Here is a 417,040-nt window from a genome sequence, read left to right on the forward strand (position 1 = left end):
TGGCATTACGTCACGTTCTGAATCGACGAGAACTCACACCTTGTCTTCAATCAACAACAATCCAAAGATCGCCATCGAGAAAACAGGTGTAGTCTCTTGTTAAAACGTGACCGCCAAAGTCTCTTTCATAAGGAACCGAAGTTCCCCACGAGCTCCGCCGCCCACGTTTCTCTTTCTCTATATTCAATTGTCAAAAAACCGACGAACGCACCGTCCGTCAAACCGTTCCCACAAAGCCCAGAACTCTCGTCCCGAACCCCTCAATCAGCACCAAGCCAACCAGGAAACTCTAGAGCGAAGGTCGTCGTCGCCAGCAGCGCTGCCGCCCTCGTCAGTGATCGGGCTTATAGACCCCACACATCCGACACGTCAACAGCCACGTTCAAAAAAACTTCAAAAATCGACAACTCACTGAATTTACACAATAATTCCAGCTGTTGATAAACTAGGTCGATTTTGATCCGCGAGACCGCGGTCTTTCGGTCCGCAAATCACTGCCCTTGGTTGCAAGATCATATATCGCCACAATCAGGCAGGATTTAGGAGCGCGACAGGTGCCTAACGTCTGTGGTCGGCAGTGCCATTTCACGGGTGAAATGGCCGCGGTTTTCCCTGACGCTCTGCATCAGGAATTCGCGCACCGCCCTTACCCGCGGGACGGCAACCAGGTCTCTATGGCAAACCAGCCAGTAGGTGCGCTTGAGCTCGATCTCTTCCGGCAGAACGATCTCCAGGTCGTCTTCCTGCTGCGCGATGAAGTGTGGCAAGACGCAAAGGCCCAGCCCCTGCCGCACGGCCTTCGACTGCGTCAGGATGCTCGAACTCTGGAAATGGGCATGCAGGCCCGGCTGCAGCTCCCCCAGGTAATCGAGACCCGGCGCGAAGATCATGTCGTCGATGTATCCGACGAAGCGGTGTGCGGCGAGATCGTTGCGCCCGGTGATCGGCGGGTGCTTCGAGAGATAGCTGCGCGCGCCATAGACATGCAGCGTATAGGGCGTCAGCACCTCGGATTGGTAAGGCCCAGCCTTCGGCGCCGTCAGCGCCACCTGGATATCCGCCTCCTTGCGCGACAGAGACATGATCTGCTGGATCGCCAGCATCTCCAGGGAGACGTTCGGATAGCGCGCCGCAAAGTCCGCCAGCCGGTCGGCCAGAAAGAAGTTGCCGAAGCCTTCGAGTGTGCTGAGACGGACGACGCCGCGTTGCGCCGTCAGACCGTCATTGATGTCGAGCTGCAACTGTTCGGTCTCGCGCTCGATCCGCTCGGCGGTTTCGACGAAGCGCTGGCCCATGCCGGTCAAGATGTAGCCGCGCGGATTGCGCTCGAACAGCTTGACCTTGAGCGCGAATTCCAGCCTGTCGATGCGACGAGACACCGTGGCATGGCTGGTCCTCAAGCGCCGCGCCGCCGTCGACAGTTGCCCGGTGCGGGCCACCGCCAGAAAGAACTGCAGATCGTCCCAGGTGAAATTCGGATTCATGCTTACTCCCCGTCTGTCCGAAAATGAACAGATCCTGTTTTGCAATTTACGGTTCCGGACGCTTGCATCCAAGCGGTTTTTTCCCGATTGTACGCGTCAGAGCGGACATCTGAGGAGCATGTCTGGCCAAATATGAACAGACCGAAACGAACGCCCCGGCGGCCACCATCCGGCGCCGGAGTATTCCTGCGTTCGTTCGCGGCGGCTGACGGTTCAGGAAGAAGACAAGATGACGAAGCTCAAGAATGCGGCGCCGGGGCGCGGCTGAAGGAGCGATGTCGCCCGAACCCGGGATCTGAAGGGTCGCGCCGTACATATCGAGGGAGAACCATGGACATATACGACTTCATCGTCGTTGGGGCAGGTAGCGCCGGCTGCGTGCTTGCCAACCGCCTTTCGGAAAACCCGGGGCATCGCGTGCTGCTGCTCGAAGCCGGCGGCCGCGACAACTACCATTGGATCCACATTCCGGTCGGCTATCTCTATTGCATCAACAATCCGCGCACGGACTGGTGTTTCACGACCGCAGCGGAAGAGGGCCTGAACGGCCGTTCGCTCGGCTATCCCCGCGGCAAGGTGCTCGGCGGCTGCTCGTCGATCAACGGCATGATCTATATGCGCGGCCAGGCTGAGGACTACGACCACTGGCGCCAGCTCGGCTGTACCGGCTGGGGCTGGGACGACGTGCTGCCGCTCTTCAGGAAATCCGAGGACCACTATCGCGGTGCCAACGAGATGCACGGCGCCGGCGGCGAATGGCGGGTGGAAAAGGCGCGCGTGCGCTGGGACGTGCTCGACGCTTTTCAGAAGGCGGCAAGCGAAGCCGGCATTCCCGAGACGCCGGATTTCAACCGCGGCAGCAACGAAGGCTCCGGTTATTTCGATGTCAACCAGCGTTCCGGCATCCGCTGGAACACCGCAAAGGCATTCCTGCGCCCGGCGCAGAAGCGCGGCAACCTCACAGTTCTGACCAAGGCGCATGTGCGCAAGCTGATCATCGAGGGCGATCGCATCGCCGGCGTTGAATTCCAGCATGACGGCACAGTCAAGCGCGCCGGCGCAACCCGCGAAACTGTGCTCTCCGCCGGCGCGATCGGCTCACCCCATATCCTCGAACTCTCCGGCATCGGCCGTGGTGACGTGCTGCAGGCAAACGGCATCGAGCTTCGCCACGAACGCGCCGGCGTCGGCGAAAACCTGCAGGATCATCTGCAGCTGCGCATGGCCTACAAGGTCACCGGCGTGCCGACGCTCAACGAAAAGGCAAACTCGCTGTTCGGCAAGGCGTCGATCGGGCTCGAATATCTGCTGAAGCGTTCCGGGCCGATGGCAATGGCGCCGAGCCAGCTCGGCATCTTCACCCGCTCCGGACCGGAAAAGGAAACGCCGGATCTGCAGTATCACGTGCAGCCGGTGTCGCTCGACAAGTTCGGCGAGCCGGTTCATTCCTTCCCGGCAATCACCGCCAGCGTCTGCAATCTGCGCCCGGAAAGCCGCGGTTCGGTACATCTGAAGGGTCCGGATTTTGCCGCCGCACCGGACATCAGGCCGCGCTACCTGACGGCGGAGGCCGACCGCGATGTCGCGGTCAGCGCCATCCGGTTGACGCGGCAGATCGTCAAGCAACCCTCTTTCGCCCGCTTCAACCCGGTCGAGTTCAAGCCGGGCCCGTCCTACGAGACCGAGGAGGACCTGAAGCGCGCGGCCGGCGATATCGGCACGACGATCTTCCATCCGGTTGGGACCTGCCGCATGGGCGCCGATCCGGAGAGCGTCGTCGATCCGGAACTGCGCCTGCGCGGCCTGAAGGGATTGCGCATCGCCGACGCCTCGGTCATGCCGACGATCACCTCGGGCAACACCAATTCGCCGACGATCATGATCGCCGAAAAGGCGGCAACGATGATCCTGGCAGTCAATCGTTAGGCGTCAGCGGCAAGGGCGGGCTGCACTCGGGCGCCCGTCGAAGATGCTGATTCCATGCCGGATTCGGCCAGCTAGCGGTGTCGGATAACGGTAAACTGGCCGAAAAGCGACGCGAAAAGCTTAAATCTCAGGCGTTGAGCCCCTATATCAGGTCCTGATGGCTCGGTTTGAGCCCAAGCAAGATTTAGGGGTTGTGATGGCAATGCAGCGATTTGGGCGTTTTGGACGAACTCTGGCAATGATGGCGATCGGCATGGTCGTTGCGCTGACCGTTGTGGACGTCGCCGAAGCGCGGCGTTCGGGCGGCGGCTTCGGTAGCCGCGGCACCCGCACCTTCTCGCAGCCACCGGTCACCCGTACCGCGCCGACTAACGCGGCACCGATCGACCGTTCGATGACGCCGCGCCAGGACGCAGGCCCGGCCGCGACCAATCCGGCAGCCGGCCAGACGCGCCCGAACGCCACCCAGCCGAACGCCCGTCCGGGCTTCTTCAGCGGCTTCGGCGGTTCGCTGCTCGGTGGCCTGATGGTCGGCGGCCTCATCGGCATGCTGATGGGCGGCGGTTTCGGCGGTGCTGCCGGCTTCCTCGGCCTGATCGTGCAGATGCTCCTGATCGGTGGCCTGATCATGCTCGCCATGCGCTTCTTTAACCGCAACCGCCAGCAGACAGCCTATGCCGGCCCGTCCGAGCGCTCGTCGGGCCAGCAGCCATCGAACGGCATGCCGTCGTTCAAGATCCCGAGCATCGGCGGCGGCCAGGCAAGCGGTCAGGCGCAGGCTCGACCCCAGGCAGCCCCTCAGGCGGCGCCCGTCACCGACGGCCCGGCCGATGAAATCGGCGTCCAGGGGTCCGACCTCGAGCAGTTCGAAAAGATGCTGAAGGACGTGCAGGCGGCTTACGCCGCGGAAGACTACGGCACGCTGCGTCGCCTGACGACGCCGGAAGCCATGTCGTACCTAGCAGAAGAGCTCAGCGACAACGCCACGAGCGGCGTCAAGAACGATGTGCGCGACGTGCACCTCGTTCAGGGCGACGTCGCCGAAGCCTGGTCGGAAAACGGTACCGAATTTGCGACCGTCGCCATGCGTTACGAGAGCATCGACGTCATGCGCGACCGCACCACCGGCAAGGTGATCAGCGGCGATCCGGACAATCTGACGGAAGCCGTCGAGCTCTGGACTTTCGTGCGCAAGCCGGGTGCCGAATGGCAGGTTTCGGCGATCCAGGGCGTCAGCCACGACTGAAGCGCAGCAAAGCCTATAGAAAAAAGGCCCGGTCGGCATCGCCGCACCGGGCCTTTTCGTTTTCAGGCCGTCCAATCACACGGCCGCGGGGGCCCCAGTCGGCGGCGCGAGGATGCCGGTGATCAGATCCCGCAGCCAGCGATGGGCGGGGTCGCCGTCGCGCCGCCGGTGCCAGATCTGCCGGAAGGCGAAGGGCGGGATCGCGAAGGGTGGCGCGAAGATGGCGAGCGGCCCGATCTCCCCGTCGCGGGGCAGGATCCGGCGCGCAACCGTTAGCACGAGGTCGGTTCCCGGAACGAGACCCGGCGCCGCACTCCAATGAGGCAGGGCCAGCGCAATGCGGCGCTTGTGTCCAATAGCCGAAAGCGCAAGGTCGATCTCGTTGCCGGTATCGCCACGCAGGGAGACGAGAATATGCGGCCGCTGCAGATAGGCCGAAAGATCCATCGTCGTTTCGCCGCCGAGGCTCGCGCGATCGGCCAGGCAGGCGAAGTGCTCCTCGAACAGCAATGATGTCCTCAGATCCTCGGCAAGCGTCGGGAAAACCCCGAGCGCCAGATCGATTTCGCCGTCGACGGCCTGTGCCATCATCACTTCGCGGCTTGCCTGGCTTACGAGGAGATCGACGTTCGGCGCCTGCCGGCGCAGCACGGTCATCAGTTGCGGCAGCAGCACAAGCGCAGCGTAATCGGACATCGCCAGCCGGAAGACGTGGGGCTCGCGCGCCGGATCGAACGGCTGAGACCCCATGAGCAGACGCATATGCGCGAGCGCTTCGGCAAGCTGCGGCGCGATCTCCAGCGCCCGCACCGTCGGCTCGAGCTGGCCGCCATGGCGAACCAGCAAGGGATCGTCGAACAGAGCGCGCAACCGCGCCAGCGCATGGCTGACGGCAGGCTGGCTCTTGTTCAACCGCAGAGCCGCGCGCGAGACGTGGCGCTCCGCCAGGAGCGCGTCGAGCACCACGAGCAGGTTCAGGTCGATTGCGCCAAGATTATTCATCATACGAATATAGCACGTGAAAAATTGGAATTTCCATTCCCAAGATAGATGATGGAGGATCGCCGCAACAAAAAGGAAAAACAATGCCCAATCTCTCCTCCCTCCTGTTGCTTGCCGTGGCGATCTTCGCCGGCGCCGTCGTCCCCCTCCAGGCCGGCGCCAATGCCAACCTTGGCCGCCTCCTCGGCCATCCGCTCTGGGCGACGGTCGTCTCGCTCGGCGTCAGTCTCGCGCTCATCCTGCCGATGCTGATTGCCTTCCGGGCGCCGTTGCCCAGCCTGGCTGTGGCATTCAAGGGTCCGTGGTGGATCTGGATCGGCGGCCTCGCCGGCGTGATCTACATCACCGCGGCTCTCCTCCTTGCGCCGAAGCTCGGCGCGGCAAGCTTCATTGTCGCCGTCATCGCCGGCCAGATGGTCATTTCCATGTTGATCGATCACTACGGCCTGATGGGTTTCCCGCAAAGGCCGGTCAATGCGGCGCGGCTGACCGGCCTGTTCTTCATCGTCGGCGGCATGGTGATCACCCAGATCGCCAATGTCACGCCGGTCTTGGCCAACGCGCCGCGATAGCACAGAGCCGCATCTCGGCAGCGGCAGCCATGACGATCAAGGCTACCGCTTGTCACCTGAGAAGCACCCATGGTAAATGGCTGACCATGTCGAGCGAACCCCATTTGATGGCCTGATTTGCCCCGCAAGGCGGGGCTTGCATCTGTGAGCCCAGAACCGTCCGCCTCTTGCGCGGGCTTATCCTGTTCGCGTTCGATCTCATCAAACCTGCCCAATACAGCAGACCCGAGATCGATTGCGTCTCATCGGGCTCTCCTATGGACAAATCCAATCTTTGGGGCGTTGCCGCCTTCCGGCGCATCAGCCTCGTCCTCACCGTCGATTCCTTCTGCTCCTGGATGCTCGTCGCCGCGCTGCCGCTCGTCGCTGCAAGCCGCTTCGGCGCCGGTGCGGAACTGGTCGGCAGTCTTGCCTTGCGTCTGCTGCCGAGCCTCCTGCTTGCGCCGATCGTCGCCTCGCTGCTACGGCGCAGCGGCCCGCAGCTTCCGGTGCTGTGCTGCCTGTCGGTGACCGCCATCGCCATTCCCGGCCTTGCGTTCGCGCCGGACGCAATGACATTGCACATGATCGTCCTGGTCATCGGCGCTGCGGACGCGGTGGTCACGCCGGGTCTGTTGATGCTGCGCGCCGCCGTCGTTCCAGCCAGCCGCAACATGGAGGCCAACACCGCCTTCCAGGCGATCGACCGCTTCGCCAAGATTTTCGGTCCGCCGGCGGCGGGTCTGGCAGCTGCCTCCGCCTCGATCTTGACAACCCTTCTTGCGCTGTCCCTTGCCCAGATCGGGGCAGCCCTTCTGCTGGCGCTTCAACCACGCGACAAGCCGGTGCAAGAGAACGCGGCACCCTCGCACGCATCGGGCTTCGGACGGGAACCCCTTGCGATGTTTCGCGAGAATCCCTTGCTCTGGGCTTTGCTGCTCCCGGCCTTCGGCTACATGGTCTCGCTCGGGGCACTGCAGCCGTTCCTGTTCTGGCTCAATCGTGACCAGTTTCATCTCGGCCCGGCGATGTGGACCTTGCTTCTGGCGGCACAGGGCGCCGGCGCCCTGATTGGTGCCGTCGTCTCGCACCGATTGGCGGGGACTTTGACCAGTACGCAGGCGCTGCTTCGCGCCTATCTCCTCTCCAGCCTGCTCGAGGGCCTTTCGACCTTCGCGCTGATTTTTGCCCCCAATTCCCTGGTGGCCAGCGGACTGCTGATCGTCGGCGGCATACCGGAGATGATCGCTTTCGCCACCTACTTTACCCTTGTGCAACGCTGCCTGTCCCTGGAGCGCCAGGCAGTGTTTTACGCCGTGAGCTTGCCACTCATGGATGCCTGCTTGATCGCCGGCATCGTCTCGGGAGCCTTCTATACCAGCAATCTCGTGACCCTCGGGCAGTTCTGGCTCTTTGCCAGCGCCTGCGCCGTGCTTCCGGTTCTGCCGTTCCTCGCGTGGCGCGGGTCGGCGACCGACCGTTAGAACAGTGTCTCGCGGCAAAAAGATCAACGCCAGCCGTAACTTACGGCTGGCGTGTTTCACTTTGACTGGCCATACTCACACCGGGCTATAAAGGGGTATTGCATGCAGGACCGGTTGTTCATTGATGGCAAATGGGAAAAACCGCGGCGCGGCGGCACGCTCGACGTGATCGATCCGGCGACGGAGGAGATCATCCATCGTGCGCCTGCGGCAACCTACGAAGACGTGGACAGAGCCGCAAAAGCGGCCCGCATCGCCTTCGACAGCGGCCCCTGGCCAAAACTTTCGGGCAACGAGCGCGCCGCCTATCTGCGTGCAATCGCCGCCAAGATCGAGGAAAAGCGCCACTCGCTGGCCCGGCTCGAAGTCGCCGACAACGGCAAGCCGCTGCCGGAAGCATTGTGGGACATCGACGATGCCGCAGGCTGCTTCCGCTATTATGCCGGCCTCGCCGAGGAACTGGACACCAGCCCTGAGGAGGCGATCGCCGTCGGCGACAGCCGCTTCACGTCACGCGCCGTGCGCGAACCGCTCGGCGTCGTCGGCGCGATCACCCCGTGGAACTATCCGTTGCTGATGGTGTCGTGGAAGGTGGCTCCGGCGCTGGCCGCCGGCTGCACCATCGTGCTCAAACCGTCGGAGCTGACGCCACTGACAGCACTTGAGCTCGGCGTCATCGCCGAGGAAGTCGGGCTGCCGGCCGGCGTGCTCAACATCCTCACCGGCACCGGCCAGGACGCCGGCCAGCCGCTGACCGAGCATCCGCTGGTCGACAAGCTTGCCTTCACCGGCTCCGTCGTCACCGGCCGCAAGGTGATGATGGCCGGTGCCCAGGACATCAAGAATGTCAGCCTCGAACTCGGCGGCAAGTCGCCCTTCGTCGTCTTTGCCGACAGCGACATCGACAAGGCCGTCGAATGGATCATGTTCGGCATCTTCTGGAACCAGGGCCAGGTCTGCTCGGCGACCTCGCGCGTGCTCGTCGAGGAGACGATCTACGAGACTGTCATCAAGCGCCTCTGCGAGGAGGCAGCAAAAATCACCATCGGCAACGGCCTCGACGACGGCACGTTGCTCGGGCCGATCGTCTCGAAGGGTCAGTACGACAAGATCATGGGCGCGATCGACCGCGCCCGCCAGGACGGCGCCACGGTGGCTGCCGGCGGCGGCCGCCCGGCCGGCCTCAACAGCGGCTACTTCATCGAACCGACAGTGCTGACCGATATGCGCGAAGACAGTTACGTCTGGCGCGAGGAGATCTTTGGTCCGGTCGTCTGCGTCAAGCCGTTTGGCGAAGAGGCCGACGCGATCCGCATGGCCAACGACAGCCGCTTCGGTCTTGCAGCCGCCGTCATGTCGGCCGACAGGGACCGCTGCGAGCGCATCGCCCGCGCTTTTCGCGCTGGCATCGTCTGGATCAACTGCTCGCAGCCGACCTTCACCGAAGCACCCTGGGGTGGCTACAAGCAATCGGGCATCGGCCGTGAGCTCGGCCGCTGGGGCCTTTCCAATTATCTGGAGACCAAGCAGATCACCAGTTTCGACGCCGACGAGCCCTGGGGCTGGTACATCAAGGGATAGCGCCGATCGGGGCGTGGAGGTCAGCGTCAAATTCCCTTCATGCGGCTGTGAAATAAGCCGACTAACGATGGCATCACGCAAAGTTGTCGTCGAACACACGCAATCCGGAGGGTCAGATGAACAGGTCGAACGACGAGATCGAAACGCAGGACTGGCTGGAAGCGGAACTGGCCGACACGCTCGACGAGGACTACGAACTCGAGCTTTCCGAACCGGCGCTGTCGGAAGAGATCCGCAAGATCTACCGCAAGAACCACCCGCCTTCGATCCCGCGCATCGATTACTTCCGCTCGCTGCTGAAGTTGCAGTCGGAGTTGATCAAGCTTCAGGACTGGGTGGTCCATCACAAGGAAAAGGTGGTGGTGATCTTCGAAGGCCGCGATTCCGCTGGCAAGGGCGGCGTCATCAAGCGCATCACCCAGAGGCTTAATCCCCGCGTCGTGCGTGTCGTCGCGCTGCCGGCACCGTCCGACCGCGAAAAGACGCAATGGTATTTCCAGCGCTACGTGCCGCACCTGCCGGCCGGCGGCGAGATCGTGCTCTTCGACCGCTCCTGGTACAACCGCTCCGGCGTCGAGCGCGTCATGGGCTTCGCCACCGAGGACCAGGTCGAGCAGTTCTTCGACGACGTGCCGGAATTCGAGCGCATGCTGGTTCGCTCCGGCATCCGGCTGGTGAAGTACTGGTTCTCGATCACCGACGAGGAGCAGCAGATGCGCTTCCTGGTGCGCATTCACGACCCGTTGAAGCAGTGGAAGCTGTCGCCGATGGATCTGCAGTCGCGGGTGCGCTGGGAAGGTTACACCAAGGCCAAGGAGGAGACCTTCGCCCGAACCAACATCCCGGAAGCGCCCTGGCATATCGTCGAAGGCAACGACAAGAAGCGCGCCCGTCTGAACTGTATCGACCACCTGTTGAGGCAGATCCCCTACGAGGACGTGCCGCACGAGGAAATCTCCCTGCCGGAACGCGTCTTCAACCCGGACTACGAGCGCAAGGTTCTGCCGCCGGAACTCTACGTGCCGTCGAAATACTGACGCACGCGGGCAACTGCCCGCGTCTGCAGCCGTTGAAAGCGAGGCGGCATCCGCCCGCCTCGCTTGCAATATCCCCGTGAAAATCAGAGATTGCCGTGAAACGCCAGTTTCATGGACATCGCATGAGCCCGAAAGAACGTTCCTTCCTCACCCGTGTTCGCCAAGTGCTGCCGGAACTGCATCCGGCCGAGCGGCGGCTGGGCGACTTCCTCTGCGATTTTCCAGGCGAGGTCGCCAGCTACTCAGCCCAGGAACTGGCGGCGCTCGCACATGTGTCGAAGGCGACGGTCTCTCGCTTCATCCAGCGGCTCGGCTACGACAATTACGAAGAAGCGCGTCGGCATGCCCGCGCCGACAAGCAGACCGGTTCGCGCCTGTTCCTTGCAACCGCCACCGACAGCGGCGGCGAGCAGTCGCTCACGTCCCATGTGGCGCAGGGCGTGGCCAATATCGAAGCGACCTTTCTCGCCATTTCCGAAACCCAGGTGACGGCGGCGGCAACCGCCATCCTTGGCGCCCGCAAAGTCTGGGTCATCGGCTTTCGCGCCAGCCATTCCTTCGCCACCTATCTGCAATGGCAGATGACACAGGTGGTCGAGCACATCTCGGCCATTCCCGGCGGCGGCCAGACGCTCGGCGAACATCTGGTCAGCATCAACAACGACGACGTCGTCATCCTTTTCGGCCTGCGCCGGCGCGTCACGTTGATGGAACCGATCCTCGCGCAGCTCGAAAAATCGGGCGCAAGGCTGCTCTATATCACCGACGAAGGCGTTCCCTTCCTCAACCAGGCAGAATGGCATTTCCGCTGCCAGACGCTGGCGCCGGGGCCCCTGTTCAACCACGTCTCTGTGATGGCGCTCTGCCATCTGCTCACCACGCGTTGCATCGAAATCGCCGGTCCCGCCGGCCGAAACCGCCTGCGCGGCATCGAGGCGATCAACGACGCGCTCGACGAATTGTGAGCGCCGATTGGGCATTTGCCTGAAACGGCAGAACATTTTTCGAGCACAAGAAATCTGGGTTTCAACCGCCCGTTAGAGTGCAATCTGTCGCCAAGCTTTTGACGGCAAACGAGAAACTGTCGTTTCCCACCGAGTGGCACGAAATCTGCATTCCATAACCTGGGTTGCGAGCGGCCATTTCCTTTCGCAGCGCGTCATAGAATCTCCTATGAAACTCAGATTTCATCATGTAGATTTTATGAAACTGAGTTTTCACATTTTCACGTTGTTAAGCCATAAAGGGGAACGAACCATGGCAGCGGAAAATATGGTACCGTCCGGCAGGTCATCGCCGGTCATCAGACAGTTGGAATCAGCCTTCACCAAGATCGGCGTCACCGGCGCCCACAAGCAAATTCTCGCCCTCGTGCTCATCGGCTGCCTGTTCGACAGCTTCGAACAGAACACCATCGGCGTTGCCGGCCCGATCCTGAAAGAACATTGGGGCCTTACCGGCACCGACATCGGTTTCCTCAACACCATCACCTTCGGCAGCGCGGCGATCGGCCGCCTGCTTTCAGGCATCCTCGGCGACCGCTACGGCCGACGCGTGATGCTGACCATCAACCTCCTGCTCTTCACCATTGGCTCGGCCGCCTGCGCCATGGCGCCGAACTTCGCCACGCTCTGCTTTGCCCGTGCCATCGTCGGCTTCGGCGTCGGAGGCGAAATCTCGACGGCCGTTACCATGCTGTCGGAATTCTGCTCGCCGAAATTCCGCGGCACGGCGGCCGGCCTCGTCAATGTCGGCGCCGGCGGCTTCGGCAACTTCCTGGCGCCCGCCTTCGGCCTGATGATCTTCACCCTCTTCCCGGGTGAAAACAGCTGGCGCTGGCTCTTCGCCGCCCTCGCGCTCCCGGCCCTGCTCGTCGTCTTCTATCGCCGCTTCGTGCCGGAGACCCCGCGCTTCCTGGCTTCACAGGGCAAGATCGACGAAGCCAACAAGGTGCTCTCCATCCTTGCCTCCGGCTCGTTGCGCCCGCGCAATCTCAAGGTCCAGGAGTATCTGACCAAGGATCACCTGAAAGACGAAGAGCCGGCCAAGAGCGACTGGAAGGAACTCTTCCGCGCGCCCTTCATCGGCCGCACGATCCCCGTCGCCATCGCCATCCTGATGAGCTACGGCGCCCAGCTTTCGGTGCTGACGCTGATGCCGATCATCTTCGTCTCCATGGGCTATACGCTGCAGGGCAGCCTGCTCTACAGCATGATCATCCAGAGCGGCAGCGTGCTTGGTGCCATCGCCGCCTCGATGTTCGGCTACTACTTCCCGCGCAAGAAGGTGCTGACGCTCGGCGCCGTGTTCGCCTGCCTCGCGGCGGTCTCGATCGCCTATCTCGGCACCAACATCTATCTGGTGCTGATGTTCGGCGCGATCTTCCAGTTCTTCGTGCTGCTGCTCAACACCTCGATCTGGATCTATGCGCCCGAACTCTTTCCGACCCGCATCCGCGCCTTCGGCGTGGCGCTGATCCTGGCAACCGGTTCGGCCGCGGGTTCCTTCGTCCCCACCATCGCCGGCGCCCTCTTCGACGTCTACGGCATGGTCGGTGTCTTCGGGCTTGCCGCCGGCATGTATGCGGTCTTTGCCTTCTGCATCCAGCTCGGCCCCGAAACCTACGGCATGTCGATGGAAGACCTCACCCAGCCTGCCGATGCCGACCTGGCAAAGGCTGACACTTCTGAAATCAAAGTCGGCGTGGAACTGAGAACGTGAGCGCACATATCCTTCTGATCAACCCGAACAGTTCGCGTGCCACCAGCGACATGATGGTCGCCATCGCACGCCGGGCAGCATCAGGACGCATGGCCGTGGCAGTCGCCACGGCCATGCGGAACCCGCCGATGATCGTCACACCGGAGCAGCTGGACGCATCCGCTGCCGAGGTCGTCGAGATCGGCGAAAAGCATGAGGTCGGATGCCTCGGCATCGTCGTCAGCGCCTTCGGCGATCCCGGCCTTGCCGCGCTCAAGCACCGGCTCGATATCCCCGTCATCGGAATCTGTGAGGCCTCGATGATCGAGGCCTCACAGGGCGGCCGCAAATTCGGCGTCGCCACCACGACGCCGGAACTGATCCAGGCGATCGACGACCGCGCCCGCGATCTCGGCGTCTGGGAACAATATACCGGCATCCGTTGCACTTCGGGTGATCCGCTGGCGCTTTCCGCCCACCCGGATCGGCTGCTTTCGGCTCTCGGCGAGGCGGTCCGCCAATGCATCGAGCTCGACGGCGCCGAGGCCGTCATCATCGGCGGCGGCCCGCTCGGCCAGGCGGCCGACGAGCTCCAGCCGATGTTTTCGACGCCGATTATCGCCCCCATCCCGAGCGCAATCGGCCGCATGCTCGACCTGATGCAGGTCGCCGCCTGACAGGCATTCCTCATCGCAGACACCCAAAAGGAGTATGGATCGGGCGGCGCTAATGCCTGTTTCCGCCGGCCGCCCTGTGGTATTTTCGCCCTTCCTAATTGGCGAGACCGAAGCTGGGGCGGAGGTTACGCGATGAAATCTCTCTTTGCTTCGCTAGTCGCGGTGGCGTTCTTCGCCGCGGCGGCGAACGCGGGTCCTTTGCATGACGCTGCACGGGACGGCGACACGGAACGCGTCAAACAGTTGCTCGATCAGGGAACCGACATAACCGAGCCGGATGCGGCCGGTGAACCGGCGCTGTTGATTGCCGCTCTCAAGGGTCGCGCCGAGGTCGTCGCCCTTCTCATCGACCGCGGCAACGACATCGAGATCCGCAATAAGGGCGGTCTCACCGCGCTTCACGCCGCGGCCTATGGCGGCAATCTCGAAACCGTCAAACTACTCGTCGCCAAGGGCGCGGCGGTCAACGACGTCGCCAACTTCTACAAGATGTCGCCGCTGCATGCGGCGGCCGAAGAAGGCCACGCCGAAGTGGTCGCCTTCCTGCTTGCCAACAAGGCAGACATCGAAGCCAAGGAGCGCAACGGCTATACGCCGCTCACCCAGGCCGGCTGGCGGTCCTATTGGCCGGCCGCCGAACTTCTGTTGAAGGCCGGCGCCACCTGCCAGAAGGCCGAGCTTGTCGGCGAATGGCTCTACGGCGAATGCACGAAGCGTCAATAGATCCGGAAACGGAGGAAACGGCATGTCTCGACACTCCATACGATTTATAATCGCGGCGACAGCGGCGTTCCTTGCGCCGGCCGTCCCGTCACTGGCAGAAGAGCCCGTGAACACCGGCTACTTTGGCGACGTGGCGATCAAGGGTTACGACCCGGTCGCCTATTTCACCGAGAACAAGGCTGTCGAAGGATCACCCGAATTCAGCTATCGCTGGCTCGGCGCCACCTGGCAGTTTGCCAGCGCCGAACACCGTGACCAGTTCATCAAGGAGCCCACCCGCTATGCGCCGCAATATGGCGGCTACTGTGCCGATGGCGTCTCCTTCGGCACGGTCACGACCAACATCGATCCCAAGGCCTGGCGCATCATCAAGGACAAGCTCTATCTCAGCTACGATCCGGGCGCAGCCGACGGACTGGTGAAGAACCCGAACAAGGTGGTCGATTCGCGCAAGCACTGGTCCGAGGTCGAGCAGACGTTGCTCACCGAGAAGGCGAACATCAACTGGACGCAGCCCCGGCCCTGAAGGCCGGCGGCTCGGCGATGACAACCGTCACTTCTCGATCGAGAAGAACTTCAGCGACTGCGGCGTGACATTGATGTAGTCCGCCGTGCGCTCGCCCTTTGCCGTATTGCGGTAGACATAGCCGCAGACCATGCGGTCGAGAAAATAGCCGTCATATTTTTCGCAGAGCTGGTTGCCCTTCACTTCAATCCGACCGGTGATGTTGGTGTTGCTGGTGCGATAGGCGGTGTTGCCGTCCTTGTCGAAGAACTGGGCAAAGCCCGTGCCGTTCTTGTGCACGCCGACCCAGGTCTTGTCGGTGGTCAGTTGTTTCAGCTCGGCCGGGCCGAGCCGGTCGCTGGCGGCGCCGACGAAGCCGAAGGGCCATTCCGGAATACCGGCGACGCGAAGGCCGAAGAGGTGGCGATAGAGATCCTCTTCGCGCCAGTAGTCGTAGAGATAGCCGTAGTAGCTCAGGTTCGTGTCCGGGAAGAGCTTCAACAGCTCGGCCGCTTCGGCGGCCGCACTCTGCTGGTCGCCGCGCTGGGCATAGGCCGACGCCAGATACTCCCGCACAGCCTCCGCCTTTGGCAAGGATGCGCCGGCCGCTTCGATCAGGGGGATCGCCTTCTCAAGGTGACGCGTCGTGTAATAGACGATGCCCGAAAGCAGCTGCAGGCTCGAAGATGGCGACGGATCAAGCCTCAGCGCCCGCTCGATATCGTCGAGCGCCTGCTCGTGTTCACCGGTCTGGGCCAGTATCAGCGCCAGATTGGCGAGCGCCTCGGCATCCCCCGGCTGCGCCGAGACAGCTCGAAGCGCCGATTCCTTTGCCTCAAGGGGACGGCCGTCCACCAGCTGCAGCAGCGCCAGCACGGTATGGGCGCGGGCGTTGTTGGCGTCGAGCTTCAGGGCCTGTCCCGCCGCATCATAGGCGATCTTGCGCGCCACGGCCGCGGACCAGAGATAGTTGTAGTCGTTGCGCCAGACGTCGACGGCGACCCGGGCGATACCGGCATGCGCATCGGCGAACTTCGGATCGAGATCGATCGCCCGCTGATAATAGGAAAGCGTCTGGCGATAGGTGTCGACGTCGCGCCAGATCAAGCCCTGCTGCTCGGCGCGCATGTAGTTGTCGTAGGCCTCGAGATTGTCCGTCGGAATGCGCGCCAGCTGGTCGCGTTCGCCCTCGCTGAGCTTGACCTCGAGCGCTGCGATGATCTTGCCGATCACGTCGTCCTGAACCGCAAAGAGGTCGGCGTATTGCCGATCGTAACGCTCGGCCCAGAGCGAAAGACCGCTCATCGCATCGATCAGCTTGACGTTGATGCGCAACCGCTGGTCCGCCCGCTGCAGCGTGCCCTCCAGCACATAGTGTACGCCAAGTTCGGCGGCCACGTCCTGGATCTTGTCGGTACTGCCCTTCAGCGCGAACACCGAATGGCGCGCGATGACAAAGAGGCCGGACACTTTCGAGAGTTCTGTGATGAGATCGTCCGTCAGCCCCTCGGCCAAATGGTCGTGATCGCTGTCGCCGCTGACATTGATGAAGGGCAGCACGGCAACCGAAGGCTGGTCCGGCAGCGGATAGGCGAAGCGCTGCGCCATCCCCTCCTGCCCGATCCACGTCCACGGCTGCCACCAGGCGACCGCAGTCGACAGCGCAATCGCGACGAGACCAACGACCGATCCCTTCACCCAGGCCGCATTGCGTCGAGGCTTCTCGACAACCGTCCTGCCGGCGGCCCCCGGATCGAGGAGGACCCGGTAAACCCGGATCGGCTCGGCAAGCCCCTTGACCGTCTGTTGACCCAGGGACGCAAATCCGACTTTCAGCTTGGAGCTGACCTGGTCGTAAGCCGTGCCGGAGATCGCAATACCACCCGGCTCGGCAAGTCCCTGGACCCGATCGGCGATGTTGACGCCGTCGCCATGGATGTCGTCACCCTCGACGATGATGTCGCCAAGATTGATGCCGATGCGGAAGTCCAGCCTCTCGCCATTTGGCGCCTTGTCGGCTTCCGCCTCCGCCTTGCGCCGCTGGATCTCGACTGCGCATTGGGTCGCGTCGACAACGCTGCGGAATTCGACGAGCAGGCCATCGCCCATCGTCTTCACCAGACGCCCGTGATGCTCGCGGAAAAGCGGCTCGAGAATATCGCCGAGATCCGACTGGAATCGCAAGCGCGTCCCTTCCTCGTCCAGCCGGCTCAAGCGGCTGTAACCGACGACATCCGCGATCAGGACGGCTGCGAGACGGCGCTCCATCGACGGGCTCTCAACGTGCGATGTACTCCAGCGGCAATGGTACCGCAGCTTGGCGGGCGGCGCCATCGGCACGCATGGATGAGACGCGTCGACCAGGCCGTAACCGTTACGTACTTGCAGGACCTCGCTGAAGTGCCACGATTACAGGCGATCATCCGAAGGAAGCTGCCATGCTCAAACGACGGTCTCTGCTGGTGCTCGGCGCTCTTGCCACGGCACTTCCCGCACTCAAGTTGACGAGCGCGAGGGCTGCCGATGCAGGCCTCTCTGCGGACGAGGCGCGCGCCATTGCCAAGGACGCCTATATCTACGGTTTCCCGCTGGTCGACAGCTACAGGGTGCAGCATTCCTATTTCGTCGATCACGGCAATCCCGAGTTCAAGAGCGGCTGGAATACGCTCAACAATACCGCGCGGGTCTATACGCCTGACGACAAGGCGATCCAGACGCCAAATTCCGATACGCCCTACTCCTTCCTGGGCGCGGACCTGCGCGCCGAGCCGCTGGTCCTGACCGTGCCGGCGGTCGAGAGGGAGCGCTACTACTCGCTCCAGTTCGTCGACATGTACACGTTCAATTTCGCCTATGTCGGAAGTCGCGCCACCGGCAACGAGGCTGGCACCTTCCTGCTGGCGGGACCGGGCTGGAAGGGTGAAACCCCGCCCGGGATCAAGGCGGTGATCCGGTCGGAAACGGAATTCGCTTTCGTGCTTTACCGCACGCAGATGTTTGATCCCGCCGACATCGAGAACGTCAAGAAGATCCAGGCGGGCTACAGGGTCGAGCTGCTGTCGAGCTTCCTTGGTCAGCCGGCTCCGGCACCGGCCGCGGCCGTCGATTTTATCACCCCGTTGAGCGCGGCTGACGAAAAGACCTCGCCTGACTTCTACAGGGTCCTGAATTTTATCCTGCATTACTGCCCGACGCACCCGTCCGAAACGGCGCTGATGCAGCGTTTCGCCGATCTGAACATCGGTGCGGGCAAGACGTTCGACATCACGGCTTTCTCGCCGGAGATCCAGAAGGCGATCACTGACGGCATGGCGGACGCCTGGGCGGCGTTCAAGGAACACAAGGAAACCGAAATCGACACCGGCAAGGCTTCGAGTGCCGACGCGTTCGGCACGCGGGAGTTCCTGAAGAACGACTATATGCAGCGCATGTCCGGCGCGGTTCTCGGTATCTACGGCAACTCGAAGGACGAAGCTCTCTATCCCGCCTATTTCGTCGATGACCAGAAGAAGCCGCTGACCGGGTCGGGCCACTACACCTTGCGCTTCGAACCCGAGCAACTGCCGCCGGTCAACGCCTTCTGGTCGCTGACCCTCTACGAACTGCCGTCGAGCCTGCTCTACGCCAATCCGCTTAACCGCTATCTCATCAACTCGCCGATGCTACCGAACCTGCAAAAGGACGCCGATGGCGGCGTGACGCTCTACGTCCAGCACGAGAGCCCTGGGCCTGACAAGGAAGCAAACTGGCTGCCGGCGCCGAGCGGCCCGTTCTTCACCGCCATGCGGCTCTACTGGCCAAAGCCGGACGCATTGGACGGAAAATGGAAAGCGCCGCCGATGCGGCGCGCCAACTGATCAACGAGGATTTGAATATGAAACACTATCGTTCGTTCCTCATTGCCAGTGCACTGGCGATGGCTGCCGCAACCCAGGCAAGCGCCGCCGACCCCGTAACCGTCGGTGTCGACAACTTCGTTCGTGCCGAGAGCGACATGTACCTCGCCTCCATGGTCAAGGACGGCGCCTTCGGCAAATTCGTGCATCGGCGCGAACCGGCTTCGATCGACAATCAGACCGTCATTCGCCTCAACCGCGATACGCTCTATTCATCGGCCGTGTTCGATCTCGACGCGGGCCCGGTTACGGTCACCATGCCGGACGCGGGAAAACGCTTCATGTCGCTGCAGGTGGTCAATGAGGACCACTATGTGCCGGAGGTCGTCTACGGCGCCGGAGAGGTGACGTTGACCAAGGAAAAGGTCGGCACGCGCTACGCCGTTGTCGGCGTCCGCACCCTGGTCGATCCGACCGACCAGAAGGATATCGCCGAAGTCCACGCCCTGCAGGATGCGATCAAGGTGACCCAGGAGAAGGAAGGCACGTTCGAAATCCCGGCCTGGGACCCGGCCAGCCAGAAGAAGGTGCGCGAAGCCCTGCTTGCGCTCGGCGCCACCATGCCGGACTTCAAGAAGGCCTTCGGCACCAAGGCCGACGTCGACCCGATCCGCCATCTGATCGGCACCGCGACCGGCTGGGGCGGCAACCCCGACAAGGACGCGTCCTATCTCAACGTCACGCCCGCCAAGAACGACGGCAAGACCATCTACAAGCTCGACGTCAAGGACGTACCGGTCGATGCCTTCTGGTCGGTCAGCGTCTACGACGCGCAAGGCTTCTACGAAAAGAACGCCTACAATGCCTACGCGATCAACAATATCACCGCCAAGAAGGGCGACGATGGCAGCGTCTCGATCCAGTTCGGCGGCTGCGACGGCAAGATCGCCAACTGCCTGCCCGTGGTCGACGGCTGGAACTATACGGTGCGGCTCTACCGGCCGCGCAAGGAAATCCTCGACGGAACCTGGCACTTTCCCGAGCCGCAGCCGGTAAACTAGGCGTGCCGCGAATTTGGCAGCGGAGGCCGCATGCATGGAACACAGCGATGACAACCTTGCGGCCTTCGCCGAGCATGGCGCAACGCCCCTGCCCGCAGCAACGGGTGAAGGCCGTGTCGAGCGTGACGGCGCACGAATCTGGTATGCGACCTATGGATCGGGCGAACCGGTTATCCTCTTGCACGGCGGCCTTGGCCACAGCGGCAACTGGGGCTTTCAAGTCCCGGCCCTGCTCGACACTGGCCACCGCGTCATCCTGATCGACAGCCGCGGCCATGGCCGCAGCACCCGCGACCGAAAGCCCTACACCTACGAACTGATGGCGGCGGACGTGCTTGCGGTGATGGACAGGCTGGATATTCAGAAGGCCGCCTTTGCCGGCTGGAGCGATGGCGCCTGCATCGCGCTTATCCTCGCCTCACAGACGCCGGAACGCGTCAGCGGCGTCTTCTTCTTCGCCTGCAACATGGACCCGAGCGGAACGAAGGACATCGAGCCGAGCCCGGTGCTCGACCGTTGCTTCAGCCGTCATGCCGAAGACTACCGCGCGCTGTCGGCGACGCCCGACGATTTCAGCACCTTCGTCGACGCCGTCAGCGAAATGCAGAGAACCGAGCCGAACTACACGGCGGAAGATCTCGGCAAGATCCGCGTGCCGGTCGTGATCGTCCAAAGCGAAAACGACGAGTTCATCAAACACGAGCATGCTGACCATCTCGCCCGCAGCATTCCCGGCGCCGCGTTCATCCTTCTCGATGGCGTCAGCCACTTCGCCCCGCTGCAGCGGCCCGACCGCTTCAATGCCGCGCTCACGGCTTTCCTTGTCGCACTCGAAGACGAGCCCAAAGGCGACGCGCAATGACGGCATTGACGAGCCCTTGTCGGCTCGTCATCTCGCCCTCAGGCGACGCTACTCGGCCGCTTCGGTCTCAGGCATCGGCACGTAGTTGAGGATCGGCGACAGCCAGCGCTCGACCTCGCGCACCGGCATGCGTTTACGTGTCGCATAGTCCTCGACCTGGTCGCGCTCGACCTTGGCGACACCGAAGTAATAGGCTTCGGGATGGCCGATATAGAGGCCGGAAACCGACGAACCCGGCCACATCGCATAGCTCTCGGTGAGGCTGACGCCGATCGTTGCTTCTGCGTCAAGCAGCCGGAAGAGCGTTGCCTTTTCCGTGTGATCGGGCTGGGCCGGATAACCCGGCGCCGGGCGGATGCCGGCATAGGGCTCCCCAATCAGCTCCACGGGCGTAAACGTCTCGTCCGCCGCATAACCCCAGAGTTCGGTGCGCACATATTCATGCATGCGCTCGGCAAAGGCCTCGGCGAAACGATCGGCCAGCGCCTTGACCATAATCGAGGAGTAATCGTCGTTGGCGCGCTCGAAGCGCTCGGCGATCGCCACTTCCTCGATGCCGGCTGTGACAACGAAACCGCCGACATAGTCGTTGGAGCCGCTATCAACAGGCGCGACGAAGTCGGAAAGGGCGACGTTCGCACGGCCATCGCGCTTGCTGAGTTGCTGGCGCAGCGTGAAGAAGGTCGCAAGTTCAGCGGCCCGATCCTCTCCGGTAAAGAGCCGGATATCGTCGCCGACCGTGCCTGCCGGCCAGAAGCCGACAACCGCCTTCGGCGCAAACCACTTCTCCTCGATGATCTTTTTCAGCATCGCCTGCGCGTCGTCGAACAACTGGCGGGCAGCCGCACCTTGCGCCTCGTCGTCGAGGATCTTCGGATAGACGCCCTTCAGCTCCCAGGTCTGGAAGAACGGCGTCCAGTCGATGTAGCGGGCAAGCTCCGCCAGATCCCAGCTTTCGAACACGCGCGTGCCGAGGAACGAGGGCGTCTTGGCCTGATAATTCGACCAGTCAACCCGATGCTGATTGGCACGTGCCTGCGACAGGGGCAGCCGGCGCTTTTCCGCCTCGTTGCGCGCATGCGCGTCGGCGACCTTGCGATACTCCGCCCGAACCGTCTCCATGTAATTGTCGCGCGCTTCGGGCGAGAGCAAGCTCGATACGACGCCGACGGCGCGGCTGGCATCGGTCACGTAGACCGTCTGGCCGCGATCGTAGCGCGGATTGATCTTGACGGCGGTGTGCACGCGGCTGGTGGTCGCGCCGCCGATCAGCAGCGGTACGTCGAAGCCTTCGCGCTCAAGTTCCGAGGCGACATGCACCATTTCATCCAGTGAGGGCGTGATCAGGCCAGAGAGACCGATGATGTCGACCTTCTGCTCGCGCGCCACTTCGAGGATCTTCGCCGAGGGCACCATGACGCCGAGATCGATGATCTCGTAATTGTTGCAGGCCAACACGACGCCGACGATGTTCTTGCCGATGTCGTGCACGTCGCCCTTGACCGTCGCCATCAGGATCTTGCCGGCGCTTTCGCGCGCCTCGCCGCCATTGGCGAGCTTTTCTGCCTCCATGTGCGGCAAGAGCACGGCGACCGCCTGCTTCATAACGCGTGCGGATTTGACCACCTGCGGCAGGAACATCTTGCCGGAACCGAAGAGGTCGCCGACGACGTTCATGCCGGCCATCAGCGGGCCCTCGATGACATGCAGCGGCCGCGCTGCCTCAAGCCGAGCCTCCTCGGTATCAGCCTCGATGTATTCGGTGATGCCGTTGACCAGCGCATGTTCGAGGCGCTTTGCCACCGACCATTCGCGCCAGGAAAGATCCTTCTCGCGGCCCTGCGAGCCGCCCTGTCCGCGATAGCGCTCAGCGATCTCCAGCATGCGCTCGGTCGAATCGGCGCGGCGGTTGAGCACCACGTCCTCGCAGGCCTCGCGCAGATCGGCATCGATGGCGTCATAGACGGCGAGCTGGCCGGCGTTGACGATGCCCATGTCCATGCCCGCCTGGATGGCGTGGTAGAGGAACACCGCGTGCATTGCCTCGCGCACCGGCTCGTTGCCGCGGAACGAGAAGGAGAGGTTGGAGACGCCGCCCGACACATGCACGTGCGGCAGGGTCTTGATGATCTCGCGCGTCGCCTCGATGAAGTCGACACCGTAGTTGTTGTGTTCCTCGATGCCCGTCGCCACGGCGAAGATGTTCGGATCGAAGATTATGTCTTCGGGCGGGAAGCCCGCCTGTTCCGTCAGGAGCTTGTAGGCGCGTGTGCAGATCTCGATCTTGCGCGCCTGGGTGTCGGCCTGGCCGACCTCGTCGAAGGCCATGATGACGACGGCGGCACCGTAGGCGCGGCAAAGCCTGGCATGGTGCAGGAACGCCTCTTCGCCTTCCTTCATCGAGATGGAATTGACCAGCGGCTTGCCCTGAACGCATTTCAGGCCCGCCTCGATCACTTCCCACTTCGACGAATCGATCATCACGGGAACGCGGGCGATATCGGGTTCGGAGGCGACGAGGTTCAAGAACTCGATCATCGCCTGCTTCGAATCGATCAGGCCCTCGTCCATGTTGATGTCGATGATCTGGGCGCCGTTCGCCACCTGGTCGCGCGCGACGTCGAGAGCGGCCGAATAATCGCCGGCAGTGATCAGCTTGCGGAACTTCGCCGAGCCGGTGACGTTGGTGCGCTCGCCGACGTTGACGAAGGGAATGTCGGAGGTGAGCGTGAAGGGCTCCAGCCCGGAGAGCCGCATCAGCGGCTCGACCTTGGGGATCTCGCGCGGCGGATGCTTGGCAACGGCCTTGGCGATCGCGCTGATATGGGCCGGCGTCGAGCCGCAGCAGCCGCCGACAATGTTGAGCAGCCCGTCGCGCGCAAAGGCTTCCACCTGGGCGGCCATCTGCTCCGGCGTTTCGTCGTACTGGCCGAACTCGTTCGGCAGGCCGGCATTGGGATAGGCGCAGACGAAGGTATCGGCAACGCTTGAAAGTTCGTCGATATGGGCGCGCATGGCATTGGCGCCGAGCGCGCAGTTGAGCCCGATGGTGAAAGGCTCGGCATGGCGCACCGAGTGCCAGAAGGCCGTCGGCGTCTGCCCGGACAGGGTGCGGCCCGAGAGGTCGGTGATCGTGCCGGAGATCATGACGGGCAGGTCGATACCCTTCTCCGCAAAGACTTCCTTGGTCGCGAAGATCGCCGCCTTGGCGTTCAGCGTATCGAAGATCGTCTCGATCAGAATGATGTCGGCGCCGCCGTCGATCAGACCGCGGATCTGTTCGGCATAGGCGATTCGCAAATCGTCGAAGGTGACGGCGCGATAACCGGGATTGTTGACGTCGGGCGAAATCGACGCCGTGCGGTTCGTCGGCCCGAGCGCGCCGGCGACGAAACGGCGGCGACCGTCTGCGGCTTCGGCCCGCTTGGCCGCGCGCCGAGCCACTCGGGCACCATCGCGGTTGAGATCATAGACCATGTCTTCCATGCCGTAATCGGCCTGGGCGATGCGGGTCGAGGAGAACGTGTTGGTTTCAAGGATATCCGCGCCGGCGATGGCATAGGCGTAATGGATGTCCTCGATCGCCTTCGGCTGGGTCAGCGTCAGAAGGTCGTTGTTGCCCTGTTGATGACAGGCGCAGCCGCCAAATCGGTCGCCGCGGAAATGCTGCTCGACAAAGCCGAGCTGCTGGATCTCCGTGCCCATCGCGCCATCCATGATCAGGATGCGTTCGCGCGCGACCTGGGCCAGCGCCCGCTTGATCTCGGAGCCATCCGGCTTGCAGGAAACATCGCCGAAAAGGGCGTCGATGGCGGACATGGGAAATCTCCCGTTCTGAAAACGACAAACACTAAGGCAAGTCAATCACATAAAGATATCTTTATGTCAACATATGCGGCAATCACATTTACCCCTCGGAGCAAAGAAAATGGCCCGCCGCAATCGCGACGGGCCATAATGAAAGCGATACTCTGGATCGGCAAATCAGATCCGGGCTAGGCAGTCCTCGGTTTCATAAATGGCGCAGAGGATATGGTAGAAGCTGCTCGCCGGCGCCGGCTCCTCGACGAAGGTGCCGTCGGCCTTCTGCTTGTCGCGCCAAAGGCCCGCAATCGGCGTCGCCAGAAACGTCTGAAGGGCCGCCGCTGCTCGCGCGGCCGAAGCAAGATAACGCTCGCGCTCGGCACCATTGGTGAGTGCGGCAAAGCGGACGGCCGCCTTCAGCCACTCGGTCTGCGGCCAAAGCCTCGCGATCGGATCTGCCACCGACAGATCGTCGAGAAGCGTCATGATCGCGACGTTGCGGTTCGCGCAGATGCCGTGGGCCTCACCGATATCGAACAGCCGCCGTGCCTTGACGATCGCCTCGGCGCTGCCGCGGCGCTCCGCCCAGCGCAAAAGCAGCCACGCCCATTCGAACAGATGTCCAGGCTCGACGATCCGGCCCTTTTCGCCTGCCATCGGCGCCCAGTCGTGATCGAAGAATTCGCGCAGCACACCGCTCTCGGCATCGATGAAATAATCCATCGCCAGATGCGCAATTTCGTCGGCGAGGTTCGCCCAGCCAACCCGATCGAAGCCCTCGACCGTCTCGCTCGCCAGGCACGCCTCAAAGAGATGCATATGCGGATTGGAGCAGAGCGGCAGGCGCGAGGGATTGTCTTCCTCGAAGCCCGCGACCGGATGCTTGACATGCGCCTCGATCCGCGAGCGAAGGTCATTGCTGCGCTCGATCATCTCGGCCTTGCGGGCCGGCACGACCTCGCCCAGATAGGCGAAGGCAAGCAGCGCGAAGGCCTGGTTGTAGAGGTCAAAGGACGGATCGAGCAGATTGCCGTCGGCATCGGCGAGCGCGCCGTAAAAGCCGCTCGGCTGCTTGAAAATGCGATCGAAATAGGCAAGCCCGCCTTCGGCGGCACCGCGCCAATCACCGGACCAGCCGCGCCGCCCGGCCTCGGCGAAACAGTAGACCTGCCGCGGCTGAACGCGTGCACGCCGGTTGGCGCGGGTCGGCTCGCCTGCCATATCGATCGTCTCGACGAAGCCGCCTGAATGATCGACACCCTTGTCGCGCCAGAGCGGCAGGGCCTTGTCTGCCAGCCAATCCGACAGCACGCGTGATTGCGAAATTATATCCAATGCCAATTCTCAGTCCTCGAGCTTCAAGGCGCCATGATCCTTGCCGAGCAGGGCCGAGAGCGCTTCGACCACCATGTTGTGGTCCTCGCGTTGCGGCAGGCCGGATACGGTGACGGCACCGATACAGCCGGTACCTTTGACGACGATCGGGAAGCTGCCACCGTGCGCTGCATAATCCGCATCGGCAAGGCCGAGCTTGGCCTGCAGATTGGTCTGCGCCTTGGCGAGCTCGCGGCCGGTGGCATAGCTGCTCTTGAACAGGCGGAACACGGTGTTGCGCTTGCGGCGCACCCAGTTCGGATTATCCGGCGTCGCCCCGTCGAGCGCGGCATAGAACACCTGCATCGAGAAGAGCGTGATGTCGATGACGACGCCAAGCTTGCGCTCGGCCGCCATCTTGCGCAGCAGTGAGCCAAGCTCCCACGCCGCATCGAGATCGAAGCGCTCGAACTGCAATTCCTGTTCCTGCCGCGCGATGCGGGCGAGGTCCTTGTCGATATTCATGGGGGTCATTCCTTCCAGAGCCAGGCCGCACCGCGCACGCCGGAACTGTCGCCGTGCAGGGCCTTGCGAATGGGCGTTTCGAACGTGTCGCCGAAGAGGTAGTTGACCACCCGTGGCGGCACGTCCTGGTAGATCTCGTCGACATTCGACATGCCGCCGCCAAGCACGTAGACATCCGGGTCGACGATGTTGGTGAGCAGTGCCAGGCTGCGCGCCAGCCGGTCGACGAAGCGCTCATAGACGCCCGTTGCAACCGGATCGCCCGCCCGCTTCGCCTCGATGATATCGCGCCCGCGCTTCTCGACGCCGGTCGTCAGGCGATAGTCGAGCTCGACACCCGTGCCGCAGGCATACATGTCGAGGCAACCGTGCTTGCCGCACCAGCATTTGTGGCCGGGATATTCGTCCTGCGTCATCCAGGGCAGCGGATAATGGCCGATCTCGGCAGCAACGCCCTGGTAGCCGGCGTGCACCTTCTTGTCGATCGCAAGGCCGCCGCCATGGCCAGTGCCGACGATAACGCCGAAGACCACATGCTCATTCTTGCCGGCGCCATCGACCGCCTCCGAGACCGCCAGGCAATTGGCGTCGTTGGCAAGCCGGACCGGGCGGCCAAGCGCCGTTTCGAGGTCACGCCCAAGGGGCTTGCCATTGATCAGCACCGCATTGGAATTGCGCACGATTCCGGTGCGCGGATTGGGACTGCCGGGAATGCCGATGCCGATCGAGCCCTGTTCGCCCGCCGTCTGCTCGGCGGCAGCAACGAGATCGAGAACGGCGCGGATGCAATCGTCATAGCCGCTGGTCGGGGTCGAGACGCGATGACGGGCGCGTGTTTCGCCATCGCGGCCAAGCGCGATGACTTCCATTTTTGTGCCGCCCCAATCTATTCCGATGAACATATGTGGATCAGGTCTCTGATGAAGGACTCAATGGGGAGCGCCAGCTTCCTCGGGCCGGCGCTTGCTTTGCTTAGCATTCGGAGGACATGGAAGACCAGCCCCCCGTTTCACCGTCGTTTTCAAGCCTGCCGGTCCGCGTCGGCACACCACCCGGACGAGACGACCCAAGCTCGCCGCCACCTGCATTTCCGCGGGCACGCACGCAAAAACACTTGGCGAAGAGCCCTTGCTTTTGTATGGGTGCTATTCAAGTGGTCCCGTAGCTCAGCAGGATAGAGCACCAGATTCCTAATCTGGGGGTCCCGCGTTCGAATCGCGGCGGGATCACCATTTTCCAAGACCCCTCTTAATCGAATTGGACGCGGCGCACGCCGTGCTGACGCCGTGGATGACAGCAAAGCAACCCCCTCCGGAGAAAACACGGTTCATCTGCTCGTGACCTATATGGAAATGCTCGAACGTCCGGCGGGCGATGCGTTTCCGGCACCGATCGCGCAAGCGGTGGTCGCGTCCGAACGTCCGGATGCCGCTGCGTTTCTTTCGCTCTTTCGCGCCGTCGGCGAACCGTTACGCTGGGATCAGCGGCTGCGCATGCCGACGGCCGATCTCGACGACTTTCTCAGAAGCGCCTCCACGATCCTCTACATCCTCCGGCTGGATGGCCGCGCAGTCGGGCTCTGTGAATTCGACCGCGCCGATACCGAGGATGTCGAGCTCACCCATTTCGGCCTGATCCCGGATGTTTACGGCCAAAGGCTGGGGCCATTTCTGCTCGATAGCGCGCTGCGCGCCGTCTGGGACCGTGGCGCAACCCGGATCTGGCTACATACGGACGAATGGGATCATCCGCAGGCGCAGGCTACCTATCGCCGCGCCGGCTTCAGCGCCTTTGCGCAGAAGCTCGAGGAGATCGTGCCCTAACGCACGCTCACCGAAGCGGCTGCCACGCCGGGCCGCGCCAGGCTTTGAGTTCCTGCAGAAACACCTGCAGCCGCGATGGCAGGAAGCGCCGCGTCGGATAGACCGCATGCACAAAGACATCCGGCGCGGACCATCCCGGAAGCACGCGCAGAAGCTTGCCGCTCGCAAGTAGGCTGTCGCAGAAGATCGGCGGGAGCCGGCCGATGCCGTGGCCGCGCTCGGTCATGGCACTCGCCGACTGGATATCGTGGACCGACACCGCCCCGGTCACACGCAGGCTGGCCGCTTCGCCACCCTTGACCAGATGCCATTCGGCCTCGTTGCCCCGGGCATTGACCAGGACACAGCGGTGGCCACTCAGGTCTTCGGGTCGCGATGGGGTGCCATGTTTGTCGAGATAGCCGGGTGCGGCCACCAGGAAATGGGTGCTTCGACCCAAACGCTGCGCGACAAGCGACGAATCGCGCAATTCGCCGAACCGCACTGCGACGTCGATGTTTTCGGCAACGAGGTCCATGAACATATTGGTGACGAGCAGATCGACCTCGATCTCGGGATACGTCTTCAGAAATGCGGACAGGAAATCAAAGAAGGGCGGCTGCCCGAGGGTCATGGGAACGGTGACCCGCAGCAACCCCTCCGGTCTTCTCTGCGCCTCGCTCAGCACCCGCTCCGCGTCGCGAAGCTGCTTCAGCGGTTCGCCGCATTCCGCATAATAGGCGCGCCCCTGCGCCGTGAGACTGAGCTTGCGCGTCGTGCGCTGGATGAGCGTGACGCCCAGTTGCTCCTCGAGCGCCGTGACCTTGCGGCTGACGGTGGAGACCGGCATGCCGAGCGAACGTGCCGCCCGGCTGAAACTCTCGAATTGGGCAACGGCCGCAAAGACCGCGATATCGTTCAGATCGACCATGGGAAGATTTTTGCATCGCTGGAAAAGTAATTCCAGATATTTCCGCCTAATCGCACAATCTGGCAGCAGCCATATTGATCTCACCGAAACCGTCCATCCACGGAGAGAGATCAGATGACAAACAAAGTCGCCATCATCACCGGTGCATCCCAGGGCATCGGCGCGGGCCTCACAAACGCTTTTCTGGCAGAGGGCTACAGCGTCGTCGCAACCTCGCGCAATGTCAGCCAATCGCGCGAAATCACCGAATCGGACCGGCTGGCCCGGGTCGACGGCGATATCGCCGATCCGGAGACGGCGAAACGCGTGGTCGAAACCGCGATCGCCCGGTTCGGCTCGATCGACGCGCTCGTCAACAATGCCGGCATCTTCTTCACCAAGGCCTTCGTCGACTACACCGCCGAAGACTACCGGCAGCTGAGCGCCACCAACATCGAGGGATTCCTCCACACGACCCAGCTTGTGATCAAGCAGATGCTTTCGCAGAAAAGAGGCGGCAGCATCGTCAGCATCACGACACCCCTTGCCGACCGACCGATTGCAGGCATGAACGCTTCGGTCGCCATGCTGACCAAGGGCGGCATCAACGCGATCTCGAAGAACATCGCCATGGAATACGCAAGGGACGGAATCCGCGTCAACGTCGTGGCCCCCGGTGTCGTCGACACGCCGCTCCACAAGGACAACCCGCGGGATTTCCTGAACACGCTCTCGCCGATGCACAGCATTTCCAGCGTGGCCGAGATCGCGGATGCCGTCCTGTTCCTGACCAGGGCGCCGCGCATAACCGGGGAGGTGCTGAACGTGGACGGCGGCGCGCATCTGGGCAAATGGTAGAGTGGGAGCGCCCGTTGCTGGCGCAGGGCGGCGCAGGGGAAAAGAAACGCGCTGACGTCATGCGCCTGTCACGAACGACAGCTAAACAACACTCACATCTTCCTGATGACCACGGATGAACTGGCATCGACGGAAGGTGATGAGGAAGGTCGGGTTTGCCCCGGCCTTTTTTGTTGGGCCGGTCCCGTTCCTTCGATCACGGTCGCAAGGTTGCCGCGCTGGGCGGCTGGCTTGACAGGAGATGCAGTCTGCCTGACGGTGCGCGCATGACGGGAGGACACCATGGGTAAGCTTCTGCAAATCATCGGCATCGTCATCATCCTGGCCGCTCTGGCCGCCGCGATCGCGCTGCTCGCTGCCGATCCGGCAACGGCGCAGCTTCGGGCGCTCGTCATACTGCCTTGGGCCTTGAGCGCGATCCTGAGCGGCATACTTCTCGCGGCTTTCGGCTCGATGCTGCGGCAGCTCAGCGCGATCCGCGCCGCGACCGAGCGTCAGGCCGCCCTGTTCCAGGCCATCCTTGACCGCAGAGCGCCGACGGCCGCGCAATAAGCGTTGCTATCCGCGTTCGGTCCACCAAAACCTGATGATTTCAATCATCGGGCCGGCACACGCGCAGCCGATGTCCATCCGGGTCCAGCGCGACGAAGGTGCGGCCGAAGACGGCGGTCTTCAGTTCCTGTTCGATCGTAAGCCCGCGCTCCTGCCAATCAGCGTAAAGCCGCTCGACCTCGGCGTCGTCCTTGACCATGAAGGCGATTTCCGAGCGATGGCCGGTGCCGGACGAGACGAAATCCCGCGCCTCTGTCGACCAGAGACTGAAGGTCAGTCCGTTTTCGAGTTCGAAGGCGACATAGGTCGGGAAGGATGCGACGGGTTCGCGTCCAAGCAGGCCGGTATAGAAGGCAGCGCTTCCGGTTGGGTCTTCGACATAGAGCAGGATAAGGTTCGGTGACAGCATCGTCGGGTCTCCTTTTCGATGCCCGGACACTAGGCACTGCCGCTGTCAGATCCTGTCAGCATCAACCGGACAGCCAAAGGCCGCCGGGCCTTGCGATCCGGCGGCCTTTGGCAGGAAGGCGACACGTCAGAAGACGGCGAGATATTTCAACAGAGAGATGATGCCGATGATGATGACGATGATCTGGACGATCTGCTTGGCGCGCGCGTCGAGCGGCAGACGCTGGACGAGATAGAGCACCAGCACGATGACGAGGAAGGTAATCAGAATTCCGATAAGCAGCCCCATGGAACACTCCCATTTTCACACAACAGCGCCGCGATGGCATCGGGATTGTAACTAGGACGCGAAGGAAAAAGTTCCAATCGAGGCGACAACTTATGCCACTCGTTCACCCAGGCGCAGGCCGAGCCTGGTGTTTCCGCTCAGGCGAGAAGCCGGCTCAGGATGCCGGCTTGCAGGCGGTTCCCCGATCCTCGTCGCCTTTGGTGGCATCATACAGCGTTGCTTCCTCGCCCTTCGTCCACCAGACATATTGCCCGCCGGCATATTTGGCTCCGGACGCAGCTATCACGTTTGAGGCGACGACGAATGTGCCGTCGATGGTGAAGGTCACCAGCGAAACCGGGCCGGCATTGATGTATTCCGCCTCGATCGCCTTGCCGCCGCAGTCGTAGCGGACCGATTGCCGGTCCACCGCATCGGCGCCGGGAACGCGGATCGTCACGTCGGCGCCTCCAGACGCTGCCGTCATAGACGCCAGTTTCAGGGCGATGCCGCCGCCGGCCTTGCCAAGCACGAGCTTCGATCCTTCCACCGACCAAGAAAGCTCGTTGCTGAGCGCCTTGAGGAACTTCTGCTCCTGGTTCATCACCGCAGGCACGCACATCTTGCGTGTCGATGCCGCCGGGCCGAAGGTGATCTTCGAGCCGGAGAGACTGAAAGTACCGGTGAAATGGTTGCAGCCGGCCATGCCGCCATAGGTCCCGTCCTCGCGGATCTCCAGGGTCGACTGGAGATTGTCGATGACCCCACCCCCACCGATATCTTCGGCAAGCCAGGTGGCGACGAGCTGCGGCGGCACGTTTTCTGCCGCAACCGGCTGCATCGATGCCATTTCGATCGCGACACAGGCGCAGGAAACGGCGGTTATGATTTTCAGCATCGCGAACTCCTCCGGACCCCGACTCAAGGCACCCAATTCTTAGCCTGCGGACGAGACGGAATGAAGACCGCACCCTTGTTGCCGGCGGATTTCGCCTGTAGAGCCTAGCAAACAACATAAAAGACTCGGATCGATCTCGTGAAGATCATGCGCCCGCGGCGAAGGCTCAGCCGGGCATTCCGTCCGAAAAGAAGAACATGGGTATTGGCATGGCATCCCACGACAGTGCGAAGCGCCGACTGACGATCCTCGGCTCGACCGGTTCGATCGGCACCAACACGCTCGACGTTATCGAGCGCCTTGGCGGCCGTGAGCGCTTCGACGTCGTCGCCGTCACCGGCAACGGCAACATTCCCCTGCTCGCCGAGCAGGCCGTGAAAGTTCGCGCCGAACTCGCCGTCACCGCCAACGATAGCCAGTACGAAAACCTGAAGGCCGCGCTCGCCGGCACCGGCATTCAGGTTGCCGCCGGCAAGAGCGGCCTGATCGAGGCGGCCGAGCGCAACGCGGACTGGGTGATGGCGGCGATCGTCGGCAATGCCGGCTTGGCGCCGACGCTTGCCGCGGCCCGCCGCGGCGCCGACATCGCGCTTGCCAACAAGGAGTGCCTGGTTTCCGCCGGCAGTCTGTTCATCGACGCGGTGAAGAAAGGCGGCGGTCGGCTGCTTCCGGTCGACAGCGAACACAATGCCATCTTCCAGGTTCTGGAAGAACACCAGCGCCATGCGGTTGAGCGTATCATCCTGACCGCTTCCGGCGGCCCGTTCCGCACCAAGTCGCTGGAAGAAATGCGTCACGTGACGGCGGACGTGGCGCGCGCCCATCCGAACTGGTCGATGGGGCTGAAAATCTCGATCGACAGCGCCTCTATGTTCAACAAGGCGTTGGAGATGATCGAGGCAAAGCACCTCTTCGCGCTCGAACCCGCGCAGGTCGAGGTGATCGTGCACCCGCAGTCGGTGATCCACTCGATGGTCGGCTATACCGACGGATCGGTGCTCGCCCAGCTCGGCTGCCCGGACATGCGCACCGCCATCGGCTATGCGCTCTCCTATCCGAGCCGCTGCAGCCTGCCGATCGAGCGGCTCGATTTCGCCAAGCTGTCGCGCCTCGATTTCGAGGCGCCGGACGAAGTGCGCTTCCCTGCCATCCGCCTGGCGCGGCGCGCCATGGTCGAAGGCGGCGTGCAGGGTGCGGTCCTCAACGGCGCCAAGGAAACCGCGCTCGACGCGTTCATCGCCGGCCGCACCGGCTTTCTCGCCATGGCAGAGATCGTCGAAAAGGTCATGGACAAGCTTGCCGACCTGCCGGGGGCCGCAACGATGGACGACGTCTTTGCCGCCGACGAAAAAGCCCGGCACTTGGCGGCCGGGCTGCTTCACTAATTCAGAGCTTTCTGACCGGCGCGCATGGCGCCGGCAAGATTGGCCTTATGCGACAGCGCGGGCCAGCGCACAGCGCGACCACAGCGAATGCAGCGCGCCGACGAGATGGTCGATGTCGGCATCCGAATGGAGCGGCGTCGGGGTGATGCGCAGGCGCTCGGTCTTCTTCGGCACCGTCGGATAGTTGATCGGCTGCACGTAGACGCCGAAATTGTCGAGCAGGAGATCCGAGAGCCACTTGCACTTGGCAGCGTCGCCAACCATGACCGGCACGATATGGCTCGGGTTCGGCATGTGCGGAATGCCGCGCTGGTCGAGCAGCGAGCGCAGGCGACGGACACGTTCCTGGTGCGCGAAACGTTCGACCTGGCTTTCCTTCAGGTGGCGGATCGAGGCGAGCGCACCGGCGGCAAGCGTCGGCGGCAGCGCCGTCGTGAAGATGAAGCCGGACGCAAACGAGCGGATGAAGTCGCAGAGTGCGGCCGAGCCGGTGATGTAGCCGCCCATCACGCCGAAGGCCTTGCCGAGCGTGCCCTCGATCACCGTCAAGCGGTGCATCAGCCCTTCGCGCTCGGCAATGCCGCCACCGCGCGGACCGTACATGCCGACCGCATGCACTTCGTCGAGATAGGTCATGGCGCCGTACTTGTCGGCGAGGTCGCAGAATTCCTTGATCGGCGCAATGTCGCCATCCATCGAATAGACGGACTCGAAAGCGATGAGCTTCGGCGCACGCGGATCGGCGGCAGCGAGCTTGGCCTCGAGGTCAGCGACCGAATTATGCTTGAAGATGACGCGTTCGCACTTGGAGTGACGGATCCCCTCGATCATCGAAGCGTGATTCCCGGCGTCCGAGAAGACGATAACACCGGGAATCTTGGAACAGAGCGTTCCGAGCGCGGCCCAGTTGGACACGTAGCCCGAAGTAAAGAGCAGTGCCGATTCCTTGCCATGCAGGTCCGCGAGCTCGCGCTCAAGCAGGACGTGGTAATGGTTGGTACCGGAAATGTTGCGGGTGCCGCCGGCGCCGGCGCCGCATTCGTCGATGGCGCGCTTCATCGCCTCGGTGACGACAGAATGCTGGCCCATGCCGAGATAGTCGTTCGAACACCAGACGGTGACTTCCTGAACGCCTTCAGCCGTATGGCGCGCGGCCTTCGGGAATTGGCCGCGATGACGGGCGAGGTCTGCGAAAACCCGGTAGCGGCCTTCCTGATGCAGCCCGTCCAGCTCGTTCTTAAAGAAATTCTCGAAATCCATCATTTTCTCCAGTGCCCGGCCGCTTTCTTCAATCAAAGCGACCTGGGGTCAACCTCGGAATGCCCGGCATCTGCCAACTGCGGCAAAAGGCCCTTGACGCGCTGCCTTCCCAGCGAGTGCATCCGAGATGATCTAGCATTTTTGAGCCTGAGCATCTTCGCTGCTTTCACTGAAACCGTTTCAAGGGGAACAGCCCTAGTTTTGAAACATTCCAAAGAAAGCCTTAGTGCATGTTCATCACGTCAAGCTTGATCGAAGTCAAGCAAGGATGAAAAAAGGACGGCCGAAGCCGTCCTTTTTCGATGTTGGTGTGACGGCGAAGGCTGGTCATGCCGCCGCAACGGCGCGTTTGGCCATGACCTTCACCAGATTGGCGCGATAGGCCGCATCCGCGTGAATGTCGGAGAGAAGCTCTGAGGCATCGACGCTAATATTGCAAAGCGCATCCGGCGTCCAGTTGGCAGCAAGGGCTGCCTCCATCTCCGCCTGACGGAAAACGCCATTTGCGCCCGCACCCGTGACCGCGACCCGGATCTCGCCATTGTCGCGCTTGGCGACGAAGACACCGGTCATCGCGTAGCGCGAGGCCGGGTTGGCGAACTTCTGGTAGGCGGCCTTTGCCGGGGCGTCGAAGCTGACCGCGACGACGATCTCGCTCTCTTCCAGCGCCGTTTCGAACAGACCGGTGAAGAAATCGTCGGCCGCGATCTCCCGCCGGTTGGTCACGATCGTCGCGCCGAGCCCGAGCATCGCTGCCGGATAATCCGCCGCCGGATCGTTGTTGGCGATGGAGCCGCCGATCGTGCCCATGTGTCGCACATGCGGATCGCCGATATGGCTGGCAAGGCTGCAGATCGCCGGACAGACAGCTTTGAGCGCCGCCGACGAGGCGACGTCATAATGGGTCGTGGCCGCGCCGATCCGCACGGATCGGCCGTTGACCGAGATGCCCTGCATCTCGGCGATGTGCCGAAGGTCGATCAGATCGCTCGGCGACGCCAGCCGCTGTTTCATCGTCGGAATGAGGGTCATGCCGCCGGAGACGTACTTGCCTTCGCCGGCCGCATCCATTCGGCTGACGGCGTCCTGAACCGAGGACGCCCGGTGATATTGGGTCTCGTACATGAGGTGTCCTCCCGTTCACTTGGCCGCGTGCGCCGCCGCCCACACCTTCTGCGGTGTCGCCGGCATGGTAAGTGCGTTGTTGCCAATGGCATCTGTGATGGCGTTGATCAGCGCCGGTGGCGAGCCGATGGCGCCGGCCTCGCCGCAGCCCTTGATGCCCAGCGGATTGTTCGGGCAGGGCGTGTTCGAGGTCGAGACCTGGAATGACGGCAGATCGTCGGCGCGCGGCATGGCGTAATCCATGTAGCTCGCCGTCAGCAGCTGGCCGGATGGGTCGTAGTGCACGCCCTCGAGCAGCGCCTGGCCGATGCCCTGGGCAATGCCGCCATGCACCTGTCCCTCGACGATCATCGGGTTGATGATGTTGCCGAAGTCGTCGGCCGCGACAAACTGGATGATCTTGGTTCGGCCCGTTTCCGGATCGACCTCCACCTCGCAGATGTAGCAGCCGGCCGGGAAGGTGAAGTTGGCAGGGTCGTAGAAGGCCCCTTCCTTCAACCCCGGCTCCATGCCGGCCGGCAGATTGTGGGCGGTGTAGGCGGCAAGCGCCATCTGGAACCACGGCACGGCCTTATCGGTGCCGGCGACCTTCAGTTCGCCGTTTTCGATGACGATGTCGCTTTCGTCCGCTTCCATCAGATGTGCGGCGATCTTCTTCGCCTTGGCTTCGACCTTGTCGAGCGCCTTGACGACGGCCGACATGCCGACGGCACCGGAACGAGAACCATAGGTGCCCATGCCCATCTGCACCTTGTCGGTATCGCCATGCACGATGTTGACGCTGTCGAGCGGCACGCCGAAGCGGTCGGCGACGAGCTGGGCAAAGGTCGTCTCGTGGCCCTGGCCATGGCTGTGCGAGCCGGTCAGGACCTCGATCGTACCGACGGCGTTGACCCGCACTTCGGCCGATTCCCAAAGGCCGACGCCAGCACCGAGCGAACCCACCGCTGCCGACGGTGCGATGCCGCAGGCCTCGATGTAACAGCTCATGCCGATGCCGCGCTTCATGCCGCGACCGGCGGCTTCCGCCCTGCGACCGGCAAAGCCGTTCCAGTCGGCCGCCTTCATCGCCGCTTCGAGCGAAGCGTCGTAGTCGCCGGCGTCATAGTTCATGATGACAGGCGTCTGGTGCGGGAAGGAGCGGATGAAATTGACCCGACGCAATTCGGCAGGCGAGACGCCGAGTTCGCGGGCCGCCGTCTCCATCGTGCGTTCCAAGAGATAGGTCGCCTCCGGCCGCCCGGCGCCGCGATAGGCGTCGACGGGCGCGGTGTTGGTATAGACGGTGCGCACATTCGCATGGATCGCCGGGATGTCGTACTGCCCGGAGAGCAGCGTCGCATAGAGATAAGTCGGCACCGCCGAGGAGAACAGCGACATGTAAGCGCCGAGATTGGCGATCGTATCGACCTTGAGCCCGATGATGCGATTGTTGGCGTCAAAGGCCATCTTCACCTTCGACACATGGTCGCGACCATGCGCATCGGTGAGGAACGCTTCGGTGCGGTCCGACGTCCATTTGACCGGCACGCCGGTGCGTTTCGACGCCCAGAGACAGACGATCTCCTCCGGATAGATGTAGATCTTCGAGCCGAAGCCGCCGCCGACATCGGGCGCGATCACCCGCAGCTTGTTTTCCGGCGCGACATTATAGAAGGCGCTCATCACCAGCCGCGCCACATGCGGGTTCTGGCTGGTCGTGTAGCAGGTATAGTGGTCGTCTCCGGCGTCGTAGATGCCGAGCGCCGCACGCGGCTCCATCGGGTTGGGCGAAAGCCGGTTGTTGTGGATGGTGATTTCGGTGACATGCGCCGCAGCGCCGATCGCCTTGTCGGTCGCCGCTTCGTCGCCGATCTGCCAGTCGAAGATCAGGTTACCAGGCGCTTCCGGGTGAAGCTGCGGCTGTCCTGACTCAAGCGCCTTTGAGGCGTCGATCACGACGGGAAGCTCCTGGTATTCGACGACCACGGCTTCGGCAGCATCACGCGCCTCGGCGACGCTGTCGGCAACGACGATCGCCACCGCGTCGCCGACGTATCGCACGGTCTCGTGCGCGAGCGGCCGCCAGGCGCCCATCTTCATCGGCGATCCGTCCTTGGAATGGATCATCCAACCGCAGATCAGGTTGCCGATACCATCGGCGAGCAACTGCTTGCCGTCGAGCACGCCGATCACGCCCGGCATGCCGATCGCCGCCGACCCGTCGACTTTGAGGATCTTCGCATGCGCATGCGGGCTGCGCACGAACACCGCATATTTCATCCCCGGCACGGACATGTCGTCCGTATAGCGGCCCTTGCCGGTCAGGAACCGCTTGTCCTCCTTGCGCGCCACGCGCGCGCCAATGCCTTCAACGCCCATTGCCTATCTCCTCCCGAGATATCCAGCGACAGTCCCGACGGCCATGCATCGGTCCTGAGTGACATGCGTCAGGGGCGAGATCCCGCCCCCGTTCTGCCGCTATTCTGCGGCCACGCGGGCGCCGCTCATCTCGGCGGCGGCGGCAAGGATCGCCTTCACGATATTGTGGTAACCGGTGCAACGACAGATGTTGCCTTCGAGCTCGGCGCGCACCGTCGCCTCGTCCAGCTGACCCTGATGCCTGCGGATCATGTCGACGGCCGTCATCACCATGCCGGGCGTGCAGAAGCCGCATTGCAGGCCGTGATTGGCCTTGAAGGCCGCCTGCACCGGATGCAGTTCGCCATCGGCCGCCAGCCCTTCGATGGTGGTGATCATAGAGCCTGCGGCTTGCGCGGCGAGGATGGAACAGCTCTTGACCGACTTTCCGTCCATATGGATGACGCAGGCGCCGCACTGCGAGGTATCGCAGCCGACATGGGTGCCGGTCAGTCCGAGATTTTCGCGTATGAATTGCACCAGCAATGTGCGGTCGTCGCAATGACCGCTCACCTGACGGCCGTTGACCGTCATTGTTACTTTCGCCATTTCGCTCCTCCGGGGTCGGTCAATGCCAACACGAGCGCGGCCGGAAAGTCGGGTGAGATGGTTCACGCGACTAGGGTACGCGCCAACTGATATCGATGCCCGTCGCCCACGGATCCGCTCCTCCGGATTTTCGCAGGCTTGTTTGTATCATTTGTCTTTTTTTGGAATGCCGCAACCGCCCCTGCCCGCCGAACGACAAAATTTTTCCACGCCGGTTGTGCCGAAGGGAACTGCCTTCATGTCCCGTTCAGGAACGATATCATTATCTTGCCGGCAGGAAGAAACCGCAGCGCTCCCGTAGACTTTCGATGGGGACCGCGTATTTTCCGAACCGCAAGTTCCGGTGGAGCGGGATGTTCCCGGCTTCGCCATCATCCACGGGACGGACTGAGCGATAGGCTTGAGATCCGTAGACATCGGAGAGAACAACATGAAGAAAGCCATCGCACTTGTGCTGGTCGCCCTGGCGGTCGCAAGCTGCACCCAGACGGAAAAGGGCGCCGGCATCGGTGCCGTTTCCGGCGCGATCATCGGCGGCGCTGTTACCGGCGACGTCCGTGGCGCTGCAGTCGGCGCGGCAATCGGCGGTGTTTCCGGCGCAGTCATCGGCAACGTCACCGAGCAGCCCGGCCAGTGCTACTATCGCGACCGCTACGGCCGCCGCTACATCGACTCCTGCCCGCGCTAAGGCGACAGGCAGCCTGCCGTCGGCTGCAGCTTGAGCCGCCCGACGGCCTGGTTTGATGTTTCCCCCTCACGGCTGACCGCCCTGAGGGGGTTTTTCGTTGCGGCAACCGCATCCTCTGCCGCACACAACGCGCAGCGGCCAACGAACGCGCCGAAATCGGGTGGCAACCGCCGAAGCAATCCCGTCTGCTGACCTCGACGTTTCATGATCGAGGTTCTTCCATGCCAAACCCACCACGCGACACCCTGCCACCGGCCTTCAAGCGCATCGGCTGGTCCAACCTGTTCGCACAGTTTTCCGAGCAGATGGCGCTGGCCGCCGCTCCGCTCGCCGCCGTGCTTCTGCTCGCCGCAGGCCCTGCGGAAACCGGATGGCTGCAGATGGCGCAGACGCTGCCATTCCTTCTGCTCTCCATTCCCGCCGGTCTCGTTGCCGACCGCGCATCGCGGCGCAGGCTGATGGTTTCCTCGGAGATGCTGCGCGCGCTGTCGCTGGTTGTCACGCTGTTGCTGATGCTCGCCGGCTTGCTGTCGCTGCCGCTGCTCGCCGTCATGGGCTTCGTCGGCGCCATCGGCACGGTCTGCTACAATGTCGCCGCCCCAGCCCTGGTGCCGGCGATCGTGCCCCGTCACCAACTCGCCGACGCCAATCGCTGGCTGGAGCTCGCCCGCAGTCTCGCCTATTCCGGCGGACCGGCGATCGGCGGCGCGATCGTCGCATGGACCGGCGCATCGCTCGCCTATGTCGCCGCCACATCCCTGTCCCTTCTCTCTGTCGTCCTGCTCGCCGGCCTTGGCGACCAGCAGCAACCGACCGCTCCCAGGCGCAACCTCCTTCAGGATCTCGCCGAAGGCGCCCGGTTCCTGGGCGGCCACCCGCTGCTCAGGCCCATTCTGGTGACCGCCATCGTCTTCAACACGGCCTGGTTCGTGCTGCAGGCGGTCTATGTCGCCTATGCCATTCAGACCCTCGGGCTGACGGCGACCGGCGTCGGCATCACGCTTGGCATCTATGGCGCGGGCATGATGATCGGCGCCTTCGCAGCCCCCGCCATTGCGCGCCGGATCCCCTTCGGCCTGATGATCGCCCTCGGCCCGCTCGGCGGGTTGACGGCTGCGGCCGTGATGCTCTCGACCATCTGGGTTCCCTCAGGTGCCCTTGCCGGTCTGAGCTTCTTCCTGTTCGGCGCCGGCCCGGTGCTCTGGTCGATCGCCACGCTCACCTTGCGGCAGGCCGTCACCCCCAATGCGATGCTCGGGCGCGTATCGGCCTTCATCACCACCGCCACCTTCGGCGCCCGGCCGATCGGTGCAGCGCTCGGCGCCGTCGTCGCCACACGCTTCGGCGTCGAGGCGTGCCTTGCCGTCGCAGCGGTCGGTTTCCTCATCCAGTTCCTCGTCATCATCGCTTCCGGCGTACCGCAATTGCGGGCGCTGCCCGAGGCGGCGTAGCGGCTCGATACAGCGGACAAGGCGGCATTTAAGCCTCCAAAAAGGCGCAGCGCCCTACTGGTTGTCGGCGGTGGTTGTGCTGCGCCGACAACATTTCCGCGCTTTTTCGACGGAATCGGCACCGAAATTCGGCATCAGGGGTGGATGCAGCGGATCGTCATCGTTAACAGATGGAAAACCTTAGGCATGCGATAGTGACCCAGCCGCATAAGCAGGCAGTTTGTATTGGGTCGCCTGAAGACGGGATGCGGAAGCGAATGTCCCCACCACGGTCGAGTATTGCGTACTGGAAGGCAGCGACTTCGCTTGCTGTTGCCTTTTCGTGCGCGCTCGGCCCGCTTTCCGCCGAGAAGGCCTATGCCTTCAAGCTCTTCGGCATGAAGTTTTTCGAGAGCGACGAGGAAGAGGCGCCGGTCATCGACCCGGTCAACTATACCCTCACCTTCGACGCCGGCACCGAAGACAAGGAACTGAAGGAAGCGCTGGAAAACAGCTCGCAGCTCGTGCAGGGCCAGGAAAAGCCTGTCTCCGGCGATCTTGGCCTGGCAATTCGGGCGCGTGACGACCGCGACCGGCTGCTTGCCGCACTCTACGAAAAGGCCCGCTACGGCGGCACCATCGCGATCCGCATCAACGGCCAGGATATCGACAGTCTGCCGCCGGATCCGTCTTTCCCGGATGGCAAGCCGATTCCGGTCACCGTCACCGTGACGCCGGGTCCGGTCTTCAACGTCGGTTCCGTCAAGTTCGAAGGCGATGCGGCCGGTTTCAGTCCCGCTGATTACGGCCTGCCCGCCGGAGCGCGTGCCGATTCCACCCTGATCATCAAGGCCGGCGAAAAGGTCGTGAACGATCTGCGCGAGCAGGGTCGCCCCCTGGCCAAGCTCACCGAACGCAGCGCTGTCGCCAACCACGCCGACTCGACCGTCGACATCGTCATCGGCGCCAGCGGCGGCCCCGTTGCCCCAGTCGGCGAAGTCAGCGTCGACGGAACGAAGACCGTCGACCCGGGTTTCGTGCGCGACTACTCACGCCTCAACGAAGGCCGTCCCTATTCGCCCGCGGACATCCGCAAAGCCTCCGAGCGCCTGCGCCAGCTCGGCGTCTTCTCGAGCGTCACCATCAAGGAGGCCAATGCGCTTTCGCCCGATGGATCTCTCCCGATGAAGATCGAGGTGTCCGAAGGCAAGCACAAGTATTTCGGCTTCGGCGCCCAGGTCTCGACCACCGACGGCCTCGGGCTTTCGGGCTACTGGGGACACCGCAACCTTTTCGGCCGCGCCGAATCGCTGCGCATCGAAGGATCGGTCGACCGCATCGGCGAGACCAAGGAACTGGACAAGCTCGACTATTCGGTTGGCATCCTGTTTGCCAAACCCGGTGCCTTCGGCCCGGCTTCCACCTTTACCGCGAGCGTCAAGGCCAACATCCAGGACCCAGACGCCTACCGCGCCAAGATCCTGACGGCAGCGGCCGGCGCCACCTTCGAGCTCTCGGACACCGACACCGTCTCAGGCGGCGGCGAGCTCAGCTGGGCCAATATCGACGACGCCTTCGGCTCGAACTCCTATCTGACGGCCGCGATCCCGCTCGAATATGTGCGCGATACCCGTAACGACAAGCTGAACGCGACCGAAGGCTACCGGGCGATGATAAATGCCAAGCCGAGCTACGAAATCAAGGGGCAGACCTTCTTCTCGTCCTTCGAAGCCTCGGCATCCGGTTACCATGCGCTCGGCGACGAGAAGCGCTTCGTGCTTGCCGGCAAGATCGGCGCCGGCATGCTCGTCGGCGGCAGCGGGCTCGAAGACATTCCTGCCAACCGCCGCTTCTATCTCGGCGGTGGCGGCTCGGTACGCGGCTATTCCTACCAGGAGATCGGCCCGCGCAATTCCGACAACGAGGAGACCGGCGGACGCTCCTATGTCAATGCCTCGCTCGAAGCCCGCATCGCCATCACCGACACCATCGGCGTCGTGCCTTTCATCGACGCCGGTACGGTGTCTGCGAAGACGACGCCGGACTTCTCCGACATCCGCGCCGGTGCCGGCATCGGCCTGCGTTACGCCACGCCCTTCGGCCCGATCCGCCTCGACTTTGCCGTTCCGCTTAACAAATATCCCGGCGGCACCAAGTACGGCATCTATGCCGGTATCGGCCAATCCTTCTGATCCGGGCCGTTTCTTCCATCAGAACCGGCAAATCGCCGCCATTGCCGGATAGTTTCTGCCGGCGGCGATTCCGCTTGGGAGCAACTTGCGTTATGGGTAGATCATGAATCAGGTCGTCCGCTTCCTTCGCGCGACGCTGCGCTATGGCCTTCGTGTGCTTGGCGTGATTGCGGTCGTTGCCCTTCTTCTCGTCGCCTTCGTGGGCTTCACCACACCCGGCGCAAGGCTCGTCGCCTGGGCAATCGAGAAGTATGCGGCAACCCCTGACCAGATCGTGCGGATCGCCGATCCGAGCGCGCTGTTGACCGGCAAGTTCACGGCCGGAAGCATCACGCTGTTCGATGGCGAGGGCGTCTATGCCGAAGTGCGCGACCTCGATCTCACCTGGTCGCCCGCCGCCCTTATCTCCTTCCGCTTCGAAGCCGCAGCACTCTCGGCCGGCTCGGTGCGCGTCGAGCGCCTGCCGATCCCCTCCACCGAGACCAAGGAAGTCCGCTCGACCTTTGCGCTTCCCGTGGACGTCAAGATCGACGCGATCGATCTCAAGGAGATCATCATCGGCAAGGCGATCACCGGCGAGGACCAGTTCCTGACCGCCAGCGGCAAGGTGAACGCGACCAACGAAAGCATCGCCCTTCAGCTTGCGGCCGCCCAGCGCGACCGGCCGGAAGCGCGCGCGGTTGCCGATATCGTCTTCAATCCGGCGGGCAACGAGCTGAAGCTCGAGGCGACCGTGGACGAGCCGAACAACGGTGTACTGGCAAAGCTGCTTCGCCTGCCCAACGAGCCCGCAGTCAACATCAAGCTGACCGGCGAAGGCCCGCTTTCCGACTGGGCCGGCAGCGCCACGGCCGCACTCGACGGCAGCGAAATTCTCAAGCTCGACGGTCGCCACGTCCAGACGCCCGACGGAATGCACCGGCTGACCGTCAACGGCGGCGGCGGTTTCGGCTCGCTGATGCCGCCGGCGCTGCGCCCGATGTTCGAGGGTGACACCAGTCTCGACATCGCCGCCGCGTTCAACGACCAGGGGCTGGTTCAGGTCGACAAGGCTCATGTGACGACGGGCGCGCTCTCCTTTGCCGCTTTCGGTACTTACGACAGCAAGGGCGAGAACAACCTCAAGGCCAGGCTTGCCGGCACCAACGGCCCTGTCGACTTCCGCTGGCCGCTGCAGAAGGGTGAAGCGCAGGCCAAGATCAATGCCGTCGATTTCTCGCTGATCGGCGACGCGCAAGCCGCGATCCTCGATCTCACCGCAGACGTCACCTCCCTGGCGGTGCCCGACGTGGCGCTCGGCGCAGTCAAGCTTTCGGCACGCAGCGACGGCTTCAATCTCCAGGCGCAATCCGGTCCGGTGAAGGCGGCAATCGAGGTGGGCGAAGCCGGCTTCAACGACCCCAACCTCGCTCGCCTGGTCCAGGTGCCGCTGAAGGTGGACGCAATCCTCTCCGTGACGAAGGAAAACATCGCCTTCAACCCGGTGACGATCGAAAGCCCCGGTATCGGCGGTTCGCTCACCGGCGCCTTTTATCGCGACGAGAACACGGTTTCCGCGGCCTTCAAGCTCTTCGCCGTTCCGGACGCGTTGCCGCCGGCGGCCGCCGCGAAATTCGATGGCACGATCGCACTCTCGGGCGAAGTGAAGACGGCAACCGACGGCGGCGTCACCGTGGAGGGCCTCGAGCTCAAGTCGGGCACGATCGAGGCCGCCGGCACCGTTGCGCTCGCGCAGAGCAACCTGACGGCCGACCTTAGGGGTACCCTGCCTGATCTCGGCAAGCTGCTTGCCGATGCCAAGGGCAAGGCCGACTTTACCGCCGCCGTGACCGGCCCGCTTTCGGAACTCGGCATCAAGGCCGAGTTGACGTCGAGCGGCGCGACACTGGCCGGACGCACGCTCAGCGACCTCAACGTCAAGGCCGACGCCAAGGCCAACCCTTCGAGCCCGCAGGCAAGCCTGACGGCGACCGGTGCACTCGACGGCCAGGCCATCGACGTCAAGGCCGACGTCGTCTCGAAGGATGGCCAGACCGCAATCCCGGTGCTCGAAGCCAGGATCGGCGAGAACAAGCTGACCGGGGCAATCAGCTTCACCCCCGATTTCAAGCCGGACGGCACGGTCAGCTTCGACCTGCCCGATATCGGCCTCTTGGCCGCCATGGCCGGGCAGAAAGCATCCGGCGACCTCAACGGCTCGGCGGCCATCAAGACTCAAAACGGCATCACCTCCGTCGTCGTCAAGGCCGGCGGCAGCGGCATCAAACGTGACGCACTGACGATCTCCAGGCCGACCGCCGACATCACCATCGCCGACCTCGCGGCCCTGGCGATCAAGGGCAGCATCCGCGCCGAAACGGTGGCGCAGGGCGAAAACCGTGTTTCCGGACTTGCCGTCGATTTCGAGCAACAGGCCGGCCGCACCGGTTTTGCCATCGACGGCAAATATGACGGCGGACCGCTGACGGTGAAGGGCGACCTCGCGGGCGCCAAGGGCCGCACCGAAATCCGCCTCGCATCCTTTGGCGCAACGCCGAAGGGCATTGCCCTGAAACTGGCGCAGCCGACGGTGATCGCCATCGAAAACGGCACCGTCCGTCTCAACGCGCTGACGATCCAGGCATCGAAAGGCACGATCGCAGTCAACGGCACGGCTGGCGAAAAGCTCGACATCACTGCGAAGCTCAACGCCCTGCCCGCAGCACTGGTCAACGCCTTCGCACCGGACCTCGGCGCCGAGGGCACGATCGCCGGCACCGTCGATGTCGAGGGCGCAGCGTCTGCCCCGGTCGTCGCCTACGACCTCAAATGGTCGGGCGCCTCGCTCGCGGCAGCCCGCACCGCGGGCGTTGCGGCTTTCGATGTGACGGCGGACGGCAAGTTTGCCAACAACAAAGTGACGCTCGATACGACGCTTTCGGGCGCCGGCGGACTTTCCTTCAAGGGCGGCGGCAATGTCGACATCGGCGGCAACATGCCGATCGCGATGAAGTTCAGTGGCAACGTCCCCTTCGCCCTCATCGCCAACCTGATGGCGGAGAAAGGCTTCACGCTGACGGGCCAGGCAAATGTCGATGTGGCAATCTCCGGTTCCGCGAAGGCGCCGCAGATCGCCGGCACGATCACCACGTCAGGCGGGCGCCTCGTCGACGTGCGTCGCAACCTGGCGCTCAACGACCTGACCGCCAATGTCGCGCTCGATGGCAAGCAGGCGACGATCTCCAGGCTCTCGGCCAATCTCGCGACCGGCGGCTCGGTCGAAGCCAGCGGTACCGTCGGCACAGTACCCGGCTCCGGCTTCCCGGCCAACCTGACGATCAAGCTGAACAACGCGACCTACGTCGATGGCACCCTGTTCAACGCCAACGTTGCCGGCGAGATGACCTTGACCGGTCCCCTGGTCGCGACCCCGACGCTCGGAGGCAAGGTGACGATCCGCAAGGCATCGATCACCATTCCGGAGAAGTTGCCGACGTCGCTTTCGGCCATCGACATCAAGCACAAGAATGCGCCGCCCAAGGTGCGGAAGATGGTCAAGGACCTGCGCAAGGACGAAGTGCCGGCCGCAGGCGCCAATGCAAGCGGCGTGATTGCCTTCGATCTCGGCGTCAACGCCCACCAGATCTTCGTGCGCGGCCGCGGCATCGACGCGGAGCTTGGCGGCGACTTGACGATCCGTGGCACCGCCATGCAGCCAATTGTTTCCGGCGGCTTTGAGATGCGCCGCGGACGGCTCGAAATCCTCGGCAAGCGCCTGACCTTCACCGACGGCAATATCGGCTTTGGCGGTGACCTGATCCCGACGCTCGACCTCAAGGCGACCTCCAGCGTCGGCGCGACCACCATCACCGTCGCGGTCGCGGGCCTCGCCAACAATCCGCAGATCGCCTTCTCTTCCTCCCCGGCGCTGCCGCAGGACGAAATCCTGGCGCAGCTCATCTTCAACCGATCGCTGTCAAACCTCTCGGCCTTCCAGATCGCCCAGCTCGCCTCCGCCGTCAGCCAGCTTGCCGGTGGCGGCTCGACCTCGCTGCTCGACGGCCTGCGCAACAAGCTCGGCGTCGACGATCTCGACGTCACCACCGACGAGAATGGCGGCGCGTCCGTGCGCGCCGGCAAGTATCTCAACGACCGCACCTATATCGAGCTGCAGCAGGGCTCCGATTCCGCCTCCAGCAAGGCGGTCATCAATCTCGATGTCGGCAAGGGCGTGAAGCTCAAGGGCTCGGCCGCCGGCGACGGTTCGGCCTCGGGCGGCGTCTTCTTCGAAAAGGAATATTGAGCGGCGGCGGGCGTAAACACGCCTGTCCCGCCCGCATGACAAGGAAGCCGGTGGGTCGATCGCGATCCACCGGCTCCAGAGCCCCTGTGTTGCCCGCTCGACAGCAAACTCACTATGGTCTTTTGGAGGCACCGGCGGCGTCTGAAGCCGTGATCGGTCGCATGTCATCGGCGCGGAGCGCGCTGCCCTTCTTGCGCCTGTTTCAGGCCCAGCCATTCTCGGGGACGAAGGAGACCTCGCGGCGTGGGCGCGTCAGCTCGTAGCGGTTCCATGCGACGGCGTCAGGCGACAGGCCGGTCATCTCGGTTTTTCGGGCGAGCATGGCGAGTTCGTCGATCGACAGGGCATCGCCGCGCTCGATCTTCTGGAGCGCCGCATCGATCAAGGACAGGCTGTGTTCGACACGGTCGCGCAGGTCCAAGAACGCCGATTGCTGGACGGCTAGCGTTTGTCCGAGGGCCGGCGCAGTACCGGCGAGCATTTCGGTAATCCGGGTGAGGCTAAGGCCAAGCCGCCTCAAAGCCATGATTTCGGTCAGCCGCGCGATTTCGACCGCACCATAGAGCCGCCACTTCTTCTCCGTCCGCCGCGGCGTGATCAGGCCGCGGTCCTCATAGACCTTGAGAGCGCGGATGGTAAGGCCAAGACGGTCGGCGCATTCGGCCGCCGACAGCAGTTCATTGTGGTTCACGCCCATGAGCACCTCTTCGAAACACTTCTAAAAAGGTGACTTTGCGGTCGAGCCGAGCGCGCTTTGCGAAGCTTTGATGGAGATTTGGCGAAGACGCACCGTGAAAGGCGATTTACCGGCACGCGCCGTCAAAACTTGCGGGACCGCTCCGTGGAAATGCCACTTTGCCAAACCTACATCGGCATCCAGGCGCGGCCGCGCGCCCCGTTGTTTCATTCCTTTTTTCAGGTGATTGCCTTGCCCTCTTCTTTTCCGCGTCCCGAACTGCCCGAACCATTCCGCCCTCTTGTCGCTGGCTATCAGTGGAACCGTGATCTGCTCGGGCAATCCGACTCGAGCATCTTTCTTCTGAAGGCGCCCGATCGACCCATGCTGGTGCTGAAGCTCGAGGAAGCCGGCCCGTTCAGCGAGTTCGTCGACGAGGCGGCGCGGCTTGATTGGCTGGCATCAAAGGACTTGCCCTGCCCGCGGGTGATCGCTCGTGCCTTCGGCGCGGAGACGAACTGGCTGCTGCTGCAAGCAGTGCAAGGGACGGACCTCGCCTCCACGACGCTCTCGCCCAAGGACCAGATCGTCATCCTCGCGGACGCGCTGAAGCAACTGCATGCGCTGGATATCGCCAACTGCCCCTTCGATCACCGGATCGAAGAGCGCATCGCCATCGCGAAGGCGCGCACCCAGGCAGGCGTGATCGATGAAAGCGACTTTGACGAGACGCGGCTCGGCCGAACGGCGGCGGATCTCTTTGCCGAACTGCAGGCGCGCGTGCCCCAACCCGGTGAACTCGTCGTCACCCATGGCGACGCCTGCCTGCCGAACATCATCGAGAAGAACGGCCGGTTTTCCGGCTTCATCGATTGCAGCCGGCTGGGCGTCGCCGACCCCTACCAGGACATCGCTCTTGCCTGCCGCAGCATCGTCCACAATCTCGGCGAGGAATGGGTTCAGCCGTTTCTGACCCGCTATGGCCTCGACAAGGACGATTCGGAGAAACGTGACTTCTACTGCCTGCTCGACGAGTTCTTCTGATCGTCAGGCAGCAGGCATGAAATCCACCCAGAGCACATGCCCGGGCAGCGAAAGGGCCCGCAACGCCTCAGGCGGCGTTGCGGGCCTCGATGCTCAGATCGACGACGTCGGCATCTTCCATAGCGTTGAACAACGCCCAGATGTGGCCGAAGGGGTCGATGAAGGCGCCGACGCGATCGCCCGTCGACAAGGTTTCGGCCGCATTGCGAAGGCTTGCGCCTGCGCCGATCGCTCGGCCGATGACGCGATCGACGTCGCGCACATGCAGCTCCAGGATCACCGCCGTGGTGCCGAGCGCATGCGGCGAGCGCGGCCCGCCAAGCTTGGGTTCCGCATCGCGGCGCGGATTGGCCCCGGCAATACGGAACACCGATTCCCCGATCCTCAGATCCGCACTCGTCAGAATGCCGCTCGGCCATTCATGCCTTTGCAGCAGTTCGGCGCCGAGTGCTTCGCGATAGAAGGCGATGGCGCGATCCTCGTCGCCATGCCTGACGAACAGCTTCACACAGATCTGCCGATCGGCAAGCCTGCCGCCATTGGCAACCATGACATCCTCCATCTTGGGTGAGGCGGCCATCATAGCGAAACACGAGAACAAATCAAGAACAATTCGACTCTGAGAGGCAATTTCCTCACCGCTTCGGGCGGCTAGAAATGCTCAGAACGCGCCGGTCATCTTGCTGGTTTTCAACAGGATATTCGTCTCCGTAACGGTGATGCCGTCGATCAGGCGGATGCGCCGCAGCGTTTCGTCGAAAGAGACGAGATCGCGGTCCTGAAGCTCGGCGATGAAGTCCCAGCGGCCATTGGTGCTGTGCAGCGCCCGCACCTGCGGCAGTCCGCGCAATTGCTCGGCGACACGATCGGCCATCTTGCCGTGCACCTCGATCATGACCACGGCGCGCACCCCGGAGGCCGGGATTTCGGCACCGGTGCGGATGGTGAAGGCGGCGATCGTACCATTGGCGACCAGCCTGTCGATACGGGCCGCCACCGTCGCCCGCGACACGCCCGTCATTTCCGATAGCGTCGAAACGGGAATGCGCGCATTCTGGCGCAGAGCGCTTATCAGCGCCTGGTCGAGATCATCCATAGTCTGCCACTTTGTAAAATCGGACTTAGCAATCTGTCGAAACTAGCTCACTAATCGGCAGTTTTCCATCTTTTTGCTGACGCCCATTTTGGCCATAATCCACACATCCCGGACGGGATCACATGGGAATTATCTTGAGAAGGAATCGGGCGGACATGACGACCATCACGCTGATCGGCGCACCCATCGAGGAAGGTTCTGGACGACGCGGCGCGGCCATGGGCCCGACGGCTCTGCGCATCGCCGGCATCGATACGGTGCTGCGCGATCTCGGCCATACGGTTCACGACGAAGGCGACGTCAAGCCGCTGCCGGCGCGCGATCTCGCCAACCATCCCGGCGCCAACAACCTGCAGATCGTCGCAGCCTTCGCCCGCGCCCTGGATGATTCCGTGCACGACACCGTGCGCAAGGGCCATTTCCCGATCATTCTGGGTGGCGACCATGCGCTTTCGATGGGCAGCGTCTCCGGCATGGCGCGCTATGCCGCAGACGTCGGCCGGCCGCTGTTCGTGCTCTGGCTCGACGCCCATGCCGACTTCAACTCGCCGTCGACCTCGCCCTCCGGCAACATGCACGGCATGCCGGTCGCCTTCTTCTGCGGCCAGGCCGAATTCGCCCCGATCCTGCCGTCGGACCGTCCGCTCGTCGATCCGAAGAAGGTCTTCCAGGTCGGTATCCGCTCGGTCGACGACCGCGAGCGCGAAGAGATCACAGAACATGGCGTGCGCGTCTTCGACATGCGCGCCGTCGACGAACTCGGCATGGCTCACATCATGCGCCAGATCCTCGAAGAGGTCCGCGCCGCCAATGGCCTGCTGCATGTCAGCCTCGATGTCGATTTCATGGATCCGGAACTGGCGCCGGGCGTCGGCACCACCGTTCCGGGCGGCGCCACCTTCCGCGAGGCGCACCTGATCATGGAAGTGCTCTGGGAAAGCGGGCTCGTTTCCTCGCTCGACGTCGTCGAGCTCAACCCCTTCCTCGACGATCGCGGCAAGAGCGCGCGCATCCTGGTCGAACTGACGGCGAGCCTCTTCGGCCGCCGTGTTCTCGACCGGCCGACCCGCAGCGCCTAGATCACGGAGATCTTGGGTCGACTGGATCCAAGATCATAAGCGTGAACGGCTCTCATAAGTCTAAGCGGGATGCGGGCGGAAAACCGCGCACACTTTTCCTCTTCCTCAGACAAAGAAACACCGGAGGACGATATATGAACACGACGGCTGCCCTGATCGAAACCGAATACCGGCTCGGCGCCCATAACTACAAGCCGCTCGACGTGGTGCTTTCGCGCGGCGAAGGTGTCTATGTCTGGGATATGGAAGGCAACCGCTACCTCGACTGTCTCTCGGCCTATTCTGCCGTGAACCAGGGCCATTGCCACCCGAAGATCCTGAAGGCGATGATGGAGCAGGCGCAGAAGCTGACGCTGACCTCCCGCGCCTTCCGCAACGATCAGCTGGCGCATTTCTACGAAGAGATCGCTGCGCTGACCGGCTCGCACAAGGTGCTGCCGATGAACTCCGGCGCCGAAGCCGTCGAGACCGCCGTCAAGGCCGTGCGCAAGTGGGGCTACGAGGTCAAGGGCGTGGCCGAGAACAAGGCCGAGATCATCGTCTGCTCCAACAACTTCCACGGCCGCACCATGGGTATCGTCGGTTTCTCGACCGATCCGGACGCCCGCACCGGCTTTGGCCCGTTTGCGCCGGGCTTCAAGGTCGTACCCTTCGGTGACATCGACGCCTTCCGTGCGGCGATCAACGAAAACACCGTCGCCTTCCTGGTCGAGCCGATCCAGGGCGAAGCCGGCGTCATCGTCCCGCCGGTCGGCTACTTCACGACGGTGCGCGAGCTCTGCACCAAGCACGGCATCACGCTGATCCTCGACGAGATCCAGACCGGGCTTGGCCGCACCGGCAAGCTGCTTGCCGAAGAGCATGAGGCGATCGAAGCCGACGTGACGCTGATCGGCAAGGCTCTGTCCGGCGGCTTTTATCCGGTCTCGGCGGTGCTTTCGAATTCCGAAGTGCTCGGCGTCTTGAAGCCCGGCCAGCACGGCTCGACCTTCGGCGGCAACCCGCTTGCCTGCGCCATTGCCCGCGCGGCGCTGAAGGCGCTGACCGAGGAAGGCATGATCGAGAACTCGGCAAAGATGGGCGAGCGCTTCCAGAAGGGCCTCACCGACATCCGTTCCAACATCATCAAGGAAGTGCGCGGTCGCGGCCTGATGCTGGCGGTGGAACTGGTGCCGGAAGCCGGCGGCGCGCGCAAGTATTGCGAAGCGCTGAAGCAGCTCGGCATCCTTGCCAAGGACACCCACGGCGACACGATCCGCATCGCGCCGCCGCTCGTCATCACCGCCGAGCAGGTGGATTGGGCGGTCGAACAGTTTGCCAGGGTTCTCGCCTCCGCTTGATCGCAAATCGCTTCCGCCCCGGGGTCACGCCCGGGGCGAGATCTTCGTAAGCACTTGCAAAAGCAAGTCTTAACGAATCCCGGCCTATAGTCCTTTCCCAAAGCGCAAAGCGGTTCCTCCGCGCATGATGCAGCTGCGCCCTGCCGGATGTGATCGGCGGACTGGAAGGATCTCTCCTTTACGGATCATTGACCGCGCCTGATGCGCCGTCAGCCATGCGGAGAGATCTGGAGTATGGCGGTGTCGCGCCCAGAGGCGTCGACCGGAAAGCTGGAAGGACCTTCGATGACAAGCACACTCAGGACGGCCGGGTTCGACGGCGAGACGCTGGAAATCATTGCGTTCCGCCTCCACGATCAGGAATTCTGCGTCAAGACGACGACGATCCGTGAAATCCGCGGCTGGGCGCCCTCGACGCCTATCCCGCATTCGCCGCCGGAAGTAATCGGCGTCATGAACCTGCGCGGCACGGTGATCCCGATCATCGACCTCGCCCACAAGCTCGGCATGAAATCGACCACCGCCAACGAGCGCAGCGCCATCGTCGTCGCCGAAGTGCACAACATGGTCATCGGCCTCGTCGTCGACCGCGTGTCGGATATCCTCACGGTCCAGGGCAGCCAGGTGCAGCCGGTGCCGGAAGTGACGGCCTCCTTCGACAAGAGCTTCGCCGAAGGCATCATCGCAAACGAAACCGGCATGATCTGCTTCCTGAACCTTGCCCGCATGTTCAAGGAACGCGAGGTCGAGGAACTGGCCGCCTAAAGCAACAGCTCAGCGATATTCAAGGCCGTCCGACGTCTCGTCGGGCGGCTTTTTTGTTGGTTATTTGCTCAGCCAGAGGGCAATACTTTAGAAAAACAGGAGAAACTAATTCAACTAAAATTGGGATCTACGAGTTCTTACAACTGAAATTTGATAGTTGCTATTTTAACACCTGCTTAATAGTCCTATCACTAACCTAGATTGCATAAACACGGCGCCTGGGCATGAAGCCCGCCAGTTCGAACTCCCCTCACGAAGCACTAAATCGCTGACCCGGTGGGCCGGCGCGGGACGACCAGACATGTTTCGGCAGGCCGGCATTTGTCTTAGTCCGGGAGTTTGCACCGCTTCGGCTCCGCAAACCCTGTCAAAGAAGGCGCGAAGCCCCCGGCTTGAGCCAACAAACGAGAAGAGGGTTACAATGTTCGCTCTCGGAAAAATTGCAGACGCGAACCAGATCATCGCCGCGCTATCGAAGTCGCAGGCTATCATCCAGTTCGACCTGACCGGCAAGATCCTGACCGCCAATGAGAATTTCTGCCAGGCACTCGGTTACAACCTCAGCGAAATCGTCGGGCAGCACCACCGCATGTTCTGCCCCGCCGACTACGCCCAGACGCAGGAGTACCGCGACTTCTGGGCCCGGCTCGGCCGCGGCGAATTCGACGCCAATGCCTACAAGCGTGTCGCCAAGGGCGGCCGCGAAATCTGGATCCAGGCGACCTACAACCCGGTGCTTCGGGGCGGCAAGCCCTACAAGGTGGTCAAGTTCGCAAGCGACATCACTGCCGCCAAGGCAAGGGCCACGGAAGATGCCGGCAAGCTCGACGCGATCTCCCGCTCCCAGGCGGTGATCGAGTTCACGCCATCGGGCGAGATCCTGACCGCCAACGAAAACTTCTGCGCCGCGCTCGGCTACAGCCTCCAGGAAATCCAGGGCAAGCACCACAGCATGTTCTGCGAGCCCAACTATGCCCGCACCGCCGAATATGCCGACTTCTGGAAGCGGCTCGCCGCCGGCGAGTTCTTCTCCAACGAGTTCGTGCGCTACGGCAAGGGCGGCAAGGAGATCTGGATCCAGGCGGCCTATAACCCGATCCGCGACTTCAGCGGCAAGGTCTACAAGGTCGTCAAGTTCGCGACCGATGTCAGCGAGCGCATGAGCGCCATCAACAGCCTCGGCGCGGGCCTGCGGGCGCTCGCCGAAGGCGATCTGACGCGCAACCTCGACACGCCCTTCGTACCAAGCATGGAAGCGGTGCGGATCGACTTCAACGATGCCACCGCAAAGCTGCGCGGGGCGATGCGAACCGTCGGCGACAATGCCAGCGCGATCGCCTCCGGCGCCCGCGAGATCCGGGCTGCCGCCGACGACCTGTCGAAGCGCACCGAGCAACAGGCCGCTTCCGTGGAAGAGACCGCCGCAGCGCTCGACGAGATCACCACGACCGTCTCGGACTCCAGCCGCCGCGCCGAGGAGGCCGGAGGCCTGGTCGCCAAGACCAAGGCCGGTGCCGAACGCTCCGGCAATGTGGTCAAGAGCGCGATCGGCGCCATGGACCAGATCGAACAGTCGTCACGCGAAATCTCCAACATCATCGGCGTGATCGACGACATCGCCTTCCAGACGAACCTCTTGGCGCTGAACGCCGGCGTCGAGGCGGCGCGCGCCGGTGAAGCCGGCAAGGGCTTCGCCGTCGTCGCCCAGGAAGTGCGTGAACTGGCCCAACGCTCCGCCAGTGCCGCCAAGGACATCAAGTCGCTGATCGGCACCTCGACCGAACACGTCAAGAACGGCGTGTCGCTGGTCGGCCAGACCGGGGCGGCGCTTGAGGAAATCCTCGTCCAGGTCCAGGAGATCAACGCCAACGTCTCGGCGATCGTGGAAGCGGCACGGGAACAGTCGACCGGCCTCAAGGAGATCAACCAGGCGGTCAACTCGATGGACCAGGCGACCCAGCAGAACGCCGCGATGGTCGAGGAAAGCACGGCCGCAAGCCACGCCATGGCCCGCGAGGCCGAAGCCCTGCACGAACTGCTCCGCCAGTTCCGCTACGGCGAGCAGGCCCAGGTCGTCGACGCGAACCGCCACCTCGAAGATCGCGCGCAGCCATCACGCCTGCATGCCACCGCCCGCGCCATGCGCGGCGGTCAACGAACAAGCCTGGCCGCGACACCGGCCGCGGATGGTTGGCAGAATTTCTGAGCGCACATCCCTGCACCCCGCGCTCGGGAATGGGGAAGGCGGCGACCGGTAGCCGCCTTCCCTTAAATCTTTTCAGGAGAGTGCCCGCTTAGGAAAACGCTCTCGATGAGCGCGCAGAAAGCGCTGGCGGGTAAGGAATGCAAGCTAGGCCGCTTCCGGACGTTTGATCTTTGCGGCCGCCTCCAGCACCAGCGGCGTCAGCCCCTCGCCGCCATTGTCGATATGCTCGAACAATTTGCGCCGCATGCGCGGCTCCCAGTACTTGTTGATATGGGTGGCAACGCCCTGCGCCGCCTCGCTCTCGGGCTGGCTCTTGAAGAACGTGGCGATCTGGTTCGCCATATAGATCAGCTTGGCGTTGGTATTGTCATGCGACATCGACGGCAGCTCCGGACTTGATGCGTTCGGCATGGGTGAAAATCTCGAATTCGTCGCCGCGCACGAGCGCAATCAGCGTCATGCCCGCAGCTTCCGCCGTGCGGATGGCAAGCGCCGTCGGCGCCGAAATGGCAATGATCACAGGGCTGCCGACGACTGCCGTCTTCTGCACCATCTCGACGGACACCCGGCTGGTGACGACCACCGCGCCCTCGCTGCCCTTGAAGCCGGCGCGTGCGGCGGCACCGACCAGCTTGTCGAGCGCATTGTGGCGGCCGACATCCTCACGCACCGCGATCAGCCCGCGGCCCGGCACGTAGAAGGCGGCACCGTGCACGGCCCGCGTTTCGAAATGCAGCGGCTGCTGGCCATTGAGCAGCGCTACGGCCGAAACCACGTCCTCCTGCGACAACGTCAGTCTCGAACGGGCAACGTCCGGCGTCGGCCGTACCGCCTGCTCGATCGATTCGATGCCGCAAAGACCGCAACCGACCGGCCCCGCCATGTGCCGTCGGCGTTGACGCAGCATGTCGTTCTCTTCGTCCTGAAGCACGATCTGCAAGTCGATGCCGAGATTGCCGGCGACCGTCTCGGAGACGAACTCGACCGTTTCGATCTGGCCGGGATCGGTAATGATGCCTTCGGTCAGGCTGAAGCCGACGGCGAAATCCTCGAGATCGCCGGGCGTCGCCATCATCACCGCATGGGTCGAACCACCATAGCTGAAGGCGACCGGCGTCTCCTCCGGCACGGCGCGCGCACCGTCCCGAAGCGCGCCGTTGCGGCGGGCGGCCTCGGGAACGGTCTTGGATGTCCTAAACGTCGCCATGATCGGTCGCAGCGAAAGGCATTACTCCGCCGCCTCCAGCTTGCCGGAAATCCGGCGCGACTGGCGGGCCTGCTCGTCATAGTCGACCTGCCAGTCCGACGGGCCGTTCGACGGCATCACCTGCACCGCCGTCACCTTGTATTCCGGGCAGTTGGTGGCCCAGTCGGAGAAGTCGGTGGTGATGACGTTTGCCTGCGTCGTCGGGTGGTGGAAGGTGGTGTAGACGACGCCGGGCGCGACGCGATCGGTGATCAGCGAACGCAGGGTCGTCTCGCCGGCGCGGCTTGCGAGCCGGATCCAGTCGCCATCACGGATGCCGCGCTGCTCGGCGTCGTGCGGGTGGATCTCCAGCCGGTCTTCCGCATGCCAGACGACGTTGTCGGTGCGTCGCGTCTGGGCGCCGACATTGTACTGGCTAAGGATGCGGCCGGTCGTCAAAAGCAGCGGGAAGCGCGGGCCGGTGCGTTCATCCGTCGCCACATATTCGGTGCGGATGAACTTGCCTTTGCCACGCACGAAACCGTCGATATGCATGATCGGCGAACCCTCGGGATGCGCCTCGTTGCAGGGCCACTGCACCGAGCCCATCTTTTCGAGATAATCGTAGGAAACCAGCGCGAAGCTCGGCGTCGTCGCGGCGATCTCGTCCATGATCTCGGACGGATGGCGGTAGTTCCAGTTGAGGCCCATGGCCTGGGCGAGCTTCTGCGTGACCTCCCAGTCGGCATAACCGTTCTTCGGCGTCATCACCTTGCGCACGCGGTTAATGCGGCGCTCGGCATTGGTGAAGGTGCCGTCTTTTTCGAGGAAGGTCGAACCGGGCAGGAAGACGTGCGCGTAGTTGGCCGTTTCGTTCAGGAACAGGTCGTGCACGACGACGCATTCCATCGCGGCGAGGCCGGCTGCCACATGCTTGGTGTCCGGGTCGGACTGCAGGATGTCCTCGCCCTGGATGTAGAGCGCCTTGAAGGTGCCGTCGACCGCGGCATCGAGCATGTTGGGGATGCGCAGGCCCGGCTCGTTGGAGATCTCGACGCCCCAGAGCTTCTCGAAGGTCTCGCGGGTGGCATCGTCGGAGATGTGACGGTAGCCCGGCAGCTCGTGCGGGAACGAACCCATGTCGCAGGAACCCTGCACGTTGTTCTGGCCGCGCAACGGGTTCACGCCGACGCCCGGCCGGCCGATATTGCCGGTGACCATGGCGAGGTTGGCGATCGCCATGACCGTCGTCGATCCCTGGCTGTGCTCGGTGACGCCGAGACCGTAATAGATCGCGCCGTTGCCGCCGGTGGCATAGAGCCTGGCCGCGCCCCGCACGAGATCGGCCGGCACGCCGGTATAGGCTTCGGTCGCCTCCGGGCTATGGTAGGGCTCGGCGACGAAGGCGGCCCAATCCTCGTACTCCGACCAGTCGCAGCGCTCGCGGATGAACTGTTCGTTGGCGAGGCCTTCGGTGACGATCACATGGGCGATCGAGGTCAAGATCGCGACGTTGGTGCCGGGCTGCAGCGGCAGGTGATAGGCGGCCTCCACGTGCGGCGAGCGCACGATGTCGGTGCGGCGCGGATCGATGACGATCAGCTTGGCGCCTTCGCGCAGCCGCTTCTTCAGTCGCGAGCCGAAGACCGGATGGCCGTCGGTCGGGTTGGCGCCGATAATGACGGCGACGTCGGTGAACTCGACACTGTCGAAGTTCTGCGTACCGGCCGAGGTCCCGAAGGCCTGGCCGAGGCCGTAGCCGGTCGGCGAATGGCAGACGCGGGCGCAGGTATCGACATTGTTGTTGCCGAAGCCGGCGCGCACCAGCTTCTGCACCAGATAGGTCTCTTCATTGGTGCAGCGCGACGAGGTGATGCCGCCGACGGAATCGCGGCCGTACTGATACTGGATCCGCCGGAACTCGGAGGCCACATGCGCGTAAGCCTCCTCCCAGGTGACCTCGCGCCAGGGATCGGAGATCTTCTCGCGGATCATCGGGTTGAGGATGCGGTCCTTGTGGTTGGAATAGCCGTAAGCGAAGCGGCCCTTGACGCAGGAATGGCCGCGGTTGGCCTGGCCATCCTTCCACGGCACCATACGCACCAGTTCCTCGCCGCGCATTTCCGCCTTGAACGAGCAGCCGACGCCGCAATAGGCGCAGGTCGTCACTTCGGAATGTTCGGGCTGGCCGATCTCGATCACCGACTTTTCGATGAGCGTCGCCGTCGGGCAGGCCTGGACGCAGGCGCCGCAGGAGACGCATTCCGACGACATGAAGTCTTCCGCCATCCCGGCCGAAACGCGGCTGTCGAAACCGCGGCCGCCGATCGTCAGCGCGAAGGTGCCCTGCACTTCCTCGCAGGCGCGCACACAGCGCGAGCAGACGATGCATTTGGCCGGATCGTAGGTGAAATAGGGATTGGACTCGTCCTTCGGCATCCACTTGGCGTTGATCTCGCCATTGTTGCGCGCCGTGACGTGGTTCTCGCCCTCATAGCCGTAGCGCACGTCGCGCAGGCCGACTGCGCCGGCCATGTCCTGCAGCTCGCAATCGCCATTGGCAGCACAGGTCAGACAGTCGAGAGGGTGGTCGGAAATGTAGAGCTCCATCACCCCGCGGCGCACGTCCTTCAGCCGCGGCGTCTGGGTGGCGACCTCGATACCGGCTGCAACCGGCGTCGTGCAGGAGGCCGGCATGCCGGCGCGTCCCTTGATCTCGACGAGACAGAGCCGGCAGGAGCCGAAGGCATCCATCATGTCGGAAGCGCAGAGCTTCGGCACTTCTATGCCGGCATCCATCGCCGCGCGCATGATCGAAGTGCCCTCGGGCACGGTGACCTCGCGTCCGTCGATCGTCAGCGTCACCAGTTTTTCGGACTTGGAGGCCGGAGTGCCGTAGTCGATTTCTTGAATGAGAGACATGGTCTTTTCCTCACTCCGCCGCTTGAACGCGCGGTGCCGGCTGAAAATCATCCGGGAAATGGGTCATGGCGCTCATGACCGGATAGGGCGTGAAGCCGCCTAGCGCGCAGAGCGAACCGAACTTCATCGTGTTGCAAAGATCGGCGAGCAGTTCGCGGTTCTTCTCCGGCTCGATGCCAGCGGCGATCCTGTCGGTCACCTCGACACCGCGCGTCGAACCGATGCGGCAGGGCGTGCACTTGCCGCAGCTTTCTACCGCGCAGAATTCCATCGCAAAGCGCGCCTGGTGCAGCATGTCGACGGTGTCGTCGAAGACGACGATGCCGGCATGGCCGATCAGACCGTCACGCGCGGCGAAGGCTTCGTAGTCGAACGGCGTGTCGAACAGCGCCCGCGGGAAGTAGGCGCCGAGCGGACCGCCGACCTGCACGGCCTTGACCGGCCGGCCACTCGCCGTGCCGCCGCCGATGTGATCGATGATCTCGCCGAGCGCCAGGCCGAAGGCGGTTTCGTAGAGACCGGCATGCTTGACGTTGCCGGCGATCTGGATCGGGATCGTGCCGCGCGACCGGCCCATGCCGAAGTCGCGGTAATAGGCGGCGCCCTTGTCCATGATGATGGGGACGGAGGCGAGCGAGATCACGTTGTTGAGCACGGTCGGACAGTCGAAGAGGCCTTTGTGCGCGGGAAGCGGCGGCTTGGCCCGCACGATGCCGCGTTTGCCTTCGAGGCTATTGAGCAGCGCCGTTTCCTCGCCGCAGACATAGGCACCTGCGCCCTCGCGCACTTCCATATCGAAGGCACGACCGGAGCCGAGCACCGAGGTGCCGAGCACGCCGGCCTTGCGGGCGATCTCGATCGCCTCAGCCATCGCCGCGATCGCATGCGGGTATTCGGAGCGGGTGTAAATGAAGCCCTTGGTCGCGCCGGTCGCGATGCCGGCGATCGCCATGCCCTCGATCAGCACGAAGGGATCGCCTTCCATGATCATCCGGTCGGCAAAGGTGCCGCTATCGCCCTCGTCGGCGTTGCAGACGATGTACTTCCGATCGCCCGCCGCGTCGAGAACGGTCTTCCACTTGATGCCGGTCGGAAAGCCTGCGCCGCCACGGCCTCGAAGGCCGCTTTCGGTCACCTGCGCGACAATGTCCTGCGGCGCCATGGCAATGGCATTGCGCAGACCGGCGAGCCCGCCATGGGCCTGGTAATCGTCGAGCGAAAGCGGATCGATGATACCGCAGCGGGCAAAGGTCAGCCGCGTCTGCTGCTTCAGGAAGGGGATCTCCTCGGTCTTCCCGAGACAGAGTGCATGATCGCCGCCGTCGAGCAGGGCGGCATCGAGCAGCGAGGAAACGTCATGTGCCTTGACCGGGCCATAGGCAACACGGCCGTCAGCCGTTTCCACCTCGATCAGCGGCTCCAGCCAATGCATGCCGCGCGAACCGTTGCGCACAATCGTGGCGTCGAGGCCGCGTGCGCCGATCGCCTCGGCCATTGCCTTGGCTACCTTGTCGGCGCCGAGCGCCACGGCCGCGGCGTCCCGCGGAATGTAGATCTTTGCGGTCATCGACGCGCCTCCTGAACGAGCGCTTCGAGATCGGCGGCATCGACCCGGGCATGCACCTCTCCGTCCAGCATGGCGGAGGGTGCGCAGGAACAGAGCCCGAGACAGTAGACCGGCTCCAGCGTCACCGCGCCATCCGGGGTCGTCTGGTGAAAATCGATACCGAGCAGCCGCTTCGCGCGCTCGGCCAGCTGGTCGCCGCCCATCGACTGACAGGCTTCGGCGCGACAGAGCTTCAGCACGTGGCGCCCGGCGGGGTGCTCGCGGAAATCATGATAGAAGCTCATCACCCCATAGACTTCGGCGCGCGAGAGGTTGAGTTCGCGGGCAATCACCGGAAGACATTCCTGCGGCACATAGCCGAACTCTTCCTGCAGTTCGTGCAGGATCGGCAGCATGGGGCCTTCCAGCCTCTTCAGCTCCTCGACGATGGCGAGCGTGGTTTCCGCGATATCGGCGCGCGGCTGATGGATGTTCAACGGGAGCCCTCCCGGCTCATGGGCGAGGCGGCAGCACCCGAAACGGACGACCGGCCCAGCCGACATTTCACTTCTGGCGAAGGCCGTTCCTCGGCGGTCTCCGGCCATGATCAAAAAGCTTCGCGCTTATGGCCGCATGGGTCAATAAGGCTGTTCCGTCGATCGATAGAAAAAATCTATTGAGCCTGATTTCGCTCGCCGAGAATGCGTGCTTCGTGCAGCAAGGCCGACACCAGCGGCGTAAACGGCTCACGATGCGTCGCAACCAGGCCGACCGTGTGACGGGCGTCCGGATCGACGATCGGGATCATCCGGATATCTTCGTGAAAACCGAATGATTTCGCGACGTTGAATGGCATGATGCTGGCCCAGCGGCCGGTGCGCACATGCGAAAAAAGCACGATCATCGAGTTCGATTCGAGCGTCGGCTTGGCGACGGCACCGGCCTCCGAAAAATGCTGGTTGATGATGCGGCGGTTCTGCATATCTGCCGTCAATAGACAAAGCCGAACGTCGCTAACCTCTTTCCACGTCACGCTTTCCCGCTCCGAAAGCGGCGTTCCGGCGGCGGTGACGAGGTGATAGCGCTCGACCTGGAGCGGAACACTGGTCACCCGGCCGAGCGGCTCGTTCTCCAGATAGGTGAGCCCCGCATCGATCTCGAGATTTTCGAGCAGCGCCAGGATCTGCACCGATGTCGTCGAGAGCACGGAAAAGGTGACATCAGGGTGCTTTTCCTGGAACGGCGCGGTGATCATCGGCACCATGGCAAGTGTCGTCGGCACCGCGGCTAGGCGGATATGGCCGGAAAGACCCTTGCGCGCCGCCCGCATCTCCTCGCGCATGGTGCGGGTATCGCCGACGATGCGCCGCGCCCATTCGAGTACGCGCTGGCCCTCGGGCGTCAGGCCCTGAAAGCGCGACCCGCGGCTGACGAGCATGACGCCGAGCTGATCCTCAAGCTGGCGGATGGCCGCCGACAGCGTCGGTTGCGTCACCCCACACTCCTCCGCCGCGCGACCAAAATGCCTTTCGCGGGCGAGAACGAGGAACATTTCCAGCTTGTCGATCATGTCCGGCCTTCAGTTGTTGTGGCTCTGCCCCTCACCCTAACCCTCTCCCGCTTGCGGGACGTGGCGCTTCGCGAGGTCGCCCCTTCATGATGCAGGCCCCGAATGGAGTGGGGATGCGAGCGGGCGCCGCAGCCTTCCTTCTCCCCGCAAGCGAGGAGAAGGTGCCGGTAGGCGGATGAGGGGCAGCCGACTTCATCTACCGCTCAAACGATCAGCTGCCCGCCATTCACCTCCAGCACCTGCCCGGTGATGTAGCCCGACAGCGCATGCGAGGCGAGGAAGAGATAGGCGGGCGCGCAGTCTTCCGCCGTCCCGAGCCGACCAAGCGGAATGGTCTTGCGGGTCGCCTCCAGCTTCTCCGGCGATGAGTAGCGCTCGTGGAATTCGGTGGTGATCGTCCCCGGTGAAACGCAGTTGACACGGATGCCATCGGGCGCGAGTTCCCGCGCCAAGGCCTTGGAATAGGTGGAAACGAACGCCTTCGTCGCCGAATAGATCGACGATCCGGCGCTGCCGCCGGTAACCGCAGAGATCGAGACGGTGTTGACGATCGCCGGATGCGTACCCTTGCGCAACAGCGGCAGCATCGCCCGCGTCATCTCGACGACCGCGGTCTGGTTGAGCTGGACGACGGTCTGGTACTGCTCGTCGGACAGCTCCGCCGCCGGGAAGCGGCCGACCATCGTGCCGGCATTGTTGATGAGGATATCGATGCTCTCGAAGCGGCTGCGCACCACGTCGACCAGCCCCTCGACACCATCCGGCGCGAGAAAATCCGCCGTCGCCACATAGGCCCGGCCTTCCGTCGCCGCAGATTCGAGAAAATCGGGCAGGTCGCCGATCGACCGGCCGGCATGGACGAGTACATGCGCGCCACAATCCAGGAACTGCCGGGCAACCTCGAGCCCGATGCCGCGCCCGGCACCGGTGATCACGACGGTCATGCCCTTGAACAAGGCCGGATGAAACATGTCTTTCCCCTCTTCACTCCTAAGGCAGGGTCGCCTATCGCCGTAGCGAATGCAACGCGCGCCGACACCCTGGACCCGCTGCGAAAGCAATTTCGCCGCAAACGCCGATTCTGAAATTGCGCGGCTTTCGTTTTTGCATATTATGAAACAAAACGAAAATGGGGAGGATGGAATGTATTTGTCCGGTCGGCAGGAGGAGATCCTGGAACTGGCAAAAAGCGAGGGCCGGGTATTGGTCGAGGAGCTGGCGCAGCGCTTTTCCGTCACGCCGCAGACCATCCGAAAGGACCTGAACGACCTCTGCGACGCCAAGATCCTGAACCGCATTCATGGCGGCGCGATCTTCCCGAGCGGCAAGGAAAACGTCAAATACGACGCCCGCCGCCAGATCGCGGCACCGGAGAAACAGGCGATCGGCAAGGCCGCCGCCGAACTCATCCCCGACAACGCGTCGCTGTTCATCAATATCGGCACCACCACCGAAGCTGTTGGCGAGGCCCTGCTCGACCACAAGGAACTGATGGTCATCACCAACAACATCAATGTCGCCAATCGCTTACGCGTTTTCCCTTCGATCGAGGTGGTGATCACCGGCGGCGTCGTGCGCGGCTCGGACGGCGGCATCGTCGGCGAGGCCGCCGTCGATTTCATCAAGCAGTTCAAGGTCGACTTCGCCGTCATCGGCGCCTCGGCGATCGACCATGACGGCGCGCTGCTGGATTTCGATTTTCGCGAAGTGAAAGTCGCCCAGGCGATCATCGCCAATGCGCGCCATGTCATTCTGGTTTCCGACTCGACCAAATTCGAAAGAACCGCGCCTGTTCGCATCGGCCATATATCGCAGGTCCAGACCTTCATCACCGACCGCTGCACGCTCGAAAACGTCAGGAAAATCTGTGTTGAACAGGACGTTCGCCTGATCGAAACCGACGCCTGAAACGGGAGATTTAGCCACCCCTAAAGATTCGGGGAGCATTCGTTTGACATTCGATATGTTTTCGTTTTAACTGATTTCACTTTCGCTGATGCATCAATTTGTGCATCGCGAAATGTGGAGGGGAAACAGCAGTGTCAGAGCAGGCAATCTACGACGTCTTCGTCATCGGCGGCGGCATCAACGGATGCGGCATCGCGCGCGACGCGGTCGGCCGTGGGTACTCGGTCGCCTTGGCCGAAATGAACGATTTCGCTTCCGGCACGTCCTCCGGCTCCACCAAGCTCATTCACGGCGGCCTGCGCTACCTCGAACATTACGAATTCCGCCTCGTGCGCGAAGCGCTGATGGAGCGCGAGGTGCTGTGGGCGATGGCGCCGCACGTCATCTGGCCGATGCGCTTCGTGCTGCCCTATCACAAGGGCGGCCTGCGCCCGGCCTGGCTCATCCGCCTCGGCCTCTTCCTTTACGACCATATCGGCGGCCGCAAGCTGCTGCCGGCAACGGCGACGCTGGACATGAACCGCGATCCCGCCGGCAAACCGCTGAAGCGCCTGTTTAACAAGGCCTTCGAATATTCCGACGGCTGGGTCAACGACGCCCGCCTCGTGGTCTTGAATGCCCGCGACGCTGCCGACCGCGGCGCCGTCATCATGGCCCGTACCCGCGTCGTCGCCGCACGACGCGACGGTGGGCTCTGGACCATCGAAACCGAGAACCAGGCAACCGGCGAACGCAAGACGCTCAAGGCCCGCATGCTCATCAATGCCGCCGGCCCCTGGGTCGACGCGGTTCTCTCGGGCGCGCTCGGCAAGAACGACGTGCACAATGTCCGCCTCGTTCAGGGCAGCCACATCGTCGTGAAGAAGAAGTTCGACGATCCGCGCGCCTATTTCTTCCAGAACCCGGATGGCCGCATCATGTTCGCCATCCCTTACGAAGAAGACTTCACGCTGATCGGTACCACCGACCGCGACTACACCGGTAATCCGGGCGAGGTGCGCATCAGCGACGCGGAGGTCGACTATCTCTGCCGGGCAGCAAGCGAGTATTTCCTCGAGCCGGTGGAAAAGGACGACATCGTCTGGACCTATTCGGCCGTTCGCCCGCTTTACGACGACGGCGCCAGCAAGGCGCAGGAAGCGACGCGCGACTACGTGCTGCGGGTCGAGGGTGACAAGGGTGCGGCACCGCTGCTCAACGTCTTCGGCGGCAAGCTCACGACCTATCGCCGCCTCGGCGAATCCGCACTGGAAAAGATCGGCGAGGCGATCGGCGTCAAGGGTTCGAAATGGACCGCCGGCTCCAGGCTTCCGGGCGGCGATTTTCCCGCCCAGGGTTATGCCGACGAAGTCGCAAGACTGCGGAAGCAATATCCCTTCCTTGCGCCCCAGCATGCGCGTCGCCTCGTGCGCCTCTATGGCACGCGCGCCGCAGCACTTCTGGGTTCGGCGTCGAACGAGGCCGGTCTCGGCCACCATTTCGGCGCCGATCTCTACGAGGCCGAGGTCAAGTGGCTGATGACGCAGGAATGGGCGCGGCACGCCGAGGACGTGCTGTGGCGGCGCACGAAACTGGGATTGAAGCTGACGCCGGGCGAGGCGGCAGCGCTGGAGGAATACATGCGAGGCGCGGCCAACGCAGCCGCCTGACAACGCTCGCATTCAATGCATTTCCAACACGGGCGCGCGCGCCCGGAAATGCAGAAAACCGATGAGATAGAGCGTTTCCGCGCTGGGGTGGAAAACGCTCGGACTGCCGACAGGCTGGGTGGAGAATTCAATGCTTGAAATGAAGAAGATATCCAAGGTCGTAGGCGGGGAGACGCATATCTACCCGACCGACCTGGTGCTGGAGAGGGGGTCGCTGAACGTTCTGCTCGGCCCGACCCTTTCCGGCAAGACGTCGCTGATGCGGCTGATGGCCGGTCTCGACAAGCCCGCCTCCGGTTCGCTCCTTTTCGACGGCGCCGACGTCACCGGCCTGCCGGTGCAGAAGCGTTCGGTCGCCATGGTCTACCAGCAGTTCATCAACTATCCGGCGATGACCGTTTACGAAAACATCGCCTCACCGATGCGCATCAGCGGCGCCGACACCGCCACCATCGACCGCGAGGTGCGCAAGGCGGCCGATCTGCTGAAGCTGACGCCTTATCTCGACCGCACGCCCTTGAACCTCTCGGGTGGCCAGCAGCAGCGCACGGCACTTGCCCGCGCCATCGTCAAGAACGCCGATCTGGTGCTGCTCGACGAACCGCTCGCCAACCTCGACTACAAGCTGCGCGAGGAACTGCGCGAGGAACTGCCGAAGATTTTCGCCGCCTCCGGCGCCATCTTCGTCTATGCGACGACCGAACCTTCGGAAGCGCTACTGCTCGGCGGCAACACCGCAGCCCTCAGCCAGGGCCGCATCACCCAGTTCGACAAGACAATCGACGTCTATCGCCGCCCGGTCGACCTGATCACCGCCCGCACCTTCGCCGATCCGCCGCTGAACTGCATCGAGCTGGTCAAATCAGGCTCGGCCTTCACGCTCGACGGCAAGTCTGTGCTCACCGTCCCGGCACATCTGGCTGGCATCGGCGACGGTCCCTGCACCGTCGCCTTCCAGCCGCATCACCTGTCGTTTGACCTCCCGCAGGGCGGCGGCGATGCGCTGACGGTGAAGACGGCGATCTCCGAAATTGCCGGCTCCGAAAGCTTCATTCACGTCGGTTTTGCCAATGCGCGCTGGGTGATGCTGGCGCCGGGCATTCACGACATCGAACCCGACGCGACCCTCGAGGTCTTCGTCGATACCCGCCATCTCATGGCCTTCGGGCCGGACGGACGCGCCATCGGCGGCACGGCCTAAAGGAGGCGCTGGGAGGAAAACATGGCACGCATCAATCTCAACCATATCCGCCACGCCTATGGCGCCAAGCCGAAGTCGGAAAACGACTACGCGCTGAAGGAAGTGCACCACGAGTGGAACGACGGCGGCGCCTATGCGCTGCTCGGGCCCTCCGGCTGCGGCAAGACCACGCTGCTCAACATTATCTCTGGCCTGATCAACCCGTCCGAAGGCGAGATCCTCTTCGACGGCAAGGACGTGACGCATCTGTCGACCCAGGAACGCAACATCGCCCAGGTGTTCCAGTTCCCGGTCATCTATGACACGATGACGGTTTACGATAATCTGGCCTTCCCCTTGCGCAACCGGCATGTGCCGGAGGCCGAGGTCGACCGCCGCGTCAAGGAAACGATCGAGATGATCGGCCTTGGCGGCTGGGCGAAGAAGACGGCTCGGGGCCTCACCGCCGACCAGAAGCAGAAGATCTCGCTCGGCCGCGGCCTCGTGCGCAACGACGTCAGCGCGATCCTCTTCGACGAACCGCTGACGGTCATCGATCCGGAAATGAAGTGGGTGCTGCGCTCACAGATCAAGCGCCTGCACAAGCAGTTCGGCTTCACCATGGTCTACGTCACCCACGACCAGACCGAGGCGCTGACCTTCGCCGACAAGGTCGTCGTCATGTATGACGGCCAGATCGTGCAGATCGGCACGCCGGCGGAACTCTTCGAGCGCCCGCGCCACACCTTTGTCGGCTACTTCATCGGCTCGCCGGGCATGAACGTGCTGCCGGTCAAGCTCGACGGCGGCACCGCGACGATCGGCGGCGAGCAGTTGGGCCTCACCTTCCAGCCCAAGGTCAAGGCCGGCGCCAAGACCGAGCTCGGCATCCGCCCGGAATTCGTCTCGCTCGGTCGCGAAGGCATGCCGGTCGCGATCACCAAGGTCGAGGATATCGGCCGCCACAAGATCGTGCGCGCCCGTTTTGCCGACCAGCCGATCTCGATCATCGTCGACGAGGACGGCGAGATCCCCGCCGAGCCGCGCGTCACCTTCGACCCGAAAGCCATCAATATCTACGCCGATTCCTGGCGCGTCGGCGAGGAGGCCTGACCATGGAGAAAACCTGGAACAACAAGGCCTGGTTCATGGTGCTGCCGGTCCTCGTGCTGGTCGCCTTCTCGGCCGTCATCCCGCTGATGACCGTCGTCAACTATTCGGTCCAGGACACCTTCGGCAACAACCAGTTCTTCTGGGCCGGCACCGACTGGTACGTGCAGGTGCTGACGTCGGACCGCTTCTGGGACGCGCTCAGCCGCAACCTGATCTTCTCGGCGATCATCCTGGCAATCGAAATCCCGCTCGGCATCATCATCGCGCTCAACATGCCGAAGAAGGGTCTCGGCGTACCGGTCTGCCTGGTCCTGATGGCGCTGCCGCTCTTGATCCCGTGGAACGTCGTCGGCACCATCTGGCAGGTCTTCGGCCGCGTCGACATCGGCCTGCTCGGCCGCACGCTCGAAGCGATCGGCATCAACTACAATTACGTGCAGAACCCCGTTGCCGCCTGGGTCACGCTGATCGTCATGGACGTCTGGCACTGGACGAGCCTCGTCGTCCTGCTCTGCTATGCCGGTCTCGTCTCGATCCCCGACGCCTATTACCAGGCGGCCAAGATCGACGGCGCCTCGCGCTGGTCGGTGTTCCGCTACATCCAGCTGCCGAAGATGAAGCGCGTGCTTTTGATCGCCTTCCTGCTGCGGTTCATGGATAGTTTCATGATCTACACCGAGCCCTTCGTCGTCACCGGCGGCGGTCCCGGCAACTCGACAACCTTCCTGTCCATCGACCTCGTCAAGACGGCCATCGGCCAGTTCGACCTCGGTCCTGCGGCAGCGCTATCGATCATCTACTTCCTCATCATCCTGCTGCTCTCGTGGATCTTCTACACCGTGATGACCACGAGCGACGCGCAGGGCTGACAAAGGTGGGAGGAGAAACAAAATGCAAAAACAACTACTTACCGAACGCCTCTCCTGGCTGGTGCCGACGGTCTACATCGTCTTCCTGCTCCTGCCGATCTATTGGCTCGTCAACATGAGCTTCAAGGAAACGAGCGAGATCCTGAGCACCTTCTCGCTCTGGCCGGTCAATCCGACGCTCCGGAACTACCAGGTGATCTTCACCGATCCCTCCTGGTACAACGGCTACATCAACTCGATCATCTACGTCGTCATGAACACGGTGATCTCGGTGACGGCAGCGCTGCCGGCGGCCTACGCCTTCTCGCGCTACCGCTTCCTCGGCGACAAGCACCTGTTCTTCTGGCTCTTGACCAACCGCATGGCGCCGCCGGCCGTCTTCGCGCTGCCCTTCTTCCAGCTCTATTCGGCCTTCGGCCTGATCGACACGCACATCGCGGTTGCCCTTGCGCACTGCCTGTTCAACGTGCCGCTCGCGGTCTGGATCCTGGAAGGCTTCATGTCGGGCGTGCCGAAGGAGATCGACGAGACCGCCTATATCGACGGTTACTCGTTCCCGCGCTTCTTCGTGAAGATCTTCATGCCGCTGATCGCCTCGGGCATCGGTGTCGCTGCGTTCTTCTGCTTCATGTTCTCCTGGGTCGAACTGCTGCTTGCCCGCACGCTGACGACCACGGACGCCAAGCCGATCGCCGCCACTATGACCCGCACGGTCTCCGCCTCCGGTCTCGACTGGGGCGTGCTGGCGGCCGCCGGCGTGCTCACCATCATTCCGGGCGCACTCGTGATCTATTTCGTTCGCAACTACATCGCCAAGGGCTTTGCCCTGGGGAGGGTATGATGACCGCTCAACCCGTTCGCAACGCTCGCTGGCAACTGCCGTTTGCCGCCGTTCTCGTCGTCTACGCCGCCGTTGCCGGGCTGCTCTTCAGCATGCTGCCCATCAAGGACGGCGCGCGCGACTGGTTCGCGCCGCTTATCCCCGGTGGCTGGATGGCCTGGTCGTTTCCGTCGGCCATGTTCTTCCTGACGATCTTCGCACTGCTGTCGATGATGGCGGTCTGGGAATATGCCTCGCCCGGTGGCAACCCGCGCGTCGGCATCCTGCGCTTCGAGACGACACGGGGCGATCGCCTCTTCGTGTCACTGCTCGGCAGCGCCTTCATTCACCTCGCATGGCTCGGCTTCGTCGGCGGGCAGAACCTGTGGTGGGCGCTCGCGCTCTCCCTGGTCTATGCCGTCGGCGTCTTCCGCTACGTCTGAGGCGAACCGATTTGAGGGGCCGCCAGACGGGCGGCCCCTCGAAAGATAAAGAACCGCATTCGCAAACCTAAGGGAGGGAATTATGCGACGGCATCTTTTGACTACGACGGCAGCTATGCTGCTGGCTTTCACCGGCAGCGCTTTTGCCGGCATGGACGAAGCCAAGAAATTCCTCGACAGCGAGATCGGCGACATGTCCTCGCTCGACCGCGCCGGCCAGGAAGCCGAAATGCAATGGTTCGTCGATGCGGCGAAGCCCTTTGCCGGCATGGAAATCAAGGTCGTTTCCGAAACGATCACCACCCATGAATACGAATCGAAGACCCTGGCCAAGGCCTTCTCCGACATCACCGGCATCAAGATCACCCACGACCTGATCGGCGAAGGCGACGTCGTCGAAAAGCTGCAGACGCAGATGCAGTCGGGCGAAAACGTCTATGACGCCTACATCAACGACTCGGATCTGATCGGTACCCATTGGCGCTACCAGCAGGCCCGCAGCCTGACCGACTTCATGGCCAATGAAGGCAAGGACGTCACCAACCCGAACCTCGACATCGACGACTTCATCGGCAAGTCGTTCACGACAGCACCGGATGGCAAGCTCTACCAGCTTCCCGACCAGCAGTTCGCGAACCTCTACTGGTTCCGCTACGACTGGTTCAACGACGAGAAGAACAAGGCGGACTTCAAGGCGAAGTACGGCTACGACCTCGGCGTTCCGGTCAACTGGTCGGCCTATGAGGATATCGCCGAGTTCTTCACCGGTCGCGAAGTCGACGGCAAGAAAGTCTATGGCCACATGGACTACGGCAAGAAGGACCCGTCGCTCGGCTGGCGCTTCACCGACGCCTGGCTGTCGATGGCCGGCAACGGCGACAAGGGCATCCCGAACGGCAAGCCGGTCGACGAGTGGGGCATCAAGGTCGACGAAAACTCGCGCCCGGTCGGCTCCTGCGTTGCCCGCGGTGGCGACACCAACGGCCCGGCCGCTGTCTACTCCATCCAGAAGTATCTCGACTGGATGAAGGCCTACGCACCGGCAGCTGCGCAGGGCATGACCTTCTCGGAATCCGGCCCGGTTCCGTCGCAGGGCGAAGTCGCCCAGCAGATGTTCACCTACACGGCGTTCACCGCCGACTTCGTCAAGCCGGGCCTGCCCGTCGTCAACGAGGACGGCACGCCGAAGTGGCGTTTTGCTCCGAGCCCGCATGGCGTCTACTGGAAGGACGGCATGAAGCTCGGTTACCAGGACGCCGGTTCCTGGACGCTGCTGAAGTCCACGCCTGACGACCGCGCCAAGGCCGCCTGGCTCTATGCGCAGTTCGTGACCTCGAAGACCGTCGACGTGAAGAAGAGCCATGTCGGCCTCACCTTCATCCGCCAGTCGACGCTGGACCACAAGAGCTTCACGGACCGCGCTCCGAAGCTCGGCGGTCTGATCGAGTTCTACCGTTCGCCGGCCCGCCTGCAGTGGTCGCCGACCGGCACGAACGTTCCTGACTATCCGAAGCTGGCTCAGCTTTGGTGGCAGGCGATCGGCGATGCATCCTCGGGTGCCAAGACCGCTCAGGAAGCCATGGACTCGCTGTGCGCCGAGCAGGAGAAGGTTCTCTCCCGTCTCGAACGCTCGGGCGTTCAGGGCGACATCGGTCCGAAGCTCGCCGAAGAGCACGATCTCGAGTACTGGAACAAGGATGCCGTTTCCAAGGGCAACCTCGCTCCGCAGCTGAAGATCGAGCACGAGAAGGAAAAGCCGCAGACCGTCAACTACGACGATCTGGTCAAGAGCTGGCAGAAGTAAGAAACCAACGGCCGCCTGCAAAACGGGCGGCCCTCATCTCCTCGGGAGATGCGGCACCGGGGTCGGCAACGGCCCCGGTATTTCTTTGCCCATAGGCGTGAAAGGACCTGTCGCGCCTACATGTGGGCAAGCCGCAAGCGTCCGGATTTCTCGGATCGTCGCTTGTCGAAGATGGCCCTGACCGCCTGCGTCGAGCCATCATCCATCCGCACGCTCATATCCATGTGGAGATGCTCATCGACGATCGTGATGCGGATGTCGAACGGCTTGCCGCGATAGCGGCCGGCGCCGTCCTCGTTCCAGCGCCCGATGCCCGCAGCGCTCGAACCGCCGCCGACGCGCCCGAGATGGGTCACCGCGAACCATCCATCCCTCCCCGTCACCTTCAGCACGGGGCCGTTCCGCCGGATCTCGACCGAGCAGCTCTCGCAGTCACCGGCGCCGGACGTGACCTGCTGCCATTGCCCCTGGAAGCTGACGCCGCTCGCCCCGGCGACCGCCGGCCAGAGAACGATCAGCAGCACGAAAAGCGCACGGCAGGGAGACGAAAAGGCCACTCTGCAAGATTTCATCGACATGATCCCAAACGAACCGCGGCGGAGCCTTCGCACCCGGCGCGACGAACCATCGTCGCTTCGCATTGCAGCAACGTTGCATCGTTGCTAGGATCAAGCTGTTCGTTGGCGCGCCTTGAGGCCTTCTTCGGCAATACCTGCCCGGTCGGCGCCGTTCGACGGTCAAATCCGAACCTTTCCCGCCCCGATCACCCCTCGACAACTTCCCCCGAAATCCGGAAAGTGTTTTCGTTCCGGCGATACTTGCGACATTCTGTCTCGACAACCGAAGATAGCGTTTCCCCTGTTGGAGGACGGGGGGCCGGACTGGTCGATGTAATGGGAGGAGGAACCATGAGCGACGTTTCCAGCATTCACCCTGTGGACGAGAGGCTGCCCGTGGGCAGACTTGCGACCCTCGGGTTGCAGCATGTCCTTGTCATGTATGGCGGCGCCGTCGCGGTGCCCCTGATCGTCGGCCGCGCCTTGCAGCTCAGCCCCCAGGACGTCGCTTTCCTGATTTCCGCCGATCTTTTCGTTTGCGGTCTCGTCACCATCATCCAGTCGCTTGGCCTCGGCCGCAGCATCGGCATCCGGCTTCCGGTCATGATGGGCGTTACTTTCGCCTCGGTCGGCCCGATGGTCTCGATGGCGGCGATGACACCCGGACAAGAGGGTGGCCGGATGATCTTCGGCGCGATCATCGGCGCCGGCCTCGTCGCGCTCCTGCTCGCGCCGGTCATGGGCCGGCTTCTCAGGTTCTTCCCCCCCGTCGTCACCGGCACGATCATTCTCGTCATCGGCGTTTCGCTGATGCGCGTCGGCGTGAACTGGATCTTCGGCAATCCCTTCGGTCCGACCGCACCCAAGCTCGTCGATCCGAGCCATGCGGAATGGCTGGCGGAGCTCAAGAAGGCCGCGGCCACCGGAGGCCCGGCGGTACCGGACGGCCTGGTGCTTGGCGCCAGCGTGCCGAACCCGCTCTACGCCGAGCCGAGCCACATCGCGCTGGCCGGCTTCGTGCTTCTCTCCATTCTCGTGATCGCCCGCTTCGGCCGCGGACTGATCAGCAACATCGCGGTGCTGACCGGCGTCGTCGTCGGCTGCGTCGTCGCCGCAGCACTCGGCATGATGCATTTCGACCGGGTGGCCGATGCCGGCTGGTTTGCCGTGGTCACGCCGCTGCGCTTCGGCATGCCGATCTTCGATCCGGTGCTGATCGCCACCATGTCGCTGGTGATGATCGTCGTGATGATCGAATCGACCGGCATGTTCCTGGCACTCGGCGAAATCACCAATCGCGAAGTCTCGCGGCAGCAGTTGACGGCGGGGCTCAGGGTCGATGGCCTCGGCACCATGATCGGCGGCCTGTTCAACACCTTCCCCTACACGAGCTTCTCGCAGAATGTCGGGCTTGTCGGCGTCACCGGCGTCAAGAGCCGCTACGTCTGCGTGATGGGGGGCGTCATCATGATCGCGCTCGGCCTCATCCCGAAGATGGGCGCACTGGTCGAAGCGGTTCCGACCTTCGTGCTCGGCGGCGCCGGCCTTGTGATGTTCGGCATGGTCGCTGCGACCGGCGTGCGCATCCTGTCGACCGTCGATTTCAAGTCGTCGCGCAACAACCTGTTCGTGGTCGCCGTCTCGGTCGGCTTCGGCCTGATCCCGCTGATCGCGCCGAACTTCCTGATCTGGCTGCCGCATGCGATCCACCCGATCATCGAGTCCGGCATCGTGCTTGCCTCGATCTCGGCCGTCGTGCTCAACGCCTTCTTCAATGGCCTCAGCTTCGAAAGCACAGCCAGCGTCAACGCGGCCAAGCTCGCCGACAGCCATTGAGCCACCCGCAATCACGGATACCCCGGCTTTCCCGCGAAAGCCGGGGTTTCGCTTTTCCACATCTCGGAGGATCCCGATACTTCGATCGCCAACGAAGCATCCGCCGTAAGCGTCGCGCTAGAACGATGGCAACAATGACGACACAAGGATGCGATCCCGATGGCCAAGACCAACCTTTCTTTCGAACTCCTGCTGCTTCTTGCGCTCGCAACGCTCTGGGGCGCCTCCTACACCTTCATCAAGATCGGCATCGAGACCATTCCGCCGGTCACGCTGATTGCCGCCCGCACCCTGATTGCCGGCGCGCTTCTTCTTGCCGTTCTGCGCTGGCGTGGTCTCAGCCTGCCGCGTGACGCGGCGACCTGGCGGCGCTTCCTGTTCCAGGCCTGCCTCAACAGCGTTGTGCCCTTCACGCTGATCGCCTGGGCCGAGCAGACGATCGATGCCGGCATCGCCTCGATCCTCAATGCAACGACGCCGATCTTCGCCTTCCTGATGACGGCGCTGATCACCCGCCACGAAGCGGTCACGGCCCGCAAGCTCGTTGGCATCGTCGCCGGCATGACCGGCATCAGCCTGATCATCGGCATGGAGGCCTTCGGCGGCCTCGGGGAACAGTTGCTGCCACAGTTGGCCGTGGTGCTCGCCACCGTCTGCTACGGGGGCGCCGCCATCTTCGGTCGCGGCTTCAAGGGACTCGACCCGATGATGCCCGCCGCCGGCTCGTTGATCGCAGGTGCTGCCCTGCTGATCCCGGTAAGCCTCGTCGTCGACAGGCCCTGGACGCTTGCGCCGTCGACGGAGTCGCTGCTGGCACTGCTCGGCCTCGCCGTCTTCTCGACCGCCCTTGCCTTTGCCATCTACTTCCGGCTGATCCAGACACTGGGCTCGGTCGGCGCCACGGCACAGGCCTATCTGCGCGTGCCGATCGGCGTTGCCATCGGCTCGCTCTTCCTCGGCGAACGGCTGTCGGACACCGCCTGGATCGGCCTTGGCTGCGTCATCGTCGGGGTCGCGGCCATGACCATTCCGGCGCGGCGACGCGTCGCCGCGATCGCCGACCGCGGCTGAGGCCACTTACGGATAAAGAGCAGAGATTGCGCGCGCCGTCTGGCGCGCGCCATTGCCGACGCCTCAGTCCTTGCGCTTGCGGCAGTAGAGTTCCAGCCGGTGACGTACGAGGTCATAGCCGAGTTCGGCGGCGATTTCCGCCTGAAGCTGCTCGATCTTGTCGGAGCGGAACTCGATCACCGCACCGGTGTCGATGTCGATCAGATGATCGTGGTGCGGCGCGTCGGCGGTCTCGAAGCGAGCGGTCGCACTCTCAAAGGCATGGCGCTGCACCACGCCCTGTTGCTCAAGCGCAGACAACGTCCGGTAGACCGTCGATAGCGAGACGGTGGCGTCGATTTCCTTCGCCCGGCGATGCAGTTCGTTTGCATCCGGATGGTCTTCGGCGGTGGCGAGGATCTTCAGAATAGCGGCACGCTGGCGCGTCACGCGCACGCCGCCATCCCTCAACACGCCTTCCAGTTCTTCGACACGATTCTTGTTCTGTTTCATGGTCGTACACTAGCCAAGGGCACGGCCTTTGAAAATAGCTAGTTGCGAATGCTTCTCATTTGCATTGACTTATGCAAATCATTCCCCTACTCCTGTGAGCATCAACATCTGGGAGTAGAGAATGATCGATCAGACGAGGCGCGCGATCCTGGCGGCAATGACGGCCGTCGCAGCCATTGCGCTCGTTCCAGGCGCCGCTTACGCGCAGGAGAAATTCAAGGCAGTGACGACTTTTACGGTCATTGCCGACATGGCAAAGAACGTCGCGGGCGACGCGGCCATCGTCGAATCGATCACCAAGCCGGGCGCCGAGATCCACAACTACCAGCCGACGCCGCGCGATATCCTGAAGGCGCATGACGCCAAGCTGATCCTCTGGAATGGCCTGAACCTGGAGCGCTGGTTCGAGAAATTCTTCCAGAACTTCGACGATGTTCCCGGTGTCGTCGTCTCGACCGGCATCGACCCCATGGGCATTGCCGAGGGCCCCTATACCGGCAAGCCCAATCCGCATGCCTGGATGTCGCCATCGGCCGCGTTGATCTATGTCGACAACATCCGCGACGCCTTCGTGAAGTACGACCCTGATAATGCCGAGACCTACAAGGCCAATGCCGAGGCCTATAAGCAGAAGATCGAGGCGACCATTGCACCGATCCGCGCCGAGATCGCCAAGATCCCCGAGGACAAGCGCTGGCTGGTCTCGAGCGAAGGCGCCTTCAGCTACCTGATCCGCGATTTCGGAATGAAGGAACTCTATCTCTGGCCGATCAACGCCGACCAGCAGGGTACCCCGCAGCAGGTCCGCAAGGTGATCGACGCCGTCCGGGCGAACCATATCCCTGTGGTCTTCTCCGAAAGCACGATTTCGCCGGACCCGGCAGAACAAGTGGCGCGCGAGACCGGTGCAAAATACGGCGGTGTGCTCTACGTTGATTCCTTGAGCGAAGCGGACGGCCCGGTTCCGACCTATGTCGACCTGCTGCGCGTCACATCGGAAACCATCGCCAAGGGTCTTGCACAATGAACCTTCAGGTGAAGACGCGCTCCGGGCCAGCACCTTCTTCCGGTGAGCAAGGAAGCGGCATCCGCGTCGCGGGTGCCACCGTCACCTACCGCAACGGCCTGCGGGCGCTGCGTGACGCCAGTTTCGAGATCCCGACCGGCACGATCACTGCGCTCGTTGGCGTCAACGGCAGCGGCAAGTCGACGCTGTTCAAGGCGATCATGGGCTTTGCCCGCCTGTCGCGCGGCGAGATCGCGATCCTCGGTCTTTCCGTGCCGGACGCGCTGAAGAAAAACCTCGTCGCCTATGTGCCGCAGGCCGAAGAAGTCGACTGGAACTTCCCGGTGCTGGTCGAGGACGTGGTCATGATGGGCCGTTACGGCCACATGAACATGTTGCGCATCCCGAAGAAAGTCGATCACGAAGCGGTCGAGGCAGCCCTTGCCCGCGTCGGCATGAGCGACTACCGCAAGCGCCAGATCGGCGAACTCTCCGGCGGCCAGAAGAAGCGCGTCTTCCTCGCACGCGCCCTTGCCCAGGACGGCAAGGTCATCCTGCTCGACGAACCCTTCACCGGCGTCGACGTCAAAACCGAGGACGCGATCATTCGGCTTTTGATCGGCCTTCGCGACGAGGGCCGGGTCATGCTGGTCTCGACCCACAATCTCGGCAGCGTACCGGAATTCTGCGACCGCACCGTGCTTCTGAAGAACACCGTGCTCGCCTATGGCCCGACCGAGACGACCTTCACCCGCGAGAACCTCGAGCTCGCCTTCGGCGGCGTGCTGCGGCACTTCGTGCTCGGCGGCGATAGCCTGCACGACGACGCCGATCCCCGCCAGCTTGCCGTCATCACCGACGACGAGCGTCCGCTCGTCATGTATGGCGACAAGGACCGCATGGTGGCGCAGCCGGCAAAGCCCGAGACCAACGGGGAACAGAACGGCAAATGATCGCCACGCTCTCCGAACCCTTCACCTACGGCTACATGCTCAACGCCATGTGGGTGAGCGCACTGGTCGGCGGCGTCTGCGCCTTCCTGTCCTCCTATCTGATGCTGAAAGGCTGGTCTCTGATCGGCGACGCGCTCTCGCACTCGATTGTGCCCGGCGTTGCCGGCGCCTACATGCTCGGCCTGCCCTTCTCGCTCGGCGCCTTCTTCTCCGGCGCCCTTGCCGCCGGCGCCATGCTGTTTCTCAACCAGCGCACAAGGCTCAAGGAAGACACGATCATCGGGCTGATCTTCACCTCCTTCTTCGGCCTCGGCCTCTTCATGGTCTCGCTGTCGCCGACCTCGGTGAACATCCAGACGATCGTGCTCGGCAACATCCTGGCGATCACGCCCGCCGACACGCTGCAACTGGCGATCATCGGCATCGTCTCGCTCATCATCCTGACGGCCAAGTGGAAGGACCTGATGGTGACCTTCTTCGACGAGAGCCACGCCCGCTCGATCGGCATCCCGACGACCTTCCTCAAGGTCTTGTTCTTCACGCTGCTTTCGGCCTGCACGGTCGCGGCCCTCCAGACCGTCGGCGCCTTTCTCGTCATCGCCATGGTCGTAACACCGGGCGCCACCGCCTATTTGCTGACGGATCGTTTTCCGCGGCTGATCCTCATCAGCGTCGCCATCGGCACGCTGACGAGCTTCTTCGGCGCCTATTTCAGCTATTTCCTCGATGGCGCCACCGGCGGCATCATCATCGTGCTGCAGACGCTGATCTTCCTGACGGCCTTCGTCTTTGCCCCGAAGCACGGGCTTCTGGCCGCGCGCCGGCGCGGCGCCGAACCGGTGGAGGCCGGCCGATGATCTCGCTCGACATGATGCTTGCCGTGTTCGAATTCGAGTTCATGCGCAACGCGCTTTTGATCTCGGTTTTGGTGGCGATCCCGACCGCGATGCTCTCCTGCTTCCTGGTGCTGAAGGGCTGGTCGCTGATGGGCGATGCGATCTCACATGCCGTCTTTCCCGGCGTGGTGATCTCCTACATCGTCGGCCTGCCGCTCGCCGTCGGTGCCTTTGCCGCCGGCATGTCCTGCGCGCTGCTCACCGGCTATCTCAAGGAAAACAGCCGCATCAAGCAGGATACCGTCATGGGCGTGGTCTTCTCCGGCATGTTCGGTTTCGGCCTGGTGCTCTACACCAAGATCCAGAGCGACGTGCACCTCGATCACATCCTCTTCGGCGACATGCTCGGCATCGGCTGGCCGGACATTGTCGAGACCGGCGCGATCGCGCTCGTCGCCGCCGGCATCCTCGCGGTCAAGTGGCGGGATTTCCTGCTGCATGCCTTCGACCCGGCCCAGGCCAAGGCGGTCGGCCTGCCGGTCAACTGGCTGCACTATGGGCTGCTGGCGATCCTGTCGCTGACGATTGTCGGTGCGCTGAAGGCGGTGGGGCTGATCCTCGCCATCGCCATGCTGATCGCGCCCGGCGCCATCGCCTTCCTGATCACCCGGACAATGGGCATGATGCTCATCGTCGCCGTGCTGATCGCGATGACGGCGTCCTTCACCGGCGTCTATCTGTCCTTCTTCATCGACAGCGCGCCGGCGCCGACCATCGTGCTCCTGATGACCGCAATGTTCCTGATGGCCTTCGCCTGGTCGTCCTGGCGGACCTACCGAAACGAAGCCCGGCGCGTGGCGGCCGAATGAAAAAGAGGCTCCCCTTGGCGGGGAGCCTCTTTGCCTTATTTCAGTGGCTCGGATGCAGCGCGTCGTTGAGATACATGCAGGTCAGCATGGTGAAGATATAGGCCTGGATCAGGGCCATCAGCAGCTCCAGCCCCGTCAGCGCCACCGTCATCAGCAGGGGCATGATCGCCGCCAGAATGCCAAGCGCGCCGAAACCGCTCAAGCCCACGACGAAGCCGGCGAAAACCTTGAGCGTGATATGACCGGCGAGCATGACCGCGAACAGACGGACCGAGTGGCTGACCGGGCGCGACAGGTAGGAGACCACCTCGATCGGGATGATGATCGGTGCCAGGATCAACGGCACGCCTGAGGGCATGAACAGCCTGAGAAAGCCGAGGCCGTGCCGGTAGAGGCCGTAGAGCGTGACCGTCAGGAACACTAGCATCGCCAGCGCGAAGGTGACGGCGATATGGCTCGTTACAGTGAAGGCATAGGGAAACATGCCGATCAGGTTGGCGGTCAGGATGAACATGAACAGCGAGAACACCAGCGGGAAGAAGCGCATCCCCTTTTCGCCGGCGTTGTCGCGCAAAGTCTTTGCCGCAAACTCATAGAGGATTTCGGCAGCCGACTGCGCCCGGTTCGGCACGAGGCCGCCTCTCCTGGTCGACAGGATCAGGAAGAGGCTGGCGATCGCGATCGTCAGCACCATGTAGGCGGCCGAGTTGGTAAAGCTGATCTGGTGGCCGCCGACTTCGGCGATCGGGAAGAGCGACTTGATCTCAAATTGTTCGATGGGTCCGGCCATCATCAACCTCGTGCGTTGGTGATGAAACGGCGGCGGCGCGCGCAGGCGGCCACCTGCGCGCTTCAATATGTTGGGAAAGCGATCGGCGGCCGAGATCGTTCCACGAAACGATGGCTTCCGGCGGGGCAATCGGGCTGCTCGATGAAGGAATTGGTCACGCGGACGTGCCGCGGGCTACGGGGCTGCATGGTACGATCGTCTCCAATATCTCGGTCGAGATAATGGGGCCGTCCCCAGGCGAAACACCGACGCGGGTCGTCCCGCGTGCGCCTGACCTAGAGGCAATTTGCGCCGGGGTCAAGTCGGCGCTTGGCCGCCGCCCAACCGGTCTCAGCCGTAGCGACGGTGATCCGCAAGCACCTCGTCGATCACCACGCGCTGCTTTGCCTTTTCGCTCGCGGGCGCGCCAGTCATGTCGGCAAGGACGATCAGCGCCTTCCACAGGGTCCAGCCGCGGCCGCGCGCCCAAGCGCCGCGATCGAGAGCCATGCCGTCGCGGAAAACCTCGCGGCTCTCGCCGTCGAAAAACGTCCAGGCGATCGCCAGATCGCAGGCCGGATCCCCGACGCCGGAGGTGCCGAAGTCGATGACGCCGCTCAAGCTGTCGTTCTCGACCAGCAGGTTGCCCCAGGCGATATCGCCGTGAAACCAGACAGGCGCTCCTTCGAAAGACGCGGCAAGTGCGGCCTCCCACACCTCTGCTGCCACTGTCGTATCGACATTGTCCGCAAGCAGCGTGAGCGCTTGACGCGTCTGCGCGTCATAGAAGGCGGGCGGCCCGCCGCGATGGAAATTGTGATCGCCGGGCAAGGGTGCCCCGATGGCATCCGCTTGCATCAGCGCGCGCAGGAACCGCGCCAGGTCCTTCGCCACCTGACTGACATCGTCGACCCGCTCGACAGCCAGTGTTTGCCCGGGGAGATAACGATAGACCGACCAGGGCCAGGGAAAACCTTCTCCCGGCACGCCCTTGCCGAGAGGCACCGGAATGGGCAGCGGCAGTTGCGACGCCAGCAGCGGCAGCCAGCGATGTTCCTTTTCCACCTGCAAAACGTAGTGCTCGGCGCTCGGCAACCGGACGGTCATCCGGTCGCCGAGGCGAAACGTCCTGTTATCCCAGCCGCCCGGTTCGATCGGCCGTACGTCGAGTTCCGACCATTGCAGAAACTGCGCCGCGAGCAGCCGGCGCACCAGTGGTACGTCGATCGAGGGAGTTGCGGATGTCGGCTCTGTCATGACGAACGTACGCCCCGTTTGAATGTCTGCGGACGCAAGCTATGCAATCGCTTCCGGATTTCAACTTTTTAGTTCACGCCGACAACCATTCACCGGCGCGTTGTGCCGGGATGCAAAAGTCGCCGCGCGGTTATCGGCGGTTGCATATTGCCGCCGCGACGGATTTCGAGGATGAAGAAAGCTTGGACATCTTGCTAGCCTGAGATCATGGAAACCCGGCAGACCGATCGCCCTTCGCTGGAGGCTCCGCAGCTCATCGCCCATCATCGGGCGGGCGAGGCTGCATGAGCACGGCCAAAGGCAAGACGCCCGCCGGCAAGCCGGCCCGCAGCACCGGTCTGCGCTTCTTCATCGTGGCCCTGCTGCTGATCGTCACCGCCATCGTCGCGACGGCCCTGCTCGCCAACGAGCAGCGCAATCTGAAAAGGGTTCTGCTCGCATTCGGCCTGCCAACGACCTTCCTCGAAAGGGGGAAACCGGACGAGACGACGGGCACGAAGCGCGCGAGGCGCGTGCCACCGCGCATCGCCCTGCCCGCCTGGACCTTCCAGGATCTGCAGACGCCGGAGCAGCAGTTCCTGCGCGTCATCCGCAGCGACCCCAAGGCGCTTTGCGACGAGTTGCGCGACGCCGGGTTTCGGGAACTCGAATGGAAATCGAGCGCCGGCGAACAGGTCCAATGGGAATGCTCCTCGCTCATTTCCTTCCCCCGACCGGGCGAGGACAAACCCTCCTCGATCTTCATCTTCGTCAAGGGCAGCGGCGAGGAAGAGATCTCATCGTTCCGGGTCAAGCTCAACATCGAACGCCAGGAGGACAGCCAGGCGGTGACGACGGCGGCGGCGCGCGCGGCATCCGTGTTCCTCGACCACGTGCGCTGGGCGGATGCGGCCAGCGTCACCTTGCAGATCCAGGCGCTGAGGGAATTCGACCTCAAGCGCTTCGGCAGCCGCATCCAGCTCAAGCGTGAATCCGACGAGGAGACGCAGCGCTACAATTTCCTCGCCAATCAACCCGCCCGCGCCCGCCCGAAGAACATTGCCGAACAATATTTCGACCGCAGCAAGTGGCTCGCCTATGGCGATGGCAGCCTGCGCAGTTTCGTTCGGGGGCCGAGCGCCTGGAACGCTCCAGCCAAGGTGCCCGACGGAACGGGTAGCAACAAAGAGGAATCCGCGCCGTCCGCTAGCCCACCCTGACGGCCGCGTCGCTTGTCGCTTGAGCCGAAGGACGGCCTAGCGGTCGATCCGCGTCGAGAGGATGATCGACGACAGCGTCCGGTCGACACCGTCGATTTCGCCGATCCGATCGATCAGCAGATCGAGTTCGCTGATCGACGTCGCGGCGACCACGGCGATCAGATCGAAGCTGCCGCTGACCGAATGCAGCGTCTGGATTTCCCGGATGGCGCTCAGTTCCGGGGTCACGCGCGAGAGCGCCCGCGGCGCAATGGTGATCAGCACATGCGCCTTGACCAGCCCCTTCTCGTAGCTTTCCGAGAGGCGCACGCCATAGCCGGCGATGATGCCTTCGCGCTCCAACCGCTCGATACGGGCCTGCACCGTCGTGCGCGACAGACCAAGCCTTCGGGCAATCGTCGCCGTCGGCATGCGGGCGTTCTCGCTCAAGATGGCGAGAAGCTCGCGATCCTTGTCGGTGATCTGCATTTCGTCTGTCCTGTTGGGCAATCTGCCGAATTTAGATAGGCGATTTAGTCATATCAGCGCTTCAAATCAACAGCCCCTCCCTCGACAATAGAGACACAAACAGTTCTCATACCCCGGGGGAAAGAATGAAGAATATCGTCGTCATCGGAGCAGGCAAGATCGGCTCCACCATCGCTCGCATGCTGGCCCACACCGGCGACTACAGCGTCTGCGTCGCCGACCGCGCCGCCGAGCAGCTGGAACAGGTCGAAAAGCATGCCGCGATCACAACGGCAACCGTCGACATCGGCGACAAGAAGGCGCTCGTCGCCCTTCTCTCCGGCAAGTTCGCCGTGCTCAGCGCCGCTCCGTTCCACCTGACGGTCGCAATCGCCGAAGCCGCTGCCGAAGCCGGCATCCACTACCTGGATCTTACCGAAGACGTCGAATCCACCCGCCAGGTCAAGGCGATCGCCGCCAAGGCGAACACCGCCTTCATCCCCCAGTGCGGCCTCGCACCGGGCTTCATCTCGATCGTCGCCAACGATCTCGCCAGCCGCTTCCAGACGCTGGAAAGCGTGCGCATGCGCGTCGGCGCCCTGCCGCAGTACCCGTCGAACGCTCTGAACTACAACCTCACCTGGAGCACCGACGGCGTCATCAACGAATACATCGAGCCCTGCGAGGCGATCGTTGAGAGCAACCTGATCGAAGTTCCGGCCATGGAAGAGCGCGAAGAATTCTCGCTCGATGGCGTCACCTACGAAGCCTTCAATACCTCGGGCGGCCTCGGCACGCTCTGCGAAACGCTGAAGGGCAAGGTCCGCACGCTGAACTACAAGACGATCCGCTACCCGGGTCACGCCGCCATCATGAAGGCGCTGCTGAACGACCTCGGCCTGCGTCACCGCCGCGAAGTCCTCAAGGACATCTTCGAAAATTCGCTGCCGACCACCACCCAGGACGTCGTCGTGATCTTCGTCACCGTTTCGGGCTTCCGCGACGGTCGCCTGATCCAGGAAACCTACGCCAACAAGGTCTATAGCGGCGTCGTTGCCGGTCGCATGCAGAGCGGCATCCAGATCACCACGGCCGGCAGCATCTGCGCCGTGCTCGATCTGCTCGCCGAAGGCAAGATCGCCCAGAAGGGTTTCGTTCGTCAGGAAGACATCGGCCTCGACACCTTCCTCGCCAACCGCTTCGGTCACTACTACGCCCAGAAGGGCGAGAGCGCGCGCGTCGCCGGCTGAGCCAATCAGTCCTGATGCGCCGACTTCAATGCCCGGGTTCAGCCCGGGCATTTTTCGTTTCACGGTCCGGCAACCATGCGATGCGCTTAGTTGCGGCCGAATTCGTCCTCGATGCGAACGGTGTCGTCGTCGCCGAGATAGGAGCCGGTCTGCACCTCGATCAGCTCGAGCGGAATCTTGCCCGGGTTGTGCAGCCGGTGCACCGTGCCCTGCGGAATGAACACCGACTCGTTCTCGTGCAGGAGCCGCGTCTCGCCGCACATGGTGACCTCCGCCGTGCCGCGCACGACGATCCAGTGCTCGGCGCGGTGATGGTGCTTCTGCAGGGAGATTTTCTTGCCGGGCGTCACACGCAGCCGCTTCACCGAGAAGCGCTCGCCGTCGGAAAGCGCGGCCACCGCGCCCCAGGGGCGGTAGGAGGTCGGGTGCACCTCCGTCAGCGCCGCGGTTTTGGGAGAACGCGCCAGCGCCTTGACGATATGGCCGACGCTCTGACTGTCGTCTAGCCGCCCGACATAGACGGCGTCCTCGCCGGCGATGACGGCCACGTCTTCCAACCCCTGCACCGCCAGGTGAATGTCGCGTGACAGAACCAGCGAGTTGCGGGTGTTCGACACCGTCGCCCGGTCCGTGACGACATTGCCGTCGTCGTCCTTGCGCCCGGTCTTCCACACCGCATCCCAGCTTCCGAGATCCGACCAGGGGAAGGACGACGGCACAACGGCTGCATGGTCGGTCTTTTCGAACACGGCGTAGTCGACGGAAATATCCGGAGCGGCTGCAAAGCTCTCGCCCTGCAGCCGGGTGAAATCGAGATCCTTGTAGGCACCTTCGACGGCAGCCTTCGCTGCGTCGAAGACTTCGGGCGCAAAGCGCTTCAACTCGTCGAGAAAGAGCGTCACCGGCAGCATGAACAGGCCGGAGTTCCAGAGATAGCGCCCGGTCGCGATCATCGCCTCGGCTTTCGCCCGATCCGGCTTCTCGACGAAACGCACCACCCGGTTCGTACCTTCGGCCAGCTCGTCGCCGCACTCGATATAGCCGTAACCGGTGGCGGGCTCGGTCGGCGTGATGCCGAAGGTCACCAGCTCTCCCCGCCCGGCGGCCTCCTGCGCTCGCAGGATGCAGTCCTCGTAGAGGACGCCGGCATCGATCTCGTGATCGGAGGCAAGCACCTGCATGATCGCCCCTTCGCCGTAGCGGCCAAGGACTGCAAAGGCGGCGGCCGCAAGGGCCGGTGCGGTGTTGCGCGCCACCGGCTCCAAGAGGATGTCGCCGAGCTCAGCCTCGATCGTACGGGCCTGCTCGGCGACGATGAAGCGAAAGTCGCTGTTGGTGACGACGATGGCCGGCTCGTATCGCGTGCGGTCGCCCACGCGTTCGAGCGTCTGCTGGAACAGCGATCGCTCGGAAAGAATCTGCAGGAACTGCTTGGGCGCGGCTGAGCGCGAGAGCGGCCACAGTCGGGTGCCCTTTCCGCCGGCCATGATGACAGGAACAATCTTCGACGTCATGCCAGCGGTCTCTCTTCCTAGGCTGAACGATGCCGGCTCAGTACAGCAGCTCTAATGAACAATGGCTAAAGCGGCCGGTCCGGCTGCTATTGGTTACAAGATCGGGCAAAACAGGCAACAAAAAACCCCGCTCGAGGGCGGGGCTTTCTCATTCGCTTCACCCTTCCGGGTGTCCCTTTCAGGCCGGGATCACGATCTCGCCGAGCTTCGTCAGCTCGGCGACGAACTGCTCCAGACGGGTCTTCTTTTCGTCACCGGCGCCTTCCAGCTCGGCACGAACCGCGTCGATACGGCTTTCGAGAGCCGTGCGGTCGAGTTCATCGACATGAACGGCGGATTCGGCGAGCAGCGTGCAGCCGGTCGGCAGGATGTCGGCAAAGCCGCCAAACACCGCAAAGCGCTCCGTCTTGCCGTCGGCCAGCTTCACCGTGACCACGCCGGGCTTCACCGTCGTCATCGTCGGCGCGTGATTGGCCATCACGGTCATCTCGCCCTCAGTCGCCGGAATGACGACTTCCGTCACCTTTTCGGAGACGAGCAGGCGCTCGGGGGAAACAAGCTCAAAGTTGAAATCGGCCATGACCATTCACTTCTTGTGGGCGCGCCACCTGAGAGGCGGCTGTGCATGTCTTCCCTATCCTTGCGAAAGGACAGGATGAAAGCCTCGGCGCTTGTGCAGCGCCGAGGCTTAACAGTGCTATCAAGCGGCTTCGGCAGCCAGTTTCTTGGCCTTTTCAATCGCTTCTTCGATCGAGCCAACCATGTAGAAGGCAGCTTCCGGCAGGTGGTCGTACTCGCCGTTGACCAGGCCCTTGAAGCCCTTGATCGTGTCTTCGAGAGCGACGAGCTTGCCCGGCGAACCGGTGAAGACTTCGGCGACGAAGAACGGCTGCGACAGGAAGCGTTCGATCTTACGAGCGCGGGCAACGGCCAGCTTGTCTTCTTCAGACAGTTCGTCCATGCCCAGGATGGCGATGATGTCCTGGAGCGCCTTGTAGCGCTGCAGGGTCGTCTGCACCTTACGCGACACTTCATAGTGCTCTTCGCCGACGATCATCGGGTCGAGCATGCGCGAGGTCGAGTCGAGCGGGTCAACGGCCGGGTAGATACCCTTTTCGGCGATCGAGCGCGACAGAACGGTCGTTGCGTCCAGGTGGGCGAACGAGGTTGCCGGTGCCGGGTCGGTCAAGTCGTCGGCCGGAACGTAGATGGCCTGGACCGAGGTGATCGAGCCCTTGGTCGTCGTGGTGATGCGTTCCTGCATCTGACCCATGTCGGTCGCCAGCGTCGGCTGGTAACCCACGGCCGACGGAATACGGCCGAGCAGAGCCGACACTTCGGAACCTGCCTGGGTGAAGCGGAAGATGTTGTCGACGAAGAACAGAACGTCCTGGCCCTTGTCGCGGAAGTCTTCAGCGATCGTCAGACCCGTCAGGGCGACACGAGCGCGGGCGCCCGGCGGTTCGTTCATCTGGCCGTACACGAGGGCAGCCTTGGAGCCTGCCCCACCGCCGTGCTTGTTAACGCCGGACTCGATCATTTCGTGGTAAAGGTCGTTGCCTTCGCGGGTACGTTCACCCACGCCTGCGAACACCGAGTAACCACCGTGCGCCTTGGCGACGTTGTTGATCAGTTCCATGATGAGAACGGTCTTGCCGACGCCTGCGCCGCCGAAGAGGCCGATCTTGCCGCCCTTTGCGTAAGGAGCGAGAAGGTCGACGACCTTGATGCCGGTGACGAGGATCTGCGCTTCCGTCGACTGCTCGACGTAGGACGGCGCTTCCTGGTGGATGGCGCGCTTGCCCGAGGTGACGAGCGGGCCTGCTTCGTCAACCGGCTCGCCGATGACGTTCATGATACGGCCGAGCGTTTCGTCGCCAACCGGAACCGTGATCGGTGCGCCGGTGTCGGTGACCGACTGGCCGCGGACGAGACCTTCGGTCGAGTCCATGGCGATCGTACGGACGGCGTTTTCGCCGAGGTGCTGTGCGACTTCGAGAACGAGGCGGTTACCGTTGTTGTCGGTTTCCAGCGCGTTCAGGATCTGCGGAAGCTGGCCTTCATCGAACGCGACGTCGACGACGGCGCCGATGACCTGCGTTACGCGACCGACAGCGCCGGTTGCGGCTGCTGCTGCGGTCTTGGCGGAAGCTGCCTTCCTCGGTGCAGCGGGCTTCTTCTCCGCTGCGGTTTCTTTCGGGGTAGCTGCCTTAGCCATAATCCTTACCCTCTTCTCGTGACCTTAGAGCGCTTCCGCGCCCGAGATGATTTCAATGAGTTCCTTGGTGATCTGAGCCTGGCGCTGACGGTTGTAGTTCAGCGTCAGCTTGTTGATCATCTCACCAGCATTGCGCGTCGCGTTATCCATCGCGCTCATCTTGGCGCCCATTTCGCCGGCGACGTTCTCGAGCAAGGCCCGGAAGATCTGCACCGAAATGTTGCGCGGAATGAGATCGCTGAGGATCGCGCCCGCGTCCGGCTCATATTCGTAGACAGCCGAAGCATCCGATGCTTCCGCTGCGACCGGGCCGGCCGAAGCGGGGATCAGCTGCTGAGCCGTCGGAATCTGGGCGATAACGGACTTGAACTCAGAATAGAACAGCGTGCAGACATCGAACTCGCCCTTTTCGAAGAGCGCGATGATCTTGTGGCCAATCTGGTCGGCGTTTTCAAAGCCGATCTTCTTGACCTCACGCAGGTCGACACGATCGATGATCAGCGACGCGTATTCGCGGCGCAGAATATCGAAGCCCTTCTTGCCGACGCAGATGATCTTGACCGTCTTGCCGGCTGCAAGCAGCTTGCGAACGTGGTCGCGGGCATGACGGGCGATCTGCGAGTTGAAGCCGCCGCAAAGGCCGCGTTCAGCCGTGCAGACGACCAGAAGGTGCGTATCGTCCTTGCCGGTTCCGGTCATCAGCGCAGGCGCGCTGTCGTCCGCGCCAACCGCCTGGGCGATGTTGGCGAGAACGGCAGCCATACGCTGCGAGTAAGGCCGGGCGGCCTCGGCCGCCTCCTGCGCGCGCCGAAGCTTCGCCGCGGCGACCATTTTCATCGCCTTGGTGATCTTCTGCGTCGCCTTGACGGAGGCGATCCGGTTCTTCAGATCCTTAAGTGAAGGCATCCGTTATCCGTCCTAAATGAAATCCGCTCAGGCGAAAGACTTGGCGAAGCTGTCGATTGCAGCCTTCAGCTTGCCCTTGACGTCGTCGGAGATCGCCTTGTCCTTGCGGATGGTTTCCAGGATGTCCTTGCCTTCCGAACGCATGTACGAAAGCAGGCCCTGCTCGAACTTGCCGACCTGGTTGACCGGCAGCTTGTCGAGGTAACCGTTGACGCCTGCGAAGATGACAGCGACCTGTTCTTCCGTCTTCAGCGGCGAGAACTGCGGCTGCTTCAGGAGTTCGGTCAGGCGGGCACCGCGGTTCAGCAGGCGCTGCGTAGCGGCGTCGAGGTCCGAGCCGAACTGCGCAAAGGCGGCCATTTCGCGATACTGGGCGAGTTCGCCCTTGATCGAGCCGGCAACCTGCTTCATCGCCTTGATCTGCGCGGCCGAGCCGACGCGCGAAACCGACAGACCGACGTTAACGGCCGGACGGATGCCCTGGTAGAACAGGTCGGTTTCGAGGAAGATCTGGCCGTCGGTGATCGAGATCACGTTGGTCGGGATGAACGCCGAAACGTCGTTACCCTGCGTTTCGATGACCGGCAGAGCCGTCAGCGAGCCAGCGCCCATGTCGTCGTTCAGCTTTGCAGCGCGCTCGAGCAGACGGGAGTGCAGGTAGAAAACGTCGCCCGGGTAAGCTTCGCGGCCCGGCGGGCGGCGCAGCAGGAGCGACATCTGGCGGTAGGAAACAGCCTGCTTCGACAGGTCGTCGTAGCCGATCAGGGCATGCTTGCCGTTGTCACGGAAGTATTCGCCCATCGCGCAACCGGCGAACGGTGCGAGGTACTGCATCGGAGCCGGGTCGGAAGCGGTCGCAGCAACGATGATCGAATACTGCAGAGCGCCACGCTCTTCCAGAACCTTCACGAACTGGGCAACGGTCGAACGCTTCTGGCCGATTGCGACGTAGACGCAATACAGCTTGTCACCTTCCGGACCATTGTCGTGAATGGCCTTCTGGTTGAGGATCGTGTCGAGGATGATCGCGGTCTTGCCGGTCTGACGGTCGCCGATGACGAGCTCGCGCTGGCCACGGCCAACCGGGATGAGGGCGTCGATGGCCTTGAGGCCGGTCGACATCGGCTCATGCACCGACTTGCGCGGAATGATGCCCGGAGCCTTGACGTCAACGCGCGAGCGCTGCTTGGCGTTGATCGGGCCCTTGCCGTCGATCGGGTTGCCGAGCGCGTCGACGACGCGGCCGAGCAGTTCCGGACCAACCGGAACGTCCACGATGGCGCCAGTCCGCTTGACGGTGTCGCCTTCCTTGATGTCGCGGTCCGAACCGAAGATAACGACACCGACGTTGTCGGCTTCGAGGTTCAGCGCCATGCCGCGAATTCCACCCGGGAATTCGACCATTTCGCCTGCCTGGACATTGTCGAGGCCGTAGACGCGGGCAATACCGTCACCGACGGAAAGCACCTGACCGACTTCGGAGACTTCTGCTTCCTGGCCGAAATTTTTGATCTGATCTTTGAGAATTGCGGAAATTTCCGCGGCGCGGATATCCATCAGCCGACCTCTTTCAGTGCAAGCTTAAGGGTAGAGAGTTTGGTGCGAAGGGAAGTGTCAATCTGGCGGGACCCGACCTTGACGATCAGACCTCCAAGAATAGACGGGTCGACGGTGACGTTGACCGCCACGTCTTTGCCGGTGACGCTCTTCAGCGTCGCCTTCAATTCAGTTTCCTGCGCCGCGGAGAGCGCATGGGCCGACGTGACGTCGGCGGAAATTTCGCCACGATGGCGCGCGGCGATCAGGCGGAACGCCTTGATCATGCCCGGCAGCGCGAAGAGGCGGCGATTGCGGGCAACGACCTTGAGGAAGTTACCGACGAGCCCGGAGATGCCAGCCTTCGCGGCAACTGCCGAAATGGCCTTGAACTGGTCGTCTGCAGAAAAGACCGGGCTGGCGATCAGCCGCTTCAGATCGTCGCTGCCGTCGATCAGGGCCTGGACGCGGATAAGATCCGCACCGACTGCCTCGACCGAACCGGCGCTGAGCGCGAGTTCAAAAAGCGAGGACGCATATCTTTCTGCAACACCGGAAATAAGCTGGGATGTGTCTGCCACGGGCACAAGCTTCTCTCAATTTCATCCAAGAACTGCGCTGGCGGTGGGCCGTCAACTTAAGATCTTGAATTTGCTGCAATAATTTGCAGGATATCGAGGCCTGGCGACCCACTTCCCCCGCAATTCGCGGTTCGTCTAGCATAGGATGTTTGGACTCGCAACACGCGAAGGGCAGGAATGCGGCATAAGTCGGCCACCTTTGGCCGAATTTTGCCGTAAATTCGGTCCTGCGCTGTGAATCGCGGGAAGCCCGCAATCGCAATCAGATCATGCCGAAGACATAGGCGAGCGGAAGGATGGCGAGTGCCGCCTGAACGATGAGCGCCGCCCAGTTGTAGAGCGTGCTGCCGTTGTCGCTCATCATCGAGAGGATTCGGCCGAAGGCGGCGAGCGCAAAGGCCGCGCCGACAGCGAGATAAACCATCGGCTGGGCGAGCAGAATGGCGGCAAGACCGAGCCCCACATGCATGCCGCCCATGGTAGAGCGCGCCTCGGCAAGGCCGCCGCGCCGCCCCTCGGCAATACCGATGCCGGCTGCGCGAAAAGTCAGCCGCGGAGCAAACAGCATGACGACGCCGATCAACGCTGCGACCGCTGCCGCGCAGAAGGCGAGGAACTCGCCGGTTTCCGTCGGAATATAAAACTCCATGCCCGTTCCCGCAGATGAGCCCGTTGTCATGCTGCCCCGTCGTCGGCCGGAGCAATGCGTCCCTGACCTCTAGCGCATGTCGCCCCGGTTGTGAATCGCCCACGGGCTTCAGAATGCGGCGATCACAGGAAACTTGAACTACAGGAAGCTCTGCGGATCGATGTCGAGCTGGACGCTGATCGAGCCGCGCTCCTTGGGACCGGCGGCGATCATCGCCTTGACGAAGGCCTGCATGTCGCTGTTGCGCCGGCCATGCACCAGCAGCCGGAAGCGATGCCGCCCACGCACCAGCGCCAGCGGCGCCTCGGCCGGACCGAGAATACTGATACCCTCGGTGCGGGGGGCGGCCATCCGCAAGCCGCGCGCGTGGCCCTCGGCATCCTGGCGCGTGTCGGCCGAAACGATCAGCGAGGCAAGCCGGCCGAAAGGCGGCAGCAGCGCTTTCTCGCGCTCGGCAATCTCGCGGTCGTAGAAGGCGTCGGCATCGCCGGAAACGATCGCCTGCATAACCGGATGCTGCGGCTGATAGGTCTGCAGCAAGCCGAGGCTTTTGAGACCCGTTCGGCCCGCACGACCCGTCACCTGCGAGAGCAGCTGGAAGGTCCGCTCCGCCGCACGCGGATCGCCGTTCGCAAGACCCAGATCCGCATCGACAATGCCGACCAGTGTCATCAGGGGGAAGTTATGTCCCTTGGCGACGAGTTGCGTGCCGATGACGATATCGGCTTCGCCACGCGTGATGGCTTCAAGCTCCAGCCTCAACCGTTTGACGCCCATCAGGTCGGAAGAAAGCACGATGGTGCGCGCCTCGGGGAAATGCCGCTCCACCTCTTCGGCGATGCGCTCGACCCCCGGCCCGCAGGCCACCAGATGATCGAGCGTGCCGCATTCCGGGCAGGCTTCCGGCGTGCGCTCGGAATAGCCGCACTGGTGGCACTGGATCTGCCCGCGGAAGCGATGCTCGACAAGCCAGCTCGAACAATCCGGGCACTGGAAGCGATGGCCGCAGACGCGGCAGAGCGTCAGCGGTGCGTAGCCGCGACGATTGAGGAAGAGCAACGCCTGTTCGCCACGCTCGACCGCCTTGCCGACCTGGTTCAAGAGCACCGGCGACAGAAAGCCGCCGCGTGCCGGCGGATGCTGACGCATGTCGACGACGCCGAGCCGCGGCAGCGCCGCATCGCCGAAACGGGTCGGCAGGTGGATCGGCTTGTAACGGCCGACATCGCCATTGACCCGGCTTTCGAGCGACGGCGTCGCCGAGACGAGCACTACGGGAAAGCCGGTGATGCGACCACGAACGACCGCCATGTCGCGCGCATTGTAGAAGACGCGATCTTCCTGCTTGTAGGCAGGGTCGTGCTCTTCGTCGACGATGATGAGGCCCAGTTCCTCGAAGGGCAGGAACAGCGCCGAGCGGGCGCCGGCCACGACGCGGACGGTGCCTGTCGTCACCTGACGCCAGACCTTTTCGCGGGTGCGGGGAGCCAAGTCCGAATGCCACTCGGCGGGCTTGGCGCCAAAACGATCCTGAAAGCGCTCGAGGAAGCTCGACGTCAGCGCGATTTCGGGAAGCAGGATCAGCACCTGCTTGCCGGCGCGAAGGGTCGCAGCGATCGCCTCGAAATAGACCTCGGTCTTGCCGGACCCGGTGATGCCGTCGATCAGCGACACCGAGAAGCCGCCCTCCTCTACCGCTGCCAGCAGATCGGCGGCCGCATCCTTCTGCGGGCCTTCGAGCCGGGGCGCGGTGAAATCGGGATCTGGCAAGGCGACGACAGGCGGCGGCGCCATGAAGACGGTCTCGAAGACGCCTTGCTGGGTTAGCCCTTCGATCACACTCGACGACGTGCCGGCGGCATGCGCCAGCCCCGAGCGAGTCCAGGAAAAACCGTCACTGGCGGCAGCGATTACGCGCTCGCGCGCAGCCGTCATGCGCTCCGGCCGCATCTCGGTGAGACGCAGTGCCTCCACCATCGGTTCGGGATCGAACGCCGCCGGTGCGCGGAGCGCCATACGTGCCACCAGCCCCGGCGGCGTGACGGTATAGGCGGCCACCCAATCGAGAAAGGTCCGCATGTCGCGCGTCAACGGCGGGCAGTCGAAAGCCTTCTCGATCGTCTTGAGTTTCTTGGCATCGACGCTCCCGTCATCATCGCCATCCCAGACCACGCCGACGACGAGACGGGGGCCCAGAGGCACCTGCACGATCGAGCCCGCTTCGACCGCCATGCCGTCGGGAACCGCATAGGAATAGGCTTTCGGCGCCGGCATGGGCACCAGGACCGGCACGACGCGACGGGCCGAAACGGGCCCGAGCAAATCGCCGAATAAATCGGTTGAATCGCGAGTCATTTTGCCGTGACCTTGCCACGTGTTTCGGTTAAAGAAAACTGCGCTGCGAACCGCAGCCTTGCAGGCCGCAGGGTTTGTCACGGTTCCACCAGAGTTTCAACGCGCGCGATCTCTGCCAACGGAATTCCTCCCCGGTAGATATGCGCCGAACGGCAATCGTGCCCCAAGGGAGTGACCCCATGAAATTTTTCGTTGATACCGCCGACGTCAAGGAAATCCGTGAGCTGAACGATCTCGGCCTCCTCGATGGCGTCACCACCAACCCGTCGCTGATCCTGAAGTCGGGCCGTGACATCACGGAAGTCACCAAGGAAATCTGCGGCATCGTCGAAGGCCCGGTTTCGGCTGAAGTGACCGCAACCGAATACGCCGAGATGATGAAGGAAGCCGCCGTTCTCTCGAAGATCGCCGACAACATCTGCATCAAGCTGCCGCTGACGCTCGACGGCCTCAAGGCCTGCAAGGCGCTGACGTCTGACGGTCACCAGACCAACGTGACGCTGTGCTTCTCTGCCAACCAGGCCCTGCTCGCCGCCAAGGCCGGCGCGACCTTCGTCTCGCCTTTCGTCGGCCGCCTCGACGACATCGCGTTTGACGGCATGGACCTGATCCGCGAGATCCGCCACATCTACGACAACTACGGCTACGAGACCGAAATCCTTGCAGCTTCGATCCGCACCGTGAACCACGTCAAGGAAGCCGCCCTCATCGGCGCGGACGTCGTCACCGCACCGCCGGCAACGCTGAAGGCGCTGGTCAAGCACCCGCTGACCGACAAGGGCCTCGAAACCTTCCTGGCCGACTGGGCCAAGACCGGCCAGAAGATCGCCTGATACTTTCAGGAAAGTTCAGAAAGAGCCCGGCCACCGCGCCGGGCTTTTTTGTTGCCTACTCGTCATCGTCCATCAGCCCTGTCAGCCGCATGCCGTCGATCCAGGTGGCGCTGTCCTTGCGGATCACTCGCCGCGGACGAATGCCCGAGCGTTGACGCACTTCCTGCGCCAGCCGCTCCGAATGGGTGACGATCCAGATCTGGCTTTCGCGCGACGCGCTGGCGATCATGTCGGCAAGCGCCGGCAGCATGTCCGGGTGCAGGCTCGTCTCCGGCTCGTTGAGCGCGATGAAGCGCGGCCGGCGATAGGAAAGCAGTGCGGCCGCCAGCGCCAGAAAACGCATCTGCCCGTCGGAAAGCTCGCGCGGCGAAAACGGCCGGCTGGGAAAATCCGGAAAGACCAGCGAAAACTCGGCGAACTGGCCGGGTTCGGGAACATCGAGGTAAGCGCCGCCGAACGCGTCGGCGATGGCCCGGTCGAGGTCGACCGTGTCCTCGCGCGTGTGGCGCAGCGTTGCAAAGACGGCCGCCATATTGACGCCGGTCTCGTCGAGCATCGGCGCGGTCACCGCAAGGCAGGGCAGCCGCAACGGCGAATCGCGGTCGGTGCGGAAGCCGTGAAAGAAGCGCCACTGCTCGACCGCACGGCGGAAGGTGCCGACCTCCGGATAATGGCCGGCATCGCCGAGCAGCGAGATCGCCGTTTCGGACGTCAGCGCCTGCTCCGGATAATCCTCCATCCGCCCGCGTTCGCCGCGCACGAAGATGCCGGGGCCCACGCGTTTCATCATCGTCACCGGGCGGCGGCCGGTTTCGACCGTCAGTTCCTCTTCCTTGACCTGTGGCTCATAGGCGAACCCGGCCGCAGCCTTCGGCGGACGCAGCCCGGCCTCGATGCGGTAGCGGAAGGTGATGGCCCGCTCCTCGTCCAGAAGCTCGGTTTCGAGCCTTATGCGCGCCGGCTTGTCGGCACGCCGGCGGCCGCTCCAGAGCGCCGACGACATTCCGCCCTCTTCGGCAATCTCGCGCGCCAAAGTGCCCCGCGTGGCGGCTTGCACGAGTTGAAGCGCCCGGTAGAGATTGGACTTGCCGACGCCGTTTTCGCCGATGAACAGGTTGACCCCGGTCAGATCCATGCGGATCGACCTCAGCGAACGGTAGTTTTCGGCAAACATGGATTGAAGCTGCATGGCTCAGACCTAGCCGATCCGCCGCGCGGGGTGAAGCCTGCCAGCGTTTCCGTAAGCCACGACAGTCGCTAGAGCGCGGCCGCCGTTTGCAGCCGGGGCTTGAAGGCCGCGTCGGCATCCAGCGCCAGATCGAAGACCGTGTGTCGTTCGAGCGCCTTCGTCACCTCGCCCGTTTCACCTTCCAGCGCCTCCGGCGGGATGAGGTTGCCGATGCGAAAGTCGAAAAGATCGCCCTTCTTGTTCAGCAGTTCGTGGAACACGGTCATGTCGCGCAGCTCGGTCGACCATTTGGCGAACCAGTAGAACAGGCCGGAATTGCGGGCGCTCATATGCACCGGCAGGATCGGCAGGCCGTATTTGCGCGCAAAGCCCACGGCCGATGTCTTCCATGGCCGCTCGTTGAGACATCCTTCGGCCCAGTAGGCGATGCGTCCCGAGGGGAAGAGCACCGTCGCCTTACCCTCGCCGATCGCCCGGTTGGTCACCTGCAGCGTCTCACGCGCCTTCAGCTTGCTCTTGTGTTCCTCGCGCCATTCGACCGGGATGACCATTTCGACGAAACGCGGATTGACGCGGATGGCGTCTCGATTGGCGAAGAACATCATGTCCGGCCGCCGGCTCTTCAAGAGGTCGAAAACGGCGATCCCATCGGCAATGCCGGTCGGGTGGTTGCTGACGAGCAGGAAGCCGCCCTTGGCGGGAATGCGCTCGGCCCGGTCGACCCGCACCTCCAGCGAAAGCAGCGAGCTCAGGTGCTCGAAGGCCTGGAATCCCGGCATGTTGGCGACGGCATCGGCGAACTCGTGCGCCTTGCGATAGTTCAGCAACGTGTAGAGAAAAGGCCGCATCAGCGGCCATAGCGGGCTCTTGACGATCCGCTGGCCACGCTCCGCGATCAGCGTGTCGACGATGTGGCCAGGCTGCCCCTGGGAGACCAGGGTGATTACTTCTGCAAAATGCGCGAATCCGTTCACCGAATCCCGTCCCGCCATAGTCCGATCCGTTTGTTTGCGGCTGACCATCGCAATTCTATATGATCGAAGGATGACAGATTCCAAGGGTGCATTAGCAAAAACCTAAGATGCGTCAGGGCATTGTCGCGGACCGACAAACTCAGGAAAACGACAATGAACGAGTTCCTCGTCATCGGCCATCCCGAGCTACTTGCCGAGCGTCAGCGCTGGCTGGACGGCCTCATGCGGGAGCGCCGCCTCTCCGACAATACCGTCGAGGCCTATGAGCGTGACACCCGGCAATTCCTGACATTTCTCACCGGCCATCTCGCCGGGCCGCCACGGCTTTCCGATATCCGCACGCTGAGGCCGGCTGACCTTCGCGGCTTCCTCGCCCAGCGTCGCAAGGGCGGCGCCGGCGCCCGCACGCTCGGCCGCGGGCTGGCCGGGCTTCGCTCCTTCCTGCGCTATCTCGAACGCAACGGCCTTGCCAACGCGGCCGGTGCGGCTGCGGTGCGTTCGCCCAAACAGCCCAAATCCCTGCCGAAGCCGCTCACCGATCGCGAAGCGCTGAATGTCGTGACGTCCGAGGCGCAACTTGCCGAGGAACCCTGGATCGCGGCGCGCAACGCAGCGGTGCTGACCCTGCTCTACGGCTGCGGCCTGCGCATTTCCGAGGCGCTCGGCCTCACGCCGTCAGCATTTGCCGGCGCGCCCTCGTCGCTGCGCATCGTCGGCAAGGGCAACAAGACCCGCATCGTGCCGCTGATCGAAGCGGCGCGCGAGGCCGTCGCCACCTACTTGAAGCTCTGCCCCTATCCGATCGCGGCCGATGCGCCGCTGTTCCTGGGTGCGCGCGGCGCCAAGCTGCAGCCGGCGATCATCCAGCGCGAAATGCAGAAGCTGCGCGGGGCGCTCGGCCTGCCCGAGACGGCAACGCCGCATGCGCTGCGCCACTCCTTCGCCACCCATCTGCTGGCCGGCGGCGGCGATCTCAGGACCATTCAGGAACTGCTCGGCCATGCCAGCCTGTCGACCACCCAGGTCTATACCGGCGTCGATTCGGCTCGGCTTCTGGAAATCTACGACCGCGCCCACCCGCGCGCCTGATTTTCGGCGAAAGGGCGGATTAACCATGCCCGTTAAGGAAGCCGTGACCGGCCCGGGCCTAGGGTCGACTATCGACCATGCGACTGTCAGGGAAGAACGATGACCGCCTTTGCGAGACCTCAGCAAAACCTGCCGCGGCACCTGCTTGCGCGGCTCGCCGATGGCGCACTTTGGCTGGTCGCCCTGCTGCATGTCATGCTCGCCGCCTGCCTCCTCGTCACTCTCGTCTTCGTCGCTGAGGCTGATGCCACGGAGGTCGAATGTGGCGGCGCGAATGTTCTGACCGCGCTTGCAAAATCCGACCCGACGAAACTGGCCGCACTCGAAGCGGAAGCTGCCGCCATCCCGAACAGCAAGGGCATCTTCTGGAAGATCGAGAAGGACGGTGTCGCGCCGTCCTGGCTGCTTGGCACGATGCATGTCACCGATCCGCGCGTGCTGGCCCTGCCGACTGAGGCGCCCGCCGCCTTTGAGGCAGCCTCGACCGTCATCGTTGAATCGGACGAGATCATCGATGAGAAGAAGTCGGCCGCCGCGATCCTGATGCGGCCCGATCTCACCATGCTTCCGGACAACAAGACGATCGCCGACTTCCTGAAGCCCGACGACCGCGAACAGCTCGAAACAGGCCTTAAGGCACGCGGCATTCCGCTGACCCTGGTTTCCCGCATGAAGCCCTGGATGATCGCGAGCTTCGTTGCGCTGCCCGCCTGCGAAATGAGCCGCAAGGCTGCAGGCGCCTCCTTCCTCGACAAGAAGATCGCCGAGGATGCCGTCAGTCAGGGCAAGAGGCTGAAGGGGCTGGAAACGCTGGTCGAGCAGCTCGCCGCCATGGACTCGCTGCCGACCGAACTGCATCTACGCGCCCTCATCGAGACGCTCGCGCTCGGCAAGACCATCGACGACGTCTTCGCGACGATGACCGATCTCTATCTCGTAGGCGACACCGGCATGATCATGCCGATGATGAAAGCCGTTTCGGACAAGAGCGCCGAGGATTTCGGCTATGCCGATTTCGAGCAGCGCATCATCGTCGACCGCAACAAAACCATGGCGACGCGCGCCGAACCGATCCTCAAGGACGGCGGCGCCTTCATGGCGGTCGGCGCACTGCACCTGCCGGGCAAGGAAGGTCTGGTCGAACTGCTTCGCGCCCAGGGTTTTACGGTCACGCGCGCCAACTGACGGGCCGGCCGTCAGCGAGCGCCCGCCGGCACGACGCTCCCTTCTCAGCCTTGCGCACCAGCACGGGAAACGACCTCGGACGCGCGCGCAGTGGTAGAATCACTCTCGATCCACGACAGACGGCGATAACCCCAGAACGCTGCGGCAAGGATCAAGGCCCCGGCGGCGAGCGCAATGGTGAAGCCGGCCTGAACGCCGAAGCGCGCGACCACGCCGCCTGACACCGCCGCGCCCGCCGCAACACCGATGCCGAGACCGGTGGTCAACCAGGTCAGCCCTTCCGTCAACTTCGACGGCGGCACGGCGGTTTCGCCGATGCTCAAGGCGACGATCATCGTCGGCGCAAAGAACACGCCCGAAATGAACATCATCGTCGCAAGGCTGCCGATCCCGTCGGCAAAGAGCAGCGGCAATGTGCTGGCGGCGGTCATGCCCGCACCGATCAGGAACAGCTTCGCCAAAGGCAGGCCGATCCGGACCGCACCGAACGCCAGACCGGCGATGCAGGAACCGAGGGCATAGAGGGAGAGCACGAGGCTCGCCGCCGCTGGTCGCCCTTCGGCCTCGGCAAAGGCGACGCTGACCACGTCGATCGTGCCGACAATGATGCCCATGCCGGCGAGCGCGACAATCAGCACGCGCAGCGCCGGGTAACGAAGGACCGAACCGGGCGCCATCGTCTCGGCCGGCTTGACCGGTGGCTCGGTGCCTTTCTGCAGCACGAAGGCGGTGACCCCGATGGCCAGGCATGCCGCAGCCGCCAGCGGTCCGGCCTCGGGAAACAGGCTGACGCTTAAGCCCACGGCGATCGGCGGCCCGACGATGAAGCAGATCTCGTCGAAGACCGATTCGAGCGAAAAGGCGGTCTTCAGCTCCGGACGGCCGCGATAGAGCTCGGTCCATCGCGCCCGGGTCATCGCCGACATGCTGGGCGTGCACCCGGCAAGAATGGCAAAGACGAAGAGTGTCCAATCCGGCGCCCGCCAATGGGTGAAGACGAGGAGAGCCGAGCTGCCGAGAAGGCTGAGTGCCGCGGCGACCGGCAGGACGTGGCTCTGGCCGAAGCGATCGACGAGCCGGGAAACCTGCGGCGCCAGCAGCGCCGAGGCCAGCGTGAAGGCGGCGGCCACACCGCCAGCCAAACCGTAGCTGCCGCGGGACTGGGCCAGCATGGTGATGATGCCGATGCCCATCATCGACAACGGCAACCGTGACACCAATCCCGCCAAGGTGAAGCCCACCGTGCCTTTGGCAGCAAAGATCTGTGCATAGGGATTGGCCATGAAAACTCCTGCAATACATGTCTGAGCGTCGCGTCATTAACATACGCCGCGTATGGCAGTGATATTGACATACGCTTCGCATGTCAATTAACATACGAGTCGTATGCAAAAGGAGGAGCTGCAAATGACAAGGCGCGCGCGCAGCGACATGATCGCGGAAACGAAGGCAAAGCTGATCGCCGCCGCCCGGGAAGCGTTCAGGCAACGCGGATATGCGGAGACTTCGATGGACGATTTCACCGCCTTGGCCGGGCTCACGCGTGGGGCGCTCTATCATCATTTCGGCGACAAGAAGGGCCTGCTGCGTGCGGTCGTGGAGACCCTGGACGGCGAGATGGACGCACGGCTCGACGCAGCCTCCGCGACCCCGGTCCCGTGGGACGGTTTCGTGCGCCGCTGCAGGCTGTATCTGGAAATGGCGCTCGAACCCGAAATCCGGCAGATCGTGTTGAAGGATGCGCCGGCCGTACTCGGCGCAAGCGTGCTGGAACCGAGCCGGCGCCAATGCCTCGCGTCGCTTGCCACCAGGCTTTCGGCGATGATCGCCGCGGGCGTCGTACGTCCGGGAAATGCCGAGACATTGGCGCGGCTGATCAATGGCGCACTCTCCGATGCGGCGCTCTGGATTGCCGAGGCGGACGATCCGGCCATGCGCCTCACCAGCGCGCGCGACAATCTCGACCTGCTTTTGTCCGGACTGAAAATTGAACCCCGGACTTAACCGCCGGGACCTGCCACCCGCGCCAGAAGTGTCGGCACGATCGCCTTGTGAAACGGCGTGACGGCCATGAGGTAAACCCGCCCGAGCGTGTTGTGCCTGCGCACAAGCGTGGTGACGCCGACGATCTGATTGACCGCCGACCCCGCCCGGACATCGACGACGATGCGGAAATCGAGATGCTTGTCATCGAAACCGAGCACCACTTCGTCATCACTCTTCGAAACGACAGGAAACGCCCCGATCAGTCCCAGACGGCTGGACGGCGCCGCCGACTTCAGGCCGATGATCGAGACGATGCGGTTGCGCAGGCGCAGCAACATGCGGACCCATCGTGGCGACCGGCCAAGCGAACGTTCGGCGGCTTCCGCCGCGGTCACGCCCTTGCCATCAAGGGCAAGCTCGAAGCGGTCGGCCCAATCGGCATTCGGTAGATGCCGGCTCGGCAACGATATGGCCACGGCTCTCGGTTTCATCTTTCCTCCTGACGCGCGCGTCGTCTGTCCTTGCAGACATGATCGCGCCCTCCCCCGTGCCTGGACAGAAGACCGCTTGTCGCAGCCCTCGGGCCAATCGTCACATCCCCTCTTCCAGATCCTCCCCCTTCCCTTCGCTCCGGCAAGCTGCATAACTCAGGCGGGACGCTGCAAAATCTGGAGATGGACAATGGAAACCAGCTACGACACACGCGAACTCGAGATGGTCGTACTGATGACGCCGGATATGGCGAACTTCAGCGGTAAGGTCCATGGCGGTGCGCTGCTCAATCTCCTCGATCGCGTGGCCTTCTCCTGTGCCTCGCGCTATTCTCAGCAGTATGCCGTGACGCTCTCGGTCGACCAGGTCACCTTCCGTCAGCCGATCCATGTCGGTGAGCTCGTCACCTTCCGTGCAGCCGTCAACAATGCCGGCCGCACCTCGATGGAAATCGGCATCCGGGTCGAGGCCGAGAACATCAGGAGCGGCGAGCGCCGCCACACCAATTCCTGCTATTTTACCATGGTCGCCGTCGATGCCGACGGCAGCCCGACCCCGGTTCCGACCCTTGTCACCGACACGGCCGACCGCAAGCGCCGGCAGCGCGCTGCCGAGGCACGGCGCAGCCTGAGGCGCGAGTTCGAGGAGCGTTTCCACGCCCTCAGGTCTGCTTCAGAAGAATGATACGGTCGCTTGGCGACCGGAAACGCCGATAGCGGCAATGCGGGCGCTGACGCCGATAAGGTAAGCAATGGCCACAAGGGCCAGCCGGCACGCAGAAACGCGGCCGGAAACAGGGGGCCGCGTGATCGCAGCCCCCTGCATGATCCTTACATGTGGATCGGCTTGAAGAAGGTCGAAAGTGCCGCTTCCTTGACCGCTTCCGACATGGTCGGGTGCGCGTGGCAGGTGCGGCCGAGGTCTTCCGACGAACCGCCGAATTCCATCAGAACCGCGATCTCGTGGATCATCTCGCCGGCGCCGAAGCCGACGATATGGCCGCCGAGCACCTTGTCGGTTTCCTTGTCAGCAAGGATCTTCACGAAGCCGTCGGTGGCGAGCATTGCGCGCGCACGGCCGTTGGCGGTGAATGGGAACTTGCCGACCTTGTAGGCGACACCAGCCGCCTTCAGCTCTTCCTCGGTCTTGCCGACGGAGGCGACTTCCGGCTGGGTGTAGACGACACCAGGGATGACGTCATAGTTCACGTGACCGGCCTGGCCAGCGAGGATCTCGGCAACCGCCACACCTTCGTCTTCCGCCTTGTGGGCGAGCATCGGGCCGCGCACGACGTCGCCGATCGCGTAGACGCCGGCGACGCTCGTCTGGAAGTGATTGTCGATCTCGACGCGGCCGCGCTGGTCCATGACGACGCCCGCTTCCGCAAGGCCAAGACCGTCGGTGTAGGGCTTGCGGCCGGTGGCGATCAGCACGACATCGGCATCGAGCGTCTGGGCGTCACCGCCCTTGACCGGCTCGAACGTCACCTTGGCGCCCTTGCCGTCCTTGACGACGCCGGTCACCTTGGCGCCGAGCTTGAAGTCCATGCCCTGCTTGGCGAGCATGCGCTGGAACTGCTTGGCAACCTCGCCATCCATGCCGCCGAGAAGCGTGTCGAGATACTCGACAACGGTGACCTTGGCGCCGAGGCGGGCCCAGACCGAGCCGAGTTCGAGGCCGATGACGCCGCCACCGACGACGATCATGTTGGCCGGAACCTTCTCGAGCGCGATGCCGCCCGTCGACGAGATGATCACCTTCTCGTCGATATCGACCTTGACGCCCGGGATGCCAGCGACGTCGGAGCCGGTGGCGATCACGATGTTCTTGGTTTCGAGGATCTGTTCCTCGCCCTTGTCGTTGGTGACGGAGACCTTGCCCTGGCCGAGCACCTTGCCGGTGCCCTGGATGCCGTCGATCTTGTTCTTTTTGAACAGGAACGAGACGCCGTCGACATTGGCCTTAACGGTCGCGTCCTTGTGGGCCATCATCTTTTCGAGGTTCAGCTTCGGTGCCGCGACTTCGACGCCGAGCGCGTCGACGCCGTGGGCAACCTGATGGAACATCTCGGAAGCATGCAGCAACGCCTTCGACGGGATGCAGCCGATGTTGAGGCAGGTACCGCCGTAGGTGGCGCGCTTTTCGACGACGCCGACCTTCAGGCCGAGCTGGGCCGCCTTGATCGCGCAGACATAGCCGCCGGGGCCGCTGCCGATAACGATGAGATCATAAGCCATTAGAATATCCTTCCTTCAGGACGGTTACCGTCCGCCGCTGACATTGAGAATTGCCCCCGTCACATAAGTCGCCTTATCCGACAGGAGGTAGAGAACCGCGTCAGCGACTTCCTCGGCCGTGCCGGGTCGCTGAACGGGAATGGTGAAGGCGAGATCACGCGCCCGGTCCGGCAAGCCGCCGGAGGCGTGGATCTCGGTATCGATGATGCCGGGCCGTATCGCGTTGACGCGAATGCCTTCGGTCGCGACCTCGCGCGAAAGCCCTGTCGTGAAGGTGTCGATCGCACCTTTCGAGGCGGCGTAATCGACATACTGCGCCGGCGAGCCAAGCGTGGCGGCAACCGAGGAGATGTTGACGATGACACCGCCCTGGTGCCCGTATCGTGTCGACATGCGCCGGACGGCTTCCGCTGCACAGCGCATGGAGCCGGTGACGTTGATGCGGAACATGCGCTCAAGCCGCTCGGGCGACATCTCGTCGACACGTGCCGTCTGTCCGACGATGCCGGCATTGTTGACGAGCCCGTCCAGCCGGCCGAAAACCGAATCGATGGCAGCAAAGATCGCTTGGACATCCGCCTCGGAGCCGACATCGCCCTGAACTGCGATCGCCGTGCCGCCGGCCCGCTCGATCGCGCCGACAACCGCATCGGCCGCATCGCGGTTCGACGCATAGTTGACGGCGACCCGCCAGCCGGCTTTTGCAGCGCCAAGGCAGATTGCAGCACCGATGCCGCGACTGCCGCCGGTCACGAGAAGAACAGGGCTCGCACTCATGCGGCGCATCCCTTGAACGTGAAGGCATCCCAACTGTCGGCCTCGGCCTTGCCCTTGCCCCAGGCGGTCGACGCACGAAGCGACGGACCGAAGTCGGGAAGCAGCAGTTGCTCGGCCGCCGTCTCGGTCTCTTGCGGGATCTCGCTGATCGCGCCGGCCTTGTCGAGCGCGTAGACGACACCCTGCCACACAGTACAGGCGCGCAGTTCCTCACCGGTCGCATCCCCCTCGGGGCAATTGTGCATGATCAGCCCGGTCGCCCGTTCCGGCTCGCCCGCGGGCATGACGACGCCATCGAGCAGCAGGCCGGGCTTGAGAACCGCCACCTTGAAGTGGTTGCTGGTCGCGGCGCTTGCCGAGCCGACCGGTTCGAAACGCAGCTCGTAGGCCCCGTCGCGGTCGCCGTAGATCGCGTGCGACTGCTTGCAGTCGGCGGCGATCGCCGGCGCAGCAAAGGCAAGACCGAGCAGGGCTGAAAGGAGACGACCGGAGCGCATGATCAGGCAGCCTTCTCCGTCGCGAGCTTGAGGCCGAGCGCGATGAAGACCACGCCGCTGGCGCGGTCGATCCACTTGCTGGCGCGGGTAAACGCAGCACGCATGCGCGGCGTCGTCATGAACAGGCTGACGCCGACGAACCACGCGATCAGGCAGGTCGCCATGACAAGGCCGTAGCCGAACTTGATCATCATCGGCGTATGGGCGTGAACGACCGTCGAGAAGATCGACAGGAAGAAGAACACCGGCTTGGGGTTGAGCGCGTTGGCGGCAAAGCCGAGGCCGAAGGCCTTGGCCGCCGACTGGCCCTTGACCGGCCGGTTGCCTTCCGTGTGGTCGACGTTGATCTCCGTCTGGCCGGCGCGAAGCGCCTTGATGCCGATATAGATCAGGTAAGCGACGCCGCACCATTTGACGATGTTGAACAGATAGATCGACTGCGAAATGATCAGTCCGAGGCCGAGGATCGTGTAGGTCACATGGAACATCAGCGACGTGCCGATGCCGAAGGACGTGATGATCGCCGGACGGCGGCCATGCACGATCGACTGGCGCATGACCATCGCGAGGTCTGCGCCGGGCGAGACGATGGCGAAAGCGAAGATCGCCATCAGCGATGCGAGTTCGAAGAAATACTGGCTCATGGGTTTGCGACCGGTGCGTTGAAGGCCCAGACGTGGCCGAAAGGATCCTGGATGCGCGCGTAGCGTGCGTGCCAGAAGGTATCCTGCGGCTCCAGAACTGTCGATGCCCCGGCGGCCACCGCCTTGTCGTAGGCTGCGTCGACATCGGCAGGCTTCGCCAGGTTGATGCTGATCGCAACGCCGGTACCGCCGATCGTGTTCGGCGAAAGCACGCTGCCGCCGAATTCGGGGAATTCGTCGTGCAGCATCACCTCGCCGCCGTAGATCGCCAGATTGGCGTGCATGACGCGTTTGCCGTCCTCGGCCATCGCGTGGAATGTGTTCACCGCACCGAGCGCCTTCTCGTAAAAGGCGATGGCGGCAAGCCCGTCCTTGACGCAGATATGCGCCTGGATCGGCGGAACGTCGGGTCCGAATGCCATGCCAGTCTCCTCTTGCCTTGTCGCCGGGATGCTATGCCATGAGCCGGACGACCATCAGCAACAGCGCAATGATCGACACGAACCAGACGAGGGTGCGCAGCACGGGAACGCCGGCCGCGTAGAGAACGGTGTAAGCCAGCCGCGCCAGAAGCCAGGTCACTGCGCCGATGGCGCCGAGACCGCCGGTCTTTCCGGTCACCGCCAGGGCGAGCGCAAGCCCAACGAAGGCCGGATAGGTTTCCAGCATGTTGCGAAGCGACCGCAGCAAACGTCCTGCCACGATGCTCTTCGAAACGCGCTGTTCGTCACGGGGGCCGAGCAGATATTTGAAACCGAGATCGCCGGCGAGATCGAGCGACAGCGCCTGCACCAGGATGTGCACGATCAGGAACACCACGCTCCAGCCAAGCACCCAGATTTCAGTCGACGCTGCGGCGGCTTCCATCATCCCTCGCAATCGCAGGAGCGGTTCGGATCGACATCATCGGCCCTGAGGGCCAGTCTCTCCGGCCAGGCCGCAGAGACGGTTTTCGCCGCGCGTGATCGCGGACGGCGAACGGCGGGGGCATGAAGGACGCCCCCGCTGTTTCCGGATATCAGAGATCGAGAACCAGGCGTTCCGGATCTTCCAGGCTTTCCTTGACGCGCACGAGGAAGGTCACGGCTTCCTTGCCGTCGACGATGCGGTGATCGTAGGAGAGCGCGAGGTACATCATCGGGCGGATGACGACCTGGCCGCCGATGGCGACCGGACGCTCCTGGATCTTGTGCATGCCGAGGATGCCCGACTGCGGCGCGTTGAGGATCGGCGAAGACATCAGCGAACCGTAGACGCCACCGTTGGAGATGGTGAAGGTGCCGCCCTGCATGTCGGCCATCGACAGCGCGCCGTCACGGGCAGCCTTGCCGAGGCGACCGATGTCCTTTTCGATCTCGGCGATCGACATCTGGTCGGCATCGCGAACGATCGGAACCACAAGACCCTTGTCCGTGCCGACGGCGACGCCGATGTGGCAGTAGTTCTTATAGATGATGTCGGTGCCGTCGATCTCGGCGTTGACAGCCGGGATTTCCTTCAGCGCGTGGGTGACGGCCTTGGTGAAGAAGCCCATGAAGCCGAGCTTCACGCCGTGCTTCTTCTCGAAGATGTCCTTGTACTTGTTGCGCAGCGACATGACGGCGCTCATGTCCACCTCGTTGTAGGTGGTGAGCATGGCGGCAGTGTTCTGCGCATCCTTGAGGCGACGGGCAATCGTCTGGCGCAGGCGGGTCATCTTGACGCGCTCTTCGCGAACGACGTCTTCAGCCGTCGACGGCGCACGGGCCTGGACCTTGGCTGGCTCGGAAGCGGCCGGCGTCGAGATGCCCTTGGCGACGGCTGCAAGGACGTCGCCCTTCAGCACCTGGCCACGCTTGCCGGAGCCGTCGACCTGATCGGCCGAGAGGTTGTTTTCGGCAAGCAGCTTGCCAGCCGACGGTGCCGGCGGCATCGACGAGGCAGCCGGTGCTGCAGCAGCGGCCGGGGCAGCCGGAGCGGCAGCAGCCGGCTCGGCCTTCTTTTCGGCGGCAGCAGCCGGAGCGGCCGCTGCGGCGCCAGCGGCACCTGCAGCGATCTGGCCGAGCAGCGCGCCGAGACCGACGGTCTCGCCGGCCTGGGCGACGATTTCAGAGAGCGTGCCTGCGGCCGGAGCCGGAACTTCGATCGTCACCTTGTCGGTTTCGAGTTCGAGCAGGGGTTCATCGGCCTTGATGGCGTCGCCGACCTTCTTGAACCAGGTGCCGACGGTCGCTTCGCTGACGGATTCGCCAAGGGTGGGAACGCGGATTTCTGTTGCCATGATTTTTGTTCCGTTGATCAGATATCTGTTTCTATTGGCTCAGAGCGTGGGGAGCATCAGCCCCCCAGCGCGTCCTCGAGGAAGGCGGCAAGCTGCGCCAGGTGCTTCGACATCAGGCCGGTCGCCGGCGATGCGGCAGCCGGACGGCCGGTGTAGCGCACGCGCTGATACTTGGCGTCGATATGGGCGAGAACCCATTCGAGGTACGGGTCGATGAACGACCAAGCGCCCATGTTCTTCGGCTCTTCCTGGCACCAGACCATCTCCGCGTTGCGGAAGCGGCTGAGCTCGTTGATGAGCGCCTTGGCCGGGAACGGATACAGCTGTTCGACGCGCAGCAGGTAAATATCGTCGATGCCGCGCTTTTCGCGTTCTTCGAGCAGGTCGTAGTAGACCTTGCCCGAGCAGAGCACGACGCGACGGATCTTCGAGTCCTTCTGCAGCTTGATCGGGCCGTCCTTGATCACCTCGGCATCGTCCCACAGCAGGCGGTGGAACGAGCTCTCGCCGGCCATTTCCGACAGGCTGGAGATCGCACGCTTGTGACGCAGCAGCGACTTCGGCGTCATCAGGATCAGCGGCTTGCGGAAGTCGCGCTTCACCTGGCGGCGCAGGATGTGGAAGTAGTTCGCCGGCGTCGTGACGTTGGCGACCTGCATGTTGTCTTCGGCGCAGAGCTGGAGGAAGCGTTCCAGGCGGGCAGACGAGTGCTCCGGACCCTGCCCCTCATAGCCGTGCGGCAGCAGGCAGACGAGACCCGACATGCGCAGCCACTTGCGTTCGCCCGACGAGATGAACTGGTCGAAGACGACCTGCGCACCGTTGGCGAAGTCGCCGAACTGGGCTTCCCAGAGGGTGAGCGCGTTCGGACGGGCGAGCGAGTAGCCGTACTCGAAGCCGAGAACTGCCTCTTCCGAAAGCATCGAGTTGATGACTTCGTAGCGCGCCTGGGTCGGCGACAGGTTTGCGAGCGGGATGTAGCGCTCTTCCGACTGCTGATCGTAGAGCACCGAGTGGCGCTGCGAGAAGGTGCCGCGTTCGCAGTCCTGACCCGACAGGCGGATCTTGGTGCCTTCCGTGACCAGCGTGCCGAAAGCGAGCGCCTCAGCCATGGCCCAGTCGACACCCTCGCCGGTCTGGATCATGTTGGCGCGGTTTTCCATGAAGCGCTGGATCGTGCGGTGCGCGCTGAACCCAGCCGGGATCTCGGAGATCTTGCGGCCGACTTCCTTCAACTGCTTCATCGGCACCGAGGTCTTGCCGCGGCGCTGTTCGTCCTGGTTGTCGGCCGAACGCAGGCCCGACCAGACACCGTCAAGCCAGTCGGCCTTGTTCGGCTTGTAAGACTGGCCGGCCTCGAACTCCTGTTCGAGATGTGCACGCCAGTCGGCCTTCATCTTCTCGACTTCGCCTTCGGAAATCAGGCCTTCGGCGATCAGGCGGTCGGAGTAGACCTGGACGACGGTCCTGTGGGCGCGGATGACCTTGTACATCTTCGGCTGCGTGAACGCCGGCTCGTCGCCTTCGTTGTGGCCGAAGCGGCGATAGCAGAACATGTCGATGACGACAGGCTTGTGGAACTTCATCCGGAATTCGGTGGCGATCTTGGCCGCGTAGACAACCGCTTCCGGATCGTCGCCGTTAACGTGGAAGATCGGCGCTTCGATCATCTTGGCGACGTCGGACGGATAGGGCGACGAGCGCGAGAAGGCCGGATTGGTGGTGAAGCCGATCTGGTTGTTGATGATGAAGTGGACCGTACCGGCAACGCGGTGACCGCGCAGGCCGGAAAGCCCGAGGATTTCAGCAATCACGCCCTGGCCGGCAAAAGCGGCGTCACCATGCAGCAGCAGCGGCATGACCTTGGAGCGTTCGCGCAGCGGAATGATGTCGCCTTCAAAGACGGTCGCCATCTGGTCCTGCTTGGCGCGTGCCTTGCCCATGACCACAGGGTTGACGATTTCCAGGTGCGACGGGTTTGCCGTCAGCGACAGGTGAACCTTGTTGCCGTCGAATTCGCGGTCGGAAGACGCACCGAGGTGGTACTTCACGTCGCCCGAACCTTCGACGTCGTCAGGCGCGTAGGAGCCGCCCTTGAACTCGTGGAAGATGGCGCGGTGCGGCTTTGCCATGACCTGGGAAAGCACGTTCAGACGGCCGCGATGGGCCATGCCGAGCACGATTTCCTTGAGGCCTTCCTGGCCGCCGCGCTTGATGATCTGCTCGAGCGCCGGAATGAGCGACTCACCGCCGTCGAGACCGAAGCGCTTGGTGCCCTTGTACTTGACGTCGATGAACTGCTCGAAGCCTTCGGCCTCGATCAGCTTCTGCAGGATCGCCTTCTTGCCTTCAGGCGTGAAGTCGACGCCCTTGTCCGGACCTTCGATGCGCTCCTGGATCCAGCCCTTCTCTTCCGGGTTGGACATGTGCATGAACTCGACGCCGATCGTCGAGCAGTAGGTGCGCTCGAGGATTTCGACCATCTCACGGAGGGTCGCGTATTCAAGACCGAGCACGTTGTCGATGAAGATCTTGCGGTCGAGATCCTTGTCCTCGAAACCGTAGTTCGAGGGCGAAAGCTCGTTGTAGTCTTCAACCGGGGCAGCCAGGCCGAGCGGGTCGAGCTTGGCATGCAGGTGGCCGCGGGCGCGATAGGCGCGGATCATCATGATGGCGCGGACGGAATCGCGCGTCGCCTGATGGATGTCAGCAGCGCTGGCGACGGTGCCGGTGGCGGCCGCCGTTTCCTCGGCCTTCGCCTTGACCTTCTTCTCGATGACCTTCTCGACCGTGCCCCAGTCGCCATCGAGCGCCGAGACCAGTTCGCCATTGGCCGGGATCGGCCAGTTGTTCTTTTTCCAGGAGGCGCCCTTGGCTGCCTTCACCACATCTTCCGGCCGGTCGGCGAGCGCCTTGAAGAAGGCCTGCCATTCAGCCGACACGGACGCCGGGTCCGCCTCGTAGCGTGCATGGAGCTGCTCGATATAGGCGGCGTTGGCGCCGTCCAGAAACGAAGTGAGCTGGAATTGCTCGTTGGCCTCTTGCCTTGTCATGGTCTCACGCGGACTGATCTGTCCGCCTCCTGACTGAAGTTGGGTTGCCGGGTATCCCGGTCGTTCATGTTCGTTCGGCGCGTCCGGGCGCCGGGCCTTTTTCCTACGGCGCCGCGCATCGTCAGGACGCGCTGGGTCACCGTGGCAGTCATTGCCGCATGTCCTGATCTTCAATCAGCCAAGGAAACAGGCGGCAGGCACGTTGTCCGGGCCGGATCGGTCGGCCCGGACAAATGGTTTGAGATCAGCCCTTGAGGACTTCGACCAGCGTCTTGCCGAGACGAGCCGGCGAAGGCGATACGCGGATGCCTGCCTGCTCCATCGCAGCGATCTTGGATTCCGCATCGCCCTTGCCGCCGGAAACGACAGCGCCGGCGTGGCCCATGGTACGGCCCTTCGGTGCGGTACGGCCCGCGATGAAACCGGCCATCGGCTTCTTGCGGCCCTTCTTGGCTTCGTCGATGAGGAACTGTGCAGCATCCTCTTCGGCCGAGCCGCCGATTTCGCCGATCATGATGATCGAGGTCGTGGCTTCGTCCGCCAGGAACATCTCGAGCACGTCGATGAACTCGGTGCCCTTGACCGGGTCGCCGCCGATGCCGACGGCCGTCGTCTGGCCGAGGCCCTCGTTGGAGGTCTGGAACACGGCTTCATAGGTCAGCGTGCCGGAGCGCGAGACGATGCCGACCGAACCCTTGCGGAAGATCGAGCCCGGCATGATGCCGATCTTGCATTCTTCCGGCGTCAGGATACCGGGGCAGTTCGGGCCGAGCAGACGCGACTTGGAGCGGTCGAGGCGAGCCTTGACGCGTACCATGTCGGCAACCGGGATGCCTTCGGTGATGCAGGTGATGAACGGGATTTCCGCATCGATCGCCTCGATGATCGCGTCCGCGGCACCTGCCGGCGGAACGTAGATCACGGATGCGTCCGCGCCGGTCTTTTCACGGCCTTCGGCAACCGAGGCGAAGATCGGCAGGGTTTCGCCCTTGGAGCCGGTCCAGGTTTCGCCGCCCTTCTTCGGGTGAATACCGCCGACCATCTGCGTGCCGTAATAGGCAAGCGCCTGTTCGGTATGGAAGGTGCCGGTCTTGCCGGTCAGGCCCTGAACGAGGACCTTGGTGTTCTTGTTAACGAGAATCGACATGAGGTGGTCCTTCAGTTAGCCGTTGATCGCGGCGACGATCTTCTTGGCAGCATCGTCCAGATCGTCGGCGGCGGTGATCGCCAGGCCGGATTCATTCAGGATCTTCTTGCCAAGCTCGACATTCGTGCCTTCGAGACGAACGACCAGCGGAACCTTGAGGCCGACTTCCTGCACGGCGGCAACGACACCTTCAGCGATGACGTCGCACTTCATGATGCCGCCGAAGATGTTGACGAGGATGCCCTCGACCTTCGGGTCGGCCGTAATGATCTTGAAGGCTGCCGCAACCTTCTCCTTGCCGGCGCCGCCGCCGACGTCGCAGAAGTTCGCCGGCTCCTTGCCGTAGAGCTTGATGATGTCCATCGTCGCCATGGCAAGGCCGGCGCCGTTGACCATGCAGCCGATGTTTCCGTCGAGCGCGACATAGGCGAGATCCCACTTCGAGGCCTCGATTTCCTTGGCGTCTTCTTCGGTCTCGTCGCGCAGAGCCTTGATGTCGTCGTGGCGGAAGAGCGCGTTGCCGTCGAACGAGACCTTGGCGTCGAGAACGCGCATGCGGCCGTTCTTCATGACGATCAGCGGGTTGATCTCGAGCAGGCTCATGTCCTTCTCGACAAAGGCCTTGTAGAGGATCGGGAAGAGCTTTTCAGCGTCAGCCTTGGCTTCGCCTTCAAGCTTCAGGGCCGCGGTGAGCTTGGCAAGATCAGCGGCGGTGACGCCGGCTTCCGGGTTGATCGCTACGTTGACGATCTTTTCCGGCGTGTCGTGCGCAACAGCCTCGATGTCCATGCCGCCTTCCGTCGAAACGACGAAGGCAACCTGGCCGACCGAGCGGTCGACGAGCAGCGACAGATAGAGTTCGCGCTCGATGTCGGCGCCGTCCTCGATGTAGAGGCGGTTCACCTGCTTGCCGGCCGGGCCGGTCTGCGCGGTAACGAGCGTGTTGCCGAGCATTTCCTTGGCATGGGCCTTGGCTTCATCGATCGAGAAGGCAAGACGAACGCCGCCCTTGGCGTCGGCGGACAGTTCCTTGAACTTGCCCTTGCCGCGGCCGCCCGCATGGATCTGGCTCTTGACCACGTAGAGCGGGCCCGGGAGTGACTTGGCAGCAGCTTCAGCTTCGTCAGCCGAGAAGATCGCGACACCTTCCGCGACCGGTGCGCCATAGCTCTTCAGGAGAGCCTTGGCCTGATATTCATGAATGTTCATGGTGTTTTTCCTGTCTGAGCATTGTGCGGGCAGGTGGGGCACCTACCCGCACCAATGCGGCAAAAACAATGAGGTCGAGCGGATCAGCGTCCGCCCGACGGGGGGCGATTACTGCTTGAGGCTCGGCGCAATGCCGATGCAGGCTTCGCAAAGACCCGCGACCGAAGCGACGGACTTGTCGAACGCTTCCTTCTCGGCCTTGTTGAGATCGATCTCGATGATGCGCTCGACGCCGCCGGCGCCGATAACGGTCGGAACGCCGACATACATGTCCTTGACGCCGTACTGGCCGGTCAGGTGTGCCGCGCAGGGCAGAACGCGCTTCTTGTCCTTGAGGTAGGCTTCAGCCATTTCGATCGCCGAGGCGGCCGGTGCGTAGTAGGCCGAACCGGTCTTGAGCAGGCCGACGATTTCGGCGCCGCCGTCACGGGTGCGCTGGATGATTTCTTCGAGGCGTTCCTTGGTGACCCAGCCCATCTGCACGAGGTCGGTCAGCGGGATGCCGGCAACGGTCGAGTAGCGGGCGAGCGGCACCATGGTGTCGCCGTGGCCGCCGAGAACGAAGGCGGTGACGTCCTGGACCGAAACGTTGAATTCCTGCGAGAGGAACAGGCGGAAGCGCGAACTATCGAGAACGCCGGCCATGCCGACGACCTTGTTCTTCGGCAGGCCCGAGAACTTCTGCAGCGCCCACACCATGGCGTCGAGCGGGTTGGTGATGCAGATGACGAAGGCGTTCGGGGCATACTTCTTGATGCCGGCGCCGACCTGTTCCATGACCTTGAGGTTGATGCCGAGCAGGTCGTCGCGGCTCATGCCCGGCTTGCGAGCGACGCCGGCGGTGACGATGCAGACATCAGCGCCTTCGATGGCGGAATAGTCGCTCGCACCCGTCAGGTTCACGTCGAAGCCTTCGACCGGGGAGGACTGGCCGATGTCGAGACCCTTGCCCTGCGGAATGCCGTCGGCGATGTCGAAGAGGACGATGTCGCCCAGTTCCTTCAGGCCGGCGAGATGCGCCAGCGTGCCACCAATCATCCCTGAACCGATAAGTGCGATCTTGTTGCGAGCCATGAAAGTGCTTCCTTTGTGATCCCAATATGATCAAGGCCTGAAACGCGGCAAACGCCAAACCTTCGCCGGAAGCCATTAAACGGCAATCGGTAAAATATCAATCGATACTTTTTGGTGGAACAATTTCAATCGGTTAGATCATAAAATTCTTACGTAAACGTAAGAGTTTTCGCCACATCTGCGTCACGAAACAGCAACATTTGCGGGATGCGCAGCGGCATATTCCTCGCTTTGCATCTCGATCAGACGTGAAACCGTGCGGTCGAACTCGAAGCCTTCCGTGCCCTTTTTCTGGGTCAAGAGATCCTGCGGCTCTGCCGCCGCCGAGGCAAAGAGCCGGGCACCGTTGTCGTAGAGCGTATCGACCAGCAGGATGAAACGCTTGGTCTCGTTGCGCATATGCGGACCGAGATGGGGCACGTGATCGACGAAGATCGTCGAATAGCGCTCGAGGATGGCGAGGTAGTCCGCAGCACCCAGCGGCTGCTGGCAAAGATCGGCGAACCCAAAGCGGGCACTCTTTCCCGACGCGGCCGGCACCGGGATCTTGCGCCCCTTGCGCGGAACCTCGGCCGGGGCAACGGCGGCATTGCGGGTTTCGCTTGCCCAGGCGCGCGCCATCGCGGCATCCGCCTCCGGGCCGAGCGGCGACAGCCATACCGGGCTGCCGTCGGTCTTTGTCAGACGGTAGTCCGTGTCCGTGTCCAGCGAGATGACCTCGACATTCGCCTTCAGCAGACCGACAAAGGGCAGGAACAGGCCGCGATTGAGGCCGTCGCGATAGAGATCGTCCGGCGCTACGTTCGACGTCGCGACGAGAACGCATCCCTTGGCGAAAAGCTCGCCGAAGAGGCGCCCGAGGATCATCGCGTCGGCGATGTCGGTGACCGAGAACTCGTCGAAGCAGAGCAGCCGCGCCTCGCCGAAAAGCTCCGAGGCGACGGGCGGGATGGGATCGGCCTGCTTGGTCTCGCCGTTCTTCAGCTTCTGGCGATGCTTGTAGATGCGCTCGTGCACATCGGCCATGAACTCATGAAAATGCGCCCGCCGCTTGCGCTGGATCGGCACGGTGTCGAAGAACAGGTCCATCAGCATGGTCTTGCCACGCCCGACGCCGCCATGGATGTAGAGGCCCTTGACCGGCGGCTGGTCCTTCTTGCGCGAGGCGAACAGCCAGCCGAGCGCATTGGTCTTGCGCGATGGGCGGCTGGCGAGCAGCTCGGCCGAGAGATGATCGAACCGCCGCGCGATCGTAAACTGCGCCGGGTCACGCTTGCGCTCGCCGTTCGCGACGAGCGCTTCGAGCTTGCGGTAGATGCTGTCGTCAGGATTGAGCACGTCTCACCCGAGATGGGACGGAAAACAAAAGCCCGGCACGAGACCGGGCTGGAGAAGCGTCAGCGGCTGAGGCTGACTGGCTGGCCGCCATTGGTCGAGCCGTCGAAACGCGCGTCGGCCGTCTTGTAGAGGCGGGCGATGGCATTGCCGCTGCGGTCCTTGAGGACCACCTGCTTGCCGGCCACTTCCCAGGAGCCCATGGTCGTCAGCTCGCCGGCGCAACCGCGGGTGCCGCCGCGCGAACCGGAGCCAAGATTGGTGAGCGTCAGGAACATGTCGCAGGAGCTGCCGGCGCTGGAGACGCGCCAGTTGCCGACCATCGCTTCCTTGGTGACGTCGAGCCCGCCACCTGCAGCCGCGGCGACCTGCGTGCCGGGCTGCTGGACAGCGCCGCCGGCAACCGCCGTGCCGCTCGCCGGTGCAGCCGGGAATTGCGACGTGTTTCCGGTCGGTGCCGGAAGCTGGTTCGACGAAACCGAAGGAACCGGTGCCGCCTGGATGGGAGCGGGCGAGGCGTCCTGGGAGCTGAAACCGCCCATCGACGTCCGTTGGCATCCGGCCAGCGCAAGCACAACCGCCAGCCCCGCCGCCGCATGAATTACCCGCATATCCCTACTCCTGTTCGTGTCCGCGAACCATGATGCAACGCGATAATATAGGCCGAAATACAGCAAATCCACCTGACAAATCAAGGGACGACGATTCCTGGCGACCTGTTGCAGGATTGAAACGTCCGCAGGGGCGGATCGCGCGCCACGTCCTCGCTGCGTATCATCGCCTCCTGCCGTCGGCCCGCCTCTCCCGCATCGGCACAATCACGAATTGTCCGCCGCCCTGGAGAGGCGCAAAACAGAAAACGGCGAGCCAGGGCCCGCCGTTTCCAAAACTTCATGTCCGGTCCGGCCGATTACACACGGCGCTCGACCAGCATCTTCTTGATCTCGCCGATCGCCTTGGCCGGGTTCAGGCCCTTCGGACAGGCCTGGGCGCAGTTCATGATCGTGTGGCAACGATAGAGGCGGAAGGGATCCTCGAGGTTGTCGAGGCGCTCGCCGGTCGCTTCGTCGCGGCTATCGATCAGCCAGCGGTAGGCCTGCAGCAGAACCGCCGGACCGAGGTAACGGTCGCCGTTCCACCAATAGCTCGGACAGGAGGTCGAGCAGCAGGCGCACAGGATGCACTCGTAGAGGCCGTCGAGCTTGAGGCGGTCCTCGTGGCTCTGCTTCCATTCCTTGGCCGGCGTCGGCGATACCGTCTTCAGCCAGGGCTCGATCGAGCGGTGCTGGGCGTAGAAGTTGGTGAGGTCGGGAACCAGGTCCTTCACGACCGGCATGTGCGGCAGCGGATAGACCTTTACCGCGCCCTTCACCTCGTCCATGCCCTTGGTGCAGGCAAGCGTGTTGGTGCCGTCGATGTTCATGGCGCATGAGCCGCAGATGCCTTCGCGGCAGGAGCGGCGCAGCGTCAGCGTCGGGTCGATCTTGTTCTTGATGTAGAGCAGACCGTCGAGCACCATCGGGCCGCAATCGTCGACATCGATGTAGAAGGTATCGATGCGCGGATTGGCACCGTCATCCGGGTTCCAGCGATAGATGCGGTATTCGCGAACGTTGGTCGCGCCGGCAGGCTTCGGCCAGACCTTGCCTTCCGTCATCTGCGAGTTCTTGGGGAGAGCGAGTTCAACCATGTGGCTTGTTCCTCAAGATCAATAGACGCGGGCCTTCGGCTCGATCTTCTTGGGATCGATGCCGTCGGCGATCAGGTCGGTATGGACGGGGCGGTAGTCGAGCTTGACGTCGCCGGCCTCGTTGACCCAGGCGAGCGTGTGCTTGCGCCAGTTGACGTCGTCGCGGCCGCCGAGCGGACCCTCGGTGTAGTCCTCGCGGGCGTGCGAACCACGGCTCTCCTTGCGCGCTTCGGCACCGTAGATCGTCGTGATGGCGTTGGCCATGAGGTTTTCGAGTTCCAGCGTCTCGACGAGGTCCGAGTTCCAGATCATCGAGCGGTCGGTGACCTTGATGTCGGGCATCTCCTTCCAGATCGCCGAAATGCGCTTGCAGCCCGATTCCAGCGATTCCTGGGTGCGGAACACGGCCGCGTCTTCCTGCATGGCGCGCTGCATCTTTTCGCGCAGCACGGCGGTCGGCGTGGAGCCATTGGCGTTACGCAGGCGGTCGAAGCGGTCCATGATCCGGTCGCAGGCGGCCTTGTTGAGTTCCGGCACGGGCTCGTTGCGGTCGATGACCTGGCCGGCGCGGATGGCGGCGGCACGACCGAAGACCACGAGGTCGATCAGCGAGTTGGAGCCGAGGCGGTTGGCGCCGTGCACCGAGGCGCAGCCGGCTTCGCCGACGGCCATCAGGCCGGGCGCGATGCGCTCCGGGTTCTGGCTGTCGGCATTCAGGACTTCGCCCCAGTAGTTGGTCGGCACGCCGCCCATGTTGTAGTGCACCGTCGGCAGAACCGGGATCGGCTCGCGGGTCACGTCGACACCGGCAAAGATCTTCGCCGATTCCGAGATGCCCGGCAGGCGCTCGTGCAGGACGGCCGGATCGAGGTGATCCAGGTGCAGGAAGATGTGGTCCTTGTTCTTGCCGACGCCGCGGCCCTCGCGGATTTCCATCGTCATGCAGCGCGAGACGACGTCACGCGAGGCAAGGTCCTTGGCGGACGGCGCATAGCGCTCCATGAAGCGCTCGCCTTCGGAGTTGACGAGGTAGCCGCCTTCGCCGCGTGCGCCTTCGGTGATCAGGCAGCCCGCACCGTAGATGCCGGTCGGATGGAACTGGACGAATTCCATGTCCTGCAGCGGCAGGCCGGCGCGTGCAATCATGCCGCCGCCGTCGCCCGTGCAGGTGTGCGCCGAGGTCGCCGAGAAATAGGCGCGGCCGTAACCGCCGGTCGCCAGTACCACCATCTTGGAGGAGAAGCGATGGATCGTGCCGTCGTCGAGGTTCCAGGCGACGACGCCGGTGCAGCGGCCGTCATCCGACATGATCAGGTCGAGCGCGAAATACTCGATGAAGAACTCGGCGTTGTTGCGCAGAGACTGACCATAGAGCGTGTGCAGGATCGCGTGGCCGGTTCGGTCGGCAGCAGCACAGGTGCGCTGGACCGGCGGGCCTTCGCCGTAGTTCTGCATGTGGCCGCCGAACGGTCGCTGATAGATCTTGCCTTCGGCGTTACGCGAGAAAGGCACGCCATAGTGCTCGAGCTCATAGACCGCCTTCGGCGCTTCCATGGCGAGATACTGCATGGCGTCGACGTCGCCGAGCCAGTCGGAACCCTTGACGGTGTCGTAGAGGTGCCACTGCCAGCTGTCCGGCGTCATGTTCTGCAGCGAGGCGGCAATGCCGCCCTGCGCGGCAACCGTGTGCGAGCGGGTCGGGAAGACCTTGGTGATGCAGGCGGTCTTCAGACCCTGCTCGGCCATGCCGAGCGTCGCGCGCAAGCCCGCACCGCCGGCGCCGACGACGACGACGTCGAAGGCGTGATCGACATATTGATAGGCCTTGCCGTTTGCAGCGGGTGAACTGTTCGATGCCATGGCGAAATTACCCTGCAAAAGCGATCTTCAGGATGGCGAAGAGACAGAGCCCGCCAACCGCGATCGTGAAAAATGTATTGAGCATGAGAAGCACGATCTTCATGCCTTCGCCATGCACGTAGTCTTCGATGATCACCTGCATGCCGAGCCGCATGTGAACGAGGCCCGAGAGCACGACGAGCGCCATGACGACGGCGACGAAGGGGTTCGCGAGCGCGGCGACGACATCCGCATAGGGCGCGCCTGCGTAGCGAACGAGAAAGATGACGAAGAAGATCAACAGCGGAACGTTGGCGACGGCCGTCAGGCGCTGGCGCCAGAAATGATCCGTGCCTTCCTTGGCCGAGCCAAGACCGCGAACCTTGCCGAGAGGAGTGCGCATATCCATGAGTATTCTCCCTCAGTCAGCGAACGAGATAGCCGACCACCCAGATCAGCAGCGTCAGCGCCACCGAACCGATGATCGTTGCCTTGGCCATCTTGGTGGCGAAGTGCTTCTCGTAGCCGTAGCCGAGATCCCAGGCAAAGTGGCGCAAGCCGCCGAGCATGTGGTGCACCAGGGCCCAGGTATAGCCGAACAGCACCAGCTTGCCGATCAGCGTACCGAACAGCCAGCTGACCCAGTCGTAATAGGCAGCACCCGACGCAGCGGCGATCAGCCACCAGGCGACGAGGATGGTCCCGAAGTAGAGCGCACCACCGGTGATGCGGTGCACAATGGACATGACCATCGTCGGGATAGGTTTATAGATTTGAAGATGCGGCGAGAGTGGCCGGCTTCTTGTGACATTCGTCATCGGAACCTCACGGAATGCCCGGATTTCCGCCCAAAAAACTGGACGATTTTAGTCCGGTATCGCACCTGATTGTGCGCAATTCAGTCATTCGGACCTTTAATCACCATAAAGCTTAACGACAAGTGTGTTTGCGGTGCAAAATCAATTTAATCGATTAGACGAATTGCGCCATTTTCCTGCCAGCCGGAGACATGGGCCGGCGTTAACGATAGCGACAAAAAGCCAAGCAATTCCGTGACTTTCCCGACGATCTGGCCCAGAGTGCCCTTAACGATTTGTTAAGCGTCACCCGGAGGGCGGGCAGAATGATTCTGTTCAGGGCAATCCATGCGACCAAAGTGCTAGCGCTTGCCGGCCTGGTCATCGCCACCAGCTACATTCCGATGGAAGCTCGAGACCGGGGCGGACTGCCGGAAGCGCAGACGCGAACACGCCATGTCAGAATGAATGCCGATCGTTTCTATCCTCGTCACGATTTCGATCGCATGGGTTATCGCAACAACTGGGACCGCCATCGCGGACCGCGCCGCGACTGGGCGTCCAACGGTGGCCCGCCGGAAGTGAACACGCGCACCCGACACGTTCGCCTGCCGCGCTACCGCCCCTACCCCGGTGCTTATGCCGGACGGTCGGAGCAGCGTGGCGGTTGGGTGCGCGACGGAGCCGGTCGCGACTACTGGACATCCGACGCCCGCAGGCACGACGGTCGCCCAGGCATCTATGACGTGCCGCCGCAGGTCTCGACCCGCACCCGCCATGTCCGCCTGCCGCAATATCGGGCCTATCCCGAGCGGTGGGGCAATGGCGGCGGATGGGCGCGCGATCAGGCCGGGCGAGAGATCTGGACATCGAGCAACCAAGGCCGAGACTATCGCCCGAGCTATTATGGCGGTGATGAATATCCGGACATCATTCCTGGTATCGGCACCTATGTCGGCGGCATTTCGGCCTATGTCGACGTCGGCAATGGCATCTATTTCAGCCAGGAAGGCGACTACGGCTATGCGGATGAGGCAGACATTGCGCCGCCGCCCGAGGCGAAACGCGGCAAGATCATCAACGTCACGCCACAGACCATGAACGGTTCCTGCGCCTACGAACACGGCGTCTGCGTCATCCGCCGGTAATCGCGGCTACAGCGATATCAGCCCGTCAGGCCAACAGCTTCAATGTCGGGCGCATCGTCGGAAGTGCAGGCATCGTCAATTGCAGGAGGTGGTGCCGAAGCGCCAGACGGTGGTGCGCTTGACCTCGCTGTCCTCCAGCGCCCGGGTGACGGGAACCTCGTAGGTGGCAAGCGCCGTCATCAGCTCGCGCGGGCAATAGGAACGTCCGGGATCGCCGACGATCACCGAGGCGCCGTTCGCGGCAAGTCCCGAAAACCACGGTTTCAACCGGTCGGCAAAAGCCTTGTCGTAGAAGACGTCGCCGGCGAGATAGACCTCGGCTTCAAGATCGCGGCCAGTGATGTCCTCGCCGGTATAGGAAAGCGTGACCCCGTTGAGTGCGGCATTGAGCCGGACGGCCGTTTCCGCCCAGGGGTCGATATCGGCGGCCAGCACCGATACTGCACCCGCCTTCATCGCCGCGATCGCCACCAGACCCGAACCGGAGGCAAAGTCGACGACACGGCGGCCGCGCACCGCTTCGGGGTGATCGAGGATGTAGCGGGCGAGCCCCTGCCCGCCGGCCCAGGCGAAGGCCCAGAACGGCGGCGGCAGGCCGATCTCCTGCAACTCTTCCTCGGTCTTCAGCCAGAGCTCATGCGCTTCGGTCGCCAGATGCAGACGGATCTCCGGCACATGCGGCGGCGTGAGCACATCGGTGTTTTCGAGGATGAAGCTTTCCGGATCGGTCTTCACAAAACTCTCCGCGCCTGCCCGAGCGTCCCGGACAGGCGGAAAACAAGACTAGCGCGGCGGATTGTCGAGCCCGCCCATGCGGCAGACCTCGAGCCATTCGTCCTCGGTCACCGGCTGCACCGACAGGCGCATGGAGGTGACGAGCGACATCTTGGCGAGCTTCGGATTGTCCTTGATCTCCTTCAGCGTCACCGGCCGCGGCATGTCGGCAACCGCGCGGATATCGACGCAGTCCCAGCGGGCGTCACCCTCGGCGGTCGAATCCGGATGCGACAGCGCGCAGACCTCGGCGATGCCGACGATCTCAAGTCCTTCGTTCGAGTGGTAGAAGAAGCCCTTGTCGCCGATCTGCATCGCCCGCATGTTGTTGCGCGCCTGATAGTTGCGCACGCCGGTCCATTCGGTGCCCTTGGCGCCGGCATCCTTCTGCATCTGCCAGGACCATTTGAACGGTTCGGATTTGTAGAGCCAATGCGCCATCTTGGTCTCAAGCCTCCGGATTGTTGAAGACCCAGTTGAAGGCCTTGATCTCGACATTGGAAAAGAGCCCGGCCTTGGCATAGGGATCGGCTTCGGCGATCGCACGCGCCTCGTCGATCGTCTCCGCCTTGACGAGCACCAGGCTACCGGTCGGCTTGCCGTCGTCGCCGAGGAACGGACCGGCCATCTTCAAAATGCCCTTGGCATTCAGGTCGTTGAGATAGGCGACGTGATCGGGGCGGGTATCGAGCCGAAGCTGCAGCGCGCCTGGCTTGTCGGTGCAATGAAGTGCGAAGAGCATGCTTCCTCCTAGAGTTTTCGTTGGTGCGGGATGCGGGCGGAAGATCGCCGCTCCCTTCATTCCTGGGTGATCGGGCGGGTCATCAACTGTTCGAGCGCGGTGCGGACATCGAGCTTGCCGTCGATGATCGCCGCCACCGCTTCGGTGATCGGCATTTCGACGCCGAGATCATGGGCGACGCGGGCAGCAACCGATGCGGCGAACGCGCCTTCGACCAGTTCTCCCTTGCGCCCGCCGGCACGGCCATCCTTGCCGAGCGAAATGCCGAAGCGCAGGTTGCGCGACTGGTGGCTGGTCGCCGTCAGGACGAGATCGCCGAGACCGGAGAGACCGCGCACAGTATCCGCCTCGCCGCCTTCGGCGGCAATGAAACGCGACATCTCCGCAAGGCCGCGCGAGATCAGCGCGGCACGGGCGCTGTCGCCAAGGCCTGCGCCCTCGACGATGCCACAGGCGATCGCCAGCACATTCTTCAGCGCGCCGCCGAGCTGCACGCCGATGCGATCCTGCGAGGGATAGAGCCGGAAGGTCGGACCCGAGAGCACCTCGGCCAGCATCGTCGCCGTCTGACCATCGGCCGCGGCGACCACCATAGCCGTCGGTAGGCCCTTGGCGATATCGGCGGCGAAACCCGGACCGGAGAGCACGCCGACCGCATGGCCGGGCAGCTCCTCCGCCAGAACGTCGGTCAGCAACCGTCCCGTCGCCTGCTCCATACCCTTGGCGCAGGTGACGATCGTGGCAGCCGCATTGATATGAGGACCATACTGTCTCGCCGCATCCCTATGCGCCTGCGACGGCATCACGAAGAGTACGACCTCGGCATCGGCAAGAACCGAGACCTCGGCCGTATGTTTCAGCGCCGGCGGCAGGTCGATGCCCGGCAGGACGTCCTCATTGCGGCCGGTGTCGCGGCAGGTTTCGGCAATCTCCGGACGACGGGCAAGCAGCGTCACGTCGCTGCCTTCGGTCGAAGCGGCAACCGCGGCGAGCGCGGTGCCAAAGGCGCCTGCGCCGACCACGACGATCTTCGGCCCGTTCTTGGAAATGTCGTTCATGCTCTATCCGTATGCTTTAGATCTTGTCACGCCTTGGCGCCGCGTTTGCCGGAACCGAGCAGCGCCTGCGCCTGGGCGTCGAGCGGCCAGCGCGAGCGCGGCGCGACATCGAGGCCGTCGGCCGCCATGCCTGCCGCCAGCCGCTCGGCACCGGCCCAGGCGATCATTGCCGCGTTGTCCGTGCAGAGCGAAAGCGGCGGCGCGATGAAGTCGAAACCGGACTGCGCGCACAAGGTCTGCAGCGTCGAGCGCAGCACCTGATTGGCGGCGACACCGCCGGCAACCACCAGCGCCGGGCGCGCCACACTGCCATGCTCCGCCTTGAAGCGCTTCAGGCCGCGCCCGACCCGATCCTTGAGCGTGCGGGAAATCGCCCGCTGGAACGAGGCGCAGATATCGGCGATGTCCTGCTCCGTTACCGGCTCCAGCGATTGCGCCACCTGGCGCACCGCCGTCTTCAATCCCGAAAAGGAAAAATCGAGCCTGGCGTCACCGACGAGCGGTCGCGGAAAATCGAAACGCTGCGGATCGCCGGCAAGTGCTGCCCGCTCGACCGCCGGACCACCCGGATACGGGAGGCCGAGCAGCTTGGCCGTTTTGTCGAAGGCTTCGCCGAGCGCATCGTCGATCGTCGTGCCCCAGCGTTCGTATTCGCCGACGCCCTTGACGAGGATCAGTTGCGTGTGACCGCCGGAAACGAGCAGCATCAGATAGGGAAAGGAGAGCCCATCGGTCAGCCGCGCGGTCAGCGCGTGGCCTTCGAGGTGATTGACGGCATAGAGTGGCTTGCCGGTTGCGCGCGCGATCGCCTTGCCGGTCATCAGCCCGACGATCAGGCCGCCGATCAGACCGGGACCACTTGTCGCAGCAATGGCGTCGATGTCGGAAAGCGTGACGCCGGCCCTGAGCAGCGCTTCCTCGATCAGCGTGTCGAGCGCCTCGACATGGGCGCGCGCCGCGATCTCCGGAACCACGCCGCCATAGGCGCTGTGCTCTTCCAGCTGGCTTAAGACCACGTCGCCGAGGATATGGCCCTTACCGCCGGAATCGCGCAAAATGACGGAAGCGGCGGTTTCGTCGCAGCTTGTTTCTATGCCGAGGATGCGCAGGGGCGGAGACATCGGGAACTACTCAAAGATTGCGGTCGCACCGAAAGGTGGGTACACGGAACTCCGGTAACAATGGATAGCCTTTGATGCAAACAAAACCTTTCCGGATCGGCACGCGCGGCAGCCCGCTGGCGCTCGCTCAAGCCCATGAAACGCGCGATCGCCTCGCAGCGGCGCATGGTCTGGCGCCGGAAATGTTCGAGGTCGTCATCCTCTCGACCAAGGGCGACCGGATCACCGACCGCTCGCTCGCCGAGATCGGCGGCAAGGGCCTGTTCACCGAAGAGATCGAGCAACAATTGCTGTCGGGCGAACTCGATTTCGCTGTGCATTCGTCCAAGGACATGCCGACGAAACTGCCTGACGGCCTCTGTCTTTCCGCCTTCCTGCCGCGTGAGGACATTCGAGATGCCTTCATCGGTAGGACGGCAAAAAAACTGATGGAACTGCCGCAGGGCGTGACCGTCGGCTCGTCGTCGCTGCGCCGCCAGGCGCTGATCCGCCGGCTGCGTCCGGATATCAATGTCATCACCTATCGCGGCCAGGTGGAAACGCGGCTGAGAAAGCTCGCCGAGGGCCAGGTCGATGCGACACTGCTTGCCTATGCGGGCCTCAAGCGTCTCGGCATGACCGACGTTCCGACCGAACTGCTCGACCCCCAGGAATTCCCGCCGGCGCCGGCCCAAGGCGCGATCTGCATCGAGAGCCGCATCGGCGACAGCCGCATCAACGACCTGCTCGCAGCCATCGACGATCCCCGCACCCATGAGGCAGTCGCCTGCGAGCGTGGCTTCCTCGCGACGCTCGACGGCTCGTGCCGCACGCCGATCGCCGGTCTCGCCACCTCGGACGGCACCCATCTCAGCTTTTCCGGCATGATCCTCACGCCCGACGGCCAGACCCATCACCGGGTTACGATCGAGGGCAAGGCCACCGACGCCGAAGCGCTTGGGCAAAAGGCCGGCGAAGAGATCCGCGCCAAGGCCGGCCCCGGCTTCTTTGCAAGCTGGACTTAAAGCCATGCGCGTGCTCGTCACCCGGCCGCTTCCCGCCGCCGAGGCGACGGTACGCCGGCTGGAAGCCGCCGGCCACCGGCCGATCCTGCTGCCGCTGATGCAGGCGACACATCTTGCTGCCGTCTCCGTTGCCGCGCTTGAAGTGCCGCATGCGGCGATCGTGCTCACCAGCGCCGAAGCCATTCGGGTGCTCGTATCGTCAGATGCAGACCTGTCACAGCATCTGGCGACCCCGTGCTTCTGCGTGGGCGCCGCCACGGCGCAGGCAGCAGCCGGGCTCGGTTTCTCCGATCTGCGCATAGCGGAGGGTACCGGCCAGTCCCTGGCGGAACTGATCGGCGCGACCATCGACACGCTGCCGCCACTTCCACTGCTCTATCTGGCAGGAACGCCGCGCTCCGAAGGGCTGGAAAAGGGACTGAGACACCGCGGCATCGAGCACCGGACGGTCGAGTGCTACCGCATGGAGCCGATCGCCCATTCGCGCGCCGCGATCGAAGATCTGCGGCGAAGCAGCCGTCCCGACGCCGTGCTTTTATACTCGCGAGAGACCGCGCGACAGTTCGTTCGCCTGCTTTCCGAAGCCGGTGTCGATGCTGCTTCCTTTGCGCCGCGCTACCTCTGCCTCAGCCCCGTGGTGGCCGAGGCACTGCCGGGTAACGTCGTGGCGGCGACCGCCGCAAGACCCGATGAAGACAGCCTTTTCAGTCTTCTCTAACATCGAATTCATCCAAAAACGGAACGGAGGGGCTTTCCCTCACCGTTCCGGCTGACTAGGTTTGAAGGAAGAGCCGACAGGCACCAACGGTAAGAGGTCACCATGGTATCGGAAAACCCGCCGCGCCGCTCGAAGTCCGAGAAGGAACCGCTGACGATCGACCTCGAAGCGGAGAAAACTGTTGCGGAACCGTCCGGCCCGGAAGCAACCGGCGAGACGCTGGCAGACGCCGCGGCCGAAAACACAGCGCATAAAGCCGAGACGGATGCGCCGATAACGGACACCAGCGACGACAGCGCCGCCGGATCCCGCCTGGACGAAGAAATCGAGGAGCAGCGCGCCGATGCCGCCGCCGACGCGGCCGCGGCCGTCTTCGCCGAAGAGCCGCCGCATGTGGCCAGCGAGCCGGAACCGGCACCGCCGCAGAAGCCGGTATCGAACTCCGGGGCGCTCGCGGCCGGCATCGTCGGCGGTCTCGTGACGCTGCTGGGCTTCGGCGGCCTGCAATATGCCGGCATCGTGCCTGGACTTGGGCCGACCCGCGGCGTCGAGCAGAACATTTCCGGCGAACTGCAGGCCCTGCGCGACCAGATCGCGGCGCTGCCCACCCCCGCAGCCGTCGTCGACAACACCGCACTCGAAGGTCGTATCGCCTCGCTCGAACAGTCCGCCTCCCAACCGGCCGCAAACGGCGCACCGAGCGCCGAGGTCGAGACGCTGAAGGCGGAAGTCGACAATCTCACCAAGGAGCTTGCAGGTCTGAAGACAGCGCTCGCCGATGCGCAGCAGGCGGCAACCGCCGAGAAGGCGGAACTGACGAGCCGCATCGAGACCGCCGAGCAGAAGCTCAACGAGCCGGTCAACGATATCCAGATGGCGAGAGCCGTTGCGGTCACTGCACTGAAGTCGGCCATCGATCGCGGCGGGCCTTTCCTCGCCGAACTCGACGCGCTGCGCAGCATCGCGCCTGACGAACAAGCCGTCGCCGCGCTCGCCCAGGATGCCCAGGTCGGCGTGCCGACCCGGACCGACCTGCGCCGCGAGTTCCCGAAAACCGCCGACGCCATGCTCGACGCTCTCAACCAGCCCGACCCGAACGAAGGCATCTTCGATCGGCTAGTGTCCAGCGCCATGTCCGGCATTCGCGTGCGTCCCGTCGGCAGCGTCGAGGGTGAAACGCCCGAAGCCGTCATCGCCCGGATCGAGGACAAGCTGAACAATGGCGACCTCAAGGGCGCCGCTCTGGAATGGAATGGTCTGCCCGACACCGCCAAGCCGGCGGGCGAGGCTTTCAAGGCCAAGCTCGACCAGCGTTTGCGGGTCGAAGCCGCGATCGATGCCGCCGTCGCTGCGACGATGGCAAAACCAGGCACGGAAGGCTGAGGGAACCAGATATGATCCGCATTCTGATTTTCATCCTGATCGTGCTTGGTCTCGGCCTCGGCTTCGCCTGGCTCGCCGACCGGCCGGGCGAACTTTCGGTCGTCTGGCAGGGCCAGTTGATCGAGATGAGCCTGATGCGCGCGGCATCGCTGCTGATCTCGCTGATTGCCGCGGTGCTGATCGTCGTCTGGCTGGTGCGCACCATCTGGCTTTCGCCGCACACGGTCACCCGCTATTTCCGCGCCCGCAAGCGCGACCGCGGCTACCAGGCGCTGTCGACCGGCCTGATCGCCGCCGGCGCCGGTGACGCCAATCTTGCCCGCAAGATGACCGCCCGCACCCGCGGCCTGATCAGCGCCGACCAGGAACCGCTGATCCACCTGCTCGAAGCCCAGACCGCACTGATCGAAGGCAAGTACGACGACGCCCGCCGCAAGTTCGAGCTGATGGCCGACGATCCGGAGACGCGCGAACTCGGGCTTCGCGGCCTTTATCTCGAGGCCAAGCGGCTCGGCGCCCACGAGGCCGCGCGGCAATATGCCGAGCGCGCCGCCGAAAAGGCGCCGCACCTGCCCTGGGCAGCGCTTGCAACCCTCGACAGCCAAAGCCAGGCGGGACAGTGGGACGATGCCTTGCGTCTGCTCGACCAGAGCCGTGTCGCCCATGTGGTCGATCGCAAGGAGGCCGATCGCAAGAAGGCAGTGCTGCTGACGGCGCGCGCAATGACGAAGCTCGAGGGCGACGTGAAAGGTGCGCGGGACGATGCGCTTGCCGCGCTGAAGCTCGACGAACATCTCGTGCCGGCGGCGCTGACGGCCGCCAAGGCGCTGTTTCGCGAGGACAACCTGCGCAAGGGCACCTCGATCCTGGAGAAGAACTGGAAGCACGAGCCGCATCCGGACGTGGCCCGGCTCTACGTGCGCGCCCGCGGCGGCGACACTGCGGTCGACCGGTTGAAACGGGCGCGCAAGCTCGAAGCCTTGAAGCCCAACAATGCCGTGGCGATGGCTGCCGTCGCCGAAGCCGCGCTCGAAGCGCGCGAACTGCTTCTGGCTCGCACCAAGGCGGAAGCCGCCGCCCGGCTCGACCCGACCGAGAGCATCTTCCTGCTGCTTGCCGACATCGAAGAGGCCGACACCGGCGACGAGGGCCGCATCCGTCACTGGATGGCGCAGGCGCTGAAGAGCCCGCGCGATCCGGCCTGGACCGCCGACGGCGTGACCTCGCCGACCTGGCTGCCGGTCTCGCCGGTCAGCGGCCGGCTCGATGCCTTCGAATGGAAAGCCCCGCCGCATACGCTTTCGGCCACCGTCGACCACGACCAATCGAACGCCGACGAGGCGATCCGCAGCCTGCCCGCCGTGGTGGAGGCGCATGTGCACCAGCCCGCACCCGCAGCCCGGCGCAGCGAGACGCCCGTGATCCTCGAGGCCGAGCGCGAGGAGCCGCGTCCGGCACCGCAGCCGATCAAGGTCGCCGAGCGCAAGGCGCCGGAACCGGTTGCCGACAAGCCTCCGGTCAAGGCGGAGAAGGAAGAGGGCGCGAATGGCGAGCACAGGCCCGATCCCTTCTTCGGCCGCCCGCCGGATGACCCCGGCGTGCGCGATCCGGCCGCTGGCGAGAAGGCGCCGGAAAAGACGACTTTCCGATTGTTCTGAGTTCTCAAGGGGCTGTGGCAAAATACATGTTTGAACGCTTACGGACGTTTCTCGATGGTCTGACCGGCCCGGCGAAGCGCATAGAGCATGGCGATCCGCGCGTGGCGGTCATCGCTCTCTGTTTCCAGGTGATGGAGGCCGACGGCCGGATCCTCGCGTCCGAGCGGCGCAAGATGCGCAAGGTCATCAAGGAGCATTACAAGCTCGACGATACCTCGCTCTCCGCTTTGATCGAAGCCGGCGAGACTGCCGAGAGCGAGGCGATCGACTTCTACCAATTCACTGCCGAGCTCAAGCGTCACCTCTCCGAGGAGCAACGCGTCGAACTCGTCGGCATGCTCTGGGACGTTGTCTATGCCGATGGCGAGCGCAGTGAGATGGAAGATCACGTGATCTGGCGTATTGCCGATCTGCTCGGCGTTTCCGGTCGCGACCGGGTGTTGCAGCGCCAGGAGGCGGCGGCCAGAAGCGACACGGTCGAGGAAGCCGAGTCACAACAGGATAACTGAAATGCCGATGCCCGACGACAGCGCCCGAAAACCCGTCCTGATCATCCTGCATCAGGAGCGATCGAGCGCCGGCCGCGTCGGCCAGATACTCGAGCAGAAGGGTTTTAGGCTCGACATCCGTCGTCCGGCGCTCGGCGACGATCTTCCGGAAACGCTGGAACGGCACAGCGGCACGATCGTGTTCGGCGGCCCGATGAGCGCCAATGACGAGGAAGAATTCGTCCGCCGCGAGATCGACTGGCTTTCCGTGCCGCTCAAGGAAAACAAGCCCTATCTCGGCATCTGCCTCGGCGCGCAGATGCTGGCGCGCAACCTCGGCGGCTCGGTGGCACCCCATCACGAAGGCATGACCGAGATCGGCTGGTATCCGCTGGTTGCGACCGAGGCCGGCAAGGCGCTGATGGACTGGCCGGCCATGGTCTACCATTTCCACCGCGAAGGCTTCGACCTGCCTTCCGGCGCCGAGCTGCTCGCAACTGGCGACACCTACCCCAACCAGGCCTTCCGCTATGGAGACAATGCCTGGGGCATCCAGTTCCATGGCGAACTCACTCGCGCGATGATGCATCGCTGGGTGGTGCACGGCGCCCATCGCTTCGAGATGCCCGGTGCCCAGGTGGGCAAGGCCCATCTCGACGGCCGCATGCAGCACGACGGGCCGCTGCGCACCTGGATGGAGAACTTCCTGGAACTGATTTTCCTGCGCGATGAACGGCCGGGAGAAAAGGCGGAAAGCGCGTAACGGGCCCTCCGCTCGCACCGCTTACTTGTGGTGATCGGGCACGTCCAGCGTATCGATCTTGCGCAACTGCGGAAAGCCAAGCGCCCAAAGCCCTGAGACGAGCAGCGTGCCCATGCCACCGAAGACGACGGCAAAGACCCCGCCGAAGCCGGACGCCATCATGCCGGCGCGGAATTCGCCAAGCTCGTTCGACGCGCCGATGAAGACCATGTTGACGGCGTTGACCCGGCCGCGCAGTTCGTCCGGCGTCCAGAGCGTGATCAGCGTCTCGCGCACATAGACCGATACCATGTCGGCAGCACCCATGACGACGAGGGCCGCGATCGAGACCCAGGGGGTCGCTGAAAGGCCGAAGATAACGGTGCCGAGACCGAAGAGCGCCACGCCGATGAACATGTAGAAACCGGCACGATGACGGATCGGGTGCGCCGCCAGCCAGACCGCCATGGCAACGGCGCCGACACCCGGGGCCGCGCGCAACAGGCCGAGCCCCCAGGGGCCGAGGTCGAGGATATCGCGGGCAAAGACCGGCATCAGCGCCACGGCGCCGCCGAGCAGCACTGCAAAAAGGTCGAGCGATATGGCGCCGAGCACCACCTTCTCCGTCTTGATGTAGCGGAAGCCGGCGGTGATCGTCTGCCAGCTTTGCGCCGAGGCCTGGGTGCGCGTCGCCGGCTTCGGAATGGCAAAGACCATGAATGCGGAGGCGAGGAAGAAGCAGAAGCCGATGGCATAAGGAAAGACCGCGCCGAGCGCGTAGATGAGACCACCCGCGACCGGGCCGACGATCATCGCGGTCTGCCAGGAGGTGGAGTTCCAGGCGATCGCGTTGGGCAGATCATCCGGCGGCACGAGGTTAGGCGCCAGCGATTGCGACGCGGGTGCAAGGAATGCACGCTCGATGCCGAAGACCACGAGAACCGCATAAACCGGCCACGGCGAAAACAGCCCGGTGACTGTCAGCGCGAGCAGCGCCGCTGCGCAAAGCGTGCTGACCACCATGCAGACGCCCATGATCATGCGCCGGTTGTAGCGGTCGGCCACGGATCCTGTGACGAGGATCAGCACCAGCGATGGCAGGAACTGGAAAAGGCCGATCAAGCCGAGATCGAAGGGATCGCGCGTCAGATCGTAGATCTGCCAGCCGACCGCGACAGAGATGATCTGGATCGCGAAATAGGCGAGGAAGCGCGAGAAGAAGTAGCGACGATAGCCGACATGCCGAAACGCGGCAAAACGATGCGAGGCATGGACGGCGGACATGAGGAAGTCGCTCCTGAAGCGGGTTGCGCAAAACTGGGTCGCGGTTTTGCGATAACGACAAGTGAAACGTCAATATTCAAAAGGCAGGCAGCGCATCTGAAGGATCGCGACACGCTTTCGTCGGCACCGACTGTCGAGCGGCCACACGTTAAACATGATCGCGCCCGATAAACCGGCGTACTTGCTCGTTTAGGTCTCAATGTCTACATGTCTGTCAATAACGATTTGGAGACCGGCATGCTTGCTGTTATCGGCACCTTGAACTTCATCATCAACATCGCGTGGTTTCTGGTCATCGCGTCGGCCATCTTTTCCTGGCTCTACGCGTTCAATGTCATCAACGTGAACAACCAGGCGATCAACATGATCGGCCGCTCGCTTTACCAGTTGACCGAGCCGCTCTACCGCCCGATCCGCCGCATCCTGCCCGACATGGGCGGCGTCGACCTTTCGCCGCTGGTCGTTCTGGTAATCCTCTATTTCATCCAGCTTTTCCTGAACACGACGATCGCGCCGGCCTTGCTGGGCTGACGACGGCCGGCCAGGTGCAGGGTGAGTAGCACGGCCTTCACCGCGCATGGCGACCATGTTCGCCTGACGGTGCGCCTGACGCCGAACGGCGGCCGTGATGCCATCGACGGGCTGGAAGCGGCGGATGGCGAAGAATATCTGAAAGTGCGCGTCCGCGCGGTCCCGGAGAAAGGCAAGGCCAATCAGGCACTGCTTGCCTTTCTTGCCAAGACGCTCGGGCTTGCCAAGAGCAAGCTCTCCCTCATCTCAGGCGAAACGCAGCGCAAAAAAATCCTCCGGATCGAGAGCGACCCGGAGGATCTGATGAAACGCCTTGCCGAACTGGCCGGCAGATAAAGCTTACTTGGCGCCCTTGGCGCGCTCGACGGCTTCCTTGATCAGCTGGCGGGCGGTGGAAGCGTCCTTCCAGCCGTAGATCTTCACCCACTTGCCGGGCTCCAGATCCTTGTAGTGCTCGAAGAAGTGCTCGATCTGCTTCAGCGTGATTTCCGGCAGGTCGGTGTATTCGTGAACCTTGTCGTAGCGCTGCGTCAGGTGACCCGACGGAACGGCGATGATCTTCTCGTCCTGACCGGAATTGTCTTCCATCATCATCACGCCGATCGGGCGGACATTGATGACGCAGCCCGGAACCAGCGGACGGGTGTTGCAGATCAAAACGTCGATCGGATCGCCATCGTCCGAGAGCGTATGCGGCACGAAGCCGTAGTTGCCCGGATAGGTCATCGGCGTATAGAGGAAGCGGTCGACGACCAGCGTGCCGGCTTCCTTGTCCATCTCGTACTTGATCGGATGGCCGCCGACGGGAACCTCAACGATCACGTTGACATCTTCTGGTGGATTCTTTCCGATGGAAATCGCGTCGATGCGCATGGATCTACTCCAGGGTCGGTTTGAGAAGTTTGCCCGTCGGATAAAGGGAAACATGCCGCGATGCAACATAACTTTCGTCCGTAGCGCAGATTCAACCGGTCGTTTTGCGCCTGCCCATCGACCTCTACAGGTCTGCCAATCGCGTTTGAGGGAGTTTCGTATGAACGGAAGGGTTGCATGCCTGGCGCTGGTGCTTTTGTCCGCCGGCCCCGTCTTGGCCAATGAGAGCGTCTATACCGACATCGGCCGCGACAAGTGCAAGACGATCGCCGAAGAAGAGGGCATGTACGCGTTGATGACCTGCCCCGGCCATGCAGACTATCCCGTTCGCTTCAAGGAAGCCGACATCCGCCAGAGTGTTTCGTTCGGCCACCTGAACCAGCGCTATGCCGACGACGCTTTCGAGAGTTTCATTCCATTCAACCACGCCGGCACGACCGTGGAGTGGCGGGTTGCCAAGGATGGCAAGGCCGTAGCGACGATCCTGCGCTGGTTCATCGAGAACACGGACGCGTCCGGCGCTTCGGTTCCTGCGCTTCAGGGGCAGGTGCTCGTCATTTCCAAGGTGGCCGAGAAGGATGACGGCAAGGGTTGCGTCGCCGGCTATGTCGATGCGCTTGCCAATCCCGATCCGAATGCGCTTGCTCGCAAGATCGCCGACGAGGTGGCACCGACCTTCCGCTGCGGCGTCGACAAGCCCACCTATCACGGCACGCGGGGCGACAAGGCGGCCGATCCCAACAACGAACTGCCTGAGTAAGTCTTTGATTTCAGTGTCGCGGAGGCGTCGGGCCTAGTTCCAGGCGAAGCCGACTTTCTTCAGGTGCTTGTCGCCGAAATCTTCCATGCCTTCGGCGATATCGGTGCCGCCGGCACCCTGGAAGAACTGGTAGGCATGCTCGCTGTCTTCGAGGCACCAGACGACGAGGCCACGGCAGCCGAGCGAACGCAGCAGACTCTTGGCCTCGCCGAAGAGAATACGCCCGAGGCCGATGCCCTGGTATTCCGGCCTCAGGTAGATCTCGTAGATCTCGCCTTCCTGCGGCAGGGCCTTGGCGCGGCTGAGGCCGAGCGTTGCGTAGCCGGCGATGGTTCCGGCGACGTCGACGACGAGCAGCGTGGCAGGACCGCGGGTCGCCTTGCGCCACCAGGTCTCGTCACGGCGATTGACCATCTGAACGAGCGGACGATGGGGAATGAGACCGCCATAGGTCTGCAGCCACGAAACGCGGTGCACATCGGCAATTGCCGACGCTTCCTGCGGCTCTCCGGGCCGAATCTCTATCGAAACAGTCTTCATGACTCGCGACTCTAAACACACACAAGGCGAACAGGAATCCCGCCCGGTTGCCAGCCTGCGTTAACCCACAGGCAACTTTAACGGCACCCAATGGAAGGTTAACGCCTTTTTAACTTTATCCGCAAGTCGCCCATCGGTGGCACACACAGCAAAAACCCCGGATCGCTCCGGGGTTTTTCTGAAACTCGTAGTATCGATCAGGATCGATCAGGCAGCGCCAGCCGTGCGGGCCTTTTCGAAGCGCTTGCGATCGTTCGGGTCGAGGTGCAGCTTGCGAAGACGGATCGACTTCGGCGTCACTTCGACCAGCTCGTCGTCCTGGATCCAGGAGAGCGCGCGCTCGAGCGTCATGCGGATCGGCGGCGTCAGGCGAACAGCTTCGTCCTTGCCGGCGGCGCGCATGTTGGTGAGTTTCTTGCCCTTGAGCACGTTCACTTCGAGATCGTTGTCGCGGGTGTGGATGCCGATGATCATGCCGGCATAGACCTTCTCGCCGGCGTCGATGATCATCGGGCCGCGGTCTTCCAGGTTGAACATCGCGTAGGCAACCGATTCACCGGCGTCGTTCGAAAGCAGAACGCCGTTGACGCGACCACCGATCTCGCCCTTGTAGGGCTGGTAGGCGTGGAACAGGCGGTTCATGATCGCCGTGCCGCGGGTATCGGTCAAAAGTTCCGACTGGTAGCCGATGAGGCCGCGGGTCGGAGCGAAGAACACCAGACGGACGCGATTGCCGCCAGACGGACGCAGTTCGACCATCTCGGCCTTGCGCTCGGACATCTTCTGCACGACGACGCCCGAATGCTCTTCGTCGACGTCGATCACGACTTCTTCGATCGGCTCGAGCATCTGGCCGTTGTCATCCTTGTGCATGACGACGCGCGGACGCGAAACGGCAAGCTCGAAGCCTTCACGACGCATGGTTTCGATGAGAACCGCAAGCTGCAGTTCGCCGCGGCCTGATACGAAGAAGGAGTCCTTTTCCGAGGATTCTTCGATCTTCAGCGCAACGTTGCCTTCGGCTTCCTTGAACAGGCGGTCGCGGATGACGCGGCTCGTGACCTTGTCGCCTTCGGTGCCGGCAAGCGGGCTGTCGTTGACGATGAAGGACATGGTGACGGTCGGCGGGTCGATCGGCTGCGCGGTCAGCGCTTCGGCGACCGACGGATCGCAGAAGGTGTCGGCGACGGTGCCCTTGGTAAGGCCGGCGATCGCAACGATGTCGCCTGCCTGCGCTTCTTCGATCGGCTGACGCTCGATGCCGCGGAAGGCGAGGATCTTCGAGATACGGCCGGTTTCAAGCAGCTTGCCATCCTGGCCGAGAACCTTGACGGCCTGGTTCGGCTTGACGGTGCCCGAGTGAACGCGACCGGTGATGATGCGGCCGAGGAAGGGGTTGGCTTCGAGGATCGTGCCGATCATACGGAACGGGCCTTCGGCAACCGTCGGCTCCGGCACGTGCTGCAGCACCAGGTCGAGCAGCGGCGCCATGCCCTGGTCCTTCGGACCTTCCGGGTTGACGTTCATCCAGCCATCGCGGCCCGAACCGTAGAGGATCGGGAAGTCGAGCTGCTCGTCAGAGGCGTCGAGGTTGGCGAAGAGGTCGAAGACTTCGTTGATGACTTCTTCGTGGCGGCCGTCCGGGCGGTCGATCTTGTTGATCGCGACGATCGGCTTCAAGCCGACCTTCAGCGCCTTGCCGACGACGAACTTCGTCTGCGGCATCGGGCCCTCGGAAGCGTCGACGAGAACGATGGCGCCGTCCACCATCGACAGGATGCGCTCGACTTCACCGCCGAAGTCGGCGTGGCCGGGGGTGTCGACGATGTTGATGCGCACGCCCTTCCATTCGACCGAAGTCGCCTTGGCGAGGATGGTGATGCCGCGTTCTTTTTCGATGTCGTTGGAGTCCATGACGCGTTCGGCAACGCGCTGGTTTTCGCGGAACGAGCCCGACTGCTTCAGGAGCTCGTCAACAAGGGTCGTTTTCCCATGGTCGACGTGCGCGATAATCGCGATGTTACGAATGCTCATTTTTCGTCTCGGAAGGTTCAGGGCAAGCCCCGATGGGCCACGCCGCTTTTTCAATGGTCGCGCTCATACAGGTTTTTTTGCGATTGCGAAAGGGGGGCGCGCGCATGAGCGTCGTGTTCAAATGCCGGTAGGCCATGGGTTTGCACTCGTCAGGGGTCTCACGAACGCCGTTTGCAAAGCTGTTGGCCGCGACCGAATTCCTCATGCAATTGCGGCCGGATCGAGCGTCACGCGCCAGAGTTCCTGGTCCTGCCGGTCCATCAGCCGCACCGTCATCTGCTGCGTCTGGCCGTTGATATCGACGATGCCGAAAAACTGCAGACCAGCCGATGGCGGCAGGTTCTGGTCGATGCCGCCGCCGGATGCCTTGATGAAGCGAACCTCCGGCCCGAAGGTCATGTCGAGCTCCTTCGGCCCATAGGTGCCGGAATGCAGTGGACCGGACACGAACTCCCAGAACGGCGTGAAATCCTTGAATGCGCCGCGCGCGGGATCGTAGTGATGCGCGGCGGTGTAGTGCACGTCCGCCGTCAGCCAGACGAGGTTGTCGATGCCGTTGTCGCGGACGAAGCGCAAGAGATCGGCAAATTCGCGTTCGCGCCCCGCGGGCGGACCGTTGTCGCCATTGGCGATCGCGTCCGAGCCGCGCCGGTTGGTGTAATCGTCCCAGACGACGAGACCGATCGGCATGTCGCAGGCGATCACCTTCCAGGTGGCCCGCGAGGCAGCAAGTTCGCGCTTAAGCCAGTCGACCTGCCGCCAGCCGAACAGGGCGCCGCCGCCGTCTTCTCCCTGATTGGCGCCGCGATAGGATCTGAGGTCAACGAAGAACACGTCGAGCAACGGACCATAGCCGATCTTGCGGAAGATGCGGCCGGGCTGCGTTGCCGGCATGCGGATCGGCGTCATCTCGTGGAACGCCCGCGCCGCCCGCTCGGCATAGACGGCAACATCCTTTTCCGGATAGCGCGCGTCGTCGCGCAGGTCGGTCGAGGCCGACCAGTTGTTCAGCACCTCGTGGTCGTCCCATTGATAGAAAGTGGGGCACACGGCGTTGAGTTGCCTCACATGCTCGTCGAGCAGATTGTATTTCCATTGCCCGCGATATTCTTCCAGCGTCCGCGCCACGTCACGCTTCTCATGCGTCACCACGCGGTTCTTCCAGACACCGCCATCACGTAGCGCTATCTCGTCAGGGATCGGGTTATCGGCATAGATCGTGTCACCGGAATGAATGAAGAAGTCCGGCTCGTGCTGGCGCATGGTCGAATAGGTCTTCATGCCGACATCATCAATGCCCCAGCCCTGCCCGGCCGTGTCGCCAGACCAGACGAAGCGGATCGAGCGCTTGCGCAAGGGGGCGGTGCGAAACCGGCCGGTGACCGGCGCGGAGACGCGGTTGACGTCGTAGAGATCCGTGGCGGTGAAGCGGTAGAAAATATCCTGGTCCGGCAGCAGCCCGTCGAGCGAACATTTGATCGCGCAATCCGTCTGCGGCGTCGCCGTCAGATCGGCAAGGCGAAGGGGGTTGGAGAAGCTCTCGGTGGTCGAGTATTCGACCGACACCTTCGACGGGCGATCCACCCGTGTCCAGATCATGCCGGAGGACGTATCGACATCGCCCGATTGCACGCCGTGAATGAATTCCGGCCGGCCGTAGCCGCGTGCATAAAAGGGTGTCGCAAGACCGGATGAGGCCACGAAGCCCGCGGCACCGGCGGAAAGCAGGAAAGAACGCCTCGAAAGCGTCTTGAGGATATCGGCCAAACAGACCTCCGATTCGGCAGCGCCACCGCGCGTGCCGGACCTTTGGTCATCTGGGTGTCAGCGACGTAACAGCCGCATGAAACTATTTGAACGGTTTGGCGACAGTTCGGTGAAGGCCGGAGCTGGCCGCGGCGACAATGGGACGATGGCAAACGCCGCCAATGCTGTTATCAAAGGCGATCAGCGTTGGCCTTGGTGAATCCGGGCAACGAACCCGCCTCCTGCCCCCGTTCGGTGGCCACACAAATTGACAGGTGATCATCGTGTCCCATGCCGCCAACGTCTCCGTCCGCGACCGCCTGGAACAGATCCTGAGCCGGCTCAACGATCGCCGGCACGAGGAAAAGGCTTTTGTCCGGCTCTACGAAGAGCGCGCGCGGAGCGAGGCAGACGCGGCCGACCGCCGCCGGCAGGCGGGGGACAGCCTTGGGCCGCTCGACGGCAAGATCGTTTCAATCAAGGACCTGTTGGATATCGCCGGCGAACCGACGCTTGCCGGCTCCATCATCCGCCGCGACGCGCCGCCGGCCCAAAAAGACGCGCTCGTTGTCCAGCGGCTGCGTGCTGCCGGTGCGGTCATTATCGGCAAGACGCATATGACCGAATTCGCGTTTACGGCCGTCGGCCTCAATCCGCACTACCCGGTACCCGGCAACGCCACCGACGAAAGCCTGATCCCCGGCGGTTCATCCTCGGGCGCTGGCGTGTCGGCAGCAGAAGGCACCTGTGATATTGCCATCGGTTCAGATACCGGTGGCTCGATCCGCATCCCCGCGGCGCTGAACGGCATTGTCGGCTTCAAGCCGACAGCCAGCCGCATCCCGCTCGATGGCGCCTTTCCGCTCTCGCCGGTTCTGGATTCGCTCGGACCGCTCGCCCGGACCGTTGCCGATTGTGCAGCGACCGATGCTGTGATGGCCGGCGAGCAGCCAAGGCCGCTTGTCGCCCGCCCTGTCGCGGGTCTTCGTATCGGCATCCCCCGTGGCAGGCTGTTTGAAGACCTCTCCCCCGAAGTCGCCGACGCCTTTGCGGCAAGCCTCGACCGACTGGCCAAAGCGGGTGCTGAGATCGTCGACTGCACCATCGATGACTTGATCGAGAAGCTCGGCCAAGCGACGCGGATCGGCTCGATTGCGGGCCTGGAGGCAAGCCGTATCCACGCCGGATGGCTGGGTGATGCGGCCGTCCCAGTCGACGAAAGGGTCAAGTTCTCGCTTCGCCGCCGCCTTTTGGTGCCCGACGCGGCGATCTCGGCCCTGCTGCAAACCCGGCATGCGCTCGCCGCCGCCATGGACGAGCGGCTCTCGCCCTACGATCTCATCGCACTGCCGACGACGCCGATTGCGGCCGTGTCCATCGCAAGCGTCGACACCGACGCGGCGGAATACGACCGCGTGGAGAGCCTGCTGCTGCGCAACTGCCAAGTCGCCAACCAGTTCGATCTCACCGCTATCACCCTGCCGATGCCAGGCCTTGTGCGGCCGGCCGGACTGATGCTGGTTGGGAGAAACGGAACCGATGCGACCGTACTGGCGTCAGCCCTTTCAGCCGAGGCGCTGCTTCAGGAAGCTTGAACGGCGCGCCCGATGGTCATCGAATGAATCACCGGCCTGCAAGCAGGCCGGTTCGGCAGTCGTCGTCGAAGGACATCAAGCGGGCATGGATCCCATTGAAATCGGAACCCCGCAACGCCTTGTTCTCTAAGGCCAGTCGCTCGCGCCTTGATGCGCCAAGCATGCCGAGCGATGTGCGCGCCGATTTTGCGACAGCGATATGCGATGAAGCAGACTTGATCTGCGACGCGCTTTAGCGTGAGCGCTTCGAGGCCCGAAGGATCAGCCAGACCGGTGCGCCGATAATCAGCAGCGCTATGACCGTATGCCAGATCGAAAATGTCATGCTTGTGCGTCTCCCCTAGCGCAAGCGATACGTGGCCGCGAACTCTCCCGACATCCGACGCGTCGCCGATTGGAACCCGGTCAAAACAGGACATCCCTGATTCGATTCGCAACCGATGGTGGATTACGTTCGAAAAATAGTTCGTGGAGGAGACGCGCTCCGCTCAATGCATCGTTTCGCCGGAGATCTCGTCACGGAGGATGCGGAAGGCATCTTCAAGCGCGGCGACCAAGACATCGGTCAGTTCGTCGCCGTCATTGTTCGCGAGATAGAGGGCAACCATCTTGTCGGATGGGTCGCGGTAATGCTCGATATCGTTTGACATATCATTGTCCTTCATTCGCCGTGTCACATCCCGGCCATTGAGGCGACTATAGGCGAAGGGACTTGCGTAAAGCTGGATGCATGACATCAGGCGAAGAGCACAGCACGCAGCGTCGCGTTATTCTCCATGCGCTCCCTAACGGGGTCGACTGACAAAGGATAGAGGAAAGCGACCTATTTCGCTCGCGCCGGGCGCACGAGCACGCTAGAGCATGTCGCCGACGAACGACGCGGGAATGAGCATGTCGAAGAAAACCAAGAGCGACGAAACCGCGGACGTGCAGCGCCTGAAACTCGATTTTCCCGACATCCATGCGGATCTGATCGCCGGCCGTATCCCGTCGCTGCGCAAGGCGCTTATCGCGGCAGGGCTTAAGGACGAGCGCACGCGCCTCGACAAGCTCAAGAATTCCTGGACCAAGGCAAGCCCCACCGAGCGTGAAACGTTCCTCAAGTGGCTTAGCAGCAATGGCGGCCCGGACGGGCTTGCCCCACACGCTCATATCGATCCGCCGCTCGCAGCGCCCCCCGCGATTGCCAGCGGTCGCTACCTGCTCCCCGAAACGATCGCCGAAATCCGCACGATCATGAATCGCCGCCGGATGCGGGCGAACGACATCATGGCCGAGATGGGATTTGCCGGCGACGACCTGTCCCTCACCCGCGCCCTGTCCAAGGGCGCAAGCCTGCGGCTCTCGGTGATTGCCGCGCTGGAAACCTGGTTGCGCAACAACGCGGCGGAGTGAACCCGCCGGACAATCGTCCGCTTTCAACGCGCCCCTTTTCCGCCCGCTGCAACCCGCATTGCCGGCGCGCGACCGTTGCGCGCGTTCAGCAGAAGAATACTGCAACTTAAACCTGAGCCAATCCTTGAAAGCACGAAAGTGGTGCTTTATGTTATTGCTCATGGCTCTGGGCAACCACACGTCGATCTTGTACTACGATCTCGCGCCGGACGCGGAGGCCAGACGCGCGCTGGAAGAAACCTTCGTTGCCTACGCCGACATGCTGGCGATGCTCGATGAACTCGCCGGCGAAAAGGCGGGCGCCAATCTCGTAACGTTGCATGAACTTGCCTACGAAACGGTCCGGGAGCGCACCGGGCTTCCGGCGCGCATGGTCACGCTTGGACTGCGTGACTTCGCGGCAAACCGCGGACAGCAGGCCAATGCCGAAAGGCTGCCGCTGGACGACAAGCTTTTCGCAATCAAGGGACCGTCGGATCTGACCGTCGCCACCGTGCGTGGTCGCGTCGCAATCCCATACGACGTCGCCGGCTATTCGCCGGGCACTCTGAATATCTTCGCCGCCCAGCTCGTTGCACAGCACGGCGGCTATCAGATCCACATTGGCGTCACCACGCATTCCGACCGAACGGAGAAGAAAATGATGACGAATGAAGGCATCCTATCCCGTATGGGCCGCTTGATCGCCGGTCTCGCCAATGCCGCCGTCGACAAGGCGGAAGGCAGCAACAAGATCGTGATCGTCGAACAGGCGCTCCGCGAAATCGACGCGGCCGCCGAAGAGGCCCGGGTCGATATCGGCCAGGCACGCGCCGAGGAGTATCGCATCCTCAGCCGCCGCGACGAAATCGGCGCCGATCTCGAAAAGCTCGACGAAAAGATCAGCACCGCCATCTCTGCCGCCCGGGAAGACCTTGCCAAGGCCGGTGTCGCCCGCCAGATCGACCTGGAATCGCAGCTGGCCGCGCTGGACAAGGCGCTGGCCGGCGCCCGCACCGATCTCGAAGAGGGCCAGCAGGCGCTGCAGGCGGTGCTTGCCACCCGCCGCGAGGCCGAGGCGCGGCTCGCCGATCTCAAGCGCAGCATCGCCCAGTTCCCCGAGAGCAAGGTTTCGGGCCTGGCGAAGCCCGGCCCGGTGGACGGTGCCGCCCGCGCCGCTGCCGCCGTCTCCCGCGCCACGGGCGTACCGGGCGGAGAACACGGCAACAGCGCCGAGCTGGACGAACTCGACCGCCTGCATCGCGATCGGGCGATCGAGGCGAGACTGGCCGCACTCAAGGCAAAGCAGCACTGACGCCGATGCTGTTCTTCCTCGCCCCGGAATCCCTACCCTTCGCGGTTGCGGCGGTGATGTTGGCCGCCTTCACCGGCATCGAGCTCCTCTGCCTGCTGCTCGGCTTCTCACTGGGCGAGGCGATCGACAAGGCCTGGCTGGACGACCACAACGCATTGGGCGGGCTGATGTCCTGGTTCAATGTCGGCGGCGTACCGCTGCTCGTGCTGCTGATGCTTTTCCTCGGCCTCTTCGCGATGATCGGTTTTGTCATCCAGGCGGTGGCCGGGGCCCTGTGGGCGCCGCTGCCTGCCCTTGTCGCGGCGCTACCGGCACTCGCCGTCTCGCTGCCCGCAGTTCGGATGTCGACCCGATGGGTGGCAAAGATCGTGCCGCGTGACGAAAGCTATGCCGTCGATCTCGGCGATTTCGTCGGCCGCAGCGGCGAAGTCACCGTCGGCCCACTGGACCAGGGCCTGCCGGGACGCATCCGCCTCAAGGATCGCCACGGCAACTGGCATGTGCTGCGCGCGCGCGCCGCCCGCAACGAGCAACCGATCGCCATCGGCGCGCAGGTGCTCGTCGTCGACCGCGTTTCCAACATTTTCATTGCGATATCGGCGCCGGCAGACCTGCTGACGCCGCCCAATCCTTAAAATTCCACGTCTTAAAGTCTCACGGAGCAACCATGTTTTATGAACTCTTGGTGCCGGCCGGCATCGGCATCGTCCTGATCCTCGGCATCGGCTTTGTTCTTGCATCGCTCTATACCCGCTCGAGCCGCGACGAAGCCTATGTGCGCACGGGCCTTGGCGGCCAGAAGGTGGTCCTCGACGGCGGCTCCATCGTGCTGCCGATCTTCCACTCGATCGCCCGCGTCAACCTGAAGACGCTGCGCCTTGAAGTCCGTCGTGGCGAAGGCGACGCGCTGATCACCAAGGACCGCATGCGCGTCGATATCGGCGCGGAATTCTATGTGCGCGTGAAGCCCGACGCTTCCTCGATCGCGCTTGCAGCCCAGACACTCGGCGACCGTACCAACGATGCCGAACAGCTGCGCGTGCTGATCGAGGCCAAGTTCGTAGACGGTCTGCGCTCGGTCGCCGCCACCATGAGCCTCGACGCGCTGCAGGAACAGCGCATGGATTTCGTCAAGGCGGTGCAGGAAGCGGTCGGCGCCGACCTGCAGTCGAACGGTCTCGAACTCGAATCCGTTTCGCTGACCCGTCTCGACCAGACGGATATCAAGCACTTCAACGCCAACAACTTCTTCGACGCGCATGGTCTTGCGGCGCTGACCCGCATTACCGAGGGCCGCAAGAAGGAGCGCAACGAGATCGTGCGCGATACCGAAGTCGCGATCGCCCAGAAGGATCTGGAAGCCCGCCAGCAATCGCTGACGATCGAGCGCACCAAGCGCGAGGCGGAGCTGAACCAGGAACGCGACATCGCCAACAAGTCGGCCGCCACCCGCGCCGAAACCGCGCAGCAGGAACAGGCGGCCAAGCGCGCCGAGGAAGAAGCTCGCATCGCCGCCGAGCAGGCGATCGCCGAACGCGAGGCGCTTGCCAAGCAGGCGCGTGAAAGCGCCAACATCGACGCCACCCGCGCCGTGCAGCAGCGCGACACGGAAGCCCGCCGCGACCTGCAGATCGTTTCGCAGGAAAGCGCCATCGCGGTTGCCAACAAGAGCCGGGAAGAGTCCGAGGCGAAGGCCCAGGCTGAAACCGCCCGTGCGCTCGCCATTGCCGCGGAAGAAAAGGTGGAAACCGCAAAGGCCGTGGAAATCGCTGAACGCGAACGCCAGATCGCCGTCATCGACGCCCGCAAGAACGCCGAAACCGAAGCGACCGCCGTGACCGTCGGCGCCGAAGCCGAAAAGCAGGCGGCCCTCGACCAGGCCGATGCGATCAAGACGCTGGCCACCGCCGAGGCCGACGCCGCGATCATCAAGGCGAAGGGCGTGCTCGAAACCGGCAAGGCCGCAGCCGAGAGCGAGGCGCTGCTCAACGAAGCCCGCAACAAGCTGAGCTCCGCCATCATTGAATTCGAGATCCTGCGCGAACGCATCCGCATCATTCCCGAAGCGCTGGCAGAAGCGGTCAAGCCGATCGAGAAGATCTCCGACATCCGCATCTTCGACACCGGCGGCATGCTCGGCCGCAACGGCGGCGGCGACGGTGCTGCAAACGGCATCGGCCTTGGCGACGGGTTGGCGGGCCAGCTCCTGTCCTACCAGGCCAACAAGCCGATCGTCGACCAACTGCTGAAGGAAGCCGGCTTCAACGGTGAAAATGCCATCTCGTCGCTGCTCGGCAACCTGCAGGCGGCACCGCCGCCGGCGGAGAAATCGCCGAAGAAGTAACGCGAAACCGACGGGATCCCTGGCCTCGCGGCCGGGGATCAGACTATGGGTGCGGGCATCAGGTCAGGCCGGCCCGCGCGTGACCGCAAGCATCCTGCGGCGCTGTCGTCGCGACCCTTAAACCGGCCCTGCGGCCGACGGTCCGCCTTCTTCCCTCCTGCCTCGGCTGCCGGGTCACGGGCCGCTCAACATGCTGGCGCACTAGCGCGCGTGTTCAATGCGCCACGTTCTGCCGTTTCCGCAAGTTGCCGAGAACTGGCCATTTACATCCACAAGTGCTAATATTTTTGGGCCGAAGGTTCCAGAGGAACCCGCCTCGCGGCCGACAATCAGATAAACGCGAATTGCTTGCAGCCAATTGCCGCGCCGTCGGACGACCGCTCCATGAGCGCCGTCGATGTCCGACGACATCAACGTGGAGGAAAAGCCAATGGCCAGCAATCTTGTTTCGTATATCGCGCAGATGCTTACCCCTGACATGATCGCACGCATCGCTTCGGCGCTCGGGCTCGACAGCAGCAAGGTGCAGGGCGCCGTCAGCGCCGCCATTCCCGCGGTGCTGGCGGGACTGACGGGTGTCGCCGCGCAACCGGGCGGGGCGCAGAAGATCGCCGATACCGCCAGTCAACAGGGCGGATCGCTCGACAGTCTCATCGGGATGCTTCAGGGAGGCGATCAGGCGACGCTTAGCCAGAACGGGTCACAGATCATTTCGTCAATCTTCGGGGCGAAGGACGGCAGTGCGCTTGCGAACGCCATCGGCGGGATCTCCGGCATGGACCCGCGGGCGAGCGGTTCGTTGCTGGCGACGCTTGCTCCCCTCGTGCTGGGTGGCCTTGCCCGGCAGAGCGGCGGCGATCTCAGCGCCAATGGCATCGCCGGACTGCTCGCGAGCCAGAAGGACAACATCGCGGCCGCCCTGCCCTCCGGCGCAAGAGAACTGCTTGGCGGAACAGGCTTGCTCGGCGGGCTCGGCACTTCGGCACAGTCTGCTGCGGCCTCGGCAAGCCAGGTCGCCCGCAGCGCCGCGACGGCGGCTTCGTCCGTCGGTGGAGCCGGTCAGCGCGCAGCCGAGGCGGCGACGCCGTCCGGGTCGCGCAACTGGCTCTACTGGGTGATTGCCGTACTCGCGCTTGCAGCCGTGCTCTTCTATCTGTTCGGCAGACCGAGCGGAGAGGTCGCGCCACAGGCTGGTACGGCGGGGCAAAGCTTGACGGTCGCCGGGGTCGACATCGGCCGGCAGGTCCAGGACAGCATGGCGAGCCTGCAGACAACGCTGACCGGTGTCACGGACGCCGCCTCGGCCACGGCCGCCCTGCCGAAACTGGAGGAGATTTCAGCCGGGCTCGACAAAGTCACGGGCGCCACCGGGCAACTGTCTGCCGAACAGAAGGCAGCCCTTTCCGCGCTCGTCGGGCCGATGATGCCAACGCTCAACGGGCTTTTCGACAAGGTGCTGGCGATACCCGGCGCTTCCGACATCGTGAAACCCGCAATCGATGCATTGAAGACCAAGCTCGCCTCACTGGCGACCTGAAGAACCAGCCCAAGCATGAGCTGCCGGCCCTGCATTCCGCACGGACCGTTGGCGATTGTCATCGACGAAACCGGATAGGAAGGAAGACGGCCATGGCCGACAAATCGACATTCACCCCGGAAGAATGGACGCTGCTCCTGGAGAGCGTGATGATGGCCGGCATTGCCGTGACGGCCGCGGAGCCGAGCGGCCTCTGGGGGATGATGAAGGAAGGCATCGCCAACAGCAGCGCACTTCTGCAGGCAAAAGCCGATGCCGCAGCAAGCCCGCTCGTCAAGGCGCTGGTCGCTGACTTCGAAACCTCGGAGGGCCGGACCGCCGCTCGCGATGGGCTGCAGACGAAACTCAAGGGTGCCAAGCCGGAGGACATGAAGGCCAGATGCATTGAAACGCTGAATCAGGCCCGGACACTCGTCGAGACCAAGGCGCAGGGTGATGTCGCAGCCTTCAGCACATGGCTATATCAGATCAGCCAGAAGGTGGCGGAAGCCGCCAAGGAAGGCGGCTTCCTGGGCTTCGGCGGCGTCGCTGTCAGCGATGCGGAGAAGGCCACCTTGTCGGAAATCGCTGCGGCATTGGAGGTCGGTTGACGCCAACAGGCAAAGCGTGTCGCCAACCACCCTCAAAGGGCGTTACGACCTCTGTAGTGACAGGTGAGGAGAACTGGACCGAGGCGACAAAAACCAAGTGGGTTGCCCGTACGCCAAGGATTATCCAGACACAGATGCGCAACTGGATTTTCCTGGGGCGCTCCCAGAAATTAACCGAGCGTTGCAATGAGGAGGATATTTCGATCCTGCAGCTGGAGGAGCACGGCAGGACAGATGGAATACGAAAAGTTCTTACGCCAGCAATGGCAATCTCTCTACGACGAGTGGATCAACAACAGCGGCCACAGAAACATCGCCTTTCATACGGACGAGCAGCGAGAAAAAAGCACGCAGCGGGGCCACCCGGGAGACGGCGGACGATGGGTTAATCTCGGTCGCTGCGATCCGAGAAAGGCGCGGGTCTACGAAGGCCCCTCTGGCGACCGACAACTGTGGGTACGACCAGCGGACAAAACGCGCAAACCAAGTGCCGCTTACCGGCGGTATTGGCGCAGATTTGTAAGATCACAAGGGGTCCGAGAGCCGTATACCTACTTTGGGAAAATTTTCCCCGTTGATCATTTGTTTCCGGAGACAGCGGCGGCTCGGACCGGCTTGGAGTGGATAAGAGTTGTTCCGGTAAAAGCCAGAAGCAACGCCTTGGTTTCGTTCCTGGAGAAAAAGCGCGCGGCGAAGACTGAAAATCCGCGACCACATACAGCTGATTACATCACGATGGTCAAGGTAACGGGGTTCGAGAAATCTCTCATCAGCTTTCCGAATGGCCATGAGTTTGCGTGCCAGTTCGTGTTACATCTCGAAACCTGCACGCCAATAGAGACTCGTCCTTTTGAAGACCTCAAGCTGGAAATTGCGCTGATATCACATAGCTTCGACCGTGCTGTTTTCGGCCACACCCAAGGAGGTATCATCCACGTCTGAGCCCGGCTCGTTCGCCCGCTGAGGTAACATGCCTCAGGTGTGCCCCCGGCCAATCCGGCCCAAGCATCTAAGTTCAGAAAAAGATCAGCAGTTGTCAGAGAAGACTTGCGGCCCAAGGGCCAATATGGCGGAGAGGGTGGGATTCGAACCCACGGTACGGTTGCCCGTACGCCGCATTTCGAGTGCGGTGCTTTCGACCACTCAGCCACCTCTCCGCTTTGCTGGTCGGCGCTTGTTCGGCGCGGTCGGGTTCATAGCGGCAGATTCGGGTGCTGGCAAGGGCCTTGTTTGAAGAATATGTAACGGCCTCGTTGCTTTCGCCTTGACACGCCTGTGCAAATCCTTGTAATCCGCGCAATGAAGTGGTGTGGCCTAGCTTCACCGCAGCGGGTGTGATTTGCGCCCTTTCACCGGTGGATATCCGAAAAGGAGATCCACTCAACTGTCGACTGAGAAAAAGACGGCCTTGTCTTCGGGCAGAGAGCCGGATCGAACATGAAAGGATAAAAAATGTTCGCAGTCATCAAGACCGGCGGTAAGCAGTACCGCGTGGCCGCCAACGACGTCCTCACCATCGAAAAGCTGGAAGGCGTTGCAGGCGACAAGATCGAATTCACCGAGATCCTGATGGTCGGCGTTGGCGCCGATGCAACCATCGGTGCTCCGTTTGTCGAAGGCGCCGTTGTCAGCGCTGAAGTTGTTGAGCAGGGTCGCGCCAAGAAGGTCATCGCCTTCAAGAAGCGTCGCCGCCAGAACTCCAAGCGCTCGCGCGGTCACCGCCAGCACCAGACGACCGTCCGCATCCTGGACATCGCTGCTGCCGGTGGCAAGGCAAAGAAGGCTTCGAAGAAGTCTGAAGCTGCCGCTGAAGCCGCTGCAAACTGAGTTCAGGGATCTAAGGTTTAAAGGAGAACACCAATGGCACACAAAAAAGCTGGCGGTTCGTCGCGTAACGGTCGCGATTCTGAGTCCAAGCGCCTTGGCGTGAAGAAGTTCGGCGGCGAGAACGTCATTGCAGGCAACATTATCGTGCGCCAGCGCGGTACGAAGTGGCATCCGGGCGCCAATGTCGGCCTCGGTAAGGACCACACGATTTTTGCACTTACGGCCGGCAACGTGGACTTCCGTACGAAGGCCAATGGCCGCGTGTACGTGTCTGTAATGCCGAAAGCCGAAGCAGCGGAATAAGCCGGTAGCGCTCTAAAACAGCCGGCGTCTCATCGACCCGGCTGACGCACCTGATGGTTCCAAGCCAGACTTCAAAGGGGAGATGGGGCAATACCCAACTCCCCTTTTTCGTTTCTGGAGGAAACCATGCAAACCGAGTTGTTGAGGGAAGACCAATCCCGGTCTCCCGAGCAGAGGCTGAGGCCCCAACGGTCAAGGACCGATTGCCCGATATTGTTGTCACCCCGGCTCGTTCTGCGCGCGCCCCATGAAGACGATATCGACGCCCTTGCCCATCTTGCCAACAATGCCAATGTCGCGACCATGGTTTCGCGCATGCCGCACCCGTATACGACGGCCGATGCCGCCGACTTCGTGCGACGCGCGAAAGCCGGCACGATTGGCAAGTGCGTCTACGCGATTACCAAAGCGGACAATGGCGCATTTCTCGGTTGTTGCGGTATCGAGCCGCATCCCGATGGCAAGACGGCGGAGCTCGGCTATTGGCTGGGCGAGCCCTATTGGAACCAGGGCTATGCCACCGAGGCCTCCCAGGTCCTGACCGACATGGCCTTCCGCACCCGCGACATCGACCAAATCGATGCGCGCTGCCGGGTCATGAACTTGGCATCGCGCCGGGTCATCCAGAAGTGCGGTTTCCAGTTCCAGGGCAGCGGCATGGTCGGCAGCCTGGCGCTCGGCGGCTCGATCGCCGTCGAATGGTACCGACTCGACCGCAAGACCTGGGTCTCCTTGAGAAGCTGGGGAGGCATGCGATGAACGCGCTCGCTTCCGAACGCCAGCGGATCGTTGCCCGCCCCGGTCCCGGCCCCTGCCCGGTCATCGAGACCAAGCGCCTGGTTCTACGCCCGCATCGGCGAAACGACGCCGAGGCGATCGCCCAGTCGCTCGGCGATTTCCAGGTGGCGCGCATGCTGGCGCGCGTTCCCGCGCCCTACGATCAGCAGGACGCGCTCGACTGGCTGACGGCGCAGACTTCAGGTTTGACGCCAGACTGGACCTTCGCCGTCACCACCGGTGACGACGTGCACATCGGCTGCGTCGGCATCGAGCTCCGCCACGGCCAATGGCATGTCGGCTACTGGCTGAACCGCTTCTACTGGGGGAAGGGCTTTGCCTCGGAGGCCACCTATGCGGCGGTCGAGCGCTTCTTCCGCCGCATGCCCGAAACGACCCTGCATTCCGGCGTCTTTGCCGACAATCCGGGATCGCTGAAGGTGCAGGAGAAGATCGGCTTCCAGATCACCGGCTGCGCCCAGGTCTATGCGCTCGCGCGCAACGCCATGGTCGCCCATATCGAGACGCGGCTGACCGCCGCCGATCTGCGCCGACCGCACTAAAGAACATCCCCGCGAAGCTCGGGCTTCGCGGGGACCTTTTTTGTCATGCGAGCGTGAAACCGACAGGCAGGTGGTCGGAACCCTTGGCTTCATAGTCGGTCCAGGCATCGGTGAGACGAGACGCAAGGCCGGCGCTCAAGAAACAATAGTCGAGATGCATGCGTTTTTCGGGGTTTTCGGGATGGATCCAGCTATAGCTTTCAGGCGTCAGGCGGCCGAGATGGGCAAGCGCATCGACCGGATTCTCAAGCCGCAGCGAACGGCCGTAGAAGGCGTCGCGCGAGCCCGTCATCGCGCAGTATTCCGGCGTCTCCGGCTCCATGTTGAAATCGCCCATGACGACGAAGTCCTCCGGATGCGGCGGCTCGGCCATGCCGAAATCGGCCGCCCCGGTGATCGCGCCGCCTTCGAGCGGATAACCGAGCAGCCGCTCCTTGAGATAACGGATCTGGGCAATACGCTCGGCCGGCAGCACATGATCGAGATGCACGGAATAGACCCGGAGCGGACCGGCGGGCGTTGCGATCAGCGCTTCCGTCGCCCCGCGCTGCAGGTTCATCGGGCTGATCGTGCGGGTGCGCGGCAAGGGGATGAGCCGGGTGGCAAGGATCGGCCAGCGCGACAGGATCATGTTGCCGAACTGGAAGCGCCGGCTGACGGCGCGTCCATCCTCGATCGCCGAACCGATGTCGATGTCGCAAGGCGCGTGGAAGGCCGCGAAATGGCCAGGAAACAGCTTTTCGAAGCGGGTGACGAGATCGACATGGCCGTTGCGGTGGAAGCCGCGCGTCACTTCCTGAAGCGCGATGATGTCGGCGTCCCCGATCGAGGCGGCGATACGCTCGGGATCGAAGCGGCCGTCGAGGCCGATGCCGTATTGGGTGTTGTAGCTAACGAACCGCACGATATTCTTTGACCTCCGAATAAACCGCCTATATCGATGGCGGCAAATTACAGCGCCGCGCATCCTTTAGGACCTGCAAAGGTCGCTGTAACACTTTCTAAGACCGCGCACTTACACCGAACAGATGGCAGCCCAATGAAATTTCTCGACGAAACGAAAGTCTATATCCGCTCCGGCGACGGTGGCGCAGGCGCCGTCTCGTTCCGGCGCGAGAAGTTCATCGAGTTCGGCGGACCGGACGGCGGCGACGGCGGCCGTGGCGGAGACGTCTGGGTGGAGGCCGTCAACGGTCTGAACACGCTCATAGACTTCCGTTACCAACAGCACTTCAAGGCCAAGACCGGCCAGCACGGCATGGGCCGCAACCGCACCGGCGCCGGCGGCGACGACGTGACGCTGAAGGTCCCGGTCGGCACCCAGATCTTCGAGGAAGACAACGAGACGCTGATCGTCGACATGGTCGCCGAGGGCCAGCGCTATCGGCTGGCCGCCGGTGGCAATGGCGGCTTCGGCAACGCCCGCTTCAAGTCCGCGACCAACCAGGCGCCGAACTGGGCCAACCCCGGTCTCGAGGGCGACGAGAAGACGCTCTGGCTGCGGCTGAAGCTGATCGCCGATGCCGGTCTCGTCGGTCTGCCGAATGCCGGCAAGTCGACCTTCCTTGCCGCCTGCACGCGCGCTCGCCCGAAGATCGCCAACTATCCGTTCACGACGCTGCATCCCAATCTCGGCGTCGCCACCATCGACGGCAACGAGTTCATTATCGCCGACATTCCCGGCCTGATCGAAGGTGCGCATGAAGGTGTGGGCATCGGCGACCGCTTCCTCGGCCATGTCGAGCGCACGCGCGTGCTGCTGCACCTCGTCTCCGCCCAGGAGGAAGATGTCGCCAAGGCCTATAAGACGGTCAGGCACGAGCTCGAAGCCTACGGCGGCGGGCTGGAAGACAAGCCGCAGATCGTCGCGCTGTCGCAGATCGACGTGCTCGACGAGGACGAGCTGAAGGTGAAAGCCAAGGCGCTGGCCAAGGCCTGCGGCGAGCAGCCCCTGCTGCTCTCTGCCGCCGTCGGCAAGGGCATGACCGAAGCGCTGCGAGCGTTGCGCAGCGTCATCGTCGCCGCCAAGGCCGGTGAAGGCTATGGCGAGGAGAACCTCTGAGATGACCAAGACCCGCAAGCCGCTTTTGAAGTATCGCCGGGTCGTCATCAAGATCGGGTCGGCATTGCTGGTCGACCGCGCCACCGGGCTGAAGAAGGCCTGGCTTGACGCCATGTGCGCCGACATTGCCGGCCTCAAGGCCAAGGGCGTCGAAGTGCTCGTCGTCTCCTCGGGCGCGATCGCGCTCGGCCGTACCGTGCTCAACCTGCCGGCAGGTGCCCTGAAGCTCGAAGAGAGCCAGGCGGCCGCCGCCGTCGGCCAGATTGCGCTCGCGCGCGCCTGGTCGGAGAGCCTTTCGACCGATGCCATCGTCGCCGGACAGGTGCTGCTGACACTCGGCGACACGGAAGAGCGCCGCCGCTACTTGAACGCCCGCGCCACCATCAACCAGCTGCTGAAGCTCGGCGCCGTGCCGATCATCAACGAGAACGATACGGTCGCGACCACAGAAATCCGCTATGGCGACAACGATCGCCTCGCCGCCCGCGTCGCCACCATGGTCGGCGCCGATTTGCTGGTGCTGCTCTCCGATATCGATGGGCTCTACACGGCCCCGCCGCATCTCGACCCGAACGCCCGCTTCCTCGAAACGATCGCAGAGATCACCCCTGAGATCGAGGCCATGGCCGGGGGTGCGGCATCCGAGCTTTCGCGCGGCGGCATGCGCACCAAGATCGATGCCGGCAAGATCGCCACGACCGCCGGCTGCGCCATGATCATCGCCTCAGGCAAGCCGAACCATCCGCTGGCAGCGATCGAGGACGGCGCCCGTTCGTCCTGGTTCGCACCATCAGGCTCGCCGGTGACCGCGCGCAAGACCTGGATTGCCGGTCAATTGCTACCAGCCGGAACGCTTGCCGTCGATGCCGGTGCCGAAGAGGCGCTGCGCTCGGGCAAGAGCCTGCTGCCGGCCGGCGTCCGTGACGTGACGGGCAGCTTCAGCCGCGGTGACACCATCGCCATTCTCGGCACCTCCGGCCGCGAGATCGCCCGTGGTCTTGCCGGCTACGATGCCGACGAAGCCCGCCAGATCGCCGGCAAGAAATCGGCCGAGATCGCCGCGATCCTCGGCTATGCCGGCCGCGCCGCCATGGTGCACCGCGACGATATGGTGATGACCGGAAAACGCGCTGAGGCCGAGGGCAGCCGGAAGGATGAAGTCCATGCTTGACGAGGTGAAAAACAAGGGCGACGTCGAGACCGTCATGCTGGAGATCGGCCGCAACGCCAAGGCCGCCAGCCGACCGCTTGCCATCGCCAGCGCCGAACGCAAGCACGCCGCCCTGATCGCCATGGCCGATGCGATCGTCGCCCGCACGGACGAGATCCTCTCGGCCAATGCGATCGACCTTGAAAACGCCCGCGAAGGCGGCGTCGCCGCCTCTTTCATCGACCGCCTGACGCTGAGCGAAGGCCGCATCCGCGACATGGCAAACGGCATTCGCGCGATTGCCGAGTTCAAGGATCCTGTCGGTGACATCATTGCCGAATGGGACCGGCCGAACGGCCTGCACATCGAGCGCGTCCGCACGCCGCTCGGCGTCATTGGCGTCATTTATGAAAGCCGGCCGAACGTGACGGCTGACGCCGGCGCGCTGTGCCTCAAGGCTGGTAATGCCGTTATCCTGCGCGGCGGCTCCGACAGCTTCCATTCCTCCGGCGCGATCCATGCCTGCCTCGTCGAAGGCCTCAAAGCCGCCGGCCTGCCGGAACATGCGATCCAGATGGTGCCGGTCTCTGACCGCGCGGCCGTCGGCGCCATGCTCTCGGGTCTCGGCGGCACGATTGATGTGATTGTACCGCGCGGGGGCAAGAGTCTCGTTGCCCGGGTGCAGAACGAAGCGCGCGTGCCGGTCTTTGCCCATCTCGAAGGCCTCTGCCACATCTATGTCGATGCCTCTGCCGATCTCGCCATGGCGGAAAAGATCGTCGTCAACGCCAAGATGCGCCGCACCGGTATCTGTGGTGCTGCCGAAACACTGCTGATCGACCGCAACGACGCCGACCGACTGGTCAAGCCGTTGCTGAACGCCCTGCTGTCAGCGGGCTGCGAAGTACGCGTCTCCGACGAGCTCTCAGGCGCGGTCGACGGCCTGAAGGAAGCGATCGACGAGGATTGGGCAACGGAATATCTCGACGCCATCATCTCGGTGAAGCTGGTCGACGGGATCGCCGGTGCGATCGAGCACATCGGCACCTGGTCGTCGGCCCACACGGAGGCCGTCATCGCCGAGGATCCCGGGGTCGTCGAGCGTTTCTTCTCGGAGATCGATTCCGCGATCTTGCTGCATAACGCCTCGACCCAGTTTGCCGATGGCGGCGAATTCGGCATGGGCGGTGAAATCGGCATCGCCACGGGCAAGATGCATGCGCGCGGACCGGTCGGCGTCGAACAGCTGACCTCTTTCAAGTATCGGGTGCGTGGTGCTGGACAGGTCAGGCCCTGAGGTGACGGCAGGCAGGGTGAACGCCCGCTACCTGCGCATGCCCCATGTCGAAGCCGGCATGGTGGTGGGCCTCTTCGGCGGATCCTTCAACCCGCCGCATGAGGGCCATGTGCTCGTTGCCGACACGGCGATCCAACGGCTCGGGCTCGACCAGCTCTGGTGGATGGTGACCCCTGGCAATCCGCTGAAGGACCACAACAATCTGGCGCCGCTTGCCGACCGCATCGCCATGAGCGAAGCGATCGCGCACAACCCGCGCATCAAGGTGACGGCCTTCGAAAAGGCGTTGGGGCAGAGCTATACCGCCCGCACGCTCGAAATCGTGCAGGCGCGAAACCGCGACATTCGCTTCGTCTGGATCATGGGCGCCGACAACCTGAAGAGCTTCCATCGCTGGCAGAACTGGCAGAAGATCGCCCGCACTTTCCCGATCGCCGTCATCGATCGGCCGGGCTCGACGCTCGCCTATCTCTCCTCGCGCATGGCGAAAACCTTCGACTATGCTCGCATCGACGAGGACGACGCGCGGCGCCTCCCCTTCCACCGCGCGCCAGCCTGGACCTTCATCCATGGACCTCGCTCATCGATGAGTTCGACGGCGCTTCGCGCCGCCGGTGGAGTATGATTTCCAGGGATTCAGTTCTGCTGTCTTGAAACAGCTACGGTTTGATGCCTACATTCATGGACGGTTCGATCTTTGTTCGAATCGGAAGTGCCTGTTCTGTTCATGTGGAAAGGAAAGACCCTGACAACAGCACACGCCAAGGGATATGCGGTTACCGCATTCCCGCGCAGCACGGGATCTAGCGACGAAGCCGCTGTCCGTGCGCTTCAACTGGTCCTCGAGAGCCTAGAGGACTCGAAGGCAGAAGACATCGTCAGCATCAACATTGCCGGAAAGTCGGCGCTGGGAGACTTCATGGTCGTTGTCTCCGGGCGATCGAACAGGCATGTGATGGCCATTGCAGATCACCTGACGACCGACCTGAAAGACGGGGGCTTTGGCAATGCCCGTGTCGAAGGTCTGGAAGGCGGTGACTGGGTGCTGATCGACACCGGTGATGTGATCGTTCACATCTTCCGACCGGAAATCCGGGAGTTCTACAACATCGAGAAGATGTGGGCGGCTCCCGAGATCGAGGACGGCACCTTGCATTGAGACCGACCGGGTCGCCGCGCAGCTGAATGCCGGACGAGCCGAGTTGCGGTCATGCATGAATGTGAAGGGCTGGCGCCGCCTTGTGCGGCGTTGTCAGCCGGATATTTGTTGCGACTGATCGTAACCTGCAGGCCCGTCAACCGGACAAGGCGCAACGACGCTGCAAGGCTCCAGGAACGCGGTATAAGATTCTCCTTGAATCGACCCGATTTCAGGAACTATGCAGTGCGCGTTGCAGCGCAAGCGAGGACGGACAAGGTCATGCGTATCGGACTTTTCGCAGTCGGCCGCCTCAAGGCGGGGCCGGAAAAGGATCTTGCGGCCCGTTATCTCGATCGCTTCTCCAAGGCCGGTCCGGCGATCGGGCTTGAGCTTTCCCGCGTCGTCGAAGTCAACGAAAGCCGTGCTTCGAACGCCGAGACGCGCAAGCGCGAGGAAGCCGCACAGCTCGAAAAGGCACTGGCCGAAGGCAGTCTGCTCGTGCTCTTGGACGAACGCGGCAAGGCGCTGGATTCGGAAGGCTTCTCATCGCTTCTCGGCACGTTCCGCGACAGCGGCAAGCGTGACCTGATGATCGCGATCGGTGGCGCCGATGGTCTCGATCCGAGCCTTCATGCCCGCGCCGATGCGGTGCTGAACCTTGGAAAGATGACCTGGCCGCACCAGCTCGTGCGCATCCTGATCGCCGAACAGCTCTATCGGGCCGTCACCATTCTCTCCGGCCACCCCTATCATCGGGTCTGAAGCGGCGGGGCTGCTTTTCGGGCAACCTCTCCCGGTACACGCGGCGATAACGAGAATATGCTTGGTCGTGCGCGCCAAATCAGATTAGGTTTTTTCCTCATATTTTCGGATGGACGCACGCAACGGATGACGCCCCGAGGCAGGACCAGCGTTTTCGGCATGAGAAGAGACGACGCAGGACGGCTTGCCCGTACTGCGGCGGCCTTTGCGCTTGCGCTTGCGATCGGCCTGCCGGCGAGCGCCCAGGAGGCCACGCCGCCCGCCGCCGCGACCGGTCAGGAGCAGGGCCCGCCCGACCCCGCCGCCGACCTCACGCTTCGCCGCAACAGTACGCGCAGCGAACTGGATGCGCTCTCCAAGACGATCACGCTTTCCCAGGAGCGCGCCAATGCGCTGACGGAAACCATTGCCGAAATCGACAAGACCAACGAGACGCTGCGCGCCGCAATCGTCGAGTCCGCAAAGAAACGCCAGGATCTCGAACAGCAGATCGTCGATGGCGAGAAGAAGCTGAGCGACCTTAGAACCAAGGAAGACACGGTCCGTCGCTCGCTGCGCTCACGCCGGGGCGTGCTTGCCGAGGTGCTCGCCGCCCTGCAGCGGATGGGGCGCAACCCGCCGCCGGCGATCCTGGTGACGCCTGAGGATGCGCTCGGCTCCGTGCGCAGCGCCATTCTGCTTGGCGCCGTCGTGCCCGGCCTGCGCAAGGAAACCGAAAACCTGGTGGCCGACCTCAAGGCGCTCGCCGACATCCGCACCGGCATCGACCGGCAGCGCGAGGACCTGACTGCGGCAATGACCGCCAATGTCGAGGAAGAGCGCCGCATGTCGATGCTGGTTGCCGAAAAGGAAAAGCTGCGCCAGACGAGCGCCAGCGAACTTGCGGCCGAGCAGCGCAAGGCGCAGGAACTGGCCTCGCAAGCGACCAATCTCCAGGGCCTGATCGGCTCACTCGAGGACCAGATCTCCTCCGTTCGCGAGGCTGCCGAAGCGGCGCGCGCGCAGGAGGAAGAACGCCGTCGTATGAGCGAGGCAGAGCGCGAGGCGGCGCGGGAACTCGCCCGCAATGCGGTGCCTGACAAAAACCGCATTGCGCCCGCATATGTGTTTTCGGAGCTGAGGAACAAGCTTGCCTATCCGGCCGCGGGATCGCTGTTGCGCAAATTCGGCGATGCAGACGGGACGGGGCATTCCCTGCAAGGGATCATGTTGGAAACCAATCCCGGCGCGCTGGTGACTGCGCCGTCAGATGGCTGGATCGTCTATGCAGGCAATTTCCGCAGTTATGGGCAGATGATCATTCTCAACCCGGGCGACGGCTACCACGTCGTGCTTTCGGGGATGGAGAAGGTGAGCGTTCAGACTGGGCAGTTCGTCGTAGCCGGAGAACCGCTGGCGACGATGGGCGCAAAAAGAGTGGCGAGCGCTGCGGCCTTGGCGCTGGAAACGGACCGGCCGACGCTTTACATTGAATTCCGAAAAGACGGAAAACCGGTTGATTCCCGACCATGGTGGACCGCAGCAGAGGTTGGAAAGGCGCGAAATGATACGTAGGGCTTCACTTGTTCTGGTCGGGGCGCTGATGGGCGCGACCGCGATGGGCGTGGTTTATTCGGCTGTCGTTCCGGCCGTCGCTGCCAACACCTCGACCTATCGCGAACTGGCAATCTTCGGCGACGTGTTCGAACGCGTGCGGGCGCAATACGTGACGCCGCCGCAGGACGACAAGCTGATCGAGAACGCGATCAACGGCATGCTTTCCTCGCTCGACCCGCATTCGAGCTACATGAACTCGACCGATGCCGAGGACATGCGCACCCAGACGCGCGGTGAATTCGGCGGCCTCGGCATCGAAGTGACGATGGAAGACGACCTCGTCAAGGTCACGAGCCCGATCGACGACACACCTGCGGCCCGCGCCGGCGTGCTTGCCGGCGACTTCATTTCCAAGATCGACGGTGCGGATGTTCGCGGACTGAAGCTCGAAGACGCCGTCGAAAAGATGCGCGGCGCCATCGGCACCCCGATCAAGCTGACGATCCTGCGCAAGGGCGCGGACAAGCCGATCGAACTGACGATCGTCCGCGACGTCATCGCCGTTCGTGCGGTCAAGTTCCGCACCGAAGGCGACGTCGGCTACCTGCGTGTCATATCCTTCACTGAAAAGACCTATGACGACCTGAAGAAGGGCATCGAGAAGATCAAGGCGGAAGTGCCGGCCGATAAGCTGAAGGGCTACGTGCTCGACCTGCGCCTCAACCCGGGCGGTCTGCTCGACCAGGCGATCAACGTCTCCGACGCCTTCCTGGAACGTGGCGAAGTCGTTTCGACCCGCGGCCGCAACCCGGACGAGACCCGTCGCTTCAACGCCACGCCGGGCGATCTGACCGATGGCAAGCCGGTAGTTGTTCTGGTCAACGGCGGCTCGGCCTCCGCTTCGGAAATCGTCGCCGGTGCCCTGCAGGACCTGAAGCGCGCGACCGTGCTCGGCACGCGCTCCTTCGGCAAGGGTTCGGTCCAGACGATCATCCCGCTCGGCGAAGCCGGTGCGCTGCGTCTGACGACGGCGCTCTACTACACGCCGTCGGGCAAATCGATCCAGGGCACGGGCATCACGCCTGACATCAAGGTCGAACAGCCTCTGCCGCCGGAACTGCTCGGCAAGGTCGAGGCTCAGGGCGAGTCCGATCTGCGCGGCCACATCCAGGGCCAGAGCGAGACCGACGAAGGCTCCGGCTCGGTCGCCTATGTGCCGCCGGAAGCCAAGGACGACCTGCAGCTGAACTACGCGCTCGACCTTCTGCGCGGCAAGAAGACGGACCCGTCCTTCCCGGCGAGCCCCGAGCAGGCTCAGCTGAAGAAGTAAGCCTCACAGACACGAAACGAAGCGCCGCATGTTCACCCGAACATGCGGCGCTTCGCATTTGGCCCCATGACTGGGCCGGCCGATGCACTGGTCAAGCCTTCGCCACTAAATTATAGGGTTAGCAAGCGCTGCCGCGGCCACTGATTCTTCGAAGGCATACGGCGTGCGACGGGAGAGGATCGGCACGCGTCCTGGCGCCGGCCTCGCTCTAGCGGCAACATCCCACAGCTCGACCGAGGCTTCGTTTGGGAACTGATCTCAATGCTCCGCTCGGCCAGAATCGGCGGGCCAAGCCAGTGTCGAAGCGCAATCCCCAGCGAACGCTCGGGTTTTCTCTTGCCGGCCTTTGCATCGCCGCGGTGATTGGCCTTTCCGCCTGGAACACGCTTTCGCCGGACGGTTTGCGGCGTGATTCCGCATCGCCGGTCGTAACGGCCGAGAAAGCGAAGAGCCCAGGCGACAAGGCATCCAACCCGGCCAGCGGCCAGACGGGCGTCGGCTCCGGAACGATGGCACCGGGAACGGCCTATTCCGGCGCCGATGTAGAGCGCACGCTCACCGACGACGGCTCCACCGTCACCACGTTTTCGCCGCGCAGCCGCGACGGCAAGGGACCGGCCCTCATCAATGTCGGTCCGATCCGCGGCCAGGATCCGCGCATGGCGGCGATGCCCAATGACGACCTGCTGGAAGAAAGCCCCGCCGGACGCCTGCCGATCATCGGCCCCGACGGGCTGCGGCCGCTCGATCAATATGCGCGCCCCTGGTCGGGCGCGCGCGGCACACGCATCGCACTTGTCGTCGGCGGGCTCGGCCTCAGTCAGACGGGAACCCAGAAGGCGATCCGCGACCTGCCGGGCGAGGTGACGCTCGGCTTTGCCACGGCTGGAAACAGCCTGCAGCGCTGGATGCAGGAAGCGCGCCGCAGCGGCCACGAGATCCTGTTGCAGCTTCCGATGGAGCCGTTCGACTATCCGGCCAACGATCCAGGCCCCAATGCGCTGCGCGTCGGCCTCAGCGAAAAGAAGAACCTCGCGGAACTGCACCGCAACCTCGCCGAGATCACCAATTATACCGGCGTCATGAATTATCTTGGCGGCCGCTTCCTGTCCGATGCCGATGCGCTGGAGCCGGTCATGCGCGATCTCGGCAAGCGCGGCCTGCTGTTCCTCGACGATGGCACCTCGGCGCAGTCGCTGTCCGGCAAGCTTGCCGGCGCCTTCGACGTGCCGCACGGCTTTGCCGACCTGACGCTCGACAGCGAACTCAGCCGCAACGCGATCCTGAAGAAGCTTGATGAACTCGAACGCATCGCGCGCCGCAACGGTACCGCCATTGGCGTCGCTTCTGCCTTCGACGAGAGCGTCGGCGCGATTGCCTCCTGGATCGGTGAAGCGCAGGGGCGCGGCATCGAGATCGTCGGCGTTTCCGCGCTCGTCAAGGATCCGCAACAGAACTAGCTTAAAGCCGTCCCCACGGGGCCAATGAACGTTTGCACAGAAGAGGCAGCCGATGAGCAAGGACAAGAAACTGAAGGCGGATGACCTTCCCTATCGCCCCTGTGTCGGGGTGATGGTGCTGAACCGGGCGGGCCTCGTCTGGGCCGGTCATCGTATCGCCGTCGGCAATTCCGAATATGACGGCTCGCCGCAGCAATGGCAGATGCCGCAGGGCGGCATTGACAAAGGAGAGGATCCGCTGAAGGCCGCCTATCGCGAGCTTTACGAAGAGACCGGCATGAGCACCGTCTCGCTGCTGGCCGAAGCGCCCGGCTGGATCAACTACGACCTGCCCGAACATCTGATCGGTATCGGCCTCAAGGGCAAGTATCGCGGCCAGACGCAGCGCTGGTATGCCTTCCGCTTTGAAGGCGAAGAAAACGAGATCGCCATCAACCCGCCGCCGGGCGGACACGAGCCGGAGTTCGACGCCTGGGAATGGAAGCCGATGCGCGACCTGCCGGAGCTGATCGTGCCGTTCAAGCGCAAGGTCTACGAGGAAGTGGTTGCGGCTTTCACGCATCTGGCGCCGTGAACCGGACCTGCTGTTCCTGAAACGACAAAGGCCGGCGATATCGCCGGCCTTTGTGTTTGCAAGCTTTTACCAGGCTCAGTCGGCTTCGGCCTCGTTGGCCGGAGCGGCATTGAGCTGGCCGTATTTCTCTTCGCCGATCTTGTCGAGCAGCTCGAGCTGGGTTTCGAGGAAGTCGATATGGCCTTCCTCGTCGGCGAGCAGCTCTTCGAAGAGCTTCATGGAGACGTAGTCTCCGGCGGCGTGACAGATGTCGCGGGATTTCTTGTAGGCGGTGCGGGCGTCGTATTCGCCGGCGAGGTCAGCCTTCAGCACTTCCTTGACGTTCTGGCCGATGCGCAGCGGCGCAACCGTCTGCAGGTTGGGATGGCCTTCAAGGAAGATGATGCGCGCGACGAGCTTGTCGGCATGCTGCATCTCCTCGATGGATTCGGCCCGCTCCTTCTTGGCGAGAAGCGTATAGCCCCAGTCCTCGAGGAGGCGGTAGTGCAGCCAATACTGGTTGACGGCACCGAGTTCGAGATAGAGCGCTTCGTTAAGCTGCTCGATGACTTTTTTGTCGCCTTTCAAGATCCGCCCTCCGGTTGTCGTCATGGAATTGTCTGAGGCGGGTCATGAAATCAAATATCTCTGCGTCCGTCGAGTCGCGGTGCGCGTGATATTGCTCGGTGGTGCGGATGATGATGTCGACGACATTGGGGAAACAGCCGCAGCAACGGCCGCGTTTTTCCATCGCGTGGTAGACTTTCGCCGGCACGATCAGCTGCCAACAGTCCTCGTCGAGGAGACCAATGATCGTGTCCTCGATCTCTTTTTCCGTGATGAAATTGCAGCTGCAAACCAGCATGTCGTCTCGCCTGTCGTACGCAACGCCCTGTATCAGCGCATAAAGCAAAACAGGACATTTAGTGTCAACTAAAAACTCCGCGAGCGGAAGTTGCGGGTGGATTAGAACGACTCTAAACTTGACAAAAAACTTCGCCTTTTCAGAATTTTAGAGATTCCTGAGCGACTGCGCCTGCAAACCCTGAATGGGTCATGAGGCGCACAGCCTGCGACATTTTTACACACCTCCGGTCGCGACGGCGGGAAACCCTGCCCATGACCCCGCGCCGGAAGCATTCCATGGAATCCCTCCGACGTATCTGGCCGTCCCTTCGCCAAACCGCCCCACACAATCGGGAGACAGCAAAGCCGGGTCGGGCTTTCAATGGAAATTGCGCCCCTTCGGCATCACGTCGGCCACCTCGGCTGTCGCTCGATCCGGGTTGCTGGAACTGCTGCCGGAATGGCGGGGGATCGGTAGGCGCTGGTCGCCTTGCGCCCGCTTCATGCGCGCGTCGCCGGTCGGTCTCAGTGCCTCATCGGCACGCTCGCTTGCGCCGAACCGCCGCGCTTCCTTGCGCAACAGCCCGAGCATCGGCGTGATATCCTCGATGTGCTCGGCGACCACATGGATGACGCTGCTTTCGCGCTGCAGCCGGCCGCGGATCTTCACGAGACGCGCACCCATGACCACCGGCCGATAGGTCGCAAACACCTTCGGCCAGACGATCGCATTGGCAACACCGGTCTCGTCCTCGATCGTCATGAAGATGACGCCCTTGGCCGAACCCGGACGCTGGCGGACGAGCACCAGCCCGGCAACCGTGACCCGTCGCCCGACCGGGGCGGTCGCCAGCATGCGGCTCTGGACGATCCCTTGCGCGGCAAGCGTATCTCTGAGGAAGGAAACCGGATGCGCCTTCAGCGAGAAGGAGAGATAGCGATAGTCGTTGATCACCTGCTCACCTGCCAGCATCTCCGGCAACGCCATCGCCGGCTCCGGCCGCAACTCCTCCTTCGCCGCGCCCTCGAAGAGCGGCAACCGTTCGGCAGCACTCTTTTCATCGAGCGCCTTCACCGCCCAGAGCGCCTTGCGCCGGTCGAGCCCGATCGAGCGGAAGGCATCCGCATCGGCGAGCCGTTCAAGCGCTGAACGCGACAGCCCCGAGCGTAGCCAGAGATCGCGCACCGTTGCGTAACCGGCACCCCGGTTAGCGATGAGCTTCAACTCGATCTCGTCCTGCTTTAGCCCCTTGATCGAGTTGAAGCCGAGCCGCATCGCCTTCGTCGTCTTGATCACGTCCTCCATCTCACGGTGGCGCGGCTCGATGGCCCTTTTGTCGAACCCTCCTTCTTCAAGGTCGGCATCCCAGACCGAGTGGTTGATGTCGACGGGCATGACCCGGACCCCATGTTCCCGCGCATCGCGCACCAATTGCCCCGGTGCGTAAAAGCCCATCGGCTGCGAGTTCAACAACGCGGCGCAGAAGACGTCGGGATAATAGGTCTTGAACCAGGAGGAAACATAGACGAGCAGCGCGAAGGACGCCGCATGGCTTTCGGGAAAGCCGTACTCGCCGAAACCTTCGATCTGCTTGAAGCAACGCTCGGCAAAATCGCGCGGATAGTCGTTCCTGACCATGCCTTCGATCATCTTTTCGTGGAAGGTATGGATGGTGCCGGTGCGCTTGAAGGTCGCCATGGCCCGGCGCAACTGGTCAGCCTCGCCGGGCGAGAAGCCTGCGGCAGTAATCGCGATCTGCATCGCCTGCTCCTGGAACAACGGCACGCCCAGCGTTCGCTTCAGCACGGCCTCCAGTTCAGGACTTGGATATTCGATGGGAATTTTTTTATCCCGCTGCTCCCGCCGCTTCAGATAGGGATGCACCATGTTGCCCTGGATCGGCCCGGGCCGGACGATCGCCACCTCGATGACGAGATCGTAGAAGATGCGCGGCTTCAGCCTTGGCAGCATGCTCATCTGCGCCCGGCTCTCGATCTGGAAGACGCCGATCGTATCGGCGCGACAGATCATGTCGTAGACGTCTTTCTGGTCATCCTTGAAGAGCTGATGCAGCGTTTTCTGCTCGTTGTAATGCCGGTCGAGAAGCTTGAAGGCACGGGCGATGCAGGTCAGCATGCCGAGCGCCAGTACATCGATCTTCAGGATCTTCAGCGTGTCGAGGTCGTCCTTGTCCCACTCGATCATGTAGCGGTCGGGCATTGCCGTATTCATGATCGGCACCACCTCGTCGAGCCGGTCGCGGGTCATCACGAAGCCGCCGACATGCTGGGAAAGATGGCGCGGGAAACTCATCAGCTCGGTGGCGTAATCGAGCACCTTCACCGTCGTCGGATCCTTCGTATCGAGCCCGGCCGCCTGCGCCTCGCGCTCCGAGAGATCGGCGACCGACCAGCCCCAGACGGAACCGGCAAGCGCCGACTGCACGTCTTCTGAGAACCCGAAGGCCTTGGCGGTCTCTCGGCCGGCCGAGCGCGCCCGGTAGCTGATGACGGCGGCCGTCAGTCCCGCATGCTCCTTGCCGTAGGTGCGGTAGATGTGCTGGATCACCTCTTCCCGCTTCTCATGCTCGAAATCGACGTCGATATCCGGCGGCTCGTCCCGTTCGGTCGAAAGGAAGCGATCGAAGAGCAGGGTGGTCTTAAGTGGATTTACCTCGGTGATGCCAAGGCAATAGCAGACGGTGGAATTCGCCGCCGACCCGCGGCCCTGGCACAGGATGTCGGCGCCGCGCGCGAACTGCATGATGTTGCGCACTGTCAGGAAGTAGGGCTCGTAGCGTTTCTCTGCGATCAGGCCGAGTTCGTATTCGATCTGCCTGGAAACCTGTTCGGAAATTCCTTCGGGATAACGCTCGCGCGCGCCCTCCATCGTCAGACGCCGCAGCGTCTGCGTCGGCGTCTCGCCCGGAATGCTCTCATCCGGATATTGATATTCGAGATCCGACAGCGAGAACTTCAGCCTCTCGAAGAAATGCCCGGTATTGGCGATCGCTTCCGGATAGTCGCGGAAGATGCGGATCATTTCGGCGGGCGTCTTCAGATGCCGCTCGGCATTGGCATGCAGCCGATAGCCTGCGGTCGCGATCGTCACATGCTCGCGGATGGCTGTAACGACATCGGCAAGCGGCCGGCGGCCGGCGGCATGAAACAGCGGACTGTTGGTGGCGACGAGCCTGACCGACGCATGGCGGGCAATGGTTGCAAGCCCGGCAAAGGCGAACTGATCGAAGCCATCGTAACGCGGCACCAGCGCCAGATAGAGCCGATCGGCGAAATGCGGTTTCAGTCGCTTGAGAAAATCGGCAAGCAGGGTTGCCTCCGGCGCGCCGATGACAGGACCCGGCAGCACCGCGAGAAGCAAATCCTCGCCCCATTCGATGAGATCGGTCTCGTAGAGCGTGCAGGTGCCCTTCTTGGCCCGCAGGTTTCCGGCGCTCAGCATTCGGCAGAGATTGCCCCAGCCGCGGCGGTTTAAGGGATAGGCGAGCACGTCGGGCAGGTCTTCGGCAAAGGTGAGCCGCGCACCGGGCTGGAAAGCCGACTTCTCCACCTTGGCCTGCGCATGGGCGCGCACCACGCCGGCGACCGTGTTGCGATCGGCAATGCCGAGGCCGCCAATACCGAGGCGGCTCGCCGCAACGACCATCTCACCCGGATGGGAAGCGCCTTCGAGGAAGGAGAAATTCGACCAGGCACCGATCTCGAAATAGGGGGTAGCGTCGCTCATGCGAAGACTCCATGCATGAACCAGCGCGGCGGAGCGCTCGCGCCATAATGCCCCTCGCGAAACAGCCAGAACCGCCGGCCGCTATCGTCCTCCACCCGGAAATAATCACGCTCCAGCGCCGGCTCGCCATCAAGCCACCATTCGCCGGCGATCCGCTCCGGCCCCTCAGCGCGCGCGATACGGTGCAATGTGCGCCGCCAGCGAAAGCTTCTCGGCGGCCCCTCCGGCACTTCGGCCACCGCCTCCACCGGTTCGGGACTTGGAAAGAGCCGCTGCGGCCGGGCGGCGGCAGCAAGCAGGGGCGCCGGGATGTTGTTACCCGGTTCCTCTGCCTTGCCGATCAGCGCCAGATCCGTGAGCGGCCGGAAGCTTGCCGCCCGCTCCGGCACATGGCTTTCCGAGAGCGCCGGCACCATGAGGCTTTCTGCGCCGAAGCGCGCCATGACCCGGTCGGCGAAGGCGGCAAGCGGACGCTCGCGATCCGGCGTGCCAGAGAAATCCTCCTGCATCACCTCGTATTTTTCGCTCTTCGGCACCGAAAGCCTGAGGATTTCGAAGCCGAAGCCGGCATCGAGATCTTCGTGCACCGCCTGCAGGCGTTCGCGGAAGAGACCCGCGACGCGACGCGGCTCGTTGAGCGGCGAGGACGTGCCGGCGGCGATGCGAAAGACCGCACCGTCGACGCGGAAAAGCAGCAGTTCGAACAGGCGCCCGCCCTCGCCGCGCTTCTCCAATTCCGGTTTCAGCCGCAACGCCAGTTCTTCCGTCAGGCCCAAAATATCGTCTTCACCCTGGACCGGCTCGCCGAGCCGCCGCTCTGCCGAAAGGGCAGCGACGGGCAACCGTGGCGACAGCGGCTCGTCCTCGCGCCCGAGCGCCTGGTCGAGACGCAGAAGCAGGGTTGCGCCGAACCGGCGGGCGAGCGGTGCGCGCGGCGCCTCGATCAGGTCGCCGATCTGCTTGAGCCCGACCCGGCCGAGTGTTTCGATCGTTTCCTGCGGCAGCCGCAGCGCCGCCATCGGCAAGGGTGCCAGCGCTCGCGCCGCCTCGTCCTCGGCAAGGATAGCGTCGGAGCCGAAACGCGCCACCGCCCAGGAGAGCCCGGCGGACGAAGAGATCGCCGCCCGGGCCTCGACCCCCAGATGAAAGAGGCGAGCGAGCAGATCGTCGAGCAGCGCTTTTTCCCCGCCGAGAAGATGGGCGCAGCCGGTGATGTCGAGAAAGAGGCCGCTGTCGCCATCGAGCGCGACGAGCGGCGTGTAGCGGCAACACCAGTCCGCCAGCCCTCCAAGCAGCGCCCGGTCGGCGGCGGGATCGGCCGGCAGCACGTCGATCTCGGGACACATGGCCCGCGCTTCGGCGACACCCTGGCCGATATAAAACCCACGCCTTTCAGCGAAACCATCGAGCGCAACGAGACGCATTGCGCTCTTCACCTTGTCGGCGAAGACGACGGGCGGATGCTCAGGACGCCCGCGGGAAAGCCACGAGTTCCCCCAGCGCTTGCGCGCGACCCGATCGGCCGGAAGATGCGGAAAGGTGAGCGACAGAATGCGCTGGTTCTGGATCTGCCGCAGCAGCGGCTGGTAGGGGCTCGACGGGGTAAAGGCGGCGGTCATGGGGGTTCCACTCCAGGAAGAAGCCGAGCGGCGCAGGAGCCCTACTCTTCTCGGCAATGACGTGAAAGACGGGATGGCCGATGCTGCCGCGAAGCATCGATCCATCCGGTAGCGGTCGCTCGCGCGCCGGCGCCGGCTCGACGAGGAAGCGGAAGAAGGCGCTGCTCGCCTCCTCGTGTCCGGATTGGCGCAGAAGCAGAAGGGGGACGTGGCCAGCGCGCGAGCGCACATGCAGGCGTCGGCTCTCGCTGAGTGCCAGGGCAGCCGGGTTGCCGCGAATTTCAAGGATGACGGCACAGAAGCTCGGCACGGAAAGCGCGGCCTCGGCGATCCAGAGCGCATCCTTTATCGTGCGTGGCAGGCTGAAGACGAGGCCGCGGACATCGAGACCAAAGGCCTTCAGACCCAACCCATAGGGCATGCCCGCCTCGGCGGAAGCCATCGGCTGGCTGATCCAGAGAACGGGGGCGGCCGGCTCGCCCTTTTCAAGCCGCGCCCGTTGACAGAGCACGCTGAGTGCTGCGGCAAAACCGGCGGCTGCACCGGCATCGCGCGTCTCGGCATTGCGGATTTCCGTCATGCCTTCGAGCGGCAGGCCGCCTTCGAGAAGATGGTCCAGATCGGGAACGCCGAGCGCCAGCGCCTTGCGGCCAGGCTCGTCTTCTTCCCGTTGACGGAAGCCGCCGGGATCGGCCGCCTTGGCGGCGCGCACGACACCCGGAAGCCGACGGTTTTCGATCCTGGCTATGGTTTCTCGGAGCGAAAGTACCGTCTCCCGCTGCACGGCTGTGTCGGCCATGACGGTCAACTCCCATCAGAATGTTCATGTTATGTTCTATTAGATTCCAGAGCTTCCTAAATGAGTCAACAGCCAATTCTAAGAATTTATTCCTGTCCCTGTGGTCAAGGAATTCAACACTCGAAAAACAAAGGCAAAATCGCTATATGGAGGGCAACAAGGAGTGCCTATGGCCCGCATTGACCAGACCGATGATTGGCGGGAACGCCACGCACCGACGCTTACCACTTTCGAGCAGCTTGCGCTGGAGGCCTATGGCCACCTGCCGCAGGAATTCCGCCAGCTGACGACCGACCTTATCATCGAAGTTGCCGACTTCCCGAGCGACGACGTTTTCGAGGACATGGCGCTGGAAACGCCTTTCGACCTGCTCGGCCTCTTCGAAGGCCGCGGCATCAGCGAACGCTTCACCATGGAAACCGGCCAGTTTCCGAACCGCATCACCCTCTACCGCCGCCCGATCATCGACTATTGGGCGGAGAACGAGGAGACGCTGGGCGACATCATCACCCACGTGCTGATCCACGAGATCGGCCACCATTTCGGCCTCTCCGACGACGACATGGAACGGATCGAGGCCAGCGTCGAGCACGTCGGCGGCTGACACTTCATTTGCCTATCATCGCGCGGTGAGGGCAGCCCCTCATCCGCCTGCCGGCACCTTCTCCCCGCAGGCGGGGCGAAGGAAACTCGCGATACCGTTCGCATCCCAATCGGAGCACGACCGATTCCAGAAAGCAGGCCTCACACGCCGATTGTGAGCATCAACCGCGTCCCCTCGCCCCGCCTGCAGGGAGAGGGTTAGTCCTCGGGCTAAACCCGAGGAGAGGGGCAAACCTGCACGACGGCAAACAGCCTCGACTACTGCTCCGACAGCTTGATATCCGGGGTGTATTCCTTGCCCTCGACCTCCTTCACCACCGCCTGGCCGCACTGCATGTGCTGCGTGTCGGCATTGAAAGCATAGGTGGGCGAGCCATGCAGGCTCCAGCCCTGGTTTAGCGCCGCCGTCACCTTGTGGCAGAAGGAAGCGTCGTCAGGGCCGGTCAGGAAGCGGAAGAGTTTCAAGATCTTGTCTTTCGTTTTTCGATGAGGTCCGCCTTGGCGGCAAGTGTGACGGCCTGGTCCAGATGCAGCCGTTCGACCATCCGACCGCTGAGGTTGATGACGCCCTTGCCGGCGTTTTCGAGCAGCGCAAAGGCGGCGATGATCGCGCGCGCCTCGTCGACGGCGATCTGATCGACGCCGAAGCGCTCGTTCGCCGGGCCGATCTGCGCTGGATGGATCAGCATTTTGCCGTCATAGCCCATGTCGCGGCCCTGCCGGCATTCCTCGTCGAAACCGGCACCATCGCGAAAATCGTTGAACACGGCGTCGATGACATCGAGCCCGCCGCCGCGCGCAGCAAGCAGGATCTGCATCAGCCAGGGGACGAGATAGGGCCGGCCCGGACGATCCGGAACGCCGGTCTCCTTGCGCAGGTCGTTGAGGCCGACGACGAAACAATCGAGCCTGCCACTGAAGGTACGGCCGGCCTCGGCGATTGCCGGCGCGTTGATCACCCCGCGTGGCGTCTCGATCATTGCCCAGAGGCGCAGCGTCTCCGGCGCATCGTTCTCGTCGAGCCAGTCGGCCGCCGCCTGGATATCCGCCGGGCTTTCGACCTTCGGCAACAGGATGGCGTCGGGATTGGCCGCAAGCGCCGCAGCAAGATCGCCCTGACCATAGTCGGAGCCGATCGCATTGATGCGAATGACAATCTCGCAATCCGGCCGGCTTTCCGTCAGATACTGCACCAGCGCCGCACGCGCTTCCACCTTGCGCTCGGGCGCTACCGCATCCTCGAGATCGAAGATCGCGACATCCGTCGCGAGTTCCGGGACCTTGGCAAGCGCGCGGGCATTGTCGGCCGGCACGCAAAGCACCGAGCGGCGCAGGCGTACAGGGTGATGTTCGCTCGATTTGTTCATGCTTCCGTTGTGCCCGCCTTTGCCGCGTTCCGCAAGACGAGGCGAACCGCCGCACCCCTTTCGAAAGCCCGCCTCTTGCAAGTCCGAAGGCGCGCCCCCACATCGCCATCAGAAAGGTGACGATTATGCAAAGCATTCGCTCTGTTCTCTTTACGGCCGCAGCCCTGACCATCACGTTCGCGGCCTTTGTGCTTACCGCCTCGCTGGCGCTGGCACTGGCCGGCATCGCCGCCGTCGTCGTGGTCGGCAGCGCCATTGCCACCCGGCTGAATTTCAGGCCTGCCCGCGCCACCGCGCGCCCCGCTGCCGCAGGTGCGGCCCAGGGCCAGCGCGAGATGCGCATCTGGAACGACGGCCGCGGCACGATCATCGACCTCTGATCCCCCTGGGTGTCGAAATCGATCCCCGGGCGTCGGAATCGATCCCCGGCGATCATTGCAATCGGGCCGATCCGTGATCGGCTCGAACCCTGTTGGCGGACTTCAAAAACCGTCATGCAGCCGGCTGCGATTTTTTTTCGACCCCATGTCGGATCGGAGATTCCATGTCCGTCCTTGAGGCAGGCCAGCACGGTCCTGGCTCTTCGAACAGGATGGAGAACGATATGGATACCCAGACGCAGCAGCCGGCACCGGTCCTCAACGGCCTTCTGCCCTATCTTCAGGTCGATGGCGCCGCCAAGGCGTCCGAATTCTACCAGAGCGCCTTCGGGGCCAAGGAAGTGGGCCGGCACCCGCTCGACGAGCAGGGCCGCACGATGCACATCCACCTCTATGTCAACGGCAGCTCGCTGATGCTCGCCGATGCCTATCCGGAATACGGCCATCCGCTGGAAAAGCCGCAGGCCTTCACCCTGACGCTCACCGTCGACGACATCGATGCCTGGTGGGACCGTGCGGTTGCCGCCGGCACCGAGGTCGTGATGCCGATCGAGGTGATGTTCTGGGGCGACCGCTACGGCCAGCTCCGCGATCCCTTCGGCGTTCTCTGGGCCATGAACAGCCCGGTGAAGGCAAGCTAAGTCCCTGCAGACAATCGAGATCCGGACGAAGCTCTCGCCGGGCGGGCATTTTCACCCGCCCGGCGAAGCGTATTTGAACAGATTTTCCTTCATTTCGGCGCAAAACTCATCTAAACGCTAGCGCAACATTCTTCTGAAATCGAAGGCCTGAAGTTATGGAAAAATTCGTCAAGCTCACCGGTGTCGCCGCCCCCCTCCCCGTCGTCAACATCGACACGGACATGATCATTCCGAAGGACTACCTGAAGACGATCAAGCGCACCGGCCTTGGCAAGGGCCTCTTCGCCGAAGCCCGCTACAATGAAGACGGCTCGGTCAACCCGGACTTCGTGCTCAACAAGCCGGCCTACCAGAACGCCAGCATTCTCGTTGCCGGCGATAACTTCGGCTGCGGCTCCTCGCGCGAGCATGCTCCGTGGGCGCTGCTCGACTTCGGCATCCGCTGCGTGATCTCCACGTCCTTTGCCGACATCTTCTACAACAACTGTTTCAAGAACGGCATCCTGCCGATCGTCGTCAGCCAGGCTGACCTCGACAAGCTGATGGACGACGCCTCGCGCGGCTCCAACGCCATCCTCTCGGTCGACCTGGAATCCCAGGAAATCACCGGTCCGGACGGCGGTTCGGTCAAGTTCGAGGTCGACGCCTTCAAGCGTCACTGCCTCTTGAACGGCCTCGACGACATCGGCCTGACGCTGGAAAAGGCAACCGCCATCGACAGCTTCGAAAAGACGGTCGGCGCCGCGCGCCCCTGGGCTTAAAACGAAGATATGGCGCGCAAGCTCATCTCCTCGGGCTCGCCCTTCGAAAAGACGGCAGGCTATTCGCGTGCCGTCGCGATGGGTGACTGGTGCTTCGTCTCCGGCACGACCGGCTATGACTACGCCACCATGACCATGCCCGAGACGGTGGAAGAGCAGGCGCGCAATTGCCTGAAGACGATCGAGGGCGCGCTGAAGGAAGCGGGCTTCTCGATGAAGGACGTGGTGCGCAACCACTATTACGTCACCGATGCCAGCTTCGCCGACCGGGTGTTCCCGATTTTCGGCGAAGTCTTCGGCGAGATCCGCCCGGCCGCAACCATGATCGTCTGCGACCTGATCCGCCCGGAAATGCTGATCGAGATCGAGGTCACCGCGCTTCGCGGCTGACCCCCTGATTGCGCCCACCCTCAAAACGATTCCGATTTAAGCCATTATGCGATAGTCCATAGGGCATGACTTCGCCTGACTTACGCTGAACCGGAAGACGCCCATGCAATTTCAAGGCACCGCCGACTATATCGCCGACAAGGACCTGATGATCGCCGTCAACGCCGCGATCCGGCTGGAGCGCCCACTGCTGGTCAAGGGCGAGCCCGGCACCGGCAAGACCGAGCTTGCCCGCCAGATCGCTGCCGCACTTGGCCTCGAACTCATCGAATGGAGCGTCAAGTCGACGACCAAGGCACAGCAAGGCCTCTATGAATATGACGCCGTGTCGCGGCTGCGCGACAGCCAGCTCGGCGACGAGCGTGTCAACGAGGTCCGGAACTATATCCGCAAGGGCAAGCTCTGGCAGGCCTTCGAGGCCGATCGCCGCGTGGTGCTTCTGATCGACGAGATAGACAAGGCCGACATCGAGTTTCCGAACGACCTGTTGCAGGAGCTCGACCGCATGGAATTCCATGTCTACGAGACCGGCGAGATGATCGGCGCGCGTCACCGGCCGATCGTCATCATCACCTCCAACAACGAGAAGGAGCTGCCGGACGCGTTTCTGCGCCGCTGCTTCTTCCACTATATCCGCTTCCCCGATGCAGACACGCTCGCCCGCATCGTCGAGGTGCATTATCCCGGCATCCGCAAGACGCTGCTTTCGGCGGCGCTCGCCGCCTTCTACGACATCCGCCAGGTGCCGGGGCTGAAGAAGAAGCCCTCCACGTCAGAGGCGCTCGACTGGATCCGCCTGCTCGTCGCCGACGAGGTCGATCCGGCCGACCTCAGGGCCGATGCCAAGACCATGTTGCCGAAGCTGCACGGTGCGCTCCTGAAGAACGAACAAGACGTGCACCTCTTCGAGCGCCTCGCCTTCATGGCCCGCCGCGACGGATGAGGCCGGACGCGCACAAGGTCTTGATCTACGCCACCTGGCAGGACCGCCTGCTGGTCTTCGACGAGCCGGATTTCCCAGAGATCGAGCTGCAGGTGCCCGGTGGCACGATGGAACCAGGCGAAAGCCCGGAGACATCGGCTCAGCGGGAATTCATCGAGGAAACCGGGCTGACGCCGCCGGAAGCACTCACCCATCTCGTCACGCAGGACTACCGCTACCCGAAGGACGGCAGGACGATCTGTCATCGGCGGCACTACTTCCACATCGCCCTTGCCGGCGAGCAACGGCAGACCTGGATACATCAGGAAATGACGCCCTTTGGCGGCGGTGACCCGATCCGCTTTCGTTTCTTTTGGCTCGGTATCGATCAGGCTGACCGCCGGCTGGGTTATGGCATGCGGGATGCTCTATGCCTGCTGCAGACCAGCCACTCTCCCTGACCCTCTCCCCGCAGGCGGGGAGAGGGGACGAGGACGACGGCTGCCCCCAAGCCGAGACGTGCCGACAGCGAACCCGGCTACCAAGATGGGCCGAACGGCCGCTGAGCTTAACTCGTGGAACGATCGGCTGCGGCAAGGCCACTTCTCCCCGCCAGCGGGGAGAAGTCGCAGCAGCGGGATGAGGGGCAGCCGCCCCCAACGCGAATCGTTTTTCTTGACCCCCGCGGCCCACTCGCGCTATCAAATTCTCCGTGGTGATTTGGCCGGCCGGCTTGCAGCCACGTTAAACAAGTCGCTAAAGGGCCGAGGAAAGTTGGATTTCCGAGGACCGGTCGCGATCAATCGCCGCCGGTTTTTTTGTATTGATCGAGTGGAAGCCCATGCCCATCAAGATTCCCGATACGCTGCCCGCCTTCGAAACCCTCGCGCATGAGGGCGTGCGGGTGATGACCGAGACCGTGGCGATCCGTCAGGATATCCGCCCGCTCCAGATCGGGCTCCTGAACCTCATGCCGAACAAGATCAAGACAGAGATCCAGATGGCGCGCCTGATCGGCGCTTCGCCGCTGCAGGTGGAACTGTCGCTGGTGCGCATCGGCGCGCACCGCGCCAAGAACACCTCGGAAGATCACCTGCTCTCCTTCTACGAGACCTGGGAAGAAGTGCAGGGCCGCAAGTTCGACGGTTTCATCATCACCGGCGCCCCGGTCGAGACGCTCGAATACGAAGACGTCACCTATTGGGACGAGCTGAAGCGCATCCTCGACTGGACCGAGACCAACGTGCATTCGACGCTCAACGTCTGCTGGGGCGCGATGGCGGCAATCTATCACTTCCACGACGTGCCGAAGTATCCGCTGAAGGAAAAAGCCTTCGGCGTCTATCGTCACCAGAACCTCAACCGCTCCTCCGTCTATCTCAACGGCTTCTCCGACGATTTCGCCGTCCCCGTTTCGCGCTGGACCGAAGTGCGCCGCGCCGACATCGACAAGGTGCCGAGCCTCGAAATCCTGATGGAATCGAAGGAGATGGGCGTCTGCCTCGTGCACGAGAAAAAGGGCAACCGGCTCTACATGTTCAACCACGTGGAGTATGATTCGACCTCGCTGTCGGACGAATACTTCCGCGACGTGGATGCGGGCGTGCCGATCAAGATGCCGCACGACTACTTCCCGCACAACGATTCGACCCTGCCGCCGCAGAACCGCTGGCGCAGCCATGCACATCTCTTCTTCGGCAACTGGATCAACGAGATGTACCAGACGACGCCCTACGATCTCGCGGAGATCGGCACCGGGAAAAGCTGAGGTCAGATGTTCATTCCCTTCTTCCTCGAACTCAAGGCAGCGAAGGTCCCGGTCACGCTCCGGGAATTCCTGTCCTTGATCGAGGGGATGGAGGCGGGCATCGCCACCTTCGACGTCGAAGCCTTCTACTATCTGGCGCGCACGGCACTGGTGAAGGACGAACGCCATATCGACCGCTTCGACCGGGTGTTCCAGCACTGCTTTTCGGGTCTCGAAGCAGTCAACCCGATGGAAGCGAGCGAAGAGGCCGTCATCCCCGAGGATTGGCTGCGCAAGCTCGCAGAGAAGCATCTGAGCGAGGAAGAAAAACGCCTGATCGAGGCACTCGGCGGCTTCGACAAGCTGATGGAGACCTTGCGCCAGCGGCTGCAGGAGCAAAAGGGCCGCCATCAGGGCGGCTCAAAATGGATCGGTACCGCCGGCACCTCGCCCTTCGGCGCCTATGGCTACAATCCCGAGGGTGTACGGATCGGCCAGGACCAGTCGCGCCACCGCCGCGCCGTCAAGGTTTGGGACCGGCGCGAGTTCAAGGATTATGACGACACGATCGAGCTCGGCACGCGCAACATCAAAGTGGCCCTGAAGCGGCTCCGGCGCTGGGTGCGCCAGGGTGCCGCCGACGAACTCGACCTCTCCGGCACGATCCGCGCCACCGCCGAACACGGCTATCTCGACGGGGTGACGAGGCCGGAACGCCGCAATGCGGTGAAGCTTCTGATGTTCTTCGATATCGGCGGATCGATGGACGATCATATCCGCATCGTCGAGGAGTTGTTTTCAGCGGCTCGCAACGAGTTCCGCCATATGGAGCATTTCTACTTCCACAATTGCGTCTACGAGGGCCTGTGGAAGGACAATCGCCGCCGCCGTGTCGACATTACCCGTACGACGGAAGTGCTGCGCACCTACGGCGGCGACTATCGCGCCATCTTCGTCGGCGACGCTTCGATGAGCCCCTATGAAATCAGCCACCCCGGCGGCTCGGTGGAGCACTGGAACGACGAGGCGGGCGCCCTCTGGCTCTCTCGTCTGACGGCACATTTTCCGCGCTCCATCTGGCTCAATCCCGTGCCCGAACAGCACTGGGGCTATACCCAGTCGATCACGATGGTGAAGGGCCTGTTCGAGGGACGAATGTTCCCCTTGACGCTCGCCGGCCTGCAGGAGGCCACCAAGCAGCTGTCGCGCTGACATGTCTGCCGAGAGGTCGCTATAGCACCTTGAATAGCTGGATGTTTTGCTCTCAGGCCGGAGACGGCGCCAGGCCGCATTTAGTATGATTTTCTGGTTGCCGTGCCTTTGGAAATGACGCAGGTTGCTGCGATCGCACCGTTGCATGTTTCCCTGGATCCTAACCGAGCCAAGGACAAAACATGCAGCAATTCAAAAGTGTACGGCGACCTTTGTGCGTCTGGGGAGACGCGCAGCGCTGTAGTGGGAGCCAGCGGTGAATATGCATCAGAACACGGAAATCTTCGGCCACCTGCCATCCGGCGAGCCGGTCCATCGTGTGGTGCTCTCCGGTGGCGGCCTCACCGCCCATGTCTTGACCTGGGGCTCGGTGATCCAGGACCTTCGCCTAGAAGGCCATGAGCCGCCGCTTGTGCTCGGTTTCACCGATCTCGAAAGCTACCTCGCCCACTCGCCCTATCTCGGCGCCACGCCTGGACGCTGCGCCAATCGCATCGGCAACGGCCGCTTCACGCTCGATGGCGAGGCCTACCAGCTCGAACTGAACGAGAAGGGCGTCACGCATCTGCACGGCGGCAGCGACAATATCGGCAAGCGCAACTGGACGATCGTAAAGCAGACGCCCGACAGCATCACGCTCGCCATTACCGACCCGGATGGCCGCGCCGGTTATCCCGGCAATTGCAAGGTCACCTGCACCTACCAGCTGAAGCCCGGCGGCGTCTTGAGCGTCGTCTACGAGAGCGAAACCGACCGAGCGACGCTCGCCAATGTCTGCCAGCACAGCTATTTCAATCTCGACGGCAGCGCCGACGCCCTCGGCCACGACATCATGATCGCTGCCGACCACTATCTGCCCACCAGCGAACACCAGGTGCCGACGGGCGAGATCCGCCCGGTCGAGGGCACTGCCTTCGATCTGCGGGAAATGACGCGGCTCAGCCGCCAGACCGAAGGCGAGCGTATCGCCTACGACCACAATTTCTGCCTTTCGAACGAACGCATGGCGAAACATTCGGTGGCGCTAGCTCGCAGCATCGATTCGGGTGTCACGATGGAAGTGCTGACGACCGAGCCCGGCGTGCAGCTCTATACCGGCGCAAAGCTGAACATCCCCGTCCCCGGCCTCGAGGGCCGCCGTTACGGCGCCTTTGCCGGCTTCTGTCTCGAAACCCAGATCTGGCCGGATGCGGCCAACCACGCCGGCTTCCCGAACGCGGTACTTCGCCCCGGCGAGATCCGCCGGCAGGAGACGGACTACGTGTTCATGAAGAGCTGAGCGCGGAAACGGCGACCGGCTTTACCAACAAAGGCAAAATGCAAAAGGAGCCGTCTCGGCGGTCCGAACCACATGGTGCGGACGGCACTATCGGCGCATGGAATGCCTGACGGCAAATGCCGTTTCATTCCAGAAATGACTGTGAAATGAAGTGGTTGGGAGAAATTGGAGCGGGTGAGGCGATTCGAACGCCCGACCCCAACCTTGGCAAGGTTGTGCTCTACCCCTGAGCTACACCCGCTCATCATCCAAGGTCCGGGGGTAGTCGGTGGACCGTGGCGTCGGCGCTGTCTTGCGGCGACGGGCGGTATATGGCCTAAGCGATTTTGGAATGCAACAGGGAAATGACGAGAAATCGAATATTTTTTTGGACACCCTTCGCAAAGCCCGGAAATGCCGCGTTTTCGGCCGGCTTCGCCGCCTGTGAGATTGCGTCCTGACGGCCTTCTCCCCTAAAGCAGAGACGAAACGAACGCCCTGGGGATGAGAATCATGCGTGAATCACAGCCGAAAACCGCCGAAGACCTCTTCAATTTTCTCGATGGACTTGGAATCGAGCATAAGACGAAGAACCACGCTCCGGTTTTCACCGTGGCCGAATCGGTGGCGCTTCGTGACGAGATGCCCGGTGGCCACACGAAAAACCTCTTCGTGACGGACAAGAAGGACAACTATTTCCTGCTCACCGTCGAGGAGCACGCGACGGTGGACCTGAAGACCGTGCACCAGGTGATCGGCGCGGCAAGCAAGGTATCCTTCGGCAAGCCGGAGAAGCTGATGGAGTATCTCGGCGTCATTCCGGGGGCCGTAACCGCCTTCGGCGCGATCAACGACACCGGGGGCAACGTCAAGGTCATCCTCGACGAGGCGCTGATGACGTTCGATATCGTCAACTGCCACCCGCTTTCCAACGACGCAACGACCTCGATCGCTTCGAAGGATCTGTTGCGCTTCATGGAAGCGACCGGACACGAACCGCTTGTCTTGAAAGTCACGGCCTGACATACGATCTTTGGCGCGAATGCAGTAAGCTGGCGGACGAGCCGGCGAGGAGAGAAGAATGACGGGCAGCGACAATCCCTATGCAGGGTCTTTCGGCACTCAGATGACGGCTTCGGCCTCCTTCGGCCAGCCGGCGCCGGCGGCCGCGTCGGGCGGTGACCTGATCAAGGAAACCACCACTGCCAACTTCACCAAGGACGTGCTCGAAGCCTCCAGGCAGCAGCCCGTTCTCGTCGATTTCTGGGCGCCCTGGTGCGGTCCCTGCAAGCAGCTGACCCCTGTCATCGAAAAGGTGGTCACGGAAGCCGCAGGCCGCGTCAAGCTCGTCAAGATGAACATCGACGATCATCCCTCGATCGCCGGCCAGCTCGGCATCCAGTCGATCCCGGCCGTCATCGCCTTCGTCGGCGGTCGCCCGGTCGACGGTTTCATGGGCGCAGTTCCGGAAAGCCAGATCAAGCAGTTCATCGAAAAGATCGCCGGCCCCGCCGTTGACGACAGCAAGGCCGAGATCGAGGCGGTTCTCGCCGACGCCAAGGCGCTCATCGATGCCGGCGATGCCGAGAACGCCGCCGGCCTCTATGGCGCCGTGCTGCAGGCCGACCCGGAAAATGTCTTGGCGATCGCCGGCATGGTCGATTGCATGATCGCGCTCGGCCAGCTTGCCGAGGCCCGCGAGGCGCTGTCCAGCCTGCCGGAAGATCTTGCCAAGGATGCCGGCATTGCCGCCATCGGCAAAAAGCTCGACCAGATCGAGGAAGCCCGCAAGCTCGGCGATCCCAACGAGTTCGAACGGCGCCTCGCCGCAAACCCCGATGATCACGAGGCGCGCGTGCTGCTCGCCAAGATCCGCAACGTCGAGGGCGACCGGATGGCTGCGGCCGACCATCTGCTCACGATCATGAAGCGCGACCGGGCTTACGACGACGACGGCGCGCGGCGCGAGCTGCTTTCGTTCTTCGAGGTCTGGGGCCCGAAGGATCCGGCAACCATCGCCGCCCGACGCAAGCTCTCGTCGATCCTGTTCTCCTGAGCCGTCAGACATGTTTTTGAAAGGGGCGCTATCTGCGCCCCTTTTCGTAAGCGGATCCGATCACGATCCATCTTCACCTGTGAAGATCGACGGGCTCGTCCCTTGAGATTTTCAAGCAGCGCACCATCTTTTGATCTGGTTGACCACGCTTCCTTGGCGGGGCAAAGCGAATACCGGCAGGGTCTATCGGAAATGCACGTCGGAAATGCACGCTATCTCGGTCCGAAGGACTTGCCGGAGATCATTCCGGTGTTTCCGCTGACCGGTGCATTGCTGCTTCCCGGCGCCCAGCTTCCCCTCAACATCTTCGAGCCGCGCTACCTCGCGATGCTCGATGACGCCCTTTCCGGCAACCGCCTGATCGGCATCGTACAGCCGTCCTTCTGCGAGGGTCGCAACGACACCGCCACCGGACCGATGCAGGCGCTCTGTGAGGTCGGCTGCATTGGTCGCATCACCTCCTTTGCCGAGACCGGCGACGGCCGCTACATCACCTCGCTCACAGGCGTCTGCCGCTACCGGCTGTTTTCGGAAGTCGGGGGCACCCGCGGCTACCGTCGCTTCCGTATCGGCCCCTTTGCGGCAGACCTCGAAAACCGCGACGACGAGACCCTCGTCGACCGGGCAGCGCTTCTGGCCGCCTTCAAGGCCTATCTCGAAGCCAACAAGCTGAAAGCCGACTGGGAAAGCGTCGAGCGGGCGAGCAACCGCACGCTCGTGAACTCCATGGCGATGATGTCGCCCTATGGCCCGGCGGAGAAACAGGCGCTGCTCGAGGCCCCCGATCTCAAGACCCGCGCCGAAACCCTGATCGCCATCACCGAAATCGTGCTTGCGCGCGACTTCGGCGATATGGACAGCATTTTGCAGTGAGCAACGGATAGATGGATATCAACGCCAGCAAGGTCGATCCGAAACTGCTCGAACTGCTCGTCTGCCCGCTGACCAAGGGACGCCTCAGCTATCACGCCGAAGCCAATGAACTGATCTCGGAAAAGGCGCGCCTCGCCTATCCCATCCGCGACGGCGTACCGATCATGCTGATCTCGGAAGCACGCAAGATCGAGGATTGAGGGCCGCGTCGGCCCGTTACCCGTACAGTTCTCGACTGCCCCTCATCCGGCCTGCCGGCCACCTTCTCCCCGCAAACGCAGCGAGGCGTCCCCTCTCCCATCCTGCGAGGAGAGGGCTAGTCCTCGGGTTTAACCCGAGGAGAGGGGCAACCCCAGCCGTAAAGCCTCAGATCGGCTGACCCGACAACAACCGCGGATCGGTCTCCCCGGCAATACCGGCCGCCTGGCGGATAAAGAAGCTCTTGAGAGACGGCAGCCGGTCGACGAGGCCCAGGCCGAAATCCCGGGCGATCCGGACCGGGGTGATGTCGTTGGAAAACAGCCGGTTGAGCACGTCGGTCGTAACACCCATGCGGAACGTGTCGAAACGCCGCCAGCTCTGGTAGCGCTCAAGCACCGCGAGCGAACCGATGTCGAGCCCGAGACGATCCGCCTCGACGATGGTTTCGGCAAGTGCTGCCACATCCTTGAAGCCGAGATTGAGCCCTTGCCCCGAGATCGGGTGAATGCCATGGGCGGCGTCACCGGCAAGCGCGAAGCGTGGTTTGACGAAATCGCGGGCAATCGTCAGGCCGAGCGGAAAGGCCCGCCGTCCGCCGACCACCTTCAGGTGACCAAGCTTGTGGCCGAAGCGGCGCTCCAGTTCTTCCTCGAACAGGAAATCGTCGCCCTTGACCAGGCGTTCGGCGTCCTCGGTGCGCTCGGTCCAGACCAGTGACGAGCGATTGTTCTTGAGCGGCAGGGTGGCGAAAGGCCCGGCCGGCAGGAAATGCTCCTCCGCCGTGCCCTCGTGCGGCCGCTCGTGCTCGACGGTGGTGACGATGCCGGACTGGCCATAGTCGAATTCGACGGTCTTGATGCCGGCGGCATCGCGCAGCTTGGAGCGCACGCCGTCACAGGCAACAAGCAACCGTGCTTCGAGTTCCTCGCCACCGGCGAGCGTCACGGCGACCGCGTGGTCGCCGCTCTTGAAGCTCTCGACCATGGTCGACTGGCGATTGACCACGCCGAGCGCCGCGCAGGCACCGCGCAGTGCGCCGACCATCGCCGTGTTAGGCACCATATGGGCAAACGGACGACCCTCGCCGCCGTCACCGTCGAAGGTCAGGAACACAGGCCGCACCGGATCGGCCGCCTTCGAATCGGTAATCACCATGCGGCGGATCGGCTCGGCCTCCGGCGCGATCTCATCCCAGACGCCAAGCACGTCGAGCATGCGCTCGGCCGCGGACGCAACGGCGGAAGCGCGCTGGTCCTTCTTCCAGGCGCCTTCCGGCGCGCCGTCGATCACCATCACGTCGAGATGAGGCGCCGCCTTCTTCAGCGAAACCGCGAGCGAAAGGCCGACATAGCCGCCACCGGCAATCAAGACATCGAGCATCGGCTTTCTCCGTCGCACTTGAGCATCGTTTTATGTCTATATAGATCAATGCCATCGACGTTCCTACCATCGGAGAAAGCCGAAATGTCGCGCCCCACCGAGACCGCCACCCCCATGGATGCGCTGCTGGCCATTCTCGATCTCGAAAAGCTCGAGGAAAACCTGTTCCGCGGCCGTAGCCCGCAGGTCGGCTGGCAGCGTGTCTTCGGCGGCCAGGTGATCGGCCAAGCGCTGGTCGCCGCGCAGCGAACCGTTGATGAGGGGCGTTACGTGCATTCGCTGCACGCCTATTTCATGCGGCCGGGCGATCCTTCCGTACCTATCATCTACGAGGTAGATCGCATCCGCGACGGTTCGAGCTTCGCCACCAGGCGGGTGGTCGCCATCCAGCATGGCAAGGCGATCTTCTCCATGTCCGCCTCGTTCCAGTACGACGAGGACGGTTTCGACCACCAGATCGACATGCCTGATCTCGCCATGCCCGAGACGCTTCCGGGCGAACAGGAGCTGAAGGAAAAGTTTCTCGTCCACGCGCCCGAAGCAATCCGGCGCTATTGGGAAAGGCCGCGGCCGATCGAGATCCGGCCGGCGTCGCTGCAGCACTATTTTACCCGCAACGACGGCAAGCCGATCCAGGATGTCTGGGTCAAGGCCGTCGGCACGGTTCCGGACGAGCGCCATATCCAGGCAGCGATCCTTGCCTATCTCTCCGACATGACCCTGCTCGACACCTCGCTCTATGCGCACGGCACTTCGGTCTTCGACCGGAACCTGCAGGTGGCGAGCCTGGATCACGCCATGTGGTTCCACCGCCCCTGCAAGATGGACGACTGGCTGCTCTATACCCAGGACAGTCCGAGTGCGCATGGTGCCCGCGGGATGACCAGAGGCAGCCTTTTTACGCGTTCCGGTGTGCTGATCGCCTCCGTCGCCCAGGAAGGGCTGATCCGGAAAAAGGCATCTGAATAGGAAATAAGCAGAATCTTCGTTCTGCCTATTTTTTAATCTTCTAAAGTGACGATTTTTTGATGCGCCGCAGCAATCGTGCTGCGGCTTTCTTTTTTTCTATTTGTTTTCATTACCTTAAGTCGAGCGTCAGAATCTGGCACGCCCCTTGAATGTCGTGGTTCGGTTGCACGGCGCTCTGGCGCTCCGCAGCAAGGAGAGACGGCCTCCGCCGGAGGCGAACAAGGATGAAACCAGATGAAAATTGTGATGGCCATTATCAAGCCGTTCAAGCTCGATGAGGTTCGCGAAGCCCTCACTGCTGTCGGCATCCAGGGCCTGACCGTGACCGAAGTCAAAGGCTACGGCCGCCAGAAGGGACATACCGAAATCTACCGCGGTACCGAATATGCCGTGAGCTTCCTGCCGAAACTGAAGGTCGAGATCGCCGTTCCTTCAGAACTCGTCGACAAGGCCGTTGAAGCGATCGCCGCAGCCGCCAAGACCGGCCAGATCGGCGACGGAAAGATCTTCGTCTACGCCATTGACCATGCGGTGCGCATCCGCACCGGCGAAACCGATTCAGAAGCGTTGTAAACCACGCCGTTCAGGGAGCACTACCTCGATGTCATCACTTAAGCTTTCCACCTCTCTTGGACGCCTGGGCGCAATGACCGCCGCCCTGCTTGCGCCGGCCGTGGCCTTCGCGCAGGAAGCGGCACCGGCGGCGGCCGCAGCCGTACCGGTGCCGGACAAGGCCGATACCGCCTTCATGTTCATCTCGACGCTTCTCGTCTTCTTCATGCTGATCCCGGGCCTCGCGCTGTTCTACGGCGGCCTGGTGCGCGCCAAGAACATGCTGTCGGTGCTGATGCAGTGCACCGTGATCGGCGCAACGATGATGATCGTCTGGGTCGTCTACGGTTACTCCTTCGCCTTCGGCGGCTCGACCAGCCCCTATTTCGGCGGCTTCGCCAAGATGTTCCTCGCCGGCGTCACCACTGAGAGCACGTCGGCCACCTTCTCGGAAGGCGTCGTCATTCCGGAATACATCTTCATGCTGTTCCAGATGACCTTCGCGGCACTGACCCCGGCGCTGATCGTCGGCGCCTTTGCCGAGCGCATCAAGTTCTCCGCAGCCGTGCTCTTCTCGGTACTCTGGGCGACCTTCGTCTACTTCCCGATAGCCCACATGGTCTGGGACGGCAACGGCCTGCTCTTCGGCATGGGCGCGCTTGACTTCGCCGGCGGCACCGTCGTTCACATCAATGCCGGCGTGGCTGGCCTGATCGGCGCGATCATGGTCGGCAAGCGCACCGGCTACGGCCGCGACATGATGGCACCGCACTCCATGACGCTGACGCTGGTTGGCGCTGCCATGCTCTGGTTCGGCTGGTTCGGCTTCAACGCCGGCTCAAACCTCGAAGCCTCGGGCGGCGCCATGCTCGCGACCGTCAACACCTTCCTTGCAACCGCAGCCGCCATTCTCTCCTGGTCGGCCGTCGAAACCTTCACCCGCGGCAAGGCCTCGATGCTGGGCGCCGCCTCGGGCATGATCGCCGGTCTCGTCGCCATCACGCCCGCCGCCGGCATTGCCGGCCCGATGGGCGCGATCGTCATGGGCGTGCTCGTCTCGCCGCTCTGCTACTTCTTCGTCTCTGTCGTGAAGAACAAGTTCCACTATGACGACACGGCAGACGTCTTCGGCGTCCACGGCGTCGGCGGCTTCTTCGGTGCGCTTGCCACCGGCATCTTCGCCTCCTCGTCGCTCGGCGGCATCGGTTATGCCGACGGCGTCACCATGGGCGGCCAGTTCATGACCCAGCTGACCGCGGTTGCCATCACCATCGTCTGGTGCGGCGTCGTCTCCGTCATCCTCTACAAGCTGGTGGACTCGATCGTCGGCCTGCGCGTCTCCGTCGAAGCCGAACGCGAGGGCCTCGACCTCTCGTCGCACGGTGAAGCCGCCTACCACAGCTAAGCGGATCGCGGCGCCGGCAATCCGGCGCCGCCTACAGTCCCGTCGCGATCCGCCCCACGCGGATCGCCCTTGGCCCGGATCGGAAGCTCCGGGCCTTTTTCGTCCCGATCGGTCCGGCTGCGACTGCTATTTTAGCGCCAACTACGCATGGTTAATGTCGCATTAACCGTACACCGCTTAGGTTGATTCCATGGCGCGCAATGCGCCGTGAAGATCGAGACGGGCAGCAGGCAACATGAGCAGAAGCAATCCGGCAGCGCTTGACAGCCGTTCCAACCGGTTCGTGCTAACCACCTTCGTTTGGCGACAGATCGCGTCGCTGGCGGGCTTTGCGCTGTTCGGCGCATTGGCGCTGGCCGTCGCAGCGCTCTCGACATGGAACGTCGCCGATCCCAGCTTCTCCTACGCCACGTCACAAGCGCCGACCAACGTGCTCGGTTACACGGGTGCTGCCTTTGCCGACATCTTCATGCAGTTCTTCGGGCTGGCCAGCGTCGTCGCCCTCCTGCCGGCCGTCGCCTGGGCCCTGGTGCTGATCGGCGGCAAACGTTTCGACAAGGTCTTCAAGCGCCTCGGCCTCTGGTTCGTCGGCTCGGTGCTTGCCGGCGCAGCACTCAGCTGTGTTCCCGCCCCCATCACCTGGCCGCTGCCCAACGGCCTTGGAGGCGTCTTCGGCGACATGATCCTGCGCTTCCCCGCGCTCTTTACCGGCGCCTTCCCGACCGGCACGCTTGCGACCATTCTTGCCTGCATCTTCGCCGTCCCCGCCGCCTGGTGCCTGGTCTATAGCGCCGGCCTGATCGGCGTCAGCGACGAGGAGGAGGAAGAGGAAATTGCCGAGCCGACGCCGAGCAAGGCGCGCACCGTGCGCGACGAACTGGACGAGGACGACAGCGAAGGCCCCTTCACCCTGCTGATGGGCTCCTTCGCCCATATGCGCTACACCATGCACGCGCGCATGCGCCGCATTTTCGGCATGAGCGGCACCCGAGCCACGCCCAAGCGCCAGTACGACGAACCCTATGATTTCAACAACGACGAGTTCGGCACACTGAACGAGCCCGCCCGGCCGAAGCCGATGGCCGCCGGCGACCGCATCGAGCCCTCGCTCGACCGCTCCGAGCGCCGCATCCTCACCCCGCCGCCGATCATGGCCGACGACGAGGACGACGATCTGCCCTTCGACATCGACGAGCGCCGCCCCGCCGGCATTCTGCCCGACGACGAAGACTACGATGCAGCCGCCGACTGGGCGCCGAAGGCGGCACCGCCGAAGCAGGGCCTGCCCAAGGGCGGCTCGCGCGTTTCGACGCCTGCTCCTCGCCCGAAGACGGGCCAGCGCGTCGAGCGCGAAGCCCAGCGCTCCTTCGTCGACGACAACGATGGCGACTTCACGCTGCCGCCGATGCATTTCCTTGCCGAGCCGAAAAACGTCGGCCGCGACGCCTCGCTGTCGCCCGATGCGCTGGAGCAGAACGCCCGCATGCTCGAAGGCGTGCTTGAAGATTTCGGCGTCAAGGGCGAGATCATCCACGTTCGCCCTGGCCCGGTCGTTACCCTCTACGAACTGGAACCGGCACCGGGCATCAAGTCCTCCCGCGTCATCGGCCTTGCCGACGATATCGCCCGCTCGATGAGCGCGATCGCGGCTCGCGTCGCCGTCGTTCCCGGCCGCAACGCCATCGGCATCGAACTGCCGAACCAGCGGCGCGAAACCGTCTATCTGCGCGAACTCATCGGCTCGCGCGATTTCGAGACCTCCAAGGCCCGCCTTGCCATGGCGCTCGGCAAGACGATCGGCGGCGAGCCCGTCGTCGCCGATCTCGCCAAGATGCCGCATCTGCTCGTCGCCGGCACCACCGGTTCGGGCAAATCGGTCGCGATCAATACCATGATCCTGTCGCTGCTCTATCGGCTGAGCCCCGATCAGTGCCGCCTGATCATGATCGACCCGAAGATGCTCGAACTTTCCGTCTATGACGGCATCCCGCACCTGCTTTCGCCGGTTGTGACCGACCCCAAGAAGGCGGTCGTCGCACTGAAGTGGACGGTGCGCGAGATGGAAGAGCGCTACAAGAAGATGTCGAAGATCGGCGTGCGCAACATCGACGGCTTCAACAGCCGCGTCGAGCAGGCGCTTGCCAAGGGCGAACAGATCACCCGCACGGTGCAGACCGGCTTCGACCGCCAGACCGGCGAAGCCATGTACGAGACGGAAGAATTCGATCTGGCGCCGATGCCCTACATCGTCGTCATCATCGACGAAATGGCCGACCTGATGATGGTCGCCGGCAAGGACATCGAGGGCGCCGTGCAGCGGCTCGCCCAGATGGCCCGCGCCGCCGGCATCCATGTCATCATGGCGACGCAGCGCCCCTCGGTCGACGTCATCACCGGCACGATCAAGGCCAACTTCCCGACCCGCATCTCGTTCCAGGTGACCTCGAAGATCGACAGCCGCACCATCCTTGGCGAACAGGGCGCCGAACAGCTGCTCGGCATGGGCGACATGCTCTACATGGCCGGCGGCGGCCGCATCCAGCGCGTCCACGGCCCCTTCGTCTCCGACACCGAGGTCGAAGAGGTCGTCGCCTACCTGAAGACGCAAGGCGTACCGCAATATCTCGATGCCATCACCGAGGATGACGACGAGGATGGCGAGGGCGGCGGCCCGGCCGGCACCTCCAATCTCGCCGATTCCGACGATCCTTACGACCAGGCGGTTGCGGTCGTCCTGCGCGACGGCAAGGCCTCCACTTCCTACGTGCAGCGTCGCCTCGGGATCGGTTACAATCGTGCCGCATCGCTGATCGAGCGCATGGAGCAGGAAGGCATCATCGGCCCGGCGAACCACGCCGGCAAACGCGAGATCCTCGTTCCGACCGAAGAGTAAGTCACCGGACGACAGGGCAATTCCCGCAGATTCGCGTGAGGCGAATGCATTGATAGAAAAGACGCCCGGCGGATGCGGGCAGAGGCCCTGCATAAAGGGCCAAACCGGTAACAGTCATGTGAGAGCGCGAGCGAAAAAGCTCGAAAATGGCGCCTTGAAGGCGCCGCACTTGCGCTCCAGATGATTCGTAAATGAAGGAGACCGAGATGACAGAGACTAAGACTGGCGAGCGCAACCACCCGGTGATGTCGCGCCGCCTCTTCGTGTGCGGGCTTGCGGCACTTGGCGGCATCGGCGGCACCGGTCTCGACCTCGGCCAGGCCTTCGCCCAGGCCCCGAGCGCTGCCCAGAAGATCGCCGACCATTTCTCCTCGGTGAAGACCATGGCCGGCGAATTCGTCCAGTTCGGCCCGCGCGGCGAGCAGACCGGCGGCAAATTCTATATCCGCCGCCCCGGCCGCATCCGCTTCAACTACGAGGCCCCCTCGCCGATGCGCGTCATCGCCGACGGCAAGTCCGTCGTCATCGGCAACATGAAGCTCAAGACCTGGGACATCTATCCGCTGTCGAAGACTCCGCTCAACCTGCTGCTCAGCGAGAGGATCGACCTGACCGGCAAGATGGTGCGCGACGTCAAGGAAGAGTCCGACCTCATCACCATCGTGCTTGGCGACCGTTCGATCTTCGGCGATTCGACCATCACCATGATGTTCGACCCGAAGACCTACGATCTGCGCCAGTGGACCATCACCGACGCGCAGAAGAAGGACACCTCGGTCATGATCTTCAATGTCAAGACCGGTATGGCGCTGGACGACAAGGTCTTCCAGATCCCCTATGACGAGGTCCGCAACAAGCGCGGCGGCTGAGCGACATCATGCGCCAAGCCGACCTTCGCGCGTCCATAGGACGCGCGGTTTTTAGTGCGGCCTCGTTCAGGCATTCCTTGTCCCGGCGCGCCGGACCTGCTTAAAGCTCGGGTCAAACATCCATCCCGAGCCGGCCTTCCCTTCGCGAGCGTCCGGCCCCAGCCGATCAGGGAATGACGCATGGCCCTTTCCGTCGCCACTTGGAACATCAACTCCGTTCGCCTGCGCATGCCGCTGGTCGAGCATCTGCTGCAGACCTGGCAGCCTGACATCCTCTGCCTGCAGGAAACCAAGTGCCCGAACGACCAGTTTCCGTCCAAGCCCCTGAAGGCGCTCGGCTACAATCATATCGAGATGCACGGCCAGAAGGGCTATCACGGCGTGGCGACGATCTCGCGCCTGCCGCTGCATGAACTTAGCGATCGCCGCGACTATTGCGGCATCGGCGACGCCCGCCATCTCTCGGTCGTTTTCGAGGCCGGCGGCAAGAAGATCCGGCTGCATAATTTCTACGTGCCTGCCGGCGGCGACGAGCCGGACCGCACCATCAATCCGAAATTCGGCCACAAGCTCGATTTCGTCGAGGAGATGAAGCTGCTGCACGCCGAAGCCGAGGCCGGCATTTCCTCGATCCTCGTCGGCGACCTCAATATCGCGCCGCTGGAAGACGACGTCTGGTCGCACAAGCAGCTCCTGAAGATCGTCAGCCATACGCCGGTCGAAACCGAGGGGCTGACCACGGTCATGAACGGCGGCGGCTGGGTCGACCTGATGCGCCAGCACACGCCATCCCCGACCAAGCTCTACACCTGGTGGAGCTACCGGGCGAAGGACTGGGAAGCTGCCGACCGTGGCCGCCGGCTCGACCATATCTGGTCGTCCGCCGACCTCGCGCCGGCGCTCAAGAACGTCGATATCCTGCGGGAAGCGCGCGGCTGGGAGCGCCCCTCAGACCACGTGCCCGTCATCGCGCACTTCGACATCTAGGACGTCATTTTCTGGGCGGCGGCACGCGCCTTCGGCGCCCGCTGTTCCATCAAGAAAAACATGACTAAAAGAATCATATTTTTCTTGATGCGCATTTCCAAACGGACTATCCCTCTTGTCGGGCGGCGGGGACACCGCCTCCGATGGCCGCTCAGCCGTCGTTTTCACTGATATTCGGGTGCTTTGCTCTGGCTTTGGCCGGAGGTTTTTCGTGCGCCCGCAAGAGGGCCAGAGATGCCAAAGACCTTGCCGACCACCTTCCTGCGCGCCTCGCGCCGCGCGCTGTCCGCAACCACCGTGCTCGCCGCAAGCGCTGTCGCCGTGATCCTTTCGCCGACAGCGACCCATGCGCAATCGGCCGAAAGCCAGAAGACCACCCGTCTGGAAAAGATCGAAGCGACGGCCGGCAAGGCAGCTGCGACGATCGCCGAGGATAACGACACGATCGTGCCGACACGCAACGTCTCGGCGCTGAAGACCGACACGCCGCTGATCGAAACGCCCCGCTCGGTCTCGGTGGTCACGCGCAAGGAGCTCGAAGAACGCGGCGTGCAGGACATGATCCAGGCAACGCGTTATGCCGCCGGCGTCACGACCGGCGCCTTCGGCTTCGATCCGCGTTTCGACCAGATCTATATCCGCGGCTTCGAGACGACGACGACCGGCGATTTCCGTGACGGCCTGCGCCAGCCCTACATGAACTACGGCACCTTCCCGACGGAGGTCTACGGCCTCGAGCGGATCGAGATCCTGAAAGGTCCGGTCTCGGTCATGTACGGTGCTGCCGGCGCCGGCGGCATCGTCAACCGCATCTCGAAGATGCCCGAGGAGGAGCCCCACCGCGAGGTCGAGCTGCAATATGGCACGATCGGTCGCGCCCAGGCCGCCTTCGATGTCGGCGGGCCGGTAACGGCTGACGGCGACGTCCTCTATCGCATCGTCGGGCTTCTGCGAAACGGCGAGACCAACTACGACGTTGCCGACGATCGTTACCTGCTGCAGCCCTCCTTCACCTGGAAGCCGGACGAAGGCACGTCGCTGACGGTCTACGGCCTGGGGCAGAAGGGCGAAAGCGACGCCAGCCCGCGGGTGCTCGAGCATGACGGCCGGCTGCTGCGCTACAGCGACCCGGACTATGACTACCAGAAGGTCGGCCAGGTCCAGGCCGGTTACAAGTTCGAGCACGAGTTCGACAACGGCCTGACCTTCCGCCAGCACGGCCGCGTCAGCGATCTGGACCTCAAGGCCCGTTACCTGCAGTTCGGGACGGAGGTCGCGCCCGGCGTCTTTGACCGCTCACCCGTCGCCATCAAGGACGACCAGCGCGCCTACCAGATCGACAACCAGCTCGAAGCCAACTTCGACACCGGTGCGGCCTCGCACACGCTGCTGACCGGCCTCGATTACACCTGGATCACCTCGGACTTCGGCCTCGGCTTCGGCGCCGTCGATCCGGCCTATCGCTTCGATCTCAACAACCCGACCTTCGGCGCCGGCGGTCCGACGCCAGCACTTACCAGCTTCAGCGGGCGGGACCTTCGGCAGACGGGCATCTATGTCCAGGATCAGCTGGAGGTAGGCAACTGGCGCGCCGTTGGTGGCCTTCGCTACGACTGGGTCGACCAGACCAGCACCAACAAAAACACCGGCGTCGTCGATCGCAAGGACGATGGCGAACTCACCGGGCAGGCCGGTCTGCTCTACCTCTTCGACAACGGCATCGCGCCCTATGCCAGCTACAGCACCTCCTTCGTGCCGCGCACAGAGCTTTCGGCCGATGGCCGCGTGCTCGATCCGACGACCGGCGAGCAGGTCGAACTGGGCGTGAAGTACCATCCGGAAGGCGAAGCCTATTCACTGAGCGCGGCCTATTACCGGATCGTCGAAAGCGGCGCGCCGCAATACGTGTCCGACCCGTCCCTTCCCGTCGGCTACTACTACAAGTCGGCCGGCGAGGTGACGACCAATGGTTTCGAGGTGGAAGGACGCCGGGAGTTCAACAACGGCCTGAGCTTCATCGCCGCCTATAACTACAACGACGCTGAAATCACCGGAAACGTCGATCCGTCGCTGATCGGCAACGTGCCGTCGACGAAGCCGCGCCATGTCGCATCGCTGTGGGTGAACTATCTTTTGCCCGAAGACACGCAGCTTGCGGGCCTCAGCCTCGGCGGCGGCGTACGGCTGGCGTCAAGCTCCTACACGTCCGATGCCAACACCGCCAAGAACGGTGGCGCCGTCTACTTCGACGCCTCGATCGCCTACGACTTCGGCGTCAAGAACCCCGAACTCGACGGACTGTCGCTCGCCGTCAGCGCTACCAATCTCGGCGATCGCCGCGAAGAGGTCTGCACCGATGGCTACTGCTATTTCGGCCAGGGCCGCACCGTGCTCGGCTCGCTGAAGTATCGGTGGTAGCGGGAAACCGTAGCGCGGTTCAAGCAAAACGGCCGGCGAGCGCGCCGGCCCGGCGGATCATCGCCTGCAGGTTTTCGCGGATGCGCGCTTCGACGAGCTCGGCCACTTCAGGATATTCCTCCAGCATGCGGCGGAAGAGCGGCCGATTGATGCGAATGACTTCGCTGTCTTCCTCGGCCGTTGCCGTGAACTTACGCTCGACCATCGAGATCAGCGCCAGTTCCGACAGAAGCGCTCCGCGGCTGACGGTCGAGACCGTCGTCTCAGAACCGTCGAAACCCGCCTTCGACAGGGACAAGCTGCCGCTGGCGATCGCATAGGCGCAGTCGGCCGGCGCCCCCTCGCGAAACAGCTCCTGTCCCTTGAAGATGCGGCGCCGCTCCGCGCCGAAGGCGATCAGCCTCAGCTTGTCCTCGCTGATATCGGCAAACAGCGGCACGTTGGACAGAAGCACGATATCGTCGTTGAGCGCCAAGCGGCTAACCTCCCACGGTCACGCCAGTGCCGGTCCCGATGGACCGGATCGCGCACGCGACCCATGCAAACAACAGTCTACGGAGAACGCGCGAGAAGTGGTTTGCCACCCTGCGTACCCCAGCTACGGAACGATCTTGTAGCCGCCGTTCTCTGTCACCAAAATCTCGGCATTGGAAGGGTCCCGCTCGATTTTCTGGCGCAGACGATAGACGTGGGTTTCGAGCGTGTGGGTGGTCACGCCGGAATTGTAGCCCCAGACTTCTTCCAAGAGCACGTCGCGCGTCACCACCTTCTGGTCGGCGCGGTAGAGATAGCGGATGATCGCCGCTTCCTTTTCGGTAAGCCGGATCTTCTGGCCGTTTTCGAGCGTCAGCAGCTTCTGGCTCGGCTTGAACGTGTAGGGCCCGACGCTGAAGGTTGCGTCCTCGCTCTGCTCGTGCTGGCGCAGCTGCGCCCGGATGCGGGCGAGCAGTACGGCGAAACGGAACGGCTTCGTCACATAATCGTTGGCGCCAGCCTCAAGGCCGAGAATCGTATCGGAATCGGTGTCGTGGCCGGTCAGCATGATGATCGGCGCCTTGAAGCCGCCCTTGCGCAGCAGCTTCACCGCTTCGCGACCGTCCATGTCCGGCAGGCCGACATCCATGATCAACAGGTCCACCTGCTGGGCACGCGCCGTCTGGATGCCCTTGCCGGCAGTCGCTTCCTGGATGAGGTCGAATTCCTCGTAGAGCGAGAGCTGCTCGACCAGGGTCTCGCGCAGGTCATTGTCGTCATCGACAAGAAGAATGGTACGGGTCGCCATGGGACAATTCCTGTTTGCTTCCGTTTTCAAACTAGCTCAAATGCCTGTGTTGGCAAGCGAACCAGCGTTGCTACCTCTTTATATCCGTAACCGTGCTTATGGTGCCCCCCAAATCACGGGCAAAGCAAAAATCCGTGAGAATGATGCTCAAGAAAACGTCGGGAAGAAGACCAGCCAAATCTGTCATCACCGTGCGCGCCGCACCGCGCGATCGCAAGCGAGCACTTGTCTCGTTCGACGGCCGCGTCGAGCACGCCGCCATCGGGCGAAGCGGCATTACCAGCCTGAAGCGCGAGGGCGATGGCGCCACGCCACGCGCCGCGATGAAGCTGATCGGCGGCTATGTCAGGCGCGACCGCCTCCTCCTGCCGCCGACGCCGCTGCCGACCCGGACGACGCGCACGGGCATGCTGTGGTGCGACGCGACACGCCACGCGCTCTACAATCGCCCGGTCAAGGCACCCTTCCAGCCGAGCCATGAGGAGTTGATGCGTGACGACGGGCTCTACGACATCTGCCTGGTGATGGACTGGAACCTGCTCGCGCGCCGGCGAAATGCCGGTTCGGCGATCTTCTTTCACCTGATCCGGCCGGGCTACGAGCCGACGCAGGGCTGCGTCGCCGTCAGCCTGCCGGCGATGCGTCGGCTGATCCCGCATATGCGCCGCGGCACCGTCGTGAAGGTAATCTGACCTCGACGTCCGATCGGCTCAATCGAGCGAACGCGGCGTCACGAAGCGCGCGAGTCTGGCCCCGCCGGACAGAAGCTCACGCCAGCCAGTCGCTTCGAATTCAAGGACGGCAAGCGCCGCCGTCGGAAACTTGTCCGCCATGCGCATACGAAGATCCGCGTCGCCGGAACCGACGAGCTCGTGCGCCAGGTCCTCCATGCCGGGATTGTGGCCGACGATCAGCAGCGTCCTGATGGCCGGGTCGGTTGCACGAAGCACGCTGAGGATCTGGGCGGCCTCCACCTCATAGATCGCCCGGGTGTTTTCGACCGTGATGCCGGGCGGCAAGGCAGCGGCTACCAGTGTCCAGGTCTCCTGCGCCCGTTTCGCGGTCGAGACGAGGGCGAGATCCGGCACGAGCGCATGCCGAGCCATATAGCCCCCCATCAGTGGCGCCGCCTTGCGGCCTCGCTCGCCGAGCGGTCGGTTGATGTCGGCAACGCCGTCCGGCCAGGCGGACTTGGCATGGCGCAACAGCAGCAGACGGTAGCGTTGCACAGGCAGATCGTCGCTCATCCCATCGTTCTCCCCAATGTGCCTCGGCCCGCACAGCTTAACCCATTTCAGGCGCGCGGGCGGGGAGAGCACCAAATAAAAAAGGCCGCCCCGAAGGGCGGCCATTGACGCCGGAAAAGCTCAGACCCGGCCTATTTCCATTCGCGGATATCGACGAAATGACCCGCGACCGCAGCGGCTGCCGCCATCGCCGGCGAGACCAGATGCGTGCGGCCCTTGAAGCCCTGACGGCCCTCGAAGTTGCGGTTCGATGTGGAGGCGCAACGCTCGCCAGGCTTCAGCCGGTCGTCGTTCATCGCCAGGCACATGGAGCAGCCCGGCTCGCGCCAGTCGAAGCCCGCTTCGCGGAAGATCTTGTCGAGGCCTTCGGCCTCGGCCTGTTCCTTCACGAGGCCGGATCCCGGAACAATCATCGCCGAAACGGTCGAGGCGACCTTGCGGCCTTCGACCACCTCGGCCACGGCCCGGAGGTCCTCGATGCGGCCGTTGGTGCACGACCCGATGAAGACGCGGTCGACGGCGATGTCGGTGATCTTCGTGCCCGGCTTCAGGCCCATATAGTCGAGCGCGCGCCACTTGGAGGCCCGCTTGTTCTCTTCCTGGATCTCATCCGGATTGGGAACGATGCCCTGAACCGAGATGACGTCTTCCGGCGACGAGCCCCAGGAGACGATCGGCGGCAGGTTGGCGGCGTCGAGCACGACGACGCGATCGTAATGCGCACCCTCGTCCGTGTGCAGCGTCTTCCAGTAGTCGAGCGCCATGTCCCAGGCCTTGCCCTTCGGTGCGCGCGGCTTGTCCTTGATATACGCGAACGTCGTTTCGTCAGGCGCGATCAGGCCGGCGCGGGCGCCGCCTTCGATCGTCATGTTGCAGATGGTCATGCGGCCTTCCATCGACAGCGAGCGGATCGCTTCGCCGGCAAACTCGATGACGTGGCCGGTGCCGCCGGCAGTGCCGATCTCGCCGATGATGGCGAGGATGATGTCCTTGGCGGTGACGCCCGGCGGCAGCTGGCCGTCGACGCGCACCAGCATGTTCTTCGCCTTCTTCTGGATCAGCGTCTGGGTCGCGAGCACGTGCTCGACTTCCGACGTGCCGATGCCGTGGGCCAGCGAACCGAAGGCGCCATGTGTCGAGGTGTGGCTGTCACCGCACACGATGGTCATGCCCGGCAGGGTGAAGCCCTGCTCGGGGCCGACGATGTGCACGATGCCCTGGCGCTTGTCGTTTTCCGAGTAGTATTCGACGCCGAAGTCGGCGGCGTTCTTGGCGAGCGCCTCGACCTGGATGCGGCTTTCCTCGTTCTTGATGCCGAGGTGACGGTCGGCCGAAGTCGGAACATTGTGGTCGACGACAGCGAGCGTCTTTTCAGGCGCACGGACCTTGCGGCCGGCCATGCGCAGACCTTCGAAGGCCTGCGGACTCGTCACTTCGTGAACGAGGTGACGGTCGATGTAGAGAAGACAGGTGCCGTCGTCCTGTGCGTTGACCAGGTGATCATCCCAGATCTTGTCATAGAGGGTACGCGGTGCGCTCATGGCGGTATATCCATCGAGTTTTCAAAAAAGTAGGAAAGCCGGCGGCAAGGCGGCCGGAAGCACTGATCAGGAGATCAGGATAGGCGGCTTGTAAGCGCCCCGTGGACGCGCGCAAAGAAGCGTGCCGGCAGGCGCTTGTGGTCCTGCAGCACGACGATTTTCTGCTCGCTACATCCGAATTTGGATTCCATGGCCGTGTTCATATCAATTTTCTGACAGGTCGGCAATTGCTGGAAACGGACTCAGCGCTGCTCCGCGCGCCTGAGCCGCCGCTCCAGCCCCCGCAATCCCAGCGACAGACCGATGGTCAACACGAGATAGACATAGGCAACGATCGAATAGGTCTCGAAGAAGCGAAAGGAGCCGGAGGCATAGACCTTGCCCATCTGCGTGATGTCGGCGACGCCGAGCACCGAGACGAGCGAACTGTCCTTGACCATGGCGATAAAATCGTTGCCGAGCGGCGGCAGGATCACGCGGATCGCCTGCGGAAAGATGACGAGACGAAAGCGCTGGTAGCGTGAAAGCCCCAGCGCCTTGGCGGCTTCGACCTGCCCCTTGTCTACCGAGAGGATGCCCGCCCGGAACACTTCGGCGATGAACGCAGAATAGCCGATCATCAGCGCCAGGATCGCCCGCCACATCAAGGAGATGTCGCGCACGACAACCGGCTCCATCCAGCCGGCGCTGATCAGCGGTGCTGAGATGAAATTGGCCGCGACGACGAGCCCCGGCGCGCCGACGAAGGCAATGTAGAACAGAAGCACCAGGATCGGCACGCCGCGGATGACTTCCGTATAGAAGCGGGCGATCTGCCGAAGGGACGAGTGCTCGGAGAGCGCCATCAGCGCGATGCCGAGGCCGAGCGTCGTCGCCAGCACGAAGCCCATGAGGGTCACGAAGACGGTGACGCCAAGGCCCTTGAAGACGACGGTGAAGACTTCCGAGAAGATGTCATTGCTGATGATCACGGCGGCGAGCGCCACAGCGATCACAACAAGGGCGACCAACCACCAGGGATAGTCGCCCTTGCCGGACATGTCTGAAGATTGTGGAGCGGCCATAGCCTGCTATCAGCCGCCCATCTTGTATTCGAGGAACCACTTCTTATCGAGGGCGTCGAAGGTACCGTCTTCCTTCAGCGCCTTGATCGCGGCGTTGACCGGAGCCACGAGATCCGAGCCCTTCGGGAAGATGAAGCCGAAATCTTCGGTGCCGAGCGGCCCACCGACGACCTTGAGCTTGCCTTCGGAGGAATCGACATAGCCCTTGGCGGCGACGCTATCGGTCAGGACCACATCGACGTCGCCGGCCTTCAGCGCCTGAACGGTCGCGCCGAAGGTCTCAAACAGCTTGATGCGCGGGTTCTGCTCGTTGCCATCGAGCATTTCGTAGACGGCGGTGTAGAACGGCGAGGTACCCGGCTGTGCGCCGACGAGACCGTCGGCAAAGGCGCCGAAGCTCTTGCCATCGTTGAAGCGGGCCTCGTCGCTGCGCACCAGCATGAACTGCTGCGAGCGCATGTAGGGGTCCGAGAAATCGACCTTTTCCTTGCGGTCGTCCTTGATGGTGATGCCCGTCATGCCGATCTGGTACTGACCGTCATGCACCGCCTGGATCATCGCGTCCCAGCTGGTGTTCTGGTAGTCGACCTTGAAATTCAACCGCTTGGCGATCTCATTCATCGCGTCGTATTCCCAGCCCTTGGCTTCGCCGGACTTCGGATCGACAAACTGCAGCGGCGGGTAGGCGTTCTCCGTGACGACGACGACCGTCTTGCCGCCGAGGTCAGGCAGGTCGGCGGCCAGCGCCGGTGCAGAAAACGCAAAAGGTGCTGCAAGTGCGGCTGCGATGCCCGCAAGCACGTGGCGACGGATTGTCATTGGAGGAGCTCCCGAAAAGTGTGGCAGCGGAAAATGTCACAAATTCCGTCGAAAAGACAAGCGGATAGTACCAAAAAAGAAAGGCGGCCGAGGCCGCCTTTCCAACAATCCCTAGGGATTGAAATGTTATTCTGCTGCGGCTTCCGCTGCTGCCTTTGCTTCGGCGGCTTCGGCTGCTGCCTTCTCGGCGGCGAGCGCCTGAGCTGCTGCAACCTTTTCAGCCTCGATGCGTGCCTTTTCCTCGGCAATCGCCTGACGCTCGGCTTCGTTCAGCTTGCGGGCGCGCGTGCCGGTGTTCTCGACGATACGAGCCGACTTACCGCGACGGTCGCGCAGGTAGTAGAGCTTGGCGCGACGGACCTTACCGCGGCGAACCACTTCGACGCTCTCGACGAGCGGAGAGTAAACCGGGAATACGCGCTCGACGCCTTCGCCGTAGGAGATCTTGCGAACGGTGAAGCTTTCGTTGATGCCGCCGCCCGAACGAGCGATGCAAACGCCTTCATAGGCCTGGACGCGGGTACGGTTGCCTTCGACAACGCGGACGTTGACGCGGAGCGTGTCGCCTGCGGAGAATTCCGGGAGCGTGCGCTTGGCGGCGATCTTGGCGGCCTGTTCGGCTTCCAGCTGCTGGATGATGTTCATCGGTCTAACCTTTCAAGTTCTTCTGAAACAGCCAGAGCGCTCTCGATGAACCTGTCGGGCCAGCCTTCAGGTCTTGCCGGATACCGGCAGGAGCGGATTCGCCATTCTTTGTTTTGGTCGACGGGCATGGAACCCGAACCGGGGCGGCACTTACACCAATCGCACTGCCTTGTCATCCCCGAAGGCCATAATTTCTAAGGCATCCGCGCCAGGAAAGCCGAATTTATCAGAAAATACGCAAACACGCGCGTGATGATTGTCCGATGCAACGGACTTGCGGCCGGCACAACCACCGGCTATCCCGAGCATGAGGGGTCGGGGGAGACCATGAACATCTTCGAAATACTCATGCTGTTTGCGGCCGGCTTCCTGTCCGGCGTCGTCAATGCCATTGCCGGCGGCGGAACGTTCCTGACCTTCGGGGCGATGACGCTTAGCGGTCTCTCGCCAATCGTCGCCAACGCGACCTCGTCGATCATCCAGTTTCCAGGCTACATCACCTCGGCGCTCGCCTATGCCAAGGAGATCCGCGCCGACAAGCGCTATGCGATCCTGCTCGGCGTCATCTCCGCACTTGGCGGTCTGGCCGGCGCGCTGCTGCTCATCTCGCTCTCCAATGCCTCCTTCCGCGCGCTTGTGCCCTGGCTGCTGCTGGCGGCAACGGCGATCTTCGCTGCCGGGCCGCTCCTGAAGCCTAAGGCCCGCGTCGACGAGCATGCGATCAATCCGGTCGGCATCGGCGCCCAGTTCGTCACCTCCATTTACGGCGGCTTCTTCGGCGCCGGCATGGGCATCATGATGCTGGCAGTGCTGGGGCTTGCGACCGGCGGCGGCTATCACCGGCTGAACGCGCTCAAGAACTTCATCTCGATCGTTATTGCCGCGATCGCCATCGTCGTCTTTGCCGCCGGCGGGGTCGTGTCCTGGCTGCACGCGGCAATCATGGTGCCAGGGGCCGCCCTTGGCGGCTACAGCGGCGTCTGGGCAGCAAGACGCGTGCCGCAGGCGGTCATCCGCGCGCTGGTCGTCGCCGTAGGCCTGCTGCTTGCCGCCTATTACTTCTTCACGGGCTGATTAAGAAGATCGGGCCGGCGCTCGGCGGTCAGCCGCCGCGCCTCCGCCTCGCGCCATTTGGCAATGGCGCCGTGATTGCCCGAGGTCAGCACTGCCGGGATTTCGCGGCCTTCGAAGACCTGTGGGCGGGTGTAGTGCGGATGCTCGAGCAGCCCGCCTTCGAAGCTCTCATGCACACCCGAAAGCTCGTTGCCCATGACACCCGGCAGGATGCGCACCACGGCATCGAGCAGCGTGAGGGCCGCCGGCTCGCCGCCCGAAAGAATATAGTCGCCGATCGAAACCTCTTCGAGGCCGCGGGCGTCGATCACCCGCTGATCGACACCTTCGAAGCGTCCGCAAACGATGACGACGCCGGGGCCGGCGGCGAGTTCACGCACCCGCTCCTGTGTCAGCGGTCGGCCACGCGGGCTCATCAGCAATCGCGGCCGATCGTCGTTCTCGGAGACACGATCGATCGCGCGCGCGAGCACATCCGGCTTCAGCACCATGCCGGCGCCGCCGCCAGCCGGCGTGTCGTCGACTGTGCGATGCTTGTCCTCGGCGAAATCACGGATCTGCACCGGCTCGATCGACCACTGGCCACGCTCGAGCGCCTTGCCGGAAAGCGAGGCGCCGAGATGGCCCGGAAACATTTCGGGATAGAGCGTCAGGATGGTGGCGCGAAACGTCATGGCCGCGATGCTCACTTGCGCTTCGCGGAAAACGGACTACCCGGATCCTGGTCCTTGTCGTCGGTAAGGCCGGCCGCAACCGGATCGACCAGCAGCCGCCCCGCTTCCAAATCGATCTCCAGCACCGACCATTCGGTAAACGGGATCAGCACCGGACGTCGGCCTGGCCCCTTCAGCTCAAGGAGGTCGCCGGCGCCGAAATCGAAGACACCGCTGACCTTGCCGTAGCTCGTGCCATTGCCGTCGATCGCTTCCAGGCCCTCGAGATCGGCATAGAAGAACTCGTCCTCGTCGAGATCGTCGTCGGGCAGGTTGTCGCGCTCGATGAACAGGTCGAGGCCGTTGAGCGCCTCGGCGGCATTGCGGTCATTGACGCCGCGAAAGCGAACGATGACGACGTTTTTCGCCTCGCGAATCTCCAGCACCTCGAACACACGGCCGTCTGCGCTGTGCAGATTGCCATACTCGCCGAGCGCCGTCGGATCATCGGTAAAGGACTTGACCCTGACCTCGCCGCGCAGGCCCTGCGCCGCGCCGATCGTCGCCATCAGAACCGGGTTTTCGAGTTTGCTCATCGTCCGCGTCCGTTTCGGTATATCTCGGTGCACATAACGGAAAACGGGCGGCATGGAAATGCCACCCGTTTCGTTAAGTCACGGCCAGCCGGAGAGCTGCGTCGGCAGATGACCGCCGATCACTCTCCGGACCGTTCGCCGGCTGTTATTCAGCAGCAGCAGCAGCGGCGTCTTCAGCCTTCTGCTTGGCTTCAGCAGCGCGCTCCTGAGCCTTCTTGCCCGGGGCACCCTTGGTCGGGTTGCTGCGAGCCGGGCGCTTTGCGAGACCGGCCTGGTCGAGGAAGCGCAGAACGCGGTCGGTCGGCTGGGCGCCCTGGGCGATCCAGTGGTTGACGCGCTCGGCGTCGAGCTCGACGCGCTTTTCGTCGTCCTTGCCGAGCATCGGGTTCCACGAGCCGATCTTCTCGAGGAAGCGGCCGTCACGCGGGCTGCGGGCGTCGGCAACGACGATCTGGTAGTAAGGACGCTTCTTGGAACCGCCACGGGCGAGACGAATTTTCAGTGCCATTTGAGTAACTCCTTGCAGGCTTTCTTGACCGCTTGGTTCAAGCGGAATGGTTTGTGCCGGCGTTGCCCGCGGAATGCGAGCGATCGGCGGCGATGGCTTCATGATGCCGGATGACTTCCTTGATGATGAAGTTCAGGAACTTCTCGGCGAAATCCGGATCCAGATTGGCATCCTTGGCCAGGCGGCGCAGGCGTTCGATCTGGTATTCTTCGCGCGCCGGGTCGGCCGGCGGCAGTTCGTGCTTGGCTTTCAGAACGCCGACTGCCTGGGTGCAGCGGAAGCGTTCAGCCAGCATGTGGACGAGCGCGGCATCGATATTGTCGATCGACTGCCGGTAGCCCGCCAATTCCTTTTTGATTTCGGGATCAATCATCTTTTAAGCGATCCTCACTTCTTCTTCGGCAGGCCGGGAAGGCCGGGGAAGCCGCCACCAAGACCCGGAAGCTTGGCGCCGCCCAGACCTGGCAGGCCACCGCCGCCAAGGCCAGGCATACCGCCCGGCTTCAGACCGGCGGCTTCCGCCTGCTTCTGCAGGGCTTCGAGCTGCTTCGGGTCGAGCTTCGAGAGATCAGGCATGCCGCCGCCACCGAGGCCGCCAAGGCCCATCTTGTTGGCAAGGCCGCCCATCATCTGCTTCATCATGCCGCCTTTGCCCTTACCGCCCATCATCTTCATCATGTCCGCCATCTGGCGGTGCATCTTCAGAAGCTTGTTGATGTCGGCGGCATCGGTGCCGGAACCGGCGGCGATGCGCTTCTTGCGCGAGTGCTTGAGCAGATCCGGATTGGCGCGCTCGGCCTTGGTCATCGACGAAATGATGGCGAGCTGGCGCTTGAACAGGCTGTCGTCGAGGCCGGCCGCGGCCATCTTGTCCTTCATGCCGGCCATGCCGGGCATCAGGCCCATGATGCCGCCCATGCCGCCCATCTTCTGCATCTGGCCGAGCTGGTCTGCGAGGTCGTTCAGGTCGAACTTGCCCTTGGCCATCTTGGCGGCCATGGCAGCCGCCTTCTCGGCGTCGATGTTCTCGGCAGCCTTCTCGACGAGCGAGACGATGTCGCCCATGCCGAGGATACGGTCGGCGACGCGGCGGGGGTGGAACTCTTCGAGTTCGCCCATCTTTTCGCCGACGCCGATGAGCTTGATCGGCTTGCCGGTGACCGCACGCATCGACAGCGCTGCACCGCCACGGCCGTCGCCGTCCATACGGGTGAGCACCAGGCCGGTGATGCCGACGCGTTCGTCGAAGTTGCGGGCGAGGTTGACGGCGTCCTGACCGGTCAGCGCATCTGCCACGAGCAGGATTTCATGCGGATTGGACTTCCGCTTGATCTCCGCCATCTCGATCATCAGCGGCTCGTCGATATGGGTACGGCCCGCCGTGTCGAGAATGACGACGTCGTGGCCGCCGAGCTTGGCAGCCTGAACGGCGCGCGCAGCGATATCGGTCGGCGACTGGCCGGCAATAACAGGCAACGTGTCGACGCCGGTCTGCACGCCGAGCTGGCGAAGCTGCTCCTGGGCTGCCGGACGACGCGTGTCGAGCGATGCCATCAGGACCTTCTTCTTGTCCCTGGTCTTCATCCGGCTGGCGATCTTGCCGGTGGTCGTCGTCTTACCGGAGCCCTGCAGACCGACCATCATGATGACGACCGGCGCCGGCGCATTGAGGTCGATGGTGACGCCCTCGGAGCCGAGCATCTCGACGAGCTGGTCATGGACGATCTTGACGACCATCTGGCCGGGCTTGATCGACTTCAGGATCTCGGCGCCGACGGCCTTTTCACGAACCTTTTCGGTGAAGGAGCGCACGACGTCGAGCGCGACGTCGGCTTCGAGCAGCGCACGGCGAACCTCGCGGAGCGCAGCGGAAACATCGGCTTCCGACAATGCGCCGCGGCCGGTCAGTCCATTCAATATGGAACCAAGGCGGTCCTGGAGGCTCTCGAACATTCTCACTTCCTTCTGGTTTCCGGTGGCGATCAACTCGCCGGAAACGTGGGTTCCTTCGCGCAGAAAACAAGGCGCAAAGCCAAAAACCACCCGAGGGCGCCACGCGCTGTCGGGTGTTGACCTCCGGGTTCTCTTTATACCTCTACGGGACCCGGTCGGTGGCTTCGAAGACTTGAGCTTGCGAAGGAATTGGCGCGGATAAACAGGAAAGCGCGGCAAAAGTCAAGGACGGCAGGCAAATGAGGCGCTTTCGGCTCAGAGCGCCTCGTCCTTGCCGGCGTCGTCGAGTTCGCCGGCCAGCTGCTCGAAGGCGGTCGACACCCGCGTCATCACCCGAAGTGCGGCCACCACTTCGGTCTGGTTGATATCGCCGAGCAGGGCATGCAGCAACTCCACCTCGCGGCGATGGATTTCCGCGAACAGATCACGCCCGGCCGCCGTCGGCGCGCAAAGATAGGCGCTGCGGTGTTCCGGGTTCGGCCGTCTTTCCAGCAACGTCTTGTCCATCAGCCCGTTGACGACCCTGAGCACGAACTGCCGTTTCATCGACAGGCGCCGTCCGGCTTCCGGCACCGTCAGCGGCGTTTCGCAAAAAAGTTCGAGAACCGCCCGCTCCGCCACTGATATGCCGGCACCATCGAGCATATGTTCTGCCGAGCGCTGCATATTGAGATGGATGGAGCGGACCAGCTTCAGGGTCTTGTAGAGACGTTCTTGCGGGTCGAATCGAACGAGCATGAAACCACGATAGCAATCCAGTTGCTGTCTTCAAGAATTTATTAAACCTTGACCTTTCAACCAAGGCGAACCGCCCGGATGAAGACACGCAATCCCTATTACCAAGGTCCCGTCACCGATCATTTCGACGGCACCAGGTTCTTCAATCCCGACGGCAAACCGCCCAAGGGCGCGGCAGATCTCCTGCGCTGGCAGTTCGGTAGCGGCAAGGTGCGCTGGCCCGCGCACAATCCAAGCCCGTTCGCGCCGGTGAAGCCTGAACTCAGCGTCGAAGGCGATCGCCTGCGCGTGACGATGGTCGGACACGCGACGCTGCTCATCCAGGTGCATGGGCTCAACATTCTCACCGACCCCGTCTGGTCGCATCGCGCCAGCCCGTTTGCCTTTGCCGGCCCGCAGCGCCGCAACGCGCCCGGCATCGAACTCGACGACCTGCCGCCGATCGACATCGTGCTCGTCACCCACAATCACTACGACCACCTCGATGTCGAGACGCTGGCAGCCCTTCACGAGGAACATGCTCCCCGCATCGTCACGCCGCTCGGCAACGACACGATCATCCGCCGCGCCGTTCCCGACGTCGAAATCGACGTGGTCGACTGGGGCGACCAGCTCGATTGCGGCGATGACGTCATTCTTCACGCCGAGCCCTGCCACCACTGGTCGGCGCGCGGCTCGCGCGACCGGCGCATGGCGCTCTGGGCCGCCTTCGTCGTGGAGACGCCGGCCGGCAAGATCTATCACGTCGGCGATACCGGCTTTCACGACGGCATCAACTATCGCGCCGCCCGCGAAAAACACGGCGCCTTCCGCCTCGCCAACCTGCCCTTCGGGGCCTACGAGCCGCGCTGGTTCATGCAGGACCAGCACCAGAACCCGGAGGAAGCCGTGCGCGGCATGGTCGATTGCGCCGCCGCCCATGTCGCCGGCCACCATTGGGGTACGTTTCGCCTGACCGACGAGGGCGTCGAAGAGCCGCGACAGGCGCTGGAACGGGCGCTCGATGCGGCGGGCATCGCCCGCAGCCGCTTCCGGCCGCTTCGCCCCGGCGAAATCTTCGATGTACCGACCGGCGGCGAGGGAGCCGAATAAAGGCGGCACTGGTATTTTCCGGGCTTTTCCGCCATATACAGCCCGAATGAAGGATGGCCCGCCCGGAGCGGGCCCGTTTGGACAATCGCGACATGACCGACAACGTGCAATTTGCCAGGATGAACGGGCTTGGAAACAAGATCCTCGTCGTTGACATGCGCGGTCGGAAGGATCGGGTGACGCCGGCCGCTGCGATCGCGCTCAATGCCGATCCGGCAACCGCCTTCGACCAGATCATGGCGATCCACGACCCCAAGGCTCAGGGCACCGACGCCTGGATCGATATCGTCAATTGCGACGGCTCCATGGCCCAGGCCTGCGGCAACGGCACGCGCTGCGTCGTCCAGGCACTCGCCGCCGAAACCGGCAAGAAGGCCTTCACCTTCCAGACCATTGCAGGCATCCTCAACGCCACCGAGCATGAGGACGGCACGATCTCGGTCGACATGGGCAAGCCGGCCTTTGCCTGGGACAAGATCCCGCTTGCCGAGGAATTTGCCGATACGAGCCGCATCGAACTGCAGATCGGACCGATCGACAATCCCGTCCTGCACTCGCCCTCGGCCATGTCGATGGGCAATCCGCACGCCGTCTTCTGGGTCGACAAGGACCCGATGTCCTTCGATCTCGATCGTTTCGGCCCGCTGCTCGAAAACCATCCGATGTTTCCCGAGCGCGCCAACATCACGCTGGCGCAGGTGCTTTCGCCCTCGTCGCTGCGCACCCGCACCTGGGAACGCGGCGCCGGGTTGACGCTTGCCTGCGGCTCGGCGGCTTGCGCGGCTGCGGTCAGCGCCGCGCGCACCGGCCGCACCGGCCGCAAGGTGGTGATCGACGTCGCATCCGCCCCTGCCCCGGCAAAGCTCACGATCGAATGGCGTGAGCACGACGATCATGTCGTCATGACGGGACCTGCCGAATGGGAATGGTCCGGCACGCTGAACCCGACGACCGGAACCTGGCAGCGCGACGAGGCCGAAGCGGGCGGAGCCCGGGCGCTTTGAGCGGCGTCGAGGTCATAACCTTCGGCTGCCGTCTCAATACCTACGAATCCGAAGTGATGAGGGCGGAAGCCGAAAAGGCGGGGCTGAACAACGCCATCCTCGTCAACACCTGCGCCGTCACCGGCGAGGCCGTGCGCCAGGCGCGCCAAGCGATCCGCCGTGCCCGGCGTGACAATCCGCATGCCCGCATCATCGTCACCGGCTGCGCGGCGCAGACCGAAAAGGAGACCTTTGCCGAAATGGCCGAGGTCGACGCCGTGCTCGGCAACGAGGAGAAGCTGAAGAGCGCCTCCTATCGTTCACTGCCGGATTTCGGCGTCTCGGCGGAAGAAAAGCTGCGGGTCAACGACATCATGAGCGTGCGCGCCACCGCACCGCAGATGGTCAAGCACATCGATGGCCACGTGCGCGCCTTCATCCAGGTGCAGAACGGCTGCGACCACCGCTGCACCTTCTGCATCATCCCCTATGGCCGCGGCAATTCCCGCTCCGTGCCGATGGGCGCCGTCGTCGACCAGGCGCGCAGGCTGGTCGAGGGCGGCTATTGCGAGATCGTCTTGACCGGCGTCGATGCCACCAGCTACGGCGCCGACCTGCCGGGCACGCCGACCCTCGGGCTGCTGGCGAAGACGCTTCTGAAACAGGTTCCGGAAATCCGCCGCCTGCGGCTTTCCTCGATCGACGGCATCGAGGCCGACAAACACCTCTTCGACCTGATCGCCGACGAGGCGCGCTTCATGCCGCACCTGCACCTGTCGCTGCAGCATGGCGACGACCTGATCCTGAAGCGCATGAAGCGCCGCCATTCGAGCGCCGACGCCCGCGCCTTTGCCGATCAGGTCCGGCGCTTGCGCCCCGATATCAGCCTCGGTGCCGATATGATCGCCGGCTTTCCGACCGAGACCGAAGAGATGTTCGAAAATGCCGCGAGCCTCGCCGAGGACTGCGGCATCGCGCATCTGCACGTCTTTCCCTACAGCCCGCGTCCCGGCACGCCGGCGGCACGCATGCCGCAGCTCGACCGGGCGCTCGTCAAGGATCGTGCTGCGCGGCTTCGCGCCGTCGGCGCGACGCTCTACGCCCGCCACCTCGAAGGTATGGTCGGCAGCGAGCAGACGATCCTGGTCGAGAACAACGGGCTTGCCCACACACAAAACTTCACGCTCGTCGACGCGGCTGACCTGACGCCCCGTGCGCTTGTCCCGGTCTCAATCACCGGCCACAATGGCAAGCATCTGACGATGCAGGTAAAACAGATGGCTGCGGCCTGATTTATGCGGAATTCCTGAATGGCAATGGGTTTCATCAAGAGGATCTTCACCTTCGGCAAGGGCGCGGTGGAGGAAACGAAGCCGCCGGAAGGTGTACCGGAGGAGACGATCGTCTCTGCGCCCGAAGTCGAGGCGCAGCCGGAGCCGAGCGCCGAGGCGGTCGAACCGCCTGCCGCCGTTGCCGAGGCAGAGATCGTCGAAGAGAGCCCGGAAACCGCCTTCGAACCACCTGTCGACATCGAGACCCTGCCGTTGTCCGACGACGATCCGGTGCTTGAGGCCGAGATCGAGACGGCCGGTGGCCCGGCCTCCGACGACGCCGAAGAGCTGGCGCGTGACGAAGCCGCCCCGGTCGAAGCTGTGGTAACGCCGGCCGAGACTGAAGCCGCGATACCCCCCTCTGTCCCTTCGGGACATCTCCCCCTCAAGGGGAGAGAGCAGACGGAGACCGAGGCCACAGCTGAGGAAGCAACAGCTGCCACCGAGACTGCGGCGCCTGTTGCGCACAAGGAGCCTGCTCCCTCCGATGAGATCATCGTAGCCTCCCGCGAGGCCGAAATCGTCGAGAGAATTGAGGAAGCTGCTGACGATGCCGAACCCACGGCAAGCGACGTCACGACTGCCGAAGCAGACGAGGTCACGCCAACCGAAACGCTTGCTTCCGAACTCGAGAGCGAGCCCAGCGTGATCTCCTCCCCTGTGGGGGAGATGCCCGGCAGGGCAGACGTGGGTGAAGCCGCAGCCCTCCACGAAAGCATCGAGACCGCAGAAGCCAACGCAGCAGAAGCCGCCACCGACGTCGCGCCGACCGAGACAGCCGAGGCCGAGCCCACCGCTACGCCCGCTTTGCCCAAGGGCTTCTCCGCCACCGAGCGCAAGCTCAAGGAAGAATCCGTCGCCGCGCCGAAGGAAAAGCTCAGCTGGTACCAGCGCCTGCGCCGCGGCCTCGCGCGCACCTCGTCGCAACTGACCGGCCAGATCGCCAGCCTGTTTACCAAGCGCAAGCTCGACGAAGCGACGCTGCAGGATCTCGAAGACCTTTTGATCCAGGCCGACCTCGGCGTCGAAACGGCGATGCGCATCACCGACACGCTCGCCTCGGAACGCTACGGCAAGGATGTCTCGGGCGAGGACGTGTCGCGCATCATGGCCGGCGAGATCACCAAGGTGCTTTCGCCCGTCGCCAAGCCGCTGGAACTCGATCTCAGCCACAAGCCGCACGTGATCCTGGTGGTCGGCGTCAACGGCACCGGCAAGACCACGACGATCGGCAAGCTCGCCGCCAAGCTTTCCGGCGCGGGCCTGAAAGTCATGCTCGCCGCCGGTGACACCTTCCGGGCCGCGGCGATCGAGCAGCTGAAGATCTGGGCCGAGCGCACCAACTCCGAAATCGTCTCGTCCAAACTCGGCGCCGATGCCGCTGGCCTTGCCTATGAGGCTTTCCAGCAGGCGCGCGAGAAGAAGTCCGACGTCCTGATCATCGACACCGCCGGCCGCCTGCAGAACAAGGCGGAACTGATGGCCGAACTCGAAAAGATCGTGCGCGTGCTCGGCAAGCTCGATCCGGATGCGCCGCACACCGTGCTGCAGACGCTCGACGCCACCACCGGCCAGAACGCGCTGCAGCAGGTCGAGATCTTCCGCAACGTCGCCGGCGTCAGCGGGTTGATCATGACCAAGCTCGACGGCACGGCGCGCGGCGGCATCCTCGTCGCCATCTCCGCCAAGCACAAGTTGCCGGTCTATTTCATCGGCGTCGGCGAAGGGATCGACGATCTCGAGCCGTTCGAAGCCAAGGATTTTGCCGAGGCGATCGCCGGCGTTGCCGCCTGACGGGACGATCGGGCCTGCGCGTAGTTACGCCGGCCCGTTGCCTTGATATGGTTTTGCCGCAAAGCTGGTGTTATGAGCAGGTACATGCAGAAACAGGACCCCCAGATGTCGTCGATCGAGGCTGCCAAGCCGCAGAAGGAAGTCAGCCCCTTGCTCAAGATGGTGCTGGAGCTTGGGCCGCTGATGGTCTTCTTCTTTGCCAATTCGCGTGGCGAATGGTTGGCCGGGCATTTTCCGGCGCTCTCCGAACTCGGCGGTCCGATCTTCATCGCCACCGGCCTGTTCATGGCCGCGACCGCAATCGCGCTTGCCGTCTCCTGGGTGCTGACCCGCACCCTGCCGATGATGCCGCTGATTTCGGGCATCGTCGTCTTCGTCTTCGGCGCGCTGACGCTCTGGCTGCAGAACGACACCTTCATCAAGATGAAGCCGACGATCGTCAACACGCTGTTCGGCACGATCCTGCTCGGCGGCCTGTTGTTCGGCAAGTCGCTGCTCGGCTACGTCTTCCACTCCGCCTTCAAGCTGGATGAGGCCGGCTGGCGCAAGCTGACGCTGCGCTGGGGCCTGTTCTTCCTGGTCCTCGCCGTGCTCAACGAAGTGGTCTGGCGCTCGTTCACGACCGATTTCTGGGTCGCCTTCAAGGTCTGGGGCACGATGCCGATCACCATTCTCTTTACGCTCGCCCAGATGCCGCTGATCATGAAGCACTCGCTTGACCAGGAGAACGCCGAGTGAGCACGATGCTCGAGGAGAATGACAGCCGCAACCGGCACGCACTCCTCTGGCTCGCCGCCTGTTTTGCTGTTCTCATCATCCAGATCGTCACCCAGCATCTGATGGGTCGCCTCTGGATCTGCGAATGCGGCTACGTCAAACTGTTCGAGCCCGTGGTCAAATCCAGCGGCAACTCGCAGCATATCGCCGACTGGTACACGCCGTCGCACATCATCCACGGCTTCCTGTTCTACGGCCTCGGCCATCTGCTCCTGCGCGGCAAGCCGCTGACGGCAAAGCTCTTCCTTGGGACCGTGATCGAATCGGCCTGGGAGATCGCCGAAAACACGCCGATGGTGATCAACCGCTACCGCTCCGCAACGATTTCGCTCGACTATTTCGGCGACAGCATCCTGAATTCGACGATGGATACACTGGCCATGGCCGCCGGCTTCCTGTTTGCCGCCCGCATGCCCGTCTGGCTGACCGTAACGGTCGCCATCGTCTTCGAGCTCTTCACCGGCTGGCTGATCCGCGACAATCTTACGCTCAACGTACTGATGCTCGTCTGGCCGCTGGATGCGGTCCGGGACTGGCAGGCGGGGATTTAAGCGGGCTTCGGTCGCCGTCGCAGCCCCTCATCCCGCATCCGCGACCTTCTCCCGCAGATGGGGCGAAGGGACTTGAGGCACTCACTTCATTCCACGACTGCCCGGCAGGAAATGCACGGTTTTATGCCGTCGATGCGATGCGAGAGTTTAGGGCTACCGAGCGCTACGTGTCTTCTTCGCCCCGCTTGCGGGCAGAAGGAGCCGGCAGGCGGATGAGGAGCAAATCCCTCCCATCCGAATGAGAGCTAATGCCGGGAGCGGTTACGAACCCGCAGTCGCCTTTTCGATCGCCGGCAGCAGACCCGTCTTCACGCTGTTTTCGTCGAACGGGCCGACGCGCTTGTAGAGGATCGTGCCGTCAGCGCCGACGAGATAGGATTCCGGAATACCGTAGACGCCCCAATCGATCGCCGCCTTGCCGCGCGGGTCGACGCCGATGGCGGAGAAGGGATTGCCGAGTTCGCCGAGGAACCTGAGCGCGTTTTCGTTCTGGTCCTTGTAGTTGATACCGACGACGGTCAGCCGCGGATCCTTCGACAGTTCCAGGATGAAGGGATGCTCCTGCCGGCAAGGCACGCACCAGGAGGCCCAGACGTTGACGAGCGTCAGCTTGCCCTTGATCGCCGCATCGGTCAAAGCCGGCATCGGCTGGCCATCGCGCGTGGCACCTTCGAGCGCCGGCATGTCGAGTTTTGGCGCCTTGGTGCCGATCAGCGCGGAGGGGATTTCGCTCACGTCCTTGCCGGAATTGAGCTGGCTCCAGAAGATTGCCGCAAGCCCGGCGAAGATGACGAGCGGCAGCGCCGCCAGCACGAAACGCATGGGGCCGGGTTTGCGCTCCTCGTTACCCGGAGCGGGTGCGTTGCTCATCGTGTTTCTCCGGAAGCCGGTTCGGCCGAGCGCCGGCGGATGCCTGCGGCTTCGAGTTCGGTGAGTTCACGCCGGCGGGCACGACCGTCGAGCAAGACCCAGGCAATCAGACCGAGGACCGTCAGCGTGGCTATTCCATAGCTCGTGAAAACGTAGGCGGCGTGGCTCATCATTGTGCGCGGGCTCCCCGTCCGGCAGCACGGGCCGCAAGGCGCCTGAGCGCCGTGACGCGCCGGCGCAGGATTTCGTTGCGCATGGCGGCGATGTGCAGCGTGAAGAACAACAGCGTGAAGGCGATCGCCATCACGATGAGCGGCCACAGGAACTCCGGATCGATCGTCGGTCCGTCGAGCCGCATGACGCTCGCCGGCTGATGCAGCGTGTTCCACCACTCGACCGAGAACTTGATGATCGGGATGTTGACGAAGCCGACGAGAACCAGAATGGCCGAAACCTTGGAGGACCGCGCCGGATCGTCGATCGCGCGGTTGAGCGCCATCAGCCCCAGATACATAAGGAACAGCACGAAGACCGAGGTCAGCCGCGCATCCCAGACCCACCAGGTGCCCCACATCGGCTTGCCCCAGAGCGAGCCGGTGACGAGCGCCAGGAAGGTGAAACAGGCGCCGATCGGGGCTGCCGCGCGCGAGGAGACGTCGGCAAGCGGATGGCGCCAGACGAGCGTACCGAGAGCTGCCAAGGCCATCACCGAATAGCACATCATCGACAGCCAGGCCGCGGGCACGTGCACATACATGATGCGCACCGTTTCGCCCTGCTGGTAATCACCTTCCGTCGTGAAGGAAAGCCAGACGCCGGCAACGAAGAACAGCGCCGTCAGCCCGGAAAGCCAGGGCAACAAACGGTCGGCCAGCGCCAGGAACCGCGTCGGGTTGGCGAGATCGCTGAATTTGCGGATGGCCAGGCTGTTTTCGCTCATGGTCGCTCTTTAGCGCTTAAGGCGCCCGCCTGCAATTGATCCGCGTCAATCGCCCGATCACGATCGAGTTGGAACGCGGATCATAAATGTTATCGATCTGAACAGCTTAGCGACAAATCCATGGGAATGCCGCAAACACTTTCGCCCGTTCTGGCCCGATTGCGTCAATCGGACGCGTGCCGAAGTGCTGCGGCGGCGGCAACCGGGCCGATGACGGCGAAGAACAGGGTGATTGCCGCAAGGATCATCAAAGGTGGCAGGAACGGCGCCGGATCCTCGATCGCCGCATAGACAGCGCTGACACCGAAGATCAGCACCGGGATCGCCAACGGCAGAACAAGGATCGAAACCAGCAGCCCGCCACGCGGCAGCGACACGGCAACGGCCGCCCCCACTGCACCGATGAAGGTGATCGCCGGCGTGCCGATCAGAAGCGTCAGCATGGTGGCGCCGATGGCGATCTCGCTCATGTTCATGAAGAGGCCGAGCAGCGGCGAGGCGATCACCAGCGGCAGGCCGGTCGCCGCCCAATGCGCCGCACATTTGACGAAGACGGTGAAAAGCAGCGGCGTTTCCTGCATCAGCATCAGGTCGAGCGAGCCGTCGTCGCGCTCCGCCTGGAACAGCCGGTCGAGGCCGAGCAGCGAGGCGAGCAGCGCGCCGATCCACAGGATCGCCGGACCGATGCGCGAAAGCAGGTTCAGGTCGGGACCGACACCGAAGGGAATGACTGCCACCACAGTCATGAAGAAGAGCACGCCGATCATCGCCCCGCCGCCGGCGCGGATCGACAGTTTGAGATCGCGGAAAAAGAGCGCGATCATAGCGGCAACCTTCGGATCGGCACGCGCGCGTTTTCCGGCAATGGGCTTCCAGGCATTGCGACCCTATGCATCATGCCAGTGATCTCCTGCCAGATGCTCGAACCCCGTCATGTGCAGCTCCTTCGTGCGGTCGAGCCCGAGTGGCTGGTGGGTCGCCGCAATGACGATGCCGCCTTTGCCAAGATGCGCCTTCACCAGATCGGCAAACAGCCGGTCGGCGCCGGCGTCAAGCGCTGCGGTCGGCTCGTCGAGGATCCAGATCGGGCGATAGGCAATGACCAGCTTGGCCATCGCCATGCGCCGCTGCTGGCCGGCCGAGAGATAACCGAAGGGCAGATGGGCGATATCCGGCAAGCCGACCGCTTCGACCGCCTCGGTGAGCGTGGCGCCGCGCCCCCCGGGCGAATCACCCATGAAGTCTCGCCAGAAGGAAAGATTTTCCGCGACGGTCAGTTCGCGCTTCATCGCGTTGCGGTGTCCGAGATAGTGGCTGAGCTCGGATGGATGGGCGATTTCCGGGGGGCCATTCTCAAGTTTCAGGTGCCCGCTTTCGGGCCTCAACAACCCCGCCAGAACCCGCAGCAAAGTGGACTTGCCGGAGCCGTTCGGACCCGTCACGACAAGGGCTTCCGAGGCGTCGAGAATAAAGGAAATATCGTTAAAAATCAGGTCCTCACCGCGCTTCGCGCTCAACCCTTCAGCCATGAGGCGCATGAATTTTCAGCTTCCCTTCACTCTCTTTGTCGCAGGGCAAAAAAAAGTCCCGTTTCGACCTTCGTTGCTCTGGCACGTTTTGGAGAAATTATCTATAAGGCGGCCAACACGCCAGCGGTCGGCGTGAATTTCATCCTAGCGCCGAACATGGAATGAATTTCCACGTACGGACAGCGGAAATGGCCGCACCCGCATCCCAATTCGCGCTTCACAGGCGCTCGGGCGTTCGTACGTCAGTTTTTGGCGATCAGACGGAACGGGGTATTATCCAGTGTCCAAATCCCTAGACAGCTTCAATTGTCGCTCCACGCTCACCGTCAACGGTGTCGACTACGTCTATTACAGCCTGCCCAAGGCTGAGGCGAACGGTCTCGCCGGCGTTTCCAAGCTGCCCTATTCGATGAAGGTTCTGCTCGAGAACCTGCTGCGCAACGAAGATGGCCGCTCCGTCACCAAGAAGGACATCGAGAACGTTGCCGCCTGGCTCAACGACAAGGGCACGGCTGAAAACGAAATCGCCTACCGCCCGGCCCGCGTTCTGATGCAGGACTTCACCGGCGTGCCTGCTGTCGTCGACCTCGCGGCGATGCGCGACGCCATGGTCTCGCTCGGTGGCGACCCGGAAAAGATCAACCCGCTCGTCCCCGTCGACCTCGTCATCGACCACTCCGTCATCGTCGACGAATTCGGCACCCCGAACGCCTTTGCCCGCAACGTCGAGCTCGAGTACGAGCGCAACGGCGAGCGCTACCGCTTCCTGAAGTGGGGCCAGCAGGCGTTCAAGAACTTCCGCGTCGTTCCGCCCGGCACCGGCATCTGTCACCAGGTCAATCTGGAGTATCTGGGCCAGACCGTCTGGACCCGTGAAGAAGATGGCGTCGTCACCGCCTACCCGGACACCTGCGTCGGCACCGACAGCCACACCACCATGATCAACGGTCTCGGCGTTCTCGGCTGGGGCGTGGGCGGCATCGAAGCGGAAGCTGCCATGCTCGGCCAGCCGGTCTCCATGCTCCTGCCTGAGGTCATCGGCTTCAAGCTCACCGGCAAGCTCAAGGAAGGCGTCACCGCGACCGACCTCGTGCTTATGGTCGTGCAGATGCTGCGCAAGAAGGGCGTTGTCTCGAAGTTCGTCGAATTCTTCGGCCCGGGCCTCGACAACATGACGCTCGCCGACCGCGCCACCATCGGCAACATGGGTCCGGAATACGGTGCCACCTGCGGCTTCTTCCCGGTCGACAGCGAAACCATCAACTACCTCACCATGTCCGGCCGTGAAGAGCAGCGCATCGCGCTGGTCGAAGCCTATTCCAAGGCTCAGGGCATGTGGCGTGACGGTGACGGTTCCGAACTCGTCTTCACCGACACGCTCGAACTCGACCTCGGCGACGTCGTTCCGGCCATGGCTGGCCCGAAGCGTCCGGAAGGTCGCATCCCGCTCGAAAGCATCGCATCGGGCTTCGCAACCTCGCTTGAAGGCGACTACAAGAAGCCGGGCCAGCTTTCGAACCGCTATGCCGTCGAAGGTACCGATTTCGATCTCGGCCATGGCGACGTTGCCATCGCTGCGATCACGTCCTGCACCAACACCTCCAACCCGTCGGTCCTGATCGCTGCCGGCCTGCTCGCCCGCAACGCGGTCGCCAAGGGCCTGAAGTCCAAGCCGTGGGTCAAGACCTCGCTCGCACCGGGATCGCAGGTCGTCGGCGAATACCTCGCCAAGTCCGGCCTGCAGAAGGACCTCGACGCGCTCGGCTTCAACCTCGTCGGCTTCGGCTGCACGACCTGCATCGGCAACTCCGGCCCGCTGCCGGCGCCGATCTCGAAGACGATCAACGACAAGGGCCTGATCGCCGCCGGCGTTCTTTCGGGCAACCGTAACTTCGAAGGCCGCATCTCGCCGGACGTCCAGGCGAACTACCTCGCTTCGCCGCCGCTCGTCGTCGCCTACGCGCTTGCAGGTTCCGTCCAGAAGGACCTGACCAACGAACCGCTCGGCGAGGACCAGGACGGCAAGCCGGTCTTCCTCAAGGACATCTGGCCGACCTCCAAGGAAATCCAGGAGTTCATCTTCAAGTACGTCACCCGCGAACTTTACGCGACCAAGTACGCCGACGTGTTCAAGGGCGACGAAAACTGGCAGGCCGTTCAGGTTCCTCCGGGCCAGACCTATGCCTGGGACGACGGTTCGACCTACGTGCAGAACCCGCCCTACTTCGTCGGCATGGGCAAGTCCGGTTCGGGCATCTCCGACATCAAGGGCGCCCGCGTGCTTGGTCTCTTCGGCGACAAGATCACCACCGACCACATCTCGCCGGCCGGTTCGATCAAGGCGGCTTCGCCGGCCGGTGCCTACCTCATCGGTCATGGCGTCGGCGTTGCCGACTTCAACCAGTACGGCACGCGTCGTGGCAACCATGAGGTGATGATGCGCGGCACGTTTGCCAACATCCGCATCCGCAACCACATGCTCGGCCCGAACGGCAAGGAAGGTGGCTACACCATCCACTATCCGTCCAAGGAAGAGATGTCGATTTACGACGCCGCCATGCAGTACAAGGAAGAGGGCGTTCCGCTCGTCATCTTCGCCGGCGTCGAATACGGCAACGGTTCGTCGCGCGACTGGGCTGCCAAGGGCACCAACCTGCTCGGCGTCAAGGCCGTCATCGCGCAGTCCTTCGAGCGTATCCACCGCTCGAACCTCGTCGGCATGGGCGTCATTCCCTTCGTCTTCGAGGAAGGCACGACCTGGGAATCGCTGGGCCTCAAGGGCGATGAGATCGTCACGATCGAAAATCTCGCCAATGTCCAGCCGCGCGAAAAGCGCGTTGCCAAGGTAACCTACGGCGACGGCAGCGTGAAAGATGTGCCGCTCGTCTGCCGTATCGATACGCTGGATGAAGTGACCTACGTCAACAACGGTGGCATCCTGCAGACGGTTCTGCGCGACCTCGCCGCTTAATCGCGCGAGCGCATACAAGGCTCTGGAGCCGGGACGCCGAAAGGCGCCCCGGCTCTTTCTTTGAGGTGCACCGGCCAACGATCGGGTGCTGGATCGCGCTCACTTGCCATCTCACTCCAACGTGACTTCCCGTTGATGCAGGGGCGTCGTATGTAGTGAACTCCCCCACAAGGAGTAGGCCGCCGGCCGGTAACGAAGTGACGCCATGACATCCGCAGACCGTTCTTTCATTCGCCCTGTTGCACTGGCTTTCGGGCTGCTCGCAGCCGCCGGTGCCCCTGCCGGGGCGCAGGAGAAACAGGCGGTCAAGGGCGTTGTCGAACTGTTCACCAGCCAGGGCTGTTCGTCCTGTCCGCCGGCGGATGCGGCGCTGAAGTCGCTGGTCGACGAGGGCGATGTGGTGGCGCTCGCCTATCACGTCGACTACTGGAACTATCTCGGCTGGGCCGACACGCTGGCATCGAAGGAAAACACCGAGCGGCAATATGCCTATGCGCGCATGCTCGGGCGCAACGGCGTCTACACGCCCCAGGCGATCCTGAACGGCCGCGACCACTTGAACGGCGGCAACCTGCAGGCAATCAAGACGCGGCTGGAAACGATGAAGGCGGAAGGCAAAGGGCTTGCCGTTCCCGTCGACGCCAAGATCCTCGGCGAAGAAATCCAGATCACAATCGGTAGCGGCATCGGCAAGGCCAACGTCGTCGTCGTCTATTTCGACCGCGCCAAGATCGTGAAGATGGAGAAGGGGGAGAACAGCGGCAAGGAAGTCCCCTATTGGCATGCGGTCCGTGACATACAGACGATCGGCATGTGGGACGGCCAGCCCGCGTCCTTTACGCTGCCGGCGACGGTGCTGACCGAGCGCCCGGGAAACAGCGGCTGCGCGATCCTGCTGCAATCGATGAAGGACAAGGAAACGCCGGGTGCCATCATCGGCGCTGCGGCCGTGCTCGCCGGCCCTCAGGGCAAATTGTAGGGACGGCGAAGCGCAAGGGGTTGGTTCGGCCCGGCAGCATCGAGGGGCTGGGGCTGAGGGTTCGAAGTTACCGGACCGAACCGGCCATAACTGCGTTCGGTGAACTCCCGCAGCATGACGATCTGACCGGACATACGGTGGCAACGACTCTGTCCGTCAGCGCCCGCGAGTTTTGCGATGAATTGGGGCGCCGGTTTGACTGAAATGGGGCAGAGGCAAGAAATGACCTCATCGTCCCATGGCTTCCAGCTTGCTTTTCGGCTCGTGTCAGGCACACTGTAATCGTTCTGTCACAACAGAAGGCCGGATTGCCGATGACCGATGAGCCGGATTTGCCGCAAGGCGAGGCGCGCCATCAGCGCGAGACCACTTCCGAAGTGGTCGTCGATCTTCACGAATACAAGAACGCCAAGAACGCTCCCCCCATCACTTTCCATCGTCGCGAATTGGATCAGATCCTGTGGGTCTACGGCCGTATGGTCGGCGAAGGCGAGTGGCGGGACTACGCGATCGACCACCTGAGGGACCGCGCGGTCTTCTCAGTGTTCAAGCGTTCGGGCGAAATGCCGCTCTACCGGATCGAGAAGAACCCGAAACTGGCCGCGAAACAGGGCGCCTATAGCGTGCTGAACATTCACGGCACGATCCTGAAGCGCGGTCACGAGCTCGCCCAGGTGCTCAAGGTATTCGACAAGGTGCTGAGGCTGGTGGAAACCTGACCAGCGGGAAAGGGTGCCATCAGGAGACGCACGCCGACGTCACGGGCAGCAACGGCACGACCTGCCTACGGCGCGCTGCGAGGCGCTTCGCCGACTGACATTCTTCAGCAAGCGATGGTCACTGGTAGAGGGTGTCCGGATAGACGTCTTCCGGCGGGTCGGTCGCCTGGCCCTCGCCGAGCGCGAGCTGCATGATCGTCGTGTCGAGCCAGCGGCCATGCTTGAAGCCGGTCGCTTTCATCGTGCCCTGGAGTTCGAAGCCGAGGGACCGGTGCACGGCGATCGAGGCTGGATGGGCACCGCCGATCACCGCGACCATCTGGCGGAAGCCGAGTTCCGTGCAACGCCGGACGAGCTCGACCAGCAGCGCCTTGCCGGCACCCTTGCCGCGCGCTTCCGGCGCCAGGTAGATGGAATCCTCGACCAGGAAGCGATAGGCCGTGCGCGTGCGGAAGCCGGATGCGTAGGCATAGCCGATGATCGTCCCGCCCGCGTCTACCGCAACCATGTACGGGTAGCCGCTGCCGATGATCGTTTCGAACCGGGCCCGCATCTCCTTTTCGGATGGCGGGTTAATCTCGTAGGTCGCAACGCCGTGCAACACGGATTCGCGATAGATCTCGGTGATGACGGGAAGATCGGCCAGGGTGGCGTCGCGCAGGGTCAGGGACATGGCTAAAGACTTTGATCCCAAGGTTTCGTCGTCCTTTCACTCCCACGGAGCCCGGACGCTTTCAAGCTGCTTCAGCAAACAAAAAAGGCGGCCGAAGCCGCCTTTTCCGTCTGCTGTTCAGACTTAGTTGTTCCGGTTGCCCATGAACTGGAGCAGGAACATGAACAGGTTGATGAAGTCGAGGTAGAGCGTCAGCGCGCCCATGATCGCCTTGCGGCCGGCAACGGTGCTGTCATCGGCTTCAAAGTACATTTCCTTGATTTTCTGCGTGTCGTAGGCGGTGAGGCCTGCGAAGATCAGCACGCCGATCACGTTGATCGCGAAGGCGAGCGCCGAAGAGCCGAGGAAGATGTTGACGATCGATGCGATGATGACGCCGAACAGGCCCATAATCAGGAACGTGCCGAAACCCGACAGGTCCTTCTTGGTCGTGTAGCCGTAGAGCGACAGCGCACCGAACGAAGCGGCCGTGACGAAGAACGTCTGCGTGATGCTCTGCTGCGTGAAGACCAGGAAGATCGACGACAGCGACAGGCCCATCAGGGCCGCATAGATCCAGAACGTCGTCTGCGCGGCAGAAACGCTCATGTTATTGATGCGGAAGCTCATGAAGAACACGAGGCCCAGCGGAGCGAGCATTACCACCCACTTTAGCGGGCTCGTATAGATCGCAGCACCGAACGCGGTCAGTTGGCCATCGGAAAACGCCATCTGGAACGTCAGGTAGGCCGCGACGCCAGTGATCGCCAGACCAAGCGCCATCAGGTTGTAGACCTTCAGCATGTATGCGCGAAGGCCTTCGTCAATCACGGCACCCGCCTGAGCGCCGGCGGGCGACATTCGGGTTTGGTAATTTCTCAGATCAGCCATTGTTTCCTCATTCAAGCTCCGGTGGAAGTTACGGTGTCGGGCGGCGAGTATCGCCCTGGAAGATGAGCTTCCACGCCCAGGCGCCGCTGCGGAGCTCCAGCATGCCTGTGGACAAATATGATGCCGAAACCCGCTGCACACAAGACCCGGCACTCCCGGATTCCGTTGCACCGGGCCGATTCAGACCGGCGCAATAGGGATTTACGGTTAACTCGGCCCGGTCAAAGTTCGCGCAGGACCGGCGCCGCCTTCTGCCCGAGAATGCGCCATGTACCGGCAAGTCCGATGCCGACCGTCATCACCAGCGCTGCCACAACCGTCACGATCGCCACGTCGGGCAGGAAGCTCGACGGCAGCGTCATGATGCGGTTGACGACGAACCAGGCGGCGATACCGCCGGCAAACAGCGCAAAAACTGCGGTTGCAAGACCGAGGATCGCGTATTCGTAGCTGAACGCCTTGATCAGCGTCACCCGCGTTGCCCCCAGCGTCTTCAGGACCACCGCATCGTGGACGCGCGCCCGGTTGCCGGCCGCAAGCGCGCCGGCCAGCACCAGCACGGAGGCGACGAGCGCCACGGCCGCGGCCGCCCGGATCGCCGTTGCCAGCTGACCGAGCAGCCCATTCACAATGTCGAGAGCGTCCTTCACCCGTACGCTGGTGATCGTCGGATAGGCATTGGTGACGGCCTTCAGGACCGCCGCCTCCTCTTCCGGCGTCGCCGACGGATCGATCACAGTCGCCAGCCAGGCATGCGGCGCGCCGGCAAAGGTGTTCGGCGAGAACACCATGACGAAGTTGATCGACAGCGATTCCCACTCGACATTGCGGAAGTTGGCAATCTTGGCGGTGATGTTGCGGCCGAGCACATTGACGGTGACCGTATCGCCGATCTTCAGGCCGAGTTCGCCGGCCTCCTCGGACGAGAAGGAAACCAGGGGTTCGCCGCTGTAGTCGGCCGGCCACCAGGCGCCTTCGGATAGCGTCGAATTCTCCGGCTTGTTCTTGGCGTAGGTGATACCGCGGTCGCCGCGCAGCACCCATTGGCCTGCAGGCGGCACGTTGCGGCTGTTCACGTCCTCACCGTTGAAGGCGGTGATGCGGCCGCGCAGCATCGGCACCTCGATGACCTTGCCCTTCGGGATCGCCTGGTTCAGCACCGAGCGGAAACCTTCAATCTCACTGCCCTGGATATCGACGAAGAAGAAATTCGGTGCTCGCTCCGCCATGCTTCCGGTGAGTTCGCGGCGCAGATTGCCGTCGATCAGCGCCAGCGTCACCAAAAGCGCCAGACCGAGCCCAAGCGACAGCACCACCGAGGAGGTCAGCGCACCCGGACGGTGAATGTTGCCGATCGCCAGTCTGAGAGCCGGCGAATTGACCCGCGGGCTGCGGCGCGCGAGCCAGGCGATCGCGAGCGCAACGGCCCTGAGCACGATGAAGGCGAAGGCAATCGCGCCGAGGAAGACGAGCGAAATATAGCGGTCGTAAGCCGTAAAGATCGCCAGGCCGGCGAGCGCGGCAAGACACGCGACGGCGCCGAGCAGATAGGGCCAGGCCGGAAAACCCGAGGGATCGAAACCCTGCTGGCGGAAGAGTGCGGTCGCAGGAATGGCGCGCGCCCGTCCGAGCGGCAGGATGGCGAAGGTCAGCGCCGTCAGCACGCCGAACAGGGCGGCAAGCCCGAGCGCGCCCGGATAGAGATGGAAGGCGGTCGAAATCGGCAACAGGTCGGCCAAAAACTGCGCCGCGACAAAGGGGATCAGAGCCCCGAGCACGAGCCCGATAACGATGCCGATCAAGGCGATCATCAGGATCTGTGCGAGATAGATCATCGCCACCAACGCAGCGGGCGCGCCCAGGCATTTGAAGGTCGCGATCACGCTGCGCTTGGCATCGAGATAGGCGCGCACTGCATTGGCGACGCCAACGCCGCCGACGATGAGCGCCGTCAGGCCGACAAGCGTCAGGAACTGCGAGAAACGCGTGATGTTGGCCGTCAGCGCCGGTGCTGCGTTGCCGCTGGTGCGGATCGACCAGCCGGCTGCCGGCTGGCTTTTCTCCGCCTCGGTGCGAACGGCCGCGACCCCTGCCGGATCGGCGAGCTTCACCTTGTATGTGTGCTCGACGAGGCTTCCGGTCTGCACCAGTCCCGTCGCCGCCAGGGCTTCGTCCGAGACCATCAGGCGGGGCGCGAAGCCGAAGCCGTCGGAAAGCGCATCCGGCTCGCGCGTGATCCTGCCGGCGATCCGGACACGGGCGTTGCCGAGAAGGATTTCGTCTCCGACCTTAACGTCCAGGCGGTCGAGCAGCAGAGGCGCCACGACCGCACCGAAGACGTCGCCATCGCGTGCGATGAGGTCGTGCAGCGGCCTGTCGGGTTCGCTCTCCAGCGTGCCATAGAGCGGATAGGCCGCATCGACGGCCTTCAGTTCCACCAGGGCTTGATTGGAACCGTCGGGCAGCCGCGCCATAGATCTCAGGCCAGCGGAAACCGCAACGGTTCCAAGACCATCGAGATAGGCGCGCTCTTCGGTCGTTGCGACACGATTGTTAAGCTCGAAGCGAATATCGCCGGCGAGCAGTTCCTGACCCTGCGATGCGATCGTCGCTGTGATCGATTGCGACAGCGAGTTGACGCCGGCAATCGCCGCCGTACCCAGCGCAATGCAGGCGAGGAAGATGTAGAAGCCCTTGAGCCCGCCGCGCATTTCACGCAGCGCCAGCCGCAGGGCAAGCAGCGGCCGCAGCCGTACCGAAGGCGCGCCGATCATGCCGAGGCCGCCTGCTGGACCGGCGCCACGGCCACGGGGTCCGCGGCGCCGCCGGCAACGATCTCGCCCGAGCGCACCCGCACCTGCCGCGCGCAGCGGTCGGCAAGGGCGGCGTCATGGGTCACGAGCACGAGTGTCATGCCGCGGTCACGCTGTTCGGCGAAAAGCAGATCGGCGATCTGCCGTCCGGTTTCGGCGTCGAGGTTGCCGGTTGGTTCGTCGGCGATCAGAAGCTTCGGCGAGGGCGCAAGCGCCCGGGCGATCGCAACGCGCTGCTGCTCGCCGCCCGAGAGCTGGCCGGGATAATGGCTGAGCCGCTCGCCGAGGCCGACGGCGACAAGCTCCTTGCGCGCGATCTCGAAGGCGCCCGGGACATTGGCCAGTTCGAGCGGCACGGCGACGTTTTCGAGTGCCGTCATGTTGGGAATGAGGTGGAAAGACTGGAAGACGATGCCGATGTTGCGCCCGCGAAAGTCCGCAACCCTGTCCTCGTCGAGCCGGTGCAGCGGCGTGCCGTCGATGACGATCTCGCCGCGATCCAGCCGCTCGAGCCCGGCAAGCACCATCAGCAAAGTCGACTTGCCTGAACCGGACGGGCCGACGATGCCGACCGATTCTCCGGCATTGATCGTCAGGCTCATGCCTTTCAGCACATGCACCGAGGCGGCCGCCTCGCCCAGCGTCAGATCCGCGTTTTTAAGTTCGATGATGGTGCTGGCCAAGCGAAACAACCCTATATGAAACGAAGTGGGGAACAGAAACGGCATTCGGGATTTAGGAACAGGCCCATGGCATTAAAAGGATTTCAACGGGTTTTCTTGGCACTGATGATGACATTTGCGTTATCATGCACCGCACGCGCCGAGACGATCAGCCTCATCGGGTTCGGCGACAGCCTGATGGCGGGTTATCAGCTCCCGCCGGAGGACGCCTTCCCGGCCCGGCTCGAAAAGGCGCTGAAGGAAAAGGGCTTCGACGTGACGATCGCGAACGCCGGCGTTTCCGGCGACACGAGTTCCGGCGGTCTTGCCCGCATCGACTGGTCGGTGCCGGATGGTACCAAGGGCGTGATCCTCGAGCTTGGCGCCAACGACGCGCTGCGCGGCATCGCGCCTGAAGAGACCCGCAAGAACATCGAGGCGATGATCACCCGGCTGAAGGACCGCGGCATCGCCGTGCTGCTCGCCGGCATGATGGCGCCGCCGAACATGGGCGCCGACTACGCCGCCCGCTTCAACCCGATCTATCCGGAACTCGCCAAAAAATATGGGCTGGAACTCTATCCGTTCTTTCTCGACGGCGTGGTGACGGAGGCCAAGCTCAAGCTCGAAGACGGCATGCATCCCAATGGCGACGGCGTCGGCGTCATGGTCGAGAAGGCCCTGCCCGTCGTCGAGCGGTTTCTGGCAACGCTGAACAAGACGGAGTGATGACATCGTCCACAGTTAAGGCAACGTTAATATTCTGAAGCGTCAAATACCAGTTGCGTGCAGATGCGATGCGTGATTCGCTAAGACATCTGCAAGAGATTCGGGGAGCTCGCCATGCCGAGACTATTCACCGCCCTCGAAATTCCGCGCAATGCTGCAATGAGTCTTTCATTGCTGCGCGGAGGTCTTCCCGGAGCTCGCTGGATCGATGTGGAGAACTACCACATCACCCTGCGCTTCATCGGTGACGTCGACTGGCGCACCGCCGACGAGATCATCGACAAACTCGATCGCATCGAACGTCCTGAATTCCAACTGCAACTGAACGGCACCGGCGCCTTCGGCTCGAAGAAGCCCCACTCGGTCTGGGCCGGCGTTACCAACCATCCGGAAATGTATGCGCTGCAGGCCGAAATCGAGCGCATCTGCCAAAGGCTCGGACTGGGGCCGGACCCGCGCAAGTTCACCCCGCACGTGACGCTGGCGCGGCTGCGCTCCAGCCGTGTCGAAGACGTGGTCGAGTACCTCTCGGGGCGCGGCAACTTCATGACCTCGCTGTTCACGGTCTCCCGCTTCGTGCTGCTCTCGTCGCGCGATTCAGTCGGCGGCGGACCGTACCTGACGGAAGAGGTTTTCCCGCTTCACGAGGTGCGTTCGCCGAGCCTTTCGAGCAACGACGAACATCCGGCCTCCAGCATCTGGTAAAGCGCCTCGAAGGCTTCCCGCCCTTCGTAATAGGGATCTGGCACGTCCCGCAGGTCGCCTGACGCATAATCGAGAAAGAGATGCACCTTCTGCGCCGTGCCATCCGGCGCGAGCCTTTTCAGCGTGCGGACATTGTTCTCGTCCATGCCGAGGATGAGGTCGAAATCACTGAAATCTGCCTCCGCCGCCTGGCGTCCGCGCAGTGTAGAAATATCGATGCCGTGCCGCCGCGCCGTCTCTATCGATCGCCGGTCCGGCGGATCGCCGATATGCCAGGCGCCGGTTCCGGCCGAATCGATCTCCAGCGCTACAGCCAATCCCTTTTGCTCCGCCAATGCGCGCAACACGCCCTCGGCAAGCGGCGACCGGCAGATGTTGCCGAGACAAACGAAAAGAACTCTGACCGGTTTCATGCTATTCAGATTCGAAGGCTGGAGACAGTTGACGCTTATACGCGACAGCTCGGGCTTCGAACAGGCGCATGGGAGGACACAAGCGATGGCAGCGGAGAGACTGGACGAAGCGACGATTGCCGACAACCTTCACAAGATGGAAGGTTGGGTGCGGGCCGAAGACGGCAACTCGATCTGGAAGGCGTTCCGCTTCAAGAACTTCGTCGAGGCCTTCGGCTTCATGACCGAATGCGCGATCGTCGCCGAGAAGCTCAACCATCACCCGGAATGGTTCAACGTCTACAATCGCGTCGACGTGACGCTGACGACCCATGACGCCGGCGGATTGAGCGAACTCGACTTCAAGCTGGCGGCGCGCATGGACAAGGCAGCGGCCGGCCGCATGCCCGATCATTTGAAATAGGACGCGGAATTCCCATATTGAAAGCGCCGGAGCGCCGCGCGTTCACGAGAACGCCTGGCGCCCGAGAATATAGCGGAAGCGGGACGATGGACGACATCAAGATTGGTGAAATTCTCTTGCCTGGCGAAGAATCCGAGCAGGAGCGGCGGGAAAAGCGCGTGAAGCGCCGCTTCTGGCCGACCTTTCGCCGAGCTGCCCGCCAGATCCCATTCAGCCGCGACCTGGTTGCCGCCTATTACTGCGCCATCGATCCGAAGACCCCGACACGCACCCGCGGCATCCTGCTTGCAGCCCTCGCCTACTTCGTGCTGCCGATCGATATCATCCCCGACGTGCTGGCCGTCGTCGGCTTCTCCGATGACGTTGCCGTCTTGACCGCGGCCTTTGCTGCCATCAGCGGGCAGATCAAGGAAACGCACTATACCAAGGCCGACGAGACGCTGGCCGATACGCCGGAGAGCTGACGCCGGACGCCGCCTGTCCGGTTGTGGCGCCGCATTCCCGCCCGAAAGTCAAACTCTTGCCTAATTCTTTGTGGCATAGATCTGCAAGTGACGCTGGTCGCGCGCTTTGGTGCGGCTGACGCCATGCAATGGCTTGGGGCAGGAAACCTTCTGGAACGGGCATTCCGAGGCAACGCGCATCCTCGATCGAGCCCGGTTCGGCGAAGGCGCGAATCGGCGGTCGAAAGGCACTGTGCGATGGGGCAAACCGCTCCATTTCGGGGCTAAAGCCGCGGTTTTCGGCCACCGTTGACGGTTTGGTAACCTGAATTAAGTCAAAACAAATCAAATCATGACTACGCGTCGCCCGTCTGACCTGTTTCGGGTGATCGAAAAGCAAGAAAAGCGGCAGGACCTCATGTTTGTAAGAAAGATCGCAACCGCAATCGCACTCGTTCTGGCCACCGCCAGCATGGCTGCCGCCCAGTCTCCGACGCGCATCCAGCAGTTCAACGCCTGGGGCGCCTATTCCTACAATGCCGGCGGCGGCAAGGTCTGCTACGTACTCTCGGTTCCGAAGGAAAAGAGCCCGGCCGGCGTCGACCATGGCGACATCTTCTTCCTCGTTTCCCAGCGCCCCGGCCAGAACATCAGCTACGAGCCTCAGGCAATGATGGGCTATGCTCTGCAGGAAAACTCCAAGGTCAACGTCGTCATCGACGGCCGCACCTTCGTGATGTTCACCAAGGGCAATTCGGCCTGGGTCGAAAATGCTGCCGAAGAGCCGGCACTGGTTGCCGCCATGAAGAACGGCAAGGCCATGTCGGTCAACGCCAAGTCGCGCAAGGGTACCGCGACCTCCTACTCCTACTCGCTCTCGGGCATCTCCGCTGCGCTGAAGCAGATCGAAGCCTGCAAGTAATCGCGAGACCGAAAGTCACGCGTAGGGGCCGGCTGCAAAGCCGGCCTTTTGCGTTCAAGGGGCCTGCCTCGTGACTCCCAGCCAAAACAATGCTAAAGGGCGGCCAACTTGAGAGCCTCCGCGCCCCGATAGGCCGCTTTCGATGGCTCGACCGATTTCAATTCGCGCATCAGGACGATTTCCGGACCCGCTCTCCGGACGGCCTCTCGCCGTATGACAGGACATCATGAGCATGGCAGCCACTGAAATTCTGAACCGGGTGGAAATCGCCAAGGCGCCGCAGGTGCGCGCAGCCGTAGAGGCGGAAAAGCCGTCGCTGATCGGACTTCTGCGCGAGGACATGGCCAAGGCACTGGTCGAAAAGGGCGTGCCAGAACGCCAGGTCAAGATGCGCGTCAGCCAGCTCTGGCACTGGCTCTACGTGCGTGGCGTCTCCGACTTCGATCACATGACGAACGTGTCCAAGGACATGCGCGAGATGCTGAAGCAGCATTTCACCATCGCGCGCCCGGAGATCGTCGAGGAACAGATTTCCGGCGACGGCACCCGCAAGTGGCTGTTGCGCTTCCCGGCGCGCGGCGCCGGACGACCGGTCGAGATCGAGACCGTCTACATTCCCGAGGAAGGCCGCGGCACGCTCTGCATTTCGAGCCAAGTCGGCTGCACGCTCACCTGCTCCTTCTGTCACACCGGCACCCAGAAGCTGGTGCGCAACCTGACGGCCGAGGAAATCCTCGCGCAGCTGCTGCTTGCCCGCGACCGGCTCGGCGACTTCCCGGAGCGCGACACCCCGCAGGGCGCGATCGTGCCGGCCGAAGGCCGCAAGATCACCAACATCGTGATGATGGGCATGGGCGAGCCGCTCTATAATTTCGAGCAGGTCAAGACCGCCCTTCTGATCGCCTCTGACGGCGAAGGCCTGTCGCTGTCCAAGCGCCGCATCACGCTGTCGACCTCAGGCATCGTGCCGGAAATCTATCGCACCGGCGAAGAGATCGGCGTCATGCTGGCGATCTCGCTGCATGCCGTGCGCGACGACCTGCGCGACATGCTGGTGCCGATCAACAAGAAGTACCCGCTGAAGGAACTGATGGACGCCTGCCGCGCCTATCCCGGCCTTTCCAACGCCCGCCGCATCACCTTCGAATACGTGATGCTGAAGGACGTCAACGACAGCCTCGAAGACGCCAAGCAGTTGGTGAAGCTCCTGAAGGGTGTGCCCGCGAAGATCAACCTCATCCCCTTCAACCCCTGGCCGGGCACCAACTACCAGTGTTCCGACTGGGAGCACATCGAGAAGTTTGCCGACTTCATCAACCAAGCCGGCTACGCCTCGCCTATCCGCACACCACGCGGCCGCGACATCCTTGCCGCCTGCGGCCAGCTGAAGTCGGAATCCGAACGCATGCGCAAAGTCGACCGCCTCGCCTTCGAAGCGATGATGATCGCCAATCACGGCGAAGATTGAGACGAAGCGCCTCCTCGGGTCCTTCGTTCCTCGCCCATCACCCATCGATGAAGAACTTTGATGGGTGATGCAGTTCCTATCGATTGATTTCATGTCATCGGTTTCCTAAGAAAGCGGGACATCAATTGGAGGACAACCCATGCGCTCGCTTCTCATCGCCCTTGCCGCCACGGTGGCATTCACCCTGCCCGCCCGTGCCGATGAGGTGACCGTCGCCGTAACCGCGATCGTCGAGCATCCGGCACTCGACGCGGCACGCGACGGCGTGAAGGACGCGCTGACCGCCGCCGGCTACAAGGAAGGCGAGAACCTCAAATTCATCTACGAGTCGGCCCAGGGCAACCCGGCGACCGCCGCGCAGATCGCCCGCCAGTTCGCAGGCGAAGCGCCGAACGTGATCGTTCCGATCTCGACGCCGTCGGCCCAGGCGGTCGTCTCCTCGACCCGCGATATCCCGGTCGTCTTCACCGCCGTTTCCGACCCGGTCGGCGCCCAGCTGGTCAAGGACATGGACAAGCCCGGCGGTAACGTCACTGGCCTCTCCGACATGTCGCCGGTTGCCGAACACGTCGCCCTGATCAAGGAAATCCTGCCGAACGCCAAGTCGATCGGCTACCTCTACAATTCCGGCGAAGCCAACTCCGTTTCGCTGCTCGCGGTGCTGAAGACCGAGGCCGAAAAGGCCGGTCTGACCGTCGTCGAGTCCGCCGCGACCAAGTCGGCTGAAGTCCAGGGTGCTGCCCGCGCCCTCGTCGGCCGCGCCGATGCGATCTACGTGCCCACCGACAACACGATCATCTCCGCACTTGAAGGTGCCGTCGCCGTCGCCGAAGAAGCCAAGCTGCCGCTCTTCACCGCCGACACGGACTCGGTTGCCCGCGGCTCGCTCGCAGCCCTCGGCTTCAACTACTACGACGTCGGCAAGCAGACTGGCGAAATCGTCGTTCGCATCCTCAAGGGCGAAAACCCGGGTGATATCGGCGTCAAGGTTGCCGCCGGTTCCGACCTGGTGATCAACAAGAAGGCCGCCGAGAAAATGGGCGTCACCCTTCCGGAAAGTGTCGTAAAGCGCGCAACCCGCGTCGTTGAATAAGGCTTTCGGCCTTTTCAGGTTCAAGTTTGTTGCGTTTTGCCCGCCTCCGTTCCATACGGGGGCGGTTCGCTATGAGGGGCCCGGAACACCGGAGGCCGCTCCAAGTTTCTAAGCCGCACATGCGCCCGGCCGTGCGCCCCATGTGCCAAGCGGGAGCGTCGCGCTCATAAGCACAATCAGGCGCGACAGGTAGAAAAGAGGGTCTGGGGTTGAGTCTAATTGCTTTCTGGGGAGCCGTGGAGCTGGGGCTGGTCTATGCCTTCGTTGCCCTCGGCGTCTTTCTCGCATTCCGGGTTCTCGATTTTCCCGACCTCACGGTCGACGGATCGTTTCCGCTGGGCGCCGCCGTCACCGCGGTCCTGATCATCGCCGGCGTCAATCCATGGCTTGCCGCCTGCGTGGCGATGGTCGCGGGTGCCGCAGCCGGCATCGTCACGGCGATGCTCAACGTGCGCTTCAAGATCCTCAACCTGCTCGCCTCGATCCTGACGATGATCGCGCTGTTCTCGGTCAACCTGCGCGTCATGGGCAAGCCGAACGTCGCGCTGATCAACGCCGACACGATGCTGTCACCCTTCTACGGCCTCGGCTTGCGCGATTTCTACGTCCGGCCGCTGTTTATCGGCGTGCTCGTGGTCGTCGCCGTCATCATCGTCTGGCGCTTCCTTGAGAGCGATGCCGGCCTTGCGATGCGCGCCACTGGCGCCAATGCCCGCATGGCCCGCGCACAGGGCGTCGACACCAACCGCCAGATCTATCTCGGCATGGCGATCTCCAACGCGCTCGTCGCCTTCGGTGGCGCTCTGTTCGCCCAGACCAACGGCTTTGCCGACGTCACCTCGGGTGTCGGCACCATCGTCGTGGGGCTTGCGGCCGTCATCATCGGCGAGACGCTGCTCGGTGCCCGCGGCATCCTGATTGCGCTGATCGGCTGCGTGCTCGGCTCGATCCTCTACCGCATAGCGATCCAGCTGGCGCTGTCGACCGACATGCTCGGGCTGCAGGCCTCCGACCTCAACTTCGTGACCGCGGCACTCGTCACCTTCGCCCTCGTCCTTCCCCGTCTGCGTCGTGGAGGTGCGGCATGATCAGCGTCAACAACATCGAGGTCATCTTCGGCAAGGGCACGCCGCTGCAGAAGCAGGCGCTGAACGGCGTCAGCCTGACGATCGAGCAGGGCTCCTTCGTCACCGTCATTGGCTCCAACGGCGCCGGCAAGTCGACGTTGCTCGGCGTGCTCGCCGGCGATGTGCTGCCGAGTGCCGGCCAGGTGACGATCGGCAAGACAGACGTCAGCCGCAAGGGTACCGCTGCGCGCGCGGGCCTCGTCGCTCGCGTCTTCCAGGATCCGCTGACCGGCAGCTGCGGCGCACTCTCGATCGAGGAAAACCTGGCACTCGCCGCCAAGCGTGGCGAAGCCCGCGGCCTCACCGCAGCCCTCGGTCCGAAGCGCCGCGAACATTTCCGCGAACGCATCGCCGAGCTCAACCTCGGCCTTGAAAACCGCATGGGCGACCGCATGGACCTTCTGTCCGGTGGCCAGCGCCAGGCGGTCTCGCTGGTCATGGCGACGCTCGCAGGCTCCGAAGTGCTGCTGCTCGACGAGCATACGGCAGCCCTCGACCCTGGCATGGCCGAGTTCGTGATGAACCTGACGCAGAAGATCGTCTCCGAGCGCAAGCTCACGACGATGATGGTCACCCATTCGATGCGCCAGGCACTCGACTACGGCCACCGCACCATCATGCTCCACGGCGGCGAGATCGTTCTCGACGTCGCCGGCGACAGCCGCAAGGAACTGCAGGTCGAGGACCTGATCGCCATGTTCCGCCGCATCCGCGGCCAGACGCTCGACGACGATGCGCTGCTGATCGGCTGAGTACAGAAGACTAATTCACAACAAGGCCCGGGCATCCAAGATGTCCGGGCTTTTTGTTTTTGTTTACCGAGCCGTCGTCATGAAAATCTTCACCGCAAACACCGAGAAGACGCCGGCGAAGCTGAAATCAAGTGCCCGCATCACGCCCTTGTTGCGCTGCAGCCAGGAGGCAAGCCAGTCGGCGGTGAAGACGACCAGCATGTTCACCGGCATGCCGATGGTGATGAAGAACAGGCCGAGGAACAGAAGCCTGCCGGTGACCGAGGGATCATCGGCGCTGACGAACTGCGGCAGGAAGGTCATGAAGAAGATGATGACCTTGGGGTTCAACAGGTTCACCCAGAAGCCGGCCGAGATGTTGGCAAGCGCCTTGCCTTCCGTCGGCTCGACCTTCTGCACCGAAATGCTGGAGCCGAAGCGCATCGCCTGCACCGCAAGCCAGAGCAGGTAGGCGGCACCGCCGGTCTTGAGGATGGTGAATGCGGTTGGCGAGGCGGTGATCAGCGCCGAGATACCGAACGCGACGAGCAGCGTATGCACGACGATGCCGAAGCTGGTGCCGAGCACGACGAAGAGCGCGGCCTTCTTGCCCTGGGCGAGCGCCCGGCTGATCGAAAGCGTCATGTCAGGGCCGGGTGTGGCCGCCAGAAGCAGCGTCGCAGCGGCAAAGGTCAGGAGGGTCGGCAGGCTGGGAATGAAGTCCATCGTCGTTTCCTCGGCACGGGGGTCGCCTCCAGTAATCCTGCGCCTGCGCTTTTGCCAGCGGATTCGCATCGTCAAGCGTTCTAGCGCTTGTATCGCCGCAGGTTCTGGCTAAAGTGCCGCAGATTTGCACGCGGCATCGCCGCCCTCCCCAAGACCAGACGGACGGAAACCATGGCATCGCATAAAGACGTGAAAAAGGTCGTTCTCGCCTATTCGGGCGGTCTCGACACCTCGATCATCCTGAAGTGGCTGCAGACCGAACTCGGCGCGGAAGTCGTCACCTTCACCGCCGACCTCGGCCAGGGCGAAGAGCTCGAGCCGGCCCGCAAGAAGGCCGAAATGCTCGGCATCAAGGAGATCTACATCGAGGACGTCCGCGAGGAATTCGTCAAGGATTTCGTCTTCCCGATGTTCCGCGCCAACGCCGTCTATGAAGGCGTCTACCTGCTCGGCACCTCGATCGCCCGCCCGCTGATCTCCAAGCACCTGATCGATATCGCCAAGAAGACCGGCGCCGACGCGATCGCCCATGGCGCGACCGGCAAGGGCAACGACCAGGTTCGCTTCGAGCTTTCCGCCTATGCGCTGAACCCGGACATCAAGATCATCGCGCCGTGGCGCGACTGGTCGTTCAAGAGCCGCACCGACCTGCTCGAATTCGCCGAGAAGCACCAGATCCCGGTTGCCAAGGACAAGAAGGGCGAAGCGCCGTTCTCCGTCGATGCCAACCTGCTGCACTCCTCCTCCGAGGGCAAGGTTCTCGAAGACCCGGCACTGGAAGCCCCTGAGTACGTGCACATGCGCACGATCTCGCCGGAAGCCGCTCCCGACCAGGCCACCGTCATCAAGATCGGCTTCGAGCGCGGTGACGCCGTCTCGATCAACGGCGTACGCCTGTCGCCGGCAACCCTGCTTGCCAAGCTCAACGAGTACGGCCGCGACAACGGCATCGGCCGTCTCGACCTCGTCGAGAACCGCTTCGTCGGCATGAAGTCGCGCGGCGTCTACGAGACCCCCGGCGGCACCATCCTGCTCTCCGCGCACCGCGCAATCGAGAGCATCACGCTCGACCGCGGCGCCGCCCACCTCAAGGACGAGCTGATGCCGCGCTACGCCGAGCTGATCTATTACGGCTTCTGGTTCTCACCGGAGCGCGAGATGCTGCAGGCCGCAATCGACAAGAGCCAGGAGCATGTCGAAGGCGAAGTGACGTTGAAGCTCTACAAGGGCAACGTCATGGTCATCGGCCGCGAGAGCGACAAGTCGCTCTACTCCGACAAGCTCGTCACCTTCGAGGACGACCAGGGCGCCTACGACCAGAAGGATGCCGCCGGCTTCATCAAGCTCAACGCGCTGCGCCTGCGCACGCTGGCCGCGCGCAACCGCTAAGACGACGCGTTTTGAAGAAAGAAGCCTCCGCGACCCGTTCGCGGAGGCTTTTTCATATGCAGGGCGAAGCGGTATCGATGCCGATGCCGCACCAGATTTCTACTCCGCCGCTTCCGAAAGCGGGTCCTTGACCGGCACGGCGAGCGGCTGCGAGCGAACGTTGCGGCGATACCAGACATAGCTCAGGATGCAGACGAGGCCGAAGCATGGAATGATCGTGCCGAGCGCCAGCACCGGAGCGCCGACCGCCGCGGCGATCGCGCCACCAAGCAGCCCCGAGCCCATCTGGACGAAACCCATCACTGCCGACGCCGTGCCAGCGATGTCCGGAAACGGCGCCATCGCCGCCGTCATCATATAGGGCATGACGAAGGCGATGCCGAAGGCATAAATCCCGATCGGCAGCATGACCGAGAGGAAGCTCGGCGGCAGCATGTGCATGGTGTAGGCAAGCGCTAGGCTGGCCGCACCGATGAAGACGAGGCCGGCCGGCACCAGCGCCTGCGGCGTGAAACGCCGCATCAGCAGCCGCACCACCACGGTTCCCGAAAAGAAAAGGCCCGACTGCATCAGCATGCCGACGCCGAACTCGGTCGGTGTCAGCCCCACCGCATTGATCAGTACGAAGGGCAGCATGGTCGCCCAGGCATAAAGTGCGCCCACCGCTCCGCCGATCACAAGTGTCGAGGAAACGAAGCGGCTGTCGCTCACCAACCGCCGATAGGCCGCAAGGATGGGCTTCAGGTGGCCCTTGGCCGGATCCGGGGTCGCGGTCTCGGCCATGAAAAACTGCACGGTGAGACAGGCCATGGCGGCAAAGCCGACCATCAGGAAGAAGATCGACTGCCACCCGAAGAGACCGAGCGCCAGGCCGCCAAGCGTCGGGGACACGGCGGGTCCGAGGGCCAGCATCATGCCGATCATGTTCATGATGCGTGCGGCTTCAGTCCCGGTGAACTGGTCGCGCACGATCGCCCGCGCCACGGTCATCCCGACGGAGGCGCCGATGCCCTGCACCAGGCGGCCGGCCAAAAGCACCGCGACGGAAGGCGCAAAGGCCGCCATCAGGCTGCCGACGAGGTAGATCGCCATGAAGATCAGCGTCGCGCGGCGGCGACCGATGACATCGGAAAGCGTGCCAGACACCAGCTGGGCAAAGGCGAAGCCGGCGAAATAGAGCGACAGCGTCATCTTGATCGCCGCTTCGCTGGAGGAGAAGGCGCGCACCAGTTCAGGCATCGCCGGCGTATAGAGCGCCATGGAAACGGGGCCGAGCGCCACCAGGAAGGCACCGATGATGCTTGTGCGCCGCTCGCTCATGCGACGCGTCATGGCGCGGCTCCGACCCGGACTTCGGCCTTCTCCGCTGTCTCCTTACCGGCAAGGCACGGATCGAGCTGACGCAAATTGTCACGCAGGATGCGCAGGTTGGAACAGAGAAGCGCGCGCGCTTCCGAGTCCAGCCCTTCCGTATAGGCATCCATCATTTCGCGAAGACCGGTCATCAGCTCGTTGAACAACGGACCGGCCTTTTCGGTGATGACGACATTCTTGGCGCGGCGATCCGCCGGATCGGGAACGCGGGCGACGAGCCCGTTCGCCTCCAGCCTGTCGAGATAGGCCGACAGCGTCATCGGCTCAATGCCCATGCGTGTGGCGATTTCGGCCTGTTTGATGCCCTCGGTGAGCGCCACCTGGATCAACGTGCGCGCCTCGCCAGGCGTGATGCCCAGATCCATGGCATTGACCTTGCGGTCGAAGGCCCCGCGCAAGAGGCGCGAGACATCGGTCAGAAGCATTCCAATGGTTTCGGATTCTAGCTTGAAGGGCATCATGATCGTTCACAGGTGATATAATAAGTTTTACTTATCATACCCTGTGAAAACGTTCAACGCGGAAGGCCATCTTTCCCTTGCCAGTTTAACGGTAAAACTTGCAAGGATTCAACGTATTACCTTCGCAATCCCGCGCGGGACCGTCGTTGTTGTGTCTCAGCCCTCAAGCTCCTCGCGCAGCATTTCGAGCTCCAGCCATTCCTCTTCCATGCGAGCGAGGTCGGCACGCAGCTTTTCCAGCTCCTGCGCCAGCTTCGCAAAAGCATTTGGATCTTTTGTGAAAAGATTGGGGTCCGCCATCTTTTCTTCGCGCTTGGCAGCCTCGGCTTCCGCCTTGGCAATCTCTTTCGGCAGGTTTTCGAGCGCGAATTTCTGCTTGTAGGAAAGCTTACCCTTGGCAGCCTTCGGCGCTTCGGCGACAGGGGCCGCCGCCTCGGCCTTGGCCTTTTCCGCCTTCTCGGCCTTGCGCTTCTCCTCGATCGCGCCCTTGCGCTGCGCCATCATGTCGGAATAGCCGCCGGCATACTCGATCCAGCGTCCATCCGGCGCCTCCGGATTGGCCGGCGCAATCGTCGAGGTGACGGTGCGGTCGAGGAAGTCGCGATCGTGGCTGACGAGGATCACCGTTCCGGCAAAACCGGCGACGATCTCCTGCAGGAGGTCGAGCGTCTCGATGTCGAGGTCGTTGGTCGGCTCGTCGAGGATCAGAAGGTTGGTTGCGCGCGCGAGGATGCGCGCCAGCATCAGCCTTGCGCGCTCGCCGCCCGAAAGCTCGCGGATCGGGGTGCGCGCCTGCTCCGGCTGGAACAGGAAGTCCTTCATGTAGCCGGTGACGTGGCGCTGCTCGCCATTGACCAGCAGGTTGTCGCCGCGCCCGTCGGTCAGGTAGTGCGCCAGCGTTTCGTCGAGATTGAGGTCTTCGCGCTTCTGGTCAAGCGTCGCGATTTCGAGATTGGTGCCGAGCTTGACCGTGCCCGTATCCGGTTCGATCTGCCCGGTCAGGATCTTCAGGAGCGTCGTCTTGCCGGCGCCGTTCGGGCCGACCAGACCGATGCGGTCGCCGCGGTGCACGCGGATCGAGAACGGCGCGACGATGGTACGCTCGCCATAGGCCTTGGTGACCTTCTCCGCCTCGATCACCAGCTTGCCCGATTCCTTGGCGTCGGCGGCCGTCGCCTGTACCGTTCCCTGCGGCCCCTTTTGGCCGCGATAGGTCGCCCGCATGGTCTGCAGCTCACCGAGGCGGCGCATGTTGCGCTTACGTCGTGCGGTCACGCCGTAGCGCAGCCAATGTTCCTCGCGCTCGATCGCCTTGCCGAGCTTGTGCTGCTCCAGTTCCTCGGCCTCCAGCACCTCGTCACGCCAGGCCTCGAAATGGGCAAAGCCGCGGTCGAGCCGCCGCGACTGGCCACGGTCGAGCCAGACGGTCGCGGTCGAGACCTTTTCCAGGAAGCGCCGGTCGTGCGAGATCAGAACGAGCGCCGAACGGCTGCGGATCAGTTCGTCTTCCAGCCATTCGATCGTCGGCAGGTCGAGATGGTTGGTCGGCTCGTCGAGCAGCAGGATATCCGGCTCCGGCGCCATGACACGGGCAAGCGCCGCGCGACGCGCTTCGCCGCCCGAAAGGCGCTTCGGGTCTTCCTCGCCGGTCAACCCCAGGTGCTGCAGCAGATAGGCGACGCGATAGGGATCGTCACTCGGGCCGAGTCCTGCCTCGGCATAGGCCTGCACGGTGTCGTAGCCGTCGAAATCCGGCGCCTGGTGCAGATAGCGGATGGTCGCGGAGGGATGGCGGAAGATTTCGCCCGACTGCGCCTCGGCCAGACCCGCGGCAATCTTCATCAGCGTCGACTTGCCCGAGCCGTTGCGGCCGACAAGACAGATGCGGTCGCCCGGTTCGACTTGAAAATTGGCGCCGGCTAGCAGCGGCGCGCCACCGAAGGTGAGGAAGATGTCGTCGAGTTTCAGAATGGGAGGCGCCAAGGCTCAGGCTCCGGAAAGATCATAGGGGCGGGCGAGCACAATGGCGCGACCGCTCTGGAGAGTGAAGCGAAGGGGACCCTCCGCAACGTTGGAAACGGTTCGGGACGAGCCGAACGGCAAGGTGAAATCGTCGAGCGGATAGCGCGCATTGACGATCGAAAGACCGGTAAGCTCGGTCAACCCGAGCACCGAGAAGAGGCAGCCCTTCGGCAAATCAAGGTCGAGCGAGCCGGCCAGCAGCGGATAGGCCTCTTCCTCGCCCGAGGTCATCAACACGGAAAGGCCACGCTCGGCAAGGGCAACAGCATGCAGCAGGTGCATGAAGGCGTGATCACTGCGGGTGCCGCCGAGTGCGCCGGCGAAAATCAGGCGGTCGGCTCCACGCGACAGCGCCGCCTCGACCGCGATCTCCCCGTCCGTCGCGGCCTTCGCCGCCGGATAGGGCTCGCGCGGGACGGAGGCGTAGTCCGCAAGAAGGGCTTCCTCGGTCGAGTCGAAATCACCGACCCAGACATCCGGCACGATGCCGAGCAATCGGGCATGGCGCATGCCGCCGTCAGCCGCAATGAAGCGACTTGCGGCCAGCTGGTGAGCCAGCCGGTCGGTCAGCGAAAGGGCGCCGCCAAGCAGAATGGTGAAGGTCGATCGAGACATGGCAAAGCCCATAGCGCAAAGGACCGCCGAAGGAAAACGAAGAAAACCGTCGAACGAGCGGTTCTCGATATTTTGGTCAGACCATCAATGCCCCTCGGGCACCGGATCGGGGAAAAGCATGCCGGCATAAATGCCGGGGGTCGAATCCGGAATCTCGACGGCGCCGGCCACCCGCTCGTAGAACTTCGCCGGCCCGACGCCGCCGATAATCGCGTAGCCATAGCCGGCCTCGCGCATCGCCGTGAGGCTTGCAAGCAACAGTGCCTCACCGATCCCCTGCCCGCGCATGCTTTCGTCGACGCCGGTCGGACCGAAGAAGCCGAGTGCCGTTACGTCGTGGCAGGAAAAGCCGACGATCTTTTCGTCATGGACAGCGACGTGCATGCGCGTCGGGGTGGAGGAAAAGGCGGCTTCCGCCTCGCCCGCCCATCCGGCACCGAAAGTCCTTTCGATCCAGGAAACAACCAGGCGGCGCTCCGGCGCCATGGCGCGGCGAATGCTGACGCCAAGGCCAAGCTTCGACTGAGGTTCAGCCGGCAGGGCATAAAGTCGAACAAGCATATCGGGCATGACATTTCCTCCTCGCTGCCGTTGTGTAGCGCAGTTGGCGGCATACGCAAACACGCGCCATTGTACTGGCCAGGCGTCCCCTAGCTTCGCCGTAAACATCGCTTGCCATGGGACCGAGGCAGCGGTAAATCTCTTGCCGCTCTAACGGGGTGCCTCCCGACCGCATTGCGGCCGGAGGCTGAGAGGCGTCAAAACGCCAACCCGCGGAACCTGATCCGGCTCATACCGGCGGAGGGATTAGACGCGATCGGATCGATACGCCCTTTTCCCATGCAACAACGAACTTTGGGAGAGAGGTCCTCGCCATGTGCAATTCATCGCAACTTAAATTCTTTAGCCGGCTAGCCCTTGCGACGGCCGCGAGCCTTGTTTTCTCCGGCGCCGCGACCGCCGCCGACGAGACGCTGACGGTGTACACCTATGAGAGCTTCATCACCGAATGGGGCCCGGGCGCCAAGGTCGCAGAAGCCTTCGAGAAGACCTGCGAATGCAAGGTCAACTATGTCGGCGTGGCCGACGGCGTCGAGTTGCTCACCCGCCTGAAGCTCGAAGGCGAGGCTTCCAAGGCCGACATCGTGCTTGGCCTCGACACCAACCTCGTTGCGGAAGCCAAGGCAACGGGCTTCTTCGCGCCGCACGGCGTCGAGGCAACCGGCGTCACCGTTCCCGGCAACTTCTCCGACGACACGTTCCTGCCCTATGACTACGGCCACTTCGCCGTCGTCTACGACACCGAGACGCTGAAGACGCCGCCGAAGAGCCTGAAGGAGCTGGTAGAAGGCGACCCGTCGCAGAAGATCGTCATCGAGGATCCGCGTACGTCGACGCCGGGCCTCGGCCTCCTGCTCTGGGTCAAGGCCGTCTATGGCGATGAGGCGGGTGCCGCCTGGACGAAGCTGAAGGACCGCGTTCTGACCGTCACCCCCGGCTGGTCGGAAGCCTATGGCCTCTTCACCAAGGGCGAGGCGCCGATGGTGCTGTCCTACACCACGTCGCCGGCCTACCACATGGTCGCGGAAAACACCGAGCGCTATCAGGCCGCTGCCTTCTCCGAAGGGCACTACATCCAGATCGAAGTCGCCGGCATGACCAAGAACGCCAAGGAGCCGGAACTGGCAAAGCAGTTCCTCGCCTTCATGACCGGTCCGGACTTCCAGTCGATCATCCCGACGACGAACTGGATGATGCCGGTCGCAGCGACCAAGGAGCCGCTGCCGGACGCCTTCAATAAGCTGGTCAAGCCGGAAAACACCTTCCTCCTGCCCTCGGAAGACGTCGCCAAGAACCGCAAGGCCTGGATCGACGAATGGCTTGCCGCCATGAGCAAGAACTGAGGCCGGATTGTTCGCACTGCGCGAAAATCGTATGACAGTGGTCGCCGGGGCAGCCTGCCTCGGCGTCTTCGTCCTTTTCGTCGGTCTTGCGATCGTCGCCTTGCTGAGCCAGACGGGCGGCGCGAGCGACGATGCGCTGTTCGACGCCTACATCTGGCGCGTCACCCGCTTCACGCTGCTGCAGGCGACCCTCTCGACGTTGCTGTCCGTGCTCTTTGCCATCCCCGTCGCCCGGGCGCTAGCGCGACGACCGCAGTTCCCCGGCCGCATCTGGCTGCTGCGCTTGATGGCGCTGCCACTCGGACTGCCGGTTCTGGTTGGCGCACTCGGGCTGATCGAGATCTGGGGGCGGCAGGGTTTCCTCAATTCCGGCCTGCGCTGGCTCGGCCTCGCGCAGCCCGTCAGCATTTACGGCCTGTTCGGCATCCTGCTTGCCCACGTCTTCTTCAACATGCCGCTTGCAGCGCGCCTGTTCCTGGCCGGGCTCGAGCGCATCCCCGCCGAATACTGGCGCAGCGCCGCCAATCTCGGCATGCCGTCACGCGCACTCTTTCGCTTCATCGAATGGCCCGTGCTGCGCGGCCTCCTGCCGGGTGCCGCCGGGCTCGTCTTCATGCTCTGCGCCACCAGCTTCACCCTCGTGCTGACGCTCGGCGGCGGGCCTGCGGCCAGCACAATCGAAGTGGCGATCTACCAGGCGCTGCGTTTCGATTTCGATCCGCCGCGCGCGATCGCGCTGTCAGCCCTGCAGATCGCCATGACCGGCCTGCTGCTGCTCCTGCTTCGTCATCTGGCGACCGAGCCGGAAGAGGGCATGACCGGTGGCCGTACTGTGCGCCGTTTCGATGGCGCGTCAAGGATCGCGCGCCTGAGTGATGGCACCTGGATCACGCTTGCCTTTCTGTTTCTCGGCGCGCCGCTGGTCGCGGTTCTCATCTCCGGACTCGAAGCCGATCTGCTGAAGCTCGCCCGCGATCCGGCGGTGCACCGGGCGCTGCGGACGAGTGCGGCAATCGCGCTCGCCTCGGCACTCGCCTCCGTCACCATGGCAGCCGTGATGATCCGGGCGGCGGCAACCGCCACCGCGCCGCGTCACGCGACGTCGCTCTCCCGCGGCTTTGCCGGTGCCATCGGTGCCAGCACCTCGCTGATCCTCTTGGTGCCGCCGGTGGTGCTCGGCGCCGGATGGTTTCTGCTTTTGCGTCCCTTCGGTGACGTCGCGCGCTTTGCACCTGCCATCGTCGTTGCGATCAACGCGCTGATGGCGCTGCCCTTCGTCCACCGCATCCTCGCGCCGGCAATGGCGACCCATGCGGCACGGTCCGAACGGCTGACGGCAAGCCTTGGCATTCGTGGTTTTGATCGTCTGCGATGGATCGACTTTCCGGCGCTGCGCAAGCCGCTATTGATGGCCCTTTCCTTCGCCATGGCGCTGTCGCTCGGCGACCTCGGCGCCGTCGCTCTCTTCGGCAGCCAAGACATGGTGACGCTGCCGTGGCTGCTCTATAGCCGTATGGGCAGCTACCGCACCGCCGACGCCGCCGGTCTCGCCCTTTTCCTCGGGCTTCTCTGCCTGATATTCACCATCCTCGGCACGGCCAATGACAGCCGGCCGGAAGGACGCAAAGCATGATCGATCCCGTTCCCGCGATAGAGTTGCGCGATGTCGAGGTCCGTTTCGAAACGGCCAAGCTCACCTTCGATTGCACCATCGCCAAGGGGGGCATCGTCGCTGTCGCCGGTGCCTCGGGCTCCGGCAAATCGACGCTGCTCCACCTCATTGCCGGGTTCGAGGATCCCGATCGCGGCGAGGTGCGCATTCTCGGCGAGAACGTTGCCGATCGGGCGCCGTCGGAACGGCCGGTCTCGATGATCTTCCAGGACAACAACCTCTTCGCCCATCTCGACGTCGCGACCAACATCGGACTCGGCATCGACCCGGCGCTTCGGCTGAGCGCAACCGACCGCGAGAAGATTGAAGACGCGCTCCGCCGCGTCGGGCTCGAAGGCTTCGGGAAAAGGCTGCCGCCGACGCTTTCAGGCGGCGAGCGCCAGCGCGTCGCCCTCGCCCGCGCGCTTGTGCGAAAGCGCCCCCTGCTGCTGCTCGACGAGCCCTTCGCAGCGCTTGATCCCGGCATGCGCGCCGGCATGCGCACGCTCCTGCGGGAACTGCACGAGGAGGAAGGCAACACGATCCTGGTGATCACACACCATCCCGAAGACGTGAAGGCCCTGGCCGACGGCGTGCTTTTTCTCGACCAGGGGCGTATCATCGCAAACGACACCCTCGACCGCTTCCTGGCGCGGCGGGACAATGCGGCGATCGACCGCTTTCTCGGCAATACTTGAAGGACGGATCGGATTCTCCACGCCCTTGGCCGATTGCCACAATTTGACCGCGGCGCCATGCGACGCGCGAAATATCCGGCAAGGGCGCGAATATTCCCGCATCCGTTGCCGTGATACCACGGGGCAACTATTTCTACCGAGACAAACTAGGCAGGTGGCGCTGAAATCAGATACAGCAAGACCAGGACTGAGAGGTCGCGGCAGAGCAACGCTGCCGGGCTGAAAAAGTAGGACTTTCAACGCTGTCGTACCACTTGTCCGCAGGATGCGGGCGGAGCGATGGATGGGAACGGGCTGAGGCATGGAGAGGCATACAGTCACACACGACCGGTTCCCGCCGAAGGGCGGACGGCTGCGTGGACGCGCCGTGGTTGCATTGCTTGCGACCACGCTCCTTTCCGCATGCCAATCCGTGATCGAGCAGACCTACCAGCCGACCGTTTCGCCCTCCTCCAATCCGCAGATCGTCGAGGAAGTCCAGAAGAACGATCCGCGGGCGCAGCTGGGCGCGCGCGAACATCCGCGCATCGTCGCAAGCTACGGCGGCGAGTACAAGGACGCCAAGACCGAGCGCCTGGTCGCGCGCATCACCGGCGCGCTGACGGCGGTCTCCGAGAATCCGCAGCAGTCCTATCGCATCACCATCCTGAACTCGCCGGCGATCAACGCCTTCGCGCTGCCCGGTGGTTATCTCTATGTCACCCGCGGCCTGCTGGCGCTTGCCAACGATGCCTCCGAGGTCGCAGCCGTGCTGTCGCACGAGATGGCGCACGTAACCGCCAACCACGGCATCGAGCGTCAGCAGCGCGAGGAAGCCGAAGTGATCGCCAGCCGCGTGGTCTCCGAAGTCCTCTCCTCCGATATCGCCGGCAAGCAGGCGCTCGCGCGCGGCAAGCTCCGGCTCGCGGCCTTCTCGCGCAACCAGGAACTTCAGGCCGACGTGATCGGCGTGCGCATGCTCGGCGAAGCCGGCTACGACCCCTATGCAGCGGCGCGCTTCCTCGATTCGATGGCCGCCTATAGCCGCTTCACGGCGGTCGATCCGGAATCCGACCAGAGCCTCGACTTCCTGTCAAGCCACCCGAACGCGCCGCAGCGTGTCGATCTCGCGCGTCGGCACGCCCGCGCCTTCGGTCCGGAAGGCACCAGCGGCGACCGCGGTCGCGACTATTATCTCGCCGGCATCGACGGCCTGCTCTATGGCGACAGCCCGCAGGAGGGCTACGTGCGCGGCCAGACGTTCCTGCACGGCCAGCTCGGCATCCGCTTCGACGTGCCCGCCGGGTTCCAGATCGACAACAAGGCCGAAGCGGTTCTGGCGACCGGCGCCGGCGACATCGCCGTGCGCTTCGATGGCGTCGCCGACACGGGCGGCCGAAGCCTGACGGACTATATCGCCAGCGGCTGGGTCACCGGCCTGAAGCCCGACACGATCCGGCAGATCAGCGTCAACGGCCTGGAAGCCGCAACCGCGCGCGCCTCCGCCGACCGCTGGGATTTCGACGTGACGGTCATCCGCATCGACACGCGGATCTACCGCTTCCTGACCGCCGTGCCCAAGGGGTCGAGCGCACTCGAGCCGACCGCAAACCAGTTGCGCAGCACGTTCCGCCGCATGACGGCCGCTGAGACGCAGTCGCTGAAGCCGCTGCGGATCCGGGTGGTGACGGTCCGGCCCGGCGACACGATCACCACGTTGTCGGCCCGCATGATGGGAACCGATCGTAAGCTCGACCTCTTCCGGGTGATCAATGCGATGCAGGTCAGCTCGACGGTGAAGCCGGGCGACAGGGTGAAGATCGTTTCCGAATAGGATTGAGACAGGCGCAGCTGAAGCGCGTTCGGTTGCGGGCGTGAATTGCCTGCCATCTGCTAGGCAAGCACGTCGCGAGGCGCCTGAACGGTCACGAACGAAAGCACGCTGCGCCAATCGTCATCGCCAAATTGACAGCGGACAGTGCCGCTTCCCGGCGCAATGCGGGGTTCCGGCGAATAGTACGGGCATGGCGGCAGACGGTCGGCGTCAGGCGGTCAATGAATGCCTGCGGTCAGCGCCGGCGCTCGCGTCGCCAAGGCCGCCCGGAGCTTCTCCAGCGCCCGAGTTTCGATCTGGCGCACACGTTCCTTGGATATGCCGAGATCGATGCCGAGCTCTTCGAGCGTCGCTCCTTCTTCCGTCAGCCGCCGGGCGCGGATGATGCGCATTTCGCGCTCCGTCAGCGCGCACAGCGCGTCGCGCAGCCACACACGTGCCCGTTCGCCGTCGATCATCTCGCTCACCTGCTCGTCCGGCAGCGGCGCGTCGCTGGCGAGGAAATCCAGCCGTTCACCGCCATCGGAATCACTGCCGCCGACCGGCGCCTGCAGCGAGGTGTCGCTGCCGGAGAGACGTGCATCCATCGTCTGCACGTCGGCGATACTGACGCCGAGGGCAGCCGCAATCTCCTCATGCATAGCCTGCGATGTAAGCTGCCTGTCGCCCTGGGCAAGCCGGGCGCGAAGACGCCGAAGGTTGAAGAACAGGGCCTTCTGCGCCGAACTGGTGCCACCGCGGACGATCGACCAGTTGCGCAGGACATAGTCCTGCATCGACGCTCGGATCCACCAGGTGGCATAGGTGGAGAAGCGGACCTCGCGGCTCGGCTCGAAACGGGCCGCCGCCTCCAGGAGACCGATATGGCCCTCCTGGACGAGATCGCCCATCGGCAGCCCGAAATTGCGAAACTTCGCGGCCATCGAGATTACCAGACGCATATGCGACATGGCGATCTTGTTGCGGGCTTCCTGATCGTTGTCGTTTCGCCAGGCTTGCGCCAGCTTGTGCTCCTCGTCGCGCTCGAGATAGGGCGCCTCCATTGCGATCTTGATCATCCGCCGGTCTGCAGTGAGAGTCTTCATCGATCACTCCGTGACTGGCGCCGGGCGCCATTGCGTGTGAAGTCCAAAAGGCCGGACGGATGCAGTGTCCGGCAGCAGGGGGCGTCTCGCGCCGCGATGTCGAAACTTGAAGAAACGACGCGGCGCCCTAACTTCGAAGTCACGAACCTGAACGGTGACGGGATCACAGAAGCAAGATCGCCCGGCGCGAAAGCGGCGCGCTTCTGCCGGCCTTTATAAATGCGCCCGGACGGCAAAAGTTCCATGCGATCAAAGAAAAAGCCCGGCGCGATGGCCGGGCTTTTTGGTAGTCTCAGTGCAGTCGGACAGCTTATGCAGCTTCGTCCTGAGCGTCGTCTTCGTCGATCGCCTTGCCGCGCTTCGGACCCTTGCTGAGGTTGGCCTCGACGAGGCGAACAGCTTCGGTTTCCGACATCTTGTTGACGGCAGCGATTTCGCGCGCCATGCGGTCGAGGGCAGCTTCATAGAGCTGGCGTTCGGAATAGGACTGTTCCGGCTGGTTTTCGGCGCGGTAGAGATCGCGTACGACTTCCGCGATGGAAATCAGGTCGCCGGAATTGATCTTGGCATCGTATTCTTGGGCGCGGCGCGACCACATGGTGCGCTTCACGCGAGCCTTGCCCTGCACAACCTTCAACGCGCGGTCGACGAAATCGGTTTCGGAGAGCTTGCGCATGCCGATGCTGACGGCCTTGGCCACTGGCACTTTCAGGCGCATCTTGTCCTTCTCGAAATCGATGACAAAAAGCTCAAGCTTCATGCCGGCGACTTCCTGCTCTTCGATCGCCACGATCTGGCCAACGCCGTGGGCCGGATAGACGATCGATTCACCGGTCTTGAAGCCCTGGCGTGTCGAAGATTTTTTCTGCTGGGTCGTCATTCGTTTCAAAAACTCCCTGTTTCGCGCCGGCCATTCTGGCCGGGGCCGGGTCAGTGAGGCCCGGGATAGACGGGGATACCGCCGGGTGGGTACATCCTGGTCCGTCCAAGGAATGCAAACAGCCTCATAAAATGCGGTCACAACAGAGCAACGCCACGTTGCGTACTAGGGAGAAACCGCGTTTTGGAGATCGTTTGCTTTCGTGATGGTTTTCGGGCGCGCAAAAACACCCTCTGTGGATCAGTAGAAGGAACCTATCACAAAAAAGTGCCGAAATCAATAATTTGCTGCATGGCAGCCATCAAGCCACCATTCTCGCAACTGCGAGCGCGGCTCGTGTTTTCCCCAGCTTTGCGCCCGGGGGCAGCTTTGCTTCGTCAGCCTCGACGAACGGCGGCGACCGCTTCGTCTCAGTCGCCCTGGCCCGGCTCGGTCGAGAAGAACTTCTCGTACTTGCCTTCGACGCCGTCCATCTCCTTCGCTTCCGGCATCGGATCGCGCTTGACGGTGATGTTCGGCCACTTCGAAGCGAAATCCGCGTTCAGTTTCAGCCACATATCAAGACCCGGCTCGGTATCCGGCTTGATCGCCTCGGCAGGACATTCCGGCTCGCAAACGCCACAATCGATGCACTCGTCGGGATGAATGACGAGGAAATTCTCACCCTCGTAGAAGCAGTCCACGGGGCAGACTTCAACACAGTCGGTATACTTGCAGCGAATGCAATTGTCGGTCACGACATACGTCATGAGGTACTCCAGCCAATGCTCACGTTTGATGGCAGACGGCAATCAATGGTGATGCTCGTCGTCCGCGCATGCTAGGAATGTCCGGCGCGCATAGCTGCCGAAGCAAACCCGATGCACCCAACGTGGGTCTGTCAGGTAAAGGCTTTATGGACCCTTTGCAAGAATATTCAATGCGCGAAACGCCACGGCAAAGGCAGAGTTTTCTAAAGGCTGTCGCGCAAAAGCGCCTCGTGTTTTACAGCCAGCGGCGGGCAGGGTTCGCGGCGCCTATCAGTCCTCGCGCGGATCGAAATCGGGCTTTAGCCGATCGGTTTCCCGCCGCTCCTTCTTCGTCGGCCGGCCCGCTCCGCGCTCGCGCGTGGCAAGCTCGTAGGCCGACAACTTCTCCTTCGGCTGCTCTGGCGTCAGATCGTCGTAAAGCAGACGCGCTTCCTCATAGGGACCGCGCCGCTCACCCGGGCCCACGACCCGGACGATCAGACTGCGCCGGTCGAGCGCAAGTTCGAGCATATCGCCCGTCTTCAATTGAAACGACGACTGCGTCACGCGCTCGTCGTTGACGGCGACACGGCCACCCTCGATCGCCTTTTGCGCAAGCGATCGGGATTTGATCAGCCGCGTGAAAAACAGCCACTTGTCGAGACGCTGGCGCGATGCCGGGTTGGACGCAGGCTGTTTTTCCATGGTCTACCTTACTTCTTCATCTGCTCCTTGAGAGCAGCAAGCTTGGCGAAGGGCGAATCCGGATCCACCGGCTTTTCGCGACGCGGCGGACGCGCCTCGAATTTGCCCTGACCCGGCTTGCCGCCGCGGTCGTGACGATCATGACGCTCGCCGCGATCCTGGCGCAGGCCGCCTTCCGGCTTGCCACCGTCATGGCGCTTGCCACGCGCCTGCTGACCACCCTTACGCCCGCCTTCACGTCCTTCGCCCTGGCCCTGGCCCTGGCCACGCCCGTGGCGCTGACCGCCGCGACGCTGGTCGCCCTCGTGGCGGCCACCGCCCTGGCGCTGGTTGTCCTGACGGGTGCCAGGACGCCAGAGCAGAACGGGCTTGGCTTCGACCGGCTCGCCGGTCTCCGTCACTTGGGTCTCGGTCACCTGAGCCTCAGCAGGCTGGGCCCCGTCGGCAGCGACGGCAACGTCAGCTTCGGCCTTTTCGGCCTCGGCAGCAGGTGCCTCGACGACTGCAGTCTCGGCTTCTGCCGCACTGTCGCCGGCATCGGCGTCATCAACGGCAGCGACCGGTTCGGAAGCGGCGGCAGCAACGGCAGCACCACCATCCTGACCCATGAGGAAGGCCTGGGCCTCCTCGGCCTTGACGCTGTCTGCGCGGTAGCCGAGGCCCTTCAGGATCTCTTCCATGTCGTCGGGCGTTGCACCGAGGATCGAGAGCATGGAGGTGGTCGCAGTAAAGCGGCGGCCGTCATAGGCGCCTTCCGGACGCGGCTGCGTGCCCGGCTTCCACTGAAGGAGCGGTCGGATGAGGTCAGCGAGGCGCTCGAGGATATCGATGCGCACCGCACGCTTTCCGAGGAAGCGGAAACCGGCGAGCTTGTAGAAGGTCCGCTCGAAAGACGGATCGGTAACGACAGACGTACGGCCGGCGGCGAGCATCGGGATGAGGTCGCCATAGCCGGGCTTGTCGAGGCCGTCGTTCTTCAACGCCCAGAGGAGCGTGATGAGTTCAGCCGGAGCCGGCTTCAGGAGCGCCGGCAGGAAGATGTGGTAGGCGCCGAAGCGAACGCCGTACTTGCGGATCGAAGCGCGACCGTCCTGGTCGAGCGACTTGACGTCGTCTGCGACATCGCGGCGGAACAGCACGCCGAGGTTTTCGACGAGCTGGAACGCGAGGCCCTTGGCGAGACCTTCGAGATCTTCAGCGCGCGAAATATCGTCGAGCGGCTTCAAGACCGTTCCGATGTGATGGTTCACGAAACGCTCGATGCGCGCCAGAACGTGCTCGCGGGCGTTCGCCTGCAGCTGATCGTCGGCCAGCAGGATGACGCGCGGGCGCATGACGTGGTCGCTTGCCGTCAGACGGGCGACGGGATCGCCGAGCCAGCGCACAAGACCATCCGACGAAAGCGCCAGGTCGTTGTTGCCGGAAGCATGCAGCCGCGCGGCGCGTGCCTCAAACTCGAGCGCCAGCGCCTTCTGGGCAGCACCCTGCACAGCCTTGGCATCCGGGCCATCGCCGCCGGTCGCCAGCGTAAACCGGAAACCGGTTAGTTGTCCTACGTGATGACCTTCAACGAAGACATCACCATTCACACTGATTTCAGCTTCCAGCATAGCATTCTCTCTCAGGCGCTTCATGAGCACAGATGTCCTGCGATCAACAAAGCGTTTCGTCAACCGTTCATGTAGTGCGTCGGATAATCGATCTTCAATTTCCCGCGTCTTTTCTTGCCAGTGTGTCGGATCGGCCAGCCATCCCGGCCGGTTCGACACATAAGTCCATGTCCTGATCTGCGCGATTCGCGCCGAAAGTGTGTCGATCTCACCGTCCGTATGATCGGCCCGCCTGACCTGCTCGGCCATGAAATCTTCGTTTACGGTACCGCGGCGGACAAGATCCGCGTAGATCGTCGAGATCAAGTCGGCATGTTGAGCCGGTGTAATGCGCCGATAGTCCGGCAGCGCGCAGGCTTCCCACAGTTTTTCCACCCGCTCGGCATTGGTCGTGATGTCGACGACCTCAGGGTAGCGGGCCAAATGCTCGAACGCCTGCTGGTCTACTGCAGGTAGCGCCCGGGCAAGGCCGGGAACCGTCGGCGCGGCCTCAAGACTCTTCTTCAGAGCGGCAATCGACGCGTAGTCGAACGCCTTCGAGCGCCATTGCAGCACCTTCACCGGATCGAATTCATGCGCCTCGATACGGTGGACCAGCTCGTTGTCGAAGGGATCGACGCGGCCGGTCACACCGAACGTACCGTCACGCAAGTGCCGGCCGGCGCGGCCGGCGATCTGCGCGAGTTCGGCCGGGTTGAGATTGCGGAACTGATAGCCGTCGAACTTGCGGTCCTGCGCGAAGGCGACGTGGTCGACGTCGAGATTGAGGCCCATGCCGATCGCGTCGGTCGCGACCAGGTATTCGACGTCACCTTCCTGGTAGAGCGCCACCTGCGCATTGCGCGTGCGCGGCGACAGCGCGCCGAGCACGACGGCGGCACCGCCACGCTGGCGGCGGATCAGCTCGGCGATCGCATAGACCTCGTCGGCAGAGAAGGCGACGATTGCCGTGCGGTGCGGCAGTCGGGTTATCTTCTTCGAACCCGCATAGAGCAATTGCGACATGCGCGGCCGCTCGACGACGGTGATGCCGGGCAGCAACTGCTCGAGGATCGGCCGCATCGTTCCGGCACCGAGCAGCAGCGTCTCGCCGCGACCCCGCAGGTGCAGGATCCGGTCGGTGAAGATATGGCCGCGCTCGAGATCTCCGGCAAGCTGCACTTCATCGATCGCGACGAAGGACGCCGTCGTCTCGCGCGGCATGGCCTCGACGGTGCAGACCGAATAGCGCGCGCGATGCGGGGTGATCTTTTCCTCGCCGGTGATCAGCGCGACATTGTGGTGGCCGACCCTTTCGACCAGGCGCGTATAGACCTCGCGCGCGAGAAGCCGCAGCGGCAGGCCGATGACGCCGCTGTCGTGCGCAATCATGCGCTCGATCGCGTAGTGCGTCTTGCCGGTATTGGTAGGCCCGAGCACCGCGGTGACACCGCGGCCGCTCAGGATCATGGGGTGAACGGACACGTCATCGATCCCGGGCATTCAGAAATTACGGCAGCGTCTTTTCACGCTGGCGGCAAACACATGCCCACGCACCGAGCCAAACGCAAGGGGCGCCGACAACTAAAACCATCGCTTGGCATCTCTTAGCCCATTGCACCACCTGTTGTGGTCGGCGCAATCGACAATTGGAACAGCCGTGGAACAAATCGGCGACGAATCGACGACTCATTGTGATTCACTGTATGTTCACGACTACATATAGATTTCAACGCCGAACGTTGCACCACATGCTGAATCTGGAGCTGATTCCGCGCATCAGGCCCTTTGGCGCGCAACAATCCCGGCTCTGCCATTGCCTGACAGGTCCAAGGATTCCGAATCCAAGACTCTGGAAAGCCTGGAAAATTTTTCACGAAATTCGTCAGGGATTCACCCAAGTGAGAGAATGAGAATCGCAGTTTAGAGTCGCGACCAGTGCGGGAACATTCGGCAGCGACTCGCAGACCGCGCGTCATTCCACCTTTGTTCTCCACAAGATATAGTGTCTACGCCCCACTCCGGCAACGGAACTGCCAGCGCAACTTCAGGATTTCGAGCGGGATTCTCAGCGCTGCCGCCGCATGGAAACGGCGCCTCGAAAGGCGCCGTCCGGTAATGTTCGGCTTGTCTGATGCTCAGACGAAAAACTGTCCGCCGTTCGCCGAAATCGTCGAGCCGGTGATGAAGCCGGCATCGTCGGAGGCGAGGAACACCACGCAGCGGGCGATTTCTTCCGGTTCGCCGAGGCGGCCGACCGGGATCTGCGGGATGATGCGCTCGTTGAGCACCTTCTCCGGCACCGCCCGCACCATCTCCGTGCCGATATAGCCGGGGCAGATCGCGTTCACGGTAATGCCCTTGGCAGCCCCTTCCTGGGCGAGCGCCTTGGTGAAGCCGAGATCGCCGGCCTTGGCCGCCGAATAGTTGGCCTGACCCATCTGGCCCTTCTGGCCATTGATCGACGAGATGTTGATGACGCGACCGAAGCCACGGTCGCGCATGGCCGACCAGAGCGGATGCGTCATGTTGAAGAGACCGGTGAGGTTGGTGCCGATCACCTCACCCCATTGCTCCGGCGTCATCTTGTGAAACATGGCATCGCGGGTGATGCCGGCATTGTTGACGAGCACATCGACCGGACCGAGATCGGCCTCGACCTTGGCGATGCCCTCGGCACAGGCCTGATAGTTGGAAACGTCCCATTTGTAGACCGGGATGCCGGTTTCCTGCTTGAAGGCCTGAGCCTTCTCGTCATTGCCGGCATAGTTGGCAGCCACCTTGTAGCCGGCATTCTTGAGTGCGATGGAAATTGCCGCGCCAATGCCGCGCGACCCACCCGTGACCAATGCTACCCTGCTCATATGCGCCTCCCACTTGATCAGTTCAGTTTTTCGAATGCCTTCTTCATCAGCTTTTCGCCGACCTGTTGCCCGTAGAGCCCGGCGGCCGCTTGAAACTGCGGCGTAGTCAGCGCGGACAGAGCCACCTCGCACTTCTCCAGCGCGAGACCCATCATCACCGCGGAGAGCTGCTCCAGCGAAACCTTCAATGCGCCGCCGTCATCTCTCAAGGCCGCGACCATCACGTCCTTGAAAACACTCTCCTCGTCAGAAGTCGTATGTTCCAGCATGCACTCTACCAGCCGCGCCTCGTCGAGAGGCGCGGGATTGGCATGTGCAGAAACGATCGGCGAACCGGCCAGAAGCAGGGAAAATGGAACCCACCTGGCGCTGTTCATGCCGCCAGACCGTCAGAGCCGCTCGACACACATGGCGACGCCCATGCCGCCGCCGATGCAGAGGGTTGCAAGCCCCTTGGAAACGCCGCGGCGCTTCATTTCGAAAAGCAGCGTGTTGAGCACGCGGGCGCCGGAAGCGCCGATCGGGTGACCGATGGCGATCGCGCCGCCATTGACGTTGACGATCGACGGATCCCAGCCGAGATCTTTATTGACCGCGCAGGCCTGGGCAGCGAAGGCTTCGTTGGCCTCCACCAGCTCGACATCGCCGATCGCCCAGCCGGCCCTTGCCAACGCCTTGCGCGACGCCGGGATCGGGCCGGTGCCCATGACCTGCGGATCGACGCCGGCGGTTGCCCAGGAAACGATACGGGCGAGCGGCTGGATGCCGCGCTTGGAGGCCTGCGCCTCGGTCATCAGCAGGGTGGCTGCGGCGCCGTCATTGAGGCCGGAAGCGTTGCCGGCGGTGACCGTGCCTTCCTTGTCGAAGGCGGGGCGCAGCTTCGTCATCTGGTCGAGCGTTGCGCCATGGCGGATATATTCGTCCTGGTCGACGGTGACGTCGCCCTTGCGGCCCTTGACGATGAAGGGAATGATCTCGTCGGCAAAGCGCCCGGCCTTCTGGGCGGCTTCGGCCTTGTTCTGTGAGGCGAGCGCGAACGCATCCTGCTCCTCGCGGCTGAGCTGCCACTGGCGAGCGACGTTCTCGGCGGTGATGCCCATGTGATAACCGTAGAAGGCGTCGGTCAGGCCGTCCTTGATCATCGTGTCGATCATCTTGAAGTCGCCCATCTTCACGCCGCCGCGAAGATGCGAGCAATGCGGCGCCATCGACATGGACTCCATGCCGCCGGCGACGATGATCTCAGCATCACCGGTTGCAATCTGCTGCATGCCGAGCGCGACGGCGCGCAGGCCCGAGCCGCAGAGCTGGTTCATGCCCCAGGCGGTCTTTTCCTGAGGAACGCCCGCCTTCATCGCCGCCTGGCGCGCCGGGTTCTGGCCTTCGCCTGCCTGCAGCACCTGGCCGAGGATCACCTCGTCGACCTCGGCAGCCTCGACGCCTGCGCGCTCGAGCACGCCCTTGATGACGGCAGCGCCAAGTTCATGCGCCGGCGTATTGCCAAAGGCACCGTTGAAGGAACCGACCGCGGTGCGGCCGGCGCTGGCGATCACGATGGAGGGATTGCTCATGGGACGTTTCCTCAGATCTTCTTGCCTAATGCAGGCAGACTGGCAAAGCGCGCGACGCAAGTCAAACGCCTTGATGCAGTGCCACAAAAGCGTCACCTAAAACGCAACCGCAAGATTTTGCACTTGCGTCGCCGCAACGCACAAAGACATTGTCAGCGGCGCGCTTTTGCGGATACTCTGAAAAACGCAATAAAGACGGGATGATGGGGGAGAGGAGACCCTGATGGCGAAGCACGAAGGCCAGATCGTTATCAAAAAATATGCGAACCGGCGGCTCTACAACACCGGGACCAGCACCTATGTCACGCTCGACGACCTGGCTGTGATGGTGAAGAAGGGTGAGGACTTCATCGTTCAGGATGCAAAATCCGGCGAGGACATCACCCATTCCGTGCTGACGCAGATCATCTTCGAGCAGGAGTCCAAGACCGGCAACACGCTGCTGCCGATCTCCTTCCTGCGCCAACTGATCTCGTTCTACGGCGACCAGATGCAGATGGTGGTGCCGAGCTATCTCGAACACTCGATGCAGGCTTTCACCGAGCAGCAGTCGCAGATGCGCGAGCAGATCAACAAGGCCTTCGGCGACACGCCGCTCGGCAAAAACCTGCAGGTTCCGCTGCAACTTGTCGAAGAGCAGGTGCGTCGCAACACCGAGATGTTCCATCAGGCCATGCAGATGTTTTCGCCCTTCATCACCGCGCCGCCCGTGAAGGAAACGAAGAAGGCCGAAGCCAAGGATATCGACGAGCTGAAGGAGCAGCTTCGCGCGCTCCAGACCAAGCTCGACAATCTCGGCTAGGCAGGACCACCAGGCAGGAATACGGTTCCTGCCTTCACCTCACCTGAACAGAGATCGCGGAAATCGGGGCGGCGTCGCCCCGAACCGTCTGGACCTAGAGGCCGATCGACACGTCCCGGCCGGCCGAGCGCATCGACACGGCAAAGCCGGCGATAACATCGATGAAGCTGATGGTCATCAGGATGAAGAAGAGCTGCGTTGCCGCCGGTGCGAGCAGCAGAAATTCGATCAAAAAGACGATGAACAGGATCATCGAGAGCAGATGATCCATCAGTGCGCGGCTGCTCGTGCGCGTCGCTTTCAGCAATTCGACGAAGAGCAGCAGCAGGGCGCCGACGATCAGAAGGTCGCCGAAGCGCATCGTCCAGGTCGCGCCTGATAGCATGGAGAGCGACACCATGTCGGCGTTCAGGCCGGCGAGGCCGCCGAACATTCCGATCATCGCGAGATTGTAGATTGCAAAAGGTAGGATCAGCAGCGGTATGGCAGCAAGCATCAGAACTCCTTGACCGCGTTTATGGTGGACCATGTATATGCGGCGTCGTCACGCAAGGCGCCAGCGATACCACGGCGTCCAAGCAAGATCATGTCAGATGCAAAACAAAAGGGCCGGCAGAGCCAGCCCTTTGAACCTAATCCGCGAACGGAAACGCTTATGCGCTTTCCTTCGGGGTCAGAACCTGACGGCCACGGTACATGCCGGTCTTCAGGTCGATGTGGTGCGGGCGACGCAGTTCGCCGGAGTTCTTGTCTTCGACGTAGGTCGGGGTCTTCAGAGCGTCAGCCGAACGGCGCATGCCACGCTTGGACGGGCTCGTTTTTCTTTTAGGTACAGCCATTTCATTCTCCACTTATCGGGCAAACACTGTTCAGCAGCCGAAATGGCCGTGTAAAACAGATGTTAATCACGGAAATTTGGCGCGCTTATACATGGACAACTGCCGTTTGACCAGTCCCCACGGGCAATTTTTCGACTCGACCTTTTCAGACCTCGTCTTCGGCGACGACCCACGGCTCTGCGCGGGCGGCCTCCTCCCATTTCAGGAACGCCGGATGTGCCTTCACGCGGTTCATGTAGCCGAGCGTTTCTCGATCCGCAACGAGATCGTAGACGTCGAAGCGGTTAACCACAGGCGCGTACATCGCATCGGCCGCGCTGAAGGACCCGAAGAGGAACGGGCCACCGGAACGCGCAAGCGCCTCCGTCCAGATCTGCTCGATACGTGCCACGTCCGCGCGGACGTCCGCGCCAACGTCCAGCGCCTGCTTTGGCCGACGGATGTTCATCGGGCAGGCACCACGCAGAGCGCGAAAACCGGACAGCATCTCCATCGAATAGCTGCGCGCCCGGGCGCGCGCCTGAGGGTCGGCCGGCCACAGCCCGGCGTCGGGAAAGAGTTCGGCGACATATTCGATGATCGCCAGCGATTCCCAGATAAGCAGGTCCCCGTGGCGCAGCAGCGGCACCTTTCCGGTCGGCGAGATCGCCCGGATCTCCGGATTGCCGGCGGCGAAATCGAACGGAATGACCACGTCCGAGAAATCGATGCCGACTGCCGTCATCGCGATCCATGGCCGCATCGACCAGGACGAATAGTTCTTGTTGCCGACATAGAGTGTAAGTCCGGTCATTTCTGTTCCTTGATTGCTGGTCTCTCCGAGAAAACGATCAGTTCCTCGAAATGGTTCATGTCCTCGAACGAGCAGAAGGCCGGCGGATCGAGCGCGATCACCGGCGCCTGCTCGCGCAGAAAAGCGAGCTGCTCGTCCAGCATCGCCTGCCAGCGCGGCAGCGCCGCATCGTCGAGCCAGTCGACGGGGTAGGCATAGGTGATGTGGAATTGGTAGTCGTCATGATCCGGATGGCGATAGCCGAAGGCTTCCGCGAAAGCGTCGCGCCAGGCCTTGAGACAGGCGCGGTCGGCGGCACCGTCGCCTTCGAGCGCAAGGCCCGTCGGCGTGATCTCGGTCACGCGGGCGCGGAACTGCTCCAGCGGCGCAAAATGCGCAAGCCGTTCGCGGTAGTACGCCGTCATCACCTCGATCGGCGTATCGAGCGGCATGCCAGCCGGCCAGTAAGGGAGCTTCCGGCGGTGTTCGATGATGCCCTGGAAGATCGTCATGTGCAGGCTGGACGGTTGGGTAAAGGCGAACTGCCGCGCCTCGGGCATCGCCATCAACCGGTCGCGCACCGCAAGCACGGCGGCCTCGGACGGCGATCCGGCGGCAACGTGAGACACGACCGTGTTGCCCGGTTCCGAAAGGAACTGGCCTTCGGTGTTGTAGCGCGTGCCGAGATGTCTCGGCGGGGCATCGTTGGCGTTACGGCCAAGGGCGAGAAGCGAGGGGGAAATCAAGGTCATGGAGCAATCGGGCCTTTCGAAGGGAGAGAGGCCTAGATGGCAGAACTCTACTGCGCGAGCATGACATCGCCCGACGAGCGCATCCAATGAAAAGGTCTGATCCTAGTTATAAAGGCAGGTGATGTAACCGCCGGAGCGGCTGGCGCGGCGCTCGATCAGGTTCGCCAGGCGCTTGAGACCGCGGCCGGGTTTTCCGGCATTGCGCTCCTTCGGATTGGGCAGCGAGACCGCAAGCAGCGCCGCCTGCCGGCGCGAGAGCTTCGACGCCGAAACCCCGAAATGATGGCGGGCGGCCGCCTCGATACCATAGATCCCGTCGCCCCATTCGGCGATATTCAGATAGATCTCCATCATCCGCCGCTTGCTCCAGACGAAGTCGGCGGCGACCGCCAGCGGCAGTTCCATGCCCTTGCGCAGGAAGGAACGACCGTTCCAGAGATAGAGGTTCTTGACCGTCTGCATCGGAATGGTGCTCGCGCCGCGGGTGGATTCCCCTTCGAGCGCATCCTCGACCACGCCCCGCATCTGGCCCCAGTCGACGCCGTCATGGGCGCAAAACTGCCCGTCCTCCGACATCATCACCGACTGCACGAGAACCGGGGCGATATCATCGAACTCGACCCATTGCCGATCGTAGCCGCGCAGCAGCACGAGATCGCGCAGCATGAGCGTCGAGACGGGATGGATGAACTCCACCAGGTAGAGAACGATCAGCGCGTAGGGAAGGACGAGAAAGCCCAGAACAGCCAGGACGATCTGGCGGCGACGCGTGCGCAACGTCCGGCGAAGCGAAGACCAGCGACTGGAAGGCAATTCGCCCTCCTCGCGCGCTTCCGGAACGACGTTCGCGGCCTGACTGTTCACCTCGCTGTCCATCCGCTTCTCTTAGTGCATGCGCAGGCAGAGTTGAACGGGCTTTCTGGCAAAAGGCAAGGCGCGGAGAAGGCTGTCCCAGGGAAAGCGCGCGGCTGCGACACGAATCCCCGTTGAAAGCCCTCTTCGCCCATGTCAAAGAGCGCGCATGAGCCAGGACACATCGCCTTTTACCCGTCGCCTCGCCACCAATGCCCGCACCGTCGAGGGTCTGCTGGAACGTCTGCTCGGCCAGGCGACGGAAGCCGACGAAATCGCCCGGCCGGCAAACCTGCTCGCGGCCATGCGCCACGGCGTGCTGAACGGGGGCAAGCGTCTGCGCCCCTTCCTGGTGATCGAATGCGCCGATCTGCTCGGCGGCAATCGCGATGCGGCCTTGCGCGTCGGCGCGGCACTCGAATGCGTGCATTGCTATTCGCTGGTCCATGACGACCTGCCGGCGATGGACGACGACGACATGCGCCGCGGCCAGCCGACCGTGCACAGGGCCTTCGATGAGGCGACGGCGATTCTTGCCGGCGACAGCCTGCTGACCTTCGCCTTCGATATCATCGCAGCACCCGAGACAGCGCTTTCGGATGCGCAGAAGGTGGAACTGATCCTGGCGCTCGGACGCGCCGCCGGCCACGGCGGCATGGCCGGCGGACAAGCGCTCGACCTGGCCGCGGAAAAGTCGCCACCGGACGAGGCCGGGATCGTCACGCTGCAGGCGATGAAGACAGGTGCCCTGATCCGCTTTGCCTGCGAGGCTGGCGCCATCGTCGCCGGCGCCGCGAAGGAGGACCGCGCGCGGCTTCGCGCCTTCGGCGAAAAGATCGGCCTTGCCTTCCAGCTTGCCGACGACCTGCTCGACCTTACCGCGGATGCTGAGACCATGGGCAAGGCAACCGGCAAGGACGCCGCCCGTGGCAAGGGCACGCTGGTCGCGCTCAACGGCCAGACCTGGGCGGAAGACCGGCTGGAGCAACTGGTCGCCGAAGCCGAAGCGCTGCTTGCGCCCTATGGAGTGCGCTCGGCCATTCTCGTCGAAGCCGCCCGTTTCATCGCCAATCGCAGGAGCTAGATCCATGAGCAAATACTGGTCGCCGATCATCTCCAAGCTGAAGCCCTACGTGCCTGGCGAACAGCCGCGCATCGCCAACCTGGTGAAGCTCAACACCAACGAATGCCCCTACGGTCCGTCTGAGAAGGTGCTCGACGCGATCGCCGCGGCAGCGAGCAGCGATCTTCGCCTTTATCCGGACCCGCTGGCGCTGAAGCTGCGCCAGGCCATCGCCGTACGCTATGGCGTGACCGCCGAAGAAGTCTTCGTCGGCAACGGCTCGGACGAGGTGCTGGCGCACATCTTCGCCGGCTTGCTGAAGCACGACGCGCCGCTGCTCTATCCGGATATCTCCTACAGCTTCTATTCGACCTATGCGCGGCTCTTCGAGATCGACACGGTCGAGATCCCGCTCAGCGATCGCTTCGAGATCGATCTCGCCGACTACGACCGGCCCTGCGGCGCGATCATCCTGCCGAACCCGAATGCCCCGACCGGCATCGCTTTGCCGCTCGCCGACATCGAGCGGCTGGTCGCAAGCCATCCGGACCAGCCCGTCGTCATCGACGAGGCCTATGTCGATTTCGGCGGCCAGTCGGCCGCAGAACTGGTTTCGAAATACGAGAACCTCTTGGTCGTCCAGACCTTCTCCAAGTCGCGCGCACTTGCGGGCTTGCGCGTCGGCTTCGCCATTGGCCAGCGCCCGCTGATCGAGGGGCTGGAGCGGGTGAAGGACAGCTTCAACTCCTATCCGCTCGGCCGCCCGGCCCAGGCCGGCGCCATCGCCGCGATCGAGGATGAAGCCTGGTTCGAGGAGACTCGCGCCAAGATCATCGCGTCGCGCGACCGGCTCACGGCCGAACTGACAGCGCGCGGCTTCGAGGTGCTGCCTTCGTCGGCAAACTTCGTTTTCGCACGGCATCCCGGCCATAGCGGAGAAACGCTGATGAAGGCGCTTCGCGAGCGCGCCGTGCTGGTGCGCCATTTCGCCAAGCCGCGCATCTCCGATTTCCTGCGCATCACCATCGGCACCGATGCCGAATGCGCGCGCCTGATCGAGGCGCTAGACGAGATCCTCTAAGTTGTCTCGGTGACATTTTCGCCGTTTCAAACAAGCGATGGACTGATCTAGCCTCCGGCGACCGAGCCGGAGCTTGTCTTACATGTTCGACCTGACGCCCTATCTGCCGCAGCTTCTCATTGCCTGGACCGCCTATCTGATCGCGACCGCATCGCCGGGGCCGGCGATCCTGGCGATCATCACCACCTCGGTCAGCCAGGGACGAAAGGCGGGCCTGGCGCTTGCCCTTGGCGTTCTGACGGGAAGTTACACCTGGGCAATGCTGACGGCCTCCGGTCTCTCGGCGCTGATCCGCGCCTATGGCCACGCGATCATCGTCTTGAAGATCGCCGGCGCCTGCTATCTCTTCTGGCTCGCCTATAACGCACTGCGCGCCGCCATGCGCAGCGACAAGAGCGCGATCGTGCCGACGGCAAAGGTGCAGACCTCGCTGAAGCGGCTCTATCTCAAGGGGCTCGGCATCCACCTGACGAACCCCAAGGCGATCTTCTCCTGGATCATGCTGGTGTCACTCGGCATGCCCGCGGGCGCGCCGGTCGGCGTTACCGCCACTTTTATCGGCGGCTGCATGGTCTTGGGTCTGATGACCTTCTGCGGCTTTGCGATCGTCTTCTCGCTCACGCCGGTACACCGCGCTTATCTCAAGTCCAGGCGGTTGATCGAGAGCCTGATGGCCGGCTTCTTCGCCTTTGCCGGCTTCAAGCTGCTGACATCACGGCTCTGAGGCCACAGCGTGGACAAAGCGCGGCTGCTTACTCAGCGGCCGCCTGGCCGCGGCCGTAGCGCTTCTCGATATAGTCGGAAACCAGCGTCTCGAAGTCGCCGGCAATGTTGGGGCCGCGCAGTGTCATTGCCTTCTCGCCGTCGATGAAGACGGGGGCGGCCGGCATTTCGCCGGTGCCGGGCAACGAGATGCCGATATCGGCATGTTTGCTTTCGCCCGGGCCGTTGACGATGCAGCCCATGACCGCCACCTTCAGGCCCTCGACGCCGGGATACTTCTCGCGCCAGACCGGCATGTTGCGGCGGATGTCGTCCTGGATCTTCTGGGCGAGTTCCTGGAACACCGTGGACGTGGTGCGTCCGCAGCCGGGACAGGCGGCAACAACAGGGATGAACTGACGGAAACCCATGACCTGCAGCAATTCCTGCGCCACCTGCACCTCGCGGGTGCGGTCGCCGCCGGGCTCAGGCGTCAGCGAAATGCGGATCGTATCGCCGATGCCCTGCTGCATGAGGATGCCGAGCGAAGCGGACGAGGCGACGATGCCCTTCGTGCCCATGCCGGCCTCGGTGAGGCCGAGATGCAGTGCGTGGTCCGAGCGGGCCGACAACATGGCATAGACGGCGATCAGGTCCTGAACGCCGGAAACCTTGGCCGAAAGGATGATGCGGTTGCGCGGCAGACCGATCTCTTCGGCGAGTTCCGCCGAGAGCAGCGCCGACTGCACGATCGTCTCGCGCGTCACCTCTTGCGCCGTCAGCGGAAAGCCGTTCGCCTTGTTCTCGTCCATCAGCCGCGTCAGCAGTTCCTGGTCGAGCGAACCCCAGTTGACACCGATGCGCACCGGCTTGTCGTAGCGGATCGCCATCTCGACGATCTCGGCGAACTGCTTGTCCTTCTTGTCCTTGAACCCGACATTGCCCGGATTGATGCGATACTTCGCCAGCGCCTCGGCGCAGGCCGGATGATCGGCAAGCAGCTTGTGGCCGATATAGTGGAAGTCGCCGACGAGCGGCACGTCGAGACCAAGGCGCTCGAGCCGCTCGCGGATCTTCGGCACCGCCGCCGCACTCTCGTCGCGGTCGACGGTGATGCGCACCAGTTCCGAACCGGCCTTGTGCAGCGCGGCCACCTGGGCCACGGTCCCATCGATATCGGCCGTATCGGTGTTGGTCATCGACTGGACCACGACCGGTGCGCCGCCCCCGACGATGACGCCGCCGACATCGACGGCGACGGAGGCGCGGCGGGGCTGCGGATCGAAATCGAAGGCGGAAGACATGAAGGCCTCTTCGTGGGTCACTGAGCCGGGCGAGGATGCGGGCAGAACCCACATGGACTTTCCTCAACTCGCCCTGGCCATTTGCCCATCAGGTGGATGAGGAAAGCCTGATTGTCAACGGCGACATCATGCCCTGACGGCGATTTGATGGCGCTGTTCCGTCTCAGTGCCCCTTAGCGTGATCCGCATGGACCGCATGGTGCGACAAGAGAAGCACGACGATGAAGAGCAGCGGCACCGAGGCGAAGATGATGGCAAAGCCCGTATGCTCGGCAACGAAGCCGATCAGCGACGGCGCGAACAGCATGCCGGAATAGCCCATGAAGGTCGCGACCGAGAGCCCGATGCCCGGCTGCAGGCCCGGCATGTTGCCGGCGGCCGAGAACGCGATCGGCACCATGTTGGAAATGCCGATGCCGGCGATCGCAAAACCGAGGATGGCGATATAGGCATTGGGCGCCGTGCCCGCGACGATCATGCCGACGAGTGCCGTGACGGTGCAGATGCGGAGCGTCCGTTTGGCGCCGAAGCGATCCCGCACGAAATCGCCGGCAAAACGCATGGTCGCCATGGTGGCGGAGAAGGCGGCAAAGCCGAAGCCGGAAAGCTCAACGGAGGCGCCAAGCTCGTTGCGCAGATAGAGCGCACCCCAGTCGAGCACTGTGCCCTCAGGCACCATCGAGAACAGCGCCATGATGCCGATCAGCCAGGGAAGCGGCGTCATCGGCAGGCGCAGCTTTTCCTTGGCTGCGCCCGGATGCGGCTTGTCGGCCAGGATCATCGGCCAAGCGGCGACGATCAGCACCAGGCAGATCGCAGTGACGACAAGGACATGCGGCAACACACCGAAGCGGGCCATGAGGAAGCCGCCGATACCGGCACCGATCAGGCCGCCGAGGCTCCAATAGGCATGGCAGGACGACATGATCGCGCGGCGCATGGATTTCTCGACCTCGACCGCATTGGCGTTCATCGCGACGTCCATCGCGCCGGCAAAACCGCCAAGCAGGAACATGGCGACAGCCGCCGTCCAGACATCGGGGACAAGCGTCAGAAGCAGAAGCAACGGCGACAGGATGATGGCGGTGACCTTGACCACCTTCTGCGACCCCACACGGGCGATGTAGCCGCCGGCAATCGGCATGAGCACCAGCGAGCCAATACCGAACATCAGGATCAACAGGCCGAGCACGCTTTCGCTGATGCCGAGCCGGTCCTTGAATTCCGGGATCTTCGGCGCCCAACTGCCGATGACGAAGCCGTTCAATAGGAAGAGCAGCGAAACCGCCAGCCGGTTGCGGGTCATGTAGCCCTGGCGGACGGTCGCGGAAGGAGAACGTTGGTCCATGGTCTTGCCTCTGCGCCGGATCGCCCGGCTCAAATTGTGATTTCGATCAGATTTCCATCGGGGTCGCGAACAACGGCCTCATAGAAGCCATCGCCGGTCCATCGCGGTTTTGCGACCAGAATGCCGTCAGCCTCGGCGCGCGCGGCCATCGCCTCGACCGCCTGCTCGCTGCCGAGCGACAGCGCCACATGGGCAAGGCCGGTACGTTCTTCAGCCGGATCGGCCGGCCCAACCCAGGGGCCCTCCATGATCTCGAATGCCGGGCCGTCGCCAAGCATCAGGAACCGCGAGCGAAAGCCCGGCCGCCGTCGGCTTTCATAGATCTCGCCGACTTCGGCGCCGAAGAAGGACGACCAGAAGCTGGCAATCGCCTCGAGGTCCCGCGTCCAGAGCGCCACATGCGTGATCGTCGTCATTCCGTCTCTCCCGCCATCAGAACCTCTGCCCCCGCCGCCTCGAAGGCCGACCGATGCTCGGCCGACGCATCCGCCTCGAGCAGCAGCGTCACCTTGTCATTGATATCGACGACCCCGTGCGCGGCGGCCGTACCGAGCTTGTCGCTGGTGACGGCGACAACCAGGCGCCGGCTGCGCAACGCAATGAGCCGCTTGAATTCCGCATCCTCGAAATAGATCGCCGTCAGGCCCGCAACGGCGTCGGCGCCGCAGGTGCCGAGAAAGCAGAGATCGGGTCGGAGCAGCTCCGCATCGCGCTGAGCCCGCGCGCTGATCGCCGCACCGACGGCACGGTTGAGCGGGCCGCCGAGCAGGATCAGATCGACACCCGGCTTCTCCATGAGCGCGACGGCAATCAGCGGTGTGTTGGTGACGACGGTGACCGGCAGCTCCGGCTCGATCAGTTGCGCGATCGCAAGATTGGTCGAGCCGGCATCGAGGAACACGGTCATATCAGGCTTGATCAGGCCGACCGCCGTACGCGCCAGAGCCGCCTTGCGTTCCGGCGCCATCGCCACCCGTTCTCGCAATGTGCTGTGGGCCGCCGGCGCGACCGGAAGTGCGCCACCATAGACGCGCTCGCACAGTCCTGCCGCCGCCATTTCCCGGAGATCGCGGCGGATCGTGTCTTCGGAAACGCTGAGCTCGGCCGCAAGATCAGCAGCCAGCACCCGGCCATTGGCCTTCAACCGCTCCTGGATCAGCGTCTTTCGCTCACGAAGAAGGAGTTCCCCTGACATTTTCACCAACCGTGCATAAACGTGCATGAATCGCGATAAATGTGCATAGCAACTTTTGAAACCGTTTTCAAGCTGGCGCAGCGCCCAAATCGGAGCGGCGCGCGAATTTCGACAAACCGTGGCTTTTGCGCGCAATCGGGGTCAATTCGAGGAAAATTCTTCATCAAAACGCTCAGGAATTGGTGTTTTATACGCTCAGATCGCCGATTTTTTATGCGATTGTCCGCTCAATCCGGACGACGGGCCGGGCAAGAAAGAAGATGGAAAATCACGATGAAACTCCTCCCCACGCTGTTTGCCGCCGCTCTGATGCAGGTTGCCGCACTTGGCTCCGCTGAAGCCGGCGAGAACCTCGATGCGATCAAATCTGCCGGTGTCCTGAAGATCGGCACCGAGGGCACCTATGCCCCGTTCACCTATCACGACGCCTCCGGCGCGCTCGTCGGCTTCGACGTGGAGATCGGCCACGCCGTCGCCGAGAAGCTCGGCGTCAAGGCTGAATTCCTCGAAGGCAAGTGGGACGGCCTGATCGCCGGCCTCGACGCCAACCGCTACGACACGGTCATCAACCAGGTCGGCATCACCGAGGAGCGCAAGAAGAAGTACGACTTCTCCGAACCCTATATCGCCTCCAAGGCCGTGCTGATCGTCAAGAGCGACAACGAGGAGATCAAGGGCTTTGCCGATCTCAAGGGCAAGAAGTCGGCCCAGTCGCTGACCAGCAACTTCGGCAAGCTCGCCTCCGCGTCCGGCGCCGAACTCGTCGGCACCGACGGCTTCGACCAGTCGATCCAGCTCGTCTTGACCGGCCGTGCCGACGCGACGATCAACGACAGCCTCTCCTTCCTCGACTTCAAGAAGAAGAAGCCCGACGCTCCGGTCAAGATCGCCGCTGAGCAGGCCGATGCCGACTTCTCCGGCATCATCATCCGCAAGGGCGAGCCGGAGCTTCTCGAGGCGATCAACAAGGCGCTCGTCGACATAAAGGCCGACGGCACCTACGACAAGATCTCGCAGAAGTACTTCGGCGCCGACGTCTCGAAGTAACCCGATCACTGGGCCCTCGGCCGGTTTCTCAGCCGGCCATTCTCGGCTATGAAACGCGATCCGTTCCGGACCCCGGGGCGGATCGCGCTTTTTGAAAGGCTCGCCCTTGACCACCTGGCTCCCACTGATGCTGGAATCCTTGCCGTCCCTGCTCTGGGCCGGCCTGACCTTTACCATCCCCCTGACGCTGCTTTCCTTCATCTTCGGCCTGATCCTGGGGCTCGTCACCGCCGTCGCCCGGCTCTTCGGGCCGGCACCGGTCGCCTGGATCGCGCGCTTTTACGTCTGGGTGATCCGCGGCACGCCGTTGCTGGTCCAACTGTTCGTGATCTTTTACGGCCTGCCGAGCGCCGGCATCCTGCTCGACGCCTTCACCGCAGCGCTCATCGGCTTCTCGCTGAATGTCGGCGCCTACACCTCCGAGATCATTCGCGCGGTGATTTCGTCGGTCCCGCGCGGACAATGGGAGGCAGCCTATTCGATCGGCATGAGCTGGAGCCAGGCGATGCGCCGCACGATCCTGCCGCAGGCAGCCCGCGTCGCCGTGCCGCCATTGTCGAACACATTCATCTCGCTGGTGAAGGATACGTCGCTTGCCGCCGCCATTACCGTGCCCGAGATGTTCCAGACAGCGCAGCGCATCGTCGCCACCACCTACGAGCCGCTGATCCTCTACATCGAGGCGGCGCTGATCTATCTTGCCATGAGCTCCGTGCTTTCCGCCCTGCAGGTCAGGCTGGAGCGACGCTTCGCCCGCTATGGCGGCTTCCTGGAGGCACGCACATGATCGAGCTCTCCCACATCGAAAAGCGCTTCGGCGACAATCTCGTGCTGAAGGATATTTCCGTGACGCTCGCCGAGGGCACTGTGACCGCGCTGGTCGGCCCGTCCGGCGGCGGCAAGAGCACGCTGCTGCGCTGCATCAACCTTCTGGAGATCCCGACCTCCGGATCGATCAAGCTTGGCGACGAGAAGCTTGAATTTGCCCCTGGCCGCAAGATCGGCTGGACGGCAATCCAGCGTCTGCGCCGGCAGACCGGCATGGTGTTCCAGAACTTCCAGCTCTTCCCGCACCAGACCGCACTCGGCAATGTCATGGAAGGCCTCGTCACCGTGCTGAAATGGCCGGCGGACAGGGCGAAGACCCGGGCAATGGAACTGCTCGAAAAGGTCGGCATGGCGCACAAGGCCGACGCCTGGCCGGCAACACTTTCCGGCGGCCAGCAGCAGCGCGTGGCGATCGCCCGTGCCCTTGCCCCTTCGCCGCGCGTGCTTCTCTGCGACGAGCCGACCTCGGCGCTCGACCCTGAACTGGCGGAAGAAGTGGTCGAAGTCCTGAGCCGGCTTGCCCGCGAAGGCACCACCATGGTCATGGCCACCCACGACCTCCGGCTCGCCTCGCGCGTTGCCGACAAGGTGATCTTCCTCGACGGCGGCCTCATCGTCGAAAGCGGCGCGCCAAAGACGATCTTCTCGGCGCCCGAGCGCGAGCGAACGAAGAAGTTCATTGCCTCGCTCAGCGCTCCGCACGACTACGAGATCTGAAGGGAAGCATGGGGACCGGTTCCATTGGCCTAGGCGCTAAGCAGCCGTCGTCTGATCCATCGCAAAACAAAAACGGCCGGATTCGCATCCGGCCGTTTTGTCTGTCCGTGTGGCAAACGCTTACGCGTCGAAGACGATCAGCAGGTCCTTGGCGTCGATCTGGTCGCCGGCGCGCACCAGAACTTCGGCGATCGTGCCGTCTTTCTCGGCGTGCAGCGCCGTTTCCATCTTCATCGCCTCGATCGAGAGCAGCACGTCACCGGCCTTAACCGCCTGGCCCGGATGAACCGCGACCGTGGAGATGACGCCCGGCATCGGAGCGCCGAGCTGGGCAGCGTTGCCGCCCTCGGCCTTGCGGCGCACGGCGCTCGTCGCACTGCGGTTGCGGTCCGGTACCTTGATCAGGCGCGGCTGGCCGTTGAGTTCGAAGAACACCTTGACCATGCCCTTCTCGTCCGGCTCGCTCTTGGCCTGGTGCAGGATCACCAGCGACTTGCCGCGCTCGATCTCCGGCTGCAGCTCCTCGCCCGGTCCAAGCCCATAGAAATAGGCCGGCGTCGGCAGCACGCTGACCGGACCATAGGTGTCGGCCGCGACCGCGTAATCGGTGAAGACCTTCGGGTACATCAGGTAGGAGGCGAACTCGAAGTCGTCGACCTTGCGCTCGAGCTTGTCCTCGATCGCCTTGCGCTCCGCGTCGAGATCGGCCGGCGGCAGCAGCGAGCCGGGAACGGCGGTGTAAGCCTTCTCGCCCTTCAGCGCCTTCTTCTGCAGCGCTTCCGGCCAGCCGCCCGGAGGCTGACCGAGATCGCCCTTCAGCATCGAGACGACCGAATCCGGGAAGGCGATATCCTTGGCCGGGTTCTCGACGTCGGCAACCGTCAGGTCTTGCGAGACCATCATCAGTGCCATGTCGCCGACGACCTTGGAGGACGGCGTCACCTTGACGATGTCGCCGAACATCTGGTTGGCATCGGCATAGGCCTGGGCAACGCGGTGCCACTTGGTTTCCAGCCCGAGCGAACGGGCCTGCTCCTTGAGGTTGGTGAACTGACCGCCCGGCATTTCGTGCAAGTAGACTTCCGACGCCGGTCCCTTGAGGTCGCTTTCGAACGCGGCATACTGGTAACGCACTGCTTCCCAATAGAAGGAGATGCGGCGGATCCATTCGGGATCGAGGCCCGGATCACGCTCCGAGCCGCGCAGAGCCTCGACGATCGAGCCGAGGCAGGGCTGCGAGGTGTTGCCGGAGAGTGCGTCCATCGCCGCATCGACCACATCGACGCCGCTGTCGACGGCGGCAAGCACGGTCGCAGCCGCAATGCCCGAGGTGTCGTGGGTGTGGAAGTGGATCGGCAGGTCCGTCGCTTCGCGCAGCGCCTTGAACAGCACGCGCGCGGCGGCCGGCTTCAACAGGCCCGCCATGTCCTTGACGGCGATCATGTGCGCGCCGGCCTTTTCGAGCTCGGCCGCCAATGCCGTGTAGTACTTGAGATCGTACTTCGGGCGGGCCGAGTTCAGGATGTCGCCGGTGTAGCAGATTGCCGCCTCGCAGATGCGGTTCTCTTCAGCAACGGCCTCCATCGACACGCGCATGTTGTCGACCCAGTTGAGGCAGTCGAAGACCCGGAAGACGTCAATGCCGCCCTTCGCCGCCTGGCGCACGAAGTACTTCACGACGTTGTCGGGGTAGTTCTTGTAGCCGACGCCGTTGGCGCCGCGCAAAAGCATCTGCAGCAGCAGGTTCGGCGCGTCCTCGCGAATGCGGGCGAGACGATCCCACGGGTCCTCGGTGAGGAAACGCATGGAAACGTCAAAGGTCGCACCACCCCAGCATTCGAGCGAGAACAACTGCGGCAGCGCACGAGCATAGGTGCCGGCGACGCGGGCGATGTCATGCGTACGCATGCGGGTCGCAAGCAGCGACTGATGGCCGTCGCGCATCGTCGTATCGGTCAGGAAAACCTGCTTTTCACCGCGCACCCACTCGGCGAATTTCTTCGGGCCGAGCGCGTCGAGCCTCTGCTTGGTACCGGCGGGGATTTCGCCCTGGATGAACGGCACGACGGGCTTGGCCGCATCCGCCGGCGGCTTCGGACGACCCTTGGCCTCCGGATGACCGTTGACGGTGACGTCGGCGAGATAGGTCAAGAGCTTCGTCGCACGGTCCTGGCGCCGGACCTGCTGGAAGAGTTCCGGCGTCGTATCGATGAAGCGGGTGGTGTAGGTGTTGTTGCGGAACTGCTCGTGGCCGATGATCGCCTCGAGGAAGGTGAGGTTGGTCGCCACACCGCGGATACGGAATTCGCGCAGCGCCCGGTCCATGCGGCTGATCGCTTCCTGAGGCGTGCTGCCCGAGGCCGTGACCTTCACCAGCAGCGGATCGTAGTAGCGGGTGATGTAGGCGCCGGTATAGGCCGTGCCGCCGTCGAGACGGATGCCGAAACCGGCCGCCGAACGATAGCCGGTGATGCGGCCGTAGTCGGGAATGAAGTTCTGCTCCGGATCTTCCGTGGTGATGCGGCACTGCAGCGCGTGGCCGTTGAGGCGGATGTCAGCCTGGTCAGGCACACCCGATTGCGGCGTGCCGATCGCCTCGCCGTCGAGAATGTGGATCTGCGCCTTGACGATGTCGATGCCGGTCACCACTTCGGTGACGGTGTGCTCGACCTGGATGCGCGGGTTCACTTCGATGAAGTAGAACTTGCCGGTGTTCACATCCATCAGATACTCGACGGTGCCGGCGCCGATGTAGTTGGTCGCCTTGGCGATCTTCAGCGAGTAGTTGGCCAGTTCCTGCCGCTGCGCATCGGAGAGGTAGGGCGCCGGCGCGCGCTCGACGACCTTCTGGTTACGGCGCTGGATGGAGCAGTCGCGCTCGAACAGATGCACGACATTGCCGTGGGTGTCGCCGAGGATCTGGCTTTCGACGTGGCGGGCGCGCTCGACCAGCTTTTCGAGATAGACCTCGTCCTTGCCGAAGGCGGCCTTGGCCTCGCGCTTGGCTTCCGTCACCTCGCGGATCAGATCCTTCGGATCGCGAATGGCGCGCATGCCGCGTCCGCCGCCGCCCCAGGAGGCCTTGAGCATGACCGGGTAGCCGATCTCGGCGGCGAGGCGATGGATTTCCTTTTCGTCGTCCGGCAGCGGATCGGTGGCCGGCACGACCGGAACGCCGACGGAAATGGCGAGGTTGCGGGCAGCGACCTTATTGCCGAGCTGGCGCATCGTCGCCGGGCGCGGACCGATGAAAATGATGCCGGCGGCGTCACAGGCATCGACGAATTCCGGGCTTTCCGACAGCAGGCCGTAGCCCGGATGAATGGCGTCGGCACCCGAGAGTTTGGCGACGCGGATTACTTCCTCGATCGACAGGTAGCTTTCGATCGGGCCGAGGTCACGGGCAAGATGCGGGCCGCGGCCGATCTGGTAGCTTTCATCCGCCTTAAAGCGGTGCAGCGCGAGTTTGTCCTCTTCCGCCCATATCGCGACCGTTTTCAGACCGAGTTCGTTTGCAGCGCGAAAAACGCGGATGGCAATTTCAGAACGGTTGGCAACAAGGATCTTCGAGATAGGCAAGTCGGTCTCCTCAATGACTTGATATTGCGGGAAATGCTGCACCCGCGAAATAAAGTATTAGCGGGTCACCGGGCAGAGCGCAATTTCAGATGCGACAGGAAACCGAATGCCTTTCGACTTTAGGAAATCAGGCCGAGACGGAAGGCGATCGCCACGACGTGGTGGCGGTTCTTGGCCTTCAGCTTTTCCTGGATTCCGTTCATGTACCAATCGACCGTGTGGCTCGAAATATCCAGCACCTTGCCGATGTCGTTGGAGGTCAGTCCGTCGGCGAGATAATTGAGGGCTTCCATTTCGCGCCGCGTCATTTGCACTTCGACACGCGAACCGAGCTCGGCCGAAACCTCGGGGTCGGTCAGGTCCAAGAGCTTCCAGAACAGCCGCTTGGCGATCGAGTCGAACAGGCTGATCTCGACAGGGCTCAGGTCGACGACGCGGCCGCCGACCGTCAGGTTGCCGAGCAGACCGCGCCGGCCGTGCACCGGGAAGATGTAGCCGTCGTAGAGACCGTGGTTGCGGGCCTCGATCATCATGCTTTCCATGCGCTTGCGATGCGGATCGGAGCGGAAAGCAAACAGCGTATCGCGCCAGCGGAAACCACGCTGGGCATGGCCGAGATAGCGGATGGTCGGGTCGATCACCACGAACTTCTTGCGGATATAGATCTGCGGCCAGCCCTCGGGCCAGCGACCGGCAAGCAGCAGCCTCAGCGGGTTGTCATGCGGCTTGGGCTGGCGCACGACGCCGTAGAAGTCGAAGCCGCAGCGATCGAGCAGGCGCTCGAATTCCGGGATGATTTCCTCGCGTGTCTTCATCTCCTCCAGAAGCGCGAGAAACTGTACGAGCAGCGTAATGTTCATGGATCACCTTCCAGGTCGATGCATATGGTCGCATTTCCGAATCCGGACATAAAGGCACCGTTCAGCGACCATTCATGTTGCACCCGCGATAATCCGTCATACCACGCCCGGTCTTATGCGAAATATGCAAGAAATCGGAGTTGGCACGACAGATAGCAGACTATGAATATTCTCGCCAAGCTCACAGACGAGCGAAACGGGAAAACGAGTGGCTGTCCTGCGTCCGGCTACGGCTTCCCATTGCCGCAAAAGACCGTCTCAGCGCGGCCCCGAGTGCTCTAACGGCGCGAGGCTTCAATGCTCGCCATGGGGAACCTCGAGGACGCGGGTGCATCCGCCGCAGAAGGTCTGCGGCGCGTCAAATCCGGTACCCGGAAGGGGTGAGACAGTGTCATTGTTCCAGGTGTATGCAAGAGCGCTCCAGTATCTTGCGGTTCACAAGTTTCGCGTCTCAGCGATCGTGCTTGCCAACGTCGTTCTGGCAGCGATCACAATTGCCGAACCGATCCTGTTCGGTCGTATCATCGACGCCATCTCATCGAAGGGCGAAGTCACGCCGATGCTGCTCATGTGGGCAGGCCTCGGCGTCTTCAACACCGTCGCCTTCGTGCTCGTCGCCCGCGAGGCCGACCGGCTGGCCCATGGCCGCCGCGCCACGCTCCTGACGGAAGCCTTCGGCCGCATCGTTTCCATGCCGCTTGCCTGGCATAGCCAGCGCGGCACGTCCAACGCCCTGCACACGCTGCTTCGCGCCTGCGAAACCCTCTTCGGTCTCTGGCTCGAATTCATGCGCCAGCATCTGGCGACCGCCGTCGCCCTCGTTCTGCTCGTTCCGACCGCCTTTGCCATGGACGTGCGCCTGTCGCTCGTGCTCGTCGTTCTCGGCGCGCTCTATGTGGTGATCAGCAAGGTGGTCATGAGCCGCACCAAGGAGGGCCAGGCTTCGGTCGAGAACCACTACCACACGGTTTTCTCGCACGTTTCCGACGCGATCAGCAACGTTTCGGTCGTGCACAGCTACAACCGCATCGAGGCTGAAACCCGCGAGCTGAAGAAGTTCACCGAGCGGCTGATCTCGGCCCAGTTCCCGGTACTCGACTGGTGGGCACTCGCAAGCGGGCTGAACCGCGTCGCCTCGACCATCTCTATGATGGCGATCCTCGTGATCGGTACCGTGCTGGTGCAGCGCGGCGAACTCGGCGTCGGCGAAGTCATCGCCTTCATCGGCTTTGCCAACCTGCTGATCGGCCGCCTCGACCAGATGAAAGCCTTCGTCACGCAGATCTTCGAAGCTCGTGCCAAGCTCGAGGACTTCTTCACCCTCGAAGACGCCGTGCGCGAACGCGACGAGCCGGCCGGTGCGACCGAGCTGCCGCCGGTTGTCGGCGAGGTCGAGTTCCGCAACGTCTCCTTCGACTTTGCCAACACGAACCAGGGCGTGCACAACGTCTCGTTCACCGCCAAGGCCGGCCAGACGATCGCCATCGTCGGCCCGACGGGTGCCGGCAAGACGACGCTCGTCAACCTCTTGCAACGCGTCCACGATCCGCGCGACGGCCAGATCCTGATCGACGGCAACGACATCTCGAAGGTAACGCGCAAGTCGCTGCGCCGTTCGATCGCCACCGTCTTCCAGGATGCGGGCCTGATGAACCGCTCGATCTCGGAAAACATCCGGCTTGGCCGTGACGACGCGACGATCGAGGAAGTCATGGCTGCCGCCGAAGCGGCTGCTGCCTGCGACTTCATCGAGGGCCGCACGACCGGTTACGATACGGTCGTCGGCGAGCGCGGCAACCGTCTGTCGGGTGGCGAGCGCCAGCGTGTGGCCATCGCTCGCGCCATCCTCAAGAACGCGCCGATCCTGGTGCTCGACGAGGCGACCAGCGCGCTCGACGTCGAGACCGAGAACCGCGTCAAGGATGCGATCGATGCACTGCGCAAGAACCGCACGACCTTCATCATCGCCCACCGCCTGTCGACGGTGCGCGAGGCCGACCTGGTGGTCTTCATGGACCAGGGCCGGATCGTCGAGATGGGCGGTTTCAACGAGCTCAGCCAGAGCAACGGCCGCTTTGCAGCCCTGCTCCGCGCCAGCGGCATCCTGACGGACGACGACGTCCGCATGAGCCACACGGCAGCGTAACGCTCGCCCGACGTCAGGCAAATCGTACATCAAGCCACCCGCGGTCAGCCGCGGGTGGCTTTTCTTTTTGGACAAGCGCCGCATCAGGAAGTCTTGTCATTCGCCAAATTGTTGGTAGACGGGAATTCCGGCTTCAATTCCAAGGGAATCACCAATGCCGGATATCTCCACCATCGCTCTGTTTGCCGCCGCAAGCCTCGTGCTGACCGCAACGCCCGGCCCCGACATGCTGCTGATTGCGTCTCGCAGCCTCAGCCAGGGCCGTGCCGTCGGGTTTCTCACCTATGCCGGCATCGCGCTTGGCACCTACTGCCATGCGCTCGCGGCCGCGCTCGGCCTCTCGCAGCTCTTCCTCACCGTACCGGTTGCCTATGAGATCGTGCGCTGGGCGGGCTGCGCCTATCTGCTTTATCTCGCCTGGAAGACGGTGCGTTCGCATCCCTCGGGCGCGTCCCCGACGTCGACGCTCAAGCGGCTCTCACGCCGGCGGGTCTTCGGCGAGGGACTGATGACGAACCTGCTCAATCCGAAGATGGCGCTGTTCGTGCTGGCCCTTTTTCCCCAGTTCGTGGACCCGAATGGCGGGTCGATGGTCCTGCAGATGCTTCTGCTTGCGACCATCCTGAACGGGATCGGCTTGCTCGTGAACGGCACTGTCATCCTTGTCGGCAGCCATCTGCGCGCAAGACTTTCCGGCTTCCGGCGTTTCCCGAAACTGCCGCAATACCTTCTCGCCGGCGTGTTCACGGGGCTTGCCTGCCGCCTGGCGCTGGGTTCCCGAACCTGATGCTGACGCACGGTCAAGGGTGGCGTTTGCTACGCCGCCCTTAGCGGTTTGGCAGACGCGATGCCGCGCAGCCATTCGAGATAATAGGCATAGGCAAAGTGCAGGCCGATGCCGGCGAGCACGAAGAGGCTGCCGAAGACCGGGTTCTTCCCCGTCACGAACAGCAGCACCTGGCCGGACATCGCCAGGATCGTGCCGAAGATGAAGATCGGTAGCGAATGCCGGCCGACCACCGCCAGCGGATGGTCGCGGTCGAGTTTGGCGAGGTTGCTGATCCGAGGCGTCACCGCGATGACGTAGCCGAGCGCCAGCACATGCAGCAATCGCGGCGTGGACAGGAAGGTCTTATCGAAGCCTGTCAGAACGGCCGGAAGACTGAAGGAGAGGTCGATGCTCCAGAACGAGAACAAGACCCAGACGGCGGAAACGGCAAGATAGGCACAGGACAGCATGACCAGCCAGGGCCAGCGCGGCAGCGATCCGCCGTTGCGCACATAGGTCATCATCACCACGCCGATGACGAACAGGAACTGCCAGGACCAGGGATTGAGAAACCAGTAGCCCTCGTCGAGGAAGTTCGACGGCACGAACTTGAAGATGCCCGCGGCGAACCATAGCGCGGCCGAGAGCAGAAGCAGCAGTTTCTTGCTGACGCCGTTCAGCCAGAGGATGCCCGGCAGCAGCAGGAACAGCGCCGCATACATCGACAGGATGTTGTTGTAGCCGAGCTGATGTCCCAAGAGCACCATGGCAACGATGCCCTGCTCCGTCTGCTCCACCATCGGGCGGATGTTGATCTCGCCGATCAGGTCCTGCCTTCCGAAGTAGATCGCGCCGCCGGCAAAGATCGCCAGCGTTACGATGCTCGTCATGATGTGGGCGACGTAAAGCGCCAGGGCCCGGCGCCAGATTTTGAGCGTCATAGCCAGCCGACCGCCGGAGACGAACTTGCCGCCATAGGCGATCCCGACCGAGAGGCCCGAGATTAGGACGAAAGCTTCAGCGGAATCGGAAAAGCCGAAGTTCTTGTGGGTCAGGTATTCGAGATATTGCCCGGGAACGTGATTGACGAAAATCGTCAGGAGACACAGCGCCCTGAACACATCAAGGCGTGTGTCACGCTCCTTCGGAACCAATCGGGCGGACATCGGGTCGACGCCACCCTGAAAAGTCTTTTGCAGCATGCGGTCCGTTTTCCAGGATTTGGCGCCCCTGCCCCATCCCTGTTGAAACGGGTACCGACGTCCCGCCTTTCGCGCGATGCCCGGCACCATGAAGGAGAGCGGGAGGCCATCTGCAGGCGGTTTCCCGCCCGGCACCCCGCTCACGAAATCTACAGCGCCGCGCGTCTTATCAGACGCGCACAGGTCGCTGTAGGACTTTGAATTCCTGCACGACGCTCAGCCGTCGAGGTCGCGCCGCCGGCAAATCCGCAAAGAAAAACCGGCCTTGCCCTTGCGGGAACAAAGCCGGTTTCATCCTGTCTTCAATGCCGGCCGTTACAGCAAAATGCCTTCATGCGCGTTTTTTGTGACACTATTGTTGACGCTGACGATCGGCTCGCCACTTTTCTTGTCGCGTTCGACCGAAATCTTGTGCCGCGCGCCATTGAGCGTCACTTCGGCCGAGTAGCCGTTCCAGGCTGCCGGCAGCACCGGACGGATGACCAGCCTGTCGCCCTGCCGGCGAATACCGAGGATGCCCTCGACGCCGACACGGTAGAGCCAGCCGGCAGATCCCGTATACCAGGTCCAGCCGCCACGCCCCGCCAGATCGCCTTCGCCGTAGATATCGGCGGCAACGACATAGGGCTCGACGCGATAGTGTTCCGCCGCTTCGCGGTTTTCGGCATGCGAAATCGGATTCAGCATCTGGAAGACCCGCCAGGCCTCTTCCGCCCTGCCCTGTTCGGCAAAGGCCAAGGCGACCCAGGTGGCGGCGTGAGTATATTGCCCGCCATTCTCGCGCACGCCCGGCGGATAGGCCTTGATGTAGCCCGGATCCTGCGACGTCCGCTCGAGCGGCGGTGTGAACAGCCGCACGATGCGCTGGTCGGGGTCGACCAGTTCAGCCATGACCGCGTCCATCGCCTTCAGCGAACGCTGCTCGTCGCCTTCGCCCGAAAGCACGCTCCAGGACTGAGCGATCGAATCGATCCGGCACTCCAGAGCCTCACTGGTGCCAAGCGGCGTGCCATCGTCGTAATAGCCGCGACGGTAGTAGTCGCCATCCCAGCCGGCGGTCGCGAGCGCCTTCTTGAGCGCTTCGAGATGCGCCTCCCAGCGCGTGATGCGCGCCTCGTCCTTGCGCTCGCGCGCGAAGGGCAGGAAGCCACGCAGCGTGCCGGCGAGGAACCAGCCGAGCCAGGTGCTCGTGCCTTGACCCTTCTCGCCGACCCGGTTCATGCCATCGTTCCAGTCGCCGGCAAGGAACAGTGGCAGGCCGTTCTCACCGGTCCGCTTGATCGCAAGATCGAGTGCACGGGCGCAATGCTCGTAGACGTCGCCGACCTCTTCGGAAATCTCCGGCTTGTAGAAGGCGTCATGCTGCCCCGCTTCGAGCGCCGGGCCAGTGATGAAGGCAAGCTTCTCGGCAAGGAGATCGGACGTGCCGGTCACCGTGCAATAGCGGGTCACGGCATGGGCGAGCCAGACGACGTCGTCGGAGATCATCGTGCGCACGCCGGCGCCTGTTCCCGGCAGCCACCAATGCTGCACGTCGCCTTCGGTAAACTGGCGGGAGGCAGCGTTGAGGATCTGTGCCCGGGCGAGTTCCGGACGATGGATCAGGAACGCCAGCGTATCCTGCAACTGGTCGCGGAAACCGAAGGCACCGCTTGCCTGATAGAAGGCCGAGCGCGCCATGATGCGGCAGCCGAGGCTCTGATAGGGCAGCCAGTTGTTGATCATGGCGTTGAAGGCCGGATCCGGCGTTTCCACCTTCACGATGTCGGTGAATTCGCGCCAGAACGTCTTGTTCGCCTCCAGCACCGTGTCGAACGCGGTCTCACGCAGTTCGCCGATGATGGCTCGAACCTGATCGTCGGTATCGGTATCGCCGAGGATGAACGTGACCTGCCGTTCGGCACCGGGCTCGATGGAAATGTCCGTTGCGACCACGGCGCAAGGATCGCCGTCGACATCGACGGAGCCCGAAAGATCGGCACCCGAAGTGACCGCCTGCGGCGCCAGAATGCCGCCGATCGCGCCCAGGAACTCCCGGCGGCTGGCGGTGTAGCCGGCCGCATCGCCGCCATCGACGGCGAAGAAGGCGGATCGGCCGGCAAAATCGATGCTGTAAGGGTTGGTCGCCACCAGCGCCTCGGCCGTCTCGTCCCATTTCGAAAGGACGAAGGGCGCCGAACGGGCACGGTTGTTGCCAAGCACCCACTCGTTGTAGCCGTAGAGCCTCAACTGCCGCGCCGACGCCGCACGGTTGCGGACAGACACGCGGACGAGCTTGGCCGGCAGGTTGCGATGCACCGTCTGGACGACCTCGATCTCAAGGTCGTCCTGGGTGCTGCGGAAGATCGAATAGCCGAGCCCGTGCGCCGTCTCGAAGACGACGGAACGGCGGCGCGAGAGCGCCGCATAGGGCGTGGCGACCGTGCCGCTTGCCATGTCGCGGATGAAGATGGCTTCGCCCGGCCGGTTGACGACCGTATCATTGGTCCACGGCGTCAGCTGGTAGTCGCGCGAGTTGCGGCTCCAGGAATAGGCCGCACCCTCGGCCGAGATGTGGAAGCCGAAAGCATCATTGGAGATGACATTGATCCACGGCTGCGGCGTCGCTTCGCCGCCGCGCAGGCGCACGACGTATTCGCGACCGCCATCGGCGAAACCGCCGAAGCCGTTCCAGAAGGAAAGGCCATCGCCCTTGATTTCCGCCGGAGCGGCATCCGCGTCCTCCTGCGGCGCTGCCAGCAGCGGGCCCGAGAACTCGGCGCTCTTTTCGGAGCCTTTCACCGGTGCCGGCGAATAGAGCGAGTTGGCGCGGGCGATCTGGTCGGAGATCGTGCCGTTGCGGGCATGGAAGACCGCGCGCGAGGCCGACAGCAAGGTCGACCACGTCTCCGCCTCCATCAGGTCGCGACGCACCGAGAAGATGTGCTGGCGCGGACCGTCCGAGAGACCGCGAAGCCTCAGGTTCTCGCACATGGAGTCGAGCGCGTGCTGCATGTCCTGGGCATAGGACGAGGCGCGCTCGTTGATGATCACGAGATCGGCGGTGATGCCGCGGGCGCGCAGGTATTCCTGGGCGCGCAGCGCCTCACGGGCGATGCCGAGATCGCCGTCGTCATTGATGCGCAGGCAGAAAATCGGGTAGTCGCCCGAAATCGCCAGCGGCCAGAGCTTCGACTGAGAATCGAGGCCGGCCTGAACCGTCGCCGAATCGGCGCGCAGATGCATGTCCGGATAGACGAGGTAGCGGCCGAGCATCTGGAAGCTTGCCGCTTCCTGCGAGGTCACGCCGACATGGCGCATCTGCACCTGGCTGCGGGTCCAGGCGTGGATGAGCTCCTGGTTGAAGGTCTCCGGATGGCGATAGCGGTCGATCGCGCGATCGACCTCCTCGCGGCTCGGGGCGGCGATCGTCCAGAAGACGACGCTGACCTTCTTGCCGGCGGGTACGCGCACGACCCGGCGCAGCGACATGATCGGATCGAGCGTGAAACCGTCCGTGCCGGAAAGCACCGCATCCGTATCGAAGGCAGCGGCTTCGGCAAGCGTGCGGCCCGGACCGATGAAGCGGCGACGGTCGGTCTCGGCTTCCGTATGGCGGTCGCTGCCGGCATTGTCGGTGACGAGATGCGCCACTTCCATGTCCGGATCGCCGGAGCTGCGCTTGTTGCGGCTGACGCGGATGACATCGCCGCGGCGGCTGATTTCCGTGCGCAGGAACATCTTCGAAAACGCCGGGTGTGCACTGTCGGCCTCATCGGTCGAAAGCACCGGCTCGGCATAGGAGGTCACTTCGATGAAGCGGTCCTGGGTGCCGGTGTTGAGCAGCATGACCCGGCGCCCTTCGGCATCGTGTTCGGTGGCGACGATGCATTCCACCTCGCTGGTGAGATCACCGACGGTCTTGACGAATTCCGCCTTGTCGTCGCCGAAGCGCGTCAGCATCTTCTCACCGGCCGCGCGTCGCGGCTCCGACGTCGCCGACCACCAGTCGCCGGTCGTCGTATCGCGCAGGAAGATGAAGGTACCGGTACGGTCCTCGACCGGGTCCGGCTTCCAGCGGGTAACCGACTGGCCGTTCCAGCGGGCGTAACCGGCGCCGTTGGCCGTCAGCATCACCGAGTAATGGCCGTTGGAGAGAAACACGGTCTCGCGGTCCTGCGAAAGCGGGTTCTCGATGATGCGGACCTCAGGGCGCAGGAGATCGTCCTGGCCCTTGCCGACCGATTCCGGCTCGCGCTTGGCATTCATGATCGGAATGTCGCGCGGCGCCTTTTCCTGCAGCAGCAGTTCGGCGGCTTCGATCACCGGATCGGCGTGGAACCACTCGCGCAGGCGGCCGTTGAAGACGACGTTGGCGACAGCCGCGATCGACATGCCATGGTGGTGGGCATAGTAGTTGCGAACCACCGCGCACTTCTGGCCCTCAGGCACGCGCGTCGGCGTGAAGTCGACGGCGTCGTGGTAGCCGTATGCGCCGAGCGCGCCGACCTCGCGGAGACGCCCGAGGTTGGCGAGCGCCGACTTCGGATCGTACATGCAGGCGAGGATCGAGGCGTAGGGCGCGATGACCGCGTTCTGGCCGAGACCACGCTTGAGACCGAGCGTCGGCACACCGAAGTTGGTGTACTGATAGGTGAGCTCGTGGTCACGCGCGTTGAAGGCGGCTTCCGAGATGCCCCACGGCGTGCCGAGGCGACGGCCGTGGTTGATCTGTTCCTTCACGACCAGATTGTTGGTCTGGTTGAGGATACCACCCTGACGCTCCTGCATGACCAGCGGCGGCATCAGGTATTCGAACATCGAGCCGGACCAGGAGATCAGCGCACCGCGTGCGCCGATCGGCACGATCGGACGGCCGAGCTTGTACCAGTGCTCCGTCGGAAGATCGCCCTTGGCGATGGCAAACAGGCTGGTGAGACGGGCTTCCGACGCAAGAAGGTCGTAGCAGGCCTCATCGAGCTCGTTGGCGTTGACGCGGAAGCCGATCGACAGCAGGCGCCGCTCCGGACGGAACAGGAAACCGAAATCCATCGAGAAGGCGATGTCGCGTGCCCGGTCCTTCATCACCAGCAGGCGCTGGCGCAGCGATTCGATTGCGCCGAGATCGAAGACGCCATCGGCGATATGGGCTTCGCAGGTGGTGACGAGCGAGTTGGCCCACTTCGTCACTTCGCTGCTTTGCGGCGTGCGCACCTCATGGTCGAGGTTGACGGTGAGCTTGTGCATGTCGCGCGCCAGAACGGCCAGGTTGATCACCCGGATCGACGCGAACTCGTGTTCGCGCATGATCGCAGCGAGCGCGTTCTGGAAGCCGACGATGCGCTCCTCGATCAGGCGACGCAGCGGACGCACCGTCTTGCGGTCGTCGGGCAGGTCGCGCAGCACTTCCTGAAGGATCGCAGCAACGTCGCCGATACCGGTGAGACTGCCCTGGACATGCGCCGACGGCGCTTCGGCCCAGTCGCGACACATCGACGACACGGCGATCAGATGACCGGCCAGATTGCCGCTGTCGACCGACGAAATGTAGCGCGGCTCCATGGTTTCGAGCGTATTCGTCCGGTACCAGTTGAACAGGTGGCCGCGATATTTCGGCATCCGGTCGATGGTGGCGATCGTCTGCTCCAGCCGGTTGATCGTCTCCTCGAAGCCGATCCAGCCGAAATCGCGCGCCGACATGACGGAGAGCAGATAGACGCCGATATTCGTCGGCGACGTCCGCTCGGCGAGAACCGGCTGCGGCGTTTCCTGGAAGTTGTCCGGCGGCAGGAAGTGCTGCTCGGCGGTGACGAAGGTCTCGAAGTATCGCCAGGTGCGGCGCGCGATCAGGCGCATCTCGTCGATCGCCTCATCGGAAACGACGAGCTGGTCTTCGGTTTCGGCCGACTGGCTGACGAACCAGGCAACGGCTGGAGACAGGGCCCACAGCAGCGCAAAGGGAATGCCGATGAAGGGCAGGCCGGTGTCGGAAATCGCCGCAAGGGCCAGCGAGATCGCCGACAGCGCCGGCGCAACCCACATGGCGCGGTAATAGTCGCCAATGGTGCCGTGGCCGGCGCTCTGCACCTGCGCGGCCGTGCGCCATTCCAGCATCAGTTTGCCGCTGACGAACGTGCGGTAGAGCGAACGCACGATGGCGTCGCCCATCATGGCCGCATTGTGGGCGATGAAGACGATGCGCAGCGCGACCTGCGCGTTGGCGGCACGGACTTCGTTCAAGACCGCATGCAGGTGCGCTCGGGCAACGATGTCGTTGCGGCGCGGCAGGAGGCCGTTGATCAGCGACAGCGTCGGCGCCACGAACAGGCTGAAGATCAGCACGATCTGCCAGATCAGCGCTTCGGTCGGCTCCATGTAGTACCAGCCCATGACCGAGGCGACGAGCCAGGCAAGCGGGATCAGCGAGCGGCGCAGGTTGTCGTACATCTTCCAGCGTCCGAGCATCGACAGCCCGTTCGACAGATTGAAGATATAGGGCAGCAGCTGCCAGTCGCCGCGCGCCCAGCGATGCTGGCGCGACATTTCCACCTCGTAGCGGGTCGGGAAGTCCTCGACGAGTTCGACGTCGGTCACCAGCGCGCAACGCACGTAGGAGCCTTCGAGCAGGTCGTGGCTGAGAACGGCGTTTTCCTGGATGCGCCCCTTCAGCGCCGCCTCGAAGGCGTCGACATGATAAAGGCCCTTGCCGGTGAAGCTGCCTTCGCCGGCAATGTCCTGATAGACGTCCGAAACGGTGAAGACGTAAGGGTCGATGCCGCGGTTGGAGGAGAAGATGCGCTGGAAGGCGGAGGCTTCGCTGCCCGTCGTCAGCGACGGCGTGACGCGCGGCTGCAGCAGGCTGTAGCCGGCGATTACGTTCTGCGTTTTCGGATCGACAACCGGACGGTTGATCGGATGGTACATCTTGCCGACGAGCTTCGTCACCGCATCGCGCATCAGGCGCGTGTCGGAATCGAGCGTCATCACGTACTGAACGTTTTCCGGCACCGTGTTGGCGCCCTGCAGGAACGAGGTGTCGCGGTCACCGCGCAAGAGCATGTTCAGCTCGTGCAGCTTGCCACGCTTGCGCTCCCAGCCCATCCACACACCTTCCTGCTCGTTATACAGGCGGCGGCGATGCAGCAGGTAGAATCGGGTCTTGCCGTCATAGGCATAACGCGCCGAGAGCTGAGCGATCTCGCGCTTGGCATAATCGAGCACATCGGCGTCGGTACTCGATTCCTCGTCCTTGCTGTCAGCCCAGTCGCTGACCAGTGCAAAGTAGATCTCGCCGCGCGGGTTGGCGAGATAGTGGACCTCGAGATTGCGCACCAGTTCGTCGACGTGATCGCGCTTTGAAATCAGGCAGGGCACCGCAACGAGCGTGCGGGCGTCCTCGGGGATCCCGTCGAGGAACTCGTAGCCGACCAGCCGCGACGGTTTGACGAACAGCGTCACCAGCGTGTTGAACAGGCCCATCGCGCCTTCCGAGGCCGGCAGCGCGAAAAGCAGCAGCATGATCAGCTTCGCGCCACTCGGGATCGCCATCGGGCTGACGAAGGAGTAGACGGCGATCATCGCCAGGATGGTCAGAAGGATGTTCGGCCCGGCGATCGCAAACCAATCGAGCCTGCGGCTGAGGCGAATGATGGTCTGCAGCACCGACGGCCGGTAGCTGATCTTCTTTTCCAGAAGCTTGCGTTGCTTGCCGACAAGGAAGGATCCGACATTCGGCTGCTGCAGCGGCGCTTCCGTCTCGGCCGCGACTTCCGCCTCGCGCACCATCTGGATGGCGATTTGCGTCACTTCGAATTCGCTGTGCCCCGAACGGCGCGCCAGCTTTTCGATCGTGTCGCGGTACTTGTTGCGCGACCCGAAATCGAGCGCCGCATAATCGGAGCCTTCACGCAGCGCCGCATCGATCTTGCTGACGCTTTCGAACCAGACGGCCCAGTCGGTGTCGTCGATCTCGCGCAGGCTGCGGATGATGTTGCTCATCGTCGCATTGCCGGACGACAGGCGGTTCTGCTCGGCGACCAGCGCGCTTTCGACGTCGCTGCCGCGCTTCTCGAGCTGATCCTCAATCCAGCCGATCACGGCGCCCGAGGTCTGCGACCCGTCACGCATGCGGTAGAGCAGCTGCGCGACGAAGGTGTTGTCGGCCGCCAGCGCTTCCGATTCCGCAAGCAGCGTGCGCGACTTTTCCGGATCGCTGAGGCGAATGATCTGGTCGGCGACGTCGTTTGCCTTGCGCCGCATGCCGCGCGAGCGTTCGACGCGGATGGCAATCCGCCGCAAATTTTCGATCAGCACGAAGCGCAGGATCGACGGCAAGGCCCAAAGTTCGCCGATCTTGAAGGTCTCGTGCTTCTGGAAGCCCTCGACCATCGCCGTGATGCTTTCGCGCGTCACCGTGCTGTGGGTGTGGGCAGCGTAGAGCCAGGCGAGCGCCATGGTGCGCGGGATCACCGTGCCCGAAACCGAAATCGTTGGGAGCTGGCGATAGAACCGGCGCGGGAAATCGCGCCGCACTTCCTGGATCGCCTCTTCGACGACGTGATGGTTGTCGAGCAACCATTCGGCGGCCGGCGTGATCGTTGCCCCGGCCTCGACGTCCGCGGCCGTCGCCCGGTAGACGCGCAGGATCTCGTTCTCGTTCTCGCGATGCCGCGGACGGAACTCGAACGGGAAGAAGCCCGGCAGCGAGGAGACACCCTTGGCCGCGAGATCCTCGCCGCATTGCCGGAGGTCCTCCATCGAAAAGAAGGTGGAGCGGATCGAATCGTTGTAATCGATCTGCTTCGCTTCCGGTTCGCGCGGTGAGGTGGGCGGCGTAGTTTGGAGCTGCATGGGTACGGGTTCTGAATCCAACCGGGGTTGATCGGCCCGGCCCTCGTCGGGGTGCCGGGTTGGCTGCGGTCCTGAGAAATCAGGTTGAGCCGGCGCGTTGCTAGACACGGTCATGTGTCCTCCCATCCACCGTCATTTCCCGGGAAACCGGGATCTGGCGGTAACAGGCACCGCCCTCGACTGGGCATCGGAGATCGCAAAGCCGGCGGCGCATTGGTTTTCAAGGCCGCGGTGATGCATGAAAATGGCATTTTTTAGCCGTGGTGCCAACAGCTTGCAAGGATTGCTCATACAAGATCGGACGTTTTGCGCACAGCCGAATCAAGCCGGAACCGGCCGCTGTGCGCGCCCCCAGTGGCACTTCGATACAACTCTTTCAAATGCCCTCTTTCAAGCTTCATCGCGGGTGGCAGACGAGGCGAAACGTGATGGGGCGAGGAAGGTTCCCACGAATTTTCGACAAAAGCACCGCAGGTCAGCCCACCTGCTCGGTGATCCACTCGCGAAACGCCAGGCTGATCGGGTTTTCGAGCTTGCCCTCGGGCACCGCGAGGTAATAGCTGTTTTCCGTCTGCATCGGCCGGTCGAGCACGATCTGCAGCGTGCCGGCGGCAATTTCCTGCTCGATCAGGTAGCGTGGCAAAAGAGCAAAGCCGAGCCCGGCGGTCGCCGCCTCGATCACCATGGAAAACTGATCGAAACGGTTGCCGCGATAAGCGCCGCGCCCGTCCATGTCGTTGGCCTCGAACCATTGCGCCCAGAGTTTTGGCCTTGTGGCGAGATGGAGCATCGGCCCCGTGACGATATCTTCAGGGGAGGCAACCGGATGGGTTGCCAGCATGGCGGGACTTGCGGCGGGCACGATGATCTCACTGCAGAGATAGCTGCAGGTAGCGCGCGCCCAGACCGGCTGCCCGTAATGGATAGCCAGATCGAAATTCTGCTCCTCGAAATCGAACGGCGCAGAGCGCGAGGCGATGTTGATCACCGTGTCCGGATGGCGCTTGAGGAAATCGGGGAGACGCGGCACCAGCCAGCGGCTGCCGAAAGTCGGCAATGACGCGATCGAGAGCGTCGAATCCGCCCGGGCAGACGCCATCGCCCGCACCATCAGTTCCTCGGTCTGGTTGAGCAGGCGGCGCACCTCCGGCAGAAACTTCTGCCCGGCATCCGACAGGATCACACGCTGGCGCACACGCTCGAACAGGAGCACCCCGAGCTGGTTTTCGAGATCCTTGATCTGGCGACTGACGGCGCTCTGCGTGAGGTTCAGTTCGGCTGCGGCCTGCGTGAAGCTGCCGTGTCGCGCCGCACATTCGAACGCCTGCAGCGTCGTCACGTCGGGAACCAGTCTTCGGCTCAACTTCATTCCGCCCTCGCATCAACATAGTCAGAAGCAACGCGATCAATGGCCAGTTCGATCGGATATGATCCGAAATGAGAATGACCTTGTCCTTCACCCATAGCGCGAGGCGAGCCCCAGTGAAAGAGAATAGTTTCGTATCCGCCGACGACATCCGCTCGGCCTTTTCCGCAGCCATGTCGGTCATGTACCGCGAAGAGGTGCCGGCCTACGGTACGCTGATGGAGCTGGTCGCCAAGGTCAACGACGATACGCTCGCCGCCGACCCCAAGCTGAAGGAGCGCCTCGACGCGACGGACTCGCTCGACCGCATCTCCGAGGAGCGCCACGGCGCGATCCGGCTCGGCACCCCTGCCGAACTCGCTATGATGCGCCGCGTCTTCGCCGTCATGGGCATGTACCCGGTCGGCTACTACGATCTCTCGACCGCTGGCGTTCCCGTGCATTCGACCGCCTTCCGCCCGGTCGGCGACGCCGCGTTGAAGCGTAATCCGTTCCGCGTCTTCACCTCGCTGCTCCGTCTCGACCTCATCGCCGATGAAGCGCTGCGTGCCGAAGCCGAAGTTATTCTGGCCGCGCGCCAGATCTTCACCGCCGGCGCCGTCGAACTCACGGAAAAGGCCGAGCGCGACGGCGGTCTCGACAGGGTGGATGCAGAGCGCTTCGTCTCGGAAGTGCTCGAAACATTTCGTTGGCACGACAAGGCCAATGTCAGCCCCGACATGTACAAGCGCCTGCATGACGCCCATCGCCTGATCGCCGACGTCGTCTCCTTCAAAGGCCCCCACATCAACCACCTGACGCCGCGCACGCTCGACATCGACAAGGTGCAGGCGCTGATGCCGGCATACGCGATTGCCCCGAAGGCCGTCGTCGAGGGCCCGCCGACCCGCAAGTGCCCGATCCTGTTGCGCCAGACCTCGTTCAAGGCGCTCGAAGAGCCGGTTTCCTTCAAGGATGCCGACGGCATCTGGAAGGAAGGTTCGCACACCGCCCGCTTCGGCGAAATCGAACAGCGCGGCATCGCGCTGACACCCAAGGGCCGCGCGCTTTACGACGAACTGCTCGACGCCTCGCGCAAGATCGTCCGCCCGGCGGCCGACGGTTCCAACGCGCGCGAATACGAAGCGGCACTTGCCGGGGCTTTCGAGCCTTTCCCGGACACCTGGGCAGGCATCCGCGAAGCCGGGCTCGGCTACTTCAGCTATTCGCTGACGGAAAAAGGCCGCAAGGCCGGCGTCTCCGGCAAGCACGACATCGAAGCGTTGATCGCCGCTGGCCTCGTCCAGTTCGACGCGATCGTGTATGAAGACTTCCTGCCGGTCAGCGCCGCGGGCATCTTCCAGTCGAACCTCGGCGACGGGGCGCAGCAGGATTTCGTCGCCAGCCCGAACCAGAAGCGCTTCGAGGCCGATCTCGGTGCGACCGTGCTCAACGAGTTCGATCACTATGTCGGTATCGAGCAGGCTTCGATCGAAAGCTGCATTCAGGCCTTGACCGGCGCCATCGCTGCGGAATGATGCTTCCCTGATGATCGACCAACTGCACATCGACGCGCTCACCGACATCCTTGGAGACAAGGGTGTCGTCACGCGTCCGGAAGACCTGGAAGCCTACGAGACCGGCGCGCGCTATGATCGCGGCCGGACGCCGCTCGTGCTGCGGCCGGCGACGACCGAAGAGGTTTCCGCCGCTGTCGCCTATTGCGTCACCAACGGCATCGCGCTGATCCCGCAGTCCGGCAACACCGGCCTCGTCTCCGGCTCGACGCCGGATCAGTCGGGCGACGAAGCCATCCTCAGCCTCGACCGGCTGGCAAAACGCTTCGAACTCGACCTCGACAACCGCTCGGTTCGGCTCGACGCCGGCTTCCGGCTGTCCGATCTCAACCGGCGGCTGGAAGAGCACGGCCTGTTCTTCCCGATCGATCTCGGCGCCGACCCGCGCATCGGCGGCATGATCGCCACCAATACCGGCGGCTCACGCTTCCTGAAATACGGCGACGTGCGCCGAAACACGCTCGGCCTCAAGGTGGTGCTGGCCGACGCGGACGGCACCGTGCTCGACCTGCAATGCGACTTGCGCAAGAACAACACCGGCGTTGACTGGAAGCAGATCTTCGTCGGCACCTCGGGCGCCTTCGGCATCGTCACCGAATGCGTGCTCAACCTCGAGCGCCTGCCGCAGCAGACGGCAACGGCACTGCTGGTTCCGGCGAGCGGCGCCCATGTGATGCCGCTGCTGCGCGCCATGGAAGAACGCCTCGGCGCCTACCTTTCGGCCTTCGAGGGCATGTCGAGCAATGCCGTCAAGGCAGCCTTTGCCCACGTGCCGTCGCTGAAAAACCCGTTCCAGGCTGGCCAAGTCCCCGACTACGTCATTCTCGCCGAGATCAGCCGCACCTGGGCACCGCGCGAAGGCGAACAGTCGCTCGACGCCGTGCTGGAAACGGCGCTGGCCGAAATCTGGGAGACGGAGGAGGCACCGCTCGCCGACGCCTTCGTCGGCCCGCCGCACGAAATCTGGGCGCTACGCCACGCGCTGTCTGAGGGCGTCAAGCACCTGGGCAAGCTGATCGCCTTCGATGTCTCCTTCCGCCGGGGTGACATCATGGCCTTCTGCGACCATACGAAGGCCGAAATGCCCTCGAAATTCCCCGACGTGACCGTCTGCGATTTCGGCCATATCGGCGACGGCGGCGTGCACTTCAACCTCGTCGTGCCGAAGAACAGCGATCTTCTCAAGGACGAGACTTTCGAACCCCGGCTACGCGAATGGGTTTTCGCCGTCGCCGTCGAGGAATATCACGGCAGCTTCAGCGCGGAACATGCGATCGGCCGCCGCAATCAGGCCTATTACGACTTTTATACACCAGACAAACTCAAGGACATGGCCGCGGGCCTGAAGACGCTGACCTCGCCGGGAAAGCTCGGCAGTGTGCGTTTCGGATAGGCCAGAGCGGAATGAGGAAAGTGTGTGCGGTCTTCCGCCGACATTTCGCTCCAACGAATGATCTAAACCAATAAAACGGGAGTCAGACCATGAACATCGCAACCAAGAAAGTCGACGTGACCAAGGAAGCCGCCGCGCTTCTCGAAAAGATGGGCGTCGCCAAGGAACTCTACACCGGCGGCGACATGCCGTCCTATAGCCCGGTTACCGGCGAGAAGATCGCGACCCTCAAGACGGTTTCGGCCGCTGAAGCCGCCGCCAAGATCGACCAGGCCCATGAAGCTTTCAAGGCCTGGCGCCTGGTTCCCGCCCCGAAGCGCGGCGAACTGATCCGCCTGCTCGGCGAAGAACTGCGCGCCTTCAAGGCCGACCTCGGCCGCCTGGTTTCGATCGAAGCCGGCAAGATCACCTCCGAAGGCCTCGGCGAAGTGCAGGAAATGATCGACATCTGCGATTTCGCAGTCGGCCTTTCCCGCCAGCTCTATGGCCTGACGATCGCCACCGAGCGTCCCGGCCACCGCATGATGGAAACCTGGCACCCGCTCGGCGTCGTCGGCGTCATCTCCGCCTTCAACTTCCCGGTCGCCGTCTGGTCGTGGAACACCGCACTGGCGCTCGTCTGCGGCAACTCCGTCGTCTGGAAGCCGTCGGAAAAGACCCCGCTCACGGCGCTTGCCTCGCAGGCGATCTTCGAGCGCGCGCTCGCCCGCTTTGGCGATGCGCCGGAAGGCCTGTCGCAGGTCCTGATCGGTGACCGCACCGTCGGTGAAGTTCTCGTCGACAACCCCAAGGTTCCGCTCGTATCGGCCACCGGCTCGACGCGCATGGGCCGCGACGTCGGTCCGCGCCTCGCCAAGCGCTTCGCCCGCGCCATCCTCGAGCTCGGCGGCAACAATGCCGGCATCGTCTGCCCGTCGGCCGATCTCGACATGGCGCTGCGCGCCATCGCCTTCGGCGCCATGGGCACCGCCGGCCAGCGTTGCACCACCATGCGCCGCCTGTTCGTGCATGAAAGCGTCTACGACCAGCTCGTTCCGCGCCTGAAGAAGGCCTACGGTTCGGTCTCTGTCGGCAACCCGCTCGAAACCACCGCCCTCGTCGGCCCGCTCGTCGACAAGGCTGCCTTCGACGGCATGCAGAAGGCAATCGCTGAAGCCAAGTCGCATGGCGGCACCGTCACCGGCGGCGAGCGCGTCGAGCTCGGTTATCACAACGGCTACTACGCCAAGCCCGCTCTCGTCGAAATGCCCAAGCAGGCCGGACCGGTTCTCGAAGAAACCTTCGCGCCGATCCTCTACGTCATGAAATATAGCGACTTCGACGCCGTCGTTGCCGATCACAATGCGGTCGCAGCCGGCCTGTCGTCCTCGATCTTCACCCGCGACATGCAGGAATCCGAGCGCTTCCTCGCCGTCGACGGCTCGGATTGCGGTATCGCCAACGTCAACATCGGCACCTCGGGCGCCGAAATCGGTGGCGCCTTCGGCGGTGAGAAGGAAACCGGCGGTGGCCGCGAATCCGGTTCGGACTCGTGGAAGGCCTACATGCGCCGCGCCACGAACACGGTGAACTATTCGAAGGCTCTGCCGCTGGCGCAGGGCGTGTCGTTCGACATCGAATAATCGGCGCGCCCAGGTAGGTAGAGACCATGACCATCAACGCAACGGTCAAGGAGGCGGGCTTTGAGCCCGCCTCGCGGATCTCCTCGATCGGAGTGTCCGAAATCCTCAAGATCGGCGCCCGCGCGCAGGCCATGAAGCGCGAAGGCAAGCCGGTCATCATCCTCGGTGCGGGCGAGCCGGATTTCGACACGCCCGACTTCGTCAAGGACGCCGCCTGTGAGGCGATCAAGCGCGGTGACACCAAGTACACCGCCCTCGACGGCACGCCGGAGCTGAAGAAGGCGATCCGCGAGAAGTTCCAGCGTGAAAACGGCCTTGCCTACGAGCAGGACGAGATCACGGTTTCGACCGGCGCCAAGCAGATCCTGTTCAACGCCATGATGGCGTCGATCAACCCCGGCGACGAGGTGGTCATCCCGACGCCCTACTGGACCTCCTATTCGGATATCGTCCAGATCTGCGAAGGCAAGCCGGTTCTGATCCCCTGCGACGCCTCCTCCGGCTTCCGGCTGACGGCCGACAAGCTCGAGGCTGCAATCACGCCGCAGACGCGCTGGGTGCTTTTGAACTCGCCTTCGAACCCGTCGGGTGCCGCCTATAGCGCGAGCGACTACCGGCCGCTGCTCGACGTGCTCCTCAAGCATCCGCATGTGTGGCTGCTGGTCGACGACATGTACGAGCACATCGTCTATGACGGCTTCCGCTTCGTCACCCCGGCCCAGCTCGAGCCCCGCCTCAAGGACCGCACGCTCACGGTCAACGGCGTCTCCAAGGCCTATGCCATGACCGGCTGGCGCATCGGCTATGCCGGCGGTCCGCGCGACCTGATCAAGGCGATGGCTGTCGTCCAGAGCCAGGCGACCTCCTGCCCCTCCTCCGTCAGCCAGGCCGCTTCGGTTGCCGCACTGACCGGTCCGCAGGAGTTCCTGAAGGAACGCACTGCCAGCTTCCAGCGCCGCCGCGATCTCGTCGTTACCGGCCTCAATGCCATCGACGGCCTCGATTGCCGCGTCCCGGAAGGTGCCTTCTACACCTTCTCCGGCTGCGCCGGCATGCTCGGCAAGGTCACGCCCTCGGGCAAGGCAATCGCAACGGATACGGACTTCTGCGCCTACCTGCTCGACGACGCCCACGTCGCCGTTGTTCCGGGCTCCGCCTTCGGTCTCTCGCCGTTCTTCCGCATTTCCTATGCGACCTCGGAAGCGGAACTGAAGGAAGCGCTCAAACGCATCGCCGACGCCTGCGCTCGGCTTTCTTGACGAACTCCGGACGGCGCCTCGGCGCCGTCCGCTCCTAGAACGTCGGCGGCGTACAGGCGCTGATCACTTCGCAAGGCACCGGCCCGACGCAGCGAAAACGATGCGGCCGCCGGCTTTCAAAATAATAGGCATCCCCCGGTCCCAGGATCCGCCGCTCATCGTCGACGGTGACCTCGATACGGCCCGACAACACGATGCCCCCTTCCTCGCCGTCATGCACCAGCGGCACTTTCCCGGTATCGGCGCCCGGCTGATAGACCTCTTTCAGGATCTGCAGGCTGCGGCCGAAGAGGTTTTCGCCGATCTGGCGATAGGAAATCGGCCCCTTGCCGATCTCGACCAGTTCCTCCGCCGCATAGAACGCCTTGCGCGGTCGTTCCGGTTCGAAGGAGAAGAATTCCGCAAGCCCAATCGGAATGCCGTCGAGAATACGCTTCAGCGCACCGACGGAAGGATTGGAGGCGTTCGACTCGATCAGCGATATCGTCGAATTGGTGACGCCGGCGCGCTTGGCCAGTTCGCGCTGCGACAGATTGTGCATCAGGCGGAGATGACGAAGCCGGTTTCCGATATCGACGGTCATATGATCCGAACCCTTGGTGTTCAGGTTGTTCGAAATAGCGCAAAAACGCTACAACGGTACAATAAATTTCAATGACTTAACTGACATCAGAAAAGGACTTGTTTGGCAAATCAAATCATGGCGTCAATCGCCGAACTCAGGAGGATGCCATGAACCAGCACACCAAACCCAACGCCCCCGTTCTCGACAGCTATTGGATGCCGTTTACCGCCAACCGGCAGTTCAAGCAGGCTCCGCGCCTGCTCGCGTCCGCCGAGGGGATGCACTACACCAGCACCGATGGCCGCACGATCCTCGACGGCACTGCCGGGCTCTGGTGCGTCAACGCTGGCCATGGCCGCCGTCAGATCGCCTCGGCCGTCGAGCGCCAGCTGTCGACCATGGATTTCGCCCCGTCTTTCCAGATGGGCCATCCGATTGCTTTCGACTTCGCCGAGCGCCTCGCCGAAATCGCGCCGGGTCCGGAAGGCCAGAAGCTCGACCGCGTCTTCTTCACCGGTTCGGGTTCTGAATCGGTCGACACGGCCCTGAAGATGGCGATCGCCTATCAGCGCGCGATCGGCCAGGGCACCCGCACGCGCCTGATCGGCCGAGAACGCGGCTATCACGGTGTCGGCTTCGGCGGCATTTCGGTCGGTGGCATCCTCAACAACCGCCGCGTCTTCCCGCAGCTTCCTGGCTCCGACCACCTGCGCCACACGCATGACCCCGCGAAGAACGCCTTCGTCAAGGGCCAGCCGGAACACGGCGCCGAGCTTGCCGACGATCTCGAGCGGCTGGTGGCGCTGCATGGCGCCGAAACCATCGCCGCCTGCATCGTCGAGCCGGTCGCTGGCTCGACCGGTGTCCTCATCCCGCCGAAGGGCTACCTCGAACGCCTGCGTGCCATTTGCGACAAGCACGGCATCCTCCTGATCTTCGACGAAGTCATCACCGGCTTCGGCCGCCTCGGCGCCGCCTTTGCCACCGACTTCTTCGGTGTAACCCCGGATATGGTGACGGCGGCCAAGGGTCTCACCAACGGTGCGATCCCGATGGGCGCGGTCTTTGCCAGCCGCAAGGTGCATGACGCGCTGATGCATGGGCCCGAAAACGCGATCGAGCTCTTCCACGGCTACACCTATTCCGGCCATCCGGCCGCCTGCGCTGCCGGTATCGCCACGCTCGACATCTACCGCGACGAGGGCCTCATGACCCGCGCCGTCGAGCTGCAGGACGCCTGGCACGACGCCATGCACTCGCTGAAGGGCCTGCCTCATGTCATCGACATCCGCACGATCGGCCTGATCGCCGGCATCGAGTTGCAGTCGCGCGACGGCGCAATCGGCGCCCGCGCCTACGACGTCTTCGTCGATTGCTTCGAGAAGGGCCTGCTGATCCGCGTCACCGGCGACATCATAGCCTTCTCGCCGCCACTGATCGCCGAAGAGAAACATTTTGGCGAGATCGTCTCGATCCTCGGCGATGCGCTGAAGCGCGCCAAGTAAGCCCAAGCGACGCACGACAAGGCAACGCCGCCGCCGAAGATCTCGGCGGCGGCGTCTGCATTTCGATTGCACACCTGAATCCGGCTAACGTCTCTACGCGCGAGGCGCGTCCTAACGAATCAACAGCGCCCGGAAATCGTTGACGTTGGTTCCGGTCGGTCCGGGCACGAAGAGATCGCCGCTCACGTCAAAGGCCGACCAGGCGTCGTGCCGGGTAAGATGTAGACGTGGATCGATGCCAGCCGCCCGCATGCGGGCAATGCTCTGCCCATTTGCAAAGGCACCGGCATTGTCTTCGGAGCCGTCGATGCCGTCCGTATCGGCGGCAAGCGCATCGATCTCTGACACGCCGTCGATATCGAGCGCCAGCGACAACAGGAACTCGCTGTTGCGCCCGCCCTTGCCGTAGTCCTTGCCCGAAATCGTCACCGTCGTCTCACCACCGGAAAGCAGTACGACCGGCTTGCCAAACGGCCGATCTCTCAGCGCCACTTCGCGGGCAAGCGCTGCATGCATGCGACCGATATCGCGCGCTTCACCCTCGATCGCGTCCGAGAGTATATGCGCCTCGATGCCGAGTTCGCGCGCCTTGGCCGCCGCCGCTTCGAGCGAAACGCTTGCCGAAGCAACGACGTGACACTCATGCGCGGCAAACCGCGGATTGTCCGGATCGGGCGCTGCAGCGGCCTCCGAGCGCAGATGGGTCACCACTTGGTCGGGAAGTTCCATGCGATAGCGGGCAACGATCTCCAGCGCCTCGGCCGCCATGCTGCGATCCGGAACGGTCGGCCCCGAAGCGACGAAGGCCGGGTTGTCGCCGGGTACGTCCGAAACGACCAGACTAACGACACGCGCCGGAAAGGCGGCTGCAGCGAGCCGCCCGCCCTTTATCCGCGACACGTGCTTGCGAACGACGTTCATAGCCGAGATCGGCGCGCCGGAGGCAAGCAGCGCCTTGTTGACGGCGATCTCGTCGGCGAGCGTCAAACCCTCAGGCGGCGCCGGGAGCAGGGCCGAGCCGCCACCGGAAATCAGCGCGATGACCAGATCGTCCGCCGTCAAACCGGCCACGGCCTTCAGCAAGGCATCCGAGGCAGCAAGCCCCGCCTCATCCGGCACCGGATGAGCCGACTGCAGCACAGTGATCGTCTCACACTGTTCGATCGGTCCATGACGGGCGACGACCGTTCCGGAGAAGGGATGCTTCCAGAGCTTCTCGAAGGCGGCGGCCATCTGGCTTGCCGCCTTGCCCGCGCCGACGACCACCGTCCGCCCTTTCGGCGGGGCGGGCAGATGCGCCTTGATCGCCTCATAAGGATCGGCGGCTCGAACGGCTTCCTCGAAAAGCCGGGTCAGGAAGAGGCGCGCATCGATCATGGCGTCCCTCAGCCGGCGATTTCGAGATCGTAGACGAAGATGCCGGCAATACCGCCCTCGGCCGCAGCAACGATCTTGGCGCCGGTCTTGCGGTGCTCCTCGTCTTCCAGATAGGCATCGCGCGCCGCCGCGTCAGTGAAGTCGACGATGAAGCCTTCGGCAAAGCCCTCGTCCATGCCCACTTCCGGGCTGACATTGGCGCCGATATGGGCGGCAAGGAATCCCTGTAACCTGGCCCTCAGCGCGGCAATCTCCCCGAAGATCACCGCCTTCTCCTCGCTGGAGATTTCGGGGCGGAAGCGAATGAAGACACAATGGCGGATCATGGGGACCTCAACGGATATCGGCGCGGGCGCGCGGGCGGCTGTCGTTGCGTTCGTGGGCGAAGATCGCCGGCGGCAGGGGCTGGCGCTCGCGGATGATGTCGGCGCCCTTCTCCCCCATCATGATCGTCGGCCCGTTGGTGTTGCAAGAGGGAACGCGCGGCATCACCGAGCTGTCGCAGACGCGCAGGCCTTCAAGGCCACGCACCTTGAGATCGAGCCCGACCACCGCCATCGCGTCCGTGCCCATCTTGCAGGTGCCGACGGGGTGATGGTCGGTCTTGGCGTTGGCGCAGCCGTAGTCGAAGAACTGCTCATCGCTGACGACCGAATTGCCCGGCAGGCGCTCCGCCAGCACGAAGGGCTTGAGCGCCGCCTGCTGCATGATCTCGCGGGCGATCTTCAGGCCTTCGATGGACATCCTGCGATCATGCGGATCCTCCCAGTAGTTGGGATCGATCAGCGGCGCTGCCGCCGGATCGGAGGAGGAAAGCCGCACCGTTCCGCGCGAGCGCGGATGCAGATAGGCGGAGTTCAGCGTCACGCCGGCATTCTTCAGCTTTTCGACGCCCGCCTCGATGCCCGAGCCGAGACCGAGATGGAACTGGATATCGGGCGAGCGGGCGTTCGGATCGGCATACCAGAAGCCACCGGTCTCAAACAGCGACGACGCCACCGGGCCCGAGCGGAAGAGTACATATTGCAGGCCGGCCCATAGCGTACGATGGAGTTTTGCGACGCCGTCATAGGTGTGGTCGCCGGTGCATTCGGAAATGACAAAGAGATCGAGGTGATCCTGCAGGTTGCCGCCGACACCCGGTAGGTCATGTTTTACCGCGACACCCACCGATTTCAGGTGATCGGCAGGCCCAATGCCGGACTGCAACAAGAGCTTGGGCGAACCGATGGCGCCGGAGGAAACGAGCACCTCGCGCTCCGCCCGGATGATCTCGCTGCCCTTGCCGGTGACGACTTCGACGCCGACGGCACGTGTACCCTCAAGCACGATCCGCGCCACGCGCGCGCTGGTGCGAACCGTCAGATTGCGGCGATCCTTAATCGGCGAAAGATAGGCAAGCGATGCGCTCGAGCGGCGGCGATTGCGCTGGGTGAGCTGATAGAAGCCGACGCCCGCCTGCTGGCGACCGTTGAAATCATGATTATAGGGAATGCCGAGTTCCTGACCGGCGCGGATATAGGCGTCGCAGATCGGCAGCGCCGCCGTGGGCATCGAGACACCGAGCGGGCCGCCATAGGCGTGATAGTCGTCGGCAAAGCGCTGGTTGTCTTCTGAGCGCTTGAAATAGGGAAGAACGCTGCGGTAATCCCAGCCGCTGCAGCCGTCTTCGGAGGCCCAGAGGTCGTAGTCGGCGGCGTTGCCGCGGGTATAGAGCTGGGCATTGATCGACGAGCCGCCGCCGATCACCTTGGCCTGGGTATAGCGTAGCACCCTGCCCTTCATGTGCTTCTGCGGCACGGTCTCCCAGCCCCAGCTGGCAACGCCCTTGGTCATCTTGGCAAAACCTGCCGGCATGTGAAACAGCGGATTCCAGTCGCCGCCGCCGGCCTCCAGCAAAAGGACACGGACCGCTGGATCCTCGGAGAGGCGATTGGCGAGAACGCAGCCGGCCGGGCCGGCGCCGGTGATGATGTAGTCGTAGCTCATTCCCTGTCTTCCCTCCGCCGTCACCAATTTGGAACGTTCCAAATTTTCGACGTGTTCAATTCAAATCCTGCCCGCTTGCGAGCCTCAATAATCCTGCGCGTTTCCTAGAGACGGCCGATCGAAAGCCCGCCATCCGCCTGGATGACCGAGCCGGTGGCAAAGCCGAATTTGCCGCCGGCAAGGCCGGCCGCGATATTGCCTATGTCATCGGGCTCGCCCCAGCGCCGCATCGGCACCAACCCGCCGTCAATCAAGCCATCGTATTTCGCCGAGACGCCGGCGGTCATGTCGGAGCGGATGATACCCGGCCGGATCTCGAAAACCGAGATGCCGGTATTGGCAAGCCTGAGCGCCAGCCCCTGGCTGAAGGCGGCAAGGCCGGCCTTGGTCATGCAATAGTCGAGCCGCTCGGGCGACGTCATCGTTGCCGAAACCGAGGTGATGTTGATGATCGACCGCGGTGCTACATCAGCCGGATCCGTCAGCATCGAGACGAGCACGGCCTGGGTGAAGAATACCGTTCCCCGCAGGTTGGTGGCGACGATCGTGTCGAAATTTTCCGGCAGCAGATCGAGGAAATCACCCCGCATCACCGAGGCGATGCCGGCATTGTTGACGAGGCAGCGGATCGGACCGAGCTCCGCGCGAACACGCTCGACAGTCGCCGCATGGCCGCTGATATCGGCAAGGTTCGCTTCGATGTAGATCGCCCGGCCGTGGTCGCCGGAAAGTTCCGACAGCGTCTGGGCGGTCGTCGCGTCCGCCGCACCGAGGCCGGTGAGCGCAATATCGAAGCCCTCGCGGGCGAGCGCACGGGCGACGCCGAGACCGATGCCGCGGCGGCCGCCGGTGACGATGGCGACGGGGCGCGTCGATGACGTCATGATCGAAACTCCCTAGTGGCGATGTGGTCGGCGACGCGAAGCGCCTGGGCGGCGACGGTCAGGGCCGGATTGACGGCCGCCGACGTCGGCAGGAAACTCGCGTCGACGACGAAGAGGTTCGGGTGATCGAAGGCACGGCAATAGACGTCGAGCGGCGCGTCCTTCGGGTCCTTCCCCATCCGCACCGTGCCGCATTGATGCGACGGCGTGCGCTTGTCGAAGGCCTGCGACAGCACGATCGGATAGCCGGCCGCCTTGAAATGCGCGCGCATCTTCGCTTCGAGCCCGGACAGCGCCTCCATGTTCGAGCGCCGCCACTGCATGATGATGCCCTTGCCGTCGACCATGATGCGGCTTTCCGGGTTCGGCAGGTCCTCCGTCATCATGTACCAGTCGACCGCATGGCCGGCCATGAAATCGAAGGCAAACCGCGGCGCCCAGAGGGGCGCATTGGCCTTGAGGATGTCGCCGTTGATCTTGCCGAGCAGCTGGACGTTGCCGAGCGGCAGGCCATCCCTGCCGCCGGTGAGGTAATAGTCGTTCAGCATCAGCGTCTTCTGGTAGATGCTGTCGTTGCGCTTGAACGGATTGATTGCCAGCATGGCGCTGCAATTGTGGTTCATGAAGTTGCGGCCGACCTGGTCGGAGGCGTTGGCGAGCCCCTTGCCGTCGCCGGAGCGCAAGAGGATGGCGGCCGAATTGATCGCGCCCGCCGACAGGATTACCAGCTTCGGCGACAGCTTCTTCTTCTCGCCCCTGTGGGTGTAGTGGATCGCCTCGATCCGGCCGCCGGGTCCCGCCTCCAGCGTGTCGACATGCGCCGAGGTGATGAGCTCGATATTGGGATCCTTCAGTGCGGAAGCGAGCGATGCTGTTTCAGCGTCCATCTTGCCGTTGCCGGTGTTCGGAAACCCGTCCCAGGGCGTGCGCCCGCCGGCAAGCCAGGCGTCGATGTCGACGCCGAGCGGCAGCGTTGCCGGATTGAGCCCCTGCGCCTTCAGCTCTGCACGGGCCCGCGCAATCGCCGGCTCGTCCGGCACCGGGCCGAAAGTGTAAGGCGAGCTGTGGAACGGCTCCGTCGGGTCGTCGCCCAATTCGCCGCGCACCTCGAACAGCTGCTCGGCCTTGCCGTACCAGGGCTCCAGCTCCTCGTAAGGAAAAGGCCACGCCGGCGAAACGCCGCCGAGATGCTGCATCTCGGTGAAATCTTCGGCCCGGTAGCGCAGGAGCACCGCACCGAAGAGCTTGGAATTGCCGCCGACGAAGTAGAAGTTTCCGGGGTTGAACTCGGTTCCGTCGGGTTCGCGCCACATCTCCCTCGGGCGGAAGTGGCCCTTGACGAAGATCGAGCTGTAGCTGCGCGCCTCCGGCGTATCGGGCAGGCGGTCGCCACGCTCGAGGATGGCGATGCGGGCGCCGGAGCCGGCAAGCCCCGCCGCAAGCGTGGAGCCGCCGATCCCCGACCCGATAATGACGATGTCCGGCTGCTCCTGCATCGTTGGTTACGCGATCCGCTGCTGGCTCTGCGGATCGAAGAACACCGCCTTGTCGAGATTGAAGGCAAGGCGCGAGGTCTGCCCGGGCGCGATGCGGGCGTCAGCTCTCAGCCGGGCAACGATTTCCTTGCCGCCGAGACGGGTGACCGCAAAGGTATCGGAGCCGGCCGGCTCGACCACCTCGATCAGGCACTCGCCCTCGGCGACCACCTTGGCATTGCGGTCGGCGCCATCAGGATCGGTCAGCGCTTCCGGACGGATGCCGAAGACGACGTCCTTGCCGGCATAGGCAGACAGTGCGCCGTTGGCCTGAGGCACCGCAAGCTTCAGCGGTTCGGCATTCGGACGCGTCAGCGTGACCGCGATGTCGGAGCCGCTCTTTTCGATCCGCGCCGTCAGCAGGTTCATCGCCGGCGATCCCATGAAGTCGGCGACGAACATGTTGGCCGGGTTGTTGTAGATCTCGGCCGGCGTCCCGAACTGCTGCAGCACGCCGTCCTTCAGCACCGCGATCTTGGTCGCCAGCGTCATCGCCTCGATCTGGTCGTGGGTCACGTAGACGATCGTCGTCTTCATGCGGTTGTGCAGCCGCTTGATTTCGGTGCGCATGTCGACGCGCAGCTTTGCGTCGAGGTTGGAGAGCGGCTCGTCGAACAGGAAAACCTGCGGGTTGCGCACCAGCGCCCGGCCCATGGCGACGCGCTGGCGCTGGCCGCCCGAGAGCTGGCTCGGCTTGCGATCGAGCAGATGGCCGATCTGCAGCATTTCCGAGACCTGCTTGATCGCCTTTTCGCGCTCCTCCTTCGGCACGCCGCGGATTTCCATGCCGAAGGCAATGTTTCCGGCGACCGTCATGTTCGGGTAGAGCGCGTAGGACTGGAACACCATGGCGATGTCGCGCTTCGAGGGATGCAGATCGGCAACCGAGCGGCCGTTGATGGCGATCTCGCCCGATGTGATCGGCTCAAGCCCGGCGATCGTGTTGAGCAGCGTGGACTTGCCGCAGCCTGAGGGGCCGACCAGCACCAGGAAGCCGCCTTCTTCGATCTCCAGGTTGATATCCTTCAGGATCTCGAGCGAGCCGTAGGATTTGCGCAGGTTGCTGATTTTCAAGAAAGACATGAGCTTATCCTTTCACGGCGCCCGACATCAGCCCGCGAACGAAGTAGCGGCCGGACACGATGTAGACGATGAGCGTTGGCAGGGCGGCGAGGATCGCGCCCGCGAAGTGGACGTTGTATTCCTTGACGCCCGTCGAGGACGAAACGAGGTTGTTCAGCGCGACCGTCATCGGCGTCGAATAGGGGCCTGAGAAGGACGCGCCGAACAGGAAGTCGTTCCAGATGTTGGTGAACTGCCAGATGACCGAGACGACGATGATCGGACCGGAGGACGGCAACAGGATGCGCCAGAAGATCTGGAAGAAGCTGGCGCCGTCGATCTGCGCTGCGCGCACCAGCTCGGTCGGGAACGCTTCGTAGTAGTTGCGGAAATAGAGCGTCGTGAAGCCGATGCCGTAGATCACATGGACGAAGATAAGGCCCCAGATCGAACCGGCTATCCCAAGGATGCCGAGGATGCGTGCCATCGGGATCAGCACGATCTGGAACGGGATGAAGCACGAGAGCAGCAGCATGCCGAAGAAGATGTTGGCACCGGGAAAGCGCCACTTCGTCAGCACATAGCCATTGAGTGCGCCGATGATCGTCGAGATTGCTACGGCCGGCACGACCATCAGGATCGAGTTGATGAAGAAGGGTTTGAGGCCGGTCGGCTGCACGCCGATCTGCGCCGTCGACCAGGCCTGAAGCCAGGGCTCGACCGTAAAGGTCTGCGGCAGGTTGAGCATGCCGCCCTGGCGGATCTCGTCGAGCGGCTTCACCGAGTTCACCAGCATGACGTAGAGCGGCAACAGCGAATAGAGCGCAAAGAGGATCAGCGCGGTGTAGATCAACGCGCGGGTGAGGCGGTTGTGCGAAATGATGTTGTCTGGGCTCGGAGCGCTCATCAGCGTCGTGCTCCCCGGATTTCGGAATAGAGATAGGGAACGATGATCGAGAAGATCATCACCAGCATGATGATCGCCGAGGACGCGCCGATGCCCATCTGGTTGCGGGTGAAGGTGTAGGAATACATGAAGGTCGCCGGCAGCTCGGTCGCCTGGCCGGGGCCGCCGCCGGTGAGCGCGATGATCAGGTCGTAGGCCTTGATCGCCAGATGCGCGAGCACCACGAATGCGGAAAGAAACACCGGCCGCATCAGGGGAATGATGATCCGGCGATAGATCGTCGAGGTCTTGGCGCCGTCGATCTGCGCTGCCTTGATGATCTCGTTGTCGACGCCGCGAAGGCCCGCAAGGAACATCGCCATGATGAAGCCGGTCGACTGCCACACCGCGGCAATGACGACGCAGTAGATCGCGTAGTTGCGGTCCTTGATCCAGTTGAACGAGAAGCTCTCCCAGCCCCAGAGGTGCATGGTGTTCTCAAGGCCGATGCCGGGATCGAGGAACCACTTCCAGGCCGTTCCGGTCACGATGAACGAGAGTGCCATCGGGTAGAGGTAGATCGGCCGCAGGAAGCCTTCGGCCCGGATCTTCTGGTCGAGCAGGATTGCCAGCCCAAGGCCGAGCACGGAGCAGATGGCGATATAGAGCGCGGCGAAGATCGCCAGGTTGCTCACCGCCCGCCACCAGTGCGGCAGCGCCCACAGCTTCGAATAATTGCTTAACCCGACGAAATTGTAGGACGGCAGCATCTTGCTGTCCGTCATCGACAGAAAGCCGGTATAGGCAATAAAGCCATAGACAAAGATCAGGACGATGAGGAAGCTCGGGGCAAGCACCAGCTTCGGTATCAGGTCCTGCAGGCGACTGCGGCTATCCATGAACGTTCACCACTTCTGGCGCGGCCGTCGGGAAATCCCTGATATCGGCATCCGCGCGAGGTTCTGGGTATCAAAGCGCCCCTCCCCGCGTCCTGTTGGCCACGGCGGTTCGACGGCGCCTGCATGTCGGAATGGGGTGTCCGGGGCGCCTAGAGTGCGCCCCGGAGCGAGCCCGTTACTTCGCGGCCTCGACGGCCGAGACCAGTTCCTTGACGGCCTCGTCGGACGTCAGTTCGCCGTTGAACTCGCGCGTCACGACGTCGTAGATCGCGTTCTTCACGGCAGCCGGGTTGGCATGGCCATGGGCCATGGAGCCGAAGAGCTTGCCGTTGGTGTTGGCCTCTGCCAGGTCCTTGATGCCCTTCTTGCCGCAGGCGTCGAAGTCCGTGTCCGGAACGTCGGTGCGGGCCGGGACCGAGCCCTTGACCACGTTGAAGGCCGACTGGAAGGTCGGGCTTTCGATCGCCGAAGCCATGGCGAGCTGGGCCGGAACCTTGTCGTCGGCAACCTTGAACATCGCGAACTGGTCGGAGTTGAAGGTCACGGACCCTTGCGTACCCGGGAAGCGCATGCAGACGAAATCGGTGCCTGGCACCTTCTTGGCCTTCAGGAATTCGCCCTTGGCCCAGTCGCCCATGAACTGCAGGCCGGCCTTGTTCTCTATGACCATGGCGGAAGCGAGGTTCCAGTCACGGCCCGAGAAGTTGTCGTCGACATAGGAGCGCAGCTTCGTCATGCGGTCGAAGGCTTCCTTCATCTTGTCGCCGCCGAGCGCGGCCGGGTCGAGATCGATGAAAGCCTGCTTGTAGAAGTCGGTGCCGAGCGAAAGCACGACGGCGTCGAAGATCGTCGCATCCTGCCAGGGCTGGCCGCCATGGGCGATCGGGGTGATCCCCTGGGCCTTGAAGTTGTCGAGCAGGGCAACCAGTTCGTCCCAGTTGGTCGGCTCCTTGCCGCCAGCCTTGTCGAGGGCGGCCTTGTTGATCCAGACCCAGTTGGTCGAATGCACGTTGACCGGCGCTGCGATCCAGTGGCCGTCATACTTCGAGAATTGCTGCAGGGCGGTCGGGATCACCTTGTCCCAGCCTTCCTTGGAAGCGGTCTCGTCGAGGTTGCCGAGTGCGCCTTCCTTGGCCCAGTCGAGAATGTCGAAGCCGAGCATCTGCACGGCGGTCGGAGCGTTGCCCGCGGTGACGCGAGCGCGCAGAACCGTCATCGCTTCCGTACCGCCACCGCCGGCAACCGGCATGTCGGTCCAGGTGATGCCCTTGCTTTCCAGGTCCTTCTTCAGAACGTCGAGTGCGGCGGCTTCGCCACCGGATGTCCACCAGTGCAGAACTTCCACATTTTCGGCTGCGCGCGCGGCGGTGGCCGCCATCATCAGCGCCACAACGGCCGTCGTCGTCATCAACTTGCGCATCGTTTTCCTCCCGTTTGCAAGTTAACGAGGCGGAACCTCCTCCACCCCGGAATTCGCGCCGCTTCAGCCAGCGGCTGGCCATTTAAAACGTTATAAATTCAGCAAGTCAAGCATTCCGCCATTTTGTATTTTAGCACCTACGGAACCGTTTGAATTTACTGAATTATATAGCTCACATTAGCTATTGCGGTGCAGCAAGCCATGCCGCAATGCGAGATTTAAAACGTTTTCATGATTCGATTGCCTAAGCCCTCGCACCACGATACAAACACCGCTCCCGCCCGCGTTCAGAAAGACTAGCATTGGCCGATCCCTCCAAGCCCGCCCACGCCGAAGACATTGGTTCTGCCGTCAAGCGCGGCAAGCCGACCCTTCGCACGATCGCGGAAATCACCGGCCTTGCGGTCACCACCGTTTCGCGTGCCCTTTCCGATGCTCCGCAGATCTCGCTCGATACCCGCAAGCGAGTGCGCGAGGTCGCAGACGAGATCGGCTATTCGCCCGACCGCGCCGCCCAGCGCCTGAAGACCGGCCGCACCAATGTCATCGGCGTGCTGCTCGACCCGCACGAGGAAATCCTCGGCTACGGCACCTCGATCATGAGTGGCATCGCCAAGGCACTTCAGGGCACGGCCTACCACCTGATCGTCATGCCGAACTTCCTGAACTCGACCAATGTCGAGGCGGTCAACTACATTACCCGCAACGCGATGGCCGATGGACTGATCTTCTCGCGCACGGAACCGCTCGATCCCCGGGTCCGATTGCTGTCCGATCTCGGCTTTCCCTTCGTCACCCATGGGCGCACGGAGCTTTCCACCCCACATCCCTATGTCGACTACGACAACTTCACCTTCTCGTACCAGGCGACGAAGCGCCTGATCGCCAAGGGCAGGCGCAAGCCCGCACTGATCAGCGGTCCCGCCGATTTCACCTTTGCCGGCCATCTTCAGCACGGCTTCATGACCGCCGTGCGCGAGGCGGGCTGCGCCTATGAAATCCTCTCGGGCATCGATCTCGACAGCCCGGCAGGCGCCATCCGCGACCGCGTGCGCCAGCGCTATGCCGAGCCCGATCCGCCGGACAGTTTCATGTGTGGCGGCGAAGTCTGCGCGCTCGCAACCATCACCGGCATGAGCGATTGCGGGCTGACGCTCGGACGCGAATACGACATCGTCGCCAAGCAGACCTCGCATCTCCTGAGCGCCATCCAGCCGCAGGTCGAGACGATCTACGAGGACCTGACGGCGACCGGCGAGGACATGGGCCGGGTGCTCCTGCAGAAGATCGGCGGCGAAAGCGACGTCAGCAAGCTGCAGCTGCTGCTCTGTCCGCAGATCCCATCGAGCTTCGGCGCGGCCGGCTGAGCGGGCGAACACGGCACGCAAGGCGGCGTCACGTGACGCTGCCTCCTGCCCCAATGTTCTCCCCATCGTCCGCATGTCCTCTCCTCCCCTGTTTCAGCCTTAGCGCGGCATCCACCAGCCGGTACGCGGCCCCATATGCATGTTGAGCGTCTTGGTCTCGGTGTAATCCTCGACCGAATGCCGGCCGAGTTCGCGGCCGAGGCCGGACTGGCGGTAGCCGCCGAAGGGCAGTTCCGACGCACCATCCATGAAGGTGTTCATCCAGATTGTGCCGGCGCGCACGCGGCGGCCGATCGTCAGGCAGGTGTCGAAGTCGCGGCTCCACACACCGGCCGAAAGACCATAGTCGATCGCATTGGCGATGCCGATCGCCTCTTCCGTCGTCTCGAAGGTCAGCACCGAGAGAACCGGGCCGAACACTTCTTCGCGCGCCACCGCCATGTCCGGGCGCACGGAAGAAAGGATCGTCGGCGCCATGAACTGGCCCATGCCGAGATCGAGCGCGGTGCCGCCATGGGCAACCGCAGCACCATCCTTGGAAGCAGCAGAAACATAGCTGGCGATCTTTTCCAGATGCTGCGGCGTGATGATTGCGCCGACCTGGGTTTCCGGATTGAGCGGATCGCCGACCTTCACCTTGGCCGAGAGCTCGGCGATGCGGCGCGTCACCTCGTCGGCGATGTCACGGTGCAGGATCAATCGCGAGCCGGCATTGCAGCATTCGCCGGCATTGAAATAGGCGCCGAAGACGGCGGCATCGATGAATTCGTCGAGATTGGCGTCGGGGAAAACGATCTGCGGGTTCTTGCCGCCGAGTTCCAGCGAGACCTTCTTCAGCGTCTGGGCAGCATTGGCCATGGTCAGGCGGCCGACGCCGGTCGAGCCGGTGAAGGACACCATGTCGACATCCGGATGCGTCGTCATTGGCGCGCCGACCTCCGGCCCCGTGCCGGTGATGATGTTGACCACGCCGGCGGGAACGCCGGCGGCTTCGAGGATTTCACCGAGCAGCAGCGTCGAGGCCGAGGTCAGCTCGGACGGCTTGACGACAGTGGTGCAGCCAGCGGCCAGCGCAAAGGGCAGCTTCTGGCTGACGATCAGGAACGGGAAATTCCAGGGCGTGATGATCGAGACGACACCGATCGCCTCGCGCAGCACGACGCCAAGTGTACCGTCACCGAGCGTGTTGTAGCTTTCGCCATGCAGATCGCGGGCGAGAGCCGCGGCGTAGCGCCAGATATCGGCGGCACCGCCGAGTTCGCCCTTGGCTTGGCTGATCGGCTTGCCGGATTCGATCGCATCGAGATAGGCAAGCTCATCGGCGCGCTCGGCAATGATATCGGCTGCGCGCAAAAGCACCAGCGAACGCTGCGAAGCGGTCATGCGCGGCCAGGTGCCCTCGTCGAAGGCACGGCGTGCGGCAGCAATCGCTTTTTCGGCGTCGGCCTTGGTGCCCGCCTGATAGCGGCTGACGACGACGCCGTGGCCCGGCGCCACGCGCTCGATCGTACGGCCCTCGGCGCTGTCCACCCATTTGCCGTCGATCAGCATCTGGAAGGCGCGAACCTTTTGGCCGTCGATCGGCTTGGGTTTCACGAGCACGGTCATTACCATTCTCCCTTGAATTGGGCTTCACGCTTTTCGGAGAAGGCAGCGACACCTTCCTTGAGGTCGCCGGTCTTGGCGACAAGGATCGAGCCGAGCGCTTCGACTGCGGATCCGTTGTCTTCGCCATTCGCCGAAGCGAGCATCAGTTTCGAAATCTCGAGCGCCGCAGGCCCGCGCTTGGCGACACGCGCCGCATAATCGCGGGCAGCTGAAAGCACCGTGCCGGTCTCGACGACGGCATCGACCAGACCTTCGCGCAGAGCAGCCTCGGCGGTGAACATCTCGCCGCCCAGCACCATGCGCCTGACGATCTGGGCGCCAAAGCGAGAGACGAGGCGCTGCGTGCCCGACCAGCCGGGCACCATGCCGAGGCTCGTCTCCGGCAGCCCGATCTTGATCTGCGCTTCGGCCAGCCGGATATCGGCGGCCGCCGCCAGTTCCAGCCCACCGCCAAGCGCATGGCCGTTAAGAGCGGCGATGACGGGCATGCGCAGCGTCGCCAGCCGCTCGAACACGCGGTGGCCGAACCGTACCCAGTCATGCCCGAAGGCAGGCGCATCCATGCCGCCCCAGGCTTTGATGTCACCGCCGGCCGAAAATGCCTTGCCCTCGCCGGTGAGGATGACGACACGCACATTGCGGTCGGCTTCAATCTCGTCGCAAGCCGATGCCAACGCCTTCAGCATGTCGATATCGAAAGCGTTGAGCTTTTCCGGACGGGCGATCGTCATGATCGCGACAGCACCGTCGACGTCGATGCGGATACGGCCCTCAGCCACGGTCGCCTCCCGCAAGCTGGCGCGCCGGCTTCTTCGGCAGTTCAAGACCAAGCAATGCATCCTGGAACAGACCCGCATCCATGGTCTTCAGTCTGTCGGAAACGATCAGTGGGAATTCCGACTGGTCGAGAATATGCGCCTGCAGGTCGACCCCCGGCGCGATCTCGGTCAGCATCACGCCCTCGGGCGTCAGCTTCATCACGCAGCGCTCGGTGACATAGGTGATGTCCTGGCCCTGCTCGATGCCGCGACGGCCTGAGAAGGTGACGTGTTCGACCTCGTTGACCAGCTTCTTCAGCTTGCCTTCCTTTTCGATCACCAGCTTGCCGTCGGCGACCGCGAGCTTGGCGCCGGCATTGAACATGCCGGAGAAGACGATCTTCTTCGCCCGTGCCGTTATGTCGACGAAACCGCCGGCGCCGGCCGTCACATGCGGGCGGAAAGAGAGTTTCGACACGTTGACCGAGCCATTGCGATCGATCTCAAGGAAGGAGAGCAGCGAGGCATCGAAGCCGGCGCCCTGGAAATAGGTGAACTGGTAGGGCGAGGGCATGAAGGCATCGGCGTTAGACGCGCAGCCGAAGGCGAAGTCGAGCAGCGGCACGCCACCGACGGCGCCCTGCTCGATCACCCAGGTGACCGCACCATGCAGCCCTTCTTCGAGCAGGATGCGCGGCACATTGGCCGAAATGCCGAAGCCGAGATTGACGGCGCTGCCGGCTTCAAGCTCCTGCGCCACGCGGCGGGCAATGACCTTCTGGATATTGAATTCCGGCACCCGGAAACTGTCGAGCGGCCGGAAGATCTCGCCGGAAATCGCCGGATCGTAAAGCGTCTGGGTCGTCTGTTTCTGGTCGGGATCGACGATGACATAATCCACCAGCACGCCCGGCACGCGCACGTCGTGGGGTTTCAGTGAGCCTTCCTTGGTGATGCGCTTGACCTGGGCAATGACGATGCCGCCATTGTTGCGGGCAGCGAGCGCCTGGTCGAGACCACCGAGATAGGCGCCCTCGTGCTCATAGGTGAGATTGCCGCGCTCGTCCGCCGTCGTCGCGCGGATGATCGCCACTTGCGGCGCGATCGCCTTGAAATAGAGCCAGTCCTCGCCTTCGAACGAGACCTTCTTAACCATGGGCTCAGCCGCGGCCGAAGCATTCATGGCGCAGCCTTCGCGCGACGGATCGACGAAGGTGTCGAGGCCGACCTTGGTCATCACGCCCGGGCGCTTGGCCGCGGCCTCGCGGTGCATGTCGAAGAGGATGCCGGAGGGCACGTTGTAGGCGGCCACTTCGTCAGCGCCGATCATCTGCCAGATCAACGGCGGTTCCGCACTCGACGGACCCGAGGGATAGGAGCCGCCGATGATCTTCTTCAGCAGACCCTTCTTGGCGATATAGTCGACGCCCTTGATGCCGCTCATGTCGCCGGCGGCAATCGGATGCAGCGTCGTCAGGTCGCGTGGGTGGCCGGTCGTCTCGAACCGCTCGCCGATCGCCTTGAGCATCAGATCCGGGCAGCCGAGGCCGCTGGACGAGGAGACCGAAACCACCGCGCCATCCGGGATCAGGGCAGCCGCTTCGGCCGGCGAGATGTGCTTGTTCATCGACATGAGTTCAAAGTCCCGTTTCGATCGCCACGGCCTGGCCGGTGGCCGCCGCCTTGACGACGGCAAGGCCCGTTGCCAGCGACCAGACGCCATCCTCGCCCGTCGCAGATGGACGGCCGTTGCCTTGGGCAGCGGCATGGAAAGCGGAAAGCGCTGTTTCGTAGAGATTGCGGTGGTCGAGGGCGAGCTCGCTCTCGCCATCGGCGTTGCGCAGCGTCACCGTGCCGATCGGCTTCTGCGTCATCACGTTGCGGCCGATCAGCGATCCTTCGGTGCCATGCACCTCAAGACCGGTCTCTGCGTATTTGGTGGTGAAGGCATCGTGGAACTGTGCGATGACGCCGGAGCGGAAGTGGATGACACCCATGACGCCATCCTCCAGGCCTTCCTTGCCCATGCCGGCACTGTGACTGATGGCAACGGCCTCGATCGGATCGTCGTTGAGGATGAAGCGCATCGTATCGGCGTCATGCACGGTGATGTCGAGAATGACGCCGCCGCCGGCGTCCGGCCTCTCCAGTCGCCAGCCCTGGAGATGCGGCGGCAGATAGACGGCGTGGAAGACGCGGGCTGCAATCGGCCGGCCGATCCTGCCCTCGGCGATCGCATCGCGCATTGCGCGGTGGCTAGCGGCATTGCGCAGGTGGTGGTTAGTAGCAAGAACGACACCCGCTTCCTGCGCTGCGCTCACCATGTCGCGCGCATCCTCCAGCGTCATCGCCAGCGGCTTCTCGCAGAGCACGTGCTTGCCGGCAGCGATCGCCGCCAGCGTCTGCTCGCGATGCAGTTCATTGGTGGTGGAGACATAGACGGCGTCGACATCGGGATCGCCGACGAGTTCGGCAACAGTGGTCACCGACTTGGCGATGCCGTTCTCCTCGGCGTAAGCCGCGCCGCGCTCCGCGCTCGTGCTCATGACGGAGACGACCTCACCTCCGGCGGCGCGGATTGCGCCGATCACCCATTCGCGCGCAATCGTGCTTGCGCCGATCAGACCCCACCGTGTCATGCCAGTGCCTCCCTTTTTCTCTCGATTGCAGCGCCGCAGCTCTGGCGAACGACGAGACGAACCGAACCGACGATGGCCTCCGGCTCCGCCTTGCCGGCCTTGATCTGCTTCAACAGCAGTTCGGCCGCCCGTTGGCCCATGCCTTGCGGATCGACGGACACCGTCGTCAGCGCCGGAACTGCTGTCTTCGCCTCGATCACGTCGTCGAAACCGATAACGGCGAAATCGGCACCCGGCTCAAGCCGCCGGGCCCTCAGGCCATCGCAGACGCCGAAAGCGACCGCATCATTGAAGCAGAGTGCGGCCGTCGGCCGGTCGGCGAGCATCATCGCCTGCTCCACTGCCGTCACCCCGCCGGCACGCGACGGCGCCGAACCGATGATCAGCGATTCCGAAACCGGCATGCCGGCCTCGACGAGCGCATCGCGGTAGCCGCGCATGCGCGCCTCGAAGACGGCGGTGTCGGAAAAACCGCCGAGGAAGGCGATGCGCTGGTGACCACGTTCGATCAGATGACGCACCGCGGCCACGGCACCAGCGTGGTTGTCGGAGATCAGCGAAGAGACATTTGCACCGGCAATATCGCGGACGACGAGCACGACGGGAATGCCGCTCTCGACCAAAGACGCAAGATCGGCCGCTTCGGTGCCACGCGCCGGCGAGATGATCAGGCCGGAAACGCCATGCTCGCGCATCGACGCGACCACTTCGCGCTGGCGCTCGATCTTTTCGCCGGTATTGGCAAGAAACTGCACGAAGCCTGCCGATTGCACGACCGCATCGACGCCGACGGCGAGTTCCGCAAAGAAGCTGTTGGTGAGATCGTTGACGACGATGCCGATGATCTTGGACTTCGATTGCCGAAGATTGGCAGCGCCGCGATTATAGACATAGCCGAGATCGCGGATGGCGGCATTCACCTTGGCGCGCGTCGCCTCATTGACGAGCGAGCTGCCCTGAAGAACGAGCGACACGGTCGACTTCGACACGCCGGCAGCGTGCGCAATATCGATGACCGTTACCCTCTCCTTGACCACAGCATCCTCCCGAATTCTTCTGACTGCTTTCTTCTTTCATAATTGGAACGTTCCAATTTCGTCAAGAGTTGGCTGATCATTTTTTTCACGTCCAGCCGCGCTCGGTCTAGACAAAAGGCACCTTGAGAAGCGTAGAGATCTGCGGTTTGACGGATTATTTAATTGAATTTCAATGATATTATCGGAGATCCGCAATCGTCTGGAGGAGGATCGCCTCGCCTGAAAAACATTGCCGCTTGCCATTTGGAACGATCCAAAGTATTCCAAGACAAACGTCCGCGGAGGAGACTAACCCCAATGACAAGCCTGACGCTGCCGCGCCAAGACGGCTCGCTTGAACAGTATCGCCTGACCGGAACGCCGATCGAACGGCCCAACACGCCGCCGACCTTCAACCGCATCGCCTATGCGGCCGCCCATGTGGTCTCGGATCCGCTCAAGGATCTCGATCCCTGGGGCAACCCGGCGATCGACTGGGACGCGACGATGGCGTTTCGCCATCACCTCTGGAGCCTGGGTTTCAAAATCGCCGAGGCGATGGACACCGCCCAACGCGGCATGGGCCTTGCCTGGCCGGGCGCGCAGGAGCTGATCCGCCGATCGCTCAGCGATGCGCGGCAGATAGCGGGCGCCGATCTTGCCTGTGGCGCCGGCACCGACCATCTTGCGCCCACCGATGCACGCTCGCTTGACGATGTGATTGCCGCCTATGAGGAACAGGTCGGCTTCGTCGAAGGCGAGGGGGGCAGGGCGATCATGATGGCGAGCCGGGCGCTCGCCCGCGTCGCGCGATCGGCCGACGACTATCGCCTCGTCTATGGCCGCATCCTCGGCCAGACCAGGCACAAGGTGGTGTTGCATTGGCTCGGCGACATGTTCGATCCGCAACTTCGGGGCTATTGGGGTTCGGAGAATTTCGACCAGGCGCTCGATACGGTGCTCTCGATCATCGAAGCCAACCGCGACAAGGTCGAAGGCATCAAGATTTCGCTGCTCGAAAACGCCAAGGAAGTGGCACTGCGCAATCGCCTGCCCGAAGGCGTGCTCTGCTTTACCGGCGACGACTTCAACTATGCCGAACTGATCGAGGGCGATGGCACGAAGTACAGCCACGCGCTGCTCGGCATCTTCGATGCGGTGGCGCCCTCCGCCTCCAAGGCACTTGCGGCGCTGGCGAAGGACGATCTCGCCACCTTCCGCGGCGTTATCGAGCCGACCGTGCCCCTGTCCCGCAAGATCTTCGAGGCGCCGACACAGTATTACAAGGCCGGCGTCGTTCTCCTCGCCTGGCTGAATGGCCACCAGCGCCACTTCACCATGCCCGCCGGCATGCAGTCCGCCCGCGGGGTGCTGCACTACGCCGATATCTTCCGCCTCGCCGACCGCGCCAATGTGCTCGACCGGCCGGAACTGGCGCTCCAGAGAATGAAAAGCCTGCTATCGACCCTCGGCGTGGACCAAAGCGCCTGAGAAAGAGCGGCGCTTGAGAAATGACAGACGGCGCCTTCCGGGCGCCGTCTGTTTTCGATCGGGAGCCGGGCAGGGACCGGCCGGATGATCAGAATGTTGCCGTCAGGCTCATCCAGAAGCGGCGGCCTTCCATGACCGTGTTGAAATCGGTCTGCTCGACTTCCTTGTCGAAGAGATTGTAGACCGCGGCGTTCAGCGTCAGGCCCTCGCCGACATCATATTTCGTGCCGATATCGACCGTCGTATAGGCGTCGTACTTGCGGCCCTGCTGGCCGTTGATCGTCACCGGCTTGCCGTTGGTGCCGATGCGCGGGCCGGCGGCGATCTCTTCGCCGTGATAGTTGACGGAAGCCCAGGCTTCTAGCCCTTCGACCGGCGTGTACCAATCAGCCCTGAGATTGGCCATGTGTTCCGGCGTTCGCGCCAGCGGGAAGCCGGCAAAGGTGCCGGTCTTCTGTTCGGACTGCGTGTAGGTGTAGCTCGCGCGAAGTGTCAGATCCGGCGTCGCATTCCAGGTCGCGGTCAGCTCGACGCCCTGAATGATCGCGTCGTCGATATTGTAGTTGTACCAGAGGCGGTAGTTCGGGTCCTCGCTCCAGCGCACCGGATTGCCGGCCGAATCCAGCACCATCGAGTTGGAGATCTTGTCCCGGAAATCCGTATAGAAATAGGTACCGCCGAGAATGACGTCGCCATTGTCCCAAACCGCGCCGATTTCATAGCTCGTGCTCGATTCGGCCCTCAGGTTCGGATCGGCGATGATCACGCCGCAGGTGCCGGTCGGACCATAGGAGCAACCGCCACCGCCGGTCGTATAGGCATAACCCGGCGCAATGCTGCGGATATCGGGCGCACGGAAGCCGGTGGAAATGCCGCCCTTTACCGTCAGCATGTCGGTCGCGTTCCAGACGCCGTAGATGCGCGGGCTCAAGTGGTAGCCATATTCCTCATGATGATCGAGACGCAGGCCCGTGGTCAGTGCGAAGTCATCGACCATGCGCCATTCGTCTTCGGCAAACAGCGCCCATTGCGTCGCCGAGAAGGTCTCGTTCAAGCCCGTGCGTCGACCCGGGTTCTGGTCGGAAAGCCGCGCCTCGAAATATTGCCCGCCAGTCACCAGCGTGTGGCTGCCGCCGAGATCGAAGGGGGTGGTGAACTTGCCGTCGATGACGGTGTTGCGCACCTCGGGCGCGCGCGGCTGCTTGACGAAGCGACCGTCTGCCTGGCTGTAGTTGTAGGTCCGGCGCTCCGCCCATTCCTGCAGGATGGAGAAGTCAGACGTCGTCGGTCCCCAGCGCCCCGTATGGGAGAACGACCAGTGATCGCGGTCGTTGTCGTTGTAGGTGCTGACCGCGCGCGGTCCGGGCTCGATCGTCTTGCCGACATTGGCATCGCGGCGAAGCCGTGCGGTCCCGCCTTCGAGGAAGAAGTCATGATCCTCGTTCGGCGTATAGGAAAGCCGCGCCGTCAGATCGTGTTCCTTCGAACCGGTGATGCCGGAAAGGAACCTGTCCTCACTGCGCTTCAGGCCGCGGCCCCAGATCTGTACGCCGAGCGTATCTTTCAGGATCGGCCCGCTGGTGTAGAACGACATTTGGCCCGAATTGCCGAACTGCTTGTGCTGCTGCATCGTGCCGTCGGTGGTGAACGAGCCGGTCCAGCTGTCGGCGACCTTGCGGGTGATGATGTTGATGACCCCACCCATGGCATCAGAACCGTAGAGCGACGACATCGGCCCACGGACGATCTCGATACGCTCGATGGCGGCGGCCGGCGGAATGAAGCTCTGCTCGAAACCGGAGTTGCCATTGGTGCGCGCGTCACGCGTGCTCTGGCGCTTTCCGTCGACAAGAATCAGCGTGTAGGAACCCGGCAGGCCGCGGATGAAGATGTCGCGCTCGTTGGCGACACCTGTCACCGCAACCCCTTGCGCGTCGCGAAGCGCATCGGTGAGATCGCGGAACGACCGCTTTTGCAGGTCTTCGCCCGAGATCACCGTGATGCTCGCCGGCGCATCCTTGACGTTTTGCTCGAACCCGGTCGCCGTCACCACAATCTGCTCGAGTTCGGTCGCCTTCTCCTTTTCCTTGGCCTTCTGTGCCAAGGCTTCCGTCGGCGCCGTCAGCGCCGTGCCGGCGAGGCAGGCGCAGACGAAACGACGTGACCATCCGGCCGAGCCGCACCGGTTCCAGCGGGCCCCTTGCCGCTGCCCCTCGGTTTCGGTCTCAGGCCCCATCCGCTTCATCATCTTCGCCCCGCATATATGTTGAGTAATGAACTCCACTTAGTTATTGGCGAGGGAGACGGTCAACGACGCTGTTTTGGAACCGTTCCAAATACGAAACGACGCAAAACAGCGCCCGCGAATATGCCGGATGAGACAGAAAGGCGGGACGGAACCATGGCGAAAGCAACGGCGAGCGTTACAGGAGGCGCGTCGGCCTCCAACGAACGTCAGACGGATCTGAGCAAGCTGCGCCTGCTCCTGGCGCTGGACGCACTGCTACGCGAAAACAGCGTCAGCCGTGCCGCTTCAAGCGTCGGTCTGCAGCCCTCGGCAATGAGCCGCTTGCTCGGTCAGTTGCGTGAGGACTATGCCGATCCGCTGTTCCTGCGCACAGGTCATGGCCTGCGTCCGACCCCGCTTGCCGAGTCTCTGCGGCTACGCGTGCGCGCTCTTGCCGCAGGGACCGAAGCCCTGCTTGACGCACGCTCCGCTGGCTCTGCGTCCGCACCCACACAGACAGGTCACGCCGGCTGGGGAGGGCAGGCACTGACCGACGCACCACCGCTGGCGGTCCGGCCAAGCCGCCTGCTTGAGGGGAAGCCGGCACCGGAACAGTTCGCCGCAAAGCTGGCCGAAATCGGGGACGATGCCGCCCCTGAACGACGATTGGCTCGCTGCATCGCGACTGTCGGAACCGGCGCCGGCCGCAGCCGCCCCTTGAGCGAAGAGGAGGCCGAGGACGCGCTGGCGATCATCCTTGCCGGCGAAGCGGACCCGGTGCAGATCGGTGCGCTGATGACGGTGCTGCATTATCGCGGACCGACGGCGGTGGAGGTGGCCGGTTTCGTGCGCGCCATGCGCCGCCATATCGGCGCAATTGAACCGGGAAACGGCATCGCCGACCTCGATTGGCCCTGCTACCTCTCGCCCAAATTGAAGACTGCGCCCTGGTTCCTGCATGCGGCACGGCTTGTCGTCGATGCCGGGCATCGCGTCGTGTTGCATGGAAGTTACGGTGAAGAGGGTACGGATCGGCACAAGCTGGAGGTGGCCGCTTCCGCAGCCGGCATCCCGATCTGCACGTCGATCACGGCCGCCAAGACAGCGCTTCGGTCGGCAGGCATCGCCTATCTGCCGCTCTCGGCCTTTGCGCCGCAGGTCTATCGCTTGCTGGGGCTCTATCGGCTGATGGAGATGCGCATGCCGCTAAACGCCGCCATTCACCTCATCAATCCGATGGGCGGACGGACAAGCCTGATCGGAGTCGCCAATCCCTCGAGCCGAACGCTCAGCCGCGACATCGCCATGCTGCTCGGCACGAGAGAGTTGACGATCCTCGGCAATACCCGCGACCACGCTGAGTTCACGCCCTACCGCCAGACGCCCCTTTTCCGCCTTGTCGGCGGCGAAGCTTCCGACGTCATCATTCCCGCGAAAATCGCGCCGCCGGCCGAACCGCGCACCGGCTTGAGCAGCCGCGAATACTGGCAGGCGGTTTGGACTGGTGCTGCCCGCGACGAGCGCGCGGAAACCACCATCATTACGACGGCGGCTGCCGCCCTTGTCAGTCTGCGCAATCACGACGACTTCGAGGCTGCTTGCGAGACAGTGCGGGGACTTTGGAACAACCGATCACGCCGGATGGCGTGATCGGAGATCGGCGTGGCTCAGGCAGCCAGGCCCTTTTTCGCGAGCATCGCATCCGGGCTCGGCAGTTTGCCGCGAAAGGCCTTGTAGGCATCCTCCGGATCGATCGAGCCTCCGACCGAATAGATGTTGTCCTTGAGGCGGGCGGCCATGGCCGGATCGAAGGCGTTGCCGGTTTCCTCGAAGGCGGCGAAGGCATCGGCGTCGAGCACTTCCGACCACATGTAGGAATAGTAGCCGGCCGAGTAGCCGTCGCCCGAGAAGACGTGCAGGAAGTGCGGGCTGCGATGGCGCATGACGATGGATTTCGGCATGCCGATCTCATCGAGCTTCTTGGCTTCGAGCGCCATCGGTTCCGCCGTCACCGCGGCCGTATGATAGGCCATATCGACCAGTGCGGACGACGTGAACTCGACTGTTGCGAAGCCCGAGTTGAAGGTTCGCGCCGCCAGCACCTTGTCGAGCAGCGCCTGCGGCATCGGCTCGCCGGTCTGGTAGTGCACCGCATAACGCTTCAGGATCTCCGGCACCGTCAGCCAATGTTCGTAAAGCTGCGACGGCAGCTCGACGAAGTCACGCGACACACCCGTGCCGGACACCGAAGGGTAGGTGACGTTGGATAGCATGCCATGCAATGCGTGCCCGAACTCGTGGAAGAGCGTTCGGGCATCATCGAGCGACAGCAGCGCCGGCTTGCCCTCGGCGGGCTTGGCGAAATTGCAGACGTTGTAGATGATCGGCAGCTCGCCTTCGGCGCCATTCTTCAGCTTGAGCTTGTGCTGCGACTGGAACGAACTCATCCACGCACCGGAGCGCTTCGAAGACCGGGCGAAGTAGTCGCCAAGGAACAATGCTACCAGCTTGCCGGATGCATCCTTGACCTCGAAGACGCGCACGTCGGGATGGTAGGCGGCAATGCCCTTCTTCTCCGTCGCGGTAATGCCGAACAGACGCTTGGCGACATCGAAGCAGGCCTCGATGATCTTTTCGAGCTGCAGGTAAGGCTTGAGTTCGCCTTCGGAGAAATTGAACTTCTCGGCGCGGAGCTTCTCGGCGTAATGGCGCCAGTCCCAGGGCATGACGTCGTGATTGCGGCCCTCGTCGGCAACGAGCCGGGCAAGCTCGGCCTCTTCCTCGCGGGCGCGGGCAACCGCCTTTTCCCAGACTTGCATCAGCAGGCCGTTCACGGCAGTGGGCGTCTTCGCCATGGTATCGTCGAGCTTCAGCGACGCGAAGTTATCATAGCCGAGCAGCTTCGCCTTTTCGGCCCGCAGCGCCAGCATCTCGGCGATCAGCCCGCGATTGTCGGTGTCGCCGCCATTTTCACCGCGCGCGATCCAGGCGCGGAAGGCCTGCTCGCGAAGCTCGCGATTGTCGGAGAAGGTCAGGAACGGTTCGATGATCGAGCGCGACAGGGTGACGGCATACTTGCCCTTCTGGCCGCGGTCTTCGGCAACCGCCGCCATGGCGTCGCGCAGGAAGTCCGGCAGGCCGGCGAGCTGTTCCTCGCTCTCCAGGAACAGAACCCAGCTCTTCTCATCGGCGAGCACGTTTTGCCCGAACCTGGCGCCGAGACCGGCGAGTTTCTCGTTGATCGCTGCCAGCCGCTCCTGCTCCGGCTTTGCGAGCTTGGCGCCGGATTTGACGAAACCCTTCCAGTGGCGCTCGAGTACGCGCGTCGCTTCAAGATCGAGGCCAAGCCTTGCGCGCCCTTCCCACAGCGTGTCGATGCGCTTGAACAGCGCCGCATTCATGCCGATTTTCGAATAGTGCCGGGACATCTTCGGCGCGATATCGCGCTCCAGCGCCTGGATCGTCTCGTTGGTGTCGGCGCCGGCCTTGTTCCAGAAGATCGAGGATACGCGCGACAGTCCGTCACCGGCGATCTCCAGCGCAATGATCGTGTTTTCGAAGGTCCGCGCCGCCGGGTTTTCGGCAATCGCGTCGATCTCCGCCTCATGTTCCCTGAAAGCCGCGTCGAACGCCGGAGCAAAATCCTCGTCCTTCACCAGGTCGAAACGCGGCAGGCCTTCGTGGCCGGTCCATGCGGTGAGCGCGGGATTGAGCGGGGTGCTGGTGGTCATCAGAAATCCTTTCGCATGCGGTCCGACGCGGGGCCGGGGAGGGGCGTCGCTGATCTTGAAATCAGGACGCGGAGGCAATGGAGGTGGTCGTGAGGGGGCTTGCCGTCAAGGCCTGCGCAAACCGAGAAGCCCGGGGGCAGCGTGCCAGACCGCCTGAACGGCAAAGCCGATGAACAGGAGACCGGAGAGCCGGACGATCGTGAGTTCGTGGCGTCGGTAGAAACGCCGCACGACCGAGGTGCCGATGATGACGATCAGGATCAGATCGGCCACGAGAAATCCGATCAGCGAGACGCCGAGCAGCGCCGGCAGCGCATCGAACTCGAGCGCGTTGGCCGAGCTGGCAAGCAGCGCCGTGAAGGTTGCGAGCGCTACCGGATAGCCCTTGGGATTGGTGAGTCCAAAAATCAGTCCGCGCCTCAAAGGACGCTCGACTGTCACGAGCGCGCGGTTCTCGCCGGCGGGGCGTGCGCGCAATGCCGTCCAGCCGATCCAGCCGAGATAGGCGCCGCAGAAGAGACCGAGGATATCGAAAATCGTCGTGCCGACGGAGCGCGCGCCGACGATTGCGACCAGCGCCAGGGTCGACCAGAGAACGTCACCGGCAAGGTGTCCGCCCATGAACAAGGCGCCTGCCTTGCGCCCCTGGCCGGCGCCGATGCCGAGCAGCGCCAGAAACGCCGGTCCGGGAATAAGGACGTAGGAGAGGGCGGCGAGAAAGGCTCCAATCAGCAGCGTCTCGGACATGGCGGGTTCCCAGTTGTGTTACCCGCATTCGATCCGGAGGCACCGTTTCAGTCAAGAGGAAAGCTAAGCCAACTATAGGACGACGCGGGTGAGCGCTTGCCGGAAGGCCGGCCAGTAAAGGTCAGGTTCTTGGTCGTGGCGCGGATATGGGCGGCGACGGCGTGAACAAAATTGCGCATGTTTTTCTCCTCGAGGGATCGACGGCCAGGCAGGTACGCGGCTTCTGGGCCATGATCGCAGTGCCTCGACCGATCAGCTGTTCCGTAGGGAACGTTCCGCTCGCGGGCGCGCACAAATCTTTCGTTTCGCCGATTTCCCTCGATACGAAGTTGCGCTAGAACGCGGCCGAGTTTTCCCCCCGCGAGAAGGACTATCCATGACTGTGCGCAACCTCTTCCTTCTGCCCGGCGACGGCATCGGCCCGGAAGCCATGGCGGAAGTCCGCAAAATCATCGCCTACATGAATGCCGAGCTTGGTGCCGGCTTCGTGACGGACGAGGGCCTGGTTGGCGGTTCGGCCTATGACGCCCACGGTCAGGCGATCTCGGAAGAGGACATGGCAAAGGCGCTTGCCGCCGATGCGGTGCTGTTCGGCGCCGTCGGCGGTCCGAAGTGGGATGCGGTGCCCTACGAGGTTCGCCCGGAAGCCGGTCTGCTGCGCCTGCGCAAGGATCTCGAACTCTTCGCCAACCTGCGCCCGGCGATCTGCTACCCGGCGCTTTCCGCCGCCTCGTCGCTGAAGCCCGAACTGGTCGAAGGCCTCGACATCCTGATCGTGCGCGAGCTGACCGGTGGCGTCTATTTCGGCGAACCGAAGGAGATCGTCGATCTCGGCAACGGCCAGAAGCGTGGCATCGACACCCAGGTCTACGACACCTACGAGATCGAGCGCATCGCCGGCGTCGCCTTCGAGCTGGCCCGCACCCGCAACAACCGCGTCTGCTCGATGGAAAAGCGCAACGTCATGAAGTCGGGCGTGTTGTGGAACCAGGTGGTGACCGAGACGCACAAGGCGAAATACTCCGACGTCCAGCTCGAGCACATGCTGGCGGACGCCGGCGGCATGCAGCTGGTGCGCCAGCCCAAGCAGTTCGACGTCATCGTCACCGACAACCTGTTCGGCGACATGCTGTCGGACGTGGCGGCGATGCTCACCGGTTCGCTCGGCATGCTGCCCTCCGCCTCGCTCGGCGCACCGGATGCGGTCAGCGGCAAGCGCAAGGCGCTCTATGAGCCGGTGCACGGCTCGGCACCCGACATTGCCGGCCAGGGCATCGCCAACCCGATCGCGATGATCGCGTCGTTCGCCATGTGCCTGCGCTACTCCTTCAACCTGGTGAAGGACGCCGACAATCTGGAGAAGGCGATCGCCAACGTGCTCGACCAGGGCATCCGCACCGGCGACATCATGGCCGAAGGGGCGAAGAAGGTCGGAACCGTCGAGATGGGCGACGCCATCCTTGCCGAGTTCAAGGCGCTGTCGGCGTAAGCGACAACCGATCCCGGATCGGCGTCACGCCGACGCCAACAGGCCTACGAAAACCAACACCTCCGGAGCGCATCCGGAGGTGTTTTGCATTCCACGGCCTTGAATTTGCCAAAAGAACCGACACATCGGAAAAAGACGGACCGGGGCCGTCTGGCGCGGGAAGTGCCCTGCATCGTGCCCCGACAGGAACAGACAATTGCCGCGCGATCTGGGTGGCAGGATGGGAGAACCATGAACCGACCACTTGCGGCCACCGGATGGATCGTGCTGACAACAGCCATCCTCGTGTTCGCGCTCATCCCGCTCGATCCGTTCCTGTCACAGCGCGCGCAAGGCCTGCCGGACAACATCGTCACCTTCAATGAAAGGATCACCGATTTCGGTACCTTTGGCTGGATGATCTATCTTTCCGGTATCCTGCTTGCGGGGGCCTTCGTGCTGCGCCGGGCGGCAAGCCAGGGGCCGCTTCAAAACAAGGCGCGCACTGCCCGCGACCTCGCCGCCTATTTCCTTTTGACGATCGGCACCGCCAGCGCGTTGGTGCATACGCTGAAGCTCCTGATCGGCCGGGCACGACCGGAACTCTTTGCCGAGCTCGGCGCCTACAGCCTGACGCCGTTCGCCGCCAGTGATCTCTATGAGAGCTTTCCGTCCGGGCACTCGACTGCGGCCGGTGCGTTTTTCGGCGTCTTCGCCATGCTGCTGCCGAGACTGAGGCCACTCTTTCTGGTCCTGGCGCTGACGATCGGTGTTTCCCGCGTCATCGTTGGCGCACACTATCCAAGCGACGTCGCCGCCGGGCTGCTGCTCGGCCTTTGGACATCGGTGATGATGGCGTTTGTCTTCGCCAAATACGGTCGCCTGTTTCGCCTCGGCCCGGGCGGTTGGCCGCTTGCCGGACGCAGCGAGCCGACCCAATAAAAAAGCCGGCGCGGAAGACCGCGCCGGAGTCAGGAGAGCCATAATAGCTCGGGGAAGATTTGAGGTGCTCCCGGGATTTGTTCTCTCCGGGAGCGCCGGGCTTAATCCATCGCGTGGATGTCGCGATCCTTCGTTTCCGGCAGGAACAGGAGGCCGATGACCAGCGTGATCCCTGCAAAGACGATCGGGTACCAGAGGCCGTAGTAGATATCGCCCTGGGCAGCACTCATCGCGAAGGCCGTTGCCGGAAGCAGACCGCCGAACCAGCCGTTGCCGATGTGGTAGGGCAGCGACATGCCGGTGTAGCGGATGCGGGTCGGGAAAAGTTCGACCAGCAGGGCTGCGATCGGGCCGTAGACCATCGTCACGTAGATGACGAGCACGGTGAGCACCGCGATGATTGTCGTCCAGTTGACGTTGGCAGGATCCGCGACCATCGCGTAGGTGCCGCCGCCGGCGATCGTGTAGACGGCCATTTCGGTGGCAGCGCCCACTTCATCCTTGGTCAGCAGCTTGTCGGCGATGAGCTTTTCGGCCGGAACCATGGTCTTTTCGCCGCCGCGGACAGCGGCTGCGTCAAGCGACAGTTCCGGGTTGGCGGTGACAAAACCGTCAAGCTTGGCGTCCGGAACCTTTGCCGCGCCACGAACCAGCGGGTAGCCGGCATTGTGGAGCGCCATGTTGGTCTGCTTTTCGAAGGCGGCGTTGGCGGCCTTGGCACCATCGCCAGCAGCGACTGCGTCGTAGCTGTTGATCGTGGTGTCGCCGACCTTGACCGTCGCGGCCGTGCCCGCTGCTGCCGTCGTGACGACGTCGTAGGGAACGGAGTTCTTGGTGAGGAACGCAGTTGCGATGTCGCACGAGGTGGTGAACTTCGCCGTGCCCGTCGGGTTGAACTGGAATTTGCAGTCGCCGGGAGCCGCGGTCACCGTTGCGCGAACGGTTGCCTGGGCTTCAGCGAGTGCAGGGTTACCGGCCCAGGTCAGCGCCTTGAACAGCGGGAAGTAGGTGAGCATCGCAAGCAGCAAACCGGCCATGATGATCGGCTTGCGGCCGATCTTGTCGGAGAGCCAACCGAAGAGCACGAAGAAGCCCGTGCCAATCAAAAGCGAGGCGGCGACCATGATGTTGGCCGACTGACCGTCTACTTTCAGGACGCCGGTCAGGAAGAACAGCGCGTAGAACTGACCGGAGTACCAGACCACGGCTTGTCCGACGACGGCACCGAACAGCGCCAGAAGCGCGATCTTGGCGTTCTTCCACTGGCCGAAGGCTTCCCGAAGCGGCGCCTTGGAGCCCTTGCCCTCTTCCTTCATCTTCTTGAAGGCCGGGGATTCGTTCATCTTCAGACGGATCCAGACGGAAATGCCGAGAAGCACGCAGGACAGCAGGAACGGAATGCGCCAGCCCCAGGCGGCGAAGGCTTCCTTGCCGAGCGCGAACTGCACGAGCAGGATCACCACCAGCGACAGGAACAGACCGAGCGTCGCCGTGGTCTGGATCCAGGACGTGAAGTAGCCGCGACGCCCATGCGGCGCGTGTTCGGCCACGTAGGTTGCCGCACCGCCATATTCGCCGCCGAGCGCCAGGCCCTGCAGCATGCGCAGCACGATGAGCAGGATCGGCGCGGCAATGCCGATCGAGGCAGCGCCGGGCAGGATGCCGACCAGGAAGGTCGACAGACCCATGATCAGGATCGTCACGAGGAAGGTATATTTGCGGCCAACGAGGTCACCCAGGCGACCGAAGACGAGCGCGCCGAACGGGCGAACCAGGAAGCCCGCGGCAAAGGCCAGAAGCGCGAAGATGTTACGCGTCGTTTCCGGGTAGGAACTGAAGAAGGTCGCGCCGATGTAGACGGCGAGCGAACCGTAGAGATAGAAATCGTACCATTCGAAGACGGTACCGAGCGACGAGGCGAAGATGACCTTCTTCTCCTCGCCGGTCATCGGACGCGTTTTTGCGTCGTCCGCTGTCGCGACATTTGCCATTTTGATAATCCTCCACTCCAAAGGAGCGCCCATTGGCTGGTCCAGCATTCCTCCCTCGAACGTCCGGACGTGGTGCGCCTGAAATGAGGATGTCAGAAAAGTGTCATCACAGGCAGAGATGCTTTCGGCTTATGACTTTCGTCTAATGCGGCGATCGATCGCGGGCAGGGCGGGGGCGTGCCGGCGCGCGGCAATGTCTTGACTCTTCCCCAAAACCGCGTAAGAGCAGCGACGAACGAGGAAATCACCACCATGCGACCGATCGGTCCAGCCATCGCTGCTTTGATCCTGCCGGCTCTTGCCGCGGGGCAGGATGTCGATTTTTCGTTCGCTTGCAAAACAACGGCCAAAACGACGACGAAAACCGTCTGACGTCTCTGGCCCTCCGCTCTCTCCCCGGTTTGGCCGGGGACAGGAACCCTCGCGGCAGGTCGCGCGGTTTCCCCCTCACCCGACGAGGAGAGACAGAAAAGAGAGCTTAGATCATGGGTTTCAAGATTGCAGTCGCAGGCGCCACCGGCAATGTCGGCCGGGAGATGCTGAACATCCTTTCCGAACGCGGCTTTCCCGCGGATGAAGTGGTCGCCCTTGCTTCCGCCCGCTCCCAGGGCACCGAAGTCTCCTTCGGCGACAAGACCCTCAAGGTCAAGAACCTCGAAAACTACGACTTCTCCGACACCGATATCTGCCTGATGTCGGCTGGCGGCGCCGTATCGCTGAAGTATTCGCCGAAGATCGGCCAGCAGGGCTGTGTCGTCATCGACAACTCCTCGGCCTGGCGCTACGACGCCGAAGTGCCGCTGATCGTTCCGGAAGTGAACCCGGACGCGATCGCGCAGTTCACCAAGAAGAACATCATCGCCAACCCGAATTGCTCGACCGCCCAGCTCGTCGTCGCGCTGAAGCCGCTGCACGACCACGCCAAGATCAAGCGCGTCGTCGTCTCGACCTACCAGTCGGTTTCCGGCGCCGGCAAGGACGGCATGGACGAACTCTTCAACCAGACCCGCGCGGTGTTCGTCGCCGACCCCATCGAATCGAAGAAGTTCACCAAGCGCATCGCCTTCAACGTCATTCCGCACATCGACGTGTTCATGGAAGACGGCTACACGAAGGAAGAGTGGAAGGTTCTCGCCGAGACCAAGAAGATGCTCGACCCGAAGATCAAGGTGACCTGCACCGCCGTGCGCGTTCCCGTCTTCATCGGCCATTCCGAATCGGTGAACATCGAGTTCGAAAACGAGATCACCGCTGACGAAGCGCGCGACATCCTGCGCGAAGCGCCGGGTTGCCTCGTCGTCGACAAGCACGAGAACGGCGGCTACGTCACGCCTTACGAGTGCGCCGGCGAAGATGCGACCTACATCTCGCGCATCCGCGAAGACGCAACCGTCGAGAACGGCCTCAACCTGTGGGTCGTTTCCGACAACCTGCGCAAGGGTGCCGCTCTGAACGCGATCCAGATTGCCGAGCTGCTGGTCAATCGTGGCCTCATCAAGCCGCGCAAGCAGGCTGCCTGAAAACGGCATTAGAACCACTCACTCCCGCCAGGCTCTTTCGAGCCTGGCGGGTTTCCTGTTTCACGAGGGGCCGATCCTTCCCGGATTCACGTGAAACCACGATAAAGTTACCTGCCGCTTGCGGTAGGTGACACGGCCGGCGAAGGCTGGCATTTTTAAGAGCAACGAGATTCGGGCTATGACGGGGTATTTCATGCACAGGGCGAAGTGCGCAGCAGTGGGGCTTGCCGCCCTGATTTCGACTGCAGTTTTTCCGGCGGTGGCATCTGCCGCCCAATGCGGCAATGACGGAAGCGGCTTTGAAGCCTGGGTGCAGAACTTCAAGCAGCAGGCCTCCGGCAACGGCATCAGCCCGCAGGTGCTCGACCGTGCACTCTCCGGCGTCTCCTACAACAAGGCGACGATCCGCGCCGACCGCGGCCAGAAGAGCTTCAAGCTGTCGCTCGAGCAGTTCATGCAGAAGCGCGGCGGCCAGGTGATCATTTCCCGCGGCAAGAAGATGAAGCAGCAGAACGCCGCACTCTTTACCAGCATCGAGCGGCGCTACGGCGTGCCGGCTGGCCCGCTGATTGCCATCTGGGGCATGGAAACCGGCTTCGGCGGTTTCATGGGCAAGGAGCACACGCTCTCGGCCGTTTCGACGCTGGCCTATGACTGCCGTCGCTCGGACTACTTCACCAACCAGCTCTATGCGGCCCTGCAGCTCGTGCAGCGCGGCGATCTGAGCCCGGATGCGCGTGGCGCCGCCCACGGCGAAATCGGCCAGACCCAGTTCCTGCCCGCCAACGTCCTGAAATACGGCGTCGACGGCGATGGCAACGGCCATGTCGACATGGTTCGCTCCAAGGCCGACGCGCTGGCATCCACCGCCAATTTCCTGCGCGGCCATGGCTGGCAGCCGGGCGCCGGCTATCAGCAGGGCCAGGCGAACTTCGCTGCGATCCAGGGCTGGAACGCCGCAAGCGTCTACCAGCAGGCGATCGCCATCATCGGCGCCGAGATCGACGGTCTCTAGGATTTTCGTCCTTCGGAACGCATAACCAACGAGACAAAAGGCCCGGTTCGAAAGAGCCGGGCCTTTTTTTGCTGACCGATTACATTCCCGGGCGGGAAAAATCACCCGTCACCGGGTCCATCACCCAGAGTTCGCCGGTCGAGATGTCGAACCAGGCGCCGTGCAGGTGGAGCTTGCCCTTGGCCTCGAGGATCTGGACGCACGGGAAAGTGCGCAGATTGGCAAGCGAGTTGCGGATCGAAACTCGCTCGAGCGCACGCTGGCGCTCCGCCTGCGTCATCACGTCGTTGCTCTGGATCTGCTCAGCCGCGGGCCTCAGCAGATGCATCCAGCGACCGATGAAATCGCCCGGTGACAGAGGCTCCGCATCGGGATCGAGTGCCGCTTTGATACCACCACAGCGGCCATGGCCCATGACGACGATGTCGCTGACGCGCAGCGACTGCACGGCGAACTCGAGGGCCGCCGAAGTGGAGTGGTAGTGACCATCCGGCTCGTAGGGCGGCATGAGATTGGCGACGTTGCGCACGACGAAGAGTTCGCCCGGGCCGCTGTCGAAGATCGTTTCCGGCGCAGCACGCGAGTCGCAACAGGCAATCACCATCGTCTTCGGCTTTTGACCGGTTTCCGCCAGCGCCTTATAGCGTTTCTGCTGCTCGCTGAAGCGACCGTTCATGAAGTTGTGGTAGCCGTTCAGAAGATAGTCCGGAAAACGCTGCTGCTGCTTGTCCATCGATTGCTCCGCTCGTGCTTCAAGGCGGCATGGCCGGCTTTCGCCCACCTGCGCCTCCGTCATGAAAATGATCGCGATCTAAAATTCAATCCACGATGCCATAGGGGTGGCGGTCCGTGAACAGCTTCTTCACTTGCGCCGCATCTGATTCGGATGAACCAGTCGGCGCATCTGCACCATCGCCATTGGCGTCGATAGGCTCGACGCGTCCTGCTCGATGGTCAGTTCATCCGCGCCGCGCTTGACGCTCCGCGCGATGATCTCAAATACGCTCGCAGTCGCCATCTGCAAGGCACGTTCCTCTGAAAGTCCTTCAAGGATCCGGGCGAGAAACACCGCCGCCAACAGGTCGCCCGTACCATTCGGCGGGTTTTCGACCAAACGATGTTCGGCAAGCAGGGCGTGGTTGCCCGAGAGAAAGAGATTACCGGTCCCGCCGCTCATCATCGGCACGGCAGACGTCACCAAGACGTGGGCCGGACCGAGGCCGAGCGCTGCGTCAAGGATCGCCGTGTTCGTCTCCAACGTCGCCCCGGCAAGCCAGGCAAGCTCGTAACGGTTCGGGGTCGCGAGATTTGCAAGCGGCAGCAACCGGTCGCGAATGGCAACCGCCGTGACTTCCGGCACATAGAGACCGCCAGCATCGCCGATCACGGGGTCGCAGGCGTAGATCAGTTTGGGATTGCGCTCCTTCAGCGCCGTCACCAGCCGGGCCACGCTTTCGGCCTGTCCGGCCGAGCCGAGGTAGCCCGAAAGCACGGCACGCACCTCTCCGGCCCAGGGTGCTGCAATGAGGTCATCGGCCACCGACCCGAAATCCTGATCGGAAATGGTGACCCGCGTCGAGCGGCCGTGGCCCGGATGCCAGGGGAGGATGACGGTCGGCAGGGCCCAGACTGGATGCCCCAAAGTTTCAAGCGCGAAGACCACGGCCCTGTTGCCCACCTTGCCGCGCACGACATGGCTCGAGATGACGATGACGGCGCCGGGCAGGGAAGGCATTTCGGGCATCGACCAGTCCAATCCTACGATCTCGAAACTCTGTTCACCCGACTGTCACCCCCCTGTCAACAGCCGATGGCAGATAGGCTCCGGAGAAGCCTCTGGCGTTTTCGTGCTTTTTCTTCGATTTTCGAGCAATTTTCGCGAAATTACCTTCGATTTAAATGGATTTAAGCTGTTTTCACGTGAAATTCTCCGATTTTGGGCTCGATTTTGCCGAAATCAGCGTAAAAAGCGGTCGCCATTAGCCATGGTTCTGATAGGGTTTGGCCTATCATGAATGGGAGAGACTTCATGGGCGTGAAATACAATCCGAAGCGGGACAGACACATCGACGCAGCGAAGGCGGCCGCCATCAAACTGGGCGTCGAGGCGCTGGCGCCGGAGATCCTCTTCGGTGGGGCCAGCAACGATGACCTCGATCTCTATTCGGCGGACATGCTGGCGCTGACAGCCGCCCATGCCTATCAGGAACTCGCCCGCTGGGATGGCGGCAAGCCGCAGGTTTCCGTCGAAACCGTCGCCGGTGTAGCACCTGGCGGCACCGAGGTGTCGATCATCGCGGTCACCGAACGCAACATGCCGTTCCTCTATGATTCGGTCATGGGGGAAATCACCAGCACCCACCGTGACATTCACCTCGCGATCCATCCCATCCTGGTCAAGGAACCGGGCAAGCCGGCAAAGCTCTTCGATCCCGAAGAGGAAAGCGATCCGTCGCACCGCGTCAGCCATATCCAGATCCATCTGACGAAGCTCGCGCCGGTCGAGGCCGAACAGCTCAGCAACCGCATTCGCGACGTGCTGGAGCAGGTGCACCAGGCTGTGCACGACTGGCCAGCGATGACCGCGCTGCTCGATCATGCGATGCAGGAGCTGGAGGCTTATAATGCCTCGCGCAAGAAGAGCGACCGCGACGAGGCGCTCGCCTTCCTCCGCTGGCTGCGTGACAACAACTTCACCTTCCTCGGCATGCGCGAATACACCTATTCCGGCAAGGGCGGAAAGGCGATGGTCGAGCGCGGCAAGGGCAGGGGCCTCGGCATGCTCTCCAATCCCGATGTGCGCGTGCTGCGCCAGGGCAAGGACGCGGTGCTGACTACGCCTGAAATTCTCGCCTTCCTCGAAAGCCCGGATTTCCTGATCGTCACCAAGGCCAACGTCAAATCGGTCGTCCATCGCCGCGCCTATATGGATTATATCGGTGTCAAGCGCTTCGACGCCGACGGCAATGTCGCCGGAGAACTGCGCATCGTCGGCCTCTTCACCTCCTCGGCCTATACCCGCCAGGCGGCCGAGATCCCGCTGCTGCGCCACAAGATCGAAAAGATCGTCGATCACTTCGGCTACGATCCGCAGAGCCATTCCGGCAAGATGCTCGACAACACGCTCGAATCCTATCCGCGCGACGATCTCTTCCAGATCGATGTCGGCCTGCTCGCCGCTTTCTGCGAACAGATCAACGAACTCGGCGACCGGCCGCGCATCCGCGTGCTGCCACGCATCGACCATTTCGACCGCTTCGTCTCGGTGATCGTCTTCGTGCCGCGCGAACAGTACGATTCGGATGTGCGCGAAAAGATCGGCGACTACCTGAAGACGGTCTATGACGGTCGCGTCTCCGCCTACTACCCGGCCTTCCCGGAAGGGGGCCTTGCCCGCGTCCACTTCATCATCGGCCGCTCCGCCGGCAAGACGCCGCGCATTCCGCAGGCCAAGCTCGAAGAAGCCGTTCGCGGCATCGTCACCCGCTGGATCGACCGGTTCGACCTGCTTGCCCGCAAGGACGGCATCGAGCTCGATGTCGACAATGCCTACCAGTCGTTCTTCACGCCGGCTGAAGCCTATGCCGATCTGGCCGACATCGCCGCCTGCAAGGGCCCGGATCCGATCCGCATCGAGTTCTACCACTATCCGCGCGCCGTCTCGCGGCCGGACACCGCCGAGCTCAAGATCTTCCACGCCAGCGAACCCGTGTCGCTGTCGCGCCGCGTACCTTTGCTTGAAAACCTCGGCTTCCGGGTCATCAGCGAACAGACCTACGACATCGGCGTCAATGCCCATGGCGAAGAGAAGCGCAAGGTCGTGCTGCACGACATGGAGCTGATCCATCGCGATGGCCTTGCGCTGAATCTCGAAAAATCCGGCCCGGCGCTGGAAGAGGCGTTCCTGGCCGCCTGGAACGGCGCGATCGAGGACGACAACTTCAACCGGCTGATCCTGCTTGCGGGCCTCAACGCCCGCGAAGTGACGGTGCTGCGCGCCTATGCCCGCTATCTGCGACAGGCCGGCATCACCTACTCTCAGGGCTATATCGCCGACACGCTGAACAAGTATCCGGCGATTGCCGCCGATATCTTCAAGCTGTTCGTGACCCGCATGGATCCGAAGCTCGAGGAAAAGCCGCGCGCCAAGAAGTGCAACGCGCTGCTGTCGGCGATCGAGGACGCGCTCTCGGCCGTTCCGAGCCTCGACGAGGACCGGATTCTGCGACGCTACGTCAACGCGATCGAAGCGACGCTCCGGACCAACTACTTCCAGCATGACGCCGACGGCAAGCCGCGCGCGGTGCTCGCCTTCAAGCTGGACCCGAAGCAGCTCGACGGTCTGCCGGAACCGCATCCGTTCCGCGAAATCTTCGTCTACGGCACCGAGGTCGAAGGCGTGCACCTGCGCTTCGGCAAGGTCGCCCGCGGCGGCCTGCGCTGGTCGGACCGCGCCCAGGACTACCGCACGGAAGTGCTCGGTCTGGTGAAGGCGCAGCAGGTCAAGAACGCCGTTATCGTGCCCGTCGGCGCCAAGGGCGGCTTCTATCCGAAGCTGCTTCCGGTCGGCGGCACCCGCGACGAAATCTTCAAGGCCGGCACCGAAGCCTACAAGACCTTCATCCGCACCCTGCTGTCGGTCACCGACAACATCGTCGGCCAGGATGTCGTGCCGCCGGCCGACACGCAGCGCCATGACGGCGACGACCCTTACTTCGTCGTTGCTGCCGACAAGGGCACCGCGACCTTCTCCGACACGGCCAACGGCCTTGCACAGGAAGCGGGCTTCTGGCTCGACGACGCCTTCGCATCGGGCGGTTCCGCCGGTTACGACCACAAGAAGATGGGCATCACCGCCCGCGGCGCCTGGGAAACCGTCAAGCGGCACTTCCGTGAGATGGATACCGACATCCAGACGACGCCCTTCACCGTTGCCGGCGTTGGCGACATGTCGGGCGACGTCTTCGGCAACGGCATGCTTCTGTCCGAGAAGATCCGCCTCATCGCAGCCTTCGATCATCGCGATATCTTCATCGATCCGAATCCGGATATCGATGGGTCCTTTGCCGAGCGCAAGCGCATGTTCGACCTGCCGCGTTCGAGCTGGCAGGACTATGACCGCAAGACGCTTTCGAACGGCGCGATGATCATCTCGCGTGCCGAGAAGTCGGTGACGTTGACGCCTGAGGCGATGGCCGCCATCGGCCTCGACAAGCAGAAGGCAACGCCCTTCGAGATCATGAACGCGATCCTGAAGAGCCAGGTCGACCTGCTCTGGTTCGGCGGCATCGGCACCTATGTGCGCGGCAGCAACGAAACGGACGCCGAAGTTGGCGATCGTGCCAACGACGCCATTCGCGTGGCAGCCGAAGAGGTCCGCGCCCGTGTCATCGGCGAGGGCGCCAACCTCGGCGTCACCCAGAAGGGCCGCATCGGCTTCGGCCTGAATGGCGGCCGCTGCAACTCGGATGCCATCGACAACTCGGCGGGCGTCAACTCGTCCGACGTCGAGGTCAACATCAAGATCGCGCTGGCTTCCGCCATGCGCGATGGTCGCCTGACCCGTCCGAAGCGCAACACGCTGCTCGCCTCGATGACCGAGGAAGTGGGCCACCTGGTGCTGCGCAACAACTACGAGCAATCGCTGGCGATCTCTCTGACCGCCATGCAAGGGCTCGGCAACCGCACGACGCTCGGCCGGCTCATGACCCGGCTGGAGGCCGACGGCCATCTCAACCGCAAGGTCGAGACGCTGCCGACCGACCAGGCCATGACCGAGCGTTACCAGGCGGGCAAGCCATTGACCCGCCCGGAAATCGGCGTGCTGCTCTCCTACTCCAAGCTCGTTCTCTTCGATGAGCTGATTGCGAGCGAGCTGCCCGACGATCCGTACTTCACGGCGACGCTCGAGCGTTACTTCCCGGGCAAGATGCGCAAGGCCTATGCCGGCGATATCCACGGTCACCGCCTGCGCCGCGAAATCATCGCGACGATCCTCGCCAACGAGGTCATCAACCGCGGTGGTCCGGCCTTTGTCTCGACCCTGACGGACGCCACCGGCTTCCTCTCGGCCGACGTCGTCAAGGCGGCAGTGCTGGCGCTCGACGGCTTCGACCTGCCGCGGATCTATGACGAGATCGACGCGCTCGACAACAAGATCGGCGGCGGCCTGCAGAACATCCTCTACCAGGAAGTCGGCCGCATCTTCACGCTCGTCACCGAGCGGGCGCTGCGCACCCATGCGGCGACCGGCTCGGTCTCCGAGGCCGTATCGCGCCTCGGCGACGGCCTGCAGAAGCTGCGTGCGACCATGCGCACTGCAGTGTCCGGCGAGAGCGCCGAAGAAGCCCGGTTGAAGACGGCAGCCTTCGTCGAGGGTGGCGTCCCCGCCAAGCTCGCCGAGGAAATCTCGGAACTGGCGCTGATGACGCTGGTGCCCGAGATCATGCAGATTGCTGCGGAAACCGGCGAGACGCTGAGCCGCACGGCGCAAGGTTATTTCGCCGTCACCGACACGCTTCGCATCAACCGCCTTCTGGCGGCATCCGATCGCGTTCCGGCAACCGAGCAATTCGAGGCCATGGCTCTGTCACGCGCCGTATCCGATATCGCGGCGGCACGCCGGGATATCACCGCGGCAGCCCTGCGCGAGCAGAAGAAGGAGCGCAACCCGGTTGCGGCCTGGGAAGAAAGCGAGCGCGTCCGTGTCGCCCAGGCGACTGGCCAGCTGCGCCTTCTGACCGAGAAGGGTGAAACGACGCTTGCCAAGATCACCGTCGCTGCAGGTCTCCTCAACGACCTGGCACGCGGAAGGGCCAAGTAACGGTGCCAAAGAGGATGCGGGCAGTTTTTTCGCCCGCGTCCGGTTCCAGACCTTTTGGAATCGGTTCAATTGAAGATAGGCTGCGCCGCGCGTTCGAGGGGACGCGTGGCGCAGTCGTTTCGGGAGGGGACTTTGCAGATTTCGGCCGGGGGGACTGAAGACCAGCCACGCACGTCCCGTGCGGGCATCGGCGGCTGGATGCTGTTCGACTGGGCCGCGCAGCCCTTCTTCACCGTCATCACGACCTTCATCTTCGGCCCCTATTTCGTATCGCGGCTGACGGAGGACCATGCGGTCGGCCAGGCGATGTGGGGCTACACGCTCACGGTTTCGGGCATCATCATCGCGGTTCTTTCGCCGGTGCTCGGCTCGATCGCCGACGCCACCGGGCCGCGCAAACCCTGGATCGCCTTCTTCGCCGTCATCAAGATCGCATCGCTGGCTATGCTCTGGTTCGCAGCCCCCGGCTCGCCGATCCTCTATCCGGCGATCTTCATGATCCTCGCGACGGTCGCGGCCGAGTTCTCGATCGTCTTCAACGATTCGATGATGCCCCGTCTGGTGCCGGAGAAGGACGTGGGGCGCATTTCCAACATCGCCTGGGGGCTCGGCTATCTCGGCGGCATGATCGTGCTGGTCGCCGTCGTGGCCTTGCTTGCCGGAAGTCCTGAGACCGGCAAGACGGCACTTGGCATCGACCCTCTGTTCGGCCTGGATCCGGCGAAGGGGGAGGATGCACGCATCACCGGCCCGATCTCCGCCGTCTGGTACCTCGTCTTTATCCTGCCGATGTTCCTGTTCACGCCGGATGCCACCAAGGCGGCGATGTCGCTCGGCAAGGCAACCGTCACTGGCCTCAGGGAGCTCAAGGGCACGCTCGTCGAGCTTCGGGAAAGGCGTGGGATCCTGCGCTTCCTGATCGCGCGCATGATCTTCCAGGACGGCGTCAATGGTCTGCTGGCACTCGGCGGCACCTTCGCGGCCGCGATGTTCGCCTGGCAGACCCTGGAGCTCGGCGTCTACGGCATCATTCTCAACGTCGTCGCGATCGGCGGCTGCCTCTGCGCCAGCTGGCTGGATGCGCACCTTGGCTCCAAGGTGATCGTCACCGCCAGCCTCATCTGCCTGACGATTGCCACGATCGGCATCGTCTCGACGGGCCCCGGCTTCACGCTGTTCGGGCTGCTGCCGCTGTCGATGGAAGATACCGGCGGCCTGTTCGGCACGGCCGCCGAAAAGGCCTACATTCTCTACGGCCTGCTCGTCGGTGTCGCCTTCGGCCCCGTTCAGGCCTCGTCGCGCTCCTACCTCGCCCGCAGCGTCAGCCTCGACGAGGCCGGTCGCTACTTCGGCCTCTATGCGCTGTCCGGCCGGGCCACCTCGTTCCTCGCCCCCGCATCCGTTGCCACGATCACGCTTGCCACCGGCTCGGCACGGATCGGCATGATGGCGCTGATTGCTTTTCTGGTGATCGGCCTGCTGATCCTTCTGCGCACGCCCTATCCGGCCGATGACGGTCGCAAAAAAGCCGCCGCGTCCTGGGGAAGCGACGGCTTCTGACTGTTGGGCCTTAGCGGCCAATTCCGGACAGACGCCCAGCGCCCGCCCCGACGATGTTAGTGGCGGAAGTGGCGCATGCCGGTGAAGACCATGGCGACGCCATGCTCGTTCGCAGCCGCAATCACCTCTTCATCACGCATGGAGCCGCCCGGCTGGATGACGGCCGTAGCACCCGCGGCGATCGCCGAGAGCAGGCCGTCGGCAAACGGCAGGAAGGCTTCGGAGGCAACAGCCGAACCCTTGGTGAGCGGCGTTGCAAGGCCCAGCGCCTTTGCGGCTTCTTCGGCCTTGATCGCGGCGATGCGAGCGGAATCGACACGGCTCATCTGGCCGGCGCCGATGCCGGCCGTCTGGCCGTCCTTGGCATAAACGATCGCATTCGACTTCACGTGCTTGGCCACCTTGAAGGCGAACTTCATGTCTTCGAGTTCCTGGGGCGTCGGCGCGCGCTTGGTGACGACCTTGAGTTCGAGATCCTCGACCATGCCGTTGTCGCGCGTCTGCACAAGCAGGCCGCCCGAGACGGTCTTTGCGGCAAGACCCGGAATGCGCGGATCCGGCAGGCCACCGGTCGCAAGCAGACGCAGGTTCGGCTTGCGGGCAATCACGGCCTTGGCCGCATCGCTGACCGAAGGCGCGATGATCACTTCGGTGAAGAGCTTGACGATCTCTTCGGCCGTCTCCGCATCGAGCTCCTGGTTGAGCGCGATGATGCCGCCGAAAGCCGAGGTGGAATCACAGGCAAGCGCCCGGCGATAGGCTTCGGCAAGCGTCGGCGCGGTCGCGACGCCGCAAGGGTTGGCATGCTTGATGATCGCGACCGCCGGTGCCTTCTCCGGCAGGAACTCGGCCACCAGCTCGAAGGCGGCATCCGTGTCGTTGATGTTGTTGTAGGAGAGCTGCTTGCCCTGCAGCAGCGTCGCCGTGGCGACACCCGGGCGGTTCTCGCCCGTCAGGTAGAAGCCTGCCTTCTGGTGCGGGTTTTCGCCGTAGCGCATTTCTTCCTTCAGGACGCCGCCGATGACGCGATGGCGCGGCATCGGGGTGTCGAGCGCCTCGGCGAACCAGTTTGAAATGGCCGCGTCATAGGCGGCAGTCCGGGCATAGGCCTTGGCGGCCATCTTCTGGCGGAAGGCATAGGTCGTCTTGCGGGAAGCAAGCTCTTCGAGCAGCACCGGATAGTCGGCCGGATCGGTGACGATCGTCACATAGGCATGGTTCTTGGCCGAGGCGCGGATCATCGCCGGGCCGCCGATATCGATGTTTTCGACCGTCGTCGGGTAGTCGCCGCCCTTGGCCCTGACCTCTTCGAAGGGATAGAGGTTGATGATCGCGAGGTCGATGGCGGTGATGCCGTGCGTCGACATGGCCGCAACGTGATCGGCATCGTCACGGATCGCCAAGAGGCCACCGTGAACGCCCGGATGCAGCGTCTTCACGCGGCCGTCCATGACCTCGGGAAAGCCGGTCAGCTCGGAAACGTCGCTCACCGGCAGGCCAGCCTCGGAGAGTGCCTTGTGGGTCCCGCCCGTCGAAACGAGCCGGATGCCCTTTTCGTTAAGGGCGCGCGCGAGCTCGACGACGCCCGTCTTGTCGGAGACGGAGAGGAGGGCGGTGCGGACCGTAACCTCGTTCGGGGCGGGGATTTTCTTGGAGGCGACAGCCACAACCATGCTCCTTTGGCGGCGCCGGACGCCCCGGGAGGAAGCTCCGGCGGTTGAGATGGCTGCCCGTTAGCATAGCTTGCCGGGCGAAGGAACCTCGCCGGGCCTGAAGATCGCGATGAATCTGGATCGGATCGATCCAAATTCTTCAATGCGATCGCTCCTGAAACGCGAACGGAAAACTTGAGGCGCTTTCTTGGGCGTGCCCGTCGTCAAGACAGAAGGCTCAGTTCGCGCGTGAAAACGTCCACTGGATCTCCGGCTGCTGCGCAATCGCAAAGGTCACCGTCAGCTGCTGCGAGGCCCGGATACCCGAAGGATCGGCAAAGAAGATGTCCTCCTCGACGGCAAGATCACCATCCTGGCAGGCAAACAGCCAGATCTCGCCATCCGGCGCCGTCAGGAAGATCTCGCGGGCGCTGTTCTGGCGAATGGCGACCGCCGGGTGAATGTGGAACCGCGCCACGGCAATCGCGGTATCGCTTGCCTCCGGGTCGCTGCCGTCGGCGCGCGACAGCCGGTCGCGACCGCGGACCATGCGACCGCCGTTCAAAACACCGATACCACGCTCGTGGACCAGGCCGAAGGCGGCAAGATAGCCATCGTGGCTTGCGGTCACCGACTCGAGCCCGCCCGCTTCGTCCTTGCGGGCCGCCGCCACGTGCTTGACGCCCGACGTCATGATCGGTCCGAGAAAGCGCGATTGCGAGAAGCGCGACGACGACGTGTCGTTGACCGTCACGGTCGAATGGGCAGCCGTCATCCGCGCCATCTGGCGGAATCGCTCCCCGGCAAACTTCGGGGCGCCGGAATTGACGACGAAGCGCGTCTTGCCCGAGGACATTTCGAAGGACAGGCAGCCGGCATGGGCACTGCGCGACAGGTCTACGGAAAGCGGCCGGCCGGTGTCCATAATGACAACGGTGTTTTCCATAGCCATACGTTCGTAGTGGGCGTGCGGCAGGGAGCGGAAGGGTTCGCCGGCCGTCTCGTCATAGCGCAGCACCGACGCCAGTTCATGCGCCAGAACCGAGGTAGCACCATTAAACAGCGCGAGTTCGCCGCCCTGGTGCCGGAAGAAGCGCAGGGCCGGGTACATCCGGTCGATGCAGGGAATGAGGCGCGACGGCACGTCATGCCCGAGATTAACGTAGGTCTGGCGGAGTGGCAGCAGATCCAGCAACAGCTCAAGGCCCGCGCGCGGACTACGCGAGAAGTGGCTGCCGTCGGGCAGGATCTGGCGGTCGAGTTCGAGATCGAGATGGCGCGATGCCTTGCGGATGGCGCCGGGCGATGCCGGCATGGAAACCGACGCCATGGCAAGCGCAAGCCGCACCCGAAGCCTCTGCTCGCCGTCGCGCACCGTATCGGAGATATGCCTGAGATAGCGCACCTGCAGCGCCAGGCTTTTCAGGAAACGGCGGTAGAAGCCATGCTCGGCATTGCGCAGCACCACCGGCGAATGGGACAGCCAGGCGATGATGCGCTGCGCCATGATATCCGCATCCCAGGCGATGCCGCCGAGATCGCGTCCATGGGTGCCGATCCAGTCGTCGACGATCTGCCGCAGCCGGACGAAACCCGCATCCTCGCGGATCGCCCGCAGGTGCCGCAGCCAGCCGAAGGAATGCAGTCGGGCCGCAAATTCGCGCGACGGTAAATCGATCTCGAACGGCGACTCGCCCTCCGTGTCGAGCACGCGGCCGGCAAGAGGGAAGCGCCCGGCAAGAATTTCTTCCGCGACAAAGGGATCGACGGCCCTCAGATCCGTCGGCGCAACGATCAGGCGATTGGGGGTGGAGCCGGTAAAGCGCAGAGTGGAGACGCGCCCGATCGACAGGCGACGCGACACGCGGCGCCAGCCTTCACGCACATACAGGTAAGAAAGCCTTCGCCTGCCGGAAAACAACATCAACGCCGCCGGTTACCTCATTTCTGGCACGATCACTCACATCATCGGAGCGCGCCAGGACCTCGCGCCAGCGTCCGCATGGTGCCGCGAAGACCATTAAACTTTTATCAATCCTGCCATCTTTGATAGGCTTCCCGGTCGAAAGCGTCAAATGATGCGGTGAAACAGGGCCTTGAGGCCCGGTTCCAGCTGCTGAAAGCTCAGTTTGCGCTGTTATTTGCGCCGAATCACCGCCGCGTAGAAACCATCGAGGCCGCTCGAAAACGGTGCATCGAGCGGCAGCATGGCCGGCGTCGTCCGCATTTCGCCGACCTGCGTGATCGCATCCTCGAGCCCCGGCCAATCCGCTGCAGAAATCGGAACGCGCTCGTAGCTTTCGCCGGAACCGATAACCCGGGCAACGACCTCTTCGCCTTCACGCGGGTCGAGGGAGCAATTCGAGAAGACGACGGTGCCACCGGGCTTGACCACCGTCAGCGCATGACGAAGCAGCCGCTCCTGCAGGTCGGCAAGCTTTTCGATGTCTTCCGGTCCCTTGGTCCACAACACATCAGGGTGACGTCGTGTCGTGCCGGTCGAGGAGCAGGGAGCGTCGAGAAGCGCCGCATCGAACAGGGCTTCCGGCTGGAAGTCCGCCATGTTGACTTCCTTGGTCTCAGCCTCGAGCCCCAGCCGCTTGAGATTGCCCTTCAGCCGGCGCAAGCGGCTGCCGGACTGGTCCAGCGCCGTCACTTCGGCGCCGGCAAGAATGAGTTGGGCCGTCTTGCCGCCCGGTGCGGCGCAGAGATCGACGGTCCGCTTGCCCTTGAGGTCGCCAAAGAGCCGCGCAGGGATCGATGCAGCCGCGTCCTGGACCCACCAGCCGCCATCATCGAATCCGGCTAAGGAGGGGATGGACCCGGAGAATGCGCCGAGCCGCACAGAGCCGGTCGGCAGGACGGTGCCACCAAGCCGCTCGGCCCAAGCCGCAGGCTCGGATTTGACGGAAAGATCGATTGCCGCCGGCGTCAACTGCGCCTCGGCGATCTTCTCGGCCGCCGCTGCGCCGTAGTGGGCAATGAGGCGCTCGAAGAACCATTCCGGCATCGCCGGAATATGGCGCGTGCTTTCGAGAACGGCTTCCTTTTCGCGCGACAGGCGCCGCAGCACGGCGTTCACGAGATTGGCGAAGCGGCGGTTGCGCGGATCGTTCTGCGCCTGTTCGACGGCGAGATCGACGGCGGAATGATCGGGCACGTCGAGATAGAGGATCTGTGCCGCGGCCACGGCAAGCACATGCTCCAGCGCCCGCGCACCCTCCGGTAGGGGCGTCTGCAGCAGCGAGTTGATCGCAGCCTGCACGCGCGGGAGATGGCGAAGGGCGGAATTGAGTATTGCCCGGACCAGAGCGCGGTCGGCTTCGTTAAGCTCGCGATAGGCCGGGTTGCCGTGCTCGCTGTCGAGCATGCCGTCGAGCGACGTCTTGCGATCGATGACTGCTGCCAAGATCTTCGCGGCGGCCTGACGAGCCCTCAACCCCGGCTTCTCCGGACCACGCGGCGCCGGAGCGGGCTTCTTCGATTTCGCTGCGCCGCCGTTGCGGTGCGATCGTTTCGGACGTGAATCGTTGTTGTTTTCTGCAGACATCAGGACCAGGGACCTTTGGGCGGTTCGGAACCACCGCGACCCCATCCAGTAGAGGGCACAGAGCGCGATTTGCGCACGGGATTATCAGCACGAACCGGCGGCGTCGAGACCGAAGACATCTCCTGCGCCATCTGCTGCAGGGCCGCGATGCGGTTTTCGGTGTTCGGATGGGTCGAGAACAGGTTGTCCATGCGCTCGCCGGAGAGCGGATTGATGATGAACATATGCGCCGTTGCTGGGTTGCGCTCGGCATCGTCATTGTGGATCTGATGGGCGGCGCCTGCGATTTTCTGCAGCGCCGAAGCGAGCGCCAGGGGCTTGCCGCAAATCTCGGCGCCGCGACGGTCGGCCGAGTATTCGCGCGTCCGGCTGATCGCCATCTGCACCAGCATTGCCGCCATCGGCGCCACGATCATCGCGACAAGCGTGCCGATGAAGCCGAGCGGATTGTTGTTTTCACGGTTGCCGCTGAAGAAGAAGGCAAAGTTGCCGAGCATCGAGATCGCGCCGGCAAGGGTTGCCGTCAGCGTCATCGTCAGCGTATCGCGGTTCTGCACGTGCGCGAGTTCATGCGCCATCACGCCGGCGACCTCGTCATAGTCGAGAGCGTGAAGCAGCCCGGTCGACGCGGCGACCGCGGCATTCTCCGGATTGCGACCGGTGGCAAACGCGTTCGGCTGCGGGCTATCGATCACATAGACGCGCGGCATCGGCAGGCCGGCATTGCGAGCGAGGTCACGCACGATGCCGTAATATTCCGGGGCACTGCGCTCATCGACCTCCTGCGCGCGGTACATGCGCAGCACCATCTTGTCCGAGTTCCAATAGGAGAAGAAGTTCATGCCTGCGGCCATGACGAAGGCGATCATCATGCCGCCCCGTCCGCCAATGGCGAAGCCTACCGCCATGAACAGGGCGGTCATGACTGCAAGCAGCATGGCGGTGCGGACAAGGTTCATCAGGAGGCTCCGGATCGTCTACGTTTCACGTGAATCAGGGTTCCCGTCCGGGGAACGGCATCCTATATGATGGGTGCAAACACCCAATTCTTCAATATTGATGCTCGAATCCGGATACCGTTCAGATGCAGAACGACAATGACAACGCCGCCGACCGCCCGAAGAAGCCGCTGCCGCCCGCCGCTGTGCGGGCGCTGAAGGAAGCGGAAGAGCGGCGTCAGGCGGAGATCAAGAAGGAACTGCCGCAGGAGATCGGCGGGCGCGGAGGTGAAGATCCAGCCCGCTACGGCGACTGGGAGATCAAGGGTCGGGCGATCGACTTCTAAGTTCAGGTCGGGCGCCTGCGCCTGCAACCTCGATCTGAATCCGGCTCACGAAATGGTTTGACGGCCACCTGGCGACGAGAGGGGAACCGCCGCACGTCCAAGAGACGCGCGGCGGTTTTCAAGGTCAGGCCTTGTTCTGGCGGTTCGCGATCAGATCATCGACAACGGCCGGATCGGCGAGCGTCGAGGTATCGCCGAGCGCACCGAAGTCATCCTCCGCGATCTTGCGCAGGATGCGGCGCATGATCTTGCCCGAGCGGGTCTTCGGCAGGCCCGGAGCGAACTGGATCTTGTCCGGCGTCGCGATCGGCCCGATTTCCGAACGGACATGCTTCACCAAGGCGGCGCGCAGTTCGTCGTTGCCGATTTCACCAGCCATCAGCGAAACATAGCAATAGATGCCCTGGCCCTTGATCGGGTGCGGATAGCCGACGACGGCCGCTTCCGAGACGAGATGATGCGACACGAGCGCCGATTCCACTTCGGCAGTACCGAGGCGGTGGCCGGAGACGTTCAAGACATCGTCGACGCGGCCGGTGATCCAGTAGTAGCCGTCCTCATCGCGGCGGCAGCCGTCACCGGTGAAATACTTGCCCTTGTAGGTGGCGAAGTAAGTCTGACCGAAACGCGCATGGTCGCCGTAGATCGTGCGCATCTGGCCCGGCCAGCTGTCGGTGATGCAGAGGTTGCCGTCGGCAGCACCTTCCAGAACATTGCCTTCGTTGTCGACGAGCTGCGGCTGAACTCCGAAGAACGGCCGCGTGGCCGAACCGGGCTTGAGATCCGTCGCACCCGGCAGCGGCGTGATCAGGATGCCGCCGGTCTCGGTCTGCCACCAGGTATCGACGATCGGCGACTTCTGCTCGCCGACGACGTTGTAATACCACTCCCAGGCTTCCGGGTTGATCGGCTCGCCGACCGAACCGAGCAGGCGAAGCGACGAGCGCGAGGCGCGCTTGACGAAGTCGTCGCCGGCGCCCATCAGCGAGCGGATCGCCGTCGGCGCGGTGTAGAAGACGTTGACCTTGTGCTTGTCGACCACTTCCCAGAAACGCCCGGCGTCCGGGAAATTCGGCACACCTTCGAACATCACGGTCGTCGCCGCATTCGCGAGCGGACCATAGACGATATAGGAGTGGCCAGTGACCCAGCCGACGTCGGCGGTGCACCAGTAGACCTCGCCATCGCGGTAGTCGAAGACATATTCGTGCGTCATCGATGCATAGACGAGGTAACCGCCGGTCGTATGCAGCACACCCTTCGGCTTGCCGGTCGAGCCAGAGGTATAGAGGATAAACAGCGGATCTTCCGCCTTCATCTTCGCCGGCTCGCAATGCGGCTTCACGGTCGCGATTTCCTGGTGGTACCAGAGGTCACGGCCCGGTGCCCAGGCGGTCTTGCCGCCGGTGCGGCGCACCACCAGAACCTTGTTGACGATGACATGCTGCTTGGCCGCGATGTCGATCGCCGTATCAGTGTTTTCCTTGAGCGGGACCGGCTTGCCGCCGCGCACGCCCTCGTCGCAAGTGATGACGAAGGTGGACTCGCAGTCGACGATACGGCCAGCAAGTGCGTCCGGCGAGAAGCCGCCGAAGACGACCGAATGGATGGCGCCGATGCGGGCGCACGCGAGCATCGCATAGGATGCTTCCGGGATCATCGGCATATAGATGGTGACGCGGTCGCCCTTCTTGACGCCATGCTTCTTCAAGACGTTGGCAAGGCGGCAGACCTGCTCGTAGAGCTGGTTGTAGGTGATCTTCTTGTCGATATAGGGATTGTCGCCTTCCCAGATGATGGCAGTCTTTTCGCCATGCGTCTTCAGGTGGCGGTCGATACAGTTGTAGGAGACGTTGGTAAGGCCGTCTTCATACCACTTGATCGAGACCTTGCCTTTGAAGGACGTGTTCTTGACCTTGGTATAGGGCTTGAACCAATCGATCCGTTTGCCGTGCTTGCCCCAGAACTTTGCCGGATCGGAAACGCTCTCCTCGTACCACTTCAGGTAAGTGGCGTTATCAAGCAGCGTCCGGCTCTTGGCAGACTTCAACACCGGATAGATTTTGGCGGACATATTTTCCTCCCTACGCATTCCTAGTGCGGTTCGCCCCTCCTAGGGCTCCCCCGTTTCGCGCACATTCATAGCAGGTCAAATGCCCGCCGCAATTAGACAAAAGGACATTTGGAACTGAAGAATTGCAATTTCGCGACAACGACGGTATAGAGGCCCACATTTCCCGGAAATCAGTGGTAGACTCCACGGCCCGCGACACCGGCGCGGCGGACAAAAGGACTATATCCATGGCTCAGCAACTGCTTATGCCCAAGGCGACCGCCGTCTGGCTGGTTGACAATACCGCGCTGTCCTTCGACCAGATCGCGCAGTTCTGCAAGCTGCACCCGCTCGAAGTGAAGGCGATCGCCGACGGTGAATCCGCGCAGGGCATCAAGGGCCTCGACCCGATTGCGACCGGTCAGCTTTCGCGCGACGAGATCGCGCGCGCCGAAGGCAACCCCAACCACAAGCTGAAGCTGTCCGAGCCGAAGGTTCGCGTACCTGATAGCAAGCGCAAGGGCCCGCGCTACACCCCGGTTTCCAAGCGCCAGGATCGCCCGAACGCCATTCTGTGGCTGGTTCGCAACCATCCGGAGCTCAAGGACGCGCAGATCTCGCGCCTCGTCGGTACGACCAAGTCGACGATCGAGCAGATCCGTGAGCGCACCCACTGGAACTCCGCCAACCTGACGCCGATGGATCCGGTAACCCTCGGCCTCTGCTCGCAGATCGACCTCGACCTCGAAGTCGAACGCGCTTCCAAGGGCCGTCCGCTGCCGACGGCTGCCGAACTCGGCCAGACACTGGAATCGGCCCAGGAAACCGAAAAGCTGGGCTTCAGCTACGAGCGTGAGGAAGAGAAAGAAATCGACGCCGATGCCGTCTTCGCCAAGCTCAAGTCGCTGAAGTCGGACCGCAAGGACGAGGACGAAGACGACCAGTACTGATCGCCGTCCAGCCCATTGAAAAAAGCCCGGATCGACGATCCGGGCTTTTTTGTTGGTCAGTGCTCAGCAACGTGCTCAGTAGGCCGAACCGGATGGATCATTGAGGTTGTGGCGCTCGGTCCCCTTGAGCGGCGGATTGAAAATGCTGACGAGGATCAGGTCTTCGTCCTTGCCGCCGCGCAAGAAATGCTTGTCGTGCTGGTCGAGCACGTAGATATCGCCCTTGTTGATCGGGAAGACCTTGCCCTGCATGTCCTCGACCTCGCCGTGCCCGGCGATGCAATAGCAGGCTTCGAGATGGTTGCGGTACTCGAGCAGCGATACCGTTCCGGCGCGCACCACCGTGTGGCAGACGGTGAAACCCATACCGTCCCTCTCGGTGAGCAGCCGATGACTGGTCCCGCTGCCCCACTCAACGAAATGATCAGTTGCTTCGATCTGCTGCAGGCTGCGGACGAACATGGGCCTCTCCATCTGTAAACATCTCTAATATCCGCCAACGGAAAAGCTCTCTCCCGCCTCGATTGGAAGCCCAGTATTCGTTGACATCGACAGCCAATCAAACGACGATTCCTCAAGGATTTGATGAGGAAAACTTACAGATGATGTTGCCCCCACTCGGCATGCTGCGTGCCTTCGAAGCCGCAGCGCGTCTGGCGAGCTTCTCCCGCGCCGGTGACGAACTGCATGTGACGCACGCCGCCATCAGTCACCAGATCCGGCTGCTGGAGGCGTGGTTCGGCCGGCCGCTCTTCGTGCGCGAGAAGCGTGGGGTCAGTCTGGCGCCGGAGGCGGAGAACCTGTCCGCCGTGTTGACATCGTCATTCGAGCGCATCGCCGCGGAAACGGAGTTGCTGCGGCTGAACGCCAAGGCGCAGTTGAGCGTTGCCTGCATACCCTCGATCGCCACGCGATGGCTGATCCCGGCACTCGGCGAATTCCTGCAGCGTCACTCCGAGGTGGACGTCAAGGTCGTCTACGCGATGGCCGAACAGCAATTGCGGGAAACCGGCTGCGACGTCCTCATCACGCTCGGCGCCGACAAGAGCGAGGGGACCCGCTCCGATCGGCTGTTCTCCCGCATCAATCGGCCGGTTGCGAGCCCCCGTTATCTCGAGCGGAAAGGCGCGTTGAGGACACCAGAGGCAATCGCTTCTGCCGATCTGCTGCACGACGAAACGACGTCACGCTGGCGCGATTGGCTGGCAAGAGCAGGGCAGGAGACCACGCAGACGTTGCGTGGCCCGGTTTTCCAGGATTTCAATCTTCTGGCGACGGCGGTCATTGCCGGCCATGGCGTGGCGCTTTGCCCGGTCGAAGTCTTCCGCCGCGAAATCGAAAACGGTGACCTGGTGATCCTGTCCGATGTCGCCACCCTGGAGGACGAGAGCTACTTCCTGATCACCAAAGTCACACGCTCGAAGGCGGCAGCCAGTTTCGCCGATTGGTTCGCGGCCGTTGTGCACGCCTAATACGGAATGAACCTCGCAGATTCATGAGCCGGCTTAGCAATCGTTATACACCGATGCCGCGCCCATGCAGCGCAACGGTGATTTCGTCGAGGATGACTGGATCGTCGATCGTCGCGGGCATCTTCCAGGGCTGGCGGTCAGCGATCTTCTGGATCGTGGCGCGCAGGATCTTGCCCGACCGCGTCTTCGGCAGCCGCTTGACGCAGATCGCCAGGCGGAAGGCGGCAACAGGTCCGATGCGTTCGCGCACGAGGCTGATGACCTCGCGCTCGATCTCCGACGTTTCACGGGAAACATTGGAGTTGATGACGAGGAAGCCGGCCGGTACCTGGCCTTTCAGGTCGTCGGCAATGCCGATCACGGCGCATTCGGCCACATCGGGGTGGCTGGCGCAGACCTCCTCCATCGCTCCGGTGGAGAGGCGATGGCCAGCCACGTTGATGATGTCGTCCGTCCGCGCCATGATGAAGATGTAACCATCCTCATCGAGGTAGCCGGCATCGGCAGTCTTGTAGTAGCCGGGAAACTCGTCGAGATAGGCCGCGCGGAACCGATGGTCAGCATTCCAAAGCGTCGGCAGGCAGCCGGGTGGCAGCGGCAGCTTTACCACCACATTGCCGAGCGTACCGGCGCCAACCGGATGTCCGGCATCGTCGAGGATCTGGACGTCGTATCCCGGCAGCGGAACCGCCGGAGAACCGTACTTTACCGGCAGGAGCCCGAGCCCCATCGGATTTCCCGCCACGGGCCATCCCGTTTCCGTCTGCCACCAATGGTCGATGACGGGCACGCCGAGCGCGTTTTCTGCCCATTGGATCGTGTCGGGATCCGCCCGTTCTCCGGCAAGAAACAACGCGCGGAATTTCGACAGGTCGTATCGGCGAACGTGGGAAGCCTCCGGATCTTCCTTGCGGATCGCTCTCAGCGCCGTCGGCGCGGTGAACATCACCACGACGCCGTGTTCGGCAATGATGCGCCAATAGGTGCCTGGATCCGGCGTGCCGACCGGCTTGCCTTCGAACAGGATCGAGGTGCTGCCGTTGAGGAGCGGACCATACACGATATAGGAGTGGCCAACGACCCAGCCGATATCGGACGCAGCCCAGAACACTTCGCCCGGCTGCACGCCGAAGAAATTCTCCATCGACCATTTGAGCGCGACCATGTGGCCGCCATTGTCGCGCACCACGCCCTTGGGCTGGCCGGTCGTGCCCGACGTGTAGAGCACATAGAGCGGATCGGTCGAGGCGACCGGAGTACAGCCGACCTCTTCTCCCGCCTGCTTGGCCGCCGCCAAAGCCGCAGCGAAATCGAGGTCGCGTCCCTCGGTCATGGCGGCTTCCGCCATCTCGCGTTGGAAGACGAGGCAATGGGCCGGCTTGTGGGTCGCGATGTCGAGCGCCGCATCCAGCAGCGGCTTGTAGGCCACGGTGCGCCCAGGTTCGACGCCGCAGCTTGCGGACACAATGAGCTTGGCCTGGCAATCGTCGATGCGTACGGCGAGCTCGTTGGCGGCAAAACCGCCGAAAACCACGGAATGCACGGCGCCGATGCGCGCAGCCGCCAGCATAGCAACCGCCGCCTGCGGGATCATCGGCATATAGATGATGATCCGGTCGCCCTTGCCAACGCCGAGTTTCCGGTAGACGGCGGCAAGCGCTGCTACATCGCCGAGCAGAGACGCATAGGAGATGCGCTCGACCCGCCCGGTGACGGGACTGTCATAGATGAAGGCGATTTGCTCGCCACGGCCCGCGGCCACATGGCGATCCAGGCAATTGTAGCAGGTATTGGTGATGCCTTCGGCAAACCAGTGCCCATAGATGCCAGCGTCCGCATCAAATGCACGTGCCGGTCTTTCAAACCAGTCGATCGCATTGGCGGCATTTGACCAGAAACTCTGCGGGTCCGATTTCCAGCCCGCGTACACGTCGGCATAGCGACTCGCCATGTCCGTTCCTCCCTGCGCATATTGCCGGACATGTCCGGCCTCCTCGTGCACAAGGATAGGCTAATGAGGGACGAGGGGAACCCCGACGAAAGCGGTATGTGACGAACGGACCTCAGCGCGCGCCGAAAATGGCCGAACCGACGCGAACGCCAGTGGCGCCGAACTGGACGGCCGTCTCGAAGTCGCCTGACATGCCCATCGACAGCTTCTCGAGCTTGCAGGCAGCAGCCAGTTTGGCGAGCAGGGCAAAATGCGGGCCGGGATTTTCTTCCACCGGCGGAATGCACATCAGCCCCTCGATCGAAAGACCCAGCTCGTTGCGGCACAGATCCACGAAGGCAACGGTCTCCTCCGGCGCGATGCCGGCCTTCTGCGGCTCCAGCCCGGTGTTGACCTGGACGTAGAGCCTAAGCGCCCGGCCCTGCCTCTGCAGTTCGGCCGCAAGCGCGCGGGCGATCTTCTCGCGATCGACCGTCTCGATGACATCGAACAGCGCGACGGCTTCCGCCGCCTTGTTCGACTGCAGCGGGCCGATCAGGTGCAGTTCGAGACCGGATGTCTCGGCCTTCAGCTCCGGCCACTTGCCCTGCGCTTCCTGCACGCGGTTCTCGCCAAAGACCCGCTGCCCGGCGGCAATCACCGGGCGGATGGCGTCGGCGTCGAAAGTCTTGGAAACAGCGACCAGCGTGACGGCACCCTTGGCGCGACCGGCAGACTTCTCCGCTGCCTGAATCCGGCTCACGACATCCTGCAACCGCTCTTGAACTTCCATGGACCTGCTCTCCGACACGGGATTTCCAAACCACTGACCGAGCGGCTTAGGCAAAGTTGAGCCGATTGCCAAGGCCGCTCCGCCATGGACCGGCTCAAATCCGCCAAAGTGTCGCGGCAAACCCTTCAAAAACTTGACCGTCAGACGGTTTCGTGGTGAAGGTCACCCCAACTATCATGAGGCGCCACTATGCGCCGCAGAACTTCCGGAACATCGAAAAGACATGTCTAGCGAACGATACAATCCGCGTGATGCCGAGCCCCGTTGGCAGCAGGAATGGGACAAGAACGAAGTCTTCCAGACCGAGAACGACGATCCGCGCGAAAAGTACTATGTGCTCGAGATGTTCCCCTATCCCTCGGGCCGCATCCACATGGGCCACGTGCGCAACTACACCATGGGTGACGTGGTGGCGCGCTACAAGCGCGCCCGCGGCTTCAACGTACTGCATCCGATGGGTTGGGACGCCTTCGGGATGCCGGCCGAAAACGCCGCCATGGAGCGTGGCGTGCACCCGGCCAGCTGGACCTACCAGAACATCGCCTCGATGAAGGCGCAGCTGAAAGTTATGGGCCTGTCGCTCGACTGGAACCGCGAGTTCGCCACCTGCGACCCCGCCTATTACCAGCGCCAGCAGTACCTGTTCCTGGACTTCCTGGAAAAGGGCCTCGTCTACCGCAAGCAGTCCAAGGTCAACTGGGACCCGGTCGACAACACCGTGCTCGCCAACGAGCAGGTGATCGACGGCCGTGGCTGGCGCTCCGGCGCGCTGGTCGAACAGCGCGAACTGACGCAATGGTTCTTCCGCATCACCGACTTCAGCCAGGAACTGCTCGACGCGCTCGATACGCTGGATCAGTGGCCCGAGAAGGTGCGCCTGATGCAGAAGAACTGGATCGGCCGCTCCGAAGGCCTGTCGCTGCGTTGGGAAATCGTCGAAGGCACCGCCGGCGACGCAACCGAGCTCACCGTCTACACCACCCGTCCGGACACGCTCTTCGGCGCCTCCTTCCTGGCGATCGCCGCCGATCACCCGCTGGCAAGGCAGGTGGCGGCCAGCAACCCTGAGGTCGATGCATTCTGCGAGGACTGCCGCCGCGCCGGTACCTCCCTGGCCGCGCTGGAAACGGCAGAGAAGAAGGGTATCGACACCGGTATCCGTGCCAAGCATCCGCTCGATCCGAGCTGGGAGCTGCCGGTTTATGTCGCCAATTTCGTGCTGATGGACTACGGCACGGGCGCCATCTTCGGCTGCCCCTCCGGCGACCAGCGCGACCTCGACTTCGCGCGCAAATATGACCTGCCGGTCGTTCCCGTCGTCATGCCGAGGGACGGCGATGCCGCGACCTTCGCCATTGGTGACGAGGCCTATATCGGCGACGGCGTGATGATCAACTCGCGCTTCCTCGACGGCCTGTCGACGGAAGACGCTTTCGAGACCGTTGCTTCGAAGCTCGAGAAGGAAATGCTCGACGGTGCGCCGCGTGCCGAGCGCAAGGTCAATTTCCGCCTGCGCGACTGGGGCATTTCGCGCCAGCGCTACTGGGGCTGCCCGATCCCGGTCATCCATTGCGAGGACTGCGGCGTCGTACCAGTTCCGAAAGCCGACCTGCCGGTCGTGCTGCCACCGGACGTTACCTTCGACAAGCCGGGCAATCCGCTCGACCGTCACGCCACCTGGCGCCACGTCGCCTGCCCGCACTGCGGCAAGGACGCCCGTCGCGAGACCGACACGATGGACACCTTCGTCGATTCGTCCTGGTATTTCACGCGCTTCACCGCACCCTGGGAAGACAATCCGACCGACCCCAAGGTCGCCAACCACTGGCTGCCGGTCGATCAGTACATCGGCGGTATCGAGCACGCCATCCTGCATCTGCTCTATTCGCGCTTCTTCACCCGCGCGATGAAGGCCACCGGCCATGTTGCCGTCGACGAGCCGTTCAAGGGCCTGTTCACGCAGGGCATGGTCGTGCATGAAACCTATAGCCGCGGCGAAGGCGCCCAGCGCGAATGGGTGACGCCGGCCGAGATCCGCATCGAGGAGATCGATGGACGCCGTAGCGCGACGCTGATCGAAACCGGTGAGGAAGTCACCATCGGCTCGATCGAGAAGATGTCGAAGTCGAAGAAGAACGTCGTCGATCCCGACGACATCATCGCTTCCTATGGCGCTGATACCGCCCGCTTCTTCGTTCTCTCCGATTCGCCGCCGGATCGTGACGTGATCTGGTCGGAAGCCGGAGTCGAAGGATCGCATCGCTTCGTGCAGCGCGTGTGGCGTCTGATCAGCGAAGCGGCCGAGAAGCTGCGGGCAATCGAGGCCGCCCCGGCGCTCGAAGGCGAGGCTCTCGCTGTTTCGCAAGCCGCGCACAAGACGCTGCGCGCGGTCGAGGCGGATTACGACAAGCTCGCCTTCAACAAGGCCGTGGCGCGCATCTACGAGCTCGTGAACACGCTTGCCGCACCGCTGACCCAGGTAGCAGCAGGCAAGGCCGACGCGGCGCTGGCGGGGGCTGTGAAGGATGCGACGACGATCCTGATCAACCTCATCGCACCGATGATGCCGCACCTCGCCGAGGAATGCTGGCGCGAGGTCGGGGGCGAGGGCCTGATTGCGGAGCGCGGCTGGCCCGCGTTCAACCCCGCTTTGGTCGTCGAGAACGAAATCACCATGCCGGTGCAGATCAATGGCAAGAAGCGCGCCGATTTGACAATCGCTCGCGATGCGGATCAGAGTGCGATCGAAAGCGCCGTCCTGGCGCTCGATGCCGTCAAGTCCGCGCTCAACGGCAGCAGCCCCAAGAAAATCATCGTCGTGCCCCAGAGGATCGTCAATGTCGTTGTCTGATAGAGCTGGTTTCCGTATCCGGTCGATTCCGGTTCTGGCTGGCGCGCTCATGTTGACCGCGCTCGCCGGCTGCCAGGTCCGGCCGCTCTATTCCGACCCGGTCGGCACCTCGACGGCACTGGCGGCGATCGAGATTTCCGAAGCCACCGACCGTGTCGAGCAGGAAGTGCGTAACGCGCTGATCTTCCTGGCCGCAGGTGGTCAGGGCGAGCCCGTGAATCCGCAGTATCACCTGGCGCTCACCGTCACCCACCGGTCGATGGGCGTGCTCTACGATCAGGCCAAGGACCGCGCCGGCGCCGGCCGTATCGTCGTCAAGGCGGACTACAATCTGACGAAGATCGGTACGGGCGAGACCATCAAGTCCGGCAACCGCACCGCCGTTGCCCTCGTTGACTTCCCCGTCCAGGAATTTGCCAAGGTGCGCGCCGTTCGTGACGGTGAAAACCGCGCAGCCAAGGAACTCGCCGAGCTGATCCGGGCCGACATCGCCGCGGCTCTCAGCCGCTAACGGGTGTCGGCATGAGCGAGGTCAAGTCGCACGAGTTCGACTCCTTTCTCCAGAAGTCAGCCGGAGTCTACCGGCTTTTCATCCTCTACGGGCCCGACCGCGGGCTCGTCTCCGAGCGTGCCTCTGCAATCGCCGCCCGTTGCGGCGTGCCGCTCGACGATCCGTTTTCCCTGTTGAAGCTCGATGTCAGTGAACTGACGCAATCGCCCGGGCGGCTGCTCGATGAAGTAAACTCGATCGGCCTCTTCGGTGGAGAAAAGCTCGTCTGGGTCCGTGGCGCAGCCAATGAAAAGCCGCTGGTCGATGCATTGCAGATCCTTTCGTCCGAGCCACCGACCGGAAGCTATGTGATCGTCGAAGCCGGCGACCTCAAGAAGGGGTCCGCACTTCGAAAGATTGGCGAGAGCGCGCGTTCGGTCGCCTGTATCGCCTGCTACAGTGACGACACGCGCAGCCTGCAGGCGCTGATCGACAAGGAACTCGGCGACGAGAAGCTGGGCATCAGCACCGCGGCACGGCAACGGTTGCTGGAGGCGCTCGGTGGCGACCGCCTGGCCTCACGAAACGAGCTGCGCAAGCTTGCGCTCTACTGCCGTGGCAAGTCCACGGTGGACGAAGAAGACGTGCTCGATATCGTTGGGGATGCCAGCGCCATCTCCGTCGACGATGCCGTCGATGCCGTGCTGAAGGGCGACCTCGATGAATTGCTGCATGCGATGCAGAAGATCACCACATCCAAGACGCCGGCCTTTCTGGTGCTGCAGGCGTGCCTGCGCCAGTTTCAGCAGCTCGATGTGATGCGCGCCGAGATGGATGCAAGCCGCCAGCAGGCGGGGCAAGTGATCGCCACGCTGGGGCGTGGGCTGCACTTTCGCCGCAAGCCGATCGTCGAGGCAGCCTTGAAGCATTGGTCGAGCCCGGCCATCCGCCGCGAGCTCAATCGCCTGCAGACGACCATCTTTCAGAGCCGCAGCCGTGCGAGCCTGGAGGAAAGCCTGGTGCTGCAGAACCTGATGGCGATCGCGGTGCAATCGGCGCGACGCTGACCTGCCTCTGTCGATCCAGTCCCGTTGCCGCAGCCTAGTGTTCGAATTTCGCCAACAGGTCTTCAGGCTGCATGAGGGAGATGGGTGGACCTCGCCGTCCGAAATTCAACTGGACGCCAAAAGATCTCATCATATCAAATACTTAGGAGCGCCGCTCGAGCAGCCGGCAGATTTCTTCCAGTTGATCCAGCGTCTTGTAGGCGATGCGCAAATGACCACCGGATGCCTTGTGGTTCACGGTAACCTCAAGCCCGAGGCTATCCGACAACGTGCGCTCGAGCGCTAGCGTATCGGCATCCTTCTCGTCGCGACGGACGGTCTTGCCGTAATTCGGATCGTTCTGCGCGCGAATATCGTTCTGCGCGATGCGCTCGGCGTCACGCACCGAGAGCCCCTTGGCAATGATCGTCCGGGCGAGGGTAGCCGGATCCGAGGTCGGAATGAGTGCACGGGCATGTCCAGCCGAAAGCGCGCCTTCCGACAACATGTCCCGAACAGGTTCCGGCAGTTTCAAAAGACGCAGGCTATTGGCGACATGGCTTCGGCTCTTGCCGATGATCTCGCCGAGATCGTTCTGCGTATAGCCGTGCTCGGCGATCAACTGCTCGTAACCAAGCGCTTCGTCGAGCGGATTGAGATCCGAGCGCTGGACGTTTTCGACGATAGCGATTTCAAGCGCCGTGCGATCGTCGACGTCGCGAATGATAACCGGGATTTCGGTGAACCCGGCCAGTTGTGCGGCACGCCAGCGGCGCTCGCCGGCGATGATCTCGTAGCGATCGACGCCGATGGTGCGAGCAACGACAGGCTGGACAATACCATGCTGACGGATCGAATTGGCGAGATCCTGGAGTTCGGCTTCGTAGAACTGACGACGCGGGTTGCGCGGATTACGCGATACGAACTCGATCGGCACGCGCCGATCCGGATTGACCGGCGCAGGGGCAGCTGCCCCTGTTTGCAACGGCTGATCCATCTCGCCGATCAACGCGGCCAGTCCGCGACCAAGCCGCCTCTTCGAGCTATCGTCGTTCATATCGTCACCCGAGTTAAATTACGCTACCGAAATGATTATGCCGCTTTGCGCTGGCGCTCGCGTTGAATGACTTCGGAGGCCAGTTGCAGATAGGCCTGACTGCCAGCGCACTTCAGATCATAAAGAATGGCCGGCTTGCCATAGGAAGGCGCTTCCGAGACGCGAACATTGCGCGGGATCAGGGTGTGGTAGACCTTGTCGCCGAGATGCGTCCGCACATCGCTAACAACCTGCTGTGCCAGGTTGTTGCGCGAATCGAACATGGTCAGGACGATGCCCTGGATATCCAGGCTCGGATTCACGGTTCGGCGAATCTGATCCACAGTCTCCAGCAGCTGGCTCAGACCCTCGAGCGCGAAGAACTCGCACTGAAGAGGGACAAGCACCGAATGGGCGGCCGCCATCGCGTTCATCGTCAGCAAGTTGAACGATGGTGGGCAATCGACGAGCACGTAGGAATATTCCATCGCGGCGGGGCTAACCAAGGCCTTGCGTAAGCGGAAGACACGATCCGGTTCCTGCGAAATTTCCATCTCGACGCCGAGAAGGTCCATGGTCGATGGAATGATCGAGAGATTCGGAACGGCTGTCTGCTGAGCGATCTCGCCGATCCCGTGCGATCCCATCATCAGCTCATAGGATGACAGGTTCCGATCGCGGCGTTGAATGCCGAGCCCGGTGCTGGCGTTGCCTTGCGGGTCCAGATCAACGATCAGAACGTGTTCGCCGATAGCCGCCAATGCGGTCGCCAAATTGATGGCGGTCGTGGTTTTGCCGACGCCGCCTTTCTGATTTGCGATTGTGATGATCCGGTTTTTGCCACCAAACATGTTTCCGCTCGCGATCACTGGGCCCTGCGCGCCAGATTTGCGATCTCGAGCACGACAGAATCCGGCTCGACCACGCTTGGATGTTTTACCAGATCAAACTGATAGCGGCCAACGGCTTTGTCGATTTCGCGCTGGTAATCCCGCCCTTTGTGGAAGTAGGCGACCGCTTTCTGCTCCTTCGCCGTCATCCATGGCGCAGAATAGTCGAGCAGCAAGGTCAAATCCGCGAGCGCGCGCGCCGAAACCGCGTCCGCGCGGGGAATCAATGCGCCTGCTTCTTCGATTCGAACCGGGTGAACCGAGCCGCGCGCACCCGTTTCGGCCAGAGCTACACGCAGAAAGGCAGCCTTCTTGTTGTTGCTTTCAACGAGATGGACCCAACCGTCGCCAAGTTCGGCGAGATAGATCGCCGTGATGACACCTGGAAAGCCGCCACCGCTGCCGAGATCGACCCAGGTCTTCGGACCGGGCGACAACTGCGCGAGCTGCAAGCTATCGACAATGTGCCGACGCCAAAGATCCTCGATCGTGGACGGCGCAACAAGATTGATCGACTTCGCCCACTTCTGAAAGAGCTTGGCAAAATGCTCCAGCCGTTCATTCGTTTCACGTGAAACACGCAGTCCGTTCAACACATCGATTGGACTCGCCTTCATTGTACGCCGGCCTTTTCTTCACGTTCTACGGTTCGGTTCTGTCGCTTCACCCACGCCAGGATCAGCGATGCTGCTGCCGGCGTCATACCGTCGACCTTCATCACGTGAGCCAGATTGCGGGGCGCCTGCTGCTTCAGCTTCTGCTTCAGCTCGTTGGAGAGGCCCGAGAGCATATCGAAGTCGAAGCCATCGGGTATGGCAAGATTTTCCTCGCGCTGAATGCCGGCGATATCCGCTGCCTGACGATCCATATAGACCGCATAGACCGCATCGATTTCAAGCGCCTCAACGACGCGCGGACCAATCGCCGACAGCTCGGGCCAGATGGGCTGCAAGCCGGCAATCGACTGATCGGGATAGGACAGGATCTCGAAAGCAGTGCGCCGTTGGCCATCCTGGTTGAGCTTAAGGCCATGACGGTTACCTTCAGCCGGCGTTACCGAGAGGCCTTCCAACAGGGCACGTCCTTCGTCGAAACGCGCGCGCCAATCGACAAAGCGTTCGCGCCGCGCAGCCGAGATGCAGCCGACCTCCATTGCAAGCGGTGTCAGGCGCGCATCGGCATTGTCGGCCCGCAGCGACAATCGATACTCCGCGCGGGAGGTGAACATGCGATAGGGCTCGGTGATCCCGCGCGACGTCAGGTCGTCGATCATGACACCAATATAGGACTGCGTTCGGCTGAACCCGATTTCGGGACGGTTGATCGCGGCCAAGGCGGCGTTCAAGCCGGCAACAAGACCTTGCGCGCCGGCTTCCTCATAGCCGGTCGTACCGTTGATTTGACCGGCGAGGAAAAGCCCTGGCATCTTGCGGACGGCAAGGGTCGCGTTCAGTTCACGCGGATCGACGTGATCGTACTCGATGGCATAACCAGGCTGCAGTATCGCGACATTCTCCAATCCTGGGATCGTCTTGATAAAGGCTTCCTGGATGTCAGCCGGCAGCGACGTCGAAATGCCGTTCGGGTAGATCGTATCGTCGTCGAGACCCTCCGGTTCCAGGAAGATCTGATGGCCATCACGCTCGCCGAATCGTACGATCTTGTCCTCGATGGACGGACAATAGCGCGGTCCGACACCCTCGATCTGTCCCGAGTACATCGCCGACTTGCCGATATTGTCGGTAATAATCTTGTGCGTCTCTTCCGTCGTCCGCGTCACACCGCAATCGATCTGGCGATTCACGATCCCGTCGGTCATGAACGAGAAGGGCACAGGATCTTCGTCTGGAACTTGCCGGCCAACACGCGCCCAGTCAATGGTGCGTCCATCCAGGCGGGCGGGCGTTCCGGTCTTCAGGCGGCCGAGCCGCAACCCAAAACGCAGCAAGGTTCCCGAGAGCCCGACGGACGGTTCCTCACCAACGCGACCGGCCGGTATCTTCTGATCGCCAATATGGATGAGGCCCTTCAAGAACGTGCCCGTCGTCAGAACAACGGAGTTCGCTCGAAAGCTGCGGCCGTCCTTCATGACGACACCGTGGATGCGGCCTTGCTCTTCCAGAAGGTCGAAGGCATCGCCCTCGATAACGGTCAGATTCTCGATGGCAGCGATCTCCCGCTGCATGGCTTCGCGATAGAGGCGGCGATCGGCTTGCGTACGCGGTCCGCGCACTGCCGGACCCTTACGGCGGTTGAGCAAACGAAACTGAATACCGCCGGCATCAGCGACGCGCCCCATCAAGCCGTCCATCGCGTCGATCTCGCGGACCAGATGTCCTTTTCCCAAGCCGCCGATCGCCGGGTTGCAGGACATAACGCCGATCGTGGATGCCTTGTGCGTGATCAACGCTGTGTTGGCGCCCAGACGCGCAGCCGCAGCCGCGGCTTCGCAGCCGGCATGGCCACCGCCAATGACGATTACGTCAAATTGCATCATTTCCTCTTCTCCGGGGTTAACCCGGCACGAATCGTTTCACGTGAAACACAACGAAGGACTCGCACACGTTGTATTGCACTGGCCTACTGGTTATTTCCCGATACAGAATTCAGAAAATATCACATCGAGAAGGTTCTCAACATCCACGCGGCCGGTTATCCGTCCAATTGCGTCGCCAGCAAGGCGCAACAGTTCCGCGCGTATATCCAGCCCCAAGTCCTGACTTGCCAAGCTGTCGTCGATCGACCGCTGCGCCTGCCGGAGACTATCGACATGGCGCCGCCGCGAAGGCAGCGACAGCGAGGTCCGCCCACTGAGATCCGGCAGGTGCGCCGCGATCGCGTCCAGCAGTCGCTCCATGCCTTCGCCGGTTCTCGTCGAGACCAACACATCCGCGGCCCCCTCGCGCCAGCCATCACTGCCGCGATCAAGTTTGGTTCCAACCCGTAGCACGGGCGTCGTGTCGGATGGGAAGTCGGACATGACATCAAAACCGTCCGGCGCATCGGCCAACAGCAAGATCAGATCTGCTCTCTCGATAATTTCTCGTGCGCGACGAATACCTTCTTGCTCTACTCTCTCGTCGGTTTCCCGCAGCCCCGCCGTATCGTAGAGCTTAACGGAGAATCCGGCTAAGGAAAGGTCCACGGAAAGAACGTCGCGGGTCGTACCAGCAATCTCGGTGACGATTGCAATGTCACGCTGGGCCAGTGCATTGAGCAAGCTCGACTTGCCGGCGTTCGGCGCACCGGCGATGACGATCTTCAGGCCGTCGCGGATGATCTCCGCGATCGGCGCATCGGCAATATGTGCTGCTATCTCTTGCGACAGCATGGACATATCCTGCCAGATGCGCTCGCTGACCGAGCCCGGCACATCGTCTTCATCGGCAAAATCGAGCTCGGCCTCGATCATCGCCCGCGCATGGGTCAAGCGCTTCGCCCAGCCGGCATAGATCTTTGATTGTCCACCGCCGGAGTGTTCGATCGCGAGCCGGCGCTGCATCTCGGTTTCCGCAGCAATCAGGTCGGCGAGACCCTCCACCTCGACCAGGTCAAGCTTGCCGTTCTGGAAGGCGCGGCGCGAAAACTCACCGGCTTCCGCATGGCGCAAACCCTCGAGCTTCGAGAGTTCCTCAAGCAAGGCGTTTACTGCCGCCCGACCACCATGGATCTGAAGCTCGGCGCAGTCTTCTCCTGTAAACGAGGCAGGTCCGCGAAAATAGAGAACAAGGCCGCTGTCGATGACATCGCCGTTACGGTACCGAATCGATCTCAATGTCGCCGACCGAGGTGTTGGCACACCACCACACAACGCCTGCAACACCGCTTCAGTGCGCCCGCCGCTGATACGCACGACTGCGACGCCGGCGGGCAGAGATCCGCTGGAAAGCGCATAAATCGTGTGCGTCGCTGTCATGGGCTCACCTGAAAAGACCGCGGACACGCAGGGCGCGTCGATGGTCGATGCAATGGGGATCGTCGAAGTTCCGGACCGGATCGTTCCGCTTCGCGGAGCGCGCTCACGCGGGGCAAACGCTATCTCAATGGGTCGGCGTGCTTATGCCGAAAGAATGCCGAAATTTCAAGGCCTCGCCGCATCCTCGTATTTCACGGTGGGTAGGTGTTTCACGTGAATCAGCAGAAACGGTGTCTGTCTGATTGCGGGCCTAGTCGGAGATTGTTGCGAAACCGAATCGAATGACCGGAGAATCCGGCTAAGGTTTTGAAACGAGAAAACCGGCCGACGCGTGGTCGACCGGTCCCGAAGTCGGATGATGAACGCGTCTTAGGTGTTCATCGAGTCGAAGAAATCGCCGTTGTTCTTCGTCTGCTTGAGCTTGTCGATGAGGAACTCGATTGCGTCGGTCGTGCCCATCGGCGCCAGAATACGGCGCAGCACGAAGATCTTTTGCAGATCCTGGCGCGGAACGAGCAGGTCTTCCTTACGCGTACCGGACTTGAGAATGTCCATCGCCGGGAAGATGCGCTTGTCGGCGACCTTGCGGTCGAGCACGATTTCCGAGTTGCCTGTGCCCTTGAACTCTTCGAAGATCACTTCGTCCATGCGGCTGCCGGTGTCGATCAGCGCCGTCGCGATGATCGTCAACGAGCCGCCTTCTTCGATGTTACGGGCGGCACCGAAGAAGCGCTTCGGGCGCTGCAGAGCATTGGCGTCGACACCACCGGTCAAGACCTTGCCCGATGACGGAACAACGGTGTTGTAGGCGCGGCCGAGGCGGGTGATCGAGTCAAGCAGGATAACGACGTCACGGCCGTGTTCCACGAGGCGCTTGGCCTTTTCGATCACCATCTCGGCGACCTGTACGTGGCGGGTCGCCGGCTCGTCGAAGGTCGAGGACACGACTTCGCCCTTCACCGAGCGCTGCATGTCCGTCACTTCTTCGGGACGTTCGTCGATCAGGAGAACGATCAGGTAGCATTCCGGATGGTTCGCGGTGATCGAATGGGCGATGTTCTGCAGGAGAACAGTCTTACCGGTGCGCGGCGGAGCGACGATGAGGCCGCGCTGGCCTTTGCCGAGCGGCGCAACCAGGTCGATGACCCGGGCCGACAGATCCTTCGAGGTCGGAACGTCGAGTTCCATCTTGAAGCGCTCGTTCGGGTAAAGCGGCGTCAGGTTGTCGAAGTGAACCTTGTGACGGATCTTTTCCGGATCGTCGAAGTTGATGGTGTTGACCTTGAGGAGGGCGAAGTAGCGCTCGCCTTCCTTCGGTCCGCGGATCGGACCCTCGACCGTGTCGCCGGTCTTCAGCGAGAAGCGGCGGATCTGGGAGGGCGAGATGTAGATATCGTCCGGACCGGGGAGGTAGTTTGCATTCGCCGAGCGCAGAAAGCCGAAGCCGTCCTGGAGCACTTCAACGACGCCTTCACCGATGATCTCGATATCCTGAGCCGCGAGCATCTTGAGGATTGCGAACATCAGCTCCTGCTTGCGCATCGTGCTGGCGTTCTCCACCTCGAGCTCCTCGGCGAAAGCGAGCAGATCGGTCGGCGTCTTGTTCTTGAGTTCTTGTAGCTTCATTTCAGCCATGAAGGATCCATGTTTGGTATGGGTAGTGGGGAGATGGCGAGTATTCGTTAGGGAGCTGCAGCAGGAAGGGGCAGGCTCTTGTCTTTGTCACAAGCCATGAAGAGGAGATGGCAGAAAATAGCGATTCACGTGAAACCCTGCAAGGGGCTGTCGCAAATTAGAAACGCCTATGACAGGCCGCAAATCGATTAAATTCAGAATGGCTTCACGACGACCATGATGACGATGAGGATCATCAAGAGGGTAGGCGCCTCGTTCATCAACCGCCAATAGCGCGCATCGTGCCTGTTCTCGTCGCGCTGAAAGGCGCGCACAGCACGGCTGAAACGCATGTGGACACCGGTCAGCAGGACCACGAACAGAAGCTTGGCATGCAACCAGCCACCCTGGAAGCCATAAACGCTCCAGGCCAGATAAAGCCCGAGCACCCAGGAAATCATCATGGCCGGGTTCATGATGACTTTCAGGAGCCGCAACTCCATCATCTTGAAGGTTTCCGACTGGGCGGAGCCGGGTTCCGCATCCGTGTGGTAGATGAACAGCCTGGGCATGTAGAGCAACGCCGCCATCCAGGACATCACGGCGATAACATGCAGCGCCTTGATCCAGAGATAGAGATCATCCGGGCGCCAGACGAACAGACCGACGAGAAGCGCCACGAACGCACCAAGCGCGATCGCTGCCCTGAGCCGCGCCCTGTTGCCCGGCGCCCGGTCGGTCTGCTTCTCCGCCATCATCGCGCTCCACGAACCCGGGCAACCAGCGCCGAGACATGATCGGGATCGGCCTGCGGCGTTATGCCATGGCCGAGATTGAAGATCAGCGGGCCGTGACCGAGTGCGTCGAGAATGCGGTCAATGCCTTCCTCAAGCGCCACGCCGCCGGCAACGACCCGCATCGGATCGAGATTGCCCTGTATCGGCCCTTCCTTCTGCAGATCCTTCGCAAAGGAAAGCGGAACGGTCCAGTCGAGACCGATCGCGTCAGCACCGGTCGCCTGCCGATATCCGTTCAACAGCTGCCCTGCGCCCTTCGCAAAGGCGATGATCCTTGCCTGCGGCCGCTGCGCCCGAACGGAGGCGATGATCCGCTGCACCGGTTTGACGGCGTAGCGGGTGAATTCCTCCTCACCGAGAACACCTGCCCAGGAATCGAAGATCTGCACCGCATCGGCGCCGGCATCGATCTGTCGCACGAGATATTCAGCCGATACATCCGCCAGAAAGCCGAGCAGATGATCAAAGGCTTCGGGATTGCGATACGCGAAGAGACGGGCAGGGGCCTGGTCCGGCGTCCCCTGGCCGGCGATCATATAGGTCGCAACCGTCCAGGGAGCGCCACAGAAGCCGAGCAGCGTCGTTTCCAAGGGAAGCTCTGCGCGCAACCGCGAAACCGTCTCAAAGACCGGCTGGAGGTGTTCAGCGATGCCCTCAGGCTTCAGGAGACGGATACCATCATCATTGATCGGATCCATCCGTGGCCCATGGCCTTCCTCGAAGCGCACGTTGCGTTTCAGCGCATCGGGAATGACCAGGATGTCGGAGAAGAGAATGGCGGCATCGAAAGCGTAGCGACGGATCGGCTGCAACGTGACCTCGACTGCGAGATCGGGCGTGTAGCAAAGATCGAGGAAGCTTCCGGCTACGGCGCGCGTTGCCCTGTACTCGGGCAGGTACCGTCCCGCCTGGCGCATGAGCCAGATCGGAGGAGGTGACACCGTCTTCCCTGCCAAAACCTCCAGAACCTTTCTGCGTGTTTCGGTCACGGATCATCTCTCCCAATTTAAAATCAAAGATATTTAGAAGGTTTCTATTTCTTAGAGTCGGTGGGTATCAAGGATTAAAACAACGCACTGACTTGTCCACGACCGGCGATCACGACGCCCAGCGAAGGGAGAATGAGTTCGATCTCTGGAAAAACAGCGTGGTCAATCTCAGAAAGGCATTTTGAATCAGTCATTTAAGTCGCGTTCGATTTTTGACGCGCCTGTGGAAAAGCGGTTGATATGCGTGACACTTTGTCCGCGCCGTGAGTCTTGTCCACATCCGCCGCGAAACAATGTCCGCCGCAGCCCCAATTGTGAATAACTCGGCTGTTTTCCACTTGCCTGGATCCAGGCCCCGTCGTTAGCTGTGTTTCATCCCGGCTTATCAACAGCACCAGGAGAATTGCGTGGAGAACAAGAAAAACTACTTCCACCTTCACCTGATTTCGGACTCAACGGGCGAGACTCTGATTGCTGCCGGGCGCGCCGCCGCGGCCCAATTTCAAAGCTCGCATGCGCTCGAGCACGTCTATCCGCTGATCCGGAACCGCAAACAGCTGCTGCAGGTTCTCGACGCGATCGACGGCGCACCGGGCATCGTTCTCTATACAATCGTCGACCGCGAACTCGCCGATATCATCGATCGCCGTTGCCGCGAGATGGGCGTCCCTTGCGTCTCCGTGCTGGATCCCATCATCGACCTCTTTCAGTCCTATCTGGGATCCCCGTCGCGGCGGAGATCCGGTGCTCAGCATGTGATGGATGCGGAATATTTCGCGCGCATCGACGCGCTCAATTTCACCATGGACCATGACGACGGTCAGCTGCCGGCCGATTTCGACGACGCGGATGTCGTCCTCATTGGCATCAGCCGGACGTCGAAGACGCCGACCAGCATCTATCTCGCCAACCGCGGCATCAAGACAGCGAACATCCCGATCGTCCCCGGCGTACCGTTGCCTGAAAGATTGATGGAAGCGACGAAGCCGCTCGTCGTCGGGTTGATCGCGACGGCCGACCGTATCTCGCAAGTGCGCCAGCACCGGGTGCTCGGAACGACGCAAGGCTTTCACGGCGATGAGTACACCGACAAGGCCTCGATCACCGAGGAACTGAAATATGCCCGGTCGCTCTGTGCGCGCAACAATTGGCCCGTCATCGATGTCACCCGCCGTTCGATAGAGGAAACGGCAGCGGCAATCGTTGCCCTGCGTCCACGTCTGCGTTAGAGCGGATTCGAACAATTCGGGAACTTGAATGATGACATCTTCGCTCGTCCTGGCTTCGGCCAGCCCGTTTCGCCGGGCGCTCCTGGAGAATGCCGGCCTGGTCTTTGAAGCGAAGGCAGCCGAGATCGACGAGCGCGCGCTGGAAAAGCCGCTTGAGGATAAGGGCGCTGCGCCCGAAACCGTTGCGCTCGAACTGGCGGAAGCAAAGGCACGCGATGTCGCCAGGTATTTCGCAAACGCGCTGGTGATCGGTTCCGATCAGACAATGTCATTGGGGTCGCGGGTCTACCACAAGCCGAAGACCATGGCGGAAGCCGCCGCACATCTGCTTTCGCTCTCCGGCCAGACGCACCGCCTGAACAGTGCTGTCGTCCTTTTGCGTGGCGAAGACGTCATCTGGCGCCATGTGTCTACTTCCCACATGACCGTGCGCCCGCTGACGGCAGATTTCGTCGAGCGTCATCTAGAGCGTGTCGGCGAAAAGGCGCTTTCGAGCGTCGGCGCCTACCAGCTGGAAGGCGAGGGCATCCAGCTCTTCGAAAAGATCGAGGGCGACTACTTCACCATCCTCGGTCTCCCGATGCTGCCGCTGCTTGCCAAACTCCGTGAACTGGGAACGATCGATGCGTGATTCACGTGAAACATTTGTTAACCACGCCTTCGTCACCGGCTATCCGATCAAGCATTCCCGGTCGCCGTTGATCCATGGCTATTGGCTGAAACAGCTCGGTCTGCCCGGCAGCTATCGAGCGCACGAGGTCAAGCCGGAAGAATTCGCCGCCTTCATTGCCAGCCTCAAGGACGGGACATCCGGTTTCTGCGGTGGCAATGTGACCATCCCCCACAAGGAAGTGGCCTGTCGGCTGGTGGATCAGCCGGATGAGCTCAGCCAGGAACTCGGCGCCGCCAACACGCTGTCGGTTCAGGACGGAAAGGTGCATGCCACCAATACCGACGGCCGCGGCTTTGTTGCCAACCTCGACGAGCGGGCGGCCGGCTGGGACCGGACGTCGACGGCAGTCATTCTCGGCGCCGGCGGCGCAAGCCGGGCGATCATCCAGGCTGTTCGTGATCGCGGCATCAAGACGATCCATGTCGTCAATCGCACCGTCGAACGGGCGCAGGAACTTGCCGACCGGTTCGGTCCGGCGGTGGAAGCCCATCCGATGGGCGCACTCAAGGACGTGATGACCGGCGCAGGCCTGTTCATCAATACCACCTCGCTCGGCATGGACGGCAGCAAAGCACCGGCGATCGACTTCGGCGTTATGGCTTCGAGCGCAGTCGTCACGGATATTGTCTATGTTCCGTTGAAGACGCCGATTCTGGCGCAGGCAGAGGTGCAGGGCTTTGCGATCGTCGACGGTTTGGGCATGCTTCTGCACCAGGCGGTGCCCGGCTTCGAACTCTGGTTCGGCTGTCGGCCGACGGTGGACGCCGACCTTCGACAATTGATTATCGACGACATGGACAGGCACTGAATGATTATCCTTGGGCTCACCGGATCGATCGCCATGGGCAAGTCGACGACCGCCCAGATGTTTCGCGACTTCGGCGTGCCGGTGAACGATGCCGACGAGGTCGTGCATCAGCTCTATAGCGGCGAGGCGGTGGCGCCGGTGGAAGGGGCGTTTCCCGGAAGCACGAAAGATGGAAAAGTCGATCGCACCGAACTCTCGCGCCAGCTCATGCAGGCGCCGGAACGGCTGCGCGAGCTTGAGGCGATCGTCCATCCGCTGGTGCGCGGCAAGGAGCAGGAGTTCCTCGCGGAAAACCAGGCCGCCAGCGCGCCCTTCGTCGTCCTCGACATTCCTCTCCTGTTTGAAACGGGTGCGGACAAGCGGGTCGATCGCGTCGTCGTCGTGACCTGTTCGGCCGAGCTGCAGCGCCAAAGGGCGCTGAAGCGCCCAGGAATGACCGAGGAAAAACTTGCGATGATCCTTGCGCGTCAGGTGCCGGACAGCGAAAAGCGTAAACGCGCCGACTACATCATCGATACCAGCGACAGTTTCGACGTCACCCGGGGCCAGGTGAAGGCCGTCGTCGACCAACTCGCAGCCAGCAACGGAGACGCGGATGCGTGAGATCATCTTCGATACGGAAACGACAGGCCTCGACAATCGCGAGGACCGAGTGATCGAAATCGGCGGTGTCGAGCTCGAGAACCAATTTCCGACCGGCCGCACGCTGCACATCTACATCAATCCCGGCAACCGCAAGGTTCACCCGGATGCGCTCGCCATCCACGGGATCACCGACGAATCCCTGAAGGACAAGCCGCCATTTGCCGATGTGGTCGACCAGATCCTCGAGTTCTTCGGCGACGCGCGCTGGGTCGCGCACAACGCCACCTTCGACATGGGCTTCATCAACGCCGAGTTTGCGCGTCTGGGCATGCCGCCGATCGCCATCGAGCGGGTGACCGACACGCTGGCGCTTGCCCGCCGCAAACACCCGATGGGGCCGAACTCGCTGGACGCGCTTTGCCGTCGCTACGGTATCGACAACTCGCACCGCGCCAAGCACGGCGCGCTTCTCGACTCCGAACTGCTGGCGGAAGTCTACATCGAGATGATCGGCGGCCGTCAGGCAGCACTCGGCCTTGTGTCCAGCAGATCGACCGATCAGGCAATCGAACTCGACGACGCGCCGATCCTTATCGGCCAGCGGCCGCGTCCCTTGCCGAACCGGCTCTCGGAGGCGGACCTCGCCGCCCACGCGGCGTTGATCGCGAAGATCGGCGCCAAGGCGATCTGGGCAAAATATGACCCCCAGGACTAAGGCAGATACGAAAAAGCCCGGCACATTGGCCGGGCTTTTCGTTTCAGCAATCTGAAATTCGATCAGTTTGCGGTTTCGTTCGAAACCTGGGCGCGGACCTTCTCTTCGGCCATGCGCTGAGCGAACATCTGCGCGAAATCGATCGGGTCGATCATCAGCGGCGGGAAGCCGCCGTTGCGGGTTGCGTCGGCAACGATCTGACGGGCGAACGGGAACAGCAGGCGCGGGCACTCGATGAAGAGCAGCGGCAGCATGTGCTCCTGCGGGAAACCGGCAACGCGGAAGACGCCGCCATAGGCGAGCTCGACGTTGAACAGGACGCGGTCGCCGTCCTTGGCTTCTGCGTTCAGCGAGAGCACGACGTCGAAATCGTTCTCTGCGAGCGGGTTGGCATTGACGTTGACGTTGATATTGATCGACGGCGCCTTGTCACGGGCCTGCAGCGAACGCGGCGCGCCCGGGTTTTCGAAGGAAAGGTCCTTGATATACTGGGCGAGGATGTTCAGCGTCGGGCTCTGCTGCGCGCTGCCGTTGCCGTTGGATGCGGTATCAGTCGTCATAAGGGTTCCTCGACAAAAATAGGTGAGGCCATCTAGCATTTCGGCCTAGGGCTTACAACCCTGCGGGCCCGGCGCTTTCCAGCGGGCGCTGGGTTTCTGCTCCAAGCGGAAAGCTGAAAGCATGCTCCGGAATATGGGCGATAGAGTGCCGTTCGCGCATTCTGTCACCGTGGCCTCTTGGCTAGGGCTGGCGGCGATCGCCGACCTGTGGCGGATCCTCGTCGTCCGTTCGCGAGAATTCGCCCTCATCGAGATCGATGACGCGCGGCGAGGGGCGCGGTTCGTGCGGCCGTGTCCAGCCGGCACCGGATGCCGCGGTCACGATCGTCATTCGCTTGCGCAGGAAACCGGCAACCGCATTACGCACGAAAGGCAGAAACAGCAGGAGGCCGATCACGTCGCTGACGAAGCCCGGCACCACCAGCAGGATCGCGGCGACGAACAGCAATGCGCCGCCAAGCACCTCCCGGCCCGGGTCGCTACCGTTGCGCGTGGCGTCCTGCATCCGGCGAATGACGGTAAATCCCTGGACTCTCAGCAGGATAACGCCGACAAATGCACTGGCAAGAACCAGAAGCAACGTCATCAGAAGGCCGATCTCTCGGCCAACGACAACGAAACCGGCGATCTCGGCCAGCGGAAGCCCTAGGATGGCAAGGGGGATAAGAAATGAACGCATCGATGCTGCCCGAAAATGAAACCTGGTGTCACATCCCCGTCTAAGGGTGCGACATCGCCATTTGAATGATCTATCCTTGCGGACTATATGGAATAGCCACGAGAAATTCTAACAGCGGTTCCGGGTGGAAATGGGCTCTTTTGACTTCATCACGTTTTTTTTCCTGATCGCCGCGGTGGTCATTTTCCTCCAACTGCGCAGCGTCTTGGGCCGCCGGACCGGGAGCGAGCGGCCGCCGTTCGATCCGTATTCGCCACGCGACATGAGCCAGGGGCCGGAAAACGGCGACAAGGGCAAGGTCGTGCAGCTGCCGCGCCGCGAGAATGCGGACGAAGAAGCAAACCGCTACGAAATGATCGACGCTTTCGCCAAGACCGGAACGACGCTCAACACCCAGCTGCGGGCGCTGAGCGACGCGGATCAGGGTTTCGATCCCAAGGAATTCGTCAACGGCGCCAAGATGGCCTACGAGATGATCGTCATGGCTTTCGCGGATGGCGACCGAAAGACGCTGAAGAATCTGCTGTCCCGCGAGGTCTATGAAGGCTTCGACGCGGCGATCACCGATCGCGAGCGCAAGGGCGAAGTCGTCAAGTCCACCTTCGTCGGCATCGACAAGGCAGATATCATTCACGCCGAAGTGAAGGACAGCGAAGAGAACATCACCGTTCGCATCGTCAGCCAGCTGATTTCGGCGACCTATGACAAGCAGGGCGGCCTGATTGACGGCGACGCCGAGTCGGTTGCGGAGGTCAACGATCTCTGGACCTTCGCGCGCGACATTCGTTCGCGGGATCCGAACTGGAAGCTGATCGCCACCGAATCCGAAAACTGAGCGGACGCGGTACCCATGTCCTATCGACTTGAGCCAGCCCGTTTCGCCGAGCTTCCGGGCTGGCAACATGATGATCCGATCGCGGTGATCGAGGCGATGCGTCGCTGTCACCAGCATGTCTCGACGGTCAAACCCTATCGCGCGGGTTCTCTCGGGATTTCAGTCGACGATCTTTTGCCGGCCTTCTCCGCCTCGCGGCAGCAGGTTGGTAGCGGAGAGAACGCACGGGCGTTTTTCGAAGCGCATTTCGTCCCCTTCCGGATCGTGCCCGAAACGGGTTCCGGTTTTGTCACGGCCTTTTACGAGCCCGAGATCGATGTCCGCACCGAAGCGGACGAGACCTATCGTTATCCGCTCTACCGCCGACCGGACGATCTGGTCGATGTTCACGATGGCAACCGGCCGGAGGGGATGGATCCCTATTTCGCCTTCGGTCTCTCCGAGGGTGGCCGGATCAGCGAGTATCCGGACAGGCAAGCGATAGAGCAGGGCCATCTGGCCGGCCGCGGCCTGGAGATCGCCTATGCGAAGTCCAAGGTCGAGGTCTTCTTCGTTCATGTCCAGGGTGCCGCACGACTCCGCTTCCCGGATGGTTCGCGCCGCCGCGTCACTTATTCGGCCAAGACCGGGCACTATTTCTCAGCCGTTGGCAAATTGCTGATCGAGCGCGGCAAGATCGATGCCGCCACCGTTTCGATGATGAGTATTCGCGACTGGCTGGAAGCGCATCCCGAAGAGGTCGATGAGGTTCTCTGGCACAACCGGTCATTCATCTTCTTCCGCGAGGCAGAAGTCGAGGACGAGCGGCTGGGGCCGATTGCCGCCGCCAAGGTCTCGCTCGAACCGAACCGGTCATTGGCAGTTGATCGGCTGATCCACACCTTTGGCGTTCCTTTCTTTATCGCGAGCGAGAGCCTGACGCGGCTCGATGACGGAAAACCTTTCCAGCGTCTGATGCTGGCGCTCGATACCGGCTCGGCGATCGTTGGCCCGGCTCGCGGCGATATCTTTACCGGATCCGGTTTCGAGGCCGGTGAGCGGGCCGGAGCGGTTCGCAACGCAGCCGACTTTTACGTCTTCGTTCCCAAGGCGGCCGCGGCCCGTTACGGCCATGGCTAAGGACAAGAAACTCTCGGCCGAGGATCGCATTCTCTGGGGCAAGGTTGCCCGTTCGGCGAGACCGATGGCCGGTCGACTCGCCGACCTGATGGAGATTCTGGCCGAAGACGAACAGGCAAAACCTCCGGAAGAGGCGAAGGGCAAGCAGCGGCCGCACCAGCCGGCAACAGCTCTCGAGCAGCCGGGCATAGCGCTGACGAAGAAGCTCGGCGAAAAAGTGCATCATCCACTGGAGCGGCCGGTCAAGCGTAAGCTGGCAAAGGGGCACCTGGTGCTTGAGGGCCGGATCGACCTGCACGGCATGATCCAGAGCGAAGCGCACGGACTTCTTCTGCAGTTTCTGCTGCGGGCGCACGAGCGGGGGCTGCGACATGTGCTCGTCATTACCGGCAAGGGCACCTCGTTCGGCAGCGACGGCGCCTTGAAGCGGGCGGTGCCACTCTGGTTCTCGCTTCCCGAATTCCGGCCGCTGATTTCGTCCTATGAGCCGGCCGCCCGTAACCATGGCGGCGACGGCGCGCTCTACGTCCGCCTGGCGCGGGTGAGAGGCAGCGCGCTATGACGCCCTTCGGCCAGGCTCTGCGCGCCCTCAGGCGCCGCAAGGGCGTGTCGCAGAAGGAGATGGCAAAGGCGATCGGCGTCTCGGCCGCTTATCTCTCGGCGCTCGAGCATGGAAAGCGCGGTGCGCCGAGCTTCGACTTCCTCCAGCGCGTCACCGGTTACTTCAACGTGATCTGGGACGAGGCGGAGGATCTGTTCCGCATTGCCAACGTCTCCTCGCCAAAAACGGTGCTCGACACGTCGGGTCTGACGCCGGAGCACACGGCCTTTGCCAACCGATTGAGCGAACAAATTCGCGCTTTGTCTCCGGAGACGATCCGCAAGCTGCAAGATGTTTTGGAAAAAGCCACATTTCCTGATAATGACAGGGGATGAATGCTTGTTTCCGGCCGCCGCGCGGCGGTCCGGGATTTGGAACCCTGGACAAATTTTCTATAGTCCAAGAGGCGTCCGAGACGTGATTCGCAACGAATCACCATGTCCGAAGAACCTGGAAAGACCCGTAGCTGAATGACCGACAATCCTGAGACCGAAACCGGCGCCAGCGCCGAATATGGTGCCGATTCCATCAAGGTGCTGAAGGGCCTGGATGCCGTACGCAAGCGGCCGGGCATGTATATCGGCGACACCGACGACGGCTCCGGTCTGCACCACATGGTGTACGAGGTGGTGGACAACGCGATCGACGAAGCGCTTGCGGGCCATGCCGACATCGTGACGGTGTCGCTCAATCCGGACGGCTCGGTGACGGTAACCGACAACGGTCGCGGCATCCCGACTGACATCCATAAGGAAGAGGGCGTCTCGGCGGCCGAGGTCATCATGACCCAGCTGCACGCCGGCGGTAAGTTCGACCAGAACTCCTACAAGGTTTCGGGCGGCCTGCACGGCGTCGGCGTGTCGGTGGTCAATGCGCTTTCGGTTTCGCTCAAGCTGAAGATCCGGCGCGCAGGCAAGATTCACGAGATGAGCTTCACCCACGGTGTCGCTGACGGCTCTCTCGCCGTTACCGGCGACGCCGGCGATGAGACCGGGACCGAGGTGACGTTCCTGCCGAGCAGCGAGACCTTCACCAAGACCGAGTTCGACTACAACACGCTCGAGCACCGCTTGCGCGAACTCGCGTTCCTGAATTCAGGCGTTCATATCATCCTCACCGACAAGCGCCATTCGGACATCCGCAAGGACGAGATGATGTACGAGGGCGGTCTTGAGGCCTACGTCGCCTATCTCGACCGCGCGAAGAAGCCGCTGGTGCACAAGCCGGTATCGATCCGCGGCGAGAAGGACGGCATCACCGTCGAAGTGGCGATGTGGTGGAACGACAGCTATCACGAAAACGTGCTCTGCTTCACCAACAACATCCCGCAGCGCGACGGCGGCACGCATATGGCGGGCTTCCGTGGCGCGTTGACCCGGCAGGTCACGTCCTATGCCGATACGTCCGGCATTACAAAGAGAGAAAAGGTCACGCTCCAGGGCGAGGACTGCCGCGAAGGCCTGACGGCCGTACTTTCGGTCAAGGTTCCCGATCCGAAATTCTCGTCGCAGACCAAAGACAAGCTGGTGTCGTCGGAAGTGCGACCGGTGGTCGAAAGCCTCGTCAACGAGGCGCTCAGCACCTGGTTCGAAGAACATCCGACCGAAGCCAAGATCCTCGTCGGCAAGGTGGTCGAAGCCGCTGCCGCCCGCGAAGCTGCCCGCAAGGCGCGCGAACTGACGCGCCGCAAGGGCGCGCTCGACATCTCGTCGCTGCCGGGCAAGCTGGCGGACTGCTCCGAGCGTGACCCGGCAAAGTCCGAAGTCTTCCTGGTGGAAGGGGACTCGGCGGGTGGTTCGGCCAAGCAGGGCCGGTCGCGCGAAAACCAGGCGATCCTGCCGCTGCGCGGCAAGATCCTCAACGTCGAGCGTGCGCGCTTCGACAAGATGCTGTCGAGCCAGGAAATCGGTACGCTGATCACCGCGCTCGGCACGTCGATCGGCAAGGACGAGTTCAACGCCGACAAGCTGCGTTACCACAAGATCATCATCATGACGGACGCCGACGTCGACGGCGCCCACATCCGCACCCTGCTGCTCACTTTCTTCTTCCGGCAGATGCCGGAACTGATCGAGCGCGGCCACATCTATATCGCCCAGCCGCCGCTCTATAAGGTGACGCGCGGCAAGTCGGCGCAGTATCTCAAGAACGAGCAGGCGCTCGAAGACTACCTGATCTCGATGGGTCTCGAGGAAGCGACGCTGCAGCTTGAATCGGGCGAAGTCCGCGCCGGGCAGGACCTGCGCGAGGTGATCACCGATGCCCTGCGCTTGCGTAACCTCATGAACGGGCTTCACTCGCGCTATAATCGGGCGATTGTCGAGCAGGCGGCCATCGCCGGCGCGCTGAACGTCGAGCTCAACGGCCAGCGCGACGAGTACGAAAAGACCGCCGCGGAGATCGCACGTCGTCTCGACGTGATCGCCGAGGAAACCGAGCGCGGCTGGACCGGCACAGTTACCAGCGAAGGCGGGTTGCGGTTCGAACGCATGGTTCGCGGCGTCAAAGAATTCGCCGTACTCGACATGGCGCTTATCGGTTCGTCCGATGCCCGCTATATCGACCAACTGGCGTCAAAGTTGAAAGAGATCTACTCGGCACCGCCGGTATTGCGTCGCCGTGACGGCGCGCAGGAGGTCAGCGGCCCGCGTGCGCTTCTCGACGCGATCTTTGCCGCTGGCCGCAAGGGCCTGTCGATGCAGCGCTACAAGGGTCTGGGTGAGATGAACGCCGAGCAGCTCTGGGAAACGACGCTCGATCCGAACGTCCGCTCGCTGCTGCAGGTCCGGGTTACCGACGCCACCGACGCGGATGGCCTGTTCTCGCGTCTGATGGGAGACGAGGTCGAGCCGCGTCGCGAGTTCATTCAGGAAAATGCGCTGAGCGTCGCAAACCTCGACATCTGATCGAGGCCCATGCGGAGACATAAAGAAAATCCCGGCCTCAGAGCCGGGATTTTTTGTTGGTGCTTCATTCGCCCTTGAACTGCCCCTCGAAGGCGAATTCGCCGACCGGCTTGCGTTGGCTCGGGATTTCGCGTGCGCGCAGATCGTCCGGCAAGGTCGAGGAATCGGCAAGCCGGCCGATCGCAACGGCGGCTTCGACCCGGTAGTGCTCGGGAACATTCAGGGCGTGCATCGCCTTGTCGCGATCGATACCGGCCATGCCATGGGTGTGCCAGCCCGCGAGCGAGGCCTGCAAAGCGAGGCTGTACCAGGCCGCCCCAGTGTCGAAGGCGTGGGTATAGGCGTGCCGCATCTCGCCGTTCTGCGCTGCATTATGCGTTCTTGAAATCACGATCAGAAGTGCTGCCGCGTTCTTCGCCCAGCGCTGGTTTCCCTCGTCGAGCGTGTCGAGCAGCACCGGGAAGCGATCTGTGCCGCGGCGCGCATAGACGAAGCGCCAGGGTTGCCGGTTGCTGGCAGACGGCGCCCAACGCGCCGCTTCGAAGAAGGAAAGCAGGGTTTTTTCGTCGATTTCCTCATTGGTGAAGGCGCGGGGCGACCAGCGCTCGATGAACATGGCATCGATCGGATGGTCAGCTTTTCTGTTGTCGGTCGCCGTCATGGACAAGCCTCTTCTCGGTGTCGCGTGAACCTGGGAACGCCGCTGGACCGACTGGCGGCCCATGGTTTGATTCGTTTCGAACGCTACATGAGGACGGATGGCGAAGAAACGGGTTGGATGCATGGAAACGTGAGCGCCCGCGCGCCTTGTGCGCTTCAGGAAATTGCAGAAACGGCGATTTGAGGTCATTGCCGTTTCCAAGAAAAAAGTTGTATAAGTTCTGTAGGATTTGAGAGAGGACGGATCATGTCGTTTAAAGACCCATCATTGTTTCGCCAGGCAGCCCTCGTTGGCGGCGCGTGGATCGAGGCGGACGCGGCGAACGCGATCGAGGTGAACAACCCGGCGACGGGCGAGATCATCGGCCGGGTGCCGAAGCTCGGCGCCAAGGAAACCAGGGCTGCGATCGAGGCCGCGCGCATCGCCCAGAAGACCTGGGCAGCGCGCACGGCCAAGGACCGCGCCGGCGTGCTGCGCAAGTGGTTCGAGCTGATGATCGAGAACAAGGACGATCTCGGCCGCATCCTGACGCTGGAGCAGGGCAAGCCGCTCACTGAGGCGACCGGCGAGATTGTCTACGGTGCAAGCTTCGTCGAGTGGTTTGCCGAAGAGGCGCGCCGCATCTATGGCGACCTGATCCCCGGCCATCAGCCCGACAAGCGCATCCTGGTCATGAAGCAGCCGATCGGCGTCGTTGCGGCGATCACGCCCTGGAACTTCCCCAATGCGATGATCACCCGCAAGGCCGGCCCGGCCTTTGCCGCCGGCTGCGCCATGGTGTTGAAGCCGGCTGCCCAGACGCCGTTCTCGGCGATCGCCATTGCCATTCTGGCCGAGCGTGCCGGCCTGCCGAAGGGCCTCTTCAGCGTCATCACCGGTTCTGCCCGTGAGATCGGCGCCGAGATGACCTCGAACCCGGTCGTGCGCAAGCTCACCTTCACCGGCTCGACGGAGGTGGGCGCCGAGCTCTATCGCCAGAGTGCTGCCACCATCAAGAAGCTCGGGCTGGAACTCGGCGGCAATGCGCCGTTCATCGTCTTCGACGATGCCGATCTCGATGCCGCGGTCGAAGGCGCGCTGATCGCCAAGTTCCGCAACAACGGCCAGACCTGCGTGTGCGCCAACCGCATCTATGTGCAGGACAAGGTCTATGATGCCTTCTCCGACAAGCTCGCCAAGGCGGTCGCCAAGCTGAAGATCGGCAACGGTCTCGACGAAGGCGTGATCCTTGGCCCGCTGATCGACAAGGCGGCGCTGGAAAAGGTCGAGGAGCATATCGCCGATGCGACGTCGAAGGGTGCGCGGGTGATCCAGGGCGGCAAGCGTCACACGCTCGGCGGCACCTTCTATGAGGCGACGGTTCTGGCCGACGTCACCCAGGAGATGGCGGTTGCGCGTGAGGAAACCTTCGGGCCGGTCGCGCCGCTCTTCCGCTTCACCGACGAGGCGGATGTGGTCGAGCAGGCAAACGACACCGAATTCGGCCTTGCCTCCTATTTCTACGCCAAGGACCTGGCGCGGGTGTTCCGGGTCGCCGAAGCGCTGGAATACGGCATGGTCGGCGTCAACACCGGGCTGATCTCGACGGCGGAAGCGCCGTTCGGCGGCGTCAAGCTTTCAGGCCTCGGCCGCGAGGGCTCGCGCTACGGCATCGAGGAGTTCACCGAGATCAAATACGTCTGCCTCGGCGGCGTTGCGTAAGATACGGTGCCCAATCTGAAAAACCGGCCGGAAAGTTCTGGCCGGTTTTTTTCTTTGCCGGTAGAAATCTCGTGATTGGGGGATTGAGGCATCGCTCGTCCCGTCGCATAGCAGGAGGAGACGACCCATGCCGGCACCGAAGAACCCTTTCAAAGCAGCCCTGCGCGAAAACCGCTTCCAGCTTGGGCTCTGGGTGGCGCTAGCCAGCCCCTATGCGGCCGAAGTGGTGTCCGGCAGCGGCTATGACTGGCTGCTCATCGACGGCGAACATGCGCCGAACGATATCCCGCTGCTGTCCGCACAGTTTCGTGCCGTCTCCGCATCGGCGAGCCACCCGATGGTTCGCTTGCCGGTGGGCGATACCGTGCTGATCAAGCAGATCCTCGATACCGGCGTGCAGACCCTCCTGATCCCGATGGTCGAGAGCCTGGCGCAGGCGCAGCAGTTGGTGCGCGCCACCCGCTATCCGCCCCATGGTATTCGCGGCGTCGGCGCCGCCCTCGGGCGGGCCTCGGAGTTCGGCCGCATCGGCGACTATCTTCAGACCGCCGGCGACGAAATCTGCCTGATCCTGCAGATCGAGAGCCGCGCAGGTCTTGCCGCCATCGACGAGATTGCCGCGCTCGATGGCGTCGACGGCCTGTTCATTGGTCCCTCCGATCTGGCGGCCGACATGGGTTACCTCGGCAAGCCGGGTCATCCGGAGGTGCGCGCGGCGATCGCCGACGCGTTCGAGCGCATCAAGAAGGCCGGCAAGGCGCGGGGCATCATGACGCTCGATCTCGAACAGGCGCGAGACTATCGCGAGATGGGCGCCGATTTCATGGCGATCGGCACGGATGTCACCTCGCTCGTGCGCGCGACGACGGCATTACGCCAGGAGTTTCTCGGCGAGGCGACGTCGGTTCCGAAAAAGCAGGAATCCGGCTACTGATCGCAAATTGCCTGGAGCTCAGGCATGGCTACGCCGGGGCTCCAGCGCCGCAAATCGACGATCCGCCGTTCGATCTTTTCGCGATGATGATTGGCGATATCGCCTAGGCGGTGGTTGAGGAACGGGTTTCTGAAGCGTTCCAGCGTCGCGGTCACATAGTCTGCCGCTTCGCTCTCCAGGCCTTTTGCGGCAAAGGCGGGGATCACTTCGGATTGGTAGATTTTGTCCAAGTGCGCGGCAATGCCGGGGTCGGCCAGGATTTTCCGAACGGTCTCGTTCTGGTCGCGACCTTGCCTAAGCCAGAGCTCGGCGAGCACCGTGTGGCCGAGATTGAGAATGTGAAGCTTCAGCTTCTCGTAAGGCGTCAGGTCAGCCACGAGCTTCACGCACGGATGGATGCAAGGGAGCCGCAGGCCGGACTGGTTTTCGATCGCCCAGAGCGCATAAGGTTCGGCAATTGCACCGGCAGGCTCGAGCGGCTCGGAGACGATGCGGTCGACCAGCGTGTTGGCCCAGACGACATCCTTGTCCAGCCAGTCGATAAAGGCGCTGTTTCCCATCCGCTCCACCGCGAGCCGCAGCATCAGCGCCTTCAACACGTCGCCGTTGCGCGACACGAGCTCGCAAGGAAGAATCGTCAGCGGGCGTTGGGCCGCGTCGAAACGCGCCTTCAAGAGCAGGAGCAGCTTACCCGGAAAGGAAAGCGGAATGTCGGTTATCACGTCGTTGTCGCCGACCTGGTAACCCGTGTCGCCGGTGTTGGAGATCAGGATTTCGGCTTCCTCGGCGACAATCGCCCGGATCTCGCTCCAGTTTTGGGCGGTCGAAAGCGCGCGCGCCACGCTTGTCACTCGCTGCGTCGCGTTGATCGTCTCGCCTTCCTGGATGCCACGGATGATGACAGGAAAGCCTTCCGGCCGGGCAAGGGCTGCAAGGCGTCCAGACCGTTCGCTCGACCCTGTCGTTTGCACGATCGTGATCGGACCGGGCGCTTCCCCCTTCGTCAACGCTTCGCTGATGAAGAGGTCGGCATGCGCCTGAAGGAAACGGCTCGTCCCGAATTGCACGATCGGCGTCGGCATGCATAGGCTCCGATAGCTGGCTATGGAATGGATTGGAGAAGGGTTTCGCGAGCGGACTGAAGGTGTCGCCGGCAGGCCTGTTCCGCCTTGGCCGGGTCGTGCGAACGCAGTGCTTCGATATAGGCGAGGTGTTCTTCGAGCGCGCGGGCGTTGCGCTGGCGGGCATTCGTCTTGTTCCACTGGTAGTGATAGTGGAAGACGATCGCAATGATGTCGTAGAAATCGACGATGAACCGGTTGCTCGATGCCTTGTGTACCAGCAGGTGAAACTGCTCGTCGAGCTCGGAGAACTCCCGGTAGCGATTGTCGATGTCGGCGAGGATGTCCCGGTGCAGAGCCTCGATCTCCCGAAGCTCATCCCACGCCGGATGGTTGTCGGGCAAAGAGACAAAGCGCGCGGCCGAGCGCAGTTCGAACATCTCGCGCACTTCCGTTAGTTCCAGCGCGAATTCGCGAGTGAAACCCTTGAGGATCCAATGGCTGTTCGGCCGCTTCTCGATCAGGCCGAAGCGGCTGAAGCGGATCAGGAATTCACGCACGCTGGTCGTGCCGGTTCCAATGTCGCGCGCCAGTTCCAACTCGTTGATCTGCATGCCCGGCTCGGCGCCGCCGGCGAGAATCCGGCGCATGAAGCTGCGCTCGATGATCTCGGCGAGTGAATCCGTCTCTTCCGTCGGAAAATAATCGTCGGGCCGGGGTTGTCGCAGCACGCTCTTTTTGCGCTTGTCCCAGGCAATCAGCTGCAGTTCCTCGAAGCGGCTGAGGATCGCGCGCACCGTCGTCCGGCTGACGCCGAGCATCTGTCCGAGTTCTGGCTCGGAGGGCAGCGAGGATGTGTCCGCCAGCAACTTCAGGCAGCGGTTATAGGCATCCTTGAAGACGGTGTTCTGCTTTGCCATGGGCGACGTCCGGATCGTTCGAAGTTTTCTGCGCTTACGCGGAAGGCTCCTCTATCCCGTCGCTCCGGTTTTGTCTGCGTCTGTCATCCACATCTGTTCCTCCCAAGTCGCTCCGGGGCGTCTCGGCCTGCCGCCGATGTTTTCGCTATAATACCCATTGACGGCTATCTGTCTATTGTAGATAAAAGACAGAACGAAAATCATTTGGGAGAAACCGGGTGTCTGCGCCGTCCACCATCCTGCTCGCACCGGAGGACAATGTCGTCGTGGCGACGCTGGCGATTGCCGCTGGCGACGCCCTGCCGAACAATGTTCATGCAGCAGCGAAAGTCGATGCCGGCCACAAGATCGCGATCCGCCCGATCCGCGCCGGCGAGCCGGTCGTGAAATACGCCCAGGCGATCGGCCGGGCGACCGCCGATATCGCGCCGGGCGACCACGTGCACTCCCACAACCTCGCCTTCGACACGGATCGCTTGGCGATCAGCCCACAGGGGGTGCCGGAAGCGGCAAGCGATGCCGACAAGGCCCGCACCTTCATGGGCTATCGAAGAGGTGATGGCCGGGCAGCGACGCGCAACTACATCGGTGTCGTCGCCAGCGTGAACTGTTCCACCACGGTCTGTCGCGCCATCGCCGAGGAGGCGAACAGGCGCATTCTCCCGAGATATGAGGGTATCGATGGTTTCGTGCCGATCGTGCACGATCAGGGCTGTGGCATGTCCTCGACCGGCGACGGCATGGCCAATCTGCACCGCACGCTCGCCGGCTACGCCCGCCATGTCAATTTCGGCGGCGTTCTGATGGTCGGCCTCGGCTGCGAGGTCAACCAGTTGACGCTCTATGGTCAGAGCGGCGCCGGCGCGGAGAAACGTCATTTCAACATCCAGGAAGCCGGCGGCTCGCGTCGATCCGTTGAAAAGGCGCTGGGCATTCTCGAGGAAATTGCGGCCGAAGTCGGCAAGGAACGTCGTATTGCGATCCCGGTCAGCGAGATCATCGTCGGTTTGCAATGTGGCGGTTCGGATGGGCTTTCGGGCATCACCGCAAATCCGGCGCTGGGTGCTGCGGTCGATATCCTTGCCGCGGCCGGCGGCACGGCGATCCTCTCCGAGACTTCGGAAATCTATGGCGCCGAGCACCTGTTGCGCAGCCGTGCAGTCAACGAAGCAGTGGCGCTGAAACTTGATGGGCTGATTGCCTGGTGGGAGAGCTATGTGGCGATGCATGGCGCCTCGCTCGACAACAATCCTTCGCCGGGCAACAAACGTGGTGGCCTGACCACGATCCTCGAAAAATCGCTCGGTGCCGTCGCCAAGGGCGGCCGCTCGCCGCTGAACGCGGTCTACCGTTATGCCGAACGCGTCACCGAGCACGGGCTCGTCTTCATGGATACGCCTGGCTACGACCCGGTATCGGCCACTGGCCAGGTCGCCGGCGGCGCCAATGTCATTGCCTTTACCACCGGTCGCGGCAGCTGTTTCGGCTGTCGGCCCGCGCCGTCGATCAAGCTTACCAGCAACACGGCGCTCTACCGGGCGATGGAAGAGGACATGGATATCGATTGCGGCGTGATCGCTTCGGGGGAGGCGAACATTGCCGGGCTTGGCCGCGAGATCTTCGACCTGATCATCGAGACCGCTTCGGGCCGCAAGACCAAGAGCGAGCTTTTCGGCTACGGCGATAATGAGTTCGTGCCCTGGCATCTGGGCGCAACGCTCTAAGTACGTAGGCATCCTTGGAGGAGGAAACGGGGAAATGCAGACGAGACGGATCGGTCGAACCGACCTATCGGTGACCGAGTTTAGCTTCGGCGCCGCCGGTCTTGGCGGCCTCTACCGCGAATGCACCCGCGAGTCGGCGATGGCGACCCTCGACGCTGCCTGGCAGTCGGGCATGCGCTACTTCGACGTTGCGCCCTTCTACGGCCTCGGCCTTGCCGAGCGCCGCGTCGGCGACTTCCTGCGCGATAAGCCGCGCGACCAGTTCGTGCTCTCCACCAAGGTCGGCCGTCTCCTGCATCCGGTGCCGCAAGACAAGGTGCCGGACTATTCCTATGTGAAGCCGCTCAATTTCGACGTCACCTACGACTACAGCTATGGCGGCATCATGCGCTCGGTCGAGTTCAGCTACGCCAGGCTCGGGCTCAACCGCATCGATATCCTCTATGTGCATGATATCGGCGTCTATACCCATGGCGCCGCCCGCAATGCGATCTATCTGCGGCAGTTGCTGGAGGGCGGCCTCAAGGCGTTGGAGGAGCTGAAATCCTCGGGAACGATTGCGGCCTATGGTCTTGGCGTCAACGAAGTGCCGGTCTGTCTCGACGTCCTGCGCCAGGCCGATCTCGACTGCATCCTGCTCGCCGGGCGTTACACCTTGCTCGACCGGTCGGCTGTCGCCGAGCTGCTGCCGCTCTGCGAGAAGAAGCAGACTTCGCTCGTCGTCGGCGGGGTCTTCAATTCGGGCATCCTGGCGACGGGACCGGTCGAAGGCGCGCATTTCGACTACATGCCGGCAACGGAAGATATCCGGCAAAAGGTCGGTGCCATGGACGCGGTCGCCCGCGGCATGAACGTGCCGCTTGCCGCACCCGCCATGCAGTTTCCGCTCGCCGGTCCGCAGGTCGCCTCGGTGCTGCTCGGCACCGCCAAGCCGCAGAGCCTGGCGCGCAACATGGCGCTCGTCGAGCACCGGTTTTCCGCCGCCGATTTCGCCGCCTTCGAGCCGTTCACACTGGTCGCACCGGAGCTCGGGGACGAGCCGGTTCGGGTTTAACGGACGGCATTAAAGCGCCGTCTGAAATGCTGTTCCGGCAGCTTGCCAAGCCGGGATTGTCGTATTAGCATTCCAATATGTTTTTTATCGATAAAAGGTCGATAAGCCAGCACCTGCGATCGATCTCCAAGAAGTGGAACATGGTGCACCAAGAGGAGAAACCTGGGATGAGCATTCTGAAAAGCAGCCTTACCCGTCGCGCCTTTACCGCCTTGGCCGGCGCCGCGATGATCGCCGGCATGTCGCCGGTCGCCTCGTTCGCACAGGACGTGACGATCCCGATCATCGTCAAGGATACCACGTCCTTCTACTGGCAGATCGTGCTCGCTGGCGCCCGCGCCGCCGGCAAGGATCTCGGCGTCAACGTACCGGAACTCGGCGCTCAATCCGAATCCGATATCAACGGCCAGATCAGCATTCTCGAGAACGCGGTTGCGGGCGCGCCGGCTGCCGTCGTCATTTCGCCGACGGAATTCAAGGCGCTCGGCAAGCCGATCGACGAGGCGGCAAAGGCCGTTCCGATCATCGGCATCGACTCCGGTGCCGACTCCAAGGCCTTCTCGTCGTTCCTCACCACCGACAACGTCCAGGGCGGCCGCATCGCTGCCGATGGTCTCGCTGCGGCGGTCAAGGAAATGAGCGGCAAGGAAGAGGGTGAGATCGCCATCATCACCAGCCTTCCGGGCGTCGGCTCGCTCGACCAGCGCCGCGAAGGCTTCCTCGATCAGGTCAAGACCAAGTATCCGGGCTTCAAGGTCGTCGTCGACAAATATGCCGACGGCCAGGCGACCACCGGCCTCAACATCATGACCGACCTGATCACCGCCAATCCCAACCTTGTCGGCGTCTTCGCGTCCAACCTGATCATGGCGCAGGGTGTCGGCCAGGCAATTGCCGAAAACAAGCTCGGCGACAAGATCAAGGTGATCGGCTTCGACAGCGACGACAAGACGGTCGGCTTCCTCAAGGAAGGCGTTCTGGCCGGTCTCGTCGTTCAGGATCCCTATCGCATGGGTTATGATGGCGTGAAGACGGCGCTCGCGGTCTCGAAGAAGGAGAAGGTCGAGGCGAATGTCGATACCGGCGCCAATCTGGTGACCAAGGCCAACATGGCCGAGCCGAAGATCGACGCTCTCTTGAACCCGAAGGTCAAGTGACGACGGCTGCGGTGGGCGTTGAGCCCGCCGCACCCGCTTGCGGCCGGAACGAGGACCGGCCGCAAGCGATCTCTGCGATGGGAGGAATGCGCAGATGACCGATTTGCAAGAGGCACGCGACGGGAGGACCGAAGGACTGCATGTGGCGACACGCCATCCGGTTCCGAAAGGCGAGCCTATCCTGGAGCTGCGCGCCCTGCAGAAGAAGTATGGCGCCGTCGAAGCCTTGAAGCCGGCGTCGCTGACCTTTCTTTCCGGTGAAGTTCACGCGATCGTCGGTGAGAACGGGGCCGGCAAGTCGACGCTGATCAAGCTTCTGACCGGCGTCATCAAGCGCACGTCCGGTGAAATCTTCTGGTGCGGAAAACCCGTTCAGCTTGGCACGCCGCAGGAGGCGATTGAGCGCGGTATCAATGCCGTGCACCAGGAGGTCGTACTTTGCGCGCACCTGTCGGTCGCGGCCAATATGTTTCTCGGCGACGAGATCAATCGCAACGGCCTGATGCGCAAGCGCGCCATGACCGATGCGGCACAAAGCGTGCTGGATGATCTCGGCTTTAACCTGCCGGCCGGTGCCGTGCTTGGTAGCCTGACGATCGGCCAGCAGCAGCTTGTCGCCACGGCACGCGCGGCCATGCGCGGCACGCAGTTTCTGATCTTCGATGAGCCGACCGCCTATCTCACCCGCCAGGAATCGGCACAGCTCTTCCGGTTGATCCGAAGGCTGCAGGCCGAAGGCGTGACGATCGTCTATATCAGCCATCGCATGGAGGAAGTGTTCGAGCTTGCCGACCGTGTCTCGGTGCTGCGTGACGGCACCCATGTCGGCACCCGCAAGATCGGCGAGACCAATGAGGCGGAACTGATCGCGCTGATGATCAACCGCACGATCGAGCAGATCTATCACAAGGAGCATTTTCCGCCCGGCGAGATGATCGTCGAGACGCGGAACCTGAGCGGTCCCGGTTTCCAGGATGTATCGCTGACGGTGCGCGCCGGCGAGATCGTCGGCCTCTACGGGCTGATCGGCGCGGGACGCAGCGAGTTTGCGCTCGGCCTCTATGGCCGGCACCGACCAACGGCTGGAGAGATCTACTGGCAGGGCCGCAAGGTTGAGATCGCCAGCGAGCGTAAGGCCATGGACCTCGGTATTGCGCTTGCGCCGGAAAGCCGGCGCGACCAGGGCCTCTGCCTCAACCTGCCGATCGGCCTCAACATCAATCTGCCGGTTTTCAACCGGCTGACACGCGGTCTGACGATCAATGGCCAGCAGGAACGGGAAAACGCCGACCGCCAGATTCGCGACCTGAAGATCAAGACGCCGTCACGCCGGGTGCTGGCCTCCGCCATGTCCGGCGGCAACCAGCAGAAGATCGTCATCGGCAAGTGGCTGAGCCACGGCGCCAAGCTTTTCATCTTCGACGAGCCGACGGTCGGCGTCGATGTCGGAACCAAGGCGGAAATCTATCGCCTGTTCGCGCGGCTTCTGGAGAACGGGGCGGGCATCATCCTGATCTCGTCCTATCTGCCCGAGGTCTACGAACTGGCGGACCGGCTGCACGTGTTCCGGCGCGGGCGGTTGGTCGCCAGCCACGACTATCGCGCCGCGAGCCATGAGGAAGTGCTGACGCAGGCAATTGGCGTTTGAACCGATAAAAACAAACTTGAGGATGCAGGGAGGTAGACGATGAGTGCGGAAACGGTGGAGAGCGGCGCCAGCGCGGCACCACGCAAGGGCGTGAGCATTCTGTTCGGCCTTACCCTCCTGGGGTTGCTTCTGTTCCTCTGGCTGCTGTTGGGCTTCGCGACCAACAGTTTCTGGACGCCCAACAACATCAGCAACCTGCTGCGCCAGGGGGCGATGACGGCGATCCTTGCGGTTGGCCAGACCTTCGTCATCATCACCGCCGGCATCGACCTTTCGGTCGGTGCCGTGGTCGGCTTCACCAGCGTTATCGTCGCCTGGCTGCTGGCCGCCGGCGTGCCGCTCTGGATCGCCATCATCCTCACGCTCGCCTTCGGTGTCCTGATCGGCGCGTTCCACGCCTTCGGCATCGTGCGCATGGGCCTACCGCCCTTCATCATCACGCTGGCGACCCTGACCTCGCTCCGCGGTATCGGCCTCTTGATCACCAATGGCTCGACCATTTCGATCACCAATGAGGCCTTCACCAATTTTTCGCGGGCGGATTTCCTGGGCGTTCCCAGCCTGTTCTGGATGGTGATCGTGGTGGCGATCCCGGCCTATGTCTTCCTGCATTTGAGCCGCTTCGGCCGCTATCTCTTCGCCGTCGGCTCCAACAGTGAGGCCGCCCGTCTCTCCGGCGTCAACGTCCACCGCACGATCTATCTGGCCTACATCCTGTCGTCGACCTGCGCTGCCTTCGTTGGCCTGCTGCTTGCCTCGCGCATCGGCATCGGCAACGCCACCCAGGCCGAGGGTTGGGAACTGCAGGCGATCGCTTCGTCGGTCATCGGCGGCACCAGCCTCTTTGGGGCCGTCGGCTCGGTGCACGGGCCGCTGCTCGGCGCCTTCATCCTCGCAACGATCAACAACGGCGCCAACCTGTTGAACGTCAACTCGTTCTGGCAGCGCATCATCACCGGCGCGCTGATCATCGTCATCGTCTATTTCGACCAATTGCGTCGCCGCAGCGCCCGCTAGGCGCTGCCGTACTCGAGAGAATTGCCATGAAAGCCGTGCTCTGCCCACAACCCGGTCGGCTGGAGGTCGTCGATCGCACGCCAATCGAAACCGTGCCGGACGGTTGGGTCCGCCTTGCCGTCAGCCATGTCGGCATCTGCGGCACGGACTACCATATCTTCGCCGGCAAACATCCGTTCCTCGAATATCCGCGGGTCATGGGCCACGAGATCTCGGCGACGGTGATTTCTGGCGGGCGAGGGACGACGATAGCGCCCGGCACGCCGGTCGTGGTCAACCCCTATCTCTCCTGTGGCGCTTGTATCGCCTGCCGAAAGGGCAAACCGAACTGCTGCACGGCCATCAAGGTTCTCGGCGTCCATACCGACGGTGCGTTCTGCGAGGAGATCGTCGTGCCGGAGGGTAATCTTTATCCGGCGGAGGGTCTGTCGCCGGAGGCGGCCGCCACCGTTGAGTTCCTGGCGATCGGTGCCCATGCGGTCCGCCGGGCATCGACGGATGCCGGGTCACGGGCGCTGGTTATCGGTGCCGGGCCAATCGGACTTGGCACGGCGATCTTCTCGCGCATCGCCGGCCATGACGTGGTGCTCGCCGACACCAGTACCGAGCGGCTGGACTTTGCTGTTCGCAAGCTCGGCTTTGCCAAGGGCATCGTCGTGGATGTTGATGCGGCGGCGCGCATTGCCGCTGCGACGGATGGCGACGGTTTCGATGTCGTCTTCGACGCCACCGGGCACGGTGGTTCCATGCAGGCGGCCTTCGCCCACGTCGCCCATGGCGGTACCCTGGTCTTCGTCAGTGTCGTCAAGGACGAGATCCGCTTCTCCGATCCGGAGTTCCACAAGCGCGAGATGACCTTGATCGGCAGCCGCAACGCGACCCGGCAGGATTTCGACCACGTCGTCGCGTCGATCGCGTCCGGCCTTGTGCCTATCGACGCGCTGATCACCCACCGCACCACGCTCGATGGCGCGGTTGCCGATCTGCCGCGATGGGCGGAGGAAAAGACGGGTCTGGTGAAGGCAGTCATCCAAGTGGCGGCCACCTGAGTGATGGCGGCTTTGCTGCATCGCCACAGGGGAGCGTACCCATATTTTCCTGCGGCGAGGCTCCAGATTTTTCTGAAAACGTCAGGCAGCGTGCCTCAATGCACGAAAACAGCGGAAAACGGCCAGTTTCGAGCAAGCTCGTTTGCAAATCGTCAGGAATCCAGATTCATTCTGGCTTCAGGCCTTGTATCGAGGCGAGACGGGTATATTTGTTGCACTGCACAAGAAAAATGGTAGTCTGGCAGCGATTGCGGACACCAAGACAAACAATCGCAAGCTTGCGTCCGACCGGGAGCGGCGTTGTCGTTGATTGAACCAAGGGGTACGCTTCCCATGTTCTACCAGCTCTATGAACTGAACCACGCAATGATGGCGCCGTGGCGCACGGCAGCCGACGCCATGCGGCTCGCGTTCAGCAATCCGATGAACCCCGTCTCGCACACTTATTTCGGTCGCGCCGCCGCCGCCGGTCTCGAAGTGTTCGAGCGCTCCACCCGCCGTTATGGCAAGCCGGAGTTCGGTCTTCGCGAGACTGTGGTCGATGGTCAATCGGTTTCGATCTACGAACGCATCGTCTGGCGGGCGCCATTCTGCAACCTCATCCATTTCGAGCGTGCGCTTCCCAAGGGCCGCGCGCCCGATCCGAAGGTGCTCATCGTCGCGCCGATGTCCGGCCACTATGCGACGCTGTTGCGCGGCACGGTCGAGGCGCTGCTTCCGCATTCCGATATCTACATCACCGACTGGATCGATGCCCGCATGGTGCCGCTCAGCGAAGGCACCTTCGATCTCGATGATTACATCGACTACGTCATCCAGATGCTGCATTTCCTCGGGCCCGACACGCATGTGATCGGCGTCTGTCAGCCCGCGGTGCCGGTGCTCGCCGCCGTCGCGCTGATGGAAGCTGCCGACGATCCGCTGTCGCCGGCGACGATGACGCTGATGGGCGGCCCGATCGACACCCGCATCAACCCGACCGGCGTCAACCAACTGGCCGAAGAACGTTCGATCGAATGGTTCCGTGACAATGTCATCATGCCGGTGCCGTGGCCGCAGCCAGGCTTCATGCGCATGGTCTATCCGGGCTTCCTGCAGCTTTCCGGCTTCATGTCGATGAACCTCGACCGGCACCTGATCGCCCACAAGGAGTTCTTCGCCCATTTGGTGAAAAACGACGGCGATGCCGCCGAGAAGCACCGCGACTTCTATGATGAATATCTCGCGGTCATGGACCTGACGGCCGAATTCTACCTGCAGACCGTGCAGGTGGTGTTCATGCAGCACGCGCTGCCGAAGGGCGAGATGATGCATCGCGGCAAGCGCGTCGACACGACCGCGATCAAGAAGGTCGCGCTCTTGACGGTCGAAGGCGAGAACGACGATATCTCGGGCGTTGGCCAGACGAAGGCGGCGCAGACCATCTGCACCAACATCCCGGACCATATGCGTATGCACTACATGCAGCCGGATGTCGGTCACTACGGCGTCTTCAACGGCTCTCGCTTCCGCCGCGAAATCGCGCCGCGCATCGTCGCGTTCCACCGCGAGCATGCGCGCCACGCAAAACCGGTAAAGCAGCTGATCAAGGGCGGAAAGTCGGCCTGATCCCGGCTCTTGGGTCGTTTTGACCGCGTAGAGTCAAGGGTTTGTCGGATTCCGGAGGGAGGCGTCTTGCAGAGCCAAGGGCGCCTTCCCACATCGTTTTCATCGGGTCGCATGGGCGGCCCGGATGATTGCGAGGAATCCTGAAGATGAACCAATCTGCAATGATCCGTCCGGATTGGACGCCCGCGACCATCGCCCTGATGGTGCTTGGCTTTGTGGTCTTCTGGCCGCTCGGCCTGGCCATGCTCGCGTACATTCTCTTTGGCGAAAAGCTCAAGACGTTCAAGAAAGACGCAAACGATACGGTGGATGGCATGTGCTCGGCTTTCAAGCGCGGCGGCCGCCGTTCCAACTGGACGCATCGTACCGGCAACGTCGCTTTCGACGACTGGCGCGAAGCTGAACTGGCTCGCCTCGAAGAGGAGCGCCGCAAGCTCGACGAGATGCGCGAAGAATTCGACACCTATGTGCGCGAGCTTCGCCGCGCCAAGGACCAGGAAGAGTTCGACCGCTTCATGCGCGATCGCAAGAATGGTGGCTCGGGTCCGATTGTCGAAGCCCATTAACCTGACGAAACCGCTTCCGGCGTTTCACATGAAACGCCGGATCACTCTCGGCACGCATCCAACCAGCGAACAGTAGGCGAAAGCCCCGCGAATCGGTTAGAAAGCCTGCATGTTCCCTTCCTTCAAGCGGCGCATTCAACCTGCACCACCCGCAACAACGCGGCAGATCGAGGTCGCCGGCAAGTCCCTGCCGCTGACGATCAAGCAAAACGCGCGCGCGACGCGCATGACGCTGCGCATCGAGCCAGGCGGGCGGGCCCTGAAGATGACGGTGCCGCAGGGCCTCCCCGAGCGCGAGGTGAATGCCTTCCTGACACGACACCAGGGCTGGCTGATGACCAAGCTCGCCCGCTTCTCCGGCGAAAGCCAGATCGAGGAGGGCGGTTCCATCCTCATCCGCGGCGTTGCCCACCGCATCGAGCGCACCGGCAAGATCCGTGGGCTCACGGAAGCGATCGTGACCGATGACGAACCGGTGCTGCGCGTCAGCGGTGGCGAGGAACATCTCACCCGGCGCATCGTCGATTTCCTGAAGAAGGAAGCGCGCCAGGATCTCGACCGGTTGGTGGCGATCTATACCGGCCGTATCGGCCGGAGGGCAAAGTCGCTTTCGCTCAAGGACACGCGCAGCCGCTGGGGATCATGCTCAGCCGACGGGGCGCTGAGTTTTTCCTGGCGCATCGTCATGGCGCCGCCAAAGGTCATCGCCTATCTCGCTGCGCATGAAGTGGCACATCTGCAGGAAATGAACCACGGGCCCGACTTCTGGGCGCTGTGTGGGAGGCTGTGTCCGGATACGGACGATGCCAAGCGATGGCTCCGCCGCAACGGCACGATGCTTCACGCGATCGACTTCGATTGAATCTTGGAGGGCGATGAGCGGCGCGTTATGCGCGATGGCGCAGCGCTTCACGGATCTTCTCGTCGGTCTTGTATTGGCTGAGCGCATAGACCGACCAGATCGCCGCCGGAACCCAGCCGATCAGGGTCAACTGCAGGATCAGGCAAATGAGGCCAGCAAAGGGGCGGCCGATGGTAAAAAACTGCAGCCAGGGCAGGATAAGCGCGAGCAACAGGCGCATCAGTCTCTCCGTTGTGGTAAAATGCATATGGTGAAAGCGCGCCTGCCGCGCAAGGGGCGTGCACCCGCCAAAGGACGGGTGCAGGGGCGCTGAGTGACCGCTTTCGCGTCGGTTTTTGGCTCGACTCGCGCGGCATTTCATGCAAGGTCGCTTCTCATGAAAACCCAAGTGAAGATATGCGGGCTGAAGACCGCGGAAGCGGCCGAGCGTGCTGTCGCGCTCGGCGCATCCCATGTCGGCTTCATCTTTTTCCCGAAGAGCCCCAGGAACATCGAGCCCGACGATGCCGGCCGCATCGCCGACAGGATTCGTGGCCAGGCGAAGATCGTCGCCGTCACGGTGAATGCCGACAATGACGAGCTTGACGAGATCGTCTCGGCCCTCAATCCGGATATCCTGCAGCTTCACGGCAGCGAGGACGCGGAGCGACTGCTGACGGTCAAGGCGATGTATGGCCTTCCTGTCATGAAGGCCCTTTCGGTGCGCGAAGCATCTGACCTTGAAAAGATCGATGCCTATATCGGCATTGCTGATCGCTTCCTCTTCGATGCCAAGCCGCCAAAAGGGTCCGATTTGCCCGGTGGCAACGGCGTTTCCTTTGACTGGAAGCTGCTCGATGCGCTTGACGGAAGCGTCGATTACATGCTTTCCGGTGGTCTTAACGCCGACAACATTGGCGAGGCCATGGCGCAGACCAACGCGCGTGCCATCGATATCTCCTCCGGCGTCGAGAGCGCGCCGGGCGTCAAGGATCTGAAGCTCATGGAATCGTTTTTCAATGCCGTTCGCCAGGCGGAGGCGGGCATGCCACGGTCAGGGAGCAGGACGTGAACCAGGCGCCAAAGTTGAATTCCTTCCGGGGTGGCCCGGACGAGGACGGCCGTTTCGGTATCTTCGGTGGCCGCTTCGTGGCCGAAACCCTCATGCCGCTGATCCTCGATCTCCAGAACGAGTGGGACAACGCGAAGAACGATCCGGCCTTCAAGGCGGAGCTGGAGCATCTCGGCGCGCATTATATCGGCCGCCCGAGCCCGCTCTATTTTGCTGAACGGCTGACGGCGGAGCTTGGCGGCGCCAAGATCTACTTCAAGCGCGAAGAGCTGAACCACACCGGCTCGCACAAGATCAACAACTGCATTGGCCAGATCCTGCTTGCCAAGCGCATGGGCAAGACGCGCATCATCGCTGAGACCGGTGCCGGCCAGCATGGCGTGGCTTCGGCAACCGTCGCTGCCCGCTTCGGCCTGCCCTGCGTCGTCTACATGGGCGCGACCGACGTCGAGCGCCAGGCGCCGAACGTCTTCCGCATGAAGCTCTTGGGTGCCGAGGTAAAGCCGGTGACGGCCGGCAGCGGCACGCTCAAGGACGCCATGAACGAGGCGCTGCGTGACTGGGTCACCAATGTCGACAACACCTACTACCTGATCGGCACGGCTGCCGGCCCGCATCCCTATCCGGAAATGGTCCGCGATTTCCAAGCGGTGATCGGCCAGGAAGCCAAGGAGCAGATGCTCGCCGCCGAAGGCCGGCTGCCGGATCTCGTCATTGCCGCCGTTGGCGGTGGCTCCAACGCAATCGGCATCTTCCATCCGTTCCTCGATGACGAGAGCGTCAAGATCGTCGGCGTTGAAGCTGGCGGCAAGGGCATCGAAGGCGACGAGCATTGCGCCTCGATCACAGCCGGTTCGCCCGGCGTGCTGCATGGCAACCGCACCTATCTGCTGCAGGATGGCGACGGCCAGATCAAGGAAGGCCATTCGATTTCGGCCGGTCTCGACTATCCCGGCATCGGCCCGGAGCACGCCTGGCTGAACGATGTCGGCCGCGTCGAATACGTGCCGATCATGGACCACGAAGCGCTTGAGGCGTTCCAGACGTTGACCCGTCTCGAAGGCATCATTCCGGCGCTCGAGCCGTCGCATGCGCTTGCCGAAGTCATCAAGCGCGCGCCAAAAATGCGCAAGGACGAGATCATCCTGATGAACCTCTCCGGCCGCGGCGACAAGGACATCTTCACCGTCGGCAAGTTACTGGGAATGGGGCAGTAAGATCATGACCGCACGCATGGACAAGCGATTTGCCGATGTCGCGGCCGAAGGACGTCCGGTCCTCGTCACCTATTTCATGGGCGGCGATCCGGATTTCGAGACGTCGGTCTCGATCATGAAGGCGCTGCCGAAGGCCGGCGCCGACGTCATCGAACTCGGCATGCCTTTCTCGGACCCGATGGCCGATGGCCCGGCGATCCAGCTGGCCGGTCAACGCTCGCTGAAAAGCGGCCAGACGCTCGCAAAGACGCTTGAGATCGCCCGCCGTTTCCGTGAGGACGACCAGCGCACGCCGATCGTGCTGATGGGCTATTACAACCCGATCTATATCTACGGCGTCGACCGCTTCCTGACGGATGCGCTGGCCGCCGGCATTGACGGCCTGATCGTCGTCGACCTGCCGCCGGAGATGGACGACGAACTCTGCATCCCGGCGCTGGAGAAGGGCATCAACTTCATTCGCCTGGCGACGCCGACCACGGACGACCGTCGCCTGCCGAAGGTCCTCGAAAACACCTCCGGTTTCGTCTATTACGTGTCGATGAACGGCATCACCGGTTCGGCTCTGCCCGATCCGTCGTTGATCGCCGGCGCCGTCGGGCGTATCAAGTCACACACCAATCTGCCCGTTTGCGTCGGTTTCGGCGTCAAGACGGCGGAACATGCAAGGGCCATCGGAGCATCTGCCGATGGCGTGGTCGTCGGTACGGCGATCGTCAACCAGATCGCGTCGAGCCTGACCGAAGAGGGCAAGGCGACCGATGCGACGGTTCCGGGTGTCGAAGCGCTGGTGAGAGGGCTCTCGGCAGGCGTGCGGTCCGCACGTCTCGCAGCAGCCGAATAATTGCCTATATTAGCGCGCACAACCCGAAGGAAATCTTCAGGAGTTACTAAGTGAACTGGATCACAAACTACGTTCGGCCGAAGATCAACTCGATGCTGGGCCGCCGGGAAGTTCCGGAAAATCTCTGGATCAAGTGCCCGGAAACCGGCGAGATGGTGTTCCACCGCGATCTCGAGGAGAACAAGTGGGTCATCCCGCAGTCCGGCTTCCACATGAAGATGCCGGCCAAGGCGCGGTTGAAGGACCTGTTCGACGGCGGCATCTTTGAAGCGTTTCCGCAGCCGAAGGTCGCTCAGGACCCGCTGAAGTTCCGCGATTCCAAGAAATACGTCGATCGTCTGCGCGACAGCCGCGCCAAGACTGAACTCGAAGACACGATCGTCGCCGGTCTCGGCCGCGTCCAGGGCGTCAAGCTCGTCGCCGTCGTGCACGAGTTCAACTTCATTGGCGGCTCGCTCGGCATGGCTGCCGGCGAGGCGATCATCAAGGCCTTCGAACGGGCGATCGCCGAGAAGTGCCCGCTGGTCATCTTCCCGGCTTCGGGTGGCGCACGCATGCAGGAAGGCATCCTGTCGCTGATGCAGCTGCCGCGCACCACGGTTGCCGTCAACATGCTGAAGGAAGCCGGCCTCCCCTATATCGTCGTACTCACCAACCCGACCACCGGTGGCGTCACCGCATCCTACGCGATGCTCGGCGACATTCACATGGCCGAGCCCGGCGCGGAAATCGGCTTTGCCGGGAAGCGCGTGATCGAGCAGACGCTGCGCGAGAAACTGCCGGAAGGTTTCCAGACGTCGGAATACCTGCTGGAACACGGCATGGTCGACATGGTCGTCAAGCGCCATGATCTGCCGTCGACGCTCGCCCGGGTCCTGAAAATCCTGATGAAGAAGCCGGCGGAAGCCTCGAAGCTCAACGGCGGCACGCAGCCGGCCGCCTTGCCGGTCGCTGCCAGCGCTTGAATAAGCGCTGGGCTGGTCGAACTGCGTAGAACAAAATGATGCATCTCCGCAATTTCTTGTGTGTGGGGATGCTGCAACTCAAGGCGTTACAGCGATCGGTAGACGGCCTATAAGGCGCGCGCTGTAGCAGCCGAGCGTGTCGGGGTGGGGTTAAGAGATGGCAGCGGTGGAAGCCAGCGAAGCGGGCTACGAGATCGAAAAACTTCTCGCCCTTCACCCCAAGGGCTTCGACCTGTCGCTGGACAGGATCACCCGGCTTCTCGCCGCTCTCGGCAATCCCCAGGATCGTCTTCCGCCGGTGATCCATGTCGCCGGTACCAACGGCAAGGGCTCGGCGACCGCGTTTTCGCGGGCGATCCTCGAAGCAGCCGGCCTCAGCGTTCACGTCCACACGTCGCCGCATCTCGTCAACTGGCACGAGCGCTATCGCCTGGGCGTCAAGGGTGGCAAGGGCAGGCTCGTCAGCGATCCCGTTCTCGCCGATGCCGTGCGCCGCGTCGCCGAAGCCAATGGCGGCGAGAAGATCACCGTCTTCGAGATCCTGACCGCCGTCACCTTCCTGCTCTTTGCCGAGCACCCGGCCGACGTGGCGATCATCGAGGTTGGTCTCGGCGGCCGCTTCGACGCGACTAACGTTATTGCGCGGCCGGCCGTCTCGGTCGTCATGCCGATCTCGCTCGACCATCAGGCCTATCTCGGTGATCGGGTGGAGCTGATAGCCGCCGAAAAGGCCGGCATCATGAAGCGTGGCTGCCCCGTGGTAATCGGCCAGCAGGAGGAAGAGGCCGCCCGTGACGTGCTCGTCTCGACGGCGGAACGCCTCGGTTGCCCGATGTTTGTCTATGGCCAGGATTTCATGGCGCATGAGGAGTTCGGTCGCCTCGTCTATCAGGACGAAGGCGGGCTCGCCGATCTGCCGCTGCCGAAGCTGCCGGGGCGCCACCAGTATGCCAATGCCGCGGCCGCCATCCGCGCGGTGCGGGCCGCCGGTTTCGATGTTTCCGAAGCGGCGATCGAGAGGGGCCTCGCGGGCGTCGAATGGCCCGGACGCCTGCAGCGCCTAACCAGCGGTAAGCTCACGCATTACGGGCCCAATGGCGCGGAGATCTGGGTCGACGGCGGCCACAATCCCGGCGCCGGTCAGGTGATCGCCGAGGCAATGGCGACCTTCGAGGAGCGCGAATCGCGCCCCCTGTTCCTGATCATCGGCATGATCAACACGAAGGAGCCGATCGGCTACTTCCGCGCCTTCCTCGATCTCGCCGAACAGGTCTTCACCGTTCCGATCCGCGGTTCCGATGCTGGGCTTGATCCTGTGGCGCTGGCCAGTGATGCCGCATCGGTCGGCTTCGAGGCTTCGGCGGTCTCGTCCGTTGCCGAGGCGCTGACGGTCATCGCCAATCTGGTCGACGAAGATCCGGCGCCGCCGCGCATCCTGATCGGTGGCTCGCTCTATCTGGTGGGCGATGTGCTTGCCGACAACGGCACGCCGCCGAAGTGATCGGCAGCTGGGACCGTCATCCAGCTTCCAGATCTAAGACAAGAAAAAAGCCCGGCATGCCGGGCTTTCAACGTTTTCAGCAGTGAACTTGCTTTAAGCGACCGCCGTGGAGATCCACGAGGACAGGGCCGTCTTCGGGGCGGCGCCAACCTTGATGTCAGCTACTTCGCCGGCCTTGAACATGGCGAGCGTCGGGATCGAGCGAACGCCGTACTGGGCGGCCAGTTCCGGGTTTTCGTCGATGTTGAGCTTGGCAACCTTGACCTTGCCGGCGAGTTCGTTCGAGATTTCCTCGAGGCTCGGGGCGATCATCTTGCACGGGCCGCACCATTCAGCCCAGAAATCGACAACCACCGGCTCGGCGGAGTTCAGCACTTCCTGCTGAAAATTGGACGTATCGACCTTTACAGTAGCCATAGGCTGCTCCTTGCGTTCGGAATGACAGTATCCAGATGTTGTGTCTCATGTGAGAAGGCACCGCTGGATTTTCAATATCGGGTATCTCACTTTGTCGCGAGGTCTTCAAGGCTCCTGTCGAGCGCCTGGTCGGGAACGACGTGGATTGCCGGCCCCTCGGTGAAGATCAGTACACATCGAAACGCATGTGCCGGATAAAGCGGCTGCAGGAGCGCGCGGTAGATGGCAAGCTGCGCCGTGTAGGCGAAGGGAATGTCGTTAGGCGATGCCGGCACCTGCCTGTTGGTCTTGAAGTCCGCAATCGTCACGACGCCATCGCGGACGGCCAGCCGGTCGATCCGGCCTGAAACCGCGTGCTCGCGCTTGCCGAGCGTCAGCGTACCCATGACCGAAACCTCGGCCCGGCTGCTCACCGAGAAAACTGCGCCGAGGTCCGGATGGTCGAGCACGGTTTCGATGCTGGCGATCAGTGCAGCGCGTTGTTCTGAAGGCCAACTGGGCACGGATCGCTCGAGATAGCGTTCGGCCGCGGCCCGGCGATCGTCTCCCGCCATCGAGGGCAGAACCTGCAGCAGGCGGTGCAAGATGGCGCCGCGCAGCATCGAGAGGTTTGCCGGGGCCCTTTCCGAGAAAAGAGCCGAGCCGACGAGCGCATCGCCATCGTCCTCGTCAACCGCGATGCCGACGCCGGAAGGACTGAGCGGCCGCGGCAGCCGTTTTTGCGGAGGCAGCGGCGTCGAAAGCGCCTTTGGCAGGGCGGTGGCGGGACGGCCAGAATCGGCCGGGCGCGCATCGCCGGAGGGCAGATCGCGTTCGAACTGCTTCTCGCGCCAGGCATGGCCGGACCATTCCTCGCCGCCGGCGTGAAAACTGGTCGGGTGGCCGCGGCCGCTCTCGTCTCCGGCAAGGCTCGCCTGAACCATAGCGTGCCATGTATCGGCAGCGGCCCGCTGGCCGCGATAACCGCAGACGATCAGGCGGTCGGCGGCGCGGGTCATGCCGACATAGAGCAGGCGACGATATTCTTCCTCAGCCAGCGTCTTCAGCCTCTCGCCGTCGGCGGTGATGAGCGAGTTCGATTCCGCGCCCGGCGCGCGCCACACCGGAAGCGGCAGGACGGTGCCGTCTCTCTGGGCAAGCTCCAGGAAGCGAAGAGAGGGCACATGCTGGTTGCTGAACGCCGCCCCGCCGCCATCGGCGAGGAAGACGACTGGCGCTTCCAGGCCCTTGGCCGCGTGCACGGTCATGATCCGAACTTCGTCGCGTTCCTTGTCCTGCTCGCGCTTGACCGTCGGCGCTTCCATTTCCAGCGTCGAGACGAAGGCCTGCAGGCCGGGCAGGCCGCTTCTTTCCTGGTCGAGCGCAAAGGTCAGGAACTCGTCGAGAATGTCGCTGACCTCGGTGCCGAGGCGCGCGAGAAAGGCGGCGCGGCCGCCATGCACGCCGAGGACGCGGGCATAGAAGTCATGCGGCGCCAGCTGACTTGCGAGCGCCATGTAGGATTTCAGCGTTCGCGCCGTCTGGTGAAACAGGATGCCGTCATCGGCTTCATGCTGCAGCCTCTCCCAGAGGCTTTCGCCTTCGCCGCGCCGCGCCGCGAGTTCGAACAGCGCGTCCTCGCCGAGGTTAAACAGCGGGCTTTTCATCAGCGCGGCCAGCGACAGGTCGTCCTGCGGCAACAGCACGAACCGCCCGAGGGCGAGCAGGTCCTGGACGGCAATATGCTTGGTGAGCACCAACCGGTCGGCGCCGGCGACCGGAATGTTGTTGCGGCGCTTGAGTGCTCTCGTCAGAGCATTGACGAAGGCGTCGCGTTTGCGGACCAGTACGATCACGTCGCCCGGGCGCATCGGCCGGCGAACGCCCTTCTCGACGATCGTCTCCTTGCCGATCCAGCTTTCCAGCGTGGCTGCGATCCGGCGGGCGAGGATGTTGACTGGTGCGCTCTCCGGCGTCGCGTCGAAGGCGGCAGTCCATTCCTCGTCCGTATCCACCGGTTCGGCGGCAATCACGTCCCAGATGTCGACGGCGCCGGGATGGCCGATGCGGTTCGAAGCATGCACCACGGGCTCGTTGCGGGCGCTGAGGCCCCGCGCATGCGCCGGATTGGCAAAGACGGCGTCAACGGCCGAAAGCACGTCGACGGTCGAGCGGAAGGAGAGCTGCAGGCGGATGGGCTCGAAAGCCTTGCCGCCGTCGCGCACCCGCCGTTCGGTCTCCTGGCTCTCGCGCGAAAACCGCTCCGGACGTGCGCCCTGGAAGGAGTAGATCGACTGTTTCTCGTCACCGACGGCAAACATCGTGCGGGCGGCACCGCGTGCGCTCTCGCCCGAGAAGAAGTCGGAAGCGAGCGCCTGGATGATCGTCCATTGGGCCGGGCTGGTGTCCTGCGCCTCGTCGACGAGGATATGGTCGATGCCCTGGTCGAGCTTGTAGTGTACCCAGGCGCTGACGTCGCCGCGGGCAAAGAGCGCCGCCGTGCGGTTGATCAGGTCCTCGAAGTCGAGCTGGCTGCGGCGTCGCTTCAGTTCCTCGTAGTCGGCATTCAGCCGCTCGGCGAGCGTCAGCGCCGCCAGCGTCGCCTCGAACATCCTGAGGATGCTGATGTGATCGATGCAGGCGATGACATGGCGATAGGCCTCGTCCACGAGGTCAATGAGATCGGGGGCAGCCTGCTGCATCGCCTTGTTGAGGAAGGCGGATTGCGCCCGCGGCTTGCCCGTGCCGGTGAAGAACAGATGCCTGAGCCCGTCATAGCGCGCGCTGAGATCCGTCATCTTCGAAACGGTCCTCAGCCCCTCCGCAAAGTCGAGCACCTTCGTGCCGCCGACGCTGGTGGCGAGCGAGAAGTACCGTTCGAGCGCCGCGCCGTTCAAGCCCGCCAAGGGCCAGATCGTCGCCATGGCGCCGTCGACGCTTTCCCCCGGCGAAAGCTTCAGCGCCCGGCGCAGCTCGGCCTCGGTGCCGCCGAGCCCGTCGGCATGTTCGAGGAAGACCTGGATCGCGGTTCGGTTTTCGACGATTGCGGCCAGCAGCTTTTCCAGGCCGGTATCGTCGGCGATGTCGAGCACGGTGGCAAAGGCGTGGGCAAGAGCCGGATCGTCCTTGGCCGCGGTCGCGGTCAGCAGCAGCCGGCGCGCATCGGCAAGCAGAACTGCAGCCGCGCGATCATCGAGAACCGAGAAATGGCCGGCAACATTGGCCTCCAGCGGAAACTGGTGCAGCAGCGCCTCGCAAAAGGCATGGATCGTCTGGATCTTCAGGCCGCCCGGGGTCTCCAGCGCGCGGGCGAACAGGCGCCGCGCCTCCTGCAGCTTCAAGCGCCCGGGCCGCTCGCCCTCAATCGCCTCGATCCGCTTTTCGAGCGTCGCGTCGTCGAGCGTTACCCATTCGGCCAGCCGTTCGAAGACGCGATTCGACATTTCGGAGGCCGCCGCCTTAGTATAGGTGAGGCAGAGGATCGCCGAGGGGCGGCAGCCGGCAAGCAGCAGCCGGATCACCCGCTGGGTCAGCACGTGGGTCTTGCCGGAGCCGGCATTGGCCGACACCCAGGCGGAGCGGTCCGGGTCCGAAGCCAGCGACTGCCGGCGCGAGGTCCAGTCGAGCCAGCTTTGAGGCGTCGCCTGTTCGGGGCCGAGGTCGTCATCCCTCATCGCCATCCTCCTCTTCGCTGTCGGCCGTCGACCATTCGGCTACGCGTGCCAGATGGTCGTATTCGCCGCCATAATCGCGCTCTTTCTGAACAATCACGCGCGAGGCAAAGCCATGCTTGCCCGAAAGCAGCGCGCTTAGCAGCTTCCTGAGTTCGGCAAGCGACTCGTCCGCAAGCTGATCGGCCGACTTCGTCTCCTTCGACTTGCTGCCTTCGTTGTTGACCGCTTCCGGTTTGAAGCGCGCGCCCGGTTTGAGCCGGACATAGAGCAGCGACTGTGGGTGGCTGGGCGGCACGTCCTTAAAGGCGCCGGCCTTGAGGGCCGCGGCTTCCAGCGCGAGCTGCGGGTCGAGCAGCACGCGCGCTTCCTTGGTCGATGGGCTGGAGCCGGTCTTGTAGTCGACGATCTCGACGCTGCCGTCGGTCAGCGTATCGAGCCGGTCGGCAATGCCGGTCAGCCGCATGTCGGCGACGCCGAGCTCCATCGATGCCGCCACTTCGGTGCGCGACCGGCGGATGAAGCGGGCGCGGTCCCGTTCCCATTTGATGAAGGCCAAGCCGACGGCGGCAAAGCGCGGCCGCCAGATCGTGTCGATATGGGTGGGCAGTCGCGCCTCGTCGAAAGCCTCGTTCAGCAGCCGGTGCATGACCTCTTCCGCCGCCGGCAACATCAGATCGACGCCGGCGCGTACGAAACGCTCGACGATCTGGTGGTAAAGCGTGCCGCGCTCGGCCGGGCCGGGGTCGCTGTTGAACGGCAGCAGCGGATCCAGCCGAAGGATGCGTCGCGCATAGATCGCGTAGGGGTCGCGCCGTAGCCGCGACACTTCGCTGAAAGAGTACTTGCGCGGCTGCAGGTCCGCCGGTGGCTTGGGGGCGGGGCGCTCGGCCAGCGGCTGGCGGCCGCCGTCGTCAAGCATGCGGGCCCAGGCGAGATAGTCGGCGCCATTGGCGTGCAGCGCTCGCGTCAGCCGTTCGCCGCCGAGCGCCAGCAGCCGCTGCAGCCAGCGCGAGGCGACGGTGGGTGCTGCGCCCTGGCGCATCGAGCGGGTGAAGATCAGCCGCCTTGTGCCGCAGGCCATCTGGAAGTCGTGCGCAAGCTGGCCGATGCGTCGTTCAGGCGGCTCAAGACCGATCCCCGTCTTCATGGTGCGCGAAAGGAACGGATCGTTGGCCGTCTGGCCCGGCCAATTGCCTTCGTTCAGGCCGCCGAGAACCACCAGGTCCATGCTCTGCAGGCGCGATTCCAGCGCGCCGAAGATGAACACCCGCGGATGGCGCATGGAGCGAGGCTTGACCGCGGCGCTGGCCGACAGGGCTTCGACGACATCGCACCATTGCGGCCCGTCCGCGGTCATCTGGCCGTCGGTCTCGATGATGCCGCGAAGGAGAGTTGCGAGCGTATCGGCGGCCTCGCCGGACCAAAGCCCACCGAGGTCGCCACGCTCGTCGGCTGAGGCCGCTTCCAGGGCCTCGCCGGTGCGCATCGCCCAGTCGGCAAAGGTAAATTCGTCCGAGAACACGCGGCTGCCGTCCCGGCTGCGCGTCAGCGCGGAGGCGAGCGGTGCCACCGCGAGACCGATCTTCGCCGCCACGTCGCGGGCCGCCTCAAGCGCGTCATCCCCGATGCCGATGCGCCATTCCGGTGGATGGCGATCGGTCTTGTGCCGGACGATCGCCGCGTCGAGCACGGATCCGAGGGCCAGCAGATCGACCGTCGCGGTGCTGCCACGCAGTGCCATGCGTTCCAGCGCGTCGGCCCCTTCGCGCATCCTGTCGCGGGAAAGCCCGAAGCGCGCCAGCGGATGCTTGAGCAGCGCGACGAACGGCACGGGATCGCCGGGGCGCAGGCATGCTTCTAGCAGCAGCCGCAGCAGGCTGCCCTGCGGCGTCGCGATGAGAGGCGTACCGGCGGAATCGTCGGCCTCGATGCCGAAGCGGGCAAGCTCGGCGCCGACCCGCCGTGCGAGATTGCGGTCCGGCGTGATCAGCGCTGCCTGGCTCTCGTCGCTGCCTTCGAGCGCGAGCCGCAAGGCGACCGCGATCGCGGCCGCTTCCTCGCGTTCGTTGGCGGTTTCGATGAGGGCTGCATCCTGGAAGGCTTGCTGCAGCAACGCCGGATCCAGCTCGCTGCGCATCGCGGTCCATGCATTGGTCGCCTTGGCCGGCAGAAGAGCGTGCGACAGGATCTCGGCACGGACGTCGAGGTCGACCTCGGCGACAGCCAGGGCGGTCACGTCGGGCCGCAGTACGCCCATGCGTTTCAGCAGCCTGTAAAAGCCGTATTGCGGGTGGCTGCGGCTTGCCGGGTCCGGCCTGCCGTCAAGGGCGGCGTCGGCGACGATCATGTCCCATTCGGCCTCGCTCATCGTCCGGTCGAGGCCAGGCAGCACGATCGTACCGTTGGGCAGCTTCTGCACGGCGGCAATCAGCGTGGCCGTTGCGGGAATGGAGCCGGTCGAACCGGCAATGATGATCGGGCCCTCGATCTTGCCGGCGGCGATGCGCTGCGTCTCGGCCTGCAGGATCGCGTTGCGGTGGCGCGCGGGCGAGGATTGTTTCAGTTCCTCCAGCCGTTCCGGCCAGTAGCTGCGGGCAATCTTCAGGAATTCGAGCGTCAGCTGCCACCAGAGGGCGTGCTCGCCGGCATCGAGCTTGTCGAGCTTGTCCCAGTCGAGCTCTTCCGTCTCCATCGCGTCGATGAGGTCGGCAAGATTGCGCGCGAGCCAGATCGCATCGGCAGGGCTTGCCGGCGCAATCAGCGGGCTCTCCGCATGGATGTCGAGCACCACCTTCGGCAGCCGGTTGCGCCAGGCGAGGATAAGCCGGCCAAGCTCGATCAGGCGTGCGGTCCCGGGCAGGGGCGGGGCGAGATCGAGGATCGCCGGCACCTCGGCATCGAAGAAGCCGCTGTCGTCATCGGTCTCGCCGAGCGCCTTGATGGTGGGCAGGATGGTGGAGCGGCCGCCGAGCAGGTCGACGAACTCGGACCGGAGCACACGGGCCGAGCGCCGCGTCGGCACGAAGATCGTCACGCCGGCAAGCGGCAGGGGATCGGCCGGGTCGTAGCGGAAGTCCGGCGTCAGGCTACCGTCGCAAAGCTTTTCGGCGAGCGTCTTCAGGAAGGGGAGGCCGGGCGGGATCGTGAAGACGTTGGACCGGCGGCCACGCACGCTCATCCCTCCGGCTGGTGGCGGCGGATCGCCGCCTCCGCTTCGCCGATCGCCTCGGGCGTTCCGACCGTCATCCAGTGACCTTCGAGCAGCAGGCCGTGAAGACGGCCTTCCTCGGCGGCGCGATCGAAGTAGATGTTGAGATTGAAGGCGTCGTCGGGCGCGTCGGCAAAAAGCCGGGAGTGAAGCGCGATCGCGCCGGCATAGACCACCGGGTTCGGCAGGCCTTCGGCGTAGCGCGTGAGCTTGCCGTCGTCACCCAGCGAGAAATCCCGCTTGCCGTTGTGGCCGGTCGTATCCTCGTCGCGCACGCAAAGGAGCAGCATGTCCATGCGCTCCGCGTCGAAGGCGGCGGCCAGGCGCGTCAGGTTGCTGGGCTTGCCCTTGGGCTCGCCGACCCAGAAGAGATCGGCATTCATCACAAGAACCGGCCCCTCCGGCAGCAGTTTCAGCCCCTTGGCGAGACCGCCGCCGGAATTCATCAGCGCCTCGCGCTCGTCCGAAATCACGATCTCCGGGGCGCTGCGTTGGCTGAGATGGCCTTCCATCAGGTCGGCGAAATGATGCACGTTGACCGCGGCCGTGCTGACGCCGGCCTCCACCAGGAGGTCCAGCACGTAGTCGATCATCGGCTTGCCGGCGATCTCGACGAGCGGCTTTGGTATGGTGTTGGTGATCGGACGAAGACGGGTGCCGAGGCCCGCGGCGAGCACCATCGCATTGCTGATCGACATTGATTCTCTGTCAGTTCGCTGATTCGGAAACGAGGATTCCGGTCTTCATACACCAGTCGTGCAAGGGTTTCAGCGATTCATGTGAAAGCGCCGCCTGAAGATAGGCGAAAGTGCGCGGCATGTGCTTCATGTAGCCGGGCTTGCCGTCGCGCTGCATCAGCCGCACCCAGATGCCGACGAGCTTGCAGTTGCGCTGGGCCGACATCAGGTGCCAGTCGCGAAGGAACATTGCCTCGTCGAAGCTACCACCCGCGCGCCGTTCGGCGAGATAGGCGTCCATCATCCGGCTTGCGAGCGAAGGCGGGATGGTGACGCGGGCATCTTGAACCAAGGACGCGACGTCATAGGCGGTCGGACCGATCATTGCGTCCTGGAAATCGATGAGGCCGATCCGGTTCAGACCTTCGCGTTCCCCGCGCCAGATGATGTTCGGCGAGTGAAAATCGCGCAGCAGCAGGTTCGTTTCGGATGTCTGCAGGAGGTCGATCAGGCCGTCCCAGATCTCTCCATATTCGCGCTTCTCGTCGTCGCTTGCCGGCGCGCCGCGTTTCCAGGGCAGATACCAGTCGGTCAAAAGCCGCGTCTCGATCTTCATCGCCGTCCGGTCGAAATCCGGAATGCGGTGGATCACAGTCGGCTCGACCTTGATCTCGGCCGCGGCCGGTTCCGAGTGCAGGCGGGCAAGCAGCCGCGCGCTCTCGATGTAGCGTTCGTCGATCGGCTCTCCGTCCGCATCGAGAACGCCGTCCGAGCCCAGATCTTCGATCAAGAGGATGCCCTGGTCGATGTCGCGGGCGTAGATTTCAGGCGCCGCAAAGCCGCGGGCAATGAGCATCTGGTCGACGGCGACGAAGGGAACGACATCTTCGGCGATATGCGCCAGCTGCTGATAGTACTTTCCGTCCTGAAGGATCGGGCCCGGCTTGTGCCGCGGCGAATCCATCAGAATCCGGCTAACGGAACCGTCCGCCGGGTAAATGCGCTCATAGGCCCGGATCGAGGCGTCGCCGCTCAGGTGCCGGCGCCGCGCCTTGGAATGCCCGTTCGTATCGAGAAACTCGCGGATCGAAAGCGTTCGGGCGATGCGCTGCAGCGTGTCATCAGGCGCCGAAATTTCGACGCGTCGCCCGTCCTTCTCGTGGGTGATCGCAAGCGTGATGCGACGTGAAGGGAGGGCGTCGTCCGCCCGTTCCGGCCATTCGACCAGGCAGATGCCCTGCGACAGGGCTTCATCGAAGCCCAGTTCGTCAAGCTCGCTGGAATCGGCCAGCCGGTAAAGGTCGAAATGCGCGACGGGTATGCGCAAGTCGTAGCTCTGGACCAGCGTGAAGGTCGGGCTCGGCACTTCCAGGCCGTCGTCATCGGCGACGGCCCTCAGAAAGGCGCGCGCCAGTGTGGATTTGCCGGCGCCGAGATCGCCCGAAAGAGCGACGCAGTCGCCAGGCTTCAGGGCGAGCGCCAGGTCCTCGCCGAGCTCGATCGTTGCCGCCTCGTTTGCAAGATGGCGCTCGATCGCCGGCATCATTCGGCCGCGACGGTGGACGGCACGTCGGCCGAAGGGATGCGGCAGGTCACTTCCGTGCCTTCGCCTTCCTTGCTGCGGATCGAGACCGTGCCGTGATGCAGGCTGACGAAGCTCTCGACGATGGAAAGCCCGAGGCCGGCGCCGCCGCGCTGACCGTGGCTTTCAAAGCGGTTGAAGACCGTGTCGAGCACGTCCTGCGGAATGCCGGGGCCGCTGTCGGAGACCGAGAAGATGAAGTCGCTGCCCTCGCGGCGGCACGCCAGTTCGATGACGCTGCCATCGGGGGCGAAGTTCGCGGCATTGGTGAGCAGCTTGACGAAGATCTGCTTCAGGCGCTGCTGATCGGCGACCATCCGGCCGAGATTATCGGGTGCGGCGATCCGGAGCGTCACGCCGCTTTCGGTCAGACGGTCGGCCATCTGATACGCGATGTCATCGAGGAAATCGGTGAGGCTGATGTCGGCAAGGTCGAGCTGGACGATGCCGGCGTCGACGGTCGCAAGATCGAGGATGTCGTTGACGATCGTCAGAAGCAGCGACGACGACGTGGCGATATGGTCGACATACTCTGCCTGGCGCTCGTTGAGGTCGCCGAAAGCCGGCGTTTTCAAGAGATCGGCAAAACCGATAATGTTGGTGAGCGGCGAGCGCAGCTCGTAGGAGACGTGGTGGACGAAGTCGTTCTTCAACGCATCGGCCTTGCGCAGCGCCTCATTCTTTTCGGTGAGCGCGCGCTCGACCCGGACGCTGTCGGTAATGTTGACGAAGGTCAGCATCGTCTGGGCGTTCGGCAGCGGGATGACCGCGTAGTCGAGAATCAGCCCGGTCCTGAGTTCGAGAATGCCGCGGCTGGAGGGCCGCTCGTCGTCGAAGCTGGTGATGATGTGGGTGAAACGCTTCCAGCCGTCGGGCTGGTCGTAGGAGATCAGGCAGGCCTGCTCGATCGCCTTGATATGCGTACCGGGTTTGGCTTCAGCCTCGCTGATGCCCCAGATCGCGCGAAACGCCGGGTTCGACAGGCGGATGCGGCCGTCCGGGCCGAACACCGCTACGCCTTCGGCCAGGTGATCGATGGTTTCGCCCTGGACCTGGACGAGGGTGTTGTAGCGCGTTTCGAGGTCGACCTTCTCGGTCAGGTTCTCGAACACCCAGGTAACGCCGCCCTGCGGGCGGGCGGTGGCAAAGACGCGCAATGTCTGTCCGTTCGGCAGGTGCCAAAGGTCGCTCTGTGTATCGAGCGCCTGGTAGACCGATAGTGCGTTCGCCTTCCACTGTTTCCAGTTGAGCTGTTCCGGCAGCTGGCCGCCGGCGCGCAGCCGATCGAGCACTTCGCCATTGTCCGGCTTGCGCTCCAGGAAGCCGATATCGAGGTTCCACAGGCGCTGGAAGGCCTGGTTGTAGAACTGCAGACGCTGGTTGCCGTCGAAGATCGCGACGGGCGTCGCCAGATGGTCGAGCGTTTCCGCATGGCTCTTGAGCGTGCGGTTGAGCTCTTCGCGCACGGCCTCGATCCCCGAAATATCGACTGCGATACCGGCCGAACCGGCGGCGCTGCGGGCGTCGACGACGTCGAAGAAGGTGCGGTTGCCGCGCACGACGGTCGAGACCTTGTCGTGGAAAGGCGTATCGAACGTCGAGACCGACCGGATCTTTTCACGCGCAACGGTCGCAAGCAACTCGCGCTTTTCCGCGACGGCGGTGGCGACATCGGGTGCCTCGACGGCGTCGGCATAGGCTTCGTTGACCCAGACGAGCGCGCCGTCGGTGCCGCGCTGCCAGACGGGCAGGTCGATTGCGTCGAGGAGTGTATGGAAGGAGCGAAGCGCGATATTGAGCCGGTCGTGTTCGAGCTTCAGTTCGGCGAGCTCCGCCCGCATGTTGTTGAGCGCGATGAAGCGCACAAAGGCGCGGCCGCCGGAAACGCGTCCCTGGGCTTCCAGCACTTCATTGCGCTGCGTTTCGATGACGAGATCGAAGCTGCGCGCCTGGGTGCGAAGCGCCTCGATCGATTTTTCGAGCTCGCCTGCAGACTGCGCCTTGACCCAGCGGCCGAAGGCCAGGAAGTCGCGGTCGTCGGAAGGCGCGCCGGTTTCCGCCGGCAGCTGGCCGAGCAGTTCGGCGCGTTCGAGAAGCCCGTCCCAGATGACGATCCGGCGGTTCTTGTCGGCGACCAGCGCTTGGTAGCGCGAGAGGCGCTGGTTGGCGTCGGAAAGGTCGGACCTAAGCTCGCGGTTTTCCGCCTCGATGTTGCCGCGCTGGCGGATCAGCCAGATCGCCGAGATCATCGCAGCGGAAATGACGCCGATCAGCACGGAAAAGGTGACGACCTCCGACGAGCCGAAGATGCCGGCCTTTTGCGGGACAACCTGGGCGAGAGCATCCGTGGCGGTGAAAAGGGCGGTGCCGGCCAAAAGGCGGCGCAGGAATTTCGGACCCTTGCGGCGGATGACCGGAAAATCTGTGTGGTCTTTGTTCATGGCGCTGCCATCCCCGTCTGTCCGAAGGGTGCTGCCGGCCTTGCTGCGCCTTGCACAGTTCCACCGGGGCCCTGTTCAAGGGTCCGCGTCAGTTCCGATTGCATCCCCGGTCTGTCTCCGTCTGTTTGCCGCTAATTCGACAAGACATCCCATCCGCGATGCCCAAGGTCCGCACCGGCATCACGAATCAATGGGTTAGAGCATACTTCCTAGTCGAATCGTCGGGAAGGGAGAGGCCCAAAAAAGCGGCCGCGCTCCCTTGTCAAGAACGCGGCCACAAGATGTTGTGGATTGCCCGGGTAAGGATTAGTACCGGTAGTGCTCGGCCTTGAACGGACCCTGCGTCTTCACGCCGATGTAGTCGGCCTGCTCTTCGGAAAGTTCCGAAAGCTTGGCGCCGAGCTTCTTGAGGTGCAGGCGAGCGACCTTCTCGTCGAGCGCTTTGGGCAGGACGTAGACCTCGTTCTTGTACTTCTCACCCTTGGTGAAGAGCTCGATCTGGGCCAGGACCTGGTTGGAGAACGAGGCCGACATCACGAAGGACGGGTGACCGGTGGCGTTGCCGAGGTTGAGCAGGCGGCCTTCCGAAAGCAGGATCATGCGGTTGCCCCTCGGGAACTCGATCATGTCGACCTGCGGCTTGATGTTCGTCCACTTCAGGTTACGCAGAGCCGAGACCTGGATCTCGTTGTCGAAGTGGCCGATGTTGCCGACGATCGCCATGTCCTTCATCTCGCGCATGTGGTCCATGCGGATGACGTCCTTGTTGCCGGTCGTCGTGATGAAGATGTCGGCCGAGGAGACGACGTCTTCGAGCTGGACGACTTCGAAGCCGTCCATGGCGGCCTGGAGCGCGCAGATCGGGTCGATTTCAGTGACCTTGACGCGGGCGCCGGCGCCGGAAAGCGAGGCGGCCGAACCCTTGCCGACGTCGCCGTAACCGCAGACGACGGCGACCTTGCCGGCCATCATCACGTCGGTGCCGCGGCGGATGCCGTCGACCAGCGATTCCTTGCAGCCGTACTTGTTGTCGAACTTCGACTTGGTGACGCTGTCGTTGACGTTGATCGCCGGGAAGGGCAGCAGGCCCTTGGCCTGGAGCTGGTAGAGGCGGTTGACGCCGGTGGTGGTTTCCTCGGTCACGCCCTTGATCGCGTCGCGCTGCTTGGTGAACCAGCCCGGCGAAGCGGCAAGGCGCTTCTTGATCTGCGCGACGAGGATTTCTTCTTCCTCGGAGCCCGGGTTGGAGAGCACGTCCTCGCCGGCTTCGGCGCGGGCGCCGAGCAGGATGTACATGGTGGCGTCGCCACCATCGTCGAGGATCATGTTCGAGACGCCACCGTCGGCCCACTGGAAGATCTTGTCCGTGTAGGTCCAGTATTCTTCGAGCGTCTCACCCTTGACGGCGAAGACCGGAACGCCGCTGGCGGCGATCGCGGCTGCGGCGTGGTCCTGGGTCGAGAAGATGTTGCACGAAGCCCAGCGTACGTCGGCGCCGAGCGCGACCAGCGTCTCGATGAGGACGGCGGTCTGGATGGTCATGTGCAGCGAGCCGGTGATGCGCGCGCCCTTCAGCGGCTTCGAAGCGCCGAACTCTTCGCGGCAGGCCATCAGGCCCGGCATTTCCGTTTCGGCGATCGCAATTTCCTTGCGCCCGAAATCGGCAAGTCCGACGTCGGCGACGATGTAGTCCTGAGTGGTGGTCATGGAGTTCTCCGGGCTGATCTCTTCAAGCCGCGCGGCCTTGGCCATCTCCGCGGCGCGATTATGCCTCCCACGCCTATACGACGCGGTGAGAGTGCGACCGATCTATCAGGATTCAGGGTGGAGAGCAACCTCGATATAAAGAAGTCTTTATATCTTTATATTGCCGTCAGATTTCTTCGCCGAACTTGTCGGCGACCAGAGCGTCGAGCGCGTTCAGGGCTTCTTCGGCCTGCGCGCCGCTGGCGGTCACGCAAACGCTGCAGCCGGTGCTGGCGGCCAGCATCATCAGCCCCATGATTGAGGTTCCGCCAACGGTCATGCCGTCCTTCGAAACGGTGATCTCGGCGTCATAGGCCTCAACCGTCTGCACGAACTTTGCTGACGCCCGCGCATGCAGGCCTCGCTTGTTGATGATCAGCAGTTCGCGCGTCAGCGACATGTCGGGGCGGTGATCCATTACTTTCCACTCAGGACGCGGCTGGCGACGTTGATGTATTTCCGCCCGGCCTCGGAGGCCTCGACAAGTGCCTTGTCCATGTCGCTCTCGCCGCGCACGCCGGCAAGCTTGATCAGCATCGGCAGGTTGACGCCGGCGATCACTTCGACGGTGCCGCTGCGCATCACCGAGATGGCGAGGTTGGAGGGGGTCCCGCCGAACATGTCGGTGAGAATGATGACGCCGTTGCCTTCGTCGACATTGGTGACCGCGTCGAGGATATCCTGCCGACGCTGGTCCATGTCGTCCTCGGGGCCGATGCAGACGGTCTCTATAGCTTTTTGCGGACCGACAACATGCTCAAGCGCATGTCGAAATTCCTCAGCCAGCTTGCCATGGGTGACAAGCACAAGTCCGATCATGGGTATCTTCGCTCCAACTGCACACGCAATTCACTGATGGCCAGATATCGCAATGCAGCAATTTCGTCCACCTGTTGGGGAGGGCATCTTGGCAAGGAAAAGGGGAAGTGCAAGCCAAAAATGCCGAAATTCCGGTCGCGCTGACGGTAAATCGGGCTAGAAACCTATTTTTTCAGCGATGAGCGCCTGCAAAATATTGAGAACCTGGGCGCCTTCTTCAACGGGAACGCGAACAATCGGCAATACGCGCCCGAGTGGCAGGGGGAATGTCTCGTCTTCGGGCGGTAGCCGCGGGTCGAATGGGGCGGCGACGGGCAGAATGGCCCAGTCCATGACGGCGGCAGGCACGGTTTCGATCGTGCCGATGCCGGCGCCGCGGATTTCGATGAGGCCGTGAATGGAGGGCGGGCAGCGCGCCACGATCCGGTCGTGTTCGAGCGCAAGATCCACCCGGTCGTCGGCGACGAGCGCCGCGAAATGTCCGGTCTGCCGGGCGGCCGTGATGCAGGCGAGCGCCAGTCTGGATTTGCCACTGCCGGACGGGCCGGTAAGCAGGAAGCCGCGTGTCCCGAGCACGATTGCGGTGCCGTGGACATTGGCGCGGGCCGTTGTCACGCGTGCGGCTCGGCGGGCAGGGACAGGACGAAGCGCGCGCCGGTGATATGGCCATCCGGTCCGGCGATGTTCTCGGCCTTGAGCGTGCCGCCATGGGCTTCGGCGATCTGCCTGGAGATCGACAGCCCGAGGCCGGAGTTCTGTCCAAAATCCTCGCCTTCCGGCCGGTCGGTATAGAAGCGCTCGAAAATGCGGTCGATGTCTTCGGCCTGGATGCCCGGGCCGTTGTCCTCGACATAGACGAGGCAGCGCGAGCGCGAGCGGGTGAGGCGCACGACGATCCGCCCGCCGTCCTCGGGAACGAAGGAACGGGCGTTTTCGATCAGGTTGGTGATGATCTGGCCGATGCGCAGGTCGTAGCCGCTGACGGCAAAGCGCGCCTTGGGGCTGTCCTTGCGGTCGATGACGAAATCGAGCAGTACCGCCTTCTTCTTGCTGCGGACCTGGCGCGAGATATCGACGAGGTCGCCGAGGAGTTTTTCGAGATCGATCGTCTTGGCGTCGCTGCGGGCAAGTTCCGCGTCGAGACGCGAAGCGTCCGAGATATCGCTGATCAGGCGGTCGAGGCGGCGGACGTCATGCTGGATGACATCCATCAGCCGCTTTTTCGATTCGTCGGTGCGCGCCAAAGGCAGCGTCTCGACGGCGCTGCGCAGCGAGGTGAGGGGGTTTTTCAGCTCGTGGCTGACGTCGGCGGCAAAGTTTTCGATCGCGGCGATCCGGTCATAGAGCGCGGTCGTCATCTCACGCAGCGCGACCGAGAGGTTGCCGATCTCGTCCTGGCGCGAGGAGAAGTCGGGAATTTCCTCGCGCTCCTTGGCGCCGCCGCGGCGCACGCGCACCGCTGCTGCCGCAAGCCTGCGCAGCGGATTGGCGATCGTCGACGACAGAAGCAGCGACAGGATGATGTTGACGAGCGCCGCGACGCCGAAGACGCGGATGATGGCGAGGCGCTCGGCCTGGACGATCTTGTCGATGTCGCCGGCCTGGGTCGAAAGCAGGAGCACGCCGAGAACGGCGCGGAAGCGCTGGACGGGCACGGCCACGGAAACGATGAGCTCGCCCTTCTCGGTAACGCGCTCGACATAGCCGCGCACGCCCGTCAGCGCATTGGTCACCTCAGGGTAGATCGAGCCGTTGCCACCCGGCGGTTCTTTATAGAGCGGCAGGTTGCCCGGCTGCAAAAGCTTGTTCAGCCAGCTGTTGAGCTTTTCGCCGATGCCCGTCGCCTCCGGCTCGATCGGCGGCAGGTCGAAGCGCAGCACCTGGCCGCCGCTATAGAGATGGCGCGAATCGAGCAGCAGGTCGGCGTCCGCGTCGAACAGGCGGGCGCGGGTGCGCGTCGGCGAGATCAGCCGGCGCAGAACCGGCGCGACACGCTCCTGGATGATCGGGAAGTCGAGATCCTCGTCGCTCGGCAGCGGCGTGATGCTCTGGCCGGCCTGCAGTTCCAGCAGCTTTTCGGGATCGATGGTGATCGAATTGGTATCGACCGAGGCGGAAGCGGAGATCGCGCCGGCGATGATTTCGCCCTGGGTCAAAAGGCTTTCGACGCGCGCGTCGATCAGCCCCTCGCGGAACTGGTTGAGGTACATGATGCCGCCGACCAGAACGACGAGCGCTACCAGGTTAAAGAAGACGATACGGCGGGTGAGGCTCGAGAAGACGGCATTGCCGAAGAGACGACGAATGAGCGTGAAGGGATGCGCCCAGCGGCGCTGGCCCTTCAGTGCCTGGGCACGCCCGTCAGTGTCTTCAATGTCGCCGTGCAAGACTTCTACCAAATGTCCCGCTCCCGCGCGGACTGTCCTTCATAATCGTTCGATAGCGGCGGCGCTGCCGGCCGGTTGCGCCGCCTTCCATGGTTTTGATCCGAAGACGGCGGAGATCGTGTCGAGCCTCAGATGAGGCCATCACCATCGCGCCGCTTCAAATGCGCCACTCTGGGCTCGATGGCAAGCCCCGAGGCTCAGGCACTCTCCCGGAAACGATAGCCGACACCGTAAAGCGTCTCGATCATGTCGAAGTCGTTGTCGACCATCTTGAACTTCTTGCGCAGCCGCTTGATGTGGCTGTCGATGGTGCGGTCGTCGACATAGACCTGTTCGTCATAGGCAGCGTCCATCAGTGCGTCGCGGCTCTTCACCACGCCCGGGCGCTGCGCCAGCGAATGAAGAATGAGGAATTCCGTCACCGTCAGGGTCACCGGCTCGCTCTTCCAGGTACAGGTGTGGCGCTCCTGATCCATCACCAACTGCCCACGCTCGAGCGAGCGCGACGGCGCGTCGGTTGCCTTGACGGTATTGTTCGGATTGGCGGCCGCGGCTTCGCGGTTGGCGGCGCGGCGCAGGATCGCCTTGACGCGTTCGACCAGAAGGCGCTGCGAAAACGGCTTGGTGATGAAGTCGTCGGCGCCCATCTTCAGGCCGAAGAGTTCGTCGATCTCTTCATCCTTGGAGGTGAGGAAGATCACCGGCAGGTCCGACTTCTGCCTCAGGCGGCGCAGCAGTTCCATGCCGTCCATACGCGGCATCTTGATGTCGAAGATCGCAAGCTGCGGCGGCCGGGCGAGCAGGCCTTCGAGCGCGGAAGCGCCGTCGGTATAGGTCTCGACTTTGTAGCCTTCTGCCTCCAGGGCGATGGATACGGACGTCAGAATATTCCGGTCATCATCGACAAGCGCGATGGTCTGCATCGTGTTCAACTCCGTCTTTTGAGGTGCCGGTCCCGTCCCCGAAAACTCCGGCATTCGCGAGTCACGGGTGCGTTAGTGAGTATAAAGGTGGAACAAATTGTGGCGAAGCCCAAAAAGCACCTGTCGTGACGATAGGATAGGTCCCGTCAGATCGGTGTTCGACAGGCCGATTTCAACCGATTAAAAAAACGATAATTTTCTTTAAATCGATTAATATACTGAAATCATTATTCTTTTTTTTGACGTCGCCTTGTTTTTGAGCGAGCATGCAAGTAAGGTCCGGCGAAATTCAACGCCAATGGCCAAACACGAAGGAAGCTTGACCATGGAGCAACTCGGCACTCGCAATCTCGCGAACGGCTTGGAAAAACTCGGCTTTATCGACCTGGAAACGGTTCGGTACAACCTCGAAGCCGCAGAGCTTTATGAGGAAGCTCTTCGCCGCGGCGAGGCTGAGCTGACGGCACACGGTGCGCTCGTCGCCCGTACCGGCCAGCACACCGGTCGCTCGCCGAAGGACAAGTTCGTCGTTCGCGATGCGAACACCGACGACCAGATCTGGTGGGACAACAACAAGCCGATGTCTCCGGAGCATTTTGCCCTGCTGCGCAAGGATATGCTTGAGCACGCCAAAGGCATGTCGCTCTACGTGCAGGACCTGGTTGGCGGCGCCGATGCCGACAACGCCCTGCCGACGCGCGTCGTTACCGAGTACGCCTGGCATTCGCTGTTCATCCGCAATCTGCTGATTCGCCCAGCCCGCGAAGCGCTCGGCTCCTTCCTGCCGAAGCTGACGATCATCGATCTGCCGAGCTTCAAAGCAGATCCGGAGCGCTACGGCTGCCGCACCGAGACGGTCATCGCCTGCGACTTCACCAACGGCCTGATCCTGATCGGCGGCACGTCCTATGCCGGCGAAATGAAGAAGTCGGTCTTCACCGTTCTCAACTACCTGCTGCCGAAGAAGGGCGTCATGCCGATGCACTGCTCGGCAAACGTTGGCCCGGCCGGCGACACCGCGATCTTCTTCGGCCTCTCCGGCACCGGCAAGACGACGCTTTCGGCCGACCCGACCCGCACGCTGATCGGCGACGACGAGCACGGCTGGGGCGAGCAGGGCGTCTTCAACTTCGAAGGCGGCTGCTACGCCAAGGCGATCCGCCTGTCGGAAGCCGCCGAGCCGGAAATCTACGCCACGACCCGCCGCTTCGGCACCGTCATGGAAAACGTCGTGCTTGACGAGCGCCGCGTTCCTGATTTCGACGACGGTTCGCTGACGGAAAACACCCGTTGCGCCTATCCGCTCGACTTCATCCCGAATGCCAGCGCCACCGGCACCGCACCGCAGCCGCGCACCATCATCATGCTGACCGCCGATGCGTTCGGCGTGATGCCGCCTATTGCCAAGCTGACGCCGGAACAGGCGATGTACCACTTCCTTTCCGGCTACACCGCCAAGGTCGCCGGCACGGAAAAGGGCGTTACCGAGCCGGAAGCCACCTTCTCGACCTGCTTCGGCGCACCGTTCATGCCGCGTCACCCGTCGGAATACGGCAACCTGCTGAAGGACCTGATCGCCAAGAACGGCGTCACCTGCTGGCTGGTGAACACGGGCTGGACCGGCGGCGCCTACGGCACCGGCAGCCGCATGCCGATCAAGGTAACGCGCGCTCTGCTCGCGGCCGCGCTTGACGGCTCGCTGAACGCTGCGGAACTGCGCACCGATGCCAACTTCGGCTTTGCCGTTCCGGTCTCGGTCCCGGGCGTCGACGACGGCATCCTCGACCCACGCTCGACCTGGGCCGATGGTGCAGCCTATGACGCACAGGCCCGCCGCCTGGTCGACATGTTCATCACGAACTTCGCCAAGTTCGAGAGCCATGTGGACGGCAGCGTTCGCGACGCGGCTCCCGGTACGAAGATCGCCGCCGAATAAACATTGTCGGCTATGATTCACGTGAAACCCGGTCCTTGTGGCCGGGTTTTTCGCTTTCGCGTCTGCTCTATGTCCCTTTAAATCCTCTTCGATCTAAGGCGAGCCAGAGTGCTACGGCGACCTTTGCGCCTCTGATGAGACGCGCGGCGCCGCAGTGTTTTCAACGGGTTCGCTCTGTGCCATAGATCGGGCCGAGGTGAACCATGGCCAGCGACCCGCTCTACATAAACGACAATATCGTCCTTGCCGGCTGGGAGCTGACGGAGCAATTCGTGCTGGCCGGTGGCCCGGGCGGGCAGAACGTCAACAAGGTGTCGACCGCCGTTCAGCTGTTCTTCAACGTCCAGGCGTCTCCGGCGCTTTCCGATCGCATCAAGGCCAACGCCCTGAAGATCGCCGGCAAGCGCGCCTCGAAAGAGGGCGTGCTGATGATCGAGGCGAGCCGCTTTCGCAGCCAGGAGCGCAACCGCGAGGATGCGCGCGAGCGGCTGAAGGAGTTGATCCTGAAGGCTGCCGAACCCCCGCCGCCGCCGCGCAAGAAGACCAAGCCGACGCGCGGCTCCGTCGAGCGGCGTCTCAAGGAGAAGTCGGGTCGCGGGGAGATCAAGAAGCTCAGGGGCCGGCCTGGAGGCGATTGATTCTTTTTGCGGCTCCCTTGCCTTTTGGCGGGCAGCGCCCTCTCTTATCGAGCAGTGTTTTCGCAAAAGGAGGTGGCATGAAAGAGACCGCGTCCGCTGAGAGAACGGATCACTGAGATGCAGGTGATGATTGAGGGACAGCCACGCTTCCGGCCTTTCGGCTTATCCTGTTGGGGTTTTGGAGATCTCAACA

At 63.1% G+C, this 417,040-nt stretch carries 371 protein-coding genes, 3 tRNA genes and 2 riboswitches; of the genes, 186 read left to right on the top strand and 188 right to left on the bottom strand.

From position 1 onward, the window contains the following. Positions 1-539: 539 nt before the first annotated feature. A complete protein-coding gene (locus IB262_RS15725; protein WP_192493689.1) occupies positions 540-1,484 on the bottom strand; it encodes a LysR family transcriptional regulator in 945 nt (314 codons plus the stop codon). A 330-nt stretch (positions 1,485-1,814) separates the two neighbouring features. Between IB262_RS15725 and IB262_RS15730 the strand changes: the two genes are divergently transcribed. Together IB262_RS15730 and IB262_RS15735 are read left to right on the top strand one after the other, a co-directional pair. After that, positions 1,815-3,410 carry a GMC family oxidoreductase N-terminal domain-containing protein gene (locus IB262_RS15730; protein ID WP_060582918.1) on the top strand — a complete coding sequence of 532 codons (1,596 nt, stop codon included), beginning with the start codon at positions 1,815-1,817 and terminating at the stop codon, positions 3,408-3,410. Positions 3,411-3,606: 196 nt separating this feature from the next. Further along, positions 3,607-4,656: a Tim44 domain-containing protein gene (locus tag IB262_RS15735; RefSeq protein WP_090295429.1), complete on the top strand. Its 1,050-nt coding sequence runs from the start codon at positions 3,607-3,609 to the stop codon at positions 4,654-4,656. Positions 4,657-4,731: 75 nt separating this feature from the next. On the opposite strand, the gene IB262_RS15740 is transcribed toward IB262_RS15735, so the two are convergent. After that, positions 4,732-5,661, bottom strand: a complete 930-nt coding sequence (locus tag IB262_RS15740) for a LysR substrate-binding domain-containing protein (protein ID WP_246802656.1) — start codon at positions 5,659-5,661, stop codon at positions 4,732-4,734. Between the two features lie 80 nt (positions 5,662-5,741). Here IB262_RS15740 and IB262_RS15745 point away from each other — a divergent pair, with 80 nt between their 5' ends. The 9 genes from IB262_RS15745 (at position 5,742) to IB262_RS15785 (ending at position 14,937) form a co-directional block, all read left to right on the top strand. Beyond that, positions 5,742-6,230, top strand: a complete 489-nt coding sequence (locus IB262_RS15745; RefSeq protein WP_192493690.1) for a DMT family transporter — start codon at positions 5,742-5,744, stop codon at positions 6,228-6,230. A gap of 257 nt (positions 6,231-6,487) precedes the next feature. After that, complete coding sequence (locus tag IB262_RS15750) at positions 6,488-7,693, top strand: MFS transporter (RefSeq protein WP_112975136.1); 1,206 nt, start codon at positions 6,488-6,490, stop codon at positions 7,691-7,693. Between the two features lie 102 nt (positions 7,694-7,795). Beyond that, positions 7,796-9,274, top strand: a complete 1,479-nt coding sequence (locus IB262_RS15755) for an aldehyde dehydrogenase family protein (RefSeq protein ID WP_112975137.1) — start codon at positions 7,796-7,798, stop codon at positions 9,272-9,274. Positions 9,275-9,390: 116 nt separating this feature from the next. Further along, a complete protein-coding gene (ppk2, locus tag IB262_RS15760) occupies positions 9,391-10,311 on the top strand; it encodes a polyphosphate kinase 2 (RefSeq protein ID WP_060530005.1) in 921 nt (306 codons plus the stop codon). Positions 10,312-10,433: 122 nt separating this feature from the next. Further along, positions 10,434-11,276, top strand: a complete 843-nt coding sequence (locus IB262_RS15765; protein ID WP_034802348.1) for a MurR/RpiR family transcriptional regulator — start codon at positions 10,434-10,436, stop codon at positions 11,274-11,276. A gap of 292 nt (positions 11,277-11,568) precedes the next feature. Further along, on the top strand, positions 11,569-13,032 hold the full coding sequence (locus IB262_RS15770) for an MFS transporter (RefSeq protein ID WP_034802351.1): 1,464 nt from the start codon (positions 11,569-11,571) through the stop codon (positions 13,030-13,032). Beyond that, positions 13,029-13,688 carry an aspartate/glutamate racemase family protein gene (locus tag IB262_RS15775; protein WP_034802354.1) on the top strand — a complete coding sequence of 220 codons (660 nt, stop codon included), beginning with the start codon at positions 13,029-13,031 and terminating at the stop codon, positions 13,686-13,688. The genes IB262_RS15770 and IB262_RS15775 overlap by 4 nt, the downstream gene beginning before the upstream one ends. Before the next feature lie 132 nt (positions 13,689-13,820). Continuing rightward, positions 13,821-14,411, top strand: a complete 591-nt coding sequence (locus IB262_RS15780; protein WP_034802356.1) for an ankyrin repeat domain-containing protein — start codon at positions 13,821-13,823, stop codon at positions 14,409-14,411. A 22-nt stretch (positions 14,412-14,433) separates the two neighbouring features. Next, entirely contained in the window at positions 14,434-14,937 is a 504-nt protein-coding gene (locus IB262_RS15785; RefSeq protein ID WP_051659626.1) for a YHS domain-containing (seleno)protein, read from the top strand. Positions 14,938-14,964: 27 nt separating this feature from the next. Here the strand turns inward: IB262_RS15785 and IB262_RS15790 are convergent, their stop codons facing one another. Continuing rightward, on the bottom strand, positions 14,965-17,184 hold the full coding sequence (locus tag IB262_RS15790; protein ID WP_060611018.1) for an adenylate/guanylate cyclase domain-containing protein: 2,220 nt from the start codon (positions 17,182-17,184) through the stop codon (positions 14,965-14,967). A 170-nt stretch (positions 17,185-17,354) separates the two neighbouring features. Here IB262_RS15790 and IB262_RS15795 point away from each other — a divergent pair, with 170 nt between their 5' ends. The 3 genes from IB262_RS15795 to IB262_RS15805 are packed head-to-tail and all read left to right on the top strand — an operon-like array spanning position 17,355 to position 20,675. Beyond that, positions 17,355-18,773: a DUF1254 domain-containing protein gene (locus tag IB262_RS15795; RefSeq protein WP_060521352.1), complete on the top strand. Its 1,419-nt coding sequence runs from the start codon at positions 17,355-17,357 to the stop codon at positions 18,771-18,773. A gap of 17 nt (positions 18,774-18,790) precedes the next feature. Beyond that, positions 18,791-19,813 carry a DUF1254 domain-containing protein gene (locus IB262_RS15800; protein WP_060521564.1) on the top strand — a complete coding sequence of 341 codons (1,023 nt, stop codon included), beginning with the start codon at positions 18,791-18,793 and terminating at the stop codon, positions 19,811-19,813. Between the two features lie 34 nt (positions 19,814-19,847). Then, positions 19,848-20,675 (top strand): alpha/beta hydrolase, encoded by an 828-nt coding sequence (locus IB262_RS15805; protein WP_060521353.1) that lies wholly within the window; start codon positions 19,848-19,850, stop codon positions 20,673-20,675. Positions 20,676-20,723: 48 nt separating this feature from the next. On the opposite strand, the gene metH is transcribed toward IB262_RS15805, so the two are convergent. The 4 genes from metH to IB262_RS15825 form a co-directional block, all read right to left on the bottom strand. Then, on the bottom strand, positions 20,724-24,494 hold the full coding sequence (gene metH / locus IB262_RS15810) for a methionine synthase (protein WP_112975138.1): 3,771 nt from the start codon (positions 24,492-24,494) through the stop codon (positions 20,724-20,726). A gap of 165 nt (positions 24,495-24,659) precedes the next feature. Then, positions 24,660-25,820 (bottom strand): AGE family epimerase/isomerase, encoded by a 1,161-nt coding sequence (locus tag IB262_RS15815; protein ID WP_090295410.1) that lies wholly within the window; start codon positions 25,818-25,820, stop codon positions 24,660-24,662. A 3-nt stretch (positions 25,821-25,823) separates the two neighbouring features. After that, complete coding sequence (locus IB262_RS15820; RefSeq protein WP_034802370.1) at positions 25,824-26,318, bottom strand: heme-degrading domain-containing protein; 495 nt, start codon at positions 26,316-26,318, stop codon at positions 25,824-25,826. A gap of 5 nt (positions 26,319-26,323) precedes the next feature. Next, on the bottom strand, positions 26,324-27,220 hold the full coding sequence (locus IB262_RS15825) for an ROK family protein (RefSeq protein ID WP_112975139.1): 897 nt from the start codon (positions 27,218-27,220) through the stop codon (positions 26,324-26,326). A 253-nt stretch (positions 27,221-27,473) separates the two neighbouring features. Here IB262_RS15825 and IB262_RS15830 point away from each other — a divergent pair. Both IB262_RS15830 and IB262_RS15835 read left to right on the top strand, forming a co-directional pair. Continuing rightward, a tRNA-Arg gene (locus tag IB262_RS15830) sits at positions 27,474-27,550 on the top strand. Between the two features lie 54 nt (positions 27,551-27,604). Next, on the top strand, positions 27,605-28,141 hold the full coding sequence (locus tag IB262_RS15835) for a GNAT family N-acetyltransferase (protein ID WP_348646637.1): 537 nt from the start codon (positions 27,605-27,607) through the stop codon (positions 28,139-28,141). Between the two features lie 7 nt (positions 28,142-28,148). Here the strand turns inward: IB262_RS15835 and IB262_RS15840 are convergent, their stop codons facing one another. Beyond that, complete coding sequence (locus tag IB262_RS15840; protein WP_060582871.1) at positions 28,149-29,051, bottom strand: LysR family transcriptional regulator; 903 nt, start codon at positions 29,049-29,051, stop codon at positions 28,149-28,151. Positions 29,052-29,165: 114 nt separating this feature from the next. Here IB262_RS15840 and IB262_RS15845 point away from each other — a divergent pair, with 114 nt between their 5' ends. Both IB262_RS15845 and IB262_RS15850 read left to right on the top strand, forming a co-directional pair. Then, positions 29,166-29,888: an SDR family NAD(P)-dependent oxidoreductase gene (locus IB262_RS15845; RefSeq protein ID WP_060582870.1), complete on the top strand. Its 723-nt coding sequence runs from the start codon at positions 29,166-29,168 to the stop codon at positions 29,886-29,888. Positions 29,889-30,170: 282 nt separating this feature from the next. Continuing rightward, positions 30,171-30,440: a hypothetical protein gene (locus IB262_RS15850; protein ID WP_060582869.1), complete on the top strand. Its 270-nt coding sequence runs from the start codon at positions 30,171-30,173 to the stop codon at positions 30,438-30,440. 40 nt (positions 30,441-30,480) lie between these two features. Here IB262_RS15850 and IB262_RS15855 read toward each other — a convergent pair whose 3' ends face one another. The 3 genes from IB262_RS15855 to IB262_RS15865 all read right to left on the bottom strand — a co-directional run bounded on the left by IB262_RS15855 (position 30,481) and on the right by IB262_RS15865 (position 32,014). Continuing rightward, positions 30,481-30,849 (bottom strand): VOC family protein, encoded by a 369-nt coding sequence (locus IB262_RS15855; protein WP_112975141.1) that lies wholly within the window; start codon positions 30,847-30,849, stop codon positions 30,481-30,483. Between the two features lie 126 nt (positions 30,850-30,975). Next, a complete protein-coding gene (locus IB262_RS15860) occupies positions 30,976-31,137 on the bottom strand; it encodes a Thivi_2564 family membrane protein (protein WP_089044368.1) in 162 nt (53 codons plus the stop codon). A gap of 154 nt (positions 31,138-31,291) precedes the next feature. Beyond that, positions 31,292-32,014, bottom strand: a complete 723-nt coding sequence (locus tag IB262_RS15865) for an META domain-containing protein (protein WP_034802387.1) — start codon at positions 32,012-32,014, stop codon at positions 31,292-31,294. Between the two features lie 209 nt (positions 32,015-32,223). On the opposite strand from IB262_RS15865, the gene dxr reads away from it, so the two are divergent. Continuing rightward, positions 32,224-33,399: a 1-deoxy-D-xylulose-5-phosphate reductoisomerase gene (gene dxr / locus IB262_RS15870; RefSeq protein WP_112975142.1), complete on the top strand. Its 1,176-nt coding sequence runs from the start codon at positions 32,224-32,226 to the stop codon at positions 33,397-33,399. A gap of 45 nt (positions 33,400-33,444) precedes the next feature. Here dxr and hemA read toward each other — a convergent pair whose 3' ends face one another. The 4 genes from hemA to IB262_RS15890 form a co-directional block, all read right to left on the bottom strand. Beyond that, positions 33,445-34,659, bottom strand: coding sequence for a 5-aminolevulinate synthase (hemA, locus tag IB262_RS15875; RefSeq protein ID WP_112975151.1), 1,215 nt, complete (start codon positions 34,657-34,659; stop codon positions 33,445-33,447). Between the two features lie 327 nt (positions 34,660-34,986). Beyond that, the gene (locus tag IB262_RS15880; RefSeq protein WP_112975143.1) at positions 34,987-35,784 is read right to left on the bottom strand and encodes a xanthine dehydrogenase family protein subunit M; all 798 of its coding nucleotides are present in this window, start codon (positions 35,782-35,784) and stop codon (positions 34,987-34,989) included. A 15-nt stretch (positions 35,785-35,799) separates the two neighbouring features. Further along, entirely contained in the window at positions 35,800-38,145 is a 2,346-nt protein-coding gene (locus IB262_RS15885) for a xanthine dehydrogenase family protein molybdopterin-binding subunit (RefSeq protein ID WP_112975144.1), read from the bottom strand. Between the two features lie 99 nt (positions 38,146-38,244). Beyond that, on the bottom strand, positions 38,245-38,733 hold the full coding sequence (locus IB262_RS15890) for a (2Fe-2S)-binding protein (RefSeq protein ID WP_112975145.1): 489 nt from the start codon (positions 38,731-38,733) through the stop codon (positions 38,245-38,247). Between the two features lie 430 nt (positions 38,734-39,163). Between IB262_RS15890 and IB262_RS15895 the strand changes: the two genes are divergently transcribed. From IB262_RS15895 to IB262_RS15910, 4 genes are all read left to right on the top strand, one after another. Next, a complete protein-coding gene (locus tag IB262_RS15895; RefSeq protein ID WP_034802400.1) occupies positions 39,164-39,421 on the top strand; it encodes a glycine zipper domain-containing protein in 258 nt (85 codons plus the stop codon). 221 nt (positions 39,422-39,642) lie between these two features. Continuing rightward, positions 39,643-40,872 carry an MFS transporter gene (locus tag IB262_RS15900; RefSeq protein ID WP_112772951.1) on the top strand — a complete coding sequence of 410 codons (1,230 nt, stop codon included), beginning with the start codon at positions 39,643-39,645 and terminating at the stop codon, positions 40,870-40,872. Positions 40,873-41,129: 257 nt separating this feature from the next. Beyond that, positions 41,130-43,043 carry an autotransporter assembly complex family protein gene (locus tag IB262_RS15905; protein ID WP_112975146.1) on the top strand — a complete coding sequence of 638 codons (1,914 nt, stop codon included), beginning with the start codon at positions 41,130-41,132 and terminating at the stop codon, positions 43,041-43,043. Positions 43,044-43,146: 103 nt separating this feature from the next. Continuing rightward, a complete protein-coding gene (locus IB262_RS15910; protein ID WP_192493691.1) occupies positions 43,147-47,325 on the top strand; it encodes a translocation/assembly module TamB domain-containing protein in 4,179 nt (1,392 codons plus the stop codon). 202 nt (positions 47,326-47,527) lie between these two features. Here the strand turns inward: IB262_RS15910 and IB262_RS15915 are convergent, their stop codons facing one another. Further along, positions 47,528-48,022 (bottom strand): MerR family transcriptional regulator, encoded by a 495-nt coding sequence (locus IB262_RS15915; protein ID WP_112975148.1) that lies wholly within the window; start codon positions 48,020-48,022, stop codon positions 47,528-47,530. Positions 48,023-48,253: 231 nt separating this feature from the next. Here IB262_RS15915 and IB262_RS15920 point away from each other — a divergent pair, with 231 nt between their 5' ends. Further along, entirely contained in the window at positions 48,254-49,045 is a 792-nt protein-coding gene (locus IB262_RS15920; RefSeq protein ID WP_034803077.1) for an APH(3') family aminoglycoside O-phosphotransferase, read from the top strand. A 67-nt stretch (positions 49,046-49,112) separates the two neighbouring features. Here the strand turns inward: IB262_RS15920 and IB262_RS15925 are convergent, their stop codons facing one another. Next, on the bottom strand, positions 49,113-49,595 hold the full coding sequence (locus IB262_RS15925) for a VOC family protein (protein ID WP_034802409.1): 483 nt from the start codon (positions 49,593-49,595) through the stop codon (positions 49,113-49,115). A 111-nt stretch (positions 49,596-49,706) separates the two neighbouring features. Continuing rightward, entirely contained in the window at positions 49,707-50,141 is a 435-nt protein-coding gene (locus tag IB262_RS15930; RefSeq protein ID WP_043614769.1) for an Lrp/AsnC family transcriptional regulator, read from the bottom strand. Positions 50,142-50,296: 155 nt separating this feature from the next. Here IB262_RS15930 and rocF point away from each other — a divergent pair, with 155 nt between their 5' ends. The 4 genes from rocF to IB262_RS15950 all read left to right on the top strand — a co-directional run bounded on the left by rocF (position 50,297) and on the right by IB262_RS15950 (position 55,531). Continuing rightward, positions 50,297-51,220: an arginase gene (gene rocF, locus IB262_RS15935; RefSeq protein WP_112977395.1), complete on the top strand. Its 924-nt coding sequence runs from the start codon at positions 50,297-50,299 to the stop codon at positions 51,218-51,220. 134 nt (positions 51,221-51,354) lie between these two features. Further along, a complete protein-coding gene (rocD, locus tag IB262_RS15940) occupies positions 51,355-52,560 on the top strand; it encodes an ornithine--oxo-acid transaminase (protein WP_034802416.1) in 1,206 nt (401 codons plus the stop codon). A gap of 285 nt (positions 52,561-52,845) precedes the next feature. Beyond that, complete coding sequence (locus IB262_RS15945) at positions 52,846-53,325, top strand: chemotaxis protein CheW (RefSeq protein ID WP_034803080.1); 480 nt, start codon at positions 52,846-52,848, stop codon at positions 53,323-53,325. Positions 53,326-53,746: 421 nt separating this feature from the next. Then, positions 53,747-55,531, top strand: coding sequence for a PAS domain-containing methyl-accepting chemotaxis protein (locus IB262_RS15950; RefSeq protein ID WP_112977396.1), 1,785 nt, complete (start codon positions 53,747-53,749; stop codon positions 55,529-55,531). Between the two features lie 144 nt (positions 55,532-55,675). Here IB262_RS15950 and IB262_RS15955 read toward each other — a convergent pair whose 3' ends face one another. The 7 genes from IB262_RS15955 to IB262_RS15985 form a co-directional block, all read right to left on the bottom strand. Then, positions 55,676-55,909 (bottom strand): formate dehydrogenase subunit delta, encoded by a 234-nt coding sequence (locus IB262_RS15955; protein ID WP_034802422.1) that lies wholly within the window; start codon positions 55,907-55,909, stop codon positions 55,676-55,678. Next, positions 55,899-56,738, bottom strand: a complete 840-nt coding sequence (gene fdhD / locus IB262_RS15960) for a formate dehydrogenase accessory sulfurtransferase FdhD (protein WP_112977397.1) — start codon at positions 56,736-56,738, stop codon at positions 55,899-55,901. The genes IB262_RS15955 and fdhD overlap by 11 nt, the downstream gene beginning before the upstream one ends. A gap of 21 nt (positions 56,739-56,759) precedes the next feature. Beyond that, positions 56,760-59,639: a formate dehydrogenase subunit alpha gene (gene fdhF, locus IB262_RS15965; RefSeq protein ID WP_112977408.1), complete on the bottom strand. Its 2,880-nt coding sequence runs from the start codon at positions 59,637-59,639 to the stop codon at positions 56,760-56,762. A 10-nt stretch (positions 59,640-59,649) separates the two neighbouring features. After that, positions 59,650-61,206, bottom strand: coding sequence for an NADH-quinone oxidoreductase subunit NuoF (locus tag IB262_RS15970; protein ID WP_192493692.1), 1,557 nt, complete (start codon positions 61,204-61,206; stop codon positions 59,650-59,652). Further along, positions 61,203-61,682: a formate dehydrogenase subunit gamma gene (locus IB262_RS15975; protein ID WP_112977398.1), complete on the bottom strand. Its 480-nt coding sequence runs from the start codon at positions 61,680-61,682 to the stop codon at positions 61,203-61,205. Before IB262_RS15975 ends, IB262_RS15970 begins: the two co-directional genes overlap by 4 nt. A 176-nt stretch (positions 61,683-61,858) precedes the next feature. Continuing rightward, the gene (locus tag IB262_RS15980) at positions 61,859-62,755 is read right to left on the bottom strand and encodes a LysR family transcriptional regulator (RefSeq protein WP_060521374.1); all 897 of its coding nucleotides are present in this window, start codon (positions 62,753-62,755) and stop codon (positions 61,859-61,861) included. 203 nt (positions 62,756-62,958) lie between these two features. Continuing rightward, the gene (locus tag IB262_RS15985) at positions 62,959-63,726 is read right to left on the bottom strand and encodes an SDR family oxidoreductase (protein ID WP_112977399.1); all 768 of its coding nucleotides are present in this window, start codon (positions 63,724-63,726) and stop codon (positions 62,959-62,961) included. A gap of 172 nt (positions 63,727-63,898) precedes the next feature. Between IB262_RS15985 and IB262_RS15990 the strand changes: the two genes are divergently transcribed. The 8 genes from IB262_RS15990 (at position 63,899) to IB262_RS16025 (ending at position 72,541) form a co-directional block, all read left to right on the top strand. Beyond that, the gene (locus IB262_RS15990) at positions 63,899-64,663 is read left to right on the top strand and encodes a DeoR/GlpR family DNA-binding transcription regulator (protein WP_192493693.1); all 765 of its coding nucleotides are present in this window, start codon (positions 63,899-63,901) and stop codon (positions 64,661-64,663) included. 131 nt (positions 64,664-64,794) lie between these two features. Beyond that, positions 64,795-66,312 carry a glycerol-3-phosphate dehydrogenase gene (glpD, locus tag IB262_RS15995; RefSeq protein ID WP_060586417.1) on the top strand — a complete coding sequence of 506 codons (1,518 nt, stop codon included), beginning with the start codon at positions 64,795-64,797 and terminating at the stop codon, positions 66,310-66,312. Between the two features lie 130 nt (positions 66,313-66,442). After that, a complete protein-coding gene (locus IB262_RS16000; protein WP_112977400.1) occupies positions 66,443-67,513 on the top strand; it encodes an ABC transporter ATP-binding protein in 1,071 nt (356 codons plus the stop codon). 21 nt (positions 67,514-67,534) lie between these two features. After that, positions 67,535-68,605, top strand: a complete 1,071-nt coding sequence (locus IB262_RS16005) for an ABC transporter ATP-binding protein (RefSeq protein WP_034802449.1) — start codon at positions 67,535-67,537, stop codon at positions 68,603-68,605. Positions 68,606-68,607: 2 nt separating this feature from the next. Further along, a complete protein-coding gene (locus tag IB262_RS16010) occupies positions 68,608-69,474 on the top strand; it encodes a sugar ABC transporter permease (RefSeq protein WP_034802451.1) in 867 nt (288 codons plus the stop codon). A gap of 22 nt (positions 69,475-69,496) precedes the next feature. Further along, complete coding sequence (locus tag IB262_RS16015; RefSeq protein WP_090295357.1) at positions 69,497-70,315, top strand: carbohydrate ABC transporter permease; 819 nt, start codon at positions 69,497-69,499, stop codon at positions 70,313-70,315. After that, entirely contained in the window at positions 70,315-70,737 is a 423-nt protein-coding gene (locus IB262_RS16020; RefSeq protein WP_034802456.1) for a DUF2160 domain-containing protein, read from the top strand. The genes IB262_RS16015 and IB262_RS16020 overlap by 1 nt, the downstream gene beginning before the upstream one ends. 82 nt (positions 70,738-70,819) lie before the next feature. Continuing rightward, positions 70,820-72,541 carry an ABC transporter substrate-binding protein gene (locus IB262_RS16025; RefSeq protein WP_112977401.1) on the top strand — a complete coding sequence of 574 codons (1,722 nt, stop codon included), beginning with the start codon at positions 70,820-70,822 and terminating at the stop codon, positions 72,539-72,541. Positions 72,542-72,657: 116 nt separating this feature from the next. Here the strand turns inward: IB262_RS16025 and IB262_RS16030 are convergent, their stop codons facing one another. Continuing rightward, positions 72,658-73,113, bottom strand: a complete 456-nt coding sequence (locus IB262_RS16030; RefSeq protein WP_127889535.1) for a hypothetical protein — start codon at positions 73,111-73,113, stop codon at positions 72,658-72,660. 336 nt (positions 73,114-73,449) lie between these two features. Here IB262_RS16030 and IB262_RS16035 point away from each other — a divergent pair, with 336 nt between their 5' ends. Together IB262_RS16035 and IB262_RS16040 are read left to right on the top strand one after the other, a co-directional pair. Next, positions 73,450-74,934: a nucleobase:cation symporter-2 family protein gene (locus tag IB262_RS16035; protein ID WP_192493694.1), complete on the top strand. Its 1,485-nt coding sequence runs from the start codon at positions 73,450-73,452 to the stop codon at positions 74,932-74,934. A gap of 159 nt (positions 74,935-75,093) precedes the next feature. Further along, the gene (locus IB262_RS16040; protein WP_192493695.1) at positions 75,094-76,005 is read left to right on the top strand and encodes an EamA family transporter; all 912 of its coding nucleotides are present in this window, start codon (positions 75,094-75,096) and stop codon (positions 76,003-76,005) included. A 63-nt stretch (positions 76,006-76,068) separates the two neighbouring features. Here the strand turns inward: IB262_RS16040 and IB262_RS16045 are convergent, their stop codons facing one another. Beyond that, entirely contained in the window at positions 76,069-76,497 is a 429-nt protein-coding gene (locus IB262_RS16045; RefSeq protein ID WP_034802472.1) for a Fur family transcriptional regulator, read from the bottom strand. Positions 76,498-76,618: 121 nt separating this feature from the next. On the opposite strand from IB262_RS16045, the gene IB262_RS16050 reads away from it, so the two are divergent. The 4 genes from IB262_RS16050 to IB262_RS16065 are packed head-to-tail and all read left to right on the top strand — an operon-like array spanning position 76,619 to position 80,161. Continuing rightward, on the top strand, positions 76,619-77,524 hold the full coding sequence (locus IB262_RS16050; RefSeq protein ID WP_034802475.1) for a metal ABC transporter substrate-binding protein: 906 nt from the start codon (positions 76,619-76,621) through the stop codon (positions 77,522-77,524). Further along, positions 77,521-78,456: a manganese/iron ABC transporter ATP-binding protein gene (locus IB262_RS16055; RefSeq protein ID WP_034802478.1), complete on the top strand. Its 936-nt coding sequence runs from the start codon at positions 77,521-77,523 to the stop codon at positions 78,454-78,456. Before IB262_RS16050 ends, IB262_RS16055 begins: the two co-directional genes overlap by 4 nt. Continuing rightward, positions 78,453-79,313 carry a metal ABC transporter permease gene (locus IB262_RS16060; RefSeq protein ID WP_034802481.1) on the top strand — a complete coding sequence of 287 codons (861 nt, stop codon included), beginning with the start codon at positions 78,453-78,455 and terminating at the stop codon, positions 79,311-79,313. The genes IB262_RS16055 and IB262_RS16060 overlap by 4 nt, the downstream gene beginning before the upstream one ends. Then, the gene (locus IB262_RS16065; protein ID WP_060611074.1) at positions 79,310-80,161 is read left to right on the top strand and encodes a metal ABC transporter permease; all 852 of its coding nucleotides are present in this window, start codon (positions 79,310-79,312) and stop codon (positions 80,159-80,161) included. The genes IB262_RS16060 and IB262_RS16065 overlap by 4 nt, the downstream gene beginning before the upstream one ends. Before the next feature lie 40 nt (positions 80,162-80,201). On the opposite strand, the gene IB262_RS16070 is transcribed toward IB262_RS16065, so the two are convergent. Next, positions 80,202-80,951, bottom strand: coding sequence for a F0F1 ATP synthase subunit A (locus IB262_RS16070; protein WP_113135851.1), 750 nt, complete (start codon positions 80,949-80,951; stop codon positions 80,202-80,204). Between the two features lie 330 nt (positions 80,952-81,281). Then, positions 81,282-82,187, bottom strand: coding sequence for an aminoglycoside phosphotransferase family protein (locus IB262_RS16075; RefSeq protein WP_192493696.1), 906 nt, complete (start codon positions 82,185-82,187; stop codon positions 81,282-81,284). A 41-nt stretch (positions 82,188-82,228) separates the two neighbouring features. Between IB262_RS16075 and IB262_RS16080 the strand changes: the two genes are divergently transcribed. Next, positions 82,229-82,390 carry a hypothetical protein gene (locus IB262_RS16080; protein ID WP_162727342.1) on the top strand — a complete coding sequence of 54 codons (162 nt, stop codon included), beginning with the start codon at positions 82,229-82,231 and terminating at the stop codon, positions 82,388-82,390. Positions 82,391-82,471: 81 nt separating this feature from the next. Continuing rightward, positions 82,472-83,386, top strand: a complete 915-nt coding sequence (locus IB262_RS16085) for a DUF6030 family protein (protein ID WP_246802657.1) — start codon at positions 82,472-82,474, stop codon at positions 83,384-83,386. Between the two features lie 36 nt (positions 83,387-83,422). On the opposite strand, the gene IB262_RS16090 is transcribed toward IB262_RS16085, so the two are convergent. Beyond that, positions 83,423-83,854 (bottom strand): Lrp/AsnC family transcriptional regulator, encoded by a 432-nt coding sequence (locus IB262_RS16090; protein ID WP_043619168.1) that lies wholly within the window; start codon positions 83,852-83,854, stop codon positions 83,423-83,425. 125 nt (positions 83,855-83,979) lie between these two features. On the opposite strand from IB262_RS16090, the gene IB262_RS16095 reads away from it, so the two are divergent. Next, a complete protein-coding gene (locus IB262_RS16095; protein WP_034802496.1) occupies positions 83,980-85,083 on the top strand; it encodes a saccharopine dehydrogenase family protein in 1,104 nt (367 codons plus the stop codon). A gap of 86 nt (positions 85,084-85,169) precedes the next feature. On the opposite strand, the gene IB262_RS16100 is transcribed toward IB262_RS16095, so the two are convergent. The 8 genes from IB262_RS16100 to IB262_RS16135 form a co-directional block, all read right to left on the bottom strand. Next, the gene (locus tag IB262_RS16100) at positions 85,170-86,597 is read right to left on the bottom strand and encodes a mannose-1-phosphate guanylyltransferase/mannose-6-phosphate isomerase (protein ID WP_112976110.1); all 1,428 of its coding nucleotides are present in this window, start codon (positions 86,595-86,597) and stop codon (positions 85,170-85,172) included. A gap of 178 nt (positions 86,598-86,775) precedes the next feature. Then, positions 86,776-87,177 carry a F0F1 ATP synthase subunit epsilon gene (locus IB262_RS16105; protein ID WP_034803086.1) on the bottom strand — a complete coding sequence of 134 codons (402 nt, stop codon included), beginning with the start codon at positions 87,175-87,177 and terminating at the stop codon, positions 86,776-86,778. Between the two features lie 120 nt (positions 87,178-87,297). Continuing rightward, the gene (gene atpD, locus IB262_RS16110) at positions 87,298-88,815 is read right to left on the bottom strand and encodes a F0F1 ATP synthase subunit beta (protein ID WP_034802502.1); all 1,518 of its coding nucleotides are present in this window, start codon (positions 88,813-88,815) and stop codon (positions 87,298-87,300) included. Between the two features lie 24 nt (positions 88,816-88,839). Further along, a complete protein-coding gene (locus IB262_RS16115) occupies positions 88,840-89,721 on the bottom strand; it encodes a F0F1 ATP synthase subunit gamma (protein ID WP_034802504.1) in 882 nt (293 codons plus the stop codon). Positions 89,722-89,748: 27 nt separating this feature from the next. Then, a complete protein-coding gene (gene atpA, locus IB262_RS16120) occupies positions 89,749-91,278 on the bottom strand; it encodes a F0F1 ATP synthase subunit alpha (protein ID WP_034802507.1) in 1,530 nt (509 codons plus the stop codon). Then, on the bottom strand, positions 91,278-91,844 hold the full coding sequence (locus IB262_RS16125; protein WP_112771761.1) for a F0F1 ATP synthase subunit delta: 567 nt from the start codon (positions 91,842-91,844) through the stop codon (positions 91,278-91,280). Before IB262_RS16125 ends, atpA begins: the two co-directional genes overlap by 1 nt. 256 nt (positions 91,845-92,100) lie before the next feature. Continuing rightward, a complete protein-coding gene (locus IB262_RS16130; protein ID WP_034802512.1) occupies positions 92,101-92,487 on the bottom strand; it encodes a hypothetical protein in 387 nt (128 codons plus the stop codon). Positions 92,488-92,625: 138 nt separating this feature from the next. Further along, a complete protein-coding gene (locus IB262_RS16135) occupies positions 92,626-94,842 on the bottom strand; it encodes a primosomal protein N' (protein ID WP_060586436.1) in 2,217 nt (738 codons plus the stop codon). A 179-nt stretch (positions 94,843-95,021) separates the two neighbouring features. On the opposite strand from IB262_RS16135, the gene fsa reads away from it, so the two are divergent. Further along, positions 95,022-95,675: a fructose-6-phosphate aldolase gene (gene fsa / locus IB262_RS16140; RefSeq protein ID WP_034802519.1), complete on the top strand. Its 654-nt coding sequence runs from the start codon at positions 95,022-95,024 to the stop codon at positions 95,673-95,675. Between the two features lie 55 nt (positions 95,676-95,730). Here fsa and IB262_RS16145 read toward each other — a convergent pair whose 3' ends face one another. Then, positions 95,731-96,864 carry an AAA family ATPase gene (locus IB262_RS16145; protein WP_060611081.1) on the bottom strand — a complete coding sequence of 378 codons (1,134 nt, stop codon included), beginning with the start codon at positions 96,862-96,864 and terminating at the stop codon, positions 95,731-95,733. A gap of 68 nt (positions 96,865-96,932) precedes the next feature. Then, positions 96,933-97,856 carry a GNAT family N-acetyltransferase gene (locus IB262_RS16150; protein ID WP_034802530.1) on the bottom strand — a complete coding sequence of 308 codons (924 nt, stop codon included), beginning with the start codon at positions 97,854-97,856 and terminating at the stop codon, positions 96,933-96,935. 135 nt (positions 97,857-97,991) lie between these two features. On the opposite strand from IB262_RS16150, the gene IB262_RS16155 reads away from it, so the two are divergent. After that, complete coding sequence (locus IB262_RS16155; protein WP_112771760.1) at positions 97,992-98,927, top strand: tyrosine recombinase XerC; 936 nt, start codon at positions 97,992-97,994, stop codon at positions 98,925-98,927. A gap of 99 nt (positions 98,928-99,026) precedes the next feature. Then, positions 99,027-100,112 (top strand): TraB/GumN family protein, encoded by a 1,086-nt coding sequence (locus IB262_RS16160; RefSeq protein ID WP_192493697.1) that lies wholly within the window; start codon positions 99,027-99,029, stop codon positions 100,110-100,112. A 44-nt stretch (positions 100,113-100,156) separates the two neighbouring features. On the opposite strand, the gene IB262_RS16165 is transcribed toward IB262_RS16160, so the two are convergent. After that, positions 100,157-101,395 (bottom strand): MFS transporter, encoded by a 1,239-nt coding sequence (locus IB262_RS16165; RefSeq protein ID WP_192493698.1) that lies wholly within the window; start codon positions 101,393-101,395, stop codon positions 100,157-100,159. A 124-nt stretch (positions 101,396-101,519) separates the two neighbouring features. On the opposite strand from IB262_RS16165, the gene IB262_RS16170 reads away from it, so the two are divergent. Next, positions 101,520-102,116, top strand: a complete 597-nt coding sequence (locus IB262_RS16170) for a TetR/AcrR family transcriptional regulator (RefSeq protein ID WP_034802538.1) — start codon at positions 101,520-101,522, stop codon at positions 102,114-102,116. Here IB262_RS16170 and IB262_RS16175 read toward each other — a convergent pair. Then, positions 102,113-102,589, bottom strand: a complete 477-nt coding sequence (locus IB262_RS16175; RefSeq protein ID WP_034802540.1) for a DUF2867 domain-containing protein — start codon at positions 102,587-102,589, stop codon at positions 102,113-102,115. The genes IB262_RS16170 and IB262_RS16175 overlap by 4 nt on opposite strands. A 190-nt stretch (positions 102,590-102,779) precedes the next feature. Between IB262_RS16175 and IB262_RS16180 the strand changes: the two genes are divergently transcribed. Next, positions 102,780-103,274 (top strand): acyl-CoA thioesterase, encoded by a 495-nt coding sequence (locus IB262_RS16180; RefSeq protein ID WP_034802542.1) that lies wholly within the window; start codon positions 102,780-102,782, stop codon positions 103,272-103,274. Positions 103,275-103,420: 146 nt separating this feature from the next. Here the strand turns inward: IB262_RS16180 and lpdA are convergent, their stop codons facing one another. From lpdA to sdhC, 17 genes are all read right to left on the bottom strand, one after another. Beyond that, positions 103,421-104,827 carry a dihydrolipoyl dehydrogenase gene (gene lpdA, locus IB262_RS16185; RefSeq protein WP_060586444.1) on the bottom strand — a complete coding sequence of 469 codons (1,407 nt, stop codon included), beginning with the start codon at positions 104,825-104,827 and terminating at the stop codon, positions 103,421-103,423. Positions 104,828-104,851: 24 nt separating this feature from the next. Then, positions 104,852-105,604 carry an SDR family oxidoreductase gene (locus IB262_RS16190; protein ID WP_060586604.1) on the bottom strand — a complete coding sequence of 251 codons (753 nt, stop codon included), beginning with the start codon at positions 105,602-105,604 and terminating at the stop codon, positions 104,852-104,854. Then, on the bottom strand, positions 105,601-106,101 hold the full coding sequence (locus IB262_RS16195) for a hypothetical protein (RefSeq protein WP_089044341.1): 501 nt from the start codon (positions 106,099-106,101) through the stop codon (positions 105,601-105,603). The genes IB262_RS16190 and IB262_RS16195 overlap by 4 nt, the downstream gene beginning before the upstream one ends. Before the next feature lie 2 nt (positions 106,102-106,103). Further along, complete coding sequence (locus IB262_RS16200) at positions 106,104-106,745, bottom strand: LysE family translocator (protein WP_060611095.1); 642 nt, start codon at positions 106,743-106,745, stop codon at positions 106,104-106,106. Further along, complete coding sequence (locus IB262_RS16205; RefSeq protein WP_060586446.1) at positions 106,742-107,167, bottom strand: VOC family protein; 426 nt, start codon at positions 107,165-107,167, stop codon at positions 106,742-106,744. Before IB262_RS16205 ends, IB262_RS16200 begins: the two co-directional genes overlap by 4 nt. Before the next feature lie 31 nt (positions 107,168-107,198). After that, complete coding sequence (locus IB262_RS16210) at positions 107,199-107,615, bottom strand: MAPEG family protein (RefSeq protein WP_318267229.1); 417 nt, start codon at positions 107,613-107,615, stop codon at positions 107,199-107,201. Positions 107,616-107,763: 148 nt separating this feature from the next. Continuing rightward, positions 107,764-109,005 (bottom strand): 2-oxoglutarate dehydrogenase complex dihydrolipoyllysine-residue succinyltransferase, encoded by a 1,242-nt coding sequence (gene odhB, locus IB262_RS16215; protein ID WP_034802554.1) that lies wholly within the window; start codon positions 109,003-109,005, stop codon positions 107,764-107,766. Positions 109,006-109,061: 56 nt separating this feature from the next. Beyond that, complete coding sequence (locus IB262_RS16220) at positions 109,062-112,058, bottom strand: 2-oxoglutarate dehydrogenase E1 component (protein ID WP_060521400.1); 2,997 nt, start codon at positions 112,056-112,058, stop codon at positions 109,062-109,064. A gap of 244 nt (positions 112,059-112,302) precedes the next feature. Next, the gene (gene sucD / locus IB262_RS16225; protein ID WP_058321727.1) at positions 112,303-113,205 is read right to left on the bottom strand and encodes a succinate--CoA ligase subunit alpha; all 903 of its coding nucleotides are present in this window, start codon (positions 113,203-113,205) and stop codon (positions 112,303-112,305) included. Between the two features lie 15 nt (positions 113,206-113,220). Continuing rightward, complete coding sequence (sucC, locus tag IB262_RS16230) at positions 113,221-114,414, bottom strand: ADP-forming succinate--CoA ligase subunit beta (RefSeq protein WP_060521401.1); 1,194 nt, start codon at positions 114,412-114,414, stop codon at positions 113,221-113,223. A 108-nt stretch (positions 114,415-114,522) separates the two neighbouring features. Next, on the bottom strand, positions 114,523-115,488 hold the full coding sequence (mdh, locus tag IB262_RS16235; RefSeq protein ID WP_034802565.1) for a malate dehydrogenase: 966 nt from the start codon (positions 115,486-115,488) through the stop codon (positions 114,523-114,525). Between the two features lie 183 nt (positions 115,489-115,671). Beyond that, positions 115,672-116,826 carry a cell division protein ZapE gene (gene zapE / locus IB262_RS16240; protein ID WP_112976114.1) on the bottom strand — a complete coding sequence of 385 codons (1,155 nt, stop codon included), beginning with the start codon at positions 116,824-116,826 and terminating at the stop codon, positions 115,672-115,674. Positions 116,827-116,885: 59 nt separating this feature from the next. After that, a complete protein-coding gene (locus IB262_RS16245; protein WP_034802570.1) occupies positions 116,886-117,434 on the bottom strand; it encodes a protease inhibitor Inh/omp19 family protein in 549 nt (182 codons plus the stop codon). Between the two features lie 299 nt (positions 117,435-117,733). Next, the gene (locus IB262_RS16250; protein ID WP_034802573.1) at positions 117,734-118,513 is read right to left on the bottom strand and encodes a succinate dehydrogenase iron-sulfur subunit; all 780 of its coding nucleotides are present in this window, start codon (positions 118,511-118,513) and stop codon (positions 117,734-117,736) included. An 18-nt stretch (positions 118,514-118,531) separates the two neighbouring features. Then, a complete protein-coding gene (gene sdhA, locus IB262_RS16255; RefSeq protein WP_192493699.1) occupies positions 118,532-120,373 on the bottom strand; it encodes a succinate dehydrogenase flavoprotein subunit in 1,842 nt (613 codons plus the stop codon). Between the two features lie 7 nt (positions 120,374-120,380). Continuing rightward, a complete protein-coding gene (sdhD, locus tag IB262_RS16260; protein WP_034802578.1) occupies positions 120,381-120,761 on the bottom strand; it encodes a succinate dehydrogenase, hydrophobic membrane anchor protein in 381 nt (126 codons plus the stop codon). 16 nt (positions 120,762-120,777) lie between these two features. Then, the gene (sdhC, locus tag IB262_RS16265; protein WP_034802580.1) at positions 120,778-121,170 is read right to left on the bottom strand and encodes a succinate dehydrogenase, cytochrome b556 subunit; all 393 of its coding nucleotides are present in this window, start codon (positions 121,168-121,170) and stop codon (positions 120,778-120,780) included. A gap of 305 nt (positions 121,171-121,475) precedes the next feature. Between sdhC and IB262_RS16270 the strand changes: the two genes are divergently transcribed. After that, entirely contained in the window at positions 121,476-122,297 is an 822-nt protein-coding gene (locus IB262_RS16270) for a hypothetical protein (RefSeq protein ID WP_112976115.1), read from the top strand. A gap of 75 nt (positions 122,298-122,372) precedes the next feature. On the opposite strand, the gene IB262_RS16275 is transcribed toward IB262_RS16270, so the two are convergent. Genes IB262_RS16275 through tsaD form a run of 5 tightly spaced genes read right to left on the bottom strand, consistent with a single transcriptional unit; the run spans position 122,373 to position 125,992 of the window. After that, entirely contained in the window at positions 122,373-123,032 is a 660-nt protein-coding gene (locus tag IB262_RS16275; RefSeq protein ID WP_112976116.1) for a methyltransferase, read from the bottom strand. 48 nt (positions 123,033-123,080) lie between these two features. Beyond that, entirely contained in the window at positions 123,081-123,512 is a 432-nt protein-coding gene (locus tag IB262_RS16280; RefSeq protein WP_034802584.1) for an EVE domain-containing protein, read from the bottom strand. Between the two features lie 7 nt (positions 123,513-123,519). Then, on the bottom strand, positions 123,520-123,813 hold the full coding sequence (locus tag IB262_RS16285; RefSeq protein WP_034802587.1) for a YciI-like protein: 294 nt from the start codon (positions 123,811-123,813) through the stop codon (positions 123,520-123,522). A gap of 56 nt (positions 123,814-123,869) precedes the next feature. Beyond that, a complete protein-coding gene (locus IB262_RS16290) occupies positions 123,870-124,871 on the bottom strand; it encodes an NAD(P)H-dependent glycerol-3-phosphate dehydrogenase (protein ID WP_112976117.1) in 1,002 nt (333 codons plus the stop codon). A 26-nt stretch (positions 124,872-124,897) separates the two neighbouring features. Continuing rightward, a complete protein-coding gene (gene tsaD / locus IB262_RS16295) occupies positions 124,898-125,992 on the bottom strand; it encodes a tRNA (adenosine(37)-N6)-threonylcarbamoyltransferase complex transferase subunit TsaD (RefSeq protein WP_112976118.1) in 1,095 nt (364 codons plus the stop codon). Positions 125,993-126,066: 74 nt separating this feature from the next. Here tsaD and hemC point away from each other — a divergent pair, with 74 nt between their 5' ends. The 6 genes from hemC to IB262_RS16325 all read left to right on the top strand — a co-directional run bounded on the left by hemC (position 126,067) and on the right by IB262_RS16325 (position 132,006). Next, a complete protein-coding gene (gene hemC, locus IB262_RS16300) occupies positions 126,067-126,996 on the top strand; it encodes a hydroxymethylbilane synthase (RefSeq protein WP_089044334.1) in 930 nt (309 codons plus the stop codon). Positions 126,997-127,000: 4 nt separating this feature from the next. Further along, complete coding sequence (locus tag IB262_RS16305) at positions 127,001-127,714, top strand: uroporphyrinogen-III synthase (RefSeq protein ID WP_112976119.1); 714 nt, start codon at positions 127,001-127,003, stop codon at positions 127,712-127,714. A gap of 102 nt (positions 127,715-127,816) precedes the next feature. Beyond that, a complete protein-coding gene (locus IB262_RS16310) occupies positions 127,817-129,097 on the top strand; it encodes a mitofilin family membrane protein (RefSeq protein WP_112976120.1) in 1,281 nt (426 codons plus the stop codon). An 11-nt stretch (positions 129,098-129,108) separates the two neighbouring features. Continuing rightward, positions 129,109-130,755 carry a heme biosynthesis protein HemY gene (locus IB262_RS16315; RefSeq protein ID WP_060586463.1) on the top strand — a complete coding sequence of 549 codons (1,647 nt, stop codon included), beginning with the start codon at positions 129,109-129,111 and terminating at the stop codon, positions 130,753-130,755. A gap of 26 nt (positions 130,756-130,781) precedes the next feature. Beyond that, the gene (locus IB262_RS16320) at positions 130,782-131,264 is read left to right on the top strand and encodes a TerB family tellurite resistance protein (protein WP_112976121.1); all 483 of its coding nucleotides are present in this window, start codon (positions 130,782-130,784) and stop codon (positions 131,262-131,264) included. Between the two features lie 7 nt (positions 131,265-131,271). Beyond that, a complete protein-coding gene (locus IB262_RS16325) occupies positions 131,272-132,006 on the top strand; it encodes a glutamine amidotransferase (protein ID WP_112976186.1) in 735 nt (244 codons plus the stop codon). A 21-nt stretch (positions 132,007-132,027) separates the two neighbouring features. On the opposite strand, the gene IB262_RS16330 is transcribed toward IB262_RS16325, so the two are convergent. After that, positions 132,028-133,269 (bottom strand): MFS transporter, encoded by a 1,242-nt coding sequence (locus tag IB262_RS16330; protein ID WP_112976122.1) that lies wholly within the window; start codon positions 133,267-133,269, stop codon positions 132,028-132,030. A 237-nt stretch (positions 133,270-133,506) separates the two neighbouring features. Here IB262_RS16330 and IB262_RS16335 point away from each other — a divergent pair, with 237 nt between their 5' ends. Both IB262_RS16335 and IB262_RS16340 read left to right on the top strand, forming a co-directional pair. Further along, entirely contained in the window at positions 133,507-133,800 is a 294-nt protein-coding gene (locus IB262_RS16335) for a YggT family protein (protein ID WP_089044330.1), read from the top strand. A 21-nt stretch (positions 133,801-133,821) separates the two neighbouring features. Next, a complete protein-coding gene (locus IB262_RS16340; RefSeq protein ID WP_060521414.1) occupies positions 133,822-134,136 on the top strand; it encodes a DUF167 domain-containing protein in 315 nt (104 codons plus the stop codon). A gap of 3 nt (positions 134,137-134,139) precedes the next feature. Here the strand turns inward: IB262_RS16340 and ppa are convergent, their stop codons facing one another. Then, positions 134,140-134,673: an inorganic diphosphatase gene (gene ppa, locus IB262_RS16345; protein ID WP_034802613.1), complete on the bottom strand. Its 534-nt coding sequence runs from the start codon at positions 134,671-134,673 to the stop codon at positions 134,140-134,142. Between the two features lie 160 nt (positions 134,674-134,833). Here ppa and IB262_RS16350 point away from each other — a divergent pair, with 160 nt between their 5' ends. Continuing rightward, positions 134,834-135,433 (top strand): hypothetical protein, encoded by a 600-nt coding sequence (locus tag IB262_RS16350; RefSeq protein ID WP_060521415.1) that lies wholly within the window; start codon positions 134,834-134,836, stop codon positions 135,431-135,433. Between the two features lie 33 nt (positions 135,434-135,466). On the opposite strand, the gene IB262_RS16355 is transcribed toward IB262_RS16350, so the two are convergent. The 3 genes from IB262_RS16355 to IB262_RS16365 form a co-directional block, all read right to left on the bottom strand. Beyond that, on the bottom strand, positions 135,467-135,973 hold the full coding sequence (locus IB262_RS16355) for a GNAT family N-acetyltransferase (protein WP_034802619.1): 507 nt from the start codon (positions 135,971-135,973) through the stop codon (positions 135,467-135,469). A gap of 207 nt (positions 135,974-136,180) precedes the next feature. Beyond that, positions 136,181-138,007, bottom strand: a complete 1,827-nt coding sequence (gene typA, locus IB262_RS16360) for a translational GTPase TypA (RefSeq protein ID WP_034802622.1) — start codon at positions 138,005-138,007, stop codon at positions 136,181-136,183. A gap of 201 nt (positions 138,008-138,208) precedes the next feature. Further along, complete coding sequence (locus tag IB262_RS16365) at positions 138,209-139,774, bottom strand: alkaline phosphatase (RefSeq protein ID WP_112976123.1); 1,566 nt, start codon at positions 139,772-139,774, stop codon at positions 138,209-138,211. Positions 139,775-140,037: 263 nt separating this feature from the next. Here IB262_RS16365 and IB262_RS16370 point away from each other — a divergent pair, with 263 nt between their 5' ends. Beyond that, complete coding sequence (locus IB262_RS16370; RefSeq protein WP_060611179.1) at positions 140,038-141,348, top strand: amidase; 1,311 nt, start codon at positions 140,038-140,040, stop codon at positions 141,346-141,348. Positions 141,349-141,836: 488 nt separating this feature from the next. On the opposite strand, the gene IB262_RS16375 is transcribed toward IB262_RS16370, so the two are convergent. Continuing rightward, a complete protein-coding gene (locus IB262_RS16375; protein WP_090295460.1) occupies positions 141,837-141,998 on the bottom strand; it encodes a hypothetical protein in 162 nt (53 codons plus the stop codon). 241 nt (positions 141,999-142,239) lie between these two features. On the opposite strand from IB262_RS16375, the gene IB262_RS16380 reads away from it, so the two are divergent. From IB262_RS16380 to IB262_RS16410, 7 genes are all read left to right on the top strand, one after another. Further along, positions 142,240-142,743, top strand: a complete 504-nt coding sequence (locus tag IB262_RS16380) for a hypothetical protein (RefSeq protein ID WP_034803102.1) — start codon at positions 142,240-142,242, stop codon at positions 142,741-142,743. Positions 142,744-142,903: 160 nt separating this feature from the next. Next, positions 142,904-144,037, top strand: a complete 1,134-nt coding sequence (locus IB262_RS16385; protein WP_112976124.1) for a PspA/IM30 family protein — start codon at positions 142,904-142,906, stop codon at positions 144,035-144,037. Between the two features lie 5 nt (positions 144,038-144,042). Next, positions 144,043-144,672, top strand: coding sequence for an OB-fold-containig protein (locus IB262_RS16390; protein WP_112976125.1), 630 nt, complete (start codon positions 144,043-144,045; stop codon positions 144,670-144,672). Between the two features lie 32 nt (positions 144,673-144,704). Continuing rightward, positions 144,705-146,381 (top strand): flotillin domain-containing protein, encoded by a 1,677-nt coding sequence (locus IB262_RS16395; RefSeq protein ID WP_060611126.1) that lies wholly within the window; start codon positions 144,705-144,707, stop codon positions 146,379-146,381. Between the two features lie 430 nt (positions 146,382-146,811). Next, positions 146,812-147,918, top strand: coding sequence for a DUF937 domain-containing protein (locus tag IB262_RS16400; protein ID WP_162728793.1), 1,107 nt, complete (start codon positions 146,812-146,814; stop codon positions 147,916-147,918). 92 nt (positions 147,919-148,010) lie between these two features. Then, complete coding sequence (locus IB262_RS16405; RefSeq protein ID WP_112976127.1) at positions 148,011-148,508, top strand: hypothetical protein; 498 nt, start codon at positions 148,011-148,013, stop codon at positions 148,506-148,508. Positions 148,509-148,742: 234 nt separating this feature from the next. Further along, on the top strand, positions 148,743-149,450 hold the full coding sequence (locus tag IB262_RS16410) for a hypothetical protein (protein WP_112976128.1): 708 nt from the start codon (positions 148,743-148,745) through the stop codon (positions 149,448-149,450). 125 nt (positions 149,451-149,575) lie between these two features. On the opposite strand, the gene IB262_RS16415 is transcribed toward IB262_RS16410, so the two are convergent. Continuing rightward, positions 149,576-149,665, bottom strand: a tRNA-Ser gene (locus IB262_RS16415). Positions 149,666-149,960: 295 nt separating this feature from the next. Here IB262_RS16415 and rplU point away from each other — a divergent pair. The 4 genes from rplU (at position 149,961) to IB262_RS16435 (ending at position 151,978) form a co-directional block, all read left to right on the top strand. Further along, positions 149,961-150,335 (top strand): 50S ribosomal protein L21, encoded by a 375-nt coding sequence (gene rplU / locus IB262_RS16420; protein ID WP_034802644.1) that lies wholly within the window; start codon positions 149,961-149,963, stop codon positions 150,333-150,335. Positions 150,336-150,368: 33 nt separating this feature from the next. After that, the gene (gene rpmA / locus IB262_RS16425) at positions 150,369-150,638 is read left to right on the top strand and encodes a 50S ribosomal protein L27 (protein WP_034802646.1); all 270 of its coding nucleotides are present in this window, start codon (positions 150,369-150,371) and stop codon (positions 150,636-150,638) included. Positions 150,639-150,764: 126 nt separating this feature from the next. Further along, a complete protein-coding gene (locus IB262_RS16430) occupies positions 150,765-151,397 on the top strand; it encodes a GNAT family protein (protein ID WP_065774004.1) in 633 nt (210 codons plus the stop codon). Continuing rightward, on the top strand, positions 151,394-151,978 hold the full coding sequence (locus IB262_RS16435) for a GNAT family N-acetyltransferase (protein ID WP_034802652.1): 585 nt from the start codon (positions 151,394-151,396) through the stop codon (positions 151,976-151,978). Before IB262_RS16430 ends, IB262_RS16435 begins: the two co-directional genes overlap by 4 nt. Before the next feature lie 43 nt (positions 151,979-152,021). Here IB262_RS16435 and IB262_RS16440 read toward each other — a convergent pair whose 3' ends face one another. Further along, positions 152,022-152,882 (bottom strand): endonuclease/exonuclease/phosphatase family protein, encoded by an 861-nt coding sequence (locus IB262_RS16440; RefSeq protein ID WP_112976143.1) that lies wholly within the window; start codon positions 152,880-152,882, stop codon positions 152,022-152,024. Between the two features lie 135 nt (positions 152,883-153,017). Here IB262_RS16440 and obgE point away from each other — a divergent pair, with 135 nt between their 5' ends. The 10 genes from obgE to IB262_RS16490 all read left to right on the top strand — a co-directional run bounded on the left by obgE (position 153,018) and on the right by IB262_RS16490 (position 163,290). Then, positions 153,018-154,040, top strand: coding sequence for a GTPase ObgE (obgE, locus tag IB262_RS16445; RefSeq protein ID WP_060521425.1), 1,023 nt, complete (start codon positions 153,018-153,020; stop codon positions 154,038-154,040). A 1-nt stretch (position 154,041) separates the two neighbouring features. Continuing rightward, positions 154,042-155,211: a glutamate 5-kinase gene (proB, locus tag IB262_RS16450; protein ID WP_060521426.1), complete on the top strand. Its 1,170-nt coding sequence runs from the start codon at positions 154,042-154,044 to the stop codon at positions 155,209-155,211. Further along, positions 155,204-156,487 carry a glutamate-5-semialdehyde dehydrogenase gene (locus IB262_RS16455; RefSeq protein WP_060521427.1) on the top strand — a complete coding sequence of 428 codons (1,284 nt, stop codon included), beginning with the start codon at positions 155,204-155,206 and terminating at the stop codon, positions 156,485-156,487. The genes proB and IB262_RS16455 overlap by 8 nt, the downstream gene beginning before the upstream one ends. A 16-nt stretch (positions 156,488-156,503) precedes the next feature. Further along, complete coding sequence (locus IB262_RS16460; RefSeq protein ID WP_089044395.1) at positions 156,504-157,112, top strand: nicotinate-nucleotide adenylyltransferase; 609 nt, start codon at positions 156,504-156,506, stop codon at positions 157,110-157,112. A gap of 102 nt (positions 157,113-157,214) precedes the next feature. Further along, entirely contained in the window at positions 157,215-157,646 is a 432-nt protein-coding gene (gene rsfS, locus IB262_RS16465; protein WP_034802667.1) for a ribosome silencing factor, read from the top strand. Between the two features lie 261 nt (positions 157,647-157,907). Further along, positions 157,908-158,390 (top strand): 23S rRNA (pseudouridine(1915)-N(3))-methyltransferase RlmH, encoded by a 483-nt coding sequence (gene rlmH, locus IB262_RS16470; protein WP_060521428.1) that lies wholly within the window; start codon positions 157,908-157,910, stop codon positions 158,388-158,390. 159 nt (positions 158,391-158,549) lie between these two features. Then, positions 158,550-159,944 carry a murein hydrolase activator EnvC gene (locus IB262_RS16475; RefSeq protein WP_112976144.1) on the top strand — a complete coding sequence of 465 codons (1,395 nt, stop codon included), beginning with the start codon at positions 158,550-158,552 and terminating at the stop codon, positions 159,942-159,944. Continuing rightward, positions 159,934-161,256 carry a S41 family peptidase gene (locus tag IB262_RS16480; RefSeq protein ID WP_034802677.1) on the top strand — a complete coding sequence of 441 codons (1,323 nt, stop codon included), beginning with the start codon at positions 159,934-159,936 and terminating at the stop codon, positions 161,254-161,256. Before IB262_RS16475 ends, IB262_RS16480 begins: the two co-directional genes overlap by 11 nt. Positions 161,257-161,501: 245 nt before the next feature. Next, a complete protein-coding gene (locus tag IB262_RS16485) occupies positions 161,502-162,716 on the top strand; it encodes a divergent polysaccharide deacetylase family protein (RefSeq protein ID WP_060521430.1) in 1,215 nt (404 codons plus the stop codon). A gap of 52 nt (positions 162,717-162,768) precedes the next feature. Next, complete coding sequence (locus IB262_RS16490; RefSeq protein ID WP_090295277.1) at positions 162,769-163,290, top strand: RNA pyrophosphohydrolase; 522 nt, start codon at positions 162,769-162,771, stop codon at positions 163,288-163,290. 75 nt (positions 163,291-163,365) lie between these two features. On the opposite strand, the gene bfr is transcribed toward IB262_RS16490, so the two are convergent. From bfr to IB262_RS16515, 5 genes are all read right to left on the bottom strand, one after another. Continuing rightward, positions 163,366-163,857, bottom strand: coding sequence for a bacterioferritin (gene bfr, locus IB262_RS16495; RefSeq protein ID WP_034802698.1), 492 nt, complete (start codon positions 163,855-163,857; stop codon positions 163,366-163,368). After that, complete coding sequence (locus IB262_RS16500; RefSeq protein ID WP_034803108.1) at positions 163,823-164,134, bottom strand: (2Fe-2S)-binding protein; 312 nt, start codon at positions 164,132-164,134, stop codon at positions 163,823-163,825. Before IB262_RS16500 ends, bfr begins: the two co-directional genes overlap by 35 nt. A 360-nt stretch (positions 164,135-164,494) precedes the next feature. Next, the gene (locus tag IB262_RS16505; RefSeq protein WP_112976145.1) at positions 164,495-167,863 is read right to left on the bottom strand and encodes an error-prone DNA polymerase; all 3,369 of its coding nucleotides are present in this window, start codon (positions 167,861-167,863) and stop codon (positions 164,495-164,497) included. Next, positions 167,860-169,443, bottom strand: coding sequence for a DNA polymerase Y family protein (locus tag IB262_RS16510; protein ID WP_246802660.1), 1,584 nt, complete (start codon positions 169,441-169,443; stop codon positions 167,860-167,862). The genes IB262_RS16505 and IB262_RS16510 overlap by 4 nt, the downstream gene beginning before the upstream one ends. Beyond that, a complete protein-coding gene (locus tag IB262_RS16515) occupies positions 169,328-170,281 on the bottom strand; it encodes a hypothetical protein (RefSeq protein WP_112976146.1) in 954 nt (317 codons plus the stop codon). The genes IB262_RS16510 and IB262_RS16515 overlap by 116 nt, the downstream gene beginning before the upstream one ends. Before the next feature lie 169 nt (positions 170,282-170,450). On the opposite strand from IB262_RS16515, the gene IB262_RS16520 reads away from it, so the two are divergent. Next, positions 170,451-170,885, top strand: a complete 435-nt coding sequence (locus IB262_RS16520) for a metallopeptidase family protein (protein WP_034802708.1) — start codon at positions 170,451-170,453, stop codon at positions 170,883-170,885. 257 nt (positions 170,886-171,142) lie between these two features. Here the strand turns inward: IB262_RS16520 and IB262_RS16525 are convergent, their stop codons facing one another. Both IB262_RS16525 and IB262_RS16530 read right to left on the bottom strand, forming a co-directional pair. After that, the gene (locus tag IB262_RS16525) at positions 171,143-171,349 is read right to left on the bottom strand and encodes a DUF1737 domain-containing protein (RefSeq protein ID WP_034802710.1); all 207 of its coding nucleotides are present in this window, start codon (positions 171,347-171,349) and stop codon (positions 171,143-171,145) included. Next, on the bottom strand, positions 171,346-172,251 hold the full coding sequence (locus IB262_RS16530) for a CoA ester lyase (protein WP_112976147.1): 906 nt from the start codon (positions 172,249-172,251) through the stop codon (positions 171,346-171,348). Before IB262_RS16530 ends, IB262_RS16525 begins: the two co-directional genes overlap by 4 nt. A gap of 125 nt (positions 172,252-172,376) precedes the next feature. Here IB262_RS16530 and IB262_RS16535 point away from each other — a divergent pair, with 125 nt between their 5' ends. The 9 genes from IB262_RS16535 (at position 172,377) to IB262_RS16575 (ending at position 179,583) form a co-directional block, all read left to right on the top strand. Then, positions 172,377-172,631 (top strand): hypothetical protein, encoded by a 255-nt coding sequence (locus tag IB262_RS16535; protein WP_060521435.1) that lies wholly within the window; start codon positions 172,377-172,379, stop codon positions 172,629-172,631. A gap of 224 nt (positions 172,632-172,855) precedes the next feature. Beyond that, complete coding sequence (locus IB262_RS16540) at positions 172,856-173,272, top strand: glyoxalase/bleomycin resistance/extradiol dioxygenase family protein (protein ID WP_060586520.1); 417 nt, start codon at positions 172,856-172,858, stop codon at positions 173,270-173,272. A 155-nt stretch (positions 173,273-173,427) separates the two neighbouring features. Then, positions 173,428-174,033, top strand: a complete 606-nt coding sequence (gene leuD, locus IB262_RS16545; RefSeq protein ID WP_034802725.1) for a 3-isopropylmalate dehydratase small subunit — start codon at positions 173,428-173,430, stop codon at positions 174,031-174,033. 9 nt (positions 174,034-174,042) lie between these two features. Next, complete coding sequence (locus IB262_RS16550) at positions 174,043-174,423, top strand: RidA family protein (RefSeq protein WP_034802728.1); 381 nt, start codon at positions 174,043-174,045, stop codon at positions 174,421-174,423. A gap of 103 nt (positions 174,424-174,526) precedes the next feature. Then, on the top strand, positions 174,527-175,366 hold the full coding sequence (locus IB262_RS16555) for a MoxR family ATPase (RefSeq protein ID WP_034802731.1): 840 nt from the start codon (positions 174,527-174,529) through the stop codon (positions 175,364-175,366). Beyond that, positions 175,363-175,806, top strand: coding sequence for an NUDIX domain-containing protein (locus IB262_RS16560; RefSeq protein WP_112976148.1), 444 nt, complete (start codon positions 175,363-175,365; stop codon positions 175,804-175,806). The genes IB262_RS16555 and IB262_RS16560 overlap by 4 nt, the downstream gene beginning before the upstream one ends. A gap of 241 nt (positions 175,807-176,047) precedes the next feature. Next, positions 176,048-176,125, top strand: a riboswitch (SAM riboswitch). A 61-nt stretch (positions 176,126-176,186) separates the two neighbouring features. Continuing rightward, positions 176,187-177,113: a homoserine O-succinyltransferase gene (gene metA, locus IB262_RS16565; RefSeq protein ID WP_034802737.1), complete on the top strand. Its 927-nt coding sequence runs from the start codon at positions 176,187-176,189 to the stop codon at positions 177,111-177,113. Between the two features lie 6 nt (positions 177,114-177,119). Continuing rightward, positions 177,120-178,304: a VWA domain-containing protein gene (locus IB262_RS16570; RefSeq protein WP_192493700.1), complete on the top strand. Its 1,185-nt coding sequence runs from the start codon at positions 177,120-177,122 to the stop codon at positions 178,302-178,304. A 262-nt stretch (positions 178,305-178,566) separates the two neighbouring features. Continuing rightward, positions 178,567-179,583, top strand: a complete 1,017-nt coding sequence (locus tag IB262_RS16575; protein ID WP_112976150.1) for an aldose epimerase family protein — start codon at positions 178,567-178,569, stop codon at positions 179,581-179,583. Between the two features lie 166 nt (positions 179,584-179,749). Here the strand turns inward: IB262_RS16575 and IB262_RS16580 are convergent. After that, a tRNA-Gly gene (locus tag IB262_RS16580) sits at positions 179,750-179,824 on the bottom strand. A gap of 251 nt (positions 179,825-180,075) precedes the next feature. Here IB262_RS16580 and IB262_RS16585 point away from each other — a divergent pair. The 4 genes from IB262_RS16585 (at position 180,076) to IB262_RS16600 (ending at position 182,691) form a co-directional block, all read left to right on the top strand. Beyond that, positions 180,076-180,585: a prolyl-tRNA synthetase associated domain-containing protein gene (locus tag IB262_RS16585; RefSeq protein WP_192493701.1), complete on the top strand. Its 510-nt coding sequence runs from the start codon at positions 180,076-180,078 to the stop codon at positions 180,583-180,585. A gap of 58 nt (positions 180,586-180,643) precedes the next feature. After that, positions 180,644-181,618: a thioredoxin gene (trxA, locus tag IB262_RS16590; protein WP_034802750.1), complete on the top strand. Its 975-nt coding sequence runs from the start codon at positions 180,644-180,646 to the stop codon at positions 181,616-181,618. Between the two features lie 192 nt (positions 181,619-181,810). Next, positions 181,811-182,491, top strand: a complete 681-nt coding sequence (locus IB262_RS16595) for an LON peptidase substrate-binding domain-containing protein (RefSeq protein ID WP_034802753.1) — start codon at positions 181,811-181,813, stop codon at positions 182,489-182,491. Between the two features lie 11 nt (positions 182,492-182,502). Beyond that, positions 182,503-182,691, top strand: a complete 189-nt coding sequence (locus IB262_RS16600; protein WP_034802755.1) for a Trm112 family protein — start codon at positions 182,503-182,505, stop codon at positions 182,689-182,691. Between the two features lie 166 nt (positions 182,692-182,857). Here IB262_RS16600 and IB262_RS16605 read toward each other — a convergent pair whose 3' ends face one another. Beyond that, positions 182,858-184,072 (bottom strand): ubiquinone biosynthesis hydroxylase, encoded by a 1,215-nt coding sequence (locus tag IB262_RS16605; RefSeq protein ID WP_112976151.1) that lies wholly within the window; start codon positions 184,070-184,072, stop codon positions 182,858-182,860. Between the two features lie 84 nt (positions 184,073-184,156). Between IB262_RS16605 and tesB the strand changes: the two genes are divergently transcribed. The 7 genes from tesB (at position 184,157) to IB262_RS16640 (ending at position 194,165) form a co-directional block, all read left to right on the top strand. Then, positions 184,157-185,041 (top strand): acyl-CoA thioesterase II, encoded by an 885-nt coding sequence (gene tesB / locus IB262_RS16610; RefSeq protein ID WP_034802762.1) that lies wholly within the window; start codon positions 184,157-184,159, stop codon positions 185,039-185,041. Positions 185,042-185,275: 234 nt separating this feature from the next. Next, positions 185,276-185,614 (top strand): P-II family nitrogen regulator, encoded by a 339-nt coding sequence (locus IB262_RS16615; protein ID WP_034802765.1) that lies wholly within the window; start codon positions 185,276-185,278, stop codon positions 185,612-185,614. A gap of 28 nt (positions 185,615-185,642) precedes the next feature. Beyond that, positions 185,643-186,998 carry an ammonium transporter gene (locus tag IB262_RS16620; protein ID WP_034802768.1) on the top strand — a complete coding sequence of 452 codons (1,356 nt, stop codon included), beginning with the start codon at positions 185,643-185,645 and terminating at the stop codon, positions 186,996-186,998. A 235-nt stretch (positions 186,999-187,233) separates the two neighbouring features. Next, complete coding sequence (locus tag IB262_RS16625; protein ID WP_034802771.1) at positions 187,234-189,891, top strand: DNA translocase FtsK; 2,658 nt, start codon at positions 187,234-187,236, stop codon at positions 189,889-189,891. A 206-nt stretch (positions 189,892-190,097) separates the two neighbouring features. Beyond that, complete coding sequence (locus IB262_RS16630) at positions 190,098-190,760, top strand: outer membrane lipoprotein carrier protein LolA (RefSeq protein WP_034803111.1); 663 nt, start codon at positions 190,098-190,100, stop codon at positions 190,758-190,760. 180 nt (positions 190,761-190,940) lie between these two features. Beyond that, positions 190,941-191,747 carry an exodeoxyribonuclease III gene (locus tag IB262_RS16635; protein ID WP_060611217.1) on the top strand — a complete coding sequence of 269 codons (807 nt, stop codon included), beginning with the start codon at positions 190,941-190,943 and terminating at the stop codon, positions 191,745-191,747. Positions 191,748-191,981: 234 nt separating this feature from the next. Further along, entirely contained in the window at positions 191,982-194,165 is a 2,184-nt protein-coding gene (locus tag IB262_RS16640) for a TonB-dependent siderophore receptor (protein ID WP_112976153.1), read from the top strand. Positions 194,166-194,184: 19 nt separating this feature from the next. Here the strand turns inward: IB262_RS16640 and IB262_RS16645 are convergent, their stop codons facing one another. Further along, a complete protein-coding gene (locus IB262_RS16645; RefSeq protein WP_034802780.1) occupies positions 194,185-194,640 on the bottom strand; it encodes a cyclic nucleotide-binding domain-containing protein in 456 nt (151 codons plus the stop codon). Positions 194,641-194,763: 123 nt separating this feature from the next. Beyond that, the gene (locus IB262_RS16650) at positions 194,764-195,447 is read right to left on the bottom strand and encodes a response regulator transcription factor (RefSeq protein ID WP_034802783.1); all 684 of its coding nucleotides are present in this window, start codon (positions 195,445-195,447) and stop codon (positions 194,764-194,766) included. Between the two features lie 143 nt (positions 195,448-195,590). Between IB262_RS16650 and IB262_RS16655 the strand changes: the two genes are divergently transcribed. Next, positions 195,591-196,139 (top strand): L,D-transpeptidase family protein, encoded by a 549-nt coding sequence (locus tag IB262_RS16655; protein WP_090295264.1) that lies wholly within the window; start codon positions 195,591-195,593, stop codon positions 196,137-196,139. 18 nt (positions 196,140-196,157) lie between these two features. On the opposite strand, the gene IB262_RS16660 is transcribed toward IB262_RS16655, so the two are convergent. From IB262_RS16660 to rplS, 5 genes are all read right to left on the bottom strand, one after another. Beyond that, positions 196,158-196,694, bottom strand: a complete 537-nt coding sequence (locus IB262_RS16660; RefSeq protein WP_034802788.1) for a histidine phosphatase family protein — start codon at positions 196,692-196,694, stop codon at positions 196,158-196,160. 131 nt (positions 196,695-196,825) lie between these two features. Then, entirely contained in the window at positions 196,826-198,235 is a 1,410-nt protein-coding gene (gene leuC, locus IB262_RS16665; protein ID WP_060521449.1) for a 3-isopropylmalate dehydratase large subunit, read from the bottom strand. A gap of 242 nt (positions 198,236-198,477) precedes the next feature. Beyond that, entirely contained in the window at positions 198,478-199,299 is an 822-nt protein-coding gene (locus IB262_RS16670; RefSeq protein WP_060521450.1) for an amino acid ABC transporter permease, read from the bottom strand. A 9-nt stretch (positions 199,300-199,308) separates the two neighbouring features. Beyond that, positions 199,309-200,118, bottom strand: coding sequence for a transporter substrate-binding domain-containing protein (locus tag IB262_RS16675; RefSeq protein ID WP_112976154.1), 810 nt, complete (start codon positions 200,116-200,118; stop codon positions 199,309-199,311). Positions 200,119-200,244: 126 nt separating this feature from the next. Further along, complete coding sequence (gene rplS / locus IB262_RS16680; protein WP_043625625.1) at positions 200,245-200,763, bottom strand: 50S ribosomal protein L19; 519 nt, start codon at positions 200,761-200,763, stop codon at positions 200,245-200,247. A 327-nt stretch (positions 200,764-201,090) separates the two neighbouring features. Here rplS and IB262_RS16685 point away from each other — a divergent pair, with 327 nt between their 5' ends. Beyond that, positions 201,091-201,837: a sulfite exporter TauE/SafE family protein gene (locus IB262_RS16685; protein WP_112976188.1), complete on the top strand. Its 747-nt coding sequence runs from the start codon at positions 201,091-201,093 to the stop codon at positions 201,835-201,837. On the opposite strand, the gene trmD is transcribed toward IB262_RS16685, so the two are convergent. The 6 genes from trmD to IB262_RS16715 form a co-directional block, all read right to left on the bottom strand. Further along, a complete protein-coding gene (trmD, locus tag IB262_RS16690) occupies positions 201,819-202,511 on the bottom strand; it encodes a tRNA (guanosine(37)-N1)-methyltransferase TrmD (RefSeq protein WP_060521572.1) in 693 nt (230 codons plus the stop codon). The two genes, IB262_RS16685 and trmD, sit on opposite strands and share 19 nt — an antisense overlap. An 11-nt stretch (positions 202,512-202,522) precedes the next feature. Further along, on the bottom strand, positions 202,523-203,086 hold the full coding sequence (rimM, locus tag IB262_RS16695) for a ribosome maturation factor RimM (RefSeq protein ID WP_034803120.1): 564 nt from the start codon (positions 203,084-203,086) through the stop codon (positions 202,523-202,525). A 145-nt stretch (positions 203,087-203,231) separates the two neighbouring features. Continuing rightward, positions 203,232-203,594 carry a 30S ribosomal protein S16 gene (gene rpsP / locus IB262_RS16700; protein WP_034802802.1) on the bottom strand — a complete coding sequence of 121 codons (363 nt, stop codon included), beginning with the start codon at positions 203,592-203,594 and terminating at the stop codon, positions 203,232-203,234. A 37-nt stretch (positions 203,595-203,631) separates the two neighbouring features. Then, positions 203,632-203,967 (bottom strand): chorismate mutase, encoded by a 336-nt coding sequence (locus tag IB262_RS16705; RefSeq protein WP_034802805.1) that lies wholly within the window; start codon positions 203,965-203,967, stop codon positions 203,632-203,634. Between the two features lie 14 nt (positions 203,968-203,981). Then, the gene (ffh, locus tag IB262_RS16710) at positions 203,982-205,547 is read right to left on the bottom strand and encodes a signal recognition particle protein (protein ID WP_034803123.1); all 1,566 of its coding nucleotides are present in this window, start codon (positions 205,545-205,547) and stop codon (positions 203,982-203,984) included. Between the two features lie 255 nt (positions 205,548-205,802). Next, the gene (locus IB262_RS16715; RefSeq protein WP_060611221.1) at positions 205,803-206,285 is read right to left on the bottom strand and encodes a MarR family winged helix-turn-helix transcriptional regulator; all 483 of its coding nucleotides are present in this window, start codon (positions 206,283-206,285) and stop codon (positions 205,803-205,805) included. A 78-nt stretch (positions 206,286-206,363) separates the two neighbouring features. Between IB262_RS16715 and IB262_RS16720 the strand changes: the two genes are divergently transcribed. From IB262_RS16720 to IB262_RS16745, 6 genes are all read left to right on the top strand, one after another. Then, a complete protein-coding gene (locus IB262_RS16720; protein WP_034802812.1) occupies positions 206,364-207,377 on the top strand; it encodes an MBL fold metallo-hydrolase in 1,014 nt (337 codons plus the stop codon). A gap of 92 nt (positions 207,378-207,469) precedes the next feature. Beyond that, positions 207,470-208,381, top strand: a complete 912-nt coding sequence (gene dapF, locus IB262_RS16725) for a diaminopimelate epimerase (protein ID WP_112976189.1) — start codon at positions 207,470-207,472, stop codon at positions 208,379-208,381. Next, the gene (gene mtaB / locus IB262_RS16730; RefSeq protein ID WP_112976155.1) at positions 208,378-209,652 is read left to right on the top strand and encodes a tRNA (N(6)-L-threonylcarbamoyladenosine(37)-C(2))-methylthiotransferase MtaB; all 1,275 of its coding nucleotides are present in this window, start codon (positions 208,378-208,380) and stop codon (positions 209,650-209,652) included. The genes dapF and mtaB overlap by 4 nt, the downstream gene beginning before the upstream one ends. An 18-nt stretch (positions 209,653-209,670) precedes the next feature. Next, positions 209,671-211,485 carry a signal recognition particle-docking protein FtsY gene (ftsY, locus tag IB262_RS16735; RefSeq protein ID WP_112976156.1) on the top strand — a complete coding sequence of 605 codons (1,815 nt, stop codon included), beginning with the start codon at positions 209,671-209,673 and terminating at the stop codon, positions 211,483-211,485. Positions 211,486-211,590: 105 nt separating this feature from the next. Continuing rightward, the gene (locus IB262_RS16740; protein WP_112976190.1) at positions 211,591-212,223 is read left to right on the top strand and encodes a septation protein A; all 633 of its coding nucleotides are present in this window, start codon (positions 211,591-211,593) and stop codon (positions 212,221-212,223) included. Positions 212,224-212,228: 5 nt separating this feature from the next. Next, complete coding sequence (locus IB262_RS16745) at positions 212,229-212,813, top strand: DUF2585 domain-containing protein (protein WP_060611309.1); 585 nt, start codon at positions 212,229-212,231, stop codon at positions 212,811-212,813. 261 nt (positions 212,814-213,074) lie between these two features. Here IB262_RS16745 and IB262_RS16750 read toward each other — a convergent pair whose 3' ends face one another. The 5 genes from IB262_RS16750 to ccmA form a co-directional block, all read right to left on the bottom strand. Then, positions 213,075-213,683 carry a DsbE family thiol:disulfide interchange protein gene (locus tag IB262_RS16750; protein WP_060521458.1) on the bottom strand — a complete coding sequence of 203 codons (609 nt, stop codon included), beginning with the start codon at positions 213,681-213,683 and terminating at the stop codon, positions 213,075-213,077. Continuing rightward, a complete protein-coding gene (gene ccmD / locus IB262_RS16755) occupies positions 213,680-213,856 on the bottom strand; it encodes a heme exporter protein CcmD (RefSeq protein WP_112976157.1) in 177 nt (58 codons plus the stop codon). The genes IB262_RS16750 and ccmD overlap by 4 nt, the downstream gene beginning before the upstream one ends. Beyond that, complete coding sequence (locus IB262_RS16760) at positions 213,853-214,623, bottom strand: heme ABC transporter permease (protein ID WP_034802828.1); 771 nt, start codon at positions 214,621-214,623, stop codon at positions 213,853-213,855. The genes ccmD and IB262_RS16760 overlap by 4 nt, the downstream gene beginning before the upstream one ends. Before the next feature lie 164 nt (positions 214,624-214,787). Continuing rightward, complete coding sequence (ccmB, locus tag IB262_RS16765) at positions 214,788-215,447, bottom strand: heme exporter protein CcmB (protein ID WP_034802831.1); 660 nt, start codon at positions 215,445-215,447, stop codon at positions 214,788-214,790. A 63-nt stretch (positions 215,448-215,510) separates the two neighbouring features. Further along, positions 215,511-216,161 (bottom strand): heme ABC exporter ATP-binding protein CcmA, encoded by a 651-nt coding sequence (gene ccmA, locus IB262_RS16770; RefSeq protein ID WP_034802834.1) that lies wholly within the window; start codon positions 216,159-216,161, stop codon positions 215,511-215,513. Between the two features lie 271 nt (positions 216,162-216,432). On the opposite strand from ccmA, the gene acnA reads away from it, so the two are divergent. From acnA to IB262_RS16785, 3 genes are all read left to right on the top strand, one after another. Next, positions 216,433-219,123: an aconitate hydratase AcnA gene (gene acnA, locus IB262_RS16775; protein ID WP_034802837.1), complete on the top strand. Its 2,691-nt coding sequence runs from the start codon at positions 216,433-216,435 to the stop codon at positions 219,121-219,123. Between the two features lie 205 nt (positions 219,124-219,328). Beyond that, positions 219,329-220,102 (top strand): thioredoxin family protein, encoded by a 774-nt coding sequence (locus IB262_RS16780; protein ID WP_060521460.1) that lies wholly within the window; start codon positions 219,329-219,331, stop codon positions 220,100-220,102. A 314-nt stretch (positions 220,103-220,416) separates the two neighbouring features. Further along, entirely contained in the window at positions 220,417-220,821 is a 405-nt protein-coding gene (locus IB262_RS16785) for a DUF2794 domain-containing protein (RefSeq protein ID WP_034802844.1), read from the top strand. Between the two features lie 118 nt (positions 220,822-220,939). Here the strand turns inward: IB262_RS16785 and IB262_RS16790 are convergent, their stop codons facing one another. The 4 genes from IB262_RS16790 to IB262_RS16805 form a co-directional block, all read right to left on the bottom strand. Beyond that, on the bottom strand, positions 220,940-221,494 hold the full coding sequence (locus tag IB262_RS16790; RefSeq protein ID WP_034802847.1) for a GNAT family N-acetyltransferase: 555 nt from the start codon (positions 221,492-221,494) through the stop codon (positions 220,940-220,942). 123 nt (positions 221,495-221,617) lie between these two features. Further along, positions 221,618-222,364 (bottom strand): Bax inhibitor-1/YccA family protein, encoded by a 747-nt coding sequence (locus IB262_RS16795; protein WP_112976158.1) that lies wholly within the window; start codon positions 222,362-222,364, stop codon positions 221,618-221,620. Positions 222,365-222,585: 221 nt separating this feature from the next. Further along, entirely contained in the window at positions 222,586-225,138 is a 2,553-nt protein-coding gene (locus IB262_RS16800; protein ID WP_192493702.1) for an ABC transporter permease, read from the bottom strand. Next, a complete protein-coding gene (locus IB262_RS16805) occupies positions 225,135-225,860 on the bottom strand; it encodes an ABC transporter ATP-binding protein (protein ID WP_034803135.1) in 726 nt (241 codons plus the stop codon). The genes IB262_RS16800 and IB262_RS16805 overlap by 4 nt, the downstream gene beginning before the upstream one ends. A gap of 105 nt (positions 225,861-225,965) precedes the next feature. Between IB262_RS16805 and IB262_RS16810 the strand changes: the two genes are divergently transcribed. Continuing rightward, positions 225,966-226,568, top strand: coding sequence for an arylesterase (locus IB262_RS16810; RefSeq protein ID WP_234798767.1), 603 nt, complete (start codon positions 225,966-225,968; stop codon positions 226,566-226,568). 114 nt (positions 226,569-226,682) lie between these two features. Continuing rightward, positions 226,683-227,273, top strand: a complete 591-nt coding sequence (thpR, locus tag IB262_RS16815; protein ID WP_060521463.1) for an RNA 2',3'-cyclic phosphodiesterase — start codon at positions 226,683-226,685, stop codon at positions 227,271-227,273. On the opposite strand, the gene IB262_RS16820 is transcribed toward thpR, so the two are convergent. Next, complete coding sequence (locus IB262_RS16820) at positions 227,210-227,686, bottom strand: low molecular weight protein-tyrosine-phosphatase (protein ID WP_112976160.1); 477 nt, start codon at positions 227,684-227,686, stop codon at positions 227,210-227,212. The two genes, thpR and IB262_RS16820, sit on opposite strands and share 64 nt — an antisense overlap. An 85-nt stretch (positions 227,687-227,771) precedes the next feature. Here IB262_RS16820 and IB262_RS16825 point away from each other — a divergent pair, with 85 nt between their 5' ends. From IB262_RS16825 to IB262_RS16855, 7 genes are all read left to right on the top strand, one after another. Further along, on the top strand, positions 227,772-228,089 hold the full coding sequence (locus tag IB262_RS16825) for a 4a-hydroxytetrahydrobiopterin dehydratase (protein ID WP_034802855.1): 318 nt from the start codon (positions 227,772-227,774) through the stop codon (positions 228,087-228,089). Positions 228,090-228,175: 86 nt separating this feature from the next. After that, positions 228,176-228,553: a YkvA family protein gene (locus IB262_RS16830; protein ID WP_034802857.1), complete on the top strand. Its 378-nt coding sequence runs from the start codon at positions 228,176-228,178 to the stop codon at positions 228,551-228,553. Positions 228,554-228,950: 397 nt separating this feature from the next. Further along, the gene (locus tag IB262_RS16835; protein WP_034803141.1) at positions 228,951-229,454 is read left to right on the top strand and encodes an invasion associated locus B family protein; all 504 of its coding nucleotides are present in this window, start codon (positions 228,951-228,953) and stop codon (positions 229,452-229,454) included. Between the two features lie 232 nt (positions 229,455-229,686). Further along, complete coding sequence (gene rlmN, locus IB262_RS16840; RefSeq protein WP_034803143.1) at positions 229,687-230,922, top strand: 23S rRNA (adenine(2503)-C(2))-methyltransferase RlmN; 1,236 nt, start codon at positions 229,687-229,689, stop codon at positions 230,920-230,922. 139 nt (positions 230,923-231,061) lie between these two features. Then, the gene (locus IB262_RS16845) at positions 231,062-232,015 is read left to right on the top strand and encodes an ABC transporter substrate-binding protein (RefSeq protein WP_090295239.1); all 954 of its coding nucleotides are present in this window, start codon (positions 231,062-231,064) and stop codon (positions 232,013-232,015) included. 209 nt (positions 232,016-232,224) lie between these two features. Beyond that, a complete protein-coding gene (locus IB262_RS16850) occupies positions 232,225-233,103 on the top strand; it encodes an ABC transporter permease (protein WP_043622284.1) in 879 nt (292 codons plus the stop codon). After that, on the top strand, positions 233,100-233,894 hold the full coding sequence (locus IB262_RS16855; protein WP_034802864.1) for an ABC transporter ATP-binding protein: 795 nt from the start codon (positions 233,100-233,102) through the stop codon (positions 233,892-233,894). The genes IB262_RS16850 and IB262_RS16855 overlap by 4 nt, the downstream gene beginning before the upstream one ends. Before the next feature lie 63 nt (positions 233,895-233,957). Here IB262_RS16855 and IB262_RS16860 read toward each other — a convergent pair whose 3' ends face one another. Continuing rightward, entirely contained in the window at positions 233,958-234,599 is a 642-nt protein-coding gene (locus IB262_RS16860) for a LysE family translocator (protein WP_192357445.1), read from the bottom strand. Between the two features lie 171 nt (positions 234,600-234,770). Here IB262_RS16860 and IB262_RS16865 point away from each other — a divergent pair, with 171 nt between their 5' ends. After that, on the top strand, positions 234,771-235,988 hold the full coding sequence (locus tag IB262_RS16865) for an argininosuccinate synthase (RefSeq protein ID WP_034802869.1): 1,218 nt from the start codon (positions 234,771-234,773) through the stop codon (positions 235,986-235,988). A gap of 99 nt (positions 235,989-236,087) precedes the next feature. On the opposite strand, the gene IB262_RS16870 is transcribed toward IB262_RS16865, so the two are convergent. The 5 genes from IB262_RS16870 to IB262_RS16890 form a co-directional block, all read right to left on the bottom strand. Continuing rightward, complete coding sequence (locus IB262_RS16870) at positions 236,088-237,320, bottom strand: multidrug effflux MFS transporter (RefSeq protein ID WP_112976163.1); 1,233 nt, start codon at positions 237,318-237,320, stop codon at positions 236,088-236,090. Beyond that, entirely contained in the window at positions 237,317-237,820 is a 504-nt protein-coding gene (locus IB262_RS16875; protein ID WP_060586623.1) for a MarR family transcriptional regulator, read from the bottom strand. Before IB262_RS16875 ends, IB262_RS16870 begins: the two co-directional genes overlap by 4 nt. A gap of 159 nt (positions 237,821-237,979) precedes the next feature. Then, positions 237,980-239,806: an ABC-F family ATP-binding cassette domain-containing protein gene (locus IB262_RS16880; protein ID WP_192493703.1), complete on the bottom strand. Its 1,827-nt coding sequence runs from the start codon at positions 239,804-239,806 to the stop codon at positions 237,980-237,982. A 3-nt stretch (positions 239,807-239,809) separates the two neighbouring features. Further along, positions 239,810-240,460, bottom strand: a complete 651-nt coding sequence (locus IB262_RS16885) for a thiamine diphosphokinase (RefSeq protein ID WP_034803166.1) — start codon at positions 240,458-240,460, stop codon at positions 239,810-239,812. 84 nt (positions 240,461-240,544) lie between these two features. Continuing rightward, positions 240,545-241,030 carry a GNAT family N-acetyltransferase gene (locus IB262_RS16890; protein WP_060521470.1) on the bottom strand — a complete coding sequence of 162 codons (486 nt, stop codon included), beginning with the start codon at positions 241,028-241,030 and terminating at the stop codon, positions 240,545-240,547. Between the two features lie 135 nt (positions 241,031-241,165). Beyond that, positions 241,166-241,284, top strand: a riboswitch (TPP riboswitch). 51 nt (positions 241,285-241,335) lie between these two features. Between IB262_RS16890 and thiB the strand changes: the two genes are divergently transcribed. From thiB to IB262_RS16910, 4 genes are all read left to right on the top strand, one after another. Next, positions 241,336-242,364 carry a thiamine ABC transporter substrate binding subunit gene (thiB, locus tag IB262_RS16895; protein WP_192493704.1) on the top strand — a complete coding sequence of 343 codons (1,029 nt, stop codon included), beginning with the start codon at positions 241,336-241,338 and terminating at the stop codon, positions 242,362-242,364. Between the two features lie 7 nt (positions 242,365-242,371). After that, the gene (gene thiP / locus IB262_RS16900) at positions 242,372-243,997 is read left to right on the top strand and encodes a thiamine/thiamine pyrophosphate ABC transporter permease ThiP (protein ID WP_255380607.1); all 1,626 of its coding nucleotides are present in this window, start codon (positions 242,372-242,374) and stop codon (positions 243,995-243,997) included. Beyond that, positions 243,994-244,713: a thiamine ABC transporter ATP-binding protein gene (gene thiQ, locus IB262_RS16905; protein WP_060586556.1), complete on the top strand. Its 720-nt coding sequence runs from the start codon at positions 243,994-243,996 to the stop codon at positions 244,711-244,713. The genes thiP and thiQ overlap by 4 nt, the downstream gene beginning before the upstream one ends. A 301-nt stretch (positions 244,714-245,014) precedes the next feature. Continuing rightward, positions 245,015-246,526, top strand: a complete 1,512-nt coding sequence (locus IB262_RS16910; RefSeq protein WP_034802887.1) for a M48 family metalloprotease — start codon at positions 245,015-245,017, stop codon at positions 246,524-246,526. Between the two features lie 218 nt (positions 246,527-246,744). Here IB262_RS16910 and IB262_RS16915 read toward each other — a convergent pair whose 3' ends face one another. The 8 genes from IB262_RS16915 to IB262_RS16950 all read right to left on the bottom strand — a co-directional run bounded on the left by IB262_RS16915 (position 246,745) and on the right by IB262_RS16950 (position 255,948). Beyond that, positions 246,745-247,611 carry an RNA polymerase factor sigma-32 gene (locus IB262_RS16915; RefSeq protein WP_034802890.1) on the bottom strand — a complete coding sequence of 289 codons (867 nt, stop codon included), beginning with the start codon at positions 247,609-247,611 and terminating at the stop codon, positions 246,745-246,747. 310 nt (positions 247,612-247,921) lie between these two features. Then, a complete protein-coding gene (locus tag IB262_RS16920; protein WP_034802893.1) occupies positions 247,922-248,491 on the bottom strand; it encodes a CarD family transcriptional regulator in 570 nt (189 codons plus the stop codon). Positions 248,492-248,901: 410 nt separating this feature from the next. Next, positions 248,902-249,240 carry a ferredoxin FdxA gene (fdxA, locus tag IB262_RS16925; protein WP_034802896.1) on the bottom strand — a complete coding sequence of 113 codons (339 nt, stop codon included), beginning with the start codon at positions 249,238-249,240 and terminating at the stop codon, positions 248,902-248,904. Between the two features lie 270 nt (positions 249,241-249,510). Beyond that, positions 249,511-249,924 carry an RNA-binding S4 domain-containing protein gene (locus IB262_RS16930; RefSeq protein ID WP_034802899.1) on the bottom strand — a complete coding sequence of 138 codons (414 nt, stop codon included), beginning with the start codon at positions 249,922-249,924 and terminating at the stop codon, positions 249,511-249,513. 8 nt (positions 249,925-249,932) lie between these two features. Continuing rightward, positions 249,933-252,998 carry a helicase-related protein gene (locus IB262_RS16935; RefSeq protein ID WP_192493705.1) on the bottom strand — a complete coding sequence of 1,022 codons (3,066 nt, stop codon included), beginning with the start codon at positions 252,996-252,998 and terminating at the stop codon, positions 249,933-249,935. A 653-nt stretch (positions 252,999-253,651) separates the two neighbouring features. Further along, on the bottom strand, positions 253,652-254,377 hold the full coding sequence (locus IB262_RS16940; protein ID WP_034802902.1) for a beta-ketoacyl-ACP reductase: 726 nt from the start codon (positions 254,375-254,377) through the stop codon (positions 253,652-253,654). 17 nt (positions 254,378-254,394) lie between these two features. Further along, on the bottom strand, positions 254,395-254,754 hold the full coding sequence (locus IB262_RS16945) for a hypothetical protein (RefSeq protein WP_112976167.1): 360 nt from the start codon (positions 254,752-254,754) through the stop codon (positions 254,395-254,397). Positions 254,755-254,766: 12 nt separating this feature from the next. After that, positions 254,767-255,948: an acetyl-CoA C-acetyltransferase gene (locus IB262_RS16950; protein ID WP_060521477.1), complete on the bottom strand. Its 1,182-nt coding sequence runs from the start codon at positions 255,946-255,948 to the stop codon at positions 254,767-254,769. Positions 255,949-256,171: 223 nt separating this feature from the next. Between IB262_RS16950 and phaR the strand changes: the two genes are divergently transcribed. Then, the gene (gene phaR, locus IB262_RS16955; RefSeq protein ID WP_034802922.1) at positions 256,172-256,750 is read left to right on the top strand and encodes a polyhydroxyalkanoate synthesis repressor PhaR; all 579 of its coding nucleotides are present in this window, start codon (positions 256,172-256,174) and stop codon (positions 256,748-256,750) included. 94 nt (positions 256,751-256,844) lie between these two features. Here the strand turns inward: phaR and IB262_RS16960 are convergent, their stop codons facing one another. The 5 genes from IB262_RS16960 to mtgA form a co-directional block, all read right to left on the bottom strand. After that, on the bottom strand, positions 256,845-257,246 hold the full coding sequence (locus IB262_RS16960; RefSeq protein ID WP_034802925.1) for a membrane protein: 402 nt from the start codon (positions 257,244-257,246) through the stop codon (positions 256,845-256,847). Between the two features lie 157 nt (positions 257,247-257,403). Further along, on the bottom strand, positions 257,404-257,589 hold the full coding sequence (gene rpmF / locus IB262_RS16965; RefSeq protein WP_034802928.1) for a 50S ribosomal protein L32: 186 nt from the start codon (positions 257,587-257,589) through the stop codon (positions 257,404-257,406). Between the two features lie 145 nt (positions 257,590-257,734). Further along, positions 257,735-258,382, bottom strand: a complete 648-nt coding sequence (locus IB262_RS16970) for a glutathione S-transferase family protein (RefSeq protein ID WP_034802931.1) — start codon at positions 258,380-258,382, stop codon at positions 257,735-257,737. After that, positions 258,379-259,113: a DUF1868 domain-containing protein gene (locus IB262_RS16975; RefSeq protein ID WP_112976169.1), complete on the bottom strand. Its 735-nt coding sequence runs from the start codon at positions 259,111-259,113 to the stop codon at positions 258,379-258,381. Before IB262_RS16975 ends, IB262_RS16970 begins: the two co-directional genes overlap by 4 nt. 102 nt (positions 259,114-259,215) lie before the next feature. Then, entirely contained in the window at positions 259,216-259,989 is a 774-nt protein-coding gene (gene mtgA, locus IB262_RS16980) for a monofunctional biosynthetic peptidoglycan transglycosylase (protein ID WP_060529995.1), read from the bottom strand. Between the two features lie 145 nt (positions 259,990-260,134). Here mtgA and IB262_RS16985 point away from each other — a divergent pair, with 145 nt between their 5' ends. The 3 genes from IB262_RS16985 to IB262_RS16995 all read left to right on the top strand — a co-directional run bounded on the left by IB262_RS16985 (position 260,135) and on the right by IB262_RS16995 (position 262,833). Next, positions 260,135-261,049 (top strand): polyprenyl synthetase family protein, encoded by a 915-nt coding sequence (locus IB262_RS16985; RefSeq protein WP_192357444.1) that lies wholly within the window; start codon positions 260,135-260,137, stop codon positions 261,047-261,049. A gap of 4 nt (positions 261,050-261,053) precedes the next feature. After that, positions 261,054-262,109, top strand: a complete 1,056-nt coding sequence (hisC, locus tag IB262_RS16990) for a histidinol-phosphate transaminase (protein WP_112976171.1) — start codon at positions 261,054-261,056, stop codon at positions 262,107-262,109. An 82-nt stretch (positions 262,110-262,191) separates the two neighbouring features. Beyond that, positions 262,192-262,833, top strand: a complete 642-nt coding sequence (locus IB262_RS16995) for a LysE family translocator (protein WP_034802945.1) — start codon at positions 262,192-262,194, stop codon at positions 262,831-262,833. Positions 262,834-262,861: 28 nt separating this feature from the next. Here the strand turns inward: IB262_RS16995 and ispG are convergent, their stop codons facing one another. The 4 genes from ispG to IB262_RS17015 all read right to left on the bottom strand — a co-directional run bounded on the left by ispG (position 262,862) and on the right by IB262_RS17015 (position 266,658). Further along, positions 262,862-264,115: a flavodoxin-dependent (E)-4-hydroxy-3-methylbut-2-enyl-diphosphate synthase gene (ispG, locus tag IB262_RS17000; protein ID WP_034803175.1), complete on the bottom strand. Its 1,254-nt coding sequence runs from the start codon at positions 264,113-264,115 to the stop codon at positions 262,862-262,864. 163 nt (positions 264,116-264,278) lie between these two features. After that, positions 264,279-265,463 (bottom strand): MFS transporter, encoded by a 1,185-nt coding sequence (locus IB262_RS17005; protein ID WP_162728796.1) that lies wholly within the window; start codon positions 265,461-265,463, stop codon positions 264,279-264,281. A gap of 29 nt (positions 265,464-265,492) precedes the next feature. Continuing rightward, positions 265,493-265,879, bottom strand: a complete 387-nt coding sequence (locus tag IB262_RS17010; protein ID WP_112976172.1) for a VOC family protein — start codon at positions 265,877-265,879, stop codon at positions 265,493-265,495. After that, a complete protein-coding gene (locus IB262_RS17015) occupies positions 265,876-266,658 on the bottom strand; it encodes a DeoR/GlpR family DNA-binding transcription regulator (RefSeq protein ID WP_112976192.1) in 783 nt (260 codons plus the stop codon). Before IB262_RS17015 ends, IB262_RS17010 begins: the two co-directional genes overlap by 4 nt. 55 nt (positions 266,659-266,713) lie before the next feature. On the opposite strand from IB262_RS17015, the gene IB262_RS17020 reads away from it, so the two are divergent. The 4 genes from IB262_RS17020 to IB262_RS17035 all read left to right on the top strand — a co-directional run bounded on the left by IB262_RS17020 (position 266,714) and on the right by IB262_RS17035 (position 269,250). Further along, positions 266,714-266,935 carry a hypothetical protein gene (locus IB262_RS17020; RefSeq protein WP_146749546.1) on the top strand — a complete coding sequence of 74 codons (222 nt, stop codon included), beginning with the start codon at positions 266,714-266,716 and terminating at the stop codon, positions 266,933-266,935. Then, positions 266,932-267,705 carry an amino acid ABC transporter substrate-binding protein gene (locus IB262_RS17025; protein WP_112976173.1) on the top strand — a complete coding sequence of 258 codons (774 nt, stop codon included), beginning with the start codon at positions 266,932-266,934 and terminating at the stop codon, positions 267,703-267,705. The genes IB262_RS17020 and IB262_RS17025 overlap by 4 nt, the downstream gene beginning before the upstream one ends. Before the next feature lie 106 nt (positions 267,706-267,811). Continuing rightward, positions 267,812-268,492, top strand: a complete 681-nt coding sequence (locus IB262_RS17030; protein WP_089044284.1) for an amino acid ABC transporter permease — start codon at positions 267,812-267,814, stop codon at positions 268,490-268,492. Then, the gene (locus tag IB262_RS17035) at positions 268,489-269,250 is read left to right on the top strand and encodes an amino acid ABC transporter ATP-binding protein (protein ID WP_060586573.1); all 762 of its coding nucleotides are present in this window, start codon (positions 268,489-268,491) and stop codon (positions 269,248-269,250) included. Before IB262_RS17030 ends, IB262_RS17035 begins: the two co-directional genes overlap by 4 nt. Positions 269,251-269,370: 120 nt before the next feature. Here the strand turns inward: IB262_RS17035 and pyc are convergent, their stop codons facing one another. Both pyc and IB262_RS17045 read right to left on the bottom strand, forming a co-directional pair. Further along, complete coding sequence (gene pyc, locus IB262_RS17040; protein WP_112976193.1) at positions 269,371-272,829, bottom strand: pyruvate carboxylase; 3,459 nt, start codon at positions 272,827-272,829, stop codon at positions 269,371-269,373. A gap of 119 nt (positions 272,830-272,948) precedes the next feature. Beyond that, entirely contained in the window at positions 272,949-273,689 is a 741-nt protein-coding gene (locus IB262_RS17045) for an autoinducer binding domain-containing protein (RefSeq protein ID WP_034802969.1), read from the bottom strand. A 388-nt stretch (positions 273,690-274,077) separates the two neighbouring features. Here IB262_RS17045 and IB262_RS17050 point away from each other — a divergent pair, with 388 nt between their 5' ends. Both IB262_RS17050 and IB262_RS17055 read left to right on the top strand, forming a co-directional pair. Next, on the top strand, positions 274,078-275,835 hold the full coding sequence (locus tag IB262_RS17050) for a glucan ABC transporter ATP-binding protein/ permease (protein ID WP_034802972.1): 1,758 nt from the start codon (positions 274,078-274,080) through the stop codon (positions 275,833-275,835). A 154-nt stretch (positions 275,836-275,989) separates the two neighbouring features. Next, positions 275,990-276,622: a LysE family translocator gene (locus IB262_RS17055; RefSeq protein ID WP_112976174.1), complete on the top strand. Its 633-nt coding sequence runs from the start codon at positions 275,990-275,992 to the stop codon at positions 276,620-276,622. 29 nt (positions 276,623-276,651) lie between these two features. Here IB262_RS17055 and opgC read toward each other — a convergent pair whose 3' ends face one another. The 3 genes from opgC to IB262_RS17070 form a co-directional block, all read right to left on the bottom strand. After that, positions 276,652-277,806, bottom strand: a complete 1,155-nt coding sequence (gene opgC / locus IB262_RS17060) for an OpgC domain-containing protein (protein WP_112976175.1) — start codon at positions 277,804-277,806, stop codon at positions 276,652-276,654. 315 nt (positions 277,807-278,121) lie between these two features. Then, positions 278,122-286,749 (bottom strand): cyclic beta-(1,2)-glucan synthase, encoded by an 8,628-nt coding sequence (gene ndvB / locus IB262_RS17065; protein ID WP_112976176.1) that lies wholly within the window; start codon positions 286,747-286,749, stop codon positions 278,122-278,124. Positions 286,750-287,110: 361 nt separating this feature from the next. Then, positions 287,111-288,004: a LysR family transcriptional regulator gene (locus IB262_RS17070; RefSeq protein ID WP_034802979.1), complete on the bottom strand. Its 894-nt coding sequence runs from the start codon at positions 288,002-288,004 to the stop codon at positions 287,111-287,113. A 113-nt stretch (positions 288,005-288,117) separates the two neighbouring features. Here IB262_RS17070 and IB262_RS17075 point away from each other — a divergent pair, with 113 nt between their 5' ends. From IB262_RS17075 to IB262_RS17090, 4 genes are all read left to right on the top strand, one after another. Beyond that, positions 288,118-289,518, top strand: coding sequence for a VOC family protein (locus IB262_RS17075; RefSeq protein ID WP_083523858.1), 1,401 nt, complete (start codon positions 288,118-288,120; stop codon positions 289,516-289,518). A 10-nt stretch (positions 289,519-289,528) separates the two neighbouring features. Next, the gene (locus tag IB262_RS17080) at positions 289,529-290,950 is read left to right on the top strand and encodes an FAD-binding oxidoreductase (protein ID WP_112976177.1); all 1,422 of its coding nucleotides are present in this window, start codon (positions 289,529-289,531) and stop codon (positions 290,948-290,950) included. Between the two features lie 89 nt (positions 290,951-291,039). After that, entirely contained in the window at positions 291,040-292,572 is a 1,533-nt protein-coding gene (locus IB262_RS17085; RefSeq protein WP_112976178.1) for an aldehyde dehydrogenase family protein, read from the top strand. Between the two features lie 26 nt (positions 292,573-292,598). After that, positions 292,599-293,831: a pyridoxal phosphate-dependent aminotransferase gene (locus IB262_RS17090; protein WP_089044277.1), complete on the top strand. Its 1,233-nt coding sequence runs from the start codon at positions 292,599-292,601 to the stop codon at positions 293,829-293,831. 34 nt (positions 293,832-293,865) lie between these two features. Here the strand turns inward: IB262_RS17090 and IB262_RS17095 are convergent, their stop codons facing one another. Continuing rightward, positions 293,866-294,414, bottom strand: coding sequence for a cupin domain-containing protein (locus IB262_RS17095; protein WP_060521493.1), 549 nt, complete (start codon positions 294,412-294,414; stop codon positions 293,866-293,868). 149 nt (positions 294,415-294,563) lie between these two features. Between IB262_RS17095 and IB262_RS17100 the strand changes: the two genes are divergently transcribed. Further along, positions 294,564-295,901: an aspartate aminotransferase family protein gene (locus IB262_RS17100; RefSeq protein WP_034802996.1), complete on the top strand. Its 1,338-nt coding sequence runs from the start codon at positions 294,564-294,566 to the stop codon at positions 295,899-295,901. Positions 295,902-296,012: 111 nt separating this feature from the next. Here the strand turns inward: IB262_RS17100 and IB262_RS17105 are convergent, their stop codons facing one another. The 9 genes from IB262_RS17105 to IB262_RS17145 form a co-directional block, all read right to left on the bottom strand. Beyond that, positions 296,013-297,278: a glycerate kinase gene (locus IB262_RS17105; protein ID WP_112976179.1), complete on the bottom strand. Its 1,266-nt coding sequence runs from the start codon at positions 297,276-297,278 to the stop codon at positions 296,013-296,015. Positions 297,279-297,286: 8 nt separating this feature from the next. Continuing rightward, positions 297,287-297,604, bottom strand: coding sequence for a Dabb family protein (locus IB262_RS17110; RefSeq protein WP_112976180.1), 318 nt, complete (start codon positions 297,602-297,604; stop codon positions 297,287-297,289). A 7-nt stretch (positions 297,605-297,611) separates the two neighbouring features. Further along, positions 297,612-299,267 (bottom strand): GMC family oxidoreductase N-terminal domain-containing protein, encoded by a 1,656-nt coding sequence (locus tag IB262_RS17115; RefSeq protein ID WP_060586591.1) that lies wholly within the window; start codon positions 299,265-299,267, stop codon positions 297,612-297,614. Positions 299,268-299,371: 104 nt separating this feature from the next. Then, positions 299,372-300,151 (bottom strand): 3-ketoacyl-ACP reductase, encoded by a 780-nt coding sequence (locus IB262_RS17120; protein ID WP_060521495.1) that lies wholly within the window; start codon positions 300,149-300,151, stop codon positions 299,372-299,374. Beyond that, complete coding sequence (locus IB262_RS17125; protein WP_060611295.1) at positions 300,148-301,647, bottom strand: GMC family oxidoreductase; 1,500 nt, start codon at positions 301,645-301,647, stop codon at positions 300,148-300,150. The genes IB262_RS17120 and IB262_RS17125 overlap by 4 nt, the downstream gene beginning before the upstream one ends. Before the next feature lie 6 nt (positions 301,648-301,653). Then, on the bottom strand, positions 301,654-302,769 hold the full coding sequence (locus IB262_RS17130) for an ABC transporter ATP-binding protein (RefSeq protein WP_034803014.1): 1,116 nt from the start codon (positions 302,767-302,769) through the stop codon (positions 301,654-301,656). Between the two features lie 4 nt (positions 302,770-302,773). Next, entirely contained in the window at positions 302,774-303,655 is an 882-nt protein-coding gene (locus tag IB262_RS17135; protein WP_034803016.1) for a carbohydrate ABC transporter permease, read from the bottom strand. Beyond that, a complete protein-coding gene (locus tag IB262_RS17140) occupies positions 303,655-304,533 on the bottom strand; it encodes a sugar ABC transporter permease (RefSeq protein ID WP_060521497.1) in 879 nt (292 codons plus the stop codon). Before IB262_RS17140 ends, IB262_RS17135 begins: the two co-directional genes overlap by 1 nt. A gap of 175 nt (positions 304,534-304,708) precedes the next feature. Next, positions 304,709-305,953 (bottom strand): ABC transporter substrate-binding protein, encoded by a 1,245-nt coding sequence (locus tag IB262_RS17145; RefSeq protein ID WP_112976181.1) that lies wholly within the window; start codon positions 305,951-305,953, stop codon positions 304,709-304,711. Positions 305,954-306,255: 302 nt separating this feature from the next. Between IB262_RS17145 and IB262_RS17150 the strand changes: the two genes are divergently transcribed. Then, complete coding sequence (locus tag IB262_RS17150; RefSeq protein WP_034803036.1) at positions 306,256-307,320, top strand: LacI family transcriptional regulator; 1,065 nt, start codon at positions 306,256-306,258, stop codon at positions 307,318-307,320. A gap of 99 nt (positions 307,321-307,419) precedes the next feature. On the opposite strand, the gene IB262_RS17155 is transcribed toward IB262_RS17150, so the two are convergent. From IB262_RS17155 to IB262_RS17175, 5 genes are read right to left on the bottom strand one after another with little or no spacing between them, the layout of a single operon-like run. Then, complete coding sequence (locus tag IB262_RS17155; RefSeq protein WP_060521498.1) at positions 307,420-308,928, bottom strand: aldehyde dehydrogenase family protein; 1,509 nt, start codon at positions 308,926-308,928, stop codon at positions 307,420-307,422. Next, complete coding sequence (locus tag IB262_RS17160) at positions 308,928-309,707, bottom strand: enoyl-CoA hydratase/isomerase family protein (protein WP_112976194.1); 780 nt, start codon at positions 309,705-309,707, stop codon at positions 308,928-308,930. Before IB262_RS17160 ends, IB262_RS17155 begins: the two co-directional genes overlap by 1 nt. Next, positions 309,700-311,319 carry an acyl CoA:acetate/3-ketoacid CoA transferase gene (locus tag IB262_RS17165; protein WP_192493706.1) on the bottom strand — a complete coding sequence of 540 codons (1,620 nt, stop codon included), beginning with the start codon at positions 311,317-311,319 and terminating at the stop codon, positions 309,700-309,702. The genes IB262_RS17160 and IB262_RS17165 overlap by 8 nt, the downstream gene beginning before the upstream one ends. A 4-nt stretch (positions 311,320-311,323) precedes the next feature. Then, the gene (locus IB262_RS17170) at positions 311,324-312,325 is read right to left on the bottom strand and encodes a Gfo/Idh/MocA family oxidoreductase (RefSeq protein WP_192493707.1); all 1,002 of its coding nucleotides are present in this window, start codon (positions 312,323-312,325) and stop codon (positions 311,324-311,326) included. Then, positions 312,322-313,362, bottom strand: coding sequence for a LacI family DNA-binding transcriptional regulator (locus tag IB262_RS17175; protein WP_192493708.1), 1,041 nt, complete (start codon positions 313,360-313,362; stop codon positions 312,322-312,324). Before IB262_RS17175 ends, IB262_RS17170 begins: the two co-directional genes overlap by 4 nt. Positions 313,363-313,659: 297 nt before the next feature. On the opposite strand from IB262_RS17175, the gene IB262_RS17180 reads away from it, so the two are divergent. Next, positions 313,660-314,832: a dihydrodipicolinate synthase family protein gene (locus tag IB262_RS17180; RefSeq protein WP_192493709.1), complete on the top strand. Its 1,173-nt coding sequence runs from the start codon at positions 313,660-313,662 to the stop codon at positions 314,830-314,832. A gap of 88 nt (positions 314,833-314,920) precedes the next feature. On the opposite strand, the gene IB262_RS17185 is transcribed toward IB262_RS17180, so the two are convergent. Further along, on the bottom strand, positions 314,921-317,080 hold the full coding sequence (locus IB262_RS17185) for a TonB-dependent receptor (protein WP_246802658.1): 2,160 nt from the start codon (positions 317,078-317,080) through the stop codon (positions 314,921-314,923). A 153-nt stretch (positions 317,081-317,233) separates the two neighbouring features. Here IB262_RS17185 and IB262_RS17190 point away from each other — a divergent pair, with 153 nt between their 5' ends. After that, positions 317,234-318,709 (top strand): glycosyl transferase family protein, encoded by a 1,476-nt coding sequence (locus IB262_RS17190; RefSeq protein ID WP_192493711.1) that lies wholly within the window; start codon positions 317,234-317,236, stop codon positions 318,707-318,709. A 17-nt stretch (positions 318,710-318,726) separates the two neighbouring features. Here IB262_RS17190 and IB262_RS17195 read toward each other — a convergent pair whose 3' ends face one another. The 3 genes from IB262_RS17195 to IB262_RS36485 form a co-directional block, all read right to left on the bottom strand. Continuing rightward, positions 318,727-320,790 carry a M3 family metallopeptidase gene (locus tag IB262_RS17195; RefSeq protein ID WP_192493712.1) on the bottom strand — a complete coding sequence of 688 codons (2,064 nt, stop codon included), beginning with the start codon at positions 320,788-320,790 and terminating at the stop codon, positions 318,727-318,729. Positions 320,791-320,895: 105 nt separating this feature from the next. Then, positions 320,896-321,537 (bottom strand): LysE family translocator, encoded by a 642-nt coding sequence (locus IB262_RS17200; RefSeq protein WP_060586602.1) that lies wholly within the window; start codon positions 321,535-321,537, stop codon positions 320,896-320,898. A gap of 47 nt (positions 321,538-321,584) precedes the next feature. Further along, the gene (locus tag IB262_RS36485) at positions 321,585-321,716 is read right to left on the bottom strand and encodes a hypothetical protein (protein ID WP_268089491.1); all 132 of its coding nucleotides are present in this window, start codon (positions 321,714-321,716) and stop codon (positions 321,585-321,587) included. Positions 321,717-321,913: 197 nt separating this feature from the next. Here IB262_RS36485 and leuB point away from each other — a divergent pair, with 197 nt between their 5' ends. Continuing rightward, positions 321,914-323,026 (top strand): 3-isopropylmalate dehydrogenase, encoded by a 1,113-nt coding sequence (leuB, locus tag IB262_RS17205; protein WP_192493713.1) that lies wholly within the window; start codon positions 321,914-321,916, stop codon positions 323,024-323,026. A gap of 231 nt (positions 323,027-323,257) precedes the next feature. Beyond that, positions 323,258-323,947, top strand: coding sequence for a phosphatase PAP2 family protein (locus IB262_RS17210; protein WP_034800174.1), 690 nt, complete (start codon positions 323,258-323,260; stop codon positions 323,945-323,947). Positions 323,948-324,048: 101 nt separating this feature from the next. Here the strand turns inward: IB262_RS17210 and IB262_RS17215 are convergent, their stop codons facing one another. Then, positions 324,049-325,938, bottom strand: a complete 1,890-nt coding sequence (locus IB262_RS17215) for an MFS transporter (RefSeq protein ID WP_034800173.1) — start codon at positions 325,936-325,938, stop codon at positions 324,049-324,051. Between the two features lie 485 nt (positions 325,939-326,423). On the opposite strand from IB262_RS17215, the gene IB262_RS17220 reads away from it, so the two are divergent. After that, complete coding sequence (locus IB262_RS17220; RefSeq protein ID WP_034800169.1) at positions 326,424-327,458, top strand: aspartate-semialdehyde dehydrogenase; 1,035 nt, start codon at positions 326,424-326,426, stop codon at positions 327,456-327,458. 193 nt (positions 327,459-327,651) lie between these two features. Then, positions 327,652-328,473, top strand: a complete 822-nt coding sequence (locus tag IB262_RS17225) for a lytic transglycosylase domain-containing protein (RefSeq protein ID WP_034800180.1) — start codon at positions 327,652-327,654, stop codon at positions 328,471-328,473. A 79-nt stretch (positions 328,474-328,552) separates the two neighbouring features. Here IB262_RS17225 and IB262_RS17230 read toward each other — a convergent pair whose 3' ends face one another. Next, complete coding sequence (locus tag IB262_RS17230; RefSeq protein ID WP_034800167.1) at positions 328,553-329,206, bottom strand: carbonic anhydrase; 654 nt, start codon at positions 329,204-329,206, stop codon at positions 328,553-328,555. 129 nt (positions 329,207-329,335) lie between these two features. After that, positions 329,336-330,217, bottom strand: coding sequence for a pyridoxal kinase PdxY (gene pdxY / locus IB262_RS17235; RefSeq protein ID WP_112977242.1), 882 nt, complete (start codon positions 330,215-330,217; stop codon positions 329,336-329,338). A 285-nt stretch (positions 330,218-330,502) separates the two neighbouring features. Here pdxY and IB262_RS17240 point away from each other — a divergent pair, with 285 nt between their 5' ends. Beyond that, a complete protein-coding gene (locus tag IB262_RS17240; protein ID WP_060521508.1) occupies positions 330,503-335,296 on the top strand; it encodes an NAD-glutamate dehydrogenase in 4,794 nt (1,597 codons plus the stop codon). A gap of 132 nt (positions 335,297-335,428) precedes the next feature. Continuing rightward, positions 335,429-336,856 carry an MFS transporter gene (locus tag IB262_RS17245; protein ID WP_089044262.1) on the top strand — a complete coding sequence of 476 codons (1,428 nt, stop codon included), beginning with the start codon at positions 335,429-335,431 and terminating at the stop codon, positions 336,854-336,856. Between the two features lie 56 nt (positions 336,857-336,912). Here IB262_RS17245 and purH read toward each other — a convergent pair whose 3' ends face one another. The 4 genes from purH to htpX all read right to left on the bottom strand — a co-directional run bounded on the left by purH (position 336,913) and on the right by htpX (position 343,017). Further along, a complete protein-coding gene (purH, locus tag IB262_RS17250) occupies positions 336,913-338,523 on the bottom strand; it encodes a bifunctional phosphoribosylaminoimidazolecarboxamide formyltransferase/IMP cyclohydrolase (protein WP_112977276.1) in 1,611 nt (536 codons plus the stop codon). 223 nt (positions 338,524-338,746) lie between these two features. After that, the gene (locus IB262_RS17255) at positions 338,747-340,432 is read right to left on the bottom strand and encodes a heparinase II/III family protein (protein ID WP_112977243.1); all 1,686 of its coding nucleotides are present in this window, start codon (positions 340,430-340,432) and stop codon (positions 338,747-338,749) included. A gap of 213 nt (positions 340,433-340,645) precedes the next feature. Further along, entirely contained in the window at positions 340,646-342,058 is a 1,413-nt protein-coding gene (locus tag IB262_RS17260; protein WP_112977244.1) for an RsmB/NOP family class I SAM-dependent RNA methyltransferase, read from the bottom strand. After that, positions 342,058-343,017, bottom strand: a complete 960-nt coding sequence (gene htpX / locus IB262_RS17265; RefSeq protein WP_034800156.1) for a zinc metalloprotease HtpX — start codon at positions 343,015-343,017, stop codon at positions 342,058-342,060. Before htpX ends, IB262_RS17260 begins: the two co-directional genes overlap by 1 nt. A 125-nt stretch (positions 343,018-343,142) precedes the next feature. Here htpX and IB262_RS17270 point away from each other — a divergent pair, with 125 nt between their 5' ends. Beyond that, complete coding sequence (locus tag IB262_RS17270) at positions 343,143-343,343, top strand: DUF1674 domain-containing protein (RefSeq protein WP_034800155.1); 201 nt, start codon at positions 343,143-343,145, stop codon at positions 343,341-343,343. A gap of 124 nt (positions 343,344-343,467) precedes the next feature. On the opposite strand, the gene acs is transcribed toward IB262_RS17270, so the two are convergent. Next, positions 343,468-345,417, bottom strand: coding sequence for an acetate--CoA ligase (acs, locus tag IB262_RS17275; RefSeq protein WP_060583722.1), 1,950 nt, complete (start codon positions 345,415-345,417; stop codon positions 343,468-343,470). Positions 345,418-345,644: 227 nt separating this feature from the next. Between acs and IB262_RS17280 the strand changes: the two genes are divergently transcribed. Continuing rightward, complete coding sequence (locus tag IB262_RS17280) at positions 345,645-346,346, top strand: DUF1013 domain-containing protein (protein ID WP_034800153.1); 702 nt, start codon at positions 345,645-345,647, stop codon at positions 346,344-346,346. A 75-nt stretch (positions 346,347-346,421) separates the two neighbouring features. Here the strand turns inward: IB262_RS17280 and IB262_RS17285 are convergent, their stop codons facing one another. Continuing rightward, a complete protein-coding gene (locus tag IB262_RS17285) occupies positions 346,422-346,808 on the bottom strand; it encodes an ectoine synthase (RefSeq protein ID WP_043624205.1) in 387 nt (128 codons plus the stop codon). A gap of 143 nt (positions 346,809-346,951) precedes the next feature. On the opposite strand from IB262_RS17285, the gene IB262_RS17290 reads away from it, so the two are divergent. Next, positions 346,952-347,818, top strand: a complete 867-nt coding sequence (locus tag IB262_RS17290; RefSeq protein ID WP_112977277.1) for a LysR substrate-binding domain-containing protein — start codon at positions 346,952-346,954, stop codon at positions 347,816-347,818. Between the two features lie 43 nt (positions 347,819-347,861). Here the strand turns inward: IB262_RS17290 and IB262_RS17295 are convergent, their stop codons facing one another. Together IB262_RS17295 and IB262_RS17300 are read right to left on the bottom strand one after the other, a co-directional pair. Continuing rightward, positions 347,862-349,769: a propionyl-CoA synthetase gene (locus IB262_RS17295; protein WP_112977245.1), complete on the bottom strand. Its 1,908-nt coding sequence runs from the start codon at positions 349,767-349,769 to the stop codon at positions 347,862-347,864. A gap of 112 nt (positions 349,770-349,881) precedes the next feature. Beyond that, positions 349,882-350,541 (bottom strand): YggS family pyridoxal phosphate-dependent enzyme, encoded by a 660-nt coding sequence (locus tag IB262_RS17300; protein ID WP_192493714.1) that lies wholly within the window; start codon positions 350,539-350,541, stop codon positions 349,882-349,884. A 223-nt stretch (positions 350,542-350,764) separates the two neighbouring features. Here IB262_RS17300 and leuS point away from each other — a divergent pair, with 223 nt between their 5' ends. From leuS to holA, 3 genes are read left to right on the top strand one after another with little or no spacing between them, the layout of a single operon-like run. Continuing rightward, positions 350,765-353,392, top strand: a complete 2,628-nt coding sequence (gene leuS, locus IB262_RS17305; protein ID WP_112977246.1) for a leucine--tRNA ligase — start codon at positions 350,765-350,767, stop codon at positions 353,390-353,392. Then, complete coding sequence (lptE, locus tag IB262_RS17310) at positions 353,379-353,903, top strand: LPS assembly lipoprotein LptE (protein WP_034800148.1); 525 nt, start codon at positions 353,379-353,381, stop codon at positions 353,901-353,903. The genes leuS and lptE overlap by 14 nt, the downstream gene beginning before the upstream one ends. A gap of 11 nt (positions 353,904-353,914) precedes the next feature. Then, entirely contained in the window at positions 353,915-354,949 is a 1,035-nt protein-coding gene (gene holA / locus IB262_RS17315; RefSeq protein WP_112977247.1) for a DNA polymerase III subunit delta, read from the top strand. A gap of 142 nt (positions 354,950-355,091) precedes the next feature. Here holA and IB262_RS17320 read toward each other — a convergent pair whose 3' ends face one another. From IB262_RS17320 to hemE, 8 genes are all read right to left on the bottom strand, one after another. Further along, a complete protein-coding gene (locus tag IB262_RS17320; protein ID WP_192493715.1) occupies positions 355,092-355,985 on the bottom strand; it encodes a ParB/RepB/Spo0J family partition protein in 894 nt (297 codons plus the stop codon). Between the two features lie 35 nt (positions 355,986-356,020). Further along, positions 356,021-356,815, bottom strand: a complete 795-nt coding sequence (locus tag IB262_RS17325; RefSeq protein WP_060521519.1) for a ParA family protein — start codon at positions 356,813-356,815, stop codon at positions 356,021-356,023. Positions 356,816-356,829: 14 nt separating this feature from the next. Continuing rightward, complete coding sequence (rsmG, locus tag IB262_RS17330) at positions 356,830-357,471, bottom strand: 16S rRNA (guanine(527)-N(7))-methyltransferase RsmG (RefSeq protein ID WP_034800144.1); 642 nt, start codon at positions 357,469-357,471, stop codon at positions 356,830-356,832. Then, positions 357,468-359,351 carry a tRNA uridine-5-carboxymethylaminomethyl(34) synthesis enzyme MnmG gene (gene mnmG, locus IB262_RS17335; protein ID WP_192493716.1) on the bottom strand — a complete coding sequence of 628 codons (1,884 nt, stop codon included), beginning with the start codon at positions 359,349-359,351 and terminating at the stop codon, positions 357,468-357,470. Before mnmG ends, rsmG begins: the two co-directional genes overlap by 4 nt. 90 nt (positions 359,352-359,441) lie before the next feature. After that, positions 359,442-360,770: a tRNA uridine-5-carboxymethylaminomethyl(34) synthesis GTPase MnmE gene (mnmE, locus tag IB262_RS17340; RefSeq protein WP_112977250.1), complete on the bottom strand. Its 1,329-nt coding sequence runs from the start codon at positions 360,768-360,770 to the stop codon at positions 359,442-359,444. A gap of 369 nt (positions 360,771-361,139) precedes the next feature. Further along, positions 361,140-362,405: a transcription termination factor Rho gene (gene rho, locus IB262_RS17345; protein ID WP_089044254.1), complete on the bottom strand. Its 1,266-nt coding sequence runs from the start codon at positions 362,403-362,405 to the stop codon at positions 361,140-361,142. A gap of 194 nt (positions 362,406-362,599) precedes the next feature. Next, positions 362,600-363,142 carry a protoporphyrinogen oxidase HemJ gene (gene hemJ, locus IB262_RS17350; RefSeq protein WP_089044253.1) on the bottom strand — a complete coding sequence of 181 codons (543 nt, stop codon included), beginning with the start codon at positions 363,140-363,142 and terminating at the stop codon, positions 362,600-362,602. Beyond that, on the bottom strand, positions 363,139-364,170 hold the full coding sequence (gene hemE / locus IB262_RS17355) for a uroporphyrinogen decarboxylase (RefSeq protein ID WP_192493717.1): 1,032 nt from the start codon (positions 364,168-364,170) through the stop codon (positions 363,139-363,141). Before hemE ends, hemJ begins: the two co-directional genes overlap by 4 nt. A gap of 407 nt (positions 364,171-364,577) precedes the next feature. On the opposite strand from hemE, the gene IB262_RS17360 reads away from it, so the two are divergent. The 5 genes from IB262_RS17360 to dnaQ are packed head-to-tail and all read left to right on the top strand — an operon-like array spanning position 364,578 to position 368,180. Further along, a complete protein-coding gene (locus IB262_RS17360) occupies positions 364,578-365,399 on the top strand; it encodes a pyruvate, water dikinase regulatory protein (protein WP_034800138.1) in 822 nt (273 codons plus the stop codon). Positions 365,400-365,430: 31 nt separating this feature from the next. Continuing rightward, on the top strand, positions 365,431-366,030 hold the full coding sequence (locus tag IB262_RS17365; RefSeq protein WP_112977278.1) for a Maf-like protein: 600 nt from the start codon (positions 365,431-365,433) through the stop codon (positions 366,028-366,030). Beyond that, complete coding sequence (locus IB262_RS17370; RefSeq protein ID WP_112977252.1) at positions 366,023-366,880, top strand: shikimate dehydrogenase; 858 nt, start codon at positions 366,023-366,025, stop codon at positions 366,878-366,880. The genes IB262_RS17365 and IB262_RS17370 overlap by 8 nt, the downstream gene beginning before the upstream one ends. After that, positions 366,881-367,483, top strand: coding sequence for a dephospho-CoA kinase (gene coaE, locus IB262_RS17375; RefSeq protein ID WP_090295168.1), 603 nt, complete (start codon positions 366,881-366,883; stop codon positions 367,481-367,483). Further along, a complete protein-coding gene (gene dnaQ / locus IB262_RS17380) occupies positions 367,476-368,180 on the top strand; it encodes a DNA polymerase III subunit epsilon (protein WP_060521525.1) in 705 nt (234 codons plus the stop codon). The genes coaE and dnaQ overlap by 8 nt, the downstream gene beginning before the upstream one ends. Before the next feature lie 62 nt (positions 368,181-368,242). Here dnaQ and secB read toward each other — a convergent pair whose 3' ends face one another. Further along, positions 368,243-368,740: a protein-export chaperone SecB gene (gene secB, locus IB262_RS17385; protein WP_060521526.1), complete on the bottom strand. Its 498-nt coding sequence runs from the start codon at positions 368,738-368,740 to the stop codon at positions 368,243-368,245. A 181-nt stretch (positions 368,741-368,921) separates the two neighbouring features. Then, positions 368,922-369,419 (bottom strand): FxsA family protein, encoded by a 498-nt coding sequence (locus IB262_RS17390; RefSeq protein ID WP_034800132.1) that lies wholly within the window; start codon positions 369,417-369,419, stop codon positions 368,922-368,924. A 130-nt stretch (positions 369,420-369,549) separates the two neighbouring features. Between IB262_RS17390 and IB262_RS17395 the strand changes: the two genes are divergently transcribed. From IB262_RS17395 to gyrB, 5 genes are all read left to right on the top strand, one after another. Next, positions 369,550-370,254, top strand: coding sequence for a Tim44/TimA family putative adaptor protein (locus tag IB262_RS17395; protein WP_034800130.1), 705 nt, complete (start codon positions 369,550-369,552; stop codon positions 370,252-370,254). A gap of 15 nt (positions 370,255-370,269) precedes the next feature. Further along, complete coding sequence (locus tag IB262_RS17400) at positions 370,270-371,373, top strand: murein transglycosylase A (RefSeq protein WP_060583749.1); 1,104 nt, start codon at positions 370,270-370,272, stop codon at positions 371,371-371,373. Beyond that, the gene (locus IB262_RS17405; RefSeq protein ID WP_060583750.1) at positions 371,366-371,935 is read left to right on the top strand and encodes a Smr/MutS family protein; all 570 of its coding nucleotides are present in this window, start codon (positions 371,366-371,368) and stop codon (positions 371,933-371,935) included. The genes IB262_RS17400 and IB262_RS17405 overlap by 8 nt, the downstream gene beginning before the upstream one ends. Further along, entirely contained in the window at positions 371,932-372,309 is a 378-nt protein-coding gene (locus IB262_RS17410) for a helix-turn-helix domain-containing protein (protein WP_112977253.1), read from the top strand. The genes IB262_RS17405 and IB262_RS17410 overlap by 4 nt, the downstream gene beginning before the upstream one ends. A gap of 135 nt (positions 372,310-372,444) precedes the next feature. Continuing rightward, positions 372,445-374,880, top strand: a complete 2,436-nt coding sequence (gene gyrB / locus IB262_RS17415) for a DNA topoisomerase (ATP-hydrolyzing) subunit B (protein ID WP_112977254.1) — start codon at positions 372,445-372,447, stop codon at positions 374,878-374,880. Between the two features lie 64 nt (positions 374,881-374,944). On the opposite strand, the gene IB262_RS17420 is transcribed toward gyrB, so the two are convergent. Further along, the gene (locus IB262_RS17420) at positions 374,945-375,541 is read right to left on the bottom strand and encodes a nitroreductase family protein (RefSeq protein WP_112977255.1); all 597 of its coding nucleotides are present in this window, start codon (positions 375,539-375,541) and stop codon (positions 374,945-374,947) included. A gap of 246 nt (positions 375,542-375,787) precedes the next feature. On the opposite strand from IB262_RS17420, the gene gabD reads away from it, so the two are divergent. Beyond that, positions 375,788-377,242, top strand: coding sequence for an NADP-dependent succinate-semialdehyde dehydrogenase (gene gabD / locus IB262_RS17425; RefSeq protein ID WP_112977256.1), 1,455 nt, complete (start codon positions 375,788-375,790; stop codon positions 377,240-377,242). Positions 377,243-377,369: 127 nt separating this feature from the next. Beyond that, a complete protein-coding gene (hpaI, locus tag IB262_RS17430) occupies positions 377,370-378,176 on the top strand; it encodes a 4-hydroxy-2-oxoheptanedioate aldolase (protein ID WP_060608968.1) in 807 nt (268 codons plus the stop codon). Here the strand turns inward: hpaI and IB262_RS17435 are convergent. Together IB262_RS17435 and IB262_RS17440 are read right to left on the bottom strand one after the other, a co-directional pair. Then, positions 378,170-379,258, bottom strand: a complete 1,089-nt coding sequence (locus tag IB262_RS17435; RefSeq protein WP_112977257.1) for a mannitol dehydrogenase family protein — start codon at positions 379,256-379,258, stop codon at positions 378,170-378,172. The two genes, hpaI and IB262_RS17435, sit on opposite strands and share 7 nt — an antisense overlap. Positions 379,259-379,278: 20 nt before the next feature. Next, positions 379,279-380,157 (bottom strand): GntR family transcriptional regulator, encoded by an 879-nt coding sequence (locus IB262_RS17440; RefSeq protein WP_034801634.1) that lies wholly within the window; start codon positions 380,155-380,157, stop codon positions 379,279-379,281. Positions 380,158-380,375: 218 nt separating this feature from the next. Here IB262_RS17440 and IB262_RS17445 point away from each other — a divergent pair, with 218 nt between their 5' ends. The 9 genes from IB262_RS17445 (at position 380,376) to IB262_RS17485 (ending at position 390,842) form a co-directional block, all read left to right on the top strand. Further along, complete coding sequence (locus IB262_RS17445) at positions 380,376-381,881, top strand: altronate dehydratase family protein (protein ID WP_112977258.1); 1,506 nt, start codon at positions 380,376-380,378, stop codon at positions 381,879-381,881. A gap of 34 nt (positions 381,882-381,915) precedes the next feature. Next, positions 381,916-382,935: an aldo/keto reductase gene (locus IB262_RS17450; RefSeq protein WP_112977259.1), complete on the top strand. Its 1,020-nt coding sequence runs from the start codon at positions 381,916-381,918 to the stop codon at positions 382,933-382,935. Positions 382,936-383,102: 167 nt separating this feature from the next. Beyond that, positions 383,103-384,092 (top strand): ABC transporter substrate-binding protein, encoded by a 990-nt coding sequence (locus tag IB262_RS17455; RefSeq protein ID WP_034801640.1) that lies wholly within the window; start codon positions 383,103-383,105, stop codon positions 384,090-384,092. 94 nt (positions 384,093-384,186) lie between these two features. After that, complete coding sequence (locus IB262_RS17460) at positions 384,187-385,740, top strand: sugar ABC transporter ATP-binding protein (RefSeq protein WP_034801642.1); 1,554 nt, start codon at positions 384,187-384,189, stop codon at positions 385,738-385,740. Between the two features lie 39 nt (positions 385,741-385,779). Beyond that, positions 385,780-386,757: an ABC transporter permease gene (locus tag IB262_RS17465; RefSeq protein WP_034801644.1), complete on the top strand. Its 978-nt coding sequence runs from the start codon at positions 385,780-385,782 to the stop codon at positions 386,755-386,757. Between the two features lie 26 nt (positions 386,758-386,783). Next, positions 386,784-387,806 carry a zinc-binding alcohol dehydrogenase family protein gene (locus IB262_RS17470; protein WP_112977260.1) on the top strand — a complete coding sequence of 341 codons (1,023 nt, stop codon included), beginning with the start codon at positions 386,784-386,786 and terminating at the stop codon, positions 387,804-387,806. A 333-nt stretch (positions 387,807-388,139) separates the two neighbouring features. Next, on the top strand, positions 388,140-389,414 hold the full coding sequence (gene phaZ, locus IB262_RS17475) for a polyhydroxyalkanoate depolymerase (protein WP_112977261.1): 1,275 nt from the start codon (positions 388,140-388,142) through the stop codon (positions 389,412-389,414). 146 nt (positions 389,415-389,560) lie between these two features. Continuing rightward, positions 389,561-389,980 (top strand): DUF2852 domain-containing protein, encoded by a 420-nt coding sequence (locus IB262_RS17480; RefSeq protein ID WP_034801651.1) that lies wholly within the window; start codon positions 389,561-389,563, stop codon positions 389,978-389,980. A 109-nt stretch (positions 389,981-390,089) separates the two neighbouring features. After that, positions 390,090-390,842 carry a M48 family metallopeptidase gene (locus IB262_RS17485; RefSeq protein ID WP_112977262.1) on the top strand — a complete coding sequence of 251 codons (753 nt, stop codon included), beginning with the start codon at positions 390,090-390,092 and terminating at the stop codon, positions 390,840-390,842. A 25-nt stretch (positions 390,843-390,867) separates the two neighbouring features. Here the strand turns inward: IB262_RS17485 and IB262_RS17490 are convergent, their stop codons facing one another. Then, positions 390,868-391,062: a YqaE/Pmp3 family membrane protein gene (locus IB262_RS17490; protein WP_034801662.1), complete on the bottom strand. Its 195-nt coding sequence runs from the start codon at positions 391,060-391,062 to the stop codon at positions 390,868-390,870. 156 nt (positions 391,063-391,218) lie between these two features. Between IB262_RS17490 and IB262_RS17495 the strand changes: the two genes are divergently transcribed. The 5 genes from IB262_RS17495 to IB262_RS17515 all read left to right on the top strand — a co-directional run bounded on the left by IB262_RS17495 (position 391,219) and on the right by IB262_RS17515 (position 396,420). Then, positions 391,219-391,893, top strand: a complete 675-nt coding sequence (locus IB262_RS17495; protein ID WP_113187802.1) for a phosphoribosylanthranilate isomerase — start codon at positions 391,219-391,221, stop codon at positions 391,891-391,893. Next, the gene (trpB, locus tag IB262_RS17500) at positions 391,890-393,110 is read left to right on the top strand and encodes a tryptophan synthase subunit beta (RefSeq protein WP_192357433.1); all 1,221 of its coding nucleotides are present in this window, start codon (positions 391,890-391,892) and stop codon (positions 393,108-393,110) included. Before IB262_RS17495 ends, trpB begins: the two co-directional genes overlap by 4 nt. Positions 393,111-393,114: 4 nt before the next feature. Beyond that, positions 393,115-393,954, top strand: coding sequence for a tryptophan synthase subunit alpha (gene trpA / locus IB262_RS17505; RefSeq protein WP_060583466.1), 840 nt, complete (start codon positions 393,115-393,117; stop codon positions 393,952-393,954). 50 nt (positions 393,955-394,004) lie between these two features. After that, positions 394,005-394,919 carry an acetyl-CoA carboxylase, carboxyltransferase subunit beta gene (accD, locus tag IB262_RS17510; RefSeq protein WP_034801670.1) on the top strand — a complete coding sequence of 305 codons (915 nt, stop codon included), beginning with the start codon at positions 394,005-394,007 and terminating at the stop codon, positions 394,917-394,919. Positions 394,920-395,076: 157 nt separating this feature from the next. Next, a complete protein-coding gene (locus tag IB262_RS17515) occupies positions 395,077-396,420 on the top strand; it encodes a folylpolyglutamate synthase/dihydrofolate synthase family protein (RefSeq protein ID WP_034801672.1) in 1,344 nt (447 codons plus the stop codon). Between the two features lie 93 nt (positions 396,421-396,513). Here the strand turns inward: IB262_RS17515 and trxA (IB262_RS17520) are convergent, their stop codons facing one another. The 12 genes from trxA (IB262_RS17520) to chvI all read right to left on the bottom strand — a co-directional run bounded on the left by trxA (IB262_RS17520) (position 396,514) and on the right by chvI (position 414,273). Continuing rightward, positions 396,514-396,837 (bottom strand): thioredoxin, encoded by a 324-nt coding sequence (trxA, locus tag IB262_RS17520; protein WP_034801674.1) that lies wholly within the window; start codon positions 396,835-396,837, stop codon positions 396,514-396,516. 86 nt (positions 396,838-396,923) lie between these two features. Beyond that, positions 396,924-400,490 carry a double-strand break repair helicase AddA gene (addA, locus tag IB262_RS17525; protein WP_112977279.1) on the bottom strand — a complete coding sequence of 1,189 codons (3,567 nt, stop codon included), beginning with the start codon at positions 400,488-400,490 and terminating at the stop codon, positions 396,924-396,926. Beyond that, complete coding sequence (addB, locus tag IB262_RS17530; protein WP_348646612.1) at positions 400,480-403,662, bottom strand: double-strand break repair protein AddB; 3,183 nt, start codon at positions 403,660-403,662, stop codon at positions 400,480-400,482. The genes addA and addB overlap by 11 nt, the downstream gene beginning before the upstream one ends. 2 nt (positions 403,663-403,664) lie before the next feature. Beyond that, entirely contained in the window at positions 403,665-404,396 is a 732-nt protein-coding gene (locus IB262_RS17535; protein WP_112977266.1) for a nucleotidyltransferase family protein, read from the bottom strand. A 10-nt stretch (positions 404,397-404,406) separates the two neighbouring features. After that, complete coding sequence (tsaE, locus tag IB262_RS17540; protein ID WP_112977280.1) at positions 404,407-405,918, bottom strand: tRNA (adenosine(37)-N6)-threonylcarbamoyltransferase complex ATPase subunit type 1 TsaE; 1,512 nt, start codon at positions 405,916-405,918, stop codon at positions 404,407-404,409. Beyond that, positions 405,918-408,398: a PAS domain-containing sensor histidine kinase gene (locus tag IB262_RS17545; RefSeq protein WP_112977267.1), complete on the bottom strand. Its 2,481-nt coding sequence runs from the start codon at positions 408,396-408,398 to the stop codon at positions 405,918-405,920. Before IB262_RS17545 ends, tsaE begins: the two co-directional genes overlap by 1 nt. Before the next feature lie 306 nt (positions 408,399-408,704). Further along, positions 408,705-410,105 carry an adenosylhomocysteinase gene (gene ahcY, locus IB262_RS17550; protein WP_112977281.1) on the bottom strand — a complete coding sequence of 467 codons (1,401 nt, stop codon included), beginning with the start codon at positions 410,103-410,105 and terminating at the stop codon, positions 408,705-408,707. A 166-nt stretch (positions 410,106-410,271) separates the two neighbouring features. Next, positions 410,272-410,562: an HPr family phosphocarrier protein gene (locus IB262_RS17555; protein ID WP_043624332.1), complete on the bottom strand. Its 291-nt coding sequence runs from the start codon at positions 410,560-410,562 to the stop codon at positions 410,272-410,274. Further along, a complete protein-coding gene (locus IB262_RS17560) occupies positions 410,562-410,963 on the bottom strand; it encodes a PTS sugar transporter subunit IIA (RefSeq protein ID WP_034801684.1) in 402 nt (133 codons plus the stop codon). The genes IB262_RS17555 and IB262_RS17560 overlap by 1 nt, the downstream gene beginning before the upstream one ends. Before the next feature lie 156 nt (positions 410,964-411,119). After that, on the bottom strand, positions 411,120-411,578 hold the full coding sequence (locus tag IB262_RS17565) for a serine kinase (protein ID WP_060608922.1): 459 nt from the start codon (positions 411,576-411,578) through the stop codon (positions 411,120-411,122). Next, positions 411,575-413,308, bottom strand: a complete 1,734-nt coding sequence (locus IB262_RS17570; RefSeq protein ID WP_218685636.1) for a sensor histidine kinase — start codon at positions 413,306-413,308, stop codon at positions 411,575-411,577. The genes IB262_RS17565 and IB262_RS17570 overlap by 4 nt, the downstream gene beginning before the upstream one ends. A 239-nt stretch (positions 413,309-413,547) precedes the next feature. Next, a complete protein-coding gene (chvI, locus tag IB262_RS17575) occupies positions 413,548-414,273 on the bottom strand; it encodes a two-component system response regulator ChvI (RefSeq protein WP_034801691.1) in 726 nt (241 codons plus the stop codon). A gap of 325 nt (positions 414,274-414,598) precedes the next feature. Between chvI and IB262_RS17580 the strand changes: the two genes are divergently transcribed. Further along, the gene (locus IB262_RS17580) at positions 414,599-416,209 is read left to right on the top strand and encodes a phosphoenolpyruvate carboxykinase (protein WP_034801700.1); all 1,611 of its coding nucleotides are present in this window, start codon (positions 414,599-414,601) and stop codon (positions 416,207-416,209) included. A 203-nt stretch (positions 416,210-416,412) separates the two neighbouring features. Next, positions 416,413-416,847, top strand: a complete 435-nt coding sequence (gene arfB, locus IB262_RS17585; protein WP_034801693.1) for an alternative ribosome rescue aminoacyl-tRNA hydrolase ArfB — start codon at positions 416,413-416,415, stop codon at positions 416,845-416,847. Positions 416,848-417,040 lie beyond the last annotated feature (193 nt).

It is taken from the genome of Ensifer sp. ENS02, assembly GCF_014851885.1.
GTDB lineage: Bacteria > Pseudomonadota > Alphaproteobacteria > Rhizobiales > Rhizobiaceae > Ensifer > Ensifer adhaerens.

What these genes read in the sequence shown, in the direction of transcription:
- IB262_RS15725 (WP_192493689.1), bottom strand. Translation starts at nt 1,484, where the DNA reads ATGAATCCGAATTTCACCTGGGACGATCTGCAGTTCTTTCTGGCGGTG.
- IB262_RS15730 (WP_060582918.1), top strand. Translation starts at nt 1,815, where the DNA reads ATGGACATATACGACTTCATCGTCGTTGGGGCAGGTAGCGCCGGCTGC.
- IB262_RS15735 (WP_090295429.1), top strand. Translation starts at nt 3,607, where the DNA reads ATGGCAATGCAGCGATTTGGGCGTTTTGGACGAACTCTGGCAATGATG.
- IB262_RS15740 (WP_246802656.1), bottom strand. Translation starts at nt 5,661, where the DNA reads ATGATGAATAATCTTGGCGCAATCGACCTGAACCTGCTCGTGGTGCTC.
- IB262_RS15745 (WP_192493690.1), top strand. Translation starts at nt 5,742, where the DNA reads ATGCCCAATCTCTCCTCCCTCCTGTTGCTTGCCGTGGCGATCTTCGCC.
- IB262_RS15750 (WP_112975136.1), top strand. Translation starts at nt 6,488, where the DNA reads ATGGACAAATCCAATCTTTGGGGCGTTGCCGCCTTCCGGCGCATCAGC.
- IB262_RS15755 (WP_112975137.1), top strand. Translation starts at nt 7,796, where the DNA reads ATGCAGGACCGGTTGTTCATTGATGGCAAATGGGAAAAACCGCGGCGC.
- ppk2 (WP_060530005.1), top strand. Translation starts at nt 9,391, where the DNA reads ATGAACAGGTCGAACGACGAGATCGAAACGCAGGACTGGCTGGAAGCG.
- IB262_RS15765 (WP_034802348.1), top strand. Translation starts at nt 10,434, where the DNA reads ATGAGCCCGAAAGAACGTTCCTTCCTCACCCGTGTTCGCCAAGTGCTG.
- IB262_RS15770 (WP_034802351.1), top strand. Translation starts at nt 11,569, where the DNA reads ATGGCAGCGGAAAATATGGTACCGTCCGGCAGGTCATCGCCGGTCATC.
- IB262_RS15780 (WP_034802356.1), top strand. Translation starts at nt 13,821, where the DNA reads ATGAAATCTCTCTTTGCTTCGCTAGTCGCGGTGGCGTTCTTCGCCGCG.
- IB262_RS15785 (WP_051659626.1), top strand. Translation starts at nt 14,434, where the DNA reads ATGTCTCGACACTCCATACGATTTATAATCGCGGCGACAGCGGCGTTC.
- IB262_RS15790 (WP_060611018.1), bottom strand. Translation starts at nt 17,184, where the DNA reads ATGGAGCGCCGTCTCGCAGCCGTCCTGATCGCGGATGTCGTCGGTTAC.
- IB262_RS15795 (WP_060521352.1), top strand. Translation starts at nt 17,355, where the DNA reads ATGCTCAAACGACGGTCTCTGCTGGTGCTCGGCGCTCTTGCCACGGCA.
- IB262_RS15800 (WP_060521564.1), top strand. Translation starts at nt 18,791, where the DNA reads ATGAAACACTATCGTTCGTTCCTCATTGCCAGTGCACTGGCGATGGCT.
- IB262_RS15805 (WP_060521353.1), top strand. Translation starts at nt 19,848, where the DNA reads ATGGAACACAGCGATGACAACCTTGCGGCCTTCGCCGAGCATGGCGCA.
- metH (WP_112975138.1), bottom strand. Translation starts at nt 24,494, where the DNA reads ATGTCCGCCATCGACGCCCTTTTCGGCGATGTTTCCTGCAAGCCGGAT.
- IB262_RS15820 (WP_034802370.1), bottom strand. Translation starts at nt 26,318, where the DNA reads ATGAATATCGACAAGGACCTCGCCCGCATCGCGCGGCAGGAACAGGAA.
- IB262_RS15825 (WP_112975139.1), bottom strand. Translation starts at nt 27,220, where the DNA reads ATGTTCATCGGAATAGATTGGGGCGGCACAAAAATGGAAGTCATCGCG.
- IB262_RS15840 (WP_060582871.1), bottom strand. Translation starts at nt 29,051, where the DNA reads ATGGTCGATCTGAACGATATCGCGGTCTTTGCGGCCGTTGCCCAATTC.
- IB262_RS15845 (WP_060582870.1), top strand. Translation starts at nt 29,166, where the DNA reads ATGACAAACAAAGTCGCCATCATCACCGGTGCATCCCAGGGCATCGGC.
- IB262_RS15850 (WP_060582869.1), top strand. Translation starts at nt 30,171, where the DNA reads ATGGGTAAGCTTCTGCAAATCATCGGCATCGTCATCATCCTGGCCGCT.
- IB262_RS15855 (WP_112975141.1), bottom strand. Translation starts at nt 30,849, where the DNA reads ATGCTGTCACCGAACCTTATCCTGCTCTATGTCGAAGACCCAACCGGA.
- IB262_RS15860 (WP_089044368.1), bottom strand. Translation starts at nt 31,137, where the DNA reads ATGGGGCTGCTTATCGGAATTCTGATTACCTTCCTCGTCATCGTGCTG.
- IB262_RS15865 (WP_034802387.1), bottom strand. Translation starts at nt 32,014, where the DNA reads ATGCTGAAAATCATAACCGCCGTTTCCTGCGCCTGTGTCGCGATCGAA.
- dxr (WP_112975142.1), top strand. Translation starts at nt 32,224, where the DNA reads ATGGCATCCCACGACAGTGCGAAGCGCCGACTGACGATCCTCGGCTCG.
- hemA (WP_112975151.1), bottom strand. Translation starts at nt 34,659, where the DNA reads ATGGATTTCGAGAATTTCTTTAAGAACGAGCTGGACGGGCTGCATCAG.
- IB262_RS15880 (WP_112975143.1), bottom strand. Translation starts at nt 35,784, where the DNA reads ATGTACGAGACCCAATATCACCGGGCGTCCTCGGTTCAGGACGCCGTC.
- IB262_RS15885 (WP_112975144.1), bottom strand. Translation starts at nt 38,145, where the DNA reads ATGGGCGTTGAAGGCATTGGCGCGCGCGTGGCGCGCAAGGAGGACAAG.
- IB262_RS15890 (WP_112975145.1), bottom strand. Translation starts at nt 38,733, where the DNA reads ATGGCGAAAGTAACAATGACGGTCAACGGCCGTCAGGTGAGCGGTCAT.
- IB262_RS15895 (WP_034802400.1), top strand. Translation starts at nt 39,164, where the DNA reads ATGAAGAAAGCCATCGCACTTGTGCTGGTCGCCCTGGCGGTCGCAAGC.
- IB262_RS15900 (WP_112772951.1), top strand. Translation starts at nt 39,643, where the DNA reads ATGCCAAACCCACCACGCGACACCCTGCCACCGGCCTTCAAGCGCATC.
- IB262_RS15905 (WP_112975146.1), top strand. Translation starts at nt 41,130, where the DNA reads ATGTCCCCACCACGGTCGAGTATTGCGTACTGGAAGGCAGCGACTTCG.
- IB262_RS15910 (WP_192493691.1), top strand. Translation starts at nt 43,147, where the DNA reads ATGAATCAGGTCGTCCGCTTCCTTCGCGCGACGCTGCGCTATGGCCTT.
- IB262_RS15915 (WP_112975148.1), bottom strand. Translation starts at nt 48,022, where the DNA reads ATGGGCGTGAACCACAATGAACTGCTGTCGGCGGCCGAATGCGCCGAC.
- IB262_RS15925 (WP_034802409.1), bottom strand. Translation starts at nt 49,595, where the DNA reads ATGGTTGCCAATGGCGGCAGGCTTGCCGATCGGCAGATCTGTGTGAAG.
- IB262_RS15930 (WP_043614769.1), bottom strand. Translation starts at nt 50,141, where the DNA reads ATGGATGATCTCGACCAGGCGCTGATAAGCGCTCTGCGCCAGAATGCG.
- rocF (WP_112977395.1), top strand. Translation starts at nt 50,297, where the DNA reads ATGACGACCATCACGCTGATCGGCGCACCCATCGAGGAAGGTTCTGGA.
- rocD (WP_034802416.1), top strand. Translation starts at nt 51,355, where the DNA reads ATGAACACGACGGCTGCCCTGATCGAAACCGAATACCGGCTCGGCGCC.
- IB262_RS15945 (WP_034803080.1), top strand. Translation starts at nt 52,846, where the DNA reads ATGACAAGCACACTCAGGACGGCCGGGTTCGACGGCGAGACGCTGGAA.
- IB262_RS15950 (WP_112977396.1), top strand. Translation starts at nt 53,747, where the DNA reads ATGTTCGCTCTCGGAAAAATTGCAGACGCGAACCAGATCATCGCCGCG.
- IB262_RS15955 (WP_034802422.1), bottom strand. Translation starts at nt 55,909, where the DNA reads ATGTCGCATGACAATACCAACGCCAAGCTGATCTATATGGCGAACCAG.
- fdhD (WP_112977397.1), bottom strand. Translation starts at nt 56,738, where the DNA reads ATGGCGACGTTTAGGACATCCAAGACCGTTCCCGAGGCCGCCCGCCGC.
- fdhF (WP_112977408.1), bottom strand. Translation starts at nt 59,639, where the DNA reads ATGTCTCTCATTCAAGAAATCGACTACGGCACTCCGGCCTCCAAGTCC.
- IB262_RS15970 (WP_192493692.1), bottom strand. Translation starts at nt 61,206, where the DNA reads ATGACCGCAAAGATCTACATTCCGCGGGACGCCGCGGCCGTGGCGCTC.
- IB262_RS15980 (WP_060521374.1), bottom strand. Translation starts at nt 62,755, where the DNA reads ATGATCGACAAGCTGGAAATGTTCCTCGTTCTCGCCCGCGAAAGGCAT.
- IB262_RS15985 (WP_112977399.1), bottom strand. Translation starts at nt 63,726, where the DNA reads ATGTTTCATCCGGCCTTGTTCAAGGGCATGACCGTCGTGATCACCGGT.
- IB262_RS15990 (WP_192493693.1), top strand. Translation starts at nt 63,899, where the DNA reads ATGTATTTGTCCGGTCGGCAGGAGGAGATCCTGGAACTGGCAAAAAGC.
- IB262_RS16000 (WP_112977400.1), top strand. Translation starts at nt 66,443, where the DNA reads ATGCTTGAAATGAAGAAGATATCCAAGGTCGTAGGCGGGGAGACGCAT.
- IB262_RS16005 (WP_034802449.1), top strand. Translation starts at nt 67,535, where the DNA reads ATGGCACGCATCAATCTCAACCATATCCGCCACGCCTATGGCGCCAAG.
- IB262_RS16010 (WP_034802451.1), top strand. Translation starts at nt 68,608, where the DNA reads ATGGAGAAAACCTGGAACAACAAGGCCTGGTTCATGGTGCTGCCGGTC.
- IB262_RS16015 (WP_090295357.1), top strand. Translation starts at nt 69,497, where the DNA reads ATGCAAAAACAACTACTTACCGAACGCCTCTCCTGGCTGGTGCCGACG.
- IB262_RS16020 (WP_034802456.1), top strand. Translation starts at nt 70,315, where the DNA reads ATGACCGCTCAACCCGTTCGCAACGCTCGCTGGCAACTGCCGTTTGCC.
- IB262_RS16025 (WP_112977401.1), top strand. Translation starts at nt 70,820, where the DNA reads ATGCGACGGCATCTTTTGACTACGACGGCAGCTATGCTGCTGGCTTTC.
- IB262_RS16030 (WP_127889535.1), bottom strand. Translation starts at nt 73,113, where the DNA reads ATGAAATCTTGCAGAGTGGCCTTTTCGTCTCCCTGCCGTGCGCTTTTC.
- IB262_RS16035 (WP_192493694.1), top strand. Translation starts at nt 73,450, where the DNA reads ATGAGCGACGTTTCCAGCATTCACCCTGTGGACGAGAGGCTGCCCGTG.
- IB262_RS16040 (WP_192493695.1), top strand. Translation starts at nt 75,094, where the DNA reads ATGGCCAAGACCAACCTTTCTTTCGAACTCCTGCTGCTTCTTGCGCTC.
- IB262_RS16045 (WP_034802472.1), bottom strand. Translation starts at nt 76,497, where the DNA reads ATGAAACAGAACAAGAATCGTGTCGAAGAACTGGAAGGCGTGTTGAGG.
- IB262_RS16050 (WP_034802475.1), top strand. Translation starts at nt 76,619, where the DNA reads ATGATCGATCAGACGAGGCGCGCGATCCTGGCGGCAATGACGGCCGTC.
- IB262_RS16055 (WP_034802478.1), top strand. Translation starts at nt 77,521, where the DNA reads ATGAACCTTCAGGTGAAGACGCGCTCCGGGCCAGCACCTTCTTCCGGT.
- IB262_RS16060 (WP_034802481.1), top strand. Translation starts at nt 78,453, where the DNA reads ATGATCGCCACGCTCTCCGAACCCTTCACCTACGGCTACATGCTCAAC.
- IB262_RS16065 (WP_060611074.1), top strand. Translation starts at nt 79,310, where the DNA reads ATGATCTCGCTCGACATGATGCTTGCCGTGTTCGAATTCGAGTTCATG.
- IB262_RS16070 (WP_113135851.1), bottom strand. Translation starts at nt 80,951, where the DNA reads ATGGCCGGACCCATCGAACAATTTGAGATCAAGTCGCTCTTCCCGATC.
- IB262_RS16075 (WP_192493696.1), bottom strand. Translation starts at nt 82,187, where the DNA reads ATGACAGAGCCGACATCCGCAACTCCCTCGATCGACGTACCACTGGTG.
- IB262_RS16080 (WP_162727342.1), top strand. Translation starts at nt 82,229, where the DNA reads ATGCAATCGCTTCCGGATTTCAACTTTTTAGTTCACGCCGACAACCAT.
- IB262_RS16085 (WP_246802657.1), top strand. Translation starts at nt 82,472, where the DNA reads ATGAGCACGGCCAAAGGCAAGACGCCCGCCGGCAAGCCGGCCCGCAGC.
- IB262_RS16090 (WP_043619168.1), bottom strand. Translation starts at nt 83,854, where the DNA reads ATGCAGATCACCGACAAGGATCGCGAGCTTCTCGCCATCTTGAGCGAG.
- IB262_RS16095 (WP_034802496.1), top strand. Translation starts at nt 83,980, where the DNA reads ATGAAGAATATCGTCGTCATCGGAGCAGGCAAGATCGGCTCCACCATC.
- IB262_RS16100 (WP_112976110.1), bottom strand. Translation starts at nt 86,597, where the DNA reads ATGACGTCGAAGATTGTTCCTGTCATCATGGCCGGCGGAAAGGGCACC.
- IB262_RS16105 (WP_034803086.1), bottom strand. Translation starts at nt 87,177, where the DNA reads ATGGCCGATTTCAACTTTGAGCTTGTTTCCCCCGAGCGCCTGCTCGTC.
- atpD (WP_034802502.1), bottom strand. Translation starts at nt 88,815, where the DNA reads ATGGCTAAGGCAGCTACCCCGAAAGAAACCGCAGCGGAGAAGAAGCCC.
- IB262_RS16115 (WP_034802504.1), bottom strand. Translation starts at nt 89,721, where the DNA reads ATGCCTTCACTTAAGGATCTGAAGAACCGGATCGCCTCCGTCAAGGCG.
- atpA (WP_034802507.1), bottom strand. Translation starts at nt 91,278, where the DNA reads ATGGATATCCGCGCCGCGGAAATTTCCGCAATTCTCAAAGATCAGATC.
- IB262_RS16130 (WP_034802512.1), bottom strand. Translation starts at nt 92,487, where the DNA reads ATGGAGTTTTATATTCCGACGGAAACCGGCGAGTTCCTCGCCTTCTGC.
- IB262_RS16135 (WP_060586436.1), bottom strand. Translation starts at nt 94,842, where the DNA reads ATGACTCGCGATTCAACCGATTTATTCGGCGATTTGCTCGGGCCCGTT.
- fsa (WP_034802519.1), top strand. Translation starts at nt 95,022, where the DNA reads ATGAAATTTTTCGTTGATACCGCCGACGTCAAGGAAATCCGTGAGCTG.
- IB262_RS16145 (WP_060611081.1), bottom strand. Translation starts at nt 96,864, where the DNA reads ATGCAGCTTCAATCCATGTTTGCCGAAAACTACCGTTCGCTGAGGTCG.
- IB262_RS16150 (WP_034802530.1), bottom strand. Translation starts at nt 97,856, where the DNA reads ATGGCGGGACGGGATTCGGTGAACGGATTCGCGCATTTTGCAGAAGTA.
- IB262_RS16155 (WP_112771760.1), top strand. Translation starts at nt 97,992, where the DNA reads ATGAACGAGTTCCTCGTCATCGGCCATCCCGAGCTACTTGCCGAGCGT.
- IB262_RS16160 (WP_192493697.1), top strand. Translation starts at nt 99,027, where the DNA reads ATGACCGCCTTTGCGAGACCTCAGCAAAACCTGCCGCGGCACCTGCTT.
- IB262_RS16165 (WP_192493698.1), bottom strand. Translation starts at nt 101,395, where the DNA reads ATGGCCAATCCCTATGCACAGATCTTTGCTGCCAAAGGCACGGTGGGC.
- IB262_RS16170 (WP_034802538.1), top strand. Translation starts at nt 101,520, where the DNA reads ATGACAAGGCGCGCGCGCAGCGACATGATCGCGGAAACGAAGGCAAAG.
- IB262_RS16175 (WP_034802540.1), bottom strand. Translation starts at nt 102,589, where the DNA reads ATGAAACCGAGAGCCGTGGCCATATCGTTGCCGAGCCGGCATCTACCG.
- IB262_RS16180 (WP_034802542.1), top strand. Translation starts at nt 102,780, where the DNA reads ATGGAAACCAGCTACGACACACGCGAACTCGAGATGGTCGTACTGATG.
- lpdA (WP_060586444.1), bottom strand. Translation starts at nt 104,827, where the DNA reads ATGGCTTATGATCTCATCGTTATCGGCAGCGGCCCCGGCGGCTATGTC.
- IB262_RS16190 (WP_060586604.1), bottom strand. Translation starts at nt 105,604, where the DNA reads ATGAGTGCGAGCCCTGTTCTTCTCGTGACCGGCGGCAGTCGCGGCATC.
- IB262_RS16195 (WP_089044341.1), bottom strand. Translation starts at nt 106,101, where the DNA reads ATGCGCTCCGGTCGTCTCCTTTCAGCCCTGCTCGGTCTTGCCTTTGCT.
- IB262_RS16200 (WP_060611095.1), bottom strand. Translation starts at nt 106,745, where the DNA reads ATGAGCCAGTATTTCTTCGAACTCGCATCGCTGATGGCGATCTTCGCT.
- IB262_RS16205 (WP_060586446.1), bottom strand. Translation starts at nt 107,167, where the DNA reads ATGGCATTCGGACCCGACGTTCCGCCGATCCAGGCGCATATCTGCGTC.
- IB262_RS16210 (WP_318267229.1), bottom strand. Translation starts at nt 107,615, where the DNA reads ATGATGGAAGCCGCCGCAGCGTCGACTGAAATCTGGGTGCTTGGCTGG.
- odhB (WP_034802554.1), bottom strand. Translation starts at nt 109,005, where the DNA reads ATGGCAACAGAAATCCGCGTTCCCACCCTTGGCGAATCCGTCAGCGAA.
- IB262_RS16220 (WP_060521400.1), bottom strand. Translation starts at nt 112,058, where the DNA reads ATGACAAGGCAAGAGGCCAACGAGCAATTCCAGCTCACTTCGTTTCTG.
- sucD (WP_058321727.1), bottom strand. Translation starts at nt 113,205, where the DNA reads ATGTCGATTCTCGTTAACAAGAACACCAAGGTCCTCGTTCAGGGCCTG.
- sucC (WP_060521401.1), bottom strand. Translation starts at nt 114,414, where the DNA reads ATGAACATTCATGAATATCAGGCCAAGGCTCTCCTGAAGAGCTATGGC.
- mdh (WP_034802565.1), bottom strand. Translation starts at nt 115,488, where the DNA reads ATGGCTCGCAACAAGATCGCACTTATCGGTTCAGGGATGATTGGTGGC.
- IB262_RS16245 (WP_034802570.1), bottom strand. Translation starts at nt 117,434, where the DNA reads ATGCGGGTAATTCATGCGGCGGCGGGGCTGGCGGTTGTGCTTGCGCTG.
- IB262_RS16250 (WP_034802573.1), bottom strand. Translation starts at nt 118,513, where the DNA reads ATGGTTGAACTCGCTCTCCCCAAGAACTCGCAGATGACGGAAGGCAAG.
- sdhA (WP_192493699.1), bottom strand. Translation starts at nt 120,373, where the DNA reads ATGGCATCGAACAGTTCACCCGCTGCAAACGGCAAGGCCTATCAATAT.
- sdhD (WP_034802578.1), bottom strand. Translation starts at nt 120,761, where the DNA reads ATGGATATGCGCACTCCTCTCGGCAAGGTTCGCGGTCTTGGCTCGGCC.
- sdhC (WP_034802580.1), bottom strand. Translation starts at nt 121,170, where the DNA reads ATGACGAATGTCACAAGAAGCCGGCCACTCTCGCCGCATCTTCAAATC.
- IB262_RS16270 (WP_112976115.1), top strand. Translation starts at nt 121,476, where the DNA reads ATGATTCTGTTCAGGGCAATCCATGCGACCAAAGTGCTAGCGCTTGCC.
- IB262_RS16280 (WP_034802584.1), bottom strand. Translation starts at nt 123,512, where the DNA reads ATGGCGCATTGGCTCTACAAATCCGAACCGTTCAAATGGTCCTGGCAG.
- IB262_RS16285 (WP_034802587.1), bottom strand. Translation starts at nt 123,813, where the DNA reads ATGCTCTTCGCACTTCATTGCACCGACAAGCCAGGCGCGCTGCAGCTT.
- IB262_RS16290 (WP_112976117.1), bottom strand. Translation starts at nt 124,871, where the DNA reads ATGAACGACATTTCCAAGAACGGGCCGAAGATCGTCGTGGTCGGCGCA.
- tsaD (WP_112976118.1), bottom strand. Translation starts at nt 125,992, where the DNA reads ATGTCTCCGCCCCTGCGCATCCTCGGCATAGAAACAAGCTGCGACGAA.
- hemC (WP_089044334.1), top strand. Translation starts at nt 126,067, where the DNA reads ATGCAAACAAAACCTTTCCGGATCGGCACGCGCGGCAGCCCGCTGGCG.
- IB262_RS16305 (WP_112976119.1), top strand. Translation starts at nt 127,001, where the DNA reads ATGCGCGTGCTCGTCACCCGGCCGCTTCCCGCCGCCGAGGCGACGGTA.
- IB262_RS16310 (WP_112976120.1), top strand. Translation starts at nt 127,817, where the DNA reads ATGGTATCGGAAAACCCGCCGCGCCGCTCGAAGTCCGAGAAGGAACCG.
- IB262_RS16315 (WP_060586463.1), top strand. Translation starts at nt 129,109, where the DNA reads ATGATCCGCATTCTGATTTTCATCCTGATCGTGCTTGGTCTCGGCCTC.
- IB262_RS16320 (WP_112976121.1), top strand. Translation starts at nt 130,782, where the DNA reads ATGTTTGAACGCTTACGGACGTTTCTCGATGGTCTGACCGGCCCGGCG.
- IB262_RS16325 (WP_112976186.1), top strand. Translation starts at nt 131,272, where the DNA reads ATGCCCGACGACAGCGCCCGAAAACCCGTCCTGATCATCCTGCATCAG.
- IB262_RS16330 (WP_112976122.1), bottom strand. Translation starts at nt 133,269, where the DNA reads ATGTCCGCCGTCCATGCCTCGCATCGTTTTGCCGCGTTTCGGCATGTC.
- IB262_RS16335 (WP_089044330.1), top strand. Translation starts at nt 133,507, where the DNA reads ATGCTTGCTGTTATCGGCACCTTGAACTTCATCATCAACATCGCGTGG.
- ppa (WP_034802613.1), bottom strand. Translation starts at nt 134,673, where the DNA reads ATGCGCATCGACGCGATTTCCATCGGAAAGAATCCACCAGAAGATGTC.
- IB262_RS16350 (WP_060521415.1), top strand. Translation starts at nt 134,834, where the DNA reads ATGAACGGAAGGGTTGCATGCCTGGCGCTGGTGCTTTTGTCCGCCGGC.
- IB262_RS16355 (WP_034802619.1), bottom strand. Translation starts at nt 135,973, where the DNA reads ATGAAGACTGTTTCGATAGAGATTCGGCCCGGAGAGCCGCAGGAAGCG.
- typA (WP_034802622.1), bottom strand. Translation starts at nt 138,007, where the DNA reads ATGAGCATTCGTAACATCGCGATTATCGCGCACGTCGACCATGGGAAA.
- IB262_RS16375 (WP_090295460.1), bottom strand. Translation starts at nt 141,998, where the DNA reads ATGTCAAACGATATCGAGCATTACCGCGACCCATCCGACAAGATGGTT.
- IB262_RS16380 (WP_034803102.1), top strand. Translation starts at nt 142,240, where the DNA reads ATGTCGAAGAAAACCAAGAGCGACGAAACCGCGGACGTGCAGCGCCTG.
- IB262_RS16385 (WP_112976124.1), top strand. Translation starts at nt 142,904, where the DNA reads ATGGCTCTGGGCAACCACACGTCGATCTTGTACTACGATCTCGCGCCG.
- IB262_RS16390 (WP_112976125.1), top strand. Translation starts at nt 144,043, where the DNA reads ATGCTGTTCTTCCTCGCCCCGGAATCCCTACCCTTCGCGGTTGCGGCG.
- IB262_RS16395 (WP_060611126.1), top strand. Translation starts at nt 144,705, where the DNA reads ATGTTTTATGAACTCTTGGTGCCGGCCGGCATCGGCATCGTCCTGATC.
- IB262_RS16400 (WP_162728793.1), top strand. Translation starts at nt 146,812, where the DNA reads ATGGCCAGCAATCTTGTTTCGTATATCGCGCAGATGCTTACCCCTGAC.
- IB262_RS16405 (WP_112976127.1), top strand. Translation starts at nt 148,011, where the DNA reads ATGGCCGACAAATCGACATTCACCCCGGAAGAATGGACGCTGCTCCTG.
- IB262_RS16410 (WP_112976128.1), top strand. Translation starts at nt 148,743, where the DNA reads ATGGAATACGAAAAGTTCTTACGCCAGCAATGGCAATCTCTCTACGAC.
- rplU (WP_034802644.1), top strand. Translation starts at nt 149,961, where the DNA reads ATGTTCGCAGTCATCAAGACCGGCGGTAAGCAGTACCGCGTGGCCGCC.
- rpmA (WP_034802646.1), top strand. Translation starts at nt 150,369, where the DNA reads ATGGCACACAAAAAAGCTGGCGGTTCGTCGCGTAACGGTCGCGATTCT.
- IB262_RS16430 (WP_065774004.1), top strand. Translation starts at nt 150,765, where the DNA reads ATGCAAACCGAGTTGTTGAGGGAAGACCAATCCCGGTCTCCCGAGCAG.
- IB262_RS16435 (WP_034802652.1), top strand. Translation starts at nt 151,394, where the DNA reads ATGAACGCGCTCGCTTCCGAACGCCAGCGGATCGTTGCCCGCCCCGGT.
- obgE (WP_060521425.1), top strand. Translation starts at nt 153,018, where the DNA reads ATGAAATTTCTCGACGAAACGAAAGTCTATATCCGCTCCGGCGACGGT.
- proB (WP_060521426.1), top strand. Translation starts at nt 154,042, where the DNA reads ATGACCAAGACCCGCAAGCCGCTTTTGAAGTATCGCCGGGTCGTCATC.
- IB262_RS16455 (WP_060521427.1), top strand. Translation starts at nt 155,204, where the DNA reads ATGCTTGACGAGGTGAAAAACAAGGGCGACGTCGAGACCGTCATGCTG.
- rsfS (WP_034802667.1), top strand. Translation starts at nt 157,215, where the DNA reads ATGTGGAAAGGAAAGACCCTGACAACAGCACACGCCAAGGGATATGCG.
- rlmH (WP_060521428.1), top strand. Translation starts at nt 157,908, where the DNA reads ATGCGTATCGGACTTTTCGCAGTCGGCCGCCTCAAGGCGGGGCCGGAA.
- IB262_RS16475 (WP_112976144.1), top strand. Translation starts at nt 158,550, where the DNA reads ATGAGAAGAGACGACGCAGGACGGCTTGCCCGTACTGCGGCGGCCTTT.
- IB262_RS16480 (WP_034802677.1), top strand. Translation starts at nt 159,934, where the DNA reads ATGATACGTAGGGCTTCACTTGTTCTGGTCGGGGCGCTGATGGGCGCG.
- IB262_RS16490 (WP_090295277.1), top strand. Translation starts at nt 162,769, where the DNA reads ATGAGCAAGGACAAGAAACTGAAGGCGGATGACCTTCCCTATCGCCCC.
- IB262_RS16500 (WP_034803108.1), bottom strand. Translation starts at nt 164,134, where the DNA reads ATGCTGGTTTGCAGCTGCAATTTCATCACGGAAAAAGAGATCGAGGAC.
- IB262_RS16505 (WP_112976145.1), bottom strand. Translation starts at nt 167,863, where the DNA reads ATGAGCGACGCTACCCCCTATTTCGAGATCGGTGCCTGGTCGAATTTC.
- IB262_RS16515 (WP_112976146.1), bottom strand. Translation starts at nt 170,281, where the DNA reads ATGGCCGACACAGCCGTGCAGCGGGAGACGGTACTTTCGCTCCGAGAA.
- IB262_RS16520 (WP_034802708.1), top strand. Translation starts at nt 170,451, where the DNA reads ATGGCCCGCATTGACCAGACCGATGATTGGCGGGAACGCCACGCACCG.
- IB262_RS16530 (WP_112976147.1), bottom strand. Translation starts at nt 172,251, where the DNA reads ATGAACAAATCGAGCGAACATCACCCTGTACGCCTGCGCCGCTCGGTG.
- IB262_RS16535 (WP_060521435.1), top strand. Translation starts at nt 172,377, where the DNA reads ATGCAAAGCATTCGCTCTGTTCTCTTTACGGCCGCAGCCCTGACCATC.
- IB262_RS16540 (WP_060586520.1), top strand. Translation starts at nt 172,856, where the DNA reads ATGGATACCCAGACGCAGCAGCCGGCACCGGTCCTCAACGGCCTTCTG.
- leuD (WP_034802725.1), top strand. Translation starts at nt 173,428, where the DNA reads ATGGAAAAATTCGTCAAGCTCACCGGTGTCGCCGCCCCCCTCCCCGTC.
- IB262_RS16550 (WP_034802728.1), top strand. Translation starts at nt 174,043, where the DNA reads ATGGCGCGCAAGCTCATCTCCTCGGGCTCGCCCTTCGAAAAGACGGCA.
- IB262_RS16555 (WP_034802731.1), top strand. Translation starts at nt 174,527, where the DNA reads ATGCAATTTCAAGGCACCGCCGACTATATCGCCGACAAGGACCTGATG.
- IB262_RS16560 (WP_112976148.1), top strand. Translation starts at nt 175,363, where the DNA reads ATGAGGCCGGACGCGCACAAGGTCTTGATCTACGCCACCTGGCAGGAC.
- metA (WP_034802737.1), top strand. Translation starts at nt 176,187, where the DNA reads ATGCCCATCAAGATTCCCGATACGCTGCCCGCCTTCGAAACCCTCGCG.
- IB262_RS16570 (WP_192493700.1), top strand. Translation starts at nt 177,120, where the DNA reads ATGTTCATTCCCTTCTTCCTCGAACTCAAGGCAGCGAAGGTCCCGGTC.
- IB262_RS16575 (WP_112976150.1), top strand. Translation starts at nt 178,567, where the DNA reads ATGCATCAGAACACGGAAATCTTCGGCCACCTGCCATCCGGCGAGCCG.
- IB262_RS16585 (WP_192493701.1), top strand. Translation starts at nt 180,076, where the DNA reads ATGCGTGAATCACAGCCGAAAACCGCCGAAGACCTCTTCAATTTTCTC.
- trxA (WP_034802750.1), top strand. Translation starts at nt 180,644, where the DNA reads ATGACGGGCAGCGACAATCCCTATGCAGGGTCTTTCGGCACTCAGATG.
- IB262_RS16595 (WP_034802753.1), top strand. Translation starts at nt 181,811, where the DNA reads ATGCACGTCGGAAATGCACGCTATCTCGGTCCGAAGGACTTGCCGGAG.
- IB262_RS16600 (WP_034802755.1), top strand. Translation starts at nt 182,503, where the DNA reads ATGGATATCAACGCCAGCAAGGTCGATCCGAAACTGCTCGAACTGCTC.
- IB262_RS16605 (WP_112976151.1), bottom strand. Translation starts at nt 184,072, where the DNA reads ATGCTCGATGTCTTGATTGCCGGTGGCGGCTATGTCGGCCTTTCGCTC.
- tesB (WP_034802762.1), top strand. Translation starts at nt 184,157, where the DNA reads ATGTCGCGCCCCACCGAGACCGCCACCCCCATGGATGCGCTGCTGGCC.
- IB262_RS16615 (WP_034802765.1), top strand. Translation starts at nt 185,276, where the DNA reads ATGAAAATTGTGATGGCCATTATCAAGCCGTTCAAGCTCGATGAGGTT.
- IB262_RS16620 (WP_034802768.1), top strand. Translation starts at nt 185,643, where the DNA reads ATGTCATCACTTAAGCTTTCCACCTCTCTTGGACGCCTGGGCGCAATG.
- IB262_RS16625 (WP_034802771.1), top strand. Translation starts at nt 187,234, where the DNA reads ATGAGCAGAAGCAATCCGGCAGCGCTTGACAGCCGTTCCAACCGGTTC.
- IB262_RS16630 (WP_034803111.1), top strand. Translation starts at nt 190,098, where the DNA reads ATGACAGAGACTAAGACTGGCGAGCGCAACCACCCGGTGATGTCGCGC.
- IB262_RS16635 (WP_060611217.1), top strand. Translation starts at nt 190,941, where the DNA reads ATGGCCCTTTCCGTCGCCACTTGGAACATCAACTCCGTTCGCCTGCGC.
- IB262_RS16640 (WP_112976153.1), top strand. Translation starts at nt 191,982, where the DNA reads ATGCCAAAGACCTTGCCGACCACCTTCCTGCGCGCCTCGCGCCGCGCG.
- IB262_RS16650 (WP_034802783.1), bottom strand. Translation starts at nt 195,447, where the DNA reads ATGGCGACCCGTACCATTCTTCTTGTCGATGACGACAATGACCTGCGC.
- IB262_RS16655 (WP_090295264.1), top strand. Translation starts at nt 195,591, where the DNA reads ATGCTCAAGAAAACGTCGGGAAGAAGACCAGCCAAATCTGTCATCACC.
- IB262_RS16660 (WP_034802788.1), bottom strand. Translation starts at nt 196,694, where the DNA reads ATGAGCGACGATCTGCCTGTGCAACGCTACCGTCTGCTGCTGTTGCGC.
- leuC (WP_060521449.1), bottom strand. Translation starts at nt 198,235, where the DNA reads ATGAGCGCACCGCGTACCCTCTATGACAAGATCTGGGATGATCACCTG.
- IB262_RS16670 (WP_060521450.1), bottom strand. Translation starts at nt 199,299, where the DNA reads ATGGCCGCTCCACAATCTTCAGACATGTCCGGCAAGGGCGACTATCCC.
- IB262_RS16675 (WP_112976154.1), bottom strand. Translation starts at nt 200,118, where the DNA reads ATGACAATCCGTCGCCACGTGCTTGCGGGCATCGCAGCCGCACTTGCA.
- rplS (WP_043625625.1), bottom strand. Translation starts at nt 200,763, where the DNA reads ATGAACATCATCCAGCAGCTGGAAGCCGAACAGGCCGCCAAGATCGCC.
- IB262_RS16685 (WP_112976188.1), top strand. Translation starts at nt 201,091, where the DNA reads ATGAACATCTTCGAAATACTCATGCTGTTTGCGGCCGGCTTCCTGTCC.
- trmD (WP_060521572.1), bottom strand. Translation starts at nt 202,511, where the DNA reads ATGACGTTTCGCGCCACCATCCTGACGCTCTATCCCGAAATGTTTCCG.
- rimM (WP_034803120.1), bottom strand. Translation starts at nt 203,086, where the DNA reads ATGAGCAAACTCGAAAACCCGGTTCTGATGGCGACGATCGGCGCGGCG.
- rpsP (WP_034802802.1), bottom strand. Translation starts at nt 203,594, where the DNA reads ATGGCACTGAAAATTCGTCTCGCCCGTGGCGGTTCCAAGAAGCGTCCT.
- IB262_RS16705 (WP_034802805.1), bottom strand. Translation starts at nt 203,967, where the DNA reads ATGATTGATCCCGAAATCAAAAAGGAATTGGCGGGCTACCGGCAGTCG.
- ffh (WP_034803123.1), bottom strand. Translation starts at nt 205,547, where the DNA reads ATGTTCGAGAGCCTCCAGGACCGCCTTGGTTCCATATTGAATGGACTG.
- IB262_RS16715 (WP_060611221.1), bottom strand. Translation starts at nt 206,285, where the DNA reads ATGCTCGTTCGATTCGACCCGCAAGAACGTCTCTACAAGACCCTGAAG.
- IB262_RS16720 (WP_034802812.1), top strand. Translation starts at nt 206,364, where the DNA reads ATGAAGACACGCAATCCCTATTACCAAGGTCCCGTCACCGATCATTTC.
- dapF (WP_112976189.1), top strand. Translation starts at nt 207,470, where the DNA reads ATGACCGACAACGTGCAATTTGCCAGGATGAACGGGCTTGGAAACAAG.
- ftsY (WP_112976156.1), top strand. Translation starts at nt 209,671, where the DNA reads ATGGCAATGGGTTTCATCAAGAGGATCTTCACCTTCGGCAAGGGCGCG.
- IB262_RS16740 (WP_112976190.1), top strand. Translation starts at nt 211,591, where the DNA reads ATGTCGTCGATCGAGGCTGCCAAGCCGCAGAAGGAAGTCAGCCCCTTG.
- IB262_RS16745 (WP_060611309.1), top strand. Translation starts at nt 212,229, where the DNA reads ATGCTCGAGGAGAATGACAGCCGCAACCGGCACGCACTCCTCTGGCTC.
- IB262_RS16750 (WP_060521458.1), bottom strand. Translation starts at nt 213,683, where the DNA reads ATGAGCAACGCACCCGCTCCGGGTAACGAGGAGCGCAAACCCGGCCCC.
- ccmD (WP_112976157.1), bottom strand. Translation starts at nt 213,856, where the DNA reads ATGATGAGCCACGCCGCCTACGTTTTCACGAGCTATGGAATAGCCACG.
- IB262_RS16760 (WP_034802828.1), bottom strand. Translation starts at nt 214,623, where the DNA reads ATGAGCGAAAACAGCCTGGCCATCCGCAAATTCAGCGATCTCGCCAAC.
- ccmB (WP_034802831.1), bottom strand. Translation starts at nt 215,447, where the DNA reads ATGATCGCGCTCTTTTTCCGCGATCTCAAACTGTCGATCCGCGCCGGC.
- ccmA (WP_034802834.1), bottom strand. Translation starts at nt 216,161, where the DNA reads ATGCGCCTCATGGCTGAAGGGTTGAGCGCGAAGCGCGGTGAGGACCTG.
- IB262_RS16780 (WP_060521460.1), top strand. Translation starts at nt 219,329, where the DNA reads ATGACATCCGCAGACCGTTCTTTCATTCGCCCTGTTGCACTGGCTTTC.
- IB262_RS16785 (WP_034802844.1), top strand. Translation starts at nt 220,417, where the DNA reads ATGACCGATGAGCCGGATTTGCCGCAAGGCGAGGCGCGCCATCAGCGC.
- IB262_RS16790 (WP_034802847.1), bottom strand. Translation starts at nt 221,494, where the DNA reads ATGTCCCTGACCCTGCGCGACGCCACCCTGGCCGATCTTCCCGTCATC.
- IB262_RS16795 (WP_112976158.1), bottom strand. Translation starts at nt 222,364, where the DNA reads ATGGCTGATCTGAGAAATTACCAAACCCGAATGTCGCCCGCCGGCGCT.
- IB262_RS16800 (WP_192493702.1), bottom strand. Translation starts at nt 225,138, where the DNA reads ATGATCGGCGCGCCTTCGGTACGGCTGCGGCCGCTGCTTGCCCTGCGG.
- IB262_RS16810 (WP_234798767.1), top strand. Translation starts at nt 225,966, where the DNA reads ATGATGACATTTGCGTTATCATGCACCGCACGCGCCGAGACGATCAGC.
- thpR (WP_060521463.1), top strand. Translation starts at nt 226,683, where the DNA reads ATGCCGAGACTATTCACCGCCCTCGAAATTCCGCGCAATGCTGCAATG.
- IB262_RS16820 (WP_112976160.1), bottom strand. Translation starts at nt 227,686, where the DNA reads ATGAAACCGGTCAGAGTTCTTTTCGTTTGTCTCGGCAACATCTGCCGG.
- IB262_RS16825 (WP_034802855.1), top strand. Translation starts at nt 227,772, where the DNA reads ATGGCAGCGGAGAGACTGGACGAAGCGACGATTGCCGACAACCTTCAC.
- IB262_RS16830 (WP_034802857.1), top strand. Translation starts at nt 228,176, where the DNA reads ATGGACGACATCAAGATTGGTGAAATTCTCTTGCCTGGCGAAGAATCC.
- IB262_RS16835 (WP_034803141.1), top strand. Translation starts at nt 228,951, where the DNA reads ATGTTTGTAAGAAAGATCGCAACCGCAATCGCACTCGTTCTGGCCACC.
- rlmN (WP_034803143.1), top strand. Translation starts at nt 229,687, where the DNA reads ATGGCAGCCACTGAAATTCTGAACCGGGTGGAAATCGCCAAGGCGCCG.
- IB262_RS16845 (WP_090295239.1), top strand. Translation starts at nt 231,062, where the DNA reads ATGCGCTCGCTTCTCATCGCCCTTGCCGCCACGGTGGCATTCACCCTG.
- IB262_RS16855 (WP_034802864.1), top strand. Translation starts at nt 233,100, where the DNA reads ATGATCAGCGTCAACAACATCGAGGTCATCTTCGGCAAGGGCACGCCG.
- IB262_RS16860 (WP_192357445.1), bottom strand. Translation starts at nt 234,599, where the DNA reads ATGGACTTCATTCCCAGCCTGCCGACCCTCCTGACCTTTGCCGCTGCG.
- IB262_RS16865 (WP_034802869.1), top strand. Translation starts at nt 234,771, where the DNA reads ATGGCATCGCATAAAGACGTGAAAAAGGTCGTTCTCGCCTATTCGGGC.
- IB262_RS16870 (WP_112976163.1), bottom strand. Translation starts at nt 237,320, where the DNA reads ATGACGCGTCGCATGAGCGAGCGGCGCACAAGCATCATCGGTGCCTTC.
- IB262_RS16875 (WP_060586623.1), bottom strand. Translation starts at nt 237,820, where the DNA reads ATGCCCTTCAAGCTAGAATCCGAAACCATTGGAATGCTTCTGACCGAT.
- IB262_RS16885 (WP_034803166.1), bottom strand. Translation starts at nt 240,460, where the DNA reads ATGTCTCGATCGACCTTCACCATTCTGCTTGGCGGCGCCCTTTCGCTG.
- IB262_RS16890 (WP_060521470.1), bottom strand. Translation starts at nt 241,030, where the DNA reads ATGCCCGATATGCTTGTTCGACTTTATGCCCTGCCGGCTGAACCTCAG.
- thiB (WP_192493704.1), top strand. Translation starts at nt 241,336, where the DNA reads ATGTGCAATTCATCGCAACTTAAATTCTTTAGCCGGCTAGCCCTTGCG.
- thiQ (WP_060586556.1), top strand. Translation starts at nt 243,994, where the DNA reads ATGATCGATCCCGTTCCCGCGATAGAGTTGCGCGATGTCGAGGTCCGT.
- IB262_RS16910 (WP_034802887.1), top strand. Translation starts at nt 245,015, where the DNA reads ATGGAGAGGCATACAGTCACACACGACCGGTTCCCGCCGAAGGGCGGA.
- IB262_RS16915 (WP_034802890.1), bottom strand. Translation starts at nt 247,611, where the DNA reads ATGAAGACTCTCACTGCAGACCGGCGGATGATCAAGATCGCAATGGAG.
- IB262_RS16920 (WP_034802893.1), bottom strand. Translation starts at nt 248,491, where the DNA reads ATGACGACCCAGCAGAAAAAATCTTCGACACGCCAGGGCTTCAAGACC.
- fdxA (WP_034802896.1), bottom strand. Translation starts at nt 249,240, where the DNA reads ATGACGTATGTCGTGACCGACAATTGCATTCGCTGCAAGTATACCGAC.
- IB262_RS16930 (WP_034802899.1), bottom strand. Translation starts at nt 249,924, where the DNA reads ATGGAAAAACAGCCTGCGTCCAACCCGGCATCGCGCCAGCGTCTCGAC.
- IB262_RS16940 (WP_034802902.1), bottom strand. Translation starts at nt 254,377, where the DNA reads ATGAGCAGGGTAGCATTGGTCACGGGTGGGTCGCGCGGCATTGGCGCG.
- IB262_RS16945 (WP_112976167.1), bottom strand. Translation starts at nt 254,754, where the DNA reads ATGAACAGCGCCAGGTGGGTTCCATTTTCCCTGCTTCTGGCCGGTTCG.
- IB262_RS16950 (WP_060521477.1), bottom strand. Translation starts at nt 255,948, where the DNA reads ATGAGCAATCCCTCCATCGTGATCGCCAGCGCCGGCCGCACCGCGGTC.
- phaR (WP_034802922.1), top strand. Translation starts at nt 256,172, where the DNA reads ATGGCGAAGCACGAAGGCCAGATCGTTATCAAAAAATATGCGAACCGG.
- IB262_RS16960 (WP_034802925.1), bottom strand. Translation starts at nt 257,246, where the DNA reads ATGCTTGCTGCCATACCGCTGCTGATCCTACCTTTTGCAATCTACAAT.
- rpmF (WP_034802928.1), bottom strand. Translation starts at nt 257,589, where the DNA reads ATGGCTGTACCTAAAAGAAAAACGAGCCCGTCCAAGCGTGGCATGCGC.
- IB262_RS16970 (WP_034802931.1), bottom strand. Translation starts at nt 258,382, where the DNA reads ATGACCGGACTTACACTCTATGTCGGCAACAAGAACTATTCGTCCTGG.
- IB262_RS16975 (WP_112976169.1), bottom strand. Translation starts at nt 259,113, where the DNA reads ATGACCTTGATTTCCCCCTCGCTTCTCGCCCTTGGCCGTAACGCCAAC.
- mtgA (WP_060529995.1), bottom strand. Translation starts at nt 259,989, where the DNA reads ATGGACAGCGAGGTGAACAGTCAGGCCGCGAACGTCGTTCCGGAAGCG.
- IB262_RS16985 (WP_192357444.1), top strand. Translation starts at nt 260,135, where the DNA reads ATGAGCCAGGACACATCGCCTTTTACCCGTCGCCTCGCCACCAATGCC.
- hisC (WP_112976171.1), top strand. Translation starts at nt 261,054, where the DNA reads ATGAGCAAATACTGGTCGCCGATCATCTCCAAGCTGAAGCCCTACGTG.
- IB262_RS16995 (WP_034802945.1), top strand. Translation starts at nt 262,192, where the DNA reads ATGTTCGACCTGACGCCCTATCTGCCGCAGCTTCTCATTGCCTGGACC.
- ispG (WP_034803175.1), bottom strand. Translation starts at nt 264,115, where the DNA reads ATGTCTTCCGCCTTCGATTTCGATCCGCAGCCCCGCCGCGCCTCCGTC.
- IB262_RS17005 (WP_162728796.1), bottom strand. Translation starts at nt 265,463, where the DNA reads ATGGACCAACGTTCTCCTTCCGCGACCGTCCGCCAGGGCTACATGACC.
- IB262_RS17010 (WP_112976172.1), bottom strand. Translation starts at nt 265,879, where the DNA reads ATGACGACGATCACGCATGTGGCGCTCTGGACGCGGGACCTCGAGGCG.
- IB262_RS17015 (WP_112976192.1), bottom strand. Translation starts at nt 266,658, where the DNA reads ATGTCAGGGGAACTCCTTCTTCGTGAGCGAAAGACGCTGATCCAGGAG.
- IB262_RS17025 (WP_112976173.1), top strand. Translation starts at nt 266,932, where the DNA reads ATGAAACTCCTCCCCACGCTGTTTGCCGCCGCTCTGATGCAGGTTGCC.
- IB262_RS17035 (WP_060586573.1), top strand. Translation starts at nt 268,489, where the DNA reads ATGATCGAGCTCTCCCACATCGAAAAGCGCTTCGGCGACAATCTCGTG.
- IB262_RS17045 (WP_034802969.1), bottom strand. Translation starts at nt 273,689, where the DNA reads ATGAACATTACGCTGCTCGTACAGTTTCTCGCGCTTCTGGAGGAGATG.
- IB262_RS17055 (WP_112976174.1), top strand. Translation starts at nt 275,990, where the DNA reads ATGCCGGATATCTCCACCATCGCTCTGTTTGCCGCCGCAAGCCTCGTG.
- opgC (WP_112976175.1), bottom strand. Translation starts at nt 277,806, where the DNA reads ATGCTGCAAAAGACTTTTCAGGGTGGCGTCGACCCGATGTCCGCCCGA.
- ndvB (WP_112976176.1), bottom strand. Translation starts at nt 286,749, where the DNA reads ATGACCGTGTCTAGCAACGCGCCGGCTCAACCTGATTTCTCAGGACCG.
- IB262_RS17070 (WP_034802979.1), bottom strand. Translation starts at nt 288,004, where the DNA reads ATGAAGTTGAGCCGAAGACTGGTTCCCGACGTGACGACGCTGCAGGCG.
- IB262_RS17080 (WP_112976177.1), top strand. Translation starts at nt 289,529, where the DNA reads ATGATCGACCAACTGCACATCGACGCGCTCACCGACATCCTTGGAGAC.
- IB262_RS17085 (WP_112976178.1), top strand. Translation starts at nt 291,040, where the DNA reads ATGAACATCGCAACCAAGAAAGTCGACGTGACCAAGGAAGCCGCCGCG.
- IB262_RS17090 (WP_089044277.1), top strand. Translation starts at nt 292,599, where the DNA reads ATGACCATCAACGCAACGGTCAAGGAGGCGGGCTTTGAGCCCGCCTCG.
- IB262_RS17095 (WP_060521493.1), bottom strand. Translation starts at nt 294,414, where the DNA reads ATGACCGTCGATATCGGAAACCGGCTTCGTCATCTCCGCCTGATGCAC.
- IB262_RS17100 (WP_034802996.1), top strand. Translation starts at nt 294,564, where the DNA reads ATGAACCAGCACACCAAACCCAACGCCCCCGTTCTCGACAGCTATTGG.
- IB262_RS17105 (WP_112976179.1), bottom strand. Translation starts at nt 297,278, where the DNA reads ATGATCGATGCGCGCCTCTTCCTGACCCGGCTTTTCGAGGAAGCCGTT.
- IB262_RS17110 (WP_112976180.1), bottom strand. Translation starts at nt 297,604, where the DNA reads ATGATCCGCCATTGTGTCTTCATTCGCTTCCGCCCCGAAATCTCCAGC.
- IB262_RS17115 (WP_060586591.1), bottom strand. Translation starts at nt 299,267, where the DNA reads ATGAGCTACGACTACATCATCACCGGCGCCGGCCCGGCCGGCTGCGTT.
- IB262_RS17120 (WP_060521495.1), bottom strand. Translation starts at nt 300,151, where the DNA reads ATGACGTCATCGACGCGCCCCGTCGCCATCGTCACCGGCGGCCGCCGC.
- IB262_RS17125 (WP_060611295.1), bottom strand. Translation starts at nt 301,647, where the DNA reads ATGCAGGAGCAGCCGGACATCGTCATTATCGGGTCGGGGATCGGCGGC.
- IB262_RS17130 (WP_034803014.1), bottom strand. Translation starts at nt 302,769, where the DNA reads ATGTCTTTCTTGAAAATCAGCAACCTGCGCAAATCCTACGGCTCGCTC.
- IB262_RS17135 (WP_034803016.1), bottom strand. Translation starts at nt 303,655, where the DNA reads ATGAGCGCTCCGAGCCCAGACAACATCATTTCGCACAACCGCCTCACC.
- IB262_RS17140 (WP_060521497.1), bottom strand. Translation starts at nt 304,533, where the DNA reads ATGGATAGCCGCAGTCGCCTGCAGGACCTGATACCGAAGCTGGTGCTT.
- IB262_RS17145 (WP_112976181.1), bottom strand. Translation starts at nt 305,953, where the DNA reads ATGCGCAAGTTGATGACGACGACGGCCGTTGTGGCGCTGATGATGGCG.
- IB262_RS17155 (WP_060521498.1), bottom strand. Translation starts at nt 308,928, where the DNA reads ATGACCGTGCTCGTGAAACCCAAGCCGATCGACGGCCAAAAGGTTCGC.
- IB262_RS17165 (WP_192493706.1), bottom strand. Translation starts at nt 311,319, where the DNA reads ATGTCGATGAACAAGCACATCTCGCCGGCCGAAGCGGCTGCCCTGATC.
- IB262_RS17170 (WP_192493707.1), bottom strand. Translation starts at nt 312,325, where the DNA reads ATGACACGGTGGGGTCTGATCGGCGCAAGCACGATTGCGCGCGAATGG.
- IB262_RS17180 (WP_192493709.1), top strand. Translation starts at nt 313,660, where the DNA reads ATGACAAGCCTGACGCTGCCGCGCCAAGACGGCTCGCTTGAACAGTAT.
- IB262_RS17185 (WP_246802658.1), bottom strand. Translation starts at nt 317,080, where the DNA reads ATGATGAAGCGGATGGGGCCTGAGACCGAAACCGAGGGGCAGCGGCAA.
- IB262_RS17190 (WP_192493711.1), top strand. Translation starts at nt 317,234, where the DNA reads ATGGCGAAAGCAACGGCGAGCGTTACAGGAGGCGCGTCGGCCTCCAAC.
- IB262_RS17195 (WP_192493712.1), bottom strand. Translation starts at nt 320,790, where the DNA reads ATGACCACCAGCACCCCGCTCAATCCCGCGCTCACCGCATGGACCGGC.
- IB262_RS17200 (WP_060586602.1), bottom strand. Translation starts at nt 321,537, where the DNA reads ATGTCCGAGACGCTGCTGATTGGAGCCTTTCTCGCCGCCCTCTCCTAC.
- IB262_RS36485 (WP_268089491.1), bottom strand. Translation starts at nt 321,716, where the DNA reads ATGCGCAATTTTGTTCACGCCGTCGCCGCCCATATCCGCGCCACGACC.
- leuB (WP_192493713.1), top strand. Translation starts at nt 321,914, where the DNA reads ATGACTGTGCGCAACCTCTTCCTTCTGCCCGGCGACGGCATCGGCCCG.
- IB262_RS17210 (WP_034800174.1), top strand. Translation starts at nt 323,258, where the DNA reads ATGAACCGACCACTTGCGGCCACCGGATGGATCGTGCTGACAACAGCC.
- IB262_RS17215 (WP_034800173.1), bottom strand. Translation starts at nt 325,938, where the DNA reads ATGGCAAATGTCGCGACAGCGGACGACGCAAAAACGCGTCCGATGACC.
- IB262_RS17220 (WP_034800169.1), top strand. Translation starts at nt 326,424, where the DNA reads ATGGGTTTCAAGATTGCAGTCGCAGGCGCCACCGGCAATGTCGGCCGG.
- IB262_RS17225 (WP_034800180.1), top strand. Translation starts at nt 327,652, where the DNA reads ATGCACAGGGCGAAGTGCGCAGCAGTGGGGCTTGCCGCCCTGATTTCG.
- IB262_RS17230 (WP_034800167.1), bottom strand. Translation starts at nt 329,206, where the DNA reads ATGGACAAGCAGCAGCAGCGTTTTCCGGACTATCTTCTGAACGGCTAC.
- pdxY (WP_112977242.1), bottom strand. Translation starts at nt 330,217, where the DNA reads ATGCCCGAAATGCCTTCCCTGCCCGGCGCCGTCATCGTCATCTCGAGC.
- IB262_RS17240 (WP_060521508.1), top strand. Translation starts at nt 330,503, where the DNA reads ATGGGCGTGAAATACAATCCGAAGCGGGACAGACACATCGACGCAGCG.
- IB262_RS17255 (WP_112977243.1), bottom strand. Translation starts at nt 340,432, where the DNA reads ATGTTGTTTTCCGGCAGGCGAAGGCTTTCTTACCTGTATGTGCGTGAA.
- IB262_RS17260 (WP_112977244.1), bottom strand. Translation starts at nt 342,058, where the DNA reads ATGTCTGCAGAAAACAACAACGATTCACGTCCGAAACGATCGCACCGC.
- htpX (WP_034800156.1), bottom strand. Translation starts at nt 343,017, where the DNA reads ATGAACCTTGTCCGCACCGCCATGCTGCTTGCAGTCATGACCGCCCTG.
- IB262_RS17270 (WP_034800155.1), top strand. Translation starts at nt 343,143, where the DNA reads ATGCAGAACGACAATGACAACGCCGCCGACCGCCCGAAGAAGCCGCTG.
- acs (WP_060583722.1), bottom strand. Translation starts at nt 345,417, where the DNA reads ATGTCCGCCAAAATCTATCCGGTGTTGAAGTCTGCCAAGAGCCGGACG.
- IB262_RS17280 (WP_034800153.1), top strand. Translation starts at nt 345,645, where the DNA reads ATGGCTCAGCAACTGCTTATGCCCAAGGCGACCGCCGTCTGGCTGGTT.
- IB262_RS17285 (WP_043624205.1), bottom strand. Translation starts at nt 346,808, where the DNA reads ATGTTCGTCCGCAGCCTGCAGCAGATCGAAGCAACTGATCATTTCGTT.
- IB262_RS17290 (WP_112977277.1), top strand. Translation starts at nt 346,952, where the DNA reads ATGTTGCCCCCACTCGGCATGCTGCGTGCCTTCGAAGCCGCAGCGCGT.
- IB262_RS17295 (WP_112977245.1), bottom strand. Translation starts at nt 349,769, where the DNA reads ATGGCGAGTCGCTATGCCGACGTGTACGCGGGCTGGAAATCGGACCCG.
- IB262_RS17300 (WP_192493714.1), bottom strand. Translation starts at nt 350,541, where the DNA reads ATGGAAGTTCAAGAGCGGTTGCAGGATGTCGTGAGCCGGATTCAGGCA.
- leuS (WP_112977246.1), top strand. Translation starts at nt 350,765, where the DNA reads ATGTCTAGCGAACGATACAATCCGCGTGATGCCGAGCCCCGTTGGCAG.
- lptE (WP_034800148.1), top strand. Translation starts at nt 353,379, where the DNA reads ATGTCGTTGTCTGATAGAGCTGGTTTCCGTATCCGGTCGATTCCGGTT.
- holA (WP_112977247.1), top strand. Translation starts at nt 353,915, where the DNA reads ATGAGCGAGGTCAAGTCGCACGAGTTCGACTCCTTTCTCCAGAAGTCA.
- IB262_RS17320 (WP_192493715.1), bottom strand. Translation starts at nt 355,985, where the DNA reads ATGAACGACGATAGCTCGAAGAGGCGGCTTGGTCGCGGACTGGCCGCG.
- IB262_RS17325 (WP_060521519.1), bottom strand. Translation starts at nt 356,815, where the DNA reads ATGTTTGGTGGCAAAAACCGGATCATCACAATCGCAAATCAGAAAGGC.
- rsmG (WP_034800144.1), bottom strand. Translation starts at nt 357,471, where the DNA reads ATGAAGGCGAGTCCAATCGATGTGTTGAACGGACTGCGTGTTTCACGT.
- mnmG (WP_192493716.1), bottom strand. Translation starts at nt 359,351, where the DNA reads ATGATGCAATTTGACGTAATCGTCATTGGCGGTGGCCATGCCGGCTGC.
- mnmE (WP_112977250.1), bottom strand. Translation starts at nt 360,770, where the DNA reads ATGACAGCGACGCACACGATTTATGCGCTTTCCAGCGGATCTCTGCCC.
- rho (WP_089044254.1), bottom strand. Translation starts at nt 362,405, where the DNA reads ATGGCTGAAATGAAGCTACAAGAACTCAAGAACAAGACGCCGACCGAT.
- hemJ (WP_089044253.1), bottom strand. Translation starts at nt 363,142, where the DNA reads ATGATGGCGGAGAAGCAGACCGACCGGGCGCCGGGCAACAGGGCGCGG.
- IB262_RS17365 (WP_112977278.1), top strand. Translation starts at nt 365,431, where the DNA reads ATGACATCTTCGCTCGTCCTGGCTTCGGCCAGCCCGTTTCGCCGGGCG.
- IB262_RS17370 (WP_112977252.1), top strand. Translation starts at nt 366,023, where the DNA reads ATGCGTGATTCACGTGAAACATTTGTTAACCACGCCTTCGTCACCGGC.
- coaE (WP_090295168.1), top strand. Translation starts at nt 366,881, where the DNA reads ATGATTATCCTTGGGCTCACCGGATCGATCGCCATGGGCAAGTCGACG.
- dnaQ (WP_060521525.1), top strand. Translation starts at nt 367,476, where the DNA reads ATGCGTGAGATCATCTTCGATACGGAAACGACAGGCCTCGACAATCGC.
- secB (WP_060521526.1), bottom strand. Translation starts at nt 368,740, where the DNA reads ATGACGACTGATACCGCATCCAACGGCAACGGCAGCGCGCAGCAGAGC.
- IB262_RS17390 (WP_034800132.1), bottom strand. Translation starts at nt 369,419, where the DNA reads ATGCGTTCATTTCTTATCCCCCTTGCCATCCTAGGGCTTCCGCTGGCC.
- IB262_RS17395 (WP_034800130.1), top strand. Translation starts at nt 369,550, where the DNA reads ATGGGCTCTTTTGACTTCATCACGTTTTTTTTCCTGATCGCCGCGGTG.
- IB262_RS17400 (WP_060583749.1), top strand. Translation starts at nt 370,270, where the DNA reads ATGTCCTATCGACTTGAGCCAGCCCGTTTCGCCGAGCTTCCGGGCTGG.
- IB262_RS17405 (WP_060583750.1), top strand. Translation starts at nt 371,366, where the DNA reads ATGGCTAAGGACAAGAAACTCTCGGCCGAGGATCGCATTCTCTGGGGC.
- IB262_RS17410 (WP_112977253.1), top strand. Translation starts at nt 371,932, where the DNA reads ATGACGCCCTTCGGCCAGGCTCTGCGCGCCCTCAGGCGCCGCAAGGGC.
- gyrB (WP_112977254.1), top strand. Translation starts at nt 372,445, where the DNA reads ATGACCGACAATCCTGAGACCGAAACCGGCGCCAGCGCCGAATATGGT.
- IB262_RS17420 (WP_112977255.1), bottom strand. Translation starts at nt 375,541, where the DNA reads ATGACGGCGACCGACAACAGAAAAGCTGACCATCCGATCGATGCCATG.
- gabD (WP_112977256.1), top strand. Translation starts at nt 375,788, where the DNA reads ATGTCGTTTAAAGACCCATCATTGTTTCGCCAGGCAGCCCTCGTTGGC.
- hpaI (WP_060608968.1), top strand. Translation starts at nt 377,370, where the DNA reads ATGCCGGCACCGAAGAACCCTTTCAAAGCAGCCCTGCGCGAAAACCGC.
- IB262_RS17435 (WP_112977257.1), bottom strand. Translation starts at nt 379,258, where the DNA reads ATGCCGACGCCGATCGTGCAATTCGGGACGAGCCGTTTCCTTCAGGCG.
- IB262_RS17440 (WP_034801634.1), bottom strand. Translation starts at nt 380,157, where the DNA reads ATGGCAAAGCAGAACACCGTCTTCAAGGATGCCTATAACCGCTGCCTG.
- IB262_RS17450 (WP_112977259.1), top strand. Translation starts at nt 381,916, where the DNA reads ATGCAGACGAGACGGATCGGTCGAACCGACCTATCGGTGACCGAGTTT.
- IB262_RS17455 (WP_034801640.1), top strand. Translation starts at nt 383,103, where the DNA reads ATGAGCATTCTGAAAAGCAGCCTTACCCGTCGCGCCTTTACCGCCTTG.
- IB262_RS17460 (WP_034801642.1), top strand. Translation starts at nt 384,187, where the DNA reads ATGACCGATTTGCAAGAGGCACGCGACGGGAGGACCGAAGGACTGCAT.
- IB262_RS17465 (WP_034801644.1), top strand. Translation starts at nt 385,780, where the DNA reads ATGAGTGCGGAAACGGTGGAGAGCGGCGCCAGCGCGGCACCACGCAAG.
- IB262_RS17470 (WP_112977260.1), top strand. Translation starts at nt 386,784, where the DNA reads ATGAAAGCCGTGCTCTGCCCACAACCCGGTCGGCTGGAGGTCGTCGAT.
- phaZ (WP_112977261.1), top strand. Translation starts at nt 388,140, where the DNA reads ATGTTCTACCAGCTCTATGAACTGAACCACGCAATGATGGCGCCGTGG.
- IB262_RS17480 (WP_034801651.1), top strand. Translation starts at nt 389,561, where the DNA reads ATGAACCAATCTGCAATGATCCGTCCGGATTGGACGCCCGCGACCATC.
- IB262_RS17485 (WP_112977262.1), top strand. Translation starts at nt 390,090, where the DNA reads ATGTTCCCTTCCTTCAAGCGGCGCATTCAACCTGCACCACCCGCAACA.
- IB262_RS17490 (WP_034801662.1), bottom strand. Translation starts at nt 391,062, where the DNA reads ATGCGCCTGTTGCTCGCGCTTATCCTGCCCTGGCTGCAGTTTTTTACC.
- IB262_RS17495 (WP_113187802.1), top strand. Translation starts at nt 391,219, where the DNA reads ATGAAAACCCAAGTGAAGATATGCGGGCTGAAGACCGCGGAAGCGGCC.
- trpA (WP_060583466.1), top strand. Translation starts at nt 393,115, where the DNA reads ATGACCGCACGCATGGACAAGCGATTTGCCGATGTCGCGGCCGAAGGA.
- IB262_RS17515 (WP_034801672.1), top strand. Translation starts at nt 395,077, where the DNA reads ATGGCAGCGGTGGAAGCCAGCGAAGCGGGCTACGAGATCGAAAAACTT.
- trxA (WP_034801674.1), bottom strand. Translation starts at nt 396,837, where the DNA reads ATGGCTACTGTAAAGGTCGATACGTCCAATTTTCAGCAGGAAGTGCTG.
- addA (WP_112977279.1), bottom strand. Translation starts at nt 400,490, where the DNA reads ATGAGGGATGACGACCTCGGCCCCGAACAGGCGACGCCTCAAAGCTGG.
- IB262_RS17535 (WP_112977266.1), bottom strand. Translation starts at nt 404,396, where the DNA reads ATGTCGATCAGCAATGCGATGGTGCTCGCCGCGGGCCTCGGCACCCGT.
- tsaE (WP_112977280.1), bottom strand. Translation starts at nt 405,918, where the DNA reads ATGCCGGCGATCGAGCGCCATCTTGCAAACGAGGCGGCAACGATCGAG.
- IB262_RS17545 (WP_112977267.1), bottom strand. Translation starts at nt 408,398, where the DNA reads ATGAACAAAGACCACACAGATTTTCCGGTCATCCGCCGCAAGGGTCCG.
- ahcY (WP_112977281.1), bottom strand. Translation starts at nt 410,105, where the DNA reads ATGACCACCACTCAGGACTACATCGTCGCCGACGTCGGACTTGCCGAT.
- IB262_RS17555 (WP_043624332.1), bottom strand. Translation starts at nt 410,562, where the DNA reads ATGGATCACCGCCCCGACATGTCGCTGACGCGCGAACTGCTGATCATC.
- IB262_RS17560 (WP_034801684.1), bottom strand. Translation starts at nt 410,963, where the DNA reads ATGATCGGACTTGTGCTTGTCACCCATGGCAAGCTGGCTGAGGAATTT.
- chvI (WP_034801691.1), bottom strand. Translation starts at nt 414,273, where the DNA reads ATGCAGACCATCGCGCTTGTCGATGATGACCGGAATATTCTGACGTCC.
- IB262_RS17580 (WP_034801700.1), top strand. Translation starts at nt 414,599, where the DNA reads ATGGAGCAACTCGGCACTCGCAATCTCGCGAACGGCTTGGAAAAACTC.
- arfB (WP_034801693.1), top strand. Translation starts at nt 416,413, where the DNA reads ATGGCCAGCGACCCGCTCTACATAAACGACAATATCGTCCTTGCCGGC.